The 461,373-nt window shown below is 48.8% G+C and carries 426 protein-coding genes, 4 pseudogenes, 3 riboswitches and 2 other annotated features (2 of these 435 running past the window's edge); of the genes and pseudogenes, 90 read left to right on the top strand and 340 right to left on the bottom strand.

Features of this window, described 5'->3' with window-relative positions; all coding sequences use genetic code 11:
• From ilvD to PJDR2_RS16085, 3 genes are all read right to left on the bottom strand, one after another.
• Window positions 1–479: the start of a dihydroxy-acid dehydratase gene (gene ilvD, locus PJDR2_RS16095; RefSeq protein ID WP_015844771.1), read on the bottom strand. The gene continues 1,207 nt to the left of window position 1, outside the view; the window shows 479 of its 1,686 coding nt (coding positions 1–479); its start codon is at window positions 477–479; its stop codon lies off the left edge, out of view.
• 18 nt (window positions 480–497) lie between these two features.
• Window positions 498–1,163: a GntR family transcriptional regulator gene (locus PJDR2_RS16090; protein WP_015844770.1), complete on the bottom strand. Its 666-nt coding sequence runs from the start codon at window positions 1,161–1,163 to the stop codon at window positions 498–500.
• 146 nt (window positions 1,164–1,309) lie between these two features.
• Entirely contained in the window at window positions 1,310–3,631 is a 2,322-nt protein-coding gene (locus PJDR2_RS16085; protein WP_015844769.1) for an ATP-dependent DNA helicase, read from the bottom strand.
• Window positions 3,632–3,789: 158 nt separating this feature from the next.
• Here PJDR2_RS16085 and PJDR2_RS16080 point away from each other — a divergent pair, with 158 nt between their 5' ends.
• Window positions 3,790–4,242 (top strand): Dps family protein, encoded by a 453-nt coding sequence (locus PJDR2_RS16080; RefSeq protein ID WP_015844768.1) that lies wholly within the window; start codon window positions 3,790–3,792, stop codon window positions 4,240–4,242.
• 57 nt (window positions 4,243–4,299) lie between these two features.
• Here PJDR2_RS16080 and PJDR2_RS16075 read toward each other — a convergent pair whose 3' ends face one another.
• The 11 genes from PJDR2_RS16075 to PJDR2_RS16025 form a co-directional block, all read right to left on the bottom strand.
• Window positions 4,300–4,515, bottom strand: coding sequence for a hypothetical protein (locus tag PJDR2_RS16075; RefSeq protein WP_015844767.1), 216 nt, complete (start codon window positions 4,513–4,515; stop codon window positions 4,300–4,302).
• 4 nt (window positions 4,516–4,519) lie between these two features.
• On the bottom strand, window positions 4,520–4,717 hold the full coding sequence (locus PJDR2_RS16070; protein WP_015844766.1) for a hypothetical protein: 198 nt from the start codon (window positions 4,715–4,717) through the stop codon (window positions 4,520–4,522).
• A gap of 183 nt (window positions 4,718–4,900) precedes the next feature.
• Window positions 4,901–5,083, bottom strand: coding sequence for a hypothetical protein (locus tag PJDR2_RS16065; protein WP_015844765.1), 183 nt, complete (start codon window positions 5,081–5,083; stop codon window positions 4,901–4,903).
• A 73-nt stretch (window positions 5,084–5,156) separates the two neighbouring features.
• Window positions 5,157–7,769 carry a phosphoenolpyruvate synthase gene (ppsA, locus tag PJDR2_RS16060; RefSeq protein WP_015844764.1) on the bottom strand — a complete coding sequence of 871 codons (2,613 nt, stop codon included), beginning with the start codon at window positions 7,767–7,769 and terminating at the stop codon, window positions 5,157–5,159.
• 208 nt (window positions 7,770–7,977) lie between these two features.
• Window positions 7,978–8,670: a copper homeostasis protein CutC gene (locus tag PJDR2_RS16055; RefSeq protein ID WP_015844763.1), complete on the bottom strand. Its 693-nt coding sequence runs from the start codon at window positions 8,668–8,670 to the stop codon at window positions 7,978–7,980.
• 25 nt (window positions 8,671–8,695) lie between these two features.
• Window positions 8,696–10,345: an ATP-binding protein gene (locus PJDR2_RS16050; RefSeq protein ID WP_015844762.1), complete on the bottom strand. Its 1,650-nt coding sequence runs from the start codon at window positions 10,343–10,345 to the stop codon at window positions 8,696–8,698.
• A gap of 243 nt (window positions 10,346–10,588) precedes the next feature.
• Window positions 10,589–11,659 (bottom strand): polysaccharide pyruvyl transferase family protein, encoded by a 1,071-nt coding sequence (locus PJDR2_RS16045; RefSeq protein ID WP_015844761.1) that lies wholly within the window; start codon window positions 11,657–11,659, stop codon window positions 10,589–10,591.
• A 20-nt stretch (window positions 11,660–11,679) separates the two neighbouring features.
• The gene (locus PJDR2_RS16040) at window positions 11,680–12,813 is read right to left on the bottom strand and encodes a glycosyltransferase (RefSeq protein WP_015844760.1); all 1,134 of its coding nucleotides are present in this window, start codon (window positions 12,811–12,813) and stop codon (window positions 11,680–11,682) included.
• On the bottom strand, window positions 12,803–13,531 hold the full coding sequence (locus PJDR2_RS16035) for a glycosyltransferase family 2 protein (RefSeq protein ID WP_015844759.1): 729 nt from the start codon (window positions 13,529–13,531) through the stop codon (window positions 12,803–12,805). The genes PJDR2_RS16040 and PJDR2_RS16035 overlap by 11 nt, the downstream gene beginning before the upstream one ends.
• A 31-nt stretch (window positions 13,532–13,562) precedes the next feature.
• A complete protein-coding gene (locus PJDR2_RS16030; protein WP_015844758.1) occupies window positions 13,563–13,754 on the bottom strand; it encodes a hypothetical protein in 192 nt (63 codons plus the stop codon).
• Window positions 13,751–14,152, bottom strand: a complete 402-nt coding sequence (locus PJDR2_RS16025) for a hypothetical protein (RefSeq protein WP_015844757.1) — start codon at window positions 14,150–14,152, stop codon at window positions 13,751–13,753. Before PJDR2_RS16025 ends, PJDR2_RS16030 begins: the two co-directional genes overlap by 4 nt.
• Window positions 14,153–14,580: 428 nt before the next feature.
• On the opposite strand from PJDR2_RS16025, the gene PJDR2_RS16020 reads away from it, so the two are divergent.
• The 6 genes from PJDR2_RS16020 to PJDR2_RS15995 all read left to right on the top strand — a co-directional run bounded on the left by PJDR2_RS16020 (window position 14,581) and on the right by PJDR2_RS15995 (window position 21,025).
• On the top strand, window positions 14,581–15,558 hold the full coding sequence (locus tag PJDR2_RS16020; RefSeq protein WP_015844756.1) for an ABC transporter ATP-binding protein: 978 nt from the start codon (window positions 14,581–14,583) through the stop codon (window positions 15,556–15,558).
• Window positions 15,555–16,358 (top strand): ABC transporter permease, encoded by an 804-nt coding sequence (locus tag PJDR2_RS16015; RefSeq protein ID WP_015844755.1) that lies wholly within the window; start codon window positions 15,555–15,557, stop codon window positions 16,356–16,358. The genes PJDR2_RS16020 and PJDR2_RS16015 overlap by 4 nt, the downstream gene beginning before the upstream one ends.
• 5 nt (window positions 16,359–16,363) lie before the next feature.
• On the top strand, window positions 16,364–17,146 hold the full coding sequence (locus PJDR2_RS16010; RefSeq protein ID WP_015844754.1) for an ABC transporter permease: 783 nt from the start codon (window positions 16,364–16,366) through the stop codon (window positions 17,144–17,146).
• Between the two features lie 145 nt (window positions 17,147–17,291).
• Window positions 17,292–18,752, top strand: a complete 1,461-nt coding sequence (locus PJDR2_RS16005) for a spore germination protein (RefSeq protein WP_015844753.1) — start codon at window positions 17,292–17,294, stop codon at window positions 18,750–18,752.
• 14 nt (window positions 18,753–18,766) lie between these two features.
• Window positions 18,767–19,903: a Ger(x)C family spore germination protein gene (locus tag PJDR2_RS16000; RefSeq protein ID WP_041613476.1), complete on the top strand. Its 1,137-nt coding sequence runs from the start codon at window positions 18,767–18,769 to the stop codon at window positions 19,901–19,903.
• Between the two features lie 33 nt (window positions 19,904–19,936).
• Window positions 19,937–21,025, top strand: coding sequence for a GerAB/ArcD/ProY family transporter (locus tag PJDR2_RS15995; RefSeq protein WP_015844751.1), 1,089 nt, complete (start codon window positions 19,937–19,939; stop codon window positions 21,023–21,025).
• A 67-nt stretch (window positions 21,026–21,092) separates the two neighbouring features.
• Here the strand turns inward: PJDR2_RS15995 and PJDR2_RS15990 are convergent, their stop codons facing one another.
• The 9 genes from PJDR2_RS15990 to splB all read right to left on the bottom strand — a co-directional run bounded on the left by PJDR2_RS15990 (window position 21,093) and on the right by splB (window position 36,840).
• Window positions 21,093–23,006, bottom strand: a complete 1,914-nt coding sequence (locus PJDR2_RS15990) for a pentapeptide repeat-containing protein (RefSeq protein WP_015844750.1) — start codon at window positions 23,004–23,006, stop codon at window positions 21,093–21,095.
• Complete coding sequence (locus tag PJDR2_RS15985) at window positions 23,003–25,636, bottom strand: hypothetical protein (RefSeq protein ID WP_265525052.1); 2,634 nt, start codon at window positions 25,634–25,636, stop codon at window positions 23,003–23,005. Before PJDR2_RS15985 ends, PJDR2_RS15990 begins: the two co-directional genes overlap by 4 nt.
• 608 nt (window positions 25,637–26,244) lie before the next feature.
• On the bottom strand, window positions 26,245–27,963 hold the full coding sequence (locus tag PJDR2_RS15980) for an extracellular solute-binding protein (protein WP_041613475.1): 1,719 nt from the start codon (window positions 27,961–27,963) through the stop codon (window positions 26,245–26,247).
• 77 nt (window positions 27,964–28,040) lie between these two features.
• A complete protein-coding gene (locus PJDR2_RS15975) occupies window positions 28,041–28,949 on the bottom strand; it encodes a carbohydrate ABC transporter permease (RefSeq protein ID WP_015844747.1) in 909 nt (302 codons plus the stop codon).
• Window positions 28,950–28,964: 15 nt separating this feature from the next.
• Window positions 28,965–29,888, bottom strand: coding sequence for an ABC transporter permease (locus PJDR2_RS15970; RefSeq protein WP_015844746.1), 924 nt, complete (start codon window positions 29,886–29,888; stop codon window positions 28,965–28,967).
• Between the two features lie 234 nt (window positions 29,889–30,122).
• Window positions 30,123–31,772 (bottom strand): extracellular solute-binding protein, encoded by a 1,650-nt coding sequence (locus PJDR2_RS15965; protein ID WP_015844745.1) that lies wholly within the window; start codon window positions 31,770–31,772, stop codon window positions 30,123–30,125.
• A gap of 14 nt (window positions 31,773–31,786) precedes the next feature.
• Complete coding sequence (locus tag PJDR2_RS15960; RefSeq protein ID WP_015844744.1) at window positions 31,787–34,084, bottom strand: helix-turn-helix domain-containing protein; 2,298 nt, start codon at window positions 34,082–34,084, stop codon at window positions 31,787–31,789.
• 304 nt (window positions 34,085–34,388) lie between these two features.
• Window positions 34,389–35,600, bottom strand: coding sequence for a beta-N-acetylhexosaminidase (gene nagZ, locus PJDR2_RS15955; RefSeq protein WP_015844743.1), 1,212 nt, complete (start codon window positions 35,598–35,600; stop codon window positions 34,389–34,391).
• 172 nt (window positions 35,601–35,772) lie between these two features.
• Complete coding sequence (gene splB, locus PJDR2_RS15950) at window positions 35,773–36,840, bottom strand: spore photoproduct lyase (protein ID WP_015844742.1); 1,068 nt, start codon at window positions 36,838–36,840, stop codon at window positions 35,773–35,775.
• A 174-nt stretch (window positions 36,841–37,014) separates the two neighbouring features.
• Here splB and PJDR2_RS15945 point away from each other — a divergent pair, with 174 nt between their 5' ends.
• Window positions 37,015–37,389 (top strand): hypothetical protein, encoded by a 375-nt coding sequence (locus tag PJDR2_RS15945; protein ID WP_015844741.1) that lies wholly within the window; start codon window positions 37,015–37,017, stop codon window positions 37,387–37,389.
• 71 nt (window positions 37,390–37,460) lie between these two features.
• Here the strand turns inward: PJDR2_RS15945 and PJDR2_RS15940 are convergent, their stop codons facing one another.
• The 3 genes from PJDR2_RS15940 to modB all read right to left on the bottom strand — a co-directional run bounded on the left by PJDR2_RS15940 (window position 37,461) and on the right by modB (window position 39,629).
• On the bottom strand, window positions 37,461–38,252 hold the full coding sequence (locus PJDR2_RS15940) for an erythromycin esterase family protein (protein WP_015844740.1): 792 nt from the start codon (window positions 38,250–38,252) through the stop codon (window positions 37,461–37,463).
• 178 nt (window positions 38,253–38,430) lie between these two features.
• Entirely contained in the window at window positions 38,431–38,835 is a 405-nt protein-coding gene (locus PJDR2_RS15935; RefSeq protein ID WP_015844739.1) for a cupredoxin domain-containing protein, read from the bottom strand.
• A 140-nt stretch (window positions 38,836–38,975) separates the two neighbouring features.
• Window positions 38,976–39,629 carry a molybdate ABC transporter permease subunit gene (gene modB / locus PJDR2_RS15930; protein ID WP_015844738.1) on the bottom strand — a complete coding sequence of 218 codons (654 nt, stop codon included), beginning with the start codon at window positions 39,627–39,629 and terminating at the stop codon, window positions 38,976–38,978.
• A gap of 252 nt (window positions 39,630–39,881) precedes the next feature.
• On the opposite strand from modB, the gene msrA reads away from it, so the two are divergent.
• Window positions 39,882–40,400, top strand: coding sequence for a peptide-methionine (S)-S-oxide reductase MsrA (gene msrA, locus PJDR2_RS15925; protein WP_041614333.1), 519 nt, complete (start codon window positions 39,882–39,884; stop codon window positions 40,398–40,400).
• A 50-nt stretch (window positions 40,401–40,450) separates the two neighbouring features.
• Here the strand turns inward: msrA and PJDR2_RS15920 are convergent, their stop codons facing one another.
• The 5 genes from PJDR2_RS15920 to PJDR2_RS15900 form a co-directional block, all read right to left on the bottom strand.
• Window positions 40,451–41,209 carry an SDR family oxidoreductase gene (locus tag PJDR2_RS15920; protein ID WP_015844736.1) on the bottom strand — a complete coding sequence of 253 codons (759 nt, stop codon included), beginning with the start codon at window positions 41,207–41,209 and terminating at the stop codon, window positions 40,451–40,453.
• Window positions 41,210–41,249: 40 nt separating this feature from the next.
• Window positions 41,250–41,729, bottom strand: a complete 480-nt coding sequence (locus PJDR2_RS15915) for a carboxymuconolactone decarboxylase family protein (protein WP_015844735.1) — start codon at window positions 41,727–41,729, stop codon at window positions 41,250–41,252.
• A gap of 82 nt (window positions 41,730–41,811) precedes the next feature.
• The gene (locus tag PJDR2_RS15910; RefSeq protein ID WP_015844734.1) at window positions 41,812–42,558 is read right to left on the bottom strand and encodes an SDR family NAD(P)-dependent oxidoreductase; all 747 of its coding nucleotides are present in this window, start codon (window positions 42,556–42,558) and stop codon (window positions 41,812–41,814) included.
• A gap of 106 nt (window positions 42,559–42,664) precedes the next feature.
• Entirely contained in the window at window positions 42,665–43,021 is a 357-nt protein-coding gene (locus tag PJDR2_RS33215) for a MarR family winged helix-turn-helix transcriptional regulator (RefSeq protein WP_015844733.1), read from the bottom strand.
• 218 nt (window positions 43,022–43,239) lie between these two features.
• Window positions 43,240–43,980 carry an SDR family oxidoreductase gene (locus PJDR2_RS15900; protein WP_015844732.1) on the bottom strand — a complete coding sequence of 247 codons (741 nt, stop codon included), beginning with the start codon at window positions 43,978–43,980 and terminating at the stop codon, window positions 43,240–43,242.
• A 183-nt stretch (window positions 43,981–44,163) separates the two neighbouring features.
• On the opposite strand from PJDR2_RS15900, the gene PJDR2_RS15895 reads away from it, so the two are divergent.
• Entirely contained in the window at window positions 44,164–44,727 is a 564-nt protein-coding gene (locus PJDR2_RS15895; RefSeq protein ID WP_015844731.1) for a TetR/AcrR family transcriptional regulator, read from the top strand.
• Between the two features lie 59 nt (window positions 44,728–44,786).
• Here PJDR2_RS15895 and PJDR2_RS15890 read toward each other — a convergent pair whose 3' ends face one another.
• The 7 genes from PJDR2_RS15890 to metG form a co-directional block, all read right to left on the bottom strand.
• The gene (locus PJDR2_RS15890) at window positions 44,787–45,224 is read right to left on the bottom strand and encodes a DUF6376 family protein (protein ID WP_015844730.1); all 438 of its coding nucleotides are present in this window, start codon (window positions 45,222–45,224) and stop codon (window positions 44,787–44,789) included.
• A gap of 83 nt (window positions 45,225–45,307) precedes the next feature.
• Window positions 45,308–45,511, bottom strand: coding sequence for a CLC_0170 family protein (locus PJDR2_RS15885; RefSeq protein WP_015844729.1), 204 nt, complete (start codon window positions 45,509–45,511; stop codon window positions 45,308–45,310).
• 27 nt (window positions 45,512–45,538) lie between these two features.
• Entirely contained in the window at window positions 45,539–46,783 is a 1,245-nt protein-coding gene (locus tag PJDR2_RS15880) for a Ger(x)C family spore germination protein (RefSeq protein ID WP_015844728.1), read from the bottom strand.
• Window positions 46,749–47,870 carry a GerAB/ArcD/ProY family transporter gene (locus PJDR2_RS15875; RefSeq protein ID WP_015844727.1) on the bottom strand — a complete coding sequence of 374 codons (1,122 nt, stop codon included), beginning with the start codon at window positions 47,868–47,870 and terminating at the stop codon, window positions 46,749–46,751. Before PJDR2_RS15875 ends, PJDR2_RS15880 begins: the two co-directional genes overlap by 35 nt.
• A gap of 13 nt (window positions 47,871–47,883) precedes the next feature.
• Complete coding sequence (locus PJDR2_RS15870) at window positions 47,884–49,503, bottom strand: spore germination protein (protein WP_015844726.1); 1,620 nt, start codon at window positions 49,501–49,503, stop codon at window positions 47,884–47,886.
• Window positions 49,504–49,656: 153 nt separating this feature from the next.
• On the bottom strand, window positions 49,657–50,178 hold the full coding sequence (locus PJDR2_RS15865) for a hypothetical protein (protein WP_015844725.1): 522 nt from the start codon (window positions 50,176–50,178) through the stop codon (window positions 49,657–49,659).
• 40 nt (window positions 50,179–50,218) lie between these two features.
• Window positions 50,219–51,874 carry a methionine--tRNA ligase gene (gene metG / locus PJDR2_RS15860; RefSeq protein WP_015844724.1) on the bottom strand — a complete coding sequence of 552 codons (1,656 nt, stop codon included), beginning with the start codon at window positions 51,872–51,874 and terminating at the stop codon, window positions 50,219–50,221.
• Between the two features lie 55 nt (window positions 51,875–51,929).
• Window positions 51,930–52,189, bottom strand: a binding site (T-box leader).
• A gap of 153 nt (window positions 52,190–52,342) precedes the next feature.
• On the opposite strand from metG, the gene PJDR2_RS15855 reads away from it, so the two are divergent.
• The gene (locus PJDR2_RS15855) at window positions 52,343–54,115 is read left to right on the top strand and encodes a glycerophosphodiester phosphodiesterase (RefSeq protein WP_041613473.1); all 1,773 of its coding nucleotides are present in this window, start codon (window positions 52,343–52,345) and stop codon (window positions 54,113–54,115) included.
• Window positions 54,116–54,165: 50 nt separating this feature from the next.
• On the opposite strand, the gene PJDR2_RS15850 is transcribed toward PJDR2_RS15855, so the two are convergent.
• From PJDR2_RS15850 to PJDR2_RS15815, 8 genes are all read right to left on the bottom strand, one after another.
• Window positions 54,166–55,308 carry an efflux RND transporter periplasmic adaptor subunit gene (locus PJDR2_RS15850; RefSeq protein WP_015844722.1) on the bottom strand — a complete coding sequence of 381 codons (1,143 nt, stop codon included), beginning with the start codon at window positions 55,306–55,308 and terminating at the stop codon, window positions 54,166–54,168.
• Window positions 55,309–55,325: 17 nt separating this feature from the next.
• Window positions 55,326–56,198, bottom strand: a complete 873-nt coding sequence (locus tag PJDR2_RS15845) for a carbohydrate ABC transporter permease (protein WP_015844721.1) — start codon at window positions 56,196–56,198, stop codon at window positions 55,326–55,328.
• A gap of 14 nt (window positions 56,199–56,212) precedes the next feature.
• Complete coding sequence (locus PJDR2_RS15840; RefSeq protein ID WP_015844720.1) at window positions 56,213–57,052, bottom strand: carbohydrate ABC transporter permease; 840 nt, start codon at window positions 57,050–57,052, stop codon at window positions 56,213–56,215.
• Between the two features lie 31 nt (window positions 57,053–57,083).
• Window positions 57,084–58,481, bottom strand: a complete 1,398-nt coding sequence (locus PJDR2_RS15835) for an ABC transporter substrate-binding protein (RefSeq protein ID WP_041613471.1) — start codon at window positions 58,479–58,481, stop codon at window positions 57,084–57,086.
• Between the two features lie 507 nt (window positions 58,482–58,988).
• On the bottom strand, window positions 58,989–60,170 hold the full coding sequence (locus PJDR2_RS15830) for a hypothetical protein (RefSeq protein WP_015844718.1): 1,182 nt from the start codon (window positions 60,168–60,170) through the stop codon (window positions 58,989–58,991).
• Entirely contained in the window at window positions 60,170–61,636 is a 1,467-nt protein-coding gene (locus PJDR2_RS15825; RefSeq protein ID WP_041614331.1) for a sensor histidine kinase, read from the bottom strand. Before PJDR2_RS15825 ends, PJDR2_RS15830 begins: the two co-directional genes overlap by 1 nt.
• Before the next feature lie 10 nt (window positions 61,637–61,646).
• Complete coding sequence (locus PJDR2_RS15820; RefSeq protein ID WP_015844716.1) at window positions 61,647–62,342, bottom strand: response regulator transcription factor; 696 nt, start codon at window positions 62,340–62,342, stop codon at window positions 61,647–61,649.
• Window positions 62,343–62,485: 143 nt separating this feature from the next.
• Window positions 62,486–63,697 carry a winged helix-turn-helix domain-containing protein gene (locus tag PJDR2_RS15815; RefSeq protein ID WP_015844715.1) on the bottom strand — a complete coding sequence of 404 codons (1,212 nt, stop codon included), beginning with the start codon at window positions 63,695–63,697 and terminating at the stop codon, window positions 62,486–62,488.
• Between the two features lie 87 nt (window positions 63,698–63,784).
• Between PJDR2_RS15815 and PJDR2_RS15810 the strand changes: the two genes are divergently transcribed.
• On the top strand, window positions 63,785–64,885 hold the full coding sequence (locus PJDR2_RS15810; protein ID WP_015844714.1) for a GerAB/ArcD/ProY family transporter: 1,101 nt from the start codon (window positions 63,785–63,787) through the stop codon (window positions 64,883–64,885).
• Here the strand turns inward: PJDR2_RS15810 and PJDR2_RS15805 are convergent.
• The 5 genes from PJDR2_RS15805 to PJDR2_RS15785 form a co-directional block, all read right to left on the bottom strand.
• Window positions 64,882–65,106, bottom strand: coding sequence for a hypothetical protein (locus PJDR2_RS15805; RefSeq protein WP_015844713.1), 225 nt, complete (start codon window positions 65,104–65,106; stop codon window positions 64,882–64,884). The two genes, PJDR2_RS15810 and PJDR2_RS15805, sit on opposite strands and share 4 nt — an antisense overlap.
• Window positions 65,107–65,118: 12 nt before the next feature.
• Window positions 65,119–65,871 carry a Ger(x)C family spore germination protein gene (locus PJDR2_RS15800; protein ID WP_041613470.1) on the bottom strand — a complete coding sequence of 251 codons (753 nt, stop codon included), beginning with the start codon at window positions 65,869–65,871 and terminating at the stop codon, window positions 65,119–65,121.
• An 11-nt stretch (window positions 65,872–65,882) separates the two neighbouring features.
• Window positions 65,883–66,272 (bottom strand): hypothetical protein, encoded by a 390-nt coding sequence (locus tag PJDR2_RS15795; protein ID WP_041613469.1) that lies wholly within the window; start codon window positions 66,270–66,272, stop codon window positions 65,883–65,885.
• On the bottom strand, window positions 66,273–67,799 hold the full coding sequence (locus tag PJDR2_RS15790; RefSeq protein WP_015844712.1) for a spore germination protein: 1,527 nt from the start codon (window positions 67,797–67,799) through the stop codon (window positions 66,273–66,275).
• 143 nt (window positions 67,800–67,942) lie between these two features.
• Window positions 67,943–69,124, bottom strand: coding sequence for a YbfB/YjiJ family MFS transporter (locus tag PJDR2_RS15785; protein ID WP_015844711.1), 1,182 nt, complete (start codon window positions 69,122–69,124; stop codon window positions 67,943–67,945).
• Window positions 69,125–69,254: 130 nt separating this feature from the next.
• Between PJDR2_RS15785 and PJDR2_RS15780 the strand changes: the two genes are divergently transcribed.
• Entirely contained in the window at window positions 69,255–70,124 is an 870-nt protein-coding gene (locus PJDR2_RS15780; RefSeq protein ID WP_015844710.1) for a LysR family transcriptional regulator, read from the top strand.
• Between the two features lie 10 nt (window positions 70,125–70,134).
• Here PJDR2_RS15780 and PJDR2_RS15775 read toward each other — a convergent pair whose 3' ends face one another.
• From PJDR2_RS15775 to PJDR2_RS15715, 13 genes are all read right to left on the bottom strand, one after another.
• Window positions 70,135–71,211, bottom strand: coding sequence for an NAD(P)H-dependent flavin oxidoreductase (locus PJDR2_RS15775; protein ID WP_015844709.1), 1,077 nt, complete (start codon window positions 71,209–71,211; stop codon window positions 70,135–70,137).
• Window positions 71,212–71,347: 136 nt separating this feature from the next.
• Window positions 71,348–71,671 (bottom strand): NIPSNAP family protein, encoded by a 324-nt coding sequence (locus PJDR2_RS15770; RefSeq protein ID WP_015844708.1) that lies wholly within the window; start codon window positions 71,669–71,671, stop codon window positions 71,348–71,350.
• A gap of 64 nt (window positions 71,672–71,735) precedes the next feature.
• Window positions 71,736–72,479 carry an SDR family NAD(P)-dependent oxidoreductase gene (locus tag PJDR2_RS15765; RefSeq protein ID WP_015844707.1) on the bottom strand — a complete coding sequence of 248 codons (744 nt, stop codon included), beginning with the start codon at window positions 72,477–72,479 and terminating at the stop codon, window positions 71,736–71,738.
• 55 nt (window positions 72,480–72,534) lie between these two features.
• Window positions 72,535–73,077 (bottom strand): NAD(P)H-dependent oxidoreductase, encoded by a 543-nt coding sequence (locus tag PJDR2_RS15760; protein WP_015844706.1) that lies wholly within the window; start codon window positions 73,075–73,077, stop codon window positions 72,535–72,537.
• Window positions 73,078–73,101: 24 nt separating this feature from the next.
• Window positions 73,102–73,428, bottom strand: coding sequence for an NIPSNAP family protein (locus PJDR2_RS15755; RefSeq protein ID WP_015844705.1), 327 nt, complete (start codon window positions 73,426–73,428; stop codon window positions 73,102–73,104).
• Window positions 73,429–73,682: 254 nt separating this feature from the next.
• Window positions 73,683–74,495 carry an EcsC family protein gene (locus PJDR2_RS15750; protein WP_015844704.1) on the bottom strand — a complete coding sequence of 271 codons (813 nt, stop codon included), beginning with the start codon at window positions 74,493–74,495 and terminating at the stop codon, window positions 73,683–73,685.
• 134 nt (window positions 74,496–74,629) lie between these two features.
• Window positions 74,630–78,100, bottom strand: coding sequence for a carbohydrate-binding domain-containing protein (locus PJDR2_RS15745; RefSeq protein WP_015844703.1), 3,471 nt, complete (start codon window positions 78,098–78,100; stop codon window positions 74,630–74,632).
• A 226-nt stretch (window positions 78,101–78,326) separates the two neighbouring features.
• The gene (locus PJDR2_RS15740) at window positions 78,327–79,250 is read right to left on the bottom strand and encodes an aminoglycoside phosphotransferase family protein (protein WP_015844702.1); all 924 of its coding nucleotides are present in this window, start codon (window positions 79,248–79,250) and stop codon (window positions 78,327–78,329) included.
• A gap of 121 nt (window positions 79,251–79,371) precedes the next feature.
• Complete coding sequence (locus PJDR2_RS15735) at window positions 79,372–80,592, bottom strand: MFS transporter (RefSeq protein ID WP_015844701.1); 1,221 nt, start codon at window positions 80,590–80,592, stop codon at window positions 79,372–79,374.
• Window positions 80,593–80,848: 256 nt separating this feature from the next.
• Entirely contained in the window at window positions 80,849–81,433 is a 585-nt protein-coding gene (locus PJDR2_RS15730; RefSeq protein WP_015844700.1) for a TetR/AcrR family transcriptional regulator, read from the bottom strand.
• Between the two features lie 190 nt (window positions 81,434–81,623).
• Window positions 81,624–82,406, bottom strand: coding sequence for an SDR family NAD(P)-dependent oxidoreductase (locus PJDR2_RS15725; protein ID WP_015844699.1), 783 nt, complete (start codon window positions 82,404–82,406; stop codon window positions 81,624–81,626).
• Between the two features lie 38 nt (window positions 82,407–82,444).
• A complete protein-coding gene (locus PJDR2_RS15720) occupies window positions 82,445–82,921 on the bottom strand; it encodes a DinB family protein (RefSeq protein ID WP_015844698.1) in 477 nt (158 codons plus the stop codon).
• Between the two features lie 75 nt (window positions 82,922–82,996).
• Window positions 82,997–83,368: an iron chaperone gene (locus tag PJDR2_RS15715; RefSeq protein ID WP_015844697.1), complete on the bottom strand. Its 372-nt coding sequence runs from the start codon at window positions 83,366–83,368 to the stop codon at window positions 82,997–82,999.
• A 177-nt stretch (window positions 83,369–83,545) separates the two neighbouring features.
• Between PJDR2_RS15715 and PJDR2_RS15710 the strand changes: the two genes are divergently transcribed.
• Genes PJDR2_RS15710 through PJDR2_RS15700 form a run of 3 tightly spaced genes read left to right on the top strand, consistent with a single transcriptional unit; the run spans window position 83,546 to window position 87,249 of the window.
• On the top strand, window positions 83,546–84,991 hold the full coding sequence (locus tag PJDR2_RS15710; protein WP_015844696.1) for a spore germination protein: 1,446 nt from the start codon (window positions 83,546–83,548) through the stop codon (window positions 84,989–84,991).
• Window positions 84,988–86,139, top strand: coding sequence for a Ger(x)C family spore germination protein (locus tag PJDR2_RS15705; RefSeq protein ID WP_015844695.1), 1,152 nt, complete (start codon window positions 84,988–84,990; stop codon window positions 86,137–86,139). The genes PJDR2_RS15710 and PJDR2_RS15705 overlap by 4 nt, the downstream gene beginning before the upstream one ends.
• Before the next feature lie 21 nt (window positions 86,140–86,160).
• Window positions 86,161–87,249 (top strand): GerAB/ArcD/ProY family transporter, encoded by a 1,089-nt coding sequence (locus tag PJDR2_RS15700; protein WP_015844694.1) that lies wholly within the window; start codon window positions 86,161–86,163, stop codon window positions 87,247–87,249.
• Here the strand turns inward: PJDR2_RS15700 and PJDR2_RS15695 are convergent.
• Window positions 87,208–87,858 (bottom strand): hypothetical protein, encoded by a 651-nt coding sequence (locus PJDR2_RS15695; RefSeq protein WP_041613468.1) that lies wholly within the window; start codon window positions 87,856–87,858, stop codon window positions 87,208–87,210. The two genes, PJDR2_RS15700 and PJDR2_RS15695, sit on opposite strands and share 42 nt — an antisense overlap.
• Entirely contained in the window at window positions 87,782–87,988 is a 207-nt protein-coding gene (locus PJDR2_RS32920) for a hypothetical protein (protein ID WP_150106498.1), read from the bottom strand. Before PJDR2_RS32920 ends, PJDR2_RS15695 begins: the two co-directional genes overlap by 77 nt.
• Before the next feature lie 256 nt (window positions 87,989–88,244).
• Between PJDR2_RS32920 and PJDR2_RS15690 the strand changes: the two genes are divergently transcribed.
• On the top strand, window positions 88,245–89,135 hold the full coding sequence (locus PJDR2_RS15690) for a LysR family transcriptional regulator (RefSeq protein WP_015844693.1): 891 nt from the start codon (window positions 88,245–88,247) through the stop codon (window positions 89,133–89,135).
• 61 nt (window positions 89,136–89,196) lie between these two features.
• Here the strand turns inward: PJDR2_RS15690 and PJDR2_RS15685 are convergent, their stop codons facing one another.
• The 8 genes from PJDR2_RS15685 to PJDR2_RS15650 all read right to left on the bottom strand — a co-directional run bounded on the left by PJDR2_RS15685 (window position 89,197) and on the right by PJDR2_RS15650 (window position 99,066).
• A complete protein-coding gene (locus PJDR2_RS15685) occupies window positions 89,197–91,452 on the bottom strand; it encodes an ATP-binding cassette domain-containing protein (protein WP_015844692.1) in 2,256 nt (751 codons plus the stop codon).
• A gap of 123 nt (window positions 91,453–91,575) precedes the next feature.
• On the bottom strand, window positions 91,576–91,977 hold the full coding sequence (locus PJDR2_RS15680) for an SRPBCC family protein (RefSeq protein WP_015844691.1): 402 nt from the start codon (window positions 91,975–91,977) through the stop codon (window positions 91,576–91,578).
• Window positions 91,974–92,303 carry an ArsR/SmtB family transcription factor gene (locus PJDR2_RS15675; RefSeq protein ID WP_015844690.1) on the bottom strand — a complete coding sequence of 110 codons (330 nt, stop codon included), beginning with the start codon at window positions 92,301–92,303 and terminating at the stop codon, window positions 91,974–91,976. Before PJDR2_RS15675 ends, PJDR2_RS15680 begins: the two co-directional genes overlap by 4 nt.
• A 392-nt stretch (window positions 92,304–92,695) precedes the next feature.
• Window positions 92,696–93,262, bottom strand: coding sequence for a hypothetical protein (locus PJDR2_RS15670; RefSeq protein ID WP_265525139.1), 567 nt, complete (start codon window positions 93,260–93,262; stop codon window positions 92,696–92,698).
• Entirely contained in the window at window positions 93,252–95,015 is a 1,764-nt protein-coding gene (locus tag PJDR2_RS15665; protein ID WP_015844688.1) for a sensor histidine kinase, read from the bottom strand. The genes PJDR2_RS15670 and PJDR2_RS15665 overlap by 11 nt, the downstream gene beginning before the upstream one ends.
• Window positions 95,012–95,692: a response regulator transcription factor gene (locus PJDR2_RS15660; protein ID WP_015844687.1), complete on the bottom strand. Its 681-nt coding sequence runs from the start codon at window positions 95,690–95,692 to the stop codon at window positions 95,012–95,014. The genes PJDR2_RS15665 and PJDR2_RS15660 overlap by 4 nt, the downstream gene beginning before the upstream one ends.
• A gap of 226 nt (window positions 95,693–95,918) precedes the next feature.
• Window positions 95,919–96,926 carry an aminoglycoside phosphotransferase family protein gene (locus PJDR2_RS15655; RefSeq protein WP_015844686.1) on the bottom strand — a complete coding sequence of 336 codons (1,008 nt, stop codon included), beginning with the start codon at window positions 96,924–96,926 and terminating at the stop codon, window positions 95,919–95,921.
• A gap of 130 nt (window positions 96,927–97,056) precedes the next feature.
• The gene (locus tag PJDR2_RS15650; protein WP_015844685.1) at window positions 97,057–99,066 is read right to left on the bottom strand and encodes an alpha-L-arabinofuranosidase C-terminal domain-containing protein; all 2,010 of its coding nucleotides are present in this window, start codon (window positions 99,064–99,066) and stop codon (window positions 97,057–97,059) included.
• A 129-nt stretch (window positions 99,067–99,195) separates the two neighbouring features.
• Here PJDR2_RS15650 and PJDR2_RS15645 point away from each other — a divergent pair, with 129 nt between their 5' ends.
• Complete coding sequence (locus PJDR2_RS15645; RefSeq protein WP_015844684.1) at window positions 99,196–100,056, top strand: helix-turn-helix transcriptional regulator; 861 nt, start codon at window positions 99,196–99,198, stop codon at window positions 100,054–100,056.
• Here PJDR2_RS15645 and PJDR2_RS15640 read toward each other — a convergent pair.
• From PJDR2_RS15640 to PJDR2_RS15630, 3 genes are all read right to left on the bottom strand, one after another.
• Window positions 100,053–100,439: a reverse transcriptase-like protein gene (locus tag PJDR2_RS15640; RefSeq protein ID WP_015844683.1), complete on the bottom strand. Its 387-nt coding sequence runs from the start codon at window positions 100,437–100,439 to the stop codon at window positions 100,053–100,055. The two genes, PJDR2_RS15645 and PJDR2_RS15640, sit on opposite strands and share 4 nt — an antisense overlap.
• 348 nt (window positions 100,440–100,787) lie before the next feature.
• Window positions 100,788–101,261 (bottom strand): DinB family protein, encoded by a 474-nt coding sequence (locus PJDR2_RS15635; RefSeq protein WP_015844682.1) that lies wholly within the window; start codon window positions 101,259–101,261, stop codon window positions 100,788–100,790.
• A gap of 36 nt (window positions 101,262–101,297) precedes the next feature.
• Window positions 101,298–102,185 carry a LysR family transcriptional regulator gene (locus tag PJDR2_RS15630; RefSeq protein WP_041614327.1) on the bottom strand — a complete coding sequence of 296 codons (888 nt, stop codon included), beginning with the start codon at window positions 102,183–102,185 and terminating at the stop codon, window positions 101,298–101,300.
• 116 nt (window positions 102,186–102,301) lie between these two features.
• Between PJDR2_RS15630 and PJDR2_RS15625 the strand changes: the two genes are divergently transcribed.
• Window positions 102,302–103,693: an MFS transporter gene (locus PJDR2_RS15625; protein ID WP_015844680.1), complete on the top strand. Its 1,392-nt coding sequence runs from the start codon at window positions 102,302–102,304 to the stop codon at window positions 103,691–103,693.
• On the opposite strand, the gene PJDR2_RS15620 is transcribed toward PJDR2_RS15625, so the two are convergent.
• From PJDR2_RS15620 to PJDR2_RS15540, 17 genes are all read right to left on the bottom strand, one after another.
• On the bottom strand, window positions 103,690–105,174 hold the full coding sequence (locus tag PJDR2_RS15620; RefSeq protein ID WP_015844679.1) for an amidase family protein: 1,485 nt from the start codon (window positions 105,172–105,174) through the stop codon (window positions 103,690–103,692). The two genes, PJDR2_RS15625 and PJDR2_RS15620, sit on opposite strands and share 4 nt — an antisense overlap.
• 152 nt (window positions 105,175–105,326) lie before the next feature.
• Window positions 105,327–106,298, bottom strand: coding sequence for a phosphotransferase enzyme family protein (locus PJDR2_RS15615; protein WP_015844678.1), 972 nt, complete (start codon window positions 106,296–106,298; stop codon window positions 105,327–105,329).
• 17 nt (window positions 106,299–106,315) lie between these two features.
• Window positions 106,316–106,792: a GNAT family N-acetyltransferase gene (locus PJDR2_RS15610; RefSeq protein WP_015844677.1), complete on the bottom strand. Its 477-nt coding sequence runs from the start codon at window positions 106,790–106,792 to the stop codon at window positions 106,316–106,318.
• A 398-nt stretch (window positions 106,793–107,190) separates the two neighbouring features.
• A complete protein-coding gene (locus PJDR2_RS15605; protein ID WP_015844676.1) occupies window positions 107,191–107,652 on the bottom strand; it encodes a DIP1984 family protein in 462 nt (153 codons plus the stop codon).
• Between the two features lie 172 nt (window positions 107,653–107,824).
• Window positions 107,825–108,154 (bottom strand): hypothetical protein, encoded by a 330-nt coding sequence (locus tag PJDR2_RS15600; protein ID WP_015844675.1) that lies wholly within the window; start codon window positions 108,152–108,154, stop codon window positions 107,825–107,827.
• A gap of 2 nt (window positions 108,155–108,156) precedes the next feature.
• A complete protein-coding gene (locus PJDR2_RS15595) occupies window positions 108,157–110,301 on the bottom strand; it encodes a PrsW family glutamic-type intramembrane protease (RefSeq protein ID WP_150106495.1) in 2,145 nt (714 codons plus the stop codon).
• 133 nt (window positions 110,302–110,434) lie between these two features.
• Entirely contained in the window at window positions 110,435–110,869 is a 435-nt protein-coding gene (locus PJDR2_RS15590; RefSeq protein WP_015844673.1) for a DUF6843 domain-containing protein, read from the bottom strand.
• A 150-nt stretch (window positions 110,870–111,019) separates the two neighbouring features.
• Window positions 111,020–113,824 carry a sugar-binding domain-containing protein gene (locus PJDR2_RS15585; RefSeq protein ID WP_015844672.1) on the bottom strand — a complete coding sequence of 935 codons (2,805 nt, stop codon included), beginning with the start codon at window positions 113,822–113,824 and terminating at the stop codon, window positions 111,020–111,022.
• 190 nt (window positions 113,825–114,014) lie between these two features.
• Window positions 114,015–115,943, bottom strand: a complete 1,929-nt coding sequence (locus PJDR2_RS15580; RefSeq protein ID WP_015844671.1) for a PAS domain S-box protein — start codon at window positions 115,941–115,943, stop codon at window positions 114,015–114,017.
• A gap of 85 nt (window positions 115,944–116,028) precedes the next feature.
• Window positions 116,029–116,304, bottom strand: a complete 276-nt coding sequence (locus PJDR2_RS15575; protein ID WP_015844670.1) for a hypothetical protein — start codon at window positions 116,302–116,304, stop codon at window positions 116,029–116,031.
• Window positions 116,301–117,485: a DUF4062 domain-containing protein gene (locus tag PJDR2_RS15570; RefSeq protein ID WP_015844669.1), complete on the bottom strand. Its 1,185-nt coding sequence runs from the start codon at window positions 117,483–117,485 to the stop codon at window positions 116,301–116,303. The genes PJDR2_RS15575 and PJDR2_RS15570 overlap by 4 nt, the downstream gene beginning before the upstream one ends.
• Window positions 117,486–117,574: 89 nt before the next feature.
• Window positions 117,575–119,224: an AraC family transcriptional regulator gene (locus tag PJDR2_RS15565; protein ID WP_015844668.1), complete on the bottom strand. Its 1,650-nt coding sequence runs from the start codon at window positions 119,222–119,224 to the stop codon at window positions 117,575–117,577.
• Window positions 119,217–120,194 carry an ABC transporter substrate-binding protein gene (locus tag PJDR2_RS15560; protein WP_015844667.1) on the bottom strand — a complete coding sequence of 326 codons (978 nt, stop codon included), beginning with the start codon at window positions 120,192–120,194 and terminating at the stop codon, window positions 119,217–119,219. Before PJDR2_RS15560 ends, PJDR2_RS15565 begins: the two co-directional genes overlap by 8 nt.
• A 134-nt stretch (window positions 120,195–120,328) precedes the next feature.
• Complete coding sequence (locus tag PJDR2_RS15555; protein ID WP_015844666.1) at window positions 120,329–121,435, bottom strand: GerAB/ArcD/ProY family transporter; 1,107 nt, start codon at window positions 121,433–121,435, stop codon at window positions 120,329–120,331.
• 24 nt (window positions 121,436–121,459) lie between these two features.
• Window positions 121,460–121,672 carry a hypothetical protein gene (locus PJDR2_RS15550; protein ID WP_015844665.1) on the bottom strand — a complete coding sequence of 71 codons (213 nt, stop codon included), beginning with the start codon at window positions 121,670–121,672 and terminating at the stop codon, window positions 121,460–121,462.
• Window positions 121,669–122,880 (bottom strand): Ger(x)C family spore germination protein, encoded by a 1,212-nt coding sequence (locus PJDR2_RS15545; protein ID WP_015844664.1) that lies wholly within the window; start codon window positions 122,878–122,880, stop codon window positions 121,669–121,671. Before PJDR2_RS15545 ends, PJDR2_RS15550 begins: the two co-directional genes overlap by 4 nt.
• A 35-nt stretch (window positions 122,881–122,915) precedes the next feature.
• Entirely contained in the window at window positions 122,916–124,379 is a 1,464-nt protein-coding gene (locus PJDR2_RS15540; protein WP_015844663.1) for a spore germination protein, read from the bottom strand.
• A 210-nt stretch (window positions 124,380–124,589) separates the two neighbouring features.
• Between PJDR2_RS15540 and PJDR2_RS15535 the strand changes: the two genes are divergently transcribed.
• The gene (locus tag PJDR2_RS15535) at window positions 124,590–124,847 is read left to right on the top strand and encodes a hypothetical protein (protein WP_015844662.1); all 258 of its coding nucleotides are present in this window, start codon (window positions 124,590–124,592) and stop codon (window positions 124,845–124,847) included.
• A 54-nt stretch (window positions 124,848–124,901) separates the two neighbouring features.
• On the opposite strand, the gene PJDR2_RS15530 is transcribed toward PJDR2_RS15535, so the two are convergent.
• From PJDR2_RS15530 to PJDR2_RS15490, 9 genes are all read right to left on the bottom strand, one after another.
• Window positions 124,902–125,696: an SDR family NAD(P)-dependent oxidoreductase gene (locus tag PJDR2_RS15530; RefSeq protein ID WP_015844661.1), complete on the bottom strand. Its 795-nt coding sequence runs from the start codon at window positions 125,694–125,696 to the stop codon at window positions 124,902–124,904.
• 89 nt (window positions 125,697–125,785) lie between these two features.
• Window positions 125,786–126,808 carry a helix-turn-helix transcriptional regulator gene (locus PJDR2_RS15525; protein WP_015844660.1) on the bottom strand — a complete coding sequence of 341 codons (1,023 nt, stop codon included), beginning with the start codon at window positions 126,806–126,808 and terminating at the stop codon, window positions 125,786–125,788.
• Between the two features lie 74 nt (window positions 126,809–126,882).
• Window positions 126,883–127,344 (bottom strand): SRPBCC family protein, encoded by a 462-nt coding sequence (locus PJDR2_RS15520; protein ID WP_015844659.1) that lies wholly within the window; start codon window positions 127,342–127,344, stop codon window positions 126,883–126,885.
• Window positions 127,345–127,360: 16 nt separating this feature from the next.
• Window positions 127,361–127,870: a GNAT family N-acetyltransferase gene (locus PJDR2_RS15515; protein ID WP_015844658.1), complete on the bottom strand. Its 510-nt coding sequence runs from the start codon at window positions 127,868–127,870 to the stop codon at window positions 127,361–127,363.
• Between the two features lie 35 nt (window positions 127,871–127,905).
• Window positions 127,906–128,460, bottom strand: coding sequence for a hypothetical protein (locus PJDR2_RS15510; protein WP_015844657.1), 555 nt, complete (start codon window positions 128,458–128,460; stop codon window positions 127,906–127,908).
• 120 nt (window positions 128,461–128,580) lie between these two features.
• Window positions 128,581–129,762 carry a GTP-binding protein gene (locus PJDR2_RS15505; RefSeq protein WP_015844656.1) on the bottom strand — a complete coding sequence of 394 codons (1,182 nt, stop codon included), beginning with the start codon at window positions 129,760–129,762 and terminating at the stop codon, window positions 128,581–128,583.
• Between the two features lie 90 nt (window positions 129,763–129,852).
• Complete coding sequence (locus PJDR2_RS15500; RefSeq protein WP_015844655.1) at window positions 129,853–130,800, bottom strand: metal ABC transporter substrate-binding protein; 948 nt, start codon at window positions 130,798–130,800, stop codon at window positions 129,853–129,855.
• Window positions 130,801–130,858: 58 nt separating this feature from the next.
• Window positions 130,859–131,749 carry a metal ABC transporter permease gene (locus tag PJDR2_RS15495; protein ID WP_083778139.1) on the bottom strand — a complete coding sequence of 297 codons (891 nt, stop codon included), beginning with the start codon at window positions 131,747–131,749 and terminating at the stop codon, window positions 130,859–130,861.
• Window positions 131,686–132,405 (bottom strand): metal ABC transporter ATP-binding protein, encoded by a 720-nt coding sequence (locus PJDR2_RS15490; protein WP_015844653.1) that lies wholly within the window; start codon window positions 132,403–132,405, stop codon window positions 131,686–131,688. Before PJDR2_RS15490 ends, PJDR2_RS15495 begins: the two co-directional genes overlap by 64 nt.
• A gap of 277 nt (window positions 132,406–132,682) precedes the next feature.
• Here PJDR2_RS15490 and PJDR2_RS15485 point away from each other — a divergent pair, with 277 nt between their 5' ends.
• From PJDR2_RS15485 to PJDR2_RS15475, 3 genes are all read left to right on the top strand, one after another.
• Entirely contained in the window at window positions 132,683–133,135 is a 453-nt protein-coding gene (locus PJDR2_RS15485) for a hypothetical protein (protein WP_015844652.1), read from the top strand.
• Window positions 133,136–133,166: 31 nt separating this feature from the next.
• Window positions 133,167–134,408, top strand: a complete 1,242-nt coding sequence (locus tag PJDR2_RS15480; protein ID WP_015844651.1) for a sialidase family protein — start codon at window positions 133,167–133,169, stop codon at window positions 134,406–134,408.
• Between the two features lie 181 nt (window positions 134,409–134,589).
• The gene (locus PJDR2_RS15475; RefSeq protein WP_015844650.1) at window positions 134,590–135,228 is read left to right on the top strand and encodes a cysteine hydrolase family protein; all 639 of its coding nucleotides are present in this window, start codon (window positions 134,590–134,592) and stop codon (window positions 135,226–135,228) included.
• Here the strand turns inward: PJDR2_RS15475 and PJDR2_RS15470 are convergent.
• The 6 genes from PJDR2_RS15470 to PJDR2_RS15450 form a co-directional block, all read right to left on the bottom strand.
• Window positions 135,225–136,142 carry a tyrosine-type recombinase/integrase gene (locus PJDR2_RS15470; RefSeq protein ID WP_015844649.1) on the bottom strand — a complete coding sequence of 306 codons (918 nt, stop codon included), beginning with the start codon at window positions 136,140–136,142 and terminating at the stop codon, window positions 135,225–135,227. The two genes, PJDR2_RS15475 and PJDR2_RS15470, sit on opposite strands and share 4 nt — an antisense overlap.
• Window positions 136,143–136,267: 125 nt before the next feature.
• Complete coding sequence (locus PJDR2_RS33210; RefSeq protein WP_015844648.1) at window positions 136,268–136,405, bottom strand: hypothetical protein; 138 nt, start codon at window positions 136,403–136,405, stop codon at window positions 136,268–136,270.
• 301 nt (window positions 136,406–136,706) lie between these two features.
• Complete coding sequence (locus PJDR2_RS15465; RefSeq protein WP_015844647.1) at window positions 136,707–138,245, bottom strand: MDR family MFS transporter; 1,539 nt, start codon at window positions 138,243–138,245, stop codon at window positions 136,707–136,709.
• A 405-nt stretch (window positions 138,246–138,650) separates the two neighbouring features.
• Window positions 138,651–138,980, bottom strand: coding sequence for an antibiotic biosynthesis monooxygenase family protein (locus PJDR2_RS15460; protein ID WP_015844646.1), 330 nt, complete (start codon window positions 138,978–138,980; stop codon window positions 138,651–138,653).
• Window positions 138,981–139,030: 50 nt separating this feature from the next.
• Window positions 139,031–139,912 carry an oxidoreductase gene (locus PJDR2_RS15455; protein ID WP_015844645.1) on the bottom strand — a complete coding sequence of 294 codons (882 nt, stop codon included), beginning with the start codon at window positions 139,910–139,912 and terminating at the stop codon, window positions 139,031–139,033.
• Between the two features lie 310 nt (window positions 139,913–140,222).
• Window positions 140,223–140,786, bottom strand: coding sequence for a TetR/AcrR family transcriptional regulator (locus tag PJDR2_RS15450; RefSeq protein ID WP_015844644.1), 564 nt, complete (start codon window positions 140,784–140,786; stop codon window positions 140,223–140,225).
• Between the two features lie 131 nt (window positions 140,787–140,917).
• Here PJDR2_RS15450 and PJDR2_RS15445 point away from each other — a divergent pair, with 131 nt between their 5' ends.
• Genes PJDR2_RS15445 through PJDR2_RS15435 form a run of 3 tightly spaced genes read left to right on the top strand, consistent with a single transcriptional unit; the run spans window position 140,918 to window position 144,385 of the window.
• Window positions 140,918–142,246 (top strand): spore germination protein, encoded by a 1,329-nt coding sequence (locus PJDR2_RS15445; RefSeq protein WP_015844643.1) that lies wholly within the window; start codon window positions 140,918–140,920, stop codon window positions 142,244–142,246.
• Entirely contained in the window at window positions 142,239–143,333 is a 1,095-nt protein-coding gene (locus tag PJDR2_RS15440) for a GerAB/ArcD/ProY family transporter (RefSeq protein WP_015844642.1), read from the top strand. Before PJDR2_RS15445 ends, PJDR2_RS15440 begins: the two co-directional genes overlap by 8 nt.
• On the top strand, window positions 143,330–144,385 hold the full coding sequence (locus PJDR2_RS15435; protein WP_015844641.1) for a Ger(x)C family spore germination protein: 1,056 nt from the start codon (window positions 143,330–143,332) through the stop codon (window positions 144,383–144,385). The genes PJDR2_RS15440 and PJDR2_RS15435 overlap by 4 nt, the downstream gene beginning before the upstream one ends.
• Before the next feature lie 41 nt (window positions 144,386–144,426).
• Here the strand turns inward: PJDR2_RS15435 and PJDR2_RS15430 are convergent, their stop codons facing one another.
• The 5 genes from PJDR2_RS15430 to PJDR2_RS15410 all read right to left on the bottom strand — a co-directional run bounded on the left by PJDR2_RS15430 (window position 144,427) and on the right by PJDR2_RS15410 (window position 148,289).
• A complete protein-coding gene (locus tag PJDR2_RS15430; protein ID WP_015844640.1) occupies window positions 144,427–145,047 on the bottom strand; it encodes a hypothetical protein in 621 nt (206 codons plus the stop codon).
• 83 nt (window positions 145,048–145,130) lie between these two features.
• Window positions 145,131–146,420 (bottom strand): UDP-N-acetylglucosamine 1-carboxyvinyltransferase, encoded by a 1,290-nt coding sequence (gene murA / locus PJDR2_RS15425; RefSeq protein ID WP_015844639.1) that lies wholly within the window; start codon window positions 146,418–146,420, stop codon window positions 145,131–145,133.
• A 21-nt stretch (window positions 146,421–146,441) separates the two neighbouring features.
• The gene (locus PJDR2_RS15420) at window positions 146,442–147,140 is read right to left on the bottom strand and encodes an FHA domain-containing protein (RefSeq protein ID WP_015844638.1); all 699 of its coding nucleotides are present in this window, start codon (window positions 147,138–147,140) and stop codon (window positions 146,442–146,444) included.
• 173 nt (window positions 147,141–147,313) lie between these two features.
• On the bottom strand, window positions 147,314–147,787 hold the full coding sequence (locus PJDR2_RS15415; RefSeq protein ID WP_041613466.1) for a hypothetical protein: 474 nt from the start codon (window positions 147,785–147,787) through the stop codon (window positions 147,314–147,316).
• 106 nt (window positions 147,788–147,893) lie between these two features.
• A complete protein-coding gene (locus tag PJDR2_RS15410; RefSeq protein ID WP_015844636.1) occupies window positions 147,894–148,289 on the bottom strand; it encodes a winged helix-turn-helix transcriptional regulator in 396 nt (131 codons plus the stop codon).
• Window positions 148,290–148,456: 167 nt separating this feature from the next.
• On the opposite strand from PJDR2_RS15410, the gene PJDR2_RS15405 reads away from it, so the two are divergent.
• Window positions 148,457–148,999 (top strand): NAD(P)H-dependent oxidoreductase, encoded by a 543-nt coding sequence (locus tag PJDR2_RS15405; protein WP_015844635.1) that lies wholly within the window; start codon window positions 148,457–148,459, stop codon window positions 148,997–148,999.
• On the opposite strand, the gene PJDR2_RS15400 is transcribed toward PJDR2_RS15405, so the two are convergent.
• From PJDR2_RS15400 to PJDR2_RS15385, 4 genes are all read right to left on the bottom strand, one after another.
• Complete coding sequence (locus PJDR2_RS15400; protein ID WP_015844634.1) at window positions 149,000–150,091, bottom strand: GerAB/ArcD/ProY family transporter; 1,092 nt, start codon at window positions 150,089–150,091, stop codon at window positions 149,000–149,002.
• Window positions 150,088–151,251 (bottom strand): Ger(x)C family spore germination protein, encoded by a 1,164-nt coding sequence (locus PJDR2_RS15395; protein ID WP_015844633.1) that lies wholly within the window; start codon window positions 151,249–151,251, stop codon window positions 150,088–150,090. Before PJDR2_RS15395 ends, PJDR2_RS15400 begins: the two co-directional genes overlap by 4 nt.
• A complete protein-coding gene (locus PJDR2_RS15390; RefSeq protein WP_015844632.1) occupies window positions 151,248–152,645 on the bottom strand; it encodes a spore germination protein in 1,398 nt (465 codons plus the stop codon). The genes PJDR2_RS15395 and PJDR2_RS15390 overlap by 4 nt, the downstream gene beginning before the upstream one ends.
• Window positions 152,646–152,773: 128 nt before the next feature.
• Window positions 152,774–153,493, bottom strand: a complete 720-nt coding sequence (locus PJDR2_RS15385; RefSeq protein ID WP_015844631.1) for an RNA polymerase sigma factor — start codon at window positions 153,491–153,493, stop codon at window positions 152,774–152,776.
• A 166-nt stretch (window positions 153,494–153,659) separates the two neighbouring features.
• Between PJDR2_RS15385 and clpP the strand changes: the two genes are divergently transcribed.
• Window positions 153,660–154,244, top strand: a complete 585-nt coding sequence (clpP, locus tag PJDR2_RS15380) for an ATP-dependent Clp endopeptidase proteolytic subunit ClpP (protein ID WP_015844630.1) — start codon at window positions 153,660–153,662, stop codon at window positions 154,242–154,244.
• Window positions 154,245–154,281: 37 nt separating this feature from the next.
• On the opposite strand, the gene PJDR2_RS15375 is transcribed toward clpP, so the two are convergent.
• The 7 genes from PJDR2_RS15375 to PJDR2_RS15345 form a co-directional block, all read right to left on the bottom strand.
• Window positions 154,282–154,626, bottom strand: coding sequence for a YrdB family protein (locus PJDR2_RS15375; protein ID WP_041613465.1), 345 nt, complete (start codon window positions 154,624–154,626; stop codon window positions 154,282–154,284).
• A gap of 137 nt (window positions 154,627–154,763) precedes the next feature.
• Window positions 154,764–155,963 (bottom strand): MFS transporter, encoded by a 1,200-nt coding sequence (locus tag PJDR2_RS15370; protein WP_015844628.1) that lies wholly within the window; start codon window positions 155,961–155,963, stop codon window positions 154,764–154,766.
• Window positions 155,964–155,979: 16 nt separating this feature from the next.
• Entirely contained in the window at window positions 155,980–156,789 is an 810-nt protein-coding gene (locus PJDR2_RS15365) for a Cof-type HAD-IIB family hydrolase (RefSeq protein ID WP_015844627.1), read from the bottom strand.
• Complete coding sequence (locus tag PJDR2_RS15360; protein WP_015844626.1) at window positions 156,782–157,558, bottom strand: DeoR/GlpR family DNA-binding transcription regulator; 777 nt, start codon at window positions 157,556–157,558, stop codon at window positions 156,782–156,784. Before PJDR2_RS15360 ends, PJDR2_RS15365 begins: the two co-directional genes overlap by 8 nt.
• A gap of 1,072 nt (window positions 157,559–158,630) precedes the next feature.
• Window positions 158,631–158,822 (bottom strand): GlcG/HbpS family heme-binding protein, encoded by a 192-nt coding sequence (locus PJDR2_RS15355; protein ID WP_015844624.1) that lies wholly within the window; start codon window positions 158,820–158,822, stop codon window positions 158,631–158,633.
• A 38-nt stretch (window positions 158,823–158,860) separates the two neighbouring features.
• Window positions 158,861–159,760, bottom strand: a complete 900-nt coding sequence (locus PJDR2_RS15350; protein WP_015844623.1) for an SDR family oxidoreductase — start codon at window positions 159,758–159,760, stop codon at window positions 158,861–158,863.
• 118 nt (window positions 159,761–159,878) lie between these two features.
• Window positions 159,879–160,661: a hypothetical protein gene (locus tag PJDR2_RS15345; RefSeq protein WP_015844622.1), complete on the bottom strand. Its 783-nt coding sequence runs from the start codon at window positions 160,659–160,661 to the stop codon at window positions 159,879–159,881.
• 52 nt (window positions 160,662–160,713) lie between these two features.
• Between PJDR2_RS15345 and PJDR2_RS15340 the strand changes: the two are divergent.
• A pseudogene (locus PJDR2_RS15340) lies at window positions 160,714–160,845 on the top strand (aminoglycoside 6-adenylyltransferase); the annotation flags it as partial.
• 6 nt (window positions 160,846–160,851) lie between these two features.
• On the opposite strand, the gene PJDR2_RS15335 reads toward PJDR2_RS15340, so the two are convergent.
• Both PJDR2_RS15335 and PJDR2_RS15330 read right to left on the bottom strand, forming a co-directional pair.
• Complete coding sequence (locus PJDR2_RS15335; RefSeq protein ID WP_015844621.1) at window positions 160,852–162,237, bottom strand: sensor histidine kinase; 1,386 nt, start codon at window positions 162,235–162,237, stop codon at window positions 160,852–160,854.
• Window positions 162,230–162,880, bottom strand: a complete 651-nt coding sequence (locus tag PJDR2_RS15330; protein ID WP_015844620.1) for a response regulator transcription factor — start codon at window positions 162,878–162,880, stop codon at window positions 162,230–162,232. The genes PJDR2_RS15335 and PJDR2_RS15330 overlap by 8 nt, the downstream gene beginning before the upstream one ends.
• A 175-nt stretch (window positions 162,881–163,055) precedes the next feature.
• On the opposite strand from PJDR2_RS15330, the gene PJDR2_RS15325 reads away from it, so the two are divergent.
• Window positions 163,056–165,404, top strand: a complete 2,349-nt coding sequence (locus tag PJDR2_RS15325) for a glycoside hydrolase (RefSeq protein ID WP_015844619.1) — start codon at window positions 163,056–163,058, stop codon at window positions 165,402–165,404.
• Window positions 165,405–165,455: 51 nt separating this feature from the next.
• On the opposite strand, the gene PJDR2_RS15320 is transcribed toward PJDR2_RS15325, so the two are convergent.
• Window positions 165,456–166,436 (bottom strand): aldo/keto reductase, encoded by a 981-nt coding sequence (locus tag PJDR2_RS15320; RefSeq protein ID WP_015844618.1) that lies wholly within the window; start codon window positions 166,434–166,436, stop codon window positions 165,456–165,458.
• Window positions 166,437–166,532: 96 nt separating this feature from the next.
• Window positions 166,533–167,015 (bottom strand): tetratricopeptide repeat protein, encoded by a 483-nt coding sequence (locus PJDR2_RS15315; RefSeq protein ID WP_041614315.1) that lies wholly within the window; start codon window positions 167,013–167,015, stop codon window positions 166,533–166,535.
• Between the two features lie 109 nt (window positions 167,016–167,124).
• Here PJDR2_RS15315 and spoVB point away from each other — a divergent pair, with 109 nt between their 5' ends.
• On the top strand, window positions 167,125–168,672 hold the full coding sequence (gene spoVB, locus PJDR2_RS15310) for a stage V sporulation protein B (protein ID WP_015844616.1): 1,548 nt from the start codon (window positions 167,125–167,127) through the stop codon (window positions 168,670–168,672).
• A 96-nt stretch (window positions 168,673–168,768) separates the two neighbouring features.
• On the opposite strand, the gene PJDR2_RS15305 is transcribed toward spoVB, so the two are convergent.
• The 10 genes from PJDR2_RS15305 to PJDR2_RS15260 form a co-directional block, all read right to left on the bottom strand.
• A complete protein-coding gene (locus tag PJDR2_RS15305; protein ID WP_015844615.1) occupies window positions 168,769–170,004 on the bottom strand; it encodes a VWA domain-containing protein in 1,236 nt (411 codons plus the stop codon).
• A 3-nt stretch (window positions 170,005–170,007) separates the two neighbouring features.
• On the bottom strand, window positions 170,008–172,347 hold the full coding sequence (locus tag PJDR2_RS15300) for a DUF5682 family protein (RefSeq protein ID WP_049790051.1): 2,340 nt from the start codon (window positions 172,345–172,347) through the stop codon (window positions 170,008–170,010).
• Window positions 172,305–173,399 (bottom strand): AAA family ATPase, encoded by a 1,095-nt coding sequence (locus PJDR2_RS15295; RefSeq protein WP_015844613.1) that lies wholly within the window; start codon window positions 173,397–173,399, stop codon window positions 172,305–172,307. The genes PJDR2_RS15300 and PJDR2_RS15295 overlap by 43 nt, the downstream gene beginning before the upstream one ends.
• Complete coding sequence (locus PJDR2_RS31945) at window positions 173,375–175,183, bottom strand: hypothetical protein (protein WP_015844612.1); 1,809 nt, start codon at window positions 175,181–175,183, stop codon at window positions 173,375–173,377. The genes PJDR2_RS15295 and PJDR2_RS31945 overlap by 25 nt, the downstream gene beginning before the upstream one ends.
• Before the next feature lie 13 nt (window positions 175,184–175,196).
• Complete coding sequence (locus PJDR2_RS15285; RefSeq protein WP_015844611.1) at window positions 175,197–176,645, bottom strand: SWIM zinc finger family protein; 1,449 nt, start codon at window positions 176,643–176,645, stop codon at window positions 175,197–175,199.
• A gap of 348 nt (window positions 176,646–176,993) precedes the next feature.
• Complete coding sequence (locus PJDR2_RS15280) at window positions 176,994–178,265, bottom strand: metal-dependent hydrolase (RefSeq protein ID WP_015844610.1); 1,272 nt, start codon at window positions 178,263–178,265, stop codon at window positions 176,994–176,996.
• A 92-nt stretch (window positions 178,266–178,357) separates the two neighbouring features.
• Window positions 178,358–179,194: an AraC family transcriptional regulator gene (locus PJDR2_RS15275; RefSeq protein WP_015844609.1), complete on the bottom strand. Its 837-nt coding sequence runs from the start codon at window positions 179,192–179,194 to the stop codon at window positions 178,358–178,360.
• Between the two features lie 17 nt (window positions 179,195–179,211).
• Window positions 179,212–180,732 carry an alpha-N-arabinofuranosidase gene (locus tag PJDR2_RS33740; RefSeq protein ID WP_015844608.1) on the bottom strand — a complete coding sequence of 507 codons (1,521 nt, stop codon included), beginning with the start codon at window positions 180,730–180,732 and terminating at the stop codon, window positions 179,212–179,214.
• Window positions 180,733–180,794: 62 nt separating this feature from the next.
• Window positions 180,795–181,763 (bottom strand): glycosyl hydrolase, encoded by a 969-nt coding sequence (locus tag PJDR2_RS15265; protein ID WP_015844607.1) that lies wholly within the window; start codon window positions 181,761–181,763, stop codon window positions 180,795–180,797.
• A gap of 11 nt (window positions 181,764–181,774) precedes the next feature.
• On the bottom strand, window positions 181,775–182,608 hold the full coding sequence (locus PJDR2_RS15260; protein WP_015844606.1) for a phytanoyl-CoA dioxygenase family protein: 834 nt from the start codon (window positions 182,606–182,608) through the stop codon (window positions 181,775–181,777).
• Between the two features lie 80 nt (window positions 182,609–182,688).
• Here PJDR2_RS15260 and PJDR2_RS15255 point away from each other — a divergent pair, with 80 nt between their 5' ends.
• The gene (locus PJDR2_RS15255) at window positions 182,689–183,591 is read left to right on the top strand and encodes an AraC family transcriptional regulator (RefSeq protein WP_015844605.1); all 903 of its coding nucleotides are present in this window, start codon (window positions 182,689–182,691) and stop codon (window positions 183,589–183,591) included.
• Window positions 183,592–183,645: 54 nt separating this feature from the next.
• Here the strand turns inward: PJDR2_RS15255 and PJDR2_RS15250 are convergent, their stop codons facing one another.
• From PJDR2_RS15250 to PJDR2_RS15215, 8 genes are all read right to left on the bottom strand, one after another.
• Window positions 183,646–184,845: an MFS transporter gene (locus PJDR2_RS15250; protein ID WP_049790150.1), complete on the bottom strand. Its 1,200-nt coding sequence runs from the start codon at window positions 184,843–184,845 to the stop codon at window positions 183,646–183,648.
• A gap of 60 nt (window positions 184,846–184,905) precedes the next feature.
• Window positions 184,906–185,934 (bottom strand): ROK family protein, encoded by a 1,029-nt coding sequence (locus tag PJDR2_RS15245; protein WP_015844603.1) that lies wholly within the window; start codon window positions 185,932–185,934, stop codon window positions 184,906–184,908.
• A 153-nt stretch (window positions 185,935–186,087) separates the two neighbouring features.
• Window positions 186,088–186,741: a uracil-DNA glycosylase family protein gene (locus PJDR2_RS15240; protein ID WP_265525138.1), complete on the bottom strand. Its 654-nt coding sequence runs from the start codon at window positions 186,739–186,741 to the stop codon at window positions 186,088–186,090.
• A gap of 98 nt (window positions 186,742–186,839) precedes the next feature.
• Complete coding sequence (locus tag PJDR2_RS15235; protein WP_015844601.1) at window positions 186,840–187,385, bottom strand: YdhK family protein; 546 nt, start codon at window positions 187,383–187,385, stop codon at window positions 186,840–186,842.
• Window positions 187,386–187,483: 98 nt separating this feature from the next.
• Complete coding sequence (locus PJDR2_RS15230; protein WP_015844600.1) at window positions 187,484–188,566, bottom strand: sensor histidine kinase; 1,083 nt, start codon at window positions 188,564–188,566, stop codon at window positions 187,484–187,486.
• Window positions 188,563–189,255: a response regulator transcription factor gene (locus PJDR2_RS15225; RefSeq protein WP_015844599.1), complete on the bottom strand. Its 693-nt coding sequence runs from the start codon at window positions 189,253–189,255 to the stop codon at window positions 188,563–188,565. The genes PJDR2_RS15230 and PJDR2_RS15225 overlap by 4 nt, the downstream gene beginning before the upstream one ends.
• 169 nt (window positions 189,256–189,424) lie before the next feature.
• Window positions 189,425–190,402 (bottom strand): aromatic ring-hydroxylating oxygenase subunit alpha, encoded by a 978-nt coding sequence (locus PJDR2_RS15220; RefSeq protein WP_015844598.1) that lies wholly within the window; start codon window positions 190,400–190,402, stop codon window positions 189,425–189,427.
• 27 nt (window positions 190,403–190,429) lie between these two features.
• Window positions 190,430–191,536 carry a BMP family ABC transporter substrate-binding protein gene (locus PJDR2_RS15215; protein WP_015844597.1) on the bottom strand — a complete coding sequence of 369 codons (1,107 nt, stop codon included), beginning with the start codon at window positions 191,534–191,536 and terminating at the stop codon, window positions 190,430–190,432.
• A 548-nt stretch (window positions 191,537–192,084) separates the two neighbouring features.
• Between PJDR2_RS15215 and PJDR2_RS15210 the strand changes: the two genes are divergently transcribed.
• Window positions 192,085–192,297, top strand: coding sequence for a transposase (locus PJDR2_RS15210; protein WP_416202262.1), 213 nt, complete (start codon window positions 192,085–192,087; stop codon window positions 192,295–192,297).
• A 41-nt stretch (window positions 192,298–192,338) separates the two neighbouring features.
• Here the strand turns inward: PJDR2_RS15210 and PJDR2_RS15205 are convergent, their stop codons facing one another.
• The 3 genes from PJDR2_RS15205 to PJDR2_RS15195 all read right to left on the bottom strand — a co-directional run bounded on the left by PJDR2_RS15205 (window position 192,339) and on the right by PJDR2_RS15195 (window position 196,057).
• A complete protein-coding gene (locus PJDR2_RS15205) occupies window positions 192,339–192,845 on the bottom strand; it encodes a DinB family protein (protein WP_015844596.1) in 507 nt (168 codons plus the stop codon).
• A gap of 150 nt (window positions 192,846–192,995) precedes the next feature.
• Entirely contained in the window at window positions 192,996–194,036 is a 1,041-nt protein-coding gene (locus PJDR2_RS15200) for a phosphodiester glycosidase family protein (protein WP_041614313.1), read from the bottom strand.
• Window positions 194,037–194,284: 248 nt separating this feature from the next.
• Complete coding sequence (locus PJDR2_RS15195; RefSeq protein ID WP_015844594.1) at window positions 194,285–196,057, bottom strand: SgrR family transcriptional regulator; 1,773 nt, start codon at window positions 196,055–196,057, stop codon at window positions 194,285–194,287.
• A gap of 196 nt (window positions 196,058–196,253) precedes the next feature.
• Here PJDR2_RS15195 and PJDR2_RS15190 point away from each other — a divergent pair, with 196 nt between their 5' ends.
• The gene (locus PJDR2_RS15190; RefSeq protein ID WP_015844593.1) at window positions 196,254–196,724 is read left to right on the top strand and encodes a GNAT family N-acetyltransferase; all 471 of its coding nucleotides are present in this window, start codon (window positions 196,254–196,256) and stop codon (window positions 196,722–196,724) included.
• Window positions 196,725–196,759: 35 nt separating this feature from the next.
• Here the strand turns inward: PJDR2_RS15190 and PJDR2_RS15185 are convergent, their stop codons facing one another.
• The 4 genes from PJDR2_RS15185 to PJDR2_RS15170 all read right to left on the bottom strand — a co-directional run bounded on the left by PJDR2_RS15185 (window position 196,760) and on the right by PJDR2_RS15170 (window position 199,228).
• A complete protein-coding gene (locus tag PJDR2_RS15185; protein ID WP_015844592.1) occupies window positions 196,760–197,755 on the bottom strand; it encodes an SDR family oxidoreductase in 996 nt (331 codons plus the stop codon).
• Window positions 197,748–198,095, bottom strand: coding sequence for an ArsR/SmtB family transcription factor (locus tag PJDR2_RS15180; RefSeq protein WP_015844591.1), 348 nt, complete (start codon window positions 198,093–198,095; stop codon window positions 197,748–197,750). Before PJDR2_RS15180 ends, PJDR2_RS15185 begins: the two co-directional genes overlap by 8 nt.
• 153 nt (window positions 198,096–198,248) lie before the next feature.
• On the bottom strand, window positions 198,249–198,473 hold the full coding sequence (locus tag PJDR2_RS15175) for a hypothetical protein (protein ID WP_015844590.1): 225 nt from the start codon (window positions 198,471–198,473) through the stop codon (window positions 198,249–198,251).
• A 2-nt stretch (window positions 198,474–198,475) separates the two neighbouring features.
• A complete protein-coding gene (locus PJDR2_RS15170) occupies window positions 198,476–199,228 on the bottom strand; it encodes a hypothetical protein (protein WP_015844589.1) in 753 nt (250 codons plus the stop codon).
• A 228-nt stretch (window positions 199,229–199,456) separates the two neighbouring features.
• Here PJDR2_RS15170 and PJDR2_RS15165 point away from each other — a divergent pair, with 228 nt between their 5' ends.
• On the top strand, window positions 199,457–201,364 hold the full coding sequence (locus PJDR2_RS15165; RefSeq protein ID WP_015844588.1) for a DUF6923 family protein: 1,908 nt from the start codon (window positions 199,457–199,459) through the stop codon (window positions 201,362–201,364).
• On the top strand, window positions 201,361–204,588 hold the full coding sequence (locus PJDR2_RS15160; RefSeq protein ID WP_015844587.1) for a DUF11 domain-containing protein: 3,228 nt from the start codon (window positions 201,361–201,363) through the stop codon (window positions 204,586–204,588). The genes PJDR2_RS15165 and PJDR2_RS15160 overlap by 4 nt, the downstream gene beginning before the upstream one ends.
• Before the next feature lie 189 nt (window positions 204,589–204,777).
• On the opposite strand, the gene PJDR2_RS15155 is transcribed toward PJDR2_RS15160, so the two are convergent.
• Window positions 204,778–205,647: a helix-turn-helix transcriptional regulator gene (locus PJDR2_RS15155; RefSeq protein ID WP_015844586.1), complete on the bottom strand. Its 870-nt coding sequence runs from the start codon at window positions 205,645–205,647 to the stop codon at window positions 204,778–204,780.
• A gap of 165 nt (window positions 205,648–205,812) precedes the next feature.
• Between PJDR2_RS15155 and PJDR2_RS15150 the strand changes: the two genes are divergently transcribed.
• On the top strand, window positions 205,813–207,528 hold the full coding sequence (locus PJDR2_RS15150; protein WP_015844585.1) for a glycoside hydrolase family 2 protein: 1,716 nt from the start codon (window positions 205,813–205,815) through the stop codon (window positions 207,526–207,528).
• A gap of 48 nt (window positions 207,529–207,576) precedes the next feature.
• Here the strand turns inward: PJDR2_RS15150 and PJDR2_RS15145 are convergent, their stop codons facing one another.
• The 7 genes from PJDR2_RS15145 to PJDR2_RS15115 form a co-directional block, all read right to left on the bottom strand.
• Window positions 207,577–209,304: a right-handed parallel beta-helix repeat-containing protein gene (locus PJDR2_RS15145; RefSeq protein WP_015844584.1), complete on the bottom strand. Its 1,728-nt coding sequence runs from the start codon at window positions 209,302–209,304 to the stop codon at window positions 207,577–207,579.
• A gap of 10 nt (window positions 209,305–209,314) precedes the next feature.
• Entirely contained in the window at window positions 209,315–210,013 is a 699-nt protein-coding gene (locus PJDR2_RS15140; protein ID WP_015844583.1) for an HAD family hydrolase, read from the bottom strand.
• Between the two features lie 15 nt (window positions 210,014–210,028).
• A complete protein-coding gene (gene dgoD, locus PJDR2_RS15135; RefSeq protein WP_015844582.1) occupies window positions 210,029–211,177 on the bottom strand; it encodes a galactonate dehydratase in 1,149 nt (382 codons plus the stop codon).
• 162 nt (window positions 211,178–211,339) lie between these two features.
• Window positions 211,340–212,749 (bottom strand): YfcC family protein, encoded by a 1,410-nt coding sequence (locus PJDR2_RS15130; protein WP_015844581.1) that lies wholly within the window; start codon window positions 212,747–212,749, stop codon window positions 211,340–211,342.
• Between the two features lie 4 nt (window positions 212,750–212,753).
• The gene (locus PJDR2_RS15125) at window positions 212,754–213,944 is read right to left on the bottom strand and encodes a M20 family metallopeptidase (RefSeq protein ID WP_015844580.1); all 1,191 of its coding nucleotides are present in this window, start codon (window positions 213,942–213,944) and stop codon (window positions 212,754–212,756) included.
• 170 nt (window positions 213,945–214,114) lie between these two features.
• Window positions 214,115–215,008, bottom strand: a complete 894-nt coding sequence (locus PJDR2_RS15120; protein ID WP_015844579.1) for a LysR family transcriptional regulator — start codon at window positions 215,006–215,008, stop codon at window positions 214,115–214,117.
• 18 nt (window positions 215,009–215,026) lie between these two features.
• Complete coding sequence (locus PJDR2_RS15115; RefSeq protein WP_015844578.1) at window positions 215,027–215,278, bottom strand: YolD-like family protein; 252 nt, start codon at window positions 215,276–215,278, stop codon at window positions 215,027–215,029.
• Window positions 215,279–215,487: 209 nt separating this feature from the next.
• Here PJDR2_RS15115 and PJDR2_RS15110 point away from each other — a divergent pair, with 209 nt between their 5' ends.
• Window positions 215,488–216,912 carry a catalase gene (locus tag PJDR2_RS15110; RefSeq protein ID WP_015844577.1) on the top strand — a complete coding sequence of 475 codons (1,425 nt, stop codon included), beginning with the start codon at window positions 215,488–215,490 and terminating at the stop codon, window positions 216,910–216,912.
• Between the two features lie 51 nt (window positions 216,913–216,963).
• On the opposite strand, the gene PJDR2_RS15105 is transcribed toward PJDR2_RS15110, so the two are convergent.
• On the bottom strand, window positions 216,964–219,651 hold the full coding sequence (locus PJDR2_RS15105) for an alpha-L-rhamnosidase (protein WP_015844576.1): 2,688 nt from the start codon (window positions 219,649–219,651) through the stop codon (window positions 216,964–216,966).
• A 177-nt stretch (window positions 219,652–219,828) separates the two neighbouring features.
• On the opposite strand from PJDR2_RS15105, the gene PJDR2_RS15100 reads away from it, so the two are divergent.
• Complete coding sequence (locus PJDR2_RS15100; protein ID WP_015844575.1) at window positions 219,829–220,704, top strand: AraC family transcriptional regulator; 876 nt, start codon at window positions 219,829–219,831, stop codon at window positions 220,702–220,704.
• Here the strand turns inward: PJDR2_RS15100 and PJDR2_RS15095 are convergent.
• From PJDR2_RS15095 to PJDR2_RS15060, 8 genes are all read right to left on the bottom strand, one after another.
• Window positions 220,688–222,265 (bottom strand): hypothetical protein, encoded by a 1,578-nt coding sequence (locus PJDR2_RS15095; RefSeq protein WP_150106490.1) that lies wholly within the window; start codon window positions 222,263–222,265, stop codon window positions 220,688–220,690. The genes PJDR2_RS15100 and PJDR2_RS15095 overlap by 17 nt on opposite strands.
• A gap of 18 nt (window positions 222,266–222,283) precedes the next feature.
• Window positions 222,284–224,068, bottom strand: coding sequence for an extracellular solute-binding protein (locus tag PJDR2_RS15090; protein WP_015844573.1), 1,785 nt, complete (start codon window positions 224,066–224,068; stop codon window positions 222,284–222,286).
• Window positions 224,069–224,106: 38 nt separating this feature from the next.
• A complete protein-coding gene (locus PJDR2_RS15085) occupies window positions 224,107–225,012 on the bottom strand; it encodes a carbohydrate ABC transporter permease (RefSeq protein WP_015844572.1) in 906 nt (301 codons plus the stop codon).
• Window positions 225,013–225,031: 19 nt separating this feature from the next.
• Window positions 225,032–225,940 (bottom strand): ABC transporter permease, encoded by a 909-nt coding sequence (locus PJDR2_RS15080; protein ID WP_015844571.1) that lies wholly within the window; start codon window positions 225,938–225,940, stop codon window positions 225,032–225,034.
• A gap of 88 nt (window positions 225,941–226,028) precedes the next feature.
• Window positions 226,029–227,663 (bottom strand): response regulator, encoded by a 1,635-nt coding sequence (locus PJDR2_RS15075; protein ID WP_015844570.1) that lies wholly within the window; start codon window positions 227,661–227,663, stop codon window positions 226,029–226,031.
• A 14-nt stretch (window positions 227,664–227,677) separates the two neighbouring features.
• Window positions 227,678–229,441, bottom strand: coding sequence for a sensor histidine kinase (locus PJDR2_RS15070; protein ID WP_015844569.1), 1,764 nt, complete (start codon window positions 229,439–229,441; stop codon window positions 227,678–227,680).
• A 218-nt stretch (window positions 229,442–229,659) separates the two neighbouring features.
• Window positions 229,660–230,637 (bottom strand): glycoside hydrolase family 43 protein, encoded by a 978-nt coding sequence (locus PJDR2_RS15065; protein WP_015844568.1) that lies wholly within the window; start codon window positions 230,635–230,637, stop codon window positions 229,660–229,662.
• Between the two features lie 90 nt (window positions 230,638–230,727).
• Window positions 230,728–231,615, bottom strand: a complete 888-nt coding sequence (locus PJDR2_RS15060; protein ID WP_015844567.1) for an AraC family transcriptional regulator — start codon at window positions 231,613–231,615, stop codon at window positions 230,728–230,730.
• A 128-nt stretch (window positions 231,616–231,743) separates the two neighbouring features.
• On the opposite strand from PJDR2_RS15060, the gene PJDR2_RS15055 reads away from it, so the two are divergent.
• Window positions 231,744–232,523: a phytanoyl-CoA dioxygenase family protein gene (locus PJDR2_RS15055; protein WP_015844566.1), complete on the top strand. Its 780-nt coding sequence runs from the start codon at window positions 231,744–231,746 to the stop codon at window positions 232,521–232,523.
• A gap of 52 nt (window positions 232,524–232,575) precedes the next feature.
• On the opposite strand, the gene PJDR2_RS15050 is transcribed toward PJDR2_RS15055, so the two are convergent.
• The 16 genes from PJDR2_RS15050 to PJDR2_RS14975 form a co-directional block, all read right to left on the bottom strand.
• Complete coding sequence (locus PJDR2_RS15050; RefSeq protein WP_015844565.1) at window positions 232,576–233,712, bottom strand: NAD(P)/FAD-dependent oxidoreductase; 1,137 nt, start codon at window positions 233,710–233,712, stop codon at window positions 232,576–232,578.
• Between the two features lie 76 nt (window positions 233,713–233,788).
• Complete coding sequence (locus PJDR2_RS15045; protein WP_015844564.1) at window positions 233,789–234,418, bottom strand: class I SAM-dependent methyltransferase; 630 nt, start codon at window positions 234,416–234,418, stop codon at window positions 233,789–233,791.
• 21 nt (window positions 234,419–234,439) lie between these two features.
• Window positions 234,440–235,456, bottom strand: a complete 1,017-nt coding sequence (locus tag PJDR2_RS15040; protein ID WP_015844563.1) for a potassium channel family protein — start codon at window positions 235,454–235,456, stop codon at window positions 234,440–234,442.
• 71 nt (window positions 235,457–235,527) lie between these two features.
• On the bottom strand, window positions 235,528–236,439 hold the full coding sequence (locus PJDR2_RS15035) for an NAD(P)/FAD-dependent oxidoreductase (protein ID WP_015844562.1): 912 nt from the start codon (window positions 236,437–236,439) through the stop codon (window positions 235,528–235,530).
• A gap of 111 nt (window positions 236,440–236,550) precedes the next feature.
• Complete coding sequence (locus PJDR2_RS15030; protein WP_015844561.1) at window positions 236,551–236,934, bottom strand: Rrf2 family transcriptional regulator; 384 nt, start codon at window positions 236,932–236,934, stop codon at window positions 236,551–236,553.
• Between the two features lie 275 nt (window positions 236,935–237,209).
• Window positions 237,210–238,427 carry a Ger(x)C family spore germination protein gene (locus tag PJDR2_RS15025; RefSeq protein WP_015844559.1) on the bottom strand — a complete coding sequence of 406 codons (1,218 nt, stop codon included), beginning with the start codon at window positions 238,425–238,427 and terminating at the stop codon, window positions 237,210–237,212.
• A 2-nt stretch (window positions 238,428–238,429) separates the two neighbouring features.
• The gene (locus PJDR2_RS15020; protein ID WP_015844558.1) at window positions 238,430–239,785 is read right to left on the bottom strand and encodes a spore germination protein; all 1,356 of its coding nucleotides are present in this window, start codon (window positions 239,783–239,785) and stop codon (window positions 238,430–238,432) included.
• Window positions 239,766–240,890, bottom strand: a complete 1,125-nt coding sequence (locus PJDR2_RS15015; RefSeq protein WP_015844557.1) for a GerAB/ArcD/ProY family transporter — start codon at window positions 240,888–240,890, stop codon at window positions 239,766–239,768. Before PJDR2_RS15015 ends, PJDR2_RS15020 begins: the two co-directional genes overlap by 20 nt.
• Before the next feature lies 1 nt (window position 240,891).
• Window positions 240,892–241,107: a hypothetical protein gene (locus tag PJDR2_RS15010; RefSeq protein WP_015844556.1), complete on the bottom strand. Its 216-nt coding sequence runs from the start codon at window positions 241,105–241,107 to the stop codon at window positions 240,892–240,894.
• A gap of 126 nt (window positions 241,108–241,233) precedes the next feature.
• A complete protein-coding gene (locus tag PJDR2_RS15005; RefSeq protein WP_015844555.1) occupies window positions 241,234–241,839 on the bottom strand; it encodes a pentapeptide repeat-containing protein in 606 nt (201 codons plus the stop codon).
• Between the two features lie 147 nt (window positions 241,840–241,986).
• Window positions 241,987–242,553, bottom strand: a complete 567-nt coding sequence (locus tag PJDR2_RS15000) for a TetR/AcrR family transcriptional regulator (protein WP_015844554.1) — start codon at window positions 242,551–242,553, stop codon at window positions 241,987–241,989.
• Between the two features lie 121 nt (window positions 242,554–242,674).
• Window positions 242,675–243,436: an SDR family oxidoreductase gene (locus PJDR2_RS14995; protein ID WP_015844553.1), complete on the bottom strand. Its 762-nt coding sequence runs from the start codon at window positions 243,434–243,436 to the stop codon at window positions 242,675–242,677.
• Window positions 243,437–243,658: 222 nt separating this feature from the next.
• Entirely contained in the window at window positions 243,659–244,624 is a 966-nt protein-coding gene (locus PJDR2_RS14990; protein ID WP_015844552.1) for an acetylxylan esterase, read from the bottom strand.
• Between the two features lie 48 nt (window positions 244,625–244,672).
• Entirely contained in the window at window positions 244,673–245,206 is a 534-nt protein-coding gene (locus PJDR2_RS14985; protein ID WP_041613461.1) for a cysteine hydrolase family protein, read from the bottom strand.
• Window positions 245,207–245,268: 62 nt separating this feature from the next.
• Window positions 245,269–246,033, bottom strand: coding sequence for a sulfite exporter TauE/SafE family protein (locus PJDR2_RS14980; RefSeq protein WP_015844550.1), 765 nt, complete (start codon window positions 246,031–246,033; stop codon window positions 245,269–245,271).
• 3 nt (window positions 246,034–246,036) lie between these two features.
• Window positions 246,037–247,515 carry a carboxylesterase/lipase family protein gene (locus PJDR2_RS14975; protein WP_416202261.1) on the bottom strand — a complete coding sequence of 493 codons (1,479 nt, stop codon included), beginning with the start codon at window positions 247,513–247,515 and terminating at the stop codon, window positions 246,037–246,039.
• A gap of 113 nt (window positions 247,516–247,628) precedes the next feature.
• Between PJDR2_RS14975 and PJDR2_RS14970 the strand changes: the two genes are divergently transcribed.
• Window positions 247,629–248,528, top strand: coding sequence for a LysR family transcriptional regulator (locus tag PJDR2_RS14970; RefSeq protein WP_265525137.1), 900 nt, complete (start codon window positions 247,629–247,631; stop codon window positions 248,526–248,528).
• Here PJDR2_RS14970 and helD read toward each other — a convergent pair.
• The 17 genes from helD to PJDR2_RS14885 form a co-directional block, all read right to left on the bottom strand.
• Window positions 248,513–250,951 carry an RNA polymerase recycling motor HelD gene (gene helD, locus PJDR2_RS14965; protein WP_015844547.1) on the bottom strand — a complete coding sequence of 813 codons (2,439 nt, stop codon included), beginning with the start codon at window positions 250,949–250,951 and terminating at the stop codon, window positions 248,513–248,515. The genes PJDR2_RS14970 and helD overlap by 16 nt on opposite strands.
• Window positions 250,952–251,233: 282 nt before the next feature.
• Window positions 251,234–252,712 (bottom strand): Lsa family ABC-F type ribosomal protection protein, encoded by a 1,479-nt coding sequence (locus PJDR2_RS14960; RefSeq protein ID WP_015844546.1) that lies wholly within the window; start codon window positions 252,710–252,712, stop codon window positions 251,234–251,236.
• Between the two features lie 286 nt (window positions 252,713–252,998).
• Window positions 252,999–253,604 (bottom strand): dienelactone hydrolase family protein, encoded by a 606-nt coding sequence (locus PJDR2_RS14955; RefSeq protein ID WP_015844545.1) that lies wholly within the window; start codon window positions 253,602–253,604, stop codon window positions 252,999–253,001.
• Window positions 253,591–255,672 (bottom strand): transglycosylase domain-containing protein, encoded by a 2,082-nt coding sequence (locus PJDR2_RS14950; RefSeq protein WP_015844544.1) that lies wholly within the window; start codon window positions 255,670–255,672, stop codon window positions 253,591–253,593. Before PJDR2_RS14950 ends, PJDR2_RS14955 begins: the two co-directional genes overlap by 14 nt.
• A gap of 133 nt (window positions 255,673–255,805) precedes the next feature.
• The gene (locus PJDR2_RS14945) at window positions 255,806–256,132 is read right to left on the bottom strand and encodes an AzlD domain-containing protein (RefSeq protein ID WP_015844543.1); all 327 of its coding nucleotides are present in this window, start codon (window positions 256,130–256,132) and stop codon (window positions 255,806–255,808) included.
• The gene (locus PJDR2_RS14940; protein ID WP_015844542.1) at window positions 256,123–256,848 is read right to left on the bottom strand and encodes an AzlC family ABC transporter permease; all 726 of its coding nucleotides are present in this window, start codon (window positions 256,846–256,848) and stop codon (window positions 256,123–256,125) included. Before PJDR2_RS14940 ends, PJDR2_RS14945 begins: the two co-directional genes overlap by 10 nt.
• Before the next feature lie 32 nt (window positions 256,849–256,880).
• Window positions 256,881–257,339 (bottom strand): DMT family transporter, encoded by a 459-nt coding sequence (locus PJDR2_RS14935; protein WP_041613460.1) that lies wholly within the window; start codon window positions 257,337–257,339, stop codon window positions 256,881–256,883.
• Window positions 257,339–258,043, bottom strand: a complete 705-nt coding sequence (locus PJDR2_RS14930; RefSeq protein WP_015844540.1) for a Crp/Fnr family transcriptional regulator — start codon at window positions 258,041–258,043, stop codon at window positions 257,339–257,341. The genes PJDR2_RS14935 and PJDR2_RS14930 overlap by 1 nt, the downstream gene beginning before the upstream one ends.
• A gap of 37 nt (window positions 258,044–258,080) precedes the next feature.
• Window positions 258,081–258,506: a DMT family transporter gene (locus PJDR2_RS14925; protein ID WP_015844539.1), complete on the bottom strand. Its 426-nt coding sequence runs from the start codon at window positions 258,504–258,506 to the stop codon at window positions 258,081–258,083.
• A gap of 116 nt (window positions 258,507–258,622) precedes the next feature.
• Complete coding sequence (locus tag PJDR2_RS14920) at window positions 258,623–258,895, bottom strand: hypothetical protein (RefSeq protein ID WP_150106489.1); 273 nt, start codon at window positions 258,893–258,895, stop codon at window positions 258,623–258,625.
• Window positions 258,896–258,997: 102 nt separating this feature from the next.
• Window positions 258,998–259,723: a class I SAM-dependent methyltransferase gene (locus tag PJDR2_RS14915; RefSeq protein ID WP_015844537.1), complete on the bottom strand. Its 726-nt coding sequence runs from the start codon at window positions 259,721–259,723 to the stop codon at window positions 258,998–259,000.
• Between the two features lie 32 nt (window positions 259,724–259,755).
• On the bottom strand, window positions 259,756–260,322 hold the full coding sequence (locus PJDR2_RS33735) for a methylated-DNA--[protein]-cysteine S-methyltransferase (RefSeq protein ID WP_015844536.1): 567 nt from the start codon (window positions 260,320–260,322) through the stop codon (window positions 259,756–259,758).
• A 111-nt stretch (window positions 260,323–260,433) separates the two neighbouring features.
• Window positions 260,434–260,886: a cupredoxin domain-containing protein gene (locus PJDR2_RS14905; RefSeq protein ID WP_015844535.1), complete on the bottom strand. Its 453-nt coding sequence runs from the start codon at window positions 260,884–260,886 to the stop codon at window positions 260,434–260,436.
• A 22-nt stretch (window positions 260,887–260,908) separates the two neighbouring features.
• Window positions 260,909–261,109, bottom strand: a complete 201-nt coding sequence (gene tatA / locus PJDR2_RS14900; protein ID WP_015844534.1) for a twin-arginine translocase TatA/TatE family subunit — start codon at window positions 261,107–261,109, stop codon at window positions 260,909–260,911.
• Window positions 261,110–261,124: 15 nt separating this feature from the next.
• Window positions 261,125–261,868, bottom strand: a complete 744-nt coding sequence (gene tatC / locus PJDR2_RS14895; RefSeq protein ID WP_015844533.1) for a twin-arginine translocase subunit TatC — start codon at window positions 261,866–261,868, stop codon at window positions 261,125–261,127.
• Window positions 261,865–263,586, bottom strand: a complete 1,722-nt coding sequence (locus PJDR2_RS14890) for a GMC family oxidoreductase (RefSeq protein ID WP_015844532.1) — start codon at window positions 263,584–263,586, stop codon at window positions 261,865–261,867. Before PJDR2_RS14890 ends, tatC begins: the two co-directional genes overlap by 4 nt.
• A 17-nt stretch (window positions 263,587–263,603) precedes the next feature.
• Window positions 263,604–264,377, bottom strand: coding sequence for a gluconate 2-dehydrogenase subunit 3 family protein (locus PJDR2_RS14885; RefSeq protein ID WP_015844531.1), 774 nt, complete (start codon window positions 264,375–264,377; stop codon window positions 263,604–263,606).
• Between the two features lie 222 nt (window positions 264,378–264,599).
• Here PJDR2_RS14885 and PJDR2_RS14880 point away from each other — a divergent pair, with 222 nt between their 5' ends.
• The 3 genes from PJDR2_RS14880 to PJDR2_RS14870 are packed head-to-tail and all read left to right on the top strand — an operon-like array spanning window position 264,600 to window position 266,275.
• Window positions 264,600–264,929 carry a PadR family transcriptional regulator gene (locus tag PJDR2_RS14880; protein ID WP_015844530.1) on the top strand — a complete coding sequence of 110 codons (330 nt, stop codon included), beginning with the start codon at window positions 264,600–264,602 and terminating at the stop codon, window positions 264,927–264,929.
• Window positions 264,916–265,479, top strand: coding sequence for an HAAS signaling domain-containing protein (locus PJDR2_RS14875; RefSeq protein ID WP_015844529.1), 564 nt, complete (start codon window positions 264,916–264,918; stop codon window positions 265,477–265,479). Before PJDR2_RS14880 ends, PJDR2_RS14875 begins: the two co-directional genes overlap by 14 nt.
• Complete coding sequence (locus PJDR2_RS14870; protein ID WP_015844528.1) at window positions 265,469–266,275, top strand: DUF4097 family beta strand repeat-containing protein; 807 nt, start codon at window positions 265,469–265,471, stop codon at window positions 266,273–266,275. The genes PJDR2_RS14875 and PJDR2_RS14870 overlap by 11 nt, the downstream gene beginning before the upstream one ends.
• Window positions 266,276–266,320: 45 nt before the next feature.
• Here the strand turns inward: PJDR2_RS14870 and PJDR2_RS14865 are convergent, their stop codons facing one another.
• From PJDR2_RS14865 to PJDR2_RS14850, 4 genes are all read right to left on the bottom strand, one after another.
• Window positions 266,321–267,274, bottom strand: a complete 954-nt coding sequence (locus PJDR2_RS14865) for a D-2-hydroxyacid dehydrogenase family protein (protein ID WP_015844527.1) — start codon at window positions 267,272–267,274, stop codon at window positions 266,321–266,323.
• An 85-nt stretch (window positions 267,275–267,359) separates the two neighbouring features.
• Entirely contained in the window at window positions 267,360–268,445 is a 1,086-nt protein-coding gene (gene asd, locus PJDR2_RS14860) for an aspartate-semialdehyde dehydrogenase (RefSeq protein WP_015844526.1), read from the bottom strand.
• A 118-nt stretch (window positions 268,446–268,563) separates the two neighbouring features.
• Window positions 268,564–268,828: a binding site (T-box leader), on the bottom strand.
• A 57-nt stretch (window positions 268,829–268,885) separates the two neighbouring features.
• Complete coding sequence (locus PJDR2_RS14855) at window positions 268,886–270,091, bottom strand: multidrug efflux MFS transporter (protein WP_015844525.1); 1,206 nt, start codon at window positions 270,089–270,091, stop codon at window positions 268,886–268,888.
• A gap of 47 nt (window positions 270,092–270,138) precedes the next feature.
• Window positions 270,139–270,705, bottom strand: a complete 567-nt coding sequence (locus PJDR2_RS14850; protein WP_015844524.1) for a cysteine hydrolase family protein — start codon at window positions 270,703–270,705, stop codon at window positions 270,139–270,141.
• 130 nt (window positions 270,706–270,835) lie between these two features.
• Here PJDR2_RS14850 and PJDR2_RS14845 point away from each other — a divergent pair, with 130 nt between their 5' ends.
• Complete coding sequence (locus PJDR2_RS14845) at window positions 270,836–271,450, top strand: TetR/AcrR family transcriptional regulator (RefSeq protein ID WP_015844523.1); 615 nt, start codon at window positions 270,836–270,838, stop codon at window positions 271,448–271,450.
• 59 nt (window positions 271,451–271,509) lie between these two features.
• Here the strand turns inward: PJDR2_RS14845 and PJDR2_RS14840 are convergent, their stop codons facing one another.
• Together PJDR2_RS14840 and PJDR2_RS14835 are read right to left on the bottom strand one after the other, a co-directional pair.
• Window positions 271,510–273,042 (bottom strand): FAD-dependent oxidoreductase, encoded by a 1,533-nt coding sequence (locus tag PJDR2_RS14840; RefSeq protein ID WP_015844522.1) that lies wholly within the window; start codon window positions 273,040–273,042, stop codon window positions 271,510–271,512.
• A gap of 73 nt (window positions 273,043–273,115) precedes the next feature.
• Window positions 273,116–274,303, bottom strand: a complete 1,188-nt coding sequence (locus tag PJDR2_RS14835; protein WP_015844521.1) for an MFS transporter — start codon at window positions 274,301–274,303, stop codon at window positions 273,116–273,118.
• A gap of 1,052 nt (window positions 274,304–275,355) precedes the next feature.
• Here PJDR2_RS14835 and PJDR2_RS14830 point away from each other — a divergent pair.
• The 4 genes from PJDR2_RS14830 to PJDR2_RS14815 all read left to right on the top strand — a co-directional run bounded on the left by PJDR2_RS14830 (window position 275,356) and on the right by PJDR2_RS14815 (window position 278,855).
• Window positions 275,356–275,805, top strand: coding sequence for a carboxymuconolactone decarboxylase family protein (locus tag PJDR2_RS14830; protein WP_015844520.1), 450 nt, complete (start codon window positions 275,356–275,358; stop codon window positions 275,803–275,805).
• A 105-nt stretch (window positions 275,806–275,910) separates the two neighbouring features.
• Entirely contained in the window at window positions 275,911–276,813 is a 903-nt protein-coding gene (locus tag PJDR2_RS14825; protein ID WP_015844519.1) for a sigma-70 family RNA polymerase sigma factor, read from the top strand.
• Window positions 276,814–276,931: 118 nt separating this feature from the next.
• A complete protein-coding gene (locus PJDR2_RS14820; protein ID WP_015844518.1) occupies window positions 276,932–277,669 on the top strand; it encodes a FadR/GntR family transcriptional regulator in 738 nt (245 codons plus the stop codon).
• Window positions 277,632–278,855, top strand: a complete 1,224-nt coding sequence (locus PJDR2_RS14815) for a CynX/NimT family MFS transporter (protein WP_015844517.1) — start codon at window positions 277,632–277,634, stop codon at window positions 278,853–278,855. Before PJDR2_RS14820 ends, PJDR2_RS14815 begins: the two co-directional genes overlap by 38 nt.
• A 50-nt stretch (window positions 278,856–278,905) precedes the next feature.
• On the opposite strand, the gene PJDR2_RS14810 is transcribed toward PJDR2_RS14815, so the two are convergent.
• From PJDR2_RS14810 to PJDR2_RS14790, 5 genes are all read right to left on the bottom strand, one after another.
• Entirely contained in the window at window positions 278,906–279,214 is a 309-nt protein-coding gene (locus tag PJDR2_RS14810) for a hypothetical protein (RefSeq protein ID WP_015844516.1), read from the bottom strand.
• Window positions 279,215–279,332: 118 nt separating this feature from the next.
• A complete protein-coding gene (locus PJDR2_RS14805) occupies window positions 279,333–280,868 on the bottom strand; it encodes a UxaA family hydrolase (protein ID WP_015844515.1) in 1,536 nt (511 codons plus the stop codon).
• A 2-nt stretch (window positions 280,869–280,870) separates the two neighbouring features.
• Window positions 280,871–282,373 carry a tagaturonate reductase gene (locus PJDR2_RS14800; protein WP_015844514.1) on the bottom strand — a complete coding sequence of 501 codons (1,503 nt, stop codon included), beginning with the start codon at window positions 282,371–282,373 and terminating at the stop codon, window positions 280,871–280,873.
• A complete protein-coding gene (uxaC, locus tag PJDR2_RS14795; protein ID WP_015844513.1) occupies window positions 282,370–283,821 on the bottom strand; it encodes a glucuronate isomerase in 1,452 nt (483 codons plus the stop codon). The genes PJDR2_RS14800 and uxaC overlap by 4 nt, the downstream gene beginning before the upstream one ends.
• A gap of 12 nt (window positions 283,822–283,833) precedes the next feature.
• Complete coding sequence (locus tag PJDR2_RS14790) at window positions 283,834–285,129, bottom strand: Gfo/Idh/MocA family protein (protein WP_015844512.1); 1,296 nt, start codon at window positions 285,127–285,129, stop codon at window positions 283,834–283,836.
• Window positions 285,130–285,266: 137 nt separating this feature from the next.
• Here PJDR2_RS14790 and PJDR2_RS14785 point away from each other — a divergent pair, with 137 nt between their 5' ends.
• Both PJDR2_RS14785 and PJDR2_RS14780 read left to right on the top strand, forming a co-directional pair.
• Window positions 285,267–286,136, top strand: coding sequence for an AraC family transcriptional regulator (locus PJDR2_RS14785; RefSeq protein ID WP_015844511.1), 870 nt, complete (start codon window positions 285,267–285,269; stop codon window positions 286,134–286,136).
• A 97-nt stretch (window positions 286,137–286,233) separates the two neighbouring features.
• Window positions 286,234–287,481, top strand: a complete 1,248-nt coding sequence (locus PJDR2_RS14780; protein ID WP_015844510.1) for an MFS transporter — start codon at window positions 286,234–286,236, stop codon at window positions 287,479–287,481.
• A 153-nt stretch (window positions 287,482–287,634) separates the two neighbouring features.
• Here PJDR2_RS14780 and PJDR2_RS32480 read toward each other — a convergent pair.
• A protein-coding gene (locus PJDR2_RS32480; protein ID WP_085982381.1) for an IS1182 family transposase occupies window positions 287,635–288,986 on the bottom strand; the annotation gives its coding sequence in 2 pieces (ribosomal slippage) (window positions 287,635–288,419 and window positions 288,419–288,986; 1,353 coding nt in all).
• Between the two features lie 269 nt (window positions 288,987–289,255).
• Between PJDR2_RS32480 and PJDR2_RS14765 the strand changes: the two genes are divergently transcribed.
• Both PJDR2_RS14765 and PJDR2_RS14760 read left to right on the top strand, forming a co-directional pair.
• Entirely contained in the window at window positions 289,256–295,969 is a 6,714-nt protein-coding gene (locus PJDR2_RS14765; protein WP_015844509.1) for a DUF11 domain-containing protein, read from the top strand.
• The gene (locus tag PJDR2_RS14760) at window positions 295,966–297,639 is read left to right on the top strand and encodes a DUF11 domain-containing protein (RefSeq protein ID WP_015844508.1); all 1,674 of its coding nucleotides are present in this window, start codon (window positions 295,966–295,968) and stop codon (window positions 297,637–297,639) included. The genes PJDR2_RS14765 and PJDR2_RS14760 overlap by 4 nt, the downstream gene beginning before the upstream one ends.
• Before the next feature lie 39 nt (window positions 297,640–297,678).
• On the opposite strand, the gene PJDR2_RS14755 is transcribed toward PJDR2_RS14760, so the two are convergent.
• Entirely contained in the window at window positions 297,679–299,070 is a 1,392-nt protein-coding gene (locus PJDR2_RS14755) for an amino acid permease (protein WP_083778258.1), read from the bottom strand.
• Between the two features lie 171 nt (window positions 299,071–299,241).
• Window positions 299,242–299,433, bottom strand: a riboswitch (Lysine riboswitch).
• A gap of 215 nt (window positions 299,434–299,648) precedes the next feature.
• Window positions 299,649–300,632: an SLAC1 anion channel family protein gene (locus PJDR2_RS14750; RefSeq protein ID WP_015844506.1), complete on the bottom strand. Its 984-nt coding sequence runs from the start codon at window positions 300,630–300,632 to the stop codon at window positions 299,649–299,651.
• Between the two features lie 209 nt (window positions 300,633–300,841).
• Between PJDR2_RS14750 and PJDR2_RS14745 the strand changes: the two genes are divergently transcribed.
• Window positions 300,842–301,945, top strand: coding sequence for a GerAB/ArcD/ProY family transporter (locus tag PJDR2_RS14745; protein ID WP_015844505.1), 1,104 nt, complete (start codon window positions 300,842–300,844; stop codon window positions 301,943–301,945).
• 212 nt (window positions 301,946–302,157) lie between these two features.
• Here the strand turns inward: PJDR2_RS14745 and PJDR2_RS14735 are convergent, their stop codons facing one another.
• The 15 genes from PJDR2_RS14735 to PJDR2_RS14665 form a co-directional block, all read right to left on the bottom strand.
• Window positions 302,158–303,324 carry a Ger(x)C family spore germination protein gene (locus PJDR2_RS14735; RefSeq protein WP_015844503.1) on the bottom strand — a complete coding sequence of 389 codons (1,167 nt, stop codon included), beginning with the start codon at window positions 303,322–303,324 and terminating at the stop codon, window positions 302,158–302,160.
• Window positions 303,325–303,360: 36 nt separating this feature from the next.
• On the bottom strand, window positions 303,361–304,947 hold the full coding sequence (locus PJDR2_RS14730) for a spore germination protein (RefSeq protein ID WP_416202275.1): 1,587 nt from the start codon (window positions 304,945–304,947) through the stop codon (window positions 303,361–303,363).
• Window positions 304,948–305,068: 121 nt separating this feature from the next.
• Window positions 305,069–305,980, bottom strand: a complete 912-nt coding sequence (locus PJDR2_RS14725) for a hypothetical protein (protein WP_015844501.1) — start codon at window positions 305,978–305,980, stop codon at window positions 305,069–305,071.
• Window positions 305,981–306,081: 101 nt separating this feature from the next.
• Window positions 306,082–306,294, bottom strand: coding sequence for a hypothetical protein (locus PJDR2_RS14720; RefSeq protein WP_015844500.1), 213 nt, complete (start codon window positions 306,292–306,294; stop codon window positions 306,082–306,084).
• 109 nt (window positions 306,295–306,403) lie between these two features.
• Window positions 306,404–306,880, bottom strand: coding sequence for an acetolactate synthase small subunit (gene ilvN / locus PJDR2_RS14715; protein ID WP_015844499.1), 477 nt, complete (start codon window positions 306,878–306,880; stop codon window positions 306,404–306,406).
• Window positions 306,877–308,637, bottom strand: a complete 1,761-nt coding sequence (gene ilvB / locus PJDR2_RS14710) for a biosynthetic-type acetolactate synthase large subunit (protein WP_015844498.1) — start codon at window positions 308,635–308,637, stop codon at window positions 306,877–306,879. The genes ilvN and ilvB overlap by 4 nt, the downstream gene beginning before the upstream one ends.
• 199 nt (window positions 308,638–308,836) lie before the next feature.
• On the bottom strand, window positions 308,837–309,598 hold the full coding sequence (locus PJDR2_RS14705) for a glycerophosphodiester phosphodiesterase (RefSeq protein WP_015844497.1): 762 nt from the start codon (window positions 309,596–309,598) through the stop codon (window positions 308,837–308,839).
• 42 nt (window positions 309,599–309,640) lie between these two features.
• A complete protein-coding gene (locus PJDR2_RS14700) occupies window positions 309,641–310,636 on the bottom strand; it encodes a CehA/McbA family metallohydrolase (RefSeq protein WP_015844496.1) in 996 nt (331 codons plus the stop codon).
• 4 nt (window positions 310,637–310,640) lie between these two features.
• Window positions 310,641–311,105 carry a hypothetical protein gene (locus PJDR2_RS14695; RefSeq protein ID WP_015844495.1) on the bottom strand — a complete coding sequence of 155 codons (465 nt, stop codon included), beginning with the start codon at window positions 311,103–311,105 and terminating at the stop codon, window positions 310,641–310,643.
• Window positions 311,105–311,947, bottom strand: coding sequence for an ABC transporter permease (locus tag PJDR2_RS14690; protein ID WP_041613456.1), 843 nt, complete (start codon window positions 311,945–311,947; stop codon window positions 311,105–311,107). Before PJDR2_RS14690 ends, PJDR2_RS14695 begins: the two co-directional genes overlap by 1 nt.
• Window positions 311,947–313,137, bottom strand: a complete 1,191-nt coding sequence (locus PJDR2_RS14685; protein WP_015844493.1) for an extracellular solute-binding protein — start codon at window positions 313,135–313,137, stop codon at window positions 311,947–311,949. The genes PJDR2_RS14690 and PJDR2_RS14685 overlap by 1 nt, the downstream gene beginning before the upstream one ends.
• A gap of 57 nt (window positions 313,138–313,194) precedes the next feature.
• Window positions 313,195–314,220 carry an ABC transporter ATP-binding protein gene (locus PJDR2_RS14680; RefSeq protein WP_041614303.1) on the bottom strand — a complete coding sequence of 342 codons (1,026 nt, stop codon included), beginning with the start codon at window positions 314,218–314,220 and terminating at the stop codon, window positions 313,195–313,197.
• Window positions 314,221–314,351: 131 nt separating this feature from the next.
• A complete protein-coding gene (locus PJDR2_RS14675; RefSeq protein ID WP_015844491.1) occupies window positions 314,352–315,176 on the bottom strand; it encodes an ABC transporter permease in 825 nt (274 codons plus the stop codon).
• A gap of 35 nt (window positions 315,177–315,211) precedes the next feature.
• On the bottom strand, window positions 315,212–316,222 hold the full coding sequence (locus PJDR2_RS14670; protein WP_015844490.1) for a LacI family DNA-binding transcriptional regulator: 1,011 nt from the start codon (window positions 316,220–316,222) through the stop codon (window positions 315,212–315,214).
• 204 nt (window positions 316,223–316,426) lie between these two features.
• Entirely contained in the window at window positions 316,427–317,314 is an 888-nt protein-coding gene (locus PJDR2_RS14665) for a LysR family transcriptional regulator (RefSeq protein ID WP_015844489.1), read from the bottom strand.
• A 127-nt stretch (window positions 317,315–317,441) separates the two neighbouring features.
• On the opposite strand from PJDR2_RS14665, the gene PJDR2_RS14660 reads away from it, so the two are divergent.
• On the top strand, window positions 317,442–318,629 hold the full coding sequence (locus tag PJDR2_RS14660) for an MFS transporter (protein ID WP_015844488.1): 1,188 nt from the start codon (window positions 317,442–317,444) through the stop codon (window positions 318,627–318,629).
• A gap of 123 nt (window positions 318,630–318,752) precedes the next feature.
• On the opposite strand, the gene PJDR2_RS14655 is transcribed toward PJDR2_RS14660, so the two are convergent.
• The 7 genes from PJDR2_RS14655 to PJDR2_RS14615 all read right to left on the bottom strand — a co-directional run bounded on the left by PJDR2_RS14655 (window position 318,753) and on the right by PJDR2_RS14615 (window position 325,859).
• Window positions 318,753–319,532 (bottom strand): class I SAM-dependent methyltransferase, encoded by a 780-nt coding sequence (locus tag PJDR2_RS14655; RefSeq protein WP_015844487.1) that lies wholly within the window; start codon window positions 319,530–319,532, stop codon window positions 318,753–318,755.
• Between the two features lie 196 nt (window positions 319,533–319,728).
• Entirely contained in the window at window positions 319,729–320,151 is a 423-nt protein-coding gene (locus PJDR2_RS14650; protein ID WP_015844486.1) for a DUF5071 domain-containing protein, read from the bottom strand.
• 102 nt (window positions 320,152–320,253) lie between these two features.
• Window positions 320,254–320,736, bottom strand: a complete 483-nt coding sequence (locus PJDR2_RS14645) for a DUF5412 family protein (RefSeq protein WP_015844485.1) — start codon at window positions 320,734–320,736, stop codon at window positions 320,254–320,256.
• Between the two features lie 12 nt (window positions 320,737–320,748).
• Window positions 320,749–321,837: a serine hydrolase domain-containing protein gene (locus PJDR2_RS14640; protein ID WP_015844484.1), complete on the bottom strand. Its 1,089-nt coding sequence runs from the start codon at window positions 321,835–321,837 to the stop codon at window positions 320,749–320,751.
• A 40-nt stretch (window positions 321,838–321,877) separates the two neighbouring features.
• A complete protein-coding gene (locus PJDR2_RS14635) occupies window positions 321,878–322,441 on the bottom strand; it encodes a hypothetical protein (protein WP_041613455.1) in 564 nt (187 codons plus the stop codon).
• An 805-nt stretch (window positions 322,442–323,246) separates the two neighbouring features.
• Complete coding sequence (abc-f, locus tag PJDR2_RS14620) at window positions 323,247–324,998, bottom strand: ribosomal protection-like ABC-F family protein (protein ID WP_015844481.1); 1,752 nt, start codon at window positions 324,996–324,998, stop codon at window positions 323,247–323,249.
• A 453-nt stretch (window positions 324,999–325,451) separates the two neighbouring features.
• Entirely contained in the window at window positions 325,452–325,859 is a 408-nt protein-coding gene (locus tag PJDR2_RS14615; protein WP_015844480.1) for a MarR family winged helix-turn-helix transcriptional regulator, read from the bottom strand.
• 82 nt (window positions 325,860–325,941) lie between these two features.
• On the opposite strand from PJDR2_RS14615, the gene PJDR2_RS14610 reads away from it, so the two are divergent.
• The 3 genes from PJDR2_RS14610 to PJDR2_RS14600 all read left to right on the top strand — a co-directional run bounded on the left by PJDR2_RS14610 (window position 325,942) and on the right by PJDR2_RS14600 (window position 328,896).
• Complete coding sequence (locus tag PJDR2_RS14610) at window positions 325,942–326,139, top strand: hypothetical protein (protein WP_015844479.1); 198 nt, start codon at window positions 325,942–325,944, stop codon at window positions 326,137–326,139.
• A gap of 200 nt (window positions 326,140–326,339) precedes the next feature.
• Window positions 326,340–327,659 (top strand): hypothetical protein, encoded by a 1,320-nt coding sequence (locus PJDR2_RS14605; protein WP_015844478.1) that lies wholly within the window; start codon window positions 326,340–326,342, stop codon window positions 327,657–327,659.
• A 145-nt stretch (window positions 327,660–327,804) separates the two neighbouring features.
• Window positions 327,805–328,896, top strand: coding sequence for a PRK06851 family protein (locus PJDR2_RS14600; protein ID WP_015844477.1), 1,092 nt, complete (start codon window positions 327,805–327,807; stop codon window positions 328,894–328,896).
• Between the two features lie 136 nt (window positions 328,897–329,032).
• Here PJDR2_RS14600 and PJDR2_RS14595 read toward each other — a convergent pair whose 3' ends face one another.
• Both PJDR2_RS14595 and PJDR2_RS33205 read right to left on the bottom strand, forming a co-directional pair.
• On the bottom strand, window positions 329,033–329,299 hold the full coding sequence (locus PJDR2_RS14595) for a hypothetical protein (protein ID WP_015844476.1): 267 nt from the start codon (window positions 329,297–329,299) through the stop codon (window positions 329,033–329,035).
• Complete coding sequence (locus PJDR2_RS33205; protein WP_015844475.1) at window positions 329,296–329,442, bottom strand: hypothetical protein; 147 nt, start codon at window positions 329,440–329,442, stop codon at window positions 329,296–329,298. Before PJDR2_RS33205 ends, PJDR2_RS14595 begins: the two co-directional genes overlap by 4 nt.
• Before the next feature lie 572 nt (window positions 329,443–330,014).
• On the opposite strand from PJDR2_RS33205, the gene PJDR2_RS33510 reads away from it, so the two are divergent.
• The 4 genes and pseudogenes from PJDR2_RS33510 (at window position 330,015) to PJDR2_RS14580 (ending at window position 333,110) form a co-directional block, all read left to right on the top strand.
• A complete protein-coding gene (locus PJDR2_RS33510) occupies window positions 330,015–330,740 on the top strand; it encodes an ABC transporter substrate-binding protein (RefSeq protein ID WP_265525136.1) in 726 nt (241 codons plus the stop codon).
• Window positions 330,701–331,273, top strand: a complete 573-nt coding sequence (locus PJDR2_RS33505; protein ID WP_265525135.1) for an extracellular solute-binding protein — start codon at window positions 330,701–330,703, stop codon at window positions 331,271–331,273. Before PJDR2_RS33510 ends, PJDR2_RS33505 begins: the two co-directional genes overlap by 40 nt.
• Before the next feature lie 36 nt (window positions 331,274–331,309).
• Window positions 331,310–332,272, top strand: coding sequence for a carbohydrate ABC transporter permease (locus tag PJDR2_RS14585; protein WP_015844474.1), 963 nt, complete (start codon window positions 331,310–331,312; stop codon window positions 332,270–332,272).
• A gap of 14 nt (window positions 332,273–332,286) precedes the next feature.
• Window positions 332,287–333,110 (top strand): annotated as a pseudogene (locus PJDR2_RS14580) (carbohydrate ABC transporter permease).
• A 103-nt stretch (window positions 333,111–333,213) separates the two neighbouring features.
• Here the strand turns inward: PJDR2_RS14580 and PJDR2_RS14575 are convergent.
• From PJDR2_RS14575 to PJDR2_RS14540, 8 genes are all read right to left on the bottom strand, one after another.
• A complete protein-coding gene (locus PJDR2_RS14575; RefSeq protein ID WP_015844472.1) occupies window positions 333,214–335,304 on the bottom strand; it encodes a hypothetical protein in 2,091 nt (696 codons plus the stop codon).
• A gap of 284 nt (window positions 335,305–335,588) precedes the next feature.
• The gene (locus PJDR2_RS14570) at window positions 335,589–336,488 is read right to left on the bottom strand and encodes a response regulator (RefSeq protein WP_015844471.1); all 900 of its coding nucleotides are present in this window, start codon (window positions 336,486–336,488) and stop codon (window positions 335,589–335,591) included.
• A gap of 5 nt (window positions 336,489–336,493) precedes the next feature.
• On the bottom strand, window positions 336,494–337,747 hold the full coding sequence (locus PJDR2_RS14565) for a sensor histidine kinase (protein ID WP_265525134.1): 1,254 nt from the start codon (window positions 337,745–337,747) through the stop codon (window positions 336,494–336,496).
• Window positions 337,748–337,824: 77 nt separating this feature from the next.
• Entirely contained in the window at window positions 337,825–338,475 is a 651-nt protein-coding gene (locus PJDR2_RS14560; RefSeq protein WP_015844469.1) for an amino acid ABC transporter permease, read from the bottom strand.
• Between the two features lie 69 nt (window positions 338,476–338,544).
• Window positions 338,545–339,198 (bottom strand): amino acid ABC transporter permease, encoded by a 654-nt coding sequence (locus tag PJDR2_RS14555; RefSeq protein ID WP_015844468.1) that lies wholly within the window; start codon window positions 339,196–339,198, stop codon window positions 338,545–338,547.
• Window positions 339,199–339,274: 76 nt separating this feature from the next.
• Complete coding sequence (locus tag PJDR2_RS14550; protein WP_015844467.1) at window positions 339,275–340,123, bottom strand: glutamate ABC transporter substrate-binding protein; 849 nt, start codon at window positions 340,121–340,123, stop codon at window positions 339,275–339,277.
• A gap of 68 nt (window positions 340,124–340,191) precedes the next feature.
• Window positions 340,192–340,920 carry an amino acid ABC transporter ATP-binding protein gene (locus PJDR2_RS14545; protein WP_015844466.1) on the bottom strand — a complete coding sequence of 243 codons (729 nt, stop codon included), beginning with the start codon at window positions 340,918–340,920 and terminating at the stop codon, window positions 340,192–340,194.
• Between the two features lie 233 nt (window positions 340,921–341,153).
• Window positions 341,154–341,465 carry a hypothetical protein gene (locus tag PJDR2_RS14540; RefSeq protein ID WP_015844465.1) on the bottom strand — a complete coding sequence of 104 codons (312 nt, stop codon included), beginning with the start codon at window positions 341,463–341,465 and terminating at the stop codon, window positions 341,154–341,156.
• A 190-nt stretch (window positions 341,466–341,655) separates the two neighbouring features.
• Here PJDR2_RS14540 and PJDR2_RS14535 point away from each other — a divergent pair, with 190 nt between their 5' ends.
• Complete coding sequence (locus tag PJDR2_RS14535) at window positions 341,656–342,309, top strand: hypothetical protein (RefSeq protein ID WP_041613454.1); 654 nt, start codon at window positions 341,656–341,658, stop codon at window positions 342,307–342,309.
• 121 nt (window positions 342,310–342,430) lie between these two features.
• Here PJDR2_RS14535 and PJDR2_RS14530 read toward each other — a convergent pair whose 3' ends face one another.
• The 4 genes from PJDR2_RS14530 to PJDR2_RS14515 form a co-directional block, all read right to left on the bottom strand.
• Window positions 342,431–342,826, bottom strand: coding sequence for a VOC family protein (locus PJDR2_RS14530; protein ID WP_049790048.1), 396 nt, complete (start codon window positions 342,824–342,826; stop codon window positions 342,431–342,433).
• Window positions 342,827–342,928: 102 nt separating this feature from the next.
• Entirely contained in the window at window positions 342,929–343,996 is a 1,068-nt protein-coding gene (locus tag PJDR2_RS14525) for a DUF4037 domain-containing protein (RefSeq protein ID WP_015844462.1), read from the bottom strand.
• 179 nt (window positions 343,997–344,175) lie between these two features.
• Window positions 344,176–344,682 carry a hypothetical protein gene (locus PJDR2_RS14520; RefSeq protein WP_015844461.1) on the bottom strand — a complete coding sequence of 169 codons (507 nt, stop codon included), beginning with the start codon at window positions 344,680–344,682 and terminating at the stop codon, window positions 344,176–344,178.
• Window positions 344,683–344,703: 21 nt separating this feature from the next.
• Entirely contained in the window at window positions 344,704–345,090 is a 387-nt protein-coding gene (locus PJDR2_RS14515) for a hypothetical protein (RefSeq protein WP_015844460.1), read from the bottom strand.
• Window positions 345,091–345,315: 225 nt separating this feature from the next.
• Between PJDR2_RS14515 and PJDR2_RS14510 the strand changes: the two genes are divergently transcribed.
• On the top strand, window positions 345,316–346,026 hold the full coding sequence (locus tag PJDR2_RS14510; protein WP_015844459.1) for a class I SAM-dependent methyltransferase: 711 nt from the start codon (window positions 345,316–345,318) through the stop codon (window positions 346,024–346,026).
• A gap of 227 nt (window positions 346,027–346,253) precedes the next feature.
• On the opposite strand, the gene PJDR2_RS14505 is transcribed toward PJDR2_RS14510, so the two are convergent.
• A complete protein-coding gene (locus PJDR2_RS14505; protein WP_015844458.1) occupies window positions 346,254–347,363 on the bottom strand; it encodes an N-acetylmuramoyl-L-alanine amidase in 1,110 nt (369 codons plus the stop codon).
• A 344-nt stretch (window positions 347,364–347,707) separates the two neighbouring features.
• Between PJDR2_RS14505 and PJDR2_RS14500 the strand changes: the two genes are divergently transcribed.
• Entirely contained in the window at window positions 347,708–348,733 is a 1,026-nt protein-coding gene (locus tag PJDR2_RS14500; protein ID WP_015844457.1) for a LysM peptidoglycan-binding domain-containing protein, read from the top strand.
• A gap of 810 nt (window positions 348,734–349,543) precedes the next feature.
• The gene (locus tag PJDR2_RS14490) at window positions 349,544–352,891 is read left to right on the top strand and encodes an Ig-like domain-containing protein (protein WP_015844456.1); all 3,348 of its coding nucleotides are present in this window, start codon (window positions 349,544–349,546) and stop codon (window positions 352,889–352,891) included.
• Between the two features lie 276 nt (window positions 352,892–353,167).
• On the opposite strand, the gene PJDR2_RS14485 is transcribed toward PJDR2_RS14490, so the two are convergent.
• From PJDR2_RS14485 to PJDR2_RS14470, 4 genes are all read right to left on the bottom strand, one after another.
• Window positions 353,168–354,034 carry an aldo/keto reductase gene (locus tag PJDR2_RS14485; protein ID WP_015844455.1) on the bottom strand — a complete coding sequence of 289 codons (867 nt, stop codon included), beginning with the start codon at window positions 354,032–354,034 and terminating at the stop codon, window positions 353,168–353,170.
• A 166-nt stretch (window positions 354,035–354,200) separates the two neighbouring features.
• Window positions 354,201–354,767: a histidine phosphatase family protein gene (locus tag PJDR2_RS14480; RefSeq protein WP_015844454.1), complete on the bottom strand. Its 567-nt coding sequence runs from the start codon at window positions 354,765–354,767 to the stop codon at window positions 354,201–354,203.
• A 593-nt stretch (window positions 354,768–355,360) separates the two neighbouring features.
• Complete coding sequence (locus PJDR2_RS14475; RefSeq protein ID WP_015844453.1) at window positions 355,361–355,954, bottom strand: TetR/AcrR family transcriptional regulator; 594 nt, start codon at window positions 355,952–355,954, stop codon at window positions 355,361–355,363.
• 38 nt (window positions 355,955–355,992) lie between these two features.
• Window positions 355,993–356,901 carry an SDR family NAD(P)-dependent oxidoreductase gene (locus PJDR2_RS14470; RefSeq protein ID WP_015844452.1) on the bottom strand — a complete coding sequence of 303 codons (909 nt, stop codon included), beginning with the start codon at window positions 356,899–356,901 and terminating at the stop codon, window positions 355,993–355,995.
• A 441-nt stretch (window positions 356,902–357,342) separates the two neighbouring features.
• Between PJDR2_RS14470 and PJDR2_RS14465 the strand changes: the two genes are divergently transcribed.
• The 3 genes from PJDR2_RS14465 to PJDR2_RS33200 all read left to right on the top strand — a co-directional run bounded on the left by PJDR2_RS14465 (window position 357,343) and on the right by PJDR2_RS33200 (window position 358,307).
• On the top strand, window positions 357,343–357,549 hold the full coding sequence (locus tag PJDR2_RS14465) for a helix-turn-helix transcriptional regulator (RefSeq protein WP_015844451.1): 207 nt from the start codon (window positions 357,343–357,345) through the stop codon (window positions 357,547–357,549).
• Window positions 357,546–357,977: a hypothetical protein gene (locus PJDR2_RS14460; RefSeq protein ID WP_015844450.1), complete on the top strand. Its 432-nt coding sequence runs from the start codon at window positions 357,546–357,548 to the stop codon at window positions 357,975–357,977. Before PJDR2_RS14465 ends, PJDR2_RS14460 begins: the two co-directional genes overlap by 4 nt.
• Window positions 357,978–358,151: 174 nt before the next feature.
• Entirely contained in the window at window positions 358,152–358,307 is a 156-nt protein-coding gene (locus tag PJDR2_RS33200) for a hypothetical protein (protein WP_015844449.1), read from the top strand.
• 139 nt (window positions 358,308–358,446) lie between these two features.
• Here the strand turns inward: PJDR2_RS33200 and PJDR2_RS14455 are convergent, their stop codons facing one another.
• Complete coding sequence (locus PJDR2_RS14455) at window positions 358,447–359,415, bottom strand: helix-turn-helix transcriptional regulator (RefSeq protein WP_015844448.1); 969 nt, start codon at window positions 359,413–359,415, stop codon at window positions 358,447–358,449.
• A 91-nt stretch (window positions 359,416–359,506) separates the two neighbouring features.
• Here PJDR2_RS14455 and PJDR2_RS14450 point away from each other — a divergent pair, with 91 nt between their 5' ends.
• Both PJDR2_RS14450 and PJDR2_RS14445 read left to right on the top strand, forming a co-directional pair.
• Window positions 359,507–359,986 (top strand): hypothetical protein, encoded by a 480-nt coding sequence (locus PJDR2_RS14450; protein ID WP_015844447.1) that lies wholly within the window; start codon window positions 359,507–359,509, stop codon window positions 359,984–359,986.
• A 27-nt stretch (window positions 359,987–360,013) separates the two neighbouring features.
• On the top strand, window positions 360,014–360,490 hold the full coding sequence (locus PJDR2_RS14445) for a GyrI-like domain-containing protein (RefSeq protein ID WP_015844446.1): 477 nt from the start codon (window positions 360,014–360,016) through the stop codon (window positions 360,488–360,490).
• Window positions 360,491–360,586: 96 nt separating this feature from the next.
• Here the strand turns inward: PJDR2_RS14445 and PJDR2_RS14440 are convergent, their stop codons facing one another.
• The 12 genes from PJDR2_RS14440 to PJDR2_RS33855 all read right to left on the bottom strand — a co-directional run bounded on the left by PJDR2_RS14440 (window position 360,587) and on the right by PJDR2_RS33855 (window position 369,533).
• A complete protein-coding gene (locus tag PJDR2_RS14440) occupies window positions 360,587–360,781 on the bottom strand; it encodes a hypothetical protein (protein ID WP_015844445.1) in 195 nt (64 codons plus the stop codon).
• A 37-nt stretch (window positions 360,782–360,818) separates the two neighbouring features.
• Window positions 360,819–361,040: a hypothetical protein gene (locus PJDR2_RS14435; protein WP_015844444.1), complete on the bottom strand. Its 222-nt coding sequence runs from the start codon at window positions 361,038–361,040 to the stop codon at window positions 360,819–360,821.
• 191 nt (window positions 361,041–361,231) lie between these two features.
• Window positions 361,232–361,483, bottom strand: coding sequence for a hypothetical protein (locus tag PJDR2_RS14430; protein ID WP_015844443.1), 252 nt, complete (start codon window positions 361,481–361,483; stop codon window positions 361,232–361,234).
• Between the two features lie 88 nt (window positions 361,484–361,571).
• A complete protein-coding gene (locus PJDR2_RS14425; RefSeq protein WP_015844442.1) occupies window positions 361,572–363,059 on the bottom strand; it encodes a CehA/McbA family metallohydrolase in 1,488 nt (495 codons plus the stop codon).
• A gap of 11 nt (window positions 363,060–363,070) precedes the next feature.
• Window positions 363,071–363,748, bottom strand: a complete 678-nt coding sequence (locus tag PJDR2_RS14420; RefSeq protein WP_265525133.1) for a carbohydrate ABC transporter permease — start codon at window positions 363,746–363,748, stop codon at window positions 363,071–363,073.
• Window positions 363,724–363,951: a hypothetical protein gene (locus PJDR2_RS33500; protein WP_265525132.1), complete on the bottom strand. Its 228-nt coding sequence runs from the start codon at window positions 363,949–363,951 to the stop codon at window positions 363,724–363,726. Before PJDR2_RS33500 ends, PJDR2_RS14420 begins: the two co-directional genes overlap by 25 nt.
• 5 nt (window positions 363,952–363,956) lie before the next feature.
• Window positions 363,957–364,832, bottom strand: coding sequence for an ABC transporter permease subunit (locus PJDR2_RS14415; protein ID WP_015844441.1), 876 nt, complete (start codon window positions 364,830–364,832; stop codon window positions 363,957–363,959).
• Window positions 364,833–364,944: 112 nt separating this feature from the next.
• The gene (locus tag PJDR2_RS14410) at window positions 364,945–366,402 is read right to left on the bottom strand and encodes an extracellular solute-binding protein (protein WP_015844440.1); all 1,458 of its coding nucleotides are present in this window, start codon (window positions 366,400–366,402) and stop codon (window positions 364,945–364,947) included.
• A gap of 78 nt (window positions 366,403–366,480) precedes the next feature.
• The gene (locus PJDR2_RS14405; protein ID WP_015844439.1) at window positions 366,481–367,515 is read right to left on the bottom strand and encodes a LacI family DNA-binding transcriptional regulator; all 1,035 of its coding nucleotides are present in this window, start codon (window positions 367,513–367,515) and stop codon (window positions 366,481–366,483) included.
• 383 nt (window positions 367,516–367,898) lie between these two features.
• Entirely contained in the window at window positions 367,899–368,477 is a 579-nt protein-coding gene (locus PJDR2_RS14400) for a hypothetical protein (RefSeq protein ID WP_015844438.1), read from the bottom strand.
• A gap of 96 nt (window positions 368,478–368,573) precedes the next feature.
• Window positions 368,574–368,825 (bottom strand): hypothetical protein, encoded by a 252-nt coding sequence (locus tag PJDR2_RS14395; protein ID WP_041613452.1) that lies wholly within the window; start codon window positions 368,823–368,825, stop codon window positions 368,574–368,576.
• 417 nt (window positions 368,826–369,242) lie between these two features.
• Window positions 369,243–369,533: a GNAT family N-acetyltransferase gene (locus PJDR2_RS33855; protein ID WP_416202274.1), complete on the bottom strand. Its 291-nt coding sequence runs from the start codon at window positions 369,531–369,533 to the stop codon at window positions 369,243–369,245.
• Window positions 369,534–369,765: 232 nt separating this feature from the next.
• Between PJDR2_RS33855 and PJDR2_RS14390 the strand changes: the two genes are divergently transcribed.
• Together PJDR2_RS14390 and PJDR2_RS14385 are read left to right on the top strand one after the other, a co-directional pair.
• Complete coding sequence (locus tag PJDR2_RS14390) at window positions 369,766–370,047, top strand: ArsR/SmtB family transcription factor (RefSeq protein ID WP_015844436.1); 282 nt, start codon at window positions 369,766–369,768, stop codon at window positions 370,045–370,047.
• An 80-nt stretch (window positions 370,048–370,127) separates the two neighbouring features.
• On the top strand, window positions 370,128–371,330 hold the full coding sequence (locus tag PJDR2_RS14385) for an MFS transporter (protein ID WP_015844435.1): 1,203 nt from the start codon (window positions 370,128–370,130) through the stop codon (window positions 371,328–371,330).
• A gap of 140 nt (window positions 371,331–371,470) precedes the next feature.
• Here PJDR2_RS14385 and PJDR2_RS31940 read toward each other — a convergent pair whose 3' ends face one another.
• Together PJDR2_RS31940 and PJDR2_RS14375 are read right to left on the bottom strand one after the other, a co-directional pair.
• Complete coding sequence (locus PJDR2_RS31940; RefSeq protein WP_015844434.1) at window positions 371,471–375,610, bottom strand: carbohydrate-binding protein; 4,140 nt, start codon at window positions 375,608–375,610, stop codon at window positions 371,471–371,473.
• 372 nt (window positions 375,611–375,982) lie between these two features.
• Entirely contained in the window at window positions 375,983–376,582 is a 600-nt protein-coding gene (locus PJDR2_RS14375; RefSeq protein ID WP_015844433.1) for a hypothetical protein, read from the bottom strand.
• A gap of 184 nt (window positions 376,583–376,766) precedes the next feature.
• Here PJDR2_RS14375 and PJDR2_RS14370 point away from each other — a divergent pair, with 184 nt between their 5' ends.
• On the top strand, window positions 376,767–377,324 hold the full coding sequence (locus tag PJDR2_RS14370) for a DUF420 domain-containing protein (RefSeq protein ID WP_015844432.1): 558 nt from the start codon (window positions 376,767–376,769) through the stop codon (window positions 377,322–377,324).
• 58 nt (window positions 377,325–377,382) lie between these two features.
• Here PJDR2_RS14370 and PJDR2_RS14365 read toward each other — a convergent pair whose 3' ends face one another.
• Window positions 377,383–378,720 carry a GH1 family beta-glucosidase gene (locus PJDR2_RS14365; protein WP_015844431.1) on the bottom strand — a complete coding sequence of 446 codons (1,338 nt, stop codon included), beginning with the start codon at window positions 378,718–378,720 and terminating at the stop codon, window positions 377,383–377,385.
• 167 nt (window positions 378,721–378,887) lie between these two features.
• On the opposite strand from PJDR2_RS14365, the gene PJDR2_RS14360 reads away from it, so the two are divergent.
• From PJDR2_RS14360 to PJDR2_RS32470, 4 genes and pseudogenes are all read left to right on the top strand, one after another.
• A complete protein-coding gene (locus tag PJDR2_RS14360; protein ID WP_015844430.1) occupies window positions 378,888–380,321 on the top strand; it encodes a spore germination protein in 1,434 nt (477 codons plus the stop codon).
• Window positions 380,318–381,418 carry a GerAB/ArcD/ProY family transporter gene (locus tag PJDR2_RS14355; protein ID WP_015844429.1) on the top strand — a complete coding sequence of 367 codons (1,101 nt, stop codon included), beginning with the start codon at window positions 380,318–380,320 and terminating at the stop codon, window positions 381,416–381,418. Before PJDR2_RS14360 ends, PJDR2_RS14355 begins: the two co-directional genes overlap by 4 nt.
• On the top strand, window positions 381,415–382,512 hold the full coding sequence (locus PJDR2_RS14350; protein ID WP_015844428.1) for a Ger(x)C family spore germination protein: 1,098 nt from the start codon (window positions 381,415–381,417) through the stop codon (window positions 382,510–382,512). The genes PJDR2_RS14355 and PJDR2_RS14350 overlap by 4 nt, the downstream gene beginning before the upstream one ends.
• Window positions 382,513–382,566: 54 nt before the next feature.
• Window positions 382,567–382,680: pseudogene (locus PJDR2_RS32470) on the top strand (spore germination protein); the annotation flags it as partial.
• Window positions 382,681–383,301: 621 nt separating this feature from the next.
• Here the strand turns inward: PJDR2_RS32470 and PJDR2_RS14345 are convergent.
• The 12 genes from PJDR2_RS14345 to PJDR2_RS14290 all read right to left on the bottom strand — a co-directional run bounded on the left by PJDR2_RS14345 (window position 383,302) and on the right by PJDR2_RS14290 (window position 394,905).
• Window positions 383,302–384,195 carry an ABC transporter permease subunit gene (locus tag PJDR2_RS14345; RefSeq protein WP_015844427.1) on the bottom strand — a complete coding sequence of 298 codons (894 nt, stop codon included), beginning with the start codon at window positions 384,193–384,195 and terminating at the stop codon, window positions 383,302–383,304.
• Window positions 384,192–385,154, bottom strand: a complete 963-nt coding sequence (locus tag PJDR2_RS14340) for an ABC transporter ATP-binding protein (protein WP_015844426.1) — start codon at window positions 385,152–385,154, stop codon at window positions 384,192–384,194. The genes PJDR2_RS14345 and PJDR2_RS14340 overlap by 4 nt, the downstream gene beginning before the upstream one ends.
• Complete coding sequence (locus PJDR2_RS14335; RefSeq protein WP_015844425.1) at window positions 385,151–386,311, bottom strand: hypothetical protein; 1,161 nt, start codon at window positions 386,309–386,311, stop codon at window positions 385,151–385,153. The genes PJDR2_RS14340 and PJDR2_RS14335 overlap by 4 nt, the downstream gene beginning before the upstream one ends.
• A gap of 13 nt (window positions 386,312–386,324) precedes the next feature.
• Window positions 386,325–386,858 (bottom strand): sigma-70 family RNA polymerase sigma factor, encoded by a 534-nt coding sequence (locus PJDR2_RS14330; RefSeq protein WP_015844424.1) that lies wholly within the window; start codon window positions 386,856–386,858, stop codon window positions 386,325–386,327.
• Window positions 386,859–387,036: 178 nt separating this feature from the next.
• Window positions 387,037–389,325, bottom strand: coding sequence for a 5-methyltetrahydropteroyltriglutamate--homocysteine S-methyltransferase (metE, locus tag PJDR2_RS14325; protein ID WP_015844423.1), 2,289 nt, complete (start codon window positions 389,323–389,325; stop codon window positions 387,037–387,039).
• A 101-nt stretch (window positions 389,326–389,426) separates the two neighbouring features.
• On the bottom strand, window positions 389,427–390,335 hold the full coding sequence (locus PJDR2_RS14320; protein ID WP_015844422.1) for a LysR family transcriptional regulator: 909 nt from the start codon (window positions 390,333–390,335) through the stop codon (window positions 389,427–389,429).
• A complete protein-coding gene (locus PJDR2_RS14315; RefSeq protein WP_015844421.1) occupies window positions 390,332–390,730 on the bottom strand; it encodes a hypothetical protein in 399 nt (132 codons plus the stop codon). Before PJDR2_RS14315 ends, PJDR2_RS14320 begins: the two co-directional genes overlap by 4 nt.
• Window positions 390,727–391,284, bottom strand: coding sequence for a GrpB family protein (locus PJDR2_RS14310; protein WP_015844420.1), 558 nt, complete (start codon window positions 391,282–391,284; stop codon window positions 390,727–390,729). The genes PJDR2_RS14315 and PJDR2_RS14310 overlap by 4 nt, the downstream gene beginning before the upstream one ends.
• Window positions 391,285–391,309: 25 nt before the next feature.
• Window positions 391,310–392,023, bottom strand: a complete 714-nt coding sequence (locus tag PJDR2_RS14305; RefSeq protein WP_015844419.1) for an AAA family ATPase — start codon at window positions 392,021–392,023, stop codon at window positions 391,310–391,312.
• A gap of 12 nt (window positions 392,024–392,035) precedes the next feature.
• Window positions 392,036–392,722: a membrane lipoprotein lipid attachment site-containing protein gene (locus tag PJDR2_RS14300; RefSeq protein ID WP_041613451.1), complete on the bottom strand. Its 687-nt coding sequence runs from the start codon at window positions 392,720–392,722 to the stop codon at window positions 392,036–392,038.
• Window positions 392,723–392,842: 120 nt separating this feature from the next.
• Window positions 392,843–393,640: a DUF2935 domain-containing protein gene (locus tag PJDR2_RS14295; protein ID WP_015844417.1), complete on the bottom strand. Its 798-nt coding sequence runs from the start codon at window positions 393,638–393,640 to the stop codon at window positions 392,843–392,845.
• 68 nt (window positions 393,641–393,708) lie between these two features.
• On the bottom strand, window positions 393,709–394,905 hold the full coding sequence (locus PJDR2_RS14290; RefSeq protein ID WP_015844416.1) for an MFS transporter: 1,197 nt from the start codon (window positions 394,903–394,905) through the stop codon (window positions 393,709–393,711).
• 156 nt (window positions 394,906–395,061) lie between these two features.
• Here PJDR2_RS14290 and PJDR2_RS14285 point away from each other — a divergent pair, with 156 nt between their 5' ends.
• The gene (locus PJDR2_RS14285) at window positions 395,062–395,487 is read left to right on the top strand and encodes a hypothetical protein (protein ID WP_015844415.1); all 426 of its coding nucleotides are present in this window, start codon (window positions 395,062–395,064) and stop codon (window positions 395,485–395,487) included.
• A gap of 102 nt (window positions 395,488–395,589) precedes the next feature.
• Here the strand turns inward: PJDR2_RS14285 and PJDR2_RS14280 are convergent, their stop codons facing one another.
• From PJDR2_RS14280 to modA, 5 genes are all read right to left on the bottom strand, one after another.
• The gene (locus tag PJDR2_RS14280; protein WP_015844414.1) at window positions 395,590–396,696 is read right to left on the bottom strand and encodes a Ger(x)C family spore germination protein; all 1,107 of its coding nucleotides are present in this window, start codon (window positions 396,694–396,696) and stop codon (window positions 395,590–395,592) included.
• Window positions 396,677–397,786 (bottom strand): GerAB/ArcD/ProY family transporter, encoded by a 1,110-nt coding sequence (locus PJDR2_RS14275; protein WP_015844413.1) that lies wholly within the window; start codon window positions 397,784–397,786, stop codon window positions 396,677–396,679. Before PJDR2_RS14275 ends, PJDR2_RS14280 begins: the two co-directional genes overlap by 20 nt.
• A gap of 5 nt (window positions 397,787–397,791) precedes the next feature.
• Complete coding sequence (locus tag PJDR2_RS14270) at window positions 397,792–399,288, bottom strand: spore germination protein (protein WP_041613450.1); 1,497 nt, start codon at window positions 399,286–399,288, stop codon at window positions 397,792–397,794.
• Between the two features lie 111 nt (window positions 399,289–399,399).
• Entirely contained in the window at window positions 399,400–399,780 is a 381-nt protein-coding gene (locus tag PJDR2_RS14265; RefSeq protein WP_015844411.1) for a hypothetical protein, read from the bottom strand.
• Between the two features lie 107 nt (window positions 399,781–399,887).
• Entirely contained in the window at window positions 399,888–400,760 is an 873-nt protein-coding gene (gene modA, locus PJDR2_RS14260; RefSeq protein ID WP_015844410.1) for a molybdate ABC transporter substrate-binding protein, read from the bottom strand.
• 164 nt (window positions 400,761–400,924) lie between these two features.
• On the opposite strand from modA, the gene PJDR2_RS14255 reads away from it, so the two are divergent.
• Window positions 400,925–401,878 (top strand): helix-turn-helix transcriptional regulator, encoded by a 954-nt coding sequence (locus tag PJDR2_RS14255; RefSeq protein ID WP_015844409.1) that lies wholly within the window; start codon window positions 400,925–400,927, stop codon window positions 401,876–401,878.
• A gap of 217 nt (window positions 401,879–402,095) precedes the next feature.
• Here PJDR2_RS14255 and PJDR2_RS14250 read toward each other — a convergent pair whose 3' ends face one another.
• From PJDR2_RS14250 to PJDR2_RS14190, 13 genes are all read right to left on the bottom strand, one after another.
• Window positions 402,096–402,641, bottom strand: a complete 546-nt coding sequence (locus tag PJDR2_RS14250) for a GNAT family N-acetyltransferase (RefSeq protein WP_015844408.1) — start codon at window positions 402,639–402,641, stop codon at window positions 402,096–402,098.
• A gap of 5 nt (window positions 402,642–402,646) precedes the next feature.
• On the bottom strand, window positions 402,647–403,204 hold the full coding sequence (locus PJDR2_RS14245) for an NADPH-dependent FMN reductase (RefSeq protein WP_015844407.1): 558 nt from the start codon (window positions 403,202–403,204) through the stop codon (window positions 402,647–402,649).
• Between the two features lie 60 nt (window positions 403,205–403,264).
• Complete coding sequence (locus PJDR2_RS14240; RefSeq protein ID WP_015844406.1) at window positions 403,265–405,277, bottom strand: Na+/H+ antiporter; 2,013 nt, start codon at window positions 405,275–405,277, stop codon at window positions 403,265–403,267.
• A 247-nt stretch (window positions 405,278–405,524) separates the two neighbouring features.
• On the bottom strand, window positions 405,525–406,238 hold the full coding sequence (locus tag PJDR2_RS14235) for an MOSC domain-containing protein (protein WP_015844405.1): 714 nt from the start codon (window positions 406,236–406,238) through the stop codon (window positions 405,525–405,527).
• A 49-nt stretch (window positions 406,239–406,287) separates the two neighbouring features.
• On the bottom strand, window positions 406,288–406,746 hold the full coding sequence (locus PJDR2_RS14230; RefSeq protein WP_015844404.1) for a putative immunity protein: 459 nt from the start codon (window positions 406,744–406,746) through the stop codon (window positions 406,288–406,290).
• Window positions 406,747–406,753: 7 nt separating this feature from the next.
• On the bottom strand, window positions 406,754–407,269 hold the full coding sequence (locus PJDR2_RS14225) for a DinB family protein (protein WP_015844403.1): 516 nt from the start codon (window positions 407,267–407,269) through the stop codon (window positions 406,754–406,756).
• Window positions 407,270–407,295: 26 nt separating this feature from the next.
• Window positions 407,296–407,808: an AAA family ATPase gene (locus tag PJDR2_RS14220; protein ID WP_015844402.1), complete on the bottom strand. Its 513-nt coding sequence runs from the start codon at window positions 407,806–407,808 to the stop codon at window positions 407,296–407,298.
• Window positions 407,809–407,911: 103 nt separating this feature from the next.
• The gene (gene atzF, locus PJDR2_RS14215; RefSeq protein ID WP_015844401.1) at window positions 407,912–409,675 is read right to left on the bottom strand and encodes an allophanate hydrolase; all 1,764 of its coding nucleotides are present in this window, start codon (window positions 409,673–409,675) and stop codon (window positions 407,912–407,914) included.
• Window positions 409,672–413,319: an urea carboxylase gene (gene uca, locus PJDR2_RS14210; RefSeq protein WP_015844400.1), complete on the bottom strand. Its 3,648-nt coding sequence runs from the start codon at window positions 413,317–413,319 to the stop codon at window positions 409,672–409,674. The genes atzF and uca overlap by 4 nt, the downstream gene beginning before the upstream one ends.
• Before the next feature lie 28 nt (window positions 413,320–413,347).
• A complete protein-coding gene (locus PJDR2_RS14205) occupies window positions 413,348–413,998 on the bottom strand; it encodes an urea amidolyase associated protein UAAP2 (protein ID WP_015844399.1) in 651 nt (216 codons plus the stop codon).
• Between the two features lie 35 nt (window positions 413,999–414,033).
• Window positions 414,034–414,756: an urea amidolyase associated protein UAAP1 gene (locus PJDR2_RS14200; RefSeq protein ID WP_015844398.1), complete on the bottom strand. Its 723-nt coding sequence runs from the start codon at window positions 414,754–414,756 to the stop codon at window positions 414,034–414,036.
• A gap of 40 nt (window positions 414,757–414,796) precedes the next feature.
• Window positions 414,797–414,918: riboswitch (guanidine-I (ykkC/yxkD leader) on the bottom strand.
• A gap of 98 nt (window positions 414,919–415,016) precedes the next feature.
• Entirely contained in the window at window positions 415,017–416,369 is a 1,353-nt protein-coding gene (locus PJDR2_RS14195) for an APC family permease (RefSeq protein ID WP_015844397.1), read from the bottom strand.
• A gap of 117 nt (window positions 416,370–416,486) precedes the next feature.
• Window positions 416,487–416,592, bottom strand: a riboswitch (guanidine-I (ykkC/yxkD leader).
• Window positions 416,593–416,801: 209 nt separating this feature from the next.
• Window positions 416,802–418,379, bottom strand: a complete 1,578-nt coding sequence (locus PJDR2_RS14190) for a bifunctional metallophosphatase/5'-nucleotidase (RefSeq protein WP_015844396.1) — start codon at window positions 418,377–418,379, stop codon at window positions 416,802–416,804.
• 172 nt (window positions 418,380–418,551) lie between these two features.
• Here PJDR2_RS14190 and PJDR2_RS14185 point away from each other — a divergent pair, with 172 nt between their 5' ends.
• The 4 genes from PJDR2_RS14185 (at window position 418,552) to phnE (PJDR2_RS14170) (ending at window position 422,035) form a co-directional block, all read left to right on the top strand.
• On the top strand, window positions 418,552–419,550 hold the full coding sequence (locus PJDR2_RS14185) for a phosphate/phosphite/phosphonate ABC transporter substrate-binding protein (protein ID WP_015844395.1): 999 nt from the start codon (window positions 418,552–418,554) through the stop codon (window positions 419,548–419,550).
• A gap of 108 nt (window positions 419,551–419,658) precedes the next feature.
• Window positions 419,659–420,432, top strand: coding sequence for a phosphonate ABC transporter ATP-binding protein (gene phnC / locus PJDR2_RS14180; RefSeq protein ID WP_015844394.1), 774 nt, complete (start codon window positions 419,659–419,661; stop codon window positions 420,430–420,432).
• Between the two features lie 14 nt (window positions 420,433–420,446).
• On the top strand, window positions 420,447–421,244 hold the full coding sequence (phnE, locus tag PJDR2_RS14175; RefSeq protein WP_041614290.1) for a phosphonate ABC transporter, permease protein PhnE: 798 nt from the start codon (window positions 420,447–420,449) through the stop codon (window positions 421,242–421,244).
• On the top strand, window positions 421,241–422,035 hold the full coding sequence (phnE, locus tag PJDR2_RS14170; protein WP_015844392.1) for a phosphonate ABC transporter, permease protein PhnE: 795 nt from the start codon (window positions 421,241–421,243) through the stop codon (window positions 422,033–422,035). The genes phnE (PJDR2_RS14175) and phnE (PJDR2_RS14170) overlap by 4 nt, the downstream gene beginning before the upstream one ends.
• Before the next feature lie 97 nt (window positions 422,036–422,132).
• Here phnE (PJDR2_RS14170) and PJDR2_RS14165 read toward each other — a convergent pair.
• Window positions 422,133–422,294: pseudogene (locus PJDR2_RS14165) on the bottom strand (transposase); the annotation flags it as partial.
• Window positions 422,295–422,749: 455 nt separating this feature from the next.
• Here PJDR2_RS14165 and PJDR2_RS33195 point away from each other — a divergent pair.
• The 3 genes from PJDR2_RS33195 (at window position 422,750) to yjcZ (ending at window position 423,728) form a co-directional block, all read left to right on the top strand.
• Window positions 422,750–422,917, top strand: a complete 168-nt coding sequence (locus tag PJDR2_RS33195) for a hypothetical protein (RefSeq protein WP_015844391.1) — start codon at window positions 422,750–422,752, stop codon at window positions 422,915–422,917.
• A gap of 273 nt (window positions 422,918–423,190) precedes the next feature.
• Window positions 423,191–423,358, top strand: coding sequence for a hypothetical protein (locus PJDR2_RS33190; RefSeq protein ID WP_015844391.1), 168 nt, complete (start codon window positions 423,191–423,193; stop codon window positions 423,356–423,358).
• 247 nt (window positions 423,359–423,605) lie between these two features.
• Complete coding sequence (gene yjcZ / locus PJDR2_RS32905; RefSeq protein ID WP_150106484.1) at window positions 423,606–423,728, top strand: sporulation protein YjcZ; 123 nt, start codon at window positions 423,606–423,608, stop codon at window positions 423,726–423,728.
• A gap of 46 nt (window positions 423,729–423,774) precedes the next feature.
• Here yjcZ and PJDR2_RS14160 read toward each other — a convergent pair whose 3' ends face one another.
• The 5 genes from PJDR2_RS14160 to PJDR2_RS14140 all read right to left on the bottom strand — a co-directional run bounded on the left by PJDR2_RS14160 (window position 423,775) and on the right by PJDR2_RS14140 (window position 429,714).
• Complete coding sequence (locus PJDR2_RS14160; protein ID WP_015844390.1) at window positions 423,775–424,554, bottom strand: SDR family oxidoreductase; 780 nt, start codon at window positions 424,552–424,554, stop codon at window positions 423,775–423,777.
• Window positions 424,555–424,687: 133 nt separating this feature from the next.
• On the bottom strand, window positions 424,688–425,581 hold the full coding sequence (locus PJDR2_RS14155) for a DUF3298 and DUF4163 domain-containing protein (protein ID WP_015844389.1): 894 nt from the start codon (window positions 425,579–425,581) through the stop codon (window positions 424,688–424,690).
• On the bottom strand, window positions 425,578–426,084 hold the full coding sequence (locus PJDR2_RS14150; protein WP_015844388.1) for an RNA polymerase sigma factor: 507 nt from the start codon (window positions 426,082–426,084) through the stop codon (window positions 425,578–425,580). Before PJDR2_RS14150 ends, PJDR2_RS14155 begins: the two co-directional genes overlap by 4 nt.
• Window positions 426,085–426,111: 27 nt before the next feature.
• Window positions 426,112–428,154 (bottom strand): acyltransferase family protein, encoded by a 2,043-nt coding sequence (locus PJDR2_RS14145; protein ID WP_015844387.1) that lies wholly within the window; start codon window positions 428,152–428,154, stop codon window positions 426,112–426,114.
• Window positions 428,155–428,274: 120 nt separating this feature from the next.
• Window positions 428,275–429,714 carry a PLP-dependent aminotransferase family protein gene (locus tag PJDR2_RS14140; RefSeq protein WP_015844386.1) on the bottom strand — a complete coding sequence of 480 codons (1,440 nt, stop codon included), beginning with the start codon at window positions 429,712–429,714 and terminating at the stop codon, window positions 428,275–428,277.
• A gap of 126 nt (window positions 429,715–429,840) precedes the next feature.
• On the opposite strand from PJDR2_RS14140, the gene PJDR2_RS14135 reads away from it, so the two are divergent.
• Window positions 429,841–430,446: a LysE/ArgO family amino acid transporter gene (locus PJDR2_RS14135; RefSeq protein ID WP_015844385.1), complete on the top strand. Its 606-nt coding sequence runs from the start codon at window positions 429,841–429,843 to the stop codon at window positions 430,444–430,446.
• A gap of 39 nt (window positions 430,447–430,485) precedes the next feature.
• Here PJDR2_RS14135 and PJDR2_RS14130 read toward each other — a convergent pair whose 3' ends face one another.
• The 6 genes from PJDR2_RS14130 to PJDR2_RS14105 form a co-directional block, all read right to left on the bottom strand.
• Window positions 430,486–431,712 (bottom strand): Ger(x)C family spore germination protein, encoded by a 1,227-nt coding sequence (locus tag PJDR2_RS14130; protein WP_015844384.1) that lies wholly within the window; start codon window positions 431,710–431,712, stop codon window positions 430,486–430,488.
• Window positions 431,709–433,118 carry a spore germination protein gene (locus tag PJDR2_RS14125; RefSeq protein ID WP_015844383.1) on the bottom strand — a complete coding sequence of 470 codons (1,410 nt, stop codon included), beginning with the start codon at window positions 433,116–433,118 and terminating at the stop codon, window positions 431,709–431,711. The genes PJDR2_RS14130 and PJDR2_RS14125 overlap by 4 nt, the downstream gene beginning before the upstream one ends.
• Window positions 433,115–434,209: a GerAB/ArcD/ProY family transporter gene (locus PJDR2_RS14120; protein WP_015844382.1), complete on the bottom strand. Its 1,095-nt coding sequence runs from the start codon at window positions 434,207–434,209 to the stop codon at window positions 433,115–433,117. The genes PJDR2_RS14125 and PJDR2_RS14120 overlap by 4 nt, the downstream gene beginning before the upstream one ends.
• Window positions 434,190–434,459 carry a hypothetical protein gene (locus PJDR2_RS14115; protein ID WP_015844381.1) on the bottom strand — a complete coding sequence of 90 codons (270 nt, stop codon included), beginning with the start codon at window positions 434,457–434,459 and terminating at the stop codon, window positions 434,190–434,192. Before PJDR2_RS14115 ends, PJDR2_RS14120 begins: the two co-directional genes overlap by 20 nt.
• 107 nt (window positions 434,460–434,566) lie before the next feature.
• Window positions 434,567–434,863 (bottom strand): chorismate mutase, encoded by a 297-nt coding sequence (locus tag PJDR2_RS14110; RefSeq protein WP_015844380.1) that lies wholly within the window; start codon window positions 434,861–434,863, stop codon window positions 434,567–434,569.
• 151 nt (window positions 434,864–435,014) lie between these two features.
• Window positions 435,015–436,490 (bottom strand): MDR family MFS transporter, encoded by a 1,476-nt coding sequence (locus PJDR2_RS14105; RefSeq protein ID WP_015844379.1) that lies wholly within the window; start codon window positions 436,488–436,490, stop codon window positions 435,015–435,017.
• A 252-nt stretch (window positions 436,491–436,742) separates the two neighbouring features.
• On the opposite strand from PJDR2_RS14105, the gene PJDR2_RS31935 reads away from it, so the two are divergent.
• The gene (locus tag PJDR2_RS31935; protein ID WP_015844378.1) at window positions 436,743–437,324 is read left to right on the top strand and encodes a TetR/AcrR family transcriptional regulator; all 582 of its coding nucleotides are present in this window, start codon (window positions 436,743–436,745) and stop codon (window positions 437,322–437,324) included.
• Between the two features lie 50 nt (window positions 437,325–437,374).
• On the opposite strand, the gene PJDR2_RS14095 is transcribed toward PJDR2_RS31935, so the two are convergent.
• The 17 genes from PJDR2_RS14095 to PJDR2_RS14015 form a co-directional block, all read right to left on the bottom strand.
• On the bottom strand, window positions 437,375–437,833 hold the full coding sequence (locus PJDR2_RS14095; RefSeq protein WP_015844377.1) for a VanZ family protein: 459 nt from the start codon (window positions 437,831–437,833) through the stop codon (window positions 437,375–437,377).
• A gap of 59 nt (window positions 437,834–437,892) precedes the next feature.
• Entirely contained in the window at window positions 437,893–438,090 is a 198-nt protein-coding gene (locus tag PJDR2_RS14090) for a DNA-binding protein (protein WP_015844376.1), read from the bottom strand.
• A gap of 18 nt (window positions 438,091–438,108) precedes the next feature.
• Window positions 438,109–439,011, bottom strand: coding sequence for a DMT family transporter (locus PJDR2_RS14085; protein WP_015844375.1), 903 nt, complete (start codon window positions 439,009–439,011; stop codon window positions 438,109–438,111).
• A gap of 181 nt (window positions 439,012–439,192) precedes the next feature.
• Window positions 439,193–440,041: an NAD-dependent epimerase/dehydratase family protein gene (locus PJDR2_RS14080; RefSeq protein ID WP_015844374.1), complete on the bottom strand. Its 849-nt coding sequence runs from the start codon at window positions 440,039–440,041 to the stop codon at window positions 439,193–439,195.
• An 18-nt stretch (window positions 440,042–440,059) separates the two neighbouring features.
• Window positions 440,060–440,998: an aldo/keto reductase family protein gene (locus tag PJDR2_RS14075; protein WP_015844373.1), complete on the bottom strand. Its 939-nt coding sequence runs from the start codon at window positions 440,996–440,998 to the stop codon at window positions 440,060–440,062.
• Between the two features lie 253 nt (window positions 440,999–441,251).
• The gene (locus PJDR2_RS14070) at window positions 441,252–441,968 is read right to left on the bottom strand and encodes a YebC/PmpR family DNA-binding transcriptional regulator (RefSeq protein WP_015844372.1); all 717 of its coding nucleotides are present in this window, start codon (window positions 441,966–441,968) and stop codon (window positions 441,252–441,254) included.
• A 99-nt stretch (window positions 441,969–442,067) separates the two neighbouring features.
• Window positions 442,068–444,299 (bottom strand): heavy metal translocating P-type ATPase, encoded by a 2,232-nt coding sequence (locus PJDR2_RS14065; RefSeq protein ID WP_190276197.1) that lies wholly within the window; start codon window positions 444,297–444,299, stop codon window positions 442,068–442,070.
• Between the two features lie 81 nt (window positions 444,300–444,380).
• Window positions 444,381–445,115 carry an MOSC domain-containing protein gene (locus PJDR2_RS14060; RefSeq protein ID WP_015844370.1) on the bottom strand — a complete coding sequence of 245 codons (735 nt, stop codon included), beginning with the start codon at window positions 445,113–445,115 and terminating at the stop codon, window positions 444,381–444,383.
• Between the two features lie 98 nt (window positions 445,116–445,213).
• Window positions 445,214–446,770 (bottom strand): ABC-F family ATP-binding cassette domain-containing protein, encoded by a 1,557-nt coding sequence (locus PJDR2_RS14055; RefSeq protein WP_015844369.1) that lies wholly within the window; start codon window positions 446,768–446,770, stop codon window positions 445,214–445,216.
• A 120-nt stretch (window positions 446,771–446,890) separates the two neighbouring features.
• Window positions 446,891–448,333: a bifunctional 2-methylcitrate dehydratase/aconitate hydratase gene (locus PJDR2_RS14050; RefSeq protein ID WP_015844368.1), complete on the bottom strand. Its 1,443-nt coding sequence runs from the start codon at window positions 448,331–448,333 to the stop codon at window positions 446,891–446,893.
• A 35-nt stretch (window positions 448,334–448,368) separates the two neighbouring features.
• Window positions 448,369–449,487 carry a citrate synthase/methylcitrate synthase gene (locus tag PJDR2_RS14045; protein WP_015844367.1) on the bottom strand — a complete coding sequence of 373 codons (1,119 nt, stop codon included), beginning with the start codon at window positions 449,485–449,487 and terminating at the stop codon, window positions 448,369–448,371.
• Complete coding sequence (prpB, locus tag PJDR2_RS14040; RefSeq protein ID WP_041614284.1) at window positions 449,488–450,387, bottom strand: methylisocitrate lyase; 900 nt, start codon at window positions 450,385–450,387, stop codon at window positions 449,488–449,490.
• An 11-nt stretch (window positions 450,388–450,398) separates the two neighbouring features.
• A complete protein-coding gene (locus PJDR2_RS14035; RefSeq protein WP_015844365.1) occupies window positions 450,399–451,523 on the bottom strand; it encodes an acyl-CoA dehydrogenase family protein in 1,125 nt (374 codons plus the stop codon).
• Between the two features lie 27 nt (window positions 451,524–451,550).
• The gene (locus PJDR2_RS14030) at window positions 451,551–452,414 is read right to left on the bottom strand and encodes a 3-hydroxybutyryl-CoA dehydrogenase (protein WP_041614283.1); all 864 of its coding nucleotides are present in this window, start codon (window positions 452,412–452,414) and stop codon (window positions 451,551–451,553) included.
• 32 nt (window positions 452,415–452,446) lie between these two features.
• Complete coding sequence (locus tag PJDR2_RS14025; RefSeq protein WP_015844363.1) at window positions 452,447–453,625, bottom strand: acetyl-CoA C-acetyltransferase; 1,179 nt, start codon at window positions 453,623–453,625, stop codon at window positions 452,447–452,449.
• A gap of 14 nt (window positions 453,626–453,639) precedes the next feature.
• Complete coding sequence (locus tag PJDR2_RS14020; protein WP_015844362.1) at window positions 453,640–454,737, bottom strand: acyl-CoA dehydrogenase family protein; 1,098 nt, start codon at window positions 454,735–454,737, stop codon at window positions 453,640–453,642.
• A gap of 246 nt (window positions 454,738–454,983) precedes the next feature.
• The gene (locus PJDR2_RS14015; RefSeq protein ID WP_015844361.1) at window positions 454,984–455,751 is read right to left on the bottom strand and encodes a MerR family transcriptional regulator; all 768 of its coding nucleotides are present in this window, start codon (window positions 455,749–455,751) and stop codon (window positions 454,984–454,986) included.
• A gap of 155 nt (window positions 455,752–455,906) precedes the next feature.
• On the opposite strand from PJDR2_RS14015, the gene PJDR2_RS33185 reads away from it, so the two are divergent.
• On the top strand, window positions 455,907–456,044 hold the full coding sequence (locus PJDR2_RS33185; protein WP_015844360.1) for a hypothetical protein: 138 nt from the start codon (window positions 455,907–455,909) through the stop codon (window positions 456,042–456,044).
• Between the two features lie 36 nt (window positions 456,045–456,080).
• On the opposite strand, the gene PJDR2_RS14010 is transcribed toward PJDR2_RS33185, so the two are convergent.
• The 6 genes from PJDR2_RS14010 to PJDR2_RS13985 all read right to left on the bottom strand — a co-directional run.
• The gene (locus PJDR2_RS14010) at window positions 456,081–457,082 is read right to left on the bottom strand and encodes an ABC transporter ATP-binding protein (protein WP_015844359.1); all 1,002 of its coding nucleotides are present in this window, start codon (window positions 457,080–457,082) and stop codon (window positions 456,081–456,083) included.
• Window positions 457,083–457,112: 30 nt separating this feature from the next.
• Window positions 457,113–457,889, bottom strand: coding sequence for an ABC transporter permease (locus PJDR2_RS14005; protein WP_015844358.1), 777 nt, complete (start codon window positions 457,887–457,889; stop codon window positions 457,113–457,115).
• Window positions 457,886–458,695, bottom strand: coding sequence for an ABC transporter permease (locus PJDR2_RS14000; RefSeq protein WP_015844357.1), 810 nt, complete (start codon window positions 458,693–458,695; stop codon window positions 457,886–457,888). Before PJDR2_RS14000 ends, PJDR2_RS14005 begins: the two co-directional genes overlap by 4 nt.
• Window positions 458,692–459,879: a serine hydrolase domain-containing protein gene (locus PJDR2_RS13995; protein WP_015844356.1), complete on the bottom strand. Its 1,188-nt coding sequence runs from the start codon at window positions 459,877–459,879 to the stop codon at window positions 458,692–458,694. The genes PJDR2_RS14000 and PJDR2_RS13995 overlap by 4 nt, the downstream gene beginning before the upstream one ends.
• A 30-nt stretch (window positions 459,880–459,909) precedes the next feature.
• Window positions 459,910–461,064: a serine hydrolase domain-containing protein gene (locus PJDR2_RS13990; protein ID WP_015844355.1), complete on the bottom strand. Its 1,155-nt coding sequence runs from the start codon at window positions 461,062–461,064 to the stop codon at window positions 459,910–459,912.
• Window positions 461,065–461,267: 203 nt separating this feature from the next.
• Window positions 461,268–461,373: the 3' portion of an ABC-F family ATP-binding cassette domain-containing protein gene (locus tag PJDR2_RS13985; protein ID WP_015844354.1), read on the bottom strand. It continues 1,466 nt past the right edge of the window; 106 of the gene's 1,572 nt are visible here — the last part of the coding sequence; the start codon falls outside the window, past its right edge — the gene reads right to left on this strand; the stop codon is at window positions 461,268–461,270.

Genomic DNA, 461,373 nt, shown 5'->3' with positions numbered 1-461,373 from the left:
CCGTCCAAATTACCGGGTTGAATGGTTCCTCCATACACGTAAACGGCCGGGAGATTCATTCGACCGATTGCCATCAGACAGGCTGGAGTGTTTTTGTCGCAACCGCCAATTGCCACTATACCGTCAAACCGTTCGGCGCCGGTTACAATTTCAATGGAATCTGCAATTGCTTCCCTGCTCGGCAGGGAGAACAACATGCCTCCATGTCCCATGGATATACCGTCTGAAACCGTAATCGTATTAAAAATCAGAGGTGCGCCGCCGTGATTGCGAACTCCAAGCTTAGCCTGAGCGGCCAAGTCGTTGATATGCATATTGCACGGAGTGACTTCACTCCAGGTACTGGCTACGCCAATCATCGGCTTCTTGAAATCCTCGTCAGTAAAACCTACGGCGCGCAGCATCGCCCTGTTTGGCACCCGATTGACTCCCTCGCTAATTACCTTGCTGCGGATTCGAAGATCTTTTCCATTTGCCATGTTGCTCGCTCCTATCTCTTAAAGTAACTCATGCAGTTCCTGCATCGGACGAATGAAGTTTTGCTTCATTATGGTATGAGCAAGGTCGCTGTCCTTTTTCTCGAAGGCTGAAATAATCCGTGCATGCTCATCGACCGACGTTTGCGCCGCAGTAACCGGCTGCTTTAAGAACACATATTTAAAGCGCCTAATATGAATCTGAAGGGATGCGCTGAAGGAAGCGATATAAGGATTGTCGGAAAGCTCCACGATTAGATTATGGAACTGTTCATCCGCCTCCATCGCTTGATAAGCTTGACCGCTCTTAATGGAGTTGGCAAAATCCAAATTAATTGCCCTTAGCTGCTCGATTTGATCCGGAACAATAATTTTCGCTGTAATCTCGGCTGCTAAAGCCTGAAGAACGGCCATCGTAGAGTACATTTTGAAGATGTCGCCCTTCTCGATTTCCGTTACTTTTGTTTCTTTTCCCGGATGCGTGGATACAAGCCCTTGTACTTCGAGCAGTTGAAAGGCTTCACGAATCGGCGTACGGCTAACGCCAAGCGACTCCGCCAATTCAGCGTCGATCAGTTTTTCCCCGGGTTGTAACGTACCGTCGATAATCCATCTTTGGATTTGGGAAAAAGCTCTTTCTTTTGCGGACATTCGCACAGGCGATACGAAATTTTGGGGTACGGGCATCTGTTAATCATCCTTACACTTTATTATCAAATATCAATCTTATATGCAATATATCGCATACATATATTTAAAGCAAGCGTTATATCCATTTTCATTAGTATAAAAAAAGACGCCCCCCTCTCGGGTTCGTCCTTTCTCACACTGCTTTATTGTATTTTTGTCTCATTCTCACTCCATTCCGGCGGTAAAAGCCTGGCATACTGGGGATGCGCGTAACGGTCGTCGATCAGCAGCAGCATTCCCCGGTCGCTTTCCGAACGGATGAGCCGGCCGCCAGCCTGCAGTACTTTGTTCATACCGGGAAAGACGTACGCATATTCAAAGCCGTTTTTCCCTTGGCGGTCGAAATAGTCTTTGATAATGTTCCTTTCCAGCCCGACCTGGGGCAATCCTACTCCAACGACGGCCACACCGGTAAGACGGTCCCCCACCAAATCGATCCCCTCCGAGAAAATGCCGCCCATAACGGCGAAGCCGACAAGCGTGTTATTATTGTCCGGTGCAAAAGCAGCCAAAAAGGCATCCCGCTCCTCCTCCGGCATATTTGGTCTTTGGACCATAGCCGTAAACGTTGCAGACTCCTCCTCTGACAGCGGCAGCTCCATAAACCGTTCATAAACACCGTTCAAATAGGCATAAGACGGGAAAAACACCAGAATATTACCCTGATGCCGCTCAACTGTCGAACGCAGCAATCCGGCGACTCGGTCCATTGTCCGTTCGCGGTCCTGATAACGGGTCGACAGCTTTTCGATCCGGACATCAAGCTGTTCGGACGAGAATGGCGATGGAATGGCGACGGCGTAATCCGTTTCTGCATCTCCGCCAAGCATGTCCATAAAATAATGAAGCGGAGACAGCGTAGCGGAAAACAGAATCTGCGCTTTGTAGCCTTTGGCATATTGCCGAAGCAGATACGATGGATCGAGACAGAACAGCTTCATGCGAACGTCATTCCTTTCCTTCTCGGCGTAGGTAACATATCGCTCGTCATAAAGCTTGGCTATGCGCAAGAAATGCTGGCAACCGAAATAGACGTCCAGCAATAGCGGATCTTGGTCCCCTTGAGCCAATTGCTCTTCTGCCGCTTGGACAAGCGTTTCCAGTTGTTCGATCAATTGCTCAGGCAGGTAACGCTCCATGTTTGTGCCTGTTGCTTCCTTGCCGCTTTCCTCAATGGATTTGCGCAAAGCGATAAAATATTGGTTAACTGCTTTCGCCGATTGGTACACAAGCGGACGGATGGTTTTGCTTGCGCGCTGCAGCTCAAGAAAATCGGCTTTTCGAAGCTCCGCGGAATACATTTCGCGTGCCCGGTCGACAAGGTTATGCGCTTCGTCTACCAATAATGCCGTCTTCCGCTTCTGCTCCTCAAACAGCCTCTTCAGGTTTACGCGGGGATCAAAAATATAGTTATAATCGCAAATGACAGCATCCGCCGCATAAGCGGCATCAAGCGAAAATTCGAATGGACATACGTGATGCTTGTAAGCGTACCGTTCAATGACTTCGCGCGTCATGGACGCCTCGTTGCCCAGCATGTCCAGAATGGCTCCGTTTATGCGGTCGTAATAACCCTTTGCGAATTCGCAATATTCGGGAGAACAGCGAACTTCGTCTTTCAAGCATACCTTTTCTTTTGCCGTCAACGTAACGGCATGCAGATGCAGACCGCCATCGCCGAGCATCTTGAGCGCCTCTTCGGCAGCCGTGCGCGTTGTCGTGCGGGCTGTCAAATAAAAGAGCCGCTCCAACCGCTCTTCCCCAATCGCTTTTACTGCCGGAAAAAGCGTCGACATTGTCTTGCCTATTCCGGTGGGCGCCTTCGCAAACAGCTTGCGCCCATCCGCGATCGTCTGGTACGCGGAAGCCGCCAGCTTACGCTGGCCAGCACGATACGAGGAGAACGGGAAAGCCAGTTTCTTGATGCTGGCATCCCGTTTTGCGGCATGAAGAATTTTCATTGAGGCATACGGATAATAGCTGCTGACCGTATTGAACAAAAACTTCTCTAGTTCCGTTAATGTCATCGTACGCACGAAGCGGCGGCATTCTCCCGTGTCTATCTGCATGTAGGTGAGCTGAACGTTAATCGAAGCTAGTTCCCGCTCCTTTGCAACCATATAGGCATAACAATACGCCTGCGCCCAATGAACGAAGTACGTTTCTTCCATAAGGGCGGGCAGCCTGCCGGAGGTGGATTTGATCTCATCGATCGTTAGCCCGCTATCCGTCTGAAGCAGACCGTCGCAACGTCCGTCAACAACAAACAGCAGATCCTGGCAAGCCATTTCTGCCGATAGGTATACTTCCTTGGCATCCTGCTCGCCATATTGCCGCTGAATATGCTGATGCGCCTTCGTTCCTTCCGTAAGCGCAACGGCCGATCGGAAAGCTGTATCGATATCCCCGCTCCTATAAACGTATTCCACGAGCGCACGCACGGATAATTGCACAGTATTTGTCATAACGGTCTCCTCGCTCTTCGCCGTTCACGATTCCTTATTGAATCGACTATACCAAACGGATGTTCGGGAGTAAATAGAGCGATGCTGTTTCAATGATCGTTTTCCTGTGTATTTACTAACCAGAGTTCAATATTAATTTCGAGAGGAATGAATGCATTATGACTACCAAAACAACCAAAACCGTCCAACAACACTTGAACCGCCAGATCGCCAACTGGAGTGTTCTCTATACGAAGCTTCACAACTATCACTGGTATGTCAAAGGCTCGCAGTTCTTTACGCTTCACGTTAAGTTTCAGGAGCTTTATGAAGAAGCGGCGCTGCATGTCGACGAAATCGCGGAACGCTTGCTCGCGGTAAAAGGCCAGCCGATCGCCACAATGAGCGACCATCTGAAAGAGTCCACCGTCAAGGAAGCCAGCGGCAAGGAAACAGCCGAACAAATGGTTGACCAGCTAATTAAAGATTTCTCGTTAGTGATAGATGAGCTTAAGGAAGGAATGGAAGACGCAGAGGAAGCCGGCGACGAAACAACGGCGGACATGCTGCTTGCCATCCATACCAAGCTCGAAAAGCATGTTTGGATGCTTAGCGCGTTTAACGGCAAATAAGACGTTTCCCTAAATATGAACAACAGCCCGCTTCTGAATGAAGCGGGCTGTTTAAATTTAACGCGCTTGCAGCCATCCGGGAATAACCCTTACGTAATCCATCGCATCTTCCCATTCGATGAAGCGCTCCTCGCGCAATTTCTCAAGCGCCTTTCGGATTTGGCCAACTTCCCTTTGAGCGAAACGCGCTAATTCAGGAATAGCAATGCGCGTGTTCTGATGGCCATATCGATTATAAAGAATCCTGAGCAGCTTCCGCTCCGTATCGTTCAACAGGTTAAGCCCCTTCTTTCTTTCGCGCGATTTCAACATCAACGATTCCATCGAGATTAAAAATACGAATGGCTTGCGCCTGGAAACAATACGCCTTCAGACGACCGGCTTTAACGGATATAACGCGAACGTCGCGTATGCTTACGTCGCGCTTTCGATCAATATAAATGAGCTGCACCACTTTGCCGATAAACCTCTCCATACGCTTTCACCTCTTCAAGAACATTTGTTCTTATTTATTATATACCAAACATATGTTCTTGATGCAAGATCTCAAGTAAAATGGATTATTTTTCTCGTTCCTGCAAGGGCAGAAACGAACCCTCCTGCAATAAAAAACAGCAGCCGATCGGCAGCTGCTGTTCCCTGTTATGTTTCTCAATGCTTATAATTCTTTTTCTTTTTCGCTCAAGAACTCATTTTGCACTTCTTCGCCATCCGGATTGCTATTTTTAATTTGGCTTAGACGTCCATTGCGGTTCTCGCCGCCGTGAACGCTATTTTGCCGCTGATCATTATTGTCGGTATGATCATGCTGGTTATGGTTGTAGTTATTGTTGTTGGACATTTCCAGGCTCATCCTTTCTGCAAAAGCTAAATCTAGAATGTGTACTTCCGATCAGATTTATGCAGTTCAACCGTTAGGACAAGATTTCGATGTACCCTTCCGTTCCATGCACCCGTATTCGCTGCCCGTCTTTAATCAAAGTTGTGGCATTCTCTACGGCAACTACCGCGGGTATCCCGTATTCGCGTGCGATAACCGCCCCATGCGTCATTAGACCTCCTACTTCAGTGACCAGACCTTTTATGGATACAAATAAAGGAGTCCAGCTTGGGTCCGTGAAAGAAGTGACTAATATATCCCCATCCTCCAAATTTGCTTCCTCCATGTGTAGGATGACGCGTGCCCGGCCCTCTATAACGCCGGAGGAAACCGCTAAGCCTGCGATAGCCTCTGCCGGAAGATTGCCGCGTCTGTATTCACCCGCAATGATTTCGCCATCAGATGTTATCACGCGAGGCGGGATTAATTTTTCATACAGCTTATAATCGTCTTTTCGTTTGCTGATAAGCTGATAATCCAGTTGATTTGAGCGTATAGCCTCTTCAAGCTCTTCAAAGGTAAGATAGAAGACATCTTCTTTTTCTTGTATGACCTTCTTTTGCGCGAGTTTTACCGCTTCCCTCATAATGGCCTGCTTGTATACAAAATAGCGGCTAACCATTCCGTATTTCGGATATTCACGGTAACCGGCATAATTCCGGATCAGATCAATCCTTTTCTTTGTTTCACTGGCTTTATGCTCGCCATCCGGCAATTGCCTTAACCGTGCTAATATCTCTTGTACCTTATCTAGGGCTTCCTGCCGTCCTTGCTCGAATTTAAGGCTGCTGGCATTGGGCTCGAAGTTTTTAACGTTCGTAAGAATGATGGGAATAAGCGCAGCCGGATTTTCGCTCCAACGGGTTCTGGTCAGATCGATTTCACCGGGACATCGCATGCCGTATTTGTCGAGATAATTATAAATAGCAGCTTGAGCTTGCTGTCCTCCCTCCACCTTGACTAGTCCTTCCAAATCATTTTTACTCCGCTGCAAGAATTCGATGACTTGCGGATAAGGACGAATAACATCCGCAACATCCATAAGCGCCAGTCCCATTTCCGAGGTAATATTGTTCGGCACCGATTGGGAAAGCGTATCTGCTGCGTTTTTCTCGTCTAACCACTCATAAAGGTGTTCATTAATCCAAGTTAAAGCATTCATGGAAGCCATAATCACTTGAATACTCTGCGGGTTAAACAGAACTTTCTTCAGCTGCTGGATATCTTCCGCGATAAAATCAAATAGCTCCGTGCCGGATTTGGTTTGAATCGTTTGTTTTAACTCTTCGATCGACGCTTCACTATTCTTAATCAAAATGGAAACCACACCGGGTTCAAGCTTTGGATCTGCTTGAGCATCTGCCGGCGGAGCAGCTTTTTGGCTTAAGCCGGGCTGAAGTTCACTAGTGTCGGTTGATAAGGGCTGGATATAATCTTCACGCTTGATTATGGTTGTTAAAGCGTCCTTAATCAGCGGTTCGGATTGTCCGATTGTACTTAGAAGCCTCTCTCTGCCATCCGAAGTAGCAAGCATCCGGGTAACGTCAACAAACAACCTTCCGCCTGCCCTCCGCATTGGCGCAGGAGTCGTTAATAGGTAGAAAGACAAGCCTAACGGTTTGATCGGATCGGTCATCATTTGTTGGTGGCCAACAGAGACGTAAACATGATTCGCTTGATCATTCGCTTCAGGGATCGGGTACAAGGTTGTGATAGGCCGGCTCTGAACGATATGGAAAGTTTCCTCTGCCAAACACCATTCGATATCTTGCGGGCTGCCAAAATAGGCTTCAATTTGTCTTCCGATCCGTGCTAATTGCAAGATCTGCTCCTCTGTGAGGACCTGGCTATTCTGGTGATCAGGCTCAATTGCCTGCGTTACGGTTCCGCCATTTTTCTGGCCGTAAACCGCGATTTTTTTGGCAGCGATTCTCTTGCCGATAACGATTCCATCTTGTACTTTATAGCAATCGGCCGATACCACGCCGGAGACCAGAGCTTCTCCAAGTCCAAAACCGGCATCTATGGACAACACCTTGCGGTTTGCCGTAACGGGATCCGCGGTAAATAAGATTCCGGCTGCGTACGGAAAGACCATCTTTTGGACAATAACAGATAAATGAACCAGACTGTGGTCGAATCCATTCTGCATCCGATAGATGACCGCACGGTCCGTGTATAAGGAAGCCCAGCATTTGCTGATATGAGTAAATATCGCTTCCTTTCCGACAATATTGAGATAGGTATCTTGTTGACCGGCAAAAGAAGCATGCGGCAGGTCTTCCGCCGTTGCGCTGGATCGTACGGCATAGGCAGACCGTTCGCCAAACTGCGAAAGGTATTGAGTAACGGCCGTCACAACATCCGCGGGTATTTCGATCTGCCTAATGATCCGACGTATTTCGCTGCTGATCTCGCCGATCCGATCTCGATCCCCCGGCTTCAGCGTCGCTAACCGGTTCACCAGAGCATGAAACGTTTGGTTTGGTTCAATGGCTTTTCTAAATCCTTCGGTGGTCACGCAAAACCCCTCAGGTACGTGTATGCCATTCATTTTTGATAATTCGCCAAGATTTAATCCTTTTCCGCCAACAAGCGAAAGCTGCGTTTTATCGATTTCTTTAAAACCAAGAACCAATGAATTCATTCCTCATCTCTCCCGATCAATTAATTTGATAAAACATTTGACAAGATTTAAATCGGCATGCTACAATTAAATTGTAAGATAAGATACTTATGACTTTTTACTTAAAATCAGTCGTAAACCGATTATAGCATCGTGTTTATTTAAGCGCAATAAAAAGAACCTGAGCCATTTGCCCAGGTTCTTTTTTGTTGTTCATATTTATTTATCTTCATCTAACCTGATGTACGTTGTCGGCCAGCAGCCGAAGCGTGGAAGCCTTAATCGGCGACAGGTTGGATTTATTGTAACGGACAGCTGAACCAAAATGCACTTCCCCTACTCCGGTCTTAGCAATAAATTCTGCAATGCCTTCCGTAGAAAGACCGCTTCCCGCCAAAATCGTGAGATTGCTTTCCCCGGCAGCCGCGACAAGATCAGCCATCTCCTTCACGGACTCAATCGCCGGACGACGCCCTGCAGAAGTTAAGACTCGTGTTATTTGCGGATACTTCATCAGCGTTTGAAGTCCTTCATGCTGATCTGCCAGCTCATCAAACGCGCGGTGAAAGGTTACTTGCAACCCACCGGTTAAAGGCAGTAGCCGATTAAGCGCCTGCTCGTCGATTTTTCCCTCAGGCGTTAAAGCGCCCAGCACTAGTCCTGCCGCTCCGGCTTTTACAATCGCTTTGATTTCCAGAGCCATCGTATCGATATCATGCTCCGCGTATACAAAGGAACGGCTATGCGGACGCACCATTACAAAAACAGGTATCCGGACAGCTTGTACCACCTGCTCCACCAGTCCGATTCCAGGCGTTAAGCCTCCTTCCGTAATGGCTGTTATCAGCTCAAGACGGTCCGCTCCATTCGCTTCCGCCGTCAGGGCATCGTCCATGCAGGTTGCAATGACTTCCAATATCATAACTAAACCTCATCTCTCTTGTTGCTTATTCGCCTGTACGTTCTTTCGAATTGTCATGGACCGGCAGTCTGATTTCAATCCGCGTACCTATATCAACCTTGCTGTCGTAAACGATACGGCCGTGATATTGCTTAATAATTTTGTGACTGATCATGAGTCCTAGTCCCGTTCCCTTCTCTTTCAAGCTGTAGAAGGGCTGTCCCAAACGGTGAAGATGCTCTTCCGGAATGCCGCAGCCTTGATCTTGAATGAAAATTAGACATTCTCCTGCCGCATCCAATTGAATGCTGATATGAATTTCCCCTCCGTTAGACATGGATTCGATCGCGTTTTTCAAAAGATTGAGAAACACCTGCTTTAATTGATGTTTGGCGCAAGTAACCGGGAAATAATCTCCTTCGTACTCGCGAATGAATTCAATATTGTTTAAGAGCGTCTGCGGCGTCAGAAATTCAAGTGTTTGCTCGATGACGTCCTTCACATTCACGACGACATACATCGCAGCTTGGGGCTTGGCCATGGTGAGAAGTTCGCTTGTAATGATTTCGATGCGTTCCAGTTCGTCCCGGAGCAAATCGCCGTATTTCATAGTTGGGTTCTCTATTTTATATAATTGGAGGAATCCTTTGAGCGTAGTCAGCGGATTTCGAATTTCATGGGCAACGCCTGCCGCCAATTCACCAACAATCGAGAGCTTCTCGGATTGCAATAGAAACTCTTCTGCTTTTTTGCGTTCGGAGATATCACGGCTGATGATGACGATATGCTCAATCCGGCCATCCTTGCCCTCAACCGGTTTGCATAACGAATCAAACGGTATCGATCGGCCGTCCAGATGCCGGAACCGAATCTCCATGGAGAGCGCTTTTTTTTGATTCATTATTTTCGTTATGGTCTGGTTAAACATCTTCGTATCATCCGGATTTATGATCCGGTCCAACTCCGCGCGGTTTAGTGCCAGACTAGAATAACCAAGCACGAAAGCATGGGATGGCGAGAAATACCGGATCGAATGATCGGGATCCATAACAACGATGAGGTCGGACGTATTTTCCGCAATTAACCGGTATTGATATTCGCTTTCGTGAAGCGACAATTCCATTTCGTTGCGTTCGGCGATGGTGCGGCGCAAACGTTCATGGGATTCAATCAACAGCCCCCCTAACAAAACCCCCAATATAACAAAACAGACATATTGTAGATGAAAGAGCGGTTCGTTCACCAGAATCCGGAAGGTAAATACCACGCATGCGTATAACGCAACATAGGCGCCTGAAAAGACGATGCTTTTCTTAAATGGCGCAAGCTGCCGGCGGGAAAGGTAAATGTGCAGGATAGAAAAAGCCATCATAATGAAGGCCCAGCCTTCGATGGCGGGCATCCAATTGCCGCCTGAGAGCAAACGGACGGATAACGCGAATAACCCGGTGATTAAGCCCGGAATGGGGCCGAGATAGGCAAACATCAAAATGACGGGAGAATATCGGATATCGTAGACATATCCTTGCTGCTTCACGGCTAATAAAACGAGAATGACTGAAACAACTCCCGCATAGAGGCCACCCCAAAGCGGATGCTTCAGCGGCTTGATACTTATAAATGAACGGAATACGAAAGGTACGCTAACCAACAGCGAAAAGATCGATAGATTCACAATATAATCAATAAGAAACAAAAGTGATCACCTACGCCTCGTAGACTTGCTAAACGCCTTTCTTTTTACCAAATAATCCTACTGCGTAAATGAATACTATACGAAAGCTCGAAATCCTTGTTAACTTCATCTAAAAGTTTTATATTCTTTGGCAACATTCGATTCCGATCCTTGAAAACACTATATAGACGCTAGTATTGCCGCTTTGTTGCACCAGCAAAAAGAGACTGCCCTCAATCGCGGACAATCTCTTATGATGGAACATTAGAATAACTTCTCCCGAAACGGCTTAACGAGCGATTGATAAGCAGCTTGGCGCCCCTCTGCCAGCTTGCTGATATACCCTTCCCGCCAAGCCGCGGCGGCTTGAACTTTCTGCGTCAGCTTTTCCGCCAATTGCCGGTCATCCGAAGCAACGATCCAATCGGCCAAGTCCAGACCGTTCATCAGATCGAAACTTTTGAACCGGTAGCCAATACATACAAAGGGAACGTTCGCAGCCGCAGATAATAGATTGGCATGAAGCTTAAGGTTGATCGTAGCTTTGAATCCCGACAGCAGCTGTACATATTCCGCAGCCGAATATACTTTAGGATCAAACGTAACGCGGTCTTGGCCAAGCTTGCGGTATAGGCTTGCAAGCGCCTTTTCGTCCGGTCCCCAGACGGAATACAGATGGAGCTTGTATCCGTGAGCAAGAAGCGAGCGGCCCGTCTCCGCCAGCTGATCCTCTGCCTTTTCCTCGCTGCCCCCGTAAATCCGGTTATATGAGGTTCCCCAGTTGATCCCAATCGTGCGATTGTCCCCTTGCAGGCCTCCGGATGGTTGATCCGTCGCTGTGGGATTCAGCGAATTCATCAACAGGGCGGAATCGCCGCTGATTTCCATATGCTTCGGCAAAGCGCCAAGCGCTTCAATATAATCCCGTGTCCAAGGACCTCGTACGCCGCAGTAGACACTATGCTCCAAAATCTCCTTAAGCTTTTGGCGATATGTCATGCTTTCTACGGCAGCCTCCGGCTTTGGTCGCCCGTCTATTGTCGGGACCCATTTATGCAGACGGTCATGGCCGCTGCCCCAGATGACAATGGTCTTTCCAAGCTCTAACGCCTCATGCACCAGTTCGACATACCCGGGTACGATTAGTGATCCTCCGCCAAGAACGATCGTATCGTACTGGCTTACCTTCTTCCATTCTACGGTCGGAAGCGAAGGAATAACTTGATATTCCCCCTCTTTCAGGTGGGTATCCGCCAAGGTTTTAAACATCTCCCACATCCACTCATCCCCGAGGTTGTTAAAGCCGATCCATCCTAAATACAATACCTTTCGCATTCGTTACTATCACTCCATTCCTATCGGGTTTTCGCCAGCAAAGAGACGTACAGCTGCTTCATCTGAAGCGCTTTGCCCTGAATGTCAAAATTCGCCCGCGCCCACTCTTGTCCCCGTTGACCTACTTCATCTAGATTGATTGTCGATAAGAGCGCTCCGCTGATTGCTTCTCCGATCAACTGCTCGGTTGGACGCTCCTTGGAATTATGGTCACCAAAATAATACAGCCATGCCTCGTCATATACAGGCTGGTCCACAAGGCCGAAATATCCATGATTGCCAATAGCCAGCACGGGTTTACCGCATGCCATGGCTTCCAGCGCAACTCGTCCCGTCCCGACAACCAGATCACCGAGATTATAATAGTCGCCCATTTGCATCTGATTGCCAACCAGATGGACGAAATGCGCGTTGCACTCGTGGTTTACGGTCTCTGCCAGTTCGGCGATAGCAGCGGCCTGATTGCCAGAGCCTGCGATCACCAGGTGGAGAGGCGTCATTTCATGAAGGCGAATGGTACGTGCCGCTCGCACAAGCATGGCGCAAACCGCCGCCTTGTCCCAGGCCAGGCGGGAAGCGTAGACCACGACCTTATCTCCTTCCGGTATGTGAAGACTGGCGCGTAAGGCTGCAGAAGATGCGGGACGATATTGCTTGAAATCTATACCGTTGGCAATCAGATAAGACGGAAAACCCAGATAGTCCAAATAACCCCGTATGGGAGGACTAACGCTGATGAAAGTACATCCGTCATCCTTCAGCAATTGAAGCTGTTCAGTCGGATAGTAAGCGCCATGTACGGTAAATACAACCGGGATTCCCAGCTTTCTTGCAGCTTTCGCTGCATACAAGCCGGATGGCGTTTGGTGAATGTGCACGAGATCTATCCGACGGTTTCTCATAATTTGCGTAAGCGCGGATTCCGCCTGCTTCTGGTGTTCCGGGTCCATCAGCTGCTCAGCCGTCAGATCCACGCGGTGAATCGGACACCCGGCACGGGCAAAAGCTTCATACATGACGCCGGTTCCGCCAGCATACACGGGCATGACGCCAAGCGCGGGGAAAGCTTTCACTAGGCTCAGCACGTACGTTTCCGTACCGCCGACGGCCAAGCTGTCCATCACCATCAGCAGCCGGATCCGATTACGTGTCATGACCCTGCTCCTTCTGCGATTTGCCAAAAAACTCGCGTGAACGCTGCTTCTGATGCTTGCGGTAGTAATACAACGCCTCCCGCAAATTGTCCACGTTCCTTGCTCCCGGTTTGATCACCTTTGCTATAAATTCGTAATCTTCGGCTCCCTCGATACGTCTTGTATGTCCGCCGATGCGGTCAAATACCGCCCCCCGGAACATGGCCGTCCCGTGGCAGATGCAATGACCGCCTTTTGCATAGACTTTCCCGATCTGATCCCCGTATTTAAGCCAATATACCGGCTTTCGGCTGTCTACTTCGCCATCTTCGAATACCTCGTAATTCGTGCCTAGCAGATCGATTTGCGGGTTAACGTTCAAATAACGGACCTGCTTGGCCAGCCTCTCCGGATGGGATAGGTCATCCGCATCCTGAATGGCGATATACTCGCCTTTGGCCAAGTACATCCCGGCCGTAATTGCGCCGGCGTAACCAGCATTGCGAGGCAGTCGAAGCGTATAAATTCCTTTTCCCTCCCGCAGCAAAGGCTCATTGCTGTTAAGCCAATTCACGGCATACTCGTATGACCCGTCCGTAGACAAATCATCGACAAGAATAAGTTCCCAGTTCGTGTAGGTCTGATTGAGCAGGCTTGTCAAGCAATCCGACAGATAGGGAAGCTTGTTGTAGACGGTGACCACAATGCTGACTAGTCCTGGCACGCGTTGAAACGACAAATGCCTCACCTCCCCTTTTTCATCAAAATCGTTATAACAACCGGATATAAGAAATGAAGCGCAATTGAATAATGGCGTAGCTGCCGTTCTCGTATCCGAATACTTCCGAGGTGCGGATCGTTACAGCCGTCCCGTCAACCGACACAAGCGTTCCGCAAATCGTTTCCAGGGCACTTGCAATCTGCACCTCTTTGTTAACGAAAGACAATAGCTCTTCAATCATCGTTCCACCTTCTTTCCTGTCAATTGAAAGGAGATCAGCTGTTCCAGCGGAACCATAACCATACTGCCTCCAGGCTCGCGTACGACCAAGTAATCGCCGCTTACCTTAGTGATTGTTCCTTCGACCGTACCCGCTGATGTTAATAATTCGGCAGGCTTGCTTGTGTATGGCTCGAATACTTGCTTGAGCTTAGTCAAGCTGGACATGCCGGCCTCGCGCTGCCCCTCCATTCCGAGCGAAGCCAATTCCTCCCGAATCGTCTGACGCAGCTCTGCCAGGAGTTCCGACACGTCAAGCGAACTCGAATCTTGCGGCTGTACTGTATTCAGATGCGGCAGCAGACGGGCAAGCCCGTCAAAATATTCCTTCAGCTCTTTCTCGTTTACGATAATTTTCATCGCTCCATCCTCCTTTTCCCTCTCTCGGAAACTACCAATCTCCATACTTACTAGCGTATACAAGTAGCAGGAAGAAGGACTGAGTCATTTCACCAGTCGAATTGAAAATTTTTTCATAGAAAGACAAAAAGGACACCTTCCAAGTTTAAGAAGGTGTCCTATTAGGATTATTTGGTTAACACAATAAAAAAACCTGCAATTGCGCTAGGCAACATACAAGCTCTAATGCATAGCCTATGTAATTAAGTTAAGAAACAAAACAACTTTAGTCCCTAAAAAAATTAAAAATCAATATTTGCCAATTCAGAGATATCCTCGATCTCTATAATAGTATTATAACCTGGGTTTTATTATAAGTCTATACTTTATTAGAAAATATCGGTATATTTTTTTTCTGGACTAAAACCATTATAAGGAGGCTTCATTCCATGATTGCGCTGCAAGGTATTAATAAGTCATTTAAGGTTGCGCGGCGAACAGCCGGGGTCCGGCAAGCGGTTAAAGCCCTTTTCGCCCGGGAGCATACGATTGTCGAGGCACTCCACAATATCTCGTTTGATATTTCACCCGGAGAGATCGTTGGTTACATCGGTCCTAATGGAGCGGGAAAATCAACTACCATTAAAGTCATGAGCGGTATTCTCGTGCCGGACAATGGAACGTGCAAAATTCTTGGTTACACGCCATGGCAAGACCGCGCGGCGTATGTCCGCCATATCGGCGTTGTCTTCGGTCAGCGGACTCAGCTGTGGTGGGATGTTCCCGTCATCGATTCCTTTGGACTCCTGCGAGATATTTACAAAATTCCCGGCGAAGTCTACCGTACGAACCTTGCTATGCTGACCGAATCGCTTGCGCTAACGGACATTCTGCAGACGCCCGTCAGACAGCTTAGTCTTGGGCAACGCATGCGCTGCGAAATCGCCGCCTCCCTTCTTCACGACCCTAAGATTCTTTTCCTCGACGAGCCAACGATTGGTCTTGATGCTGCCAGCAAAATTGCCGTCCGCCAGTTTATCAAACGAATCAATAAGGAACGTGGCGTTACAGTTATCTTGACCACGCATGATATGAACGATATTGAAGCGCTGGCGGACCGGATCCTGATGATCGGCAAAGGCACCCTGCTCTATGATGGCAGCTTGAACGATCTGCGCGGCCGATTCGGATCGAAGCGGATTGTTACGGTCGATTACCGCGAGTATAACGAACCGGTACACATCGATGGGGTTCGTTGTTTATCTTGGACGCCGGAACGCGCCGTTTACAGCATGGATATCGATGCAACGCCGGTTGCCAGCGTTATTGCCAGGCTGTCCGAGCAAGTTGAAGTCGTTGATCTCGAGGTGGGCACTACGCCTGTAGAGGAGCTCGTGCTGGAGCTCTATAAGGAGCACCGGATATGAATATCTACCTGTCGGTCTGGAAGCTGCGATTTGTAAGCGGCCTGCAATATCGGACTGCCGCGATTGCAGGCATGGCTACCCAGTTGTTTTTCGGCTTTATTTTTATCATGGTATACGTCGCTTTCTATGAACACAGCTCGGCTCAGCCCTCTATGTCGCTTGAGCAGTTGGCTTCGTATATATGGCTGCAGCAAATTTTCCTCGCTTTTGTCATGCTCTGGTTTAGAGACAACGAGATCTTTAACCTTATCACGAGCGGCAATATTGCTTATGAATTGTGCAGGCCATGCGGGATCTACTCCTTCTGGTATGCCAAGCTGCTTGCCCAGCGTTTATCGAGCGCTATCCTGCGTTGCGTTCCTATTCTACTTGTCGCGTTCCTGCTGCCGAAGCCCTATAACTTAACCATGCCGCCTACGGGAACAACCCTTGCGCTGTTTGTCGTGACTCTGCTGCTCGGACTCGCCGTCAATATCGCGATCTCCATGTTTATCTACATTTCCGTCTTTTGGACGCTGTCCCCCGTTGGTTCTACCTTGGTTATCGCGGTGATCGGAGAGTTCCTTGCCGGTATGATTATTCCGGTTCCTTTGATGCCGGATTGGATGCAGGCCCTTACCTATGCGCTCCCCTTCCGCTGGACTGCGGATTTCCCGTTTCGCGTCTATTCCGGGCAAATTCCGCAATCCGAGGCGGTTTGGGGAATTCTCATTCAATGCGTATGGCTGGCTGCATTAATCCTGATTGGCCGATGGTGCTTGAAGAAAGCGCTTCGCCAGGTCGTTGTACAAGGAGGTTAATCCGCATGTATCTGTATCTGAAATATATATCCATCTTATTTAAATCGCAGGCGCAGTATCGCCTCTCCTTCTGGCTCTTGACTGTGGGGCAAGCGCTTACTCCGCTGACCGTTCTCGCCGGATTATACTTTATGTTCGCGCAGTTTGGACAGGTAAAAGGCTGGACTTTCTACGAAGCTGCCTTGTGTTATGCCATTATCGGTCTTAGCTATGCCCTCAGCGAAACGTTCGCCCGAGGCTTTGACATGTTCTCGAGCCTGGTTGGCAGCGGCGATTTTGACCGTCTGCTTGTCCGGCCGAGAAGCACCATTCTGCAGGTGCTAGGATCCAAATTCGAATTCGCCAGGCTAGGCCGCATGCTGCAAAGCCTCATCGTATTGCTCTGGTCATTGAGCAAACTGCCGATAGAACTTACGCTGCCGAAGCTTTTTACGCTTATGCTGATGATTGTTTGCGGGGTACTGATCTTCTCGGGGTTATTCATTGCCACCGCCTCGCTGAGCTTCTGGACGATTCAAGGTCTAGAGGTAGCTAACGTTTTTACCGACGGTGGCCGGGAGATGGCGAAATACCCGCTGTCGATCTACGAGAAATGGGTGACGAATTTCTTCACCTTCGTCATCCCGTTAGGCTGCGTCAATTATTTGCCGCTGCTCTACGTGCTTGGCCGAACCGACGGAAATCGTCTCTTGTATATGCTGTCTCCGCTCGCGGGTGTTGTCTTTATCCTCCCTTGCCTCTTGCTCTGGCATATTGGCGTCCGTCATTATCGCTCGACGGGATCGTAATATTGCGGGCACACTTCTCGTCCTCCAACTATACCAAACAGCCTCCGCACGACATTTGGCGGAGGCTGTTTGGTGTAGTTAACGTCGCGTTTGGGTATAGTATCAAGAAACACAAATCATTTCCAGCGGCAGGTGCATGAATCCAATGTCATCAAACGAACGCACCATTTCACAAGTGAATGCAGCTAAGGCGGTTAGTCCTTCCCTTCACGAAAACGAGCAGACGCTCAGAGCGATATTCGAACACTGCTCGGATGTCGTCTTCCGTCGCTTAACTTTGCAAGGCAACACCTTCCTTCTGCTGGTATACGTCGACGGGATGATCGATAAAGATCTTGTTCAGAACACGATCCTTAAACCTTTGCTGTACGAAGGAGTTCCCCAAGGTCTAGGGACACTAGGCAGCCTGGCCCAAATGCTGGATATGGAGCTTGTTGCGGCTTTGCAGACCCAGAGGATAACCAAATTCGAAGAGGCTGCAGACCTTATTTTAAAAGGAAACGTTGCTTTCCTTGCTGATGGCGATCCGTTTGTTCTTCTGACGGATGTCTCCCAGTTCGAAACACGGGCCATTGAAGAGCCTTCCACCGAAGCGGCTCTGCGCGGGACCCGCGAAAGCTTCACCGAGCTGCTTCGAACGAATACAACGCTGCTCAGGCGGATTATCGTGACGCCGGATCTAAAGATGGAATCTTTTCAAATCGGCAAATTAACGAAAACCGAGGTTGTTCTCGCCTATATCGATGGTCTTTCCTCCCCTGCTCTGGTTAATGAAGTAAGGACTAGAATCGACGCGATCGATATTCAGAGCGTACTGGAATCCGGTTATATCGAAGAATATATCGAAGACACAAGCTATTCTCCGTTTCCGCAAATGCAAAGCACGGAGCGGGCCGATGTCGTGTCCGCGGGACTGCTGGAAGGAAGAATAGCCGTCTTCGTTAACGGGTCCCCGATCGTTCTGGTCGTTCCGATGACGTTCTGGGACGGCCTTCAGGCTCCGGACGATTATTACGAACGTTTCTTGTATGTAACCATGAACCGGTGGATCCGCTATTTGTTCGCTCTTTTTTCGATCCTCTTCCCGTCCATTTATATCGCGCTGACTACCTACCATCCCGAAATGATGCCTCCAAAACTAATGCTAAGCATCACGGGACTCAGAGAACAATCCCCTTTTCCAACGGTGATCGAGGTGTTTCTGATGGAATTTATGTTCGAAGGGTTAAGGGAAGCCGGGATTCGCCTGCCGCAGCAAATCGGTCCGCTCGTCAGCATCGTGGGAGCTTTGGTCATCGGCCAAGCCGCTGTGCAAGCGGGAATTATTTCGGCTCCCATCGTCATCGTCGTATCGGCTGCCGGTATCTCGTCTTTTGTTATTCCGCGTTACAGATTTGGCTATCCCCTTCGAATGCTGAGATTCCCGCTGCTGGTTCTGTCCGGATTATTTGGTCTGTTTGGCGTGGCTCTTGGGTTGATCATGATTCTGTCCCACCTCATTCATTTAAGCCCGCTTGGAACGCCGTATCTTGAACCGATCGCACCGACAAGTAAAAGCAAGCTTCAAAATGTTTTTTTGAGAAGGCCCAGAAAGCGTATGAGTTAAGGCGGGATCCATTGTTGAAAAAAACCATGATAACCATTTGCTTATTGATTTTGTCGGCGGTAACTGCCGGGTGTTGGAATCTTAAGGAGCCCAATCAGCTGGCGATTGTTATTGGCGGAGGGCTGGATATGAATTCAGACGGAAGGCTGGAGGTCAGCTCCCAGATTGCCGTTCCGGCTGGTCTAGGCGGTCCAGATACCGGAGCCAGCAAGAAAAAAAGCTATGTAGTGGTCAGTGCTACCGGCAAGGACTTTATGGATGCGGGACAAAATCTGCAGACGCAGCTTTCCCGCACCTTGTTTTACGCGCATCGCCAGACGATTCTGATTGGCCAGCGTATGGCCGAGCAAGGGATGGACAAATATTTGGATATGGTCGTGCGCAATCCGAAATCGGAGATGAGATCCGTTATTTTTGTCGTGAAAGACGGTACGGCGAAGGAGATACTTGCCACGGAACCCGTTTTCGATCCGTTGATCAGTACGGCCTTGAGCGGCGTTCAGTTGGCGCTGGGGATGAAACCTTATTACTATAGGGAATTTCTGTGCGATTCGCGGCCAAAAGGCGGATCCGTATTGTTGCCGGCCATTAGTTACAATCCGTCTACAAAAAGGTTCATTTATTCGGGAGCAGCGATTCTGAATAAGGAAAATTCGCATAGGCTGACCGGATTTTTGAAGCCCGATGAATCGTATTACGCGAACTGGATTAAGGGAAGACAAAGAGGTCTTACCGTATCCACCTCGGGAAGCCCAAACAACGGCAGCATCAGTTTAAGGGCGCAAGCTCTCAAGAGTCGTATCCGCGTGGTTAAAGACTCGAACGGTATGCGAGTGCATATTCAATTAAGCGGAAAAGGCAACCTAGTGGAGAACAATTCTAAGCGGGACCCTTCCCAAGCCAAGGAACTGCGAGAAATCGAGAAAAACTTAAGCCGTGAAGCTGAACAAGCCGTGAACAAGCTGATTCTTAAAGCCCAGAAGCAATACAAAGCGGATATTTTCGGAATCGGCAGGCATGTTCATTACAAGTTCCCCGGTGAATGGAAATCATTGCAGAATAACTGGAACGAGACGTTCAGCAGACTACCGATTACGGTAGAAGTACAGCTTCGGTACGAAGATCCGGGACAAACCAATTCTTCGATATGATATTCATCAGCCTTACAGGAAAGGACGAAGGAAATGAAAATAACGGGGTGGCAATTGTTCTGGATCGTGGCAACCGCGGAAGTGGTGATGGCTGTCTGGCTTCGCATCTCGCCTGCCGTGGAGATAGCCGAACAAGATGCATGGCTGTCCATGCTTGTTGCTTGTCTGCTAGGCGGGGCGATCACCTTTCTGGTAGTCAAGGTTGGCATGTTGCATCCGGGCCAAAGTCTAGCTCAATTCAGCCGAGAGCTCTTTGGATCGTGGCTTGGCAAAATCGTCACCCTTCCCTATTTTACCGCCTGGTTTATTTTATCCGGGGATGTTCTTCGTTCTTTTGCGGATTTCCTTCATCTGGTCCTGCTGGATAAAACGCCGGTATGGGTACTGATGGCTATGATTTTGGCAGCTGCCATTTACTTAACGGGTACAAGCGGCATAAAGGGAATCGGTCGTTTTTGCGAAATTGCGGGACCTCTAACCATTCTTACGCTGCTGGTGAGTTTTCTACTAAACGCAACAAACGCGAATTGGGTAAATTTGCTGCCTGTGTTCGGCGATGCAAGCCTGAAGGAAATCGTAAGCGCCTCCTTCGCACCAACCTCATTTCTGGCTGAATCGTTTATGATGCTTGTCCTGTTGGCGTTTGTTTCCAATCCCGAGCATATTGTGAAGAAGTCCTTGGCAAGCGTTTGGTTAACCGGGGGCATGCTTATCTTATCAACGCTTATGGTTCTGATGGTATTTGGTCCTACGGTTGCCCAGGAGCTTAGATTTCCCTATTTTATGCTGGTTCGGTCGATCAACATTTTGAATTTCATTCAGAATGTTGATATTCTTGTCATCTTTATCTGGATTTTTGGAGTGTTCGCGAAAATGTCGCTGTACTTGTTCATTACCAGCTATGAAATGGCTCAGTCCTTCCGGATCAAGTCCTGGAAACGACTGTTCTGGTTCACCGCTCCCCTAATCTATATCATTGCGCTGATCATCCCCAATGAAGCAGCCATTATGACGCTCCAGAAATTATGGGAAACGATCGTTATTCCCGTCTGCGCGATAGGTATTCCGATAGGACTGTGGATCATGACTTCCGCGAAAAGAAAACTGGTCAAAACAGAGTAACCAAAAAAAATAACCGGCAAATCAGGATTAAACACCTCCTGCATCGCCGGTTATTTAATATGATTAATTATACTTCTTCACTGGACGAGGCAGTGACTAAATTCAGATGGCACGGTCCTCTGGAGCCGTCCGGACACGTCGTGCCGGAAGTTGTGTTCCCCAGTATAGTAGCCGAATACGACAGCATAACAGGAAGTGGATTGCCGTAATAATCCTTGTACACCTGAGTAAATTCGCCCTGCCCCGCCGATACCTGCGCAGACCGCATATCCAGTCCATCCATATTCGCTCCGGTGCAGTCCGTCCCGCGTATGTCCGCCCCATGGAAGCTGGCATCAGGGTTAGGCGGCTGAGTGGCCGGAATCAGCTGCGCTTGCTTAAAGCTTGCCCCAACCATGCGGGCATCGCTGAAGTCGCAACCTCCTAATTGAGCATTGTCAAAGACAGCTTGGATCAGCACGGCATTATTGAATTTAGCCAAATTCATCGCAGCTCCGTTTGCGCTGGCTTTACCATCCGGATCAAGACCTGCGTAACTCATAAAAAGAGAGCCTGAGAAGTCCACCCCATCACAATATGAACCGGTAAGATTCGTATTGATGAGGAACGCGTCGTCTACAACTGCCGCTTCATGCTTAACCGGATCCCCCGGCGATATGGCATTCTCGGAAATCAGGTAGGCACTGTCCAAATTGGCCATTGACAGGTTCGCGCCTGTCAACTTGGCCCCTTTCAGCCTGGCATGCGTAAGATGGGCTTTCTCCAGGTTTGCGTTCTGGAGCTGTATTTCATACATCCGTGTACCGACAAACGTAGCACTCCGAATATCCTTTTTGCTGAAATCCAAACCATCCGGCAGGAGCGCGTAATTCGCATTCAAGGCGGTAATGGCATCCGGGATATCGGTGATCCTGGATTCGGACAGTTCCAAATAGGACCAGTTGGCGCCAAGAACCTTGAAGGGTACAACAGCCTTAACGAAGGAAGTGCGGCCTTGCTCCGTTCTCGAGAAATCAGGCGGATACGTAAACGATACATCTGTCAGATCGCACTGGTCAAACACGGAATTGTGCATGATCGCGCCGTCAAGTTTAGTGCCTACAAGCGATGCGCCGGTGAAGACCGCCCCCGTCAGGTCCGCCCCGCTAAGATTAGCCCCGTCCAATACCGCCCCGGACAGATTTGCGTAAGTCAGATTGGATTTTGACAGATCGACGCCTTTTAGATTGGCTTTTATGAGTTTGGCATGGGATAGCTGTGATGGAGAAGGCAGAATACGCGTGAGATCCGTTCCGGTGAAATCTGCCTGCGTGAAGTTGGCGCCGTTCAAGCACAGTCCGTCAAAATTGGCTTGCTGCAGATTGGCATTAACGAACTGTGCATTATGGAAGGATTGTACTTTAGTGAAGTTTGCGTTTTTGAAGATGGCGTTCGTAAGATCGGCGTTATCCAAATTCAATCCGGATAAGTCGGAGCCGGACAGGTCGAGATCCCTCGCCGAGTTGGTAATGATTAGAATAGGCAGCAAACTGCCCCCTACCTTGAATAAGGAGCCTTCATCTGACCATTTTAAAGTGCCATCCCCAAATCCGAAGTTAACGGGGTACCAGCCTCCGCTTACGGCCTGCAAATACTTTTCGTTATGCGGCCCCGCTGCCGCTTGTAAAGATATCTGTCCGTGACCGCGGTTAATCAGCCGAAATTTTTGTTCGTCGCCGATATGGTCGGAAACATAATTATGATCGTTATAATTCCAGAGCATCAGGTTGTCGTCGTAACGGCTGCTCCAATACCAATTCGCGTAAGGGTCCTGTATGGCAACCAAGCCGCCGCCCAGATTATATACATTAAAATCAGCCGTTTGGCCGCCTCCGCCAACACAAACGACAGCCAATCCTCCTGCATAGTAATACTCATAATAAAAAGATTCGGCATAACCGAGCGTCTCCGTGTTGAATGACCACTTTGTAATTGGATTCATTGATTCCCATCCTTTCTTGGCGTGCTTGGCGTCCACTCGCTAACTGAAGGCTCTGTACATCCCTCTGGAGAGAGGATTTGCTGGAAATTCAAGGTGTATAGGTTCCTCCAGAGATCGACGGCCATCGAGGCTGCAACCAGTCCTCTCTGCGTAACGAGATGGCTTCCCGCAGGCGTGTAAATATCGAGGAAATATTGATCTGCCTCATAACCGTTGCCATATTGGCTAAGCACGTAAATGTGGCCTTGAATTTCCACGCTCATGGCAAGGTACTTCACGTCTTGAGTGGCATCATGATTGACTAGGTTTATCCAATACGGAGAATCGGGATCGGCAAAAGCTGCTACGGGGTGTCCACCGCGGCTAAATGCCTGGATCCGCTGGTTGCCTTTTTCTAATACGTACACCGTCTGATTAGAAGCGATAGCTACCAGTTCAGGCTGCTGCACCAGACCTTCCCTCGTACCAGGACCAAGCGTGATCAACGCCCAAGGCGCTTGATCATCCGGTTTGCTGCTTGAAGGAATTTGCAGAATCTGCATGACGGGATAAGCAGGATTGACGGCAATCACATACCCGTTGGAATGGTAAGCCATTGAGGCCGGGAGCAGATTGAACCGTCCCCAGCTCTCCCCCGCGGATAGATCGAATTCACGTTCAGGACTGTTCTGCGGAATCGTAGGGTCATTGACAGGTTTGATCCGGCGAAGGTGGAACCCGTTTGTTTGATCCCCGGTTGGATCCAGGTAAAAATAGCCGGCAGCGCCGCTTTCCGCACCAAGCTGCGGATAAGCGAGCAGCGGGGCTTTGTTATAGCCTTTTGGCGTATTCATTACGCCGGCATTTGGATTCGGGCCATAGGAAATATTTTTGAAAGCGTAGAGCTCCAGATTGTCTCCGTTGTCTCCGTCAACCGGCGGAATATTCAAGCCGGATGCCTGCCATGCATATCCTAATAGTCCCATATTCGAATTCAGAGTTATTCCAACCAGACTTTCCAACACATGTCCGCCTCCGCCTGTTCCGAGGTCTTCCGCTGTTTCCGTAGGAGGTTCGGCCGTATGCTGCCACGCGTATTGGCCGCCTTGCTGGATTAGGAGCTGGCTATGCTGGTAGGTCGTCTGTCCATTCAGCGGATACAGCATCTGCGTAACCTTTACGGATGCCACCAAACGGTCTTTGCCCGGCGTGAGCAGATTATCCATCATTTCCGATTTGCCGCCGCCTACAAGCCAGCCTTCCTTCGAGTAAATGGCAGCAAGGAAAGTCACTTTCCCGCCAACAGGCACATCATTTAGCTCAAACGACAGACTGCTTACCTTTGAATCCGGAATGACATCTCTATAAGTACGTGTTGTGTTGTCGCTATATTGCGCCGTAACTATATAGTAGGCCGCTGTAGCCGCAAATTCCGGCTGTTCCCCGCTGTTTGCTTCGGCAAGAAGCGAGATCGAAGCATCCATCGTAACGGTCAACTCAAAATCGACCACCCGCGGAGAAGCAATAACCTCGGCAACCGTTTGAGCCAATTGAACGACAGAGCCTTCCAGCGCTATAGCTTTGAGTCCCCAACCTACAACAGGAATGGCTTCCTCAACCTCTTCGGCTGCCAATATCGCGGCAAGCTCTTCTATAAATTCCGATCCCGTAAGCAGACTGGAGACAATCCGGTCCGCAAGCGATGCGATCATGTTCTTGACGTCGTTGCCTGTATTGCTGGAGTCATTGATGATATCTTTAACGACTGTATAAATGGAGTAGACGGTTGGGGCGATAAATTTCACTTTTTTGAAGAGTGTGTCGAACATCTTGCTGCTCTCGGTACCTACCGTCATGATTAACGCTACAGTCGGAATGACCAAATCCATCAGCGACGTTGAACCAATTCCGATCCATGCCGCATTAGGATCCGCATCGGAATGCGAGTTGCCGTAGCCCAAGCTGCCTATGGATAAACGAAGTTTGCCAATTGGATCATCGGTTGGCAATTGGAATGAGAACAATGATGATGTATCCGTCACGGGAATGCCGAGGAAGGTCCCTTCTGCGCTTACGTTACCGATGAACTTGAGCGATTTAGTGCCTAATAACAGCTGCTCCGACTCTTCCAATGCTTCCATCCATTCCTTCACGTCTAGAAGATTCTCTCCCCGCAGCAAGGAAAGCAAGGCGTCGGCATCCATTTCAATGGGAGTGCTGCCATCGCCTTTATAGAAGGTCGCATAGACGGACATGTGCCGAATGTAGGAATTGGTCACCTTCAAATCAAGCTCGAATGCATTAGTCAGCTTTTCAACCGCTACCGACACCCCATACTGAGGTCCGCCATCCTTCAGATTATAGTGGTATCCGCCTTGGTTAACGGCCGTCAAGGCTGTGTTCCCTTGATTCACTGCTATGTGGCTGATGCCCGGTTGGACATTATAGCGGACGCCGCGCAAGGTCGCGTCGCTGTAAATCTTGCTCTTGATTCCCGCAGCCGCGGAGGCAGCAAGATTAAGCAGGATCGGATGAAGCTCATAAGTGTAGAACGGCTTACCTTCTTTGTCCAGGACGGGCTGTCCTTTCTCGTCCGTGATAATCGTTGGCGTATTCCAACCGTCCTGAAGCTGCTCGATCATATAAACCATTTGGCGGAGCTCATCGGAATCTTCCATGTGATTTAATACGGTATCGGAGTGATCGGGAGTTAAAACGGTGATGCTTGGGTTGAGGAAGAGGATGGATTTGGCCGTATCGGCGGCATTGAATACTTTCCCGTTTGTAGCTGTGGAGATGGCTGCTGCCTTAAGTGTGGGAATACCTTGATGGTCCGGGGGGCCGAAGACTCGGATGAATTGAACCTTGGAGCTGTCTTGGGGAACAGAGGCGCAATAATGTGTGGGGTATGAATCTGTTAAAAAACCGTGGGCGCTTAAAGATTCTGCGGTATGCCTTACAAGCGGATACGATTGGCCTCCTGCTCTTAGAAGAAGAGGCTCGATCTGTTCCTGGTCATCCAGAAACCGTAGATCATAATGGACATTCAAATTTCTGACTGTTGGCTCTCTTAATAACATAAATAACCCCTTTCGAACTTGGATTTGCTGGTAACGTTATCCAGTTGCCCGCAAGCTCATTATAGTCAAACCTTTGAACTTATGAAATGAGTCTCCGGAACTACCAGTTTTTTCTATAAATATCAAAAAAGCGGCTCTCCGCCAATTCACGGAGAGCCGCTCTTGCTTAATTACTGTTCTTATTTCTTGAACGTTGAGGAGTCATACGCTTTTTGCAAAATTTCCAGGTAACGGTCGAGCTTCAGGTCTTTAAGGCCTTTCAAATAGGCGTCCCAATCCTTGTCGAGGCTCTTGTGACCCGTGATGAATTGCAGTTCGTTCTCGTCGATATACGTTTTGATGTTTGTTTGAAGCATGGTTGCTTCATCCACTTCGGATGGATCCAGCCAAATCGCCCACAGCGGGAACAAGTCTTTTGGCTCATGGCCTTGGTAAAGCAGCGTTGCTTGATACAGGCGGCGTTCATAGTTCGCGGAATCGTAGATGTCCGAGCCTTGTACCCAGCTGTCGCGGTATTCTTTCGGCATATAGAAGTGAGCCATGCCGCTCCAGCCGGCGTTGCGCGGCGCTTCGCCTTCTGTTGTCGGGATTGGCGCTACCATTGGCTTGACGTTCTCTCCAAGCGCAAGATCGCCTTCCTTCGGATCTGTCCAGTCAATGCCTTTCATACCGGATGCGCCGTTGGTTTGACCTTCAGGCGTAAACATGTAATCAACCAATTTAATGAGTGCGATTTGCTTTTCTTCGCTTGCTTTGCTTGTGATGGCGAACTTGGCTCCAGGAGATACGCCGCCGCCGTCATGCGTTGCCAGCGATACGCCGCCAGGACCTGTAAGCGGAGGAACCGGGTTGTAGTCCTTCGAGTTTTTGTTGCCATGGTCAATGTTCAGGAAGATTGCCGGGTGCATGCCAGCGCCTGCGCCAAGAATTTGCGCATCGCCGTTTTCGCCGATTTTTTTGAAAGCTTCGGCATTTTGCGTAAACGCACCCGGATCAATCAAACCTTCGTCATACAACGATTTAATATATGCCAAGCCTTGCTTCCATTCGTCCGTTACCGCGGCGGAGCCTACTTTGCCGTCTTGCAGCATCAGGTGGTTGCGGTCGTCGTCATAGACGAAAGCATTCATCAGGTAAGGAACGACATGCACGCCGAACTCTTCGGTCGAACCGCTCAGAGGTACTTCGTCCTTCTTGCCGTTGCCGTTTGGATCCTGGTTTTTAAACGCTTCGAGTACCTTTTTGAAATCTTCGGTTGTTTTTGGCATTTCCAGGTTCAGCTTTTCCAGCCAGCCCGTATTCAGCCACATTTTGTTCGGATACGAACAGTGGAAACATTGCGAGTATGCCGGAAGTCCGTAAATGTTGCCGTCCGGCGCTACGCTGAACGCTTTGAAGTCCGCATTGCTCTCAAGAGCTTGCTTGATGTTCGGCGCGTATTTATCGATCAGGTCGTTCAACGGGATAAGTACGCCTTGCTTGCCGTATTTGATCAGGTCAGCTTGCGAGAATTGATCGATATAGGCTGTCAGCATGTAGGCATCCGGGAAATCGCCGCTCGCCAAGGAAATTTGACGTTTTTCTTTGGCACCGTCCGATGGGATGGCTTCAAAATTGAATTTGATGTTGAATTTATCTTCTACGAACTTCGTAAATTTGTTGGTAGCCAGGTCGATGTTAGGCTCCTGTACCGCGAACAGCTTAATATCCACCGGTGCGGCCGGTTTTTCGGTGTTTGCTGAAGCGCTGTTAGCGGGTTTGTTGCTGGCTGGCGCATTGTTGCCTGCATTGTTCTTCGAGCAAGCCGACATGACTAAGCTGACCATTAAGACTGTCACGAGCAGAATAACCATTCTCTGTTTTAACACGTGCAATCGCTCCCTTTTAATGAATTCCATTAGATATTGCTAGCTGTTATGAAGTCGTGCTTCATGCTGCGCTATGAACGGCATTCCCCCTTTCAATGTCCACGGAATTAGCCCTTGACGGAACCAACAAGCATCCCCTGTACGAAATACCGCTGCACAAACGGATAAATAATGAGAACGGGAAGCGTTGCTACCACAATCAGCGAGTATTTGAGAAGCTCCGCCAGCTGCTGGCGCTCTACCTGCTTCAGAGCGTCCATATTGGCGCTGCCGCTGTTGTTTTGGATAATGATGCTTCGCAAAATGAGCTGCAGCGGGTACTTGGTGTCCGATTTCAAATAAATCAAAGCGTCGAAGTAAGCATTCCACTGCCCTACCGCATACATGATGATAAGTACGGCGATAATCGGTTTGGACAGCGACAATACGACGCTTCGCATGAAGCGCAGATCGCTGCAGCCGTCGATTTCGCTTGCCTCAACAAGCTCGGACGGAATCGATTGCTGGAAGAACGACCTTGCGATAATAACCTGCCAGACCCAGACCGCGTTCGGGATAATAAGCGCCCATCTGGTATCGATAAGGCCCAGGCTCTTCACGACCATGTAGGTTGGAATCAGACCGCCGCTGAACAGCATCGTAAACGTAATGATCATCATGATGACGTTTCGGCCAAAGAAGGTTGACCGGGACAGCGGGTACGCCAGCATAATGGTTAACGTTACGCTGACGAGCGTGCCCGAAACCGTATACAGCAGCGAGTTGCCATAGCCCGTCAACACCTGCGAGTTTTTGAACAACGCTTCGTAACCCTTCAGCGTGACGTCGACCGGCCATAACCAGACCTTGCCTGCCGAAACGGCTGACGGACTGCTGAACGAGCTGCTTAAGATATAGATCAGCGGATAGAGTACCGCGACAAGCACTAGCGCAAGAATGATATAAATGGTGATGAGAAATACTTTATCGCCCGATGATTCTCTGATTTTATTCCTTACTTTCGCCACATTAGCCATGCAAACACCTCTTCGTTACCAGATGCTGGATTTCAAAAACCGACGTGCCAGTGCGTTAACCGTAAATAAGAGAACAAGATTGATAACCGAGTTGAACAAGCCGACAGCCGTTGCGAAGCTGTAGTTAGCGTTCAGCAAGCCGATCTTGTACACGTAAGTTGCGATAATCTCGGAGTTCGCGATATTCAGCTTGTTCTGGAGCAAATATACCTTCTCGAAGCCAATCGCCATGACGTTCCCGACATTCAGAATAAGAATGATGGAGATCGTAGGCAGAATGCCCGGCAGATCCACGTTCCAAATCTTCTGGTAACGCGAAGCGCCATCCACTCTTGCTGCCTCGTACAGGGTTGGATCAATCCCCGACAGTGCGGCCAAATAAATCACGGCTGAATAGCCGGCCGTCTGCCAGATATCGGACCAGACATAAATCGATGAGAACATGCCGGGATTACCGAGAAAATTAACCGATTCCATCCCTAGATGATTCATAAGTACGTTTACGAAACCAAGCCTTGGCGCCAGGAAAAGCATAATGATCGACACCATGACTACCGTAGAGATAAAGTACGGCGCGAAGGTCACGAGTTGGACGAAACGCTTGAATTTCTGCGCCCGTACTTCATTCAGCATTAAAGCAAGCAGAATGGGAATCGGGAATCCTGCAAGCAGCAGATAGAAGCTGAGCATGAGCGTGTTTTTCACAAGCGAGCTGAATATCGGATTCTCGAAAAACAATCTAAAGTTGTGGAATCCGACCCAGGGGCTTCCCCATATGCCTTTCGTGACGTAGTAGTCTTTGAAGGCCAGCACCGCGTTCAGCATCGGATAATATTTAAAGATGATAAAGAACAACAGCGGCGGTGCTACGATAAGATACAATTGCCAGTGTCTAGCGAAGCTCTTTCTTGCGCTGAGACGTTTGCCAGCGGCTTCCAAACGAATCCCCCCTATTTAATTGAGTAAACCGCGTCTTGATGATTGACAGCGCTTTCTACAGGTTTGATCATAGGTGATTTTAAGGGTGCCAGGGTAGGTACAATTGCGTCATTCAGCGTACAAATCTCCCGAAATCATAGGGACAATTCCGCATGGTACGGCCATTTTGGACCTGCGGAACCATGCAACTCCGGCAAAAAGGCCGGCCGCGAATGCCGCGGCCGGCCTAATTCTTTATTTTGTATTTTTCTCCTGAAGCCATCGATCGTATGCTTGCTGCATAATCTCGACATAGCGGTCTGACCCGAGAGATTCCAATCGTGCGACATAAGAGCTCCAATCCTTGTCCAGATCAATTTGGCCGGTGATAAACTCCATCGCGCTCTCATCGATCTCGTTTTTAAGGTTGGACTGCAAGAGACTTGCTTCATCCGCGCTGTCAGGGTCAATCCAGACGGACCACATCGGGAAGTATTCCTTCGGTTCATGGCCTTCGTATAATTTCGTAGCTTGGAACAGCCTTCGTTCATAGCCGTCGGGAGCGTAGATGTCCATGTTCTGCACCCAGCTGTTCCGGTAGGACTTCGGCATATAGAAATGCCCCATTCCACTCCATCTTGTATTATGCGGGGGATCCCCTTCTTTGGGCGCGATACTGGCGAAAGCAGCCGGAATATCCGGATCAAGCGCCTGCTCCCCCTCCACGGGTCTCCGCCAATCGACGCCTTCCTTGCCAATCTCCGCATTTGCTTGACCTTCCGGCGTGAAAAGATAATCGGCAATGCGGATGAGCGCGATGCGCGCTTCCGGGCTTGCTTTGTCCGTAATGACGAATTTGGCGCCAGGCATTATACCGGACGGGTAATAAACGGCATAGGAGGCATGAGGTCCTTCTAAAGGCGGAACCGGCGCGTAATCGCTCCCCCTCTTGTTACCTGGTCCGGTATTTACGAATATCGCCGGATGCATGGCCGTACCCCCGCCTAAAATTTGCGTATCGGCATTCTCCCCAAGCTTGAAGAAGGCGTCGGAATTTTGCGTAAAGGCACCGATATCGATAAGGCCTTGATCATACAAGGACTTCACGTACTTCAGTCCTTCCTGCCATTCCGGCTTTACTGCTGCCAGACTGACTTTGCCGCTTGCCACGTTCAAATAGGTCCGGTCGTCATCGTACACGAACCCGTTCATCAAATACGGCAGCACGCGTACGCCAAACTCCTCGGTTGAACCGCTTAGGGGAATTTCGTCCGGCACGCCGTTTCCATTCGGATCGCCGTCTTTGAAAGCCTGAAGCACCTCGCGTAATTGCTCCGTTGTTGTTGGCATATCAAGTCCAAGCTTCTTAAGCCACTTGTCGTTCAACCATAGCTTGTACGGATATGAACAATGGAAGCAATCGCTATAGGCTCCAAGACCGTATATATTGCCGTCCGGGGCCGTATTAAGCGCGCGCAGCCCCGGTTCCTGTTCAAACGCTGCCTTAATATGAGGGGCATATTGCTCAATAAGATCGTTAAGCGGATAAAAGATCCCCTGCTTGCCGTAGCGGATGACATCCGCTTGCGAGAATTGGTCGATGTAGCTCGTCAGAATATAAGCGTCGGGATAATGTCCGTTCGCCAGCGAGATTTGCCGTTTCTCCTTGGCTCCCTCGTACGGAATCGTCTGCCAGTTAAAACTTACATTAAACTTCTGTTCCAGCAGTCTCGAGAAATCGTTAGTCTTCAGGTTCTGGCCAGCGTCTTGCTGTGCAAAGATGCTGATCCGAAGCGGTTTGTCAGATTCGGCACCGTGTTGCTCCGCCGTATTGCATGAAGATAGCGCCAGAATGACGGAGCAAACGCAGAGAACGATGCAGGCCACACGAATAAGCTTGTTCAACGCATTTCCTCCCTTCACCCTTCCACCGTTTGCCTGTAAGAGCTCGGCGAGACGCCAGTCACGCGTTTGAATGCCCTTCGGAACGAATGGGAGCTGTTGTAGCCGACACGGGACGATATTTCGTCTACCGTATACCGGTTTTCGCGTAGCAGCGCAATAGCGTTCTCCATCCGCACCTGCTCCAGATAATCGGATAAATTTGAGCCCGTCACTTCCTTAAACAACTGGGAAATATATTTTTCGGGTCTCTCCACCGCTTCGGCCACCCGGTACAAGGTCAGATCGGAATCCGAGAAATGACTGGATATATAAGTTTTAATCGCTTCAATAATCCTTGTATGTCCGTCATTTTTGCGACTGACGACGATTGAGCACATCACGCCAGTAATATCTTCGATCTCTGCCTGGAAGGATCGTTTGTCAGTGGCGTGCAGCGCAATGATCCGGTCTTTAAGCTGTTCGAACATACCGGATTCCATAAAGGACTTCTGATCGAGCAGCTTCAGCAAAGTCCCCTTCAACTCGCCAGCCAGCTGCTGCCACATCTCCACGGACAGCTCGCGCTGCTCGGTGTTAAGCGACATTACCGTACGGAGGATTCGTCTTGTTTCCTCCGTCTCTCCTGCCCGGATCGTACCGATCAGACGCAGCTCCATCTCAAGCGGGTAATAATAAGTTGCGCTCTCGAGCCTGGTTTCCTCAAACCAGACGATTCCTTTGCGGTCGGCATGAAGCGCTTGATCCATTGTCTGCTTCGCCTGCTCATAAGAGACGCTGACTTCCGTTTCCGAAGCAAACGCTTCGCCAAGCGCGGCTATAAACGTAATCCGGTATTCGGCGAACGCATGCTTGGACAGCTGATCGAGCAGGCTGGCAATTTCCTCCCTTCCAATCGTATTACCGGTTTCCGCTTCTTTCGACGCAAATACGATAACAATCCGGTCGGAGCCCCAATCGGTAGTCAACGTAAAACCGGCGATGTCGAGGAGCGCTTGCTTCAACAAAAGCCTTGCGGCATGAAGCTCATTCAGCACCTCTACGCTGTCCATGCCCGTATAGCCTTGCACTTGTAGAATACAGACGAATCCGGAATTACCGTAAATACCCGTGTTCGCTTGCGAGGCTGCCGCGGATATTTCTTCCCGCGTCTGCAATTCTCCGGAGAGAAGCCGTTTCAGGAAAGCATCTCGAATAAGCGGGAGCTGTCTCCGCAGTTCGGATTCCAGCTGATTGCTGCTGCGAATCATCTCCGCGATGTTCCCGTGCAGGAAATCGTATTCGTTCCTTTCCGTCGTATCGTCTTTTCCGAACTGTTCCTTAACGACAGACACCAGCTTATGTATTGGCATGCTGTTGCGGTAAGCCAGCATCAAACCAACGAAAAGACCAACGGCGATGGCAATGCCGGTAATCGTCCAGGTGATAAATTTGATCTGATTCGCATACTCAAGCAAAGCATGTCTTGGAATACCAGAACGGTATACCCAGCCGTTCGTAGCGGAATGAATGGTGATGACAAGATCGTCCTTGTAAAACTGGCTTGTTTTATCCGCGTCAAAGCTCGCATCCTTGGCTAATGCCTCCATGTCGGGCACGCCGTTACCCAGCGAAGCAATGGTTCGGCCGCTGGCATCGCTGATTTGCGTCCAGCCGCCGTATTTGTCCGTGATGCCCGTTAATAAATTGGTAATCGTCTTCTCGTCGATTGTAACAACCACGACAGCGGGCGAAGAACCACTGAAGCTGTCCAAGGGAAATGACTGCATATAGGTGACAACCGAAGTAACGGTTCCCCTATTATTGTATTGGCGCAGCGGCATAATTTCGCTCCGGTGCGTCTGGCCGAGAATAGATTGTCTCCATTCTGCCAAAGACTGGTCTTCATAGCGGAAGCTTTCGTAGAAATGCTCGGGTCTTACGTAAGCGGAGCCTGGCGTCAGAATAACGTTGTAATTCCCCAGGTAAATATAAAATTGCTGCAGAAAATCGTTGGTCTGTCCGAATGTCAGTACACTGCGCAAGATCCGCCAGATGCCGTATACATTCGTCTGCTCTCCGGAGCTCTTCTCGTTCATCAGCACATTTAAGTCCGGATTAATCGCAAGCTGTCTCGTAAATCCTTCAACCTCGGCCATCCTGCGCTCGAGCAGCTCTTTACTCTTCTGCAGCTGCATAACGCTGTTCTCGATGGACAGCTTCTCCGTGACCGAAATGGAAGTGTGATAGGATAGGAAGCCGGCGATGCTCGGAATAATCAGAATAACGATGTACGATACGAGGAATCTCCTAAAAACGCTGTTAAATTTCTTCATCCGCCACCCCCTCCCTTATTTTCTGGCAGCGCTTACACGCTCTTTCTCTATTATCCTATAAAAATCGTTTCCCCGCACTTCATTTTGACGGGCAAACGCAGTCCTTTCGTTTATCGTATCATTGAAGAAACTATTCGTATTTGCTATTCCGTCCTTTAAGTTGACGATTAATCCGGTGGAAACGGAAGAACCGCAAGCAGCCTATTGGCTGCTTGCGGTTCACTTTATGATTCCATTATTGAATAGGAGCGTGATTAACCCCACCGATTACCCAGTCATTTAATTCATTAATCAGCCTGGTTTATCATTTTTCCAAAGCTGCTTGAATGTGTTGATTTAGCGTTGTTATATCGATTGACGAAGTTGGTTGATCCGATAATTTAAAGCTTTGCTTGAGCTTGATTATGCGATACACGCTGGCATCCAGAACAGACGGAGAAATTTCACCGCTTTGAGCCGCTGCAGTCAGGGCATCGATAACGGTCTGTTGCTGCACCGGATCATGACCGACAAGAATAATATCCGCGCCGGCTAACACTGATTGTACCGTTGCAGGCCCAATAGCTTTAACCTTTCCTACGGCCCCCATTGTCATGTCATCCGTAATTACAACTCCGCTGAACTTAAGCTCCCCTCTCAAATAATCCTGAATGACTTTCTTGGACATTGAAGCCGGTGTGTCCGGATCAAGCTTGGTCATTAAGATATGAGCGACCATCACCATAGGGGCTCCTTCTTTAATTGCCGAACTGAACGGTACAAACTCAATGGAGCGGAGCCGCTCCAGATCGTGGTCGACCACAGGCAGCCCAAGGTGGGAATCGACGGAGGTGTCGCCATGTCCGGGAAAATGCTTGACCACCGGGATAACGCCTTGCGATTGGATGCCAAGCATCTCCTGCACCCCCATACGGCTGACCAATTCTGCCGTGGTACCAAAAGCGCGGTTGCCGATGACCGGATTTTTGGGGTTTGTATTGATATCAAGAACCGGTGCAAAATCGGTATTCAAGCCAATCGCTTTCACCGCTTCGCCTAAGGCTGTTCCCACCTGATAGGCATATTGGGGATCATTGGTCTTGCCAATAGTTCTGCTTGCCGGGAATGGCTTGATTTGCTTCGGCAACCGGGAAACCCGTCCGCCTTCCTGATCCGTGCTTAAGAGCAGCGGAAGCTTTGCGCCATTATCTTGATTGATTTGCTTGAGATCATTAGCCAGCTTAATTGTCTGCGATGCGGACTCGATATTATTGCTATATAAAATAATCCCTCCAACATGGCTCTCTTTGATCAGCTTGCTTATTTCAGGTTGGATTTCCGTGCCGTCCATTCCCACCAATATCATTTGCCCTATCTTTTCGGATAAGCTCATGGATGCTACAAGGTCGGCTATCGGATCGACAGGTGTTGGAGTCTCGCTGATCACCGGTTGCTGAGGCTCTGCCGTTCCGCATCCGGTTAGAACAAGGAGTGTAAGAATAGTCGCGTAAAACGTAAAGATTCGAAGATATCGCATAAGGATCCTCCTTTTAAGTTTCTATAGCGGACGGCTTGAAGAACTTCATTATGTACACTGTACAGATTAAAAAGAAAGAAAAGCTAAGTTGATACGATACATGCAACTTAGCTTCTCCCGATTATATCACGGCCGTTTGCCGAGCACGAATCTGTTCTCATCATCCGATGCTTTAAGTGAAATATTCAATCTTGGCTTCGGGAAAATGCTCGTTGATCTGTTTATAAATAAAATCCTTGAGTGCGTTAGCTTGTTCATCAGGGTAGACATATTTCCCTTGGCCCCAGCGGCCCCATTTGTATTTCCGCTTCTCTTCGTCCATCTCCAGCTTGGATTTGGGGTAGCGTTGCTGAATGATATTTTTCGCTGTTTTTGTGTAGCGGTGCTGAATTAATTCGAAAGTCAGATCGGTACAAGCTTCAGGCGGAAGCGCTTGTTTTAATTGACTTATAAGTTCGGCATAACCGTCTTCCCATCCTTCATGCCAAATGATTGGAGCGATAATAAATCCAAGCGGATAACCCGCATGAGCCACTTTACCCGCTGCGGTAATCCGCTCGTAAAACTTCGACGTACCCGGTTCAAAGTGCTTGATGACATAATCCGCGTTTACGCTAAAACGAAACCGGGTATGCTTGTTATGCTTTGCATCCAGGAGCGGCTCGACATGGTGATACTTCGTGACAAAGCGAAGCCGTCCAAGAGGCTGCTGCCCCATAAATTCGATGTACTCCTTGAGTGAACCGGAAATGTGCTCAAGGCCAACGGGATCGGAGGTGCAAGCTGCCTCGAAGCGGGTAATCTCCGGAGCGCGTTCCTCGATATATTGTTTAGCCTGGTTAAGAATATCGTCGGTGTTTACGTAGACGCGGATATACGGTTTAGCTCCGAGCGTTGTCTGCAGATAACAATAATGGCAATGCCCCATACAACCCGTAGCAATAGGAATAGCATACTCGGCCGAAGGCTTGGATTGGTCGAATTTTAACGTTTTTCGAATACCCACGACGAGAGTGCGTTTGGCAATCCTGTATTTCTCCAGATCGCTTTCGCCCGGTAAATTAGTTATCCGGTTATGCGAAGTCGTCATATGAATCGGAAGCCCTTGCTCTTTAGCCCATTCATGTATTCTTTGGCCTTTCGGATAGTTCAGCGCATCAGGCTCAAAATAAACAAGCTCCGGAACGAATACCTTCGTATCCCGCGCCGGTGGAGTTAATAATCCGGTTGAATTAGACAAATCAGCTCACCCCACTGTACGATTCATTTCGCAATCAACTTTAGGGTGGACGAAATCATCAATTTCATACGAATAAGCGCTTAACTGTTTACCGGAGTGCATAGATCCCTGGCCATACGTGCAACATACACCATGGAGACTGACTCATTATTTTCGTAGAACCCGGGGATTGCCATGGCGGAAAAAAATATTCTCGCTTTTTTCAAAAGTCCCGAGCAAGCAGAAAAAGCACTCGAGCAAATAAAAACGTTAAAGCTTATAGACAGCTCCGTTAACCGGTTTGACGGTTATCCGGGCGACGGGTCGGATCGGATTCGCAATCCGATAACAGGCGATTTCCCCGGACTTGGCTACTTAACTTTAGGTGGAGATTTCTCGGACGTGGATGCCGGCATCCTTGCGGCAGCAAACGTTAGTGCGAGCGGCATGAGCTCAGGAGAACAAAATTATGACACAGCCGGGCGCGACATTCTTCTGACTGTTGTTATCGATGAAGACGATTATGAACAAGCGGTAGCAATCGTAGAGAAAGCTGGCGCCCTTGTATAAAGAACAAGAAAGGGATGTTCCTGTTTAAGGAATATCCCTTTTTTCTGTTCAAATATGCAATACTTCCTGTTTCAATGGTGACAGCGCATGCGATTCCTCGATGTGAATAAACGCATCGTATCTTTGCGGCAGTACGGATGGAACGTAGTTTCGCCGTGAAAGGCTTTTATTATGTCCAGCGCTTGGGCCATATGCTGATCCCGGACATTCCAGGATTCAGGTCCTCCCTGCACCATCGATTGATAGTAACGCTCGGCGTTTACGGCTACGAGTGCGTTCAGCTCATCGCTGAGGAGCGCTTCATCGCGGCTATCGCTCTGCTGTCTTTTGATTTGAAGGTCTCTCAATAGCTGTACAACCTCTTCTTCACAGCTTTCGGATAAAAATGCGGCGGAAACTCCGTAATTTTGCGGTTCGCGGTTATAAGGATCAAAGCAGGCAAACGCTTTGCGTGCCTTATCCAGCTCAGGCGAATTCGTCTTTTCCAAATGCTTCAAAATCTCATCCATGGATTCCCACAAGCTATATACGTCAATGCCGTAAAAACCAATCTTCGAATTCGAGGGTTGAGAAAGATTGTAATCATGAAGCCATTTCGTAAAATGCAAAATTTCTTCATTAGCCCACATCCAGGTTGGCCAATCCCCTTCAACCGCAATAAAAGAGAAGCCTTTCTCGGCAATCAGCCTCTTCGATAACTCTGCTCTCCAAGTATAAAATTCGGACGTGCCGTGAGAAGCTTCGCCTAACAATACAAAATCCGCATCCCCAATGGCTTCGACTAGCGCGTCAAGATCAGCCGTGCTTTTCAGCGGGATCGATGATTCTTTTATTTTTTTCACTACATTTTCGCTGTTTTTCATGTTTATTCTCCTAACCCTAGATGTCGCAATGAGGTACTATCTTATATCCTTATATCGTTACCACAAATAAACTCGTTATGTAATCTCGGATATTGGCTGCTAAACGCAAAAAAAGCTGCAGATCATCATGGATCTGCAGCTTTTTTGATAAAGGTTCATTTTATTTAAAAGATCGATATTAAGCAACTACGGTAATCGTTCCGTGGTACATGTACATTCCGCAGTCAAATTGATACGATCCGGGGGTTAAATTGGCCAACGTCGTGTAGTTCTCCCCTTTTTTCAAATAAAGATCAAATCCAAGATCATCTGAATCTACGCTTGTTATGCAAGTAAAAGACGTATTTTTGACAAAGTTCAGCTTAACGGGAACTCCGGCCTTAACTTCAACTTTAGAAGGGTAAAAACCGTCCTTTTTAGCTTGGATCGTAACGATCTGATAGCCATCCTGCATGGTAACGGCGGGTACTTCAGCCTTAGTCTTCGAGTTTGAAGAGGAGAAGAAGACAAAAAATAAAGCACATATCATTATTATCGCTAAAACAAGCCACATGGTTGGGGATTTGAATATGCTGGTTTTCATAAAATGTACTCCTTTCCTTAGGTCGATTATACACTTTCAAATGACTTAATATTGCCAGCCATGTGGCTGTTCATTGAAGGAATAGTGAATATTTCATTACAAAAAAGCAGCTTCCGAAGTAGTTCGGAAGCTGCTGTATGTTATCGTCTGCTTATTAGGAGCAAGATAAACGAGATCACAATGATGGAGCCTGTCCATGCCCAAGCCAGCGTTGTATTGCCGGAATCAACGGCTACATAGATGGCGGTAGGTATCGTTTGAGTCTTGCCCGGAATGTTCCCGGCTATCATCAGGGTTGCGCCAAACTCGCCCAACCCGCGCGCAAAGCCAAGAATATAGGCCGAAATAAGCGATCTGAATGCTAGCGGCAATGTTATATGCCAGAAAACCTGCCGTTCATTCGCTCCGATTGACCGCCCAGCCTCTTCTAATTTTTTATCAACGGATTGAAAGCCAACTTTCATGGTTTGATATACCAGCGGAAAAGAAACGACGACTGCAGCAATAACCGCTGCCCACCAAGTAAATATAACCGGAGCTGAGAACAGCCATTCAATAGCCTGACCGAGCCAGCTTCTCCTTCCCAATAACACGAGCAATAAAAAACCAACTACTGTTGGCGGAAGGACCAGCGGCAGCATAAATACGGTTTCGATAAGTATCTTGCCTTTTAGTTTTGTACGGGACATCCACCATGCTGCAGCTACTCCAAGAACTAGCACAAAGAGGCTTGAGAACAATGCAACCAATAAGGATAGCCGGATAGGAAGCCAAAAATCATGAGCGCTAATCAACTTTCTCCTCCACTTTCTTTTATATCTAATTATAACTAGATCAATTTAAATAGAACATTACCAATATAAACGGTTACACCGTAGATATCAATAAAATACAAGATTCTTAATTGGAATGAGCTTTACTGATTATATCTATTTATAATTAAATATAACTAAATGATATTGAGTTTTGCCAAGTCATCCCTTATCATAATTAGTTAAATAGCATCATTTGAAGCTACAGCTAACTAGAAACGAGGAATGATTATGCTGCAAAAAGCAACGTTTGCCGGAGGATGCTTCTGGTGTATGGTAAGCCCCTTTGAGGAACAGCCCGGAATTCACGGCATTTTATCCGGTTACATGGGCGGCCATATCGAGAACCCCACTTACGAGCAGGTTCTGACAGGAGAATCGGGACATCTGGAAGTCGTGCAAATTACGTTTGACCCTGAGATTTTCCCTTACGAGAAGCTTCTGGAGCTCTATTGGCCACAGATTGATCCTACGGATGCAACCGGTCAAGGTAATGACCGCAAGAGTCAATACCGCGCCGCGATCCTGTATCATACTGAAGAGCAGAAAGCATTAGCGCTCCAGTCCCGCGATGAGCTTGATAAGAGCGGGCGTTTTGATAAGCCTGTTGTAACGGCGATTGAGGAAGCTTCTGTCTTTTATCCGGCAGAAGAGTATCATCAAGGTTACCACAAGAAGAACCCTAAGCACTATAAAGAATCCCGCATATATTCAGGCCGTGAAGCCATTATCGAGAAGTATTGGAGCAAGTAAAAGAAAGGAGACCCGCTGCCGGGTCTCCTTTTATTATTTCGGTTCTGTTATTATACCTGAACGGCAATACTTTTCAGCCAATCCGCATAACGCGCAGCTGTAAGCCTTGCGGAGCTATCACCAGGAACAAGCGAAGACTTCTCCAGTTCTGTGCCGAAGTAAGGAGCTTTTTCATCGGTTACAACCTGGCGGGTATCCTGGGTTGCTTTCAAATATTGACGTACAAATTCGTCGAGACCAAATTTCTCTGGGCCGGCAACCTCACGGATTCCGTTCGACGGTTTACCGAGCGTAAAGTCGACAAGCGCTTCGGATACATCTTCCGCCGCAACCGGCTGTACATCAGCCGATGACAAACGCACCTTATCCCCTTCTGTAGACGTATAAGCAATGCCGCCAACAAACTCGAAGAATTGAGTTGCTCTTACGATGGTATACGGGATATTGGAAGCCTTAATCAGGTTTTCTTGCGCGAACTTTGCTCTGAAATAACCGCTTTGGAGCAGACCGTCTGTACCAACAACCGACAAGGCAACATGATGCTTAACGCCAGCCGCTTCTTCAGCGGCAAGAAGATTGCGGGTTGAGGTCTCGAAAAACTCCAGAACAGCCTTGTCTTCGAAGGACGGAGAATTTGTTACGTCAACGACAACCTCCGCCCCGCTTAACGCATCAGCCAAACCTTCGCCCGTAACGCTGTTGATGCCAAGCGACGGTGATGCGGCTACAACCTCATGACCCAGTTGGTTTAGATTGCCGACAAGCTTTCTCCCAATAAGTCCGCTTCCGCCAATAACGACGATTTTCATACGGTTTCCTCTCCCTATCTCTTTTTTATAGTAGCTTCAATTAGTTCAGGCCGGCTTTGGTTAAACCAAATGCAGCATCAGCGGAGCCAGGCTCTGTTCTAAAGGCTACATTTGCACGGTTCCAAGCATTGATCGCCATGATCGAGTATGTCAGGTCGGAAATTTCTTTCTCCGTGAATTGTTCGCGGACACGATTATATATTTCGTCGGATACGCCATGCTCCGGCAGTTTAGTCAACACTTCGGTCCAAGCAAGCGCAGCTCTTTCGCGAGCATCGAACAACGTGGATTCTCTCCAGATTGCTAGATGATAAAGACGCAATTCTCTCTCGCCGTGAATCTTTGCTTCCTTAACATGCATATCCAGACAGAATCCGCAGCCGTTCATTTGGGAAGCTCTGATGTGCACGAGGTGAATAATCTTCGCTTCAATGGAACTGGATTTCTCCGCATAGCTGAACTCCATCATTTTTTTAGTGAACTCCGGCGATTGCTGCATATAATTTACACGTTGTGTCATTTTGTATTCCTCCTCAAATTTGTTGTGACGTTATTAAGACAATCGACGATATTGTTTTGTGACAGCCGCATCGAAAAAGTTTTTAAGTGATGTTCAGACCGCCGTCTACGGCGATAACCTGACCCGTTACCCAGTCCATACCCGGTTCGGCAAGAGTCACGATCCATGCTGCAACGTCGTTAGGCTCTCCTCGGCGGCCAAGCGGTATGCTTTGACGTTCATGCTCCTTAACCGCTTCAGCTTGCTCAGGAGTGAGTCCCATCCGTTCCCGGAGGAAAGAAGTCTCGACCGGACCGGAAGCAATGGCGTTAACGCGAATGCCCTTCGGAGCAAGCTCAAGCGCCCAGCTGCGAGTCATATATTCCATTGCGGCTTTGCTGGAACCATACAACGACAGATTGGCTCCTGCCTTACTGCCATACGTGCTCGACATATTGATGATTAACCCTTTTGTCTTCTCAAGATGAGGAATAGCGGCTGCGGCAAGAAGCGTTGGTCCCATGACATTTACCGCGAAAATATCCGTAATCGCCTGCGCGCTCACATGCTCAAGCGGCGTAATACCGCCAGCGCCCGCGTTATTGACAACAATGTCTACTCGTCCCCACAAATGGATTGCTGCCGCGACCGTATTTGCACCCGAATCGGGATCGCTTGAATCAGCGACAAATCCTTGGATATTCGGATGGATAGCCGTGATTTGTTCCAATACTTCCATTCGACGTCCGGTGATGAGCACCTTAGCTCCCTTAGCGGCGAACATTTGAGCCGCAGCCAATCCGATACCGGCTCCCCCGCCGGTAATAATAACAACTTTATTTTCTAACATAGGTTCAGTCTCCTTTGGTTTATCTTGTTTTTTTTGTTAATTTGATAATAATTAATTAATTAACTATTTGACGGAAGCCGTCCTTATCTAGGACGGTAATCGTGTTTTAGAATAAAATGTTCAGCAATTCTTTGAGCTTTGTCTGATTTTCCGGCGAAAGCTTTCCAATATGCTCGGTGATGGTTTCCTCATATACGGGCCACACCTTCGCGATAAGGTCCTCGCCGTCTGAAGTTAATCGGACAAGTATTCGTCTTCGGTTAGAGGGATCAAAATCTCTTTGGATCCTTCCCGCCTTCTCCAATGAATTCAATAAATTGCTGATATTCGCCCTGGTTACGGCGAGATCATCGCTTAATTCAGACGGAAGCATTGGCCTTCCGCCTCTTTTCAAAGCGACCAGCAAACACCAGCGGCCAAGCGTTAAATCATACTTCCCCAGATGTTCCTCCAGCTTCTGCACCAGATGGTGACTGGTTTTGTAGATTGTTAGAAAAACATCGATAGGAAGAATCGGCTGCTCAAACGGATCCCACTTCTCTATACGATTAGCCTCCCTTATAATTAATCAATTAACTATTTGCGAATTAACAATAACGCTAACGTATTCGCGTGTCAAGGCATCCTTCAAGAAAAGACTGCCGATAAATAATGATCGGCAGCCCCTTTTTCCGGTATTGCTTAAGCTAACGCGGTTGGTCTTACCATAATTTCGCTCACAAGCGCATCGTCAGGTTCATTAATCGCAAATGCGATAGCTCTCGCAATGCTGGATGGATTAATTCCCATTCCGCCGATTTGACTGGCCATTGCTTGCACCTCCGGACTTGTGATGCTGCTGAAGAGCTCCGTGTTCGTCAAACCTGGGGAAACGACGGTAGATCGGATACCCGAATCGGCGGACTCCTCAAGGCGCAGCCCTTCCGAGATTGCCCGGACGGCAAACTTAGTTGCCGCATATACGGCGGAAGTGGCGGATACATGATAACCGGCGGTCGAGGATAAATTAATGACATGACCGGACTTCTGCTCGCGCATAACCGGCAATACCGCAGCGATCCCGTACAATACGCCTTTGATATTCACATCAATCATTTGCTCCCACTCTTCTACCCGAAGCTCGTTCATTCTGGAGCTTGGCATAATGCCTGCGTTGTTTACCAAGACATCGATACGGCCGTACTTGTCCAAGGCGAATTGAGCTAATCTCTTCATGTCTTCGGAAGATACGACATCCGCTCTAACGGATACCGCCTCTCCTCCATTTTGCTTAATGTCATTAACGACTGATTGAAGACGATCCTCTCTTCTTGCCGCTAACACCACCTTCGCGCCTTGATCAGCTAGAAGCTTCGCCGTAGCCTCCCCTATTCCGCTTGAAGCTCCGGTAATAATGACCACTTTATCTTTTATATTTTCCATGGATATCGTCTCCTTTGTTGAATATTTGTATCGGATATAAAACGCGTGTTGAATATTTAACGGCCGTTGATTTACATTATAGACAGATGTCTCAACCTCTCAATGGTTGATTGATGCGCTTTTGTTTTATATCCGACACTCTCATCACAATTGTTGATTATTTTTACGGAGGAACCGAAAAGTATGGAAAATGTGGTAAAGACCGATCGCCGAATTCTAAGGACAAAGCAAGCGATTAAGAAATCGTTTCTTGAACTTTTTACGGAGAAAGAGTTTGAACAGATCACCATTAACGAGATTGCGGACCGGGCAAACGTAAACCGCGGTACCGTTTATTTGCACTACAGCGACAAATACGACCTTTTGGACAAATGTACGGAAGAGCATATCGGCGAGATCATCTCTATATGCAAAAACCGCGAGTCGGGCGAAGGAAACCCCCAGCAGGTGTTTGATTACTTCCAAGAGCACTTCCCGTTTTTCTCCGCTATGTTTTCCAATGAGAGAGTATTTCTATTCCGGGATCAATTGCTGCATTTCTTCTCCGTGAACATGATGCTCAAGATGGAACAAACGAATGAGAAACCCGATATAGACCAGGAGATTAAAGCGCAATTTATGGCATCGGCCTTTATTGGCGTTGTGGAGTGGTGGATCCGCCGCGGTATGCCTCATTCCACTCCCTTTATGGCCGATCAGGTTCAACATTTATTCGAAAATAACCAGGTTTATTCAATGTATCGTTAAAAAATAAAAAACCATCCGAATCCGGAGGTTATTCCTCCGAAATCAGATGGCCTTTACGGTTATAAGCCTAAATTTTCGATACGGTTAAGCAAGCTCGTTATATCCGTAATCGTTTGTATGATAGGCGAGTTCTGAAGCTGGTCCAATGCGAGATGACCATTAGCCAAGGCGTCGTTGATCTCCTGCAGCAATATTTGATTTTTCTCGATTATTTGTTGATGCAGATCCTTTGCCATGGCGGGGGCGTCCAATAGATTAAACTGTTCAATATCCTCTTTTAGCGCAACTAGACGGTCCTCCAGCTGCTGCATCGTTTCGGGATTGGTCGCAGCATCTTGCATCATTTGGGGTGCCTGCTCCGCAAAATCAGACAATTTGTTAATATGCCCCTGCGTTTGATCCACGTATTGCACGGTTTGATTGGCACTTTCAAACAAAGAACAAGCGCTTAACATCATGGACGAAACGACGAGTAAGAGTATCGTCAGCGTTCTCATTCAGCTGCCTCTTCCTTCCTGCATGGTTGCTTATTTTTACTTTTTACGAATTGGGAGGGAGAGGGTTTCATTAAGCGTTTAAGCTAATCGATAATGATGTCGCCAACCCACAGGAATACGCCTGCAGCGATATTGAACCACCCGATAAACCGGGAAACCTTCAACTCTTTTTTTTGCTTTTTATCCTTGCTTAGATCTCTGACATCGATGTAAATGACCAGCAACCCGCTTACAATAAACAGTGTAATTGCGTAATACAAGTAGCCTATCGTATAACCGCCAAGCATCCGCAATCCCTTCCTTCAAACAGGATATTATACGCCCTTCATTCCGATCCTTCGTACTTTCATCGCGACTTTGACTTCAAAGGTACAGTTCTCGTACATTTTGCTCCATTCCTCCGCCGTCTTAATTCGTTTATTCCAATATTGAGGTTTTCTTCCCCGGACGATTTCGCCGAATCCGAAATAATCCGAACCTTTTTCTTGCGATTCCTTAATGATATCGTAATAAAACTTGATGGCATCCGAGCCTTGCTTTTCCTCGATCAATTTCAAGACATCCGGATTATTAATCTGAATTTTATCGCTAACCTTTCCTTCCACGTTAAGCTCGATTCCGATATCTATCGTGAAATGCGGAACATCGTCCTTGATTTGGACCTTAATTTTGGACCGGCGATGGGTTGCGGTCGTCATGATAGTCTGTTCCGGACTGCCCAGTTGAACGAATACTCTGTAACCTGCGGGGTTTATCCCTTTAATCGCCAAGTAACCTGCAATTTCTAACGGCCTGGTCACTCCAACCATATGATCTCCAACAAAGTAAGCTAGACCTTTGATTTCCACATTTTGTTCTTTCTTTATTTCGACGTATGGTAAGAAGCCTTCCTGCCCTTTTTTAGAGACGTTGCTCCAGAAAATGCCGATATAGTCTTTCGGGAATTTCCCCATCCGAATGCCTTCATCCAGTGTTGACATTAAATACAGTGTAGGAACCCGTTCCAGAGGCGGAGAAGCCAGCATAAGTTTCCGTGCTTGTCCTTTCGCTACCATCATCCATGCCATACGGCGGACTTCAGAGTTACGGCGAAAGTAATCGTTTATGTTCTCTAAGCCATTTCTGGCTACGGCTTCAGAAATAACAATTACGCGCAGATGTCCGAAAAAAAGCTTGCTGGATACCTGCTGCTGCAGATTCATAAAGGCGTCATTCAAGCTATGGCCAACAACGTCAATAACCCATACCGTTTTTCCAACGGAGCCTCCTCCGCCTCCTCCGCTTTCTCCTGGTCCTAACGGTATTCTTCCGGGGAGAGCAATTTGCACGGCTACGCGGATCATATCTTTATTCGGAGCGGGAATCGTACCGGGCAAATGAGAGATTGCGTCTTCTTCCTCTTCCGCTTCTTCCATCTTTACCTTGTCTATAGATACACCCAGAACTACAGCCCGTTCCTCAATTTCCAATCGATCCCAGCATCCGGCGAGGATAGGCGTGGCAAGCATAACCGCACACAGGGTTCTAACGAGTTTGATCCATTTTCTTGTTGTCTGCAATTGGGTTCCCTCTCTTCTTGCGAAGAATCGAAACGATAAGCAATAAACCTGGATAGACAATCGTAATAATCAGGCCGATGCGGCCGACGTTTTCAATGATTTCATACATTTGAATAATGTTTTTGGGCAGCATGGCCATTACGAAAACGAAAGGCAAAATAAAATAGGAAAACAGCTTATGCTCTTTCAAACGGAACAGATGACTTATTGAATAAATCGTAAAGAAATAACTGGAGAATAACGTTGTAAATACGGCTGTCACCCATACGGCGAGAAAAGAAGCGTCCAGCCGCTCCAAAATGTTAGCGGGCAATGACGTTGCCTTGGCAAGCTCCAAAGTCGGCCATAGAAGCTTTTTTATCTCCTCCGAACCAAACACGCTTATCGTAGCCGCAACGATAATAACGTAGAGGCCTCCGGCAATCAACATGCCCCAGAAGCTAGCCTTCATCGCCTTCCCCGGGTGCTTCATATTCGGGATAACGGCGGTCAATACGAATGCTCCCTGGAAGAGGGCGGCAATCGTTAGCGTGCCTTTCAGCATTCCGCCCGGTTCATTGCCCCAAATGGGCAGCAGATTAATCGCTTCCGCATTTTTCAAAGATAATGCGGCAATGACAAGAACGGGAACTAACAAAAACGGAAAGTAAAACGTATGAATATGTGCGAAAGTGGTAATTCCGTGGCGTGTAGAGATCGCGGCGAGCAGCAGCATGGCGATAACCGTAACTTCAACCGGAGTTGATTTTAATACCGATGTAACAACGACTTCGCCAAACTCACGGGCGGTTAACGAGGTGAGTACCGCAAAAAAGAGAATAATAGACAGGCTGCCAATCCAGGACAGCCATTTGCCAATGATCTTCTCGCTGTAATGGATAATCGTCTCATCCGGAAACCGTATGCCGAGCCGGGCAATCAGAAATAACCCGACAAAAGCAAGTAACATCGCCAGAAATGTTACGAGCGGCCCTCCAGAGTCGGCAGCGCGCACCGCAAATAGCGGCAGTGCAAGCACGCCTACGCCGATTATGGTGCTTACAAGAACTGCGGCTGCCTGTATGACTGTAATCTGGCGGGTCTCCATCTAACGATTCCTCCTACTCGCTTTTATCATTCAAAGGGTCTAACACGTTTTTCGACGTTTTTTTGAGCTCGTCAAACTTCGATTCCGATACTCTTGTTTCATCGACCGGATCAAGAAACGCAGGTCGTTTGTTCATCAGCCATAATGGCCCTCTGACCAATAGATCCTTCAAGCCTTGAAAGTCGACCGGAATAAGCGGGCTAAGGTATGGAACGCCAAAAGATTTCAGGGACAGGAGATGATTCGCAATCAGGATTAGTCCGATCATTACCCCGTAAAGCCCAAAGGTCCCGGCTAATATAATGAGCGGAAAACGAAGCAGCCGAAGCGCTAGCGCCGCATTATATGCCGGTGTAGCAAATGATCCAATTGTCGTTAAGGCGATAATAACAACCGTAATAGGACTCGCAAATCCGGCCGCTACGGCTGCTTGGCCAACAACTAACACGCCAACAATCGAGAGTGCTCCGCCGACTTGCTGCGGTAATCGGATCGTGGCCTCCCTAAGTACTTCCATGGAGATCTCGATTATGATGACTTCAATAACAGCCGGAAACGGCACCCCCGCTCTTCCCCCCGCTACGGCAACCGCAAAGTCGGTCGGAATGAGCTCCGGATTGTAGGAGATAATCGAGACGTACAAAGCCGGAAAAACCAACGAGAAGACGAGAGCGATCAACCTGGCCAGCCGGATCGAGCTCATCAGAAGGAATCGTTCCGTATAATCCTCTACCGTCTGATAGAACTGGTTAAACACCGTAGGCACGACCAACGCCAAAGGTGAACCGTCTACCAGAATAGAGACCCTTCCTTCAGCCAGATTGGCAACCACTTTGTCAGGCCGTTCGGTATATTGAACCTGAGGGAACGGAGAATAATGATTGTCTTCGATAAACTGTTCCAGATAGCCCGAATCCAGCACCGTATCGATATCGATTTTGGAAAGACGTTTATGAACCTCTTCCACTAATGCCGGATTAGTAATACCATCCATATAACAGACGGCAACCTTTGATTTGGTTCTACGGCCAATCTCCATGGTCTGTATGCGGAGATCCGGTGACTGGAGCCGGTATCGAATTAAAGAGATATTGGTGCCAAGCGGCTCTATGAAGCCTTCGCGAGGCCCTCTGATTACCTGCTCGGTTGCAGGCTGTTCAATGGAACGTTTTTCAACGGATCGCGTCGTAATGATGATGGATTCCTTCATCCCATCAACGGCAATGACCGTATCCCCACGCAAAATACAATCTACGAGTGCCGTTAATTCGCCCTGTAAACTGCTTTTGCTGTGATAGAGAGAGTCGTTCATGATCACGTCGGATAACTGATTAGTCTCGATCGTTCTCCCAATAAGATGCGGCGGCGTATACATCAATGCTTTCATAATGTCCGAATTGACGCTGTCTTGATTGACCATACAGGAGAAAAACATAATGGCAGCGGGAAACTGGCCAAATACATTGAATTTACGGACCGTAAAATCTTCGTTAATACCCAATATCCCGTCTAAAAAAGCAATAGTGTCGCCTAAGCTGCCGGATACTTGTTGTCCCTTGTATTTATCCATCGTTTTGCTTGGGCTTGGCATAAGCAGCTTGGCATCTAATCTTCTGACTTTTCTTGGTGGCATTCCATCACCTGCTTATCCCCGTAATCTGACTTTTTGCTTTCTCAGGTTTTACCAATGCGAGGAAAATTATGCGTGTCCTTATCTTTGGAGCGGTATACATAACAAAAGCAGCCGCCAATGCTTGGCAGCTGCTTCTACGAGATTAATACTGTACTAGCCTACATCCCAACGATGTCTAAACTTGGTCAGATTCGGATGTGCATCCGGAGGAGGTTCCGTGATGATCAAGCGGATCTTGCCGATCCATTCCTCGAACGAATGATACGAAGCAAATGCGTTAGCCGTCTCCGGCGAAACGTACAGGAAGAGCGGCGGCGGATAAGCCTCCATCAGATGACGGATAGCCGCTTCGATAGGCGTATATTTTTTGCGCTTCCCTTCCCAATTTTCAACCACAATCATTCCTTCGTCCCCATGTTCCCTACGCCAGCCGAACAGGAAATCCTCCCGCTTGTAATAAGGCTCGACAGGACGTTTCCACATGCGTTTTGCCGTTTCTTCGTGTAGCGGATAGAGCACGAGCTTGACAAAAGATCTTGCCTTTGCGAGCGCTGCCGCATGTACCAGCTGCTGGTCCGACACATCCTGGAACGTGTCATAATACACGAGCGTTCCCTTGCGAGTGTCCAGCTCTTCTACGTGACCAAATGGTACCGTCCGGTTACCTCGATCCATCGACATCCCCCTTTGTCTACAGTTGCAAGATAGTATTGGTTTATTGATTCTTTTTCATTTCATGCTGCTTCGCTAACAGATTTGATTCTTCCTCAATCCGGCTAACGTCAATCCGTTCAAACAAGATTTTCAAATTCCTGATTTTGCGGTTGGCGGGAACGGAAGTAAACGTCCAACCCGGTTGGTCAAGCGTCAGGAATTTTCTTATTTCTTCGCAGGCAAACGGAATAAACGGATTTAATAATCGAGACAGATTGGCGATGATCTGAACGGATGCATGAAGCGTATTCCCGCATGCCGCTTTATCTTCTTTGATCTGGAGCCAAGGCTTCCGTTCGTCGAAATACTTATTGGCCCGGCGCACAGAAGCGAATATATGCTCAATAGCTTCTTTCAGATGCCCTTCTTCTATTAATGCTCCGCTTCTAGTATAACAGTCGTCGATCGTCTGCTTCCATTCATCGTTTAGATTACCCTCCGGGATAAGTCCTTCAAACGATTTATCGATAAAAGACAACGTTCGATTGACTAAATTCCCGAATGCGCCAAGCAATTCTCCGTTATGGCTATGAATGAATTCCCGCCAAGAAAAGTCCGTATCCCGGTTCTCTGGACCGTTGGCAATCAGAAAGTAACGAATGGAATCCGGCTGATAGCGACTTAGAATGTCCGGTACCCAGACTGCCCAGTTGTTGCTCGTGGAGAACTTCTTTCCTTCCAAGGTCATGTATTCGCAGGAGATAATCCGGTCGGGAAGATGCAGACCGCGGGCGCCCAACAATAATGCCGGCCAAATAACCGTATGAAAAGGTACATTGTCTTTGCCGTGCACGTAATAAGCCGTTAACTGATGCTTGCCCTCTTGCCAAAATAATTCCCAGCTGCCACCCGTTTCCGCGGCCCACTGCTTGCTTGCCGACAAATAACCGCTGACGGCTTCAATCCAGACATAGATTTTTTTATCCTCGAAGCCTTTTACGGGAACATCTACTCCCCAGGTTAAATCCCTCGTAACCGCACGGTCTTTCAGCCCTTCTCTCAAATATCTTTTCGTTATTTGGACCGCGTTGTCTTTCCAGCCGTCAGCATGGTCTACATACTCCGACAGGACATCCTGGAAGAGGGAAAGCGAAATATAATAATGCTCGGTAGGACGTTCAACCGGGGGATTGCCGCAAATCTTGCAGGTCTTATCCGTCAGGTCGGCTGGATCCAATAAAGTTGAGCAATAATCGCATTGATCTCCCCTCGCCCGGTTTCCGCAAACCGGGCAAGTCCCTTCAACGTAACGGTCTGGCAAAAATCTCCGGTCCGTCTCGCAGTAGGTTTGCTGGATCGTTTTCTTGTACAGATACCCGTTCTCCAATAAGCTTATAAACAGCTCTTTTACAACCTTATGGTGAAACTCCTGGTCCGTGCGCGTATACAGATTGTACGTAAATCCCAGCTTCTGAAAGCAATCCGTAAATTCCTGATGATAACGGTCAGCTATATCCCCCGGCGATACGCCTTCTTGCAGCGCTTGTACAGCAACCGGCGTGCCATGGCAGTCACTGCCCGAAACATACAAAACGGGATTGCCTTTTGCCCGAAAATAGCGGGCCAGCACATCACCCGGCAGCAAACTCGCGAGCCGCCCCAGATGCAGCGATCCATTCGCATAAGGCCATGCGCCGCCGATAAAAATAGGGTTCATGATATTCCCTCCTACTTAAAGTTTTAAAAATTGAAAAACAAAAAAACTCCCATCCCGAAGGGACGAGAGTTATCCTCACGTGTTACCACCCAATTTTATTAATGCCTCGCGGCATTAACCTCTTCAAGTACGACGCAGCCGCGTTTATACTCTAGCACGATAACGGGTGCGGGTTCCGGCGCAGTCTACAACCACTTGGGGTTCGGTGCGCAGCTCAGAGGCCATGTTCCCATCCTTATTCTTTACCCCTTCTCAGCAAACCGGGGCTCTCTGTACAAGACATCACGATGGTACTCTTCTCTTCGTTGCCATTAATCTGAATATTCAAGTTATTCGAATTATATTGGATATATTTACCTCTGTCAATAATACCCCTTAAGCTAGTCTGGTATTGTCACTGTTGTTACGGTATGGTAAGTTAATGCAGCTACCCCAACTATGATGAACCGCCAAGAAAGGATGACTCTCATGTTCAAGCTGCTCAGTAGAAGCATTCGCGACTTCCGCGCAGCGTATCCGCAGCTATTATTATTTGAATATTTATTTATGCTGGTAACCAGCGTTATCATTATCCCCATTATTACGTTAATTTTCAGCCGTATCCTGACCGTTATTGGGTCCGGTTCGCTTATGAACGATGATATCGTTCAGCTCGGCTTAAGCTGGCAGAGTATGGTTGGACTTACCGTCATTGCGCTTGTCGCTTCTTTTGCGATATTTATCGAGCTGTGCGTTCTTATTATCCTGGTTCAACAACGCTATTTCGGCAAACGGATCGCCATCATGGACGCCCTGTTTACCGCGCTTCGGCAGACGCCAAGCCTATTAGGCTTTGGTACCGTACAGCTGCTTGTCTTGCTGCTCGTGCTGATCCCGTTCGTCGACTCGCCGATGTCGGAATCATTCTACGCGCTGTTTAATCTTCCGATTGTACTGGAGCGCAGCGTCATGAACCTGTCCGTCGCGATGTCCGTTGTCTACTTGCTTATCTTGGTTGCAGCCGTCTATTTGGTGCTTCGATGGGTTTTCGTGCTGCATTATATCGTCCTTGAAGGGCATACCATCAGCCGCGCTATCCGGAGCAGTCTCGATCTGACAAGAGGCAAGCATTTCAAGGTGCTCACCTCTTTATTTTTAATAAATGCGCTTGTTATTGGTACAGGCTTTGCGACGCTTTCGTCGGTTTCCTTCCTGCCTCATTGGCTTAATCACAATGTGCTGAAGGCGTTCTCCGATCATTATTCCTTGACGCTGTCCACCATTTTTACGTACATGCTGACGCTGGCGATCATGCCTCTCAACATAATCGTGCTGACCCGGTTATTCTACGTGCTCAAACGGGAAAATGGGCAGTATTTACAGGATAATTTGAAGCTGTATCGCAGCACTCTCGGACGATTTGAAGATGCTCTGTCCAGTATGATGAAGCGTTTCGCTCACAAACGGACATTATTCGCATTATTAGCCGTTGTTTATGTAAGCCTTGCCTTATTCGTTGGCCTAAAAGCGAGCAGTCATCTGGTCTACGCTAAATGGAGCGTCCTTATCTCCGCACATCGCGGCGACACGGAGAGTGCTCCCGAAAATTCGCTGCCTGGCATTCAAAGCGCCATTAATAAGGGCATTCAATCGGTAGAAATCGACATTCAGTTGACCAAAGACAACATCGCCGTATTAAATCATGACGCTACTCTCAACCGGATGGCCGGTGTAAACAAATCCGTTAATGAACTAACTTACGAGGAAATAAGCAAGCTGTCCATCGGTCAGGATGCAGAAGGTGTTCCTATCCCTGTTGCTACGCTTGAGCAGGTATTGACGGAGGCAAAGGGACGGATCAAGCTGCTGCTTGATTTGAAACCCCATGGGGCAAGCGAACCGCTCGTGCGGGAAGTTATTCGGCTGATCCATGCCAATGAAATGGAAAAAGACGTGTATATCCAGTCGTTTGACAGCACCATGCTGCGGCAAATTCGAGAGCTGTCCCCGGATATCCGGATTGGGCAAATCATGTATTTCGCCGTTGGTAATCTCTCCTCGTTAGACGTTGATTTCTATACGGTTGAACAGGTTATGGTAACGAAGCAGCTCGTCGACCGAGCGCATGCTTCCGGACGAGAGGTATGGGTGTGGACGGTGAACGGTCGTCACAACTTGAAGGAAATGCTTAAATTTCAGGTGGACGGCCTGATTACGGATACCCCTACTATTGCACAATCCATGATTGGACTTGATTTATAACTTTGATGAAGTAACAGGAAAAAGCCGCGGAAACCGCGGCTTTTTTCCTGTTACTTTCTAACGCGCACCCCGTCTATGAGGTAACCCGTACTGCTCACGATGACCTCCTGTTCCTCGAACAGCCCTTCCGTAACAGCCGTCACATATGCATTGGTGTCAGTTACCTTAACGGGAGTCTTCACGGCATAATAGGCATTTCCGAGTGGTCCTTCCTTGCTTTCTACCGTAAATACATAGGCTCCGCGTTCATCCTGATGCACGGCTTCGTTCGGCAGCGTAAGGATAGCCTCGCTGTTACTCTTCACAATCTTCACCTGTACCCGTTCGCCGCCAATCAGCTTATTGTCCTTGAGCAGAACCGTTACGCTGCTTGGGATAAAGTGAGTATCGTTTGAGTGAGATGTACCGCTGTCTAACGTATTGTCCACTGTGCCATTCATATTATTATCGATTGTCATTATTGTACCTGAAAGCTGTCCACTGTCCTTGCCCGTTAACGTAATTTGATTCAAGGCTTCTCCGATTTCCAGCAGACGGGATATATCTCCCGGAACCTGCAGCTGGATCTTGAAGCCTTTGGAAGCATTGGCTAGCGTAACGTCCGGACCTCCGCCGGGACCTGAACCAGCCAGTGCATTAACCTCGGTTACGATACCCGCAAAAGGCGCGGAGATCGATTGGCTGTCCGCAATGTTCTTTTGAAGGCGCTGAATATGATTCTCCTGCGAGGCAATGTCGAGCTCGGCGGATTCAAGCGCAACCATTGCGGCAGAGAGTGTGCTCTCGTCTCCTTGGGTTACCGCTGTAATGTAATCCGTATGCAGTTGATTCATGGATAGCTGCTGTTTTTTGAGACTTGTCTTCATATCCTCGAGCTGCAGCATCGCTTCGCTGCCGTCATACTCGATCAACTTCTGGCCTTTGGCAACTTTATCGCCTTGTTTAACAAGCACCTTCATCACCTTCCAGCCTGCCGGATTCGTCAGGTCTTGCGTTTGTTCGGGCAGAACAGTTGCATTGCCTTCGAATTCGTGCGTGACCGATCCTTTTGATGCGGTTTGCGTATAGACCTTCTGCAAAGACATGTTCCGTATCGTATTTCCCGCAAGGGTACATACCGCGAGCAGAATCAGGAATAGACTGGCCAGCAGTCGCAGCTTGCGTTTACCGGAACCGGGCTTTCTTTCATCCATTGCATTCACTCCTGAGATTATCCTTTTATGCCCGAGTGTTGAATCCCTGCCACGAAATAAGACTCCGCGTACAGGAACAAGAGCACCATCGGGGCCATGTACAACGCGGAAGCGGCAAACCCGGCCCCGCGTTCCGATTGGTTGATTTGCGCCAAATAGAGCGATAAAGGCTGCTTGGCAGCATCCTGCAAGAAAATAAGCGGCTGCTCAATCATGTTCCAGTAGTCGACAAACAGCAATACCGCAAGCGCGGCAAGACCCGGTTTGGCCAGAGGAAGGATAACCCGCCAGAAAATAGTAAACGGACCTGCTCCATCGACTTTGGCAGCTTCCGAAAGCGCATAAGGAATATGGGCCATAAATTGCCGCATCATAAACACTCCAAACGCCCCGAATATGCCAGGCAATACAATTGCCGAAGGGTTGTTCATTAGCCCCAGCTTATCGATAACAAGATAATTCGGGACCAGAGTAACCTGGAAAGGCATAAGCATCGTCATCAAATAGACGAGAAACAGCTTATCCCTTCCCGGAAACCGGAGTTTAGCGAAAGCGTATGCCGCCAGCGAGCCAACGAATATCTGACCAATCGCAATTGGCCCTACCAGCCCGGCTGAATTCCAGAACATACTAAGAAACTTCGGGCTCAGGATCAATACCTTCGCGTATTGTTCAAACGACAGCCAATCTGGCAGCAGCTTCAGATTAACGAAAGCATCTTTGCCGCCTCTGGCCGTATCCACCATTTGTCCGATTAAATCGTAATTTTGGTTAAGTTCCGCTTCCGTCATCAAGGAGCTTACAAGCGTAAGCCCAATCGGGAACAGCATGACAGCTGCAAATACGGCAAGAATCGCCGTTAATACAAGCCCGGATACTCTAATATTCATTGCTTCCCCTTCCTCTACTCCGTTTGCTCCCTGAACCGGCGTTCAGCGCGAAGCAGTCCCGAGGTCAAGAGCACGATGCAGGCGACCATCATTGTCGCGGCAGCCGTCAGCTTTTGGACATCCAGCTCGAAAAACATGTTATTCATGTAATGCTGCAGCATATATAACCGGTCATACGGATAATCTCCTGCCAGCAAATACGTCTCCCGAAATACTTTGAACGAGTTAATGATCGAGATGAGCAGCACAAAGAATAAGGTTGGCGTCAAATAAACAAGCGTAATATGGCGAAATTGATGGAAACGGCCGGCGCCTTCAAGCGATGCGGTCTCGTAATAATCCTTCGGTATGGATTGCAGTCCGGCCAGCAATAGGATCATATCGTAGCCGATGTTCTTCCATACATACATCACGATAACGATACTCATGGACCAATTCGACTGCATCCAATCGATCCGGTCCATTCCGCAGGCGTGCACCCATGCATTCAAGGTTCCGTTCCAGTCGAAAAAGATTTGCCAGACCGTCACGACGGACGCTACCGGCACAACAAGCGGGAGCATAAACGACGTACGCAAAGTGCTGCGCAGGAATATCCGCCTATTAAGAAGGAGCGCAAGCGTTAAGGACAGCATGATCAGCAGCGGTACACCAACCGCGGTAAACAGCATCGTATTGCCGGCTGCCTTGCGGAAAGAAGCGCTATGCAGAAGTGCCGAATAATTGCTAAAGCCTACTAGATGACCACCAAGCGCACCGTCAGTAAAGGACTCATAGATCCCTAGCAGAAACGGAATAAGGTAGAACACGGAAAATCCGACTAAGCTTGGCCCAAGGAAAAGCATAGCCACCATGCCTTCCCCTCTCCATCTCTTTAATCCTCTGCTATTCATTTAGGACCGTCATTGCTTTGTTTTGAATCAGCTTCGCTACGTCGTTCGCGGATTTCTGACCCGCGAAGAAGGCAGCCGTATTGGCGGATACGATATCCAGCACCTTTCCGGACGTATTCTTCTTGCGGGAAGCGGCGTCTGCAAAGCTTTCAAGCCGGTCTAGTTGTGCCTCGTCCACCTTAAAGGATTCGCTATGCTGCGAACCAACGGTTGGCGGAGTAATCGTTCCTTGCTTCTTCAGAACTTGTAACGCGTCAGCGAAGCGTTCCTTATTGATGGGAAGGCCTATGGTCGTGTGGTCCATCAAGTATTTCAGGAAATCCCAGGCTGCATCCTTCGCTTTGGAATTTGCGTTTATTCCAATATCGGACCTTGTTTCATAGGAAGTGCCCGCCGCCTCTTGACCGGCATGAGGTTTGATGTAAAATGCCGTATCTTTACCGAATACATTTAATGTTGTTAAATAATCTTCCGGAGACAAGATGCTGACATTCGTAAAATATCCCCTATCCGACGTGCTGACGATTCCATCGTCAAACATGCTTTTCATTTGTTTCAATAGACCGATGAAATCCGGTGTATCAAAGCTTGCCTTGCGGTTAGTCTCATCAACAAATCTGCCGTAGTTATCCGCAACCAGGCTGCGCACGAAATAATCGGTCCCGCCAACCAGAAGACCTTCCCCGCTGACAATAGCCGCCTTATATTTTCCGTTCGCGTTAACCAGCTCCTTGCCCACAGCCATGAAATCATCCCAAGTCCAGGATTTGTCGTCGAACTTTACGCCGGTTGCGGCAATTGCGCTGCGATCTCCAACCATTCCGCTTAAGCTGAAGGATAGCGGAAGACTGTACAAACTCTTCCCTGCTTGTCCGTTACTTAATACATTCGTGAAATAATCCGTCTTGCGAAACGCATGGTCCTCTTCCATTTTTGCCGATAAGTCCTCGAGCAAGTGATGCCTCTCGTAATCGTCAGCAGCCAAATAACGGAGATCAACCAGATCCGGGCCCTTGCCGGCCAGCATCGCCGCATTGGTTGTTGTCGTGAACTTTTCAATGTCGGCGTCCGTTTGCTCTCCTCCCCCTTCGTCGCTGTAAGGTTCGCTTAATCCATACTGCAGCTTGATCTTGATATTCGGATGAGCCGCTTCGTATGATTTAACAGCCTGTTCATATTGCTCGTTCGGCCAGAAAACCGAGAACGTAATCAATTTCTGATCTCCGCCGGATGCATCTCCATCCGGATTTGTACTTGCCGTTGTTCCGGACGGAATAGTAGTCTTGCCTGGCTCTTGAGTCGCCTCATCGTCTGCTTCCATGCTTCTGTTATTGCTGCAAGCCGCCATAACGAGCACGATTAACGAAACGGTAAGTATAATAAGTCCCATCTTTTTCATCTCTTTCATTCCTTTTCATATGGAGTTATTCGTTAAGGTAAGTCATCGCTTTGTTCTGAATAAGATTCGCAACAGCTTCGGCTGTTTTCTGTCCCGTGAAATATTAATTTGTGCACTGTGAAAGTATGCGTTCACCACACGCCCATTCGTGGAGACGATATTCTCGTCAAACAAAAGCTTCACCTGCTTCATAAGGCCATAAAGGATGCGGAGTCGAAACGGGCCTTATGCCCGCCGGGATCCACCATCTCTCAGAGTAAATACTCCGGACTCCTCCGTTTAGCTTGCCATGATGCCGGGTGTATATTTTCTCATGCGAAATTCTCCTTTTTTACTTCGTAGTCCGTCCTGCCGGACATTTGATCCAAGTATATTAAACAGATGTCTCCAAGCCTTCATCATTTTGCGTACAAAATGTCTCCGACTTTCAAAAAAAATACGGCAGGCTAGACGAGTTCTCGTCCAACCTGCCGCATAAGCGTGCAACTATATGCCGTTTTACTTGTCCTCGAATTCGATAATAAAAGCATGCAAGTCTTGCAGGCCCTCCCGCTCGGATTCGGGAGCCGGCGCACTCGCTTCCGCCGCCGCTCGGGCGAATGGCTTGCTGCCAACAACCAGAAGCTTGCCACGGCTTAAGCTCCAATTCATGAGGGAAGGTACAAAACCTTGATAGACAGCCGTTTGGGACAAAAGGTTGTTGCCTTGCAGCTTGCCTACATAGATGATATCGCCTTCGCTTTGCGTATAAGCGATCGTCTCTCGGTCCGGCGACAGACTGTAGCTGACGATCTTCTCCAGCAATACAGATAACTCTCCGTTTCGATTGTCGTACTGGAATAAGGTGCCGTCGGCACCCAGGAATATAAAACGGTTGGCATCCACCCAAGTACTGCCGTTCGCACCGGAAGGATGGTCGTATTGCACGACGAATCGGCCGTCTTCGTTCAGGCTGGCCATCGTGACCAGCCTGCCATTATCGATTAATAAACGATTGCCGTCTTCGGACAACTCGGCAGACACGATATTCTTTATATCGGAGATGCCCTGCAAAGGCAGCTGCTTAGAGGTACCCTGCTGGATGTCATATTCAACAAGGCTCAACGGATCACTGTCGTCTCCCAGTACAAGGTACGAGAGATATCGGCTATTGCCTGACCATTGCAGAGTTTGGGAAAGCAGCCGCCGCTGCTTTTCCATAGGCTCGGAAATAGACTTGCTTGTCCTTCCGTCTACGGATAACAGAATCAACGAATAGCCATCCCCGGACTCTGAGAGCCCAGCTAGCAGCTTGCCGTCCGGCGATAGGCTAAACAGATCCTTTCCGGCATTCAAGCTTGCTGTAAGCTGTTTAAGCCGATCATATGGCGCTGCGATCAATTGCAGGCCGTCATACGTAGAACCGGAAGGAAGACTCCCCCTATAATAACCGACGAGATTCTCTTCGTTGGTCCAACCAAGAACCTCAAACTTGTCAGACCATTCCTCCAGGGGGAAAATCGTCTTCACCTGGAACACCTTGCCGACACTTGCTCCAACCGCCGGCTGCCCGCCTTCCGACTCCGGAATAACGATCGTCTCTGAACGGGGATTTCCCATGCAGCCGGAAGCTATAATGATCAGCGCCATCAAAACCAAGAAAAGAAGAAGATGTGTGATCCGTTTATTCTTGCTATGCATTAATCCCCGCCTCCCTTACTGCCAGCGGCGGGAAGCTCAACATATACGGTTGTCCGTCCTTCGCAGCTCTCCATCCGAATGGTTCCGCTATGGTCATCAACAATGGATTTTACGATGCTTAGGCCTAAGCCCACGCTTCCTTCTTCCTTAAATGTCCTGTCGCCGGAATAAAAGGGCTCGAATACGCTGGCTACCTGATCAACCGACAACGACTCTCCTGGATTACTGATCGTGAAGCGGAGTGTCTCTCCCTTCGGGTCTTTCTCTCCGGTAACCAGAATCTTCGCCAGCGGCGCGCTGTATTTAATCGCATTATCAAGCAAATTGATAAACAATTGCCGCAGTCTGTCCGCTTCTCCTAGAACAACAAGCTCGCTCTCCGCTTCCAAGAAGATACTCTTCTTATAACGTTTGGCGCGAATCGTCATGGCATCGCATAGATCGCGAAGCAACACTCCTGTATCGACCGGCTCCGCTTCTGCCCTGACGGCGTTTCTCCGGGACACTTCAAGCAGGTTCAGCACCATGCCATGAAGCCGCCGGCTTTCGTCTACGATATGAGTCATTCCTTTTTGAAAAAATGTATGGTCGGACTCTCCGTTCTCACGGATGATCTCCGCGTATCCGAGAATGGACGTGAGCGGCGTCTTCAGCTCGTGCGTGACGTTATCGAAGAAGCGCTTCTCCTGCTCGATAAGCGACTGCAGTCTGTCACGGTCCCGGCCAATGGTCGCAATCTGGCTGTCGATTCGTTCAATCATGTCGTTGAAGTTGTCCGCCAGCCGCCCGATTTCGTCCTTGCGCCTGAATGCGAGACGGACATTCCGATTACCTCTTATAACCTCCGTAGAAGCATGAGTCAGCTTGATGAGCGGAATCGTGATATGCCGGGACAACAAGTAGGAGAATACAAACGCCGCCAGAAAGATGGCAAGAGCGAGATAGAAGATGATGTTAAGAATTCGTCCGGTCTGCTCATAAAGCGAAGAGAAGTCTTTGGCAAACCGAAGGATCCCTACTTTTACCCCATCAATAACGACTGGATAAGAATAGAGCACGGAGCCGGCGTTTCCTTTATAAGAAATGGTATATGCCGTCTTCCCTTGAAGCGCCAGCTTCAGATCATCGGTGGAACCACCCGCAAATTTAGCTGAGTCAGTAGAATACAGCAGTATACCGTCTACCGTATAGGCACTGACATCGCTTGAAGTGGCGCGGTGAAGGTCGCCAGCCATCTCCTCGGCCATTTGACCGAAATATAAGTCGTTGTTAGCAAAATGATTAATGAGAAACGCTTGCGTAACATAAATATTGCCGTTGTTTTTAAGATCGATGAGATCCGACGTTACAATACTCTTGTTGCTGTTACGGATATATTCTTTTAGAGTGACATTCAGCAAAAGGAACGAAAGGCTAAAAATCAGGAAAAATCCGATGACGAACTTGGCCCGCAATGTATGAATAATAAGCATACGGTCATTCCGTCCTTTTCTCGAATTTGTAGCCTATACCAAACACCGTTGTAATCAGATCAGCCGCGTCAAGCTTCTTGCGCAGCCGTTGAATATGCGTATCGACAGTCCGCATATCCCCGGGAAAATCATACCCCCACACGGACTCGAGCAGCTCGGCGCGCGTGAAGATTCTGCCCCGCACGCCAAGCAGCGCCAGCAGCAGATCAAACTCTTTTGGCGTTAAATCAACGGCCTCGCCTTTCTTCGTCACAAGCCGCTCAGCTCTCGAAACGACGATGTCCCGGAACCCGATCACCGATGGCGCTGCCTCCTTAACTGGAGCTTGCGCCTGCGCGAGCCGGCGGAGTATGGTTCGAATCCTGACAACCACTTCCCGAAGATCAAAAGGCTTCGTAATATAATCGTCTGCCCCTACTTCGAGTCCGAGGATTTTGTCCGTAATGTCCGATCTGGCCGTAAGCATAAGAATCGGAATGTTATATTGAGCGGTTACCTGCTTGCAGATATCAAGACCGCTTCTATCCGGCAGCATCCAATCTAGAACCAACAGGTCAGGCTTGAACAATTCAAGCTCCCGAAGCCCGTCCGAGCCCGTGCCGGCAATACGAGTCTCAAAGCCTTCACGCCCTAGCCCATAAGCAAGCAGATCAGCAATTGCCTCCTCGTCCTCGATGATGAGTATTCTAGTTTTGTCCATTATGAGGCTCCAATCTATATACGTTTGTACCTTTAAGAGTAACTTCCAATTGTTACGGCATTGTCTAGAAGTTGCGTCCAAGTTGTCTTGAAGATGTCAACAAAATGTGTCCGAATATATAGCCTCTCATTATATTAATGCCATTAACGATATACGACCTTAACTACACCGTTAGCCTTTGCAAACTCCTTTAACGCCTTCTTCACATTTTTGCGCAGCCCGGGAGATACTTTAACGTCTGGCTCAAAATGCAGCAGCTCTACCTTGAGCACATTTTCTTTACGGTCGAGCCTAGGGTCCATTCTGCCGATCAATCGGTCCCCCGCAAGGATAGGCATCGCATAATAGCCATACTTCCGTTTAACGGCGGGCGTATAAATCTCCCAGCGGTATTCGAAATGAAATAAGTCCTCCAGCCGCTTTCGGCTCCACAGCAAATTATCAAGCGGCGGTAAGAACGTAATCTCCGATGCTTCCGGTTCTAGAGCCTGATCTTGTTCTTCGCCAGCCGTATCATGGTGTGCCAGCACCTGTTCCGCATCGGAAGATAGCACGTAATAAGGATGCTTAAGACCCTCCACCGAAACTTCTGCAAGGATGCCGGATTGGATAAATTGCTTGATCGCGTCACGACGCTGAGCAGCACTGTACCTTAACCAGCCAAAGCGGGAATCGGAAGGTTCAAAGACTCGATAAGCGCGAAAATATTTGAATAGCATGGACCGCTCCGCTTCTTCTCTCCCCATTTCTCCGGCAGCTTTAAGAAGCTCGGCCGGCACGCTGCGGCTCGTCAGATCAAATAATCTCTGATTGCCTTCCCTGCCGACAATCCGGATATGCGCCGAATCGGTTAATAGGTTGATGGCATGCGACGTTGCTTTTGTTTTGGCAGCCGCATTCGAATTCTCCCAATAACCGTGTACCCGGGTATCCGATTCAAAAGCCCTGGCCGGCATAGCTCCTTCATGGCGAAGCTTGTCCATTACCTGCTCCGGAACAGGCTGCAAGGCTTCAATGGCTGAAGCTGTATGCTCGCGGATTCTTGTCCGAGTAGGTTCGAATAAGGGGTAATCCTCCATCGGAATGATGCAGGCTGCATTAGCAAAATATTCGAATACCTTATAATCGCTTAATAGGTCATTAAGAAGACTAGGCTCATAGCCCGCCAATCGGGCGGACATGACCAAATGCTGATTCGCCCGGACGGCAGCTACCGGATCGATCTGCAAGCATTCCAAGCGGCGAATGACGTCCAGCACCCGATCGTGATCAACATCCTTATTGCTTCGCGGCGTGAGGAGAAGCTGCTTTTCCAGTAAAAATCGCCTAAGAGCACGTTTGGTGGTATGTATCAAACGGATCGCTCCTTTCTATCTTCGGTATTATCAAAGCTTTCATGGGAATACTTGGTTGTAGCCAATGGGTAAGGAAGGAGTGAACGAATGGAGTCCGCAGAAAAAATCTCGGGAACGCAACTATGCCTATTAATGTTTTCTTTTATAGCCCCTACCGTTATTCTTGTTATTCCAGGCCTTATGTCAAGTCTGGCCAAACAGGATGCTTGGATAACGATTCTCCCCACGATTTTGATTGGAGCGTTAAATATAGGGGTTATGCTCACCTTGTCGAAGCGTTATCCGGGGATGACCATTATCCAATACAGCGCTCAAATCATTGGCAAATGGCCGGCGAAGCTTTTAAGCTGTTATCTCATTTATGTCTGGATTAATTTCGATTTCATCATCCTAAATCAGCATATCCAATTTATTAATACGGTTTTTCTTATGAGAACTCCTTCTGTCGTAATCAGTTTAACACTGGCGATCTTTTGCTGCATGGCGGTCTATATGGGGATTGAAGCTATCGCAAGATGCAATGAATATCTTGCCTTGCTTAATCTCGTATTGCTGATTCCCCTTCTTATCCTGATGCTGGCGGAATCCAATCCCGAGAGACTGCGTCCGGTGCTCGGCAATGGAATTGTCCCCGTTTTTCAAGCGAGCTTCTTACCCATTGCTTACATCACTCAATTTTTCACATTAGGTTGGCTTCTGCCCTTTTTGAATCAACCGAAGAAAGCAGCCAAGGCTTCTCTTATTTCGTTGAGCATTATCACGGGGCTGCTATGTATTACACTTCTGCCTCTCATTATGGTCTTTGGCCCGTTAACGGAAAAGCTGGCATTTCCGGTATTAAGCGTCATCCAGTATATCGGAATAAAAGGCAGCTTTGAGAGATTGGAAGCCTTGGCTGTAGCCATCTGGGTGATGAGCTGTTTTATCAAAATCGCTATTACCATATTTGTGATATGTCTTAGCATCAGCCAAACTTTTAACACTAAAAACTACAGGGATATCGTCATTCCCATAACGATATTATCTGTGCTTGGTTCGGTCACCGTGTTTAAAAATTACTCTACAGAGCTCAGCAGCTATCTAAACTTTACGTATCCCAGTTACGCCTTATTTACGCATTTCGTTTTGCCTCTTATCCTTCTTGCCATAGATACGGTCAGAAAAGGCTTTAGGAAAGCTGCGCATTAATGCTGCCGGATAATCATTCTTCCGAATGGTTCGAACAGGAATCTAATAGGGGTTGTTGAGCTAGGAAGCGGTATATTTGCAATCCATAGGCATCCCGCAATCACGCAGATAACCATTAAACTTACAAATAAAACAGCCGATCCCGGCTGTTTTATTTGTTGAATTTGATACAGAGTCCAGCCAACCGCAACTAGAACAAAAATAATCAATTGCAAGATCATCGAATAATTCTCCTATTCACGCTGAAGCGTAGAATGAACCATTCCGGCGCCATTAACCGTCAAATTGACGTCTACGGTTATGCTGGCGTTCTGGAACTGTGTATCCCACTCCTTTTTAATTGCCTTCCACTTACCCGGATTGTTCTTATATAATTCTTGGCCAAATCCCACGCTATCCGCTTTATATTTCTTCTGTAGTTTAAATAACAGCTGCTCAACCTCCTTTTTGACTGAGTCTTCCATCGCTTGCTTTATAATTGCCATTTCGTTTGGATCGCTTATATCCAGAGCGGAATTATTCTCTTCCAATGTCCCCGTCCCTTCCAGCGTGACGTTGAAGCGGACAGCGTCTTGATCCGTATGCGTAATGATTTTGCTTGTCGGATGGTTCAGCACAACCCCAATCTCCCCGTAGTCCTGAGGTAATTGGGCCGTAATCCGGCCGAATTTGAATTCATTCATTAACCACATTAAAGAAAGGGTTTCTTCCTCGTCCAATATGCCAGCCAGCTTAAGATCCTTCAGGATGCCGGTACCTTCGGCCTTAAAGATCTGCTCCTTTTTATCGGCGAGGTGATCTCCAAGTTCCAATACTCCAATGATGGGCTGGATCCCTTCGCTTTGATTCGCAATAAAGAAATCGCGCAGGGTAACGGCAACATCATCCCCCGATCTTTGCATTTCGTTTACGAGCTCCAGCGGCACCTGCTTTAAAGGATAGTTCAATTCAAGAATCTGCCTCGCCTCTCCGCCTTTGACGATCATCACATAGGTCTTCAAACGATTTCTCGGATCATGGGTAAAGACATCAAGCAGGCATCCTGAATGCCTTGTCTGGCCAATCGCTCGCTTATTAACACAACGCTGCGATGGGAGTAAAATAGTTGGCGCGAGCTTTTTTTCTGTAGTGCCCTATGAATTTCGTTACCGCTTTTCCCCGTAGCCGATATGACATAAAAGGAGCCCGATTCTCCTTTCCCTCCTCCTCCGGCGCCTTCTTTCGAGCCGGGTATTGCGACCTGCAAGGTGCAGAACAAGCTGCCGTCTTCCATCACGTCCAAGGCCGTGCCCGTTACAAAGGCAATATCATTGATCTCCATCCGGTCCCAGCAGCCGCTCAGGGTAAAGACAACTATGAAAAGCAAAATACCTTTCAGCGTTCTCATCTATTCTCCACCCTCTTGATTTGAAGTGGACTTCGAGCGAAATTTGAGCCGAATCGGAATCCGGATAAAAACATCCTTGAAAGCGGCCAGCCCAATAGGCGTGACCGGGGAAAAATAAAGCTTGCCGAAGGACCGGAGAGAGGTCACATGCAGCATAATACCCAGAAAGCCCAAGACAATGCCGTATAAACCTAGCGTGCCCGCCATGAACAGCATCGGAAATCGAAGCAGCCGGATCCCGTTCCGTAAGCTGTATCGCGGGGTTGTAAACGTCGATATCCCCGTAAGCGATACGATAATGACAACCGGCGCAGAGATTAATCCGGCCTGCACCGCTGCTTGTCCAATAACAAGACCGCCTACGATGCCGATTGTTGGGCCGATTTGTTTCGGCATCCGGACGCCGGCTTCAAGCAAAGCCTCGAATACAACCTCCATCATTAAAGCTTCGATCATCGCGGGGAAAGGAACAGCTTCCCTCGAAGCGGCAATGCTCAGCACCAGATTCGTGGGAATCATCTCCTGATGGAAGGTCGTAATCGCTACATACAGAGCAGGAGCAAAGATCGCAAAATGGATAAAAAGAAACCTGATCCACCGGATAAACGTAGCGATCGGCCAACGGATATAATAATCCTCATTGGCTTGAAGCCCCGTCCAGAACGTCATCGGAACGATCAGGGCATATGGGCTCGTGTCTACGAGAACGGCTACTTTGCCTTCCAGCAATTCAGCGGCAACCACGTCCGGCCGTTCCGTGCTATTAACCTGCGGAAATGGCGAATAGGGCTGATCCTCGATAAATTCCTCAATATAGCCCGAGTCAAGAACACCATCTATTTGTATGGAGCGCAACCTGCTCCTTACCTGCTCAAGCACCGTTTCGTCGGCAATCCCCTCAAGGTAAGTCATGACGATTTGCGTATTTGAAAACTCTCCTAGAGTAATGCTTTCTGTTTTTAATTTCGAGGTTTTGAGTCTCGCGCGGACCAGCCCCAGGTTGGTTGACAGCTGCTCGATAAAGCCCTCCTTCGATCCGCGGATAACGGGCTCGGAGGAAGGCTCTTCCAAACTTCTTTTTGCAACTCCGGGAATCGCAACCGTGATGACGCTGCTGCTGCCTGCCGTTAGAATAGCCGCATAGCCTTGCAGGAGGTTACGGACGACTTCGGATATTTGATGGGAGTTGATCGTTATTCCAACGGAAATCCATTGACCGGTTAACTCTTCTACATCTGCGGGAATATCCTCTGTGGAGCGATTGAACAACGGTTTTAATACATGCTCTTCAAGCATGGATTTATCAATCAAGCTGTCTATGTATACAACAATCCATTGCAGGTTCTGATGAGCTCTGATCCTTCTGTATTCCAGGTCATAACAATTCTGAAACGTTTCTTTGATGTAACTCTCGTTCTGCTCAATGTCGGCAACAAATGGTTTATCGTTATCTTCCTGGAGGATGCTGCTCTTGGATTTAAGAATATTGAAGGTTTTACCGGATGATCTGATTCTTAATCTCCTCATGAGGGCTCCTCCCGGACGGTATCATGACCATAATGAATTCCCATTCCCATAGTATGGATGCGGCGATTCAAAATATTCAGCCCGGTCTGCACAATAAAGAAGCCTAGAGCGCAGTTAAGCTCTAGGCTTTGAAGATTTCGTGTTTATCGGGAAATATCGGATATCGACGGATTAGCAGCAATCCGGTCGGCACGGCCGATCCCAATCGGCAAGCTTAATGCCCCCACGAGGACGATAAGCGCGGCTCCGATTAATGCCGAGAGATAGCTTCCGTTGCCAGAGATCAAGCGGCCGGCAATAAGCGGGCCGATGATTTGCCCTAAGCCAAAAAACGTAGTCAGCATGCCAATGATTTTCCGGTTATTCTGAGGAAACAGATCTTTTGCATAAGCAACAAAAAGCATGGTAATCCCCATAAAAGTGGCCCCAAACAAGATAGCGCCGGCAAATATGGCCGCCGTATTCGGAATAAGTACCGGAACGGCAATTCCAATGGCTTGGATGGCCATCGCAAGGGACAACGTCCGCTTTTTCCCCCACCGTGCTGCAATCATCGACCATATGATGCAAGAAGGTATCGCTGCAGCTCCAACAAGCATCCAACTGAGCGATGTCATGTTCGGGATGTTCGATACGCTCTTAGCGTACGCTACAAGGTAGGTTCCCGTCACGATGTATCCCAAGCCTTCCAAGCCATAGGCAATCGTCAAACAGACCAAAATCCGACGGAACGAGGAATGAGATGGATTATTCGAAGGGTTTGCCTTTACCGCTCCGGTATTTCTCCCCCCTAATGAGTACCAGGCTGCCATGCCTAAGACGAGACTGATCAAGCCTAATCCCTTCCAGATTCCGATCCATTCACTGCTGTGGGCCAGCAGCGGGACAGTAATCCCCGTCAGCAGGATCCCGGCTCCTACCCCTCCGTAGAAAACCCCTGCCTGCAGGGCAGACAAACGCTCCGTTACGATGCTTGTGACGATAACAAACACCGATGCGCTTGCCAGCCCCGAGCAGAACCGAAGCAGTAACCACGCATCCAGACTGTGGAATTCCCCCATGCACCAGGTAGTCCCTATACTAATGAATAACCCTGCAAACAATAGCAGCGAGCGGTTCTTAACCTGAATGAACGTCAAGATAAATGCGCCGATTAAATAGCCCAGATAATTGCTCGAAGCCAGATAGCCGGCACCTGTTGTTGAAAACAGATGATGATCCATCATAATGGGCAGAATCGGGGTAAAAGCAAACCGTCCGATCCCCATGGCAACCATCATGGCCGCTACACCTCCGGAGAGTACGATCCAGGTGTGTTTTCTCATAAATGCTCCTTCTTTCTTTGTCTAGCCTGTTCATGATGCTATAATTTTGTTATCATCAATTTTGAAATATATTAATACTAGATATCATTTTTTCAGATATTAAAGACATGATAATACGTTGGAGGCTCCGATGGACATTCAATTACTCAAAGTATTTTCTGCAACCGCTAAAGAAGGAAGCATCTCCAAAGCGGCTCAAAAATTGAATTTTGCCCAATCAAACGTGACTCACAAAATTCAGCAGCTGGAAGCTGATTTGCAGACTCAACTCTTTTATCGTCACAACCGGGGGATTACCTTGACTCCCTCCGGGCAAATTCTAGTCTCTTATGCGGAAAAAATCCTGCACGTCATTCAGGAAGCCAGGTCTGCTGTGGTTGATTCCAAGGTTCCGACAGGACCTTTGTCTATCGGATCGATGGAAACGACCGCTGCCGTCCGGCTGCCCGTTCTCCTTGCCAAATACCATGCCGATTATCCGGCAGTAGATTTCAATCTTGTTACGGGTCCAACGGAGCGTCACATTCATGGCGTTCTTCATTATGAACTGAATGGAGCCTTTGTGGCCGGACCGGTCGATCATCCCGAATTGGAGCAGGAAAATGTGACTGACGAGGAGCTGGTCCTTGTCACAACAGCCTCCCACCCGCCTATTAACAGCATTCACGAAGTTCAATCAAGGACGCTGCTTGTTTTTCAAAACGGATGCTCCTACAGGGCAAAATTCAATCAATTGCTTCAAGATGAAGGCATTGTACCCGTCAAGCTCATGGAATTCGGTTCGCTTGAGACGATTATCGGCTGTGTGAGCGCAGGTCTCGGCATTTCTTTATTGCCTCGCTCAATCGTCACCGAACAGGAGCAGCAAGGACAAATTCGCACGCATAAGATTCCAAGCAAACACGCGCTCGTCTCAACGGTATTCATTCGGCGAAAGGATGCTTTAATGACACCGGCATTATCCACGTTTATCTCGGAAATGCGAGCCCATTTTAATTAAATGGGCTCGTCTATTTCGTTAATGCGGCTGCCTGACTTATGATCTCTTCTACAATTTGTCGGGCGGATTGACCGTCAGTTAGCATCCGTGTTCCCTGACCTGCCCATAAGGATAAGTAATCCGCCTTCTGCTGCTTGCTTGCCGCATTGCGAATATCGCGTGTGGCGGTATTCTGCGTCGGGAATGGCAGCGGAGGAATACCGCCTGCCTCCCATTGCTGGACAAAGCCATTTTTAATGCCCCGTGCGGGCCTTCCGGAGAACGCATCGGTAATCACCGTACTTTCCTCGTTACTAGCGAGCAAGGCCGTCCGGTACGCCGCGTTTGTTCCGGCTTCAAGCGACGTCAGGAAGCGGGTTCCCAGCTGCACGCCTTGCGCGCCAAGAACAAGTGCGGCTGCAAGCCCTCGCCCATCCATAATGCCTCCCGCTGCAATAACGGGAATGGATACGCGATCCGCAATCTGCGGAACAAGAGCCATCGTACCGATATTCGCTCCCATTGGATGCACATCTACGCCAAAGGTTCCGCGATGGCCGCCGGCTTCGCTTCCTTGCGCTACGACCGCATCACAGCCCTTCTCTTCGGCAAGCAGCGCTTCCCTCACCGTGGTTACCATGGCTACAATCTTGATGCCGGACGATTTCGCCTTCTGCATCTGCGGTTCCGGCAATACGCCAAATGCCGTGCTGATAACGGGAACCTTCTCTTCCATCAGCACTTCGAATTGTCTTTCGAACCAATCAGGCGAATGAATTTCGTTACCTTCTGAATCGGGAATTCCCAGCTGCTCCCGGAACGCGTTAAGCTTGTCCTGAACCTCTCGAGTCCGCTTGTTATGATCTGCAGGCTGATTCACAAACAAATTCACTCCAAAAGGTGCCGCGGTTAATTCTCTGATGCTGCGGATAGCTATCCGAATATCCTCCGGCGCCATGTAAGCTGCCCCTAAAGTGCCAAGCCCTCCCGCCTCGGAGACGGCTGCCGTCAATTCTGGTGTCGAAGGCCCGCCTGCCATGCCGGCCAGAAAGAGCGGATACCGGATTCCGAATTGTTCGCATAGAGCCGTGTGCAGAGTCATTTGCATCGGGATTCACTCCTTCTTAATTGATCAGCTTTGCTTACTTCAAGTATACAACCATCTAGACTTCACGAATAATACAGAAAAATGCTATCTGCTATCCCGAAAAGAGATAGCAGATAGCATAAAAATTTTAACATCCTTACGCGGATTGGATAAAAGGCGCGTTATTCATAAAAATCTCTTCAATTTTCTCGTGCAGAGGACCATTTACTTCGGTTTTCTCGACAATGGCCAGCCATTCGGGATCCTCCATGAAGGCTTGGAAGTTCCGTTCGCGCGAAGCCATATCCGGGTGCTCCAAAATGTAGTATAACCGGTTCTTCGATTCGTCAGCATCGACCCAAAAATGCGGTACCAGCATCCCATGCTTATTAAAAAATCCGATTGTATGGTTTTGGAACCGGTCCAGCAGCGCATGCAGTTGACCGGGAACCACATCATAGATCCGCAGTTCGTATAGCATGAACATCATCTCCTTTTGAGATTTATGGTTCTCGGATAGACACGAAGAACGCATTCTTCCCCGTTTACCACTTGCCTGCGCTTTGACCGCCGTCCACATGTAGAACCTCGCCCGTAACAAATTGGGCAGCTTCCAGGTACAGAATAGCGTCTACAATCTCTTGAACCTCGCCCATACGTTTCATTGGGTGCAGCTGAGCCAAGAAATCATGGGTTTCAGGTGCATGCATAGGAGTTTTAATAACGCCTGGCGCAACCGCATTGACGCGAATCCCTTTGTCCGCATATTCAATCGCAAGGGACTTGGACACCGTCGCCAAGCCTCCTTTGGTCAATGCTGCAAGAGCCGACGGCACGTCTTTGATCGGCTGCTCGGAAGCGCCGCTTGCCGTGATATTTACAATGTGCCCGGATCCAGCTTTCAGCATTTGCGTCAAGACACGTTGAGTAATATGGAAGAACCCAGTTACATTTGTGGACAATACCGATTCAAATTCCTCTTCCGTGTAATCTGTAAATGGCTTCGCCAGAAAAATACCGGCATTGTTGACCAGGGTATCAACCCGGCCAAAGCGTGCGATAGCTTCGCTAATCAGACGTTCTGCAATCTGAGGTTTGGAAATGTCGCCTGCGACATAGGCGATATTCAGTCCGGTTGGATCGATTTCTTTTGCGGCATCTGCCAGGGTTTGTTCGCGACGGCCATTAATAACGACCTTCGCCCCTTTCTTCACGAGTTCAATGGCAACAGCCTTGCCAATACCGCTGCTTCCGCCTGTAATAACGGCTACTTTATTTTGAAATGTCATGATGCGTATTCTCCTTTTGTTTACCTATCAGTAGATAGTTTATTTTGATGCTGATTTATCGAACATTTGCCAATGGCTTAACTGTTTTCAAATGCTGAACGTAGTCGATACTACTTTGTGCAAGACGTTCGTCAGTAAGATTGGATACGTCGTTTAAGGTAAAGTGCGGCAGATAAGTTGCGCTAATGAAATGAGCCGTTGCTTCAAACGGACGCAAGATTTCTTCTACAGTGAAGCGGTTGAAGCCGGTTGGCTGATACGATTCTTCGGAGCCGTAAGTGGAGACGGCTACGCCAATTTCTTTTCCGGTTGTTTTGTCGCCTTCCGGACCAAACGCCCAGCCGTATTGCAACACGGTATCAAACCATTTTTTCAATAATGCAGGCGCGCTGTACCAGAAGAGCGGGAATTGGAAAATAATCCGGTCATGGGCTTCCACCAGCTGCTGTTCTTTCGCAACATCGATATTTTCATCCGGGTAAGCTTTATAAATTTCATGGATGGTATATTCGCCTTGCTTGTTCAATTCCTCAAGCCAAGCTTTATTTACGCGGGATGCTTCCATATTAGGATGTGCTACGATTACTAATGTTTTCATGATGATTTGCTCCTTTATAATGGTTTATTTGTTGTTTGCAAAGAAGGATACGTCCTTCATAAAGATGCTTTCTTGTTTCTTAACCAAAGGCCCGTCAAGCTCTGAGACCCGCTTCACTTCAATCCACTCGGGATCGTTGCGGAAACGATCGTAATTGAGGTTGCGTTGATCCATATCGGCATGTTCGACAACATAATACAAGCGTTCATTCGCCTCATCTTGGTCTTCCCAGAAAAGAGTAATCTTCATATCATGTTTCGCAAATAAGCCGATGACATGATCCCTGAACCTGTCTTTAATGGCCTGCAGCTTGCCCGGATGCATATCATAAATTCGCAGCTCGTACAACATCGTCTCACCTCCTTTTAAACTATTTCATTCTTATTTGTCATTTACCTACTAGTAGGTAGATATAACTTCTTAACTTTTGTCCGCTGCTTCATATTACTACATCACCACTATCGTGCATAATACGAAATCAAGATGATGATCATCTGAAAACCAGATATCTAAAGAGCAGCCATCATTATGACTGCTCTTGCAAGCCTTAACCGATCGTTCGACTGTTTCATCTACTCCATTACAATAACCTTTTTGATTCTCCTCTATTCGGACTTAGCATCCAGCTTCTCAAGAATTCTGCGCTTCCGGTACATGATCCTGCCAGTCTCGGTCACATCCTGAAGGGTTGAGCGGTTCAGATAAGCGCCAAACAGAATACCTGCTATCGGAATCATCTGAAAAAGCTTTTTCCAGCCGAAGTTATCCCTATACGACAACATAACCTCACGCCAGCCTTGCAGCTGCGATAATACCTGCTTGCTCTGCTCGCCTTTCTGGAAAACGGCAAGATCCTCTAGAATAGCTTTCTTCCCAACGATGTCGGAGGAAGAAAACTGAAGGCATTTTACGATAAAAATACGCTCGGATTTCTCTGACGGGTCATAACCGTAGCTGATTGCAATCTCCTGCAGCGCTTTAATGGAGATACCCAGCAGGAGCGGAATATCGATGGCTAGGGTAAATATTCCGCCGATTCCCGTAGTTGCGCCTTGAACGGTCGCCGTATTGCTGCTTGATTTGCTGATGCCTTCAGCGATTTCGTCCATTCTGCCAAGCGGAAGCTGCGCGATTCTCTCCAATGCCGTATCGGCATCTAGTTCTTCATGCGGCAGCAATCTACGGTACATTTGTTCCTTGCTGATTAAATACCGGCCGCCGCTCTGCACATAGCTTCCAAGCTCGTCAAGAACGACTCCTATTTTCTCCTGAATGAACTTTGGCGTTAACCGGTCCAGGATGACAAAGGGCAAGCGGCCTAGCTTCTCCCAGAAGAACAGATCCTTCTGCTCTTTCTCCCACTGCTCGATTTGCCTTAATTCCTTATATAGATATTGGAGATCTTCCGTATTTTTCATCTAAGTCCTAGACCCCTTCACATTAAATGACTCGTTTAGCCTTACATACTGTAAAAAGCGCGTCGACGTTTCATAAAATGTCCTCTGCAAAAATAAAAAACCTGCCGCGCTTGCGGCAGGCATATCCAGATTTGTTAAGGCTGAACGATAAAATAGTCGATATTGGATCCCAGATCGCCGCTGTCTAGCTGCAGCTTCACAACCGCGTTCGCCGGAATGCTGACCGCTGTTTGCACGGTTTGATAAGTACCGCTCCAGACGCCGGTTGACGGAAAATTAACGCTCTTAATTAACTGGTTATTTACATACAGACTCATTTTGCTGTTTGTATTGGCGGTTGTATATCCAATGATCAGTTGGCTGCCTGCTTGAGGACTCGTAAAAGCTACCGATGAGCTGCCTGGCGTAGAAAAGCCCGTTACCTCGTAACCGCCGGATGCTGCGGAGTCCGCCGTGGCATTTACGTCCGTCAGTGTTCCGCTCTCCGCCTCGATCTTCAGGCTTTGAGCGGATTCAACCGTGACGTAATCTATATTCGCTCCTGAGTCTCCAGTGTCCAGCTGGAGCTTGACGGTTGCGCCAGCCGGTATGTTTTGCGTGACCGAAACGGTGGAATAGGAGGTATTCCAGCTATTCGTGCTTGGGAACGTGATATTGCCGCTATCGATACCATTAATGTACAAGCTAAGTCTGCCCGGATTATTGCTCGTGCAATAACGGATAATAAGCTTAACCCCCCCTTGTACATTAGTTAAGCTTACCGAGTCGCCCGTATTGGAGAAATGCTCGACCATTTGTCCGCCCGAGGCAGAAGCGTCATTGGCTACATTGGTCGTACCCGTTCTGGCTCCGCTTTCCGCTTCGTATTTGGTGCTTGCGCCTCCGGTTCCTCCACTACCTCCCGTTCCGGTGATCACGACGGAAGACATTTTATCGTTGGCATTCGGGTTTGTTCCGCTTGGGAAGTCGGTATCATTCGTAAACTGCCAGCTGGTACCGGTAAAACTGTCATTGTCATAGACCGTAACTGTGTAACCCAAAGGCACTTTAACGGATGACACCCAGTTATTCGGAATTCCTGCTGCCGCAAGCTGTGCGGTTGTATAGCTTCCCGCAGCCAGCGTTTTTGCCGTACCGCCATAATTGGAGTCTTCATAGAAAGTTGTGACCGTAACCCTCCCGCCATTCGCATCCAGCCCAAGCTTGCTGTTTGTTCCGCTAAGGGATTTTACTCCATCATTCGCCGTGCCGCTCAGCTGGGTATGCGTGTAATTGGAGAGCGGTTTCGCCGTTCTCTCTATCACATAGGACGTTCCTGCAGCCGTATTGAAGCTGAACTCATTATTTGCAGTTGTCGTGATAATCGCATTATCCGAAACTCTCCGCACCCTGACCTGCTCGGTTCCCCAGGGATTGATTACCGTCGCTTGTTTGCCATACTGGCTCTTTAAGCCAACATATTTTATCTCACCGGCCGTTTTCTCCGAGCTGACAAGAAAGCCTCCGCTGGCCAGAAGCGTAAACTTACCGATAAAGGTTGTGTCCGTCGGCGTTGCCGGGAAGACACGGATCTTGTCATTATAGCTTTGCAGCAAGGATTCATTGATAGCCGACAAATGAACGCCCATATATTCAAATTCGCCATTCGTATTCGTCGTCCGGCCGTTCGGGTATTGCTGATAACGCTGCAGCATCATTCTCATGCCCAGATAAGCCTCATCGCCTAGTCCAAGCCGCGCTGCCTGAATCGGAGCCGGATCCCATACATTGTTTGAGGTATACGGAAAAGGACGACTATTGTAATTGTTGACCATCTTCTGATAATCCGGATAGCCAATTCCGCTCACACTATACGGCCAAGCGAGCTCCAGAACCACATTTTCGTTGTTCCGGTTCTGGGAAAGAGGCGGGTCATGCGGGAAATACTTGTTTGGATCATTAGGATCTACCGGGTAAGCAACCAGATTGTTCAGCACATTTTGCCACTCCGCGCGAAGTGTCGCATCCACGCCAAGATTGGTGCTGGTCTGTATGGTTACCGGGAATAATGCGCGGATGGCTGCCAGGTCGGTAATCGCATTTTTCACATCCCAATGCTGTTCATGCACGTTGGAGGATGCCATGTAATATTTCCCCGTGGCGCTGTCGAAGCTTAATTTCTTCGCATAAAACTTAACCGCTTCCTTCATAAACGGATAAGCGGTATTGCTCAAATAGGCGGCATCATTGGTGTACTTATATTGCGCGTACATATTCAATGCCGCTTCTGCCGCGGTTGAGAGCGTATCTTGCGTATAATCGCTGTTGATCGTACCGGCTGCGCTTGCATTCCATCCCATCGTCTCCGGAACCCAAATCCCTTCAATTCCGTACCTGGTCATCGTGTAGGATTTCAAAGTATTGAAATTACGGCTGTATAGATTATTAAAGATGTTTACCATATCCGCATGGTTAGAGGCGAGGAACGAATGATAGATGTCCCTTTGATTCCAATACCAGTAGGCGTTGCTCCACTTCCCGCTGTCATTATCATTAACGGCACTAAATACCCCGTTGATGAAATGGGACGGATAGTTGCCGAAAGCCCCCGCTGCAATCATATACGTGCTCAGATAATAGAAATTTTCCATGTAATCGGCATCGCCCGATGCATTGGAATATTGAACGAAGGATTTGGACCAGAAATTATGCCACCAGTTCTTATAATTCGTAAGCGTTGTATTATAGCCTGCGTTTTTGATTGTTGTAAGCTGGTTCTTGGCTTCCGTTACCGAATTATGATTAGGCGCGTTCAGCCGGCTTGCGCTCGATATCCATATCGTGTAACTCGAAGTTGGCGTAATGTTCAGCCTTACCTTGCTGCCGTTTACCGCCTGTGTCGTAAAGTTTGCTCCTTCAACCGTAGCGGCAAGCGTATAGCCAAAATTGTTGGCGTCCGTCTGCCCTCTGCTGAAGCCAACCACAGTTGGATCTACGAAGGTGGATACCGTCCGCCAGGTGTTAATGTCGGGAACATCCCCGCCGCCGAAGCTGCTAACGTCCCACAAGCTCAGATCAAGGGAGACATTGGATATCCCTGCGCGGCTGTCCTCAACGTGAATACCCAATACCTCGGAATTTGGCGCCCCTAATATCGTCACTTTCCGGTTAGAATCGTATTCCGTGGTTAAGGTTCCGTCGTAGAGCGACAACCGCTGTTCATACGTCGAATAGCCGGTATTAAGCCCTGGCGTCGTATATAGATTCACTAACCCTTGAGAGGCAAAGCCTTCTTCAGACGCATCAACACCAGACACCTGCATCGTAAGACCGTTTAACGTATCCCATACCATTCCGCCAACCTTTCCGTTGCCGACCATCAGAGCACCTTTAGGATCCGAGATGGGCGATTGGTAGACGACATCATGCTTGGACAAATAAGAAGCATAGCTAACATCGAGCATGCCCGAACTGTCCTGGAAGGACTCCGATGTTGGGCTTTCCGCTGCCGCAGCAATAGAATCGCCGCCCCATCCTCCAGGAGTCAAGGAAGATACCAGCAAGCTAGAAGCAACTAGTATGCCGGCAATACCCCTATTTCCCTCCCTCAATCTGAATCGTTTCATTGACCATAACCTCCGTATTCTCCATTTTTTAAATCGATCACCCTTTTCTGTATGCGCTTGCAAAGCTGTCTATCTACATCTTAGATTTTCGGCCCGCAAACACAATGGATTAATTTCCGTAAATAGTCGAAAAACGTACAAACGTAATTATGCATCTACGGAATCCCATTCGATAAATAGAAAAGAACCTTCGCTTCAAATGGCTGCGACGGTTCTTTCCGTTCGATTAGGCTTCCAAATTCAACAAGAATTCCTTATTTACCTGATATGATTCGTTCCAGCCCATCTTTGCACAGAAGCGAAGTCCGTCGAGGCCTTTGAAATAATAAGCGCCGATCAGCCGTTCTTTGAATTGCGGAATCTCGATACCGGATTTCTCCTGATACGCTTCATAAGCCGATATAACGCTGTTCCACGGCATATGCCGGTCAAGAACAGCCAAATCTATCAGGCGATCGCCATACAGGAAATTGCCGTCAATGATTCCGGTGACATGCCGGCCGTCGGACAGGACATTCCACTGATGAAAATCACCGTGTACAAAGCTCCTGTATGGCGCATTATAGGAAACGTATGTCATGAGCCGGTTATAAATTTCTTCATAGACCTCTCTCTCCAAGAACGACGTACGATATAGCTCCTGCCAGTTCTCCCAGAAGCCCGTCTGCTCTTCCGCGTTTACGGCTATGACGAAGTCCCTCCAAGTCGAATAAGCCCCGTTGCCATCCGGTTCAATCCAACCGTATCCGTTGGTGTTCTGAACCTCTGCCTTGGACATTCCCGTTAAAATATCAAATAGCTCCGGCAGTAAGCGTTTTTGCTCCTCTACGGTGAAGTCGGACAGATTGCGCCCTTCTATCCGCTCCATAATCGTATAGGATAATCGCTCCGTTTTTTCAAGCGCCAGGCATTTCGGAAAAGGAACCCCTTGAGCCGTCAGCAATTCCGATACATATCTTTCCGTCTCGTAGGCACCTTTCAGATCGCTGAATTTCACGACATAACCTTTCCCTTTATGCGTGAAAGCAAACACGTTGCTAATATTGCCCCCGGACAGCGGTGTAAGATCAGCCGCGCCTGGTCCAAGATGAAGCTGCAATGCATGTTCAATTTCGCTTATAGGTAAGACTGGTTTTTCATAAGCCGTCATGGGACCACCTCCAAGTTTGTGCAGAGTAGATAAATAAACTATATAAACCAGGAAAATACGGGTCAACGGAGAGTTTAGGTGAAATAAAAAAGGATACCCTTCCGGGCATCCTTTCCTTCCATTACGGTGTGGCAGGCTCTGCTGCTATAGCTTCCGCATTTTTACGTTTCTTTATGGCGAGCATGAATGTGGATAACGCAAGGACGGCAATAATGACCGACATCACTCCAATCGCAGTACTGAATCCTAGCGTACTGGAAGCAACTCCTCCGCCGTATGCGCTGGACCCTTGGAACAAATATGCGGCTACTAGTACGGCGGACAAAAATTGAACTCGGTTGTGGGCTTGCGAGTTGATTGCCGCTAAACCAATTCCTCCGGATGCAGAGAACCCGTACGCAAGTCCTCCAAGAACGGAAGAGCTCATGAACAGCAGGAACGAATGAACCTCCGCCGCGGTAAAGAGTAATACGGCTGCCACAATGATTGAAGCCATGCCGATACGAATCGAGACAACCGGTTTTAACCGGCCGGCAATCGTTGCACTGACTGAAGCCAGCAGGTAGGAGACGGATAATACGGTACCAATGACAAGAATATCTTGCGTGCCAATAACGTCACGGGCAATCTGAGCGCCCAGCGACAGCAATAACGCCCCGTTTGCAAAGCCGGTGCCAATCGCCAGGGCAGCTAACAAGTAGACTCCCCATTGTCCTTTTGGAACTTTTACCCCCTGAAACTGAAGCTTGAAGACGGGTCTTGCCGCAGATTCCGTTTTGGGTTGCTTCGGGAGAAAGAGGCAAAGAATGATGCTAGCCAATACAAGGACGGCCAATACCCAATAGCTGAAATGAAGCGGTGCCGGTGCGTATTTGATCAATGCTGCACCAACAATCGTAGCAAGGAAAAGCCCCACTGCTTGAGTGATCGTGTTGATGGAGCCCGGCAGCTTTTTGTTCGAGGTTGGATTGTATTCCACAAGCGCAGCCGCCCCGGAACCTGCCGTTAATCCTACACCAAAGCCTTGGAATACCCGGCCTGCAAACAACCAGATGACATTTTGCGCTGCTGCGAATACCACTGCCCCGATAAGAAGAAAGATTAGTCCCGTAATTAACGTATTTCTGCGGCCAATGTAGTTGGATAGATTACCCAGTAGGAATAGAACAAGGATAAGAACGATTGGATATACCGAGAAGATACCCGTTGTTACGGATTTGGAAAGATGCCACTGCACAGCATAAACCGGAAATTCAATGGATGGTGCCGTGCTGGACCACAAGCTGACTGTGAGTACCCAAGCCACAATCCAAAAGGATGCTTTTGAAGAAATTGTACGCATGATGATATGACCTCTCTTCGTTGTTTATAGGATGACCAGAATTAAAAATCCGATTAAAGAATGTTCGTTCTTTAATTATCAAAAAAAAATTTGCCTATTCCTTTCTTCAAAACATTCAACTCGATTCAACTCGCTACGGACATACAGTGTAGCCCAGTTTAGGAATGACCGTTCTTTAATTATCGTGCAGACATGATTTCCACATGTCTCAGTATATTTATTTAAGAACGATTAGTCAACAATAACATTAACCTCGTCAGACAAGGATTGACATCGCTACTTTCGCAGCATCTTCGAGCACTTGACGGTCCGTTGCGATTTTGGCAAGCACATAAAGACCGTTTCGCGTATTTAACAGGAATCTGGCTGTTTCCTGCACAGTATGTTTTGTTTTCAACTCGCCTTGCTGCTGCGCGCGCATCAGAAATTTCTTGAAGTTCGTTTCCATATCGAGCGTATAAGCCTCAATGCGGAAAGAAACAACCGGATCTACCTTCCCCATCTCCATAGCGGTGTTGGCAATCAAACAGCCGCGGCGGCCATTCTCGTCGCTCATGGCCACATCGATCAACCGCTGAAAGTAACGCCATAACACTTCCTTCGCAGGTCCCTTTTCTTCAAGGATGGTGTAGGCATGGCCCCGGTTCCCTTCGCGGAATCGGTCCAGGCAAGTCAGAAATAGTTGATTCTTATCGCCAAAGGTATCGTATAAGCTGCCTCTGTGCACGCCGGTACGCTCGACTAAATCTTGAATCGAAGTCCGTTCGTACCCTTTTTCCCAGAATAATTCCATCGCCTTCTGCAGGACAGCATCTTGGTCGAATTCTCTTGGTCTTGCCATTGTTCATACCCCCTTATGTCTCATCATAGCGGTTTAAGAACGAACAGTAAAGAATTTTTGCATGCCATTTGCTTATTGGTATGATGCGCTTCTTAAGCGGATAATCCGCCATAATCATTTTTATTTAATGTGGTTAAATTAGAAAAGCCGCGGTTCACGCGACTTTTCCGATTCTATCGTTTATTCGAGTTTAGAGAACGGCTGCTTTGCCGCCGTCAATATTAACGGATGTCCCCGTCACGTAGGATGCGGCATCCGATACGAGGAACGCGATCACGTTCGCCGCTTCCTCCGTGCGGCCAATGCGCTTTAGAGGAATATCATGACGCGGCTCTGCTGCGAATTCGTCCCAAGTTAAATGCGGGGCAGTTGCCTGCCACATCCGCTCGATCTGATCGCTCCGGATCAAGCCGATGCAGACGGCATTTACGCGAATCCCGTCGGCCGCCAGATCCTTGCTCATCGCTTTCGTTAACGCAAGGCCAGCTGCTCGGCTTACCGAGGTTGGCAGCGAAGAGCCGGAAGGCGTCTTGCCGCCGATTGCCGTTACATTTACGACCGCGCTTCTTCCGCTCTGGCGCAGGTATGGCAATGCTGCACGCGTGAAGTGGATTGCTCCAAATAGCTTTAGATCCAGATCGGCAGACCAAGCTGCCGTATCCACCGCTTCAAACGGCTTTGCTGCCGAAGTACCGGCATTATTGACCAATATGTCAATACCGCCAAAGTGTTCGGCTGCCGTTGCAACCGCGCGCCGCACCTCTGCTTCGACAGATACGTCAGCAGAGATAATAAGCGGCTCTACGCCGGTCTTTTCGACGATTTTTGCTGCCGCAGCCTTCAAGGGCTCTTCGCTTCTGGCTACAATAGCCACCTGAGCTCCTTCTGCTGCAAGCAATATCGCTGTTTCAAGTCCAATACCTTTACTTCCGCCGGTAATGATTGCCCGTTTTCCTTTAAGACCCAATTCCATGCTATCCACACTCCTTTGTCACTATGATTGATACTGTATCAACCGAATAACCCTCTGCCGATTAGATTTGCGCTGACAGGAGCCTTGCCGACCTCGCGTGCCCACACGGATAACTGACCGATGTGGTGGATCTCATGGGCGATGACATGCCTCATGACTTCTCCGCATTTATGGGCTTCCTCTTCCCCGTCATCCGTGATATCAATCATCACGCGATTCTCAAGGGTGTCGTTCCATCCATAGACGAATGGCGCAACCTCCTCATGGCAGCGGTTAGAGAAATCAATTACTTCCTGCAGGCTGGCAACCTCGCCAAACGAAGGTATGTATAGTTCCTTCCCTTCTATTCCGCCACAGATCCAGCCATATTCGACGGCCGCAATATGATACAGCGTGGGCAGGATGAAGCCTAATCCGCCTGTACGCTTTTTCATTAGCTCATCAGGATTCACTTCTTCGCACCAACGGAACCAATCCTTGCGAACCTGCCAATTATATTCGAATAATTTGATCAAGCGCAGCCCTCCCGTACAGCAAGTATATTCCTATTATTCTACTCGGGTATATAATCTCCTGCCGGTCTGACCGAACTATTTCCTCCAGAACGTTGTGCATTCCGCTTTGTCGGCGATATTAAATTCGATCATCTTTTTTAAAAGGCTGTAATCCACCGCTTTATCCCACCGAATCCGCAGCAAGAGGTTAGTCTGATCATAACCGGCCTTCTCGATATCCTCCTTGAACCGAATCATTCCTGCCCGTTCCGGCGCAACGGCCAGATGCTGTTTCGCTACGCTAAATCCGATAATATAGGTATCGTGATCGGTGAACATAGGCTGGTTCCAGCCGATTTTCGGAACTAAAGCCGGGAACGTATCCGCGACCCAAGTCAACACTTCTTCTGCCCGTTCCCGGTGTGTCAAGTTATCAATCCCCGCCAGAAAGTCTGCAAACACTTCCATGCGTTATCCCCCTAAACTATCAATTCGTTCTATTCTTCTTCCCTAATGGTTCTGATATTCGTGGCCGGTATTCCGATATCCTCTAGAAGCCTTAGATTGCATAGCCTTTTCACCAATTGGTCATAATACCCAATACCCATGTGAAGCGGCTGATTAATCCAGGCGAGGTGATTCTCTATGAATCTCAGTTCTAGACTTGAAGAGAATGAAACGTACCTTAGAGAACAATTTCAGAATTGCTCGGACTTCGTTATCCGTTCCTTCAAGCTAAAGGATGAAACCTTGCTGTTTCTTGCTTATTTGGATGGAATGATACGTGTACAAAGCGTTGAAGAGAGTATTCTAAAACCTCTTATCCAAGATGAACTGCCAAATGGCTCAAACCGCATGCCATCCTTAGCGGAAATCATCGGCAATAATTGGCTTCCCTTAGCTAAGGTTCAAACGGTTGATAACTCGGAAAAGCTAATGCAGCATATTCTGCAGGGCAGTCTGGCCGTGCTGGTAGACGGCGAGACCTCCGCGCTTATCGCCCAGATTCAGGATTTCGAAACAAGAAGCATCCAAGAGCCTAAGAAGGAAGCGGCTTTACGAGGTTCCAAGGAGGGCTTTGTTGAAAGCTTGCGTACGAATACCACGATGATCAGACGCCGGATTATTCATAAGGATCTAAAGCTGGAGTCCTTCACGATTGGCAAATACACGCAGACGGAAGTGGCTCTAATCTATGTGCAAGGTCTTGCGGAAGAAAAAATAATCGCGCAAGTGAGGGAGAAACTCAATGCCATTGAAATAGACGGGATTATCGATTCCGCCTACATCGAGGAATGGATTGAGGGCAAATCCTTCTCTCTCTTCTCGCAGATTCAGAATACTGAACGTCCGGATATCGTCACGGCAAGCTTATTGGAAGGTAAAGTGGCTATTATGGCAAACGGGTCACCCTTTACTCTGATTCTTCCCATTACATTCTGGTCCGGCCTTCAATCCGTAGATGATTATTTCGAGAGGTTTATTTTTGTATTGCTTACCCGCACGATTCGTTACATTATGACCTTCATTTCTTTCGCTTTGCCCGCTATTTACGTTTCCCTGTCGACCTTCCATCCGGAGATGGTACCAAGTTATCTGATGATAGGGATCTCGACGGCAAGAGAAAGCTCTCCGTTTCCGACGGTTATCGAGGTCTTCCTTATGCTGTTCGTATTTGATGCCCTTCAGGAAGCCGGCGTTCATCTTCCCAACCAATTAGGACCGGTTGTCAGCATTCTTGGAGCGCTGGTCATCGGACAAGCCGCCGTAGAAGCCGGCATCATATCAACGCCAATCATTATCGTGGTTTCCTTAACGGGTGTAGCGTCGTATTCGATTCCAAGATACAGTGCCAGTCTCCCCTTCCGTATCATTCGTTATCTGTTTCTGATCATTACCGGTTTACTTGGCTTTGTAGGTTTTGCATTCGGCATTATCTTCTTGATGGTTCATATGGTGATGCTCGAATCCTTCGGAAGACCTTATATGTACCCGATCGCTCCTTTTGACGGCAAACGGATCAAAGACATCATAATCCGTTATCCTTTCTGGATTCAGAATGGCCGTAATAAGAAAGGACGGAACAAATGATACGTTTTTTAAAACTGGTTTGTCTATCGCTTGTTCTGCTCTTTGCTACTGCTGGCTGTACGGATTTTGTTGAACCCAATCAATTAGCCTTCGTGATCGGTACCGGAATCGATAGTGCCGGGGAGGACATGCTCGAGGTCAGCCATCAGATCGCCGTTCCTTCCCAATTAAGCGGTTCATCCAAAGGAGGATCCGGTGATTCGGATAGTTTTATCATCATATCGGCGAAGGGTAGAAGTGTATTCGAAGCCAATGAAAAGGTGCAAAAAAAGCTGTCCCGCAGGCTGATGACCAGCCACCGCGCGCTGATCGCGATCAGCCAGGAGTTTATTGAAAAAAACGATGCCAACAAGCTCTTGGACAAATTAAACAGAGACCCCGCAAACAATCAACGGGATACTATCATTCTGATTAAAGGCAGCGCCAAAGAATTCATGAAGATCAAGCACCCCCTGGAGCAGCTTTCCAGCATTGCAACAAGCAAAGAGCTGCGGATTAACGGGATGAACAAATACTCGATAAGGCAATTTATCATTGAATTAACGGAGAAAGGAACAAGGATCCTAATCCCTCTCCTGCAGATCGACAATAATGATGAAATAGGCAAAGATAAGGCTCATCTGGTCCAATTTGCCGGTTATGCGGTTTTGGATAAAGACCTTAAGATAAAAGGAATTCTAAACGATCGTGAAGGCTCTAGGGCGATTTGGATGATTGGTAAAGGAACTTTTCAAGGCATGACGATACCATGGAAAGATGGAAACGGGACCGTATCCTTTCGATTAACGCATCTCGAGCGTCAAATACATTCGCTTAATCCCAAGCAAATTTTATTAACGGTAAAAGCCCAAGCTTATCTTCTCGATAATACGACTCCGCTCGATATGTCCGAAGTAGACAATATGATCGAGCTTAAGAAGTACCTGGACGAGAAAATTCAAACTGACTTTCAAGCTACGCTGAATAAAATCCAACGCTGGGGACCGGATATCTTCGGCATTGGCGAGTACCTCCACCGCAAGCATCCCTATTGGTGGAAAACGCAAAATCACAACTGGGATGAAAATTTTAAGAATATTCGTGTCTCCGTTAAAGCGAATATACAATTAAGATCCACGGGAACAAGCGCGGGACAATTGGAACGATGATTGGAAATGAGGACATTAAACATGAAAGTCAGCAGCTACCAAATGTATTGGGTCGTGACAATATCCTCTCTCGTCACGACCTCCTACCTGCCTATCCACTTGGCCGTGGAGCAAGCACTTCAAGATAGCTGGATATCCATGGTGCTTGGAGGCTTAACCATGCTCTTTGTCACCTGGATCACTCTTCGGGTATGCAGGCAGCACGAAGATAAAACCTTGATTACGTTTATGAAGGAGCTATTGGGCACCGTACTGGGAAAAATACTGGTGCTGGTATATTTCCTGCTATGGTTCAGACAAATGAGCACGATTGCGAGAGGTACGGTTGATTTCCAAAATCTAGTCATGCTTCACAATACGCCGATGATACTCATCTTGCTCTGTATGTTGTTTCTTGTCGTATATGCCGTGTACAAAGGCGGATTAACCGCCATAAGCCGCTGCGCTGAGATTATCGGCCCTATTCTTCTCTTTATGTTATTTGTTCAGTTATTCCTTAATCCTCAAGATATGAACGTGAAGAGAATCCTGCCGGTCTACGCGGATACCGGATGGCTGGCCATCCTCACAGGCGCATTTAATTCTTATAGCTACATCGCAGATCCATCAATCGTCCTCATGCTGTTCTTTTTTGCGGAGAACAAGCGAACGGCTGCAAAGGCAGTTGTTTGGGGAACGGTTACGACGGTAGTCTGGGGTGTGCTCGCTACGTTGGTTCTGATGTGTGTTACCGGCCCCCAGATTGCTTCGCAATTAGTTGTACCCGTCTATTCTTTGACTAAGTACATCTCCATTCTTAATTTCATTCAAAATATCGATGCTTTTTACATCCCTCTATGGCTGCTTGCTGCGTTTATCAAATTATCCGTTTGCTTGTTTATTCTTAGTTACGGGTTGTCCGAATGGACCGGCTACCGGAATTGGAGGCTGATCGCTTGTATCGTCACCTGTATCTGGTGCGTATTTTACATTTACAGCAACCACGATATCCGCCTTTCTTTCACCTTGAAGAACCTATATCTCAACGGGATGTTTTACCCTTTTGTCTACCTTGTGCTCCCTTTGATTTTATGGATGCTCGGATCCATCAAGCAACGGAGAAAAGCATAACTTAATCAGGTCTTGCTGGCCGCAACCGGAGGGTAATATTTCTTCGCGATCAGCAAATAAACAGCTCCAAGGGCAACGGACAGAGTGACAACAATGGATGCTGTAAGAAAGCGTTAAGGAAAATACAAGGAACAACGTATAACCTGCCAAGGCGTACGTAACCAAATCGGAGGAATGTCCGCTCAGAACTTGATAAGCTACCAGCACAATAGCGCCTGGAGCCGTATATATGCCCATAAAGTTTCGCATCTTCGCGTCCAAACCGCCTGTTGCAAGCTGATGGAGGACAACGGAATCCAATATCAACCAAGAAATAATACCAACTCCGAACACCATCCAACCATATTCCTTGTAGCCGAGCAGCCCCGCTATTAAAGCGTTGACCAGTACGCTTGCCGTGTAAGTCAGGAATAACGAAGGCGTAACCTGCGTATGGCTTCGCGGATTTCTCCACATTCCGGAATACCGGATAGTCGCCAACATCAGATTGGATATGGAGCCCGCCCAGAACAGAACATGCGCAAACGCCGCATTATACGGCAAAATAGCAGCGGACAAAAGAAGTACGGATTCCGGAATCAGAGCTGGCGAGGCCTTCAAACCATTCACCCCATAGCTTTGATCCTCCCCACGTTTCTTGCGCGAATCTCAATGCGTTTCCCGTTTCCGCCAGCCCCAAGGTCATCGCGAAAAAGGAAGCCGGCGCAACCGGCAGTTTGTGCATTCTCTTCATAGTCATCTCTCCATTCTCTCTCCTGTTTATGTCTAAATGTGGTCCGACGAATATGGCTTCATTGTAAGGAGAATGCTATCGATAGATCAATATTATTGTTTCTATCTTTTTGATATCTGAATTAAATCGAAAAGCGGATATGTATTGGATAAATCAATAGATGATTTCTATCGAAATCATAGATACCCATTAATTGATTTGTCAAAATGATGCTTTTATACTTAGTACAAGAATGATTCATGATTTTGACGAGGTGTATCACATGGAGATTAGACAGCTGGAGTATTTTCAAGCGATTTGCGATGAGCTTCATTTTACCCGCGCGGCTGATAAGCTTGGTATTACGCAGCCAACGATGAGTTATCAAATAAAACAGTTGGAGGAAGAGCTGGGGGTACCGTTATTTCATCGGATCGGGAAAAAAATCGCGCTTACGGAAGCGGGTTTTATCCTTCTTAACCATAGCCGCAACATTTTCCGCTCGATAGACGGAGCACGCGAGGAAATTTCCGAACTTCATCATATGGAGCGCGGATCGTTAACGATTGGGACTTTAATCGGGGAGATTAATGATCTCGTTTCTGGTTTGCTGGTTGATTTTCACAATAAATATCCGGGGATAAGCATTAAACTATTGGCATTGGAGGATGTGGTGGATCCCCTTCTGCAGGATGAGCTTGATTTTGCGGTAACCATCTTTCCGGTAGATGACGACAGATTCAGTAAAGTTTCTTTGTACGAGGAAGAATTTTATTTCGTAGCCCATTCCAATTCCCCGTTATCCGGTGAGCCTAGCGTTACCATAGAAGAAGCGATGAAAGAGCCCATCATTATGTTCCCCAAAACCCACCGTTGCCGGCAGTTGATTGACACGGTGTGCAGCATGCATGGCGTTGCTTGGGAGCCCGTCATAGAGACTTCGGCCATCAAGTCGATTCTCTCCCTCGTGCAGTCTGGTGCCGGAGCTTCCATTCTATCTAAAACGCTGCTCGAATTGTATCCGGATCAGAATATGATCATGATTCCGATAAGCAACCCTTCACTTCGCAGGGAAGTCGGTATTGCTTATCTGAAGGACCGCTATATAGGAAAAGCAACCATTGCGTTCATGAAGCAGCTGACTACCCGCTTTGACGGGGTCAAAACTCCTTGAATTGCAAAAGAAGCTGCCGATCCAAGGGTTCGGCAGCTTCTTTTCGTATGAAGGATATGGTTTACTTCAAGAACTTCCCTGTTATCGACTGTTCCTCAAGAATGATTTGCGAAGGAATACCCTCGAACACTACCCGGCCGCCTCTGCTGCCTCCATCCGGTCCCATGTCAATAATCCAATCGGCTTGACTGATTACCTCGAGATTGTGTTCAATGACAATTACCGTATTGCCGGTATCCACAAGCCGGTTCATAATCTCCAGAAGATGGCCGATATCCGACATATGCAGACCGGTTGTTGGCTCGTCCATGACGTAGATGCTGCCCTTCTTATGCAGCTCGCTTGCCAGCTTGATGCGCTGGCATTCCCCGCCGGATAACGTGCTGAGCGGCTGACCAAGCGTAATGTAGTTCAGGCCGACATCGCTCATCGCTTGAAGCTTCTTCTTCACTTCCTTCAGCTCGAAAAACTCCAATGCCTGCTCGACGGTCATCTCCAGCACTTCCGCAATGTTTTTACCGTTCAGCTTGTATTCGAGAACCTCTTCCTTGAACCGTTTGCCTTCGCAGACCTCGCATGGCATCTTTACGCTATCGAAGAAGGACAGGTCCGTATACACAACACCAAGCCCTTGGCAGTTCTCGCAAGCTCCTTTGGAGTTGAAGCTGAACAATCCCTGATTAACCTTATTGGCAGATGCGAACGCCTTGCGCACGTCATCCATAATGCCCGTATAGGTTGCCGGATTCGAACGTGTTGAGACGCCAACCGCTGATTGATCGATAACAACAGCATCCGGATGCTGGGTGAGGAATACATCGTTTATAAGCGAGCTTTTCCCCGAACCCGCAACACCGGTAACAACGTTTAATACACCGGTCGGGATATCTAAGCTTACGTTCTGAAGGTTATGCAGATTAGCATTGCGGATAGGCAGCTTGCCGGTAGCCTTCCTGCAATTCTGCTTCAACTCAAGAGGTCTCTTCATATGCATTCCGGTTAAGGTGCCCGACTCTAATAAACCCTGGTAGCTGCCTTCAAACACGATGTTCCCTCCCCGGCTGCCTGCATGAGGGCCAACGTCCACGATATGATCGGCAACCTTGATAACGTCAGGATCATGCTCAACGACAATAACGGTATTCCCCTTATCCCGCAGCTTAACAAGCAAGTCGTTCAACCGGTGTACATCTCGGGGATGAAGTCCAACGCTAGGCTCATCGAAAATATAAGTGACGTCAACCAGGCTGCCGCTCAAATGCTTGACCATCTTGACGCGCTGCGACTCGCCGCCGGATAGCGTATCGGTCTCCCGATCCAGCGTTAGATAGTCCAGCCCGATATCTACCAGATGCTGAAGGCGTTCCGTCAACGATTTGACGATTGGCGCTGCCTTGGCATCGCTGATTTCTTGAATGACCCGGATGAGATGTCCAACCTCCATCGAGGATAGCTCTGCGATGTTTTTTCCGTTAATCCGGCAGTTTAGCGCAGCCTGACTAAGTCTCGAACCGTGGCAGCTGGTACATTTGCCTTCGGTGATAAACGGCATAACCGCTTTTTGCGTGCGTTCGGATTTCAGCTTTACGTCCTGCTTGATATATTTGTTCGTGAACTTCTCAATAACGCCTTCCACGGTAATGTTGGTTGCCTTGCCGGCAAAGTCCATCTGCACCTTCCGCGCCTTGGCATAGAGCAGTTGATCCAGTTCTTCCGGCGAGTAATCCTGCAGCTTCTTATCCGGATCAAAGTCACCCGACTGCAGGAGCATATTCATCTCCCAACCGCTTACGGTATAATCCGGAAGCATAATGGCGCCTTCATTCAGCGATTTGGACCTATCAATGGCCTTGCCCATATCCACCCCAAGCCTGCGGCCGATACCGTTGCATTCCGGACACATGCCTTGCGGATCATTAAAGGAAAACATATTGGCCGATCCAACAAACGGCTCCCCTACCCGGGAGAACAGAACGCGGAGGATCGGAGAAATATCGGTGATTGTGCCCATCGTGGAATGGGAGCCGCCGCCTAGTCTTTTCTGGTCGACAACAACGGCCATGCTGAGGTTCTCGATTCCGTCCGTATCCGGCTGTGGAAAGCTCGGCAAGAAAGTCCGAACGAATGTGCTGAAGTTCTCGTTTAGCAGTCTTGTAGATTCAGCAGCAATCGTATCGAAAACGATGGATGACTTCCCTGATCCCGATACTCCCGTAAAAATCGTAATTTTCCGCTTGGGGATACGCAAAGAAACGTTCTTTAGATTGTTTTCCCTGGCATTCGTAATGACGATGTACTCCTGGCCCGTTTCGCTCATTCCTTACATCCTTTCGGGTCGTAGATTTATATCCATCCAATTGTACGAACCAGACATAAACCGGTTGCAAACAGTTGCAACCGGTTTATGTGAATCTGTGTCCGTATAGGCTCTAATATGCGATTATTGCGCCAGCAGCTTGGCAAGCTCGTTGTGCCAGTTCGTCCAGCCGTATCTAGCTCCTTCAAGCGCTGGTACGCTCGAGAAGCCGGTTTGTTCAAGGTGAAGGTTCACCTTGCCATCTCCCAGCTCCTGAACCGTCCAGGTAACCGTATGCTTCTCTGGACCAACCGCCCAAGAGTAGGACAGCAAACGGTTTGCTTCGTCTACAGCAAGCACTTCGCCGTCAATAACGCCGTCCCAATATTGATTAGGCTCTGCCCGGAACTGAAACCGGTGTCCAACCTCCGGTTTAAAATCGTTTGGGAGCACCCATTTGGCAAGCATTTCGGAAGTGGTTAATGCCGCCCATGCCTTTTCTACCGAAGTTTTGTATTGAAAATCCAGTTCTAATTTCAAACTCATTCTTCTTCCTCCTCTAATAGTTGCTGCAGACGCAGCATATTAACAGTCCAGAATTTCCTGTAGTAAGAGACCCAGTCCTGAATTTCTTTCAACGGAGCGGCATTTAGCCGAAAGCGCGTTTCTCTGCCAACCTTCCGGTCCGTTACCAGTCCCGCTTCCTTCAGGATGGTCAAATGCTTCGATACGGCCGTACGCCCCATATCGAATTGCGAGGTTAACTCATGAAGCGGGATTTCCGCTGTCTCGGACAATAGCTGAATCAACCGGCGCCGGGTTGGATCCGCAATCGCGTCAAAGACATCCCGTGACGGAATATTATCGTTCACAACACCCCCTCCTAGAGTTCAATTCATAAACAGATATTTGGTGTTTGAATCCATGGGTTGCAGCTGCTCCATTCATTTCGTTACAATAGAATGCAAGGTAACTTTTTTACTTATGCACGATGTATGCGACACCGTTTGGTGTCTTTTTAAATTATAAGACACCAAACGGTGTCGTGTCAACTTGAATTCAACGACAGTATAATTTCCTTTCCGAAAATGAGTTATACCTGAATAGTAAACCAAAAGCCGCGTGCAAACGCGGCTTTTGGTTTAAACGGATGAACAATCTACCTACCTGTCATCGCATATTTAAAATCGCTAATCATGAAAAAACTAACTAATTCATCTTCCGTTATCTTAGTCGTATTCATGCTAATTTTTATGAATTTCATTTATTTCAAAGTAATTGTCTTCTTCCAAGTAAGTTCTTTGCCCGCATCATTAACGAAGGTGAATTTCGCATCGCCTTTCTGATCCTTCAAATCGTCCGGGTAGAAGAAGCCCATAAACTGTCCGTCCCCGCTGATGTAGAATCCGTCATCGCCGTTACCGCCATGCTCAATCGCCTCTTGAGTAGAATTGACGATGTTGGTTTTACCGGATTTCCACTCCATCTTGGACAGCATGTAGCCTTCCGGGCGTTTGTTGACCACAAAATCAAAGCTGTTGCCCTCGATAGGTTTTTCGGTTTGATCGATGATAATCAGGATCTCTTCATTGGCATTGTTACCAGCTGCATCAGACGACTTTGTTGCGTCCGGTGTTGCATTTTCAGGCGATGCGGACTCCTCCGCATTTCCGGTATTGTCGCTCGGCGAATTCGTTGCCGGAGCTTCCGTTACGCTCCCTTCGTTTGCCGAATTCGTATTTCCTGTTTCCGATTTATTTCCGCATGCGCTCATTACAACCAGAACGGCTAACGAAGCCACCAATAAGCAAATCGTTTTTTTATTCATCATGAATCTCTCCTTTGTTTTCCCGTAAAGTGAATGAAAAAGCAACACCGCTCTCTATATTGGCTGCCCCGTAAAGACTGCCGTGCAACTCTAATATATGTTTAACTATAGCCAGCCCTAAGCCGGTTCCGCCGGATTTGCGATCACGGGAACGTTCTGCCCTGTAGAACTGATCCCAAATTCGGTTCAGGTCTTCCTCCGCAATAGAAGGACCGGTATTCTCCACGATGGTTTTTATCGCATCTCCTTCTGCCCTTTCCATCTCTATAACGATCGCGCTATCCTCAATGGCGTGGCGAATCGCATTGCTGAGCAGATTAAGCAGGACCTGCTCGATCCGTCTACGGTCCGCGTAAACGAATAGCTCCCGTTCTCCATCCTGCCGAACTCTTAGCCGTAACTGCTTGCTCTCCAGCTGCTGCGTGAAGGAGCTTGCAACCTCTCTAACGAGATTGGTTAGGGAGAACCGTTCAATATTTAGCTTGACGGCCTTTACCTCGAATTTGGACAGTTCCAGCATATCCATAATAAGAGCGTTCATCCGGTCCGTCTCGTTCACGATCAAGGCGAGGTAACGTTCTCTTTTGTCGTCTGCCACCCCGTCTTGAAGCCCCTCCGCAAAGCCTTTTACGATGCCTAGCGGAGTTTTGAGCTCGTGGGATATATTCGCCACCAATTCTTTGCGCAGCTGTTCGGACTTCTGCTTCTCTCTCATGTCCTCCTGCAGCTGCTCGTTAGCAAGCTTGAGCTCGCTTAGTGCCGAGTCCAGATTTCGGGATAAAGCGTTCATATTCCTCGATAATTCCCCGAACTCGTCCTTGGAGCGAATCTCCGGATGATCGGTGAAATCAAGCTTGGCGAGCCGTGCGGCCGATCGATTAAGGGTCAGAAGCGGACGAGATACAATTCTCGAATAGATCAGCGATAACGCGAGAACGAGAGCAAGTATGACCGGCGCCAAGTAAATGACGTACTTTTTCAAAATATCAACCGCTTCTCCTACCGGCTGGAGAGAAGCCATAACGAACATATAATGCTCATCCTCATCCGTACCGGCAAGAAATTGTACGAGTATGGCGTACTCGACTCCGCTCCATGGATCCTTCCATTCGCTCCGTACCGTCTCTCCCGCATGCAAGCGGGACAGTCTCGCCTCCGCCGATGTCGTCCAATCCTGTAGAGCTTCGTCAACCAGAGCATCCTGGTAAAGAGGGTTGAACGACCGCTGCTCCGGCAGCAAAAACTCGGTTACCTTTCCTTCTATCCGTACTAATCCTTCATCAAGAGGCGCGGCATTGTCGGACCAGAAGGTAATCGGGTGAAGCACCGTATCCTTCTCGTCCATAAAAATCCCGTCCGCAATCATATTGCTTCCAATAGAAACTCCCCGCGGAATGCTGTTGATCGTAGCGCCTGCGGTTGGGATCGGAAGGGTAATGCTCTTACCGCCCGACTGAAGCTTTACATAATACGGATTGAGGTTGGCTTTATTAAAGCTTTTATTCAGTACGGCCGAGCTGGTATCATTCCGGTTCATAAACCTCCCGAGCAGACTGGAAAGCTCCCGTTCATTTCCCTTTACCTCGTTATACTGATTGCTAAACCCGTTAATGGCCGATTCCAGCTGATGAATCCGGGACATCCGGTAAAACCGTTCAAAGAACAACCCTTCGGCCAACATTACCAGCGTAAAAATAAACAAGATCAAAACAGACGTTATGACGAACAGCTTGAGTACGACGCCATGTCTTCTCATGCTTCCGATTCAAACCTGTAGCCGGATCGGATGACGGTCGCAATCAGTTTGCCGGCGTCTCCGAGCTTGGCTCTTAATTTCTTGATATGAGTGTCCACGGTCCGCAAATCTCCAAGGTACTCGTATCCCCATACCGCATTCAGAATATAGTCCCGGGACAAAACTTTACCGTCATGCTTGATCAGGAATAGCAGCAGATCGTATTCTTTGGGTGACAGATTAATGAGTTCCCCAGTCACCGTAACCGTATGGGCCTCGCGGTTCACCGACAATTCTCCGTATTGAAGGAGCTCCGCTTCCCGCCCCACCGTTCTTTCCGTTCTCTTCATCAAGGCGTTTGCCCGGGCGACCAGCACCCTTGGACTTAGCGGCTTCGTTACGTATTCGTCTGCTCCCAGCTCGAAGCCCATCAATTGATCTTCGTCCTCGGCCCTTGCCGTGATCATAATTATAGGAACATCCGATTTCTCGCGGATCCGTCTGCATACGGACCAGCCGTCCATCTCCGGCATCATAATGTCTAACACAATCAGGTCGACGGAGACTCGCTCGAACAACTCAAGCGCAACCCTTCCGTTCTCCGCCTCGTGGACATCCCATTGCTCTTTTTTGAAATAATCCGTTATAAATTCCCGCATGAGCGTATCGTCTTCCACTAATAAAATACTTCGTTTCATTTGAATCACGCCTCTTTCCGGCAATGGTTCCTTTCTCGTGCGGAACCGCAATCGTATATCCTATGCTATCACAGGTTTACCCGAAATTCGGCATTCTTATCATCCATTGGCACCTCCATTTGTTCTACAAGTTGAAGTATAGGGGGTTCGTGTGTCCAACGTGTGTATTCGAAATGGATACTTGGAGAAACTTATACATAAAGAAAAAGCCGCGAATTCGCGGCTTTTAAGAGTAAGCTTCATATTTAGCAAGATACTTTGGATAAGAGGACAGATGAATAGCTTTCGACTTGCGTTGGGCTTCTTCTCTATATTCAGGCACTTGCTCTGCTTCAACGTAATCGGCGAGAACGTCAATGACATCATCCAGAAGCTTTGCCCGAAAATAAAGCTCAAGCCGTTCGACAACGGCATCTCCGGCAGCCGCAAGTACCTTCTCTCTCCAGATCGGCCATGAAGGATCGTCGGCAAGCGGCCAGAGGAGCACGGAATAATCCATCGCCGCATCTCCTTGCCCGGACAGATCATCCCAATCGATGATCCGGAACGAGCCATCTCCCCGTACCAATACGTTATTGCCATTCAGATCGTTATGGACAACATCGACAGCGGCCTGTTGAAAAGCGGGAGTCTGCCGGATGATTTCCCTTAGTCTCTCTATCTCATCTCCAAACCATGTTAGGGTCTCATCCGTCACAAAACCCTTCAGAAGCTCCCGTGATTCAAGAATCCCGACCAGATCTTCCGTAAAGCGGGATAGATATTCCTCTTCGAATGCTTCGGCGTAGGTCCGGGTAGCCGCCGCAGTAAGCAACTCCCGAAGCCCCTTATCAAGATGCAGCTTGGCAATGATCTTCAGCACGGCGGATCGGATCCCGTCAGCTTCAAGAACCTCCGCAAGCGGAACCGCGTCTTCTATGTATTCGAAAACTAGTCCATACGGATAACCCGGCACTATTTCTTCGTTGATATCATGAATAAGCTTAGGTGCTGAATAATTCTTCGTTAAATATTCGCTTACATTCGCCCATTGCTGCAGCCTGGCGCGTTTGCCAGGCGGAGCGAGCTTGGCGTGAAGACGCGACCGTCCATCCGTTAGCCTGAAAGATAAGTTGCCAAAACCTCCCGGGTTGTAAATATAACTTGCCTGTATCGGATTCGGGCCGATACCCATTCCTGTACAGTTTGCTTCCGCCCATTCCGCGATTTTTCGCTCTGCCAATTGAACATTCATATATGTATACGGCCTCCTCGAAAATGCTTGTCATTACCAAATATTGTAGCATGCAAGCGATCGTTAATGCAGCTAAATAAAAAAAGAAGATCCTCCGGATTAACCGGAGGATCTTCCCAACACCCGTTATTTACTTGCGTACCTCAATGACGTACACCGAATGAGGCTTCAAAGTCAGCAGCGGCTTGCCATCTTGGAATTTTAGAAGGCTCTCCTCCGCTGTTACGGCTTCCGGCTCAAATACATCGTTGATTAACTCATAATCATCGCCGGACAGCTCCCATACAGCCGCCACACCTGCATGCGCAAACAAACCGACAGCCAGCTCAGCCTCAACCGCTGTAAGACCTCGGTTAACGACAAACAAGGTCAATACGTTGCCGGATTCATTAAGCCCGGCTGCCACGTCAAGCGCCGGCAAAGCACCGGGCTCCAAATCAAACCGCTTCGAGCCGGATGGCCAATCGAAGGTTGGACTTTCTGTTTGTACCTTCAATACGCGGGAAATATCGCGATTCGCATAGGCCTTCATTACATGGAAGGTTGGCGTGCCGTATACCACTCCGCTGCGGCCGCTCCACCCTGTTTCTTTGCCCCGGTACTGATCCGCGTAACAATCTCCAACCCGGATACATCCGCCAAGCCAGCCGTTGACCAGATCCGAGTAGCTTCCAATCTCGATCAGATGGGATTGCCGGATAAATTCGTTCAAATTAGCGGCATTTGCAACTGCGGATTCCAGCGTATGCTCCATCGGACGCCCTTCGCGAATCGTGTTCGGATAGTACATTGTGTTGTACTCCGTGATCGCAAGCTTCACATGCGAGAAGGCCGGATTGCTTGAAATGATCTCTTCAGCCTTGCTGATTGCGGCACGGCTTACCTCAGGGAACGACATCACAGCCGGATACCGTTCTTCTTTTGGCGTATGAGGGGTAATTCCCACCGTACCAAAGCCGTGATAAATATGCAGCGTCAGCATGTCCATTTTGTCCGCCGAAATGCTAAGCACCGTACGATTCCATTCGGGATCGCAATCGCCGCATGCCAAAAGCACGATATCCGGATCCACCGCTTTCATCGCATCCGCAAAACGGTTATACCGGTGCGCGAATTGCTCCGCCGTGCAATGCCCATGCTGCCATGGTCCGTAAATTTCGTTCCCGATCTCCCAATACTTGACGCCATATGGCTCCGGATGGCCGTTTCGAACCCGAAGCGCGCCATATTCCGAGTCTACGCTGCCGTTGCAATACTCCAGCCATGCGGCTGCTTCCTCGGGTGAACCTGTTCCCGCATTGACGCAGATTAAAGGCTCCGTCTCCGTATCCCGGCAGAACGCAAGGAATTCATCCGTTCCGAAATATTTGTTCGTCCAGCCTCCCCATGCCTCGTTAATCATGTTGGGCCGTTCCAGTACGGGGCCAATCGCGTCCTCAAAATGATAAGCGCTGATGTAATTACCCGCCAGACGCATCATTCCCGGCTTTAACTGCTTGGTTAACTCTACTACTTCCCGTTTTACATAGCCTATGCTATCCGTAGGAAGCATCGACACATGATCCAGCCACAGCATGCCCGATCCCATGCCGTCACGCCAGGAATCACTCTCCGAGGAGAGCAGAATCCGGAACTCCGCCCTCTCACAGGAACGGTTGGGAATCAGCTCAATCTCATATTCGTTCCACTTATGTCCCCGCAGTTCAACTTCAGTTCGGCTCAGCAACTCACCGGACTCACGGTCGACAATCTCGCAGACGGCAGCCCGAAGATCCATAGCGGCACGCGCTACGATGCTTACGCGATAAGTTAGTCCGCCCTCGACACTGACCTGTTGTCCAATTCCGCCATAGCAGCGGTCCGCGCTGAAAATCCGGATACGCTGGCTATGGCCGGAATGCCGCGGAGCGGCAGGCTCCAATGTATATTCCGTATTCTTGCCATTGGTTACGGCATACCAGCCTGAGGATACGCCGCGCGTATCGGCTTCGTCCTCAAAGTCCATGTCCTTCAGCGTAAAGGCTAACATGGCATCCATATGATCGCGGATGTCCTCCACGAAATGGCCGAAAATATAAGGATTCAAGCGGTGCTTGGAAGGTGCTTCCGTGTTTACGGTAATTAAGGCCTTCTGATTCATTCGATTCTCTCCCTCATCTATCAAACTTCCGCCTATTCTTCCCTTGCGGATATGGACTAGATTTCATATTCATGATAGTGTTTTCGTAAGCAGATGAACATAGAGGAAAAGGAAGGAGAAGTGAGGAAAATGGACATTTCACTTGCAGATGACAACCGTGCGCAGCATAAGCATGGCGATATCCATGCACTGCCGCATTCTCCAGATCTATCGCTATATGTCCCGATGATTGGAATGAATATTTGTGCGCCGACCTATAAGAATATTCGAAAGAAAGCAGATATCACCGTGCTTGGATATGTGATAAATGGACACGGAGAAATCAGGGTTAATTCGGAGAAGCACCGCCTTGGAAGAGGCGACGCTTTTATTCTGAGGAAAGACAGCAGGCATGAAGTAACAGCCTTGTCGGATTCTGGCGATCCATGGACCTATTACTGGTACAATCTCCACGGCAATAGTCTGCCGCTCCTCGAAACCTTCCATTTGCTTCATACCCCGTATATCCCCAGCGCTGACATTGAAGCTTTGTTCTTGAAGGGCTTTGCTGCCGCAAAACATAAGACCGAAGAAGGCACTGACACGCAGACCGCCTTAATCCTAAGCAGCACGGAGATTTTAGTTGCTCTGCGGAAAGTCGTAAAGGAAGCTGCCGAATATACCTCGCCAATGATGGGACGTATGAAGCTTTATCTGGATCAGTTAGTTGGTGAAACCTTCCAATCGGAAGATTTTTCCCATCAAATGGGATTATCCTTCAAGCAGCTGAACCGTATCTTCAAACAGCATACCGGCAGTACCATTTATCAATACGTGCTGATGCGCAAGCTGGACATTGCGAGAATGATGCTTCAAGACACGGAGCTGCCCGTTGGTGAAATTGCGATACATCTTGGTTATGACGACCCGCAATATTTTTCGAATCTATTCAAGCAAAAGACAGGAATAGCTCCTACGTTATACCGGCAAAACGCCAAAGCAGCCGATTAATTGCCGCGAATAGCGGCCCGCGACAGCTGGTCGGCCGATTTGTTCTCGGAGCTGGGAATCCACATCATAAAAAACAGTTCAAATTGCTTCGTCAGCTTAAGCGCTTCTAGAAGCAGCGGCGCAAACTTCTTGTTTTTCACAAATTCAATCTCGACAGCCCGGTTCACGAATTGGGAATCCGTCCGGAAGGACACGGTCTTGTACTCCTTGCGGATACATAACTCCAGTGCGAGGGTAAAGGTTCGGAACTCCGCTTCGTGATTGTCCATTACCCCGAGCGGAATGGAATAACGCTCCACTTCCCCGTGATTCTTGATGAAAATGCCGGCGCCGCTTGGCCCCGGATTTCCGGCGCTGGCACCATCCAAATACACTTCGATCATAAAGCTCCTGCCCCTCTCTAAAGCCAAGAATGAAATAACAGGCCTGGTCCACAATCTAACCGGAGCTGGAGTTCCAGGTTAATGTGAACTATAAGTTCAAAGAAAATTGAAAACAACAAAAGACAACCTTTTCGTTTGACGGGCTGTCTTAGTTATTGCTTATGACATTTTATGATTCTGATCATCGCGACTTCCATATTATAAGCGATATTTCGATCCAAGCTGTCGTTACTGACAACGATACTTTCCACTTTCGGATCAAGCGTTCGAGCAGCGATAATGGCCTCGTATCTTTTCTTGCCGTTCATTTGTGCGGACCACGTTCTGAACAAAGTATAGCGTGCCTAGTTAGCCGAACAATCCCCGTCGAATAAAATTAGCGGTGACTGGGGCCTTCCCTAATTCTCTCGACCACACGGACAATTGGCCCATATGGTGTATTTCATGAGCAAGGACATGCCGCATGATTTCACCGTATTTGAAATTGATAGGCTCTCCATTCGGATATACATCGGACAATCCCTTCATCTCCATGTCATCGGTCCATGCGGTTACGAACGACCGAACTTCTTCGTGGAATCTATCCGATAACTCCATTACCTGCTCAAGGCTGGCATACGACTGGAACGGTTCCGTGAAATCGGGCTTCCCTTGCAGAGCGCGGAGCCAGCTGTACTCCACGTCCGCAACATGAAACAAGGTATGCAGAATACCCCCAATTCCGCCAGTCCGCTTCTTCAGCAGCTCTTCCTGGGAGACGTCCCGGCACCATTCGAACCAATCCTTCCGTACCTGCCAGTTATACTCGAATAATTTAAACATGAATGGACCTCCTAAAATCAATGATAATTAGCCGTATTAATTATCTTCCTTAGACAACGTCTCGAAGTAATTAACGACAACTTTGCGAAAAGATTGAGCAGCCCGCGATACATAACGGCTCTTATGCCATAACAATGCGATTTCCCGCACGAGCTCGTTGTTATCTATCTCTAGATAAGCAATCTGCCCGTTTGAATTTCTAGCCGTGCCCGGTATAAACGCAATGCCGATTTCGGCTTCCACAAGCGCATTAATTCTCGCAGGCTCATCCCCTTCATACACAAACTTGGGCTCGAAGCCAGCCTTTTTGCATATGGAGTCTACCAGATCACGGGTACCGTAACCTTTCTTCACTCCAACGAACCATTCCTCCTTCAGCTCGGGTAAGGATACGCTGCTCCGCCCTGCCAGACGATGCGATTCGGGAACCGCTAAAAGGATTGCATCTCTGTACATGATCTGGCATTCGATATCTTCTCCCTCAAGCGGAGGCGAAGACAGGCAGAAATCAATATCTCCCCGATGAAGATGCGCTACCATCTCCTGCGTCGTCAGCATCTGCACGTGGAACTGAATATTGGGCTTCTTCTTGCGGAATTCTCGCAGAATATTAGGCAGCATGCTTGCCGTATTCACCGCGAGCTCTATCGTTCCTTGTTCCGGGCTGGACCAATCGTTCAGCTCCTGCTTGCCTTGGTCCAGTTCGAACAAAGCCCGCTCTGCACGCAGCAGGAATCGGCTTCCCGACTCGTTAAGACGCAGCTTTCTGCCTACCCGGTCGAATAAAAGCACGCCTAAGTCCTCTTCCAATCGTTGAATCGTCTTGCTAAGCGACGACTGCGTGACATGCAGATGCCGCGCGGCTTCGGTGACATGCTCCAGCCGGGCTACCGTCAAGAAATATTGCAATTGCAGAAGCTCCATGAAATTCACCATCCGTATATTCCTTTAAGTCCATGAAATTATAACATGAAATGCGTTGGAATAAATGTCGCACTTCCCGTACGATGAATTCAAGATAAATCGGGGAGTGACTTTACTTGAATACACGAAACAGATGGCTCATGATAGCCGTCGGATTAGGGATCCTGCTCAACCCTTTAAACTCGTCCATGATTTCCGTGGCAATGGCAAGGCTTCAAACCGAATACAAGCTTGATTTCACCGGAGTGTCCTGGATTATATTTTCTTTCTATATTGCGAGCGCTGTCGCCCAGCCCGTGATGGGCAGGGCCAGCGACTTATTCGGACGAAGAAATATCTTCCTGTACGGTCTAGTTATCGCTTTTCTAGCGTCGCTATTAGCGCCGTTGTCACCAAGCTTTGGCTGGCTGATCGTGTTCCGTATTATTCAATCGATAGGCACAAGCATGATGGTTGCCGTAGGCATGGCTATTGTCCGTATCTATATAACGGATAAGCAGGCTGCCGCGCTGTCTGTTCTGTCCATCTTTTTATCCGGCGCGGCAGCTATCGGTCCTTTTGTTGGCGGCGTGCTCATCCATTGGTGGGATTGGCCGGCGATCTTCTTCGTCAACATCCCGTTTGCCATAGCCAGTTACTTGCTGGCATGGAGAACCATTCCCAAGGATAAACCGGAGACTTCCCCCGTCCGCGGCCTTACCATCCGCAAATGGCTTGATCTGATTGACGCGTCAGGGATTCTGCTATTTACGGCGGGACTGGTTGCCCTGCTTGTCGGATTATTGTCCGCAAAATCTTCCGGGCACGTCTCGTTTAGTTACGTCGTTATCGGATTGATTGGACTATTATCGCTTGGGGCTTTCGTCAGACATGAGTTAAAAGCAAAATCTCCTTTTATCCCGTTACGGACTATAGCCCAATACCCGGCGATGACGTGGGTTAATGTTCAATTTATACTCGTGAACATTTTGTTCTACTCCTTATTCTTTGGACTACCTTCTTACTTGCAGATCGTTCGGCATGTCAGCGAATTCCACACCGGCATGCTGATGCTTAGTTTAGGCCTGTGCTCGCTTGCGGCTTCCCCGCTAGCAGGCAAATGGATCGACAAATCCGGCCCACGGCCCGCTTTATTCGTATCAGCCATTCTGATGGTCTTTGGTTCCGTATGGATCGTGACATTAAATGAGAGCTCGCCCGTTATAAGCGTCTGCATTGCCTTAGCTGCCTTCGGAATAAGCAACGGATTGAACAGCGTCGGTATGCAAACGGCATTGTTCGACAGTTCGCCGAAAGAAATCATTGGCGTAGCTTCCGGCTTATTTAATACCTCCCGATATCTCGGCACCATCATTTCGTCCTTATTGACCGGCATTGTAATGGGAGGAGAATTCAGCTTCACCGGGTTTCGTATCCTCGGGATTATTTTAACGGTTATTGCCTTAACTTTGGTCTTGATGAGCTGGCGGCGAGCTCGCTCCGCGCAATTAAAGGAATCGAAAGCCTAAACCGGATCGGCCGGTGCTCGACGGTACTTGCTTGCCTGCTCATAGGCATAGGCTAACTTGAGGAGCACCGGCTCGCTGTAGGCGGCACCGACAAACGTGATGCCCTGCGGACCTTTTGTCGTATAGCCTCCTTCAGCGATAATGCCCGTCTCTGCGTATCCGCCGGGGACGGTAATGGCGGGATAACCCGCACGCGCGGAAATATCGAGCCCATCTTCGTTGCCGAGGAACAGCAGGGCGTCTAACTTATGCGAGTCGATAACATGGTCAATTCCTTGCTTCCGCGCGGTTTCATGGTTAAGCCTAAGGCTTTCTAGATATTCCGGTTCGGTCAACGTTCCACTCGTTTCGTTCGACCAGATCAATACGTTTTGCCCGTATTTGAGTGCCGTATCGCGATGGGCTTCGTTGTATTCGATCAGTTCATCTAAGGTCCGGATGTATGCACCGTTGCCGGCTGTGGCTAAATAATCATTCAGACCCTTTTTAAACTCGTAACGCATAACATCCCAATCCCACTTCGCATTCTCGCAAGGCATAGTCACGGGATCCACGATAACGGCCCCAAGTTCAGCGCACAAAACGATTGCCCGCTCTATGATCTCGGCTCTCGCCTCGTCAAGTCCCTGATAGTAATGCCGCGGTATACCAATCCTCGCGCCTTGCAAGCCGTTTACATCCAAGAAGCTAGCATAATCCGAATGCGCTGTTCGCCCAACATCATGCATAGCTGAATCTGCCGGATCCAAAGCTGTCATAGCCCCTAACAAAATCGCGGCGTCCTTGACCGTCCGGGTCATTGGCCCAGCCGAATCTTGGCTATGAGTGATCGGGATAATCCCTCTTCGACTCACAAGACCAATGGTTGGCTTCATGCCAACAATGCCATTTTGCGAGGACGGACTGATTATGGAGCCTGATGTTTCCGTTCCAATGGCAGCCGCGCACAGATTAGCAGCTACAGCAGAGCCCGACCCGGAGCTTGAGCCCCCTACGAACAGCTCGCCCGGTCCATAAGGATTCAAGGTAAGTCCGCCTCTGGAGCTGTATCCCGCCCACATCGAGCCTGACATAAAGTTCGCCCACTCCGTCATATTTGCCTTCCCGAGAATGACGGCTCCCGATGCTTTTAATTGCCCGGCTACAGCAGAATCCGCAGGTGCAAAATGCTCCGCGAGAGCTACGGAACCCGCACTGGTATGCATCCGGTCTCCCGTATCGATATTATCTTTCAGCAGAATCGGAATACCGTGAAGGGGTCCTCGTGCTCCAAGCTCCATCCGCTCCTTATCCAGCTCCCTCGCAATGGAGATGGCGTCGGGATTCACTTCAAGCACGGCCCTTAAAGTCGGATTTATCCTTTCAATCCGCTCCAAATACCAGCGAACGCAAGCTTCGGACGTTAGTTCGCCCGCTTCCATCGCCGCTTGCAACGATGCTATATCAGCTTCGAATAATTTTTCGTCAGTTATTCTATTCATAATAAATCCGCTCCTAGGTTTACATTCTCCTTAATAGTCTACCATTTATAGCCAAATACTGATTGGTAAAAATCATCTATAGCTATGCTGTACCTTTAATTGAAAGCTGCCGAAATCGGCTTCGACAGCTTTTCCCATCAGTAATCTTCATTTTAGATCGTGTAGAACACTCTTTGACCGCTTAGCAACGGCAGACAGATATGATTAATTAGCCCGGAAATATGATCTTCAATCCAACTTAACTTATCGGGCTGGCTTAATACAAAGGTGTAGTAGCCAACGATCGCAAGAAACATAAAAGCTTCTAGCTGAGCGAGATCCATGCTTCCTGTCACGCAGCTGCCGTAGCCGGCGAGAAAGGCATCCCTATGCTTGCTCTCAACGAGTAAAGCGCCCATTGCGAGATCCATCGCATAATACCCGTATCCCGACAAACCAAAATCAATCATTGAAATTCCTTTGGGAGAACGTATCAAGTTGCTGTAGTTGATATCCGCATGAATGAACCCCCAGGTTTCAGTGGTTGATTCCCATGAAGTCATCCATTCAATCATCATCCCCATCGTCCGTTCGAGAATTTGATAATCTTTGCCGGAGAGAATCCCGTACTCTTCTCCGCGCCGCAATTTATAGATCATGGAATGAATCCATTCCGTTCCATATTCCGGCCGGATACAAGCCGGTCCCTTCTCATAGCTTTGCGAGAATTGATGGAGCTTCGCGATTCGAGTACCCAGGGTACGGGCTTCTTCCTCGCAGTTCATATCTTGCTTTGACAAGACATCGCCAACAATCCATTCCAAGACGGTACAGGGGCGCTCTTCTTGGCCGATCCGTATCATAGAGACCAGTTCCCCATCACTATTGGCAACAGGAGTCTGAACAGGCAGTTCGGAATGAGCAGACCAAGCCAGCAGAAAATCCAATTCAGAGCGGATTGCTTCCGGTGTGGTCTGGACCCCTTCCATATTGCGGGCGATCGGCTTGTGCATTCTCAGCAAATAACTTTCACTCTTATTCGTGATCTTGTAAGTCATATTCTCGTTATGACGGATGAACTCAATCGCCGGTTCTTCAAACGAGTAGGCTCGCAAAGCCTCTTCCAGATACCTCTTGTCATCCATGAGAGCTTCCTCCTCCTTTAGAGCCGTAAAACGGTTATCTCCTCGTCATGAAGGACCTCTTCGCTGTCGCGAAAGCCAAAGCTTTCATAAAGCTTCCTGGCTGGCGTATTTTCCTTTTTATACGGAATCCAGCAATAACGGGCTGGTCCTGCCGGGAAGGTGCGGATAAACGCCAATATTTTCGCCATGGCTTCCCTTCCGTACCCTTTGTTTTGATGCTTCGCGTCGATCATCAGACGCAAGATGCAATAGCTGTCTTCCGCAAATGACGGAAGATCGTAGCTGGTTATTTTATACGTAATCATGACGAATCCCACAGGCTGCTCATCCGCATAAATAGCAAACGGAAACGGAGCTCCCCCATTGGTAGCAAGTACATAACAAGAAGCTACGCTTGAGAGATTCGAAGCAACATAACGTTTTTGATCACCGGATACCTCCAGATTAAAGATGTCACGACGGTTATCCAACGTAATTTTTTGAAGCGTAATCATGCAGGGCTTCCTCCCTTTCATTTATTGCGGCCGCTTTAATACGATACAATTAATGCCAAAAAAGTAATAGACTTATGTTGAAAAATTATGTATTGTATTATGTATCCATGGCATTTTTAGGTGATCTCATAAAACAAAAAAAGAGACAGTCGGCATCCGCCGACTGTCTTTCTTGTTCTTCTAATTAAGCCCCCGAACCCACCCTCACCGAGCTCATACATCAGTACATGGTAGTTACAATTAAAAAAATACGGCCTAGTTGCGTGCTTACGCGCACTCTTGTTACAATATCGGGCTAAATCATGAAGTTTTGCAGGCATGGCCCAGCACCTGCATCGGAGGTCCAACTACCCGTTGGCGGGTTGCACTCGCCTGTATGATTTCGGTTACCGACTTGATTAGTTTTCGAGTAAATCCGTGCTCCAATTTTTCTCTTGAATTTTAAAGTCCAATTCCCTGTATTTCCTCGACAGATCGTCAACCTCACTCTGGAGCTCGGTAATCTCAACCGTCGTATAATACTTTACTTCTTGCCTCGAATAGCGTTCCTGCCGAATGGAAGCCGTACTGAGCAGTTCATTTAGAATATTGCGATGCTGCATGATGCGATCGCGTTCGGCCAATGCTTCTGCCAATGTTGTGTTTGCATCAAAAGCGCTTAAAGAGTTAGTCTTATTGATCTTCTTCACCCAGACAGCTAGCTCTTCGAGCGTCTTCTTCAGCTCGTTCAGCAGCTCCGCAGGTGATTCCGCAGGACTCTCGCCTTCTTGAACCTTTATGACTCTTTCCAATCGTTGCTTAATCTGCGCCACTTTCCGCTGGCAGTCCGCCCGCAGGACAAGCGCTTCCGCTAATCTCATCGCTTACCTCCTCTATGAAAATGACAATTAATAGTACTATAACAATAATTTCATCTATTTTCCAATCTAATTCTACAACAATCAACTTTTCAGAGCCCGTCTATCAATGATTTCCCGTTCGTGATCCGTGTCCGGTTATCCTTCAGAAAATCCATAACTTCTCCCTCTCGCATTAACCGATATGCACAACCGTGTCTCCTCGTCGAAAAGCACTTGGCAGTCCCGTTTCGAGCAGCTTCAGTCTCCGCAGCATATGCTCCTGTGCTTCTCCGTCCATTCTGGCGGTCACCCATTCCTTCAGTTTACCGATCTCCTCCAGGATGAGGGGAACATCTTCATGCTCCACATCCGTTCCGCCTTGGAATAACGGCGTCCATTGAAGCCCCAGTTCCTCGGTTGCAGGCTCCCAGTACTGCTTATAGAATGCTTCCGTAGCAACCGGCAGCATAAATGCACGTTCGAACTCATCTTCAGGATCGAGTATAAATGCGCTGATCGACATGTCTATTTCACTCCAAATCTGATTGAGAATGTGTAATCGGGAAACTCCTGACGCAGCCGGTTCAAGCTGTTTTCCGCGGCGGCGCGCAGCTCCGGCGAGTCTCCGTCAAGCTGAAACTGAAAGCGGCGAATGCTTTTAATATCTTCCAGGTTGGGAATATCGGATGTCCCGTCCGGCGTCGTACGCGTGCCTACCGCTTTTTGCATCAAATTGTTAATTCGGGTTTTTGTCTTTTGGTAGAGCTGTTTATCCGTGAACTGCTGCGGCGTCTGCTGCGGTCTGCCGGTTTTGGGATGAATGCGGTTCAAGCCTTCGGCTGATTTGGCTTCATAGAAAATACCGTTCTCAACGTCGATGCCGTCAAACTCGCCCAAAGCTCCGTTGCGGCTGTCATACAGCTCAACGCCTTTGTATTTGGCCTTGCTCCAGTGAACATAATCTTCACCTTCCGGGCTCTTGGAAGGCTCCTTCTCCTCCGGTTTGCCGCTATCGCTTTTCTCTTTCGGCCCGTCAACGTCCGGCTGTTTACGCGGGATGTCCGGTTCAGCCTTACCCTTACGCTTTAGCAGCTTCTCGAGCCATTTCTGAAGACGCTCGCCGCCTTTTTTGGCCAATCGCCCAAACGGCACGCGGCTGAGAGCCAGCGCAAGCAGCGTAGCAGCGGCATTCTCGGGAGTAAGCAGCCGCTTCGGATCTCGAATGTCCTTCGCTATTTCATGACCGCTGGCAGGAATACTAATCGCGGTAAAGGCAAAGCCAAGCGCCGGCCAGAAGCCAACAAACAGCAGAGCTAGAGAAAAAGCTCCTAGCAGAATAGCTCCTTTTTCTCTAAAGCTGAGACGGTCCCACCAATTCTGAAGCGAGTCGAACATACAGGAGAAGCATGCAGAGGGTTCAACCTGCATATGTCCCTGCCAATAAACAGTAAAACCTGCCAGAATACCCGCGCCTAACAATAGCAAGGCAAGTCCTGCCGCCACCCGGTAATGGTGCTGCATCCTTGCGCGCAATTCCTCTTGAACGGATACCGCTTCGTCATTCCCATACAGCAACGAAAAGCCCATCTCCCGCCGTTCCCTCGCCAAAGCTATGACAGTGGAGAAACTTTCCCTCTTTAGGAAAAAAGCTCCCCACATTTGAATGATCTCGCTAAGGGGGTCAAGGAACCGTTCGCGTGCCAGCATCGGGAGCTGACTTCTTACGCGGTTAAGCGCGATGTAATCCAGAATAATGCCCAATAACAGCATCAGCAGAAAAGTATTTTTCGTATGATAGCCGCTGCCGGTCCACTTGCTTACCGTCATGAACCATTCCGGCAAAGAATTTTGCCCGTTATAGGCGGCGTGGTCCAGAATGGACCACGCCAGCAGCATCGCGGGCAGAGTAAAAATCCAATGGGTCAGCCGTTTGCGGTATCGTACCGCAAGCCCCAGCCCTAATGCAACCATTGCCGTATGTACAGGATGACTGACGGTCATGATGGTCGGAAAAATGCTTTCCTCGAATCGGCCGGGGAACAACGTCCAGATATCCCAGTGGATGGTCTCGCCGCCTAACATCGTTGTGCTGTACCCGTATGTCCTTCCGATGATCCCGGAATTTAGCCATCTTCGGCTTAGTTCCTCCATCAATTGAAAGCCTACTCCTGATGCTGCTCCAGCTAGGATGTAATCGCTCAGACTCATCGCGGATGCCCGCCGCGAGAACAATAAATACAAGCCTAGAGGAAGCAGCTTCCATATCTCCTCCACAATGGGAGTAATAACCGCTTGAGACCAGGTATCCGATGTCCGGCCTCCGACCAGACCATGCACGCCCATCAATGTCCAGGCCGTAACCGGGATAACGAGGAAAATTCCAAGCAGCATAAACAGGGCCGTCTTCTTCCACGTAAAGGTCTTGCTGCGGCATAACAGCCAGAACTGCAGCATGACGTAAAATGACCATAAATACTGAACCAGCATCGTACGCGAATCGCGATACAGGAATAATCCCGCGATAAACAGCAGCAGCGATATCCAGCACCAGACCGCATAGACCGTTGTCAGCCAGGCATATCTTTTAGGTATTTCCCGGATGAATTGGTATACCGCTTCCGCATAATCTCTAACCACGCTTCGGATCCGCCATATCGTATCCGTATCCATCCCTCCTTACCCGGCCTTCCCCAAGAAAGCCGGCTGATCCTCTTTCCAAATCATACTCGATAATCCGGTCCATGAATCATGAATAAGAAGAGATTAATAAAAACTGGACTTTATTCCCAATTTTAAAGTATCGCTACCGGGGTTGCCTGCCCCACACCATGTAATCCTCTCCGCATTTCGTCCGGGTTATGGATAGATCCGTATGTCTAGAACCGATTTCGGAAGACCCATTACCTTTGACACACACGCAAAGCTTATCAACCGGAGTACAATCTCCGGCTGCGTTCACATAGAAATAGAGATCTGTCACTATTCCGTATTCCATTTCGGCCTTGGAGGTATTATAGATTCCGTCTTCCCCAACCGGGATAACATCATATTCCCCTTCCTTCAGTAGTGCCGGTGCGCCTTGAACGTTGTAATTAACTCGAATATCGCCTTCATACCCTTCAGGGATTAAGTAAATATCGTTCGTAGCAGAAGTTGAATAGGGGTGGATTACAATGAAACCTAACGTCCATAACACGGCAACAAGCCCAAACAGGGCTGTGATTACATTTCTGCTCATCGTCTGCTCATTCCTTTCTCCTGCATCTAATTAAAATATTAATCCTTATGTCCTTGCTCTATCAGTTCTAACATTCTTAGAACCTGCCAGCACAAATACGCCTGCCTCGGCATAACCGAAGCAGGCGTATTTGTATGTTTATTATTCTTTTTAACGCAGCAGCTCGCGCAGTCTGGACAACTCGAGGCTTGCTGACGGCTTAAAGTCTTCGGAGTTCGCGTAATGGTACAGGCTGTTCAGGAACTGGCGTCCCTCCAGCGTTTGTCCAGCCAGCTCGGCATCCACGGCGCAGACAAGCAGGCTTCCCGCTCCAACCTTGCATTCGAACGCCATTCCAAGCTTATGGTTGCGCTCGAAGTTATCGATCGTTTGAACCATTGGCTGCAATGTCCGGTCCGTGCCATCCAAAATGATGGAGCGGGAGTTTTCCACAATCTGACGCCACGGCTCCGTGGAATGCATCTCGGACGGGAACAGCTTAAACAGCGGATGCTCTTGATCGATAAGCAATCCCATTGTGCCAACCGGCACCGGCTTGTTCATGCTTTCCGAGATAGAACGGAACATCGGGTAACACCAGAAGTCCACGCAATAAGTTCCTTCAATGGCATTCACCAGTTGCTCCGGATTAGGCATGATGACAACGCGTTCACCCTTCTCAAGCAGGGCGGCAGCTTCTGCGGTCAGCCCGTTGAACAGGTTTAATCCGCTCTTGTCGGCTTTAATTCCGTCCGGGTAAATCCACAGATCATAAGATTTCCGAATGTCGGTGCCGGCAATGCGCAGCTGGAAAGATACCTTCGTCATCGTCCGTACATCTGGCATGCTGAACGAGACTTGGCCAATGTCCACATAGTCGCCTGAAGCATTTGCCGAAGCGATTGCTTCCCCGCTTGCCAGTTGAGTTTCCCCTGCGGCCAGCGCCCATTCCAGCTTGAACCCTGCAAGCGGTTCAGGCCTCAGGTAACGGAGCTGAATCGAAGCTTCGAAGGATTCCTTTGCTTTGTAATTGTACTTCGCAAACCGTGCCAGAAGCACCGCATCCGAACAGAAGGTCCGCCATTCCTCAGGCGATACAAGCCCCTTGGAATCCATAAACGCATCCAGCACTCCAACAAGCGCGGTTCCTTGCCCGCTGAAATCCTGAAGGTCCAGAAGCTGGAAGCCAGCCAGCTGCTTTGTACGGAACGCGGCTTCCAGTTCTTCTTTATAGCTGTCGACAGCAAGCTGGCCGGAGGCAGAATGGTATTTTTCCGCGAGATGGTCCAATCCCTTCTCTTCCAGCCGCCGCTTGAATACCTCAAAGTTACGTGCTTTGAGAGGACCTGTATATTTGCCAATCTCGTTAAAGTCTGGATACGTTTGGTATTGTCCAATTTCATGGGAGACGACCGGAATATGCGACACGAATTCACTATCGGCAGCATCTGCTTCAACGGTTTTCGTTTCCGTTCCGTATTGAATCTGGATGGTGCCGCCTTGTTCTGCGGCTTTCCCCGTATTCCCCTTGTCTGCTTGCGGCAGGATCGCATCATCATAATCGGACAACGTGCCTTCCGGTCCAAGCTGTATATGTCCTTGCGGAGCATCGCACATCGCGTAAGATCCCCGGATCAGACGATCGCGCGAGAAGCGCACGCCGCAATAGAAATCTTCATGCTCCAGAATGACGGGGACAAACTGAAAATTATTGGATCCTTGCGTATACAACGGTCGGTTATCAAACGCCTTGTAATTTTTCAAAATTTCGTCAATGCGTTCCTTGCTGCCCCACAGCTCATTGCCTAGCGACATCATGACAAAGGAAGGATGATTGCCGAACGCCTTCAGCATCCGGTAGCCTTCTTCGATCAGGTACTGCTGTTCTTCCGCATTATGATTGTCGTATGTCTCGTCCGTTACGGTGCCCCAGAACGGCAGCTCAGGCTCCATGTAAATACCGAGCAAATCCGCGGCTTCAAAAGCCGCTTCAGGCGGACAGGCGGTGTGGAACCGATAATGGTTAATTCCGTAAGACTTTGCGGTATTAAGCACCTGCAGCCATTCCTCTACCGTTGTTGGAGCAAAGCCGGTCAACGGGAAAATCAAACCGTCATGCTTGCCCCGCAAGAATGTTTTTGCGCCGTTAATCGTAAAGGAGCTGCCCTCTGCTCGGAATGACCGCAAGCCAAAGGTTGACTCATGCACATCCGTTGTACCGTCATTCTGCAATAATCCGAGCTTCAGGTTATACAAATTCGGGGACCATTCGCTCCAGAGGAGCGCTTCTTCCCCAAGCGGATAACTAAGCTCGAAATCTCCGCCAGAGACGTCGTAAACTTTAGCTTCAACTTCATGCCGGCTAGTTCCGTTTGCGCTTACCGCCGAGACGCTGACCCTCCCTGCTGCTGCTCCCACCAGCGTGGCCTTAACGGTTAGCGACCGATCCTGAACATTCGGATATGTCCGAACATCCACCAGGAATGCCGCACCGTAAAACTGCAGTTCCATGCGTCCCGTTATCCCGTTCCAGTTGGTCTGCGTGTCCCGCGACGTCATATGCCCGCCTTTGGTCGGATAGCTCGTATTATCCACCCGGACCGTAATCGTATGGCTGCCCTCCGTCAGCGGCTTCACTAATTCATACTGATGCGGCGCGCTTAAGCTGTTCTGAGTCCCCAGCTCCTCCCCGTCGATCCAGACCGTTGTTACACGCGTGCGCTCGAGGTACAGCTTAACGCTGGCTATAGCAAGACTTTCCGGAATATCGAATTTGCGGGAGTACCAAGCCCAGCCCTCAAACGCATACTCATCGGTGAGGCAATCCACATTTACGCTTTGATTGCGCTTTCCTTTTCTTGCATACGAGGTTGTTCCGGGTAACGCAATGGTATCGTTAAAGGGCTCCTGCAAACCTGTTTTCTCTTCGTCCAGTTGAAGCTCCCAAATGCCTTCCAAGTTGATTTTTGCAATCATCGTTACACATCCTCCATACCTATCTGTTCGAATGCGACAACTATAGCACAACCAGTCTGCCCAAAATACCGCACAAATTAGTAACGTTTTCATTGCAGATTTACATAAGCGTTACGCACAACAATGCTCTCTCACCTAAAAGAAGCAGCAAAAAACCGCGCTCCTGCGCGGCTTATTATTTACTATAGAGTTAACTCGTTATTTTCCTTCGCTTACCTTCTAAGCATTTCTGAATCACGGTAAGAACAGCCGAGCTGTGCAGGGGCTTGCTGATATATTCGTTCATACCCGCACTCATATACCGCTCCCGGTCGCCAACCAGCGCGTTTGCCGTGACGGCAACGATGTAAGGCAGATTACCCGGTTCAATGGTCTTGCGTAGAATTTTCGATGCTTCCATTCCATTCATAACCGGCATCTGTATATCCATAAATACAATATCGTATTTCTTCCTGCGAACCTCTTCCACAACTTCGGCACCGTTGGATACCGCTTTTGGACGATAGCCAAGCTTTTCCAGCATACGGATCAACACCAGACGGTTAACCTCGTTATCTTCCGCGATCAGAATGGAGAGTTCCTCCTCCGGCTGCGGCGCTTTTTCCGTAATGGATTCATGTACTGGAATTGACGTCAGCAGCTCGGCTTGGATCAAAATATGGAACCGGAATATCGTTCCTCCGCCAGGATTGGGCTCGCAGTAAATCTGGCCGTCCATTAATTGAACCAGCTTACGCGTAATGGCAAGTCCTAGACCGGTTCCGCCCTCCTGCCTCACCATAAAATGATCCGCTTGATAGAACGGCTCAAACAAATAAGGCACTTTGTCCTCCGGAACTCCTATCCCCGTATCCTTTACGGCAAAATGAAGTCTGACATTCGCGCCTTCGGCCTCGGCTTTGTCTATGGAGACGCCGATAGAACCTCTTGGCGTAAATTTGATGGCATTGCCGATCAAGTTCAGCATAATCTGACGGATCTTGAGTGAATCGCCAATAATATTTTGCGGAATTCCCGGACTGATGCATACCTTGAACTCCAGATTTTTCTCCATTGCCTTGGGCATTAAGGTATCAAAGGTTTCCGCAATTGCCGTATTTAGATTAAAAGGCTCCTCCGTCAATTCCGCATTGCCGGATTCCACTTTAGAGAAATCGAGAATATCGTTAATAATGCCAAGCAGCGTTTCCCCGCTCTTACGTATAATTGTTACGTATTCCTTCTGCTCTTCATCCAGCGGCGTATCAAGAAGCAAATCGGTCATACCGATTACCCCGTTCATCGGAGTGCGGATTTCGTGGCTCATCATTGCCATAAATTCGCTCTTCACCTCATTTGTACGCACGGCCGTTTCTTTTTCGATCAGCAGCTTTTTCTGTTCCGTAATGTCTTTGATCAGCAAATAGAAGCCGATGCTTCGATTATTTACGATAATAGGCGCGATCGTAACCAGAACTTCTACATAAGAACCGTCTACATGCAGGACATCGTTAATGGAGCTTTCAATTTCGGTATACGGTTCATTATCGGCCAGTATGCGCGCCAGCTTGTCTTCCCCAATAACGCTGGCAATGCTTGTCCCGATTAATTCCGATACCAGCCGCCCGGTCAACTTCTCCGCCATCACGTTTCCGCCGATAATCTTGCCCTGCAGGTCGAAGGATATGATCGTATCGTGATTGTATTTCTTAAGTGACGTATATCGCTCTACCGATTCCTGCAGCTTCTGCTCGCTCATCTTGGTTGCGGTAATATCAACGATTTGGGCGATATAATACCAAGGCTGCCCGTCCGAACCGTCTCTAACTAAGGAGATGTGCAGGGACACCCATACGATAGCGCCGTCTTTCAGCAGATATCTTTTTTCCAGATTTAAGGTCGGGATTTTTCCTTCCAACAGCTGCTTGAACTTTCTGCTCAGGTTCTCGCGTCTGGATGAGAAAATCAGCTCGGCCGGATCAAGCGTCATCAGCTCCGACCTTTTATGTCCGAGGATCTGGCATGCAGCCGGATTAACGTCAATCCACCTTCGGTCGAGTGAGATCAATGCGATTCCAATCGGAGCATAGTTAAAAACATGCGCGAACATGTTCTGTTGATTAAAATTCACTTCTTCCACGGTAAGCCGCCTCCTTGTTCAGAATGTTATTACCCGATATTTACACAAAAGACCCGCTAGCTGCGGGTCCTAGTTAAATTTTCTATTATGCCTCCGATACGAGGATTGAGCTCTTTAAGGATTGGTTAAGTTCTTTCATCCGCTGCAGCTTGTTGCGGGAAGTGTACGTGTCTGTACGATTCGTATCGACAAACAAAACGGAATCCTTAGGCAGCTCAGGCAATTTGCGTCCCGTTAAGCCAATCGTAATCCCCTTGTTGACGATTACGACCTTGGTTGCAGGGTTAAAATCAGGATGAATCGAATATTTGGGATGGTCCGTGTTCTGAACCCGTCGCATCTTAATTTTGTTCAAGCTCATTTCTGCAACCCCCTTAATGCGGAATGGATGAAATCAAAAATCATAACGTTGGAAGATGCCATCAGTATACCATTTTTTATATCATCCGTGTAGTCCACGTACATATTTTGGTTCCATTTTGTTTCTTCGGGAAAATGATAAGAGATCACGTACTCTCCCAGCTTATACAACAGGTAAAACGTACGTTTGGCCTCCGTATAGAACAATACCGGCTCTCCTTCGTCTCTTGTGTTGTATGTAAAAGATACGTAAGAGTTAGGGTCGCTCACATGAAACGAATAGCCGCCGGCCGTATCCCCTGCCGCCTCAATGCAGGACAATACGTCATTGTTGTGCCGAAACAGACAGATCGCCGCACAGTTTCGAAGCTTGCCAAGCGTAAGGTCATGGATACGGAGCTGCTTGATCTCCGCCCCTTTGATAGTGCCTTGAAGACGTGCCAATAACAGCCTTAGCTGTGACAGCTCCCGGATTATCAGATGGTCCTTAACAACCTTCTGAACAAATTCGGAGAACTCCACTAACGCCGCAAGGGTATCTATACTTTCCATGTATTCCGCTTTTTTTGGAAAGTAAGAAGCCCCTTCTCTTAGAATATCGCTAAGTACAGGCTTCCAATCGATACCTACCCCAATCGGCATATCTAGCAGATAGTTGCCATGTCTGTCGATAATGTCATAGAGCATGACCCAAATATACAGATCGATTTCGTATTTGCTCGGAATTTCGGAGGGCTGAGCTTCCGCGGTCAGCTCGAGATGATCCATTAGCTCGCGATTGGACGGCTCTCTGCGATGACTTTGCTTGTATCGCTCAATAAAGTTATACATAGCCCGGCGAACGGACATAAAATATTTCTTCGTTACGGTAGGCTCCGCATAGAGAAACAATGTTTTTCCTGCGTTAAGAGCCGTCAAGAATTCCCGATGTGTGACCGTGTAGCCCGTGTCGGTCATGCTGCCGCCTTTATTATAGAGAAACAGGCAAAAAATATCGGATTCCCTGACCTTGTTCAAACAGTGCTCTACCCCGCTTACATCCATCGGCCAAGGCCCGAATGTTCGCTCATACATCTCCGGCTGATGGCCCAGCAAGGTAAATTCCTCGAATGTCCGGTTTCTTAGCGGCGTCAATGCATCCTGAGCAACGGAGCTGATAAATAGCTTTGTAAGATTTGGCATCAGTTCATGGGCTCCTCGTTAAGATAGGAAATATTCCTCTATTATACCATATGGAGTATGGTTTTCTAATAGGGTCCCCGTACCTGATCCTAACCCTCCGCAAGACCAAACAGCCCAGGTATATCATTCAGCAATCGTCCTATAGGTTCGGCCGCATACTCATTCCATGGTCCCTCAAAGCATCCGTATCCGAACACGATATGAATAGCTCCGGCCTGTACTGCCGGCAGCGAATGCCAGTCCTGGCTTCGGGAAAGCAACGCCCATCGCTCCTCCGCAGCCTTGGTCCGTTCAATATGAACAAGAATCCGGTCAGCCTGGAAGCCTGATAACTCGGAAGACGTTACCTGCTTGAGCCATTCAATATCCCGTACAGCCTCTGGCATACCCAGCTCCAGATCATCGTAGAGAACAGTGCCCGCTAAATAACCCCATACCGATAATTGGCTGTTTCCGACTGCAAGCACAAGAACCGTTTTCCGGCCTAGTTGCGGAGCTATTTTATTTTTGACGGCGATAACATCCCGATCGTACCTTCTCAGCCATGCCTCGGCATCCTCTTCACGGTTCAAGAACCGGGCCAATTTCGTCAGATGAGAGCGCCAATTATCCTTCCAGCTAAGAAATAAGACAGGTGCCAGCGCTCTTAGCTTATCTTGTTCTTCCGGAGGGATAAATTCTTCAATCGCCACAATTCGGTCGGGATCAGCTTGACGAAGGGCATTAAGATTAAATTCATAGTGATGGCTAAGCGGTGTTATCACTTCAAAATCGTATCTATTCCGATAGCGGTCGGTCCAATATTGATCGAGCGGCGCTGCAATCGGAATCATCTGCAGCGCTAACAGCTGCCCGAAGTTAATCCAGCTATACGCGGCGATCCTCTGCTGCCGGTTCCGCTGGTAAACAACCGGTGCGAAACCCGTGTGCTTCTTGAACAAGCTGCTGAAATAGCTTTCGTTCTTGTAGCCAATCCGCTCAACGATTTCGGCAAGCGTCAAATTCTCTTCGCTCATGAGACGCTTAGCTTCCCGAAGCCTAAGCTCCGTTCTATACTCGGCTACCCCTTTGCCATAACGCTCCTTGAACAACCTCATGAAGTGAAAGCGGCTATGTCCAGCAATACGCGCCAGCGAGTCAATGGCAATTTCGCTCGTATAGTGCCGTTCAAGCTCTAGCCGCGCCATCTCTAGCGCCATTTCCGTCTGCCGCTCCTGATGGGATAACACAAGACTAAGCAGCTCGAGCATCCCCGCTTCAGAACGAAGCCAAGCCGATGCCGTACCCTGTTTCCAGCTATCCCGGATCGTATCGTATAGCTGACCGGACACTACGGCGGGAGATATTACAGGCTCGCTCAGGAACGGGAAAAGCGGCTCTGAGCCGGATGCCAGGGAGGGGTCTTGAGGTTCCTTGGATACTGTCGTCCGTTCAAGAGAAAGGAATTCAAGCATTAACAGCTCCAGCGGCTGACCGACATAATTGGTCCATTCGATTAATTGTCCAGGCGCACAGACATACATCCAGCCCGGCTTCAGAAGGTGCAGCCGCCCGTCTATAATTAGTCGTCCGTCACTTGAATTTGACAGGAGTAGCAATTGGGAATCCGTCTTGATAAAGGAACGATCGGAAACAGGCGCTTGCGGATCATCCCGAAGCACCTGTATATTCAACAGCCGATAACAAAGCCTGGCCGCAATCATTGATTGCTGGCCAGGACCGGTTCTTTTATTAATCATGGATAACCTTTAATACATCGTCAATGATGAGTCCGTTAGCGATAATATTGGCGTTAAACCAATGGCCGGAATCCGCATCGAATACTTGGTTGTTCTGGACCGCCTGTAAAGACTTCCACAATGAATTGTCTGCAGGAGGCTTGCCGCGTCCCGGACCCGAGATGACGAAGATATAATCAACGTCCTTCAAATCCGCAAGCTTCTCAATCGAGAACGTATCGTAATCGCCCGTTACAAAGGCAGGCTGCTTGAATCCAAGCGTTTTGTAGAGCGTCTCGCCCCCATAGAAGTTTGGTCCAAACAGCTTAAAGCCCTTCTCTCCGTCCGCTTGCAGCAGGACAGCTGTTTTCTCGGCAGGAATAGCGCCTAACTGTGCCTTCGCATCCTCTACCTTCTTGTCAAACTTCTCAAGTGCCGTCTTTACGGCTTCTTCTTCATTGAGCAGCGCGCCTAGCTTCTCTAGATTTCCCCGCCAGTCCGCTTCGTTGTCGGACAAGACATAGGTTGGAGCAATTTTTGCAAATTGCTCGTAGCTTCCGTCCGCCAGATAAGTCGGCGCCAGGAAGATGATAAGATCAGGGCTGTAGGACAGAGCCTCCTCCGGCTTCATCCCGCCCTCCATATTCAAGACAGGAACGTCATTAAGCTGATCCTGCAAATATTGCTGCGGTACGCCGGCAGCACCCCATTGTGCCGCTGGCTTTAAGCCTAGTGCGGTAAGCGGGTCTTCCAGAAACGGCGCAAGCACCTTTTTCGGATGGGCAGGCACTTTCACTTCATGCCCCATTGCATCCTTCAAAGTACGTACTGCGTTATCGTCAGCAGGCTCTTCGGACGAACTCGCCGATGAAGCATTGGCCGAAGGCGTGGTTGACTCCGCATTTCCGTTATTGTTGCTGCCGCATGCGGCCAAGAGGGCAATTAACATTAGAATAATTGCCGATTGTGTAAAGCGCGTCATTTTTTTCATGTTCGACTGACTCCTATAAATGAAATTGATTATCATTATCTAGGAACAAGTATAGTATCTTCGACACGGCTTGTGAATCATGATTTGTGCGGTTTTTTCAAAAACCACCGCATTTTTTCTGTTTTACGATCCGTTTAAGAGGATTGGTGCGCTGTTTTCCATTTTTGTCGCACAAATCCAAGACCTAAAAGCAGAACCGGAACAATAATTAAATAAAAAGACGAGGCTTTCCCCCATACCTTCTGAATAATTTCGCCGACATAAACGGTATTAATATAGGTATTCCAAGCGATTATGATGAAAATGACGGCAAGCGGCAGAATCAGATGACTGGGATCCTTCATTCCGAATACGGTACGCAGGCCGCTTAAAGTCGAATGGAACAGCAACGAAATTTTGATAAAGAAGGTTAAAATCCAAATCGTAATCAAAATGCCCTCTACCCTTTGAAAAAAATTGCCTACGTTAATATCTTTGGCCAGTTCAAAAGCCGGAAAGGTGCTGTTCTCCGTTTGTTCGATTCCAAGCACCAGGATGCTTAGGAGCACAATGAGAAATAGAGCAAGGTTGCCTGCCAGTGATCCGGTAAGGTAAGGCTTCCAGCTGCCTTTATTCGTGTTTATCAACGGATAAAACATCATTAAGACAACAAGCTCTTGAAACATGGAGTTATGTCCGCCAGCCTTAAGCGCAGGCATCATGCCTTCCTCCAGCACAGGCTGGATATGCTCCCACTGAATCTGGGGAGTAAGAGAAAGAATCAGGATAAGATACAGGAAGAATACCCACGGAAACAGGAGCTCGCTGACTCTCGCCAGCACCACAACCCCTAAGCGCGCACTCATAACCGCTGCAAACAGGAATAACATTTCGATAGCCTCTATCGGCGTTTCCGGCATCATTTCACTGGTTAGGAAGAAACCAAGATTCCCTAACAAGGTTCCGGATAATACAAGAAAATAAAATAAATAGAGCAGTGTTATTCCCTTCCCCAGCCATTTGCCAAAGACGCTCTCAAGGATCTCGAACAGCGTTTGGCCGGGATAAAGGCGGCAAAGAGCGATATAGAGAATAACCATACCCGCGTTAATGATGAGACTAATCAACGAAGCAATCCATGCATCTTCCCTGGCTATATGCGCGATCCCGGCAGGCGTGACCAGAATGGATGTACCAATCGTCAGGCAAAAGGCAAATATAAAGAACTGCTTCGTATCGATTTGTGCTTGTTTGTCTTGCATCACCAAGTGCGTTCCCCTTTCTCATCAACCTGTTAAAAGTCCGGTTACAGCTTTCACCCAATCTAGGGGCCGAAGATAAGGCCATTCCAGCCAATTGGCTATCAAAGCCACAGTAGCTAATCCCCATACAAGGAGAAAGGCTGTCATATCCCGCGCGGATTTGAACTTTACTATTTTTGGAATTTCCGTCACAAGAACAACCGCCAGAAATACCATCAGTCCAATATCCCAGTTCATTTCTCCTCCATCTGCCGCTCCAGCGATTGAACGATGGAACCGACACGCCGCATTTGGACTTCCGTCTTCACAGACACCGGGGAGGTCCGGAAGACCTCATCCCAATTCTCGCGGTACTTCTTCCATGCCTTCGGATATTTCCGATGGAGCTCCTCGCCAAAGCCGAATATATCCGAGCCGTATTCCTGTTGAACCTTCTTAATGTGCCGGGATATATTACTGTTGAACTTATCCTCCAAAATATGGCCGATTTCTTCCATATTGGCCGCTTTGCTAAGGTCGATCGTGCACTGTACGGCGTTTACGTTCGCTTCTATTTTCAATTTCACCGAAAATTCCGGCCTGCCTTCTTCGTTAAGCTTTACACCGTAGGTTCTCTTGGCTCCGTAAATAATAAAGCCGACCGATCCGTCATCACCGGGGCATGGAATATTCCCGATGGTCGTATTAACGCCATTCAACATATAATTGACAGCCTTGCTCGCGGACTCGTCCAGCCAACCCACAAGCTTATCTTTTTGGAATACGGCAATCCCCGCATGATGCAGCATCGTTTTGGGCGTAGTTGCCTGAATGTTTTTCAAGGAGCTTCCCGTGTCGACGTTGCCATGCACTTCGACTCCCGACAGGATAGGGTTGGAACCGCCTCTCTCAAGCTCGGTAACAAATGTTTTAATTGTTACTTTGCCTGTAGCCGCCCAATTCTTATTGGCAACCATAATGGAAGAATAAAGGGAACTTGCCGGGACATGTTCGAATGGCGTCATGATTTCCAACACCTCATCCGCTTTGGAGCCCTTGGCTACCAGCATATAGAAGTCATCCCTAAGCTGATGGTCACGAGCTACGAAATCAAGCACATCGCTTATCCCTTTGCGGGCTAACCCTTCTCCAAGCACAAGCACGCGAATATGGGAAAGGTACATTAATCGCGGCGCCGAGCTAAGCATACGCTGCAGGGCATCCGGTATAGTAGCACCCGTTGCTTTGTAAGTAACAACGGGCAGACTGCCGAACGAATTTTCTTTTTGCTTGCCGAGACTCCCCGAATTCAGAACTTGCGCCGACACTGTGAAGCCTTTCTCGTGAAGGTCGACTCCTAGCGCCATTACGACGGCCAATTCATTCAATTCTTTCCGGCTCCAACACCCGGGCAGCAACATCAAGCTTATTATTATTAAGGAGAGAGCCCATCTGCGCTTGAACATCGGCAACGATCCCGCCTTTTAATTAATGGCATTAACTACTCTTTGCTGAAATACTTTTTTACGGTTCGGCGCGATAGCCTCAGGAAGGTATCCTTCTGGCTATTCCAGTTCATTGGAGCCATTGATTTCATGTAAGGAACGCCTAAAGACTGCAGGCTGCAAAGATGCATGGCGATCATAATCATCGCGATAATGATCCCGTACAGTCCAAAGGATGCGGAAATTCCCATGATGATAAAACGGAGCATCCGAACCGATATGCCGATATTAAAGGCCGGCAAGGCAAAGTTCGAAATCGCGGTAATGGAGACTACGATAACCATAGCCGCCGACACCAGCCCTGCCTCTACGGCCGCTTGTCCGATAACAAGCGTACCTACGATGGATACGGACTGACCAATCGATTTCGGCAGGCGGATCCCGGCCTCCCGCAAGATTTCAAACGTAACTTCCATAATCATCGCTTCGATAAAAGCGGGAAACGGTATTCCTTCGCGTTGCCCGATCAGACTAACGAGCAGGTTGGTCGGAATCATCTCTTGATGAAACGTTGTAATCGCAATATAAAAAGATGGTGTCAGCAAAGAAACCAGAAAGCACACGTAGCGGAGCAGACGTACCAGACTCGCAAAGTCTCCCCGTTGATAATAATCCTCGCTGGACTGAAAAAATTGCGCAAACACGGCAGGAACGATAAGAACAAACGGCGTGCCTTCAACCAGTATCGCAATACGCCCTTCCAACAGCGCCGAAGCGACGACATCCGGACGTTCCGTATTATAGACGGTTGGAAAGGGGCTGTATTTCTTATCCTGAATCATTTCTTCGATATAGTTGCTTTCTAGCACGCTATCGAGCTTGAGCTTATCCAGCCTTCTTCGAAGCTCGGTAAGCACCTGTTGGTCCGCTATCCCTTCTACATACATGACAGAGACACCGGTATTCGTCTGTTCTCCAAACTTTCGGTACTCGTTACGGAGCTTGGGGTTTTGAATTCGACGCCGGACAAGGGCCGTGTTTTCCTGCAAAGACTCCGTAAAGCCTTCCCGCGGACCACGAACCACCGATTGGGAGGTTGCCTCTTGCACGGCTCGCTGCTTAAGCGCCGCTGCTCCGACATACAGCGCTGTGGTTGCCCCTTCTATATATACAATGGCATTTCCGCTTAACAGTTGAGCTTCAAGCTCCTCGTAAGTTCGGATAAATCCCACTTTGCCTTGCGTAATGGTTCTTTCGTACAACAGCTGCTGGCATGTTGCGGGATGCCCGCTATCCATAGCTTCGAATAAAGAGCTGTCCTTATGAATCGCTTCAATAATATAGCGGGGCTCGCTTAATCCCTCTATGTATATGATTACAGCCTGGTATGCTCCAATCCGTAACTGTCGATAGATCAGATCACTGCTTGTGCCAAACCGGGCTTGAATCTGTTCCATAAAAAGAGACAGAGCCGCTGGCAATTCGCCATTCCGGCTCTCTGTTCTGTTCACATCCGTCATGGCGCTAGACCTCCTGACACATAGTGTAACCTGCCGTAAATTGGTATATGCAAATTTTTACCGTCTATTGCATGAGGAATCGGTCTGCAATATCTTTTTCGCTGCCTAAAGAATGTTTCGGACTTTAAAGGGACATGCTAGTATTCAATGTCTGTTTAGCGAATGTTGCGAGGAAGGCTTGCGAAGCAAACTTATTTAGGAGGATTATTCATGATCGAAACCCCTCACATTACAGCTGCAAATGAGCTAAAAACGGATGAAGAGATCCGGAAAGTAATGGCTTCCAAAGAGCCTGTTATCGTATATCAGGACCGGATGCGGTTAAGACCGCCTCTTCCGATCATTGCCTACAATGACGATATGGTCAAAATTGCGGACGGGACAACGTTTCTGCGCAGTGTAACGCATTTCTATACGTTAAGCGATGAAGAGAAAGTAAAGTATAATATCAGCGAGCCAAAAGCATAAAAAAACGGCTGCCCAAGTATTCGCTTGTGGCAGCCGTTTTTATGGTTAACCGTTTTAGAAAATAGTCGGCACCATTCCCCCATCCATACGGATAGGCGAACCTTTAAAAGCCGAAGCATCCGGGCTGCATACAAAAGCAGCTAATCGGCCTATCTCGCTTGGCCTGATGAACCTTTGAATCTCCGATTGGGGAAGATTTGCGGCCATAAATCTTTTCTCCTTTTCAGCAAAAGGGATAGCTTCTTCCGAATAAATATGCTCGATAATCTGATGCACGTTCTCGGAAAGCGTTGGCCCCGGCAAAATGGAATTAACCGTTACTTCCGCACCTGCGGTTAATTTGGATAAGCTCTTGGACAAGGATAACAGCATCGATTTGGTCATCGCATATTGCGGCATTTGACCAGACGGCATTAGCGCTTCTTCGCTTGCAATAAAGAGAATGCGTCCAAAGCCGTTGCTCAACATTTTGGGCAGATAGTATTTGCATAAATCATTGGCTGCAAGCACATTCGTATGGAAGTATCGCTCCCAGACATCATGCTCGACGTCTTCGTAAGCCATGATTTCATAAACGCCTGCGTTGTTCACAACGATATCTACTTGCGAATGCCTCTCGAACAAGGCTTCAACCTGCTTCCTATCCGTGAGATCGGCTGCAGCATTTTGCGGAGAGGTTGCGGGGAATAACGCTTTAATCTCCTGTACGGTTCTCTCGGCTTCTTCCGCGTCACGGCCGTTAATCAACACATGAACGCCTTCCCGGGCCAGCTCTATAGCAATGGCTTTGCCGATTCCTTTCGTAGAACCAGTCACCAACGCAGTTTTGTTCGTTAATCGCATATCCATATTCTCTATCTCCTTTGTTACTTGGGATAGTGAATATACTACCTTGTCCGGAACGGTTGGTAACTAGTCCTCTGCGCCAATCTTCTTGCTCAACGCGCCAAAGAACAAGACTTACCGTTTTGTTTGACCCTCCAATTCGCTGGTGTCTCCCCTTCCCATGCGCGGAATGCCCGATAGAACGAGTTCTGATCTTCATATCCGATTAAAAAGGCCACCTCATGAATCTCAAGAGCTGGGTCCTTCAAGTAAATCAACGCCATTTCATGTCTGACATGCGACAAAATTTTCTTAAAGCTTGTCCTTTCTTCCGTAAGCCTGCGCTGAAGCGTTCGTTCGCTCATGCCGAGGTCCCGGGCGACAATCAGCATATCAGGACGACTGCCTGCCAGGTCGCGTTTTATTATTCTCTCGACGGTTTGAACGATGGTGAACTGGCTTTGCCGTTCATCTAACGTACGCTCCAGTGCCGGTGTCAGAATCTCGAGCAATTCTTCATTATAGGAAAGAAAAGGCCGGTCCAAGTCACTGCGTTTCAGCGTCAATCGATTATTATCGGCTCCAAATCGGACGGGACAGCCAAAATAAGCCTCAAGAGCACTAGCTTCCATAAACGGAAAAGAAAATTCAACAAGCTTGGCGTTGATAGGCTGACCCGTACCTCTGCGGCCTAGCTCCAGAAGTGTCGCTAACGTAATCGCCACAAGCATCGGAGGCCCGGATTGCTGCGGATCTGACCAGCTTAGTTGAATATGACATTCTTCCCCTTCCTCTGTGATGTGAAGACTTTCTGGCGGACAGAGCCGTTTATATTTTGCCATGCGTTTTAGTGCATCACGATAGTCTCGGGCATGGTACGTCGCTAACATAGAAGGCGGGTATTGAGTTGTATCATAGGCGGTTGAAAGCTTAACAACAGCCTTGGATATATCGCCAACAAGCTCAGAATACGCCTGCCATATTGCGAAATATTGCGTTGTCGCAACTCCTTCCGGTCTCTCGATTTGGGCTAAAGTCAGCTGTGACTTAGCAGCAATATCCTGCACGGAGAAGCCTATTTCACGCAACCCGGTCCAGAATCCTGGCGGGATTTTAATCCGGTCATGAGATGTCATGCTGCTTAACCCCCTTATGGGTTACTATGTTCGTATCACTCATTAGTTTACATAATATATTTTCTGTAATCCATTTAACTAGGCCGTTTGTTTTCTGCTTGAAGCTTGATACATTCGTTCCGCTGCATAAGAAATCGTTCCATATAGGAGCGTAAAAAAAGAACATCCGCTAATCTGCCAAGCGGTCCAAGCGGTGAGGTATAGTCGAAAATATCCGTCATAAGCGTTCCGCCATCACGCGCTTCAAATCGATGTTCATGCTTGAACCGCTTAAAGGCGCCGCTGACCATTTCATCCACAAACCGGTGTGGCCGTTCGAATTCCGAAATAACTGCCGTAAGCTGCTGGCGAACTCCAAAATGAGTTGCTTCCCAAGTAACGGTCTCCCCTCGTTCGATTAACCCGCTTGTCCGGCCTTTCACCGCTCGTTCCTTGGTTTGAGAAGTGGACTCCATGTGAATCTCAATACTGCGGGAAAGATCAAAGCACACCTCAACTGGCGCATGGATAAAAAGAGTTTGTACGATAACAGGCAAGAGAGAACCTCCGATCTTACACGAATGCAATTTCCTTTTCCATAATAAAATCATCCATAACGTAGCCATTGCCAATGTCCGCTACTTGCTCACGCACGTTAACAAAGCCTTTTTTCTCATAAACCGCGATACTGGATGCGTTATCCCGGTTAACCGTCAGCCAAATATGGCTTAATCCGCGCTCTTTGCACAGCTGCTCAATAAACTGCATGGCTTGACTGGCAAAGCCATGACCGCGAGATTCCTTTGATACGTAAAACTTGCTTAAGAACAGCTTCCCGTTATCTACTCGAATGGATATATAGCCGGCTGCGGAGCCGTCTTGTTGCTGCAGCAAGTAATATTCATATCTTTGATTTTGAATCTGATCGGTTACCGCGGATACGGATTGAAACTTCTCAATCATATAGTCAATCTGCTCGATAGTAATCATGGATACGTAATGCTCTCGCCAGATTTGCTCCGCCAAGCGAGCAACCTCCGTAATCTGTTCTGCTGTATGGACCTTCGTAAAATCTATCTTCATCTAAGTACCTGCCTTTTCCGCGTTATCATTCCATTTTACCCTATCCACTCTTCAAATTCATGCGTTCTCCATTCATGGTCGGTGATCTGCTGCTCATTTTCGATAACGATATTAGAGGCATGCCGAATTAATATTTGCCCTTCCAATTGAATATCTTCTTGGTAATCCGTCAGCACGCCATTTCCGATAAGAGCTAGCGAAGCCGCAGCATACCATCCTGCACGCATTTCAAAGCTGTCGTGTGCACTAATGCCGAAATGTACTAATGTTTCTGCTTCTTTTAGTTTCATTTCTATTGAGCTCAAACGCTGATTTTTATCAAACAGCTTTGAAAACAATCCCTTTTTCTTGTTCTTCAAATCGATTTGCTCCGCATACCATTCAAACCCCGTCAACAACTCCAAATTATTTAATCGTTTATTTGGGCAATCATGAACCACGATTTTAAAGGGGAGAAATCCAGAATGGTTCTGAAATGAGAACGCCGGAAAGATCTCCGCATCCATATTAAATTTTCTAATCTCAGCTAACCAGTCTGGAATCATTTGATCGTTCAGACCTTTAAGATGCACGGATAAATCATAGCTCATTTTTATTTAATCCCCTTTAGCTAGTACTTTTCTACAAACGTAAAATAATTCGGCGATAAACTTTCTGGTCCTTCCTTTTAATAAAAAAAGCCAGCCATTACAATAATGGCTGGCTTCCTTCTAATGGATATCTGGCAGCGTATCTTTGAATCGGGACCAGTCTTCAAGCATCTCGGATTCCGTTAAGAGACATTCGTCTAGTGTTTCGTTTATGGAGTCCCGGTCCATCTTAATGCCAATAAACACGACTTTATTGATCCGGTCCCCATACTCTGGAGACCAACTGTCATGCAGCTCGGGATACTCCCGGAGGTACATTTCCTGCTCCGCTTGCGGCAGCGATGCAATCCAATAACCGGACGGACCGAATTGAATAGAAGGGCCAGCCTGGCTTATATTTTGTCCGATATTGTTCCTGGAAGCGACCCACATGACCCCTTTGGCCCGCACTACCTCCTCCGGCCAGTTTTTAAGCCATTTCTTCAATCTTTCGGGATGAAACGGCTTAACGCGCTCATAGACGAAGGAAGAAATTCCGTACTCCTCTGTTTCAGGCGTATGCTCGGGCTTTGATAGCTCCTTCACCCAGCCGGCAGACTGGCTCGCTTCGTCGAAGTCGAACAAGCCTGTATTTAATATCTCTGCCGGATGAACTTGCCCGTTAACTGTTCGGATCAGCTTGGCACGAGGCTGGAGCTTTCTTAACACGCCTTCCAATTCAACTAGTTCATTCTCTTCGATCATGTCACACTTGTTAAGCAGCAATACATCGCAGAATTCAATCTGATCGATCAACAGATCAACAACTTCGCGCGTATCGTCATTTCCTACAGCCTGACTCCGGGCGAGCAGCGACTCACCGGAGGAAAAATCATGCCAAAACCGGTTAGCATCCACGACCGTTACCATACAATCAAGCTGGCAGAAACGGGAGAGGTCGATCCCTTGCTCTTCATCGATATAAGTAAAGGTCTGGGCGACTGGGACAGGTTCGCCTACACCGGTAGACTCGATTAATATGTAATCGAATCGTCCATCCATAGCTAACCTCTCCACTTCACGCAGCAAATCCTCCCGTAGCGTGCAGCAGATACAGCCATTCGACATTTCCACCAGCTTCTCATCGGTACGCGAGAGGCCGCCTCCCTCTTTAATAAGTCCTGCATCGATATTCACTTCGCTTAAATCGTTCACGATAACGGCAACCTTCATGCCTTGCCGGTTATTCAGAACATGATTGAGAACCGTCGTTTTGCCGGCGCCCAAGTAGCCGCTTAGCACGGTTACGGGTATTTTTTTCATAACGCTCTCCCCTTTTCCGTAATCATTACTATTAAACGCGATAGAAAAAGCCGGGCTTCTTCCCAGCGCGTCTACCTCTTCTTCGCCAAATTATTCGTTGAGTGCTTTCTTTAATGCTTCAAGATTATTGGTCATGATGCCGATGTAGTCCAGGTTATTCTTGATATCTTCCGCGGCCAATCCTTCCAGCGGGTTAAGTACATCCGTTGCCGCGCCTATCTCGTCTGCTACAACTTGCGCGACCTTTGGATCAACAAGCGTTTCGAAGAAAATCGTCTGAACCTGATGCTCCTTCGCGAATTCAACAACCTCCGCCATTTCATCCGGAGAAGGCTCTTGCTCCGGCGATAATCCGGAAATCGGAATTTGAGTGAGTCCGTATTGCTTAGCCAAATAACCAAATGCCGCATGCTGGGTGACAAATTCTTTATGCTTGGCGTTTGTTAACGCATCCTTGAAGGCAAGATCCAGCTCTTGTAACTTCGCGACATATTGATCCGCATTTTTCTTGTAATCCTCCTTGTTGCCGGGATCCGCCTGCTCCAATGCGGCCTGGATCGCCCTTACCTCTTGCTGGGCAAGTACCGGATCAAGCCAAACATGGGGATCCAGATGCGATTCTTCTTCATGAGAATGCTCCTCCTCTTCGCCATGCTCGTGCTCTTCTCCCTCCATCAATGAAATGCCTTTGCTCGCTTCCACAACTACACGCTGCTCGTTCGCTGCACTGGATAAGGCACTGTCAACCCAGCCTTCAACGATACCGTTATAGACAAACACATCCGCGTCTTTAATGGCAGCCATATCTTTTGCGCTTGGTTCCCAGTCATGCGGCTCAGATCCGGAAGGAATCAGAGCTACAACATCCGCATGGTCACCTGCAACCTGCTTGCTGAATTCATACATCGGATAAAAGGTTGTAACCACCTTCAGCTTGCCATCCGAACTTGTCGTCTCTTTCGCTTGATTGCCGCATCCGGCCAGGATTAAAGACAATCCTGCTCCAAGTACAATCGATTTTTTCAACCAGGATTTCATAATAAAAAGCACCTCCAAATTTGTTTTATATCTCTACCTAACTTCATGGAAATTAGGACTAAGACCAATGTTCGTTATCCGCTGCTCTGTGGCGTCGGGATACGGGGATTTCCGGTCGGATAACCATCCTGCTGGATCTCTTTGATCCAAGCGCAAAAAGCTTTTTCAGGCCTAAGCCTGCCGCTAAAAACAGCAGAAGAACAAAAGCAATCGTGCCTCCGGGGGGCGTACTTAACTCGTAGGACGCGGTTAAGCCCGTAAACGTACCGGTTAAGCCGATTCCCATCGATATAAGGATCGCCGCGGTGAAGCTTGACGAGATTCGGACGGACAGAGCTGCCGGCAAAATAATAAGAGCGGACACGAGCAGCACGCCTACAATCGGCATTGCTGCGGCTACGATCATGCCTGTTACGATGCTGAATCCAAAGGAAATCCACTGAACGGGTATTCCGCTTGTTCTAGCCGATTCTTCGTCGAAGGAAACAATATAGAGCGGTCTTCGCAGCAGGAAGAAAAACAAAGCGCCAATTAATGCAGCTGCGAGCATAATCATAAGTTCCGTCCGGTTGACGGCAACTACGGAGCCAAACAAATAAGAGGAGAAGCTTTTGTTAACCGTCTTATTCATGGTCATCAGAATAACAGACAACGAGAGGCCGCCGACCATAATAATGGCTACGGAAAGCTCGCTATACGTTTTATAGGCTTTACGGACGTATTCCACCGCAATTGCGCCGATGACAGCTACGATAAATCCCGATAGGGATGGATTAATCCCAAGGTATGTACCTGCAGCCACTCCCGCCAACGAAACATGCGAGAGCATGTCGGCCATTAAGGCCTGCCTTCTCAGAAGCAAATAAACGCCAAGCGCCGAAGCAATTAATGCAATGATTCCGCCGGCGAAAAATGCCCGCTGCATGAAGTCGTAGTGCAGCATTTCCAGCCACCTTCCTCTCTTCTCTCAAGGGAGATAATCCGGTCCAGCATGCCGTCCATCTCAGACAGGTTATGGGTCACAATTACGACCGTCTTGCCATACTGATCGATTTGCTCACGCATTAGCTGATAGAAATCTCTCCGGCTTTCTTTGTCCATACCGGTTGTCGGCTCATCGAGAACAAACATATCAGGTGACATAGCGAGTGCCCTGGCGATACAAATTCTTTGCTTTTGTCCGCCCGAAAGCTCTCCGATCCGGCGATTGCGGAGCTCCCATACGCCCATGCTTTTCATCGCTTCATCCGCGGCTTGTTTGGCCTCCTGGCTTAGCTTTCTGAGCCAATTCCGGCTTTGCGAGTAAAGGCCGGAACGTACAAACTCGGTCACTTGACTAGGGAACCCGCTGTTAAATGCGGCTATCTGCTGCGGCACATACGCCACAGCAAGCTTGTCGCCGTTAACGTTTATTGGCGATAAGCTCACCTTCCCTTGCCAAGGGTGAAGCAGCTGTAAAGCAAGCTTAAGCAAAGTAGATTTGGAGGCACCGTTCTGACCGGTAACCGCAATGAATTCTCCCGAGTGAACCTCGATGTTCGCCATTTCCAGACAAGGAACATCTCCGTACCCGAAGGTCACATCCTGAAGAGAGGCAAGCAGCAATATAATCATCCTTCCTGTTCAAAAAAATCGTTATTGCCGTATCTTATTTCGTAACTATTACGATTAGATATCAAATAAAAAGTTCAACATCGCCGTTGAACGTAATAATTACGTATAAGTAACAATAACAGAAGAAAGCTTAATCGTCAACATTACGATTAAGCTTTCTGTTCATAAAAATGAATATATCCACTGTAATAACCATAATTTTGATCAGGAAGTAATTCTCCCATTCTCATTCATGACCCCAATAATTAATGAAAGCGAGGAAGAAATAATGCCTAGTATTCTGCAGCATTCCACTCAAGACATACAGCCAGGCAACGGTTCTCTCCCCCTGCAATTAACCCAAAATGTCGAAACCTTGCTAACATCCATTTGGTTGACCGCGCTTAATCCCGCGAATCAGCTTGTCTTTTGGGGCAATGCAGGCTGGTCCGTACAATTATTGAACCTATCCGTTACTCCGCAATTGACCTTTCGAATTCGGCAAAACGGCTTTAGTCCATCCGATCCCGTCATTTTTCAAACAACCGACTCCTTGTTGTTTCCCGGGAACATGGGCTTTATTACATTGACGAGTTTCCATACCTCTTTTACCCATACCAAAACTCCGGATCCCGCAAAAATCAATATAGCGGTTCCTTATTATTTGACCGTATCCTACTTTGGATTAGGTAATGTAGCGATCTCTGGCCCTGTCAATTTGACAGGCCAAGTGTTAGGCTAGTTAAAATTGTACGAGAGGGCGTGAAACCAACATGACTAATATACCTGTTACCAACGACTCCCTTTCACAACAGGAACCTTCCATAACGATTAACAGCTTAAACAATCTGACTGTCATTGTCACTTCCAGCAGCATTGCTACAGGAACGTCCAGAATTAATGTTTACGTATCGCAAGACGGTGGATTTACTTACCCCTCTTCGATGACGCTTCCGCTTCCAAGCGGCTTTACTACTCAGGGCAATGCGGTTGGAGCTTATGGATACCGGAATAACTTTATGATTACATGTACCCAGCTCAATATCGGTCCTGTCAGAGACTCTTCCATTTCGGTCTATACCTCAACGGATAACGGAGTCACATTTTCCGGTCCTGTAATCACTTGCGAAGGCTTTGATGTACAAATCTATAACGACAAACCTTGGATCCATATTGATAATTCGAATGGCAGCCCGTATGTTGGAATCGTCCACATCGCTTTTACGCGCTATTACGATAATTTTGCCTCCTCCGCACAGCTGTATCAACGTTCCTTGGATAATGGGCAAACCTGGTCGATTCCGATTTTGCTAACGAATCAAACAGTTGGAAGCGCAGGTTTTGGCACCAACGTAGCCGTTGGACCAACCGGTCAAGTCTATGTAGCTTGGGCGCAGTACAGCCCTGGAAATTCGCAGTTCCTGCTTCGCCGTTCTGATGACGGAGGTTTAACATTTAATCCTACTGTTAACGTATCCAATATATCTCTTGTTCCTAGCCCTCTTCCTGTAACGACTTGGGCATTTCGGGTACTTACCAGCGCTTTTTTGGCCGTAGATCTTTCACCGAATCAGGGTCAAGGCATTGTATACGCGGTTTGGCAGGATTACAGAACCGGATATTCCCATATTTATCTATCCAGATCTACAGATCAAGGAAACTCCTGGTCCGTACCGATTCAGGTTGATGACAGTCCGCTGGAGACCCAGAATTTTTACCCCAATATTTCGGTATCCCGTACGACAGGACTTATTCAAATCGTCTACTATACCAATCGTGTTAATTCCAGCCTCTTAGATGTATATGGTACTACTTCGGGTAATGCCGGTGCTAGTTTTGCAGTAAATACAAGGCTCTCTGCAGCATCATTTGATCCTAACGCGGATCCTAGTTACGGAGTACCCTGCCGATCATTGGGTGATTATATCGACGTAAGCTTTTCCTACCCGGATCGTCCTACTACGGTATGGACCGGAATGATTAATAACGTTCAAAATATTATATCGAATATATAATAAAAAATGGCTGCAGCAAAGTTATATAAAACATGCGCAGCCTTCTTTGAAAAAAGTTGCCAGTCATTTGAAGGCAGCTTTTTTATTTTTTTCATTATAAAACGGAAATAGCACGGTTATTAGCATACAAATGAATGGATTTGAGAAAATAAGAGTCAAAAGGAAAAAGAAGGTGCTAAATATGACGAAATTAGCTTTAAGACTTGAGCATAAAAATGCTGCCGTTATTGTTGTGGATGTACAAAACGATTACTGCCACCCTGAGGGAGCGATTGCCAAGACCGGTATTGACGTGAGCGCCGCAGGCAAAATGATCCCCGAATTGCAAGCTTTATTGGACTCTGCCCGGGAGCATGGAGTCCCCGTCATCTTCCTCCAGACGAATCACGAGAAAGCTACGGACTCCGAAGTATGGGTATCACGCTTCGAGGATGGCGTTAATCCGATTTGCCATACCGGCAGCTGGGGTGCCGAGTTTTTCTCCGTCTCTCCTGCCGAGACAGACATCATCGTAAAAAAGCACCGTTACAGCGGCTTTATCCATACCCGCCTGGAATCTGTACTGCAGACTTTAAAGATTGAAACTCTTATCATGACGGGTGTAAGTACAAATCTTTGCGTTGAATCCACCGCAAGAGACGGGTTTATGAGGGATTATCATATCATTCTTATGAAAGATGCCTGCGCTGCCTTTTCCCAGGAAGAGCATGATATGACGGTTAAGACTGTGGATACCTATTTCGGAATGGCTGCGAGTACAACAGATGTGATTTCCTATTGGAAGCATCACGCCAATCGAACGCCGCAGCTGCAAAGCTAAAGGTTTACCGGCAGTCGGATCGTCGCCATCGCTTCCTTCTTCTGATCATCGTTCACGTGGGTGTAGATCATCGTTGTTTCAATGGATGCATGCCCAAGCAGCTCCTTGACTACACGGATATCTACTCCATTCTTCAGTAGAATAGTAGCAAAGGTATGGCGTAATTTATGACAGGAGAGCTTTTTATTCGCCGCATGGGGATTGATGCTTTTGAAGGCTTCAAAGGTTTGACCGGCAATCTTCTGGATTTGCCGGATCGACAGTCTTCTTCCCTTCTGCGAGACAAAGAAAGCATCCTCCTGCTCTTTGTAAGGCGTGATGCGGTCCTGCGCAACTTCCGAAAGAACGGCAGCCAGCTCTTCCGGCACCGGGATCTCATTCCACTTACGCCCTTTACCAAATACCTCAATCGTGCCTCTCACCGGGTTAAAGTCGCTCCGGTTCAAACGGTGAACCTCGCCAACACGAAGACCGCAATAGCTCATCAACAGAAAAATGGCTACATTACGTGCACGATATCTCCCTTCTATACAGGACAAGCTTGACGCGAGTTCATCCTCCTCCAGGTAGACCGGCTTCTTGTTTTTCTCCGTCTTCGATTTCTTGACTTCCATTGCGGGATTACGGGTGGCCATTTCGAAATCGATCAACGCCGTATAGAAGGATCGGATCGCCGATAATGTTCGGTTCCGCGCACGGTCCCCTGCTCCCCGCTGCTTCGAAATAAGAAACGAAATAACATGCATCTTCCCGGCTTGTTCGGCGGCTGCCCCTTCGAGAGATTCCAAATAGGCATACGCCTCTCTCATATATTCTTTTTGCGTGGTATCCGTATATCCGGCTTGCTTCATCCAGATACGAAAGGCTTGAGTGAGCTTACCGTACAAATCTTCCAATTCATGCTGCTTTTTCAACCCACATTCCCCTACCTTATGTATAAAAAAATGGCTCTCAAATGAAAGTGCGCAAAACCCTGATTTTGCGCACTTTATTATAGCATGAAATTGGGGAAAAAGATGCTCTCTTCTAGCTTCTAGCCTTAACAATCTCCGTCCATATAAATGGACGAATCATAAATCAGATCGCCAATCGTTTGCTCGGAGTTCCCTTTCAGAGGTTGATTCAGCTTTGCCATTAATTTCTCCACCATATTTTGAAAAAACACTCTCAAGTTCATCTTCCGTTCCTCCCTATTAGTTGGTTGAAGCATCCTTACTTGAGAACAGTATAACAACAAGCAATTTCAATAGAATCTGCGAGAAGTAATGAACATGAATAAAAAAAGGCATTCCCTTTTGACCTGAACCATGAGAATTTTCATGCTTCTATGCCAAAAGTCATGCCATATACCGCTGTCGTTTTAACTTTCTAACTCAATAGATTACGTAATTTTTATTATGTAAACTAAAATGGTTGAAATCGGAAAATGAGCTAAAAAAGCAGCCGCATATGCGACTGCCCTCTTCACAAACTGCAAATTAATGTCCGCCATAGCTTTGCTGTTCCATGTCCGCATTTGGATCAAGCTTACTGCGACCCATGAAGAACGAAACAATCAAAGCGAGCACGGCAGGAATAATCGCCCATGCGAAAGTTCCTACGATCGAATCAGCCAAGGAATGGATGATTTTGTCCAATACTTCAGTCGGAATTTGATCCCGAGCTTCCGGAGTCAGAATCTCGCGCGGATCTTTGAATTGCATGCCGCCTTCCGGAGCAGCTTGACCGCCGGCTGCAAAGGCATCGGTCATTTTGCTGGTAAACAGATTACTTTGTACAATCCCGTAAATCGTGATGCCGATTGTCATACCAAGCGAACGAATGAAGTTAAGCGTCGAGCTTGCTGTCCCCCGCTGTCTGGCAGGCAATCCATGAATGGCTGTATTGCCAAGCACCGAGAAGGATGCGCCAATGCCAAGACCAATTAGAACCATATAGATGGTCACGATAAGTCGGGATGAATCTGCTGTAAGCGTAGTTGTCAGAATCGAACCGATTACCAGGATAATAAACGTTGCCACCATAATATTGCGATAAGGAATCTTAGTCATCAAGAAACCGCCGGAAGTAGCGGTTACTACCGTACCAAGCATCATCGGCAGCAAAACAAGTCCCGAGTTCGTTGCCGAACCGCCGAGTACCCCTTGGATAAAGATTGGGATAAATACGGAAGCGACAATAAACGCTGCGCCGCTGAATAATGCGCTTAAGATACTGGTCGAATACAAACGGTTCTTAAAAAGTGCGTAAGAGATAATTGGCTCTTTAACCTTTGTCTCTACAATCAGGAATGTAATTAGCAGGACGACAAATCCTGCAAACATGCCAAGAATTTGAACGGAATCCCATGCGTATGTCTTGCCGCCAAGCTCAAGCGCGAACATCAGGCAGACAATGGCGCCAATTAAGGTGGCCGCTCCATACCAGTCGATTGGCTGCTTCGAATGCTCCATCGATTCCTTATAGAAGAAACCAATCATGCAAAGCGCGATAATGCCAAGCGGGAGATTGATGTAGAATACCCATTCCCATGCAAAATTGTCCGTAATATACGCGCCGATCAGCGGCCCGAAGATGGAAGACATCCCGAATACCGCTCCGAACATGCCGCCCATTTTACCCCGGCTTTCCAAAGGCACGGCGTCAAACATAATCGTAAAGGCAACGGGCATCATAGCCCCTGCCCCGATCCCCTGAACCGCGCGGAATAGAGCAAGCTCGGTAATCGAACTGGCTGTTCCGCATAATACGGAACCCGCCATGAACATAATGATGCCAAAAAGGAAGAACCTTTTCCGGCCATACATGTCGGACAGCTTGCCGAAGATCGGCATCCCTGCCATTTCCGCTACCATATACGCGGAAGTAACCCATACGAACTTGTCAAGTCCGCCTAGTTCGGCGACGATATTCCCCATCGCCGTAGCGACGATCGTATTGTCCATCGACGCCATCAGAATACTAAGCAACAGACCAGCGATGACAAGCCCTACGTTGCTCTTTTTGTTTGCTGCCACTTTACACGCAACCTTTCTTCCATAACGTAAGTTCTTTTTTCATCTCAGCCAAAACAATGTTTCGTTTAAATGGACCTAAACGGCTTCGAACGCTAGCGAAATGATATAAAATCATTGCTTCTAACGTATGATATCGTAACATAACATTGTTTCATTGCATAGTCCAGAATTTTAAATACCTTTAAGTATTATTTCCTGCGAGCCAATCCTTCTGATGATCCTTCAAGGAATTGGCAAAACATACATCCATATATTAAAGAACAGGTGTTCCCGTGTCAATCTTTTTTTCTAATCCTCTGCCCTGCCATTTCACTCCATTTAATTTTTATTGTTTTTTGTTTACGTAATTAATATTATGTTAACAAATTAAACCCCAAGGAGATGCTCTCCCTGGGGTTTAATCCATTATGCTTGAACGGGGTCAAAAGTTTTGACAACTTCGTACATCCCCGGTTCGAACGTTGCAATCTTTAACGCTTCCTGCAAATACGGAAGCGGCTTGGGGTCATCCCTCATCGCCTGATAATCCTCCAGGCTTCTCCATTGCGCATACATCGTTACTTTCGTGCCATCCGTGCTCCGATGCAGACTGGATGAGATAAATCCGGCAGCATACCGGACGGAAACATCCGTCGCGCTTGTTAGAAGCTCAACAAGACGGTCTTGATTCTCGGGTTTAACCGTAAACACATTAATAAAAGTAAGGACTTGTTGATCTGCCGAAATATGAGTCATGGTTAACACTCCTTTTATTCCATTACTATTTGCATGGTTCAATCCGAATATTACTGCTCATCAAACTCTTCATACATACGGGTTACTTGCGGATCCAGCTCTTTTGCTTCGTAGTCGGTTGATATACTCAGCTTTTCCCAACGTTTTGTTTCGGCCAGCTTGCCGTTATCCACCGCATTTGCAATGGCAACAGCATCGCTGCCAAGCAGCAGACGAAGCGGCGGATTTTCCTCGTTTGCGATTGTAATAATAGCCCGAGCAGCTTTTTCCGGATCACCGTTCTCCTTGCCGGTCACTTCGCGCAAATGCTTCAGCAGACCACCAACCGTGTCTTTGTAATCGTCTCGGGGTTCGATATGCTGCATGGACGATCCCGCCCAGTCGGTACGGAAGCCGCCTGGTTCAATCAGAGTAACTTTTATGCCAAGAGGATTAACCTCTTTGGATAACACTTCAGAAAAACCTTCAACTGCCCATTTGGCCATTTGATAAGGTCCAAGGCCCGGAGCACCCGTACGGCCTCCAATGGAGGAGAACTGAACGATGTGGCCATGTCCCTGTTCTCTTAGGATCGGGAGCGCTGCTTTGGTAACATTCACGACACCCCATAAGTTTGTTTCCACTTGAGCCCGAAAATCCTCCATCGGCGTATCTTCAATGGAGGAAACGTTGCCGTAGCCCGCATTATTGACCAGAACATCCAAGCGTCCAAACGCTTCAACGGCAGTTCGAACAGCAACCTCAGCTTGCTCATAGCTCGTAACGTCCAATGGCACAAGTCGAACCTGGCTTCCGTAACGTGCTTCGAGATCGGCAAGCTGTTCAGGTCTGCGTGCCGTTGCCACCAACCGATCTCCGCTTGCCAATACCGCTTCCGCAAGACTGCGCCCGAATCCGCGTGAACTTCCCGTAATGAGCCATACTTTAGACATATAAAAGTACCTCCTGATGAGTAATGTAATTTGGAATATTCATTCCACTGCAAGTATAGCCCTTCTCGCATACGAAAGCAATAGTTTTTTGGAATGTTTATTCCATACCATTTTTAAAAATCCGATTCACCTCTATTTTATGGCTATTTGGCCTTTCGAAATATTCCGGCAACGAAGCAAAATCATCTAATTCAATTCAAGAAACAACATCAGAATGGATGTTTTCTAGAATTATTTTTGGAATACATATTCCATTTTAAACAAAATAAAAAAACAGCCCCGGATCCAAACGCAATCCAAATGGCTGTTGCTACACTAATATGGCCTTCCATGACGCTTCCAAAATTTGTTGAACCTGAACTTCATTCAAAGGGTATTTGTCAATATAGTAGCCCTTCAGAATAGACGATATAATACCGTGAATAAGCTGATGGCATAGATGCGAATCCATTTCCTTGATGATTCCCTGCTTCTGCCCCTCGACAATTAACGAAAGCACGACCTCGCTGGAATGACGAACATCCTCCATGTTGCGCAGCTCAGGCGAGATATACGAAGAGAACGAAAAACTGTCGATAAACAGAAATTCCTTTGGATATTGAATCCCGAAGTTCAGGCGGTTCAACTGCAAACACTTAAACCGTTCATATAGGCTGGCTTCCGGATCATAGCCATGAAGCAAACATTCTCCCATAAGAAGCCGTGCTTCTTTATATACGGCATTAACCAGTTCTTCTTTGTTTGCAAAATAATTATAGATCGTTCCCGCTCCGACATTAGCACGCTTAAATAGTTTGGAGAAGGTCACGGATTGTAACCCCTCTTCATGAATTAAGTCGAGCGTAGCCGCCATAATGTCTTGTTTTTTGCTCATGTAGCCCACCTCTTGTCCATAACATTAGTATGTGTCTGCAAAGGATGTCAAGTCCATTAGCAGGCAAAGATTAACAATGTAAATTTAGGACATACTGAAGTTGAACTTATACTTCCCGAGGAGATTGTATTATGGCAGCTATGGATGAAGTAAACAGCCACTTTTCTTCTTATCCGGATTACGTAAACCAGAAACTGCAATTCGCTTCTGAGACCTTTACTTTCGCCGGTTTGAAGTCACTCATTAATTTTCCGCAGACCATCTATATGGTTCGAGATCCCCTGCTCACGGCTACCATTAGCAAGCTTGAGCTTATTGACGTTTTCATCAGCCTTGGTCAGACGATTACCGTTCAACCTGATTCCATTATCTCGCAAATTATGGACGGAATGCTTGTAGCCGTTCATGATACGTCGGGAATTGCTGTCAGCATTTATCCAGTTCCACAACCAAACAGCCGGCCTATTTCTTTGCCTACAATGGAGAATAGCATTGGCGGACCTACAAGTGCTTTCAATGAAAATCTGGAGTCTAATATTGTCCTTCTTCGTAGCCATTTGAATTGTCCCGATCTTCAAATTAAAGCTTATGATTTTGGCGGTCACGTGAAGAGCAGAGTGATTCTTTGTTATTTGGAGCAAGAGGTTGATCCAATCCTACTGGATAATATGACGCAAAAGCTTGAAGCTCACCAGAACACCGAGATTTCGAATATGCAGGAGCTTGCCCACATCCTTAAATTTTCGAAATATTCGTTTGTTACCCATTATATGACCTATGAGCTGCCGCAAAATGCCGTAAGGGCTTTGAAAAACGGAAAGGCCGTTCTATTCATAGAGAGAGTGCCCTTTTCCATTGTATTGCCAAGCATTTTCTCGGATTTGTTTATATCGGAAGATGATTTGAATCATCCTCCGATATACTCCTGGCTGCTTAGAAGCTTGCGTTTTATAGGAACATTACTAACATTAATTTTGCCCGGCCTATACGTTGCGCTTGTCTCGGTCAATCCTGACGTATTGCGTTTCGAATTGGCTCATTCTATCGCAAGAAGCCGTCTAGACGTACCGTATCCGGCCATTATCGAAGCCCTTCTGCTCTTATTTATTCTGGAATTGATTATGGAAGCGATCATTCGCCTTCCTGGCAGTATCGGTCCAACGATTACGATGGTAGGCGGTATTGTACTCGGACAAGCCGTCGTGGATGCCAAGCTGGTAAGCAATCTGCTTATCATCATCCTGGCAGCCACGACGATCGCAAATGCTGCCGTAGTTGGCTTTCAGAACACGTACGCTCTGCGTCTTTTTAAATATTTGCTGCTGTTCATGTCTGCGTTTTTGGGAGTTCTCGGCCTACTCTCGGGACTAATCGTTTTATGCGCTTATGTTGCCGGCATTCGTACGCTTGGAGTCCCTTATCTTCAGCTGTTCCGGGCGAAAGGGGAGAAAAATGTCTAAGAACCTTCAAGTATCCACAACCTATATCATGACCCATTTGGGATTAATCTTTTTCCTGTATCCAATTGATGTGATTGACAGCACTAACGAAGCCCACTGGATGCCGGTGCTTATGGGCTTCTTGTTTCACATCTCGGTTATCTTCATCTATCTGAAAGGCTTAAGTTATTTCAAAGGCCAAAATATTGTGAATATCCTTATGAAGAAAAATAAGTTTCTGGCATGGGTCGTTTTGTTCCCGGCGCTGCTCTATATGTCCTGGATTATTGTATTGGCGGTAAGGGCATTCTCAGAGGTGCTGTCAATCGCCATATTGTCCAACACTCCTTTATGGATCCTGATGCTGCTTTTTCTTGTTGTTCCCGGCTTTATGATTCTGCATGGACAAATTGGCGGCTTGCTCCGGTTATCCGTATTGTTAAGCTTTTTGTTTGTTGTTCCCGTTGTTTTTGTAATGGCTACATCCTTTCAAAATATTGACTGGCACTATTTCTTCCCGCTCTGGCCCGGCCAGGGGGCATTTACGTTTATGGCGCATTCTTCATTTTATAAAAGCTTGTTTGCTTATACAGGCGGCTTTTTACTGCTTGGTTTCCTACCTACTTACGCGGAATTCAAATCTAGAGCTATTTATTTAGGAAGCCTGATCCTATTGCCAGCCTATCTTATTGCCGTTTACGTGCCTCTGTTGACGCTGGGCGAAGAAACGACCCGTCAGCTTCAATTTCCCTATCTCTTTATTGTCGATACGATTGAGATCAACTGGTTAATGTTTGACCGGATCAATGTATTCCTGCTGTTGAGTCTGGTTGCATTCGGCATGTTCTTCATCAGCGTTACGATATGGCAGTTCTTATGCGTAATTAGGCTTGGCATGAAGGATATAAGCCCCAACTATCTCGTTCCGTGCTTACTCGTATTGGTATTTATTGCTTGTGTTTGTATTCCGGATTGGAAAACGACTGACAAACTCTTTCAATGGAATACGGCTTTGCGGTTATATGTAGCGATTGCAACGCCTATTTCCCTATTCATCATTGGATGGTTGCATGCGAAAAAATCAAAAATCGAGTTGAAGAAAACATGAAGCTTCGATTTCTTATTGGAACTGTCTTCGTGATCTTGCTTGGGGGCTGCTGGGACAATAAAGATATTAACCACCGGGCGCTGCCAATTGCGATGGGAATATCCTATCAACAAGGTGATTATGAAGTTTTTCTGGATATTCCGAAAGTAAGCTACAAAAATGAAGGCATTCAAGTTATTAGTGCCAAAGGAAATTCGATCAGTGCTGCAGTAAACAACATCAGCATGAATTTGGAGAATCAGGTCGACCTGCTGCATTTGAAGGTTATTATCGTGGATAAAGCCTTTGCAACGCGGGGCTTAAGCGAAATTACATCCAACATCATTCGTTCCCGACACGTATCACCGAAAACGATGTTCGTGATTTCTGACGAACCGCTGGATCAATTCTTCAAAGGAATCAATAACACATCTAACGGAACCGGCAATGAGATTTACGATTTTTTTCAGAAAAACTCTGGATGGAATCCGGAGATTGCTCACACGCCGGTTTGGAAGGTATTTAGAAGCATCCATTCCTATACTAACGATGTTGTTCTCCCTATCATTAAGTCTGGCGATTCGACAGCCATTCAAAGCATGGGGTCAGGCATAATCAAAAACGGAAAAATGGTAAGCCGTCTAAATAACGAACAAACCTTGCTGTATAACGTATTTGACGGGAATAGCCTGGATGGGAAAATTGAGGTCATGGGTAAAGCTACCGTTCAAATCGTAAGCAGCCATATCCATAATGAGAGTAAATTTGTAAACAATTTGCCCGTATTGAACAGCGAGCTTTCTCTGAAAGTCATTATCCTGGACGTACTAGGAGAGCCTACGATGGAAGTGATCAAGATGGAGCTGCAGAATCTTCTGCAGCACATATTGAATCAAATTTTCCTGAAAATCGAAAGAGTCAAAGCGGATATATTCGGTATCGGACAGCACTACCGGGATGATCTGCCCCGAACGGAGCTGGCGCAATGGCGCACCAAATATCTGCCCGAGGCCAAGATCAATCTTGAGGTTAAAACCACGATCCGAAATACGGGCAATCTCAAGCTGCGTTAAGCCGTACTGGGCATCTTCCGTACGGCTTCATGCAGTTGTTATTATGTTTGAATTAACGCTTTAGTATGGAGTACCTTGAGCGTTTCCTCTATGGATAACCGGATATACTCCAGAATTGCGTCCAGGCTATAGATTTCAAGATCATCCGGCGTAACGGGCTCTTCGATATGGAAATCGTTAATAAGCTGCTTCGTAATATCAGGCAAATATTCCGGATATAAGCCGTCGATCCTGACATTATCTATGACAGGGATTTCTGCTGGAGGAGAAATTGGGTAATCGCGCAACAATAGCTTGTTTAACCTTCTGAAATCACGATATCCTTTGTCTATCGCAGCTTGTCTCTCCTCTTCAGGGAGTGCCTTGATCAACTTCAGGTACATCATCTCGTACCAGATGTGATCGGCTACAAGATGGCTTAAATAGCCGACGTAAAATGAATCATTGAAGCTCTCGTTATACTTCTGAACAAAAAACTCGTAATCCGTCTTCTTCTTGCCTTCACCGTTGATACGAACAAAATGAGTGACCGATTTAGGCGCGTAAACGGGATGCGTTAAGTCGGGAGCTAGACCTCCAAGATGAATTCGGGATTCTTGCGAAGAATAAATATGTTTATTGATTTCGGACGTAATACAATAATGCATCATTCGGGAACCCATTTGCATCCACTCCTCTTCGTCCATAGTTTGTATTAAAAAAGCCTCTAACTCGAATTCGTTAGAGGCTTCTGTGTTGTCGTTTATTAACTCAGGATTCTGTCTTCAGTGATCATCGTATCCGGTCGGTCATGAACGGACAGCTTCGCCCCGATAGCTCGGAAGCTGCCAATTACGTCTTCATAGCCGCGTTCGATATGCTCAACGCCTGTAATGTACGTGCTTCCCTCCGCTGCTAAACCGGCCAGGAGCAGGCAGGTACCTGCGCGCACATCGGTTGCGTGCACCCAGCCGCCTTGCAGCGGGATGCCGCCGCGAATGAACGCACTTTCCTTCCGCAGCTCAATCTCCGCGCCAAGCCGCCTTAACTGCGGGACATGGGCGAACCGCATCGGGTAAACGCGCTCCGTGATGATGCTTTTGCCTTTCGCTTGCAGCAAGAGCGCCGTCATGGGCTGCTGCAGATCCGTCGCAAAGCCCGGATACATGCCTGTCCGGATGCGTGTTGCTCTTAACGAACCGGAGCTGTAAGCCGTAATATGATTCTCGCCGCATTCGATATCCAGCCCTACTTCTTCCAGCTTGGACAGACAAGAACCAAGATGTTCGGGAATGACATCTTCTACCGTAACTTGTCCACCGTTAATACCGGCAGCCATCAGAAAGGCTCCGGCAATTAACCGGTCGGGAATAACCGTATGTCTTCCTCCATTCAAGTAAGAAACGCCTTCAATACGGATCCGGTTCGTTCCGGCTCCATAAATTTTCGCGCCAAGCCTGTTCAAGAAAGCCGCTGTATCCACAACCTCCGGATCTACGGCCGCATTATGCAGAATCGTCCGCCCTTTCGCCCGGCAAGCTGCCAGAATCGCATTAATGGTAGCGCCGGATGTGACCATATCGAAGTAGATATCCGCGCCTTTAAGCTCCGTGCCTTCTACAACGTAATAATCCTGGAACATGTGAACCCGGGCACCAAGCGCCTGGAACACTTTAATATGCTGATCAATGGGCCTGGAGACGAAATTATCTCCTCCGGGGAATCCGATTGTTACTCTGCCGAACTTAGCCAGTAAGGCACCCGCAAAATAATACGATGCCCGGTAGCTCGAGGACTTGCCCGGATCAATCACCGCACTGTGAATCCAGCGGGGATCAAGGATCATTAGTCCTCCCTCTTGCTTCAGCTCCATACCGATATCCTGGCTTATTCCCTCAATCATTCTTATATCATCGATGAGGGGGATTCCCTCGAGCGTGACAATATCATCGGCCAAGCATGCTGCGGCAAGCAGCGCTAGAGAACTGTTTTTCGCTCCAGGAATATGTACTTTTCCGTTAAGCGGTCCTGAATACTCTGTCTGTATATATTTCATGAAGGAATTCTCCTACTTTCGTCAGGAAGATACAATCTCCGATTCGAGTACGTAGCCGCTGCCGCGCACTGCGCTTATCAGGAAGGTGTCTTTGCCGTATTTTTTGCGTACCCGGTAGATCAGAGCATTTAATTCATCCAGCGTAACGTCCGGGATACCTTCTTCTCCTGCAAGCCGTTCAGGCCATACTGTAGCTTTAATGACTTCAAGCGGTACAAGCCGATTGGCGTTCTCGTGAAGGACACGAATCAGCAAATATTCCTTTTCCGACATCGCAATACGCTGCCCTTCAATTACGCATTCTCTCTTCTCCCAATGAATCGTCAGCGGCATTCCCGGGATCTCCAGCTGTCTGGTAATGCTAAGGGGCTCAAGCTCCAGCGTCTGATCGGCGAACACATAAGAAAAATGAAGGACGCTCATTCCGTTCGCAAGCTTGATGATGTCGAAATTGTTCAACGGATACGGACGGTGCGGCTTCACCCGTTCCCCGTTGATCTCCGTTCCGTGAAGGCTTCCTTTATCGTACAGCACGGCTTTATCATTTTCTTTCCGTATGACGATATGCTGCCGCGAAATAAACGGATTGGTAAAGGCTATATCCGGAGTCAACTGATTGGATAACCGGCCAACCGTCGTTTCATTTTCATCCAAATTCACGATGGTTCCCGACTTATAGGGCTCACCGCGAATAATATATAGGCATGCAAAGTTTTCCACTTGTGTTCCTCCGTATGGGATGGCGGACTGCCATCGGTAGTGACTCCATTAGATATCGTAACTCAAACCGGGCATGATTAAAACCTCCACACACTGACGCTCCGCTTATTTTTCAGTAATGATGAGGTTGTCAGTGAAGCAAAAAAGAGCCGCTGCCTGAGCGACTCTAACCCTTACAACCACGACATAAAATCTTTATTGACCATCTTTATGTTGTGAGCTGCCGCCCATTCTTTCAAATCCATTATACCCTGATCTTCATGCATAGCGAAACTGAAGCACAAACGAAGGGGCACAATCTTCTTCCCTTTAGGCTTTATACCTATCACAGGGCTGAAATACCCCATTTTCATAATCACTTTTATATCTTGAGCTGGAAGGGTATGACCATTCAACTGAATTATATTTTCATTTATAGAGAGCTCAGTAGGTTTCCTTAAAGCTCTAATTACGGTTAGTATTAAGAGTACGAAATAAAATAGGAAAACCAAAGAGTTAGAGTATAAGAGTAGGAATTCCGCTCTGTCTCTGCCTAAATAGTCCCTCCAATAATGAATAACCAGAAACAACCAGAATAAAAGAGCTGCAGAAAATACGATAATATTTTTTAGCCTGGTTGGGTTTTTCACAGAATGAGTAACACTCAATGCTGATCCTCCTCTATGTTGTGTAATCGATGTTTGCCATTTGCCCATCCAATAAATTCCACACGGCTTCCGCATATCCTCCCTCAAAACAAAAAAACGAACACCCTCAGGTATCCGCTTGCGTCAAAAATGAAGTTAGTTCCTTCCGCTGCTCGTCTTCCGTATGTTCATTCATAAAGGCAAGATGCTTGAAGCCCCAACCGCACATGTCGGTCAAGACGGTACCAAGGGTTTGGCCATGGTCGGATAATTGGTACTCCACTTTGGGAGGAACCTCCTGGTACACCTTCCGGACAATAAGTCCGTCCCTCTCCATTTCCCGAAGCTGGTTGGTCAACATCCCTTGCGTCACATTCGGCAGCAGCCGTCTTAACTCTCCGAATCTCTTCGTACCTTCGTATAACAGGATAAACAAGATTAACGGCTTCCACTTCCCTCCGATAGCTTGAAGGGTAGCCATTATACCTTCCGTGGAGGCAGGCCTTTGGCTGTCCATGTTCATTGTTCTCCTCCGTCCCGCTTAGCTCTCAGATGGTATTTATTATAGCAGAGCCTTTGGCATCGGCAATATAGTACGGTAAACCGTACTAAGTACGGAAAAAGAGCGTACTTTTCAGTTCCGACATATTGCTCAATAATGGGGATACTCCACTTGAAAGGAAGATTCTCATGAAAATTCTGGTTATCGTTGCCCATCCCGAGTTGAATAACTCCCGAGCCAATAAGGCGTTCTTGCAAGAGCTTAACAAGCATCGAGAAAATATTCATATTCACAAGCTGTATGAGCTATACCCGGATTGGAACATAGATACGGAGAAGGAACAAGCGCTCCTGCTGCAATACGACCGGATAATTCTGCAGTTCCCCTTCTACTGGTACAGCTGTCCGCCATTGTTGAAAAAATGGTTCGACGATGTCATGAAACCAGGCTGGGCATATGGTTTAGGAGGCAACCGGCTCGCTGGCAAAGAATTTCTTATCGCCACGACTACCGGTGGAACGCATAAATCCTACCGCTCTGGCGGAGACAATCAGTTCACGATCAGCGAGCTCCTCCGTCCCCTTGAACGCACCATTACCAGATGCAGCGGCACTTATCTCCCCGCGTTTGTCTGTTACGACGCGAATGCTTCTACGGAGGAACGGCTCGGGCAGGAATCTCAACGATATTCGGAGTATATTCGAACTCCTATGCCCGTGCTTACGCATTAATCAGGAGGCGGCAAGCATTCGTTTGCGAAGCATGCTCGCGAGCAGGAAGATAATCGGGAAACCCACGATAAATATCGGGAAGATTAACCTGATCCAAACAAAGTTCGCGAAATCAAGCAAACCAAAGAGATTGGCCGGAGTTAAGGTGGCCGCGAAAATAACGGGAGCCGTAAACGCAATCATTTTCCGCCATTTCTTAACTCCTAATATTTGGGCTGTTCCGTAACTGTTAATGAACAGATAGATAGACAGCTTAACGAATACGCTGAAGATCCAAATAAAAACAATCCATACATCCATGTTCTGAATAAAATCCAGGTAATTAATAAACCTCACCATGCTGAAATACGGAAAATACAAGGTGGATCCGATTTGAATGCCGAACGTGGAAATAACCATAACGGCCGTAATAATGGCCAGCATAGATGCGATGCAAATGGACAAAATCACGGGTTTGAGAATCTTTTTCGGATTAGCGACAAAAGGAATCAGCATCATAATCATCATGGACTCCCCCAAAAATGAGGCATTCACAAAAGATCCCCTCAATATGGACATCGCTCCCGTATCCATAAAGACCGGCAGCATAAGCGTCAGACGCAGATTGGAGATATTGAGTATAAAGGTAACGAGAATGCCGAGCAATAGAAGCGGTCCGGCCATCTCGCTGAACCGGGCAATTCCCTCCACGCTTCCAACCAAAGTGATGTACGCCATGGCGATCATCATTAGTACGGAGATTAGCCACATCGGCGTATCGTGAAACAGAACCTGCTTGATAAACAAGGAAAAAATGCGAAGGATATCCGCACACACGGAATACCAGACCAGCAAATACAGCACGCCTATTAGTTTGCCAAGCCATTTGCCGAATAAAGTCTGCACAAATTCTATCAAGGTATGCGAAGCGTGTCTCTGACTGACTTTAATCAAGACCCACGACAGGGCGAGTCCGATAATTCCCGCTACGATAAGCGAGATCCACGCATCCTGCCCGGCAATCTCGATTGTGGGAGATACCGTTAGCCAAATGCTCATGGAAATCTCCAGGGTCGTCAGAATCCAAAATAACTGCCAAGACGATATCTTCACTCTCTTGCTCCTATTCTAGGGATACGCTTGCGAATATCCCCCGTGCTTTTAATTTTAATTCCGACATCAACGGTAACTTCAATAGTCGGGAATTTTTGATCCCATTGAGCTTTAAGCTTTTTCCATTGCTTCGGATGTTCCCGGTGAAACTCTTCTCCGAAGCCGAATACATCTTGACCGTAATCCGTTTGTATTTTTCTGATGGTGGCCTCAATTTGTTTGGCTTTGATCTTATTAAACTTCCGTTCCGTATGAATGCGCTGGGAGGATACGGAAAGATCAATAGGCGTGTTGTTTTCCACAACCCTGGCATTCCCTATCAATTTAACGCGGACCTTAAGCTTATCCCCTTCGATAGCGGTGCGGAACGTTCTTCTTAGATTGGATACATACAAGGACAAGGTGCCTTCCCCGGTTTCTTCTGACACGTACTGATTTTTGAGAACGCCTTTCACCCAGAACAGTTCGAGGGATTCCCTGTCCCGGACTTTCCCAACCATTTTTAAATCCTTGTTAAAAATAGCGACAGCCCTTACTTCAATAATTTTGTTCTCCTCCAGCTTGTTCATCGGAGCAATATCGATCATCGGCATGGAAGGTCTAATGCCGTCCCTCCCCGCATCCAGCAGGAAATCCCGCAAGGACGTATCTCCCAGCCGGCAATAACGGTCTTGATGCACCGCCACAATCGCCGAGAACTGGTTAAAGGGACTGTTGATCTTTAAAACGTCCTTGCCCTTGCCATCGTTAACCACGAAAATATCGGTACGCATCCGGGTATCCGGATTCCGGGTAAACTGATCCATGATATCGACCAGCCCGTTATGAGCCAGCTTTTCCCCAATAAAAATAGATCGGCGGTGTCCCAAAAAAATCCGGCGGGGCAGCTTTTCCTGAATTTGTTGAATCAAATCGACAATGGAGCTGCCCGTTGCCGATACGACAATATTCGCTCGCTCCCCTTTACCCCCGCCTCCCTTTAGCGTCTTGAACTCGGCAGGAATGGCGATTTGAGCGCTTTTCTCAAGCTTTCCAGAATCCGTTAAATCCAGAGCGGTTCCGATCCAGAAAGCATATTCGTTTATTTCATTCCTGTCCCAGCAACCCGTGAGCAGCAGCGAGCAAAGAGAAGAAATGATGAAGCACCGGATTATTTTCATTTTCTGCGTTGTGCCGGAACAAAACGTTTGTTCATGCGTACCAGCGTATCCTTCCAGAAATTCGGCAAGATGGGTGCCGTTGGTTTAAGATAAGGCGTGCCGAACGATTTCAGGGTTACAAGATGAATCGCGATAATCATGATCCCGATCGCGACGCCGTATAAACCGAGAAAACCGCCTAAGATTAATAACGGAAACCGGAGAATCCGGAATGGCAGGGCCAGGCTATAGCTCGGAAAAGCGAACGAGGCAATTCCCGTGCCCGCAACGATCATAACGATTGGCGCCGAAATAAATCCCGCCTGTACCGCGGCTTCCCCAATGACAAGCGCTCCAACGATACTGACGGCCGAACCAATGGCTTTGGGTAACCGAAGCCCCGCTTCCCTGAGGCCCTCAAACATGATCTCCATGAGCAAGGTTTCAATAACGGTCGGAAACGGAATGCCTTCCCTCGCTGCCGAAATACTGAGCATGAGATTCAGCGGTATCATTTGCGGATGAAAGGTTGTAAGGGCAACATACAAGGACGGCAGCAGGCATGACATCACGGCAAGCAGCATCCGCAGCATTCTTACCGCGGAGACGTACAAGAATCGCTCGTAATGGTCTTCCGCCGCTTGGAACCCCGACCAGAAGGTCATTGGGAGAATAAGCGCGTTAGGAGACCCGTCTACAATGATGGCTACTTTTCCTTCCAACAAGCTGGAGCAGACGGTATCCGGACGTTCCGTGTTTCGAATCTGCGGGAATAGAGATAAAGGTTTGTCTTCAATAAACTCTTCGATATAACTGGAATCCAGCAATTGATCGGTGTGGAAGGATTCGAGCCTGCTTTTTACCTCCTGGAGCAGCTCCGGCTTCACGCAACCCTCTATATAAGCGACAATAAACTCCGTATTGGACAATTCTCCGGCACGGTAGCTTTCGAATTTCAGCCTGGAGTGGCTGATTTTTCTCCGGATCATGCTTAGATTGGTTTTTAGATCTTCCGTGAACCCTTCCCTTGGACCGCGGATGGAAGCCTCATTGGAAGGCTCGTCGATGGAACGCTGCTTGAAGGCGGTGAGGTCAGCCATATAAGCAACAGGCAGCCCGTTCATAAAGATAGCCGTACAGCCTTTAAGCACTTTGGCTACAATCTCAGAATAGCTTTGAACAATCGCGTACTGCGTCAATCGGCTATAATCGTCATTCGTCATGCAGGCAGAAATAATCTGCTCTAATTTGTTCGTGTCCGTCAATTCGTCGATATAGACAAGCAAGATGCCCGTACGGTCAGGAAAATTGAGCGGCCGAAATACGATATCCGCGCAGTGATGGAAAATGTTGCGGAGCACAGTCTCGTTATCTTTTAAGTTCGCGCTCACATTCACTGGATTAAGCGGCTCCATCACATTTACCACTCCTTTCCTGATCTCGTGGATATTTTTAGCTAATTCGGATTGCGTTATTCGCCAGCAAAAAAAAGAAGCACTGCCTGTAACGGCCGTGCTCCTTCGTGCATGCATTGTATATTTTATCAAGCGGCCAGCATCATTGACGGTACGGAATCGCCACGGCGGGCCTGATTCGAGGCTGCCCGAAGTCTTCTGCCTTGCAGCAACGCAATTGCCGGCGCCGGCTCCAGTTCTCCTTGCTGCGCAAGCGTAAGCATCGCTTCAATATTGCCGCCTTCATAAGCAATAGCAAGCGCACGCAAGACATCCCGCAGCCCTTCTTCTTTCGGAACAGGCAGCGAACCTGCTTCAACCGCCTGTCTAACCTGCGGTAATGCCGCGCGGGCCCGATGCAAAGCCGCTTTTACCGCGCCTGGAGTTAGTCCTAATCGCAATGCCGTTTCCTGTGCCGAATACCCGATAACGTCCCTCAGCAGAAAGACCGCCCTTTGAAGCGGAGACAGGAAAGTCATCAGCGCCTGCATGACCACTTCGGTTCCGATTCGGCTCTCGTCCGGCATGGCATGATAAACCGCTGAGCCCCGGACGGATTCCATCATCCGTGCATGGCTAGACTGGCGTCTTACCCGGTCAATCCAGTTATTGCGGGCAATCCGAAGCAAATAAGCTTCAGGATTGGCATGCTCCGTCAGCTGCGCCGAATCCATGACCTTAATCCATGTATCCTGCGTTAAATCCTCCGCTTCCACCCGGGATTTGGTTAAAGTCAAGCAATAGCGGCCGAGTACTTGTTGCAGCCGTTCCCATTCTATATGTTCTTTTTCCGTCATTGCATCAATCATATCGGACACCTCCGCTTTTTCCTATTATACGCATCCTTAATTCAGTAAACGAGTGAGCCCGCGAAAAAGATACGCAACAGCAAAATAAATTTTACGGCGTATCTTTTCGCATCCCCTTTTCGTTTGCCGAATTGTAAGACATCAACCAAAGGAAAGAGGGATTACAATGAGCAGCTTTATCCCCTATGTCGTTGAACAGTCCAATCGCGGAGAACGTTCCTATGATATTTACTCCCGGCTTCTTAAGGACCGGATTGTCTTCCTTGGCTCAGCCATTGATGACCAGGTAGCGAACAGTATTGTAGCACAGCTCTTATTTCTTGCCGCCGAGGACCCGGATAAGGAAATCAGCCTGTACATTAATTCTCCCGGAGGCTCAACCACGGCAGGCTTTGCGATCTATGACACGATGCAGTATATAAAACCCGAGGTCCATACGATTTGCGTAGGGATGGCTGCTTCGTTTGCGGCTATCCTGCTTCTAAGCGGAGCCAAAGGCAAACGGTTTGCCCTGCCTAGCAGCGAGGTCATGATCCACCAGCCGCATGGCGGCGCCCAGGGCCAAGCTAGCGATATCGCAATCAGCGCGAAGCGGATCCTCGATACGAGAGCCCGGTTGAATCGGATCGCGGCCGACCGTACCGGTCAGCCGCTCGAGAAAATCGAAAAGGACATGGACCGCGATTATTTTCTCTCCGCCCAAGAAGCGCTTGACTACGGGATTATCGACCAGGTCGTCCATACGGTTTAGGGATAAGCAAAAGGCTGCCTTAAGTGGCAGCCTCCATTCATTTACCTACGGTATCGACCTTATGCAAATTCAAAAGAAATACAGCCGCGATCAGCAAGACGGATATAATCAGAAAAGCAAGACTTAGCTTCTCATGTCCGGTTGAGTATAATGCGCCTGAAGCGGCCAAGAAAACCACCAGCTTTAACGCCGTCCTTACCGGATAGGAGAAAATGGCCACAGATGCTTTTGGCGAGAGAAACATTCCCCAGAGAACCGCAAGAACAAGTGGCGCTGCCACTGCTAATAGGATACTAATGATTCTAACGGATTGCAGGTGATAACCCCAATAACCAAAAACAATAAATGCCACAAGCTCCAGAAGAAAAAATGCGGTAAGCAATAAGCTAGCCCCTAATGACTTCACTACTACCCGCCCTTTCGAGTTTTCCAATTAATTACTTCAATACTAACATGGAAACGGAAATTCCGGTCAAACAAAAAAGCCGTAGTTCCCGGCTTTTCGTATTTATTCATTATTTACAAGCTTAAATTCTTATTCGCTATTTGAGCTGCTTTCGATTGCAAATTCATTCTGATTCTGTAAAGACATATTAACAGCAGGAACGAGCAGGCAGCCAGGATAACCAACGTGCTGGATGTCGATATCCGGTCCATGCACCACCCGATAACGAGTGGCAGAATTGCCCCGCCAATTCCTCCCGATGCAATCAGAATGCTGGTGATCTGCTTCGTATTCCCCTCGAAAACACTGTTCGCATATACAATCAAAATGGCAAAGATTCCTGATAAGAACAAACCGGTTAACAGGACAAGAGCAAATGCGGCGATTGAATGCTTCATAACCGGCATGCAAACGAGACATAGTCCGGCACCTATTGCACTGACGAGCAAGAAACGGTTGTACCGAATCCTCTCGGCAAGATAACCGGAGAAGAATCTCCCAATAATCATTGCGACCCAGAATAAGGTAACCGACAGGCTTGCGTTAGACGCATGAATGGAGAAATGCTTGGAGAAGATCGACGGCAGGAAATTAATAAGGCTTGTTTCCAGACCTACGTAGAGGAATACAAACAAGGTAAAATAAACTAGCGAGGCTAAAGGAATCGGAGTTTTTTTCGATTTCATTGTATTGTCAGTTGTAGGCAATGGATGAATGGAGGAAGAATCAATTACCGGAGTGCCCATTGCTTTTCTGCTCCAGAACAGGAGATTGACCAAAGCTAGAAGCGCAATTATGCCAAACGACCACTCCCAGACGGCTTGCGCAATCAATACGCTCGAGATCAAAGGCATGAATAAAGCGCCAACTCCAAAAGCAACTTCCAGACGACTCATCGTTACCGCAGCTTGATCGCTGATCTCCAGCAAATAAGTGCCTAACGCCGTTTGTGTCATTCCGAACCCGCAACCATTCAGTACGGCGAGTATAATGACCAATGCCCACATCGGACTAAAGAAAAGCAAAGCTTGCGCCATGACGAGAAAAAGCATTCCTAGCCAGATCGTTCTCGGATATCCGAATAGTACGGTTAGTCTGGGAGTCAGGACAACTCCGAGGAAAAAGCCGGCGAATTGCGCGAATACGAGCTGTCCGCCGCTGCTGTAGCTTTTACCGTAGACCTGCAGCAATTCGGGTAGCAAGGCGCCAAAAGCAACGGTTGCCAGCCCCACCAAGAAGTACGCTAAACAGCTTAACCAGACGATTCGTTTCATGCTCTCATCCCCTGTCCTAATTCGCGACCGACATGGTATTGTAGGCAATGATATGATCGATAGCTTCAGCAACGGAATGAACAACCGTACTAGCCTGCTCGCGGATTTCATCATGGCTTTCGATCATTGCATAGCTGTGCGGCGTTAAGGCAAACATCGAAAGATCGTTAAACGAGTCGCCGATACACGCGATTTCATCCGGAGCAATTCCCAGTTCCTGAATGAGGAGCGATATACCCGTGCCTTTGGAAACGTTAAGCGGCATAATATCCAGACAATCCTTATCGCTGATAAAAGTCTCAATCTGCCCGGAGAACTTGCGATTCAATTGGGCTTCCAGCTTGCTAAGCTTGCCTAAATCTCCGAAACAAGCGAGCTTACTGCAACGGAACTCATCGTTTGCCAGAGCTTCCTCCAACTTGTGATGAATAGAGCTTTCCGACATAATACGTTTCTGGACGGAACGGGAAACTTCATTATCCACCCGCGCATAATAAGAGTCGTCCGTGCAATGAACGAAGCTTATGAATTCCTCGCGAGGGACCGCTTGTAGCAGCTGCAGGGATAATTCGGGTGCAAAATCCATTGCTCCAAGCAGATGCTCGTTATTCATCCGGACGGTTGCCCCGTTTTGACCAACAGCATGATATTTATTCGGGAATGGCTGCATAATGACGGTAATCTCGGCATTCATCCTGCCGGATGCGATACATAAATCGAGACCACTTTCATAAGCTTTTCTAACTGCCTGGCGGTCCCGCTCGTTAATTTGTTTGCTTTTATCCAGCAGCGTGCCGTCCAAATCGCTGACAATAAGTTTAATCATCCAAATCCTCCTCCGATACGACGCGTAGTTCTACATGATGCTCCGCAAGCTTTTCCATCATATCCCGGTCAGGCTGCTGATCCGTAATCAGGAGATCAATGGCGTCTAAGCCCCCGATTTTATAAAACATCTGTTCGCCGAACTTTGTATGGTCCGCCAAAAGAATGACCTGATTCGCTTTCTTGATCATCTCGCGTTTAACTACCCCATCCTCCACATCGGGATAGGATAAACCGTTTGCCGTTATTCCGCATGCGCCAAGGAATAATTTATCCACTTGGTAATCGGCTAAATTATCGATCGTCGCTTGGCCGAACAGGAAACGGTGTTTAATATTCAGCTCCCCTCCCAGCAGATACGTCCTTACGGCATTCTTCCGTGACAAGGCATCAGCAATGTCAATGGAATTCGTAACGGCAACCACTCTTTCTGCCGTAAGGTGTTCGGCGGTGAACTGTACGGTAGTTGAAGCGTCCATCATAATATAGTCGCCATCTTTTACAAGCGATGCGGCAAGGCGTCCGATATCGCGCTTGACGTCGGAATCTTTGACAAGCCGATCCTTGTACTCGAATACCTCTCTCGACTTCTTCGGCAGAACTGCTCCCCCATGCGTTCTGAGAATAAGACCAAGCTCCTCCATCCTCAGCAGATCCCGGCGAGCCGTATCGCGGGATACGTCGAACTTCTGGCACATGTCTTTAATATCGATCCGCTTATGCTGATTTAAATGCTCCATAATGGCGTTGATTCGTTCTTCCTGAAACATGACCTCTTTACCACCTCTTCCGGATTTTCTCAAATATCTAAGTTTTCATGCAACATTATATAAGTCATTGTATGCCTTAATCATCATTTATGCAACATATTAATCAAATTGCACGATAATGACTTAAGTCTGCGTATAAAAAAAGACAACAGCCGATTATTCGGCCGTTGCCTCTCTTAATTAATGATATGCAACCTTCATTTTATCAAAATCTTCCGTTTCGTTTTTCGTCCAGATAGATATCCAACGCCGCAATACCCCGAATCAAGAATTTTATAATAAGATAAAGAGCGTATAACCCCATAAGGATAAACAACCCGTATACAACAACTAAAATCATGGGTAGTATAGCAAACATGGAAAAGACGCTTTCACTAGACATTTATGATCCTCCTGTTTATATAATCCTATGATGCTTATCAAGTTTAACACAAATGAGGATATTTTTTCCTTATTTATTCAAGATGGAAACCTTCATGAAATTTTTCCGTCTATAAAGTTATTCATTAACCGATGAACCATGGGAGTTGATTAATATTGCTTTCCATAAAAAAAAGATTTTCTATAACCATCCTCACTCTTATGATTATTGCGGATCTGCTCATCTATCTTCTTTATTCATACAACTTTCAATTTTCACTGCTTCTCACCACTGGTGTTACTCCTTTTAGCCCTATTCTCGGGATATATGTTTTTCTACAAACTTTGGGGATATGAATATAATTCGCTAATTTCGCCTCAAGGAACGAACAAAATTTATATCGCACAAAGAACGGCGACATTAGGCGAGACTAATTATTTCTATTATATTTACAAAAGCGAATCCTTTTTGAATGGTTTAATCATTAAAAGATTGAATGAAGAGCCGATACATCTTATTAGCAGCTCTCCTTCAATAAAAAATGCCTTACAACTTACCGCCCCTACATGGACTTCTGAGAACACGATCCTATTTCACACGATTGACGGAGATTATCCGATCAGCCTTCGTTCTCACTGAAAAATAGAAAGCTCCCCCCCCCGTCAAGGAGAGGAGCTTTCTATTTTTCTCATTCATTCGCATCCAACGAGCCTATCCTGCACTCGTCCAGGCTTTGCTCTGGCAAACCTCGATATCCCCAATTCTGGCGTTATCCATGCGGTGGAAGGCAACCAGATTAGCCCCTTCGTCTGCAATGGCGATATCACAAGCAAGCCCCAGCTGAACGGCTTTATGTTCTGCAACCGCAAGCAGATGCTTGGCAATCTCTAAAGTAAGCTTCATGGCCGTTCCACCTCGCCCCTATCGAAATGGTACATGGTCTATGTGACAATCGAGCCGCCATTAACGAAGTACACCTGTCCCGATATGTAGGATGAATCGTCTGATGCCAGCAGCACGTATGTTGGCGCAAGCTCAAATGGCTGCCCCGGACGTCTTAAGGGAACGTCGGTAGCGAATGTTGTTACCTCTTCTGCAGTAAATGCCGAAGGGATTAAGGGTGTCCAGGTTGGACCCGGCGCTACGGCGTTTACCCGGATCCCCTTCTCAGCCAGCTGCAACGATAATGAGCGTGTAAACGAGACGATTGCCCCTTTGGTTGCGGTATAATCGACCATATTGGCCATTCCCGAAAATGCCGTATCCGAAGTTGTATTAATTATCGTGCTTCCCGCGCAGAGATGAGGCAAGGCCGCTTTGGTCATATCGAAAAAAGAGATGATATTCGTCTGGAAAGTATTCATCAACTGTTCCCGCGTAATTTCCAGAATGCTTTTCTTATGAAACTGGACGCCATGATTGTTCACCAATATATTTAATTTTCCGAATGTCTTGATCGTTGTATCCACGACGGTCTTGCAATTCTCCTCAATCCGTAAATCGATAGGCATCATTACGCATTTTCGTCCAAGCTTGGTGATCATCTGTTTGGTTTCTTCCGCATCCCGGTGCTCATCCAGATAAGGAATAACCAGATCCGCCCCTTCCTTGGCAAAAGCAATCGCTACGGCCCGGCCGATTCCGCTGTCTCCACCGGAAATGATAGCCACCTTATCTTTAAGCTTTCCGCTTCCTTTATAATACGGATTATCCGATAAGGGGCGTGGATTCATCGGATATTCGAATCCCGGATGACGGTTCTGATGCTGCGCAGGAAATACGAGCGGCACGTTAGTGCATTGCTGCTTCCAGCCGATATAAGGATAATAGAGATAGGACATTTTTTCACCTCACCGAAATGACTTCCTATCTCCATATTATTCTTCTCCGTAGAATAGATGCCGAGCGGTAAAACTCAGCCTATTTAAAAGAAGCCGCACTTCCTGTGCGGCTTCTTGATTATTCCGATAACTTTATGACATTTTCATCCGTTTGATTGTCTTTCCATAAATCATAGGGCTTCAAATAAACAATCTCATCGGCCAAACCCGCAATATATTTTTCATCGCTTACGGGTACGATTACCGACGCACCGGATTCTCTGAGGATACCGAGTAGTTTTCTTCCAAGCTGCCCTAGAATATAAAAGAGTCCATGGGGTTCGATCCAAGGAACGCAATATAACTTTTTCTGAAAAGCATAACCAATCGCCATAGAAGCTCTCCATCGCTCGCCGCTGTTGAATTCAAGGGGACGATAAATTTTGCCCTGATAACGCTTTGGTTTGTCTAATCCGGATAACTCGAACAACCCGGCGATTTGCTCTAGGGCTAACGGGTTCCCGCTCCGCTTAAGCCCCTCTTTAATCTGATCGGCGACCGACCGAACCCTTCGTATTTGCCATGTAAGCGGACCGGGATAGGTATTGAACTTGCGATACGGAAACTCGGCAACCCCTTCGCCTACATAACAAGAAATACGTTTTAAGACATCATTGTTTACGGGGTTATCATCCAAGGTTATGATCGAGTGGGACATATCCAGACATTCCGACAACAGCTCCTCCCTTCCGGCTAGAAAATAACTGAGGAGCCAGCCTCCGCTGCCAAGGGATCCAACTAAACCATAAATTTTGCCGGGTTCAATGGTTAGATTGAAATCCCGAATGGAGTCGATCATCGAATGCTGATGGAAAATCGTTGGCGTCGAGCTGCTGTTTAAGTTCCGGATCTGGATCTTCATGGTCGTCCCCACCACCTTTTACCCGAGTTTCCCAGTCATTTCTATAATATGGATGGAGCTGTTCCCGGCGGAACTTGGCAATTGGTTCTCTTATATCATTCTATTTGAGGATGGGAATAAGCTAGACCTCACATTAATTCCCATTAACGAGATCGAGGAGTATTTTGCCAAAAGCGATGGCTTAGGAGATTTATAACTCCATCACGCTCAATGAAAAATAAAACTCCACCCTTCCATCCTGCGCCACATGCCCGTAATTCGCATGATGCTTCCGCAGTATGGATGCGGTGATGGATAGACCAAGTCCTGTGCCGCTTAATTGTTTGCTGCGGGATTCTTCCAAGACGAAGAAAGGCTCCCATACCTGCCCCCACTTCGCTTCCTGGCTTGTATCCGCTTCATTCAAAATGCTGAAATGAACGGCGGACGATTGGACTTCCGCGGCAACGCGGACCCACTCCCCTTCGGCATATTTCAATGCATTGGAGAGCAGATTGCGCAGAACGGATTCGAGCTTGCGGTTGTCTGCCATGACCCAAGCTTCGCCTGGAAGCTTGTCGTCCACGATCAGCTCCATATTCTTATGACGAAAGGCTGCGCGGTAATCATCAATCGTTGTTGTCAGCAGCCGGCGGAACTCTGTTGGCATAAGCTCGTAAACTTCCGTCTGCAGCCTAGACAGCTCGAGCAGTTGATCAATCATTCCTGCCATATGCTTCGTTTGGCGTCCGATGACTTCGGCGTACGTTCCATCGTCAAGACCGTCCTGAATACCCGCCGCATAGGCTTGAATCAAGGACAGCGGAGTTTTAAGCTCATGCGAGATATCGGCTATAAACGTCCGCAGATTCGCGTTTCTTGCCTCCAGCGACTGCTGGGAAGCTTTCAGCTTATCGCTCATTCGGTTAATGCTGCCTGCCAATGATTCAATCTCATCCCCTGTCCGGATATTCGCATGGGTGAAGGATAAATCGGCAATAGACCTAGCCGTATCGTTCAGCTTCTCCAGCGGCTTCACGATCCTTGCCGTATACAAGGCTGACAGGATGATCAACAGCAGCAGCATACTTGCCCAAATATACAGATTAAACCGGTTCACAATCCCAATCGTCTCCTTTGAATAGGAGATCGACTCTCCAACCGCCAGCACGTTGCCGCCGGACGGCAGGAAATTAACAAGGAAGCTGGACTTCAGCTTAGCTTGATCATATAGCTTGTTTACCCGCTTGCCCTCTCGCAGCAGGGCGACATTTTCTTCGCTTAACCAGAACTTGCTTAACGTGATTCCCTTCCGGTTCAATTGCCGCAAAATCTGGTCGTTTAAGTCATCCGCGTTCTGAGTCATGCTCGTATAGACAATCGTTACGCCCCTCGTCTGCTCCAGCTTCTGGACCAGCGAGTCCAGCGCATTAGCGGGCACGCTAGACAGCTCGGCAGTCAGGGACGCCAGCTTCTCTTTCTTCTGATATAAAAAATATTTCGGCAAAAAATAAGTATTCATCGCAAAAGTCAAAATAAATACCGTGACGAGAGTCAGCGTAATACGGGTAATCAGCTTATAGCTGAGCTTACTCATCCGGATGCTCCTCCAGACTATATCCTAAGCCCCTGAACGTCTTAATCCGGGTCTCCCCGATTTTCTCCCGCAGCCTGCGGATATGGGTATCCACAGTCCGGTCGTCTCCGTAGTAGTCGAATCCCCATACCTGATCCAGCAGCATTTTCCTGGGTACGATCTGACCCTTATTTTGGATGAGATACTTCATTAACTGGAACTCCTTCGAAGTAGCCTGCACATCGCTTCCGTCACGGTATATTTTCTGAGCCTCCATATCCACCACCAGATCGCCTGACCGCAGCTGAGAGGCCCAATTCAACAATTTACAAGCACGGGCAATCAGCACTCTTGGATCAAACGGCTTCCGCACATAATCGTCCGCGCCGGCATTTAGGGCGTAAAGTTCGTCTTCCGGTTCGCCTTTGGCCGTCAGGAGCAGCACCTTGGTCCGGCTGACCTTCTTGATTTCCTTGCATACCTCTACCCCGCTCACCTTCGGCATCATCCAGTCCAATACGGCAAGATCCACCTGATGCTCGTAAAACATCTCCAGCGCTTCTTCGCCATCCCCGGCTGTCAGCACGTTAAATCCCTCTTTAATAAAATAGCTTTTTAAAATTTGCAGCATCATCGGCTCGTCATCGGCCAGCAGCAAGTACATACGTCACCCACTCTCCAAATATCAGTCTTGCCCATTCATCGGCTTTGTTTTCTACTATATAAAAATCACGTGACGCGAATGTGACGAACCGCCTCGATTGAATTTGGCACATTGCTGTAACATTCGTTCCTTAGACTAACCTCGATTTCGCAAATCAGAAATGGAGGAATAAAGCATGAAATCAAAATTTACGTGGATGGTTACCACTACCGTGTTAACCGCGCTATTAACCGGTTGCGCCAACGGCAGCAACAACCAGACTTCGCCAGCGGAAACCGGGACGCTAGTGCCGATTCAGCAAGCATCGCTCCCTGCAGGCGAACCGTTTGAGTTCGAAGTTGATCCCGCTACCTTTGCGCTTACCATTATCAAGGACGGAGTAAGAGAACAAGCATCTCTGCCGCAGCCAAAGTCGAAGGTAACGAATTGGATCAAGAAAGACAACTCGGTATCCTGGACCTATCCGGGCATGATGAATATCTCGGTTACCAAGAAGGACAATTATCTCGATATCCAACTGGAATCCATCGGTGCCGAATCCTTCGAGTGGCCAATTGTTCAAGCGGACAGCTACATGCTGCCGTTCGGAGAAGGCAAGCGAATTCCCGCGGATGACAAGGATTGGCAAACCTTTCTCCACGATCAGACTTATACGTTCAGCGAGTCGTTCTCAATGGACTTTTTCGCATTAAATAATAAATCGTTCTCCATGGTTTATCTGGTCAATAACAAATTTAACGACGAGTTTCACTTCGACACGGATCCATCGGTGCAAATGCAATTTACGCATGAATTTCCTTCGATTAACCCGGACAAAAGCTATGGCTTCCGCCTTTATGTAACAGGCAATGACCCTCAGCAGATCGTTCAACCCTATAAAAACAAAATAATAGAGAGCGGCAACTTCGTTACCCTGGAACAGAAAGCCGATCAAAATCCGAATATCCGGAAGCTTTACGGAGCACCGCAAATTTACTTGTGGAGTCCCAATATTTTGACCGAAGAGAATGTAAATTGGCCGAAAATGAGAACCGTGCTGAACGGCAAGCTTGGATCGTGGCTTAAGCATCTGATGGATGAAACCGCGGACGGCGGCAGCGAGCTCGCAGATACGCTTATGCAGGTGTCCGGCCAGGATTATATGGATAATTATCAGAAAAAGGTTGTGCTAAGCGCGCTTAATCAGGCTGTCCGAATGAAAGACTTCTATTCTGCCGAGATGTTCCCGGATACGGGCAAGGAAGCAACCGCCCTTATTCAACAAGGCTTGTCCAGCCTAAGCGAACAAAAGCTGTATGAGCTAAACAAGCTGCTGTTAAAAGACATCCTAGGTGACGCGGCAGCCGATTTAAAAGACTGGGGTCAAGCCGGCTCGACCGAACTGATCAAATCTATGCATGACTCCGGTATCGATAAAGCCTGGATTGGTCTCTCGAACTGGGCGGATGGCTTGATTAATCCGGAAATGGTGAACGAAGCGGCAAGCGACGGTTATCTTATTGCCCCTTACGATTCCTACCATTCGATTCAGGAGAAGCCGGATCCATCCTGGAATACGGCTTCCTTCCCGGATTCAGCTCTCTATGAGGAAGCTACCATTACCCGGAAAGACGGCTCGAAGATAGCCGGTTTCCTTAACCGGGGCCGTAAACTTAATCCTACATTAGCTTTGCCTAGTGTCAAGCAGCGCGCCGAGAGTATTCTGAAGGAAGGGATTTCCTTTAATTCCTGGTTTGTCGACTGCGATGCGACGGGTGAAATCTTTGACGATTACTCCCCTGCCCATCTGACGACGCAGGCGCAGGATCTTGACGCGCGGCTTCAAAGGCTTAATTATTATGCGAAAGACAAGCAAATGGTCGTTGGCTCCGAAGGCGGCAACGACTACGCCAGCGGTGTCATCGCGTACGCGCAAGGGATAGAAAGTCCGATTATTGCCTGGGGAGATCCCGATATGCGCGATAACAAAGACAGCGAATATTACGTTGGCGGTTATTATGCCATGTCGGGGATTCCGGAACGTTACAGCAAAGCCGTGCCGGTAAAACCGTTGTACGATAAAGTGTATCTGGACCCTACCTACTCTCTGCCCCTCTACAAGCTGGTTTACAACAATTCCGTTATTACAACTAATCATTGGGAATGGGGCAGTTACAAAATCAAAGGAGCCGAAGCGGAACGGATGCTGTATGAGCTTTTATACAACGCTCCTCCTTTGTACCATTTGGACGAAGCGGCATGGAAACAGCAGCAAGCCAGCATTACCGGCTTCCTGAAGGTATGGTCTCCGTTCCACAGCATGGCCGTAATGCAAGAGATGACGAAATTCTCGGTATTGTCCGATGACCGACTCGTGCAAAGCGCCGAATACGGCGGTCAATTAAAGGTTACCGTCAATTTCTCTGACAAAGATTTCACCGCGGATGGTCAAACGGTAAAAGCCAAATCGGCCGTTATTACCGAAGACGGAAAAACTACGGTTTTTGACGCGCAGGCCAATGCAAAGCTGCTAACGGCAAAATAATTACGCAAAAAAGCTGGCTCCGATTAGGAACCAGCTTTTTCTCCTTTACACTTACAAGGCACCAACAACGCGGTGCGGAACATACTGTTCCTCCAGGTATTTAACCTCGTCCGGCGTTAGCGTAAGCTCGATCGATCCGATTGTTTCCTCAAGTTGAGCCATGCTTGTTACGCCGATAATCGGCGCCGTTACCTGCTCTTTTTGCAGCAGCCAGGCCAAGGCAACCTGTACGCGGGGAACGCCGCGTTGCTCCGCAATCTCCGCAACCCGCTCGGCGATAACGCGATCCTGCTCGGCGAATGCGTCGTATTTCATTTTTTGCGCCTGATCGGTTTCGGAACGATGCGTAACGGTATCCCAGTCGCGGACCAATCTGCCGGAAGCAAGAGGACTGTACGGAATCGCGCCAATCTTCTCCTCTTTGAGCAGAGGCATCATCTCGCGTTCTTCCTCCCGGTACATGAGGTTAAGATGATTCTGCATCGCGACAAAGCGGGTCCAGCCGTTCTGCTCCGCCACATGCAGCGCCTTCTGGAACTGCCACGCGTACATAGCGGAAGCCCCTATGTATCTTGCTTTGCCTGCTTTCACCACGTCATGCAAGGCTTCCATCGTCTCTTCAATCGGGGTATTGTAGTCCCAGCGGTGTATCTGGTACAAATCCACATAGTCTGTTCCCAATCGCTTCAGGCTGTTATCGATTTCGTTCATAATCGCTTTCCGGGAAAGCCCCGCGCCGTTTGGGCCAGGCTGCATGCGGAAGAATACCTTCGATGCAATGACGACTTCATCCCGGTTAGCGTAATCCTTCAAGGCGCGACCGACGATTTCTTCGCTTGCTCCGGTCGAATAAATATTTGCGGTATCAAAGAAGTTAATTCCCAAATCCAAAGCTTTCTTAATAATCGGGCGGCTGTTTTCTTCATCAAGAATCCATGGATGATTCCAACGCTCCACCTCACCAAAGCTCATGCAGCCAAGACAAAGGCGGGAAACATCCAATCCTGTATTTCCTAATTTCACGTATTCCATCCATATCCCCTGCTTTCCTTTTAGTCGATCCTATTATCTCACCTGGAGTTAACTCCAAGTCAAGGCTCGTCTTGCAAAAATCCGCATTAGTATTCCCTAATCCCACCTCTGGTCTAATTTATCCGCATAGAAGAGCAAAGCTTTTCGATAGGATTGAATGCCTTGATCCCCACTCGTCTCGGCTAGTTGGTTCAGCAAGATTTCCATAGCCGCGCTATGCTCCTCAAGGTTATAAAGCACCATCGCATAAAAGACCTGAAACTCCCGATTATCCGGATATTCTTCTATTGCTTCCCGAAAAACAGACCGCGCTTCGGCATACATTCCCAATGTACGGTAAGTGCTGCCCAGTCCCAAATAAGCACCTTGCCGGTCCTCGCCGCTAAGGCCAAGCTCTATTGATTTTTGATAAAAAGGTACGGCTTCCCTCTCGAGTCCCATCGAATCATGCACCCATGCGCATTGATACCAGACGGATGGATTGCCGGGATATCGTTCAACTAATGCCAGCAGCATGGATCTGGATTCTTCTAATTGTCCCGCCTCTCTAAGTTGGACTGCGATTTCCAATTCATTCACGGTTAATACTCCTTCCAAAAAAGCCTCCCAACATGCAAGAAGCTTGTTCGCATGCTTTTCCAAACGGTGAATACACTTAAGTATTCAAGCGTTTTTCCGGGAGGAAAGTATGGCACATCCTAAATCGTCATTCGTAAAAGGTACGTTAGTCTTATCGGCCGCCGCATTCATTAACCGGATACTCGGCTTTATCAGCGGCATGTACATCGCCCGCGCGCTTGGCGCGGAAGGCATTGGTCTTCTAATGATGGCGCATCCGCTTGTTCCGCTGGTCATTACGATTACGGAGCTGGGACTTCCCGTTGCCATCTCCAAGCTGGTCGCTGAAGCCAATGAGCAAGGCGACCGCGCAAAGATCAGGCGGATTCTGAATGTCTCACTTGCGATCACATCCGTACTCAGCATATCGCTGACGACCTTCTCGCTTATTTTTTCGGAGTGGATTTCATCGATTCTGTTAAGCGACCAGCGAGCTTATCTAGCGATGCTCGCAATCACGCCAATTGCTCCGATTGTAGCGATCTCCGCCGTCTTGAAAGGCTATTTCCGCGGCATGCAGCAGATGAAGGCTATCGCCGCATCCGATGTTCTTGAGCATACGGTGCAAATCGCCTGCGTATTGGCGCTTGTCCACTTGCTTCTGCCTTATGGCGTAGCCTATGCGGCGGCAGGCGCTATGGCCGCTTCCGTGATTAGCGAGATGATCAGTCTTCTCTTTCTTGCTGCCAGCTATAAGCTTTACGGCGAGCGGAGAGCCGCGGGGGAAACGTGGAGGAACCATCTCAAGCACGGTAGAAGCACGCTTAACGAGCTGCTTAACCTAGGAATGCCAACGGCAGGTCAAGGCGTTATTCATTCGTTATACAGCGCATTTCAGCCTTTGCTTATTACTACCAGTCTAGCAATGGCAGGTATCGGCACGGCTATGGCGACCAAGCAGTTTGGTTTGCTGGCTGGTTACACATTCCCCTTGCTGTTTATGCCCAGCTTTATAACCAATTCTCTCTCAACCGCGCTAGTTCCTGCCATTAGCGAAGCGGCGGTCAGCAAGAATACGCTGCTCATTCATGAGCGGATGAACCAGGCGATGATTGTTGGCCTCCTAATCGGCGCGCCGGCAACCGTTATTTTATTTCAGTGGGCAACGCCATTAACCTCCGTTATTTACGGGGCTCCCGATGCGGGGATGCTGCTGCAGATCCTGGCTCCCATGTTCTTCTTCCATTATTTTGACGCGCCGCTGCATGCCATTCTTCTGGGGCTTGGCCGGACAAATGCCGCATTATGGAACTTTATCATTTCCACGGCGTTCAAAGCGGTCTCCATCTTTGTATTCGGCAGCCAATTCGGCATTGTTGGGGTTGCGTTTGGTATCGGCATTGGCATGGTTCTGCAGATGATGCTTAATTTCTTCTCCATCTCCAGCTCGATCGGCTTCTATTGGCCCGTACAGCCTTATATTAAGGTAGGCTTTTGCATGGTGCTCATGGCGCTCTTCGGCCGCTGGTCCATGGCTTTCTTCACCTACGAAGGCTGGTCGATGTTATGGAGCATGGTAGCCTCCATTGTCATCTCCACTCTCTTCTATTTCATAACTCTTATGCTGACGAACACCATTAATTGGAGAAGCTTTCGGCGTGCGATTCCGCTGCCTTAAACAAATTAGTTACCGTAACTTTTATTATGTAAACTGTTAAAATTGACATAAAAAAGCCTGCAGTCGAGCTGCAGGCTTTTTTGTCTTCGTATATAATTATTTTCCTTTTGCGGTCTGCCCCATCCGATCGGCTAGCTGCTGAAGGTCCATTCCCTTCAAAGCGCCCTCGATCAACTCCGCCAATTTATCCGGCGTGCAGCCAAAACAAGGAATGCCGTATTGCGCCAGCTTTTTTGCGACCGATTCGTCATAGGACGGTACTCCGTCATCCGACAGGGCGAGCAGACAGACGGTTTTTACGCCGGACTCATGCATCTCCTTCAGCCGCCTGATCATCTCGGTCCGGTTGCCGCCCTCATACAGGTCGGAGACTAGGATAAAGATCGTTTTTTTCGGTTCGGTTATAAACGGCTCGCAATATTGGAGCGACTTATTGATATCGGTCCCGCCGCCAAGCTGAATGCCGAACAGCATATCCACCGGATCGCTCGCGCACTGCTCGCTCAGATCCACCACCTCGGTATCGAAGGCAACCACCTTTGTCTCCAAAGACGGCATACTCGCAAAGATGGAACCCACAAGCGACGCATAGATGACGGAATTCGCCATCGAGCCGCTTTGGTCGATATCGAGAATGACGGTCCATTCCTTGCTTTTCCGCGCGCGGTCGAAGAAATAGACCTTCTCCGGGATAAGCAGCCGGCGCTCCTGATCATAATGCTTCAGGTTCTTTCGGATCGTTGCTCCCCAGTCAAGTCCGCTTAAGGAAGGCAGCGGAGAGTGCTGCCTCCGGTTCAAAGCGCCGGTAACCGCACGGGTAAGATCCTGCTCGAGGCGCTTCATGATATCGTCCACGACTTCCCTCACGAGTGCCCGCGCGGTCTCTTTGGTACGCTCAGGAATTTGACCGCGAAGCGTCATTAAGGTGGCGACCATCCCGATATCGGGCTTAACCTGGGACAGCAGCTCCGGTTCGAATAGCAGCTGGGTAAGTCCTTTACGTTCTACGGCATCGGCCTGTATGACGGATACCACATCCGGTGGAAAAAAGTGCCTTACGTCGCCAAGCCATTTGGCTAACTTGGGAGACGATGTTCCCAGACCGGCAGATCGGGATCCGGAAGTATTGCCGTTACCCTGGCCGTTAAGCCCGGCTCCCGAACCCGTCCCTTCCCCTTCATAAATAGCCGCCAGGGCTTCATCCATCAGCAGATCCTCATCGCTTAATAGAGGTCTTCCTTGCGGACCGCCTGCTCCCTGCAGCTTGTGTTCGGCGGAAGCTCCTAATATAAGCCTCCAGCGTCTGACTTGTTCCGGATCCAATGTCGTCATAGGCTATATATCTCCAAAGTCAAAGTCGTTAAGTTCATCCAGCTGCTCCTTCTCGTCGTCGTTAAGCGGACGTTGAAGGGCTTCGCCGGTTGGTTCCGCCCCGCTTCCCCACAAATCGCCCAGCAGCTCGGCAATCGCCGCTTTCTCCCTAGGTTCGAAGCCGCCGAAGGCGCGCCGCAGAAACACCAGCGAGCGCTTGAACGGCTCTTCCTCCAGCGAATTTACGTATTCATCCAGCTGACGCCATAAATAATCTCTCGACAATAACGCGTAACGGTTGCGCATCGACATGCCTTCGAACCAGCCGGAACCAATGTCCGCGGGAATACCGGGCGACAGACGTCGCGATACTTCCCTCGCGCAATCCTCTTCGCCGGCTTCATTCTTCTCGAGTACGATCGCAAACGCGAAGCCGGACAGCTTCGCGTTGCGGTCATCCCGGGCCGCAAGCTCCTTCAGCTTATTCATCCACAGCGCCCCGTCCACGAGCTGGTAATGCTCTTCTGCCGCCGCATCCATCGCTTGAATAGAGGTAACCATTGCTGCCGCCGCATCGTCGTTGCAGGCTGCGGCATCCTGCAGCATAAGGGTACCTCGCAAGAACAGCTGCTGCATAATGGGCACCAAAGTCTCCGTCTCGATCCTGCGGATGGAGCCATACTGCAGCAGGACGGACAATTCTTGCACCGTCTCGGCAATTTGCTCGAAGCTTCCGGCATCAACGGCTAGGCGCTGCAAAGCACCGGTCGCCTGCCCCATTACCTGCGGCAGCCCGCATTCGCAGGATTTGCGGATCAGCTTGGCTGCCTCGGCGATGTTCGTGCAGGCCAGCAGCTCTTCATGAATAACATAAGCTGCTGCAAGCTCGACCGTCTCGCCTTTTAGGGTAGATTCAACCGTCTCAATCTCGGCTTCCGGCGACCACTGCAGCACCCAATGCTCCGCCCAGGTCGCGTCCGTCTGACTAACCCGCTGCTTGCGGGCAAAGCGGATTCCCAGCACGGCAAGCCGGTGCAGGAAAACCGAACGGTTCAAATCAAGGAATGCGGATTCCTCGGATTTCACCCGCCTGTTTTCCCTCAGATCCAGCTCCAGGCCAGCGGCAACTAGCGACTTGTATTTGTCCAGCTTCAGCCGTTTGAGCTCGCGGTTCAAATCATCCTGTACGGGTGTCTGGCTTACGCCTTCCGGCAAGCTGCCGATTACCGTTCCGATATCCACTCTAGCAAGCGCTTCTGCGACGGATGAAAATTCCCCAAAGCCGAAAAGCACGGTGGCCGCGTCCCGCAAGTCCTTCCATGTCGGCAACACGCCGTCATGCATAAATGCCAGAGCATCCGCCATTCTCACTGCCTCAATGACCGAAGCCGTTGAACGCCATGTTCCTTGCTCCCGCATTTGCATGGCAACGGATGACAGATATAAGGCCGGCAATTCCTTCATCTTCCCTTGCTTCATGCATTGCCACAGCAGCGAATAGTAGGCTGGCGCCTGATTCCCCGCCCCATAGCCGGAATGCGAAGATAATTTATAGTAGGAATAAGGCATTAACGTCATCTTGGACGGTACGCGAGGCAGCTTCTTGATCTCGGCATCCGTCATCGCCGGCAGCTCTAAAGTGAGAGCCGAAGTATGATGAGCGCCGCTGACCACTACGATCTTATCCGGCTCATGACCGGCCTTAATCGTATCTTGAATTTTTCGGCGCATGAAGGCTTCACGAATCTCGTTATAAGCGTAACCACGCGGTGTCAATTTCTGTTCGTCCTGATCCGTTAGCTCCCGCATCTCCTGCGCATAGGTTCGGATCGCGCTTCGATAGCTATCCGGCTGCAGACGATGTTCGAAATGCCGTTCCCAATACGCTTCATAATCCGGTTCGCCTGACAACTCGGCAATTCTGCTATAGAGATCCGCGGGAGTCTCGGCTTCCTGAACGCTGCCATCCGACAAATCCGGTGCCGTATCCCTTCTCGCGTCGGCAAGGGCAAGGGATACCTCCGTCGGCAGATCGATAAATTCCGATTGGCAATTATGGTTTCTAGCCCACAGCAGAGCCTGATATTCCGGGGAATAGTCGGCGAACGGGTACAAAAGCGTACGTACGGGCAGACGGTCCGTATAGGCAAGCATCGCCACCGGCGGAACAACGCCGCGGGCGGTCAATTGCTCGGCCAGAATACCCGCGTCGCTAGGACCCTCGATTAATACCGCGGTCGGCTTCAACTCCCCGAGCAGGGCGAGGAGATGATAGGAGCCTGCCGGCGACAAGTGCCTGATGCCGAAATAATGCGGTCCGCTCAACCGTTCATCTCCGCGCACGCGTTGTACAGGCTTCGCCATGACGCCCCCCGTTTTTTCATCACGTTATCGAGATATTCCTTCCACACCTGCTGATCCTTCGCATCATCCTTCACGATTGCCCCTTGCAGCCCGGCTGCGATATCCTCGTCGGTCAGTTCACCGGTGCCGAAGCTTCCGGCAAGCGCCATGCTGCCTGTAAGCAGCGAGATCGCTTCCGCCGTCGAAATTACGCCACTTGGCGACTTCACCTTCTCTTTGCCGTCAAGCGTCAGGCCGCCGCGAAGCTCGCGGAAAATCGTCACGACCTTGCGAATCGCTTCGTCATCCGGCTGCGCGGCGCGCAGCTCGTAGTTGGCGGATATTTCGCTTACCCGGCGGCGCACGATATCGATTTCGGTATCCAGGCTTGAAGGTGCCGGAAGCACCAAAATATTGAAACGACGCTTTAAGGCAGCCGACATCTCGTTTACGCCGCGGTCCCTTGTATTTGCCGTGGCTATAATGGAGAAGCCGCGTTCAGCGGGGACTTCCCTGCCAAGCTCGGGAATGGCTATTGTCTTCTCCGACAGGATAGAAATCAAAGCATCCTGCACTTCGGAAGCACAGCGGGAAATCTCTTCAAAGCGTGCGATTCCTCCGCCTTCCATGGCACGCAGAATCGGGCTTCGGATCAAGGCTTGATCTGACGGACCTTGAGCAAGCAGAAGCGCATAGTTCCAGGAATACCGGACATGCTCCTCGCTTGTGCCTGCCGTTCCTTGCACAACCTTGGACGAATCGCCGTGAATGGCGGCAGTCAGATTTTCAGACAGCCAGGATTTTGCCGTCCCCGGCTCGCCGATCAAGAGCAACGCCCGGTCCGTCAAAAGAGTAGCAATCGCCATTTCGACCAGACGTTTATTGCCGATATATTTCGGAGTAATCGGGGTCTTCCCGGCCTGGCCGCCGGTAATGAAGGTAAGTACCGCTTTGGGAGAAAGCTGCCAGCCGGCAGGCTTTTCGTTATTTTTATCGGCCGCCTTCAGCGCTTCCAGCTCATGCGCATACAGCTGCTCCGCCGGTAATCTTAATACGTTTTGTTTTTGATCCATGCCCATACTCCTTTTCCACTCTCCCCTGCCTGATCATCCGGCATTGCTTCCAATGCCTCAATAATCTCCAGCAATTCATTTTTAACCGATTCGTACGTAAGGGCTTCCGCAAAAGCGCGCAGTCGAGGCGCATAAGCCTTCGGCATCGAGGCGAAAAGCTGCTTCATCCGCCAATCTATGTAATAGAAGCTGCGGGAGGTTTTGTTCTCAAGCAGTCCCATGAACAACTCTGGTGCTTCCTTGAAGCCAATGCGGAATAACGTCAGCAGTACATTCTGCGTCCGGTAATCGTTTACTCTTGAACCGTCCTTCAGCTTAGATACAAGATAAGACGACACTTCCCGGTCATTCTGATGCGTAAATACGCAGACCAGATCCGTCAAATCCTGAGCGGCGAGTGCTTTGACCCAACGCCGATCCCAAGCTTCTTCCGGAACGGCTTCGGCACGTTCGTCGCTGCCTGCCAGCTGTTCGTGAACGATTTGCTGAATTGCTTGCTGCAGCAGCTTTGCGGGCGCCGAACGTCCCTTGATGGCATCCGCATACCGGTCGAAGAGCTCTGCCGGAGACAATTGTCTAAAGGCAGCGCGGAAGCTGTATCCGATAAATTTGCCTTTATAGGCGGAATGAAGACCAATCGCGAACCGGTCAGACGGTTCCGATTCCAGCGCCAGCAGAAGTTCTGCCGCCGTGTCCTGCACGCCCCCCGCGTCGGCGGTCATAAATTCATCGGTTGCCATCAGTCTGCCGAGCATCGGGAAGGCTGCCTCGGCGAGCTCATGCGCATGGCTATTCAAGCAGCGCAGATCGGTATAGAGCTGCTGCAGTGCCGCTTCTTTCGCCTTGCCTTCGCCTGCTGAATAACGGTCCAGCTGTTCCTCCGCGTGTGCGATGATTCGCTTATGAAGCGTAAGCGCCGTACACTTGCGGATCGGGTAGATAACAAGCTCTGCGTCCTTGGAAGTGACGGCTTCTAACAAGCGGTCCTGGCAAGGAATGGATGCAAGCCTCGCAAGAGCGTAATAAGCAGCTTCGCGGACTTCTTTCCTTTTTTCCCGGCTTTGCTCAAGCAGGAAGCCCTCTTGACCTTCGTAGCCGCTGAGCAGTTCGATAGCCGCAATCTTCAATTCAGGCGCGCCCGACACGCCGGCTTCTTGAACAAGCCCCAGCGAGGATTCGCCTTGCAGGAGATGAAGCAGCTGAAGACGTCTTGCATCCCCTTTGCCGCCTTGCAGATTTAGCTGGCTCTGAAGTAAAGGAACAGCCGCTTGACCGAACTCCGGCAGTATTTTCTGCTGAATGAACTCCGGAATTTCGGAATAAACATCGTCTAGCGCGCTGCACAAAGCGGGCAGTGCCCGAAGATCCAGGAAACTCCTGTCCTCGTAAGCCTGACGGATCTGCTCCAGTCTGCCCGAGCCCTTCGTCGTTAAGGCCTCCAGCAGCGGATGCAATCTACGGAAGGTTACCTCCGTGGGAAGCGACAGTCCTACGCTGTCCACAGGCTGCGTCTCTCCCGCAATATCGGTCTTGCCCTGCGTATGCAGGACTGCGCTAAGCAGCGTGGCCAGCTCTAGCAGCTTCGAAGCGCTTTCGGCACGCGGAGCTTGAATAAGACCCTCCGTTGTATCTGCCAACCGTTTGAATACGGGTGCGGCTTCCCCGGCTTTTTGCAAGGAAGACAGCAGCTTCGATAACCGGATATCCCCCTCGGCCAGGGTGCTGCCGGCAATAAATAATCTTCGAACCTCAACTTGCAGGTCAAGCAACAGATCTACACTCATGGAAGTCACTCCTCTAATACAACAGCCGAACAATCCGGCTATCCGTGATGATGCTCATCGGCTGCGCCGACAGACGTCCGCTGTCCACGTCATGTTGGAACATGACCAGCGCAGCTTGGTCCCGCAGCTCCTCTTCTTGCATTAACGGCACAATCGTATCGAGTCGCGCAGGCGTAGCGATCATTTCCGATGTCACCGGAATCGGCTTGCCTTGCTTATCCCGGAACAAGTAACCTTCTCCGGACTTCTCGATGGTATGGTAGGCGATTAGCACAACCGGATTGCGGTTAGCGAGAGGATTTTTAATGATGTTCTTCACTTGTTTGATCACATCCGGGAAGGATCCGTTAGCCGCACCCTTTACCGCCTTGTAATCCAACACGGCTGCCTCGCGGAACGTTCCCTTTTCCCACCTTACGCGGGCATTGATCTCGCCTGGATACTGGTATAACTCATCCGTCTGCACAACGGCATGCACGGTATCCTCTTCTTTAAGCTGCTTGGCCGCCCGGAACGGACGGAGATTGCGAGTGGCATGAACCGTCCCGTCCCGGAGGTCGGCCCACCATCCGGCATCGACGTATTCTCCTCTTGCCTGATCGGTATACGACAAGAAGGAGAGCTGCAGCAGCTCGGATGCTTGCCGCATGCGGCCATACTCTTTGAGTTCGGCTAACTGCCAAGCGTGGCCAAGCTGCTCCTCAAGCGTTGTTTCCGTGTCTAATGGCATATCCGGTTCCGCTAAACGCCGCTCCAGATACGCTTTTCCCTTCTTAACTAGCGAATGGATGCGGATTAGCTGCTCAATCGCCTTGGAATAAACCGATTCGCGATTCCCTTCATCGTCAAATAGCAGAATGAGCTCCCTTAACTCCGCCTGCACGCCGGGAATATAGTAGTTGCCAAGTTCCTTCGCTTGATCTTCGAGGAGCTGGATGTTCTTCTTGCTCAGACTGCCGAGTCCGCCTTGAACGGTTTGCAGTACTATTTTCTCTAATAGTTGAAGGCCTTCCAGCTGTGCGTTGATTTTTTTGGCCAGCGCCGACTTGTTAACCTTTCGTTTGGCTGGGGCCGCACCGCTTGCCACAGCTGCTTCGGTTTCCTTCTTCTTTTCTTCCCGCTTCTCCGCCTTGCCCCGCTTCTCCTCGATATCCGGCGGAAGCTCTGCCTGCTCGAACGGTTTCCCAAGCGCGTAAGCGTACATTAAGCCAAGCGTATGCTTGCATGGAAACTGTCTGCTTGGGCAAGAGCAGCGCGACACCGGATTATCCGGCTGAACAAAATCAACCGAGCAACGGTACGGCTCCTTGCCGCTTCCTTTGCATTCGCCAAACAGCAAAGTTCCATCTTCTGTTCTCCGAAGGACCGGAAAGCTATTCTTTTTGACCAGGTCCCTGCCGTTCTTCATCGCTCCCGCATTGGGAGCCAAGCTATCAACGTAAGCTTCCGTTAATGACGTCATAATCTACCTCTCAGACTTTAAGGAATTCTATTAACTTCGACAAAATTGGCGCTGCTTCCTGTTTGAGGAAAAACAACATCTAATATATGAGCCTTCCTTTTCGTTTATGAAGAATGAATACTTCATGCAGTGTCAGCAATAACAAAAGAGCCCTCCTATTAAGACTAAGGGGCTCTACTCGGATATGTAACGGAACAGTAAAACGCTTATGCCAAAACTCAGGTTATCCAGAAAGATACCGCTGTGAAAATCTATTTTTCGCCCGAAGATTTGTTATTAATTCTGCTGCAGGATAAGTATAAAGCATAGTCCCGCTAGATATCTTACACTACGTATTCCGTAAAACCCCTATTTTTTCATGAATCCTTCTCCATCCCATATAAATAAACTTTTCACGTTTCGGCCTATGGAATTATCGTAGTACGTGGTTTGGAACGAAGAATCGTCTATTTTATTCAGATGGGTGGAATACATGGAATCGTTCGCGCTAATAAACATGCCGTCCCTTTCTCCCGCATTTAATTCCTTGAACTCGTTGCTGCTGGTCAACGTGAACAGCTTGTAGTAATTCCCGTTGCTTGTTCCATACTGTCCTATCGTAAAGTCCGGGTCACCGTCTCCGTTATAATCATCAAACGAAAGATCAAAAGTAGAGTTGAACAGCAGCGGATCCGTATAAAAATCATTCAAGGCCACCCGGCTAAGCTCATTGCCGATGTCATCACGCAACACGAGATGAAATTCCCCGCTCCAATTCGGCCCCATGAACGGTCCCGGAGACCAATCTTCGGAGTATGTCCCGTTAACCAGCTCAATATCGATAAAATAAGGCTTTTGCATAATCGTAAACATATCGTTTCTGGATAACGTCATTGTCCCGGTGACGGTTACGGAAGAGACGTCAGTCTCTGTTGTTTCCGCGCGCAGATCGCTAAAGCTGGATTCGTTATCGACTTCAATCCGGTTCCCCAAGATAGATGCGCGGCCAAACACGGCAGCCGACTCCGTCCGAAGCATAAACTTCCAATGCCTGCTCGATGTATCCGGATAGGTCAACAAGGACTCAATATGATCCTTTTTGTACCTTTCCGACAAGCTATGCTCCAAGTCTAGCTTGGAATAGGTCAGAGTCCCAATATATACGATGGAAGTCAGAACGCCGGCAAGAATCAAATATCTGCCCTTCCGAAACCACAGACCGATACACACGGATAGCAGCAGCGGGTACAGAACAAATGTATCATCGCGGTCGATAACGCTAAATTCGTATTCATGATCAATGAGCGGATAAAACAAAGCTACCCCGTTGCCAATATAATCGATTAGCAAATGAGTGCCGGTACTAATCATAAACATCAGCCACATCCGCTTGAACGAGATTTCCTTTTGGAACTTGGAATACACGTAGGCCATTATCCATCCGGTGAGCGGAACAAAATAAACGGAATGAAAAAATAAATCGCCAAAAAACTTCGCAAAATCCGGTGCCAGTCCGGCGATCGCACCGAACAGAAGCAAAAGAGAACGCCTGCCAATAGAGTCCGTATAGGCTCTGCCAATCAAATAAGCCGTGCTGGCACCTGCTGCCGCATGAATTAACGTATGTATGATAAGATCCAAAATACTCCCCCATTATCCGTATAAATTCCTTAATATGTAAACGAATAAAGGGGATCTATTGTTGCAATCGCTGTTCATTTTTCTATTCAAATTCAAGCATTCAGATTCATGGCGGCAACGCATTGCCTTCTCCATTCCAAAGGCGTCATCCCAACCGATTTGAAGAAAAAATCATAAAACCGGCTGGAGGAATGAAAGCCTACTTCAGCTGAGATCGTCTCGATCGCTTTATCCGTCTGCTTGAGCAGCCTTTGGGCTTCTTTTAATCGGAGACGGATAATGTACTGCTTAGGCGATACCCCTATGGCAGCCGAGAACTGCTTGCGCAAGTGACTTTCCGACAAGTAATGCCGGGAAGCCAGTTCATGCACGGTAATGGGACTGTCAAACCTAGCATGAATCTCCCGCAAAACCTCCCGCATGACTGATTGAATGTTCGTATGGTCGTGCGAATTGCTGCTTTCTCTCTTGTTAGCTTGGAATAACGATAACGCCGTTTCAATCGCAACACGCTGCAATACTTCGGCGTCAACCGCTGCTTCCGCTTCCTTCCATCGCCTCTCGAGCTGTACGAGGCTTGCCCTTGCCCATCTCCTGTCGATGTGGCTTAAAGCAGCTACCTCCAGCTGAGCCATGCCACGTTCCTGCTGCAAGTATTGTTGACATTGCACAGGCAGCTTGTCTTTGCGGAAATGTACGCTTACCCCTTGCCATCGCTTCGTACAAACATAACTATGCAAGAGTCCTGAAGGAATATAAATCAGATCGCCTGGCCCTACCTTTCTATTGCGGTCGGGCGAGCTGTAATACCCCTCACCTTCATCAATCATTGTCAGCTCTTCGTACTCGTGGGAATGGGATTTATACGGATAGCTGCTCATTTCTGCGGATGCGGCAAAACGTTCCAGGCTGACGATAAAGTCTGTCATCGCTCGCTTGTCCTCAATTATTCGACCGGAACGCGAAACCGGAATACGTTCCAGGAATGCTTCCCCAACACCGTGAAGAATTGGCCGTTCTCAAACCTATCGCGATTTCCTTGCCGCGGAACCACTTCATTTGGTCGCGCAGCATCGTTTGTGGCTTTGGAATCCGCATGGTCCAAAATAATATGTTCCAGTAGCGCGATTCCGCTGAAGCTGCGCAGATCGCATTGCAGCTCAAGCGGCTGCTCCAGATGACGGTTAACCGCAAAGATCGTTACCTCGCCGGCCTCTTCATTGTACACGGCCACGGATTCAAGATAATCAACATCCGTAAAGTCCTTGCAATCGTATTTCGGTGAGGTAACCTGCGTATGCAGCACCGTGCCTCTGCCGTATATCGAGGCATGCATATATGGATAATAGATCGTCTGCTTCCACGCTTCACCGTCTTTGCTGGTCATAATAGGCGCAATGACATTAACCAGCTGTGCCTGGCAGGCAATTTTGACCCGGTCCGCATGCTTCAGAAGCGTGATAAGCAGGGTCCCGACAACAAGGGCATCCTCCAGATTGTAGATGTCCTCCAGGATGGGAGGCGCAACCGCCCAATGCCTCTCGTTATTTGCGCTGGCATGGTACCAGACGTTCCATTCGTCGAAGGACAACATCAGCTGTTTCTTGCTGCGTTTCTTCGCTTTCATATAATCGCAGATCGAGACTACCGAGGTTATAAATTGATCCATCCCGAGCGACTTCGCAAGAAAATTCGCCGAATCTCCGGAGCGGTTGCCGTAATAGCTATGCAATGACAAGTAGTCCACGTGATCGTAGGTATGCTCCAGGACGGTCGCTTCCCATTCGGCAAACGTATCCATTTCCTGTCCGGAACTGCCGCAGGCGACAAGCTCGATGGTTGGATCTACCCACTTCATTGCCTTAGCCGCTTCCGCTGCGATCCGGCCGTACTCATCCGCCGTTTTCCGCCCAATCTGCCAAGGCCCGTCCATTTCGTTGCCAAGGCACCATGTCTTGATTTGATGAGGCTCTCTCCAGCCATGAGCGATACGCATGTCGCTGTAATACGAGCCGCCCGGATGATTGCAATATTCAACCAGATTGCGCGCGGCGTCAACGCCGCGCGTACCAAGATTTACCGCCATGTTCACCTCGGCGCCCACCCGTTTGCACCATGCCATAAATTCGTTTGTCCCGATCTCGTTCGTTTCTGTCGAGCGCCAAGCCAAATCGAGCTTGCGCGGACGTTCCGATACGGGACCAACACCGTCCTCCCAATTATAGCCGGAGACGAAATTCCCTCCCGGGTACCGGATAAACGGAACCTGCAAACCTTGAACAAGCTCGATCACATCCCGTCTGAAGCCCCTCTCGTCGGCTAGCGGATGACCCGGCTCATAGATCCCTTCATATACCGCGCGTCCCAAATGCTCCACGAAAGAGCCAAACAATCTTTTGTCTACTTCGCCTATCTTATAACGACGATCAATGACCATTGCTGCTTTGCCAAGCTTCGTTTGAACCATCGGATTGCCTCGTTTCCGGCTGTTAGGAGCCTATATTTAAAATAATGGTACGCTGATTGCGCTTACAATTCAGGCTGTCGAAGATGGAAGTCAAACGGTTCATCGCGCTGACAGACCAACTCCTCATCAACAATCGATAATCTGGCCACTTGAATAGAGGTTCTCCGGTACTTATAAGGCTCCATATCTTCCAGCGTATAACCTATTTTGTAATACTCCTCGTCCCGTTCCGGGTGAGTAAAATAAAAGATAAAGGCTTCATCCCCTTGAACAATCACATCCGGATGGCCGCCTTTTGCGCCATCCTCCTTGCGTGTTCCCCGCCCGCGCAATATATTGTTCGATTGTCTCTTCCAATTGTCCAGGTCATCCGAACGGTAAACGGCAAGACCGTCCCAAGGATCCGTAACCATCCAATACGAATCTAGAAAAGCAAATACATTGGGACCTTCATGATTGCAGTCTGTAATAACCGGACCTTTCTCTTGCCAATGATATAGATCCTGACTATCGGCGGCAAAGGTATAAATCCCGTCTCCGGTATCCCGTCTGAACCACATCCGCCAGTTTCCTGAAGGCAGCTGATGGACGCAGGCATCGATTACCCGGTCTCCCAAATCCGCAATCGAATGGAATTCCCAGTCAAACAAGTTACCGCTCGTGTAATGGGCGATTTGACTCGGTCCCTCAAACATGCTGCGGACACCGCGAATATAGGTCACGTACATGTGATAAACGCCATCCACCGAGATAACCTCCGGTGCCCAGAACGTATTCCTGCCTTTCTCGAATTCCAGCCCCTGCATAATGCCGCGGTAGACCCATGTCCGTCCTTCATCCGGCGTGGAAGCCAGCCCAATATCCAGTCCGTAGCACCAGGACACAGCTTGCGCATCAACGTTTGCCCTGCGGTTCGTATACGCCAGCCACCAGCATTGCTCGTCATGATTCCATATAACCGTCGGGTCTGCTGCTCCGTCATGGATTGGATCCCGGAATAAAGGCGCTTTAGGCGGTCGAATCGTATTCATCATGCTCCTCCTTATCCCCGATTGCTGTAAATAACCGGATTGAGCGGACTGTTGATTATGTCTCCGCCGCGAAGACCGGGCATCCACTTCGCTAAATCGCTTTTTCGGGCATTGGTATCCGGTTCCAACACTTTCGTATCTTCAGCCACATAAATAATGGTCATCACTTCTCTTGTGTTTGCCGTTGGGTTTCCTGGAGCGGAATGCAGCGTCCAGCCGGAATGAAAGGTTGCGTCTCCCGCAGCCATGGCACCGTATCCGATTTGAGGCAGCTCCTCGGCTTCGATATACTGTTTAAGCGTCTTATGGGATTGATCCGATATTTCGAGCTTGCTGATATAACCTTTATGGTGAGAGCCGGAGGCAAAAATCATGGAACCAACCTCTTCCGGGACACGGACAAGCGGCATCCACAGCGTAATGGTCTTCTCCGTATCTACCGGCCAATAAATCTGATCCTGATGCCAAGGCGTATGACCGCCGCCGGGTTCTTTGAACAAAGCCTGGTCGTGATACATCCGTACGCCGGATACTCCCATTAACTCCGCAGCCACCTTGGCGTAACGGCGCGCGAATACAAACGGTTTAACCCTCTCGCTTTGCTCCCACAAATTTTGAATCTGCAAGAACGCCTTCCCGTAAGTATCTCTCTCTTCCAAGGCCCTAGTCTCACGGTTGAGCCGCTGAACCTCGCTTGCGATTAAAGGACGGAAATAATCGATCAACGGCTGTGAGGCCAACCCCCGAACCATCAAATGCCCGTCTTCCGCATATTGCTTCCTCTCGGCATCGGTCAAAGAATAATCTGTTTGCAGTTCATCCCATTCTTGAACATTTCCGATCATAACGACAGCTCCTTGTTATTAGGATGACCTTATGATACTATGGCTTTCAGTAAAAATATTTGAATATTGGAGTGGAAAATGTGGACTTATCCGACATCGCTTACCCGAAGCAAAGGACGGCGGATTATTCGGAATTAACGCCTAGCGTCCATTGGGCGCAGCTCCATCAGACCATCAGGAACCACGAATATCCGCTGCGCAGAATCTATGATTTCGAGCTGCTGTATGTCCTGGACGGACGTATAACCGCTCATCTAGGCGGTACCGATTATTCTCTTTCAACCGGCGAAATGCTGTTTATCAGCGCGGGCGTGCCGCATAATCTGAACATTGATTCCGGACAAGCCTTGTTCCTCGGCATTCATTTTGATTTCTTCGACGAATTCGATATTGTGATCGATCAGGATATTATCGTGAAAGACGATACCGTAGTGGTTGAAGATTTCTGCAGCGAGGCCTTGCTGTCCGGCTGCAGACCCTTCAGCGACAACCCCGTATGGACTCCTTCGGCGGAACTCGTCAAAGAAATGGAGACGGTTATTAAGGAGTTCACGCTTACCAAGCCCGGTTTTGAAGCGGTATGCAAAGGACTTATGATCAGCATTTTAATTAATCTGCAGCGCTCCAGAACCGAAGCCGGCCCCCATCTTACGACAAGAAGAGAACGAATGACTCCCGTAGTGGAATGGATTGAACAGCATTATATGGAGGATTGCTCCAACGAGACTCTCGCAAAGCTGCTGAACATTCATGAGGATTATCTTGGCAAGCAGTTCAAATCCGTCTACGGGATGTCCCTGAACAAATACGTACAGTCGATCCGGCACCGGGAAGCGAAACGCCTGCTCCGGGAATCCGATGCTACGGTTGAGCAGGTCAGCCGGGAGGTCGGCTATGAGGATATGCATTATTTCAGTAGAATTTTCAACAAATGGGAAGGTCTCTCTCCCCGGGAATATCGCAAGACGGTTCAATTCTATTAATAAAAAAAACGCCAATATCCTGCCCAAAGGGCTTGGAAATTGGCGTTTTTTCATTTAGATGATTTCTTTTCGTTTGGACAAATGAATATAAAGAATAATTCCGGTAATCGCGCATAATGCCGCGCATAATCCAATGAAGCCGTAACCGGCCTGAAGACCGCGAAGCAAGCTGTTTGGCGAATTTTCGCCGACTATATGTTTGACGAGCTCAGTAACGCCGCCAATCAGGTAATTGCCGATTACGCTGCCTAATCCCATCATAGTGACCGTAAAGGTGATGGCCGTATCGCTGCCTTTCGGATATCGCTTTGCGATAAAAGCCATTACCGTAGGATAGATCATTGCAATACCGATACCGGAAGCCGCAAACAAGAACGCAACGCTCTCGCCGCCTGTGATTGCGGCAAAGGTACATAATGCCGAAAACCCGGAGAAGATGATAAGAGATAACACGAATCCAATTCGGTCTGTCAGCGGACCAAGCAGCAGCCGCGCCAGCGCAAAGCATAAGAAGAAAATAGACAACATGCCGGAAGCATTTACGGTATCCCAGTTATAAGCTTTCTCCAAGAAGTTAACGAGCCAGCCGCCAACGGCAAGTTCCGAGACAACTCCAAACGTCAGGACAAGCACCATTAACCATAGTACCCGATCTCTCAGCAAAACCTTTAGAGGAACGCGATCCTCATGCGAGATATCATCTCCCGGGAACGAACTTAACATGGCGATGACAATCGGAATCACGGATAACATCAGCATCACCAGGTACATTCCGCGCCAGTCCAGCGTATGCCCGGCAATTGTCACTTTCATTAGTCCTGTTGCGATCAGCGGTGCAACCGTGGAACTTAAGCCGTAGAAGCCATGCGTCATATTCATCATTGTGCCGGTATTTCTAACGAAAATCCGGGCGCTTAGAATAGCAAGGCCAATCTCCAGCATCCCATTTCCGATGTACATAAGGAAATACGAAGCCGAGAACATCGAATAATGATGGGAGAAGAAGATTAGAATGCCGGAAAAGGCCATTGAGGCGAATGCGGCAACGGTAACCCATTTGATCCCCCATATTTTCGTCAAATAGGCCGTGAACGAACAGGCTATCAAATAACCCAAGGCGTTTAAAGATAATAAGGTGCCCAGTTGGGACTCATTCAACATAAAGTCGAATTGAATGCGCGGTATTGCCGGACCTTTAATATTTTCCGAGAACCCGAAAATAATGAATCCTATAAATATGGTCGCCAGCTGCATGGCATAAATCTTGTTGAACTTGCCTATACTTTTGTCCACTCTTCGCTTGCTCCTAACTTGTTATCTTTTCTCCGTGACCTGCAGCCGGTAGGTAAGGCTTTCCAGCGTAGCTGTAACAAGTCCCGTCATGTACTCTCGTTGCGTATTGTTCTGAATAATGAGCTGCGGCATATGCTCCTGCGGAATATCCTTCAGACAGCCCTCATGCAGATCCTTAAGCTGCGACTCGCGCGGCAGCTCGCCCGTTATCGCGATGGTTACCGGGTTAATGATGGCGATAATTGAAGTTAAAGTCATAACCGCCAGCCGGATAAAACCGTCCTCCGTATGCAGCTGCCGCAGCTGCTCTTCGCGCGAAACGCCAAACGGCAGGAATGAAACCTCACCGCCAAATGTCGTATTGCCCGACAAAATCCGGCCGTCCACGATAAACCCAGCCCCTGGAAAATGATTCTTCGGAAACGTCGCTACCGCAAATGTCTTATCCTCTTCAAAATTCTGAAGATGGTAGAAGCCGTAAACCGTCATGTTCATGTCATTCTCGATCGTAATCGGGATCCCGTACTTGTCTTCCAGATAAGGTCCCACAGGCTGCCCGGCAAGATCAGGCACATCGCATACGCCAATCACTCCACGGTGAACGACGCCGGGAATCCCGATACCGATGGCTTGCACATTCTCGTTGTCGCTGATTAAGTCCTCAATTAACCGATCAATAACATCCCTGTCGATATGAGGCAGAGTAAGCGTTGTGTCGCTTATGGTCTCGCCAAGCAAATTCACAATGCTGTAGCTTATGGAATGAATGCCGCCTTCCGTCCTGACAAGCAGACAAATGACGCAGCCAAAATTAGCGTTGTATCTGTACTGTTTGGCTGGTCTTCCGCCATTTGCCCCATCCGGCTCCAGTTCAATGATTTCGCCAATGGCAAGCAGCTCGTTCAGAATCGTCCCGCAGGTAGCTACGCTAAGCTTGGTTAATCCCGCAATCGAAGCTTTTGTCGCAATGCCTTGAGCCTTCAATGCGTTTTTGACCAGTTCAACGTTCATCTTTTTCACTTGAATCGTATTATGCGTGTGAGACGACATGCTCTCACTCCTTTTAGCAAATACTTTTTAAAACACTTTTAATAAGTGGAGTATAAATCCCATAACCCCATAAGTCAACAAGGAATATGAATAGACGAACATAAAAGTAGAGGTGTCCCATCGCCATTTTCATGACTTATGGAGCACCTCCATTCAACTGATCTTTAAAGAGACGTAGTTTCTTATTATTTCTAGCATTTGTTTTCTTGACTGCTCAAACTGTTTCAAACGATGCCCGTTTGCACCGGATGGATGAGGAAAACCCCATAAAATTTGCTTCTCTTTAATCTTATTTTCGGTAAGCAAAAGACTGAACATCTTTTCGACGGTTTTGCCTAAAGGAATAATAAGCGGAGCATTATTCAAAGTCTGAAGTTCGCTCATAATCGACTGATAGGCAAAATTACGCAAAAAAGCGTTTTTTGAAAGTTCGGGGGAATGTCCATTGTAATTTTTCTTGTTAATAAAGACCGGATAACGAAGCAAGGAGGTTGTATGCAAGAGAGGGCATTCCTCCTCAAACAATTCCTTGCTATCCGCGATTCCACAAAATGCAGGCAAGTTCAATTCGTTCAGCATCTGTATGAGATTATTCCGCATCGACCCTGCAAATCGCGCAGCCATTTTTGCTTCTTTGCATATTTCTTGAACCGATTTGTTCATGAACATGGACTGATTCGCTGTCCTTATAGCAACTTCCATTTGAGTCCAGCCTGGAGTAATGCCAACAATCATAATACTCGCTTGCGGATTTCCATAGTCATTATGCGGAGCATAATACATCTCTATCGGCCCTTCACGCTGCATGAATAACTCCGGAACGAGCAAGTCGTTAGGCCTGTAGCACGTTTTGAGCGGCAATGCCCGGATAAAACCTTCATATTGTTCGAATTTCGAATCTACCCTCATGATTTTAATGGCGAAAGCTCGCGATCCGTTACCCACTTATGATTTTTCACAGGTGCTTCACCAGTCGTTGGCGTGTAATCAACCATATAAACGGTCGTTTGTTCAGCGGAGACAATTTCGGCCTTCGCCCCCTTCATGCCCGTCATATGATCAGCTTCCAGCATAACCTCCGTACCGGGTTTCCAGAGTTTATCGCCAGCATCTTTAATCTCTTGTTGAATAACCCATTTATGGTTCAATACTTTCTCCCCGCCAGTTGTTGGCGTGTAATTAACAACGTATGCTGTTGTTTGGTAAGCTCCTACTATCGTGGCAACTGCCCCTTTCATGCCCTTCATATGGTCATCTTGCATGATAGCTTTACTGCCAGGCTTAAATGCAGGGTTTGCTGCTTCTTTCAAGCCTGCCGGTACTTCATTTGATCCTGAAAGATTCATTCCCGAATGCTTCATATTGCTGCTGGTTTCCGCTGCGTTATTCCCACATGCGCTTAAGAGCGCTATTATCACAGCCGTAAGAATCAATATCCCTATTCTCTTCATTTTTGCGTAGCCTCCTGTAATTGATTTTTTATTATCTTCGATGTTTATAAGTCTAGCCCATACTTATGAAGATCTTGTGTAGAAGAACGAACTTTTTTCTATTCGGGATATAACTGTTTTGGGAGACGAATAATTATCGCGGTTCCGTGGTTGCTTTCCGCCCATACTTGTCCGCCATGGGAAGCCACCAGCTTTTTCACTATCGCTAAACCCAGGCCTCTGCCGCCGCTTCTCCCGTTTCGTGACTTGTCCGCACGATAAAACCGCTCAAAGATATAAGGCAAATCCTCTCTATTAATTCCTTTGCCCGTATCAACAATGCGAATCTCCGCCTCTTGCGCGTCTTCAATAACTTTCACGACTACTCGTCCGTTTGCGGGCGTAAATTTTAGAGCATTACTGAGTAGATTAACCAAAATTTGGATCATACGGCTGCGGTCGGTAAAAACATGGATATCAGGACCGGATTGAAAAGTAAGGCTCACCTTTTTTTCCAGATAGGCTGCCGCAACAAGCTCCACTCCCTGTTGGATCAGGGCATGCAAGGACTCTTGCTTCCGTTCCAGGCGAAACGTAGGCGAGTCTATATAGGTCAAGTCTTCCAATTCAGCGACCATATTCACCAGCCGGTCAATCTCTTCATAGTAAGCATGAATACGTTCGGGAGTTGGTTCCCAGATTTGGTCTTCAAAGGCACGCATATGGCTTTTTAATGTGGCAAGCGGAGTTCTTAATTCATGGGCAATATCTTCCGTCATGTTGATTCGAAGCTGCTCTTGTTGATAAAGCTGTGAAGCTAATTCATTAAGCGAAGCGCCAAGATCCGCAAGCTCATCGTTGCCGCTTGTGACAACCCGAATATCAAGATTCCCATCCGACATGCGTTCAGCAGCCTGTTTCATTTTTACAAGCGGTCTGGATATCCGTTTGGCGATATAAAATCCAATCAAAACCGCAAGAATGCCGGAACCGGCAAACGTCCAGGCAATGGATTGCAATAGGGCTTTTTCCAAGTGATAATCCAATCGGGGTAAATCATGGGACACCCCCGCTGCCTGTTCATGGTACATCCAAAGATGGTAATGCGTGGCCAGCATGGTACTTAGCGTCGAAATGAACAAAATGCACGCGGCAGTGCCGATAATAATCACGGCAAGGCGGTTATGAAGTCGTTTGCTCATATACCGCTCCCATCAAATCGATAGCCCGAACCGTAGACCGTTCGGATATATAGAGGATTTTTAGGATCCGGTTCGATTTTGTAGCGGATGTTCTTCACATGTTGATCAATGGTGCGGACATCACCTTCAAAATCATAGCCAAGCACTTTATCCACCAATTCATTACGCGTAAAATGCCGCTGCGGATATTTGGCCAACATTAGAAGCAGCTTATATTCGTTTGGCGTTAAGCTTATCGGTTCCCCATGGCAAAATACCATTTGTTTCAGCGAATCGATTTCCAGATGGCCATGATTATAGGATGAACGGTCGGCAAGCAGCTGACTGTCGTCCGTTCGGCGCAGGATTGCCCGGACCCGGGCCACGACTTCACGCGGATCAAAGGGTTTAATCAAATAGTCGTCCGCACCAATAGACAACCCTTTTATACGATTATTATCCGACATCTTTGCGCTAAGCATAAGAATAGGTATCGAGTTCGTCTTCCTTATTGATACGCAAACCTGCTCCCCGTCCATATCCGGAAGCATTAGATCCAGTATAACGAGATCAACCAAGCTGCTCCGCAGCACTTCTAAAGCATAGCTGCCCGTGGCAGCTTCCAGCGTCTTAAAGCCTTCTTTTTTCAAATAAGATATGACAACATCCCGGATTTTGTCTTCATCCTCCACTACCAATACTGTTTTCATCTTTTGCCTCCAATGAATAATACGGATCAGATGCCTTCTTTAACTTAGAGGAATACCCCCCATGGGTATATTAAACTCTTTATATTCTGTTATCAAGAATTTTATGGATGTCTTAAAAATAAACGCCAATATCCAGCCCGAAGCTTGGATATTGGCGTTTATTTTTAACTTATTCGGTTCCGATCGTTACGCCTAGCTCCTTCAATCTGCGCCGGTAAGCAATGGCGACGCGGTCGCATTTGAGATGCAGCTCCGCCTGCAGATCGAGCGGCAGCAGCTCCGGCTTTTGCTCTTCGACAATTCGTTTGTCCTGCTCGAGCAGCGTATTCTGGAAATCGATAAACACCTGATCCGGAATCTCCGGCGCATAGTTGCGAAGCTGCAGCATAAACGCCGTACAGGTCGTTTCCGTCTCCGGGAGAACAATCAAGAACAAATGAAAGATCTCGTCAGAGCCAACACTACCCTTCACCAGTTTGACGCAGCATGGCGCATAGATTTCATAGATATACCGGTTATCTACGCCTATTTCGCGTCCGTCAGGATCGGGCTGGTAGACGACAATCTCATCCGTAACAAGCGCCCCGTCTATTTGATGTACATTGTAGTCGTTAATCTCGGCAAATTCGCTGTCGCCAAGCAGCCCTTCATGCACAAACATGAGATGCGAGACATCCAGGAAATTCTCGATGACACGCGGAGCGGATGCTTGGACCGGATAAGGTCCCATCCAGATTGGCAGAAGCTCCTCCTCCACTTTCCCCTCAAGCGGCGGGTATTCCTCCTTTGGTTCTCCAAGGCAGACCCAGACAAAACCGTACCGTTCCAGACACAAATACGTTTGCGTTTTCGCTTTGAGCGGAATCGCCTGCGATTTGGGCATTGCCGGAATGCAGACGCATCGCCCGTCACCGTCATACCTCCAGCCATGGTAAGCGCAGACGATCTCGTCATTGTCCACGCGCCCAAGCGACAGAGGGACGCCGCGATGAATACAAAGGTCCTTCATGGCTTTAACACCTTGCTTCGTGCGGAAAATCACGACTTTTTCTCCCAAAACAATGACCTGCTTGGGAGTGTCGCTGACATCGGCGGCAATCGCTACCGGATGCCATTCATGCTCGAGTACGGGATCTTTTCTTATCATGCCAGCCACTTCCCCTTCCGTCTTGGACTATTGCGGTATGGTCCCTTCAATGCCTTTGACGAACCAGTTCATGTTCAAAATCTCGTCTACGGTCATCTCTTTGCCTTGTGGCACTTTTTCCGTTCCGCTCTGATCGGCGATCGGTCCGTTAAACACATCAAAGCTGCCGCCTAAAATCTCTTTCTTCTTCGCTTCTGCGAGGTCTTTGACATCCTGCGGAACGTTCTTGCCAAACGGCGCGATGTCCGTGATGCCGTCCTTCATGGAACCGAAATAGCTTTCGGACTTCCAAGTGCCGTCCATAACGGCTTTTACCGTCTGCACGTAATAAGGACCCCAGTTCCACTTCGGATTGGAAATATAATAATCCGGCGCGTATTTGCTCATATCCGAGTCATTGCCGATTCCCCATACCCCGCGTTCGGCAGCAGCTTGAATGCTTGCCGGCGAATCCTGATAAGCGGCCAAGACGTCTACGCCTTTGTCGAGCAAGCTTGTTGCCGCCTGACGCTCGGCTGTTGGATCAAACCACGTATTGCTCCACACGACGTCTACCTTCGCTTCCGGGTTAACGCTTTGTACGCCTAGCGCGAACGCGTTGATCGTATAGATCACCTCCGGAATCGGGTAAGCCCCTACATAGCCGAGATGATTGTTTTTCGTCATTTTGCCTGCCGCCATCCCTACAAGATAAGCGCTTTGGTATTCCTTGCCCAGATAGGTGCCGAGATTGTCCGAGGTTTTATAGCCGCTGGCGTGAAGGAACTTTACATCGGGATGCTTCTTTGCTACGGCAACCATGGCATCCATGTAGCCAAAGCTTGTGCCGAAAATAATATCGTTCTTCTCGGCAAGCTCTTCGAATACGCGCTCGGCATCTGCTCCTTCCGGTACGTTCTCGACCGTCGTTGCGGTAAGGCCAAGCTCCTCTTCCATCATCTTGCGTCCTTGATCATGCTCGTAAGTCCAACCTCCGTCCCCCGGAACGCCCAGGTAGACAAAAGCTACTCTTGGCTTTGTCTTGTCTCCGTCAGTGACAGCTTCTGCTCCCGTTGAATTCGTCTTTGTTTCCTTCGAGCAACCAGCCATAAAGACTAGCAATGCTGCCGCTGCGACCATAATGAGCTTCTTCATGCCAAGACCCTCCCCCAATTTGCCGAACGAATGCTACCTATCATTTCGGAAAGCTTAGAGGTAATATAGGTCATTGTCATTTTTGCGTCAATATTACTAACATCAAATATAGATGAGATGCTAAAAGTCGTTCTTTAAATTGTGCTTGGTGCACATTTCCTAAAAAATACGTCAGGTTATGTACAATAATGCTCTCATAACTAAATAAAAAAGGGGGGTGTCCCATAAGTCATTAATATGACGAATGGGACACCCCCCTTTTTTATTTTGGTTTGGGTTAAACAGCAGCCTGCGCATTTTAATGTTCTTCCAATCGCCATTGCTCAGGGATTCCTTGAATCAAAGAGGTAAGGTTGGAATCCCTTCACAAAAGCGACCGCTAACGCTTCTCCAGAATCATTAAAATGCTCCGTTTGCCATTAACCTGTCAATGAAATGCTTTAAGGACAAAACAACAAGAAGCCGATCCTTGTTAAATATCCCGGAGGTGGCCGAGATAGCTACCACCCCAAAATGCTTATGAAGGTCATCATTTATGCCTACAAGCAGTGCTTTTTGAGGATGGACATGCCTTGTCGGTTCGACGCATGCATGAACCAGAAAGTGTGTTTGGCCAAATCAAGAATAACCGGGGATTCCGCCGGTTCCTGCTTCTAGGCTTACCGAAAGTTAGCCTAGAGGTCGGGTGGCTTTCGCTTGCCCACAATTTGCTGAAGAAAGCTATAAAGGAGCAAAATCGAAAAATAGCGCTGCAGGGATAACTCTCTGCAGCGCTATTTTATCAATTTACTAAGGCGAGCCGTTACTCTAGCGAGCGAACCCCTTTTGAGACGGCCTCTTCCCCTAATAATAAATCCGGAGAGATTTGCTTAAGATGATGCTCCAAATGCTCAACATAATCTTTTACCAGCCATTCCAACGTATGCGTCTCGCCGTTTGGCAGCAGGATGTTGCATGACGTTAACGTATCAACAGACACTGCAGCGATCACTCTCACCATCGCGCGGTTCAAACTTTCCCATAAGGCAATAATCTCGTCGACCGGTGCCGATGCATACTGCTGAGCTTCCACCCATTTGTCCTGGTTATATGAAGTAATAGCATAGGGTCCTTCTGCTGAAGGAGCCTCAACGATTCTTCTGCAATTATGGATCGCCGAATCGCAAAGATGCCCGAGAATTTGAAGTGGTGACCACTTTCCAACAGCCCTCGGCGTGATCATTTTTTCCTCAGACCAAGCTCTTAATTGCAAAGGCACCGATTCAACATACTTACCAAGTTGCGCAACGGCAACGGTTCTTGTTATCATGCTTATCGCTCCTTCCCTATAGTTGTTTCATTATAACAACTATGGCTCAAGACGATTATGGAGAGTATTCGATGGTTAGCTTCAATAATTTCGATAATAAAAAAAACCTGAAGGAATGTCGCCATTCCAACAGGGATTTGCAAACACATTTTACAAGCCAAGACCTTCAAACGAAGTTACGTCTTTCCCGTCCACATCAACGTGAAGGGTATCTCCGGCTTGCGGAATCAACGCCCAAATATTCGGCAGATAACGGGGAATATTATTGCGGGAAGAAGGAATCGTAATGTTATCGCCGTTAAAATACATCGAAGAGGAAGAACCGCCATCCATACACATGGCATTTACAGCTCCACGTTCGTAGAGCAAATCCTGTACTTCTTTGATACTCGCGCCAACCGAACGGGTCTGACGGCCGTCAATAACGACAAAGATGATGCTGCCATCGGCTTTTTGGCCAATTGCCGTACGCGGACCCCAGCCCCAACCGCCGTCGCCTTCAACCATCTTTTGACCGTTTACGATTAACTGCGGTTTAAAGCCTGCTGCATATTGTACTCCGAGATTAACCAATTCATTCGCGCTGTACTTGCCGGTAATCATCACGCCATCTTTGGTTATGCCCGCTACGAACTCTTTAGTGTTCTTATTCTGGCTTTTAATAACGCCGTCTTCAATAACGACACCGGTAGAAGCTCCACCGTTGCCATGCCCATCCAAATCGACAAAACCACTCGCGTTAATGGCGGCAAGAGCTTTCGCCCGCTTCGCGATAACAAAGATTTGTTCGCCATGGTCACTCAGCTTCGAGCTAACTAGCTTTACCCGATTCGGATTGGAGATCGTGATGATTTTTCCTTTGTAGTTATGCGTAGGATTGGTATAGCTTTCAATCGACTCCACATGCACGTACAAATCCTTATCCGACTTTACGTTCACCATGCCGCCTAAATCGCCCGATCCCGAGGCGCTGTTCACGTAACTCGGATTATTTATATTTTCAAGCATAGCGTCCAAGTCACTTTGCGGTAAAAAAGTGTACTTCGCCCACTGCCGGTGTTGAGACGATAATATGGTCTCCGCTGCCATCGCCCGAAGACGATATCCGGAATCTGTAAAGAACATAAAGATACCCGAGATAATTGCCCATACGAGAATAAAGACACCTACAATACCAAAAAATTTCTTCACAAGTTCCATCCTTTCTTTGCGGACTTCACCTTTTCGATGATAGCCCATTATAAATGCAACAGCCGCGTAAATACTAGAAGTAAATATTTTCAGTACAACCATTAAGATGACATCCTCATCTATCAGACGTAACAAATCGATAAATATGTGCAGTTTTCCGCAAATTTTTTATTGTAATTTTTTCCATGAAAAAAGCAGCCTCGCGTAGCGAGACTGCTTTGCGTAACGGCTGCTTTATCTCATTTCTATTAATCATGCTGCTCCAGCCAAATATCCTTGAAGTCAATCCACCCTAGCGGATTCAAGCTGACACCCCGAACGGAAGGATGCAGATACGTGCTGAGACGCCTGTGATGCAGGAACAAGACAAGCGCTTCTTCGCGAAGACGCTCTTCGATTTCTCTCAGCTGCTGGCGGCGCTGTTGCTTGGATTCGGCGCCAACCGCCGCATCGATCCGGCTTAGTATCCATGCTTTGTTTTCTTTGTCAAAATAAGACTGCATTACGCAATCGCGATGCTCATAAGCTTCGATCTCGCAAACTTCATCTTCGGGAAAGACCAGCCCTGAGATGCAGACATCGGCTTGCAACGCGTCCCCGTACGGCAGCATCTCCAATTGAATACCCCATTCAGCCAATCGATCAATGACCCATCGTCCGTCATCGTTATATTTCGAATGGAAAGCGATCCGCAAAATCTCTCCGCAATAACCCGATTCCTGCAAAAGCTTGCGGATTTGCTCAGGCTGAATCGGTTCTAGCGTCTGCGTGCAGCTTGCTTCCGGTCTGAAACCATAGGCAGGAAGCGCGCGTTCGCCGCCAAGCTCCATAATCATTTCGCCAGGCCGAATAATTTTGCTAACGGCATGACGAAAGGCAGCGGACTGCTGCGGCCTATCGACCGCGACATTCCAGCTCATGAGAACACAGCCAGGGCACAACTTTCCGATTTGCTGCCAATCATCCTTGGTCATGCTTTTATCCATTCTCATGGTATCCAAACTATGATGTACCTTAGTCAGCTTATCCAAATCATTGCCGCAATCCTCGGGCATAATGACAACTTCGACCTCATCCAAATATGGCCGTCCCTGAAAATAGACATCGTTAACCTCTAGCTTGATCCGTCCATTAGCCCATTTCGCAAGCTGGAATGGGCCTGTGCCAATCGGCTGCCTCCAGAACTCTTCTTCATCCATACCGGCAAATTCATATGGGATGATGCTAGCGGCGGCAGAGCACATGAACCGGTCAAAGATCCGGTTGGCCTTTTTTAGCCTAATGCGCAGCACGCGAGAGCTAACGGCTTCCACGCATGTCACCTCGCGCAGCAGCCAGCTGTTCGCCGTATCATGCTGTAACCGTTCCAAGGTAAACCTAACATCCCGAGAGGTCAGCTCTTGACCGTTGTGGAACCGGATTCCTTTGCGAAGATAAAACGTCCATTCCGTGGCATCCGCATTTGAAGTCCAGTTATGTGCAAGCATAGGCACAATTTTGTCCAATTGCTCATCGTATCGCAGCAGCCTGTCGCTGATCTGGCGGATCAGATGGGAGTCGAAGGAATATAGCAGGTCAGCCGGATCAAGGGTCACAGGAGCTTTCAATACGGGAAAAATCAAAGCATCTCTGCAATCCTCGCCTCCCTCCGCTTGCCCCTTCTTATAGCCAAACTGATTATCCAGCCATTCCAAAAAGGTCTGCTTGGCTGATGTACCGTTGCCATATTGGGCAATGACATCAAATGCCCGTTTATAGTCGCCTTGCTCCGCCAGATTAACGGCATATTGCATTAAGTACGGTTCTTTTTCAATATGGAAGGCTATCCTGGACCGGTGTCCTCTTCCAAGTCCCGGCAGCCAATCAATAAGCTGCTCGCTTTGAAGCTTTTTCAGTATAAGCTTGGCATTGCGGGGCGTGCAGTATAAAACTTCCGATAATTCCTCAAGGGTTACCTGAGCGGGACCCGGTTCACCGCCGAAGCGCTCGTATAGAGTAAGATATCTCTCATCCAGCAGCATGTCTATTGCCCTCCCTCGTTCGTTCAGGATTAGAGGTTGGGGCAAGTATACACTGCTTCATGCCGTTTGGGTAGCATCATGTTCACATCCCTTACATTTATTTGCATTTATTAAGATGAACCTGCAAGGATTATTTGAATATACCGTCGAATAACACTCATCAACTAATAAACCACTCAAATAGGAGGTTTATTTAATGGAAATCTCATTAAGTAAAGCAGACTTAAAAGATGCAGCGAGTATTCATGAAATGCAACTTAAAGCATTTACGCCCCTATTGGAAAAATATCAGGATTTCGATACAAGTCCCGCCAATGAATCCGTGGAGCGAATTATTACTCGGTTAAATCAATCAATTACGGATTATTATTTGATTAAATCCGGGGAAGCTGCAGTTGGCGCAATTAGAGTGGTAACAAAGGATAATCAAACCTATCGCGTCAGTCCGATATTTATATTGCCGGAACACCAAGGGAAAGGCATTGCCCAGAAAGTCTTTGCAAGGATTGAACAAATCTATTTCGATGCCAAGTCATGGGAGCTGGATACTATCCTGCAAGAGGAAGGAAACTGTTATCTGTACGAGAAGCTGGGTTATGCAAGAACGGGAGAAATAAAGGAAATAAACGATAAAATGACTCTCGTGTTTTACGAAAAACATCTGTAACAGAAAAAAGCCGCTGATCGGCGGCTTTTATTCCTTTATTTGAGCAAGCTGTTCGCGCAATCCACGACTGTTGCTTCAACGGGTCTGAACTGCCAGCCTAGAATACGCTGGGCTTTCGCCGGGGTATGACGGAATTTGCGTCCCAGCATTGGAACGATGGAACGCAGGTCCGATTGAAACCAAGATACCGTTCGCAATACGAAATCCGGCAGCTTACGGGTAGGTACCTTAGCAGCGTTTTCGCCCAATTTGTTCCGCAGCAGCTCGGCTACCTCCGACATCCACAAGAAATCTCCCACCGCGATAAATCGCTCTCCGGCAGCTTTGATTGAAGTCATCGCGCGAATATGCATGTCCGCAAGATCGCGTACATCAATGATCTCAAGTCCGATTCGCGGAATTCCCGGAACCTTGCCATCCAGCATGCGGCCTATCACCTGCACCGAGCCGTACTTCTCATTCATAATAACGGGACCAAACACCGCGCCAGGCAAAATCGTAGTAAGTGTCATCCCGTTCCCGTATTTCTTCATAAAATCCCATGCCGCAAGTTCAGACAATGTCTTTGATCTGCGGTAAGGGTCAAGAAGTTTATTGTCCGGATCAGTCCAGAAGGTTTCGTCCAGAAGCTGAATGTCTTGTCCTGGCGATGGAGTAATCGCCGCGCAGGAGGAGGTCATCACTACCCGTTCTATTCCGGCTTTGACGGCTGCCTGAAGCACGCGAAGCGTCCCCTCTCTTGCAGCTTCAATCAAACCTGCTTCGCTACCCTCCATCGGAGAAGCCACGTGAAGAACATATTTGCAGCCCTGCATCGCCTCCAGCCAGCCAACGTCTTGCGTCAGATCTGCCGGATAGAACGATAATCGGTCTTCCGGATCTATAACAGCTGAGATCGCCGTTCGGACGGCTGCCTCCTTGGACAAGCCGCGGATCGTAGTACGAACCGTATATCCTTGTCTTAACAACTCCACGATACACCAGCTAGCTACAAAACCGCTTCCTCCTGTAACAAGGACAATCTCAGACATGATATCCCGCCTTTCTAAGCTCATCCAAATAATGATCGATATGAGCGGCTAATTTTTTTAACTGCAGCAGCTTGCCGGAGCCATCGAGGTAATAATAGTTTTTTGTCCCTTCTTTGGTAATGCCGACAACGCCCGCTTCCTTCAATATTTTTAAGTGGTGGCTAAGAGACGGCCTGGACAGATGGGTCAGCTCCATTAGCCTGCCAACGCGCATTCCTTCACACCCGGCTCCAAGCAGTGCGCCCACGATAAGCTGGCGCGTCTCGTCTCCGATAGCCGCAAGCATCGGCGCACCGTCTTTGAAATCGGCCAGCACTTTGTCCGGATCGAAATTAAACATCACCTATACGACTCCTTTATTCGTTCACATGGATCCATCTGAATAGCACAAGTGTAGCATCCGCCTATACTCTCCTCAACATCGGGAAAGAAAAAGCAGACCATTGCTTTCGAGCATAAAAAAACGGAGCCGCGCAGCTCCGCTTAAAAGAACTTACCTATGAAGGAACCAGGAGATTAGAAAAAGCAATGCGCCAAGAATGATAACCGTGTAGAAGAAATAAGAGAACCACCTCAAAGCCTTTGGCATGCTTTTTAAATCCGCCCGTTGATTCGGAACCCCCATAATCTTCTGATAATGATCCGTAGCTTCATTAAAAGATACTACGGTTGAAGAAGTCGTTGATTCCTCCTTCTTCGATTCTTCCTTCTCCTTCATGTTTAATCCCCTCCTTCATTGATAGACGGCAAGAGATCCTGGGGTTGCACTTGATCGGTCTTGCTCAACTTCATCCTATGCTGAACGGAATCATAGCCGTAATGCCACACCTCGATAAACGCCTGCCCTCCGCCTTCGCCACCTGTAATCACAAGCTCTTCATTGCCGGACACCTGCAGCGGATAATGCGGATGCTGGAAGAAGCTGTTCGTGAGCTGTCCCGCTTCATCTTCGAAGGTGATCGGAAATACCTGCCCGTCTTTCACGCCAAAAAGATAAGCTTCAAGCGCATGGCAATCCGTATAACGCGGATAATACGTAAAAATATCGGTATCTCCGATTGTGAGCATTTGCAGATTTACCGTTTCGTCGGTCGGCTCTATAATCTCGAGGTCTTCAGGAAAAGACAATACTTTCACGGGATTCCCCCCGGCTGCGGGTTTCCAAATCGCCTCATAATCTCCCGTCCAGCTTAGATCGGTTTCCAGCCCGTAGCAGCTAGGAGCACCAAGAACAGTTACCATCGCTTGACTCTTTGGTTGAATCATTAGTGTACCTGCCTGGTGGGAAGCTACCGCTCTAACCGAGAGATCTTCCTTGACCGTATCCGTATTGTCCTGGTTATCTGATTCTACTGACGCTTCAGCTGCATCGGGTGACGGAGTGATTTGCGGGATTACCGTTTTCTCCGTTTGAACGGAGCATGCCGTAAGCCATACGGCTAGCGCAACCAGTATACTCATTTTTAGCTTCATTAATCTTCCTCCGGCTTTCTCTCTTCACATTATATTCGGCAATCCGCAAGCAACTCCCTTTAATTTCCACATTATTAATTCTCAAATAATCGACTGTAAGCGGACAAGCAAGATCTCTGTCGAAAATTCTTCTACCGGCCAGGCTTAAAGAATATTTATATAGAATGTTGGTTTTTAGGATAACCATTCGGAATAATTCCCTTTAAAAAGGAGGTATCCACACCCGCAATGCCAGCTACAATTACGGGAATTGTTTTTAACGATTTGAACCATGACGGAGTATTTACCGTTGGAGAGCCCGGAATACCTGGTGCATTTGTCGTGTTATTTAGCAGTACCGGCAGCACTTGCACACCAGCGCAAACTGATTCGGCCGGCAGCTACAGCTTTTCAATCACCTCAGCGGGTACGTATACGGTGTATGAGACCGTAGGCAATCCAGGCGCAACCTGTCCCCCGGTTGCTGTTTCCCAGCCTGCAGGTTTTACGATGTCCAATGGACCTCGCAAGCTAACGTTAACCGTTACGGCGGCTCAGATTACGGGGAACGCCGTGCTCAGCGGCAATAACTTCAGTCACGACACGATTAATAACCCGCTTGGCTGCACCACGAGTATGATTCAATTCTCCGGCCGTCCTTCTGTCTGGTACAACATTAATATCGTTACGGGCTCAGCCGTCGTCCAAGGAACCGTCAGCCCGCCTGTCGATATTAACGGCATTGGCTATAATACGCTTGATAATTACATCTATGGCTATGATCAATTAAATAACCGTATCGTCCGCGTAGACAACAACGGGAATGTCATCATCCTTTTTCCTCTTCCGCCTGGTCTACCGGCAGACACTTACAATGTCGGAACATTTGACTTGAACGGATTCCTTTATTTGTTTGTTAATAACGAGACGAGATTTTATGTCATTGATCTTCGCCCGAATTCCGCGACGTTCATGAAGCTGGTCAATCCGGCAAACGGCTTTTTGGAGCAGACCAGCAACTTTGGAGTAGCTTTAAGCCGTGCGCTCAATTCCAGCGATTGGGTATATCGGCCGCAGGACGGCAACTTGTATGCCATAACGCCAACTGGGCTGATGCAGCGAATTGCGCCAACGACGGGCACAATAACGAATATTACAACTACTCCATTAAATACGGGACCGTTTGGCGCGGTTGCCCTTGATGCAACCGGTACAATTTATGCCATTTCGAATAACGACGGCAATATATACCGTTACACCATTTCGGGGAATACAGCTGCCGCAAGCCGCTTTTCATCAACGGTCTCATCCTCCTTCAACGATGCCACTATGTGCGCTCTTGCAACTATTAATTTGGATTTTGGCGATGCGCCGGATGTTGCTGCGGGCAATGGGCCGGACAATTATTCTACGTTGCTACCCTCCGACGGTCCCCGTCATGGTCTCGTGAATAATCTGTTTCTGGGCACGAGAGTTACGGCGGAGACGGATGCCCATCAGAATTTTGACGCAACCGGAGATGACTTGACGCAAGGTATCCAAGACGATGGCGTAGCTGTGCCCTTGCCAATTTTAATTGCGAATTTAGGTTTCTATTCCTTCCCGGTGACCGTGACGAATACGACAGGTACATCAGCTAATCTGTATGCGTGGGTAGACTTTAACGGGGATGGCATTTACCAAGAAGATGAGGCGTCTCCTGTATTGACGATCCCTTCGATTCCCGGCACTCAAACCTATGAGCTGCATTTTTTCCCTGCTTTTGGCGTGATGCCAATCCTGGATCATACTTTTGTTAGAATACGTCTAACAACCGACACGCTGGTGAATGCGAATCCGCCGGGACAGCTCGCGGATACCAGAAGCTTAGGGCCGGCAACAGACGGGGAAGTAGAGGATTATATTGTTTTTGTCCAGAAGGCGGTTGAAATCTTTATCAACAAAACCGCTGAGCCTACGGAAGCATTACCGGGGCAGATCATCACCTATACCTTCTCGATTAAAAATCCGGCACCATTCCCGTTAACAAACGTTCGTATTGAAGACTCGCTTCTTGGCCTGGTTGATATCATCTCTTCCTTCCGCCCGAATCGACCGTGGAACTGCATGCCACATACGTTGTACCGCCCGGAACTCCAGCGGGCTCCGTTATCGTGAATACGGTATTTGCGATATCGGATCAAACCCTACCGGTTCAGGACCAAGCCGAAGTGATCGTGCTGCCTGATTACCAGTTATCTATTACTAAATCGTCTGACCGTATCACCGTACCTCCCGGCGAGACGGTTACCTATCAGATTACCGTCACGAACTTATCCAATGCTCCCGTTGCCAATGTTGCCGTCAAGGATGATCTAGTAGGCTTTACCGAGGTTATCCCATCGCTTGCTGTAGGCGAATCACGTACTTTTAACGTGCTGTTCGTTGTGCCTGCCGGCACTTTAGCAGGTACTGTCTTCAACAACCTGACGGTCGCCACCTCCAATGAAGCGCCGCCCGTATCCGATACCGCAACTATTGTCGTTTCGCCAATTCCGGAAATCTATCTCGTCAAATCGGTTGATCCTCAAATTGCCGCTCCGGGAGAAACCGTGCTTTATACCATTAATGTATCGAATGCGGGCAATGATCGACTTACGAATATCCGAATTACGGATCCCGTCCTAAATGTTGACCAGCTTTACGAAGCCCTAGATCCCGGAGACTCGATCATCATTACAGTTCCTTTTATTATTCCGGATAATGCCCAGCAGGGCGAGACCATTGTGAATATCGCATCCGTTACGACGGACCAGATCGGTCCTGCCCAATCGGATGCCGTTGTGAAAGTACTGGGACAGCCCGATATTTTGCTGACCAAATCAGTTTCACCTCCACAAGCTGCACGAGGGGATCAAGTTACTTACACTTTGGTCATTGCAAATAAGGGTAATACCGTCTTGTCCGATGTTCGGTTAACCGATCCTTTGATTGGACTTGACGAAGTGATTGGCACTTTGGTCATTGGGGAGGAAAGGACGCTCAGCATCCCGTTTATCGTACCGGATTTGTCCGTTAACCCGTTCGTTAACACAGCAGCGGTATCGGGTACGTTCGAATCATTGACGGTAACGGACATCGACAACGCTTCATTGGATATATTAATTCCTGAGCCTTCTATCGCAATTAACAAATCAGTTGACCAGACCCAAGCAATCGCAGGCAGTACGGTCCATTTTACATTCACCGTAATCAATACCGGAAACTCGCCGCTCACAAACGTTGTTATTGCCGATCCTCTTCTTGGCTATGTCAATACGATTGTTACACTTGAGCCCGGCGTATCCGTCATCGAGACCGTTCCGTTCACGATTTCCGCTACTGCCTCAGCCGGAACAATCATTAACAATACGGTTATTGTTACTTCAACTGAAACCGCGCCTCAGGAAAAATCCGTGAACGTAACGGTGGCGGGAGTTCCCGCACTTTCGATTACGAAGACGCCAAGCGTAGAGAACGCACTGCCTGGCGCTACGATAACCTACACCATTACGGTTGAGAATACCGGCAATGTTCCGCTCACCAACGTTATTGTCCAAGATGCTTTGCTAGGCTTCAGTACGGTTATTTCAACTCTCGGAATAGGGGCCTCTCAATCGTTTACGCCATCATTTTTCATTCCGGTTGGAACGCCAATCGGAACGGTTATTCAAAATCGCAGTACGGCTGCTTCCGATCAGACCGATACGATAGATACCACAGCAAACGTGCTTGTAGACCCGTTGCCTCCGGTTATGACCGTTACCAAAACACCGGACCGGGAAATTGTTGCTCCCGGCGGCACCGTTATCTATACAATTACGGTTGCTAACGCGGGGACGGTTGCATTGACAGGTATTGAACTCAGGGATGATGCCATTGGCGTAGCCAGCGATATCGGTACGCTTAATCCTGGCGAGAGCAGGACGCTTGTATTCCCTTACGTTGTGCCGTCAAGCATCCTGCCCGGTACAGTCATCGTGAATACCGCGATTGCCACCTCAGATCAGTCTAATCCTGAAGAAGGCACTTCTACGGTAACTGTAGACCCAACAGCATTGCTTCAACTCAGCAAAGTTTTCGAGCCGGCCGAGGCACCTCCGGGTCAGACGGTAACAGCCACCATTCGCGTTCAGAATACGGGAAATGTGGTATTAACCAACGTTATCGTGACGGATGCAGGTCTTGGATTGAACTCGCTTATTCCAGCTTTACCCGTTGGCTCGGTCCATATCATTCCGCTTCCGTTTATCGTGCCTATCGTCCAGGCAGGAACCATTCTTACCAATACGGCAACCGCAACGTCAACAGAAACGGGAGAGACTTCTTCGACCGCAACGCTTACCGTGCAGCCTGAATTTGTTCTTAATTTGACCAAAAGCGTCGATCCTTCAATTGCATTAGCAGGAGATACGGTAACCTTCACCTTTTCTATCCAAAACAATTCAAACACATCGCTTACTAATTTGCGTTTCTTAGATGAATTGCTGGGAATTGACGAGTCTGCGGATACTATCCCTCCGGGCTTCTCTACTCAGCTATCCCGGACATTTACCATACCGGCAGGAACACGCGGCGGGACCGTTCTTACCAATACAGCCATTCTCAGTTCGAATGAGTCACCTCCTGTTAGCGCATCCGTCAATGTGACCATCCCGGCGGATCCAAGACTGGAGGTCACCAAGACCGTATTTCCTCCAATCGCATTGCCTGGAGAAACCGTCTTTTTCCGTATGCGCGGACAAAACACAGGTAACATTCCACTAACGAACATCCGTGTTTCCGATCCGTTGCTTGGCATTTTTGCTATCGTTGCCTCGCAGGATGTTGGCGAAGCATTGTCGCTTATCATCCCGTTTACCGTTCCGGAAAACGCAGTGCCGGGCACACCGATTGTGAATACGATTTTGGCGGAATCTTCTCAAATCGGCCTGGTACGCGCCGACGCGGTCCTCCGAGTCATAAGCCCACCGCTTGTCGTAACGAAAAGCTCCGACTCGGGTACGATATTCGTAGGCGATAAGGTTAGATTTACCATAACGGTGGCTAATGTGAGCGATTTGCCGATTAATGATGCGGTCCTTCACGATATGCTGCAAGCGGGAACCTTGTTTGTTCCGGGCAGCGTGGATATTAACGGCAGAAACGTAAGCGGAGCGGATCCGGCACAAGGCTTACCGCTTGGCAATCTGTCTCCCGGCCAGTCGCTGGCGGTCAGATTCAGAGCCGAGCAGTCCCTTCTGCCGCCAGATGAGCAGGTCGAGAACCAAGCCTCCGTCAGCTTCAGAATAAATGATTTATTGAGGAGGCTTACCATTCGTTCCAATCTTCTTGTTCTGCGAGTGGAGCAAGACGAGGAGTAAGAGGACTTTGACGCCATCGGGTCATAATACTGATGGCGTTATTTTTTTGCACAAGGGCTAACGAAACTATGTAACGCTAATTACCGATTATTATCATTATGATGCCTGAAAATGGTCAAATAACGTTATGTCGTTTCGTTAGAGATCATAACGCCGATGATCGGACACGCTTGCGGGAACCAATCACATTTATCGGCTATGTTTCTTCGTTGATGTACCGGCCTCCGCCCTCTTCGTTATCCGATAATGGCTTGGCGACATGCCGTTATGCTGTTTGAACATTTTGCTGAAATGGTATTCCTCGTAATACCCGCACAGCTTGGCAACCTGATTGATAGGATAATCGGTAAAGACAAGATAATCGCAAGCCTGACGGTTGCGTATATGATCCAAATATTGTTTCGGCCCCATTCCCGTATGCTTCAGGAACACCTTGCGAAGGTATGAAGGAGAAATGCTGTACGTCTTGGCCAATTGTTCGATTCGCAAATTTTCTTTGTAGCTGCTCTCCAAGGTTTGTTTGATCTTCTCATAAGAAGCAAAAACGCCCGACTCGTCGATATTCCAATCCGGCTCCTTGCTGTGCTGCAATTTGTTCAGTAACAACAGCAGCTGAGATTCGGGAACGCTGGAGCCATCCGATATTCGCGCAGCCCAGCTCCGATTGATTTCTCTGAACCACGCGCCAAGCTCTTCGGCTTGAGGATCTCCGTATTGGCTTAGAAAAGGGAAGCTCAATTTACCAACAGGCATCGTATTCTTCCATACCGCCTCGTAAACAAGCTCCGCGCAATCGAACAACACCATGGTCATACGAAGCGGCGCCTCCGGGTCGGAGCGCATGGACATCTCCAGTCCAGGCCTTAAATACGCCAGCATGCCCGCCTCAACCTGATGCTCGGTGTTCGTCAGGAAGGTCCCTCTCCCTTCATGTATCCAATACAAGCTATGCACATTAACAAGGTTGCGAATATCCTTCCAGCCGGGATACGTCGATTTATCGAGAATGAGGTGGATATGGACAACAAGATGTTTGGTTGCATGGCTTAGGTCTGCCATCCTGCATAACCTCCTAGAATCGTTCCGTAGATAAACAAGCTCGAAAATGACATGCGGATATCGGTTTCTTCCATTCAGCTGCCCGATCCGTCATGCTATATTAACCATATTATCAGACGATTAACACGCCGGCTATGAATAGCTGAAGCTTAAGGAGGATCCGCATTGATTCGTACTTTTCCGGAGCATCATATTCGTAAAACAACGCTGTTAGACGGGCCATGGGACTTTGTAAAAGATCCCGAAAATACGGGACGGCAAGAGAAGTGGTTCGAGCGATTTCCACATGCCGAGAAATCTCTCTATGTGCCTTCCTGCTGGAATAACGAACTTCATTTGTATGATTACGAGGGTATCGCCTGGTACAGGAAAAAGCTGCGTACGGAAGATGCTCAGCATGTTCGGCTTATATTCCATGCCGTATTAGGCCATGCCGATATCTATCTCGATGGTCAACATCTCGGTTACCATTATGGCGGATATACGCCGTTTGAATTTATTCTCCCCTCCCTGCCTGCAGGAGAGCATGAGCTCGTTGTCCGGACAGACAGCACGCTCGACCGCTTGACCATCCCGACCGAAGTCGTCGACTGGTTCCATTACGGTGGTATTATTCGCTCGGTTGAGCTACAGACCTTACCGGATATCTATATCGATAAATTCGCAATAAATTATGAGCTGGATGGAGCTGCTGCCGACATCAAGGTTCAAGTCCGTTTATGCTCGCTCTCGCAAAACGACGAATCCGCTCTTTTCACCTTATCAGAAGGCAATGAGGTGATACGGTCGGAACAAGTTCGCGTGGCAGCCGGGCAATCGGAAGAGCTTGAATTTAGATTCGAATGGAATGATGTCCGTTTGTGGAATCCCGGCAAGCCGGAGCTCTATCTGTTCCGGGCTGGCATCGAACAAGACGACAAATACGAACGGATTGGTTTCCGCAAAATCGAAACAAGGGATCACCGAATACGAATCAATGGTGCTCCCGTCTATTTAAGAGGCATTAACCGGCATGAGGAACATCCGGAATGGGGCTTTGCCTTCCCTCCCAAGCTTATGCAGAAGGATCTGGATATCATTCTTGAGCTTGGCTGCAATACGGTTCGCGGCTCCCATTATCCCCAAAGTCCGTATTGGCTGGATTTGCTGGATGAGAACGGGATTGTTTTCTGGAGCGAGATTCCGATTTGGGGAGCTATGCTGCCGAACGAGACGGTCTGCGAACCTCTCTTCCAAGATCGTGCGTTAACAATGATGGAAGAGATGGTTCTTACGCACATCCATCACCCTTCGGTTGTATTCTGGTCCGTTCATAACGAGATCGATTCAAGAACGCAAGACGCTTACGAGATGACAAAAAGGATGGTTGAGCTCGTGAGGAAGCTGGATTCCAGCAGACTTGTTACCTATGCCACCATGCATCCGCTGGAGGATGTCCTGCTTCCGCTCTTTGACGTCATCGGCATCAACAAATATTATGGCTGGTATGAAGGCCAGGTTGACGGTTTTAAGGAAATGCTTCAACAATTCCATAAGCGTGCAGAACAAATGGGAGCGGGAGATAAGCCGGTATTAATGACCGAATTCGGCGGAGCCGGGATTTTTGGCGATGTCGGCTGGGAGCCAAGGCTGTTCAGCGAGGATTACCAGGCGCATATTGTCACCGAAGCGCTTGGCATATTTAGAGAGGATCCTCTCATCGGAGGCACTTATATCTGGCAATTTGCGGATATCCGGGGTGATCTAAAGAGCAGTGGCAACCATTTCCGCGACCGTGCCCGCAGCTTCAATAACAAAGGTCTGGTCAACGAATACCGCAAGCCGAAGCAGTCTTTCCGCGAGGTAAGCCGCATTTACCGTGCTTGGAGTGAGCAGGATTAATAGAACGCAAAAGAGACAGCCGGAACGCCGGTTGTCTCTTTTGTTAATCTACGATTTCTGGATATGGAACGTGTTTCCTTCTATTTCAACGCCGCTGCAGCTTTCAATCGCAAAGAACCCGCTTGCATCCGGCTCTTCTACGCTTTCGCACAACCGTTCAACCAGAATCTCGTTCCGGCTGAAGACAAGCCCTTCCGTGCTCCGCGCCGATAGCAGCGCAGCTTGGGAGACTTCAAACCGATTACCCTCTATTCTGATGTTTCGGTGCACCGGTACTTCTGAGATAGAAAGCTCGTTCTCGGGAGCAATCCGGATAATCGGATGCTCTGCCCCGCCGCTGGCCCCAAAATGATTCCCCGTAATGAGCAAGTCCGTAACCGCGCCCGATTCATACCATGAATTTGCATCGGCCGCGACCAGAATACCGTTCATGTGTATGCCTTCGAACCTGTTATCCCGTATAATCGTCTTTCGTGGCGACGTCACAAGTATGCCGCGGGTCGGAATGCGGGCAAAATGGTTCTTCTCAATTACGATCTCCGGGGACCATGTCAGATTCTCAATAACATCTTGCTCCCCATGCAGGATGGGAGCCGGCTGCTCCAAGGTCAGGAGAAGCTCGCGCGAATTAAGCCTCTCCACCGCAGCAACCCTTCCGGCAGCATAGGATGCAAGACTGTCGGCGCTAACAAAAGCGACTTCGTCACCCGGGAAGAAGGCCTGGAACCCATACGTTTGCGGATGCATGAATCTCACCTGCACTTGATTTGATGCCGGTTGGCCTACAATACGCAGATAGGTACCATGAATGTTGATCGCGTCGTCATGAGCACCTGCAAACCTGCTGTCCGTAATGGAAATTAGCCCCCGGCAGCCGGATAAATGAATAAAATCGGCGAATCCCGTTACCGTTCTTCCAGTCTCAGTGCGCGGCGCCAATTCCAGATTCGTAAAGGTTAACTCTTCGCTGAACTGGCCAACAACGCCTAATCCATGCATAAAATGAATTCCCAGGCCGGTCAGGCGAACCCGCTTGCAGCCTGCAATCAGAATGCCAACCTGGTCGCGTATGCCATCGCGCATTTGAACGGTTATACCGGGCAGGACATCCGGTACGGCCTTATCAGCAAAATGGTATCTGAGGCGACGACTGCCGATTTCCTCAACCCGCTCTGCCCGTGAAGGCCAATCGTCCACCCTCCAGGTACGGTTTGCGTTTATGTCGCAGTGCTGCACCGGTCCTTCCCGGAAAGTCCAGCCTTCGCCAACCCAAGTAAGCCGTCCGTCTTCCAACTTGTATTGCGAGTCCGGATGCACGCGTACGTCCAGTTCATATTCTCCGCACCGCTCCACTGTCATCTCGGTCACGGTCGGCCGGGCATAATCGAAGCGCAAATTGCGAATCTCCATATTCTCGCAGCCATCCAGCAGCAGCATCGTTTGTTTGCCGTGGATAACAAACAGGGAGCCGTTCCCCTCCAGCGTAAAGTTGCGAAGACCTTTCATCAACAAGGCGATCGTTCGCGTGATGTCGGGATTCTCCTCTTCGCTGGCTGTATTGGTAATATAATAAGCGGCTTTGTCTGCATGCTCCGGATAAAAATGATAGGTTCCGAAAGGCACCTCCAGAACGATTGGACCGTCTTGAGCGCCTGCCGCCTCAATCGCGCGCCGTAAGACCTCACCAGCGTTCTGTTGCAATTGCTCAGCGTCGCCAAAATCCGCCAACGAGATCACCTTAACGGAAGCTAAATCCGGATTTTCGTGTATCGTCATGCCTATACCCCTATCTTTTAATTACCGGAATGAGATCCTTTAACGTCCCTATTGTATAAGTGGGTTTTATCTCGTCCGAGAAGGATACTGCCCTGCGATTATAGAAGCAGAAGTCGATTCCAGCGTTTTGGGCTCCGTGGTAATCGTCGTTTAACGAATCTCCCACGAAGAGAACCTCGCGATTTGACAGCTTTAACTCCTCTAGAGATAGTTCAAAGATTTCTTTCCCCGGTTTCCGTACGCCCGCTTCATCAGAGACGATGATGGAATGAAATTTTTCGTAGATTTGTCCGGCAGCAAGTCTCTTCCGTTGTGCCAAGCCTAGTCCATTTGAGATAATGCCCAGCTTATGCGTCGCATGAACCTGTTGAAGCACTTCTTCCGCACCAGGCTCGAAATAACAAGTATGGCAAAAGTGATTCCAATAAGTAGCGGAGAGCTTCTCGTAGGCAGAATCATGAAGGATAATCGTATCGCGGAACGAATGAATAAGCACGTCTTCGATCGTTTGATGAGATCCCCGCTTATGAACAAAGTCCATCCAATGCTTGAAGTTATGTCCCAAGTACGCTGGCCAAAATTTATTCCAGCTCGCTTCATCATCCAGGTTCAGGTTATGTTCCCTGACCGTCCGCCTCATGCATTCTGCTTCGCTATAGGTATAGTCCAGTAAGGTATTGTCCAAATCGAAAATAATAGCTTTATACATAACAGGCTCCTGTCTCTACCACTCCGCAATGCTGCCGTCTTTGTGGCGCCACACCGGATTTCTCCAGTTATGTCCGACTGCAGCCATTTGTCTTACATGCTCCTCGTTAATTTCAATGCCCAGACCCGGACCTTGCGGGATGGTCACATGACCATCTTGATATTCGAATACGGCCGGATCCGTCAGATAGTCAAGCAGATCACCGGTCTCGTTATAATGAATGCCAAGGCTTTGCTCTTGAATAAACGCATTATGGGAGGTTGCATCAACCTGCAGACAAGCGGCCAGCGCGATTGGTCCAAGCGGACAGTGAGGCGCAAGCGCCACATCGTAGGCTTCCGCCATCGATGCGATCTTTTTGCATTCGGTAATTCCGCCTGCATGGGACAGATCCGGCTGGATAATATCCACTGCCCCATCGCTTAACAGCTGCTTGAAGTCCCAACGCGAGAACATCCGCTCGCCGGTTGCAATCGGAATCGACGTATGCTTGGTGAGCTCCTTTAGAGCTTCATTATTTTCCGGCAATACCGGCTCCTCGATAAACATCGGACGGTACGGCTCAAGTTCCTTCGCCAAAATCTTGGCCATTGGCTTATGGACACGCCCATGGAAGTCGATTCCGATCCCGATGGATGAACCAACAGCATCCCGTACCGCAGCAATGCGGGCAACGGCTTCATCGATTTTGTCATAAGAATCAATATATTGAAGCTCTTCCGTACCATTCATCTTCACTGCGGTAAATCCGGCGGCAACGATTCTCCTCGCTTCCTCAGCCACCTCGGCAGGCCGATCACCGCCAATCCAGGAGTATACGCGCATCGTGTCGCGACAGGCACCGCCCAGTAGTTGATAAATTGGAGCGTTATAGAATTTCCCTTTTATATCCCACAGGGCTTGGTCGATTCCGGAGATTGCGCTCATCAGAATTGGACCTCCCCGGTAAAATCCCGAACGATACATCATCGACCAATGATCTTCAATCCGCATCGGATCTTTACCGATCAAATATTCCATCAGCTCGTGAACGCAAGCTTTTACCGTTTCGGCGCGTCCTTCTACGATAGGTTCGCCCCATCCCGTAATTCCTTCATCCGTTTCAATCTTCAGGAACAGCCAACGCGGCGGAACTTGGAACAATTCATAGCTTTGGATTTTCATAATGTCCTCCTGGAAAGTGAGTGATTGAAATAAAGCAGTTGTGAAAGCGGTCACAATAATCGGCAAAACAGTTTCAGGTAACTTATTCTTCACCGGTACGGCAATTCCCCCCTGAGCCAAAAAGAAAAACGTGCACGTCCAAAAGGACGGCACGTTTCACGTTTAATAATTAATCATATGGGCAATAACCATCAGAACCGCTCCGATTACAATCCACATGCACATCAGCGGCCAGAAGAATTTAACCCACTTCTGATACGGAATGCCGGATACCGCCAGACTTCCCATCAGTGCCGAAGATGTTGGCAGGATCATATTCGAGAAGCCGTCGCCAAGCTGGAAGGCAAGTACGGTTGTCTGGCGCGTCACTCCAATGAGATCCGCTAGCGGCACCATGATTGGCATCGTGGTTACGGCCATCCCGGTTCCCGATGTAATAAAGATGTTCATGACGTTCTGGAACAAGTACATGCCAAGCACCTGCACCGGACCAGGCAGCTCGCCTACCAATGTGGACAAGCCATATACGATGGAATCGATAACGCTGCCTTGATCCAATACAACCATAATACCGCGGGCAAAACCGATAATTAACGCTCCGTAAGTAATCGCCTTTGCGCCTTTTACGAATTCCGAAGCAATCCGGCTTGGTCCATATCCCGCGCAAAAGCCGCAGACGACGCCCATCGTCAAGAACAAGGCGGCAAGCTCCTCCATCCACCAGTCCTTCTTCGATACTCCCCAGATCAGAGTAGCAAAGCCAGCGATGACAACCGCCAAAGTCAGATAATGCTTAAGCTGCATGCGGGGAAGCTTGTTCAGATCAAGCTCCTTCGTCTCGACTTCCTTTTCAAGCTCGCTGACGAGGCTTTTCTCCGGATTCGAACGAACCTTGCCGGCATAACGGACGATATACAAGCTTGTTACCGTGATGAGGCAGAGGAGAAGGATAATCCGCAGCCATGCGCCCGAGAATAACGGAACCTCGGCAATGGCTTGCGCTAGTCCTACGTTAAACGGATTCAGAATGCCGGCCGTAAAACCGCTTGCGGCACCAAGCGAGACCATCGCTGTTCCGGTAAGCGCATCAAAGCCTAGAGCTCTTGCAACGGCAATTCCGATTGGCACGAATACCATAACCTCCGTCGACATGCCCATCGTAAATCCGGCAACCGAGAACAGCATAATAAAGATCGGGATGACCCATCTGCCTTTATTGGCGAAGTTTTTAGCAACCCTGCCCGTAATAGCCTCGATTGTCCCCGTAGAGGAAATGATCTCGAACGTACCGCCGATAATAAGGATGAAAAAGACGACGTCAGCGGAATCAACAAGTCCGTGTACGATAGCTTTAGGGATGCTTACCAAGCTTACCGGGCTGGCATCCGCTTCATGATAGGAATTCGGCACAACCAGCGTTTTGCCGGTTGCCTGATCTTCGGCCCGTTCGAATTCGCCTGCCGGGACCACGTAAGTCAATGCGGCTGCAACAAATACGAGAAAAATAAGAATGACATACGTATGAGGCATTTTAAACCATTGCCGGGATGTCGATTTAGTCGGGTCTTTCATTGTTTTATCCCCCATTTTTAGAATTGCTCCACTCTTCGAACTCTGAACGGACGAGCCTTAATGCGTCACGGTCCGAACAAAGATCATAAGCGGTCATAGCCAGAGCTTTCGCCGCATTGTTCAGTAGAATCATTCCTTCCTCCGAACCGGCAAGACGAGCGAATTCCGGCGTATGCGTCGTTGCTTCTCCAAGCCGGATATAAGGATGGATAACAGCCGTCATTTGACTGACGTTGCCAATGTCGGAGGAACCAACGCCGCCCTTCAGCGGAGGGTCGTTTACCTCAAGGCCAAGCTCTTCCTCCAGATTGCGGGCGAATAAGCCTGCTAATGCTTTATTATTGTTCCGCTCGGCATAAATCAGACCTTCCTTGATGTCGACCGCTGCCCCTACGCCTTCTGCTGCGCAGCGGACAGCGCGGTATACCTTTTCCCTGACCGTCTCTAGCTCCTGCACGGTGGACGCTCGCAAAATAAACACCATTTCGGTCAGCTCGGGCACAACGTTAGGCGCGTCTCCGCCCTTCGTAATAATACCGTGGATCCGGACATCCTCCTTCATAAACTGGCGCAAGGAGTTGATTGCCGCATAGGCGTTCACAAGCGCATCCAGGGCGCTGATTCCTTTTTCCGGCGAAGAGGACGCATGAGCTTGTCTTCCGTGGAAAGTAAACGTAGCATCCACGCATGCAAGAGCGCCCCGCAGCACCATCGTTTTATTCTGAGGATGCACCATCATGGCCGCGTCAACATCGTCAAATACACCGTCGTTGCACATGATGATCTTGCCTCCGCCTTCCTCTTCGGCTGGCGTGCCCAGCACGATGATTTTGCCGGGCAGCTCCGGGAAAGTACTTTTAAGCGCGAGTGCTGCGCCAACCGCCGCCGTTCCGATTAAGCTGTGGCCGCAGCCATGGCCAAGTCCCGGAAGCGCATCGTATTCGGCCAGCAGCGCTATCGTTGGTCCGCCTGTTGTCCCTTCCCAAGTTGCGCGGAACGAAGTCTCAAGACCCGAAATCCCCTTTTCCACCGCAAAACCCGCTTCAATCAGCGGCTCCGTTAGCCATTGCTGCGCTTTATGCTCGTGAAAGCTAAGCTCCGGATTCGCATGAATGCGAAGAGACAGCTCACGCAGCTGCGCATCACGCGAATCTACCGCCTGTGCAATCCGTCGTTTGGATTCTTTGTTGCTCATCAAATCGTTCCCACCTATCCTGAAATAGCCGTATATTTATGCATCAATATGTATCAAATAATAAGGAAACCTGCCTGATAAGTACAATTAATTGTTTTTTGGGGAAGCGCATAACTTTTTTTATGGGTCGTGGGAAAATAAAAAAGCCCTGCATGCTTTCATGCAGGACTTCATGTGCGTATATGCTCGTTTGTCATAAAATCAACGAATCTATCCACGATTGCCAGCTCGCGCGTCTGATTTCGGTATAACATCCATGTATTTCTGCGGATTGGCTCTCCATTCTTCAGCGTTAATTCCAGCGAATGCAAACCGTCCTCCGGTGACACAAATACGCCTGGTACAATGGAATAGCCGAGTCCTTGCTTGACCATTTCCTTGCAAGTCTCGTAAGCGTCAACCTGCATGGCTATAACTGGAGGTACTTGATAATGCTCATGCCACCACTTCTGAATGGTATGTCCCAATGTGGACGCGGTTGCGCGTACCGTCTTGGACTTGGGTTCGCTGTAATGGATATGCGGCAGCTCCGGAAGCCGATCAAGCTCGATTGGTTCACGGGAAATCAGGCAGATGGGCTCATCATGAAGCAGCTCCTTCGCTTCCTGCCACTGGTAATTCCCGCGTACGATCCCTATATGAATTTCCTGTTCAGTTAACAAGTCAATGATCTCTGAGCTTAATGCGCAAGTCACATGGAATTGCACCTCCGGATACAGATCCTTGAACTTTCCAAGCAGAGGCGGCAGCTTGTATAAGCCGTAATAGCTGGCTACTCCAAGACGTAGCGTTCCTTTTACGAGACTCCTCATGTTGAGCAGATAATCTTTCATCGCAACCATCTCTTCGCGCATCTTCTTGGCAAAGGAGGCCAGCGCCTCGCCTTCCGGCGTCAAATACGTTCCTTTGGTATGCTTAACAATAAGCGGAACGCCGAATTCCCGCTCCATCTGCTGAATCCGGTATGTTAAGGCAGGCTGCGTCATATAGAGCTTTTCCGCCGCTTTGGTCAAGCTTTGTTCCTCGGCTATGTATTGCAGAATAACCGCGTCTTTATCATCCAATGCTTAACAAGCTCCTTTTTAATTCCTTGAATAGCTGACATTCATAATATCCATAAACGGGACCTTGTCCAATCCCGATGACGTCTCGACATGAACTTTGCCTGTCCTTGAATCCATCGCCGTAATAACGCCTTGAACAGGTTCCTCCCTGCCCCATACGGTGAGAACAATCGTAGATGTTTCATAGAAAGCTTCGCTTAACTGATTCCCTATCTCTTCTAATACAAATTCGTCCCTTGTAGGACGCTTTGGCACCTTTGCTTTCGCCATATTTATCTATTACCTCCATATAAGCCTTTCCGCTTGTTGTCCAATCATAACATATCCCGGGAGTATTAATGCCCGAATGGGGAGAAAAAAATCTTCCATCCGGCCTCCGTCCGATAGGAGCGGAGAATAGACAATATTGCAGACGCATTTTACTTCGGTAACGAGAATAGACATAAAGGTGGCAAGAGATTGATTATGGAGGTATATAGATGGACAATAATCAAGGTTTTTCGGAGAATAATGCCCCGATGCCTGCGCAGAAGCCAGCTAAAAAAGAGCATCACCATGGCTTATCACCGTCGCAATGGAGCGCAATTGACAGTCCGGCCGCTCTCCATTCGCAAACCGTAGGCGCCCGCGGCCCCATTCTCGAACAAGATAGCGTGCTGCATGAGACAATGGAGACCTTTATACATAATAAAATTCTCGAAAGACCCGTTCATGTCAAAGGCTGGGGAGCATTTGGCTACTTTCAGACCGTACATTCCATGGCTGCGCATACGAAGCTCTGCTTCTTGCAGCAACCAGGCTATCAAGTTCCCGTAACCGTCAGGTTCTCCCTTGCGGTCAGCAATAAGGGAACCCCGGATACATCCCGCAATGTACGCGGATTCGCGACCAAATTTTATACCGACGAAGGTGTCTTCGACCTGGTTTTCAATCATATTCCCGTCTTTCTGATCAGAGACCCTATTCGTTTTCCGGAGTCCATACAGGCGTTCTTGCCTTCGCCTATCAATAATTTAATTGACCCCGAGAGGTTCTGGAGCTTTATCGCAAGAGCGCCTGAATCCACTCACTTTATCGTATGGTTGTATTCCGATGCCGGGACGGTCAAGAGTCTTCGCCACATCCCCGGGCATAGCGTAAATACGTACGTCTGGAGAAATGCGCAAGGGGTTTGCACCTACGTTAAATACCACTGGATTCCCTATGCCGGTGTCCAGACCATTGACGCCGAGGAATCTGCAGAACTAAGCTGCAAAAATCCGGATTACGCGGGCCAGGATCTGTACGATACGCTTGCCTGCGGAAAAACGGTAGAGTACGGCTTATACGTTCAACTAATGGATCCTGCGGATGAGGCCAGCCTTCCTTACGATCCGCTCGACGATACGAAAATTTGGGATGAGGATCAGTTCCCGCTCCTGCCGGTCGGCAAGCTTGTCTTGAACCAGAATCCGGACGATTATCAGGAGCAGGTGGAGAAGCTTGCCTTCTCTCCTTCCAATCTGCTGGATGGCGCCGAGCTGTCGGATGATAAAATGCTGCAAGGACGTTCGAATATATACGCAGATTCGCAGCGTCACCGGATCGGGCCGGATTTCCGCAAGGTACCGGTCAATCATCAGGCGAACTGGACTCCGGGCTCCATGCAGACCAGCGGCAATGGCCGGTATGTAGAAGGGCATCTTGTGAGGTCCGAAATTCCAAAGTCCGATGATTTCACGCAAGCGGGTCAATATTACGATTGTCTGCAGCCGGTACAGAAGGAACATCTCGTCAAAAATCTGGCCGGTGATCTCTCCGCGGCATGCGAGGAAACCCAAGCCATTGTACTCGGTTATTTAAGCAAAGCTTCAACCGAATTAGGGGAACGCGTTGCCAAGCAAATCCATGCTCAGAAAGGCTGATTTTTACATGAAAAAACCGTTCCCGGAAATAGGGAACGGTTTTGTTTTTTCTCAAACGGTTACTTTGGCTGCGGCATGAACACGGTAGATGCCTGACCCGAGGGACAGCACAAGCAATCCGCCTTCTTCCCGGAAATCAATAACGCCGGAAGCCGAGCGAAGATCGGCGCCATTGACCGAGATGGCATCAGGCAAGGCACCTTGCAATCTCACTTCCGCAGTCGTGTTAGGAGGAAGCTCAAACTCATAGCTCACTGCCCCGTCTACGCTTGTATTCCATCCGCTGCGGATCAATCCATAAACGGATTTATAGGAGGCTTTGGCGTAAGTAAGACCGGAATCCGTGCGCGGACGGAAAATAATATGCTTATAGCCCGGCTGCGACTCATCCAGGTCAAGTCCGGCTACAACCCTGTACAGCCATTCCCCAATAGATCCGTAAGCGTAATGATTATAGGAATTCATATCGTCGCTCCAGAAGGAACCATCCGCTTTAATGCCGTCCCAATGCTCCCAAATCGTTGTTGCCCCTTGGTGAATCGAATAAAGCCAGGATGGGTAGTCCTCCTGCTGCACCAGCTTAACCGCCACATCGTGATAGCCGTTTTCGGACAACACATGGCTCAGGTAAGGCGTCCCTACAAAGCCGGTCGTCAGATGGAACTTTTGCTCCGTTACGTAGTCTGCCAGCGTTTTGGCCAGCCGGTCACGCACCGAGCCTTTGACAAGTCCGAACATCAGCGGCAGAACGTGAGCGGTCTGCGTATGGGCGGCAAGCCTTCCGTTAGGCGTAAGGAATTCGCGTTCGAAGGCTGCTGCAATCTGATTGTACAGCTCGCGGTAATGCTCCGCATCGTCCGTTCGGCCAAGCACTTCGGCGGTTTTGACGAACAGCTCCGTGGAATAGGCATAATAGCAGGTTGCGATCAGATCTCTAGGCGTTGCTCCTACATAATCCCCTTCTTTGGCGTCTAAGCCCAGCCAATCACCGAAGTGGAAGCCGGTATTCCATAGATATTCGTCGCTGCCTTGCTTGCGAATGTACTCCACCCATGCCTTCATGCTGTCATACTGCTCTTCAAGCACGCGCTTATCTCCGTAACTGAGGTACATCGTCCAAGGACAGATGACCGCGGCATCGCCCCAAGCTGCGGAAGAATGAGAATTCTCGTCCAGCACATGAGGGATAACAAACGGCACTCCCCCGTCACTGCGTTGGTCTGCCTTCAAGTCGCGCAGCCATTTGGCGAAAAACGGAGCCACGCCGTAATTGAATGCAGCCGTACGGATAAAGACCTGAGCGTCGCCCGTCCAGCCAAGCCGTTCATCGCGCTGCGGACAGTCCGTCGGAACATCGAGGAAATTGCCGCGTTGTCCCCAGATAATATTTTGCTGAAGCTTGTTTAATAGAGGATGAGAGCACTCGAAAGCACCCGAAGCCTCCATATCCGTATGAAGGACATGTCCGGTGAATTGATCCAGGTTAAGCGCGGCATCCTGCGGCCAGCCTTCAATTTTCACATAACGGAAGCCTTGGAACGAGAAATGCGGCTCGTATTCCTCTTCCCCGCCTTTGCAAATATATCGGACCGTCTGCTTCGCTTTGCGAAGATTGCCGATATAGAAGTTGCCTTCCCGGTCCAGTACCTCGGCATGCCGGATCGACAGCTCCGTACCTGCCGGCAGCTCGATGCGGAAATGAAGGCGTCCGACCATGTTCTGGCCCATATCCAGCACCGTTTCGCCGGAAGGGGTATGAATAAGAGCGACAGGCTTCAGCTTTTCGGTTATGCGGACAGGCTCGTTTTCCTGCATGACCAGGATATCCTTCGATTGGGCAAGCTCCGTTACACCGGCCCAGCTCTGATCGTCGAAGTCTGGCTCCGACCAACCCTTAATTTCCAACCGGGCATCATAGGTTTCTCCATGATACAACTCCGACATGAGGATTGGACCGGTAGCCGCACGCCAAGACGTGTCGCTGGCGATTACTTCCGATGTTCCGTCGTCATAGTCGATATGAAGCTGAAGGAGCACAGCACGGATATTGCCGTAAATGCTTTTCTGATTGTTCCAAGCCAAGTCGCCTTTGTACCATCCGTTCGCTAAAGAAGCTCCGATTGCGTTGCTTCCCGCTGCAAGCTGCTGCGTTACATCATAGGCCTGCACCTGGAGTCTGCTGGAATAACTCGTCCAGCCCGGCGTATACTCCCAATCGCCAACCCGCTTGCCATTTAGCTCCACTTCGTATAGTCCGAGCGCAGTCGCATACAAGGTTGCGCGGCTGATGTTGCTGCGTGCCGCAAAACTTTTGCGGAGCATAAAAATTTCTTCCGACTGCGGATTGATAGAGTTTGCTTCGGGCGTAATCCAAGATGCCGTCCAGTCCGCGGTTTGGAGAAGTCCCATTTCCCAATGAGCAGTCTTACTCCATTCCGATTCGTTGCCTTTGTTATCCCATACTTTCACCCGATAGTAGTAACGGCCTCGCGCATGCAGCGGCTGCCCGCCGTATTCGATCAGGGTCGACTGCTCCGATTCCACGCGGCCGGTATCCCATACCAGCTCAAGCTCATCAAATCCTTCCAATCCGCAGGATACTTGGATCTGATAAGCGAGCTGCATCACATGAACGTCATCCGATTGAAGCTGCCAGCTGATACGCGGCGATAAAGCTCCGAGTCCGTTTGGATTTTGCTGATATTCACAACGCAAATGGTTTACTTGCAACAAAGTCATATATGAATTTCCCCTTCCGATAATCTTGTATGCTAATCATTAACTTGATTGTATGGCAAGAGAGAACGACAATCAGGGGATGATCCGGACATTTTCATAGGTGGATCTGGACATCTTGCAAACGGTTTCGTACGATAAAGATATATGGTTTTAGTCCCGTTGGAAGGAGTATGGACGATGAGCATAAAACGAAGCACCTATGTCATGTCGGCATCGTCTTTTTTCGAGCCCGGCGTACCTCTCTATGTAAACCGCGCTTACGAAAGCTTTGATATGGGTGAGCATTCGCATGAATTCGTAGAGATTACGTATGTCAGCGAAGGTGCAGGCATTCATTATATTGCCGGCGAAGCCGTACCGGTTGAGCATGGGACGTTATTTTTTATTCCCGTCGGGCAAAGCCACGTATTCCGGCCAAAAACGCCTAAGAAAGACCGGCCTCTAATCGTCTACAACTGCTTGCTGCCGGCTTCCTATTTGAGTGAATTGCGGGATGGTTTCCCTTATGCCACGGAGATTTTGGATTGTTTCGCGGATGAGGGTTTATCCTGGTTCTCTGTCAAGGATTCCACGGGAGAGTATCATGCGATGTTCCGCGAGCTCTATCAGGAGTTTGCCGCCAAACCGCCAGCTTATATGGCTGTGCTTGCCTCTCTTGTTATGCGGATATTAACCGGCCTCTATCGGCACAAGCTGCAGATTATTGCCCCGGCCGGAGACCGGCCTCAGTGGTTAAGCGTAGACGAAGCCATTGCTTTTATTGACCGTAATTACGCGTCCGAGCTTAAGCTAGGCGAACTCGCTGCCCAAGCCAAGCTTAGCGAAAGGCAGTTCAGCCGCTTATTCCGCCGGCATACCGGGATGAGCCTGATCGAATACGTACAGAGCATCCGTATGGATGCGGCATGCCGCCTCTTGACCACCCGTCATAGCAGCGTTGAAGATATCGCGGGTGCCGTCGGTTATGCGGACATGAAATTCTTCTACCGTCTGTTCAAGAAAAAAACCGGGGTTACCCCCCGGCAATATCGCGATGCTAGAATCGTAAAATAATTTCGTTTTCTAAAGCCCGGCAAGCGATGCCTCCTGTTGCTTCCGTTAGATCGCCGGACAAAAAAGCCGGAGGCTCCGTTCCGATAAACTGAACCGTGTAAGGATGCCCGTTGAATTCATACCGGATCCCGTCTAAACCAAGAGTAATATCCGGCAATTCATCCGAGTCTTCCCACACCATTTGCATTCCCCAATCCGGGCGGCTGAAGGAGAAACTGATTTTCCGTTCCGAGCAGCGGATGACGATCGTCTCTTCCCCTTCCAGACGAATCAGGATTTCAAGCTCTTCCGGCACGGATTCATCCGTTTCCATGGCTTGAACGGTCAGCGGTACGGCATGACCATCGCTGTTGAAAGCAACGGGCCGGAGCCCGGCAGGCTTGCTGCCTTTGCCCCAGCGGGCGCCGTCCACTACCGGCAGCGTATCGTAATGACTGAATTTATCGGGACAGATATCCTCTAAATACCGTTCTGCGTAACGCTCGTCGAAAAGGTGTATATCCCGAATCCACAGTTCTCCGTTATTGTTGAGCAGGTTAAACCGGTAATAACGATTGTAATACCAGACAGATTGACGGCCTTCGCTTCTCCAATCCGAAAGCGCGCTTATGGAGGAAGCCGGCGTGAGGGGATATTGTTCCTTGAACCGCCGGCCGGATTCGGCAAGTGTCTCCGCACGAACTTCCCCTTCTTGCTGGCGTGAGGCCAGCTGCTCGATTTGGTCAATCAGACCATCCTTCATTAATGCCCATCCGAATGAATTCTCCTGCCCGACCTGTGCATAACCAAAGGATACCTGTTCCTGTCTGAAGTTAACGTCGAAGAACCATCGGACCCATTCGGGAATCCCTCCTCCGCCTTCGGCCCCGGAATAGACGGGCTCCAAAGTAATGACGCTTTGCCCGTTCCCCCCAAGTCTGGCATCATATTGATAGATTGGATCGCTGCCCAGCATCCGGAATACGGGAACCGGAATCTGCAGCTCCTGCGTCTGTGCCGGCATAAAGCCATTCAGACGACTCGGATAATAGGCCTGATTATAATAACCGCCCCATAAGGTGTATCCATCAGTGCCCCATTGATCTTTGCAGTTGCATGAGGCGATTATCCCGTATTTATCCGATAAGTAGCCCAGAACATGCGCATCGAGAAACCAGGAGCCAACCGATCTCGGGTAATAGCCAAACTTAGCATGAAAGTCCTCCATCAGCACATCCGCAAGCTTTTCCCGTTCCGATGGCGTGTAACCTACGGTGAAAGCAATATGCGCATGCCAATCCCAGGCATAACGTCCCCTCCACGGAATACCCGCCTTTTCCGCCAACGGTTGAACGACCTCAAGCCATACTCCGATCTCCTGCCGTTCGTCCGCTTCGCTAAGAAGCAGCTCCGTAAAGTCAGGGTTGACCAGCGCATCGTACTGAAGCAGCCATGTTGCAGGTAAACCATGCTTCTGCACGAGAGACATTTGCTCCCTGACCGGCTCAATTAGATCAATAGGATCTCTTGGCTCTACGCCTCGGATGAAATTAATGATATTTACCCGATTAGCCTGATTCATAACGTCACTCTCCATTTATTACTCCCCTATAATAGCCGGGACGTCGCTATAGACATTACGCGGAAGCGTCTTTGTAATCTCAACGGTAATTTTGCCAGCCGGTGTTTCGCTGTAAGCCTGATAAGCTTGGTTAAACTCGGCTGTCGTCTCTTCGTCGTGACCGCGCACCTTCATCTCGTCCAGAAATTGATTGTACGCCGTCTCAAAATCCTTATCGCTCTTAGCCAGCAGCATCTTCGCGTAATATTTCAAACGAATATCCCCTTGTACCGGGCCGTATTTCTCTACGGTTCCGCCAATCGTCGGCTTAATGCGGGCTGCTTTTGGCGTCAATCCAAACGCCCCTTGCTTATGATTGATTTCCTCCGCCTCATACAGCATGGCATTATAAGCGGGCCAAGGCGATTCCATTGTTTTGATATGAGAGCTGCCTACGCTCGCAAGGTTTTTCCACCACCAGAATCCGTATTGCGTAACGCTGGCCATTCCTCCGTTATCGCCGCCCCAGAATTTAGGTCCGCGGAACACCTCGTAATTCTCGACGGCTGCCCCATCCTCCATTTTGTAAGCGCCCATACTCTCCGGACCATACTCCATGAGGACAAAGGCTTCATTGGTCTGCATCCAGTCAATCCCCTTCATTAACCGGTCCGGATCTTTAATCGCCGTGCTCAGCCCCGTTCCGTTCGTGCCGAACGGATTATAGTTTGCGTATTGGGCCAGCTTTACATTTGGAATTGCCGGAAGCTCCGTCGGATAGAACCAACCGTCCGGGAAGCCCTGTTTCTTGAGCTCGTTATAAGTAATCGCTTCAGGGATGTTATTGTTCTTCAGCGTCGTTACGTTAGGATTGTCCCATCCGCCGAACAGCATGGCGCCAAAGCGCAGATTATTGACTTTCTCCTTGAATAAATCCTTCTTCTGGAAGGAAGTCTCCGGGTCGATCAGCCCTTGCTGATTGAGATGATTAAGCCATTCAAAAGCATCCTTGAAGCCGGGCATCTCGTAATCCGGAATAACCGTTCCGTCCGGCTGCTCGTTGTATCCGTTGCCCTCGCTTCGAACGCCAAACATGGACATAACGATTTCAAGTCCCGCAAAGTTCTCACCGCCAAGCGACAACGGAATCAAATTCCGTCCTTGCTCATCCTTTAGGCCTTTGACAGCATTTAGATATTTCTCGAAACCGTCCAGCGTCTTGAGATCATCCGACGTCATGCCCGCTTTGTCCAGAATCGTATTCTGAACCCATAACCCTTGCGCATTGCCCTGCCACGCTGACGGATTATCGATGACGGGCTCGTACGCGGAAGGGACGAAGTAGATATGACCGTCGCTTGCACGCCAGTAATCGATTATCCGCTTATCGATCTTGGCCAGATTCGGGTATTCCTCCGGCTTATTGAAGTAATCATCGAGCGGAAGCAGCTTCTTCTCATTAATCAGCCGCGACCAGACGAGACTATCGGATGGCAAAATAATGGCATCGGGAAAACTGCCGCCCGCAAGCTTGAGGTTAATTTGCTGCGACAAGTCACCTCCGTTGCCGATCTCGACTTTATCCCATTGCACGCCGGTTCTTTTCATAACCTCTTGCGTTATTGGCCCATCAAGATTAATTGGCGTAGTCATTGCGGGAGCATACAAGCTGTAGTGCGTTTCTTGAACCGGGGAGGCAGAGTCCCCCTTCTGTTCGCTGTTTGGATTCCCGCCGCCGCTACTTATCGTGCAGCCCGCAGCCAACATCGCATTTACCGTAATAACAAGCGTCAATATACCGCTATTCTTCCATCTTTTATTCATCAGGAATGTCCCCCTATCGGAATAAGTTGCTTGAATCGCTACTCTTTGACGGAACCGATTAATACGCCTTTTACGAAGAACCGTTGAACAAACGGATAAACAACGAGAATAGGTAGAACGGTAATCATAATCGTTGCCATTCGAACCGACTTGGGCGTAATCGCATCCGGATTGTATAGACGGGTCTGATTCATGGTTGTCATCTGACTCGAGCTTATGACTTGACTGGCTTCAATGGTGCTGAGCATGCGCTGCAGATAGGTTGGAAGCGGCTGAAGTTGAATATCGTTAACGAAAAAAGCTCCCGTGAACCAATCGTTCCATTGCCCCACGGCAGTGAATAAGCCAAGCGCCGCAAATAACGGCATGGAGAACGGAAGCACGATATGGAAATAAATTCGCAGATACCCTCCGCCGTCAAGCTTGACCGACTCTACGACGCTTTCCGGAATCGTGTTCTGGAACGAGGTTTTCATCACGAACATATTCCAGACGCTGAACAACGATGGAATGACGTATACCCAGAAGCTGTTGATCAAATGCAGGTTCATTAACTGAATGTAATAAGGAATAAGCCCCCCGCTGAACAGCATGACTATCAGAAAAACGAAGAGAAGTTTCTGCCTGCCGGGTAATTCTCTGCGGGACAAAGAAAAAGCTACGAATGAGGTTATCAGAAGAGAGCCCGCTGTACCGATAATGGTACGCTGCACCGTAATCCAGAAGGCATTCAGGATGGTAATATCGGATAACATGACGCGGTAATTATCCAAGGTAAATACTCGAGGCAGCCAGTAAATGCCGCCCATGCCGGCGTCTCTTCCTTCGTTAAGGGAGAGAATCAGAATGTACCAGAACGGATAAACGCATAGGAATGCAAAGATGGTCAAGAGAACCGCATTTCCTATCGTAAAAGCCCTTTCTCCAAATGTTGACCGTTCCATCTCTCTATCTTCACCCTTTCTACCATAAGCTGTCTCCGCCCATACGCTTGGATAACATATTGCACACGATGAGCAGCACCGTCGAGATAATGCTCATAACGAGTCCAATAGCCGTTGTCTCGGAATATTGAGCTTGTCCGATACCAAGACGAAGCACATACGTATCAATAACTTCCGCAACTCCCATATTGGCCGGATTAATCATGGCGTAGATTTGGTCGATTCCGACGCTAAGCAAGCTCGGAACGGTTAGAATGAGTACGATGGATATGATCGGTACGATACCGGGAATAGTGATGTAGCGCATCTGAGCGAAACGTCCTGCCCCATCCATGACAGCCGCCTCGTAAAGCACTGGATTAATGCCTGAAATAGCGGCCAAATAAAGAATCGTTCCCCAGCCAATTTCCTTCCACATGCTGCTTGCGACAAAGATGGGACGAAACCAAGTCTCCGAGCCCATAAAAGCGACCGGATCCATTCCGAAGGTTCGCAGCAGGGAATTGGCGCCGCCTCCGTCGATGGACAAGAAAGCATCCAGAAATCCAATTACGACGATCCACGATACAAAATGCGGTAGATAACTGAGCGATTGCACCATTCGCTTAAAACGGACGGCTCTAACTTCGTTGATAAGCAAAGCAAAAACGATTGTGGTTGGAAAAACAAACAGCAACCGAAGAAAGGTGAGCAATAGCGTATTGCCCGTCGCTTTCCAGAAGTCATGACTCGCCGCAAACTCTTTAAAGTTTTGCAGGCCAATCCACGGACTATTCCAGATGCCGCCGCTGAAGCCGTAATCCCGAAACGCGATTTGAAGTCCCAACATCGGAATGTAATTAAACAAAACGACTAACGCGATGCCGGGCAGCAAAATGACGTACAGCGGCAGGTAGCCCTTTTGCTTGATCATCCACAGGCGGTTCATGGGTTCATCTCCTCTCTCTCTTCCTATTTCCCTTCCTACTAAAACTATAGAGAAAGGCTAAAGCGCTTACAATTATCCTGAGACGCTATTAATTCTGTTCTCGCACGATTCGGGAGTAACCGTGAAGATCCCGGTACTCTTTCGGGCTGAGACCAGTCATCCTCTTGAATAAACCGGTAAAATAGCCCATGTTCTGATAACCGATTTGATCCGCAACTTCGTACAGCTTAAATTCAGGATTCTTCAGCATGTCCTTGGCTCTCTGAATACGAATTCGTATTAATTGATCGGTGAAGGATTCACCCAGCTCGGTTCTGAAGAGAGCACCCAAATAATTGGGGCTTAAAAATACCGACTCCGCAACAGAACGAAGCGATAAATTCTCCTTATAATGCGCACACATATATTCAATCGCTTTCTGTACGACGATCTGAGCGTGACTCATTCTCCGGTCCGCGATAAACTCGCTGATTTCTTTTATAATCCGAATGGTTTCCTGCAGCAGCTCACGCTCCTCCCGGCATAAGAGAAGCTGTTCCCATAACTTTTGCTCTGAACCGAACTGACGGTTTGCTTCGCCAATATCCGAGGCAACTTGGTAAGCCCTGCTGGTAAGATGCATGCAGAAGCTTCTTAATTCCGCGCCATGCATCTGCAGATTCCCTGTAATTGTGCTAAGCAGCTCTCCCAGCAGGCTTAAGCTGTTCTGAATATCTCCAGCCCCAAGCATCTCTATCAAATCAGCCGTTAATTCTTCCAGGCTCTTCACCCTGCCTGCTCCTTGCTCCAATAGCTGCTTCCAGCAATATACTCTCTCTTCCCCGCCGAAAAGCTGTAAATTCGCCGCTCTTTGGGCGAGACGAAAACTCTCGCTTAATTGATTCACCTCCGCGACAGGCGGTCCGATTCCAATTCGGGAATTACAGCTATCCCACCTTTCCATCTCCGCGCAAAGCCGCTCAATGCTTCGGGTAGTTTCCTGCTCGAATTTGTCTAGTTCCGTATTATTTCGCAAAATAAGGATCAAGTTGCCACGCTGCGATGTTGTCATTAACTCCAGATTGGAACCAAAAGCTGCCTCTGCCGCTTCTTTTAGCAAATTCCTGTTACGGCTCACCTCATCCTCCACCGCTATAACTTCTACTCGGCCGGATGGATCGTTTATTGTCAGAACACGCCGATGCCCCTCAGCGATGAACAGCTCAAATGCCATTGCTCTCTTGCGGATCGCCTCCTCGCCAACAATAAGTCCATGCAATATTTCTTGGAGCAATTGCTCCTGCGCAATCGGCTTATAGACCTCGATCTGCTCCTTCATTTGCAGCTCTTCCCTGCTCCTAAGCCTCTTTGATTGCTCTTCCCGGCAGATTCGCTCCAGTATCGCATGCAGTTCCTCGAATATGACCGGTTTAACGAGAAAAGCATCCACGCCGATATCCAGAGCCGTTTTGGCATATTGAAACTCCTCATAGCCCGTGACCATAATTATGCGAACACCCGGATTGATTTTTCTCATGCGGGATGACAGCTCAAGGCCGTCTATGCCGAGCAGGCGAATGTCCGTAATCAGCAAATCGGGAGCATTCCGCATAGCTCCTTCTATTGCTTCATCCGCGCCTTCCCAGTCACCGGTTACGCGCATTTGGTATTGCTCCCACGCCACATGCTTTACAATGGAGCGGCGCTGCCGTTCCTCGTCGTCGACTACAAATACGTTAATCAAGATGATCCCCCCATTTAACTAGCTTCTGTGCGATGGTTTCTATCTTGCGGAATATGCAAGCATACCTTGGTTCCTTCTCCCGGCGCGCTTTGAATATCCATATAAAAAGCTTCACCATAGTGGCGCTTTAAACGTTCGTTCACGTTGTAAACTCCGAATCCGCCGTTGTCATTGGCTCCATTCGCATTGCTCAACAAGCGCTCCAGCTGTTCACTCTCCATGCCTGATCCGTTATCGGCTATCGTGACGCATAACGTATTCCGAATCATGGAAGCGGATAACGTTAAGCAGCCGCGACCTCCTGTATGGACGAAGGCATGAAGCAAAGCATTCTCCACAATGGGCTGCAGCGTGATTTTCACGATGTGGCAAAAAAGCGTCTCCTCCTCCAATTCAAATACAACGTTTAGCCTTCCGGGATATCGCGATTTATGAATCTCCAAATATGCTTTGACATGCTCCAGTTCTTCCGAGAATGATAAAATGTCGACCCCTCGATTCAAGGCTAGCCTGAAAAACCTGGCTAGGTCGTCAACCGTACGGCTAATTTCGGAGGATCCGACGTCCATCGCCATGCTCTTGACCAGGGCAAGCGTGTTATACAGAAAATGGGGATTAATCTGAGCTTGAAGTAAATTCAGCTTCTCCCTTTCGGCCCGGCTCCTCGCCTCGGAAATGTCTCCGAGCGATTGCTCCAGGCGAATAGACATGTTATTGAACTCCTCTTCAAGATCGGCCAGCTCATCCTTGCTATGTACCTTGATCGTTAAGCCCATATCGCCACTTCGTACCCTTCTCATGCTTCGGATAAGGAAATTAAGTCTCTTGGTTGTTCTTAATCCGAAACCGGCAAGCACGGTGACAGTTAAAACAACGAACAAAATGCTGACAGCTACTGCCGCTTTCTTGACCAATTGAAGCTTCTGCCATAATTCCTCCTGGCTCACGACGGTCACGACCTTCCACCCGAGACTATTCGTCTCGTAAACGACAAGGCTCTTCGACCCGTTTATTTTCGCCCGGTACCAACCATGCTTTGCCTCGTAAACCTTGCTCAGGTATGCGGGCTGCAGACTGTCCTCCTTGCCTTGTTCATTCAGATAATCCGCCAGTACTTTCCCCTTATCGTCCAGAACGATAAATCCGCCTTTTTTGCTTGCCAACGGATTTGTAACTTGATCAAACAACGCCCGGTTTGTCACTTCAACATGGATGAATCCGTATTTCTCATTCGATAAATAATCCACGAGCCATTTACTGATATACAGCGTAGGCTCGGAATAATCATCCTTCCAGTTGAAATGCCAGTAGAAGGACTGGTTCGCTTCCTTCATATCGGAATACCATTCTTCCTTCTCCGCTCTCTGCAGATTAAGTACCGTTCCGCCATCCTCGTGCAGGGTAGCATTTGTCTTATAGAATTGGATAGTCTTCATCGGAAAATAGGACCTGATCCGGTTTACCGCCGCATTCATTTGCTGGAGACCCATCACTTCTTCTTCGAGTGACTGATAGTTTTGCGTAAGCGTGGTCGTAATTCCGGAATCAAGCGACAACTGCATCAGGATATTCTGATAGCCAATGATTCGGTATTCGATATTCTCGTTCAGCTGATACACGACTTCCTCCAGCATCTCACGTCCTTCCTTCTGGGCAAGCGACAGGCTGGCCGAGAACAAATAATAACCGATGATCAAAACGGGAAAGATTAGAAACAAAATGACAATGACGATGAGCTTGTGCAAGAGCCTAACCCTGTTCCAATAGCTTGCGATCATATCTTATCCCCCGATGACGATTAGAGTCTGAATCCATATCCACCATTATTCTAGGACAAACGGTATTTTCCAATATGCTAATCAGCCTAATGAACGCTCGACATTGGAAGACGCATTTTCTTGATAATTGTCGAAAAAGCGCATGATTGGGGTGGAACAAAAAAAAACGCCTGCTTCGATTTCACTCGATAGCAGGCGTTTTTAGGAATGGAATTATTTTATGATTGTTTGATCCGGAACGAATCCCCGTCATCCACCGCATCATACAGCTTGCAGCGGGAATCGGGCATCTTGAACGGAGAGTGGAGAATCAGCTTCCATTCCCCGTCAAAAGTCTGGAAGAACATGCCATGACCGCTGTCATCAAAGACAAGCGGCTCCAGCTGCTCCCACGGTCCTTCCAGCTTGCCGGTTGTCGACCTTGCAATTGTCTGGACGTAGCTGCCTTTATCGTAAGTCGACCATAACATGACGAGGCGGTTGTCCTTCGTTCGGTACAACTGACAGCCGTCCGTCACATAGACGGAACTTGAACCGTCTTCTTTATGCTCGCCATTATCCCATGGAGCTTCCGAGCCGTTAAATAAATGAATAGGATCCGATGCCCGGTCGGACAGATCATCGGTTAACCGAACCGCTTCAACGGTTCCGTCCGCCGTCTGCACCCACTCATGACAATAGACCATCCAAGGCGTTCCTTCTTCGTCTATATACAAGGAGCCGTCCAGCGTCATATGCTCTTCCGGCGGAACCGGAGCATTCCGCTTAATGATCTCGAATGGTCCTTCCAGTGAATCGGAAACAGCGATAACGGACCCGCGCCATTGAAGCGGATAACCGCCGTTCCCCTGTCCTTCGAGCTTCTTGTCGTTATTATGTAAAGTAACAAAGAGATAATACCGGCCGTTATAGGCATGAACCTCCGGCGCCCACGCGCCATGCTTTGGATTCGCCCATATTCCGTCCGGAATCGTAAACACCACGTACGGACCTTCCCAGCTGACGAGATCCTTGCTTTTATAAGCGAGTACGCCATAACGGTCCATCCCATGAATTCTCGGGCCTCCGCCGGTATACAAATAATAGGTTTCCGCAGTCTTATCCGCTACTATAAACGGATCATGTGCCGGAATATCGGAAAGCAAGTGACCTGTACTTGGGTTTGCAATGTCTGAAGCCGAGTTATACGCGTTCATATCAACAATCCCTTCCTATTGGTTGTAATCCCTATGAACAATTCTGTATCGCACCGGTTATTCCTTTTAATGGGACTCAAGTTTTAAAAGTTAATCCAGATGCTGTCTCCTGTATTCGCCGGGCGGCATCCCCATCTGTTCCGTAAATACGTTCGTAAAATAATGAACGGATTGAAACCCGGAATCCGCCGCTATTTCCTTCAGCGAAGCTAGAGAGGTTTTTAATAGAATCTCCGCATGCTTTAACCGCTCATTACGCAAATAAGACAGGAACGTGTCTCCACCGTCCATCTGAAACAAACGGGACAGCTGCCTGGTCGACAGATTCATATAATCCGCAACCTCCTCAATCTTAAGCGGCCGGGAGAGATTATCTCTAATGTATTGCTTAGACTGACGCAGAACCGCATAACGGGTTGAATCCGTCGACCTGGCCGGGCTCGGCGAGGAGACATTGCCCTCCTGACCAAACGGCTGGACCAGACTCGTGAGCAGGATGCCTGCCATCATGGTCAGATCCTCGATTTCATTGTATGGCTGGCAGGAAGCATGATGGTACAACCCAAGCCAGTAATGGATAGACCTTGTATAGTCGGCATTTTTAAATACCACATTGCCCGACTCCAGATTACGGCCATAGCGGCGGAAATCTTCTTCGCGCGAACCCTCCGGATCAAGCTCGTAGGCCACATACATGAGCCCCACCCCGTTCTCGCTGCGGATCTGATGCCAGACACCCGGCCGGGATACGAACAACGTCCCCGCCTCAAGACCGTATACGGTATCCTCATCCTGGTATTCGCCCTCGCCTGACAACACGTAGCAGACTTCATAGTAAGAATGCTTATGAATGTGGTTGCTGTAATGCTGCGGTCGCAAGTCCCAGTAGTGGACCTTAAAGCCAAGTCCGCTTGCCTTGCATTTCGTGAGCATTTCGTTTAAAAAACGGATGCCGTTTTCAAAGGCCTCTATATTCATCTCTTCACATCCTGGCGTAAATTCTTAAAAGGATGGCTTTTTTAGCTAAATACACCTGATGCCAATAATCCTATAATCAGAGTATAAGTAATCGCTTACCAATCAATCAAGCAGAGGAGCGAATAAAATTGATTACTCAAAACGATGTAGAATTTTACAAAGAAAATGGCTATCTGTTAGTCCAAGGTTTATTCTCGCAGCAAGAGGTTGAAGACATGAGAAAGGCCATTGACGGCATTCTGAACCGTGCCGCTCAATCGAAGTTTGACTCTAACGCAGCCTGGCAAGGCGACTACCTTCCTCCGGAGCAGCTGAAGAAGCTTGTTTTGAAAGGCTTCCATGACGTTCAATACCATGATGCGGCATTCATGCGCGCGGCTATCCATCCGAATATGGCTGCTATTTTGTCCCAATTGATTGGTCCTAACGTTCAACTGCACCATAGCAAAATGCTTGTTAAGCCGCCTGAAAACGGCGCCGCTTTCCCTCTGCACCAGGACGCGCCTTACTTCCCGCATGCAAGCCACACCATGCTGGCGGCAAGCGTTCACTTGGATGACGCCGACATGGAGAATGGCTGTCTCTGCGTTATTCCGGGCACGCATAAGAACGGCATGATGCCGCATGTCGGACGCCATTACCTCGATCACCGGGAATATCCGATCTCGATGGCGACGCCTTGCCCAGCCAAAGCCGGCGATGTTCTCTTCTTCAACTATTTGACGGTTCACGGCTCGGACGTTAACCGCAGTACCCGCAACCGCCGCAACGTTCTTTTCCAATATCGCGATCCGATGGATGTCCCAACGATAGACACGCATGTCAACTGGGGACAAGGCCTTATGATATGCGGCGAAAACCCGACCTACCGCGAATATCACGCGAACCATACCCTTCAAGCGAAATAAAAATAAAACGCAAAAAAGGCAGTCCCTCGGACTGCCTTTCCTCTATTTTCCTCTATTCGGCGCTAGGCTCCCCCAGTGCTTTACGCACCTCATAAAGAGCCGGATCAATTTCTAGTTCCATCCCCAAAGCGAGCTTCGCAAGCTGGCTCCCGATAAACGGACCGGCCGTTAAGCCTGAAGCGCCTAATCCATTGCCCGCAAGAAGATTATCCCAACCCGGAACGGCTCCAAACACCGGCAGGAAATCTGCCGTAAAAGGCCGGAAGCCGACGCGCATCTCCAGGAATGTACTGTTTGCAAGCTCCGGAGCAAGAGTTAGGCCTTTATTTAATACCTCTTGCATACCTCCAGGCGTTACCCGCGTATCATAACCGGTAATATCGTTCTCGTGAGTCGCCCCAATGACGATTCGCTGCTCGTCAAAGCCAAGAAGGTACTGATCCGTAGGCGGCATAATAACTGGCCAGCTGCCCGTCTGATACTCTCTGTTTAGCAGCTCCACATGCATGATTTGAGCTTTCTGGTAGTTGACTTGGAAATCCAGCCCAAGAGGCTGCAGCAAAGCTCCTGCCCAAGCTCCGGCGCATACGACAACCTTGTCTGCCCCATAGAAAGTCGAACCTATCATTACGCCTGTAACCCTGCTCGTCTCGAATGCCATTCTAGCGTCACCGAAAATAAATTCCGCCCCGTTCCGAATCGCCGAACGGATAAGCGCATCGCGAAGCGCCCGGCCGTCCACCCGCGCAGCTCCGCCGATATGAACGGAAGAATAGCCTTCCGCGAGCAGCGGGAACCGCTCCCTTGTCGCGTTCTCGTCAAGGGAAGTTATACTGCCGATTTCCGGCGCGTCTTGCCGCTTGGCGTAAGCACGCTCCGACATTTTTGCGATTTTATCCGGATCCGCATGTATGCTGAGGGCACCTACCCGGGCGTACCCGGTATCGGTCTCCCCTTCTGCTTCCAATTCCGCGATTAACGCCGGGTAATAACGCGCTCCGCCTTTGACCAGCTCGTACCAGGCTTTATTCCGTCTTTGCGACAGCCATGGACAGATGATGCCGGCCGCGGCATCCGTAGCTTGTCCCTTGTCTTTGCGATCTATAATCAGAACCTCGGCACCGGACTTCGCCAATTGGTAAGCCGTCGATGCGCCAAGAATCCCCGCTCCAATAACGATAACCTTCATGAATACACTCCTTCCACCTTATCTATTATAACGGTCTGCAAAATAAAAACGACAGCGAAGGCTGCCGTTTCGTACGTCATTTATCTTTTTGACATTTTATCATGATAAATTTAAAAGAAGGTTTATTGAGAGCGTGTTTGTTAGGCTCTTCAATTTCGGATATTTCGAACAGCCCGTAATGCCCGAACTCTTGCCGAACCGAGTCAGTATCGTAAAAGAACATCTTGAGATCTTCCATGATCTCATAATAGTCCTTGTCCAGCTGTTTACCCTTTCCGAACATCGGAGCATCCTTGGATATCGTAGTGAAAACCATATAACCGCCCGGTTTTAACTGGTTGTAGCAATCCTTGATAAACTTTTCTCGCTCCTCACGATTCAGTAGATGAATAAGCGCATAACTGTATACCCCGTCATACCGCTTGTTATCGAAAGGCATTTCCGCTACTGAACCATGAAAGATCGGAATGGGCAATCCGGCTTCTTTTGCCAGGTTAATGGCCGTCCCGGAAATCTCGATCCCCGTTACTTGTATGCCATTGTCTGTAAAAATCTTTGCGTTTCTCCCATACCCGATACCGGGTATTAAGATATCCTTCACGTTCTTTTCAAGGAAAAAATCCTTTGTCAGAATTGAAGAGTCGGAAGGTTCAAAGCCCCACATCGTCTGATTCTCAACAAAGCTTGCTTCCCAAAATTCAGTCATTCCTCAATCTCCTTATAACTTCTAGGTTGTCAGCAGCTTCCGGTAGGTCAGCTCATCCGATACGACGTATAATCTCGCATCCGGCGGAATCGGATCGTTTAGTTTGCGGTTTATGCCAAGATCCCCCCGATCGGACAGGAGCGTTGCGCCATACTCCAATGTACCCTGGAAGGCATCCTTATAGGTTTTCCATTCCGGTCTGACCGGAATTTCATAAATATCGTCTCCCACTTCACGCCGGATTAACTGGTTAATGATTTCCGAGCTTCCTTGCTGAAGCGCAGCCCGGACAGCCAGCCTTGAGACGGCATCGTAGGATAGTACAAAATCATTGACATGTACATGCCGGAAATTTTTCGTATTCTTCTCCTGCGTTATCTCCACCGTTGTGTGGATAGCGGGATGGAGCCGTTCGATACTGGAGGCAATCAACAGCGTCTTGCCGTCCGCAAGCGCAGGCTCGTCGATCCGCGTATCCGCGAATATAATAACGGCCTTCGCCTGTTTGAGCATCGCCTTCTCCAGTATTTCTTCCGAGGAAGGGTCCCCGCTTATAAAATGAATCTCGGGACGGCCTGTTACGGGATGCTTATCGGATTCATCGATTACAACGATATGAGAGGTTGGCGAGAAGGACAGAATCTCTTCAATCGCATATTGGGCTTTCTTGCTCCAATTAATGAGGATGATGTGATCTTTTCCGTGAAAATTCAATTCCCCTGCCTCCCAATGTTTATAAACCGTTGATAAGAGATCGATGATTTTGCCGATAACCAAGCTGAGCAGACCGATGCCGAATACATAAATAAACAAAGTAAAGATTTTACCCCATACGGTTTTCGCGAAATAATCGCCGTACCCAACCGTCGCCATCGTGGTCATAACCCAATAAAGCGCGTTAAACCAAGTATGAAAGGTCGTTGGCTCAATGGCGTATGCAATAGTGGCGCTGCCGAATACAAAGGCGATGACCACAATGAAGATGGTTCGTTTGGGTACCCGCAGCACCTTCATCATTGTCCTCAAAAAGAAAGGCAAAACGCAGTCCTCCTCCGGATAAATTGGAAATCGTTATCCCGAAAGTATTCGGCAAGGAGAATAAAAACCCTTTACAGCACCTTCCAATTCTCTTCCGTCAGATCCGCCATCACGGCCATAGCCGCCTTGCTGCCCGAAGCAGCGGCATAAATCAATTGCGAAGGCATTACATAAGCGGTATCACCCGCGGCATACACGCCTTCAGCCGTCGTTTTCCCCATCTCATTCGTCATAATCGCTCCGGTGTCACTCGTCTCATATCCTAATGCCTCTCTAAAGTCGAGGTTTGGAATCTGAGCCGGATCAATGAAGCCCCCGCTGCGTTCAATTGAAGTACCGTCCGTAAAATAAACCCGCTCCAGCATGCCGTTTTGGCCGGACAAAGACGAGATTGGCGTATCGATAACGGTAATCCCCCTTGCTGCAAGCTGCTCACGCTGTTCAGCATCCAGAGCTGCTGCCGTGCCGTTCGTGCATACGATACAGTCGCGGCTCCAGTTCTGAAGCAGCTTGACTTTATGGAAGGCATGCGGTTGATCCGAGATGATGACCAGCGCTTGATCTCTTAACTCCCAGCCGTCGCAGAAGGGGCAGGCGAATAGGCTTTTCCCGTAATAATCCTTGATGTCTTTAATCTCCGGCAGTTGCTCCCTTAGTCCTCCCGACAAGATGATTTTGCCCGCTTGAACCTCTTCTCCTGCCGAAGTGTAAATGACGAATCCATCTTCCGACCTCCTGATATCCGTCACAGCAATCTCCAAATGCTTAACCGTCGGGTAACCAAGTACTTCTTCATAAGCAATACGCCGGAATTCCGCCGGTTTAACTCCGTCCCTCGTAATAAATCCGTGTGAAGCATGCGTTACCCTGTTCCTTGGCTGCGCGTTGTCGAATATGGCAACCGTCTTTCTTGCCCTGCCCAGCACAAGTGCTGCGTTTAGGCCCGCCGGCCCGCCTCCGATAATGGCAACATCGTATCTCATAAATGAATAATCCTCCTTGTCAATGTCTTTCATAGACTTTATAGACTCATAATGTCTGTAATTAAGATAAATAAAGGACATTGCCTCGTTAAGCGCCAAGGCAATGCAGCTTTATTTCATCAAATCCACAAGCTTCGTATTTCTCAAATGTTGATCCATGGCATCTTCAGCCGACAGCATCACCCGATGAATGCGGCATTCCGGATTCTCGCTATGGCAGCATTCAAAGATCGAAGCGGTCCCTTCAATCGCTTGAATGACGTCCAGAAAAGAAATGTCTTCCTTTTTCCCTCTCGCACGGTAACCGCCATTTGCTCCGGAAGCCGACTCAATCAGCCCCGCTTTGACCAGCTTGGTCAGAATCTTCGAAAGGTACGTAGGTGAAACGCCTTGCTTATCCGCAAGCTGCTGAACGCCAACCGGTCTGTCCGGTGCTGCAGCAATGAGAAAGGCCATAGTGTGTAAAGCGTAGTTCGTCGCTTTTGAATATTTCATGATGAGCTCCCAATCACAGACTTCATGTGTCTATAATAGCTTCGATTAGAATGCACCGTCAAGCGGTTTTTTTATTCGTCTGCGCGCAAATTTCAAATCTTACTGAGCAAATACCCCAATGCAAACACGCTTAGCAGGATGGCCGCCATACTAAGCGTCAAAGCAATAACAAGCATTTTGGAAACTATTGTTCTCTTCATCTCTACCTCTCCCCGGTAAAACGATTGCCAGATATTACTCTTTTAACGAGAAGCAAACGATGAATGTTGCCAGCCTTAGTACTTCTTGTTCTTAATGCGATTCATAAACGGTTCACCCCTGATGCCTGAGCGCTGAACATTGACGTGGACGACGACCTCGACGCTAGCACCGGCAAATTCATCGTCCCACCGGTCTTTCACTTCTTTGAACTTCTTGTAATCGGACATTCGCAGCTTCTCGCCAAAGCCGAAAATATCGGATTTGTATTTTTTCTGCGCCTTAATGATCGTGGAAGCTAATTCCGTTTCGATGGTTTTATCCAATTCCTTGTTGATCCTCATATAGTCCTTGGACTTTCCGGTAAAGTAATCCGCGCATTGAATCGAGTTAATCGTCCCCGTGGCATGCATGTATACCTTGAGGGTTGGTTTATCCGTTTGATAAACTACTTTTTTCTTAACGGCAATATACTGCAAAGCAATGCTTATATATTTATTCGGGCTGCAGCTATAGTTATAAATCGTGTTCTTTGCTTGATCCCGGAGAACAATCACATTCCTGGCTTCAAGGTTTCTTAGCTCGCCAACCATCTTCTCTTCCCGGAAGACGGCAATGGCATGCAAATCCATGCTCGTCTGTTTATTGAGTTCCTTGGCGTAATCCATCGTCTCTGCCTTCTCGCTTGAATTTTTGATCTGCACGAGCGGAAGAACAGGATTACTGCCGGTTTCCGTCAGATTCTTCATAAATCGCAGCAAGGTTGTCGGGTAGTTGCCTCCTACCTTCTCGTGCAGCTCGTTAAGCTGCATGAGAATCCCAAATGAAGGGACCGTTAAACCCGGTGACGCGGTGGAGAAAATATGCTTTATATCTTTTCCGTTGACGGCAACGACAGTCAGATTGTTGCGAATTTGGTCGAAGCGGTCGGCGAAATCCATATAATCGTAATCGCCTTGCTGCAGAAGCTCCCTATCGACAGCCATTAACTGCATGTGGCTGAATTCCGGTTTAAGCGGTATTTCCTGCGAGATTGCGCTGATTGCACCTGACAAGGCATCCGCTTCATTATCAAACAAAAAGGAATTGGATATGCTCTGACGTTTGGTTTCCGTAAATTCGGAAGGGTTTATCCCTTCGAAATAAAAGTGGTATTTTCCTTTTTCGCCCTTAGTTACCCCAACCGCGGTAATAACCAGCAAGTGGCCGGGTTCAACCCGGTCACCGCATCCGCCCAACAACGCAACCAATGTCAAGCCGAGCAGGCCGGCCATTATCTTTTTGAACGGGTTCATGATTAGGACCTCTTGGCATTCCATTGCAAATAAGGGTATCCGAACGAGCGCCGGTTAACGAGATACGCAAATAGAATGATGCATCCCAGGAATACGCCGTAAATACCGAGAATGCTTGCAACACCTATGAAGATGAATCGCAGCAATCTGACGCTGAACGCAAAATTATAATACGGAAACGCGTAGCTGCTTAATCCCGTAAAGGCCACGACGATAATCACGACGATCGAGACGATTCCCGCTTGAACGGCCGCATCCCCGATAACCAATGCCCCCACTACGGTTAACGCATTGCCAACAATCTTGGGCATCCGGATCGAACCCTCCCTCATAATTTCGAATGCGGCTTCAACCAGCAACAGTTCGATAACCGACGGGAAAGGAAGATTGCTGCGAAGGCCCGCAATTTCAATCGCAAGATTAATGGGTATGATCTCGTAATTGTAGTTGATCACTCCGATGTAAATTCCGGGAAGCAGCAGCGAGATGAAAAACGCGCAATATCTAAGCACCCTCAAAAAAACCATCATCGGCCTAGGGAGATAAGCGTCCTCAGACGATCTGAAGAAGTCCTGGAATACGGCCGGCAGAATAATTCCGCTGGGGCTACCGTCGATAAAAACAACGGCTCTTCCCTCCATTAGCTGGGCGATGCAAGCATCCTGACGTTCGGTAATCATTAAGGTTGGAAAGAAATTCGTTTTTTTATTATCCCGGAGCTCTTCCATCAAATGAGTATAGGTCGTTACTTTCTTCCCTTCCAATGACTGAATTCTTCGTTTGGCTTCCTGAAGCAGTTCCGGCTCGATCACATCCTCCAAATAGACCAGAACGGCGCCCGTTACCATATCGCTTGAAATGTCGTAGGACTCGATTTGCAGCGATTTTGTTCGCAAAATTCTACGCAGAATGCTGATATTGGTCACAACCGATTCGGTAAACGCAATTTTCGGCCCGAATATGCTTGGCTGAATAACAGGCTCGCTTAAACTGCGCTCCGCATACCCGCCAATTTCAACCGTAAGGGCCTCCTGCTCCCCTTCTGCCAGAATGCAGACGGAGTTTTTGTTCAATTGCCTTGCGATCATGCTCCAATCGTTTATGTACATGTAGTTTAAAGAAGCTAGCGCGGTTGCGCGGAATTGCTCCAAATTTTCCGATTTTCCCGCATGCAGATTAAATGGCAGCGTCAGATGGCTGGACAAATCGCTGCTGCCGACGAGGCTGGAATAATACAGGATCCAGCATTTTCGTCCGTTGAACAAGACGGGTACTTTTACGAAGTCCGTTGTTTTCCCAAAGGTTTGTTCGAACGTTTCCTCCAACTCATCCCATGTTTCATACAGCGGTTTGGTCATTTCGTTTCCTCCATCGGGATCTCATCTTGATGAAGACAAGCAGTATAGCCGGCACTGCAAATTGAAGCGGGATATGGATATATATCGGAACAAAGCTCAGTCCAACCATGATATGGTCCGACATATTGTTGGATACGTAATAAGAAATTTCGGCAGTCAGCAGCACGTAAGGAATAATAAGGCTGGTATAGGATTTCCCCGTATACCAGACAACCCCTTGCAAGGCTGCGTAAGCGAAAATGCAAACCTTGACAATGGCGGCGAGCAAGATGGCAAATATGACAATCATCTCAATGCGTTCAATAAAGTTGCCGATTGATATATTCCTCGACGCGCTGACAAGCGGAAACATGGCTCGTTCGCGTATTGAAGGGCCAAACGTCACGAGCTCCAAGATAAGCGTTACCGTCAGAATTATGCCTGCCGCAAGGACGGAGAGTAGGCTTGCCCTCATCACTTTCCCGGAAAGATTCGGATACAGCATGCCTGCAAAAGCAGTGAAGGCAATAAGCTCGCCGAAAGGAAATTCGAGAACTTGCGTAAAGGTTGACGGGAGCATGGGACCGATACCGTCGCCCATAATCGGCAGCAGGTTGTGGAAATCAAGCTCGCCGTCCGCGATGACGAGAACAAGAAACACAATAAAGATAGCTGCAAATACATAACCGAAAAGGACAAATAAATTAAGGAAATTTTGAACGCCGCTCCATAACACGTAAATAACCGTTGCCGCAAAGCATAACGTAGTCCATTCCAAGGGAACGGAAGGAAGCACGGCGTTTGTAATTAATTCGGAGAAATCCCTCATATCTCGTGCGCAGATATAGATGAAATAAGTAATATAGACAACACCAACAATCGAACCGCCTATCTTTCCCAGAGCTTGCTGGAAGACGCCGTAAATATTTTTCTGATTGGTATTCCGAAGCAGGAAGAAAAACCACCAGATCAGAAACATGCCGATAAAGGTGCAGAAGAGCGTTGCAATCCATGCATCCCGTCCCAGGTCGGGTGCCAGATTTATTAAAATTGCCGTTCCTTCCAAAAACAAGAAGATGACAACGAAAATTTGCAAGGGAGAATAGCTGTCCATTTTTCTGATCACGTCATTCGCTCCCCTTTAACTGAGGCTTTTTCCTGTCTTTCCAATCCATCACCGCGGAATAAACGATGGCAAACAGAATCAGCAAGCATGCTGCCGCCAGCTTTTTCCGTTGCGAATACATCACAAGAAAATCCCATTGTTCGTTCTGGAACAGACATAAAATTTCCAAAGCACTTACCAGCACAAAAATCAGAATAAAGAAGAAGGTTTGTTTCATGTCCGCTCTCCTCCCCTTGATTTCCTTAGGATGCCAACGGCTTGGAAAAAACATGCACAGCCTAAAGAACCGTGCTATCAATAGTACGGTTCTTTAGGCTGCGGGTTTAAAAGGTGTTCTTCAGTCTTACTTTATCTTCGCTCCATGAGACATCGCAAATAAGACGGTTTGCTCACGGTCCATTCGCAAGCCGGCAACCGAGATGGATTTGAAATCGACCCCCTCCATCTTTGCCCCTCTTACGTCGGTATCTTGCAGCTTCGCTTTAGCCAGCACGGCCATCGACAGATCGGAGTCCCGCAGATCGGCTTTCTCCAAGTTCGCGCCGGACAGATCGGCCTCATGAAACTTGATTCCCCTCAGATCCTGCTTCACTAGCCGCGCATGACGAAGGTTGGTGTATGACCAATCACCTTGAATGATGCTGATTCCGTCCATCGTGGAGTTGGTGAAATCCGAGCCCGTCATCTTGCATGCGTCAAATTTCACGACAAACAGATTCGCTCCGCTAAAATTGCAGTTTTCGAACGCGGATTCCTTATGAATCGAACCGTTTAGCATAGCGCCGCGGAAATCGCATTCGACGAACCTGCAGTTGATGGAACTCAGTTCTTCCAAAGAACCGCCCGCGAACGAGCAGCGGACGAACGTACAGTTGATCAGCTCGCCGAATCTTAAATCTTGCGCGCCGAAGTTGACGCCTGTATAGGTTTGATCGTTATATTGAAACATTTTTGCCTCCCATGAAACGTTCATTCGCTTTTTACTATAGCACACGGCTGTCAAGCCCCCGTATGAACGCAGAGGAAAGTCAAGCAATTTATTTTTTCAGTGTAGAGCAAAATAAAAAACCGCGTACCAACGCCGCGGTTTCTTGTTTTATTGGGCTGGGGCTTGATACATCGTTTTGAAGATATGGCTTAACTGTCCGCTCATATGCTCAGGCGTCTGGCTGAAGCCTTCTTCATTCCATTGAATCAATAGTCCCATGATTGCATTTACTTGGTAGGCAACAATAAACGAGTTGCTCTGTCCGCTTAGCCCCGTGCTTTCAATGATAAGTGCCTTAATCTTCTCGAATAAAGAGTAGTAGTAGGAAATAGAAGATCTTTTGTCAAACACGATTTCATAGAAGGGCTGGTACTTCTTCACATGGTGGAAAATACGGATGGTTCCAGGGTCGAGCAAGCTGTGATTGAGTTCGGTCACATGCCGGTAAGGCTCGTAGTAAGACTCCTCCAGATCCTTGAGCAAGCTATTCAGATGCTCGTCGAATAATGCGCCTACATCGTTGTAATGCAAATAAAAGGTTCCCCGATTGACGCCGGCCTCCCGGCACAGCACGGAGACGGAGATGGACTCCAACGTCTGCCTCTTGAGTAAGGCAAGCAAAGCCTCATGCAAAGCCCTCTTTGTCTTTATAATTCTAAGATCATTCTCGTTCATTGTCCTACTACACCTCATGACTGTCGGTTTATCGCAAATTCCAGTCCTATAAGTATAGCATCATATGAGCAGAAAAAAAGTTGCAAACCTAACGGTTGCAACTCTTCTTTTAAGAAATGGATTAGAAGCCTGCCGTCCAGCCTGCGTCTGCGGCAAGAACAACCCCGTTTACGAAGTTGGATTCATCCGAAGCCAGGAACAACGCCACCTGAGCGATCTCCTCCGGTTGACCAACGCGCGGGATTACACCTTGCGTCACTTTCGTGCGGGAAGCCCCAAACTCGTTAATATTGTTCATCGAAGCCGTAATGTTCGTCATGGTCGCGCCTGGGGCAATCGCATTGCAGCGGATACCCTTCTGCGCGTACATAAAGCCGGTATTCTTCGTGATTCCGATAACCGCGTGTTTGGATGCGGTATAGGCAGCGCCTGCATGCGCCCCGCTGAAGCCGCCCGTGGATGCCGTATTGATGATTACGCCTTTACCCTTCTCAAGGAAGATCGGAATCGCCTTCCGAATCGCGCGCATAACGCCTTTAGTATTGATATCGAAAATAAGGTCCCATCTATCATCATCAACATCGCCGATAGCGGCCATGTTATCCATGATGCCCGCGTTGTTAACCAGAATATCGAGCGTTCCGTATTGCTGCACAGCCGTGTCAATCATGGCGTTAATATCGCTCAGGTCCGCAACGTTTGTTTTTACGGCGATGGCTTGTCCGCCATTTGATTGGATACCTGCTGCGACAACTTCGGCGCCTTCAAGATTAAGATCGGAAACTACGACTTTAGCCCCTTCTTTCGCATATAACTCCGCAATGGCTTTCCCCATTCCCGATGCCGCGCCCGTTACAATCGCTACTCTGCCTTCCAAACGCATATGAACCCCTCCAATAAGTTATTGTACAACTGTTCATTAAAATTATAGTTCTGTAATAGACAGTTTGTCAAATAAATAGACCAACTACTAATGCGGGGTAATGCATCAAGCAATTATCGATTGCCCAGAACGGTGAAGCCGTATCTCACCACTTTGCCGTAAACCAAAAAGGAGACTATGACCAACGAGATACCGTTGGTCATAGTCTCCTTTTGTTTTTCCTTATTCAAACCATCCGCTGAAATGTTCGGCCAAATAGGCCAGCTTCACTTCGGTCTGTCTGCCGCCTCCGCCTTCATGCCCGTTAAACGGATAAATGACGATCTCTTTCTCCGTTTGAATGCGATTGTAGGTGGCAAAATACATTTGGGCCGGACAAGTCTCGTCCTTAAGCGCAACCGAGGCAAGCACCGGGCAAGCAATCCGGTGGGCCAGATTCATCGTATCGAAATAGCTTAAGTTGTCCATGACAAGATCGGTTTGTTCCGGATGACGCTTCAAATATTCGGCTACCGCGCCAAATGCGCCATGATTCCCTTCAATCCGGGCTACCAGATTGCTGTTGCTCGGAACATCCACCATAGCCAGCTTCGGACGGTTGTCCAGCGCTACGACCGCCATGCCTAACGCTCCGCCTTGACTTCCGCCTTCAATGATTATTTTGTCGGCATCTATATCCGACTGCGCACAAGCAAAATCAATGGCTTTAAGGCAGTCCATGTAGGCATACCGGTAATAATATTCCCATTTGTTATGTACGCCTTTGCTGGCGACATTCGAGAGGAAGCCATGCGTATAGCTGGCGCTGTTGCCCGTTGGACCTCCCTGGTCCCGGCAGTCCACCGCAAGAACAGCCATACCCATCATCACCCAATGCATATGGCCTGCAGGCTCTCCCCGGCTTCCCGAGAAGCCATGGTAATGGATTAGGCACGGATATTTCTCTTGCTTGAGAAAGGCGGGGACAATTAGCCAGCCGCGGATTCTTGTTTCATCCAAGCCGTTAAACGCGATATCATAAACTTTTACATGCTTGCTGGAATAATTAATTTCGGTTCGCTCCGGCTCAAGCGGCACAGACTTGGCCTGTTCAATCGTAGCGCTCCAGAACGAATCCAGGTCATCCTTGCCCGTTAGTGGAGGAAGGTATTGATATAAGTCCTTGGTTACTTCTTCGACATAACCCATCTGTTCGGCAGACTCCTTCATTGTTCGTGTGATTAATAATTAACACCACTAATTAAATTCAATCTCTGATGCTTCAAGGAGATTGACCCGTTCGGCAAACGACTGGTTGTACTCGTCAATAATCTGTTCCGCGCTGCGGGAGTCTTGTCCGCATGTGCTATGAGCATCCTTTACGATTGTAACCTCATAACCCAGCTCAACCGCCCGCCGGCATGTCGCGTCAATGCAATAATCCGTTTGCAGACCGGACAGGACCAGCTTTTTAATTCCTTTGGAGGTCAGTTTCTCCTGAAGATTGGTCTCGTGGAAAGAATCCGGCACGTATTTCTGAATGATAAGATCTTTAGCTGCCGGCGCGATGGCAGAATGAATCTCCCATCCCGGAGTATGGGTCTCGAGCGGAGTTCCCTTTTCCTCATTATGCTGCACATAGATAACCGGAATCCGGCTTTCCCGCGCTTTGGCGAGGAGCAGGTTAATACGGTTTAACAGCTTTTCATCTTCGTGGATGGGATACTCCTCGAGAAACATGCCGTTCTGAACATCAATAACCATTAACGCAGTATCCTTGCTCACTTGCATTTAGCCCCCTTCAATCGCATTAGGATAGTAAGGAGTTCGCTGTCAAGCATCGGGTATCCTTTTCAAATAAGCAAAATCGCAGCGCCAAGCATTGGAGTCAACACCATGCAGGTCTTGAGCATTACCGCCGGCACGCGTTTCGTAAATTTCGCACCGATATAAGAGCCAAGCATCGTGCCTATTACAACGGCGATAAGCAATTGAATGTCCAGATAGCCGACAGAGTAATAACCGGCTCCCCCCGCTAATGCGATAGGCATAATAACGAGCATAGTCGTTCCTGCCGCGAAACGCATGGACATGCCAAGAATCAGCATAAGACCGAGCTGGATAAAAGGCGTTGAGCCAATCCCGAACAGTCCGGACAATGCCCCTGTGACTAAACCGATAAAGGCAGCCGACGCATAGAATTTCATCCCGCTTGTCTGCATGGGAGCAGAAGGGCTTTTCCCGCCATTCTTAGCCTGATAGGCCATTCTGAACCATAGAGCCAGACCGGAGCTGAACAGCATGCCCGAAGTCATCCAGCCTAACTTATCCTCAGGAATAAAGGAAGACCAGCCAGAGCTGACCCAAGCGCCTGCCGCGCCTGCCAGGCCAACAATGGCGCCGGTCTTCAGAATCATATTGCCTTCGCGGTAATGACTGACAGACCCGGATAACGAAGAAAAAAACATAGCCGCAAGAGCCGTGCCAAGCGCCGTATGAATCGGATAACCAAATGCAACCGTTAAGATCGCAATAATAAAACCCGATCCCCCTGCCCCAACAAATCCAAGCAGTAGCCCTAGAAGCAGCATCGCAGCTGTCACTTCAACAAAAATCATCTCTTACGTCCTCCAAACCTGATGCTGCACGGAAATCCCGAATGGCGGCGTTAAGTTCTCTTGAACAAAGCTATCCAGCTGAAGCATCAAGACGGATTGATCAGGACCATACTCCGGCCATGCGGGCAGCTCAGGGGTATTCGGGTCACCGCAGCGGATGAACGCGTTCCACCCTGCGCGCATGCCGGCAGCCAGGCCTGCGGCTTCATCCGCAATGAAATAGGGATCGTTTGCTTCATTGGAGAGATCTCGCGCTTTGTTTTCCGCATGGTTAATCAAGCTTCCTTCGTAACCGTGAATAGCCCCAAGCCAGCCTCCGTACGTCAGCCTGTACATCCATACCGGCGCACCCGAAGCCGCAACCGCTTGCGCGAGCTGCATGCAGCCAATCGCATACAGATGCTCGGTTAACGCTTTGCTCCATGCCTTTTCCACGGGTATCGTCTCGGAATGACGGAAGAAGGAATGCCACACCTCCTGCTGATTCTCGCCAAACAGTCTACTTAGCGTGTCTGCATTAGGCTTCTGAAGGCCCGGATCATAATAGATGAACATTGCCGCTTCGTCCTCGTTTGTACCGATCAAGAGCGGCGGCAGGTTCTCTGCTTCTTTGAGATACTGAATCGGATTAAAAGGAATAAGATTGCCGTCCGCAACGGGACCAAACATATGAAGGTTTCCGGCCGTGTCCGGTCCTACCTTCATCTGAGCCGAGATCAGCTGCTCAGCCGGCAGTTCGAGAAGCCGCCCCGCTTCCTCCGGCTTCAGCCCTAACGCATTAATAAGTCGGCTAGTTGTTAAGGCAGCCGTCTTCCTGTCCCTTATGGATTGCGTAGCCCCGCTTTGGGCTACTGCCCGTTGAAACAGTCCTTCCGCAGTCTGCATGGCGTACAAGGTTGCCGTACACTTGGCACCGGCGGAATTCCCCATCACGGTCACGCGGGCAGGATCGCCGCCAAAGGCAGCAATATTGCTCTTTACCCAGTGCAGCGCCGCGATAATGTCCAGCATGCCGTTATTTCCGGATGTCGCGTATTCCTCGCCAAGAACCTCTTCCAAGGCAAGAAAACCCAGCGCTCCCAGCCGGTAGTTCAGCGAGACGAATACAAAATCTTCTTCCGCGGTATAACGGCTGCCGTCGCAGTCCGCACCTTTCCCGCCTATAAAACCGCCGCCATGGATATAAACAAGAACAGGACGAAGCCGCTCAGCAGGACCGGACGTCCAGACATTCAGATTCAGACAGTCCTCCGAGTACGCAAGCTCCGGCAAAGAACGGTTAGGGTCAACATTCTGGTAGGCGATTGGCCCAAAAGTACCGCAGTCCCGGACTCCCTCCCATGCCGGAGGGGCTTGAGGCGGCTTGAACCTCAGCACTCCAACCGGAGCTTGCGCATACGGAATCCCTCTATATACGTAACATCCGTTTAATTGAACGCCTTTTACCTGTCCAGATGACGTTTGAATAATCACTAGAGCCATTCTCCCATCCGTATTGTGATGTGACCATTATAGTCTTGAGAATCCATGAACTCTAATATATATTTAGGCATAGCAACTATAAACTACAGGTTATAACGAATAAGAAAGCTAAGGTGAGTCCATTGGAGCTCCTGCAATTAAAATATTTTCAGACGACCGCGCGTTTGCAGCATATGACGCAAGCTGCACGGCATTTGCATATCTCTCAGCCTGCTCTTAGCAAAACGATCGCTTCCCTCGAAGCGGAGCTGGGAGTAAAGCTGTTCGAGCGCACCAACAAATCAATCCGGCTTAACGAGCATGGCATACATTTTCTAAGCAAAGTGGATATCGCGCTTCAAGCTTTGGAGGATGGGAAGCGAGAGCTGCAGGATTTAGTTGAATCTCCTTCCGAATACATCACGCTGGATGTACGCGTCTCCTCTCATCTCCTCCCGGGACTCCTTGCCGAATACCGCAAGAGCAAGCCGGATACGCAATTCCATTTGCTTCAGCATGCGTTGCCAAGCGAACACGCTTTTGACTTCGATTTATGCCTGTCAGACGGCGCTGTTCCTCCTCCCGGCTGCCATTCGGTCGCCTTGCTGCGGGAGAAGATTGTCGTTGCGCTGCCTTCCGAGCATCGTCTTGCTAAGCGCGACCGGATCAGCCTGGAGGAATTGAAAGAGGAACGATTCATCAGCCTTCCTCCCGGCAAATCGCTGCGCGAGACTACGGATGCTTTCTGCAGGCTTGCCGGATTTACTCCGCACATTCAGTTCGAAAGCGACGATCCGGCCACTGTCCGCGGTCTCATTCGGGCCGGTCAAGGTCTTGCTTTTCTTCCGGCCATCACCTGGGGAGGCTCAACCGGATCCGACGTGGTCACCATCCCCCTGAAGGAAGGCTATTGCGAACGATCCATCTCGCTTCATTGGCCCAAGGGACGGTACCTGACTCAAGCTGCCGCTTCGTTTCGGGATTGTACCACCCGGTACTTCTCGGAACTGGCCGATGCTTATTCCAAAGCTTGAAGCTCGTATAGCTCACTTCTTAAGGATTTCAGATATGGCGCCCATTCCCCGCAAATATAAAGGTTTAGCTGATGCATCGCGCGAGTGCACGCCGTATAGAACAGCTTCCTTTCGCTTTCGCGGTTATAAGACTTCGACGATGCGTCATAGATTGCGACGGCGTCAAACTCCACGCCTTTGGCCAGATAAGCCGGGATAACCATAATTCCGGATTCGAAGGTTAAGGTTTCCGTCGTTACCAGGCGAATATCTTCCATTCCGTATGAGGTTAACGCCTCGTAAGCTTCCTTGCTCTCGGCTGCGTTTTTCGCGATAACGGCAATCGAACGGTTACCTTCCGCCTTGAGCGATTCAAGATCGTGAACAAGCTGGCGAAGCAGTGCTTCACGGCTTCCAGCCGTTGTAATCAACGGCTTTTTGCCATGTCGCTCGAACGGAACAATCTCTTCGCCTCCAGGGAGCATGAGCCGAGTGAACTCCACGATCTCTTTCGTCGAACGGTAGCTCTGCAAAAGCGGGATAAGCGTGGAGTTCTCTTCTCCGTATAACTTAAGCAGCGGAGAATCTCCTCCCCCCAGCTTGGAAGATTGAGTAAAGATCGCCTGCCCGAAATCGCCAAGCACGGTCATGCGGGCATTCGGGAACAGCTTTTTCAGGAACGCATATTGGAATGGCGAATAATCCTGGCCTTCATCCACGAAGATATGGCGGACAACCGTATTCATCCGGGAACCTTCAATCAATTCTTTCAGGAACAGATAAGGCGTTGCGTCTTCATAAAACAACTCCTGATTGTCTAGCTTCTCCTTCGTTTGCCTGCAAATCTCCGGCCAGTTAGCAGGCACTTCGGCACCTTCGGTCATACGGTTATAGGCCGATTCCTCTTCGTCAAACAGCTGCGAGTAAAGACCGTTCACATTTACGAACTTCATTTTCTTCACCATCCTGCGCAAAGGCTTGAAATGCTCCTTCACGATCATTTGGCGCAGCAGGTCTTCCTGCTGTTCGGAGAAGTCGAAGATTTGATCCTCGCCTTGATTCGTAAACTTGTTCGCTCGGTCCAGTGCTTTCGCATAACGTTCGGAAACATCAAACAGCTCTTCGTCGCGCTGGAACCTCTTCAAGATCTCGCTGTAAGCCTCCACGTATTGGTCATTATCAAGGTAATCAAGCTCTTGGTCTACCCACTCCGCCGCCAGCTCATTGCGCGCAAATTTCCGCAGCTCCTTTAATACCCATTCCTGCAGCAGGATAATCCGGTTAGCCAGGCGGACAGACGCGTCATAACCGTAAAATTGCTCGTATAATTGCTTCGAAGTAATCAGTTCGCGGTCCCGGAAACGTATGCTCTTAAACAACATGCCTTCCTTGCTTAACCATACCGCGTACTTCTGCAGCGAATGCAGGAAAGCTTCGGATGCTTTGTACCGGATACCGTCAACCCGCGCTTCGTAACCGACCGCCGACTCCTGCGTAAGCACGTATTCGATTTGTTCAAACGGATCCTCCAGCTTCATCGCTGAACCAAGCCAGTAGTCCAAATATTCCTGGAAGGTCGTCTGCTGCATGTTTTCCTCGCCAAGCTCGGGAAGAACGGTAGATACGTAACTGTTGAACATCGGATTCGGCGAAAAAAGAACGATCTGGTCAGCCGTAAGCCGCTCCCTATGTTTATAAAGCAAATACGCTGCCCGCTGAAGGGCAGCCGAGGTTTTCCCGCTTCCGGCGACTCCCTGCACGATCAGCATCCGGCTGGCATCATTGCGGATAATCGCGTTTTGTTCCTTCTGAATGGTCGCCACGATGCTTTTCATCTGGTTATTGGCGCCTTGGCCAAGCACCTGCTGCAGCATCGAATCGCCTATCGTTACGCTCGCGTCAAAGAAATTGAGGAGCTTTCCGTCTTTTATCCGATACTGCCGTTTAAGCTCCATATCTCCGTGAATATGTCCGCCTGGCGTCGCGTAGGAAGCCGGACCCGGAGAATAATCGTAATAGAGGCTTGCAATCGGCGTCCGCCAATCGTAGACCAGGAAGTTCATCCCGTCCGATGCCAAGAAGGACGACAGGCCGATATAGACCTGTTCCGCCTCATTCATATCGCTCTCCTTAAAATCAATACGTCCGAAATAGGGAGACTGTTGAAGCCGTTTCAGGCTTTTCCATTGCTGGCGCCGTTTCTCGTGAGTCCGCTCCCGCTCCGATAACAGCGCGGCCTGCTGATTAATGCTGAAGAACGTTTCTTCGAAATCCTCATCCGAGCTTGTGTTGACCGTCACTTCCTCCCAGAAGTGCCTGCGTATATTCGAGGCCTGACCGTAAAGCTGATCGACTTCCGGTTCAAGCTCCGTAATTTTCTCTTTCAGCTTCACTTTCACTTCATTAAGACGATTTTGCTCATGATCCCATTCTTTCTTCATCATAACTATAAACACACTCCTTCTCGATTTTTAAAAAAATCTCGAAAATAAACGTTTGACGTTTGACAACCGCATGCGCCGCATGATATTATATAAGTGTAGATAAGATGTTCTAACTACGCCATTACATAAAATACTCATGCAGAGGTTTTATTACTATAGCATGATTTTTTTTGATACGCAATCGTAAATTCTGCCCCGTTGTCCATACGGGGCTTTATCTTTAATCTCCCATCAAACAAGGCCACCCTTCTAAACCGAAAGGCGGCCTTGTTTCTTACTCCGTTATAGTTCAACGATTTTAGTCGCGATATTCTCGCAGAAAGCCCGGTCATGCTCAACAAACAGAATGGTTGGCGAATGCTCCAGCAGCAGCTCTTCGATCTGCATGCGGGAGATGACATCGATAAAGTTCAACGGTTCATCCCATATATGAAGATGCGCTTTCTCGCTTAAGCTTTTCGCAATCAAAACCTTCTTCTTCTGACCTCCGCTGAAGGAAGACATATCCTTCTCGAACTGAATTCTGGAGAAATCCAGCTTGCGCAAAATAGCCTTAAAGAGACTTTCGTCAACTCCGTGTTCTCTAGCGTAATCCGTCAAGTTGCCCCGCAGGTGGGAGGTATCCTGGGACACATAAGAGATCTTGAGGCTGCTTCCCTTGCGGAAAGTCCCGGTATAAGTCAGGTCTTCTCCGATGATCAGCTTAAGAAGACTGGATTTCCCTGAGCCGTTACGGCCGGAAAGCGCGATTCGTTCCCCCTGCTCGATCGTAAAGCTGATGTCCGAGCATACTTCCTTATCGCCGTAATAGACCGAGACCCGCTCCAGCTCCACAAGCTGGGGCTTATGGTAAACGAGCTGCTCGAGCTTGAGGCTGTCGGAAGACTCGATATTTTTCAGCAGCGTGGATTTCTCGTCTATTGCCGATTGCTGGCGTTGCTCCATCGACTTCGAGCGCTTCATCATTTTGGCTGCTTTATGTCCGATATAACCTTTGTCTACCTTGGAGCCGGAGTTTCTCGTGCCGTTCTTTGTCTTCTCGACTTCATGAGACCAGTTATTCGTGCGTTTCGCCGCATCCGACAATCGCTTAATATCTTTCTTCAGCTTATCATTCTCCGCCAGCTCGTATTGATTCTGACGTTCTTTGTTCTCCCACCAGTCAGAGAAATTGCCCTTCTGAATTTCGATATTCGTTCGGTTTATGGAGAGAATATGGTCAACGCAATGATCCAGGAAGGTACGGTCATGGGAGACGAGAATAAAACCGTTCTTGCCGTTCAAATATTGGCTGACCAGCTTCCTCGCGTTCATGTCCAGATGGTTCGTTGGCTCATCGATAAGCAGGAAGCTGTCTTCTTTAAGGAACAAAGCAGCCAGCAATACCTTCGTCTGTTCTCCGTTCGACAACGTATTGAACGGCCGGTATAGAACGTCATCGGATACCTGAAGCAGCGTCAATTCGCGCATGAGCTCCCATTGCTGGTAATCCGGACAAATCTCCTCGACGACATCCGTCGTTAGATATTCCGGATGCTCTACCCGGAACGGAAAGTAATCAAACGTTACGTTCGCCGAAATATGCCCGCTGTACTCGTATTTGTCAAGCAGCAGGTTCATGAAGGTTGTTTTTCCCCGGCCGTTGCGTCCGGTAAAACCCAGCTTCCAGTCAGTATCAATCTGAAAGCTTACGTTCTCAAAAATATTATCGTAACTGCCGTCATGGGCAAACGTAAGGTTCGATACATTAATCAGTGACATATGAATCCCCCCTGTAATCAAAAAGAGCTGCAAGAAAGTTACCTTTCTCACAGCTCAAATGAATACGGCAAATCCAGCCCTTGGATTTCCATCCAACGGGTCGGAAAGAGATATCCGCCTGAGTGAAAAAGATGTAGTAACTCTCTTGCGCACAGAAAAATAAAACAATCGAAACAGAACGTTATCGTTCGTTTTATTCTCGTAAACCGTCGCAAGAAAATCCTACATATCTTTTTCAGCCCCAATCCTTAAATTACAGGTATCTTAACATACCCTTTTTTGAATTTCAACCAATGGATTCGAGAAAATCCACCATTTGAGCAAAAGCTTCATCCGCCGATGCTTGTACGTAACGCGCTGAATAAGGATCGGCAAAGCCATGATTTCCGCTGAATTTGCGGGTTATAACCTGCTTCATAACCCTCAATTCATCCATTAATTGGTCCACGTCAAATGAAGGCTCGGTCTCCGGATAAAACAATAACACGGGACAACCAGGATTCAGTTCCGCGTAGCTGCGGATACGGGAGCCATAGTAGCCCACCACCGCCGAGATATCGGGGCTGGTACTGCACAACCAAGATGCGGTTGCTCCGATACTGAACCCAACCAGGATTACTTGGCGATATTGCGGCTTCAGCTCACCGGCTAATCTTAGTATGGCTGTAGATACTTGATCGAATCCAGCATGCTCCATAAAATTTCCGTAGGCCTCTTGCTCCTGCTCATAACCAAAAGGCAACTTCCGATCGAGCAAATCCGGAGCATACGCGTCATAGCCATGCGCAGCCAATGCCGTACATACCGATGAGATATGCGAATTCAATCCGTAGATTTCATGGACTACGATAATCGCCTTATCCGAATGCTGCTTGATCTCAATCATCGTCATTCTTATCTTTTTTTCCCTTCCCTTTGCCTGGAGGCTCTTTCTTCTTATCTTCTTTCTCTTTCTTCTTTTCTTCTTTCTTCTTTTCTTTCTCCGCTTTTTTCTTTTCTTTGTCCTTTTCCTTGTCCTTCTTCTCTTCTTTCTCTTCCTTTGCTTTTTCGGTCTCCTTTGGCTTCTTGCCAATCGACGGCATGTTCGCAAATGTCATGACAGGCTCGTCTTGAAGAGCTTCGCTCATCAGCTTCTGGAATACGGCTGCTGCGGCCTTCGAGGTTGTCGTTAAGTAATGGCTGGCATCCGTATGGTCATAGCCTAGCCATACCGCTCCAACCAGCTGCGGCGTATACCCGACAAACCAATTGTCTTTCATCCCTCCGCCGGTTCCCGGCATTTCGGTTGTCCCCGTCTTGCCGGCTACTGGTCGATCACCGAGGGCTGCAACATCACCGGTGCCTTCCTTGACGACACCTTCAAGCATCGCAGTCATCGTCCGGGCAACGGCAGGTTCCGTCACTTTCACGCTGCCGTTGGAATCGAATTGGACTGTTGTCTCCCCTTCAGCCGACTCGATCCGAGTAATGGAATGTGCCGGAATCCGCGTTCCGTCATTCGCAAATACGCCAAAAGCTTCAGCCATTGCGAGCGGAGAGACTCCTTCCTGCAAGCCGCCTAAAGCAAGTCCCAGCGTCCGGTCCGCATCCGTAAGCTCGATGCCGAACCGCTTAGCGGCTTCCATCCCTGCATCAATCCCCATCTCATTAAGCAGCGATACCGCAGGCACGTTATAAGAATGAATGAGTGCTTCATAGATCGATACTTCGCCATGATAGCTGCCGCCCGCATTTTTAGGCTGATAACCTCCGAAATTAACCGGTTCATCCATTAAAGTACTGTCCGGAGTATAACCACGCTCCAAAGCAGGCGTATATACGGATATCGGCTTCATCGTAGAGCCCGGCTGGCGTTTCAGCTGTACCGCCCGGTTAAAGCCGCGGAACGGTTGATCGCCGCGACCTCCGATAAGAGCCCGGATCCCTCCGTCCCTAGGATCTACAAGTACGGCCCCGCTTTGAATCAGTTGATCCGAGCTGCTCGACGGAAATAGGCTGTCCTCCGAATAGACTTGCTCGGCGGCTTCCTGCATCTTCATATCCAGAGTCGTATAGATCCGGAATCCTCCGTGAAGCACTTCATTTTCCGTTAATCCATATTTCTGGCTTGCCTCGCGAATGACCTGATCGATGAAGTACGGATATTTAATCGCGTCGCTGCTGCTTGGCTTCGAGCTTTGAATATGAAGCGGCTTTTTCACCGAAGCCTCATAAGTCGATTGATCAATCTTGCCCTGATCCTTCATAAGCTTCAGCACGACGTTTCTGCGGGCTTTCGCTTCCTCCGGATGGCTGTAGGGCGAGAGTGCCGAAGGTGCCTTGATAATTCCGGCAAGCAGTGCCGATTGCGTAAGCGACAGCTCGTTCACCGGAATGCCAAAGTACACCTCGGAAGCCTTCTTAATCCCCCAAGACCCTTCGCCAAAATAAATCTGGTTCAAGTAAAACGTTATGATCTGCTGCTTATCGTAATTCTTCTCTATTTTCTCTGCGAGCAAAAGCTCCTTCCACTTCCGGGTCCAGGTTCGTTCCTGGCTGAGAAATACGTTTTTCGCCAGCTGCTGCGTAATCGTGCTCGCTCCCTGCACCGTCTTGCCGTTGGTGAGATTGGTCATCATCGCCCGGCCAATCCCTTGCAAATCCGTGCCTTTATGCTCGAAGAAACGTTTGTCCTCTACGGCGACTACCGCCTCAATTAATTGCTCCGGAAGGCTGTCATAGCCGATAGCCTCGGCTTTTTTCGGCGAAATGCGAAGCGCTTCTTCGTTGTTCTGATCGTAAATGATCGTGGCGGCCGGCAGCGGCTCCTCCAGCAAGGACACATCCTGCCTCGCAACCATCAATTTAAATGCAATAACTCCCACTACGGCGGTAAAAACGCAGGCAATCATAACAAGAAGGACAAGCTTCTGCCATAGTCCCCGCTTTTTTGCTTTCTGATGATGAATCTCTGATCTCATACAACTTCCTCCAAGCTTGCTGCAACAACCTGTTACTTTTGTCTTGGATAATAATTCGTAAACGAGACCCGTTTTCTGTACGTAGGACCTAATTGAATGTCATTATAAAAAAAAGTCTGCGATATACGCAGACCTACATAATCAACCGAAGCAGCATGACGGTTACTACGCCCGTGATGATCGTTCCAAGCAAACTGCGCGTGAAGATCGCTACTAAAAAAGTCGGCAGAGCGGCAATCAATTCGATATTATCCTTCAATGCTGTAAGCCTTCCATCGGTCATCAGCAATTCATTGCCTAATAAGGCTGCCATAACCGCAACGGGGATATAGCTTAGCCAACGCATCGCCAGATCGGGAATTTGCAAACGGCTGAGCACAACAAGCGGCAGCACCCGCGGAAGAAAAGTAACGATTGAAGCACCTATAATAACGGCAAGAATATCCCATCTTATTTCCATCGTTCAACCAACACTCCTATTGTTGCCGCGCTTACGGTAGCGATAATAACCGCCACGCTTCCCGAAGTCGCCATGCTTGCTCCCACAACGATAATCACCGCGCTTACGACAACGACCAAATCTCTGAACAGCCTCTGTCGGCCCAATAATTGCAAAACCAGCAGTCCAATAAACATGGCGGACAACGCGAAATCGAGCCCAAACTTCTCCGGATTCGTGATCCACTGCCCCAGAAATGCTCCCGCCATCGTAGCAAGTATCCAATTAAGATACGCCGTAACATTTAGTCCATTCATCCATGATTCGTTGAGCGCTTTTGTATTGGCCGCTCTATTAATCGCCACTCCAAAAGTCTCGTCCGTCAGAAGCGTGCCAATCATCATGGTCTTAAAAGCCGTCAAATGACGGAAATAAGGGGACAATGCCGCGCTAAGCAGCAGATGCCTGAGATTTACGATAAATACGGTAAATATAATTGCCGCTATCGAGCCTTGCGCCGCGACCATTCCCGCGATAATAAACTGCGCGGAGCCTGCGTAAACAAGGATCGACATCAGGGTAATCTCCAGCACGCTTAAACCCGAGGTATGACCAACGACTCCTACCGCGAAGCCGATGCTTAAGTAACCGAGCAACGTGGGTACGCAATCCTTCACCCCTTGAAGGAAGCTGTTCTCGCCACTTTCCAATCTAAGCTGTACATTCTCTTGCTGCATCTATTTCCCTCTCTTACCCATAAGCTTTCCTCTTATCTTAGCATAAAAAGAAGCCGCTTAGGCGTCGACTTGAACAAGAGAATCCCTGCCAGAAGCGCCGCTACTCCAATCGCTTTCTGCGGTGTGAAGGGCACTTGCTCGAGCCCAAACCAGCCGGCGGAATCCCACCATAATGCGCAGAGCAGCTGGGAAGCCATTACGATGGTTGTCCCATAGCTTGGGCCAAGGAGACGTACCCCTTTAACGACGCAAGTGACAACGCCGATCCCAAGCAAGCCGCTGAACCAGAACCAGACGGGCATCGGCTTCCAACTCAGCATATCCGCTCCCTCAAACAGAAGCCCCATGCACAACGAAGCAATAAACCCCATTCCAAGCACTAGAGCCGTTGTTGTGTGCGAGTTCGCAGCCGCATTGACTTTATTGTTGAACAAGTTCTGTACGCTGACAAGCGAACCCGCCATCAATGCCAGTAATATGCCTGTTAACATCATTTCTGCTCCTTCCGGTCTCCATTCTCGTAAATATTTTTTCCGGCTGCCTCTTCAAGACCCATTCGGTTTTTTACGACAAGCGTGCCCCGGCTGCGCTCGATCAAGTTCGCGCTGGTGAAGTTGAGTATGATCCGGTTTAGGTGCCGGTAGCTAGTGCCGATAAGATTGGCCATGTCCTTCAAATGAGCCGTGCTAACCCTCGCATCGTCCGGGGTCGTTACGGACAGCAAATAACTTGCAAGCCTGACTTCGACCGGATACAAGAGATTAAAGCTGAGCGACACCGATTTGTTATAAAACTTTTCGGTGACGAGATGCAGCATAAATTGCAGGAACGGAACTTCTTCCCGATACAGCTTCAGCCAACGCTTGTGAAAAGCAACGGTCTCCACCGGCGTTACGGCCGAAACGGTATTCAAATTTTCCAGCTCATTTAGGCATTCGATCTCGCCAAGCACGCCAAGCGGGGACGTAAAATTAATGAGCAGCGTCTTCCCGTCTGCCGAAGTGGTGTACACCTTCACTTTTCCCCGCATGAGAAAGAAGATATATTCCGGTATTTCGCCTTGCTTGCATAACGTATCGTCCGGTTCGAACCGGTATAACGTCAAGTGCTGCCGCAGCGAGCTTGGGAATACATCGTCTAACGCGTATTGGGCCAAGTATCGGTCGATCCGGGCATCATCCAAAATTTCTTTCAACTTACGGCATCCCCTTTCTAATGGATATTTTATCCTGTCAGAACGATAAACATAAGATGCCGGTAATCATAAGGGCAATACCGATCCATTGCGGAGCTCTTAGCCTGATTGCCGCATTGCCGAACCATCCGGCTTTCTCCATTCCCAAAGTCACCAGAATTTGGGCGATCAGCACGGACGATACCGTTATGGCTGCTCCGTTATGGTGAAAAGCTGTAATATTGCTGAATATGATAAACGCCGCAAATGCTCCGCCGAAGCGGTAGCGCAGCCTCACTTCTTTGAGCTGTTTCCACGACCGGTCGCCTGTAAGCCATACGATCAGCAGCGCGGCGGCAAACCCCGTCCCTTGCGTCAGCACGGCGGCCTGCCAGATCCCAAGATGCTCGCCAATCGCTGCATTTGCCGTCCCTTGCAAGGTAAGAAATACACCGCCCAGCGCAGCATATAAAATGCCTTTCATTCCTCGTCATCCTCCTCGTTCATTCCGCTCATCTAATTAAACGACGTGAGGGCGAAAACAAAAAGGACATATGTCCTGAATCCATCAAAGACAAATAAAAAAAGCATCATTGCCTCTTAAGCAGCGATGCTTTCCTTATCTTTTTCCGTATGATCTTCATTCTTGCCTTGCATTTGTTTGTTCATGTCGCGAAGCTCTTGCAGCATCGTATCAAGCTCGCTGCGCAGCTGATGAAGCTCGTTTTTACAAAGGAACTGCAGCTTATCCAATTCATTTGTGCTCATATTACCCATGCGAATTTGGTATAGCAGCTTAAATTGCATCGATTCGCTTTCGCTGATCCGGTATTCCGGCATTCTTGCAGGTTCTGTTTTTTGTGCTTTCATCACATTATTTGGCTCCTTTATCTTTGTTCTACCGTTATGATAAAGGAGCTGTATTAAGGATGTATTTATCCTATGTTAGATTAACATTAATTTTCGAACCAAATGTTATTTCCGTGCTTTTATGATCAAGAACCATGGATTAGTCATTAAACGTTCGTACCAGCGCTTATACCATTCATCCGCTTCGGAATGCTTCCTGTATTCTTTGGCCGGCTGCGGTTCGACCATCTGTTCAAGTGTAAAATATTCCGTCGTCGCGTTAACAATGTCCATCATGGATTTATGGTAGAAGGTTACTTCCACCGGCCCAGTTTCCTTCTTATTCCACACATCCGTCAATAATTCATGAGCGAAATAGTCCGTGCGTTCAAATTGCCGGAACACCATAAACGGATGATGTACCGAAAATTGCAGCATACCTCCGGGCTTCAGCACACGTCGCATTTCACGGAATACGGATCCCCAGTCCTCAATGTAATGCAGGGTGAGCGAGCTAACAATAAGGTCAAACGATTCCTCCTCAAACGGCAGCGTCTGGCCAAGCTCACAGACCAGCACGTTTGCTTTGTCCCCTACTCTTCTCCTGCACGCCGCCACCATCTCCGGGCTAAGATCGATAGCCGTGACTTGCGCTCCCCGTTCAGCGAATTGCGAAGTATACCAGCCGGCGGCACAACCCGCATCCAGAACAACCATGCCGGACATATCATCCGGCAGAAGCTTCATCATTGCCGGCCGTTCATAATAGGCATTATGCCCGCTGCTATGATCAACGGACTGTTCATACGCAATAGCCAGTTGATCAAATGCCTTCGACACTTTTTCATTCATTTGCTTCACATCCTCTCTTGGACCCTGCTTTCTTAAAAGCGGTATCTCTCGTGTCCTTTATTCACAAAAGCTTGTACGCCCTCCAGATGGAGCAGCTCCTCTTTCATTTGCAGCCCGCCTCTGAAGCCCGTGAGCGTATTATTCTTGCCAATGACCCGATGACAAGGGACAACAATCGGAATGGGGTTCATGCCGTTTGCCGTCCCAACCGCTCGAACAGCCTTCGGATTCCCGACTCTTTCCGCGATTTCCGCGTAGCTTCTCATCTCTCCGTAAGGTATTTCAAACAAAGCCTGCCAGACGGAATTTTGAAAATCGGTGCCTCGAAAATCCAAATCGAACGTAAATGTCTTCCTGATGCCATTCAGATATTCCCGCACCTGCTGCTTGTACGGAGCTACTTGAGTTGAATCCTGCATTAAGATCGCATTCGGTATTTTTTTCATCACCCATGCTTCAACTCTCTCCAAGGTGGATTCATGGGGCAATGTAACTTGAACTAATCCGTTGTCCGTTGCAACCAGATAAATAGGCCGATTATGTAACGCGGGATGCACCAGCGTATCCCAATAGACATTGGTCGTTTGATTTTTACTCATTTAATCATTCCTTCTGGTCAAATCTTCTCATCATACGGTAAAGACAATATTACCATTCCTTAAACAAAACAAAAAGCCGCGGATTCCGCGGCTTTCCTAGCTTACTCAACACTATTCTACAATTATCTTCCCGACCATCTTGCTGTGGCCAGCACCGCAGACAACCGAGCAATGGAATTCATGCTCACCGGTTTTGTCGGCTGTAAATTCTGCAACCCCGTTATTTTCCTTGATATCGACGTTAAAATCCGGAATCGCGAAGCCATGGAAGCCTTCCGTGTTACTCAGGGTGATTTTTACTTTGTCGCCTTGTTTAACACGGATTTCCGGCTGATCGAATTCGAAGTTTTTCGCTTTGATTGTGATCGCCTTAGATCCGCCTCCGCCTGCGGCATTATTGCCAGCATTGGTTCCTGCGTTTGTGCCTGCATTGGTACCGGCATTATTGGTTGCGCCCGTATTCGCATTATTGTTATTCTTGTCCGAGCTTGATCCGCAGCCTGCAGCCGTTCCCATTACGGTTACGGCAAGAGCGGCAATCATAAGCAGCTTATTGATCTTCATAGCAGCTATCTCCTTTAAACTTTTAATTTTTCGTCTGTTCGAGTTCAATAATGTTGGATTTGACTTCCGGTTCATCATCGGCAATGCCTTTTGTTGAATTCCGGAACTCGCGCAGCGTATCGCCAAAGGCCCGTCCAAGCTGAGGCAGCTTCGCCGGTCCAAATACGATCAAAGCGATAGCCAGAATAATAATCAGCCCTGAAATCCCTACGTTGTTAAACATAAAATCCCTCCACAATTAAGTCGTTTGTACGGCAAACTTCCGCCTATAGTAACGCGCCGAGATAAATGCGCTGATCTCGAAGAGCAGAATGAGTGGAACGGTCACGGACAAATGGGATACAAAATCCGGAGGTGAGATAAGTGTTCCCACAACCGCCAGACCTACATACGCAAATTTTCGAACCTGCTTCATTTTGTCTGGAGTCAGCATCCCGATTCGGGTCAGAAATGTCATTGCGAGCGGCATTTCAAAAGCAACACCCATGGGCAGCAGGAAACTGATCAGAAATGACATGTAATGCTGGATCCCGTATACCTCTTGAGCTCCCATCGATTGGTTCAGCTTGATCATGAACCGGATCATCATCGGCAGGGCTACGGTATAACCGAATAACACACCGCTTACGAACAGCAAGGACGAAGTTGGCACATAGACCAAGGTGCTCTTTGCTTCGGCATCCGTCATGCCCGGTCTTGCAAATGCCCATAGATGGTACATGAGAAACGGCAGCGTCAGAATAATACCGACGAGCAGCGCGCATTTCATATACACCGCAATGCCGTCCGAGAGCGCAAATACGCTCCACTCCACTTCAATGGCACCCAGATGTCCTTTGACGAAAGTCAAAATTTTAGGCGCTGCATACAGGCCTACGCACAAGGATGCCAAAAACCAGCCTGCCACATAAATAAGGCGTTTGCGGAGCTCGGACAAATGACTGATCAGATCGCTTTCGATCGTATCGGTCTGTTTGCTCACACGAGTGAACCGCCTTTATTCATATATTTCTGAACGCCCTCGGCCGTCCGGTAAGCCAATGCGCCAACGGTGGCCGTCGGATTGTATCCACTGTTGTGCGGGAAGTTGGAAGCTCCGCAGATGAAAACATTTTCCGCATCCCACATTTGCAGATAGTTGTTAACGACGGAAGTCTTGGGATCAGATCCCATAATCGTACCACCCGTGTTATGGGTAGACTGATAAGGAACGATATTATACTGCTTGATGGAGTCATGGATCTCCGTCTTGGTTCCACCCATCTGGTCCGCGATGTCCTTTGTCTTCTGGGCAATAAACTTCACGAGCTCGCGGTCCTGATCTTCGAAATCGAAAGTCATCCTGATAAGCGGCAAACCAAATGCGTCCTTGTACTCCGGATCAAGGTCCAGATAATGATAACGGTTCGGCATGCTTGCGCCTTGTCCAGCAACCGATAGCACACGGTTCGAGTTATGGATCGTCGCTTTCTTGAATTCGGCGCCCCACTTCGGCGTACCGGCCGGAACCGGCTGATACTGAATCGGCCGAAGCCCCGTCTGCGTGAACCGGATATTCGCGCCGTGCAAAAACTTCAGATCGCTATGATCAAAGTTATCGCCGTTAAAATCATCGATACTGCTTCCGAGCGCGCCGGCTCCCATCGCCAGGTTGAATTCACGGTCCTCGTAGAAGGCGCTGGTGCTGGCACCGTTCACCTGATAAGCATAGTTCCTGCCAACCGCGCCGGTATCCGCCTCGGGATTGTAAGGCTTGCCTAGCTTGGAAAGCAGAAGAAGCCTTACATTCGAGAACAGATAACTTGCGAGAATAACTACGTCGGCCGGCTGCGTGTACTCTTCTCCGGTTGGTGTATGTACGTAGGTGACACCGGTTGCTTTCTTGCCGTCGTGAATGATTTGGGTCACATTGGAATGCATGCGGAGATCAAGCTTGCCCGTTTGCTTCGCGACCGGAAGGACGGTAACAACCGGGTCCGCTTTTGCGCCGTATTCGCAGCCAAATCGTTCGCAATACCCGCAATATTGGCAAGGCGCTCTCTCTACACCGTCTGGATTCTTATAAGGTTCGGACAAGTTGGCCGAAGGAATGACATAAGGATGGTAGCCAAGCTTTTTGGCTGCGTCCTCAAACAACTTCATGCCCGGAGACTTTTTCATTGGACCCGTTGCAAACGGCTTGGACATTTTACCGATATTCGGAGGCAATTCCGTCTCGCCGGAAATGCCGGACATCTGCTCGTATTTCACAAAGTACGGCTCAAGCTCCTCATACGTAATACCCCAGTCCCGAATCGTCATGTTCTCCGGAATCTTCTTCTTGCCGTAACGCTCAACCGTCTTGCTGTAAATCTCAAAGTCGTAAGGCAGGAAGCGGTAGTATTGACCGTTCCAGTGAACCCCCGCGCCTCCCAAACCTTCCCCCAGCAAGAACGATCCGTATGTCCGCATCGGCAATGCTCTCATTTTCATTGAGTTGCGGAAGGAGACCGTTTCTTTGGACAAATCCTGCATCAGCTCATAACGGGATGCGTAGCGGAGTTCGTCGTGAACATGGTAATAATCCTGTGTATCCCGGCTTTTGCCCCGCTCCAGACCTACAACGGAAATACCGGCTTTCGTCAGCTCGGAAGCGATAATGCCGCCAACCCAGCCCATCCCGACAATAACGACGGGAACCTTTGGAAGTTTAGTTGCCATTTTGCTTCACCCCTTCTCTACCCAAGCTCAAGATGATCATGCAAGCTTAATGGTTCAAGTTTTACAAACTCTTCTTTCTCGATGTAATCGGTATAGCTCATCTGGTTGCCGGGGAAGTTTCTCATTTTCCAGCCCGCCATATTTCGGTTGCCTCCGTAAAGCGGGTCGGAGTAAGCTCCCTCGAGCGTCAGGTTAAGGAACATTGCGAAAAAGTTGGACGCGGGAATATCCTTGATTTCCGTCTTATCCGTTTCGAAGGCCGTCAGCACCGCATCCTGCTCTTCCGGCGTAATTTCTACAAATGGCTTCTGATGTTTCGTATTGCTGTACTGATTCATTGCGTCGAGCCCCAGTGCAATAAGCTCTCTTCGTTTAAAGACCAGCTGGTAGCCCTGCGTAGCTTCCGCTTTATAATAAGGCGGTTGCATGTAGTCCCTGGCATTGGTGCCATAGGCGCTTGCCATCTGATGGTCGATATAGAAGGCTACCCCCAGCTCTTTCGCGCCGGGTCCTAGATCATCCTGCGGGAACAGCCGCTCGGCAGCAGCTTCCGCCGTGAGGAACTGATCCTGGTTGAAGAACATTAACGCCTGGTTATAGTCTTTATTCTCTGGTGCTGTTCCCGACTTGCCGGGTTCCGGAGTTGCTTCCTTCTCCGTCTGTTTCAGATTCGAGCCTACAAGTCCTCCGATGACCCCGCCTAGCACTACTCCGCCAAGGGCTGTACCGGAATATTTAAGGAACCTTCTGCGCGATTCGTCCTGCGGCTGATTTGGTTTGTCATTCGCCATAATCGTTCTCTCCTTACTACCCGATTTAGTAGGTTTTCTAATTTTCTTCCAATAGGTGAAATATTATTCAGACTTTCGATCATTATCCGCTGACTATTTTTAATTCAGTACCTTGCAATAAACAATACTGGATGGTATATTGTATTGACATCATCCATATTTATTAACAGGTACTGTTTAATATATAGTACTAAGCCATAAATAAAACGAGGTGTTTCCCCTTTGAATGTTCAATTTAAAAAAGGCGTATTGGAACTATGCGTTCTTGTCATGCTCGATAAGCAAGACCGCTATGGATACGAGTTGGTTCAGAAAATATCCAGTCAGATCGAAATCTCGGAAGGCTCCATTTATCCGATTCTTCGGCGATTGACAAGCGAGGAATACTTCACAACCTATCTCCAGGAATCTACTGAAGGACCGTCGAGAAAATACTACAGGCTTACCGATAAAGGAAGAACCTATCTCTATGAGCTTATCTCGGAGTGGACGGAGTTTGCCAATGGTGTCAATCATTTGATTAAGGAAGGTGTGAACTATGACGAAAAATAATTTCTTGCAGCAATTAGAGGCTGAGTTAAAGGTCATTCCGGCGGCAGAGCGCGCGGATATTCTGCATGATTATGAAGAGCATTTTATATTCGGGCTGGAGGCAGGAAAATCGGAAGAGGAAATTGCGATTGCGCTCGGCTCCCCTGCTCTAATCGCAAGAGAGCTTCTTGCCGGATATCACTTGAAACGGGCTTCGGTGAATTCAACTGCAGGGAGTATTATTCGAGCAACTTGGGCCGTCATTGGATTAAGCTTTTTCAATCTGGTTATTGTACTTGGTCCTGCAATTGGAGTAGCCGGAGTGATTCTCGCATGTTGGGCAGTAGCTCTGACCTTGCTTGCTTCTCCTCTCCTCGTTGTTATTGATACGGTTTTTCACCCTGCCGCCTTCATTCTATTTGATCTTTTCTTCTCGATCTTCATGTGCGGATTAGGCATCCTAATCGGAATGGGTATGCTGCATGTTACCAAGCTGGTGAAAAAAGCTGCAATAGGTTATTTGAAATACAATGCAGCTCTTGTTAAAGGAGGGCTGAAGCATGGCAACTAAGAAAAAATTAGCTGCAATAGCGGCAGTACTTATAGTTGTTGGTCTTGCAGGAAGCCTAATCACTTATTTTAACGGAAATACCGTTACTGAAGTATCCGAGCAAAAAACGATTACCGGCTCGCAGATTACGGCCGTTGACTTACATTCGGACAATACCCGCATCGAGTTATTGCCTTCATCCGAGCAAGATATAAAGCTCCAGTTAGAAGGAAGCACAACGTCTAAAGAAAAGCCGCAATTGGACATTAAATCAGAAGACTCGACCTTGTCTATCACAATGGATACGAATCAGCACAAATGGTTTAACTTCAATTTCCGCGAGGACTCTTTAGTGTTAACCATTTATTTGCCGCAAAAGCAATATAATGAACTAAAGATCGCAAATAATAATGGCTATATTCTGGCTAAGCAGCTCAATGCCGCTTCGATTCAGGCATCTACGGACAATGGCAGGATTGAATTCAGCGACACCACTTCCCAGACGGTAAAGGTGCGGGCCGACAACGGGAAAATCACGTTAGATCATGTCACGGGAATCTTGGACGGAAAAACGAGCAATGGGTCCATTACGGTGTTAACCAAAGAAATAAGCCAGAACATTACGCTTAATACCAACAATGGAAGAATTCTCATTCAAACGGAAACAGAACCCGCAGGCGTCACCTTTTATACCCATGTCGATAACGGAAGAGTGAATCTCTTCGATAAGTATAAGGGCAATACCGTTGTCGGGGACGGTAACATACAAGTGAAGCTCACTGCCGACAATGGCAGCATCACGGTAAAAAAACAATAAAAACGAATAAAGCCGCTCCTTCCCATCGGAAGAAGCGGCTTTATTTCATTTACCAAGAACATTTACCGGCGAACCAGCCAAATACGCTTCGATATCTTCTACGATGCCTTTGAAGAAACCGCGGTACGCCGCTTCCGTTACATAACCGATATGCGGAGTTGCAAGGACGTTCGGCAGCGAGCGGATTGGATCGTCTTGAGGCAGCGGCTCCTGCTCAAAGACGTCAATGCCGGCTCCGGCGATTTTGCCGCTTCGAAGGGCTTCCAGCAAGGCATCACGATCAACAATAGGGCCACGAGAAGTGTTGATGAGAAAAGCTGTCGGCCGCATCCGATTTAGCTCTCTCGCGCCAATCAAGCCTCGGGTACGATCACCTAACACCAAGTGTATCGATACGATATCGCTGCTCTCCAGCAGCTCTTCCTTGGAAGCTGCCAGCGTTACTCCGGCTGCCGCAGCTTTCTCGGCGGTCAGGTTCCGGCTCCACGCCATCACCTCCATGCCAAAGGCTTGTCCGATCCTTGCCACGTTGGTTCCGATATGGCCAAGCCCCAACAATCCAAGCCTCTTGCCGTGAAGATCGACTCCGATCGTGCTTTGCCAGCCTCCGTTTCTGACCGCTGCATTTTCCTGCACCAGCTTTCTTGCGAGACCGAGAATAAGCGCCCAAGTCAACTCGGTGGTTCCTTCGCCTCCGCCTTTAGTGCCGCATACCGTAATCCCCTGTTCCGCGGCTGTTGCCAGATCAATTGAAGCGTTACGCATACCGGTTGTTACAAGAAGCTTCAGGTTAGGCAGGCGCTGCAGCAGCTCCTTGCGGAATGGCGTTCGTTCCCGCATGACGACAACAATATCGCAATCCAGTAAGGCGGCGACAAGCTCAGCCTGATCCTCGAAATGATGATTGCATACTTTAATCTCAACACGGTCCTTAACTGACGACCAATCAGCCATGCTCAAAGCTACGTTCTGGTAATCATCCAATACGGCGCATTTCATTTGTTGTTCTCCTCCTTCTTTAAGAAAGCAAAACAGCAAGCTCCTTACCCGCTATTCTGGGGGAGCTTGCTGTTTTTTGCCTCAATTATTTCGGTTGGATATAACCTTCTGCCTTGAGCAGTTCAGCGATCAATACGGCACCGCCGGCTGCACCGCGGAGCGTGTTATGCGAGAGGCCCACGAATTTGAAATCGTACAGGGAATCTTCGCGCAGACGGCCGGCCGATACGCCCATGCCTTTTTCGATGTCGCGGTCGAGCTTGGTTTGCGGTCTGTTCTCTTCTTCGAAATAAGTAATGAATTGCTTAGGCGCGCTTGGCAGACCCAGCTCTTGCGGACGGCCTTTGTACTCGGACCAGCGCGCAAGGATCTCTTCCTTCGAAGGTTTGTTCTCGAAATTCACGAACACGGTTGCAAGGTGACCGTCCGTTACCGGAACGCGGATACATTGCGTCGTGATCTGCGGAGAGCTTGCTTTCACGACTTCGCCGTTCTCGACGCTGCCCCAGATGCGGAGCGGCTCCTGCTCGCTCTTCTCTTCTTCGCCGCCGATGTAAGGAATGACGTTGTCCAGCATATCCGGCCAGTCGGTAAAGTTCTTGCCGGCGCCGGAGATCGCTTGATACGTCGAAGCTACAACCGTAGTAGGTTTAAATTCGCGCAAAGCGTTAAGCGCCGGAACATAGCTTTGAATCGAGCAGTTCGGTTTTACCGCGATGAAGCCGGTTGTTGTACCCAGGCGTTTTCTTTGAGCCTCAATGACTTCAAGATGCTCAGGGTTAATCTCGGGAATAACCATAGGAACGTCCGCCGTCCAGCGATGCGCCGAGTTGTTGGACACGACCGGCGTACCCGTTTTCGCATATGCCTCTTCCAGTGCCTGAATTTCTTTCTTCGGCATATCTACCGCACAGAATACAAAATCAACGCCCGCAGCAACCTCTTCGACCTTCGAAGCGTCCTGCACCACGATATTTTTAACCGCTTCAGGGATTGGAGTGTCAAGCTTCCATCTGTTCTGAACAGATTCAACATACGTTTTGCCTGCCGAGCCTGCGCTTGCGGCAATAGCCGTTACTTCAAACCAAGGATGCTGATCCAGCAATTGTACGAAGCGCTGGCCAACCATGCCTGTTCCACCAACGATACCAACTTTAAGTTTTTGTGTCATTTGTACTTCAAATCCTCTCAGTCTGATTTTGTATGCCGTCCTTATACCTTACATGTATGCGGTATAAATCCCTTTGCTTGCTGCGAAAACAAAAAAATCCCACCCCCAAGACCGTAGTCTCAGGGACGAGATTTGAATACCCGTGGTACCACCCTAAATTCGCGGATATGTCGCCATATCAGCCTCTTCAAGTACGGCATTGCAATCGAATGCTTATACTCTAGCTCTATAACAGGAGCTCCTGTCACACCATCCCCGGCCAGACCGGTTCCGATGCGCTGCTCAGAGTCTTTCTTCAATAAACAACTCTTTACTCCTTTTCAGCGTACCGGAGCTCTCTGGATAAGAATTGATTTACCTACTCGTCTCGTCGTTGCATTTCATATTGCAGTTATAATAACAAAAAACGAATCCAAGGTAAACCCATTTTCGCAAAAAAATTAACGGCTTTCAGCCGCTTTGAGATTAAGCTTCTTATACGCTTTCGTGTAGACCCACAAAGCGTTCAGCAGAAGGATAGCTCCCGTTGTTAAAAAGACCGCCCGTATGCCGAACCAAGCCGATATTTGCCCGCCAAAAATCGAACCGATAAAGATGCCGAGGTAACCCGCCGACATCGTAAAACCAAACACTCTTCCCGTGAGAGCATCCGGCGTAATTTTTTTAATCAGAATATTAACAGACGGATTAAGCCCCCCTGCCGCCAACCCAAGCAAGAATCGAAGCACCATAAGCTCCCAAGGCTGATGAACCAATGCCTGAGGAATAAACAACAGCCCCGCAACAATCAAAGCGATAAGCATCACCTTATGTGCGCCAATCTGATCCGATAGTCTGCCGAGCCTTGGCGCGGCGATCATGTTAGCCAGTCCGGAGGAGGAGAATATAAACCCCGCAAGCAAGGCAACATGCTCGGTACTGCTCGTTAAGCTTGTGACATACACCGTCAAGACAGGCTCAATGGAATACATAGCAAGGGTTAAGGCAAAATACGTCACAAACAAAGTGATTGTCAGGTTCTTCTCGGGGATACTGCTCCAGACTTCCTTCATTTTCTGCGCCTTTTTATCTACGCGGGTGAAATCCTCTTTCACAAATAGCAAGGTTGTAATAAAAGCGAACAGTAAAAGCACTCCGGTAATAAAGAACACATTCCTCATACCGAAATGCAATTCAATAAAACCGCCGATCGACGGACCTAGCAAAGAACCCGCAATTCCCGCCGTAGACAAGGTTCCGAGCGCCCAACCGGCGTGGGCTTTCTCGGTCTGCGTTGCGATAAGCGCCGTGCAAGCGGAGGCGTATCCCGTAATGATCCCCTGCAACAGGCGAAGGCCAATCAGCTCATATACATTCTGGGCGAAGCCCATGCTGAAAATGACGATTGCCATGCCCAGACTGGCCCGGAGCAGCATCGGCTTCCGCCCGTATTTGTCCGCCGCGATTCCCCATATCGGAGAAAACACAGCCGACAGTATAAAGGTAATCCCAAACGCTAAACCGGAATACTGCTCTACCATTCGGGTATCGGAGACGCCCAGATGATTAATGTACAAAGGCAATACCGGGGCGATCTGGCTCATGCCGATGCTTGCGACGAATACGCCAAACCAACAGACGAACAGGTTTCTTTTCCATATCGGCATACCTGTCATCCTCCTTCATTCTGTTGCTTCTGGATGCTTTGGATGCTCTAAGCTAAGGTTTCAATCCAGTCATCCACCGTTCTCACGTCCGCCTGACGCGGGAACACCTTCTCGGTAAGGACGCGGTGCACTTCGGGATCCGCATCCAGACAAGCATCCTTCAATACGGTAATGGCATAATCCTTATCCGCCGCCTCGCGCACAGTAGACAATACAACCCCGCTTGTGGAAATGCCGCATAAGATAAGATTCTCGACCTGCTTCGCGCGAAGAATAACCTCCAGATTGCTGCCGGCAAAAGCGCTGATCCGGAATTTCGTAACTACCGGCTCGCCTGGCAGAGGCTTCACCGATTCGTGGATCTGCGTCGCTTCGTCATGGATAGTCATGCCGCCATGCTGCGCAACCACCGAAAACGATTTGTTGCGGGGACTTACTTCCGGATATCCTTCATTAAAGCCAACACGGACAAAAATTACCGGGATCCCGTGCTTCCGTGCAGCCTCTAAAGCCTTCTGAAAAGGTTGAATAACCTCGTTGTTATCTGCAAACCGGGATACGATTCCGTTCTGCAAGTCCATGATTACGAATGCGCTTCGTTTCGTGTTCAACATCGGTTGTACACACTCCTTACGGTTATGTTAATATTAAGCGGAGAACTCTCCTCTTGATATTAAACGGAGAACTCTCCGTTTGTCAACCAAGCCTCAAATCATGTTTTTATAGATAGGGAGTGATCCAGTCATGAAGGAAGAATCAATAACAACTCCGCCAAAGCCCGAACGCCGGGATGCTGCCGAGAACCGTCAGCGTATACTGAACGCCGCACTCCAATTGTTCGAACAGCATGGCGTGGAACAGGTCAGCATGAATCAGATAGCGGCTGAAGCCCAGATCGGACCGGGTACCTTATACCGCCGTTACCGCAATAAAAGCGAACTATGCCTGGACCTCATGAAAGACAATCTCGTCATTCTGTTTGAGGATATTTACGCTTATTTGGAAGATAACCATACTGACTCTCCAAGCTCCAGACTGAAAGGAATTCTTGGCTTGTTTATCCGGTTCCGGGAAAAAAAATCCCAGCTGCTGCGCGGCGTAGAGGATTCCTCCTCCACCAACCGGCCAAGCACCCGAACGAAAGGCCCTCTCTACCACGAGCTGCACGAGATCCTCGTTCAGCTGTTCGACGAGATGCTTGCCGCTTCCGGAAAGTCTGAACCAAACAGCGTATTCCGTGCCGATATGTTACTGAATGGCGTTAGCAGCGAATCCTATCTATTCCAGCGGGAGGTACGCGGTTATACGCCGGAAGTGATCCTTGAGCACCTCTGCGCTACTTTTATCGCGGATAAATAGACAACACGAAAAAACCAGCCTTATCCCTTTGACAAGGAATGCGCTGGTTTTCGTTTATTTCATAAGCGTACTAGAGGCTTTTCAGCTGGTCCTTCGATTACTTCGCCGGTAATCGAGAAGCGTGAGCCATGGCAAGGGCAATCCCAGGTCCGTTCCCCGTTATTCCATTCCACCTCGCAGCCCATATGGGTGCAGGTCGTATCGACGAGAAAGAGCTGCCCCTCCTTATCGCGGTACCCCCCGGCCCGGCGTCCGTGAATTTGAATAACGCTGCCTTCGTCCTTCTCAAGCTGCTCGGGACGTTTCTTGACATACTCCAGCTTGCCGCCAATCAGATGCTTCGCAACGTCCGCGTTATCCGAGATAAGCTTGCCAACTGTTTTCCATGACACGGAACGGGAAGGCGTAAACAGCTTCGCATACGGATTATCCCTCTCCAGAATAAGATCCCGGATAATGAGCGCAGCCGCGGTTCCGTTCGTCATCCCCCATTTGCGGAAGCCCGTTGCGATAAACACGTCGGGATGAGCTGCCGTAATCCGGCCGATAAACGGTATTTTATCTCCCGTAACAAGATCTTGCGCCGACCATCTGTAGGAGATTTCCTTGATTTTGAACTGATTCTCCGCAAATTTCCGCAGCTCGTCGTAATGATTGATCGTGCAGATCCCTTGGCCCGTCTTATGGCTCTGTCCACCTAGAATAATCAGCTTATTCCCGTCATCGAGCGGGGTATAACGTACGGAGCGCTTCGGATCCTCGGCACTCAGATACATGCCGCCCGGATACTCGTCTTCCACTTGTAAGCCAAGTACATAGGATCGATCCGCATGCATTCTCGCAAAATAAAAGCCTAGGCCGTCGTAAAACGGAAAATGGGTACAGGAAACAACATATTTACAGCTAATGCGATTTCCGTCGCTAGTCATAACTTTTGGCGTATCTGCATACTCCACGTCTACGGCAGTTGTATGCTCGTAGATTGTACCCCCCTGCTTCAGGAATTCCTGAACCAACTTCAGTAAATAGTTGAGCGGATGAAACTGCGCTTGACCATCCATCCGGACAGCTCCAAAGAGCGGGAGGTTAAGCGGAATTTTGTCCAGATAAGCACCGGGAATGCCGAGCTCTTGATAGGCTTTTGCTTCATTTTCCACTTTGACGATATAGTCGACATGATGGGTGTAAACATAAGCGTCCTGCTCCGTATAACCGCATTCTATTTGATGCTTGCCGATCGTTTCGTGAATGAAATTCATGGCGTCTTTCGCGGCTTGGTAATACAGCGAAGCTTTTTCCTTGCCTTCCGAGCGCAGAAGCTCATCAAAGATCAGATCATGCTGTGCCGTGATTTTTGCGGTCGTGTGAGCCGTAGTTCCGTTCAGAATCTCTCCCGCTTCCAGCAGTACGACTCGAAGGCCCTCCTGACTCAACAGATACGCTGTTGTTATACCGGAGATTCCTCCGCCTACTACAACAACATCGGCTTCCGTGTCCTGCTCTAGCTTCGGAAATTTCCCCTTTTCTTGCTGGGATGCAGTCCAATAAGACTCGGGAAACTGCGGCAGATCTTTGTGATATCGCATGGTCATACTGAACCCCTCTCAACGGCAATCGGATTTCCTTAATTTGCACGTTTATAGGGAATTTATGTGCCCGCCTTCCCTACTTGCCCGATTGACGTTCCCGGAGCTTCAGCAGGATTAGAACGCCAGCCATGATAAGGAGACCGCTTAAACCATAGACGGCAAACAACGATAACGCGCCTTTCAAATAGCCCGACAGGGACATTCCGATAACCATCATCCCCATAAACACTGGCATAATCGCTCCGGATACGCGCCCCATATAAGCCATCTCCGTGTTCCGAACGATAAGCGTTTGAATGCCTCCTTGAATCGCTGGATATACGAATCCGCTGATGATCAATAAGAGTATGGTCAGCCAAATCATCGTAGATGCGCCGATCCCGGTCGTGCAGATCGCTGTAATGAGCAGACCCGCTGCAAATAGACGCTGCGGCGGTATTTTTTTCGCTACGCCCATAATCGCGACTCCTCCAATCAGCATGGCTGCACCGTTTGTCATAACGAGCCATTGCAGAAAGCTCTTCGTTTGTCCAAGCTGCTCCACGACAATAAAAATTTGAAGCGGCTGCGTTAGACCGGAAGCAAATCCGACAACCGCAAAGCTAAGGCATAAGATTCGAAGAGCCTGATTCGACCAGACGTACCGGATACCGGCTGTAAGCTCGCTCATAAAGCTGGATTTGAGGTTTGAATTCTGTTCGTTTTCGTCTTTAGGCAGCGTTGCCAGTATAAGCGAAGAACCTAGGAATAAGACGGCCGTCAAAATAAGGGAAACATGAATGCCGAGCTTTAGGAAGATAAGCGTGCCGATAACCGGCCCAAGAACCATAAAGACCGCGACAAGCGTTTGGGACATCGCCATCACGCCCTGCAGCTGTTCGCCGGGTACATGGCGTTTGTATAGCTTCATTGCGGAAGGCTGGGAAAATTGGGACAAGCTCGCCGATATAAAAGATCCGATCAGCAGAGCTATCCATCCGCCGCTCATGAGCGCAAGCAATACGCCTGCAACAGAGATCGCCGAAAGGAGATCGCTCCCTACCATCGTCCGCTTCGGCCGCCATCTATCGGCAAAGGTGCCGCCAATTAAGGCGAACAGGAAAATCGGCGCAAATTCCGCCACCGAAATAAGCGAGACGTAAACCGGGTTATTGTGGGTTAGATCCGTAACATACAGCAATACCGCGTAATTGCGAATCCAAATTCCGAGGTGCAGCAGCACCCGGGAACAAATGATCGTTCGTACATAACGATTGGAAAACATAATCAATACCTCGTGATTAGTAAGTTTTTTTGATTTTGGCGGCAAGAGCGATGTCACGATCTCGCAGTGTCATTGCGGCGATATAACGGAGCTGCTGTCCTCACCTCTTTCGGTATTTGTTGATGTTAATCAAGCCAACTAATTGAAAGCATCAAGCATCACTCTAATTTTCCTCATGGGATTATTGAATCGGATGATCGATTCACTTGTTTACTAATTTACTAATTTACTAAATAACTGGTGCTAGTGTAATCCGGATTGGCGACGTTAGTCAATGCATTTTTTTATTGAAGAGCCGCAAAAGGGCGCGCCAACTCCTTTTTCACGCTAACGAGTCCATCGTCTGCAGCACGGTTTTTTCCTCTTATTTGCCATTCAGCCTCATCATGATCCCCGCTCCCTCGTCTGCAGCTCGGTTTTTTCCTCTTATTTTCCATTCAGCCTCATCAGGCTCAACGTTCCATCGTCTGCAGCTCGGTTTTTTCCTCTTATTTGCCATTCAGCCTCATCAGGCTCCCCGCTCCCTCGTCTGCAGCACGATTTTTTTCCTCTTATTTGGCACACCGAACCATCTCGCTCCTCGCTACACCGCCTGCAGCTCGGTTTTTTCCTCTTATTTGGCACACCGAATCATCTCGCTCCTCGCTACACCGCCTGCAGCACGATTTTTTCCTCTTATTTGACACTCCGCCTCATCATGATCCCCGCTCCCTCGTCTGCAGCACGATTTTTTCCTCTTATTTGGCACACCGAACCATCTCGCTCCTCGCTACACCGCCTGCAGCACGGTTTTTTCCTCTTATTTGCCATTCAGCCTCATCATGCTCCCCGCTCCCTCGTCTGCAACTCGGTTTTTTCCTCTTATTTGACACTCCGCACCGTGACGTTCTCCGTTCCATCTTTTTACTTGGCCTGTCAGCCTGAATAGCCAATAATTGCGAAGATGCGGATCAAAATAAATCTTTTTCTTCTCCACCTGTCACAATTCCCGCCGCTTAATTGTCTTAGATAACGAAACCGACTTTATACGAGATAAATGGAGGAATCATACGATGAAAATTCGTTTGGATTACCGCACCGCTAACCCTGCCGCATTCCAAGCTTTGATGAAGCTTGAAGGCGTTTCTAAACAGCTGAATCCCGATAAAACGTTGTATGAACTGATCAAAATCCGCGCTTCCCAAATTAACGGCTGCGCATTCTGCCTCGATATGCACACGGCCGATGCCCGTAAGCTTGGCGAATCCGAGCAGCGGATCAACCTGGTTGCGGTATGGAAGGAAGCTCCGCAATTTACGGCGCGTGAGCGTGCCGCGCTTGCACTTACTGAGGCTGTGACGCTGATCTCGAATGCCGGTGTGCCGCAGGATGTCTACGATGAGGTTCGCAGGCATTTTACCGATGAAGAATATGTCGGACTTATATTAGCCATTAACGCAATCAACAGTTGGAACCGCGTAGCGATTGCAACCGGCATGTTCCCCGGCTGTTTCGAGTCTTAGGCGCCGCCTTCCATAGCCAAAGAAACCACTCCTCGGGATGAGGGTGGTTTCTTGCTGTTCGTTACGGTATGATCATAATAGTTAAATTTTGGGGGTTGATAGATCTTGACGGCAAGCGATACAGCTTTGGGTATTGAACAGCTTTACCGGGAGTATAAATCGCTGCTTACTTCCATCGCCTACCGGATGCTGGGATCGATGAGTGAAGCGGAAGACGCGGTGCAGGATGTGTTCGTTACCGTCAGTAAGCTAGATGGCATCGACATCTCGCACCCAAAAGCGTACCTGGTTAAACTCCTCACCAACCGCGTCTTAAACGTGATGAAGTCGGCTCCGCGCAAGCGCGAGAGCTACCCGGGACAATGGCTGCCCGAGCCGGTTAGCGAAGGAACTCCGGAATCTTCGCCGCTCGACAATGTTATTCAGCATGAACAACTGGGTTACGCCCTTCTCGTTCTGCTTCAGAACTGTACGCCGCCCGAACGCGCCGTCTTTGTCCTGCGGGAATCCTTCGGCTATGAATATTCGGAGATCGCGGCCATGCTGGATAAATCCGAAGCGGCCTGCCGTAAAATTTTCAGCCGCGCGTCTGCCAAGATTGGACACTCTTCCTCCCTCTCCGAGGAAAATAAGGCAACGCTGGATGAGTCGATGACCCGCTTTGTGCAGTCCTTCTCCGAGGCGATCTACACCGGACGGCTGGAAAGCTTCATCCACCTACTCACCGACGACGCGGTCATGTTAACGGACGGCGGAGGCATCGTACGCTCTGCGTTTAATCCGATCATTGGTCCGAGCAGAATTATTGCCTTTATGGAGGGTATCGCCAGGAAAGGTGCCTTTGAAGGTATTTGGCAGCCTATATTCATCAGCGGACAGCAAGGCTTGGTGCAAATCCAGGATAACAAGCCCGTCAAAGTCTATCTCTTCGAGCCCGATGAACAAACGGGTAAAATTCGTTCCGTGTACTCCATCTCCAATCCGGAGAAGCTTACAAGGATTCATTAAATGCCAGACCGTTTCCCGATTGCCGGGGAATGGTCTTTTTTTTTCATTGCAAAATATCTCCTTTAGGAGTAAAATAACCAAACATCCTACGTTTGAACGTTTGAGAAGGAGATACGCTATGCTAAAGCAAACAAAGCGACTAACACTGGTTGAACAAGTGGCGGAGCAGATTGAAGGATTAATTGCTTCAGGTCAATGGGCTGTTGGCACAAAAGTTCCCCCTGAGCCTGAGCTGATGGAGCAGCTGCAAGTCAGCCGCAATACGCTGCGGGAAGCGATCCGCGCCCTTACCCATGCAGGATTACTTAAAACAAGACAAGGCGATGGAACCTATGTCAGCTCATCCAGCGCGCTTGGTCCTGTACTTAAAAAGCGGATCCAACGATCCAGCTGGCTGGAAACATTGGAAGTCCGGCATGCCTTGGAAAAAGAAGCGGCAAGTCTCTCCGCCCAGCGCCGGGACGAGGAAGATTTGGAGCGGATGGCTTATTGCCTGGAGCAGAGTAAAGAGGCTATTCATAAGGCGGATGCCGATGGTTATGCCCATTGGGATATTGAGTTCCATCACGCTATTTTCGCTTCCTCCCGCAACGGACTGCTTATCGAGCTGTACGACTATATTTCGGACAGCGTGCCGCCTATTCTTGTGGACATGTTTAACAAAGACCGGTTCCACGGCTTCCATGATAACCATGCGCAGTTGCTTGATGCAATTAAAGAGCAGGACAGTGCCAAAGCAGTAGAGATGGTTCAGCAATACATTGGAGAAACACAGCAGCATTATCAGAATGAAGACATCACCGGAGGACAAGACCAACATGGAACAACTCAGCAAAATAGCGAAAACAGACCTTAAGAAAGCATCCGGTCTGCTGCTCGCTTTAAGCATCATTTTTGTAGCAGCCAATCTTAGGGCTCCTATCACGTCGGTTGGACCGTTAGTCAGTTATATCCGCGAATCAACGGGTATTTCCAATTCCGTTGCCGGACTTTTGACAACCGTTCCTTTGCTCGCCTTTACGTTTATGTCGCCCTTCGCCCCGCAGCTTGCCCGGCGTTACGGAGTCGAACGCGTCATTTTTTTCGCGTTAATTTTTATCGGAGTTGGCACCTTATGCCGTTCCATCTCAAGTTCAATAGCCCTGTTTGGCGGGACGATCCTGATCGGGTTATCCATTGCCGTCTGCAACGTTCTTATTCCCAGCCTTGTAAAACGAGATTTTTCTAGCAAAATCGGCTTAATGACCGGGATTTATTCGGTATCGATGAACTTATGCGGCGCTCTCGCTTCCGGCATTAGCGTACCGCTTGCCCGCGACGCGGGCTTTGGCTGGCAAGGCGCCTTAAGCTGCTGGCTCGTGCTGACAGCCGTGGGCATCGTCTTTTGGCTGCCTCGAATGAGTCAAACCCGTCAAGCGGCGGCTGCCGTATCCCAAGTGAGCACGGCTGCCGGCGAAGCCAAGCCTTGGCGTTCCTCTCTCGCCTGGCAGGTTACTTTATTTATGGGACTGCAATCCTTTATCTTCTATAATCTTGTTGCCTGGCTTCCGGAAATCTTGAATAGCCGCGGCATGACGGACGATACGGCAGGCTGGATGCTGTCGCTTATCCAGTTCTCGATGCTTCCTTTTACGTTTGTTATTCCTATCATTGCAAGCAGGATGAAAAGTCAGCGGGTACTCGTCGTTATTACAACGGTGCTGTATCTGGTTGGCATTGGCGGACTGCTGCTGGATGGCAATGGCCTGGTTCCGTTATGGTCGGTGCTTATCGGGATTGCCGGCGCGGGTTCGTTTAGTCTAGCGATGCTGTTTTTCACTTTGCGTACCCGTACCTCCCATGCCGCAGCGCAGCTATCCGGCATGGCGCAATCGGTCGGATACCTGCTGGCGGCTATCGGCCCGTTAGTATTCGGGATGATCCACGACATGACTCATCGCTGGACGTTATCGATTGGCATGCTGATTGCCGCAAGCCTGCTCATTTTTATCTTTGGCATGGGTGCCGCAAGAAACCGTTACGTAGGCGATGCGCAAGCTTGATTCCAATAAAAAAACCAACTCCACCGGAGTTGGTTTTTTTGCTAGTTTATTTAGCCTTCCACAATATCCGCTTCAAGCTCGCTTGCAATTTCGAGCATTTTCGGAACTACCGCCTCATTGCTCCCTGCCACATAGAGATCGCCGCTGTACAGCCGGAATGGAATCTTAACCTCTCCAAAGCTCCACATAAAAAAATCGCCCTCAATGGACATCGTGCTCTCCGGGCCTTTTACGGTAAATACCGAGGTGTATTCGAAATCCGGCTTGGATGCAAACAATTGCTTGCATTCCTCCAACGTAATATCCTGTACGTTGCCTGTTTCCTTCAAAGATCTAGTAATGCGGTAACGCTGACTCATCGTAATAGGCCTCCCAAAAATCATATGTAAGTGCCTACTAGTATACATGACTTGAGTCCCGCCTTCAAAAAGGAAAAACCAGGCTCCCCAAATAGGCGGCAGCCCGGTTCACAAATAACTATAAAATAACGCCGTCTTTAAAAATCGCGATCTCGCGGAAGCCGTTACGCTCGTTGTTCGTCTCCCGCTCGCCCGAAGCAAGTTCGACAATCTGATGAAGCAGCTCTTCCTGAAGTTCTTCCATCCGCTTGCCTTCAATCAGTTGACCCGCGTTGAAATCGATCCAGTTCTTCTTCCTTTCCGCAAGCTGGGTATTTGTCGCAATCTTAACCGTTGGCACTGGACCTCCAAATGGCGTGCCGCGTCCCGTCGTAAATAATACGATATGGGCCCCAGCAGCCGATAAAGCCGTAACCGATACAAGGTCGTTGCCCGGCGCTTGAACAAGGTTCAAGCCCGGTTTTCTCGACGGTTCCCCGTACGGAAGAACGTCGGTTACCGTTGCATGACCGCCCTTTTGCGTGCAGCCAAGCGACTTTTCCTCAAGCGTCGTAATCCCGCCGTCTTTGTTGCCCGGTGATGGATTTTCGTAGATTTCCTGCCCGTGACGGATAAAATACCCTTTAAAGTCATTAACGAGGTTAACAATCCCTTTAAATACTTGCTCATCCGCCGCGCGGTCCATCAAAATAGTCTCCGCGCCAAACATCTCCGGCACTTCCGTTAGCAGTGCCGTACCGCCGGCAGCCGTAATCGCATCGGCTACACGACCCACTAGAGGGTTAGCCGTAATGCCGGAAAACCCGTCAGAACCGCCGCATTTTAGGCCAATCCGCAGCTTCGCGAGAGGCAGCTCCTGACGTTTGAATCCGCCGGCATATTCTACGAGCTCTTCGATCAGCTTCAGCCCTTCCTCCAGCTCATCCTCCACCTCTTGGGATTTGAGGAACTTTACGCGGTCCGGATTATAATCGCCAATCGCGTTCTTGAAGGCTTCAATCTGATTATTCTCGCAGCCAAGTCCAATAACAAGCACACCAGCCGCATTCCCGTGCCGGACAAGCGCGGAGAGCAGCTTCTGTGTTGCCGTCAAATCATCGCCAAGCTGAGAGCAGCCGTAAGGATGCGGGAAATGATAGACGCCGTCAATCCCTTGCCCTTCGAACTGTCGTCCGGCAAGCTTAGCGAGCGTTTCACAGGTCTTATTAATGCAGCCAACCGTGTTAATAATCCAGATTTCATTCCGGATCCCGATCTCGCCGTCTTCCCGAACGTAACCTTGGAAGGTTGTTGGCCAAGCCGGGCTGACCGCTGTCCCAGTTGAGGCCGAATCCATCTTAGGTTTGTACTCATACTCCAGAACTTCTCCTAATCCTGTTCGGAGATTATGAGTATGGACCCAGCTGCCAGGTGTTATATCCTCTTTGGCAACCCCAATCGAGTAGCCGAATTTATGAACATGTACGCCGGCTGCAACGGGATGAATGATAATTTTATGCCCGCGCGGCACCGCTTTATCCACGGTAACCGATTGTTCATTTCCTTCCGCAGAAGGCCATCTGACGATCTCGCCCGGTTCAATATCTCGCAGGGCGATTACGACGTCATCCTGTGGATGCAGCAGCGTTGCGTTTGTGATCGTCGCGTTTCTCATGCTTATTCCTCCAAATGTGCAAACTCAGCCGTTAACCGGTCCGACAGGCCTGCAATTCCGTTTAGATCAATTCCCCACCATGAGTCGCGGCCGAGAATATCCTCCAGCAGTTCCTTCATGCTTAGCTCGCCGTTATCCGCCTTATTCCAAAGGGAGGCAAGCTCCGCAAGCATAGCCGCATCGTCGCGAATGAGCAGCTGGCTTCCATCCAAACGGCTGCCGGCATAAGCACCTTCCTCTGTTTGCTTCACGCGGTAGAGCTTAAGCAAGGAAGCAAATGCCGTCACGATATACGGCGGCAAATCGCCTGAGCGCTCATAATAAGCCATTAGAGTAGGCAGCAGGCGCACCTTGAATTTGGACAGGCTGTTCATCGCAATATCCGTCAGCTTATGCCGGACATACGGATTGGCGAACCGTTCGATAACCTGCTCGGCATAGATCTTCATCTCCGCTTCCGGAAGCGGAACGGATGGCACAATCTCATTAAAAACAACTTCGCGCAGATGCGCGCCGTACATAGGATGCTCAACGACTTCCCTTACTTCATTTAGTCCGTTCAGCAGCCCGTACGCCGCCATCCAGGTATGCGCACCGTTCAGGATCCGTACCTTGCGAAGCTGATAGGACTGCAGATCATTTGTCCATACGACGTTTAATCCGGCCTTCACGAACGGAAGCCGCTCGTCAAGCTTCTCTTCCCCTTCTATCGCCCAGATATGATAAGGCTCAGCCGCATTCAAGAGACGGTCAGTGATCCCCCATTCCGTATAACGCTCATTCGCTTCTTCGGCCGGAAAGCCTGTGACAATCCGGTCAACCAGCGAATTCAGGAACCGGTTATGCTCCCGGATCCAGACCGCGAACGCTTCCGGCAGCTTCCAATCCGAAGCATGCTGCAGCACGATGTCGCGAAGCTTATCGCCGTTACGCTCAACAAGCTCGCATGGCAGGAGGAGCAGACCTTTGCCCGAATCGCCGCCAAAATGCTCAAACCTGCGGTACAGGAGCAGCGTCAGCTTGCCCGGGTACGATAAAATCGGCTGATCCGGCGCCCATTCCGATGCCTGATAGACAAGACCCGCTTCCGTCGTATTGGACACAACCAGCTCTAAACCCGGATTTGCCGCTTGCGCAAGGAAACGCTCCCATTCCTGATAAGGATCAATAAAGTCGGAGAAGACAGAGATCAGCTCGCGGCGGTCTATTAGCTCTCCTTCATGCAAGCCTCTGATCCATTGATAATACAGACCATCCTGCTCCTTCAGCTCTTTCAGCTTCGCTGCGCCCATTGGACGAGGCTGGGATACCGCAATGCTGCCGTTAAAAAGCCCTTGCTCATTGCAGCGGTGAATCATCCAATCCACAAAGCCGCGGAGGAAATTGCCTTCGCCAATCTGCAGCACCTTAACAGGATAAGACTTCATCCGGTTATAAGATGAAGCCTCTCCTTCCCGCAGGCTGGCATAATTCAAGCTAGGCAGATTATTCGTCAGGGAGCTCATTGGGCAACCTCCGCTTGAACCTTAATGCTCGCCGATTCCGAACCAAAACGGAAGTATTGCTCTGCGTTGCGGTAGCAGACACCTTCAACGATAGAGCCAAGCAGCTCCATATCCGCCGGCGCATGACCGGATTCCACCCAGTCGCCAAGCAAATTGCACAGAATCCGGCGGAAGTATTCGTGGCGCGGATAAGACAGGAAGCTCCGCGAATCGGTCAGCATGCCTACAAACCGGCTGATCAGGCCCATATTCGCAAGGGATTTCATTTGAGCCAGCATGCCGTCAATCGTATCATTGAACCACCATGCCGAGCCAAGCTGGATTTTACCCGGAATCGTACCGTCTTGGAAACTGCCGATAATAGACGCAAGCACGTCGTTATCCGAAGCATTCAAGGAATATAGAATCGTACGCGGCAGACCGCCGTTATTTTCCATACTGTCGAGCAGTCGGACAAGCGGTCCCGCGAGCGAACCCGTGTTAATGGAATCATAACCGGTATCCGGACCTAGACGTCGCATCATCGCAGCATTGTTGTTGCGATGGGCATGAATATGAAGCTGCATCGCCCAGCCATGATCGGCATACAGACGGGACAGATAGACCAGCGTAAAGGACTTGTATTGCGCTTCTTCCTCCATGCTTACCGATTCTCCGCGGAGAGCTTTCGCAAAGATCGCCGCCGCCTGCTCTTCCGTCGCGTCCGCATACATAACCGTATCGATGGCATGGTCGGACAGCAGACAACCCGTCTGATGGAAGAATTCCACTCTCTCCTTCAACGCTTTAAGCAACAAGCCGTAATCGGATACTTCATAACCGCTTGCTTCCTCCAGGCGGCTGATCCACGGCAGGAATGTCGCGCGGTTAATCTCGAGCGCCTTGTCCGGACGGAACGAAGGCCTTACCTGGAACCCGTGACGGTCCTCCTCCATCAGCTTGACGTGATACTCCAGCGAATCCGCCGGGTCATCGGTCGTGCATACGACGCGGACATTCGATACGCGCACCAGCTCCTGCGGCGTCATTCCTTCGCCTTCAAACAATTTATTCGCTTTCTCCCAGATAACCGGAGCATTCTTCTCGTTAATAATGTCTTCAATGCCGAACAAACGCTTAAGCTCCAGATGAGACCAATGATACAGCGGATTACCGATCGCCATCGGAACCGTGCGGGCATAAGCAAGGAACCGGTCATAATCGCTGACACCCTCGCCGCCTGTCACGTACTCCTCCGCAATGCCGTTAGCCCGCATCGCGCGCCATTTGTAGTGATCGCCATACAGCCATACCTCGGTCAAATTGCGGAACGGCTTATTCTCGTAGATCGCTTTCGGATCGAGATGGCAATGATAGTCGATAATCGGCATCGGCTTTGCGAACTGCTCGTATAACAAGGCAGCGGTGTCGCTGTTCAATAGAAATTGATCATCCATAAAAGCCTTCATCCGAAATTCCTCCTATTCGTAAAAACGTACCAGGTCATCGACTTTCACCGATTGGCCCGTACGGATCGATTTATTGGCTGCAATGCCTGTCAGGATCGAACGCGCGCCGTCGATATGGTTAGCCGCGCGTTTGAAGCGGTCTTCCACCGGTACGCCAAAGATATCGTTCAGCAGAACCGGATCGCCGCCGCCATGTCCGCCTTCGCCTTCTTCAAATTCTGCCGTATAGGCTTCGCCAAACATCGGGAATACGATGATATTAACGCCTTGAACCGCGCCTTCCAAGGCTTTATCGCCGCCGGAGTTGACGTAGGACTGTTCGATTACGGTCATTTCGATGCGGCCTTTTGTACCGTTGAACGCAATCCGGTAACCTTCCCAAGGCAGGTAAGCATTAAGAGAATACGTCAGCAAAGCTTTGTTCTTGTAGCGGACCATAACACTCATCGTGTCTTCGATCGAAATGCCGTCGCCGAATACGCTTTGGTCGCGGCGGTAACCGTCTTCTTTCTCCGCGTCGTAATACATGGCTTTCAAATGCTCATTATTATCAAGCGGCAGCGCAAACGGATCGTTCTCCGCGTTTGGATTGCCGGTTGCTCGATCATAGAACTTGGTAACGCCGCGCTTCTCGGCATTTTCCCGGCCGTAGAACAGCAGGTCGCCCATCGCGAATACCGTATCGGGCTCCGAACCGATCCAGAAGTTTACAAGGTCGAAGTGATGAGTCGATTTGTGGACAAGAAGTCCGCCGCTGTTACGCTTGTCGCGGTGCCATCTGCGGAAGTAGTCCGCGCCGTGCTGCGTATTCAACAGCCACTCGAAGTGTACGGAGGTCACATCGCCGATGGTACCGTTTTCAATTAGTTCACGGGCTTTTGTATGATGAGGTGCATAACGGTAGTTGAACGTTACGCGCACTTGGCGCCCCGTCCGCTCAACCGCGTCCAGAATTTCTTGGCATTTATCTTCGTCTACCGTCATCGGTTTCTCCGTAATCACATCGCAGCCAAGCTCGAGGGCACGGATTATATATTGATGATGCGTGCGGTCAACCGTCGTAACGATAACGAATTGCGGCTTGATTTCCTCGATCATGCGTTCGAATTCGTCACTCTTGTAAGTCTTTACAGCCGGGTAATCGTACTTGTCCTGCAGAAGCTTGTTCGCATAGTCCATACGGGTCTGATTAATATCGCAAAAGGCAAGCAGTTCCGATGTTTCACGGTAAGTTGTAGCAATCGCTCCATAGAAAAATTCCGCGCGTCCCCCGGTTCCGACTTGCACATAGGTTTTCTTGTTAGACATTGGTTTGTACATCTCCTTATTGGCTGGTTTTGGATTTCTTATATTCAAAATGTACAGCAATATCTGCTCAATATCTCCGCAATATATGCTAGAATTAATTCTACACCGCATATTTTGTCATTCGGGGGTCTTTCATCATGAATTTAAGCAATGAACTATTCTATGGCGATTCAGAGGATCTTTTCTTTCTGGAATACAACAAGCGCAAGGGGCATTTCACGATGTCCGTCGAGCATATCCACGGGCAATACGAGCTCTATTACTTGTTCAGCGGGGAACGGCAGTATTTCATTAAAGACCGCAAATATCCGATTGCTGCCGGTGATCTGGTGCTTATTCCGGCCAATGAGCTGCACAAAACCTCGGATACCGGCGTTCCCAACCATGCGAGGATTGTCCTCTATTACAATGAAAAATATTTTGAGCAATACGGCAAGGAAGAGTCTGAGCTGCTTCTCTCCCCTTTCCTTGGCTCGCGCCGGGTTTTTCGGCTTGCCCATCAGGAGCGCCTTCGCTTTGAGCAGCTGTTGTACGGCCTTCTACAGGAGGTGCAGGAGCGTCCGCCAGGACATGAAATGCCGATTCGTCATGCCGTTGCCGAAGCTCTATTGTTCGCCGCGCGCCATGCGATTCATAACAAACCGGATCCAAGCGATGGTTCCGTCCCTCCTTCCCCGGCGGCAGCCAAAGCGATGGAGATTGCCAGCTATGTAGCCGACCATTTCCGGGAGCCGCTGACGCTAGACAGCTTAAGCCGGCAGTTCCATCTCAGTACCAGTTATTTGAGCCGCACGTTCAAGAAATACACCGGTTTCGGGCTAACGGAATATATCGGTATTACCCGGGTGAAGGAAGCGCAGCACCAGCTCCGCGAGACGGATGAACGAATTACCGAAATCGCAGCTGAAGTCGGGTTTGAAAGCCTGTCGCAGTTCGAGCGCGTATTCAAGACCCATATCCGCCTCTCGCCTCGCGATTACCGGAACCAATACGGACAAAAGGGATAATTTATTTAGTACAAAAATAACCTTCGTCTTTTCTTCTTCTCCTAAGGTATAATAGAAGCCTTGCATCAAGATTAACATCCGGGAGTCTGTAACAACGATGAAATCACTATCGCAATATCCGAAAGAAATTAAAGTTTTCCTTATCGCCAGTCTTATTAATGCCATTGGCAGCGCGCTAATGTGGCCGCTTGTCACGATGTTTGTCTTCGATCAGCTTGGACGCACCATGTCCGACGCCGGTCTCGTCATTCTTGTTCAATCCATCGGCGGGATCGCCGGTCAGCTGCTTGGAGGCGCGCTTTATCACCGGGTTGGCGTAAAAAAGCTAATCATCGGCGCTCTCGCCTTAAATGCGGCTGGACTGCTGTTTCTGCCGGCTTTAAGTCATGCCTGGACCGTATTTATCGTTATGATGGGTCTCATTGGGCTGTTTAACGCCTTGTCGATGCCCGCTATACAGGCCTTTATCGGCTTCCGATTTGCGGAGCGGCGCGGAGAGCTCTTCAATATCGTCTATATCGCCAACAATATCGGCGTCGCGGTTGGTACGGCGTTAAGCGGTTTTCTAGCCGATGTCTCCTATTCGCTCAGCTTTGTGCTGAACGGCGTTACATCCGGCGTATTCGCCTTGTTCTTCCTCTTCTATCTGCAGCGGGTTGGCACGGGCAGCGGGGATCATTCAGCGGAACTGATGCGGAAGAAACAAGCTGCTGGCGGCGCAAGCCTATGGCTGCTTGTCACCGACGTCCGGCTCTATTTGTTTATGGCGCTGGGAGGAATGCTGATCAACCTCGGCAACAGCATCTGGAATACCGGCGTCTCGCCTTTTATTATCGAACACGGCATGTCGAAACAAATGTTCGGCTATCTTTGGACGCTTAACGGCATTCTGATCTTTGTTGCCCAACCGGTGACCAATCTGATCAAACGGCTGGCTGCAAGCTCGATCAAAGCCCAGTTGACGGCAAGCGCCGTTCTGTACATGAGCGGTTACGTCGTGATTCTGATCATGCACAGCTTCCCAGGCATGGTGCTTGGCATGATTCTGACAACGCTAGGCGAGATGCTGATCGCGCCGGCTATTCCTGCATTCTTAAGCGAGAACAGCGGCAAAAACGCGCCATTCTATCTAGGCTTGACCGGCGGCATCGGTTCGGCTGGACGGGTTATCGGTCCGTATATGATGAGCGGACTTTATGACGGCGGCGGTTTAACGCCGGTTGCTTGGCTTGCCGTAATTACGGCGGCGGTATCAGTGGGCTCCTTCGTGATTCATTCTTGGGTCAACAAGGAGAATCGGGCACCTGCAACGAACTCGAGTAACGTCAGAACCTCCCAAGCCTAAACGGCTTCGCCGTCCTTATATTTGGAGAAAAAGGCTTGAACCTGCTATGGTTCAAGCCTCAGATTGTAGAGAAACCCCACGTTTTCTTAAAACGTGGGGTTTCTCTTTTTGTTTTCTGTGAGTAGAACGAAGCGACGCAAGAGGCTACCCCTCTTACGCCCTCCTTTCCAGGTGGAGGGCGATCTTTTTCATGTTCTGCACCGCAGCGGTCATCAACGCTTGTTCCATCACGTTGCTTAACCCCCGCAAACGGCAATAGCGAAACCCGTGGAGCTGTTTGGCATCCGCGAAGCTTCGCTCTATGGTTTCTTTTCGTTTACGGTAAAGCTTTTTGCCCGACTTGCTTAGTCGGTTCATCCTCACGTTTTCTTTACTGTCCTCCCAAATATGTCGGGTAACCATTTTCTGTTTGTTAGCGGAACGCGTGCATTGCTGCAGTATTGGGCATGCTGCGCATTGCTTTGGATCAGACGCGTAGTGTCGGTAGCCATGCCGATCTGTCGTCCGGTAAGTCAGTTCTTGTTGCTGCGGACACACATACAGATTCCGTTCTGCATCATAAGTAAACTTCCATTTTGGTTGTAAGCCTTGCGTTGGATGAAATCGGCGATGGGCAATCACGCCAAAGATTTTACGATCTTCTAATCCTTTGCAAATCGGTGTTGTTAAATAGCCAGAGTCTAATGCAACAGCTTCTACTTTAAATCCAAAACGCTGACGTTGGCGGTCCAGACGAAAAAGATAAGGAACAGAATCATGGACGTTACCGGCGGTGACGAAGACATCGGTAACAAGGTTGTACTTCATATCAACTGTACGGTGATCCAAGTAAAAGAAACCTTCTGGCTTGCCTTCTCGGTACATATAACCGCTGTCAGGATCAGTCGTACTAACTTTTACCTCTTTGTCTTCATTCACCTCCTTCCGTGGTTTTAGCGCTTTTTTCCTTGCTCTTTACGTTCTGCTTCAACAGCTGCATTGAGCTCATTCACATAATCTCGTGTGTTTTGCTGTACTTGTTCTCTTGTGTATTTATGTTTATTGGCATTAGCTTTTACATGGGTAGAGTCAGAAATAAGCACACGTCCGCCAATCATCCGATGTGAGATCGCTTGCAGCACGATTTCATCGAAAATATCTTGGAAAACAGAAGTATCTTTGAATCGTGTTCTACGATTCCAGCTAATCGTTGTGTGATCTGGAACACGGTCTGACAGACCGAGTCCAAGAAACCAACGGTAAGCGAGGTTGGTTTGAACTTCGCGTTCCAGTTGGCGCTCCGAACGAATGCCATAGAAGTAACCGAGAAAAATCATTTTGAAAAGTACAAGTGGATCAATGGCTGGACGACCATTATCTTGGCAGTAGAGGTGACGTACTTTCTCATCAATGAAAGAAAAATCAATGTACTTATCGATCTTGCGAAGCATATGGTCAGCAGGCACCAAGTCTTCAATGGAAACCAGCTCGTAGTTTTGTTGTTTGTCTCGATTAGAACGCAACATAACGACACCATCCGTTTCTATTAGATACTAATATTATACTATATTAACGCGGTGTCGTATTGAATTATTTGAACATAAAGAAGGCTGTCGAGACTTTCTCGACAGCCTGAGGCTTGAACCTGCTATGGTTCAAGCCTTTTTAATTACTATTGTATATTTATGAAAGAAACGTTGTTAACCGGCATTATCGCTCATATGTATGAACAGTGCAGTCATAAAATCAGTTGTTTCTGCCCTCATTAAAACTAAAATGATACGATCTCGAGGGGGTGATACCAATTCCTCTTGTCACTCGTGCGACCTTTAACGCCACCGGGGCGATTACCTTTACCGGGAATACGCTTGGGTTAAGCCGTTCCGATACCGCTGGCGTGCCGGGAACGCTGGATAGTATAGGTGCGTTTTCCACAATAAATACCGCATCTGTTTTCGGTACATATCCTGCGGGTACAACAAGCGCTTTTGCCAGTAACAGCGCCTCTGCTATTTTGACTTTGCCGACGGGAAGCACCATTTTGTACGCCGAGCTGATCTGGGGCGGCTCTTATATTAACGGAACGACGGATCTCAGCGCGTTCATTAATAACCCGGTTACCTTCACCACGCCAGCCGGAACGTTTACGGTCTCGCCGGATGCCGCAACCAGCAATCAGGTCAACCTGGGTAACGGCGCCTCTGCTTACGTTCGGTCAAATAATGTAACTTCGCTTATCTCGCAAGGCGGAGCGGGAACCTATACGACCGGCAATGTGGTTGGTACCATTGTGATTACCGGTGATTCTACCGCCAATCATTGCGGCTGGACGTTAGGCGTTATTTATCAGAATCCGTCCCTGCCTTTCCGCAACATGTCGTTGCGCGCCGGCGCGGTGCTCGTGCAGGCCGATTCCGGGCCGGTGTCCACCACATTGACCGGATTTGCCACCCCGGTATCAGGTACGCTGGGCGGAAGAGCTTTATTCAGCGCCCAGGAAGGCGACGCCAACCGGACCGGCGATCAGGCTTTATTTGGCCCAACCTCTGCAACAACTGTCGCCTTATCCGGTCCGAACAACTTTGCGAACAACTTTTTTGCTTCACAGATCAACAACGATGCAGGCAACCTGAACACAACGGGCACCTTCGGCAGCCGCAACCAGACGAACGGCGCCCCGGGCACCAATATTATCGGCGGCCGGCAAGGCTGGGATATTACGAACGTCGACGTATCCGCGCGCCTGGTCAATAACCAGTCTTCTGCCGTACTTACATTGACAACCTCCGGCGATGCCTATGTCGTCAACGGAAATGCCATTCAGATCAATATCAACTCGCCAACCATTAACGTTGTCAAAAGCGCAAGCGTCGCCGGTGCGGTGGTCGGCGATACCATTACGTACACCGTTACGGTCAGCAACACGGGAACCGCCAATGCCGCAAGCGTTGTTCTAACGGATGCCCTTCCAAGCGGACTTACTTTCGTAACCGGGAGCGTAACGGTTGGAGGAGTAGCGCGGCCAACTTACGATATCATTGCAGGCGCCCCGCTGGGAGCTTTGAACATCAATGGCTCCGTAGTTGTTACTTACCGGGCAGTCGTCAGCTCGCTGCCGAGCACTTTCTTGCTGCCAAACAGCGCGAAAGCAGCTTTTACATTCCAGATGGTGGCTGGCGGCGACAATATTACAGGCGTTATTCCTTCCAATACGGTATCCGTGCCAGTCTATTCGCCGATTATCGGCATTACCAAAAGCTCGAACCGGACGACCGCTACCGTAGGCAGCACGGTCACATATACCTTGCTTGTCGCAAATACGGGTAATATCGCGGCTAATGTAACGCTGACGGATAACATTCCAACGGGAAGCTCCTTTATAACCGGAACGTTCCGGGTAAATGGCAATGTCATAGCCGGCGCAAATCCTGCAGCAGGCGTCGCCATCGGTTCCATTGCCGCTGGCGCTACGTCCACCGTCACCTTTATCGTTCAGGTAAACTCCCTGCCTTCTCCGCCGCAATTCGTGGACCAAGGCACGGCTGCTTATACGTTTACGCCGCCGGATGGCCGTACCATATCCGGTTCCGCAGCATCCAATACGCTAACCTTGCCCGTATCGCTGCCGAGCATTAACCTCACCAAGTCCGTAAATGTAACGGATGTTGCCGTAGGGGAGACGCTTACCTATACTTCAGTCATAGCGAATACCGGATCCGAAGCCGTTACGAATGTGACGCTAACGGATGCGCTGCCAGCGGGAGCTACCTTTGTTACGGGCAGCGTAACGATTGGCGGCACCCCTAATACAACGGCGAATCCGGCAACAGGTATTGCCGTTGGAACCGTAGCGGCCAACAGTTCGGTCACGGTTACTTTACAGGCATTAGTCAGCTCCATGCCGGCAAGCGCGCAGCTGGTCAATCGTTCCAACGTTTCTTACACAGTGGGCACCTTTTCGGGTACAGCCGCTTCCAACAATACAACAACGCCGGTTTATCAACCTGTTATTCCGCTGACCAAATCAGCCAGTACCACGGCTGCAACGGTTGGCGATACCATTACGTACACCATCCTTGCCCGAAATACCGGAAATCTGGCTGCAACCGTAACCCTGTTTGACAATATCCCTACCGGTTCAAGCTTTATCCCGGGCTCCGTGACGATTAACGGCGCGGCCAGCCCCGCAGCTTCGCCGATAACAGGCATCGCGATCGGCAGTCTGGCGCCTAATGCCCAGACAACCGTCACGTTCCAGACGCTTCTGAACACTTTACCGTCACCGCCCGTTTTGAATGACCAGGCAACCTCAACCTACTCCTATACCTTGCCAAGCGGCAGGACGTTAAACGGCGGCAGCAGCTCCAATACCGTGTCCATAACCGCTTCCTCGCCAAATGTCACCGTATCCAAATCGGTCAGCGATACGGCTGCGGCTGTTCAGGACGTACTCACTTATACCGTACTTGTCACGAATAACGGGATTGCACCGGTTACAAACGTCGTATTATCCGACCCCATCCCTCCAGGAGCCACTTTTGTTTCCGGCAGCGTTACGATTAATGGAACGCCTTCGTCTCTCGCAAATCCAAACGCAGGTATTTCGCTCGGCACAATTAGTGCCGGGGCTACCGTTACGGTGGCTTTTCAGATTCGCGTCACATCGCTTCCTTCATCCGGCAGTCTGAGCAATGCGGCAAGTGCCGCTTTTACTTCCGGGGCCTTTACCAGCAGCTCCACTTCGAATACCGTTACGACGCCGGTCTCGCAAGCCGTTGTTGCGGTTAGCAAATCGGCCAGCACCGTGAATGCGACCGTTGGCGATACGTTCTCTTACAGCTTCACCTTAACGAATACGGGAAATGCTGCCGCAAACGCTACATTGTCGGATACCGTTCCGAGCGGAGCCGTATTTATCGACAACAGCGTTCTTGTTAACGGAGTACCTACTCCAAACGTTAGCCCGGCTACCGGCATTCCGGTTGGCGTTATTCCAGTCGGAGGATCCGCAACAGTAAGCTATGTCGTAAACATCGTCTCTTATCCGGCCAGCAGACAGCTGGTTAATCAGGCAAGCGCCGCTTATACGTTCACGCTTGCCAACGGACGCGTCATTAACCGCTCTGCCTTATCCAATACCGTTACCGTTCAGGTTGCGCTGCCGAATGTCTCGCTAGTGAAAAGCGCCAGCCGTTCCGTGCTCGTAACCGGCGATACCATGACTTTTACATCCGTTCTTACGAATAACGGCATCGCGGCGGTGAACAACATTGTTCTGCGTGACCCGCTTCAATCAAATGCGGCTTTTGTACCCGGAAGCGTGTTGGTTCAAAATGTTTCCCAGCCGGCAGCCTCTCCCGATGCCGGCATATCACTCGGTAGCCTGGCGCCAGGAGCATCGGTTACCGTATCATTCGAGGTGATTATAACGATGGCAATCCCTTCACAGATTACGAACCAATCGACAGCCAGCTTTACTTCCGGCACCTTCTCGGCAACATCCGCATCCAACACGACGGTTACGCCGGTTACGCAGCCGCAAATCGCAGTTGTCAAAAGCGCAAGCACCAGCAATGCCACCATTGGCGACTCCATTATTTATACGCTGGTCGTCTCCAATACGGGCAATCTGGCAGCTGCGACGATCGTAACGGATAACATTCCTGCCGGCACAACTTTTACGGAGAACAGCGTAATCGTAAACGGAATGCCGATGCCGGGTATTTCTCCGGTTACCGGCATTGATATCGGCTCCCTGGCTCCGGGTGCAACCTCTACGGTTACTTTTGGCGTAGTGGTTACCTCCCTCCCGACTCCGCAATCGTTAAGCAACACGGGAACGGCATCCTACACGTATACGCCTGCTGATGGCCGGACATTAACCGGCTCCGTCAATTCCAATACGGTAACCTTCCCGGTGTCGGCTCCGAATGTCGGGGTCGCCCTAAGCGCCAACTACACCGTCGTTACTGTAGGAGATACTATTACGTATACCGCCGTCGTCACGAACAACGGGATAGAAACAGTTAACAATGTGCAGTATACCGATCCTGCTCCTGCGGGAACCTCCTTTATTCCGGGGACGGTAACAGTTAATGGAAACCCGGTACCGGGTGCGAGTCCGATTGGCGGTATCCCGCTCGGCCCCATACCTTCCGGCGGCACGGTAACGATCACGTATAACAACAGTGTGAATACGGTTCCGGATCCTGCTGTTCTAAACAATACCGCATCCGTTACCTTTACTTCCGGCGCATTCTCGGGGACGGCTTTCTCCAATACGGTATCGACGCCGGTTGATCTGCCCGTTATTTCCGTCGTAAAAAGCGCCAGCACGTCTAACGCCTCCGTTGGCCAAACGGTTACGTATACTCTGGTTGTAACGAATTCGGGGAATTATCCGGCAACCGTAACGATAACCGATAATATTCCTGCGGGTACCTCATTTGTGCCAAACAGCGCCTTAGTGGGTGGGGCTCCGGTACCTGGTGCCGATCCGGTAAGCGGAATTCCGGTTGGCTCCGTAGCGGCCGGGGCATCGGTCAACGTCATGTTCTCGGTCGTTATCAATTCCCTGCCTACGCCTCAACAATTGTCCAATACGGGCACCGCCGGCATTACCTATACGCTTCCGGACGGCAGGGTCTTTAATCAGACGGCCGTATCCAATACGGTAACCTTCCCGGTCTCCGCGCCTAACGCTACGGTTGTCAAAAGCACGCCGTCAACCGCTTTATCGGTCGGCGATACAGTCACTTATACAACTACCGTTACGAACAGCGGAATCGCGACGATTACGAATGTCTTGTTCACCGACCCGATCCCTGCCGGCTCCACCTTTGTTCCGAACTCCCTTACCGTTGACGGCGCGACAAGACCGTCAGCTAATCCTGCTACCGGCGTTATTATCGACTCGATTAGCCCGGGAGCGACTACAACCATTGTATTTAATGTCCTTGTGACATCATTGCCTTCGCCGGCCGTACTGAACAACCAATCTTCGGTCACCTTCACATCCGGAGCGTTCTCGGGAGTTACGTTCTCCAATATCGTGTCAACGCCTGTCTATGACCCGGTTCTTTTCGCAGTAAAAACCGGAAGCACTACCAATGCTACGGTTGGAGATACGGTTACTTACACCATAGCAATCGCTAATACCGGCAACTATGGCGCAGACATCATATTAACGGATACGATCCCTACGGGCACCGTCTTTGTTCCGAACAGCGTAATCGTCAATAATCAGCCGGTACCGGGCGTTGATCCGTCTACCGGAATTCCGATCAGCAACGTGACAACATCAGCAACCGTCTCCTTCTCCGTGATTATCCAGTCGCTGCCGCCGGGACAACAGCTTACGAACCAAGCGAGCGCAACCTATTCGTATACGCTGCCGGACGGCCGCACGTTAAACGGATCCCTGACTTCGAATACATTGGCTATTCAAGTATCCGTTCCTAATGTTGCCGTAGCCAAATCGGTGCCGGTAACAACAGCCGTTGTTGGCGATACCGTAACCTACACGATTGCGGTTACCAATAACGGTATCGAGAATGTCAATAACGTGATTGTGGTCGACCCTATTCCGACAGGTGCCGTATTTGTTGCCAACAGCGTAACCGTAGACGGACTTCCGCGTCCTGGCGCTTCACCGGCTGCAGGTATTTCGCTTAACACCATTGCGCCAGGAGTAACGTCAACCGTCACGTTTAATCTGACGATTACATCACTGCCTACGCCGGCTCAGCTAAGCAACCAAGCGAGCGCAACCTTTACTTCGGGCGCTTTCTCCGGATCGGCGTTCTCCAACACCGTAGTCCTGCCGGTGTATCAAGCTATAATCGGAATTCAAAAAACAGCCAATACGTCTAATGCTACGGTTGGCGATACCGTTACCTACAGTCTGGTTGTAAGCAATACCGGGAACCTGCCGGCACAGGTTACGATTACGGACCCGTCTCCAACCGGCGGCGCTTTTGTGCCTAACAGCGTGCTTGTTAACGGCGTACCGCAGCCCGGCGCTAATCCTTCTGCCGGCTTCTCCATAGGTACCGTTAACCCGGGGCAGTCCGTTGTGGTATCCGTATCGTATGAGGTGGTTATCCAGACGCTGCCGCCTTCCCAACGGCTCGTTAATACAGCTAGCGGCGACTATTCGTATTTGGTTCCGGACGGCAGAACGATCACCGGTTCGGTCAATTCAAACACGCTGTCGATTCCGGTATCTTCCCCGGATGTATCCGTCGTGAAGAGCACCAATGCGATCGATGCCGTTGTTGGCGACGTTATTACGTATACGATTCTCGTTTCTAACCTTGGGATCAGCCCTGTCAACAGCGTTATTCTCGTCGACCCTGTTCCGACAGGCACCGTATTTGTGCCGGGCAGCGTAACGGTGAACGGCAATCCGGTGCCTACGGGTAACCCGAATACCGGCATCTCCATCGGAACGATTGCAAACGGCGCTACGGCAACCGTTACCTTTAACGTACAGGTGGTCACGATATGACCCCGCCCAATGACTTCAAGCTGCTGAACCAGACTCATGTCCGGTTCAGCAGCGGCATTTATAATGGAGTCGCCTATTCCAATACGGTTCAAACGCCGCTTGTCGGTCCCATTATTACGGCGAATAAGTCCGCTTTCCCGCAGAAGTTAAACAGGGATCAAACCGTCACTTTTACCATTCTTATTTCCAATACCGGTAACCGTCCTGCAGCCATTCAGCTGCAGGACTTAATGCCGGCTGGTTTATCTTTTATTCCGAATAGCGTTCTGCTGGATGGCTCCCCTCTGCCGGGAGCCTCGCCGCAGACAGGTATTCCGCTAGGAACGATTCAGATTGGCAGTGCCATCCAGGTTAATTTTCAAGCTATCGTAGTCTTCATACCCGTTTCGCATGTATTCCAGAATGAAGCTGCGGTACTCTACACATTCTCTACCCCTGATGGGAGAGTCGTATCGGATTCCGTATTATCCAATAAAATTACGCTTGAGGTTGTGCCGTACCAACTGGATGCGCACGCCAGCTTGAGTACGCCGGTCACCTTTCTCGGCGATGTCGTTTTCTATGACTTGATCATTCGAAACGACGGCTTGCTTCCGATGGAAAATGTAATCGTATTTCTGCCGCTGCCCGAGGGCTTTGAATTTGTACCGGGCAGCGTGGTTATCGACGGCGTGCTTGTGCCCTGGATTGATCCGGCCTCCGGCATTTATATCGGATACCTGGCGCCTGGCGCGGTCGTGACCATTCGGGTAGCCGTCCGGCTTGCCGCGATGCCTGCCGAGACGCGTGTCCCGTTCCAGGCGATAATCGAGTATACCGTTAACGGTACGGTGTACCGCACGCTGGCCAATCTGCTCATCTTGAACATTACCGACCCGTCCTTATCCGTAAGTTTAGCGGTTGATCCTGTTAAGGCATCGGCGTGCTCCAGACTGACTTATACGGTTACGGTGAACAACGAGAACAGCTTTGCCGTAGATGCCTATCTCATCCGCCTTATTCCGCAAGGAACGGTGTTTCTTCCAGATAGCATTATGATCGACGGTGTGCCACGCAAGGGAACCAACCCGGCTTCGGGTCTCCCGCTAGGAACCTTATTAGCCGGATCAACTGCCGTCATTACTTATCAAGTCGCAATCCGGACGGCAAATTCTCAAATTCCGAATCAAGTAGAGGCCATATACACCTATAGACTGACCGACGGACGGTTAGTTAGGCAAAATGCGGTGTCCAACCCTGTAGTTACCGACATTTTTGCAGCGGTTATTTCGGTTCAGGCTGATGCCAAGCCTAAATATTACGAGGTGGAGCGTTCGGTCTACTTTACCGCCTTTGTGCAAAACACAGGGAATCTTGCAGCTGACGTTACCTTATACCGTACAGATTACCCCAATGGCTTCTATCTGCTGGATCCTCAAATCAACGATAATCAGATTTCTTCCTTTACGGTTTCAGAGGGTTTGAAGCTTGGCTTAATTGCATCCGGTCAAACGATTAAGGTCAGTTACTGGATATATGTTTCCGACTCGGAAGAAATGGAGAGCGAGTCCCTCACCCAAGTTGCTACGCGATACACCGCCCGTTTCAACTATACCTATGAAGACAGTACTTGCAGCGGCGAAAGTCTATCGAATGAACTAATCCTGCCGGTTGATCATGATATCGAATAAAAAAAGCAGAGGCCTCGGCAGCCTCTGCTTTTCTTTCTGTTATTCCGTTGTTGGATCAATATTACATTCATCTAGCTTTAATACTTTGGTTTTGTACTTCCATTTGTATCCAAGCCAAATCGCAAGGAAAAACGGAATTCCGATATAAGAAGCAAGCATAAACGTCCAGTCTACCTTGCCGTCCGCGAAGGCGCTGAAGCTTTGACCGATAATGACAATCATGCACATAACACCTGCCAGAATCGGACCAAACGGATACCAGAGCGAACGGTACGGCAGATCCTCAATTTTACGGCCTTGCGCCACATAAGCTTTACGGAACCGGTAATGGCTGATGGCAATGCCAAGCCATGCGATAAAGCCCGACATACCGGATGCGTTAAGCAGCCAGATATAGACCTGTCCGTCACCGAAGAAGGAGGCCAGGAAGGCCAGCATGCCAATCGCTGCCGTAGCAAGCAACGCATAAACCGGAATGCCGCGTTTATTCAGCCTCGCGAAGATTTTCGGAGCTTTGCCTTCCTTCGCGAGTACCCACAACATACGGGTCGAAGCATACATGCCCGAGTTGCCTGCCGACAATACCGAACTAAGAATTACCGCATTCATGACGGATGCGGCGATGCTGAGGCCTGCTTTTTCAAAAATAATAGTGAAGGGACTAGCCGCTACGCTGTCATCCGCAAGCGTATCGGTTGAGTAAGGAATCAACATGCCTACAATAAAGATCGCAAGGATGTAGAACAACAGAATTCGCCAGAATACGCTGCGGATAGCGCGTGGAACGTTCTCGCGTGGATTCTCGGATTCCCCTGCCGCAATACCCACAAGCTCCGTTCCTTGGAACGAGAATCCTGCAGCCATACAGATCCCCAGAACCGCAAGCCAGCCTCCCGAGATCGGGGCATCGCCGGCCGTAAAGTTGCTGAAGCCAACCGCGTCGCCTTTCCAGATCCCAACGATCATTAATAAGCCGATACCTATAAATACAATGACGGTAACGATCTTAATCATGGCGAACCAGTATTCGGATTCCCCGTAGCCTTTGACGGACAGCAGGTTAAGGCCAACCATTATGGCCAGGAACAATGCGCTCCACAGGAAGGAAGGACTGTTCGGCAGCCAGAATTTGATAATCAAGGTTGCGGCGGACAGCTCTGCGGCAATCGTAATAGCCCAGTTATACCAATAGTTCCAGCCAAGAGCAAAGCCAAGGGATGGATCTACGAATCTTGTTGCATACGTACTGAAAGTACCGGATACCGGCATGTAAGTGGCCATTTCGCCAAGGCTGGTGACAAGAAAGTATACCATAATGCCAATAATGAAATAACCAAGCAATGCGCCGCCCGGACCGGCGTCATGAATCGCACCGCCGCTCGCCAGGAACAGCCCCGTGCCGATCGAGCCGCCTAGGGAAATCATCGCCATATGCCTGGACTTCAGGCCTCTGCGTAATTTGTTCTCTTCTTTCACGAACTTATACTCTCCCCTTATCTACGTTTCCAATTGTGTCCCAATAAATAGCAGCCTTATAAACGCAAAAAAGCCGCCTCTCTTCGCAAAAACAAGAAAGACCGCTCCATCTTCCCCACTTCCAACTATCAAGATAGCACAACATATTGCCGTTGATTAAAAGCAATATGACAGTTCCGTTCCTTTTCGGAGACGGCCCCAGCCTGCCACGGTCAGTAATACCGGACGGCTTCGGCGATGCTGCCTTTCAATCGGGATCGTCGGTCTTACTGGACCTCCCCTGATCTACTGATCAACAACGCGACCTCTACCTCATCGAATTGGATGAGGATTTACTATTCAATTTGACTGACATTGTCTTATATTAATGACCTCCGCCCAAGAAAGCAATGGATAAACGAACCAATTCCCGATTATGAACAAACGCTTAAGCTATACGCGAGATGAGCCGGCGGACCGTTTGCATAATTTCACTTTGTTAATTAAACCAATGAAAAACGGCAGCCATTTAATTGGCTGCCGATTGCTTCCCTTTAACCATTAAGAAGTTTTCCGTTAAACAAGATATTCATCGTACGAACAAAGAGCACTAGCAATACGATGCTCAGTAAAGCCAGAATGATTACGGCAATCACGGTTAACGGCCATGAATCCATGTATAGCGCGTATTTTATAGCGGCATTGCTAAGCGCTGCCATTGGAAAGCTTACCCCCCACCATGAAGCGCCAAACGGTATCGTTTTTTTGAACACTTTAAAGAACAACACGATGAATAAAAATAGTCCGAAGTAAAACAAGATGGACGCAAAGGAATCAATCCGCTGCTCGAAATTCGTGTAGCCAAGAAATCCAACTTCAAAAGGCGCAATCATAATAATCATGGAGGGTACTAAACCGGCCGGCATCGGAGAATGATGGATCAGCCTGGATAGAATCAAGGTGAAGTAGACTAATGCCACAAACCCGCCGATTGCAAGGGATAACAAATTAATTTCGTGTGCCCAAGCAAATGGTATTTTTCCGCCGGCTACCGAAATATCCAGGGTTCCTACCACTGGTACCAGCAAGGCAGGAACCACATTCTCCGGGTTATAATTTCCGCTCAACAAGCGTGCGACGAATACTAAACTAAGACCTAACGTCAATACGGTTCCAATCCCCCAGATCACTTGTCCCGCCGACTGGCTGTAGCTGCCAATGACGGAGGATAGCAGAAGAATGGCAATCGTAATCGTACCAAAAAAATTCCCCGAGACGGGATGGATAAATTCGCTTTTTACTTTCTGCGGATATAAGACCCACTTTACAATGTAACTTATGCTTAACACGATAAAGATTACAATGGCCAGAATTCCGCAGACGTCAGCGATAACGGTGGAGGTACCCAGCAGCTTGTTAGCTTCTCTCCAGGCAAGAGACAAACCCGCTATCCCCATAACCGATGCAAATAAATTAACGGGCAAAAACTGTATGGAGCCAATGCTTCTTTCTTTTTCAACGGCAGTCATCGATTGCATGAAACGGACACCACTTTCTATTTATTTAATGCGGAGTGCAATCTGCTACGCCGATCCACGATCTCCTATTGGCCCATTTTATGAAAATCGGAATGATTCATCAATATCGTTGTTTCTATGGTAACGATAGATAAAATAAATGATCGGTATAAATCTTTCATGCGCCGTCAATACTTGGAACACCTTTGCCAGGAAACGGAGAACACAACATGCAAGCAACCGAGAAAATTACGGGAAATCAGCTAGGCTTCTTAATATTTACATTTATCATCTCTACGAACTTATTAACCGTTCCTTCCTTTATGGTTATGTTTGGCAAGCAAGACGCATGGTTATCCGCCCTGATTGCGCCTATTACAGGGGTTGTCTGTATTTTCGTGATGCTTGAACTCGCGAAACGATATCCGGGACAGACCGTTACTCAATATAGTTCGAAAATTCTCGGTAAAGGCTTAGGAAAGTTAGTTGCGGCAAACTATGCTTATTATTGGTTTGTATCTATTGCGACCATTACGATGCAGCATACGGGATTTATCAGTACGTTACTGCTTCCGACAAGCCCTACCCTTATCATTAGCCTGACGTTTCTCGTCATCTGCGGTCTGGCTGCTCGGCTTGGTATTGAAGTTATCGCCAGAAGCACCGAATTCCTCACCGTACTGCTGCTCGTTTTCTTCATACCGCTTTTAATACTGACTATTAAAGAGGCTAATTTCAACGAAATTAAGCCGATTTTGAGCGGAGGCATTTATCCCGTCCTTCAAGGAGCAGTCAACCCGGCAGGAGGGTTCATGAATCAGCTCTTTATATTGGGATGGCTCCTCCCCTATTTAAATCAGCCTAAGGCAGCCCGCAAAGTTTCCTTTATAGCGCTCTCCGGCATTACTCTGCTCTCCGTAAGCATCGTGACCCTTACGATTATGATCTTTGGTCCGCTTACGAGCAAACTGACCTATTCTTTTTTGAGCGTTGTCCAATATATCGGAGTCGAGGGCTCTTTCGAGCGGCTTGAGGCGATTGCGGTATCCACGTGGGTGATTGGTTGTTTCGTAAAAGTTTCGGTGTCCATGTTTATTTTAAGCCTCTGCGTGAGCCAGTTGTTTGGGCTGCGCAATGACCGAAGCTTGATTTTTTCGCTCACGCTGCTATCTCTGGTTGGATCCGTCTGGATTTTCAAGAATAGCGCCGAGCTTCTCAATTATCTCGCCTACACGTTTCCTTTATTGGCTTTCATTAATCAAAGTCTGATCCCTTTATTGCTTCTGTTGATCGACTCGATTCGAAAAAAAGCAGTGCGTTCAATGGTTCAATAAACGCATTCCGATTGGTTCAAGCCAGATTTGACAAGCTAGGATAAAGCTCGGCACCTTTACATGAGCAATCAGCAAGGAACCGATAAGCATGGAAACGCCCAAAATCCCCCCGCAAACGACAACTTCCCTTGTCTCTTGCTTTGCCCGCAAGGACTTGTAATGGTAAATAAAGCAAACGAACACAAAAAGCGCATAGCCAACTATATAGGCAGTCAATGTTTAATCTCCTTCTCGCTTAATTGCAACGGAGGTCCAGCCATTCCGGCTCCGCCAATCGAAAGCTTCACGTCAACGGTGATGTCTGCTTCGGAAAACTTGCTGTCCCATTGCGTTTGAACAGCTCTCCATTCCTTCGGCTTATTCCGGTAAAGCTCTCGCCCTAATCCAATGGCATCCGTATGAAAACGCTTCTGAAGCTTCATAATCGCATCCTGAATTTGTTTTTCCGCGGTCTTTTCCAAAGCCTCTTGTACAAATATAAGATTCTGCGGACGGGTAACGTCCAGATCTGAATTATTCTCGATTAGAGCGCCTTTCGCTTGCAATAAAATCTTGAATTTTATTTGGTCTCCTGTTATATCCGATGTGATGGAGCGGTTGGCATGCGTAACGACCATTCCCACATTCCCTTTTCCATCGGGCAGCTCCGAGTTGATTCTCCCATCCTCCATATGATCTCTCGCCCAATTTAATCCATCCGTCTCGTAACTATTCAATAGACCGACTAATTTCAAATTTTTAAACACGGCGGCGCCTGACAGCTTGAACACGCTGGTTTTGCTCTGGCCGCTGCCTTCCGAATCCGCCTCTATAACTCCCATAATCGGATAAATTCCTTGACTGGATGACGCCATGAAGAAATCCCGCAAGGTTACGGCAATTTCGCTTTGTCCGGTTTCCATCTCTTTGACCGCTTCCATCGGTACTTGGTCATAGGGGTATTGCGCTTCCAGAACCTGCTTCGCTTCTCCTCCTCTGACAACCATGATATAGGTTTTTAAACGTTGGCGCGGATCGTGGGCGAACACGTCAAGCACATCGTTAATTCCCTGCCGGCCCAGCGACTCGCCAATAAAAATCACGCTGCGATGAGAAGTGAATAGCCTGCGGGAGCTCTTCTTCTGAATTTTTTCAAACGCGTCACTGACATTCTTGCCTGTGGCGGACAAGACAAAGAATTTTTTTGTCTGTCCGTCCTTGCCCCCTGCCAGCGAAGAAGCAGGAAGGGCAAATTGCAGGGTAAGCAAACTCTCCCCCTTCTCGTTCATATCAAACGCCGACCCCGTAATAAACGCAAGATCGTTTATTTCCGTACGGTCCCAGCAACCACTAATAATGAAGATGGACAAGATTAAGCAAATACGCAGCAAAGGTTTCATCTTGGTTCCTTTCTTTCTTAACGGCGTGCTGGTCATCTACTTGCGCTTATTGCGGTAGGGGCTTGGTTTTTGTCCGGCCGGTTCGCGAACCGGTTCACTCATTCCGGTGGCTTGAGGCCTCATTCTCCTCGCCCAGATCGGCGCTCGAATGAGAATGTCCTTCAGATTGGACATGGTAATCGGTCCTAGCGGTGACAAATACGGAACGCCAAACGAGCGTAATGAAGCAACATGCAAGACGATGCATAAAAATCCGAGCACAATGCCGTAGAGACCTAGCGTACCCGCTAAAAATAGAATCGGAAAGCGCAGCAGCCGAATACCGCTCGCGAAATTAAAGCGCGGAATGGCAAAGGTGGCGATGCCCGTTATGGATACGATAATGACGACCGGAGCGGATATAATCCCCGCTTCCACTGCAGCCTGCCCGATAACTAATGCCCCTACGATACTGATCGCTTGTCCGATTTGCTTCGGCAAACGAACCCCCGCTTCCCGAAGCGCTTCAAAGACGATTTCCATCGAAAGTGCTTCAAACATGGCGGGGAAAGGCACTGCTTCCCTGGAGGATGCAATACTGAACACCAAATTTGTCGGAATCATTTCCTGATGAAAAGTCGTTACCGCCACATATAAGGAAGGTGCGAAGATGGCGATAAAGATGAACAAGAAACGAATCCAACGGACAAAGGTGGCAATCGGCCACCGGATGTAATAGTCCTCGCTTGCTTGGAGTCCTGTCCAGAACGTCATAGGAACAATTAAGACAAACGGGGTGTTATCAACAAGAATGGCTGCTTTTCCTTCCAAGAGCTCGGCAACAACGACATCCGGGCGCTCCGTACTATGTACTTGCGGAAATGGCGAGTAAGGTAAATCTTCAATAAATTCTTCGATATAACCGGAATCGAGAATGCCGTCTATTTGAATTCGACTTACTCTTTTGCGGACTTCTTCAATTAGAGAATCCTCGGCAATTCCATCTATATAAGTCATGACAACTTGCGTCTGCGTTAAATCACCAATGATGACAGGCTCCATCTTCAGCCTTGCTGTTTTGAGTCTGCCGCGTATTAAACCAATGTTCGTTGCTATATTTTCAATAAATCCGTCCCTAGGCCCGCGAATAACCTGCTCGGAGGAAGGCTCTTCAAGACTACGGTGCTTAACGCCGTTTGCTTTGACCAATATAGCCTTGCTATCCGTATCTGTTAAGACGGCAGCGTAACCATCCAATATTTGACGAACAATCTCCTTAACTTGTGTCGATAGCTTTGTCATCCATGCGGAGATAATGGATTTCCCTAGAATCTCCGTTCCGGAAGGTTTACGATCGGTTTCTTGCTTGATATCGCTCTCGAACATTGCTTTCAGGATATGATCGTCAATCAATTGTTCGTCTGCAAGACTGGCAAGATAAATAACAAGAGACTCCTGACCGGCACAATGAATTTTGCGGAAGACTATGTCGGAGCAGTTCTTGAATATGTCTTGGAACACGGCCTCATTTTGCTCCAGAGTTGAGGAAAGTTCATCGCGCTCGACATCCTCCGGAGACAGTTCAGCTGTGAATGGATGCTTTGGTTCTACGCGTATCCATTTCTTGAACCGTTTCACTTCAATGCCCCCCTAACAGAACTCACGTATGGATATATCTTCCCGATTATTGCCTCATATTATTCGACGAAAAAGACAAGAAACCATGAAGCTATGCTCCATGGTTTCTTGTCTTTTATAGGATAATTTACGTTTTTGGCACAAGTACCGCGTGTCTGTTTCTAAACTGACGGTAGGCAGCCGAAAAGCACATCAAAAAGCCTGTTGTAACAAATACACCTATAGGAAATGCCCATGTCCCCCAGTCAGGAACGATAAGCGGCATTAACGAAACGCCGAAAGCAACTGGTACGGGAGTTTTGAACCATTTGCAGAGAATGAAGGTAATGAGTACGTTAATTACGCCGACCCCTATAATGGAGCCGGGCATTAAATGATAAACGCCAACGGACAGAATAGCCGTAACGGTCAATACGGATAAACGAGGCGATATCATTTTCCAATGGAATTTCTCCGTATGGAACAGTTCGAATATGAGCGCGAATACAGGCGGAATGATGAGTACATTTAATTTGGTCGAAAAAGCCAGTCCAATCCAAAGGGCCAGGATCAAGGTTATGATAACCGTATCCTTTACCTTGCGGACGTCGGTTCCGGACAATTTGCTCGGATCTCTGAATTTAAAGGCTGCAGCCATAATCACAAAGGTGAACACTGCTGTTGAGATTGCGAATGTATAATCGTGCAGACCCAAAAATATCGGCAGTAAGGCAGCGGGAATCGTTGGTCCAAAATTAACGCGGAATACGTGCATCAGAATGACGATAAGGATTAATCCTAACCAAATCTTTAACAAAGGCGGCAGGGTCAAAAAGTTCATGGAAGTTCCGATGAAGGCGCCTAAAGTTGGAGAAAGCCACAAGTGAACGGGATTTTTAATCCAATGTGGTACAGGAAATACCATAACCCCCATTGCCATTCCGGCGATTTCAGGGAAAAGGATATCTCGCTGATTAGAAACGACAGCAACCAATAGCATGAGAAAAACTAAAAGGTATGCCGATAAAAACCGTCCGGATTTAAAAGTATCCCAAAACATTTCAATTCGTCTCCTTTTTAATATATGAGGTCGCTTATTCCTTAATATCCGTCAGCTGCATACATCCTATACAGCTTATTTTCTAAGTGAAAGCTTAACTATTAGTTCGGAAAATCCACGTCGGGCGGAGGCATTTGGATGAAGGAGCATTGGGTTCGGGAATGTTTTTTGCCTCTGATCCATACATACTCCCGATCATATTTCTCCAATAGACCTCCACCCGTATATTTCTCATTCAGAATAACCATCACGTATTGACCGAAGAATAAGGCATTATCGAAATCAGCGTCAAATTGAAGGTGATTAGAATTCATTTTATCCCATCCCTTTCTCTCGGCTCCTGTCCTGCACCCTCATTCTATGAAAGATAGACCGATAGATCAATATCGTTATTTCTATGAGTACGATAGAAGATATAAATCATTAACTACGGATCATAGCCGTCATGCCCGTGCGGGTTAACTCTAAAATACCGTATGGCTTCAACAACGCAATAAAGGAATTTATTTTCTCTTGGTCTCCTACCACTTGGATCACTACATTTTCCGAGCCTATGTCGACGATGGAAGCCCGAAATGGCTTAACGATGCTTAATATGGCCGGATCTGCTTTATTAACGTTACTTACCTTGATGAGAGCTAGTTCGCGGTCAACCATCGGAAAGGCGCTTAATTCAACGATTTGTACGACATCGATTAATTTATTTAACTGCTTTTTGACTTGTTCCAGCGTATTGTCATCACCGTAAGTCGCAATAATCATCCGTGACAGCTCCGGCGTCTCCGACTGGCCAACCGTAATGCTGTCAATATTGAAACCGCGACGAGTAAATAAGCCCGTGACTCTCTGCAAAACACCCGGGTGATTGTTTACCAGTACCGCAAACGTGCATCGTTTCATGCTTCATCCCCCATTATCATCTCATCTATAGTCGAACCCGGGGTAACCATCGGATAGACATTCTCTTCCTGACTGATCGTAAAATCTATAACTACGGGACCGTCAATTTCCAGCGCCTTGTTCCATACTTGAAGAGCTTCCTCTTTATTCGTTGCTCTAAATCCTTTAACACCGTAGGCTTCAGCCAGCTTTACAAAATCCGGGCTGCCGGATAAATTCATGCTGCTAAAACGGTTATCATAAATGAGTTCTTGCCATTGCCGGATCATGCCGAGAACCTGATTATTCAAAATAACAACTTTCACCGGAAGATTATATAATGCGCAAACCGCAAGCTCCTGCGCACACATTTGAATGCCGCCATCTCCGTTAATGGACACCACGAGCCGGTTCGGATTACCGATCTGCGCACCTATTGCCGAAGGCAGGCCAAAGCCCATCGTACCAAGTCCGCCTGACGTGATGATCGAACGCGGATGTTTATATTTGTAGAACTGAGCGGCCCACATCTGGTGTTGACCGACATCCGTAGTAATGATCGCTTCGCCGCCGGTTGTTTTGCTAATCATTTCGATAACGAATTGCGGTTTTAAAGTTACCTCCGAATCGGTGTAACGAAGCGGATTGTTGTGCTTATTATCTTTAATCCGTTCGAGCCATAATTCTGATTTGGCGGGTGCGGCAGTTAAGTTTGCTTGTTGAAGAATAGCTTTTACGTCGCCAATGCATGGAATCGCCGTCGACATGATTTTGCCGATCTCTGCCGGATCGATATCGATATGCGCGATTGTTTTTGCTCTGGGAGCAAATCCGCTCGTTTTCATCGTAACCCGGTCATCGAAGCGTGCTCCGATACTGATGAGAAGATCGCAATTTTGCAAGGCTGTATTGGCCGTATAGGTTCCATGCATGCCCGGCATGCCCATCCATAGTTCATGTCCGCTTGGAAAGCCGCCTAACCCGAGCAAGGTCGTTGTAACCGGTATCCGCGTTTTTTCAACAAAAGCAAGCAATTCTTTCGATGCATCCGAGTAAATAACTCCTGCACCCGCCAGTATGACAGGCCGTTCCGCTTGTTCAATCGCTTTGAGCAGCTTGTCAATCTGATTGGAATCAGGCTGTATCTCGGGTTTATATCCTCGAATTCGAGGAGTATCTAACGAATATTGAAATGTCGTCACTTGGCTTGTTACATCCTTAGGAATATCGATTAATACCGGACCCTTTCGCCCCGTCGATGCGATATAAAAGGCCTCATGAATGACTCGCGGTAATTCCTCGATATCCCGAACTAAATAGCTGTGCTTCGTAATCGGCATTGTAATTCCGACAATGTCCGCTTCCTGAAACGCATCCGTACCGAGTAAGGACGAAGAGACATTTCCTGTAATCACAACTAAAGGAACCGAATCCATATTAGCCGTTGCGATTCCTGTAACCAGATTTGTCGCGCCGGGTCCCGATGTTGCAATACAGACGCCAACTTTACCCGTTGCGCGAGCATAACCGTCTGCGGCATGGATGCCGCCTTGCTCATGACGCACTAAAATAGATTTAAACTCCGGAATATCCAGAATCGCATCATATATATTTAGAATGCTGCCACCAGGATAGCCAAAAATACAATCTACCTCTTCGATCAGTAAACTTCTGAGTAACACTTCCGAACCTGTTACCCTATCATTCCTAAAAAGCCTTTTAAGCCATTCAGGATTTAAGCGTTGACCGTAAGCTTTATCTATTATTTTTTCGCCCATGACATTTATCCTCTCCCCACGCCAATTTGGTGATGTCCTTTAAGTTTTCTAACAGTAACTCCTGTTGCCTGATTGTATGAAATTCAGAATTATTGATCAATATCGTCGTTTCTATCGTAACGATAGATAGAATTAATCGTATATTCCCGTTGAACAACAAAAAAACCGCCCCTGAATAGGGCGGTTCGATATAAATAAATTAGACGGAAGGCTGTTGATGCTGGAATACCTGCTTCACGTGCATGATCGAAGCAACATTGCGTGTCGTGATGGAATGAACGCCCCATTCCGCGTATTGGCGCATTAGCGCTTCATCCTCGACGGTCCATGCGTATACGGGAATTCCAAGCTCTGCGGCATATTCCACAAACTCTTGCCGCAAGATTCCGTGATAAATATTTACTCCAATGCAGGAAGCTTCAAGGGCATCCGCACAGGTTTGAATCATTGCTTCCCGGTAAGGCAAAGTCTTAAACAATTCGACGTTGGTGTTAAGCAGCTTGCTCATTTCCGGCTGCAGCCGCTCCGCAAGTAGCGCCCGCTCCCACTCGCAGCCGGAGAAGAAGGCTTGCTGCGACAAGCCGAATTTGCGGACCAGCGCCGCTGCCGGCTCAATCGCCGCATCTACTTTCAAGTCCAAATTCACGATTTTGCCGGAAGCTTGTACGAGAGGCAAAATATCTTCCAGCTTAAGAAGGGCCGGCACTTTACCTCTCTCCAATTCAGAATGCAATTTAGTCAGCTCGGCGTAAGTCATTTCAGCTATATTCGCATTAAACCGTTCAACGGTAAGCCATTCATCGTCATGTGCCAGCACGGGAATTCCGTCCCTGGTCACCCGAATATCCTCTTCCACCACGTCGGCGCCGAGTTCAAGTCCGATCTGGACCGAACGCAGCGTATGCGCTTCGGTGTTCATGCTGCCTGCGTGAGCCGTAATCAGCGGAAAACTTCGCGTCATTCTTGCCACACTCCTAACTAGCGTCTTTGGTTAATCATAAGCCTATTCGGATTCCGCGTAAATCGCATTTGTAAAAGCAATCATCGTACGCACACCTTGTACCGTTCCTTTAAGCTCTGCACGAACCCACCGCAATCCGTGACCGGGAATCTCGAAACGATATTGCTCCTGCTCCGGGCTTGCATGCCGCTCTCCAATAACGCCGAGGTTGCTCATTAGCGTTATCGAATACCGGGCTTCGGGAAATTCCCATAATCCTGCTCTTACGTGAAAATCAATCTCCACAACAGCCTCGTGATTATGGCTTCGATCATGCGCGGGCATGCAATCGCCGATCGTGTAAACCATCTTCCCGGCATGAAGCTCCAGCGTCACTAACGGCCCCATGGTAACCGAAGCTCTTCCTGCGGCAAGCGCATAAACGGCTTGTTCCGTTACGCTGCCTTCATTTTCTTCGAGTTGCAAATACGTAACCGATATAGGGGCATCCGTCTGCTCCTGCACATGCCAATCCCTTCCCGATGTTGCTGCAATCCGGAAGCCATCGTTCAACCGTTCGGTCCATAGACGAAACGCCCGGTTATTGTCCGTCTTAATCGAAGGGAACGTACCCGACCATACCTCAATATAATCCAACTGGTTCCAATCCCGAATCTCAAACTCCCAGAAGCACCCCGTGCACATCGGATTACCGATTCGATAAGGATGCGCCATGCCGGCAATCCCTCCAAACGCATGGACCTGTTCGATCCCCCCGTGAATATCGCCCGGGCCTGCGGGACGCCAGTCGACGAATTCCGTTAATCCGATCGTCACCATATGCCCGTAGAACGTCGTCCATTCCATGCCTGAAATAATAGTCAGGCCAGTCTCCCGCTCAACATACTCCCTATCCTTCAAACCCGTCATCGTATTGTGGTCGGTCAGCGCCACGCAATCGAAGCCAAGCGCCTTGGCTCCTTGCGCAAGCTCCAGCAGAGATTGCCTGCCGTCGCTGTGATCCGTATGACTGTGCAGCTCGCATGCCATCCAGCGCATATTGTTAAGCCTCCTCATGGTGAATTCGCAAACGGTAGCGGCAATTGTCCGTTATAATCTCATGAAGACTTATCGTAATTCGCCACAGACCTCCGATCAGCTCGCCGCTTACGAACCCCGGCGAGGCATCCTCGCCTCCGATGAACAACAGCTGCTCCGGATCGTGCCGATGACCGGCGCCGCGGTGCCGCTTGGGGTCGTCGACCGAAACGGTGATCAGGTTTTTCAACGGAAGAAACGATTCCCACTTCTCCAGCATTCTTCCGCGCTGCGCCGGTTCCGTGTATTTGTTAATGCCGGCCGCGATTAACTGGTGAGCTTGCTCACGGTCATCGAGATTCTTAGGTTCGTAAGCGAAGTCGATCCACAGCTTGTCGCCCTGTCGATCCAGATGAAAGCTGTATGCAATATGCGTCTTGGAGCATACCGGAGTCACCTGTCCCTCAACTTCCAGAACAAGACGTTTCATTATGAGCGTGCCCCCTCTTCCTTAATCATGCTGCGAATGTAGAAGTAGCCCATGAACGAACAAAGCAGGAAAGTGAAGAACGCGAGCGCGGAAGCCTGCTCCTTTTCCTGAAACACGCCGAATATTTGCTCCATCGACACCCCAAGCATTTGCGGTGCATTAGGGCCAAGAAGGAACGGCGCGGTGAACGAACCGATAACGCCCATAAATACGAAGGTTACCGCAACAAGCAGCGTTTTGTAGGTAAGCGGCACGATAAACCGGGTAAAGATTCGGAGTCTCCCCGCCCCTACGTCCTTCGCGCTTTCCATCACCGAGTCCGGAATCCCCGCCAAGGCAGAGCCAAGCAGCATCGTCGTGAACGGAATGTTGAACCACAAATTAGCGATAATAATGCCTTTCATATCGAAAATAATGCGCGGAATTCCGCTGCCGCCAAACAGCAGCACCCACCTTGCTACCCAGCCATGGTTACCTAACAGCTGAATCAAGCCGTACGTCGCAATGACGGAAGGAATAAACATCGGGATCATGTACATATTCCGAATCCACCCGACTAATTTGCCTTTATTGAAACGCATGTAAGCTGCCAGCGCATAACTGACGATAAGTACGATTACGACCGATATAATCGTTACTTCCAGCGAAAATATGATGTTGGAGCGCATCAGCTTGTCAGTGAACAAGAACTTGTAATTCGACAGGTCCATGCCGCCCTCTTTGTTGGTAAGGCTCTCTTTGAACGAGACCGCGATTGGAATAACGACCGTGAGGAACAGCAGCAGAAAAGAGGGGATGACCAGAAGCAGTCCCAGTATCCCCATTTTCACTTGTTTCTTCATCATTGCGCCGCTACGTCGCTTTGCCAGCGTTTGTTGATTTCATTGCCCAAGTCGCCGATGTTGAAGGTCCGGAAGCCTTCAGCCACGCCTTTGAAGGAATCCTGAATGTCCTGCGGCATGTTCGACAGCTGGATGCCCGGGAAACCGTGCATTTTGGTTACAACCACCGATTGCGCTTCCGGCGACAACACGAAGTTCAGAAACTCGTTAACTGCGTCCTTCTTCTCGGAAAGCTTCGGTACCATCAAGTAGGTCGGGCCGCCGTTGAAGCCCGGGGTAATTTGCGCGATTTTCGTCGTAGCCGGAAGCTGGCCGTTACCGATTTGCTCAAGAGCCATGTCCGACCATGCCGGGATCATGTCTACTTCGCCGCTGATGAGCAGATCCAGCGTGCCTTGGTTTTTCTTCGGATAAATGCCTTTACCGTATACGTATTTGCCGAGTTCCTTCAGCGTATCGAATCCTTTGTCCCATTCCTTCTCAATGCTAGGATCGGAGTTATGAATCGCATCTTCAGAAAGCTTGTCGTACAGCGTTGTTGTCACAAACGAGCTGCCTGCGCCGCCTGTGGAAGGATCGTTGTAAGCAAAGCGTTCCGGATTCGCTTTAATCCAAGCGAACAACTCGTCAAGCGTCTTCGGAGGCGTCTGCACTTTCTCACTGTTGTAAGCAAGCACCACGGCGGATGAACGGTATGGAATGGCCAAGTTGGATACGTCTTTCATCGTATTCGCGTCAACGGAAGCGAGATTGCCGATTTTTGCCGGATCAAGCGTTTCCCACAGATCATCCTTTTGTCCTTGGGTTACGTTGCTCAGCCCGTCCTCGTACAGATCGATACCGCCGGAACCTTTGCCCGCCTGCTTCGCCGCGAGAATGCGGTCGTACGTCGGCTGCGCGCCTGTGCCGGATGGAATATACACCTCTTTAACCTTTATGTTCGGATGGTCCTTTTCGAACATCGGTATAATCGTATCCCATAGATTCTTCACGTTCTCGGAGCCCGTGAAATAGAAGCTGAATTCGACTTGCTGAGCCGACGGATCCGCCGAGGCCGTATTCGTCGCTCCGGCGTTTGTTGCGCCAGCGTTCGCGGTATCCGATTTATTCGAGTTTCCGCAACCCGCGAGAAGTGCTGCGGTAACGGTTGTTACAGTCAGTAAAGTAAGGGTGGATTTTTTGCTTAACATGCTTATTTGCCTCCTTGGCATTGAGGAATTTTTGTTCTCGTTCGAGATTCGATTTGCTTAAGCTTCCGGATACGTAATGACCTTTTTGAAGCTGACATAAACCTGATCGCCTGAATTCAGCTCCTTGACGGCATCCCGCGGCTGGAACGCCCGGATGACGCCATACTCCGGTAATTGAATCGATACTTCGGCATAATGGCCTAGAACCATAATCTGTTTGATAATACCTGGCAAACCCTCTTGGTCTTGACTCGACAGCATGACATCTTCAGGCCGGATTGCCAGCCATACCCCGCCGGACAACGATTTCGAATTGGGATACCTCAACTTCCCTACCAGTACTTGACCTTCCGAAACCACCCCTTTCAAAAAGTTCATTTTGCCGATAAATTGGGCGACATAAAGCGTGTTCGGCTGATCGTAAATCTCTTGCGGCGATGCGATTTGCTCAATGTTGCCGTGATTCATAACGACGATCCTGTCGGAAATCGACAGTGCTTCTTCCTGGTCATGCGTGACGAATACCATCGTGAGGCCGGTCTCCGCCTGAATCTCCCGCAGCTCTTCACGCATCTCATGCCGAAGCTTCGCGTCAAGCGCAGAGAACGGCTCATCGAGCAATAGAACGGCGGGTTTCAAGAGCAGTGACCGAGCTAGCGCAATCCGCTGTTGCTGGCCGCCCGAAAGCTGGCCGGGAAATTTGTTTTCGGCATCCGGCAAACGTACGAGCTTTAATACTTCCGTAACTTGTTTTCGGATATCGGCTTTCTTCACCTTGCGTATTTTAAGACCAAATGCCAGGTTATCGAACACTGTCATATGCGGCCATAGATTGTAGCCTTGGAACACCATGGAGGTCGGACGTTTCTCCGGCGGCGATTTGAGCACGCTCACCCCTTCGATGAGAATATCGCCGGAGTCCGGCTCGAGAAATCCGCCGATGCTGCGCAGTACCGTCGTTTTGCCGCAGCCGGAAGGACCAAGCAGCGTAACGAGTTCACCCTTATGCACATTAAGCGAGATCGAAGTAACACCTTCGCCGGTGCGGTAACGTTTCGAAAGCTGTTGTACGGATAGCTGGATTTCCCGACTGTTCCGATCCTTGTGAATTTCTTGCTTGCCCTGCTTACCTTGAATGCCTTGTTTATCTTGAACAATTTGAATACCTTGAACCATACCCGGATGGCCTCCTTTGTCTTGCGATAGTTGCCTCGTTACTTCAACGTAAACCCGCTGGACATGACATCCGCGCTAACGAAACGTTTGGCAGCGAGCAGCAGAATAATCGTTGGTGCCGTCAAAATGATGGAAAACACCGCGCCCGCAAAAGCGGGATAATCGCTGATAATGGAATACATGACGATCGGCATCGTTTTGTAATTCGGGATACCGACCAGGAACGTGCCCTGCGCTTCGTCGAGCGAGTTAAGGAAAGTGAAGATGGAAGCGACGATGATGCCTGGCAGTGCCATCGGCAAGGTGATTTTAAGAAATACGCGAAACGGCCCCGCTCCCACGTCTCTAGCCGAATCTTCCTGTGCTTGATGCACATTCCGGAAGGCGGCCGTCGGAATCCACGTCATAAACATAAGCACGTTGATCATGTGAATCAGGACAACGCCAAGCAGCGTATTCATTAGTCCAAGCTTGTAGAAAAGCACCGCGATCGAGACATACAACCCCATCTTAGGGAACGCATGGGTCAGCAGAAACGAGAACAGGAAGAACCGGCTGAACGGGAAGCGTATGCGGGCGAACGCATAGGCTGCCGGGATGCACAATACAATAGACAGCCCTGTTACAATAGCGGCGATCATGAAGGACAAACCGATCGACTGGGGGATATCCTCCTGTTTGAAGACAAATGCCCACCATTTCATGGACCATTGAGTCGGCAAAACGTCAGGATAGTTCCATTTTCCGGTGAAGGCTAGAATAGCCAAGTTCAGCAGCGGTCCAAGAAAGAAGATGACAAAGATGACAAGCACGATAAATTCAACGATTTTTCTTGTTCCGAGTGCCTTGAAATACCAGCGCATGAAGGGTTATCGCTCCTTTCGATATGGAAATATAGTTATCTGGTAGACTGTCTGACGATCAGACGGGGTACCAGTTGGTTGGGATGCACAACGTTTTGTTCCTGCCGGATCAATTGATCCAAGAGCCGGACAGACTGAGTGCCCATCTCACCGGTATCCACCTTGACCGTAGTCAAGGATGGCGAGAACATTGCCGCGAAATCAACGTCATCGAACCCTACCACCGAGACTTGATCGGGAATACGCACCGACTGCTCCTGCAGAAATTTCATCGCGCCCATTGCAAGCATGTCATTGGTGGCGAAGAGCGCCGAATACCCGCCCTCCCGAAATTGATCCCACTCCCGGCTCATGATCTCGTATCCTTCCGCAAAAGTCGAAGTCGCTGCTGATCGGATTGCCGCATCACCTTCCTGGATACCGGCCTGCCTGATAAATGTCATGAATCCCTTCAGGCGTAAATGGTGACTGCGATGACTTTGCGGTCCCGCGACAACGAAGATTCGCTCATGCCCGGTTTGCGTCAAAAACTCGGCGACCATCCTGCCGCCTTCTTCATCTTGATTGACGATATGGATAACGCCATCCACGTCCGTCGAACCGTTCACCATAACGAATGGGATGCCGAAGCTCGTGATGTGATCAATTACGTTCTGCTGGAGCCGGCTGATGAGAATAAGCCCGTCCACCCGCTTCTCGATCATGAAGTCGGCCGAACGATACGACATATCGTGATCCGTTGTAACGAATATCGAATAATTCAACCTTGCTGCTTCCAACAAAACGGCATCGACGATTTTACCGTAGAAGGGATGCGAGGCAATCGGAAGATCTCTTCTATACAAGAGCACCCCGATGTTATGCGTTCGTTGTGAAACCATTGCCCTTGCGACCGCATTGGGTTTATATTGCAATTCCTCGACTAGCCCAAGAACCTTATCGCGCGCTTCCGGACTGGAATATCCATTCCCGGAAATAATTCGCGAAACGGTAGATTTGGACACCCCGGCACGCCGGGCGATTTCTTTGATGGTCGGATTATCCACGATGCACTCCCTTTCACAGCTGTGAGACCGTTCCCATATGGGATCGTTCCCATACGTATAGATTAAGGAGTGGATGTTTCTTCTGCGTTAAACAGAGCCTAAGGAATTGTAAATCTAGCGCTAAAAATGTCCAGAAAAATGGAAAACCACCGAATCATGTCATGATTTCGGTGGTTTTATGTAAAATGTAAATTTTATCGGGTCTTAATTTCTTGAATTGGATAAAGCTTCGAAATATTCCAGAACAACTTCCCGGAATTCCAGGGCAGCAGGAGTAATATATCGACTCTTGTGCCACAATAAAGCGATTTCCCTCACCACTTCGTGAGTCTCTACTTGAAGATATTTGATTTGTGCACGATCATTCCTTGCCGTGCTTGGTATGAAGGCAATGCCAATTTCGGATTCCACCAGATTGACCAGCCTTGCCGGCTCATCACCCTCGTATACATAACGAGGGATGAAGCCAGCCGATTTGCAAGCTGCTTCCATAATATCCCGTGTACCGTAACCGACCTTAACACCGACAAACCTTTCATCTCTTAATTCGGATAAAGATACGCTGCTTCGATCCGCCAGTCGATGACCTACTGGAACGGCGACAAGAATGGGATCAATGAATACGATTTGACATTCGATGTCATCCCTTTCAACAGGAGGCGAGGACAAGCAATAATCTAACTCCCCTCTCTCCAGAAGCATAATCATTTCCTGTGTCGTCAGCATTTGCACATGAAACTGAATATTAGGCCGTTTTATTTGAAATTTCCGAAGAATGTGGTGTAATACGCTTGCGCTGGTGACCCCTAATTCAAGGGTTCCATGATCCGGACTGGCTAATTCGCTAAGCTCTAGCTTCCCTTGTTCCAATTCAAACAAAGCCCTTTCTACACGACGGAGAAATCTCCTTCCGGACTCATTTAATTGCAGTTTCCTGCCTATCCTATCGAACAGCGAAACCCCTAAATCTTCTTCCAAGCGATGAATCGTTCTGCTTAATGATGATTGCGTGACATGCAGACTCCGGGCAGCTTCGGTTACATGTTCTGAATGAGCTACCGCGAGAAAATATTGCAGTTGAAGAAGTTCCAAATTAGCACCTCACTTATTCTCTCTGGTGAATGAGATTATATCACGAAATGCATTGGAATAAATAATTGATATCAAGTAAGATGGCATTATTAAAATTCGAGACATTAAAAATGAGGGGTTAAACATCATGAATCGTAAATTCGTTCTATACATTGTCGCTTTTGCCGCATTCTTTGGTCCGTTCACGCAAACCATATACACCCCGATATTACCTGAGGTTGCCAGTCAACTCCACTCCACCTCATTCGTCGTCAACTTGACGATTTCAGTGTTTACTTTATTCCTTGCCATCATGCAGGTGGTCTATGGTCCACTTACGGATTTAAAGGGACGTCGCAAGGTTATGCTTTTCGGAATCACGTTGTATGTGATCGCTTCGATTGGATGTTTCTTCTCCGAAACGATAACGTTTCTGCTGGTTTTTAGAGCCCTACAGGCGATTGGCATCGCTGCCGGAACCGTCGTTGCCGTTACGGTAATCAGTGATTTGTTCGAAGGCAAGGAACGCGGCGAAGCAATGGGAACCTTTCAAATGTTGGTGTCGTTAGGCCCGGTGCTTGGACCGGTCATCGGCGGCTTCCTAGGAGGTAAGTTTAATTTCCACTCCGTCTTTCTCGCTCTTGCAGCAACGGGTATGATTGTATTGGTTTTCAACTATTTATATTTGAAGGAAACGAAGCCGGACAATGTCCAGGCAGGTCGATTTCAGCTGCGGGATTTTACAGGGATTCTTCAAAATCGGATCGGATCGTCCATTATATATCTCGGGTTTATTCAGTATTACGTGTTTTATTACTTTCTTGTCTTCATGCCGAACATTTTAACCGATCGGTACGGCTTATCAGGCGAGCAAAAAGGACTGGTATTTCTGCCGATGTCGCTTGGCATTGTGATCGGCAGTTACTTAGGCGGGAAAATCCAGTCACGGATTGACGGAGAAAAACTATTAGTGCTGACGAGTTTTCTGAATGCCGTTTCGGTGCTGTTTTTCCTCCTCTTCTACTCGATTTCATTACCGTGGTTATTGGCAGCAATTATCTTCTTCGGGTTATCCCTTGGGTTGTCGCTGCCGGTGCAAACGACGTTGTTGACCGGCGCTTTCACGAATAACCGTGCGACTGCCGTCGGGGCTTACAACTTGTTCCGCTATATGGGAATGGCTCTCAGCCCGATCCTTGGCAGCTTATTCTACAATATGGGAGGCTATGTACTGTTGTATGGATTCATCATTATCGTATATCTGGCTTTTGCTTTGCTGTTGTCGAGGCGTCACCTTGGTGGACAAGCCAAACGTCCATCCCTTGGAAAACGATAAATTAAATAGAGCTGCCCTCATAAAGACGACAAATGACCTGGCTAGGGAATAGCCAGGTCATTTATTTCAGCTTCGCAAACCAGTTCATTATCAACCATGGCTTCCCGTTTTGGACACGATAGTTTATGCTTTTGTAGCTTGATAAACAAACTTCTGATTGCCGCTTGAGGGTTTTTTCCCATCCTCAAAATCTGCACAAACCGTCACATTAGAGAAACCAACACTTTCCAGAATTAACTTGAACTCTTCAACTCCGTACCAGCGCAAGGCAAAACGTTGTAATTCCGTTTGAATCAATTCCCCGTCTCGCCACTTTTCATATTTTAAATAGCTGACACGGTATTGATTGAAGAACAAATCAACTTCCACATTTTTGCCTTCCATTGTAATGATATCACCATTTGGCAGGTGGTAAGTTGCCGTACCGTCCCATTGCCCTAATTCGGCACTGTTGTAATTATTGTCAGGCAAAAACAGGTCAAGGATCAACTTTCCACCTGGTTCTAAATGTTCATATAGCCGATTTAATGCCTGTATCGACTCTTCCCGTTGTTCAATCAACAAAAATGAGCCCCCAGGTATAATGATCGCTTCATACTTATGCGGCAAAGAAAGCTCCTGCAAATTTGCTTTATACAAATCCGGAGTAAATCCACGTTCTTCGCAGCGATACCGGCAAGAAGCAAGCATTTGCGGGGAATAATCAACCCCGTCGACGATTAATCCTGATTCAAGAAGTGGAATGATCACACGTCCAGAGCCTACCATGGCCTCCAGAATACGCCCTTTGCAAGGTTTAAGTTTCTCGCGATAATATTCTATATCTCCACTGAGTGATTGCCCAACTTTTTTAGTAAGGTCATAGACCTCTGTGCATAGTTCACCATAATGACTGAAAGACATAAATACAATCCCTCCACGGCTATGGATTTTTCGAAAACAACTGCGTCACCAAATATCATATTAAGTGGAAGGAAAATTTTGGACAATGTATTTTTTTCTTTTAATTTAACTGTCCATTAACTAAGAAAAGACAGCCCCCGGTCCTACTCGTTCCGGGGGCTGTACTACTCATATAGAGCTATATGTAACCATTCTTTTACGATTCGAGGGAGTTTAGCCCCTCAAAGTAGCCTTCGTATATTTTTCTGGCCAACTCGTCAGATTCACAGAGTTTTTCGTTTTCTGTAGGGGTCAAAATTATTCTTAATAAATCTGGAGCGATTTCTTTTTTTACTTCAGTCGATAAATGCGGTATCAGAAATTGGATGCATGAAAATTGCCAAGTATCATCACCACTGTTAAGTATCATTCTTATTTGAGGAATGATGTCCTCTGGTTTAAAATCAGCTAAAATGATGCAAAGTTCTTCCGCAATAGGCCAGTTTATGTCTTGAATCCATTCGAACAGTTCTCCGATTATCGGCTTCAGATTTATTTTTAACGGATCAATTGCTTTTAACTTTATTAAGGCTCCCTCGTCGAATTTATCTTTTGGAACCAGCTCACTTATGGAATACACTTTAACACTCCTCTATCGGAATTTTCGATTGAATCGATATATTATAAGCCTGTTAGGTGAATCAACCGCAGGCAATCTGACGCCGTTGTCATATTCAGGACATCAAAAACCAAGAAGCTTAAAAATAAGAGGCTCCTTAATGTCCTCCGCTTTATAGCAGTTTTCAAAATTCTCTTTAAGCAAAAAGCTCCGGCATGCAGCGCCTGACTCTTCATAAATATCCGTAATTACATTTAAATCTATATTCCTGTATTCATTATGTTTAGGGCTTTCGTTTTTTATAGAAAGGATGTCCGATGCTTTCCAAGACATCGAAAAATCATTCTTATGGTTACTCGAATATACCTTTTTCTTTTCACCGGTCCTGGTTTGTTCAACCTCAACGATATACATTACCCCGCCAGCTGCGCCACCATAATTTATATAATACGAATTAGCTTCATATTTACCATCCGGTGATTCTATTGGACCTAGAAATAATGTTGCGTTATCAAGGCTCTTGAACTTATAAGAATACCTATTATATCCAATTAACATTAATATACCGAAAAACAATAATATGATAATAATATACCTTTTTTTCATGCAGTCCCTCCGTCAACAAATAGCTCGAAGTACCCGGTAACAAATATTCTGTGTCGGCGTCTGATCATGATTGGACAAAACAATGATTCCGAGCTTTTCCGAGGGAACCATGCATAGATACGCACTGACCCCTTGATAGCCACCTCCATGCTCCATGACGGAGTATCCCTTTTCCATGCTTGTTCCCCAACCCAACGCGTAGCCCTCGTTAGAATCAAACAGCCATACGGGTTCGAACATCTTCTCCATTAATGCAGGGGATATGAACGGACGATCACTCATGTAGGCATTAAGATATCTGCCCAAATCATTCGCCGTTGAATATAAAAAGCCCATTGGTGCTGCTACGGGGTTGACAGGAAACGGCGAAGGCAAGATGTTAGAGTCTCCCGTTTTGCAACTATAGTAACTGGCATGATTATCGTCTTGCGTAACATTCTCGGCATTCAAGGTTGTCCGGTTCAGTTGGAGGACCAGGAACAACGCCTCCATATACCCCTCCCACGATTGACCGCTGACTTTCTCGAAAAGATCAGCGGCCACGATATAAGCATCCGTGCAATAATTCCAGTTGGTACCCGGCTGATCCGCCAGAGTTATTTTACGAATCAGCCTGGTGATATCCTCTCGGTTTTGAATCTGGCGCAGCAACGAATCGGGCATTCCAACTTGTCTGGTCAACTGATCATAAAATGCCAGTTCGGCTGCATTTGGTGCGACAAGATCGCCGATGCCTAGGTCACCGCCAAACCCAGCCGTATGAGATAACAGTTGCTTTACAGTAATCAAGCCGCTTAGCTCCGGTTCTGTCGTCTGGAAGTATGGGAGATAATGAACAAGCGGGTCGGCCAAATCAAGACGGCCTTCCTCGACTAAGGTTAACAAAGCAGCAGCCGTAAAGCTTTTGGCGATGCTCATTACGCATACGATTGTATCCGGCGTAAAGCCCCTTTCATGCAAGCCAACTCGCGCAAGTCCGAATCCTTTTTCATAGATAACCTGATTTTCCTTCACGACAACGACAGCCCCACCCACTAGGAAATCCTCAGGATTTATACTGTTCTCGATTTTAATTATTAGCGACGAAGACGACGAAGACATAAATGAAGATCTCCTTTGTTTGCGATATGACATACCCAAGTTAAGTTAAAGGTATTGGTACTCTTATGGTATCTGTACCCATTTTCTTCACATTACCATGCACGGCTGAACCAGCTTCAACGGTTAATTCAAAGGTATTGAGCTTTTTGTTTGAGACTAATTCGATTTTGACTATTCCAGTACCACCTTGACCCGTCTCATACCTTCTATCTCGTCCAAACTCAATCCATGAGTGCCAATAGGCATTCTTATCACTGTTGGTCCAGGTCGATGCATAATTGTCCGGGCTTATCGCCGTTTGATTTTCTGTATAACTACTTTCTATTTTTGCGATCATCCAATCTTTAGGAACATAGAAAGCAACGCCTCCCCAATCCTTTGGGTCGATTTCAATCAAAGCAACAATCTGTATGGTTTGCAATTTTTTTGAGGTTTCTTTTACAAACACCGTTCCTTTTGCCGAAGTATTCAAACCAGACGATGCCGCATCAAGACTGAAATTTTGAGAAGAAAGTATTTTTTCATTAACCGTAACCTCTTGAATAGATTGATCTTGCTTTGACGATAGAAGAATGTAAACAACAGTGAAACCTATAATGAGCACACCCCAGAGGGATTTGTTTCCTGCTATATCCTTTACCTCCTACCTATAAATAATGACTATTTCTTTAAAATCCACAATACGCCTTCTTCCTTAGTATGAAATCAACTTGCAAACTCCATCATTTAACAGCTAATCAACAATCCTTAGAATTGTCTTTCAAATAGTAAAATAGAAGATTCGAAACGTTAATAACAATTCCGATGCTAGCAACTAATAGCGGAACTAATAAATCAAAACGAAATGTCTTAAAATCAGTGTGTACAGTCACAATACAATAGGAATAGGTAATGTCTTTAATCGAAACATTGAAATCATGTATAACATACAGCAAAGTTTTTAGATCACTGTACAAACTCTGGCAAGCAGCGAACATTGCAGCAAATAATAAAATATTGGCAACCATTATATCTTTCTGATTTTTATTTCTTTTCATTTAATCTCATCCAATCATTTTATTACTGCGTTAATGCCGTGCCCATAAAACTACAATTATTGCCATTCCAGCAGCCACCGTTACAAAGAAAAAGTAACCGCCTCTAGTTTGCACACGACTCCGATTGTCATAAACCTCTGACTTAATCCCCAATCCCAGCCAAAAGTCGCCAATAAGGCTTAAGACGACAGTTGCGAAATTTTTAATAAGCCTCATATCACAGTGCTCCTTTTATAAACCAAGCTCTTCATTTTCTAACTTAAAACCAAATATATGTTACCACATATTGGAACTGAACTGACCTTTACTTCGATAAAAATGGCAGCTGATCCTCTGATCAACTGCCATTTCAACTATTATTTCACTAGCTTTTCAAATACTTAGCTGCTTCTTCAAAGCGAGTAATTGCTTATACTCTTCATCAAGCCCCGCGTACCGGATGTCATTTGGCTTCAACATACTTAGTTCCGCAAGCACAGAAACGATTCGATTCGCGAGTACCAGCTTCTCTTCTTCCAACTGCTGTTCGTTCTTGTCTCCTGAAGCAAACATACTCTGCGTCCGCTCTCGAAAAGTTTCATAGCCAGATTCAATCCGCTTAATATTACCGTCTTCAAAAACGAGCAGCTTCGTGCAGATTTTATCCATTAGATATCTGTCATGAGAGACAACAATAAGCGTTCCGCGATACTCCGATAACGTCTCCTCAAGCTGCTCGCGGCTTGCCAGATCGAGATGATTGGTCGGCTCATCCAGGATGAGCAAATCCTGCTCTCGGAGCATAAGCAGCGATAGCTTGATCCGCGTGCGTTCACCAAGACTTAAACGTGCGATCGGCTTTTGCAGCATAGATGCGTCAAACCCCATATTGGCTAGCAGGGTCCGCGCTTTTCCAACATCGCTGCGGACTTCATGGCTCTCCTGCAGTAATTCGAGTACCGTTTGCTGCTGATTGAGATCCGATACATCCTGCGTTAAATACGCGACTTTCGCAGTAGGACTAATCCATAACTGACCGGAGTCGACCGGTTTCTTCCCGAGCAGCATTTGAATTAGCGTTGTTTTCCCGCAGCCGTTAGGCCCAAGCAACCCGATCTTCTCCCCGCGTTGCAAATAAAAAGAGCTATCCTTAAACAAGGAGTGTCTGCCATACGACTTGCTAATCTGCTGCGCTTCTACGATTCGCCGGCCGCGTTTGTCCGGGTGATCCCAGCCAAAGGAAACCTTTGCTTCCTCATTGGGCTTTTTCACGCCTTCAATTTCAATCTTTTCCAAGCGGTGAATGCGGGATTTGATTTGCTTATCCATGCTTTTGGCTTTGCTTCGATAGAATTCCTTCACGCCTGCGCGCATCTCAGCCATTTTCCCAACTTTGCCGGCTTCGCGATGCGCTTTTTCTGACCAATTCTTCAACCGTTTGATTTCCGTTTCAATCTTCTGCTCGTATTTCTGCTGTTCTTCATATTGATGAAGTTGGCTCTGGAAACGTCTGGATTTCTCCTCCCGATAGAACGAGTAATTGCCCGGGAAAGACGTCGAAATGCCATCTTGCAGTTCTATAATACGGTCCACCGTTTGATCAAGAAAATAACGATCATGCGATATCACAATTGTCGTGCCATTGTACCGCCCAAGTTCTTGAACCAGGTAATCGACGCCTTCAAAATCCAAATGATTCGTCGGTTCGTCTAGCAGCAATAAATCTGGCTTTGAAGACAAAATATGTGCAATGGCCAGCTTCGTCTTCTCTCCCCCGCTTAATCCCGCTAAACGAGCTCCATCCCACTCCTTCACCTTTTGCAAGCCGAAATGACTTGTCGTCTTTAGAAACTGCTCGGTCTCATGGGATACATCAGAATGCTCCATCATGCTGCTAAAAGTATTAACGGTATACGAAGTCGACTGCAGCAAGTAGCCGATTCGAAGTTGATCCTTGTGGAAAGTAATTTTGCCGTTGTCAGGTAGAATTGTACCGAATATCAGGTTGGCGAGCGTTGTTTTTCCCGCCCCGTTCATCCCAACCAAGCCGATACGCTCTCGGCTAGTCAGCTCGGCATCTACGTTCACGAGCACATTCGTATCGCCGAAGCTTTTTTTAATTCCGCGTAAGGTTAATATTGTCATTCCAATCACCACTTCTAGTTTAGTTGAACAACTGACAGGGGTTATGATTGTCGAAGACAAAAAAACCGCAGGGCACGCCTGCGGCTAAGGATATGCGGATATAGAAATAGCGTGAAAACACCCTAAAGAGACGCCATTAAACGGCACCAACCAAGGTGAAAGGAGTCCTCTCCAATAGACACACGTATCCTAATCCGCTCCGCGCATAGGCTGAGCTCTTATCACTTATCGTCATTTTCGAAAATCATGATCGACAGGAAATTAGGTCCACATGATGTCTAATTAGATACCTCCAATACCTTTCAAGTTTTCCCATTATAGCATGATCGTACTTATGCTTACACCCCTCTATTTGGAAAAAACAAATAAAGATAAAAAATACTTTTGCTTAGCATCTTCCTAATATTTTTATTATAAATATTCCCTAAAGATCATGCATTCAGCTGTAGTAAATCATTGTATCGTTTCAAAAAATGATAGATCAATCTGCAGATCTTGAAGCTGTTTCAGGTGAACTTCGGATATATGCTCCAAGAGTTCAAGGCCTTTGTCCGTTAATGAAATAAGAATACTTCTCGCATCATCCGGATTCGACCGGCGCATAATCAGTCCGGTTTTCTGACACCGGGATACTAAACCTACGCAAGCATGATGCGTAATTTGCAGTTTTTCGGCCGCCTCCGAAATAGTCGCGCAATCACGTCCTGGATAACCTTGTATGACTAGAAGCAGTTGGTGTTGCTGCGGAGTTAAACCCACTTCCTTCGCCACGCTTTCACTAAAATGTATAAATAACCGCAACTTGTATCTGAAGCTTGCCAATTGCTCGTACAAGGACTTTGTAACAATCGGATTTGACATTAATACATGCTCCTCTACATATTTATATCGTAATACGATATAAATTCTAAGTTTTATTCCATTTAAGAATGGAGATGAGTTTATGAAAGCAATGGATATTTTCAAATCCATTTCCATCGGGCTATTGATTGCTGTATTTGCTCTTGGTCTTTTACCCTTTTTAGTTGTATTTAGTTTAGCAGACATGTACGGCGTCACTGAAAATTATGAATGGATGGAGGCAGCGCCACTTTGGTTCCTTTTCCCGAGAAAGAATAAGAATAAGGAAAAAGATAACTGATAATCGATATGCCGCAGTCTTCATTCTCTAAATAATATGCCTAACGATATTTCGATAATGTTTACCATTTTTATCAAATAAAAAGGCAGCTGATCAGGTCCGCTGCCTCTTAATTGGTAGTTTTTACATCTTAATCTACGTTCCCGTCTTTGATAAAGTGGATAAGACATTTGAAGACGAAGACAGGAGCTTAATTAATTATGAACTTTCTTTCCAAATCCATCATCGGTTTGCTCGGAGCTACTACGATTGCAGGTTCGATTTATGGTTATAAAGAACATCAGTACTCTCGGCAATGGGAGCAGCAACAGTATCGCAACATCTTGTACTTGGTTCAATTGCAATCCATGTACTTGAACGGTTTTGACTATTCACTTGCGGAGGCACTTGCAGCCAACTCTCCTGGCAAGCGTCAAGAGGCAATTGAGGACGCCATTCAGGACTCAGACCTCATCAAGCACGTACTTACCAACGCATCTGCAATGATCAACTTCCAAGGGTTATATTGGCCGGCTTACGAATCATTTGCAATCGATAGCAGTCGATACCTGCCCTATCCTGCCAACGAGAAAGGGTCGGTGCTCCTTTCGGATCAATTGGAACAAATTAACCGAATGCGTAAATATGCCCGCACTGCCATGCCTTACATAGCTCGAATGAAATCTAATGGCGTCACTCTCACGGAAATTCAACGGATCTCGGAAGAGATGGAGACGGCACTCAGCCAACTCGATGGGATTTCAATATACGGCAATAAAGATTTCAATGAATACCAGTACAAACTGAATCCTTACACGCCGTCGAAGAAAGGGACTGTGTTCGCAGGCGAGCCAACCTATAAAGCAACGGAACTGGCGGCCAAAGCCAAAATCTTCATGGGTGGTAGCTGGAACAAGGGAGCAGGCAAACAATTCGTTCATATGATCTCAGGCGGTGGCAGCCCCGATCTCGGCGAGGTCATGGACTTTACGTTATCGGATGCCAATGGAAAAAGGACCAGCCCGTATATCGTTACGCTAAGCAAAAGCGGACATGTCATTCGGGTATCTCGCAGCGGCATGCAAAAAGAAACCTCTGAGCAGACGGTAGAGATGCAACAAACCGTTGCGCTAGCGAACGAATGGATGAAACGTTGGTCGGATGACCGCCTGACGCTAGTAACGAAAGAGAAATCAGATACCTCGATTCAACTCGTGTATATCCCGGTCCGGGAGCAAGTTCCTATTCCGCAAATGAAGGTTGTATGGAAATTCGACGTGCACACGGGCGAGCTGATGAAATTTGATGCATCCAACTATTTTAGCGATTACAATAAAACTTTTCCTCTACATCCGAAGCTTACAGCGGAGCAAGCTGCTGCGGCAATCAGTCCGAACTTGCGAGCGACCGGCTCGCCTATACTCGAAATTCACGAGAGCAAGCTAGTATACAAAATACCCGTGGCTGGCGTAGAGGGTATTGCGCTTGTATACATCAATTCACTTACAGGCGGAACAGAAAATATCGCTTATACCCCATAATCCAACAAAATGACTGTTCCCGGCAGTCATTTTTTCATGCCTATCCGTGAAACACCTCTTTGCTTCAGCCGGAATACGCTGAACCATAGGCATCTATCCCATATGCGCTTATGACAGAGGATAGGCGCGCAAAGGAGTGTTCAGGTTGATTGAAAAAACATCCCACTATTTTGCCCGCGGCAATACGGCTCACGGTGCTCATTTTCTGTATAAATCGGCTTTCCAAGGGCTTGATAGAATTCTCGTCCTAATGGGTCCCCGTGGTACAGGTAAATCCACAGTCATTCGGAAATTAGCGAACAGTCTGGAGGAAAGCGGCCAGCACGTGCAATGCTTCCATTCCCCGCTTCGACCGGATGAGCTGGACGGGATTATTGCAACCGAATTAAAGGTTGGCATTGTCGACGGGCAGGCTTGTGAGTGGAACATAGAGAGCGGAGCAGGTACAGTTATTGAGATCGATTTCGCTGTGGCACTTGATAACAGAAGTATCTCCACGAATGCTATTGGAATGATTGAAGAGCTCAAAGGAAAGCTTAGCGAGGCCTATTCCAAAGCCTATGAATCCTTTGCAACCGCTTTACGTATTCATGATGAATGGGAAAAATTTTATATCGAAAGCATGGAATTCGACAAGGCTGATCAAGTCACAGAGGAACTGATTGAGGAATTGTACGCTGGTCATGAAAACGGAACAACAACCATTGGACGTCACTTATTTTTCGGAGCAGCGACTCCGAAAGGTGCGTTTGATTTTATTCAAAGCTTGACGGCTCAATTGAACAGAAGGATCTTTATCAAAGGTAGACCGGGTTCCGGTAAATCCACTCTTCTGAAAAAACTTGCCGCTGCAGCCGAGAAGAATGGCATCGACGTTCAAGTGTATCATTGCGGTTTTGATCCAAACAGCCTAGATATGCTGATCTTCCCGAAACTTAGCACGGCTATATTCGACAGCACTGCTCCTCATGAATATTTCCCGGATCGGGACGGAGATGAGATCTTGGATATGTATGAACGTACCATGATCCCAGGCACGGATGAAACCTATGCAACAGAAATAGCCTCGATTAAAGAACGTTATACGGCGAAAATGAAAGAAGCCACCTCCCATTTGGCGGCTGCGGAAGCCATCGATTCACAGATTAAATCCTTTTATACGGCTGCGACGAATTTTTCAATTGTTGAGAAGCTGCGGCTTCAGCTGCAGTCGGAACTAATGAACCACAGCCTCTAATATCTGGTAAATCCTGTTTAAGGCCATCCTTCTGGGATGGCCTTTTACGTCATTATGCTATGGTACCTCGCTAGCACAATTTTAATTGAGCTTTTGCTAGCTCAATCATCGGTAAGGTTATGGAATCCATAAAGTATTATTTATTTTCGTCTAGTTCAATATACTGTTCTAACTCTTTTTCGATTTCTTCATTACTTAAATTATAGTCATCATTCTTGATGATTCCTTGTAGTTTTTCTAATTCATAAACCCTGGAATCCAATTTCTTAATTATTGAGAACAAATGACCAATAACTCCTGCAGCAACAATTAGTAAAACAAAGCTACCGAATGGTCCGAATAAAAAAGCAAATGCCACTAACAGAATAATGCTAAAAACTATCGAAAGTGTTATGGATCTCATAGAATTTCACCTTCCTTAGACGTATTCAATCTAGCTTCTGCATCAGGGTTTTGCTTCATATATCCTTCAAAAAGTAAGGCTTCTTCTTCGTCATATTCATCCATCATTTCTTCGAGCTCTCCGTCCATTAATTCATGCAGCACCTGAATCCTCGTTCAACTTCATAGTTGGTGTTCCTGTAGGCAAAAACTCATAGAGTTTAGGCTTATCGGTCATTCGAATGATATTGCCATATGTAAATTCACTCATATTCGCACCCCTCTTAACTATTCGTCAATCCCAAACTATAGGGCGCATTACCCCGGCTGTTCTAAAATAGCTGCTTCCTTTCGACTCCATTTTTTTACATTATATCAGAACTTACGTTCGCAATACATCAAGAAATTTAAGAAGCAAACGGAATTTTTTAATCAAGACTAAATAACAGCTGGACTATTTTCGAATTTTTATTTGTGAACGTCGCCCATTACAAAGTGCAATTAAGCCTATCGTCAGGATGCGATAACAGTCGAGACAATCCCTTAAGACCATAAACCCATACATCATGCAAGGGCTCCCAGGCGATGTCCTACCATCGCCTCAATTCATGAAAGCGTGTTCAAAATCGATTTGGATGCGTCTATAATGTTTCGTAAGACGAACGCGTCTCAAGCATTCAAAGAGTGGTGGTGATGCTGCCGCAGTACCAAAATGCCGCAATGGGAGGCCGAAAACGATGGCAAAATACCGAGCATTGTTAACGTGTTTATTGCTTCTGGTTTTCATGATTAGCGGATGTTCAAGCGGGACTACATCTAACAGCAATACGAAAACGCTAACCCTTTGGTACTGGAACCGGAGTCTGGACGATAACTTGATAAGCGAGGTCCAGAAGCAGTTTCCGGGTATTCGCATCAACGCCCAGAAAATCGGGGGCGACTTCAAATCCAAGCTGAAAACGACTCTCGCTGCCGGAAAAGGCGGCCCGGATATCGTTGCCTTTAACGACTGGGTCACCGAGCTGTTCCCAAGCGCCGACCGCTTCTACAATTTGTACGAGCTTGGAGCAAAAGACATCGAGGGGGACTACCTCGACTGGAAATGGCAGCTTGGGGTCACGCCGAAGGGCGAAATGATCGCCATGCCGATTGACACTGGCCCAACCGCGTTATTTTACCGCGCCGACTTGTTCAAACAAGCGGGGCTCCCAACCGACCCGGAAGAGGTTCACCGGATGATGGGAACTTGGGAAGACTACTTCGCCGCAGGCGAGAAGCTTCAGAAGGCGCTAGGCGGCAAGGTGAAGCTGCTTGACAATATCGGACAGGTGTATAACCAGGTCAATGCGCAGTCGGATAAAATTTATTTTGATAAAAACGAAAACTTCATTGGCGAGGATCCCTCCTCTTCCATGAAGAAAGCATGGGACTTGCGGTTAAAGCCTCGCAAATGGACTTGCTAGCCAATGCAGGCACGTTCTCCACCGAGTGGAACGCGGCGATGAACAACGGCAAGATCGCATCCTACGTGGGAGCAGTGTGGAGTAAACAAATCCTGATGGACGCGGCTCCGGATACGGCGGGCAAGTGGCGCGTCGCGAGGGCTCCGGGCGGAGACGGCAACAACGGCGGCTCTTTCCTTGCCATTATGAAAACGAGCAAATACCCGAAGGAGTCCTTCGAGGTGATGAAGTGGCTGCTGAATTCAGAGAATCAGGTGACCAGCTTCAAGGAACTCAACCTGTTCCCTTCCGCCTCTAAAGCGCTCGATTCGGATGCCATGAAGATGAAAGAGGAGTTTTTCGGCGGTCAAGCTACAGGTGAAATTTTTACGGAGTCCGCCCGCAACGTTAAACCGTCCTATTTCGGAACGAAATACTCCAACCTAAACGGAATCGTGAACCGTGAGCTGTCATCGTATGCCCTTGAAGGAAAAAGCCCGGATAAGGCTTGGAATGATGCGCTTTCCAGAGTAAAAAAGGAGCTGCTGCGTTAAAGAATCATACCATCCCGGCAATGGAGGTAGAATCTGATGGCTCAACCCTTACGGAACCGAACTCAATTCGATCCCGGAAGCTCCATGCGGCTCTCGGAGCGGAAGCGAGGATTAGCGTCTGAAATATGGAAGCACCGGAGAGAATATCTGGCCATTTCTCCTTTTTACATCTTGTTTGCCGTCTTTGGCTTATTTCCGATTCTGTTCTCGATGTATCTTTCTTTCCAGAGATGGGACGGCATTGGCGTGATGACCTATAACGGTCTCAACAATTATCAATTTATGGTTACCGATCCCGAATTCTGGAAAGCGGTAGGCAATACGATCCTGATCTGGATTTATTCGACCATTCCGATGCTGTTCTTCGCGCTTATCATCGCGTTTTTGCTTAATGCGTCGTTCACGAGGTTCCGCACCTTCTTCCGAATCGGCTTCTTCTTGCCGAACGTCACTTCACTTGTTGCGGTTGCCATTGTGTTCAGCACGGTATTCTCCAATAATTACGGGCTTCTGAACTATGTACTGTCCCTATTCGGACTTTCCCCCGTGGAATGGCTGAACAAAACCTGGGGCATCCAGCTGGCCGTGTCCATCATGGTTATCTGGCGCTGGGTCGGATACAATGCCATCATTTATTTGGCGGGACTCCAGAGCATTCCTACCGTCCTCTATGAGGCAGCCAAAATTGACGGAGCCACGGGCATCCAGTCCTTCTTCCGCATTACGATCCCGAACTTGCGGCCTATCATCCTGTTTACCGTCATTACTTCCACCATCGGAGGCATGCAGATCTTCACCGAATCGCAGGTGCTCGTCGGTAACGACGGAGGCGTTAGCGGAGGGGGGCTTACCATCGTTCTCTACCTGTACAGGGAGGCATTCGTGAACAATTACTTCGGCTACGGTTCCGCCGTCGGCTGGGGCATGTTCATATTGATTGCCCTCTTCTCGATCTTCAACTGGCGGGTCGTTCAGGGCGGCGGTGCCAAAGATGAATAAACGGGGTGATACGCATGGTTAAAAGGAAGTCTGCCATCCTGCTCTATTTCGGGCTTATTATTGGACTTGTCATTTCCATCTTTCCTTTTTACTGGCTGGCTGTCATGGCCACGCGTACGACCGCGGAAATATACAGCTTCCCGCCAAAGTTTTGGTTCGGGACGCATTTTATAAGCAACATAACGCGGGTATTCGATAACGTCGATTTCTTCGGCGCGTTTCTCAACTCGCTGTTCGTGGCCGCCTGCAGCACCTTACTGGTGTTGTTCTTTGATTCCCTGGCTGGCTTTACTTTTGCTAAATTCAATTTCCCGGGCAAAAAATGGCTGTTTGTCCTGCTGCTCGCAACGATGATGGCACCGTCGCAGCTCTCGCTCGTTCCTTCCTTCGTCATCATGGCGAAGTTCGGGTGGGTAGGCTCCTTCAAGGCGCTGATTATTCCCGGCATGGCCAATGCATTCGGCATTTTCTGGATCCGCCAATACGCGCAGGAAGCCGTTCCATCCGAGCTGCTCGATGCCGGACGTATCGACGGCTGCGGTTACTTTCGGCTCTACTGGAACGTCGCCATCCCCATCCTTCGTCCGGCATTGTCTTTCCTGGGGGCGTTTACCTTCATCGGTTCCTGGAACGATTATCTCTGGCCGCTGATTATTCTGAACGATGAAAGTAAATTTACGCTGCAGGTGGCTCTCTCCTCCCTGAACGGAATTTATGTGACCGATTATGCAATGGTCGTCGCGGGCACGCTGCTGGCGGTAATCCCGCTAATCGTCCTGTTCCTGTTTGTCAGCAAGCAGTTTATTTCCGATATGCGGCAGGCGCGATCAAAAGCTGAACACGCCGTATGGCTAATTAGAATAACTCCTGAAGAAGACAAAGAGCTATCCAAGAAGCAGTTGCTTCGAGGATAGCTCTTTTCGTTCCTCCGGGTGAACATCCTACTGTCGGTGTAAACTCGAAGTCCGGTGGTTTCCGCCAGCGATTTCGGTTATCGCCTTATGCAGGTATGCGTTCAAGTCGGCTCCAAAATGTCCGGCTCTCAAGAATGCGATCAGATCCTTCTTCCCAATAACGCCGTCCGCGTCAAAATCGGCCCTGGGATCGTAATGGAGCTGCCCTCGTTTCGTCCCGTAGGCGCGCAGAAATTCGATCACATCCTGCCAATTGACCTGACCATTGCCGTCGAGGTCAGTCGTTGGTTCAGGATCCGTTCCGGGGTCAGTACCTGGATCCGTACCCGGGTCGGTTCCTGGATCCGTTCCTGGATCAGTGCCAGGATCGGTTCCTGGATCGGTTCCTGGATCCGTTCCTGGATCAGTGCCTGGATCTGTACCTGGATCCGTTCCTGGATCAGTGCCCGTTACCTCGTACCAAGCGGTACCGAGATAAACCTGCCACCCGTCCTTCCAATGTACCTTCGCTTTATCCGTGACGATCCGCTCGGACGGCAGCCTGCCATCCTCTTGCAGACGGCTCAGCCAGATGCCGCCGTCGTAGGTGTAAGCGGCTTCGCCCGCAGCCGATAGCGCAACGAAATGACTGTCGGCAGTGCTGGTCGGAGTCAACCGCTCTTCCACTCCGGCAGGCGAACGCAGCCATAGCTGCTTCTGCCCGGCCTCCGTATATACCGTATAGGCAATCCAGCCGCCTGCCGTCAGATAATCCCCCGTCACGGTAGATGCGCCAACAAGCGCATCCGTAACGCCATTCCGATCGATAACAAGCTGGGAGCTGTTCGTCGATTGGTCATCCCGTGCATAGAGCAGCACGCCGCCGTCCATAACCGGTGAGCGGTAGGTGAATCCATCGTTTGGCGTAATTTGCGCAGCCGCGCCCTCCGCGTACCGGAATAGCTTGCCCTCTCGCGCAAACACAAGCGTGCCTTGATCGTCCAGCGCATAATCGAAACGGTCGGTGAAGCCGACGGAGACCGTATCGCCGGATGCGGTGTTCGCAAGCATCAACTCGCGAAGTCCTCCTCCCGGCGCATGGTAGGCAGCCCAATCTCCATTCACGCGAATATCGTCCCCTGCAAGGGATTGCAGCTGGCCGTTCCGCCATACGAAACGCGAATAGTTACCCAGCGGGTCGAGGCCTTTCCGATAGTAGCCGTCGGGCAAGTCTAAGCCGGTTGCATCAAACGCGCTGCCCATAGCGCCTCCGGGGATTAGCCGGACGTTTAACTGCGTCTGTTCCGCTACGAGCAGCGGCAGCGTCTCCACTTCGTTCGTATCCCGGTGGCGAATGCGCAGACGGTGATCGTAGGCATTCCATAGCAGCGTGCGAGAAGTGTCCGTATCCAGCACAAGGCCCGCTTCCTTCGAGACGGTCGTCAGGTTCGAGACATCCTCGACGTAGATCGGATAGGACTGCGTGCTGGTCAACCCGCTGGAGTCTGTGGCGTTAAGCTGCACGGTAGCCGGCTGACCGAGCCACTGTTCCGCGGAAATCGTCTCGGTAAGCGCGTTTGTACCGGATAGCAGCAGCTTTCCGTTGATGCTAAACTTCAGACTGCTGCAACCCGAGCCGGGATTATCGTCGGTGCAAGAAACGTTGACCGCCAGGTTCGGGTCAGCGACTTCGAACGGAATCGGCGCATCCGGTTGAATTACAGGATTTTGGTTGTGTTTGAGCGCGATGGCGAGCGGAGCGCTGGAGATGCCATCGACGTCAACCGCGGAAAGCGTCAAAGCGAAATTTCCCCAAGGAAGCGAAGAGACGTCGACCCAGCCGGTGTATTCGCAGGACGATCCGCAGACGCCGGCCTGCTTCGTCAAGCTGACCGCCGGCATGCTGGCCGCCGTGGCCTTGGTTTCGACAATGGGCACTTGAGAGTTGACCGTAACGCGAACAAAGAAGCGGTCTTGCACGAAGGAATCAGCCACCGGAGTCGTTACCACAAGTCGCGGTACCGAAGCGGCGCGTGCAGGCTGAACATGAATATAGACGAGGCCGAGAAGCAGCAGGACGGCCATCGCCGCTTTCGCGAGCTGTCGTCCATGTTTGATCCTAGTGTTCGAATTCATCATTTTTTGACTTTCCTCCTTGTCGATCTGAACATAGTCCTGTATGTAAAGCGCCGCAAACGAAGCTCTGAAAAACAGGTAAACTTTTCCTTTTGCTTGCGCAAGACTATTATGCCTGTCCAATCAGGGCCCGTACATAGGGAGATGCCCCTATATAGAAGGACTATTTTGCAGGGCCTAAATCGTCACGGCAGCGGGACTATTCGGATGCACAAGCGGGTGACAAGATTCGACAATTAGTTAACATAACAAAAATAAAAAAAGCCGCAATTTGTGCGACTTTCATTTTACTGATTTTTCATTTTATCCAGCGTTTCCAGGTACAGCACTTGAAGAAATTTCTTGATGTTGACTTTGCGCTTCTCCTGCGGGCATTTCTCGTCGATCTCTCTCATCTTGAGACGCACGTCTTCGAAGTCGAAATAAAGCGGCGCGTAATGCTCGAACTTCGGGTGGCCGTAATCCGTGAGCCCAATGCTCGCCAAGTTGGATAATGCGGCAATGACGGTCCGGCGAACGCGCTGCTCGACCGCCTTCCCTTCCTTCTCGATATCGCTGCCCTCTGGCTTGCTCGCCCGGGCTCCGACCTCGTACAGCAATTTCAGTGGCGGAAAACCGCCGCCCTGATGCCGCCCAATCAGCCATGACGTCATCTCGATGATGTCATGGCTTCCGCTCTCCCCAACGATCCCCATGTCCATCAAGATCATCCGCATGGTTTCTTTGGCATCATGCTTCCTCCGCGTGCCCGCGTGCTCCGAATTCAGTTCATCCAGCTTCGCGATCGACTGTTTGATTTCCTTCAAATAACGGGCCATTCGCCATTGCTCGCTTACTTTACCAAGCACGGCCTTCACTTCCACCCGGTTAATCGGCTTCTGGATATAAAATTCTATGCCCGCTTGATACGCTTTGCTGATCATCTCTTTGTTCTCGATCTGCGAAATCATGACATACTTGCCGTCGTACCCTTCCTGTTTCAGCCGCGCGATCGTTTCGATTCCGTCCTGGTCCGGCATCAATAAATCAATGAGCACGACATCGGGGTTCTCGTCCAGTACAAGCCGCTTCCCTTCTACGCCGCCCGACGCCATGCCGCGCACCTCGCCAACGCCGCCTTTCTCGATAATCGTCTGCAGCATGCGTCTGCTTACCGCATCGTCATCGACAATACAGAAAGATAGCATTGCGCCTACACTCCCTTCTTCAACTTAACGGTCGGAAAAGCCGCGATGAACGTGGTTTCAGCTTCCCGCCCATGTTCCATCAGGAGGAATCTGCCCGTGAACGAGCCAACGATATCTCGGACATGCGAGAGGCCTATGCCGGTCGCAGCGACGCCTTCCTGGTTGAACTTGGTCGTAAACCCGGGCTCGAACACCATATCTTGATCCTGCTCGGCAATGCCCGTTCCCGTATCGCTGACGATAAACAAGGTTTCACCTTCGCGTTCGCTTACGCGGATACGTATCGTTCCATGCCGCTCGATTGCTTCGACCGAGTTGGCCGCCAAATTGTTAAGTACGGTGATTAAAGGTATGTAATGTGCGGTCAGGTAATCATTCCCGACGTCCTTCTCGATTCGAACCTCTTTTTTAAGCATCCTGCTGTATTCGCCGTTCGACTTAATCACAAGCTCGACGATTTCCGCCAAGGTCATTTCCGGAGCGCTCTCCAAGTCTGCCAGCTTCATCAGTCCCGCAAGGATTCGCTGCGAATCCTTCTTCACTTCGTGGATCTGCTGGGTAATCTCGAGAACGGACCGGCTGTAGCCGTTCAGCCCTTCTTGATTCAGTAGTCCGTACAGATCATGGCTCTTTGCGGTAATCCGTTCAATTACATCCATCGATTTGCGCAAATAGAATACCTCGCCATAAAGCCCGCTGCCGACATTGATCATTTGTTCGATTCGTTTTTGCTGTTCGGCGTGAACGCTCCGCATTTGGTGCACGGCGATGCTGCTGTAGATGCCCGTCGTAAAATAGCTGCGCACTACGGCGATGACCGGTATCAACATCCATTGATTGGTTTGAAAATACGGCAGCCCGAAAGCGACGCTTCGCATCAGCAGCTCCGCCTCATTGGAGACAAAGTCGATCAGCGACACGCACGCGCCGAGAATAAGCGGATTCATTTGATGCAATCTGCGTTGAATGAGAGCCATTCCGGCCGCAAAGACAATGTAATAGAGCATGGCGGAGAAGTGCGTCTTTAAGCTGCCCAGCAGATAGAACGTGCCGGGAGAGGCTGCTCCGTCAAAAGTTACCCGAAACAGAAGTACCGTCGCGCCTGCGGCAATCCCCGTCCGCCAATATGGAAGATGGCTCATGAGCAGAAGCAAGAAGAGAAAGGCGCTGCTGCCAAGACCGATGCGAAAGACCTCGCCGCTGAACGGATTGATTTTGAATTCCCCGGCAACCGCTACGACGATGGCAACGACGGTCATTTGCATGCTTTCCGATTTGGACCAATTTGTTATGGCTATAGGAATGACCCCCATCGGAATTTAAAGTCCGAGGATGCTTAACCCCACTTATTTTCCAGGCGCTTAGCCGCAAGCGACAGCGCGTAATTGACCGTAAAATACAGGACGGCCACTAGTGCGAGAATCGGAAGGGTGTAATCGAAATTTTGGGCGATGACGATCTTGGAATTATGCATCAGCTCGGGAAGGGAGATGACGATGGCTAGCGATGTGTCCTTGAGCAGGGAGATAAACTGGCTTACGATTGGCGGCACCATGCGCCGCAATCCCTGCGGGAGCACGATATGCCACACCGTTTGCGTGTAAGTGAGTCCCGACGAACGGGCGGCTTCGACCTGGCCTATCGGGATGGAGCTTAGTCCGCTGCGCACGATTTCCGAGATCATGGCGGCTTCGAATACAGCCAGCCCAACGATGGCTGAGCTCATGACCCCCAGCTTGAGACCGACGTCCGGCATCGCGAAATAGGTGAAAAACAAAATTAACAACAGCGGCAGATTGCGGATAAACTCGACGATTACGCCGAGGATGCGGGATACGACCGGAATTCTCATATAGCGAAGCGTTCCGGTGATGCTGCCCAGCACGAAGCTCAGCACGATCGCGATGAAAGCAACCCAGAGCGTGATGCCGAAGCCTTTCATGATGAAGATGAGATTATGGTATGAGAAAGCGCCAGCAATGTCCATCCGCCGATCCTCCTAAAAGTTATTTGCGAATCTTGCGGTTCAACTTGTTCTGTTGCATAATGCGGAACTCTATCCGTTCTTGGCCAACCTTCGTTCGAGCTTCAGCGCCGCAAAGCTTAAAGGAATGGTCAGAACGAGATACAGCGCCGCAACAAAGATATAAGTATCAAAGGTCGCGTACGTCTTGCTCGCCACCTGATCGCCGTAATACATCAAGTCGAATCCGGCGAAGACGCCAAGAATCGACGAGTTTTTCACGAGGTTTATGAATTGGTTGCTGAGCGGCGGAATGACGATTTTAACGGCTTGCGGAAGCACGACATGCCGCATCGTCTGCGTATACGTCAATCCCGAAGCTCTGGCCGCCTCCGTCTGTCCGGTCGGAATGCTCATGATGCCCGCCCGGATTGCTTCGGCAACAAAGGAAGCGGTATATACCGTTAGTCCGACCGTGCCGCAGATGAAGCCGCTTAACGTCACGCCAAGCGAAGGCAAGCCGTAATAAAACACAAAAACGACTAGCAAAAGCGGTATATTCCGAACAAACTCGACGTAAGCCGTCCCGATCCATCTGAGCGGCTTGACGGACGATATGCGGAATACGGCGATGATCGTCCCAAGAGCGAAGCTGCCGAGTAAAGCAACGACGCTCGACCAGATCGTGTTGACAAACCCTTTCATATAGATTTCGAAGTTGTCTGTAAAAATCGATATGTCCGGCATGCTACTCCCTCCCGCTATTTCCCGTTATGCAGAGGATGGGCAGCGATTGGCCACCCATCCTCTTGTTCGCAGACCCTTATTCCCCGGACGGCGCTTTGCCGATCCATTTCTCGTAAATCTTATCGTATTCGCCGTTGTCGTGAAGCTTCTTCAATCCAGCATTTACGCTATTCAGAAGATCGGTTGCGCCTTTCTTGATCGCAATGCCGTACGGCTCGTCGGTGAACGGTTCCCCGACAACCTCGTAGTTCGGGTCCTGAACGGCCATGCCGTACAAAATCGCGTTATCGGTGGTCAGCGTGTCGCCTTGACCGGCTTTGAGCGCGCTGAACGCGTCCTGGTAATTATCGAACTCCAGGATGGTCGCGTCCGGCGCCTTCGCTTTGATGTTGTCGACCGAGGTCGAGCCTTTCACGGCCAATACTTTCGTGCCTTTCTTGATGTCGTCAATGCTCTTGATCGGACTTCCTTTCTTCACCAGAAGGGATTGACCAGCCTTAAAGTACACATCGGAGAAATCGACTTCTTTCTTGCGCTCCTCCGTAATCGTCATCGTGGCGACGATCATATCGATATCGTTATTGTTCAACATCGGAATGCGCGTTTTGGAAGTAACTTCTTTCAGCTCGATCTTGGTTTCGTCGCCGAGAATCTCCTTGGCGAGCGCCTTGGCGATGTCGACGTCAAAGCCCTCGACGCTGCCGCTCGCCGGATCCTTCAAGCCGAACAGCTTCGTGTCATACTTAACGCCGACAACGAGTTTCCCTCGGTTCTTGATGCTCTCCAGCGCCGAAGCCGATCCGGACGCTGACTCCCCGTTCGCGCCGTTGCCGTCCCCTCCTTCTTTGCTGCTGCATCCGGCCAACAATGCAGTAGCAAGAAACGTTAGCGCGATGCCAAGCGTCATCCAACTTTTTTTCTTCATAGATAGAAACCCCTCTCCATAATAGGATTGCATGGTTTTGGCAATAAGGCTCGCCCTAACGCAAGACGTTAGTGGCGCAGAACGCGATTGAGGAACAAACGCGCCCGTTCTTCCCGAGGCTGCTCGAAGAATTCCTCCGGCGGAGAGATTTCAACGATTTGCCCTTTGTCCATAAAGACAACGCGGTCCGCCACTTCCCGCGCGAAACCCATCTCGTGCGTAACGACGACCATCGTCATCCCTTCTTGCGCCAAGGTCTTCATGACGTCCAGAACCTCGCCTACCATCTCCGGATCAAGCGCGGAGGTAGGCTCATCGAAAAGCATAATCTTTGGCTTCATGGCGAGTGCCCTGGCGATTGCCACGCGCTGTTGCTGTCCCCCGGACAGCTGCGAAGGAAACGCGCCCGCTTTGTCCTCGATGCCGACTTTCTCCAAATACATCTTGGCCGTTTCCACCGCATGCGGCTTTGGCACGCCGAGCGACTTCATCGGAGCGAGCGTAATATTGTCGATCACTTTCATATGCGGATAAAGATTGAAGTGCTGGAACACCATACCGATTTCCCGCCGCAGCTTGTTGATGTCGGTTTTCTTATCGGCGACGTCAACATCATTGACGGTCAGACGACCGCTCGTGATCGCTTCCAACCGGTTGACGCAGCGCAGAAGGGTACTTTTTCCCGAGCCGGAAGGCCCGACCACAACGACCACCTCACCTTGCGCGACTCGAAGATCGATGCCTTTTAGCACATGAAAATCGCCATAATGCTTCTCCACTTGTTGAAATTCAATCAACGCAATCCCCCTATCCGTTGCCCTGCCCTATCTGATGGACAGGCTGTGTTAGGTTAGATAACATACTGTGTAGACAACTATATTGAAAACCTACGAAATCCTAACGAATCCTACATCAAATTCATGAATTTTTTTTACAAACGAATGCGATTCCACCCTAATAACAACGTCAAAAAAGCCCCCGTCGCCGGGAGCCTCTTGATACGTTAATCCTATTTCTTTCTTGATTGCAATCAATAGGTCGGAAAAATTGTAATGTTTGCTAGACTTTTCTCCCCGGGCGACAAGCTTGGATCCGTCATCGCCAGCTCCCAGCGATGGGTCAAATCGCTGTTGAAGACGAGCGACGAGAAATCGTACATCTGCGACTGCGCCATGTTGATGAATGAGCCGTACTCGTCCATTTTTTCTAATGCTGACGATTCGACATAGGAGCGGATGATCGTACGCGATTCTTTGAATAGCAGCAGCGTCATGACGCCGAAGGAGAGCACGAACAGCAGGACAAATGCGGTGATCAGGCGGCTTTTGAGCGAATACTGCATACGAGACACTCCTTTGTTAGTGCAGCGAATATAAGTCAATTGGCCGCATCCACGTATTCTTCCTTCTTAGCTTGGCGAACGAGGATGATAATCCGAACCTGTACGATGAAAGCTCCCGCTCCGATAATTATCAAATTGTTTCGCAATCCACCTGAAGCATTATTCCTGATATAATGAAAATGGTATAAATTTGAAATTGCATTGGGTGGAGGGGATTAATCTGAAGCCGTCCGGCAAGTACATCTTAATTGCTTTCGCTGCGTTATTCGTTGTGGCGACTGTCTTGATCGTGCAGCGATATTATTCTCACGAGAAGCTTTCTGATTACACGTTAGTTAATGAGGGTGTTGTCGTTACTAAAGAATTTAACGTTAAATCCCATACTGCACATCAAAATACATCGGCAAAAGGATCTATTTTTGTATGGGGCGACAAAGGAATCGCTGAGCGTATGCGGATTGTTGCGTCATTTGAGATTGATCAAAAGGATTTCGGAGGTCTAACTGTTTACATTCCGAAGAAATGGTATATTGCCAATATTCTTAGTAGTTACCCCGAGAATCAAAAAACAACTCTATCCCCATACGCTTCCATTGGAGATATGAGCCTGGGTGATGAATGGAGAAATCAGGTTGTAGTTGGCGTAAATTATTTAGGTGAACCTTCAGGAGGAGGAACTGGAACGATAGTAATTGATTTAGTATCTGATCGAAAAACAATCTTACCATCGGAGAATTTCAACATTATGGTTGCTGTGGGTTCCGATACGAATCCAAAAAATGGTGCAAGGTCAATAGGAGTAGATTTCATTAAGATTCCTATCTCTGTAGGCGCTGAGAACTAATCATCGCGTGATATTACCCTTACTTCAATTAAAAATGGCAGCTGATTCTCAGATCAGCTGCCGCCATGTTTACTATTTCCTCGATAGTTTAACGTTGGTTCTTTCCGCGAATACCAATTCATTACAGCAGCTGCGCAATCTCCCACACATGCCCGTCCGGATCGGCAAAACAAGCCGTTCGCCGCCCCCAAGGGCGCGTTATCGGTCCATTCAATAACTTAACCCCTAACGCTTCCAGCTCATCGCATACCCTGTCAACGTCTGGTACTTGGATCGTGAACTGAAACCGCGCGCCATCTCCATAGCGACCAACTTGCGCGGGCTCAATCAACTCGCGGGCATTCGATTGATTTAACAGATTGATGCTTGTATTGCCATAATCGAATACCGCACAGCTTTCATCTTCATATATGATTGCAAGTTTGAACGTCTCTTGATAGAATGCCTTCGACCGATGCAAATCTTCTACAAACAATGTAATTTCGGTAATTTTGTTCGTCCAGTCAACTATTGCCATCGCCTCCGACCATATTTGCATTTTTTTACAGTACATGTTTGATCATACGAATAGCCCGTTCCATTGTCAATGTTAACGCTTCATATGCAGGTAATAAGAAATCTACAGCAAGCGGTCAAGAAGTGCGCGAAGTGGGCTAACTTCACCGGAATGCAGCTTGAATCGTTCTTGGATGGCGCGAAAATCAGTGTTGTCACTGATCTGGTCGACGCCACCAAACTTATAGGCAGCCAGTTTTTTTAGAGATGAATCCTCTATCTTTGACACTAATGCATCTGCAAAACGATTACCGCCGATTACCGAAAACGGTCGATTGAAAAAGAGATTCACATTTGCATCTAACGGTTCGGTCAATTGGAGATTGTTATGCATCTGTGCAACAATTTGATAAGTTTTTGCCAGCGCTAGCTCACGCTCTCGCCACTCTTTTGCGTGTTGTACTGCTGTAAGAAGAGGTAATAACTCCTTTGAACAATAAAGTTCCCGGAAGGCGGTTCCGAACCACTTAGGATAAGGAGCATAGCGCCGTTCGATTAGGAAACATAATCCCATTATATCCCTAATTAGTCGAGACGCTATAATGGAAGACCCCAGTTCATCTCCCACAAAGCCTGCTCTGGGCATAAGATGCTCCTCCTGTCCGATACGGCTCCAAACCGAAGCCATCAGAAAGAGCCAAACATCCTGAGGATAATAATTCAAAAGCTTACGAGCGATCGTCAGCTCGCCGGGATCATCCCGGAAGACGGTTCCACTTGTAAGCTCTGCCAAAGTCTGCGAAGGGACAGTAAGCCAATCTAGCAATTCCATTCCCGCGAACACGCTGGAGAATGGAAGCCCTAATCGGCTACCGAAATAAGAAGAGACCGTAGTAACAATTGTCTGATCGACATTGAGCGTATAACCGTTAAACGTTGCAGGGGCTTCCTTATGTAGGGCTGCAAGAATGGCTTCCCGCTGATATACGTCGGCTTCCCGGATAAATATCAACACACGGGGGCCCCAGTCATGGTCGCGCGACATCGGTGTATCAAACCCCAGAACCTCGCTGCCCGGGCCTAATAGCGCTGAAGAATACAATAAAGCAGGCATAGCAGACGAAAGGCGAGGCAAGATATAATCTTCATAAAATAATTGGCTTAACTGAACTCCTGTGGTATGGCCATTCACAATTTGAAGCCCCTTTCCTCAAGGTTAGGCGTAGATAGAGGTTATAAACTCAAATATTCATATAGACGACATAACATGGAAATTGTTGCGCTATTCCTCAGTTAAGAAAACGACAGCGACAAGAATAAAAGACAGCCCGCCGGGAATTCCCGGCAGGCTGAGCAAAACAGAATAAAGCGTCAGATTTTGAACATCCCCATTAAAGGCATAATCGTCTTCACCATATTAAGTCCGACTTGGACAGTCGGCAGCATTTGTTTAAAAGATCCGAAAAAACCGCTCTGCTGCCCTCCACCTGCTTGCCCTGAAGGGCCTTCCGAATTTTCTTGTTTTGTTTGTACTCCCGCTCCAGAAAAACCCGAAGGACCGGATAACATCGGCTTAAATAAGCCTGACGCCATTGAACCAAAAGAATTGAGCGCGCCGATCCCCCCTATCAAGGAATCCAACAGTCCCGATACTTGGACTTCGGGTGTCTTGGAACGATCGGAAAGATTCACTTTCCCGCAACTTCTGGTTTCGGAAAGGATTAGCTGATGGTCATGAACGGCTTGAACCGTGCCGACATAACAGTTACCGTCATTTAACAACACGCAAACGGGCTGCCCGATACAACGGTTAGCTTTGTTGACCGCACGAACTCTTCCCTCGGGTTTTCTTTGTTTAGGAGCTTTCCTGGATACCATCGTGAACCCTCTTTTCCGCAATCAAATAAAGAAGAAAGGAAGTATAAAAAGAGAAGCAAGAATGGCAAACGGAAAAAAGAAACAACCGCCGCCAAAGCCGCAGCCTCCACCGCCGTAACCGCCATAACCCCCGCCATAACTGTCATAGCCTCCACCGTAACCGTCATAATAATTGGACAGTCTGGCTTTATGCTTGGAGCGCGTTTGTTTTTTTGAAGGCTTTCCGTTCCGAACGGACGACAACGTTAAAGGCTTTCTGTCAAAAGTACAATCCTCCACTATTAACTTTCCGTCTTCTACTCCCTTTATCGTTCCAATAAAATGCCTTCCGTCATGCGTAACCGCACTAACTCTCCGTCCGATGTACGGATAGACCGTATTATGGCTAATCGGATAAACTTCCTGCATAACTTCATTCCCCCTAACCTGCTGCTCGTATATTCTAGACTATGAAAAAATCTGCTATACGGTCTGTACGATTGTCTTCTATTTAGAAAAAAAAACGAGATATGCTCCATTCTCTCAGGCAAAAACAAAATGAAAGATGCCAACGCGGGTATTCAAAAAGCAGCGAAGAATGGGTGCAGTCATCGCGAAGGAAATGCATAGAATATCGGGAGAGGTGAGAAGGCGTTGGATTATCATTCATTATTAGCCCGGCTCGGCGAAGGAAGTGCGCATCCGGGAGGTTTCCAAGCAACCAAAGAATTAATCGGACAAATCAGCTTTCCACGAGGCGCAAAAGTGCTGGAGGCGGGATGCGGAACGGGCCGGACTGCATGTTATTTAGCCAGTTTAGGCTGCAACGTAACCGCAATAGACCGGAACGAGAATATGATTCAAAAAGCGATTTACCGTGCGAAGATAAGCGATCTCCCCGTCCGCATTTTACAGGCAGATGCCGCTTCAATGCCTTTCCCGGATGAGACGTTTGATGCCGTTTTTACGGAGTCGGTTACTGCCTTTACCCAAGGAAGCTCCGCTATACAAGAATATTGGCGAGTACTTAAACCGAAAGGAGTTTTATACGATCGAGAGCTGGCATTTGCTATAAAATTAACTACGGTTCAAAAGAAAAAACTCCAATCGTTTTACGGACTTCATCATCTGCGAACCGTCCCGGAATGGCTAAAGCTGATGAGTAAATCAAGGTTTAGTAAGTACTCAGCGTCTCATTTTTCGCAAATGAAGCAGCTAGCCACCGACAACGACCCTTTACGGATAATCGATCACGAACTATTCACGAAACCAGATGTAGTTGCCATGATGATGAAAAATGAGCGCCTGTTGAGTAACTTCTCCAATATGATGGGCAGTGTTGTAATTACGGCTTGGAAAGCCTGAATGAAAATAATATGACAAGGCAGACGATCACACTGATCGTCTGCCTTTGAAATTTCCGATATTAGAATTTTAGTTTCTATACCATTACGGAATAACTCTTTATACGGGATCCTTTAAATATAGTTTAGTGATGTCCACATATTGGAACTATTTAGCCTTACATGTTCATCGTTTAATTTTTGCCTTCGAATCCGTTTTGTAGAATAATTCTATAACGAACCACTCTGTTACCTGCCGAAGTAATCCTCCAACCCATTCGCAATTGCTTTGGCTGCTATTCTCTGATAGCTGGAGCGTCGGACGATGGATTCATCTTTTGGGTTGGACAAGAAGCCGAGCTCTATGAGTGCGGATACCGTATCATTTTCCCGCAAAACGTGAAGATTGCCGTATGAAATCCCGTTGCTCTTCAAGCCGATGCCGTCCGCAAGCCTGTTTTCTATCGCGCGGGCCAATGGCCGATCTTTTGTATTCGAATAATAGAAGGTAAGTATGCCGGACGTGTTTTTCTCCGAAGAATTATAATGGATGCTGACGAATGCGTCCGCACCGGCGGATTCGCTTATCTTGACCCTATCGGACAGCCCGGGCTTTTCCTCATTCTTCGTTCTTGTCATGAGGACGCGCGCTCCGCGACTGCGAAGCTCATCCTCTAAGTAGAAGGAAGTGCTTAAATTAAGATTTTTTTCAATCGTTTCATATGTAGTTCCTATCATTCCAGGATCGTCTCCGCCGTGACCGGGGTCGATTACGATTACTTTCCCCTTGAGGCTCTTCGATTTTCCCGATGCAACCGACACCGTTTGTGTTTCGCCTTTCGCGATATAACGATCCGATACCCAGCCGAGTTGCTTATCCCGGGTCTGGACCCGAACCCATCCTTCCCGGTTGTCTATTATCGTAACAGCCTCACCTTTTGTTAGATATCCCAAAATTTCATGGTTTAATCCGGCGCCTGCCCTGAGCCGAAGCCTATCGACCAGCACAGTCGCACGGGCGGCTGCAGAGCTGTTCCGCACGCTGCCATCTTGATCTGTCGCCGATGCCGTAACGACATTGCCATCGACTTTCTTCAAATAATGTCCTGCCACCCAACCGGAGACGCGTTCCGACTTGATGCGCAGCCAGCCGTACTCTTCAGCTGAAACCGTGACAATCTCGCCATTCTTCAAACCGCCTACGATCGACGAATCACGCGATGGCTCGCTGCGGACATTCAATGAGTCGGTGTATACCTTGGCCGTATAACTACCGCTTGCTTCCGCCCGGTTTGGCATATAACCGGAAATACTAATCAACCCACAGATCAAAATTGTCAGGTATACAATTTTTTTCATATAAGTCTATAAGTCTCCTTTAATATTCTTAGGATATGTAGGTCTACTATTATATCTGAAATAACTAGATTCGTGCAGACCTATATTAACCTGCATTCTTATGCGCCACCAAAGAACTAGATTTTCTAAAGAGGACTACTGTTCAAATTGGTATGCATACAGCTGGCTATTTGCATCACGCTATGCGTAAAACAGTAATCAGAATGAACATAGTCATTAGGATATAAATATTTAATTCTAGCAGTTCGCGTTGAGAATGAATTGGCTATTAAGGCCCATTCCACAGAGTTCAATAAGTCCGATAGAATAGGTTTAAATGGAGGAACAAAGGAGAAGATTACGTTTTGAATAAGAGAACCACACGCAGCAGCAAACATTCCAAAGGCAGATTAGTATCTTTAAAACAAACAAATCTCATCATCTATCTGGCGATAGTCGTAATTCTTGTTGGTTTTTGCGGAGTATTGTACGGCAAATATACGAATAAAGTTGATTCTAAACTTCCGCTAGCTGCCGGGAATGCCGAGCAGGCCAATGGGCAGAACAGAATTGGCAAGCCAACTGATTCGGATTCCCTTAATAATGGGAATGGCGGAAACGGGCTATCGGAAGATGATCCCATCCCCGCCGGAACCGTTGACAGTGAAGAGGAACAAGAGCCTGCTCCTCTTGCATCCAACACACCAGTTAGAGAAAGCGATAAGCCAACGGAGACGCCTAAGCCTGCACGGACAGAAAAACCTATGCAAGAAAATAAGGATTATGGCAATAAATCAACGAAAGCCCCTGCTAAATCATTGAAACTTCCAACCACCTATGTGGTCCAAAAAGGCGATACGCTAAGATTGATATCAGAGAAGTTTTATCAATCTAAGGAGTATTATACGTTGCTTGCAGAGCATAACCATATCTTGTTTATTAATGATATGAAAGCCGGAGATACTCTTAAGATCCCGGCCTTATCGTCAACAACCGGCTCGATAAATGGCGGCCAGCAAGGAGCTAAAGACTATTCGAAAATACACTTGCCCGCTACCTATCTAATCCAAGCAGGCGACACGCTGTCTGGAGTTTCCAGAATGTTCTACAAATCGGTGGAATATGTGGATTATATCGCGAAAGAAAACAAGCTTGATAAAAATGTAGGCTTGAAAGCAGGCACCAACCTCATCATTCCTTCCCTGAAAAACTACAAGCCGGATGATTACGAGACATCCGATCATACCGTAAAGATTGGCGAGACTCTCTACAGCATCTCCAAAATCTATTACGGCTCCGACAAATATGTGAGGTTCATCGCGGATTACAATCACATTGTTAATATTGATGATGTAAAAGCCGGCACGGTGCTGAAAATTCCAAAGGCTTAGGTCATCGCAACCTGACAGAAAGGGCTCCGCCATAGCGGAGCCTCTGATGAGCAACAACTTTAATTTGGTGTGAAAGCCATGTTACTTTTCGATCAAATTGACGAAGGAGCCTTTTCAGCTCTCTAATTTGACTACGGCATCCTTTAACTGTTCTTTATCAGAACCCGTGAATTGAAACTCCTCATCCGCACCCCAGCCGAGTAAATCATCTAATATCCCATGATTTTAACCTCTAACGGCAACTCATTTAGCATAGGTTTACTTTCAGCTGCGATGACTACCCCATCATCCCCATAGTAGGTTCGTTTGGTATATTGGATGCATAACAACGGATACTACTACAATAGCAATAACGGCCAATTCCCCAATTTTAGACATCTTCACATTCCATCACCAGCCTAAAATGCTTCATGCGTTCTAATATGCCTAGGTAAACTATCGGGTGAGCGCACCCATCCTCACTGTTCCATCCATCAGGCGGTAGGTACGTAATTAAGCTGAAATCTGAGTTCGCCGGAAAAAAAGAATAGGCTGCCGCCTTCACTTAAAAATAAATAAAAAACTTTTCCATCTTTAAATCTCGACAAGTTGCTACATAATGTCTCTGTTAATAAATAGAAAATTGATTTGAACCCCTTTTTCAAAAGGCTTTTTTTGTCGTTTGTTCTAGTGTTTATGCTGAAAATTGCGGGTTCCGACAAACGCATAACTTGATTTTGTCGGCGCAACATTCCGTAACTTCCTTGCGTATGAATTTACAGCTATTCAACGCAGCGGGTCTTCATGGCTCGCGGAAAAGGAGGTAAAGGCATGACTCTAGTACGGAAATTGCTGATCGCATGGCTGCTGTTGGCGCTGGCAATTCCGGCTTTCGCTGCAAATGCGGAGTCGCTTTCCACGAAGGAGAAGTTCGAGGTACTGAAGGAAAAAGGAATCTTCAAGGGACTTGGGGACGGAAGCGCGGGGCTTAACCAATCGATGACGCGTGAACAATTCGCCGCCGTGCTGTATCGTCTCTGGGGGCTACCGGACAACAACCCGGCGAAGGCGAGTTTTGACGACGTGTTGAAGTCGAGATGGTCCTATCACGAGGTGGAGGCAGTAAACCAGGTGGGGCTCATGACGGGAACCGCTGCGCGCAGGTTCTCTCCCGTCGCTAACGTAACGGTGGAGCAACTGGCTGTCGTGCTGGTTCGAGCCTTTGGCTACGGGAGCGGCAGTTCTCCGGTAACGGGCAGCGTATCCGCTTGGGCAAGGAGCTCGGTCAGTGCCGCTCTCGATCACGGCTTTATCTCCTTCCAGAGCAATTACAAAGCAGCCGCTACCCGCGGGCAGCTCGTCGATGCCGCTTATGTCGTTTATCAGCAGCAAATCCAGCAAAGGCTTCAGGTGAACGCTGTTAGACCACTGGCGAACAGTATTATTCAAGTCACCCTGAAGGAAGCTGTCACCAAGGTTGATCTGTCCAGCTTCTCATTAAAGGATGATCAGGGCACGGTTATCGCGATAAGGACAGCGACTCTGTCCTCGGATGGCAAGACCGTTACGGTCTCGACGGGGCCGCAGCAAGGGGGCATCATTTACACGCTTACGGTGAACGGAACGGGCTGGCGTTATTCCGCCATTTGGGACAACAACGGCGGCACGGTCGGCACGGGAGACACCACTCGTCCAACCATCACTAAGATTGAGAGCCTGGGATATCGGACGATTCGACTGACGTTCTCCGAGCAGGTTAGCCGCTCCACGGCAGAGGATCCGGACCATTACGACATCGTTACCGGCGACCTCGATCTCTATAGCTTTGCGTTATCCGACGACCGCCGCACGGTCACGATCACCACAAGTATGCAAGAGGACGGTTATCGTTACCGGCTGTCCGTTACCGGCGTGAAGGATCTATCGGACAACACGATGACTTCCCGAAACGACTTGTACTTCTATGGCATCTACGACCTCGACGGCTCCAAGCCGACCGTCGTGTCCGTCGCTGGGCAGAACAATTCGACAATCCAGATTGTCTTCAGCGAGAAGGTCGACGCTAGCGACGTTCGCAACGTGAAAAACTACATCATCAATAACGATCTGTACGTCACCCGCGCGACTCTCGCCAGCGACGGCAAAACGGTAACGCTGTACACCAACGAACAAGAGAACGGCAAGGAATACAAACTGACGATTAACAACATCGCTGATTTGGCCGGTAACGTCATGAACACGCGGCGCGATATTGTTTTCAAAGGCATTAACGATCACGATAAACCCTATGTCCAATCCGTATCTGTGCTTAGCAATTCGACCGTCGAAGTGCAGTTCAGCGAACAGGTCAACGCGGATCAGGCGAAGGAAGTATCGAATTACGCGATCAACAACAATCTTAGGGTAACCAACATCATTCTCGACAGTGACGGAGACACGGTTATTCTCACGACGACGAAGCAGACGGATGCCGTGCTGTATACCTTGACGATTCAAGGGATCTCCGACCTGGCAGGCAATGTAATGGATAAGGCGACGAATCTGTATTTTGGCGGCCTCGTCGACCACGGTCTACCGACCGTTGTCGGCATTCAAGCGGCAGCGCGCCAAGTGGTCTTAATGTTTAGCGAGCGTCTGGATGCGAGTACGGCGACCCGCGTGGGCAATTACAAGCTCGACGGCAATCTTGGCGCGGTCAAGAGCGCGGTGTACGACGATGCGAAGAAGATGGTCACGCTCACGACCAACGCCCAGACGCCGGGCGGAGTCTATTCCGTCACCATCAGTCAAGTGAATGACTTGAGTGGCAACGCGATCGCCACGGATACGCGCATTCAATTCGTCGGCAGCGATCGCGAAACGAACGGATCGATAGAGTTACAGAAGCTCGAAATTGTCAATCAAAACACGGCTCAAGCGACATTCAGCCGTGCGTTGTCCGACTCCGAAGTCGCCTCCCTCGGTTTGACGATTCTGAAGGACAACAACCGAAATGTCGACGCGAGCGGATGGAGCGAATACGTTGTCCGCAAGTCCGGCACGAATAACGTGGTTGTGATCCAGTTAAGGACGAAGCAATCGGGCAATCCTTCCCTCTTCGTCGCTGGGCATGTCTATACCGGCCGCATCTCTGATTTGCCTGGGCTGCTTACAAAGGACGGGGCAGATCAGAAGGTATTCCCAGGTACGGAGAAAATAAACGATGATCCTTACGTTACGCAAGTGTCGGCTTTGAACAGCAGGGCAATCAAGGTCACTTTCAGCGAGCCTGTCCGCAACGTCAGCGCGTCCGGCTTCTATCTTCTGCGCGACGACGGTTCAACGATAGGCGTCGTCGGAGACAGCCTGAACGACGCAAACAGCATCGTGACCGAAATTACTCTCTATCTAGACGACGACGCGAAGTCCGGCAAAACGTATCGCCTGCGCTTCAAGGACAGCATCAAGGACGCGGCTGGATGGAACGCCATCCGCACGCAGGAAGGCTCCAATCCTTATCAAGTTGTCTTCGCGGGAACTTCGACGTCCAATCAAGCGCCTACTGTCACGAAGATCGTATCGACGGACCGCTACACGTTCGAGATGCGATTCAGCGAGCCGGTACGGTTTGATGACGCGGGAGGCTTCTCGCTGTACGCCGTGTCCGGCGGAAACAAGGTCGACATTCAATCTAGCGGCAACGCAAGCTACGTCCTGTCCCCGGACCGCATGGCGATCACGGTGTACCTGAACGCGGACCGGCTGGATCCTCTGAAGCCGAATCAGAGCTACCGGTTGGAGTACGATTCGAACCACGGACGGATTGTGGACGATCAAGGGGCCTCGCTGAAGGACTCTGACAACAGCGGCGTCTATATCTTTACCGCTTCCAGTGCGGCAAATGCCATTCCTTATATTACGAAAGTAGACGCGCAAGGAACGGCGATCAAGATTACGTTCAGCGAGCCAATCAAGGGCTACAAGGATGAAACAAATTTCTTCAACATCGTAGTAGATGGCAAGCAAATCAAGCCTACGGAAGGTCGTCTGGACGGGCTAACAATCGTATTGAAAGTGCCGTCGCTCGCATCAGGCAAGATCGGAACGATCGCGTACACCAGCAAAGGCGCCGACTCGATCCGGGATTACAACAGCTTGTCGACGGACCCAGACGCTGTATTTATCTTCGGCGTACAGTAATCCCCTGATGTGCCCACACATCAAACAATTATCCTGCCCTTCCTTCAATACAAACCGGCAGCGGATCTCTGATCTGCTGCCGGTTTGTTGTATTTATCTAATGTTTTCCGTTCAAACAAAGTGGCAACAGTCCCTCACGCTTCTGCCATTTTCCCTAAGCTCATTCCTTGAAGAGGCATCTCCATTTCTTTCTTCTTTGTTTCAAAGCTGTAAGCAAGAAATTTTTGTCCCTTTTTTACCATCACGATATTCGCCAGTCGATTGCCGGATTGGCAATTATGCCGTGATTTGATCAGCAATGCCGTTCAATTCGGCTACGTCTTCGTCAGATAGCTTCAAGTTGGATGCACCTGCACAGTTAACGATGTTCACTGCTTTGCTGGCACCTGGAATTGGCAGAATGACTGGAGACAATTGAAGCAGCCATGCAATCGCGATCTGTTGCGGCGACGCATCATAACTTCTGGCGATCCGCGAAAGCTTCTCGTTGCTGCCGATGCCCTGCGCGTTACCCATGCCGTTTAGAGGGCTGTACGGTAGGAAGGCGATACCGAGCTCTTCGCAGCGCTTCAGCACTGCCATGGACGAATAGTCAAACAAATTCATACGGTTTTGAACCGACGCGACCGTTACAATTTCGCTGGCTTCTTCCAGCTGTGCAACGGAAACGTTAGACAGCCCGACGTGAACGATCTTCCCCTCCCGCTGCAATTCCGCGATTGCTCCCACGGATTCCGCAAACGGCACCTTAGGATCCGGACGGTGGTATTGATAGAGCGTGATTGTTTCCACACCTAGCGCAAGCAAACTGTCCTCGCACGCTTGACGCAAGTGCTCAGGTCGGCCATCGGTTTCCCAGCGTCCATCCGGACGAATTGAGCCGCCTTTTGTCGCGATGACCACATCGGAACGATTATGTAAAGCTTTGGCTAGCAGACGTTCGTTATGACCTTTTTCGGTCGAGTTCATGCAGTACGAATCGGCCGTATCGAACAGGGTAATGCCTTGCTCCAATGCGGCATGCACCGCTCTAATGCCATCTTCCTCTGAAGGGCGTCCATCAACGGACAACGGCATTCCGCCCATTCCGATTTCACCTACGATTATCCCCGTCGAACCTAGCTTACGTTGTGTCATTGTCATGGTACAACCTCCATAGAGATAGTTATGAAGCTTCCAAGAGTTGGATGAAATATTCGATTTTAGTATACCAGTTCAGCTTTTTCCCCAATAGTACTGAAAAAAAGTTCATCTAGTTACTCTGATGTAAGTAAGGATTGGTTTTCGTGTAAAAGTCTCTTTAGCTCAATCAGAGATCCCCATTCCACAGTCTTATTACTTCTTTTAATTCTAAATTTTCAAAACTTAATTTATAAATATCTGGTTTCTTTAATTGATTTAAAAAATCCAAACCATAACTTGAATCAAAATAATTCATCATCAACGTCATCACAAGTCCATGTGTTCCAATAGCTATTTTTTTCCCGGAGTGTTCTTTTAATATGTTTTTTATCACTGATACAGATCTATTCTGGCATTCAGAATTAGACTCCCCACCCGGTAAAGAATAATCGAAATCATAAAATTTCTCGCTAATGACCGACATTAAATTTTCAATAATTTCTCTAGCAAAATGCCTTTCCCTGAGATCTTCAAATGTTTCGATATCCAATCCCAAGTTTTGTGCCAATCCCTCAATACTCAGAATTGCTCGGTTATACGGGCTAGATACAAGGACGTCAATTCCTTCTTCCTTAAGAATTTCTGTAACTTTTTCAACATCGCCCTTGCCCTTAGTGGTAAGTCCCCTTGTTCTTTCTGTTCCTTCATTGTATGGTGATTCAGCATGCCTAACCATATAGATAATGGTGTTCATATAATCCTCCCTGAATTGTTAACTTATTATATTAATCTGATTTCACATTACGTGATAATCGAAGTTCGTGAATATTCCGTCTCGAAAAGTACTCAAGTAGTCATTTAGCTGATTAACTGCAACAAAAGCTGCAGCGGATCCTCTGATCTACTGCAGCTTTTTTAATCGACGTTAATCAATGAAAGCATCCCAACCAAAATCACAACACTGAAAATTTCTAATAAAAATTGGAAAATTAATATACCTAGTAAAGGACAGTTTAAAGCAACAAACCCTTCTAATTACTCGTATAGAAAGGTACCAAGCTTTTTCGGAGGAGGCATTAAATGAAGAATCAATTAAATAGTAAAGTTACTGTTATTCTAATAATAATAACTTGTTGTATCTTCTTGCTTTTATTTTGGTGGTTATTTAATATGGTCGATACTCCAAATCCAATGGACCCGTGAACATCTTAACACACGACAGCAGCAGCCGATGTATTACGTTCAGCTGCTTTTTTGTTGATTTGAACTATCTCCTAGTTATCAAATTAAATTCTGAAGTGCTTGCAAGAATAGAGCTTTAAAAAGCAAAATCACCGAGGCGGTTTATTATTTCGTCAAGATATTCAACAAAAGGTCAACTTCCTGCGTCCAATTCATTCCCATCGCCTTCGCATCTTGAAGCATAAGACCGTTAACAACTGAAAGGAATAAAATCAATCGCTTGTAGGCATCATCCTCTGCGAATTGACCTTCTTGCTGTCCTCGAACAAATATAGGGATTATCTGTTCAATTGTATCCTTGGGAGAATACCGCTCGATCGCTTCCTTAGCACGGCTTGGAACCCCTTCCGACGTTAGTGCTTGTTGAACGAGCAGGAAGTATTGCTTGTGGTTCTCATCCAACAGTTGAAGCGTGAACGCCTTTAATTGCTCAAGAGGCGAACCTGGTAGACTTCCGATATTGAGTATGGCTTTCCGGGATTCCTCTATCGCCTCTTCCACGAGAAGCGCAAAAATCTCGTCTTTGGATTCGAAATAGCGGTACGATAAACCTTGGCTGATGCCGGCCTCCTCCGCGATCATGCTCATCTTCGTACCAGCAAGCCCTTTCTCGGCAAATATTTTAAGAGCAGCCTTTTTGATCTGATCTTTGCGTTCGTCAAACGCTTGCTCGGCTTGCGCTCTCGATATTCTTGGCATAGCTTATCCTTCTTCCTTTTCATGCGTCGACTAGCAAGTTAAGCCTGCGATATACGGACCTGATCCTCGCTTACTTCCCATAGCTTCTTCGCTGTTTTCATATTGCTCGCTTGTGCCGATAGCGTTCCTGGTTGCTTATCCGCGTAGTAACACCCGCTCTCCAGAATCTTGTCGTTGGTATCCGCCAGCCATACGAGCGTCTCGGCGCCCTTCTCAGGCGTTCGCGCGAATCTCATCATGACAGCCGTCGTCATCCGGGCCATCCATCCGTTGTCCCGATTGAAATTTGTTGCGACGAGTCCGGGATCAAAGCAATACGCGGCAATATTTGTACCTTGCAATCGTTTCGCCAGCTCGGCAGTAAACAAGATATTCGTAAGCTTCGTCTCACCGTATCGAAAGTTAGGACCGCCCTTCATTTTCCCCCAAAACCCAAAACAACGCTTACCGTTCAAATCGTCAAATCCGATGCCTTTTCTAGCCATCTTATGGCCGTGGGACGAAGTCGTAATGATGCGGGCATGTTCGCTCAACATCAGTTTATCAAGGAGCAGCGTTGTTAACAAGAACGGCGCGATATGGTTGACCGCCCAGGTCATCTCAAGTCCGTCCTCCGTCAACTTATAATCAACGAACATGGCACCCGCATTATTGATCAGAATATCGATTCTCGGGCATTTCTCCAACATCTCGTTTGCAGCGCGGCGGATGGAACGCTGGGAGGACATATCGGCGATGAAAACATCCACTGTAATCTGATTGCCGAAGGACGACCGAAGTCTAGCCGCAACCTCGTTCGCTTTGGCCGCATTGCGGGCAACGATTCCCAAGTTCGCCCCTCTTGATGCTAACTCTTGCGCCGTCGCTAACCCGATCCCGCTCGTAGCACCTGTAATCACTACATATTTCCCTCTTACGTTTTGACCCACCGTTTGAATTTCACTCATTTGGATATCCTCCTCTTAAATTGAATGAACCATTCATTTATTTATATTGTATGAACGATTCCTTAATTTGTCAACGGTATGGTCAAAATTAATCGACACATCGTATACAGATACAGGTAGCGTTCCTGGTTAGAGCAATAAACAAAATATGTTTTGTGAGGATTAGAATCAAAATTCCACAGGAGTCCCAGTGTAAAGAAAATCGTTAGGAACAAAAAAAGCAGCCGATCGCCGACTGCTTAACAACTTAGCTCTAAAGAAATTATAGCGGTACGAATGACTGAATCGTCGAACGGCCAGCTGATGACTTTCTTCACGCAATTCCTATATTCCTTGTTTGGCCCATTTAATATCAAAATGGAAAGTACGCTTGACATTAACGATATTGCACGATATGCTCACCTTGTGGAAAGCTAGCTTTCCATGAGGAGGGTAAATGAATTGAACAACCGTTTAGAAGAACACCGCAAGCAACATGGAATCAATCAAGAAGAATTAGCAGCAGCTCTCGAGGTGTCTAGGCAAACAATCGGTTCTCTGGAAAACGGACGTTATAACCCATCGATCCTTTTAGCATTCAGGATTGCTCGTTTTTTCGGTAAGAGTATCGAAGAAGTCTTTATTTATGAGGAGGATGGGACAGTATGAACAAATCGATTTCGGATTATTGGATTACCTTTATAGGTGTAGTCATACTAGCAGTTGGTGTGTACTTCATCAAAACAATTGAAGATCCGCAAGGTTTACTGCGAGCGTTGCCTTATATCTGCGTTGGACTTGGCTCTGGCATGTTCGGTCACGGTATGGGAGAACTAATGGTTCGATACGCGATGAAACATAATCCCGCCGCGGCAAAACAGTTAGAGATTGAGAAAAAAGATGAGCGTAATCTGGCAAACAATAACCGAGCAAAAGCGAAAGCATATGACATGATGATTTTTGTGTTTGGTGCCTTAATTACAGCGTTAGCTTTAATGGATATAGATTTAACAATGGTAATTCTATTTATTTGCGCTTATCTGTTTATTCTTGGATATGGCACTTATTACCGGGTCAAGTACTTTAAAGAGATGTAATAAAATGATGATAATAATATCCCAAGTAATGAATAAATCAACCGTTCATCCATGACAGTCGTAACGGAGAGGCAGATGCAATTAGACGAATGCTCCTAAGGCAAATACCCAAGCATAATACCTCCCCACACATATGATAAAGTATACTCCAGACGTAAGGAGGTGTTGTGAATTATGTCAGGATTTGGCCATGGCAATCAGGTTGGCGGAATTCTTGTACTGTTCATCTTGCTGGTGATTATCGTCTGCGGATGTGGCTTTGTTGGCGGCTGGGGCGGCGGTTACGGCCCACAAGTTGGCGGTGTAGGCACAGGTAAAGGGTACTATTAATTTCTCTAAAATATAAAATAAAAGGGTTGGGGATCCCCCAACCCTTTTTTCATGCCTTCAGCCCCTTCTGTAGGATCCCCCTTAAACATAAGCCTGAATTTAACAGCCGACAAATGTCGGTCTTTTTTGTTTATTAAACTCAAGAAAATCTTAAATTGGTTAAACGATCCTCTAAAATCAAGCGAAGCTCTTCAGGAATACGCTCAAACACGACCCCTTTCCCCAAAAACAAAAGCCAATCCGCGTAATAAGCCAGCTCCTCAGCATCGGTCACATCCAACTGAACGTTAAAAATTCCGCTCGACTGAAACATTCCAGTAAAGGACAAAATAATCCCCGGCGGATGCATGCGTTTAAAGCGCTGAATCCCAATCGTATCAAGCTTCACGATAAGATTAGACTGACGTGCTCCAATCCGTTTTTTGCTTAAAATCTCTTGCTCAGAATACTTCATCTCATGTTCGGAAATTGCGGAATCCCGCAGCAAATCAACAGGCAAATAACGAAACTCACCCGTATCAAGGTCATAAACCTCGACTAGCCACTGAGCGTTCGAATTAAAAATATGCAGCAAAAAAACGTCCAGCAACTGTGGCCAGCCAGGATTCGGCTCATACGTCACGCGTAAATGCTTATCTCGCACAGCAAGCGAAATCAACTGGTTAAGCTCCGCAGGCGCTGCATCATCTAGCTCCAAAAGATTCGGATTAGCAGGATTCGTATTTTCAAAAAGCAAGATATTATTCAGCTCAATTAGCTCGTCTTGCTGTGTTTGCGACGCGATACCGATGAGTTTTTCAGTGATGGAGCGGCGATTTTGCAGATAAGGCAGCTGTGAATTTTTCGAGGCGATAAAACTGATAAAAATCGCCTTCAGCTCATCCGGCGTGAAACGTGCTGCGGGCAAATACTGATTTTGCAGGACATTGTAGCCTCCACCACGCCCCAGCTCGGTTGTCAGCGGAAATCCCATCGCCTGAATCTCGTTAATGTCCCGGATCGCAGTCGCGCGGGAAATCTTGAACTCCCGCTGAATCTCAGCAATCGTAAAATGTGCGCGGTTATTGATGTAGCGCATGATTAGGTTTACTCGTTCTGTTTTCTTCATGATTTTATTGTATCAAAAAAGTATCATTTTTTGATACATTCGGCAAATAGAATCAATCTTGTAAAAGTAATTCCACAAAGGAGAGAACAAAATGTCTAACTACTCAATCAAAACGATCTCAGAAAACTACAAAATGACTGCTTTCGGTGTTTCATTTGAGGACTTCAACGACTGGGCAGGCAATGCAGCAAAAACGTCAGCGAAAAAGGCTGAAATCACTGAAAATGGAAAGCTTGCTGAACTTCTCGCGCTGGCTGACGGGCAAGAATATCAAATCAATTATGTTATCGATGGCAAAGCTTGGCGCGGCTTCGGCGTGATGGGTGATTTTAATTTGGAAGACGCAATCGTACTAGACTTCCTCGCTGGGGACTACCTCGTTGTGCCTGGCATAGGGTCTGACAAAAACAGCCTTGCTGATGAAATCACAGGCAAAGTTTTCGGAGGCATGCTTCAAGAAATTACAGATTACAAATACGTAGGTCCTGGCAATTCAACATTCGTCAAGGCAGCTGAAACCGGTGAATTCTACGGTGAAATGTGGCTTCGCGTAAAAAAAGTCGAAGTCTAATCTCTGTGAAATTTGAAAGGAGCTCATATGGCAGAATATACAATTGAACACAAAAAATCATTCACGTTGACCGCATATGGTTTCTCAATCCAGTCCAATTTTCAAGACATGACAGCTTTACAAAAGGAAAAATCCGAGTTTTGGGGCAAACTCAAGGCTGACGGGCGATTTGCTAAGCTTAAAGACGCTGCAAAAGATGATCGTGAATGGTCAGTGAACGAGGTTTATCAAGGCAAGCCGTGGAATTATTTCGCGGTAGAAGCTGGAAAGTCAGTGACTGACGCAACGCGCATTATCGAGTTTCCGGAGAGCGAGTATATCGTTGTCGCAGGAAATGGCGACAAGGAGACTTTGTTTGATCAATTGACTTACCTTGCTTTTGGCGAAGTTTTGTCCCGAGCCACTGATTATGCTTACATCGGTGGTCCAAATGCGACCTATCGCAAAGATAACGGCGATGGCACTTTCTACGGCGAATTTTGGGTGCCTGTGGTTAAAAAATAATCTTCGTCTCGTCTTTAAAAGAAATTCTGAATACAAAATATAAAAGCCGCTATTATGCGGCTTTTATATTTATACGGCTCTTAAAAGCTCTTCTTGTCATTCGTCAGAATTATCGCTGGCCGAAATTCGTTTATTGCTAATGTTCGTTAATTCAAAGTCCTCCTTGGAAATCCCCAAATCTAAGGCCAACTTTTTCTTAATCACCATAGCCTGCTGTAAACTGGTGGCTCGATACTCAATAGTAGTTCCCGATGGATCTTCGAATGAATAGTAGTTCTTTTTATTGGCCATAAATTATGTTCCTCGCTTTCGCTGACAGTTAACAAAATCATTTTTCTTCCATATTGGCTGCGACATCAAATACATTAGATTTCGGAACTTGCGTCATTTCTAATTTTTGTTGTTCCCAATGCCCGATATTCCGGTACCAGTCTTCGAAAGAAGCATCCAATTGCTGCTCACGCCCACGGTCCTCATTCACATCTGAATCTAATTCGATATTTTTATTGAAAATGCTTTGGGTAGATTCATTCTGTGATTTTGATTCCATTCCTGTTCACCGTCCTTCATTTTAGGCTGGTTTAATGAATGCACAATTATGTATGAAAATTTGATTTTAACTATAATCTCTATAACGACTACATAGGAATCAATGACAGCTATAAATAAAAAAACCGCGATTTTCGCGGCCTTTAGTGAAATTCGATTGGCTCGGTCAGATGGCCGAGTGACGGGCATCCGCTATAAGCGTGGCGAGCCCGGCAGACGGCCGCCTAGCTTCTCCAGCCTTTGGCAAATCTCGTGTTGCCAATCAACATCTCCGGTCATGGACGCGGCCAGCGATAGATTATACAAATTGGCGATTTGTCTGATATGCATAGCATTTACCGCTAGACAATGCTCGAAGTCCGCCTGCTCTTCCTCGGTCAGATGCCGGCCACCGCGAATGGTCCACAACTCCGCAAGTCGTTCATGTATCGGCAAAATAGTCATATTTTTGCGCCTCCTTCTGTCGTCTCACACTACCAGACAGTATGACCCAAAAAGAAAGCTCCCAAGCGTACCTTACCCTCCCGGTTCGTTACATACCCATAGCTTGATCGATATAAATCGGATTTGTCAGACAAGTCACTGCCGACTGCATTAACCCCTTTACGTTGCGTCGTGCTTCCAGCCGGTAGAACAACCGGTCGCCCGAGCCCTGGAATTCCAACCGGACCTGACCATTCTCCGTTTCTATCTTTCGGGGCGCGAATTCGTCTGCGAGAATCGCTGCTTCCGGCTCCCATGGAGCGCAGTCTTTATTGTCCGGCGCATCGAATTCGAGTATCGCAGCAATTTCCCGCTGCACGGTCCAGCCACTGGCTTCCGTGTCTTCCGATTCCCACTCCCTCGCTTCGGAGAACGCCGGCGAAACGATGATGTCCCATGCCGCTTCGATACCTCGGTCAGACCACAAGAGCACGCGGTCGTCCTTGGCACCGCAGACGTCGATTATCAACGGGATGCCATCTTTCCCTATGACAGCCGTATGCGGAATAGCCTCACCAATGCCGTACTCGCCGGCGGAAAGGGCTAGACAGATCTCGTCAGGATCGAACTGCAGCACGACTCGGCCTTGGCGAATGCCGGCCAGAACGCCATGCACCGTGTCTGTTTCCGTCCATACAGAAGCCGTCGGACGTCCGTGCTTCACAAACCTTTCCTCCCGGTGAGCGTCGCTTCCTCCAAGGGCGATCAAGCGGCGCCCCTTTGCAAGCTGCCCCTGCCACCAAGCAAGCGCGCGCTCGTTCAGCCCGCGCCACGGGCCGTTCCACACCTCGATTGCATCATAAGGGACGTCAAAACCGAGCTCCCATGGACAAGACGGACAGAACGGATGATTCAGCGACACGAAGCCGCCTCTCGCGCGCGCTTCCTCGAGCACCGCTTCCGCTTGCGTCGGCGTCGTCACGCGAAAATCCTGCAACGCGTCCGACACGCCGAGGACGTTGGCATGGCCAAAATAACTCGTCAGCTCAACTCCAGGAATGAGCAGCAACTCTTCGTCGGGAACAAGCGCGGCATGATTCTGCGAGGACGTATTATGATCCGTCAGCGCCATGAATTCCAGACCGCGGGCTTTGCACGATTCTTTAGCCTGCCCGATCGTGTAGCTCCCGTCGCTATGCACGCTGTGCATATGAAGGTCACCCTTCATCCAGCGGCCGTGCGGCCGGGTCAGCTCCAATTCAACGATAACCTCCGCGCCGCCCTCGGGGATTTTATAAGCTCCGAGCAGCACGGCCCATTCACCCTCGACGATCGGTTCAGCCAGATAGCCCGGGGTCGCTTTCTCTGTGCCGACGAAGAATGCTTCGCGAGCGCCGCCGCTCCAGCCGACGATCCGCTTCGGGGAGCGAAGGCCGATATCTACAACCGTTCCACCGTTTTCTCCGCGTTCGTAACGGTAGGCGATATCGATACGCTCCACAGCTCCTTCCACCACGAAAGGAACCTCCAAATAAGAACGCTGCTCGTCCTTATCAATCCATCTGCGAAGCACGTGCCGTTGTTTCTTTATCTGCATTTTACTTCCTCCTATTCTTTGCTGGCACCAAGCAGGATGCCCTTCATGAAATATTTCTGCACAAACGGATATACCGCGAGCAGCGGAAGAATGCTGATGACGATACCTGCCATCCGCACGTTCGTCGTGACCATATAAGTACCGGAGTTGCTGCTCGTATCGATGATCATCGCTTTTAGCGCGACCTGAAGCGTGTACTTCATGGAATCGTTAATAAACATGACCGGCGCGGTGAACATGTTCCACCGTCCAACGAACTCGAAGAGTGTCACGGTCGCAAGACCCGCAGCCGCAAGACGCATATACATCGTCAGGAAGATACGGAACTCCCCGGCGCCGTCGATCTTGGCCGATTCCGACATCTCGTAAGGGACGTTCAAGAAGAAGCTGCGCATAAGCAGGATCGAGAAGCCGGACACGAGACCCGACAGCACAAGCGAGCTCAGCGTATTGATCAGATGCAGGTCTTTGTTGACCACATATAGCGGAATCATAATCGCTTCCTGCGGCAACATCATCGTAATCATAATGAACGTCAGCATCACCTTCTTGCCGGGAAGGCGAGGATAGATAAATACATAACCGGCCAAGCTGGACAGCAGCACGTGCAGCACGGTGCCCGCCACGGTCACGATGACGCTGTTCATCAGGGGGCGCCAGATGTCTAGGCTTTTCCATACCTTTTCCATACTATGGAGTAGCCTTCCGTGCTGAACTGCTTCGGCCACAGCACGATTTCCGGCCTCATGGAGGCAATACCCGAAGAGAAGGACAGCGCCAGTACGTTAATAAACGGGATGATCATAGTCAACATGAGCACGAACAAGAACAAGACGTTTAGTATATCGAATGCTTTATTCTTCCACCCGAGACGTTCAAATCGATCGGACATTGTTTTTACACCTCATCAAATCGCGTGATTCGCCGTACGACGAGTGTCATCGCAAGAGTTAATAGCAGTACGAAGAAGCTGGCTGCGGCCGCAGGACCAAGCTGAATTTCGAGAATCCCCTTCTGGAACGTGTACATCATGAGCACGTCCACTTTCGAGGCGATCGTTGGGTTGCGCAAAATAAAGACTTCGTCGAAGATTCGCAGAATGCCGAGCGTATTCAGCAGGAAGACGACCTTCATCGTGTTGCTGAGCTGCGGTATCGTAACGTAGATCAATTGATTCAAGCGCGTCGCCCCATCCATGCGCGCCGCCTCGTAGAGCGACGGATTAATCGACACAATCCCCGCCAGGAAGAGGATACAGGTATAGCCCATCTCCTTCCATGTTGCAAGGAGAATCAAGATCCAGCGCGCCCATCCGGAGTCTGCCATGAAATTAATCGGCTTCATGTGGAACATATGGACAAGGATCATATTAATGATCCCGCTGTCGGGCGAAAGCATGAAAATCCAGATTCCTCCGACAACGACCCATGAGAGCAGATGCGGCACGTACAAAATCATCTGCGCCGCCTTCTTGAACCAGGTCCTGAGTACTTCGTTGAGCGACAGCGCGATCACAAGAGGCGCGACAAAGCTGAAGCAGAGAATGCCTCCGCCAATGACGAGCGTGTTGACCACCGCTTCCCAGAATAACGAGTCATGAAGCACCGCGGAATAGTTCGCGAATCCTACATACGGTCTGTCACCCATCAGTTTGTAATCCTGGAAGCTGGTCTGAAGCCCTTTTACGAGCGGGTAATAGGCAAAAACAAGAAAATAAACGATCACCGGCACCATCATGACGTAGAGCGCGCTGTATTTCTTCAATAATCTCATCCTTTATTCACGTCCTTATCTGGTAAAGAGAACCATTATCGGGATGAAAAGCAGGCAAGCAGGGGAATCCATTCTCCCCTGCCTGCTTGTGTTCCATTCGTTCGGATCGGATTTACTCGTCGATCAGTTTTTTCCCAAGCAGCTCTTCGTGCATCTTCTTCACGGCTTCCGCAGCGTCCATTTGACCCGACATCGCTTTGAGCGCGTAATTCTTGACGATCTTCTCCGCGTCAGGCCAACCTGGCAACGACAATTCAAGAGTCGCGTCTCTGTTCACAAGATCTTGCGCTTCTTGTACGCCCGGAAGTTTACCGAACGGATACTCCACGTTTTGGTTGTACCAGAACGGTACCCCGTGGTCCATGTTATGCTCGGTGCCGGTCGGCGTCAGCTTATACGCATCGCCTTCCTTGGTGTAATCCTCGTTCTCGATGCCCAAGCTTCCAAGCATAATACCCGGCTCCGTGTGCCAGAATTCCAGGAACTTCTTAGCGGCTTCCGGATGCTCGGCATTGGCCGGAATGATCCAGAAATCCGGATCTCCGCGTCGCATAAGGATGGTGCCGTCAGCACCAGGGATGCTCTCGAGAGCTTCTGCATTAAACGTCGTGTTCGGATCCTCTTGTTTGCGAGTGTTGTTGAACATGCCAACCCAAGCATCCCAATAGGTAACCATGCCGACGCGGTCGGCGAGGAACAGATTACGCATTTTGCCCGTATCGTTCGTCACGAAGTTGGGATCCATAATACCTTCCTTCACCAGCTTGGCAAACCATTCATAAATCGGAATGGCTGCTTCCGTCGCGTACGGAATTGTGCGCTTGCCATCCTTCATTACATAATGCGCCTTAACGCCGGCGGCGCTCATGAAGGCTTGTATATCGTAAATATCGGCCGTGCTTAGGCCGTACGTATCATTCTTGCCGTTGCCGTCAGGATCCTTTTCCTTGAACGCCTTGAGCACGTTATAGTACTCGTCAAGCGTCTTCGGTTCCTTCAGACCAAGCTTGTCCAGCCAATCCTTGCGTACAATCGGCATCGTGCCGCCTTGGAATTTGTTGAATACGGCAACTATTCTGCCGTCCTTATCTTTCAACTGTTCCCACTCGCTTGTTGGAACGACCGTCGGGTCCGAGAGCACTTTGGAGCCGGTTACGAAATCCGTCAGGTCCGTGACGACACCTTGATCTACGAAGGTAGCCAGCTTGCCGAGGTCACTAAGCTCGATCAGATCATATTTCTCGCCGGAGCCGAGTGCCGTCAACACCTTCTGATCATAGTCGCTAGCCGGCTTCTCGATAGTAGTATCAATGCCGGTAAGACGCGTGATTTCCGCTGCGAACTTCGTTGTCTCTTCCGGTGTCTTGCCGCCGACATTACCATCCAGGATCCGAAGCTTCATATCTGCCGCCGGAACATTGGCCGGGGTGTTCGCGCCACTGCCGGTTTTTGTATTATCAGCCGCCGGGGTATTAGCGGTGTTGTTCTTACCGCTCTCCGAACCGCAGCCGGACAGAAGCAGCGTTCCGAGCGCGGCAACCGTCGACATCGTTAACAATACTTTTTTCATGGGTAGTTAGCCTCCTGAATGCACGAGCGAATTGGTATTCTAAATCAGAGTGATTAAGCGACAATCAACAGGCCGCCTCTATTTACTTCGTACGCAAGGCGCAGCGCAAGAGCCGCGAATCGCGAGCTCCGTTGGAACAAGTACCCGTTTGGCGCTCTTCTGGGTCGCGTTCAACTGTTCAAGCAGGAGCCGCAGCGCTTCCACCCCAAGCCGGTCGGCATGGAGCCGGACGCCGGTGAGCGGCGGCGATAATTCTGGGGCGAGTACGGTATCGTCGCTAAACGCGAACACCGACAACTGCTCCGGAATGCGCAGCCCTAGCTGCTCCGCGGCCTTGTATACGCCAAACGCCATCATGTCCGTATCGGCGATGACCGCCGTAATGTCAGGCGAAGCCGTTAGCTTAGCCAACGCCGCCTCATAACCGAAGGCGTGTGCTGTCTCGCCCCTAAGCGGCTTGTGCAGGAGCAACTCAGGCTTCGGCTGCAGGCCGGCTTGCTTGAAAGCTGCTTTGTATCCAACACTTCGGTCCTCCGATACCGTTCTTGATTCCGGTGCATTTAGAAACAGAATTTCCGTATGCCCCAGTCCGATCAAATAGCTAGTAACCTGTGCAGCCATTCCGATATTATCGTTATCTACGTAGCTGACTTGCGCCTCGTAGCGACCAGGCGGGCGGCCGATAATCACGATGGGCATGCCGCTCTGAAGCCGCTCTTCAATCCTGGCGTCCGATTCTATGGGATCCAATAAGATTTCGCCGTCCACCGGATCCGAAGATATGTTCTCGACTTGACTGAGATAGGCAGGCGACAGCGCATTAACCAGCAGGCGGTAGCCGTTCTCGTAACAGACGCGAAGAACGCCGTTAAGCAGAGAATGGTGAAACTGGCCGAATTCAAGCGATTCACCTCTGATATTCAATCCGAGTATGCGCGTGGAGCGGTTCACAAGGCTCCTCGCCCAATAGTTCGGCTTGTAGTTCAGCGATTTAGCCGCTGCAAGAACGCGCTCAGTGACTTCTTTGCTGATTGGGCGTTTCTTGCTGAACACGCTTGAAACCGTTCCTTTGGAAACGCCGGATGCCTTCGCGACGTCATCAATAGTTGCCAAAATCGTAAAACCTCGCTTTCTTCCGTGATACCGGACACGAGGTTAAGCTTAAACCGGTTTTGTAAAATCTATTTCAAACTGATAATTAGTTATTGTAAAAATAGATATTTCGTCTTAAAGTCACGTATAATCGCAGAAATTCAGATGAAATCTCGTGGAATCTCGTGGAATTAGGAAAAAAGTAGCATTAAACCGTTTTAACAAAGCGTTATCTTTCAAAATGGAACGCGGCTAATACGTTTATGGAAGCATGTCGGACGACCCTGACGTGTTCACCCGGTTTCGGCCATGGGAATCGACGCCACATATACATTCGTTAAATAAAAAAAAACGGTAGCCGTCAGCTGCCGTTTTATAAGTTTTCATTAGGTTATTAGATTCTTTCACTTTAACTCTAAATATTTCATATTATACTCTTCACCTGAGAAATTCATCACTCCAGAAAATCCATTTAGTTCCCAATCTCCATTTTTGTTTGGTGTAAAAATATATTCTCTTTTCCAATTTTTCAACTTTTCATCATCACCAACATATTCTTCCTTAATGCTTAATCTAGTTTGATTAAAGAACTCATTCTCGAAGTAACTTTTATAAATGACTGCATTTGTTATAGTTATCCCTTTATGAAAGACAGTTGGGTATAACGTATTCTGTTGTATAAACTTATCTGACCCGGGATCGGAGTCCATATTATTAATGAATAATATGGATAGAATATCCTTAGCATGGTCTCCAAACTCTTCGGTAAAGGACTTCTCTAATTCCTTATACTCCAGTTTTGACACCTTTTCTCTCGAAGCTATATCAATGATCATATCTTCTTTCTTCTCAATCATTTCAATTGCAGTGTTTATGTCAAAATCAATCGTTTCTTCTTTTATCGGTTTTAATTGTTTTGATGAATGACAAGCAGATAAAAACAAAATAACCAAAATCGTTAAAACTAAGTTGAATCTCCCCATAAAACTCCCCCCCGCAATTACACCTTGGCAACCTCACAATGACCAGCTGCCACTTCATTTATTGAACTTCCCCTATAGTTTAATCCCAAATAGATCTCAATACCTATCCGTATCAATTAATTTTCCCCAAATCCCTATTGTTGTAGGCATTATATCGTCATACCCTCCCATTTGATAGGTTGAGAATACAAGGAAATTCTTTGTGTGAACCGTATAAACCTCCATACCTACGTTTTTTTCTTTCCAATGCTTTATGTAATCACTCTTTGAGGGATTCTTCATTGCGAATAGAAGAATAAGAATTAATAATAATGCAATCCATACTGGCTTCATTCTCATAATTGCCAACAAAGATACCTCCAATCGTTAGTTAGTAATCTAAACGCATCATTTTGGTCAAGGGTTGCAGTAACCGGCCCTAAAAAAAGCGGCAGCTGACCTTTTGATCAGTAGCCGCTTTGATACTCTGAACTATAGTCCTTCGTTTGTTAAATTAAAAAGCCCACCTATGGTCTGAAGGAAGGCATTCATCGCAAAGCAATTCATTATTGTAAGTTGCTCCCTTGTCCAACCCAAAAATCGCTTTAGGTCTTTCTTTATCAGTTGTCCAACAGCCACAATTCGCAAATCTACCACAATTCATGATTTCAGGATTCAATACTCGGTATGTCGTTTATTTTCCAGTTTAACGAAACCTTCTCATTATCAGATTCTATTGTGCGGTTCTTACTTTTTGTTCCCCATCCATTCCTCTTTCATAAGAATTTACATAACTCGGTCCCGATATTGATTGTGCAACAGCTCGTAGTTTCGAATTGTCCCTTCCTGTGTAAACCCTAGGCGTTCAGGTATTGCCCTGCTTTTGATGTTGTTAGTTGCTACTCCAATCTCAACCTTATTTAGTTGTAAATCATTAAAAGCGTGTGTTATGAAAACAGAACATGCCTGCGTCATAATACCGTTACCTGCAAATTCGGAATCTAACCAATAACTTATTTCAGTTCTGTTTGAATTTGTATCCTTCCATAAAAATCCTTCTGCTGCAGCTTTGGTGATTAATTTCTGAATACCATTTTACCAAACACATGCCAAACTCTCATAGAGCGCTGGAATACATTTTAGTGTTCCTGCATCCCTTAGAGCAATTGCTAAATAATGCCACGAGTTACCGATGAAAAAAAGCCGCGATTTTCGCGGCCATCAAATCGCCCATTTACAACGGCTGCCGAATTGTGTTATTGTTATTTCCATAGTTTTCGAAATATATTTGCAAAGGCGGTGAGACCCCATGGTCGAGGATAACGAGGAAGTTAAACAGGCAGTGAAAGTATACAAAGCACTCGGAGAACCGACCCGGATCAAAATAGCGATGCTTCTTACGGAAGAGCAGAATCTCTGCTGCTCCGACATTGGCAGCAAGCTGGAGTCCGTTGCCGGTTCAACGCTGTCTCATCACTTGAAGCAGCTTACGGAATGCGGCCTGCTCACGCTGCGCAAGGACGGCACGTACATTTATTACAGTGTCAATAAAGAAGTCGCGTTGAAATACGCCCCGTATCTTTTGGGGTAGCCTTTTTTTGGTCTATATTTCGATAGATTTAGAAATATAAAATTATAATACAGAGAGATACGGATAAGGAGCTGGAACGTTTGTCTTACAATATAAAAATATATATGCTGGCTTTAGTCAGCTTTCTCGTCGGCACGTCCGAATTCATCATTGCCGGCATTCTGGATAAAGTATCCGACGACATCGGCGTCTCGGTGGCAGCGGCAGGCCAGCTGATTACCGTGTTCTCCCTTGCTTACGGATTCGGGACGCCTTTCCTGATGGCGGCCGCTGCCAAAGTCGACCGCAAAAGGCTGATGTTGTACGCACTTTCGATATTTATCGTTGGCAACGTAGCCGCCTACTTTTTCTCCGGCTTTACCGCCCTCATCGTTTCCCGCGTTATCGTTGCACTCAGCAGCGGCGTTTTCGTCGTCACGGCACTCACGGTCGCAGCAAAGCTCGCGCCTGCGGAGAAGCAGGGGAGTGCTATCGCTACGCTTGTTATGGGCTTCAGTACGGCGTTGATCGTCGGCGTCCCGCTCGGTAGGCTTGTCGCTTCCGCCTATGACTGGAAATTGGTCTTCGGTGGTATCGGACTGCTCGGACTACTGGCGCTCTTGCTCATTGCCTTAGCGATTCCAAAGACGGATGGCGAGCAGCCGGTACCGCTGCGCGACCAACTAAAACTGCTCAAGAATCCTAAAATTCTCGTCGCGCTTGGCATTACGTTTTTCTGGCTTGGCGGCTATTCCATAACGTATACGTATATTTCCCCCTTCCTGCTTGATATTACCGGCATGAGCGAGAAATTCGTCAGCATTGCGCTGCTTGCGTTCGGTATCGCTAGTCTTATCGGCTCCAAGCTAGGCGGCTTCAGTACCGACCGCTGGGGATTCAAGCGCACTCTGGTGACGGGCATGCTGTTCCATGCAGCCTGGCTGGTCGTGATTTCGTTCGCCGCGCATTCGCCGGGGCTCATGTTCCCGCTGCTCATGCTCTGGTCCTTCTCCGCTTGGTCGTCCGGCCCGACGCAGCAATACCATCTGATCTCACTCGCTCCCGAAGCAACCAGCATCATGCTTAGCCTTAACAGCTCTGTTATACAGCTGGCCATGGCTGCGGGCGCGGGTATCGGCGGCGTCGTCGTGGAAGGGGCTTCACTGGCTGCCATCACTTGGATCGGCGCTGCCGGCGTCTCCATTGCCGCACTCATTTCAGCCGTTGCATTCGGTTACCTTCGCGTCGGTGCAGCTTCCCGAGCAGCGGATAAGGAGGCTCGCGCAAGGAAGATCAGCGCATAAAGTCAGTCACTTTCATGCTAATCGGGCATAAGGAACAATAACATAGCGATAACCGAATACGATGACGCAAAACGTCCCCGCACCGAGGCTTCTTCGGTACAGGGACGTTTTTATTCGTTAGTTGGATTTAGAATTGTCGGCTACTTGCCCAGATTTGAACTCCACGCTTCAATGAGCGCGTTAACGCTCCGATTGAGCGTTGTCTTTGCTTGATCGGAAACCATCTCCTGCTTCTTCTCTTTATTCAGCTGCTTCAGCAAATTGTCCAAATGCTTAATCCCCTGCTTCCAATCCGGCTTCTTCTTGCTGACCGCATCGGCTGCATGCTCAAGCTCCTTATCCAGCTGCTTCCGGGTCTTCTCGTCTAACTGCCCGGCTGAGCTAAACCAATCGAGCAGCTTTCCGACGGCAGGAGCGTTTATGGGAGCTGGGAGAACCGTGAAATTGTCATAGCTCGTTTCATTCATGAACGTCCGCATGCCGACCTTGCCGTGCGTGAATGGATTTCCGCTGCGGTCCGTATAGTCAATCACCGGCTTACTCATATCATCCACATACACCAGGATACGCGCCCCCTGCGCGACGACTTTCACATGCTTCCATTCGCCTGTCTTTATCTCGAGCGGCACTCCCGTCAAATAGGTCCAGTTGTAATTCAGTTTGCCGAGATGAACGCCCTGTTTATTCAGGTACGCGACATATCCTTGCACGAAGTTCGCATTGTTCTGATTCAGCTCCTTGCCGTGAGCCGGGTTATTTGCCCGGAACAAAATGCCTCCGTCACCGGAATCGTTAATCAGCTTGATATCGGACTCCACGCTGTAATCCGACCAATTGGCATCTCCGATCGTCGTCTTTGCGAAGCTGCCAACCGCTGCCTGATATTCGCCGGTATGAGCAACCTTTGACTCAACCGGATTCTGATGAATGCGTATTCCTTGGAAATCGAATTCACCTTTCACGGTTTCGACCTTCAAGGTATGCTCGCCCGCCGGGAGATAGATGCCTTGCTTTGTCGTTGTCGCCCAGTTCTCCCAGGTCACGGAACTCGGAATATCGACTTCACCGCTTAGATCGGTTGCATCGTCGAGCCACAGCCGGACCTTCGCACCGTCCATCGATGTAGCGGTTACGAAATCGACGTTATATACGCCCGCCTGAGCAATATCTACATTGTAAGCCAGCCATTCGCCGGTAGCGTTCCACCCTACATTATAGCTGCCGCCCGCATTCCGGCGGATGTCGACCGCTTCATTTCGATATTCCGTACCGATGTTGGCGGGAGTCAGATCATGGTAGCCCGTACCTTCGCCGCCAGCCTTATAATCAGCAGCCTGGATAAATCCGGGTAGCACGTGCGGCTTATCGAATTGGGTGAGCGACAGTCTCGTCATGTCAAACTCGCCTTTGACAATTTCGACCTTCAGTTCATGATCGCCAGCCGGCAGCTGGATACCGGATTTCGTCACCGACTTCCACTTATTCCAGTCGCCGGAAGCAGGAACGCTCAATGTGCCTGTCAAATCAGTCGTGTCATCCAGCCATAGCCGGACTTGCGCATCCGTGAACGTTGTAGCTGCCCACAAGTCGAGATCGTACAATCCCTCTTCCGCGACGTGAATATTGTACTTCAACCATTCGCCTGTTTGATTCCAGCCTACGATCTGATCGCCGGATGCAGCGGATCGAATATCGACTTGATCGTTGCGGTATTTACCCCCAATGTTCGCAGGAGTTAAATCATGGTAACCTACGCCTTCACCGCCGGTTTTGTAATGCTCGGCTTCGATGACGCCGGGTACTGGTATTGGCTGATCCATCCTCGTAAGTGCTATACCTGCGAAATCAAATTCTCCGCGGACCGTCTCGGCTTTCAGCGTATGCTTGCCTGCCGGCAGTGTAACACCGGATTTACGCACCACGTTCCAGATGTTCCAGTCGCCGGTCTTCGGAATGTCCACAATGCCGGTCAGATCCGTCGTATCGTCCAGCCATAGCCGGATCTGACCTCCATCCAAAGTTGTAGCTACTTTGAATTCTGCGTTATAGGATCCGGCTTCCGCAACGTCAATGTTAAACTTCAGCCATTCGCCTGTCTGGTTCCAACCTACGTTGTAACCGCCGCCGACCGGATTGGAGCGGATGTCGACCGAATCTCCCCGGTACTGGCCGCCGATGTTTTCGAGAGTATTCTCATGATAACCGACACCTTCGCCTCCGGAGATATAGTGTACCGTACCAATCGTACCCGGAATCGGATGATAAGCGTCGTAAGCCTGCTCCTCTTCGGCAATGTCGCTTTTTACGCTCCAAAAACCTTCATACCTTTTCCAGCCGTCATCCTGGCCATCATCGAAATTATCATAGAGAACCGGAACATCCACGTGCTTGTGGAACGTCAGCTTATCCATCGACACAGTGCCTGATAAGGCAGTGACCTTCAAGATATGAACACCCGCCGGCAGTGCTACGCCATTCAGCTGTGCTGTTTGCCATCCTGTATCAGCAGCATCCGTGTTTCCTGCCGATTCAAACTCGCCCAGCGGTTGTCCACCATCCAGAGTGAGCTGTACTTTGCTGCCCAAAACTGCATCCGCATAAGAAAGATCGATATCGTATTTGCCTGCTTCCGCAATGTTTAAACGGTATTGCAGCCATTCTCCTTTCTCGAAAGCGGTGATATGAGAGGTGCCGTCATCTGCTTTATCCGTATCCACGCCTTCTCCTCGGTAATCACCGATTGTAACCGGTGTCTGGTCGTGATACCCGACTCCTTCGCCGCCTGACAGGTAATGAACGGCCTCGACTTGACCCGGAACAGGTTTCGCTGCGTCAAAATCGCTGCTGCCGTTCACGTCGTTGCTGAAAGCAGCATAACCGAAATTAGCCTTCGCGTTCTCCGTGACGTAGCCGATACTGCCGCCACCGAGCATCACGTTGCGCGTCTGCTTTAGCATGCCGTCGACGTAGATTTTGAACGTGTCCCCTGATTTCTCAACCCGGATATTGTGCAGCTTTGTATAATCGTACCCTTCCGGCAGCGTGCTCGAAATCCATCCCAGATCGACGCCATTCACTCGAAACTGCGTCCTCACCGAATTGCTTGCCGGATCTAACAGTGCTGTGCCGAAATCATTATCGCCCTTGCGGGAGAATACGACCCCGAGCTGCGGGCTCTCGGCATTGCTGGACTCAGCCAGTTGCAGATTAAATTCTGCCGTATAGTTGTCTTCTGCAGCAGCTGTAGTTACCAGTCTGCTCGTACCGGCGGCTTGCTGCCGCAGAAGACCGGAATCAACGCTCCAGCCGCTACCATCCGTATTCGTCCACGCCGGGCTGAGTTCCGCCCCATTGAATCGGTCCTCGAAGTCCGGCATCTCCGGATCCGGCTGCTCGGTTGCCGTTGGTCCGAGCACCGACATTTTATCCCCGTTGAACACGATCCGGTCCATCCCCATATGGCGAAGAGGTCCGATAATGCCCGGTCCTTCAAGATTATGGTAGATGATATAGCGGGCATCCAGGTTCGGACCAACGACGACCGTATTATGGCCGAGACCAACGGTCGGACCTTCCGTACTGATTAAAATTGGGTTATCCGTGTCACGTACGAATCCCGTGAGCGGATTCGTGCTGACCGCGTAGTCGACCCGATAGCCTTTGCTGAATACATGATTGCCGGTATACGTCATATAGTATTTGCCGTTGCGTTTAAACAACGTGGAACCTTCCGTCCAGCCGTCCATGCTTGCACCCGTATTGACGCTATTGCCAATCGTTGTCGGCGTAGGCATCGCAGCCGCGAGAATGCCCGCTCCGTTCGCATGATAGAAATACCATTTTCCATCATCGTCAATGAAAACATTTCCATCGATCGAATTTCCCAAATTGCCTGTCTGCACCGTGAACGGACCGGTCGGGCTCTCGCTGCGCAGCACGTAATGACCATTACCGGCAGGTGAGGTATACATATAGAAATATCCGTTCCAATACACGACTTCAGGAGCGTAGGCCCCCTTCGTAACCGGATCGGTTGCGGCCAATCCTCCATAGCTCCAGTTGACAAGGTCTGGCGAACTCCACACTTTGACCCCGATATCGGTATCTCTCGTGCTCACATATAAGTAATAATTACCGTTAAACTTCATTACGTAAGGGTCGCCAAGCCCATATTGTCCCCACTCGTCGGGCAGCGACTTCGGATTCTTATAGGCGAATGCCGCCTGAGGGGCAATCAAAAGCAGCGCACACAATATAGCCATTATCATTCGTTTCAACATTAAGCTAATCACCTCATCGATTTATTTAAAGCGCTTTCATCAATGACTGATCGTGATGACCTTCCCCTGACAACGTTGTCCCTATCACCTCATTTCATTCGTTTAATCTAATATATCGAGAGTATATCGGCATTTTCTAGAAAAAGTCAACGATTCATTTCAAAAATACTGTATCATTCAATGAAATTTTTGATTTAATACTTTTTAATACAATATTGTTGTAACTATTGATTTAACTACGAGTTAGTGAATCGCTAGGTGAACAACTGCAGCAAATCAAAAAGGAGCTGTCAGCGACAGCTCCTCCACAATCGTTATTTAGCCAATAAACATCATCCCTGCTTACTAGAGAAAAGCTAATAAAAACGGAGTTTATCTAACCAGAACAATTTGCGTTTTTACACTTTGACGTTGTTCTATTGGAACGGAATGATTATTTTCAGTCGATCTGATATCTTCCGGTGGCAATGCTGCTTCGATATCGTATTTTCCGAGCGGTGCAAGCTCCTGTCCGGATTTTCCGTAAACCTCCGCAATATAAATGTCCGTATCTTCGACCGTTTGACCTGGCTTCATTTTCGATTTGCCTAAATCAGCCGTGCAAGGCCCGTAGGGTTTTATTTCCAATCTTTTATTTGATTTAACATGTATGACATTCACGACTGCATGGTTAGGACAACTAGAGCTGCCTGAAACATAGGTTAACGTATCTTTTCCCTGGTTTGTTATTTTTGTCTTCACTACGATTTCATCATTCATTTTATACCTGTTTTTGTTCAGCATGATTTCATAGGCCAAATTTCCAACCGTTTCCTTATATAAAATCGGTTTTATTCCCTTAGCTTCATTGTCAAAGGAACAGCCCGTTATACAAATCATGCTTAATAGGATGACAGCTATTATTTGTTTCAAATTATCTTCTCCAATACTTCTAGTTCGTTCATCCAAATAGACGTTAAAGGTCGACTTCATGTTGCATTCAGATACTCCCCCATATTCTTGTCATTCACGGTCATGAAACTTGGAGTCAAATTCTCCCGCCGCGAAATAGTCAATAAGATTTCGCTATTTCGACATCAAAGCTTGATTAATGCTCGGCAAAACCCGTCTATAATGAAGCCATCACCATGTGTTGGAAAGGAGTTCTTCGGTTTTAATGAGCAAAAAACAGAATGTACCGCAGCAAACAAGCAACAAAAACTATACGGCTGCTATCGTCACGATCTCGCTGATCGCAAATATCGTTATTTTACTCTTGTTCTTCTCGCCGATTGGCTACAAGGGGAATATCGATTTCGACATTACCATCTTCCCCAGAATCAATGGACTGTTGAACAGCTTCACCTTCATCTTCCTGCTAGCCGCGTTAATCGCAATTCTGCGGAAGAACGTAAAACTCCATAAAGGGTTCATTCTCGCCGCCTTTTCTTCAACGCTGCTGTTCCTTGTCTCCTATTTAACGTTTCATTACATGTCGTCGGAGACGGCGAGTTTTGGCGGAGAAGGCGTAGTCCGGCCGATTTATTTCTTCATCCTTATCACTCACAGCATTCTAGCGGCCGTCATCGTGCCATTAGCCTTGTTCACTCTCGTATGGGGCTGGACAAACCAACTGCACAAACACCGCAGAATCGCACGATGGACGATGCCGATCTGGCTTTACGTCAGCTTAACCGGAGTTGTTGTGTTCCTAATGATGGAACCCTATTATTAAGGTGATCTTAACAGAAAGAGGGTTATTGAAGATCGTATCTTCAATAACCCTCTTTGTTTTATCTTCTGCTTTCCTGATTTGCGATCAGATCCCTCAGCCAGAAGCCGCTCTCGCGAATGGTACGCTGCTGGGTTGCATGATCGACATGAATAAGTCCCATACGACAAGCTAAACCCGAGTTCCATTCGAAATTGTCAAGCAGCGACCAATAGAAATACCCTCTAATATCGGAGCCCTCATCGATGGCCTCCCGCAGGGAGCTTAGATAATGGGTTAAATATCGGATACGGTTTTTATCCGAGATCTCCCCTCCTACTGTGCCATTCTCCGTTATATAAACGGCTGGGTTACCATATTCTTCGCGATACCGCTTGGCCAACTCCTTAAAGCCCTCAGGATAACCGTGAACGCCAAGAACGGGATGAGCGTAACGTTCATCGGAATTCGATCGGTCAATCCATGTCTTTAGGAATGGTATATACCATTTTCTCTCGGCAAACAAACGACTGTAATAATTGACCCCGAGAAAATCGACGGGCTGTTGAATGGTTGCCATATCTCCTTGGAGTATCTTTGGCACGATTGGCCAAAGTCTTGCAAAGAGCTTCTCAGGGTACTTCCCTTTAAAAACGCCATCCAGATAAAACCGGTTGATGAACATATCTGCCATCTCGACCGAATCCATCTCCTTTTGGCTGGGTTCGAAGCTAGCCGGATAAACCGGAAATTGGCTTAACGTAACGCCAATATTCAAATCCCTGCGGGCACTTCGCATAGCCTGCACCGCTAATCCATGACCGAGCAGCTGATGATGCGCAACTTTGAAATAGGTCCAAGGATTTTTTAAGCCAGGCGCATGCTCGCCGAGAAAATGCCCCATCATCGCATGTTCCCAAGGCTCGTTTAAAGTAATCCAATCCTTTACCCTGTCCCCGAATTTTTGAGCCGCGAGAAGAGCATATTCCGCAAAATAGTTTGCAGTCTCCCTGCCGGCAAAACCTTTGTATTTCTCGTATAATGCATATGGCGTATCCCAGTGAAAAAGCGTTACAAACGGCCGAATCCCCTTTTCCAGCAGCGTATCCACCAGACGGTCGTAATAGTCCAATCCCTTTTGGTTCACCGCGCCCCTGCCCTCTGGCATTAATCGGGACCAGCTGATCGAGAACCTGTAGGCATCCATGGTAAGGCTTTTCATAATCTCAATATCCGTCTGAAAATCATGATAAGTATTGCAAGCCAGATCCCCGGAACTGCCGTCTCGGATCTTGCCCGGCGTATGGGCGAACTTGTCCCAGATCGACAGCCCCTTGCCGTCCTCGTTCCAGCCTCCCTCGATCTGATAAGCTGCCGTAGCCGTTCCAAATATAAAGTTTTTTCCGAACTGAGAAAACATCGCCGCAAGCTCTCCTTTTTATGAAACCGCTTTCATAATTAGTTTAGAAGGTGCTGCGTTTCATGTCAATACTCCTCATTCATACCTTTACTCAGTCACTGATTGCCACATAATCTTCCCATCCGATGGCTATAGTAAGGAAATCAATGGAATAGGAGGAGATCCATGTGAACCCGTCCGTCGCGGCATCAGAGCAATTTTTCTACGAGCAATTTTCCGGTCAAAGCGATTTTCAATCGAAAAGGCTGCTGATCGGCGGAATCGAATACAGACTATTCTATTTGGACACCTTGATTGATTCCTCCCATGTCCAGGAATTCATCTTGAAACCGTTGCTTTCACAGCCTTTGAATGAGGTACGCGAGGTTATATCGATACTTGACTATGCGGAAACGGATCACATCGAATTAGCCGTTCAAGCGGTTGTATGCGGCAAAACGGTGCTGCATCGCGACGGAGAGAGCAAATTGTATTTGCTTGGCGCTGATTTGAAGAAGGAGCGCACCATTAACATTCCGTCAAATGAGCGTATTCTTCGTGGAGCAAATGAAGCGTTCATAGAAAATTTGGATACCAATCTTAATTTGATGCGCAAGCTGATTCCTTCAACCGAGTTTGTTATCAAATCGTATACGATAGGCCGTTTATCCAAGACAAAGGTAGCCGTTATGTACATTAAGACGGTCGCGGACCCGTCATTTGTTGAGGAACTGGACCGGCGTCTCCTGAGCATCGATATCGATTATACGGAATCCCCAGGTTTTATTGACGAACTGATCCGGGACAAAAAATTCAGCCTGTTCCCGCAGCTCTTAATTACCGAACGCCCAGACCGTGCGCGCTCCTATTTAATGGAAGGCAAAATGGTCATTGCGACCTCAGGTGCACCGGATGCCATTATATTGCCCGTAACGTTCTGGTCCTTTTTTCAAAGCCCTGACGATTACCATATCAGCTGGCTGCTTGGAACCTTCTTCCGGCTTCTTCGTCTTGCCTGCTTTCTGCTGGCCATTGGGCTGCCTGCCTTTTATGTGTCGGTCAGTTCCTTTAACCCCCAGCTGCTGCCGATTAATTTCGTGAATACGCTGCAAAGCTCGCTGAAATACGTGACTTTTCCGCCGTTAATCGAGACGATTGCCATGATGCTTTTGCTTGAAATCTTAAGAGAAGCCACCATACGGCTTGCCAGTCCAGCCGGCCAAACCATAGGCGTAGTAGGCGGTATCGTTATCGGAACCGTAATTGTGCAGTCGAACCTGGCTTCCAACACGATGGTTATCGTAGCCGCCTTAACAGGCTTGGCTTCTTTTATTATTCCATCCTACGAGATGAGCAGCGCGGTAAGATTGCTCGGTTACCCGGCGATTCTATTGTCCTCTGTCTTTGGGCTGCTGGGTCTGGCGTTTTTCTTTATGATCATCTTTATTTACTTATGTCAAATGAGCACAATGGGACAGCCTTACTTTACTCCTCCTTCTTCTTTAAGCGGGATAAGAGATACGCTGATCCGCTCACCTATTTGGAATATGAAAAAAAGACCGGCAAGAACCTCGCCATATAATCAAACTAGGCTGCGGCATCCGAGGAGTTGGAAAAGATGATGAAGGAAGAGTCTATCAACGGTAGGCAGTTGATCACGCTAACCGTAATGGCACAGCTCGGTACCGAGGTTCTATCCCTCCCCCACGTAGGAGCCGAAAATGCCCGGCAAGATACGTGGCTTGCAGTGCTGATTAGCGGAATAGCCGCGCAAATCGGAATCTTGTTAATCTGGTGGCTCGGTAGCCGGTATCCGAATCGGAACTTCTACGCGTATTCCCGGGAAGTTGTCGGCAGACCGGTTGGTTTTGTCATCAACCTGCTGTATGGATGCTACTATACCTTCTCCGGACTGCTCATTACCGTGCTGTACACCGACATTTTAAAACGATGGATGTTCTTGCTTACGCCAAGGTGGCTCATCTTCCTTATGCTTGTTATCCTTTGCGGATATGCAGCCACTTCTTCACTAAAGAGACTGGCCTTCATCTCGCAGTCCTTTATGATCTTTCCCGTCATCTGTTTCCTGCTGATTGCGTTTAGCGGGATATACGGACTGGATGCTAGAAATCTTCTGCCCGTGTTGTCAAACGGCTGGTCTCCCGTTATAAAAGGCGTGTATGTCGCCTTTAGCGCTTATATCGGATACGATCTGCTTCTATATGCTTACCCCTATGTGGAAGCCGGCAGCAAAAAGAAACTGCTGCTTGCGATGTCGGTTGCCAACGCTTTGACCATCGTTTTTTATGTAACCGTCTGCCTCGTCTGTACAACGATGTTTGGCCAGAAGCAGTTGATTATCGTGCCGGAACCGATTGTTTTCATTTTGAAAAACTACCGCATTCAGATTTTGCAAAGCCTGGATATTCTGTTTCTTATCTTTTACGTCTTCGTCGTCTCCGCTACGATCTACGTGTACTTCTTTCTGGCTTCCAAAGCCTTTGTGCATTTGCGCACCGCGGGGCTTGGCAGGTCTTATCTTTGGGTCTGGACTATTGTAACGATTTGCTTTGTTGCAAGCTTCTTTCTAACAAAGCGCAATGATATTTTGCGGATCGCCGCCTTTCAAGATCAGCTCTCGATTCTCACCGTTGTGGCGCTCCCCCTTCTCCTGCTCCTTATTTCCGGAATTCGGAGTGCCGGGAGGCATCGGGTATGAAGAGAACCATAGCGGCGTTGATTATTTGTCTTTTTATGACGGGCTGCTGGGATCAGCTTCAATTAAAAAAGCTGCTTTTTGTCGATATTATCGGGATTGATTACGAGGGCAACAGCAAGCAGCTTAAAGTGGACTACGTCATCTCTTCCCTTCGTGAAGCAAGTCAAGGCGGCGGAAGACAAACTTCCTTGCATATGAAGACGACGGGGACCAACCTATATGATGCTGTTTCCAATACAAACAAGGAAATGCCCGGTATCCTTTCGGTCCTTGAGACGAGGCTGTATCTGATAAGCTCCCGCTTCGCCAAGGATGAACCATTGCGGCATCTGGACATTGCCAGTCAATTTGCTTCCAACCCGTTATACGCTTATTTAGCCGTGTATGACGGTGATCTCACGGAGCTGCTCAGCAAAAAAAGCATCAATGATCAGACCGTTTCCAATTTCCTCATTGGTCTTATTGATGATGAAATCCGCAGAGGAGAGATTCCTTCCAATAAATTGCTTCATTACATCCTAGGGGGTAACCAGTTCATGAACGATTTCGCCTTAAACCGGTTCGAGCCCTATAGGGACGAAGCGCGTCTGTCCGGTACAGCTTTATTCAGCGACGGGCGGTATACCGGGAAAAATTTGAATAATGAGGAGACTCAGCTTGCAACCTTGATTGAAAATCCGTCCGGAAAGAACCAATTGCTTTCCAGCCAGCGGGAAGGACAACAGTACTCGGTCCTTATTCAATCTGCCAAACGCCGTTTTCATGTGTTTACGAATGCGGATAAGCTCCGTGAGATCGAAATCTCCCTGCAGCTGCAGGTTAAATTAGTTGAGGACGGCTCCGAGTTCGAAAAACATACGGATAAGAAGCTAAAGGACATGGAGTCGTTTATCGCAGCGGATCTTACGACTAGAACAACTAAGGTCATGGCAGCTCTCCAGCAGGCAAACTGCGATTTCATGCAGCTGGGCCATGAGGTGGCCGTCTTTCATCCGAACCTATACAACAATCTCAACTGGCGGGAGCAATATCCCACACTCCGCATTAAACCGAAAGTAACCGTAAAAATCCTAAACACTGCGATTTTGGAGTAAATGGGGCAAGTCTCCGTTTTGCATAAAAAAAACCAATTGGAAACATAATATTGTTTTACCCCCTTCCCCCAGGTTATGAACACGGAGCGGCCGGATATCGTCGCGGCCAACCTGATGGAAGGAAAGGTCGCCATATTAATCGGCGGTACGCCATACGTGCTTCTTGCTCGTTCGGACGATTCCGAAATGGTATTCCCCCTCTTCTGGCAAACCATCTTCTAATAAACTTAAAAGTTCGTATAAAACCTCGGGCGGCGGGTGGGCAGCCTATTTCGTGCAGTAGTGAGGTGTGCCTCACTATTAGTGAGCCTTTTCGCGTTCAACGCATCTCGATCGGGCATTTTTGCGCAGTAGTGAAGTCAGACTCATTGTTAGTGAGGAGCGATGAGTGAAATAGGCGGAAATACTCACTATTTACTTCTTGGACTTACTTCGCGTCGTTCATTAAGGCGAATTGCTTCACTATTAATGAGCCTTTTCGCGCTCAACGCGCCTTAAGCGGACATTTTTGCGCAGCAATGTGATTCGCCTCACTAAAGCTGTGCCCGTGCACCTCCAATAAATCCGTTCAAGCAGTCTCTTAAAGCTTTGCTAGAAACTCTTCCGTAGTGAGAATGGCATGGGCATAGGTAGGGTCATTGATTTCATGGTCCGCATGCATGGCTTCTTTATCGTTTCATTCCCCAGAATAATTCCCCTGCTCCGGCGGTTTTAACCATGAAACGCATGCAAAAATAAAAAGCCGCAGAGTATGCGGCTTCCGATTCGTTGTTGCCCCTATACAGTTGTTTAAAAGTCTCTTCTTCGGATGACGTACAAACCTGCCGCCAGGAAAAACACGAAATAAACGGCCGTGTAATATAAGAAAGCGTCTGACGGCGGATTTACGATTGAAAAATAGCCCAAGGAATCTCTGGAGGTGAACGACTGGCCCAGATCTTTCACCTGGAATAAGTCCGATAACATCCGCTGCTGCAGGGCATCGGTTGGAATAAGAAGCCGGATCAGACCCGACACCATTTCCATCGTATCGGATGTTTTCGTTGAATCGTTGGACGCAAACATACCGGCAGCAATGACCCGGTCGAGCATGGTACCAAGCCAGCCCATCCCAAAGAGCATTACCATCGCAACCCCATTGCCAAGCGGCGCAAGCCAGCAGGATGCAAGCATCGTCAGCGTAACCAACAGCAGCACCGGGCTGACGAACAACACTAGTGCCGGCCCAATCGCCGACCAATCCGGGTGAACACCCGTCGCGTAAGTTACGATACCAAGGATGGATACGAATAGAATAAGCGCATAAACAAGACAAAACGTAACAAAACCGAGCCAGCGGCCCAAATACCAAAACGTGCGTTTAATTGGCCTTGCGAATACCGATTGCAGCACACCATGCTCCGCTTCCCCGGTAATGGCTGCCACGGAGCTGAATATGGCCAGAAATCCTGTCGCAAAGGAGGCAAAGAAAAAACCGATCCAAAGCAAAATAGCGCTTCCCCTGAAGCGGTCGATTAAATTATCCAGGCTTATGATGCCGGATTCGTAATGCGATACCGACGCTCCCGCGCTTCGCGCGATAAAATAAAAAGCAATCCAAAACAAAACCGTAAGCAGCAAAGTCATCAAGGTGACTTTTTTGCGTATCAGCTCTTTCCAGGTTAACATCCACACGGCAATCACCGGTTTTCCCCCCTATGCTCCAATCCCGATACTGCCTGTAAAAACCATTCATCCAGGCTTGACTTCACCTTCTGTGTCTCGTATAAAGCCAGTCCCTGTTCAATCAGCAGACGGTTAAAATAGCCTACCTGCTCGTCTTCGGCAAGCTCGGCTTCCAGCCAATGCTCTCCCCAAGCAGGCGTTTCACTGCCCTCCCAAGGAATAGTATCGACCGGTACAATCATCGTTTCGCGAAGCCAATCCAGCAGTTCAGGGGTCATGCCGCCTACCCGGAAGCGCCAGCGTGTCGAAGCCCGTAACACATCCGATACACGCCCGTCGGCAAGTATTCTGCCATTGTTAAGCAGTGCTACATGATCGCATAACAGCTCCACATCCTCCAATAGATGGGAGTTCAGGAAGATCGTTTTCCCTTCCCTGCGAAGACGCTGGAGCAGCTCGCGTACTTCATGACGGCCAACGGGATCCAAGGCGGATGCCGGCTCGTCCAGAAATACGATATCCGGGTCGGCCAAAAGCGCGCAGGCGAGACCCAGCCGCTGCTGCATCCCTTTGGAATAACCCTTTATCCTGTCCTTCCCTCGCTGCCCGATTCCTACCTCGTCCAGCAATCGGTTAATCCGGCTCTTGGCCTCTGCCCCTTTCATTCCGCAAAGCTTGGCATGGAAATGCATCGCCTCTTCGCCGCTTAACCATCCCGGGTAGCGGAACAATTCCGGCAGATAGCCGATTCGCCGCCGGGCTTCCACGGAACCCGCAGGCTGGCCAAACAATAAGGCTTTCCCTTCCGTAGGCGTCGTCAGCCCTACCAGCATTTTAACGATGGTACTCTTGCCAGCCCCGTTAGGGCCAAGGAAGCCAAAGGCTTCCCCGGCAGGAATGCGGAGCGTGACATCATGACAGCCACGTCCGTTCCCGTAGTTTTTCGTTAAACCGAATGTTTCGATGGCATAACTCATTGCGCAATCAATTCCTTCACAATCATTTCGGCGTCTTCGCGCGAATTGGCGTCATACATGCGTACTTGAGTAACTTGACCGTTCTTCACCCAAGTAGCGTTCCAGCCAGACCAGTAGTTTGTACTGCTCTCATAGTATACGTCCGTACCGTTGACAACCGACTTCGTTACATTGCCGTTTGTAATAATCGGGAAAGGCACCTCACCCTCGGAGATCCGGGTACTTTGCATCAAAACGTTTTTCAGGTTAGCCGGCAGTACGGGGAATCGGATCAAAGCTTCATAAGCATCTTCCGCCTCAATAGACGGATCCATCTCGACAACCGGAACCGGGATGACGTTAACCGCGACGTAATGCGACTTCTCATCGGAGTCCATGAAGTGATAGTCGGCATTTACTCCTTGACCCGTCCGGAGCGTGATCGCTTTGCCGTCTACGGAAGCCGGCAGCAATTGCTTCGCTCCAAGCTTCTTCATGACATCATTGATCTCATTCACATCCAAGCGAAGAGTAATAGCCTCTCCTTGCTGACCGTAAATTTGAAGCTCGGTTTGCTTGCCGTACGGAAGATCCAGCTTCTCCTTAAGCTCGATGCCATACTTCTCGCGTGCTTGCGCTACCGTTAAATCGGAGGCGTCTTCACCAGTGAAGGTACGCTCGAATTGACCAAACTTATTGCTTGACTCCGCCGACACATTCGAACCGAAGAAGCCTTCCAATGCCGTTTTGAAATCGTCCTCCTGCACAACCGCAACCTGATTCATTTTGAATTTGCCCAAAATGGAAGCCAACGCTTCATTCGTAGACGGGATTGCGATTGCCGCGCAGATTAGTACGGCAGCAGCGGCGACACCCGTCTTTATGCCATGCTTCTTCAACCAGCTGCGAAAAGGGGAAGGTATCGGCTTCGCTGCATGGCGTTCCTTCTCCTCGATTTTCTCTGTATCAGCGTCATGTATTTCTCTTTGCATTAGCGTTAGACCCGCGGCTTTATGCTCCGTATCTTCCGCAGTAACGCCTTCCTTCATCCACGCTCCCCACACCGGAGAACCTTCTTGCTCTTTCAGCTTAAGCTCAAGCTTTGCCCAAGCGTCGTTCGTCTCTTCCGGTGCCCGCAAGTTCCCTTGCTTCCGTTCATCAATTGGATGATTTGTCATCTGCTCTCTCTCCTTATTCATGCGACCATTGATTTTCATGCTTTAACGCTTGTTTTCTTAATCGTTCCCCTGCCCGCTTCAGAAGCATGCCTACTTGAGGCTGCTGTACATTTAATTCCTGCGCGATTTCCGAATAGCTGTATCCCGAGTAACGAAGCAGCAGCAAATCCCTATCCCTTTCGGGCAATGAGTTCAGCCAGCCTTGCACCTGCTCTTCCTCATCCTGTTTGATTACGGCCTGCTCCCCGGATTGGAAGGTCTGCGGCTCTGTCATTAACTGCTTCTCCTGCCGCTGCACAAGCATTCGTTCTCTTGCCTTCTGATCCAAATAATCGTAGGCGCTTCTCGTTAGTACTTGATGCAGCCAAGCTCCAACGGCCTCCGGCCTTGACGGCGGATTCTTGTATAATTTCAGGAATACTTCCTGGGCTAAATCCTCTGCAGCCGATTGATCACGCAGGAGTGCTATTAATTTTCGAAGTACGGACGGATAATGCTTATGAAAGATATCTTTAAACAAATCCGGCGCCGGATTGGAAATGTTCATTCTCCATTGCCTCCCTGATATTCAATTGCCTTAACGCTTGCCCCGGGCTTAACGTTGACATGTATAAGACGGCTATCAACTCTATTTTGTAACACCTTAAGCCCAAATATGAAAAAAAGATAAAAATAACACAAAAAGAGACTCTACCAATCGATCTGGTAGAGTCTCTGAAAGCAACTTATGCCTTAACGGTAAACTTATCGCGCGCCAGCTTGGTGGCTTCGACCATGTTGCGCAGCGAAGCAATGGTTTCTTCCTTGCCGCGTGTCTTTAATCCACAGTCCGGGTTAATCCAGAACAGCTTAGGATCAAGAACTTGAAGCGCCCGGTCGATCATGTTTGTCATTTCCTGCACATCCGGTACGCGAGGGCTATGAATATCGTAAACGCCAAGGCCGATGCCATGCTTGTACGTATTCACTTCAAAGCTGTGGATCAGCTCGCCGTGACTACGGGAAGTCTCGATGGAGATAACATCCGCATCCATCTCTTCGATCGAATCAATCATGTCATGGAATTCGCAATAGCACATATGAGTATGAATTTGCGTTGTGTCCTGAACGGTGCAGGTTGTCATGCGGAACGCTTTAACCGCCCAATCCAGATAAGGCTTCTGCTCCTCCTCCTTCAGAGGAAGACCTTCCCGTACTGCCGGCTCATCCACCTGAATCATGCCGATGCCGGCATTCTCAAGTGCTTCTACTTCCTGACGGAGAGCATAAGCAAGCTGATAAGCAATTTGCTCGCGCTCGATATCGTCACGAACGAAGGACCAGTTCATAATCGTGATTGGACCCGTAAGCATGCCTTTCACCGGACGGTTTGTTTTGGATTGCGCATACACGGTTTCTTCGACCGTCATCGCATCCTTGAATGCAACGTCTCCGAAAATAACCGGAGGTTTCACGCAACGGGAGCCGTAGGATTGCACCCAGCCGTTTTGAGTAAACGCAAAGCCTTCAAGCTTCTCGCCGAAAAATTCAACCATGTCGGTCCGTTCAAACTCGCCGTGTACCAGTACATCAAGGCCGATCTCTTCCTGATAGCTGATCCAAGCATCAATCTGGTCTTGAATAAAGCTCGAATACTGCTCATTGTTCCATTCGCCTTTGCGCCATGATTGGCGCGCCTTGCGTACTTCCGTCGATTGCGGGAAGCTTCCGATTGTTGTAGTCGGGAACAACGGCAGCTGCCATTTCACCTGCTGAGCCGCATTACGCTCTGCAAACGGGGATTTTCTTGCCGGCACTTGCGTTTCAATACGAGCTACCGCAGATTTAACATCCGAACGGTTACGGGAAGCGGACTGCTCTAATGCACCAACATCCGACTGGTTCGACTGGAGCGCTTCAGCAACGGATACTTCACCATTGTTCAAGGCTTGTGTAAGCAATACGACCTCGTCCAGCTTTTCATCCGCAAAGGCAAGCGCGTTCTTCAGCTCAGGCTGAAGCTTGGTCTCGGGCTTTGTCGTAACAGGGACATGCAGCAGGCTGCAGGAAGTTTGAACGAGCAGCTTGTCAGCCGATACAAGGCCTTGCAGCTCCTTCAAGAGCTCGAGCTTCTTCCCAAGAGATGCCTTCCAAATACCGCGGCCGTCAATCACGCCGGCGCCAAGCACTTTGTCTGCCGGGAAGCCGTATTGGCGAATGGCGGAGAGGTTGCCCTTCAATCCATGCACGAGGTCTAAGCCAACGCCTTGTACAGGCAGGCTAACAATTTCCTTGTACTGGTCAACCGATTCGAAGTAAGTCTGCAGCATAATTTTCAGGCCAGGTACTGCTTCCGCAATTTTGCCGTATACCGTTCTCAGGCGGGCCAAGTCATCATTGCTCAGCTTAGTCACAAGCACAGGCTCATCGATCTGCACCCATTGGACGCCTTCCGCCGCAAGCTCTTGAAGAACTTGAACATACAGCTTAAGAAGGATCGAGAGCCAAGAGTCAACCTCGGAGCGGCCATATCCCTTCGACAGCTTGAGAAAGGAAAATGGTCCAAGAATAACCGGCTTGCCTTCAATACCGAGCTTTTCTTTCGCTTCGCGGTAAGCGATAAGCGGTTTATTTTCCGTGAGAGCTGGCTGAGCGCCATAGAACTCCGGAACAATGTAATGATAGTTCGTGTTGAACCATTTCGTCATTTCGCTTGCTGCAGCGTCCTTCGTACCGCGGGCGATGCCGTAATAAACGGAAATAGGAACCGGACCGCCGTTATATGAAAACCGCTTCGGAACGATTCCGAACATGGCGGCTGTATCCAATACTTGATCGTAGTAGCTGAAGTCATTAACCGGAATGAAGTCGATGCCTTTATCTTGCTGTTTGCGCAGATGGTTCAAGCGAATCTCTTGCAGCTGTTTGTGAAGCTCGGATTCCTCCAGCTTGCCTGCCCAGAATGCTTCCAGCGCTTTTTTCCATTCACGGTTTTCACCGATTCGAGGGTACCCCAATACACTGCTCTTTGCCATCTTGCAACAACTCCTCAATATTTGTTACAAGAAAGATATCATGGATTTCGAGTTATAGTGTAACTGTAAAATACTATATCTAGTTATAGCCAATAGCTATATCACGGAGCTGGTGCTATCGCCTGATGCAAAGCCTCGATATAGGCGGTCCCAAGCTTCGATAACGCGGTGCTCCGGTGCGCAATCCAGCCGACATTAATCGTCTCGTCGGTATCAAGCGGCACTGGAATAATCTCGTTTCCGTTCAGCTCCGCGCTCAAGACACCGGTCGAGATCGTATAACCGTTCAGGCCGATCAGCAGGTTAAACAACGTCGCGCGATCGTTGACCCGGATGCTTTTTTTATGCGATAACGTACTGAGAATCTCCTCGGCGAAATGGAAGGAGTTGTACTCCCCTTGGTCAAAGGACAGATACGGAAACTCGTCCAGCTGGTCAATCGTTACCTTGGCTTGCTTCGCCAAAGGGTTCTTAATGCTGATGAAAATATGCGGCTTTGCCGTGAACAAGCTCGTAAACTGCAGGTTTGAGTCTTTCAGCAGCTTATTGATTACTTTGCCGTTAAATTCGTTCAGATAAAGGATGCCAATCTCGCTTCGCAGGCTTTTTACGTCTTCGATAATTTCGTAGGTCTTCGTCTCCCGCAGCGACAGCTCATATTCCTCTTGTCCGTGTTCCTGCACCAGACTAACAAAAGCATTTACTGCAAATGCATAATGCTGCGTGGAGACGGAAAAATGCTGTGGAGACGGCTTTCTGTTCAAATACCGGCCTTCCAACAGCTCTGCTTGCTCCACTACCTGACGGGCATAGCTGAGGAACTCCACTCCCTCCTTCGAGAGGGAAATTCCTTTATTGGAGCGCTCGAAAATCGCCAGCTGCAGCTCTTCTTCCAGATCCTTAATCGCGTTCGACAGCGTTGGCTGCGAAATAAACAGCCTCTTCGCCGCTTCGTTAATGGAGCCGCGGTTCGCAACTTCGATGATGTATTTCAGTTGGGTTAAGGTCAATGTTGTTCCTCCCGAATTCTAGTGATCTTAAGTCTCTTCCTATCGCGGATGCCTAGCTGAACCAAAAAGAAGATAATTTGCGCCACAATAAAAATTACCGGAACGAACAGCTCTAACAACCCCCAGTCCCAAGGGAGCATCATCAGGCCGGATGAATCCCCTTGAAACTTTGCATAAATCATGAATAATATTCCCGGTATGATGGAACAACTTAACCATAAGTAATAGGTTTTATTATGCTTTCTCGAGATATAGGCATTGGGAAAGCTAATTAAAAGTACAATGGTGTATCCCGCTAAGTACAAAAATTCAAAGTCATCGAATCCGGCTCCCAGAACGATGGATGCAAGTATGTAGGAGCCAATTATTGCGATATAACTTGCGAATATTTTCACACAAGTCCTCCTCTGTCCGTCAATTCCGGCTGCCATCCGGCGCTTTGCGACCAGAGATGCGCTTTATGCAGAATGTCCCATACGATCGGCCCTTTTCCTTCGACATACTTAATGCGTTCATGCTTGTACTGCTCCATTAACCTGTGCTTCTCTTGCCCGTAGCGCAGGCAATCCTCCGGATGCTGCCGCAAATAACCCCGGAATAACAGGTTCATCTGCTCCGAAAAGCTCCCTGATTGCCTTACGTGAATATGGATTCTGCAATTGCCGGGAGCTTCTCTGAAGTATCGCTTTGACAAGTCGGGATTGTCTTCCCTATAAACGAATCCGAGCTGTTCAAGCCTGGATTTATAACCATCCAGCTCGGCCAATCGGGAAACGGATATTTGAATATCGATAATAGGCTTTGCATCCAAACCGCTGATGGAGGTTGATCCGATATGATCAATTCTTAAAGCAATATCGCCTAGGGCTGCTCGCAGTTTCGCGGCTGTTTCCTGGAACATGTCATGCCACTGCGGATTATGCACGGCAATTCTCCATTGGTCCTCCATGCTTGCAATCTCCCCTAACCGTTCATTAGTTTTTAAACAATTCTTTGAGCACCGTCTTCCGGTTCTCGAGAAATCTGCGTGTCACAATGTAGTGCAGCGTATCTTCATATGCGATTTCCTCAACGGGCTGCTCATCGAAATTGTAGATTTGCGCTTCCGGATACCCCAGCAGTATCGGAGAATGCGTTGCAATTATAAACTGAGCTTCCTCCGATAAATCTTTTATAACCCGCATAAGCGCCAACTGTCTGGCCGGAGATAACGCCGCCTCGGGCTCGTCAAGGAGATAGATGGCCTTTTTGCCGAACCGGTGCTTGAACAGCGACAGGAAAGCTTCCCCATGCGATTGCTGGTGCAAGGAGCGGCCGCCGTAATTGCTTAACACATCGGGATCAAGAGTGTCGATATAGGAAGCAAAATGATAAAAGGTCTCGGCACGAAGGAAAAACCCATTCGTCACCTTAGGCATCCAGGCCAGCCTGATGGCGTTGCCTAGTATCGCTGATGAAGAATCCACTTCATAAGCGTTGTTCCTTCCTCCGCCAGCCGTATGGAAACCGCATTGATAAGCAATGGCCTCAAGCAAGGTCGATTTGCCCGAGCCGTTCTCGCCTACGAGAAACGTTACGTTTGAACGGAAATGCAGCCTGTCCATCGACTTGATCGCCGGAATCGTGAACGGGTATTCCCGTTCATTTACATGCTCGTCCCGCCTGATCTCCACGCTTCTTAGAAACACAAGCTTCAACTCCTACTGCTCTATTATCGTTGATTTGGCTACCTTAAGATCCTTCCCGTATTCGAGTTTAATCGTAACCGGGTATTCCGCAGGGGATAGGTTTCCGGGTACCAAAGCTACCAGCTTGTTATCCATCACTGCATAATTCAAGACGTTGCCAAACCCTATTTTATCATTCCAGGCGCCGGCGGCAGATTTCGCGTAATCTTTGTTATAAGTTTGTCCGTCAATATCAACCGTGACTTTCACTTTATCGCCTATGCTCTGAATACTGGAATGAGAATGATTGATTATGTAATGGAGGGGATTCTCGACAGCCAACTCCGATAGGTCATCTTCATTTAAGATATGGAGTTCTTGCGCATTAACGCCTGTCCCATACCCCTTCGTCAAGACAATTATAATTTCATTATCGCCGTCCTCATTCAGATCAGCAACCTCTATTGCCGGATAATACGCAGGATTTATGACATTGGACCAAGTGAACGATTTGGATACAGTTGATGTGCTTACCGAAATCTCCTTGAATAAGCCGTTTTCTTCTTGCTGCCCGGCTAACGTGATATCCTGCAGTCCTTTGAGCATAACCTCTTGATCGCCTATGGAATATCGAACTTGCTGTGCATGCTCCCCGTTATTCGAACCACAACCGCTTAACAGCGCAACAATCGCCGCAGCAAGTATCATTTTTTTCATCATAGCCATTCAGACTCCTTTATATGGAAAATAAAAACATACACCTCAAACGGGCCATGTTTACTCTTTGTTTCATTTTCCATAAAAAAATGACTATCTCGTCAGGAGATAGTCATTCCTTCATCAGGGCTGAACCCGCGGTTTATCCGCCTGGCAGTTCGGATTCGGAACCAGTCCCAGCTGGGCTAGCTTCGTAAGGTAATAACACTCTTCCCGCATCATATGATCGGGCATTAACGGGCTGATCCGGTCAAGCACCTCATCGGTTACCTCAAGCTCCTCGAGCTCTTTCAGGAAGGCTACAAACAGCTTCATCTCCACATCCACTTCTTTATGAAGCCTGCGGAATGCGGGAAAATCCTTCAATTCCGTTCTCATATAACCTGCCATTTCAATACTTTTTAAGTACAGCTGGTTAAAGCGTTCTTCGAATATTTGAGTCTGCTTGATCAGCGGCTTCTCAACAAAATCCAGGTCACTGCCAATAGCAGCCGCATGACCGGCCGCGTCCGGCAGCCACAAAAAATCATGGTGAAGGGCATCAAACACCGGAACCGGCTTGCCTGCCGCAAGCTCCTTCAATATACGAAGATATTCCTCCAGCTCGTTGACCATATGGTTCAGAAAAGTCGGAGTCAGCATGATTTTTACTTTTCCTAACAAGGCTCTCTCCAGCAAACTCAGCTTGAACGACCGCAATTCGATCGTCAATTCAAGCGACTGCCTGCTGATGGACAAGCAATCCGTCTCCGATGAGGACTGTCTGGCATACTCGAGTAACTGATCAAAAGCCGTTATAAAATAATGGGCAAGCTTAATATCATTGCTCTCGACAGGCGACAAGGTATTTAAGATAAACCTGCCATGATCCCCCAAAATCTGCAGCCAGAAGCGATGCTCATACCATTCAGATTTGGCCAAACGCTGATCCCTCCTCCGGGTTCCGTTTCCCTTAGAAGGTATGAAGGGATACGGCCGGATATAACGTTTTAACCTTGCTTTGGCTTTATCGTAAATAGCGCAATAAGAGCAGCTGCAGCACAGCAAACCGTTAATAGCCAGAATAAAGAGGATTTCGAGTGCTCAATAAGCAAAGCCGCCAAGGGAGGTCCCGCCGCAACCCCTAGAAACCGGATACTGCTGTAAAAGGAGGTGACCGTGCCACGCTGTTCCTTCTCAATTCCTTCCGTCAGCAGGGCATCGAGGCTGGGCAATGCAGCCCCAAGTCCAATGGAGCCTGCGAACAGGATAATAATAATGAACCACAGAGAACCGCGTCCCCCAAATGCCAGGAATAACAGGCTGCCTCCTGCCTCAATAAAACCGATGACGCTAATCCACTTCATCAGCTTCTTATTCTGGCCGATCCATTTGCCGATCGCCCACGAGGTGGAACACAAGGCTGCGAGCGGAATAGCAACGAGGCAGCCTTTCAAAATCCCGTGACTTCCTCGTTCCTCAAGAATCTCCGACAAATAAAACAAAGAGGCAAAGATCGCGAACATATTGATTCCGCCCGCCACGTACACGCCCCAAATCCATCTCCCCTTCTCCCGGAATAAGGAAATAACATCCCGTACAAACTGTCCAAACGGAACAGCCGGCTTTTTATCTTTTGGAGCTTTAACCCATATAGCAACTAATAGGAATGAGATCAGACTGAATACCGGAATGAACCAAAATGGCATATACCAGGTCCATATAGCTAACGCCGATCCAATAATCGGGGCAAGAACTTTGCCGAACGTATTTGCTGTTTCAACAAGGCCAAGGCCGTTGCTCACATCTTCTTCCTTCTTAAATAAGTCCCCGACAAGCGGAAGCACAACCGGAAAGCAGCCTGCCGCTCCCAATCCCTGAAATAACCTCCCCGTCATAACAAGAGCGTATGGTTTATTAAACGAAACAGCGGCAAAGCCGCAAAAGGCGCCTGCCGCCGCAACCAGCAGCAGCCCAGGCAGAATCACTTTTTTCCTTCCGATGCGGTCTGACAGATATCCCGCAATCGGAATAAACAAGATCGCTACAGCCGCATAAGCCGTAATTAACAAACTGGATTGTACCGTGGTTATTCCCATTGCTTTCTGCATGGAAGGAAGAACGGGGATCAAAATTGAATTTGCCAAAGTCATCGTTAAAGGAATTGTTGCGATGGAAGCCAAATCTAATCGCTTCTTTTTTTCCATTACTTCCTCCAAGTAAACCAGTCGGGATTAAATTGAGCACCGCCTATTAGAATGGTCCTTTCCAATTCAATTTATTACGGCTTAAAAATTTGAATAGTAATCAAGCCGTAAGGGACTATATACGTGTTCGTCAAACCAAAGGAGGAATTCAACAACATGCAGTTCGCAAACAACAATCAAGCAAGCCAATCCCTTCATCAATGTGAGCAAGTGATTCAACAGCTGGTTAACCAAACGCAACAAGCCAGCCAAAATTATCAAATGCTGCTTCAGCAAGAACAGCAAAATGCGCAACGTCTTGAAGAGCTTGCGGCACGCGAGCAAAAAGCAGCTCAAATCATCCAAACCGCTCTCCAAGGCCACCAAACCGCTATTCAGCAGCTTCAGCAAGTATCGCAAATATGCAGACAAGTGGAGAATATGATTCACACGCAATTCAACTCTTCGGTTTCGCAATCCTTTAATACCCATACTCCGTCCTACAACACGGGATATGCATCGCAACAGCCACAACATTCTTATTCGAACTTCAACTCCCAAAACGACGGCATGCATTCGACGCCATACCGCTCGATGCAATAAGACACAAACAAGCCCGCTGCAGGCTGGTGCCTACAGCGGGCTTGTTGTTTGTTTTACCGGACAATAATCGTTCCGGCCGGCAACCGTTGAAATGTTTCCGGACTACCTCATTTTCCCATAATCCTTCGCTTTAAAATGCAGCTTGCAGTCGATCTCGACTTTTGGGTACTCCTCGCGCCAGTCCAGCTTCTTCCACGCCTCGTATTTCATGCTGTTGCGGACATAGATACCGATGCCCAGGCTGTCCACTTTATGCTGTTGCAACTGCTTGATCAGTCGATTTGCTCTAGCCGACAAAATTTCCGAAACCTTGCTCTCCACCTCATGCCGCTGTGCATCATTGCTTAACTTCTTGTTCCCGATGTATTCATGAACAGAACCTCTGATATGACCGTTTATAGATACATGAATCGTTCCGCCTGCTTTATGTTCGACATGTACCTTTCGATCGCTGAGAACGGAAGAAAACATGATAAATTCAAGAGAACCTTTTTCTTCGCTTCTCCCGAGATCCAGGCTCATATCCCCTTTCTTGAAATTACCCCGCAAGATCGCAAATAACAAGGAATCCTTGTTAGGAATTTTGGCAACGTATTTATAATCCTGAAATAACCCTATGCCATCGACCGAAATATCATTGCCCACTTCCTTCAGAACAGGAGCGACTGGATCAATCCCGTCATCGTAATAATCCCTTTCAAACTCGTATAGGGTTGTCTTCGGAATACGATGGTTGCTACTCGATTTTTCTAACAGGCGGTTAATGTATTTGTCGGTGGAAAGATGCTGCTTGTAATCTTTGACCAGCAAATCTTTTGCATTGCCGCTTACCAACGTGATTTTAACGAGCGGTGAGATTGACGTATCCCTCAGAACACTGTTGATTTCATTGGACAAGTCTTTACGCGCGAGAGCATCCGAATAAAGCAGCACGCGAATCTGGCCGTTAACAAGCAGCAAGTCTGTCTCATTGGAAAATTTAACTCTCGCATCCTTCGAGCTTCTGCCAACTGCGGAATGGATTTCCCTCTTTAATTTAATCGTTGGCTCCGCTCTTGGCACGCTGATGGCAATTTCCACCTGATCTTCCGGAGCGGTGTCATAGCTGGCCGCATAGGTAAAACCGATTCTTTCCAAAATCCGGTAATCGCAGCCAGGAAGCACAATAAGCATAACCAACGCAAGCAAGCTAATTCGCATTTTTTTCATGAGCAGGACTACTCCCCATATTCTGAAACATAAGTACAATAAGCAGTATTACGGGCAAGCCAAATGCAATGCCGCATTCAATCAAACTTAACGTACTAAGCCAATCCCCCACCTCGTTAAGCGTGTCCGGTATGAAGGCGATCAAGTAACATGTCATCACAAGTATAAACGCAAGGAAATTGCCTTTCAGCTTGGGGAAGGATTGCTTGACCATTTCCAATGCACACCACTCATACATAACAATGGAGAATAGGGCGGTAAACAAAATGAAACCGTACAGTAAATTTTCCATCCTTTCAATAAAGGGAAACCGGATATAGGCTAACATTTCAAGAACGGGAAAAGCTTTGTTTTTCAACTGCTCGAGACTATAGACTCCAAAGGTAACGATGGAAAGATAAAAATAAGTGAAAGTTGTCATGCCGTTGCCGATCAAGGCAGACTTTACAAATTTCGTCCTCTGATTCATATAACCAAACGCAAGAAGAAGGACCTCGTAACCAAGAAACGATGAATAAATATCGAGGCTTTCCAGGTAACTGAAATGTCCTCCCTTGAATAGAAAAGGCGTTAATCTTGACCAGTTAAAGTCCGAATAGAAAAAGAACAGCAGCAAAAACATCCACGCGAACAACCAAAAGAAGACGGTGGAAGCCTTCGAGATGTTATACAAGCCCTTTGTCAGCAGCCAAAAGACTAAGGCATCCATGATCAGCTTGAATTCCATCGGATTTGTGGTCGGAAAGGCATACATTTGGAAGATAAGAATATACTCCTTCCCGGCCATACATCCAAGCATCGCGCAATTCAAAGCAATAGCCAAATAAACCGGCACGAGCAGAAACTTGGGGATCGACTGCTCCAGAATCTGAAAGATCGAACGTCCTTTCCCAAGCTTATATACCGCACCAATCAAGAGGATATTTACGGCCGCTATTAGCCCAAATCCCAGTACCGTAATCCATCCGTTTGTTCCAAATGTCTCTGCAAGCAACTGAGGAAGGATTAGCGCCATCACACCGGTTTGAATCATATAGACGAGGATTGTGGTATGGAACGGGGAAAGCTTCTCCTTCGTCTCGGTATTCATGGCAATCACTCCTTGGTTTTATTTCGCACCATGTTAGGGGAAGCGCTCTGTGATGGTCTCTCACGCAACCACTGGAACGGAGCGCGAATGAAAATATCCTTCCAGTCCTTTGGCTCAAACGGAGCAACAGGATTAAGGTAAGAAGATCCCATGCTGGTCAGTCCGCTTAAGTGAATGACGATAGCCGCAATGCCAACCACCAGTCCAAAATTGCCCAAGAAGCCAGTCAATAAAATAAGGCCAAACCGGATTAAGCGGATCGATGCGCTCATTACATAGCTCGGAATGACGAACGAGGCAATCGCCGATGAAGCGACGGCGATGATCAGGATGTTACTGGTTAGCCCAGCCTGTACGGCCGCTTGCCCGATTACGATACCGCCAACGATGCCAATGGTCTGGCCGATCTTGGTTGGAAGTCTGGCCCCTGCCTCACGCAGCAGTTCTATCGTAACCTCCATGAGCAAGGCTTCATATAACGGCGGAAAAGGTACTCTCGTCCTGGATTCGGTAAGCGTCATCAGCAGATTCTCCGGGATCATCTCGTAATGAAACGTCGTAACGGATACATATAGGGCAGTAAAGCTAATCGTAATAAGAAACGCAATGAAGCGGAGCAGTCTGATCGCGCTGCCCAATATCCATCGCTGATAATAATCGTCGGACGAAGAGAAAAACTCGAAAAACGAAGTCGGCAATGAAAGTGCGGACGGGCTTCCATCCACAAGGCCCGCTACGCGTCCGGCAACGAGCTTCGAGACAATGGCGTCCGGTCGCTCCGAAGTCAGATACTGCGGAAATATCGAGTATTTATTGTCATCCATGTATTGAATGAGCATATTCGTATCGAGAATAGCGTCAACCTCGATCTTCTGAATCCGTGTTTTCGCCTCTTCAACAAACTTCATATTGACGATATCCTTCACATAGAGCAAATACACATCCGTCTTGGTAATCTCGCCAACCGACAGCTTAATCACCTTTAGATGGGAGCTCTTGAGCCTGGCGCGAATCATGGCAAGACTTGTATTGATTTGCTCCGTAAAAGCATCATGCGGGCCGGTAATAACCGTCTCCGTTTCGGATTGGCTGATCGCTCTTGATTCCGGGCTGAAAACATCAAAAACATATGCATCCGGGCCATTAAATACGGCTATGCCGCCGGACAATACATCCAGAATTAACGTCTTGCTGCTGGTTGTTTTGAAGGATTGCAAATGCTTTAGCATCATGGCGATTTCCTCACCGCTTCCGCTAAGCAGAGGAGACAAAATATGCCGGCTAAGCTTATCCTTGTCCGTCAATTGATCGAAGTACACAAGGTCAACCTGATAATCCGGGAACGTGCGGTGCGTAATGTCGCTGCATTCTTTAAACTCATCAAGCGTGTGCGCGAGCGTTGGCGGCTGGGAGTCCTGTTCGGGTGGAGGCTGCTTGTTCGGATCGGAATTGTTCCCCGATTCCTTAACGATCATGTTTCGCAATGTTTTAGAAAAAGTCATCCGCACACCTCTGCCAAGGATAGAATAAATCTTAGTTTGCATAATCTTCCTGAAAATTAACCAAAAAAAACCACGATCCGAGATCGCGGTTTCTAACCTAAGTTATTTAGCTTAATAAAGATGGTCCTCTGTTTTCACCGCGACCTGCAGTTCACCGTTCTCCGCTTTCGAATCAATGGTAACGTCGGCTTTTCCTCTGTAATTATTTTCGATATAGCCAAAAATCGTGATTTCCTGTTTCGTAAGCTTATCCTCATACAGCAGGGTTATGGAGCCTTCTCCGAAATTTTTAGGCATGACATGGAGCTTTTGCTCCGAATGAGCCTCCATCTTAAATATTTGCGAACCTTTGGGATAAACAAGAGTCAGCTGGTTAATTTCCTGATCCAAATGATTGTGGACCGTAATTCGAAAACCTTCCTCACCCTTACGGGATAAAACCATAACTGCAAGAACAAACATAATAACCGCGGCAACCAAAACTTTACGCATGAATACCTCCTCTTCTCACTAATTTCCAGTTTAATCCGATTTGCATCCCCCGTAAAACAAACCAAAAGAAAAAGAACGGGGGCTGCCCGTTCTTTTTGTTAAATCTATTATTTTGCAGGTACGGAGAAGCCGTATTTCACGAACACGTCAAGCGTTTCCTGCGATTGCAAATACGTGTAGAAATCCTCCGCTTCCTTGCTGTGTTTCGTTGCTTTCACGATTCCGATCGGATACTGGATGGCCGTGTAGGTTGCCGGATCCACATTAAACGCGATCTTCACTTTATCCGAAGTTAAAGCATCCGTCTTATACACAAAGCCTGCGTCCGCGTTGCCTGTCTCTACATATTGAAGCACTTGTCTAACGTCCTTGCCTTGCACGGATTTGGATTGCAGAGAATCCCACAGCTTCGCATTGGTTAACGATTCTTTCGCGTAATTGCCGGCCGGAACGCTCTCCGGAATACCGATCGCTACATGCTTCACATCCGCTTTGGTCAGATCAGCTTCCGTTGCAAGCGCAACGCCGCCATCTGCCGGAACGACTACAACAAGCTCGTTGCTGAGCAGGTTCGTTTGTTTGTCCGTATCAATAAGCTGCTTGTCAACCAGTGCCTTCAAGTTCTTCGCGGCAGCGGACAGGAACAGATCGGCCGGAGCTCCTTGTTCAATTTGCTGCTGCAGAGCGCCCGAAGCGCCAAAGTTGAAATTCAGCTTCACATTCGGATTTTTCTCCTCGTACGTTTTCTGAATGTCGTTAAGCGCATCCGTCAAGCTGGCCGCAGCGGATATGGTAAGCTCAACCTTCGTTTGAGGTTCATTTTTTGTAGTATTAGCTGTGCTTGTGCTGGCATTGCTGCCTGCTGCGTTGGTACTGGTTGCGTTATTAGCAGCTGTATTGTTGTTGCCGCAAGCCGCCATAACAAGCACCATAATAGCCAGACCTAATAAAACCAAACTGCTTTTAAACTTTCTGCTCATCCGATCTCCTCCAAATATATCTGTTTATATCTATTTATAACTAGTTTATATCATACATCACTATACAATCCAATAGAAAATTGACTTTTTGTTTCCGAAGCACAATAGAGTTGTATGTTATGTTACAATATGGCCAAACCGTTGAATTGAAGGTGAAGACTTTAATGGCCGATGATATTTCCTATACAACCGAAGAAATCGCCCAGATTCTTAAAGTATCCAAGCTAACCGTCTATGATTTGATCAAGAAAGGCGATCTGCCTTCCTACCGTGTCGGCAAGCAGATGCGGGTCGATGCATCGGATCTTGAAGCCTATAAACTTAAAACAAAAAACGCGGGAAAAGGAACGGAATTTTCCGCACCCATACATCCTATTGCACAGTCCGCGAATAGCTTTCCCGTCGGAAGCAGCCGCCCGATTGTCATTACCGGTCAAGATGTAAGCCTGGATCTGCTTGCGAAGCATATGGAAAAACATATACCGGGCATCCGTCCCTTACGCTCTTATGTCGGCAGTCTGGATAGCCTGATATCCATGTATAAAGGAGAATCGGATATTGTCAGCACTCATCTGCTGGATGGCGAATCGGGCGAATACAACCTCCCCTACGTCAGGAGATTATTGATTGGCTCCTCTTATAAAGTAGTTCATTTACTCAAGCGCCGCGCAGGCTTGTATGTTGCCAAGGGAAATCCTCTCCAGCTTGGCGGCTGGGCGGATCTTGGACGACCAGGCCTCCGGTTCGTAAACCGGGAGAAAGGCTCCGGTGCCCGGGTTCTGCTCGACGAACAGCTGAGGCTCCACGGAATAAAGGCTGAACAGCTTACCGGCTATGAACATGAGGAAAGCAATCATATCGGTGTCGCCGGGAAGGTTGCATCGGGGGAAGCCGATGTTGGGGTTGGCATTGAGAAAGCAGCTAATATCGTGGGCAATGTGGACTTTATTCCGCTCATTCAAGAGCAATATGATCTGGTGCTGCTGAAGAAGCCGGAGAATATGGCGTGGATTGCAGCCGTCCAGGGCATCATTAACTCCCCTGCTTTTCAAAATGAGCTTCGTTCCGTTTCCGGTTATGATTTGTCATTGACGGGACAGGTTTTGTTTGAAACATGAGAGTTTGCGGTTAAAAGGGCAAACTGCGTATTTTGAATGTTCTTCCGATCGCCGTTGCTCGTGGATTCCTTTAATTAGGTTATATCGTTGGAGTCCACGAGCAAAAGCGAGCGCTATCGCTTCTCCAGAATCATTCGAAATGCTCCGTTTTCTTTTAACCTTTTGAGGGAATAAGAAAAAGGCGGCTGCGCAGAATTACTACTGCACAGCCGCTTTTTTAGTTAGAGATGTCTTCTTTCGTGATTGCAAATAAGAGATGGTCTTCCCATTGACCATTTATTTTTAGGTAACGCCGGGCTAAGCCTTCTTGTCTGAAGCCTGCCTTTTGGAGTACGCGGATGGAACGCTCGTTTTTTGGCATTACACCCGCTTGAATACGATGCAGCTGAAGCTCCTCAAAGGCTTCGCTTACAACTGCCGAAACGGCTGATGTCGCATAACCTTGGCCGTTATGAGCCTGATCGATAAAGTAGCCCATGTACGCATTCTGGAACACGCCGCGGGACACGCCTGTCAGGGCAATCCGGCCAATCAGCTCATCCGTTTCCGTCAGGAATATTCCGTAAAAGTAAGCCTGTCCCTGCTGTGCAGCGGAAATTCCGTTACCGATTTCCTTACCCTGCTCCTCCAGCGTATAATGCTTCTCATCACGTATGGGCTCAAAAGGCTGAAAGAATATACGATTCCGCAGCTTCAGCTCAAGCAGCGGTTTTATGTCGCCAGGCTCAAGCATCCGCAAATAAATCCCGTTGTTATTTCTCATTTCCGCTATTCCTTCGAACGTTCAACTTTATGGACGAATTTGTCCATTAATTGCTGCAGCACCTGCAAGGTAGCAAAGTCCGTTAACCGGCCGTCATCGTCAAACTTCAAATGCGCCTGGGCAAGCTTTAGCTCCGGACGGTTTACCGGATCCATATCAAGCGCAAAAATCAGCTGGCGCATATTCGTTTGCGCTCTTGCCGTGCCGCTCGGGCCGGATGAAGCACCCATAACGGCAACCGGCTTCGTCGCAAGCGGCGCGCCGATATTTTTCCGGGATACCCAATCGAGTGCGTTCTTGAGCACGCCGGTAATTAGTCCGTTATATTCGGGAGTACTGATCAAGAAGCCGTCTGCAGAGCTGCACAGCTCGGCGAACTGCTTGACGGATTCCGGCAGATCCTCCTCGAGATCCTGATTATAAAGCGGCAGATCGCCAAGGTTGGCGTACGTGTATGTATAGTTCTCAGGTAAAAACACCGCCGCGTTTTTTAACAGCGTTTTGTTCAGGGAAGCTTTGCGCAAGCTGCCTGTCAGGCCAACAATATGATAGGACTGCGTCATGATGTGCATCTCTCCTTCAATCTTAAAGTATACTGTGCAAAATACGGCACAACTTTAAGATTAACCGATTTCATCCTCCTCGTACATAGCCGCCTCGCGGTCACGGATATGCCGCCGCAGATTTGAAGCCAGCTCCCGGTCGATGGTTCCTTTCTCGTACAAGGTCTGAACCTCATCCCTTTCGGCCTGGATCGCAATCCAGTGCATCTCTTTTCGCGCTTCATTAAAGTCATGAGTCTTATTCCTCGAATGGATCGGCATCGCCTTCATCCGTTTAATAATCTGATGATAATACGCCGTTACGCATTCCGTCGGATCGTCTTTTGTATCGGGCTGGCATCTGGCATCCATCTCTTCAAGTACCGCCTCCGAGCATTGCAGTCTTAGTCCGCGAAGCGTTGCGATATCGGCCTCGGAGAATGCTAATTTTCGGCCTGCGCTAGTGAAGTTCGCTTTCACTTTGCTCCATATTCCTTTCAATACCATACGCCACAAATGGAGCCGGTTAGCCAAGATAAGCTCGATCTGATCCAGCATTTTATAGTAGAAATTCGCATGCTTCTCGCTGATGCTGCCCTTCTCCAGCTGCTCATTTACATATTTCCGTTCGATATCGAGCGCTACAATCCGCATCTCGAGCTCCTGCTGACGGCGGCGGGGCAGCGGTCTGTTCTGGTTCTCGCGCATCTCCAGCTCCAGGATCATCCTGCGGTACTCGGCAATGACGGACTCTATCGCCTCTTCATTCGCCTCATGGTTTACCCGCTCCAGATGGCGGATAGCAGCTCCCAGCACCTTCATCTGCCATTCCCGTTCCTCATGGGCCTTCTCCGATTCATCCGCAATCATTCGTTTCTTCGCGATTAACGGAAGCAGGATACTGGCCGTCAGAAGCGACAGCAGAATAATAAAGGCGGCGAGAAAAATAATCAAATCCCTTTGAGGGAAGGGATTACTGTTATTGAGCACCAACGGTATCGAAAAAGCACCTGCGAGCGTTACGGCTCCCCTTACACCGGAAACCGTCGTAAGAACAATGACTTTGAGACTGAGCTTATCTTTTCCAAACCAGGTGAACAGGAAGGTCCAGACGAACCGGAGCACCAGCAGCAGCACAAAAATAACGATCGCATAACCAATGACGACTCCGTTATTAAAGTCAGGATCCTTGAAGATTACCGAGGTGACCTGCGGGATTTGAAGACCTAAAATAACAAAGACAAGCCCGTTTAAGATAAACAGGATTACCGACCAGGTATTGACCGATACAGCCTTCAGCCTTGGCATGCTGTGATCAACCCGGTCATCCTCTATGGCATGGACAATTCCGCCGGCCACTGCCGCTAGGATACCGGATACGCCCAGTTCTTCCGCGATTAGATAGAGCAGAAACGGCGTAACGAGCTGCAGCAGCATATGCATCGTCTCGTCCTCCAGTCCTGCCCTTCTAAGCAGCTGCCGGATTCCAATGATTAGAAAAGCAAGCACTGCCCCAATGAGCAGTCCGCCGACAGCAATAACAATAAAGCTGAACGTTGCTTTATGCAGCGAGAATACTCCTGTCATGGCTGCAGCGATGGCGAATTTGAAGGCAACAAGACCGGATGCATCATTCATCAGGGCTTCGCCTTCCAATAAGCGCATCAAGCTTTTGGGCAGCTGAATCCGTCCGGCTAGGGCGCCAACGGCAACCGCATCCGTTGGAGACAAAATAGCCGCAAGACCAAAGGCAGCAGCAATAGGAATGGTCGGAATCATCCAGTGAATCGTATAGCCAACCACAACTACCGTTGCGAACACCAGCCCTACGGACAGCAGCAGAATGGGAGCACGCAACCGCCATAGCTCATCGCGCGGTGTATTTCTTCCGTCGTTGTACAAGAGCGGTGCGATGAACAGGATAAAGAATAGTTCCGGCTCCAGATGCAGATGGAACCCAATCGGAATAACGGCAATTACAGCTCCGAGCGCAATCTGGATAAGCGGAACCGGCACGAATGGAATAAAACGATAAATGACATTGGACACGCCAATCAGGACAAGCATGACGAGTACGATAACAAAGATTTCCAAGCGGGTTCCTCCATCCATTTCTATTACAAAAGGGATCAGCCGCTTATTGCGATCGATCCCCTCCGTTCTTTCTTCTACCTGCAATTGACGCATCATCTATACGTGCATTACCCGCAATCTATTCACTTGAACCAGTGCAGCTGTAATACGGAATTAGCATACACTACAGGAGGTTTTTTCATTCTGTGCTAATCACTAACAAACGCAACAAAAAAGAAACCACGGATACCCGTGGTTTCCACCATTATTATTCTGCCGCCAGCAAAACCTTATCACCTTGCTTGATTGTACCGGTCTTCACGACTGAAGCATATACGCCAAAATGCAGATTAAACTCTTCGTTCACTTTTCGAAGCAAAGTTGGGTCTTTCACCTGGGTATCCGGATTCATGGTAATCAGCACGCAGCGCTGGCAGAAGCTGTCGACCTGCAGCTGCACATCGCCAATCGTCAGCCTGCGGCCGATCCAATCGCCTTCTGTAATCGTGTCTTCCGCGACCTTAACCACGAAGTTGGCACGGAAACGGCGCTCGTCAAGCTCCTTGCCCCAAGTCTGCTGAAGCTTGTTCAAGGAGCTGTCCGTAATGATCAGAATACTCGCTCCGTCGACGGACAACAGCTGCGGATGCTCGGGATGCGCTTCTTTCATAGCCGACATCGTCAGCCTTGTCTTCGTCTGGCTCTGGATCTCTTCCAGTAATCGTTCATCCCAGCCGTACTCTTGTCCGTCAGGTCCCGTAATCCGGATTTCCCCATCCTGGAACGACGCCTGATAGTTCAATAGATTGGGTATGTTCCTTGCCGTTATGTATTTATACCAATCCTTCTTCGTCTCATCGTAAAAGGTGACAAACCTGTCTCCGAGCATGCCATACTCTTCGATTACGCAATCCTCAAGCTTCTCACCTGCAAACGATTTTACCGGATATCTGTATAGTTCCTGAATCTCGCCGATCTGCACGTTCTAATGCCCCTTTGTCCCAGCATTATAGATTAAATAATAGAAAGCTTTATCTTAATTGCTCAAGCAGTTCAACAAGGCGCATATATTGCCATTCCCGCTCCTGATCGGCGATCAGCTTGGCTTGCGCTTTATCTGCCCGATCCCGGATAGCCGTAGCCGCGTAAGACGCGGCATGTACGGCATGACTGGCAACATGGGCAGTTGCTGCCGCATGACCGGCTGCCCGTGCGGCTCGGGATGCTGCGCTGCTAGCTGTAATGACATCGCGTGCAGCGGTATGCGCTGCAGACGCCGCTTTGCGCGCGGAGGACATCGGAAGCTCGCCGCGCGACCAGGCGCGGGCTGCAAGAATAGCCTCCTGCATGCGGTTATCCTCGGAGAGGACAATTTCGAAGCATGGACGGGCCCGATCGGCACAATCCGCCGCCCATAAAGCCAGGACGCGATGATCGACTTGTTTGACCAGGTCTGCGATTCGTCTGTCCGGATCAATTAGCCCTTTCATATTGTGCTCACCTGTCGACTGTCACTTTGTTCCATTGTTCTTCGATCTCCTTTATTTGTCGTAAATGATGACGGGTATGCATCTCAATCAGATCATGCCACTCTCTGGCATTCAACCAGCCAAATCCGCCGTGTCTCACCTTATAAAGGGGATGGATGGCGGCAATCCGCAAATCCCAAACTCTCATGTTATCTATTAATTGATTCAAATCAAAAAGATGATCTTCTTTGTTTTTTACATCGTCTGGACTGTATTCCATACCTTCGGGCAATTTGATCTTTACCGGCGGAAAAGCGCCCTCTTCGAACAATCTCTCGCCTGCTTCCGTTTTGCCGCTCGGCTGCTCGCTGCAGGACTCGTCGCATTGCCTGATATTGTCCAGATATTCAAGAGCAACATCAACGATATGCGAATAGACCTGACCGAGGGACCAGGTTCCGGGCTTTATCCGGTAACGTAATTGTTCTATTGTATACTGATCAAGCCTTTCCATATAAGTATAAATAACTTCCAGACCTTTCATTGGCCACCTCTTTATGCACGCCCTACCTACAGTATATACCGTTCGTCTGCGATAATCATCTCTATGACCTGTTCAATTGAGCGGTTGTTGTTATTAACAATATGCCGATTCTCAACTCCCGATTCAAGGAATTCGTTCATTAATATTAGGCAGCGTTCTCCCATCCGGTGCTCGGGAAGCCGCGTTTGATCCCGGGTCAGCAGCGTTTCCCGATCCGTCCATAGCACAACATAGGAAACGTTCGCCAAGGTCCCTCCCAGCTGTTCCTTCAACCGTAACGCTTCATTCGGAAAAGTCACATAGTCGATTACGACATCAATACCTTGAGCAAGAAAGTTGCGGGTCAATGCCAATAGGTTTGTCCAAATAAGCGCAAGTTCTTCTTGGCTCTCCCAAGGCTTTTGCCTGCCTTTTACATGCAGATGGCTAATATAGTCACCGGAAATATACGCAGAATCCGAGAAGCGTTGCACAAGCTGCTTCGATGTCGTGGACTTCCCTACTCCTGCAGGACCGGAAATAATATAAACATGATTCATGACGAGTCTCCCCTCCCGGAAAAAGAAAACGCACTTTCCATCAAGGATAAGTGCGTCTGTCTTCTTAAATTATAATAGTTGGCTATTCTTGGAGTCAATCGAGCTACAGCGTTGCTTCCGCTTTCGCTTCTGCAATGGCGGCAAGCGCTTTTCTCCAGCCTCCATAGGAAGTAATATCCTCAGCATCAACCGTCCCGAAAGCCTCGCAGATAAAGCCCGGCACGATGCTGCCATCCTCGAGCTCGACTTTGCCAATTCCAAGCGGAGCCGGTATAGCAGCCGTAAAGGCTCCGAATGTGGCAATCGGCATCTCCCACACTTCTACTTCAATGGACGCCCCGCCTTGCGGAAGCTTCAGAAGCCCCGGCTTTGAAGGGACCGTCTGCAGCTTCATCAGTTTATAAGACGGTGACGTCCGGTCCTCCCGGATAAAAACGGCCCCATGCTCCTGCATTTGGCGTTCGAGCGGCAGACCTCTCATATGAAGGCCGCATACAGCCACAAGCGTAGATGGCTGAGGCTCTTGTGCCGTACGAATGGTTTCGCCAAGCCGGAATAGCATGCCTTCCTCGCCTGACCCGGCAAACAGCGTTATGCCAAACGGCAATTCCGGAGCCGCATCGCCGGAAGGAACGGCAAGAGCGCTCAGATCGAGCAGATTGCAGTGGTTCGTATACAGCCCCATCGCGCTATTCGTGCTGATCGGGTCAACCGCCACTTGTTCGCGTGTCCACGTCCCGCCTGCCGTCGGCATGACGAGCACCGCGCCTTGAAGCAGCTTTTTAGCTTCCAGCTTATAGCTTTGCAGCTTGTGAAAGGCGGTAAACACGGATGCCGCGTCAAATTCCGGCTTGGTCGCGCCCCGGAGTACTTTTTCCGTAACCGGGAACGTCACACCCGGATGCGCTTCGATGAAGCTTCCGAGCGCCGACCAGCGCTCGGCCACCCATGGACCTTCATATAATAAAGCTGCCGCAGCCTGGAATAATTGAATATCTACATATTCTACAGGAAGCTTTAAAGCCTTTAGCTTATTTACGGATTTCTCCCAAGCCAAGCGGTACGAATCGGCAAACGGTCCATAGAAGGACAAGGGGCCATCCGGAAGAAGCAGCTTAGCAGGGAGCTTGCGCTGACCAACCGTTATCTCCTTCGACCAAGGATCATCCGCCTGAATGCCGCGGACAACCCGGTCCACCAGCTCCGCATCCTCTAGATTATGGGCAAATACCGTCACGCAGTCCAGGCTCTCGCAAGCCGGAACAACCCCTTTGCTCGGCCATGCGCCAACGCTTGGTTTAAGACCCACCAGATTATTCAGCGCGGCGGGTACCCTGCCGGAGCCAGCCGTATCCGTGCCGAGGGAAAATACCGCTTGCCCCAAAGCGACCGCCACGGCCGAGCCCGAGCTCGAGCCGCCGCTGATGAGTTCCGGACGCAGCGCATTATGCGTATCGCCGTACGGGCTTCTGGTACCGACGAGACCGGTTGCAAACTGGTCGAGATTGGTTTTGCCGACAGGGATTGCACCGGCATGAATAAGACGTTCAACGACTGCCGCATGCGCGGAAGGCAGATAAGAATAATCCTCGCAGCCTGCCGTTGTGGGCATGCCGGCAACGTCGATGTTGTCTTTTACCGCAAACGGGATCCCCCACAGCGGCAGCAAAGTACGGTCCAGCTCATTCAACCGGTCTAGGTACCGCTGAATGTACGCCAGCGACGGCGGCGTTATCCAGATATTCTTTGCGTTATCGGATTCGGCACGCTCAATAATGGATTGAACAACTTCCGAAGGCGTAAGAGCACCGTTCGCGTATTGCTCGCGAAGCCAGGAAATGGTCATTAACGATTGGAGTTCGCTCATATGCGGCTCAGCTCTCTTTCCACTAGTTTCGAAATGCCGACAATCAATTGGCCGGCATTAACGCCGTCACCCGGCTTGACATGCACGGAATGAATGATGCCGTCAAACGGAGCATTTTGCGAGAACTCCATTTTCATCGATTCTACGATGATAAGCGTATCGCCTTTCTTTATGGAATCGCCCGGATTTACAAGCACTTTCCATACGCTGCCCGGCATGGAGCATTTCATGGCGTCCACGTCCGAAGGCAGCTCTTCATCGCTGACAGGCTTCGCCGAATCCTGCTCCGACACGTATTCGGCAAGTCCAAGCTCCTTCCAGCGATCTCTTTCTTCATTAAAGGCTAACTGCTGCTGGCTGCGGAACTTATCCGCGCTTTCCTCGATGGAATCCAGGAACTGCAGATACTCGCCAAGATCAAACGTTGTTTCCGTAATATCCGCCTCGAACCTGCCGCGCGGGAAATCCTCCCTCAGCTGCAGCAATTCCTCAGCCGTAACCGGATAGAATTGAATCTGATCGAAGAAGCGGAGCAGCCACGGCTTGCCGGCTTTGAAGCTTTCCGTCGAACGCAGCTTGTTCCACATTTGGATCGTCCGTCCAACAAACTGGTAGCCGCCAGGTCCTTCCATGCCGTATACGCACATATAAGCTCCGCCGATGCCAACGGCATTCTCCGGTGTCCAGGTGCGGGCCGGATTGTACTTCGTTGTCACAAGCCGGTGACGCGGATCGATTGGAGTAGCCAGCGGTGCGCCAAGATAGACGTCGCCAAGACCAAGCACGAGGTAACTGGCGTCAAATACAATGCGCTGAACATCATCGATGCTGTCAAGACCGTTCACGCGACGGATGAACTCCAGATTACTCGGGCACCAAGGCGCATCCGGGCGAACGTTCTGCTGGTAGCGGTCAATTGCGAGCTGCGTCGCCGGATCATCCCACGATAAAGGAAGACGGACAATACGGGACGGAACACGGATCGATTCGAGCGGCGGCAGGCTGCCGTCAATGGCAAGGAGCTGTTTGGCCGCTTCGCGGACGCTCATCCGCGCGGCATCGATATGCACCTGCACCGAACGGACGCCAGGCGTCAGATCGAACACCGGAATGACGCCGTTGTCGCGGATAGCTTCTATAAGTGCATGCACCTGGAAGCGAAGCAGAAGATCCAGCTCCAGGGAACCATACTCGACAAGCAGATTCTCGTCGCCGCTGCAGCGGATGGTAATCGGGAACTTGCGCCCTGCATCCTCGCGGTACAGAACCGGATATTCCGGCGAAAATGCAACATGTAAAGCCGGCAATCCGCCAGCTTGAAGCCCACTCGCAAGACCCTCCTCAATCGCATTCAGCAGTTCCTCCTGCTGCTTGCGAAGCTCTTCGGCTTCTTCCAGCGTTACGAGCTGGAAGCGTACTTTATCGCCGGGATGGAGCTGGCCCAGCTTCCAGAATTCGGCCGATGCCGTCGTTACCGGGCAGACGAAGCCGCCAAGGCTAGGGCCGTCCGGACCAAGCAGGATTGGCATATCGCCGGTCAAATCGAGCGTTCCGACAGCATAGGCATTATCGTGAATATTGGATGGATGAAGCCCAGCTTCCCCTCCGTCTTCCCTCTCCCACAGCGGAGCCGGACCAATCAAGCGCACGCCGGTTCTCGAGCTGTTGAAGTGAACCTCGAAGCTTGTATTCGCAAGCTGTTCCAGATACTCCGGCTTCAAAAACTCGCTTGTGCAATGCGGCCCCGGAATTACGCCGATCGTCCATTCGCGGGAAATAGCCGGGTGAAGCTTTGTGGGAAGCGGATCCTTAACCACGCTCTCTGCCGTTCCTTGCTGGCGGTTCACGCCAAGGACGTCCCCGGTTCGCAGCGCGCGTCCGCCATGACCGCCAAAGCCGCCAAGCGTAAACGTTGCTGCACTGCCCAAAACAAGCGGCATGTCAAAACCTCCTTCGATCAGGAGGTACGTACGCAGACCTTCCTCCGACTCTCCGAAGCTAAGCACTTGCCCGCGTTCCGCTCTTACCGGCGTGTACATCAGAATAGCCGCGTCGTCCAGAGCCGGCTTCATATCGGCGCCAGTTACGCAGAACAGCATGCTCTCACGGAATCTATAGGAGCCGCCGCGCAGCGTCAGTTCAAGACCGCTTGCCTGATCGGCATTGCCGAGCAGCTTGTTGCCGATCCGGAAAGCGAGAGGATCCATCGGTCCGCATGGCGGCACGCCTACATCCCAGTGGCCAACCCTGCCCGGGTAGTCCTGAACCGTCGACTGAACGCCGCCGTCCAGTACTTCAAGCGCGGACTCTGCCGGGGCAAAACCGTTTAACAGCTGGGTAAATACATCGCCTGCAACGAATTGGTTCTCGTCAAGCAGCGCCTGGACATACTGCAGATTTGTCGTAATGCCATAGAAACGCGTCTCGTTTAAAGCCTGCTTCAGCTTGGCAATGGCATCTTCGCGGTTCTCGCCATGCACGATCACTTTAGCGAGCATCGGATCATACAACGTCGTTACCGTAATCCCGTCGCGGACCCAAGTTTCCGTACGCGCTTCACCGGAAAATAACGCCTGATCCAGCTGGCCTGCGCTTGGACGGAATCCCTGCAGGCAATCCTCCGCGTAGATACGGGCCTGAATACTATGGCCCTTAGACTCCGGAACAAGAGCTTCCAAGCCGCTTAGCTCTCCCGCTGCTTCCTTCACCATCCACTCTACGAGATCAAGACCAAGCACTTCCTCCGTTACGCCATGCTCAACCTGCAGGCGGGTATTTACCTCAAGGAAGTAGAACTTGAAGCTGGACGGATCGTACAGGAACTCAACCGTCCCTGCGCTGCGGTATCCAGCCTCGGCCGCAAGACGTTTAGCGCAAGCGAGAATTTCGGTCCGCACCTCTTCCGGGAATTGCGGTGCCGGGCTCTCTTCGACAACCTTCTGGTTGCGGCGCTGCACCGAGCAGTCCCGTTCGCCGAGGGCTACAACCTCGCCATTGCCGTTACCGAAAATCTGTACTTCCACATGGCGCGCTTTCGCAATATATTTCTCGAGGAACATGCCGCCGTTCTTGAAGTTAGCCTCCGCAAGATGACGCACGCTATCGAAGGCAGCGCGCAGCGCTTCTTCGTCCTCGCACACCCGCATGCCGATTCCGCCGCCGCCGGCCGTGCTTTTCAGAATAACGGGATAGCCGATCTCGGCTGCATGAGCTACGGCTTCATCCAGCTGGGTCAGAAGAGGAGTACCCGGCAGGAGCGGAACATTGGCTTTCTCGGCCAGCTCGCGGGCGGAATGCTTCAGGCCGAAGGCTTCCATCTGCTCGGGGGTAGGTCCAATAAAGACAATGCCGTTCTCGCGGCAGGCGCGGGCAAAATCCGCGTTCTCGCTTAGGAAGCCGTATCCGGGATGGATAGCTTGCGCTCCGGTGTCTCTGGCAATCTGCAGAATGAGTTCCGCGTTCAGGTAGCTTTCCTTTGCAGGTCCTTCACCCAGAAGCACCGCTTCATCGGCCAAATCAACGTGCAGGCTGTCTTGGTCGGCTTTCGTGTATACGGCTACGGAGGCAATTCCCATTTTGCGAAGGGTTCTTTCAATTCGAACCGCAATAGCTCCCCGGTTGGCAATCAGTACTTTTGTAAACATCGTAATCTCTCCTCTTCTCCCAAGATGGCTAGTGGTTCCAGATCAAGACGCGAATCGGCGTCGGATTATAGGCATTGCACGGATTATTCAGCTGTGGACAATTACTGATCAGAACGGCAGTCCGACCGACCGATTGCATTTCCACGTAAGCTCCCGGCGAGGAGACGCCGTCATCGAATTTCAAGCCACCTTCCGGCGTAACCGGCACATTCATGAAAAAGTTGACGTTTGGCGCCAAATCGCGCTTGTTATAGGGCTCGCCCCGCTGAGCAAGCTGCAGCATAAACGTATCCCGGCAGTTATGCATGTGCAGCTTCTCGTGGGCGTAACGGACCGTATTGCTCTGCGCGGAGCAGGAGCCCCCAACCGTGTCATGCCGGCCGCATGTATCCGCAACAATCTTCACCAGCTCTTTGCCCGATTCGGCTAGCAGGACCGAGCCCGTCGTCAAATAAATATTCTGCTGATTCGTAATCGTAGCGACCGCGCTGTAATGATCCTCCGGATTATCCGCATCGAAGAACAACGTGTCCGCCGCCTGATTCCCTTCCAGATCCACGATGCGAAGCACTTGACCAGGCTCCAGATCATGCATCCAGCCATCCCCTGCCAGTACTACTTCGTTATATATCGCTGCCTCAGGCAAGCGTGTGCTTTCTACCCGGTTAAAGCTTCCCATAGGTGTATCCCCCTCAATTTTTCGCAATATTCCGTCTATTGGAGCTCCAGCAATTGATAGTAGCTCCACGTATTCTCGAAGGCTCTGCGGTTCTCCGGCCTGAAGTTCAGGCAATAATCATCCTCGTTCACCGGTTCGGCTGCCGACACTTCAATGCTAATCGGTACTGCCGGGTATTCCGTTCTAGGATCCAGCGGGTTAGGAGTATTCGATACGACAATCAGAACATCCATTTCGGTGCGGAGAACAACCGATGCGCCAGCCTCGCAATAACCTAGCTCATAATGCATTTGCCCTTCGTCATCCACGTAAACCTTGGAGAACAAATTCACAACCGGCGACATATCTCTGAGTCCAAGCCCGTTACGCGTCAGTTCAACAGCAAAGTTCTCTTGTCCGGACCGGAACCATTCATTCCGAAACTCCTGGTAGGTCGTCTCGCCGTACTTGCGGTCGGTAAGAGCCCTTGTCGTGTAGCCGCTGATTGTATCATGCCAGCCCAGGCTGTCTTCCACGATGCTTGCAAGCACTCTTCCGTTATCGCTCATAAGCGTATGGCCTTTCGTTAAATGCGCGGTATATTGTGCCTTTAACGAATCCGGCATGTTGTAGCGCTCCGTCAAATCCTTCGCGTTAAAAAGCATAATCGACAGGTTCGCGCCTTCTTCCATAGCCCTAAAACGAATCAGTCTGCCTTTGCTTACCGCTCCAGACCATTTCTCCCCCGCGCGGATCGATGTTTTCCAAGTGCTGCTCATCGCAATGTCCCCCTTTGAATATAAAAAGCCCGGGAGAATGATCTCCCAGGCTTTTGTCCTTCCGTGTCATATGCCGGCTGCTTTAATAAGCTTTCCGCCATACGCCGTCTCTCGGACCAGACTTGACGTTTACCCGTCAACGGAACCCTAGACAGCTTTTTCGTTCCGGCAATTCCGGAACTTATTCAGATGTAATGATTGCTAACATAGCCCAAGTATAATTGGATTGATTTTCCGTGTCAATATACATTACATAATAATTATTTAAATTCCGTTTCGATCGCGGCCGATGCCGGGAAGATTGGCGCTGATGGCGTCCCTTGCATCGCGCGCAGCTTTCTGGTGCGGAACAGGTAATAAGTAACGCCGAAAATGAGCCAAATGCAGCCAAGCAGCAGTGCTTGGGAGTCGAGCAGCGTGATCAGCCAAATAATAAATGACGCTCCGATCAGCGGGAAAATCAAATACTGGAACGTTTGCTTGAGCGAACGCTGTTTACGTTTGATAAAACATTCTACAATGACAGAAATATTAACAAAGGCAAACGAGGTTAACGCTCCAAAGCTAACGAATTTGACGGCCATATCCAGACTGATGACAAGTGCAAGCAGCGAGATGACGGATACAAGCACGATATTATTAACCGGCGTGCGGTATTTGGGATGCAAAGCGCCAAAAAACTTTTTCGGGAGAATCGAATCGCGGCCCAGTACGTACATCAGACGGGATACGCTCGTAACCGAAGTCAGCCCTTGCGTGAAGATCGCAAAAATTAAAACCGTGGTAAAAATCGCCCCTAATGCCGCCCCGCCCGCAAGCTTCATCAGTTCAAAGCCGGCTGCATCCACGTTATTAAAGGTTAGGTTAGGATATCTCACCTGTATCAGAACGGATGTTGTAATATAGAGGATACTCGCAATCAGAATGATGAGCATAATCGCTCTTGGAATCGTCTTTTTCGCGTTGATGGTTTCCTCCGACAATGTCGATACGGTATCGAAGCCAAGGAAAGAGAAGCAGATCAGCGAAGCGCCCGCAAGCAGCGTCGACAATCCGGTATCCATGTGAGTGAACGGCAGCACGACGTCATGTACGCCAGATAAGCCTTTCATCAAATAGCCGCAGAACAAGGCGATAAATATGATCTGGAAGAGAACAAACAGCTTGCTTAAGCTGGCGGAGAATTTAATGCCCGCGATGTTTACGACTGCCAGAATAATATTCAGCAGAATGATCCACACATAGGCGGGAACTGCAGGGAATTGGGCATTCAGATAAATGCCGAAGGTCAGGCAGGCAATAATCGGGGAGAACAAGTAATCGAGAAGAATCGCCCATCCTACCGTAAAACCGGGAATAGGATGCATCGACTTTTTGACATACGTATAAGAGGAACCGGAACCCGGGAAGATCTTAGCCATTATGCTGTAGCTGTACGCCGTAAAGAAGATGGCAACGATCGAGAGCGAGTAGGCTTCCGTAATCATTCCTTTCGAAGCATCATAAGCGATTCCGAATACCGAGAAGTAAATCATTGGCGTCATCCAGGCCAATCCAAGCGCGACGACCTGAACAAGCGTAAGTGATTGGCGCAGCGTAATTTCTTGTTTCATCTCCATACTCCTCCCTATCTCTGGACAAACAAGGTGAAACGGCTTCGCCGTCCTTAGGCGGCAGAACGCGTTTCAATCCGGAGAATAAAAAAAAGCCGCGGGAAGATATTGTTCATATCCTCCCGGGCTTTTCTCCCTCCGTGGACACAGCCTATTGGCTGTGCGTCCTCTCTCGGACCAGGCCAGCGGTTTAGATCGCTGCGGAACCCTAGAGAACAATGGCTATTCAGTTGCTCGCGTAATGTAAGCTTACATTCTTCGTTTCAACTTGATGTTATTTAATATAACATGTAAATTTTGTTTTTCAAGCCCCTTTTTCAAATTTATTCGCAATGATGTTCGATTTGTTCACATTTAAGCGCTTACCCTTACATTTAAGCCAGAAAAAAAGAAGGCCACCCTTCGCTAGAAGAGTAGCCCTCCTTCTATTACTTACCACATTAACTGCCAATTCCTATCATCTGAGGCTGTCAGCAAGCCTTTAGACTGGATATGCCCAACAGCTAAATCGGCCATATCCTCCGCCCCTTCATAGAGAACAGGCTTCCCTTGGAACATATCGAAGTTTCCGCCGCCGCCAGCGCGGTAACTGTTCATCACCACGGAGTATTCAGCGTTCACGCTTAACTCTTCTCCGTTCCTGGAAAGCCTTGTAATGCGTTTACCAACAGGAAATGAGAGATCAATGTCATATTCAATTCCTGCCCACATGTCATAATTGTAATGCTGGGCTTTAGGTTGTAGATAAGCTTCGCTAATACCTGGTTTTCCAGCCGCATCAAGCTCGAAGTAAGCAGCAGACTGTTCAAGTGCCAGCCGGATATCCTCTCCCGTCAACCGAAGAACCGTTAGCGTGTTTGGGTACACAAAGGCTGACAGCACATCCCTGACCGTAATGACAGATCCAAAGCCCCGGCACTCTTCGCTAAGCAAAGCCGCAGCGGATATTTCCGCTCCTGTAGCTTCAAGCTGCACTTGATGAATAAATTGTACAAAAGGATGCGGAGCCTTGCGGCATTCAAAGGGATCGTCAACGGACAAGTCCCCTTCCGCAGTTCCGATGGGCTGGTCCAGCCACTCCTGCGTCATTCTTTCCATATCTCCGGTTAGGACCTCTACTTCCCTATCCGCCGCCGTGTCCGCCGCCGGCTGAAGCAGCCGGGCAGTCTTAGAAACAACCCGCCAGCCGTCCCCGCTATACTCAAACTCAATTGTAAATTGCCCAAGGGCTTGTCCGTTGCTTCCCGTCTGCACGACGAGCACCCCGTTCAACTGCTCCGCGATCAAGCGGTGCTGATGCCCGGTGATCAGGACATCGATGCCGGGGACTTCCGCACAAATCGCGTAAGCCTGGTTTTCGCCGGTTAACCGCTCGGTAGCTTGGCCATTAGCCAAATCGCGTTCGAAGCCTCCATGATAGCTGACAATGAGAAGATCCGGCTGCTCATGCTCCCGTATATAGGCGGTCCATGCTTTTACGGCTTCAAGGCTATTACGGAATTCCAACCCATCGATATGACTTGCTTTCTCCCAATGAGGGATATAATGCGTTGTCGCCCCAAGAATAACCACATTCAGCTTATCCTCTATCCGTTTCACTGTATAAGGCTTGCCCAATGACGGTTCTCCTGTTTCCTTAGCTATAATATTGGACGCTAACCAAGGGAAACGCGAGGTTTCAACAGCATGCTTCAACGTCTCAAATCCATAATTAAACTCGTGATTCCCCGGTACGGCCGCATCATATTGAAGGTTGTTCATGACTTCAATGCACGGATGAATGCCGGAAGCGTGCGCTGCCGCGAAAGCGGCAAATGGCGAGCCCTGCAGCATATCTCCATTATCGATAAGCAGCAGATTCGGACACTTCGTTCTCTCTTCCTTAATAAGCGTAGCCAGCTTGGCAAGTCCGGAAGGAATCTCTTCTCTTGTCCGGTAATCCACCGACTGAATATAACCGTGAATATCGCTGGTAACCAGGATGACGCATCTCATATTCTCTCTTTCCACTGTCAGGTCTTCCTCTCCTTTCAATAAGCGCTATTGTAACAGAGCCCTATTCGCCAAGATATGTCTTTATGCGTATTTACAAATACTTATCTCCCCTTTGACCTTCCGTTAATAGAGATTACCTATAGTGGACGAGTATTTAAAATATAGAAATTTTTGGAGGGTTTTGGAAGTGAAGAAACTGCATCTGATCGTCTTACCACTGTTACTGCTCGCTTTATTGGTTAGCGCCTGCGGTAACAACAGCAACTCGAACGCAAGCAACAACGCTGCGAACTCAGCAAGCCCGTCAAACGAAGCTTCAACCGATCCGTCCACGCCAGAAGAAAGCAAAGCTCCGGAAGGTTATGCGCCAACTGAACTGACTGTTCAATTCGTGCCTTCGCAAAACGCGGATACGCTTGAAGCGAAAGCAAAGCCGCTTGAAAAGCTGCTTAGCGATAAGCTTGGCATTCCGGTAAAAGTAAGCGTATCGACCGACTACAACACCATCATCGAGGCTATGGCTTCGAAAAAAGTAGACGTAGGCTTCCTGCCTCCTACCGCTTACGTTCTGGCGAAAGAGAAAGGCGCGGCTGAAGTAATGCTGCAAGCACAGCGCTTTGGCGTAGACGACGCTACCGGCGCTCCTACTACGGAGCTGGTAGACAGCTACAAGTCGATGATTATCGTGAAGAAGGATTCGCCAATCAAAACGGTTGCGGATCTGAAAGGCAAAAAGATCGCTTACCAGAACGTGACTTCCTCTGCAGGTTTCGTATGGCCGGCTGCCGCGTTGATGGACGCAGGTCTTGATCCGCTGAAGGACGTTCAACCGGTTACCGTAAAAGGCCATGACCAAGGCGTTCTCGCCGTTCTCAACGGCGACGTGGATGCAGCCGCGATTTTCCAGGATGCACGCACGCTCGTATCGAAGGATTATCCGAAAGTATTTGAAGATACCCGCGTTCTTACTTTCACGGAACCAATTCCTAACGATACCATCAGCGTTCGCTCGGACATGAATGCAGACTGGTTCGCTAAAATTCAACAAGCTTTCATTGATATCGGTACTGACCCAGAAGGTCACCAAATTATTTTCGACGTATACTCGCACCAAGGTTATGTGAAATCGGATGACAGCGTATTTGACATCGTACGCCAATACAACGAAAAAGTAAAAACCGAGTAGTCTTCGTCTAGTGACGCCAATTAAGGCATCGGACAAGCCAGTACAACGCCGCCTGCGGCCTGTACTGGCTTGTCCCGTTACAGAAACTTTCTAAAAGGATGGGTTCTCATGATTGAGCTTCGCCAAGTATCGAAAATTTACCCGAACCAGACCAAAGGGTTAAACCATATCAACCTCACTATACAAGAAGGAGAATTCATCGCTATTGTCGGTTTGTCTGGCGCCGGCAAATCCACTCTCCTCCGCTCCATTAACCGGCTGCATGATATTTCAGAAGGCGAAATTCTGATCAACGGCCAATCGATTACAAAAGCAAAAGGGAAAACGCTTCGTTTGATCCGCCGGGATATCGGCATGATTTTTCAAAGCTTTAATCTAGTCAAGAGATCTTCCGTTCTGCGCAATGTATTAGCGGGAAGAGTTGGTTATCACTCTACGATCCGGACCTTAACCGGCCGTTTCCCTCAGAAGGATATCGATCTGGCTTTTGAAGCGCTCGGCCGGGTTAACATTATGGAAAAAGCGTATTCCCGCGCGGATGAGCTGTCAGGCGGCCAGCAGCAGCGCGTCGCGATTGCCCGCGTTCTGGCCCAGGAAGCAAAAATCATTCTAGCCGATGAGCCCGTCGCTTCCCTGGACCCCCTAACGACCAAACAGGTTATGGACGATTTAAAAAAAATTAATCAGGATCTTGGCATTACGACGATTGTGAACCTGCATTTTATCGATCTTGCCAGAACGTATGCCACCCGGATCATCGGCCTCCGCGCCGGCGAGGTAGTTTTTGACGGCCCCGTATCGGAAGCGACGGATGAACGGTTTGCCGAAATCTATGGCCGTCCGCCTCAGCGGGACGAGCTTCTTGGAGAGGTCGTCGTATGAGTCTTCACGTGAATATGAAGCCCGCCGCGTCTCAAAAGTCAGCGCGTCCTAAGCCTCCAAGCCGGATCAAGCATTATTTGACCATCGTATTGATTCTTGTCCTGCTCTGGGCGAGCAGCAAACAAACCGAAGCCTCCCTTCCCGAGCTTATTACCGGAATGCCCAATATGTGGGATTTGCTGAAGGAGATGTTTCCGCCGCGCTGGAGCTACTTCGACAACATTGTTCACGGCATGCTCGAAACGATTCGCATGGCCTTGATTGGCACAACAATCGGCGCAATACTGTCTATACCCGTTTCCTTGTTATGCGCTGCTAATCTGACGCGTTCCCGCTGGCTTTATTATCCGTCGCGATTTCTTCTAAATCTGGTTCGTACGGTACCGGACCTGCTTCTTGCCGCGATCTTCGTGTCCGTCTTTGGTTTGGGGCCTATTCCAGGGATCTTGGCCCTGACCGTGTTCTCGGTTGGCCTCATCTCCAAACTGACCTATGAACTGATTGAAACGATCGACCATGGTCCCCTGGAAGCTTTGACGGCTGCCGGAGGCAACTTTACGCAAAAGATCGTATACGGCGTTGTACCGCAAATCCAGGCTAACTTTATGTCGTTCCTACTCTATACCTTCGAGATTAATGTCCGCGCCGCCGCCGTATTGGGTCTTGTCGGCGCCGGCGGAATCGGTCTTTATTATGAAGCAACGCTTGGCTTCCTGGAATACGACAAGACAAGCGTCATTATCCTCTTTACGCTTGCCGTCGTTCTTGTTATTGACTATGCCAGCACAAAGCTAAGGGAGAGACTGCTATGAATAACGTCATCATCCAAAAGCCGAAAAAAAATCCCTATCGCTGGCTGATCTACCTCGCCCTTCTCGCCGTGTACATCTGGGCTTTTAGCGGCGTGCCTTTCACAGGCTTTAAAGAAACCGCGGGAACCATAATGAAATCCATCCTTACAGGACTTTTTGAGCCGGATTGGGATTATGTATATTTGCCGGATGGCGAGGATTTACTCCGGGGACTGTTGGATACGTTGGCTATTTCCGTTCTGGGAACGATTATCTCAGCTGTGGTCAGCTTCCCTTTTGCCTTCTGGGCGGCCAGAAATATGAGCAGGTTCCGGACAGTCTCGAGATCGGGAAAAGTTGTTCTGAGCTTTGTGCGCACCTTTCCCGAGCTGGTTATGGCCCTCCTCTTTATTAAAGCCGTAGGGCCAGGCTCGTTCGCGGGCGTTCTCGCCCTTGGCATTCATTCCGTCGGCATGCTTAGCAAGCTGTATGCGGAAGAGATCGAGAGCATCGACCGCGGTCCTTCCGAAGCCTTGCTTGCATCCGGCGCCAATCGCTTCCAGCAATTATGGTTTGCCGTACTGCCGCAAGTACTGCCAAGCTTTTTGTCCTATACGTTGTACCGGTTCGAGATTAACGTCCGTTCAGCAACCATCCTTGGCTTTATAGGAGCAGGCGGAATCGGTACGCCGCTCATCTTCGCTTTAAGCACGCGCCATTGGGATCGTGTCGGCATTATTCTGCTTGGGATCATCGTCATGATCACCATCATTGACCTGATCTCCGGCGCGATTCGCCGAAAACTCGTGTAATTAAAGAGGCCGTCTCAAAAGGGGTTCGCTCGCTAGAGTGACGGCTCGCCTTAGTAAAATAACGAAATAATTTTCATAAAAATAGCGCTGCAGAGAGTTATCCCTGCAGCGCTATTTTTCGTTTTTGCTCCTTTATAGCTTTCTTCAGCAAATTGTGGGCAAGCGAAAACCACCCGACCTCTAGGCTAACTTTCGGTAAGCCTCGAAGCAGGAACCGGCGGAATCCCCGGTTATTCTTGATTTGGCCAAACACACTTTCTTGTTCGTGCATGCGCCGAACCGACAAGGCATGTCCATCTTCAAAATGCACTGCGTGTAGGCATAAATGATGACCTTCATAAGCATTTTGGGGTGGTAGCTATCTCGGCCACCTCCGGGATATTTAACAAGAATCGGCTTCTTGTTGTTTTGTCCTTAAAGCATTTCATTGACAGGTTAATGGCAAACGGAGCATTTTAATGATTCTGGAGAAGCGTTAGCGGTCGCTTTTGTGAAGGGATTCCAACCTTACCTCGTTGATTCACGGAATCCCTGAGCAATGGCGATTGGAAGAACATTAAAATGCGCAGGCTGCTGTTTAACCCAAACCTAAATAACAAAGGAAGGGTAAATATCATACCCCCGCTTTTGTACCGGTGGGGCAAATACCCAAGCATATCTCCTTCCCTCTCATATATTGAAGAATACTCCAGACGTAAGGAGGTGTTGTGAATTATGTCAGGACTTGGCCATGGTTTTAACAATGTTGGTTCAATTCTTGTGCTGTTCATCTTGTTGGTGATCATCGTCTGCGGCTGCGGATTTGTAGGCGGTTGGGGTGGCGGCTGCGGCGGCGGTTACCCAGGAGTTGGAGGCGTAGGTACAGGTAAAGGTTACTACTAATCCATGCGGCAAATGCCTCCATGCATGCTGATGGATGTAATCCTTTAAATAGATGCAGCAGACAGCAGACCCCTCTACGGAGTCTGCTGTCTGCTGTGCCTGCCGGTCAATCTCCCCACCAGGCGATTCACCTCGGCATGGCGATTATCCCCTTATCTTTGTACCGGAGGGGCAAATGGAATTGGTCAAATGCCTCCGAGGCAAATACCCAATCACATCCGCTTCCCGCTCATATATTAAAGTATATCCAGACGTAAGGAGGTGTTGTGAATTATGTCAGGACTTGGCCATGGTTTTAACAATGTTGGTTCAATTCTTGTGCTGTTCATCTTGCTGGTGATCATCGTCTGCGGTTGCGGATTTGTAGGCGGTTGGGGTGGCGGCTGCGGCGGCGGTTACCCAGGAGTTGGAGGCGTAGGTACAGGTAAAGGTTACTACTAATCCATGCGGCAATTGCCTCCATGCATGCTGATGAATGTAATTCTTTAAATATATGCAAGCGGACAGAAGGCCCCTACATGGGGTCTTCTGTTCGTTGTGCCTGGCCTGTCAATTTTCCTAGCAGGAGATTCATCCTAGCATGACGATTGCAAATAGTCTCTTATCTACGAGATAGAGGTCCAAGCACTTGCTAACATAGAAGCATAATCTATAGTGTATTCTAAATTACTAGGAGGTTTTATTCTTAATGGCATCTTCCGGTTTCATTCTTGTTCTGTTCATCTTGTTGGTCATTATCGCTTGTAGCTGTGGTATCTTTGGTGGTGGCTGCGCCACTTCTTACGGCGGATATCGGGATAAAAAAAGCTAATAAAACTGGCTAAAACAAAAGACCCTTCGCGGGGTCTTTTGTTTTTTTATTTACCGGATTCCGCATGCATGGCATCGACCGATTTACTCATGAGCTTGAATATAAAATTTGGCGCCATCCGGCTCATCAGCTTGAGCAGATTGCTTTGCCCGGGACGAATTTCAAGCTGATCCTTTTCCATGGCTTTAAAGACATGACTAACAAGCTCGGATACTTCCATTGCCGCACTGCCTTTCATATCATTAGCTTCAAACGCGTCAACAAGCGTTGTTTTTGTGAGTGGCGGAGCAAGCTCAAACACCCGAACCTTCGTGTTCTTGAGCTGAACCCTCCAGCGGGTGAAGGAATGAATACCGGCTTTTGTTGCGCCGTATACGGGAGAGATCGCGAAGGGGACAAAAGCCAAGGCGGATGAGACATTCATGATGGCCGCGGATGGCTGCTTCAGCAAATGGGGCAAGAACTGATCAACCATTCGAATCGGTCCGCTCAGATTCGTCTCGATCTCCCGGCTGATGTCGAGAAGATCAACTTCCTTCTGCTGCAAGTTGATTTTACGCATCAGGCCTGCGTTATTAATAAGCATATTAAGTTCCGGGAATTGTGCGGTTACGCTGTTATACAATTTTGCGATAGCTTCCGGATCTGTAACATCGCACGGGAACGTATGAAGCTTCGGGTATTGCGCCTTCGCTAGTTCGAGCTTGGCCTGATCCCGGCCGGACACGATAACCGTATTGCCGAGGGCCGATAAACGGCTAGCCAACTCGAGACCGATGCCGGATGCTCCGCCGGTAATAAGAATGGTATTGGAATGAAGTTTCATTGGATTTGTCCCTTCGCTAGTGAATTTATCGGCAGTATTTTACCACCTCGATCCCTATCTTGTCACCAAAATAAGGAATTGCGAAGTCATATCAAAATAAAGCAGAGGAGTTTCATCCCCCTCTGCTTGTCCCTTACTTAATATAATGGTTACTGACGAGATCGCCCTGGATGGCTTCTGTCGGAATAATGAATTCCGGTAGGCCCATCGAGCCGGGAGCAACCTCGTATTTATTAAATACGATAACCAGCTTGCCGTCTTTGTTAATATAGAAGCTCTGGTCCTTCTTAATCGACGAGAACGTCTCCTCTATCGAGATATAGTCCGTTGCTCCGGCAATCCAATAGATCTTGCCGTCATCGCTTTTCATCTGCTCTTTCATTTGGGCTATGATATTGTCGCTGACCAACTTCATATACTGATCATCTTTGAACAACATCGGCAATGTAATCAGTCTCTGATTCTTCTTATCAATGGTATCGAACTGCATCACCGTGGAAGAAGATCCGGCGGTCTGAACAATATAACGGCCAATAGACAAAATCGTATTGTTATCCGTCTTCACTTCATATCCGGCATCTATACCGACATGAGCGTCGTTAAGACCTTGCTTCTTCAGTTCTTCAATGTCTGCCTGGAATTCGTCGTATAACGCTTTACTCTCGGCCAAATACTTCTGATTGAGCCCAAGCTGCAGCTCCTTGTTCTCCATATTCGTTATCGCCGGTACTTTGATATCGGCTTCGTAATTCGAATCCTTTACCTTGAACTCCTGAAGGGTAAGCACTTTGATAATCCGTTCCACGCCAGGAATGGAAGCAAGAGCGTTCGCAACCGTTGTACTGGCGTTAATCGCAATCAGAAATACGAGTATCGCTGCCGCTACCGTCATCCCCTTCACCTTCAAACGTTTCGCCTTGCGGGTTTGCAGGGCTTGTTTGATGGAACGGTTAACGATAAGATCCAGCTCCTCCGGAATCGGTACCGACTGATACTCCTTCCGCAGATGCTCTAATATATCACTCATCCATTAGTCTCCTTTAAGGAAGTATCCTTCAGCTTCATGCGAAGCAGCCTCAACGCTTGATACAACCTCGTTTTGACCGTATTCACATTCTCGTGAAGCACCTCCGCCACTTCTTCGATTTTCATATCTTCGAAGTAGCGGAGGACAACAACTTCCCGGTATTTAGAGGGCAAATCCGCGAGTGTCCTGACCAGATCGATGTCCATATAGGAATCTTCGGCGCCAAGCGCGTAAAATTCCAGCTTTTCCTGGTCCATCGGATGAACTCTCTTGTGCTTGCGCAAGAAATCCAATGAGGTGTTCACAACGATGCGGTAAAACCAGCTCTTCACCACTGTGGAATCCTTGAGCAGCTCGATACTGGTCATGGCTTTATAAATCGAGTCCTGAACAATATCGAGCGCATCCTCTTTGTTTTTGACATAGCTGTATGCCAGCCGGTAAATGTTTTCCTTATTCTCTGTAATGCAATTGGTCAGTATTTGTTCGGACTTTCTGTTCATGGCCGGCATACCCTTCTCTATTTATGGTCACTTGGTGATGGCACCGATAAGCACGGACGCATAAAATTCTGCGCCATCACGCTTTAAATGAACGCCATCCTTCGCGAAATAATCTTCCTTCCCTTCGCTTGCAGAATACCAGTCTACTATGGTTACATTGCTGTACGCCTTAGCAACTTCTGGAAGCATCTGATTTACTGTATCCTGCCAATTCCGCGGAACCCGCGTATTAACGAGATAAATATGCTCAACCTTATCAAGCGACTCGATTAACGCCTTCAGTTGCTTGTTGGTAAACGCTCCGTTGGTCCCCAGTTCAAGAACGACCGTGCTGCCCAGCGTATTATCGGCCTTCATCTGGTCGATCACGTCCTGTGCCTGCCTCATCTGCCGGCCAACTTTACCGTCCACGACAATACCCGGCATTAACTTCTCGAGGAACGGTGCGGCATCCAAAATAACAGAGTCTCCGATAACGGTAATTCCTTTGCCGCTTCCCGCTTGGTGGACAGGCGGCTTCGTCGTTTCAACCGGCGGCTTATTCGGGTCATCCGAGCCCTTTTGCGGCGGCTCTGAAGAGTTATCCTTTGTCTCTCCGGAAGGCTTCCCGGCATCCGTTTCCGGTTCTTTGGACGGCTCCGGCGTATGCTCCGGCTTAGTCGACTGAACAGGCTCTTTTGTAGGATCCGGCTTGTCATTCTTCGTCGGTTTGCTTGTTGCGGTATTTGCATCCGGTTTATCCGTATGCTCGTCGGGAGTTACAACGACAACATCGTCTTTCGGCTCTTCCGTTGGAGGAGGCGTTGGAGTAGATGATGGTGCCGATGGCTGTACGTCATCACGCTGGATATTATCCGAGACAACCGTAACCGGAGCCTGTTTGGCCTTCAGAAGCGAGTTGCCGAAGCTTGGTGTAAGTAATAAAGGAATAATAATCAGAAAAGCAAGAGGCTGTACGCCAAGCCATCTGACGGATAATACCGTCCGGAATTTTGCCCGAAGCGAGCCGCGGCGAAGCGGTTCCTCGATATACTTGTAAGATAAGGCAGCGAGCGCAAAGCTTGCCGCAATCTGAAACGCAATCAGTATTGGGCCCGGGGTAACGGCCTGATTGGAAGGGTTCGTTAAAATAATAACAGGATAATGCCAAATATATAAGCTATAAGAACGAACGCCAATCCATTTTAGCGGGCGAAGCCCCATTGCTCTGGCCAGCAAGCTGGCAGGATGTGCTAGTACAGCGATTACAATTGCAGTGAGAATCGATAAGCCAAGAAAACCGCCGCGGTATAACGCAGCATCGTATTCGTTCATTCGGTACATCATGACGATAAGTACGATTAAGCTTATGCCTCCGATTATATCCATCGAAAACCGGGAGGCTGTGGAAACAGCTGCATTCAGCTTATGACTCGGCCATACAACAGCCAGTGCCGCTCCAATCAAAAGACCAAACATGCGGGTATCCGTACCATAGTAGACGCGGCTTGGATCGGATCCGGGAACATACAGGAACGCCATTGCCAGTGACGATACGACAGCTGCGACAAGAATCATAACGAACAGCTTGCCGCGGCGGTGGGTCAGCAGCAATAACAGCGGCCAAATCAGATAGAACTGCTCTTCAATCGAAAGAGACCATAGATGTCCGATTGGGGACGGCGGGCCAAAGCTTTCGAAATACGAGACCTGATGGAAAATGAGCCACCAGTTATTGACGTAGAACAGCGATGAAAAGTAGTCGCCCTGTAAGTGGTTTAATCGGTTGGGATCGAGTAACAACAGCCATATGGCAACGAACAGCAGCATACAGAACATCGCAGGAAGAAGCCTGCGTGCTCTTCTTATCCAGAAGTCCTTCAAATCCAGCTTTCCGTAGCGCTGCTTCTGAATAAGGATTTGATCGGTAATGAGGTAGCCGGAGATGACAAAAAAGATGGCAACTCCAATTAATCCTCCTTGCGCCCATTTCATGTTCAGATGGTACGCGATGACGGCGAGCACCGATAAAGCCCGTAATCCGTCTATTCCCGGCATGTAACGTTTCTTGCTGTTCATGTTGTCTTCCATTGCTGTTTCCGTCCCTTACATATTAAATAATTTTGTTATGTATTCAAGACGCATTAAGCCGCCAAAAAGTTTGCACTTTTTTATGGAAATTTCGAACAAAAAAAACAGCATCCCTTCACTTCAGGGTATGCTGTGGGCAAGCCGCTCGATTCCTATTTTCATTTGCTCAAAAGAAGCGTAAGAGTAGGACAATCGGATATGATTTTGATCCGTTTTATCATAGAGGTATCCGGGATTGAGCAGTACTCCGTCTTTAAGTGCGGCATCAAACAAGGCAGGGATGGATAGGTTACGGTTGAGCCGGAGCCAGATATAGAATCCCCCCGTGGGCTCCTCCCATTCCGCCGCCCCTTTCAAATAATGCTCCAGCAGCTGAAGCATATAGGTACGGCGGGCTCTCAGCTCCTTCCTCACATGATCAAGATGCTCCCCATAGAGCCCTTGCCGGAGAAATTGCGTTACCGTCCATTGGGATAACGTGCTTGCTCCATAATCGGATTGCATCTTTACATCGGCAAGCCGGTGGATCACCTGCTCCGGCCCAATGACCCAACCAATCCTAAGTCCTGGACTCAGCGTCTTGGACATGCTTCCGAGATACAGGACCAGACCGTTCTGGTCCAGCGATTTAATCGGCGGAGGGGACGGCTCGTCCAGCCAAAGATCGCGGTACGCGTCATCCTCCAGGATCGGCAGCTTGTACTTTACGCATAATTCGTACACCTCTCGTCTTCTCTTCAAGGACATAACCGTACCCGTAGGGTTATGGAAGCTAGGGATGGTATACAGTAACGTCCCTTTCCCTCTTCCCGCGTAAAACTCCAGCACCTTTGCGTCCAACCCATCCTCATTTAAAGGCAGACCGGACATACTCATGCCGGCAGACTGAAATACTTGTAGAGATTGCAAATAAGACGGAGATTCGGTTAAAACGGACGAACCGTTCTTCAACAGACCAAGGGCTATGAGCTGCAAAGCTTGCAGCGCTCCGGACACAATAAGTACCGAATCGGGTGATACGTTCACTCCGTAACCCGCCATGTGCTTACTGATCTGCTCCCGAAGCGAATACAAGCCGCGAGGCTCCGGATAGCCGAATATATCCGCTTGGGGCGCCAGCTGCCGTAGGATTCGGTTCATCTCCTTCGGAAAAAAATCCGGAGAAGGCTCTCCCGTCCCAAGCCGTATAATGTTCGGAATAAACTCGGCATGATTGATATCCTGAATGGTCCGTTGGTTCGGCCGGTGAACGCCGGTCTTTACATAAGACTCCCAGTCCGGCAGCTTGGGAACCTCCCTGTCCCAGGCTGCAGCTGCGGAAACGATGGTCCCGCTGCCGCTCTTCCCTTCGACCAGCCCGTCTGCCGTCAGCTCTGCGAAGGCCTGTACAACGGTGCTCCGATTTACGCCAAAGACTTGGGAGATAGCTCTTTCCGTGGGTATACGGCTGCCCGGCGGCCATTCGCCGCTTTCTATTTTTGCACGGACATAATCCGCGATTTGCCGGTATAGAGGAATGCCGCTGCTCCGGTCCGGCCTCCAGTTGGTTTCAAACTTCATCGGTATCACCTATTCACTGATCTAATAATTGGTTGGTATGCGGGCCAACCATTTGGATGGCGACAAAGCATGCTACGGCCCTTACAATTAGTCCATATTTTCAAACAATGAAAGGCTGTGTTTCCTTTGCCATTCCTGCATGGTTTAATACTGGCCCTAGGGCTCATCCTGCCCCTTGGCGCACAAAATGTTTTTATTTTCTCGCAAGGCGCGCTGCAAGCCAAATTCCGCATGGCTCTTCCGGTCGTTATCGCTGCAGCCTTATGCGATACGATTCTGATTCTGCTGGCCATTCTTGGCGTCTCTGTCCTTATTATAAACATACCCGTGCTCAAAACCATTCTTATTATCGCCGGCGTTTTGTTTCTGGCTTATATCGGATGGATGACCTGGCGTTCAAACGGTGGAGCATCCTCCGCTGCCGAAGCCCGCAGGTATTCCCCGCGCAAGCAGGTTATGCTCGCCGCCATGGTATCGCTCTTTAACCCCCATGCCATCATGGATACCATAGGAGTAATCGGTACCAGCTCTTTGCATTACAGCGGCCCGGCAAAATGGATGTTCTCCATCGCCTGTATTTTCGTCTCCTGGCTGTGGTTTTTCTCTCTCGCTGCGGCCGGAAGGATGCTTGGCAAGCTGGATTCCAGCGGCAAACTGATGAAGGCGATGAACAAGATCTCCGCTCTGCTTATATGGGCATCAGCCATTATGATGATTGTAATCAATGTATAGACGGAAGAAGACCAGCCCAAAGCCGGTCTTCTTCTGTGTTTATGGTCCAATCCCGTCTTTTTCAAGCTTTTGCGTCTTCAGATCCGGTCGCCGCAAGGTGAAATTACTGTCGATTTCCACCTCGGCTTTGGCAAACAATGAATCCCATTCCCTTGCAATGGGTTTGAACTTGCGAAAGTGATACCGGTAATAATGCTGGCCGAAGCCAAACACGTCTACGCCAAAATTTTTCTGCACATAGCTAATCGTCTTTTGCATTTCTTTGTTAACGTATTCCCGGGTCATTTCTTCAATCTTGTCATACCCCTCAATCGTCGACAGCTTAATATTCTGGTCAAGACTTGTAATCTTGCCGTCTCCTTCGACATTTACCCGGATCTTTGGCGTTTTACCGTCCATCCCGACATGCATGTGGGAGTGCATATGGTAGAATTGAACGCCTACGGCGCCGGAGCTTTTGGACCCGCTGCCCGATCCCGGCAAGGAAAATAAAGTGTTATAGACGTAGTCGCTGGCCAGCATAACCATACGCGTATGCTCATTGGACAGGTATCCGATAAGTTTATCTTCGCGGAAGACAGCAGCTCCAGCCATTTTGACGACGGCAGCCGGAGAGACCGTCTTGATCGAATCGAGGGATGCGCTTTTCTCTACGTCGCCCGATATGGTAATCGCCCCGAGCATCAGCACGCGTCCTTCGGTTAACAGCGCTTGTCCAACATCGTACAAGTGACTCCGGGGAATACCTCCATAGACCTTCCGGTAGGTCTCCACCTGCATCTGTATCTTATACCCGGCATATTGCCCCCTCGCGTATACGGTTCTTAAGAAATCCGATGCCGGAGATCCTTTTCCCACCAACACGAGAACGTCTTCGCGAACGTACCGGTTCCGTTGCAGCACGTCCATAAACTGATCGATCCCTTCCCGTGCAAGCCGTTCGTCAATAATGATAACCCGGATATGAGAGATAAGGATCATACGCTCCAGGCTTTCGTTAATCCTTTGCGTTGCTTCGGCTATCGAGTTTCCTTCTTTGGAATAGACGGCGGTTGGCGTGCCGCCTTTTCCCCCTTTGTTAGGATCCGTCTCCAAAGCATTAACGACCTCGAAGGTAACCTTGTATTTCATATGGTCGCCCGGTTCAAGCGCCATTCCCGTGACAAGCGAAGACCGGTTCAGCTCGGTCTGATCCCAGCATCCCGTACAGGCGGCAATCAGAGCAAGGCTGAGCAGGATCATCCCTCCGAATCGTACGGCGCTCATGTGACCCTCCTCTTGTCCCAGCGGGAGAACAAGGACAAATACGGTACGCCAAACGATTCAATCCGCGTTATCTGTACCATAAGCAAGGCACAACCCAGCACGAGACCGTAAAGCCCGATTACGGAAGCCAGAATAATCATCCCGAACCGGAAAAAGCGCACTTTGGAACCAAACGTATAGATTGGCGCAACAAAGCCGGAAATCGCTGTCAAGGAGACAACAATCACATTAATGTTGGAGACGACTCCGGCCTGCACCGCAGCTTCGCCAAGCACGAGTGCTCCTACAATGGAGATGGTTGGCCCAACCAGCCGAGGCATCCGCGTACCCGCTTCGCGCAAAATTTCAAACGTAATTTCCATGAGCAGAATCTCAATGCTGGCCGGAAAAGGAATGCCCTCCCGCTGGGCCGCAATGCTGGTCAATAGAATGGTCGGAACAAGCTCCTGATGGTAACTGGTCACCGCGATATAGAGAGCCGGGACAATCAAGGACAAGATAAAAGCGAAGTAGCGTAGACAGCGGGAAAAGGTTCCGATAACAAACCATTGGTATTCGTCCTCCGGCGATTTGAAGAAATCCGTGAATAGCGAGGGAACAACAAGCACAAACGGACTGCCGTCAACAATTATGGCGATTCGTTTGTCAATCAAATAGCTGCAAATCGCGTCCGGCCGTTCGCTGTTATAGACAGTAGGAAACAGCTGTATTCCTTTTCCCTTCGAATGAAGCATCTCTTCGATCCGGCCGGAATCAAACAAGCTGTCGATATGCGAGCTGTTCAGCTTCTCCTTGACTTGCTTTATAATATGCTCCTCCACCTCGCCGTCCAAGTAAACCATATAGACAGCTGTATGCGTCATGAAACCAAGCTCGAACTTCTCAAAGCGGAGCTTTACATTATTGAATCTTCTGCGGATCAGGCTCATATTCGTATCTGCCGATTCCGTAAATCCTTCCTTCGGGCCGCGAACGACATTTTGCGTGGTCGGCTCGTCAATGGAACGGGAATTGAGTGTTCGAACCTCCAGAACAAGCACCTTTGGGAAGCCGTCAATAAAGATAGCGGCGTTGCCAAGAACAATTTTGTTCATCACCTTATCCAGACCCAGAATCGTCTCGTGCTTCAGCGCGGCATAATGGACGGTCTCCAGCAGATGAAAAGTCTCGTCCATGCCCATAGGCTCTTTATGTTCGGAGAGCGTCAGATCCTTGAGAACATGCTCAATGACGAAATCCGTGTTGGTCATAGTTGTCAAATAGCATAGAAGCCCTTTATAATGCCCGACATCCACGGAGACTACCGCCAGATCCGCCGTATTGCCGAACACGGAGGCAAATTGTTTTTTTACGTTATCTAAACGGTAGGACTCCTCTGCGGCAAAGCTCATATTGTCCGTATTCATGTGGCCTCTCCTTTTCGGTAACGGATTCGGAGCAGCAGCAGCGTTAATAGAGGCAAGATTAATTGAAGCGGAATATGCAGGGTATAAATGACATACGTCAAGCCTTCCGTCAAATGCTCGGCGCTGTTGCGCGTTACAAGGATTGAGAATGCTCCTGCCAGAAGAGCTAGCGGAAAATTATACTTCCCCGTCTTTCCCTTGAAAATATGCGTAAGCCCTTCCGTGCTGGCGAATAGAAAGACGGCGCATTTGAGCAGCGTTCCGAACATAATGATGAGTGTGATGATGGCATCCATCCGCGTGATGATATTGGAAATATTAATGAGGCGTGCCGCATCCAGCAAAGCAAAAGAGGAATATTTCTTCTCTTCGATGCCAAGCGTCCAGATTTGAATGAGATCAGAAACCGATAAAATAACGCATGCGCTCAGGAAAGCATATAGGGTAATCCGGCGAAATCCTTTCGCGCCGCCAATCTCCTTATGAAACACCAGGAATACAACGATCTCTCCATAAGGGAACCAGATGGAGTGCTGGAAGGCAGACAATATCACCGGCCCGATTCCTTTCGATAAGAACGGTAGCATCTGTTCCAGAATAAGCGAGCTGCTGAACATCAGAAGAATCCCGATAGCAAGCAGCATCATTAACACAATACATAAAACAAGCGAGGCAAAGCGGGCTATGGCCTGAATCCCGCCCAACGTAGCATAGGCAACGATTAGCACGAACAACGTTGTGATGAGCGGTACGGGAGTCATTCGCAAGAGCGTGCTCATCACAAGCTCAATCATATCCCGAATATTCCGGGAGGCAATGTACAGGAAATAGGTTGCGTAGACAAGAACAAAAGCTTTGCCTATGATTTTCCCCCAAGCTTTTTCAAGCAGCTGGTACAGCCCCATATCCTTCTGGGAAGATAACATTGCCCCGTACATGACAATAAACAAGCATGCGGGGAAGAAAGCAACGATTCCGACTAACCAAGAGTCCGGAACCACGCTTGGCGTTCCAAAGATAATCGATGTACTAAGCAAAAACACCAGCTGCATTGCGAACATATCAACATAGTTAATTTTGCTTGGCGTCACCGTTCTCCTCACTCCCTTGCTTATTCGATTGCTTGCCAGGCTTCTTCTTCAAACGATCGGTCATATTGAAGTCTACCCATCCCCCCATCAGGAACGCAGCCACGATAATATAGATGGTCGAAGTATCCGGATAGATCGGAAGCAAATGCACTAATACATGCACGAAAGATTGCTTGAATACCAGCATATCCAGCATGGACATGAACAGCAGGCTCATAACCGTAATGACGAACAGTCCGAGGATGATCACGAGGGCACCCTCCCTAACCTTGTAGTTATTGTCATTTTGCTCCAATAGGGATGGAAGTATGTACAAAAAAAGCACCGCGGCGTAACCGAAGTTACAACCGCAGTGCCTTATACCGCTTTATCCGTGAAATTATCCGTAAGCAGCTCTTGATGTCTTGATATCGCGATGTCCATAATTTTCCGATAGATGTCTACGGCATATTCTGGCCTCAAGCCGTATTGCTCGGAGAGCTCGACAATTTTCTTGAACTGCTGTTCTTCCCGCTTCGGATCTTGCGAATGAAGCTGATTTGCTGCTTTGTATTCCCCTACTGCCTCAGTAAAGATGAATCTTTGTGCCAATAATGCAACAATCTGTTGGTCCGTCTTATCAATGGCCGATCGCAGTCCTTCTAATACTGTCATGTGCACCCTCCGTAGTCTGATGTCGCGTAGACGCTTTATAGCAGTAAAGCAAACAATATATATTGAAGATAACATACAGTTGTACAGTCTGTAAACGAAAAATACCATCCATTCCTGAACAATTCAGAAATAAATGGTATTTTCGTTCGGATTAATGACCCATCATCATGGGAGCTTCTACTACAGAGCCTTCATCGCCTTCCGCTCTGACCGGTTTGCGAAGGAATAAGCCCAATAATACGCCTGCAATGGCAATGCCAACCACAACAAGGAAAGTTTCACCGTAGGAATGATATAAAGCGTCAATTTCCGGAGCCTTGCCAGGTACCGTCGCATCTTTAATCTTTGTAGTCAGATAAGTACTCAGTCCCGCGATTGCGAAAGACGTCATCACCTGCTGAGCCGCGGAAGTGAGCGAAGTAACGCGGCCAACCAGGCTTGGCGGAGATGCTTGAATCAAGTACGTATTCATCGGCATCATGGACAATCCCATCCCGACGCCAAACAGACCGGAAGTGATCAGGATAAGCGATAAGCCGTCATCCGCTGAAATATTCGATAACAGGAACGAAGCCACTCCAACAATGCTAAGCCCCGTAACAAGCAACGGTCTTGCGCCAATCCGGTCGAACAGCCTGCCTCCAATCGGCATGAAGACGGCGGAAGCGATCGCTTGAGGCAGCATGATCAACCCGGATTCCGTTGCCGTATGACCCTGAACTTGAATGAGGAGCATCGGAATGAGGAAGAACGTTCCCATAAGCGCAATCTGCGTAAACCACTGGACAATAATCCCCTTGCTGAAATCTCTGGAGCGGAATACGCGAAGCTCCAGAAGCGGCTGCTTGCTGCGCAGCTCTACAAACACAAAGATAATCAGCGAGGCCGCGCCTACGATAAGACCGGTTAAGGTCTGAGCCGAAGTCCAGCTTGTTCCCCCTTCGCTCACCCCGTACGATAAAGCCGCAAATGCGAGCGGTCCAAAAATAATGCCCGGAACGTCCAGCGACTTTACTTCCTGGCGTTCAATGTTAGGCAAGGTACGCATGCCTGCAATAATCCCGATGATGCCAAGAGGGATATTAATAAGGAAGATCCAATGCCAGGTAGCGTAATCGATTAATGCGCCGGCTACAACCGGACCTAATGCTGGTGCGATCAGAACCGGAATTCCCAGCATCCCCATTACCGAGCCAACCTTCTCGGGCGGACTAAGCTTATAAATAATGGCGAAGGCAATCGGCATAACCATACCGCCGCCAAGACCTTGAATAATCCGGAAAAGAATCAGCATTTCGATATTGCCCGCAAAAGCGCAAAGCAAGGAACCAAACGTAAACATCCCCACTGACACGAGGAAAATCCGCTTTGCCCCAAACCGGTCGGACAGCCAGCCTGCCAGCGGAATCACCGCGGCTTGCGCAAGCGCATAACCCGTTGTCGTCCATTGAACGACGGACAAGTCCTTGCCGAACTCCTTCATGAAGCCGCTTAACGCGACATTCATCGCTGTTCCGTCCAGAATAACCATAAATAATCCAACAATAACGGCAATAAGCGGCGCGATGATCGATCGGATCGTAAACGTACTCGCGTCCGGTACGGATTGAATATTTGATTTCGTCATTTGAATCCTCCATTCTCGACTTCTTACATTTTGGATTATAGCGATAAAATGACCATCGGTCAACATTATTTTATACCATTGGTCATTTTATTTTTTCCTTGTTATATCGGATATTATAGCGAATTATAACAGATCAACATGGACAAACTTAATTATTACATCACAATTATTGTACCATCGGTCATTAAAAGTTTGGACCCATAACTGCCGTGGATATGCTATACTGTAGGCAATAAACGGAGGATGATGGCTGTGAACCGAGAAGAGAAAAAACTCGAGACCAAAAACCGGATACTTGAAGCGGCGATGTGCCTGTTTGCCGAGCAAGGCTTTGAATCCACCACCGTCGCTCAAATTACGGAAGCTGCCGGCGTTGCCAAAGGCACTTTCTTTAACTATTTCAAAACCAAAGAGGATGTCCGAGGCAAGCTGAACAAGCTGGTGGCCATTGATGAGATCGTGAACCTAAAGGATAAGCCAGGACCTTATGCGCCCCGCTTCCTCGCACTCGTCAAGACGCTTGGCGATGCCATGGCCGAGAACCACAGCATGCTTCTCCTGTCGATTCAGGGCATGCTCGCGAATAACCAGAATATCGAGGAAAGCAAAGATGGATTCTGTCTGGTGATGGACAATCTAGTTCCCGTGTTTGAGAAAGGCCAACAGTCCGGTGAATTCACAACAACGATTCCTGCTCAGACGATGGCCTGCATCGCTACGCAAATCTATTTGGGTACGATGCTTAACTGGGTCATGGGGATTTCGAAGGAAGGCTTTGGAGACCAGCTGCTGATCTCCTTCCAGGTGTTTTTCGAAGGGATTCTAAAGAAATAACAGGCAAACCAAAAAACCGTGCCATAGGCACGGTTTTTTCTTATATCGGATTAACTTCTTAACCGGGATGCGAACAGCTTGATAAAGACAAGTCCAATACAAGCTCCAAGCGTGTTCAGTATTATATCGTCAACATCGAAGCTTCCAACTTTGGTTACGAGCTGAATGGATTCTACGAGGAACAGAAGAATGATTATGGCCGCAAGACTTCTGGCTGCCTGGAACAACCTGCGGCTAAGCAGCGGAAAGCAGACACCGAGCGGAATAAACAAGACGATATTTCCGAATAGGTTTTTCACCCAGGTATCGGTATTATAAGCATGCCGATGATAGATCAACGATTTGATCGTATGAAACGGGACGATGTTGTAATTATAGACTGACCATCTATAGCTGCTGTCGCGGATAAAGAGCAGCTTGATCATTATGAGACTATACAGGATAAACAAGATAAGTATGAAAACATGCACAGGCCTCGATAGACGCCTGTTTGATTCGACCTTTTGCATACGGCATGTCCCTCCTTTCAGTACGCCAAAAGAGCAGCGGTTGCCCGCTGCTCTCTTCTTTATTTGCGGAAGGCTAATCCCTTCTCGGCAAGCGCTTGGCGAAGCAGTACGATTGCGGTTGGCCCGACGCCATGGAGCGCAAGCACCTCGGCTTCGGTCAGCCCGGCAAACTGCTCAAGCTTCAAATAACCCGCATGGGTAAAAGCGCGCATGGCGGGCTTGCTTAGCTTGGCCGGAAGGTCGCTAACTTGATCCATCGTATTCGCTCCTTTGCTTTATACCGCCGCTTCCACCTTATCTTCCTGTTTCACGGTCTTCTTTCTTGGACCGGAGAAGTTAAGAAGCAGGAAACCTGCTACAAAGATTAGTGTGCCAATAATGATATAGCTGGTAATCGGATCCCGGAAGAAAATGTACGCCCACAAAATCGAGAATAACACGGAACTATTGCCAACAATCGCTACTACGGCGAACGGCACCCGCTTCATCGCTTCCGCGAACCAGAAGAAACTGAGTCCGGTAATAACTCCTAAGCAGACAAGTGCCAGCCATGCCCCGGCCGTCGACACTCCCGTAAATCCTTCGCTTTGGAACGGAATAGGAATCGACACCATCAGCGTAGCAATCAGGAAGACGGAGAAGTTCATATTGCCGTTATCCATTGTCGTAACAAGCATGCGCTGGCTCATGACATGAACCGCCGCGCCAATCCCCGCTAGAGTAAACAAGATGGTTGTTAAACCGCTGCTTTCCATCAGCTTATCAAGCGGAACGCCATTCCAACCAACAACGATAACGCCGACCACGCATAATGCCGCTGAGATCCACCCCGCCCTCGACACCTTTTCCTTGAAGACGAAGCTGCCCGCTAGCAGCAGAACCACGGTCTGCACGGGCTGCACGAGAATATTGCCATAAGAGTAACCGATCATAAGCGCGATGTTCTCGAAAATATAGTTGGCGGATTTGCCCGCCGCCCCGAACCAGAGCCATTTCATCCGGTAGCGGAATTCAATCTTCCCGTCTTTCATAAGCAGATAAATCCCAAGGACAAGAACGCCAAAGAAGAACCGGCAGAAGGAGATGATGGAGCTGTCGACCATCGTAGAAGCTGTTTTAACAAGAACGCCTACAAAGCTCCATGCCAAAGTTGCCAAGAATAGAAACAGATAACTCACAAGCCGCCGCACCTTCTCATGTCTATAAGTAAATTCCATTAAGTAAGCGTTTAAAGTATACTCCTCGCTTAGGAAAGCTGTCTATAATAAAAGTTACTTTTCAGCAATCAAATATGGCCATGCGAATGCCTTCTGTCCGCAAAAAAACGGCCCTTATCCCGCGGATAAGGGCCGTTCTCCATTATTTCTCCAGCTGCTCGCGCCAGAAATATTTCGGCTGCCAGCCAAGCAGCGTTTTTGCTTTGCCGCTGTTCAGCAGCGATTCAAAGCCTTCAAGCGGCGCCCGGAAATCGGTGACTTCCGGATAACGGGCCGCCATCAGCTCCCGGCTCGTGATGTCCATGCTGGACTCATCGTTTGCGAGATTAATGGCTACGGAACCAAGCCCCTCCGCTTTTATTGCAAGCTCACAGGCTTCCGCTACGTCACGCGTATCGATATAGCTCCACAGGATGCGTTCCCGCTCCTCCGGTTTATGGATAAACGACGGAAATCGTTCGTACCATTCCGGCGGAATGACGTTCCCGAGGCGCAGCGATACGACCTGCATGCCGGTACGGCGGTGGAACATATCGGCTGTTGCTTCGTTAACGATTTTGGACAATCCGTAGCTATCCTGAGGAAGCTGCGGGTGAGCCTCATCCATCGGTACGTATTGCGGACCAAACGGATGCTCCGCAAAGCAGATGCCGTACGAGGATTCGCTGGACGCGATAACAACCTTTTTGATGCCAAGGCCAGCGGCTGCTTCCAACACGTTGTAGGTAGACATCACATTGTTACGGAAGGTGACCTCGGGCGGGACCATGCCAGCTCTCGGAATAGCCGCCATATGTACGACTGCATCCGCACCTGCCAGCGCTCCATAGGTCTGACCCAGATCCTCCAGATTTACAATCAGCGTTGGGCAGATTGCTTCGTCCGGCTGACGCGTATCTACATTAAGCACCTCATACCCTTGGTCCACGAAATGCTTAACGATCCATCGTCCAAGCATCCCGCTTCCGCCGGTAACTACAACTTTAGCCATCTAGGATGTCTCCTTCTCTTACTTCAGAATGGTTTCGATTTGTTCCAGTACGTCTTCGCTTAATGCAATACCCGAAGCTTTGGCATTCTCGGTCACTTGATCCGGACGGCTTGCGCCAACAAGCGCGCTTGCTACGTTTGGTTGACGGAGAATCCAGGCCAGCGCCAGGTTGCCGACGCTGATGCCAAGCTCTGCCGCAATGGCTTCCAGCTGACGGACCTTGTTGATTTTCTCTTCCGTAATGCCTTTGCCCATCCAATCGATCTTAGCCGCGCGGCTGTCCGCAGGGAAATCGGTTGTGGAGGTGTATTTGCCGGTCAGCAAGCCTTGCGCCAGCGGCGAGAAGACAACCTGGCCGATGCCGGAGCGTTCGCTAAGCGGAATGATTTCCTTCTCGATATAACGCTCAAACATATTATAGATCGGTTGGTTAACCACAATACGGTCCAGCAGGTAGCGGTCCGCTACGCCAAGCGCTTCAGCGATTTGCGAAGCCTGCCATTCGCTTACGCCGACATACAGCACTTTGCCGGAACGAACCAGATCATCGATCGCGCGAAGCGTTTCTTGCAGCGGAGTCTCCGCATCATGACGGTGGCAGTAGTAAATATCGATGTAATCATGGCCAAGACGCTTCAAGCTTGCGTTAGCCTGCTCAATCACATGCTTGCGGGACAAGCCGCGATCGTTGGGTCCGTCGCCCATCGGCCAGAATACTTTTGTCGCCAGAACATAGGATTCGCGCGGATACGCTTTCAGCGCTTCGCCAACCAGTTCTTCCGCTCCGCCGCGCTCGTACACATTTGCCGTATCGAAAAAGTTAATTCCCAAATCATAAGCCGTGCGAATCGCGTTAACCGCATTCTCGCGTTCCACGTAACCGCCATATGTAAGCCAGCTGCCTAAGCTGATTTCACTAACCTTCAGACCTGTACCGCCAAGTTTCCGATATTTCATCGTATTGCTCCTCCATTCGTTTACTAAAAATTTTTATTCCAAACACAAACGGCTGTTCTCCTGCCAACCTTATTCTAAATGACATCTACCGGGCTGAAAAGAACTGAAATGTTTTTCATTAGATTGGTTCGAGGTTACCTACTATACTTGGATATACCTTGATATTCATCCTGTTAAACAGGGTGAAACGGCAATGACAGCTTGGAATTACAGAAAAAAACGGCCGCCCTCAGGCGACCGTTTTCAAACTCGATTATTCGAATTCAACGTTGTGATACACTTGTTGAACGTCTTCCAAATCTTCAAGCGCGTCAATCAGCTTCTCGAAGGAAGCTACCGCATCTTCGGGAAGAGTAACGAAGTTTTGCGCAAGCATCGTTACTTCAGCAACTACGAACTCCGTAATTCCAGCAGTCTTGAATGCTTCTTGTACAGCGTTAAATTGATCCGGAGCAGCATAGACCATGATCGTCTCGTCTTCTTCCGCGATATCGTTGACGTCAACGTCTGCTTCCAGCATAATTTCCATTACGTCATCAAGCGATTTGCCTTCGACGCCGATTACGGCGGTCTGGTCGAACATATAAGATACCGATCCGCTTACGCCCATGTTGCCGCCGGCTTTGTTGAAAGCCGAACGCACTTCCGGAGCCGTGCGATTCACGTTGTTCGTCAGGGCATCTACAATGATCATAGAGCCTGCAGGACCAAAACCTTCATAACGGAGCTCGAAATATTGTTCGTCCGAGCCGCCTTTTGCTTTATCGATCGCGCGATCGATAATCGCCTTCGGTACGTTATAAGTCTTCGCACGTTCAAGAACGAACTTCAGTGCGCCGTTAGATTCCGGGTTAGGCTCGCCTTTCTTCGCTGCTACATAAATTTCAAGACCGAATTTCGCATAAATGCGGCTTGTGTTAGCGTCTTTCGAAGCTTTTTTCTCTTTAATGTTATTCCACTTACGACCCATGCTGCACCACTTTCTTCATTTTTCTATATGCCTATTATAACGGCTTTTCCTTGTATTGGACAACTCCTAATCCGATTGCGGTGCAGAAAGGCAAGATTGTTATCGTCTTACTTGGAGCTTTTGAAGTCTTAAAGCATTCAGGACAACGGATACCGAGCTTAATGCCATAGCCGCTCCGGCTACCCAAGGCGCAAGCAGGCCAATTGCCGCAATCGGAATGCCAAGCGTGTTGTAGCCAAGCGCCCAGAACAGATTCTGTTTAATATTCCGCATCGTCATCCGGCTGATGTAGATCGCATCCGGAATGCTCTCGAGATCGCCGCGCATCAAGGTGACGTCAGCCGCTTCCATCGCCACATCGGTCCCTGTGCCTATCGCCATGCCGATATTGGCTGACGCCAGCGCAGGAGCATCGTTAATCCCGTCGCCAACCATGGCAACGATATGGCCTTGCTGCTGCAGCTTTTTCACTTCCGCCGCCTTGCCTTCCGGCAGAACTTCAGCAAGTACATGATCAATTCCAGCTTGTGCGGCAATCGCTAATGCGGTACGTTCATTGTCTCCCGTAACCATGATGACCTTGATTCCAAGCTCTTTGAGCCGCACTACCGCGGATACCGAACTCTCCTTAATTGTATCCGCGGCGGCTATTATTCCGGCGTATTGCTCATTAATGGCAACCAGCATTGCGGTCTTGCCCGCTTCCTCGAGTCTGTTCATGACCGGATAAACGTCCTCCGCGTGAACACCGTTTTCCTCGAGCAGCCTGCGGGTTCCGATTAATACCGATTTGCCTTCCACGACGGCCCGGATTCCAAAGCCTGGCAAAGCTTCAAACGACTCGGCGGAAGCAAAAGATATACCCCTCTCCCGTATACCGTCAGCTATCGCCACGGCGAGCGGATGCTCGGAGAGCTGCTCCGCTCCGCCAACCAGACGCAAAAATTCAGCTTCATCCCTGTCATCTGCAACATTGATGTCCGTTAACGATGGTTTGCCGTTTGTTACCGTTCCTGTTTTATCGAGAATAATCGCATCCACCTTGTGGGTCTGTTCAAGATGCTCGCCGCCTTTGAACAAAATGCCTAACTCCGCCGCGCGGCCGGAACCCGCCATAATCGAGGTAGGAGTCGCAAGACCAAGCGCGCAGGGACAGGCAATAACCAGGATCGCAATTGCGGTCTCAAGTGCCGAGGTTAAATCTCCCGGCTTGATAAAGATCAGCCACACCAGGAATGCAGCAACCGCTATTCCCGTTACGATCGGAACGAAAATACCGGAAATAACGTCTGCAACCCGTTGAATCTGCGCTTTGGAGCCCTGCGCTTCCTCCACTACCCGGATAATCTGGGCAAGAGCCGTGTCCGCTCCTACCTTTGTTGCTTGGACTTTCAATACGCCGTTACCGTTAATGGTTGCTCCGATTACAGCATCGCCTGCGCTTTTCTCTACCGGCAGGCTCTCACCCGTCAGCATGGCTTCATCAACAGCCGAAGCGCCTTCGAGCACCAGACCGTCAACCGGAATCTTCTCGCCCGGCCGAACCATGACGACATCCCCTTTGATCACTTGTTCAACGGGAATAATCATTTCTTGACCGTCTCTTACGACAGTAGCCGTCTTCGCTCTCAGGCCCATAAGCGATTTAATCGCTTCCGAGGTGCGCCCTTTGGCTAAAGTTTCGAACAGTTTACCAAGCAATACCAAGGTGATCAGAATCGCACTTGTCTCAAAATACAGCTCTGGCGCATGATGCATCGATGAGCCTTCCGCTTCCCATTTGACGGTTGCATACAAACTGTAGAAATAAGCAGCCGATGTTCCGAGCGCGATAAGCACATCCATATTGGCGCCGCCGTTGCGGAGAGCTTTATACGCGCTGACATAGAAGGAACGGCCAATGTAGAACTGTACGGGCGTTGCCAGAATAAGCTGGAACCACGGGTTCATAAACAGCTCCGGTACATACAACCAGGAAGTAAACGAGAAATGTCCAACCATGCTCCAAATAAGCGGGAGCGATAATAAGGCAGAAATCACGAGCTTTCTGATTTGTCCTTGTCTTTCGGAATTCTTCTTCACAACGGCACTTTCCACGCGTTCGGCGGCAGCATAACCTAGCTGCTCGACCTTGCGCTCTATATCCTGGGCGGAAACTTCACTCGGCGCATACTCGACGCGGGCTGTTTCCATCGCAAAGTTAACCGTTGCGGAAGCAACGCCGGGAAGTTTATTCAACCCTTTCTCTATGCGGTTCGCACATGCGGCACAAGTCATTCCGGTTATATCAAAGGTGGTCTGGTCGTGATCATTTGATTGCACGGGAGGCATACGCAACACATCCATTTCCTGTTATCATTGATTGGCTCCAGTATACCCCCCACCCGTATATATGTCAATCATTAAAAATACCTACTGGGGGTATACTTCGTCATTCAGGCTGATGACCCCCGTTTCAATGATTTGCGCATAAACGCCAAAATTCAGACCCATTTCTTCGTTCACCTTTTTGAGGATAGACACGTCGCGCGCATAGGTGTCCGGATCAAGGGTAATCAACGAGCATCGGTCGCATGGCTCAACCACCTGCAGTTTTGCATTTCCGATATTCAGCTGTTTCCCAATCCACCCGTATTCATCGCCGCTGTAATCATCAGACAACGAGACCAGCAGATTCGCCCGGAATCTCCGGTGATCAACCGGACGTCCCAGCATTTGCTCAAGCAGGTTCAGCGACCGGTCTGTAATGATCAATAGACTGCGAGCATCGACGCCAAGCAGCTCATCGCTTGGCTTATAGCGTCTCAGCTGCATCGTCCGCCTGGAATGCGGCTGGAGATACGCCAGCAGTTCTTCATCCCAGCCGAAGCTTTGTCCTTCCGGTCCTGTAACGGCAAGAGGCGGAAAATCGTCGTCCACTGGACGGCCGGCATCCTTAAACGTTGCCTGCAATCCAAGCATCATGGGCACTTCCCGTGCCGTTATGTACTGGTCCCAGCCTTCCTTCGTTTCGTCCACAAACGCATGGCTCCGGTCTCCGTATAGTCCGTACGCTTCAATAACCGCCTTGGACATATCGTTTCCTGCCAAAGACTTGACCGGATATTGAGTGATCCCCTTCACCTTGCCGATACTTTGCCCTGCCATACCGCTTCCTCCTTGAAAGAATCTCCTGTTAAACATAAAAATCCTGCCCGACAACAAGCTGTCAGGCAGGATCAGTTCTTACTATTATGCACAATTCATTAGAATACTTTCGTTGTCCACTCTTCGCAGTTCCACGTTTCGGTAACGACTTGCTTGTAGAATTCAGGTTCGTGAGAGATAAGGATGATGCTGCCTTTGTACGCTTTCAGCGCACGGGCCAGCTCGTCCTTTGCGTCAACGTCCAAGTGGTTCGTCGGCTCGTCAAGCACAAGCACGTTCGTCTCGCGGTTGATCAGCTTGCAGAGGCGTACCTTTGCTTTCTCGCCGCCGCTGAGCACGGCGATTTTGCTCTCGATATGCTTGGTCGTCAGACCGCATTTCGCGAGTGCCGCACGCACTTCGAACTGCGAATAAGACGGGAACTCATTCCAGATCTCATCGATGCACGTATTGTTGTTCGACTCTTTCATCTCCTGCTGGAAGTAGCCAATGCTAAGAATATCGCCACGCTGGACAGTGCCTTTCACTGCCGGGATTTCGCCCAGAATACTGCGCAGCAGGGTTGTCTTACCGATACCGTTCGCGCCAACAAGGGCAATCTTCTGACCACGCTCCATCCGGAGATTAAGCGGTCTCGAGAGCGGCGAATCGTAGCCGATGACAAGATCCTTCGTTTCGAAGATCAGCTTGCTGGATGCTCTTGCGTCCATGAAGTTGAATTGCGGCTTCGGCTTCTCCTTCGCCAGCTCAATAACTTCCATCTTATCGAGTTTCTTCTGTCTGGACATCGCCATGTTGCGCGTCGCAACGCTGGCTTTATTACGGGCCACAAAATCCTTCAGCTCGGAAATTTCCTGCTGTTGGCGCTTGAATGCCGATTCCAGCTGCTGCTTCTTCATTTCATGAACTTCCAGGAAATGATCGTAGTCGCCTACATAACGGGTAAGCTCTTGATTCTCCATGTGGTAGATCAGGTTAATGACACTGTTCAGGAACGGAATATCATGAGAGATAAGAATGAAGGCATTCTCATACTCCTGCAAGTAACGCTTCAACCATTCAATGTGCTGTTCGTCCAGATAGTTGGTAGGCTCGTCGAGGAGCAGAATATCCGGCTTCTCAAGCAGCAGCTTGGCCAGCAATACTTTCGTGCGCTGGCCTCCGCTGAGGTCGTGAACGTCCTTGTCGAGGCCGACATCGGTCAGGCCAAGACCACGCGCGGTTTCATCGATTTTTGCATCGATGAGATAGAAATCCTGATTCGTCAACGTATCTTGAATCGTGCCGACATCCTCAAGGAGCTTCTCCAGCTCTTCCGGCGATACGTCGCCCATACGGCCGTACATATCGTTCATCTCTTGTTCCATGTCAAACAAATATTGGAAGGCGCCTTTAAGAACATCGCGCATCGTAAGTCCTTTGCTCAGAACGGCGTGCTGATCGAGATAACCAACGCGCATCCGTTTGGACCATTCCACCTTGCCGTCATCCGGCTGGAGCTTGCCGGTAATAATGTTCATAAACGTGGATTTGCCTTCGCCGTTTGCGCCGATCAGACCGATATGCTCCCCTTTGAGCAGACGGAACGATACGTCGTTAAAAATCGCGCGGTCGCCAAATCCATGGCTTAATCTTTCAACGTTTAATATACTCATGAATGCACCTTTTCTTTTTAATCTTTTTTCCTCGTTATATTATAAGCGTTAGAGGCCTCATAACTCAATGAAGGATGTCAAGAAAAGATGAAAAAAGCGGCCTTTTGAAAGGCCGCGCCGTTAAATGACGAACAAATCGACAAATTGATCCACTTTTGTGTGCTCCAAAGCCTCCTGATCCTGGCAAAGAGCGGCGATCCGACCGGCTTGCTTCGCCGGGAAACGCGTCTTCAGATTCTCTTCGAATTTGCTCACCAATAAAGGAATGCCTTCCTCTCTTCTTCTCCGGTGGCCGATTGGGTACTCCACCTCCACTTTACCGGTTGAAGAACCATCCGCGAAAAACACTTGAATGGCGTTGGCGATGGAACGTTTGTCGGCATCCAGATATTCTTCGGAATACCTCTGATCCTGGGTCGTGCGCATTTTATCCCGCAGCTGATCGATCCGGGGATCGGAAGCCGCCGCATCCTCATAATGATCCGCCGTAAGTCCGCCGTGCAGCAGGCCTATCGCAACCATATATTGCAGGCAGTGATCGCGGTCCGCCGGATTATGGAGCGGTCCCCGCTTGTCGATAATGCGGATCGCCGACTCGTGGGTAGTAAGCTCGATCGCAGCAATATCATCAATCCGGTCTTTCACAAGCGGATGCAGCCGAATGGCCGCTTCAACGGCAGTCTGTCCGTGAAATTCCGCCGGAAACGAAATTTTGAACAAGATATGTTCCATGACATAGGAATCAAACGGCCTCGCCTGAACCACAGGCTTCCCTTTAAACAGGACATCCTGGAATCCCCAAGCCGGAGCGCTCAGCGCAGACGGATAGCCCATCTCGCCGCGAAGCGCCATCATGGAGAGCCATACGGCCCGGCTTGTGGCGTCTCCGGCGGCCCATGATTTTCTCGAGCCCGTATTCGGCGCGTGGCGGTACGTCCGGAGAGCATGGCCGTCAAGCCAAGCATGCGAGACGGCATTCACGATCTCGTTCTTGCTGCCTCCAAGAAGCTGAGCAACGACGGCGGTAGAGGCGATTTTGACAAGGAGCACATGATCGAGTCCTACCCGGTTAAAGCTGTTCTCAAGCGCGAGGATTCCCTGAATCTCATGCGCTTTAATCATCGCCGTCAGCACATCGCGAATGGTGAGCGGGGTTTTGCCTTCGGCTCGGTTCTTGCGGCTGATATAATCGGCGGCAGCGAGAATGCCGCCCAGATTGTCGGAGGGATGACCCCATTCGGCGGCAAGCCACGTATCGTTGTAATCGAGCCAACGGATCAGGCAGCCGATCTGGAAGGCGGCCGTGACCGGGTCCGTTACGGTTGAAGTACCCGGCACCCGCGCGCCGTTTGGCACCACGGTTCCCGGCACAAGCGGACTAAGAAGCTTGGCGCATTCCGGATAACGGAGCGCCAGCAGTCCGCAGCCAAGCGTATCCATCAGGCATAGCCTTGCGGTATTGTAAGCTTCTTCGCTGGCCAGCTCCTTATGAAGAACGTATTCCGCAATATCGACCAGCAGCGGATCGGGATCGGGGCGGTTCGTACTAAACGTTACAGACATTTCTGTCGTGCTCCTCCCTGACGGTCATCTTTCAACTAGCGCTGATCGAGCGGCAGCCACTCTTGCGGATCAGGTCCGATATAATCGGCGCTTGGACGGATAATCCGGTTCCCTGCCCGCTGCTCCATAACATGCGCCGACCATCCCGTGAGGCGGGACAACACAAAGACAGGGGTAAATAACGGTGTAGGAATCCCCAAATGATAATAGGCCGAGGCGCTGTAGAAATCCAGATTGGGGAACAGCTTTTTTTCCCGGCGCATTACCTGTTCGATTCTCTCGGAGATCTCGTACAGTTTCCGGTCTCCGGCCTGTTCGGACAGGGCAAGAGACCACTCCTTAATCACATCGGAACGGGGATCCGAGACCGAATAGACGCGGTGGCCAAATCCCATGATCAGCTGCTTTTGCCGGAGAGCCTCCAGAATGCCCGCCTCCGCATCATCCGGATTGCCGTAACGCTCAATGAGTTCCATGGCCGCCTCGTTGGCACCGCCGTGCAGAGGTCCGCGCAGCGTGCCCACCCCGGTAGCAATCGCCGAATAAAAATCGGATAGCGTTGAAGCCGTAACTCTTGCAGCAAACGTCGAGGCGTTGAATTCGTGCTCCGCGTATAGCGTTAGAGAAACATCAAGCGCTTTGGCATGCTGCACCCCAGGCTCCGTCTGATGCAGCAGCTGCAGAAAATGCGAAGCGGTATCCCCGCCGCTGCCAGCTGTATCAATCCGCTTGCCGCTATTCTGATAGTGATACCAGTACAGCAGAATCGAAGACGTGCAGCCAATCAACCGGACCGCAATATCCAAGGCGGAACGCCCTTCCTCCTCCGGCTCGAACGAGGCAAGGGCAGAATAACCGGTTCGGAGCACATCCATCGGATGGGCACTGCCAGGCAGCAGCTCGAGTATGCTGATCAAGGCAGGCGGCAGCTCCCGGCTGGCAGTCAGCTGCTTCCGAAACTGGCCAAGCTGTTCGGCATCCGGAAGCCATCCGTACAAAAGTAAATACGCAGTCTCCTCAAAGGCTGCGAATCGGGCTAAATCGTAGATGGAATAACCGCGGTACGATAAACCCTTCCCTTCCTTGCCGACAGTCGAGATTCGAGTCTGCCCGGCTATAACAGCCGCAAGGCCACCTTGCTTTGGTTCCGGCATTTACCCCTCTCCCTTCTCCTCCTTCAGCTCCATTCCAAACAACGCATCAAGTTTATGTTCATAATCATAATAGTGCAGAAAATCATACAGCTCCGCTCGCGTCTGCATCAGATCTACTACCTTCTGCTGCGAACCTTCTTCGCGAATCGTACGGTAGACGCGCAGCGCCGCCGCGTTCATGGCCCGAAACGCCGATAAAGGGTACAGCGCAAGGCTGACTCCCGCATCCCGGAGCTGTTCCACTGTGAAAAGCGGCGTTTTCCCGAATTCCGTTATATTCGCCAGAATAGGTACCTGCACGGCCTCGGCAAACCTTTTATATTCGTCAAGACTGCTAACCGCTTCGGGAAAAAGCATATCCGCTCCCGCTTCCACATACCTGCCAGAGCGTTCAATCGCAGCCTCAATCCCTTCCGAGGCCAAAGCATCCGTCCTTGCCATAATAACAAAGCTGCCGTCGGTCTTGGCATCTACCGCGGCTTTGATCCGGTCGACCATCTCATCCGTTCGCACCATTGCCTTGTTCGGTCGGTGTCCGCATCTTTTCTCCGACACCTGATCCTCGATATGGACAGCCGCCACGCCGGCTCTCTGCATCTCCTTAATTGTTCTGGCGATCTGAAAGGCACTGCCGAAGCCGGTATCGATATCGACTAACAGAGGCAGCTCCGATACATTCGTAATCCGGCGGATATCCTCAAGCACGTCCTGAAGCGTGGTGATTCCCAGGTCAGGAAGACCAAAGGAAGCATTAGCGACTCCCGCACCGGATAAATACAGCGCGCGGAAGCCAACCTGCTCCGCCATCATGGCAGCATACGCGTTAATCGCTCCCGCCACTTGAAGGGGCTGCTCCGCCTGAATGGCGTCCCGAAGCTTAAGTCCGGGGCTACTTCTCATAAAAGTCACCTTCATTTCATCAATCCGCCGCTGATCACAAGGCGGTGAATTTCATTGGTACCCTCGTAAATTTGCGTCACTTTCGCATCTCTGAACAACCGTTCGGCGGGATGCTCCTTGGATAGTCCCTCTTCGCCCAACAGCCGGACGGCAGCCCCGGTTACGGCAACTGCCGTATCGGAAGCAAACATCTTGGCCATTGACGATTCCTTCGTGCATGGTCTGCCCTCCTGACGAAGCGAAGCGGCACGGTAGACTAACAGCCTGGCTGCCGCCGTTCTGGCCAGAAGCTCCGCTAGCTCGGTATCACGGGAAGTATAGGGATAACCCTTTGGCGGACCAAACCGATCGCGGAGGAGCTCAATCGAGGCTTCGGCAATGCCAAGCGCTTGCGCGGCTATGCCGATCCGGCCGCCGTCAAGCGAGCCTTTGGCAATCGCGAATCCTTCGCCTTCCCGTCCCAGCCGGTACTCCGCGGGAATACGCAGCTGTTCGAAATGAAGCTCGCAGGTATTGGAACCGTGAAGACCCATTTTCCGCTCCGGCTTCCCGATATGAAGCCCCTCCATATCCCCCGGCACGATAAATGCGGTAATGCCGCCGGCACGCTTCGTCCCGTCCGTAACGGCAAACACGACATATACCCCAGCAGCTCCAGCGTTAGTGATAAACAGCTTGGAGCCGTTTAGTTCATAATGGTCGCCTTTCCGCTCGGCTGATGTCCGTATAGCAGCAGCATCCGAACCGGCATGCGGTTCCGTTAAGGCAAAGGCTCCGATCCACTCGCCCGAAGCCAGCTTTCTGACGAATTGCTCTCGCTGCTCCTCCGTGCCGTAATTCAGAATAGGAAGCGTGCATACGGAAGTGTGGACGGATAAAATAACGCCAACCGCAGCGCTAACCCTCGACACTTCGTTAATCGCGATAATATAAGAGATAAAATCCGATCCGGCCCCGCCCCAATGCTTGGAAACGGGAATTCCCATCCAATCCCGCTCCGCCATGCTTCGGATGATTTCCGCAGGAAACCGCTCCTCGGATTCCATCCGGGGCACGGCTGATGCTATTTCCCGAGCGGCAAACTGCCGAATAGCCTGCCTAATGTCTTGCTGCTCCTTCGTAAACCGGAGTTCCATGGACAATCGCTCCTTTCGGGTGCGATTCTATTCGTAGCTGTAAAAGCCCTTCCCGGTTTTCTTCCCTAGCCAACCGGCCGATACATAGTTGCGCAGCAGCGGGCACGGCCGGTATTTCGAATCGCCAAACCCCTCATGCAGCGTCTCCATAATGTACAAGCAAGTATCCAGTCCGATAAAGTCCGCGAGAGCAAGCGGGCCCATCGGATGGTTCATTCCTAGCTTCATAATTTGGTCTACCGCTTCGGGCGATGCCACGCCTTCATAGACGGCATAGATCGCCTCGTTAATCATCGGCATCAGAATCCGGTTCGAGATAAAGCCCGGATAATCCTCAACGCGGACGGCCGTCTTCCCAAGCGATTCGGCAAAGGCAACCGTCGTTGTCAGCGTATCCGTCGAAGTGGCCAGACCCCGAATCACTTCCACAAGCGTCATAACCGGAACCGGATTCATAAAATGCATGCCAATCACTTGCGAGGGACGTTTCGTCACACCCGCAATAGCCGTTATCGACAGCGAAGAGGTATTTGTGGCAAGAATGGCATGCGTCGGGCATATCCGGTCCAATTCCTTGAAGAGCTTCTGTTTTAGCGCAAGCTGTTCAGGGATGGCTTCAATGACAAAATCAGATACCCGGCAGGCTTCCAGAGTAATAACCGGCGTCAGCTTCTGCATGGCGGCTTCCTGCTGCTCCTTCGTCAGCCGTCCTTTTTTGACGATTCGCTCCAGGGAGCTTCCAATCGCGTACATTCCCCGCTCAACCGCCGCTTCGGTAATATCGTAAAGCGCGGTCTCATATCCGCATTGCGCCAGAGTCTGGGCAATGCCGGCTCCCATTTGCCCGGCTCCCAGCACGGTGACCTGGCGGATCTGCTGTACCTGCTCCATCCCCTTCACCTCGTTCTCGTTCAAGCATCCATTCAAGCATTAACCTCAAGCAAAATCGCGTCGCCTTGCGCTCCGCCGCTGCAAATCGCGGCAATCCCTAACCCGCCGCCCCGACGCTTCAGTTCATGAATCAGCGTCAACACAATGCGGGCGCCGCTCGCTCCAATCGGATGCCCCAGCGCGATCGCTCCGCCGTTGACGTTTACTTTTTCGTGATCCCAGCCAAGCATTTGTCCGCTGATCAGCACAACCGAAGCGAAAGCTTCGTTCACTTCAAAAAGATCAATCTTCTCAAGCGGTACTCCCGTCTGCTTCAGAAGCTTACGGATCGCAAGCGCCGGGACGGTTGCCAAATACGCAGCTTCCGCGCCTGCCGAAGCATGGCCAAGTATGGTCGCAAGCGGCTTGACACCAAGACGAGCGGCTTCTACCGTAGACATGACCGTCACCGCAGCGGCGCCGTCATTCACGCCGGGAGCATTGCCGGCCGTAATCGTCCCGGTCCGGTCGAAAGCAGGCTTTAATTTGGCAAGCTTTGCCGCATCCGTATCCGGACGAGGACACTCGTCAACATGATGCTGCGTACCGTCATCCAGAATGACGGGAACGATCTCCTCGGCAAAGCGGCCGCTCTGTTGTGCAGCTACCGCGCGCAAGTGGCTTCGAAGGGCCCAATCGTCCTGCTCTTGACGTCCGATATTGAACTCGTCTGCCACACGGTTGCCAAGCGAGCCCATCGGCACCTGATGGAACGCGCAAAATAAACCGTCATGATTCATTAGATCAACAAGTGCCGCATTGCCCATTCTAGCGCCCCATCTCGCCGCTGGAACGGCGTATGGGGTGCGGCTCATGCTTTCCATGCCGCCTGCAACAACGATCTCGGCATCGCCGGAACGAATCATTTGATCGGCCATCGTGATGGCACGCATGCCTGATGCGCAAACCTTGTTTATCGTCTCCGACGGTATTTCCCAGCTTAGACCCGCCAGCCTTGCCGCTTGCCTGGACGGAATCTGGCCGGCTCCCGCCTGAAGCACCATGCCCATAATGACGCCATCCACCTGACCGGGTGAAATGCCGGATCTTTGAATGGCGCCATCAATCGCAGAAGCTCCTAGCTGAACGGCTGGTACGGATTTGAACTGGCCGCCAAACTTGCCAAATGCTGTTCTTGCTCCCGCAACGATAACCGACTGACGATTTGACATGTCGTCAGTTCCTCCTATTCCGCCTCCAGGCTTAAAATAGCCGAATACGAATGGTCCAAGGAGGCTTCCAGCGTTTTGGCATCCCGCAAATAACGTTCAACGCGGTATTCGCGCATATAACCGTATCCGCCAAAAACCTGTACCGCCTCAATGGCCGTCGCTACCGCGTGTTTTATTCCGTAAAGCTTTGCCATAGCCGCCTTCGCGCTGCCTGACAAACCTTTATCTATTGACCAGGCAGCATCGTAGACAAGCCACCTTGATGCCTCCACATTTGCCGCCATATCCGCCAGCTTAAACGCAATGCCTTGCTGGCGTCCGATAGGTTTGCCGAATTGCGTCCGTTCCTTCGCATAGGCTAACGCGGCATCCAATGCCCCCTGAGCAATTCCCGTAGCTTGAGCAGCCGCGCCAATATCCCGCATAACATTAATACCATTAAATATATCTCTTGCGCCTGCTCCCGAATTTTCTTTAACTGCATTAAACAAAGAGCAATTAACGGATTGAAAACGAAGCTCCGCGTTTGGCATTCCCCTCAAACCCAGCTTACTTTCCGAGGGCTCACAGGCAATGCCGGGGCTGTCGCCTGAAACAACACCTATCGAGAGCCCTCCGGTCTGGTGCTTAATCAGCCCTACATAATCATCCGCTATGCCAGCCAGTTCGACGGACGAAAGAGATCCGTCAAGTTTATAGATGTCTTTGCCCAGCCTTTTTCCCCTTAAAGTTGGATGCGAATAAACAATGGTTCCAAGCCTATTCCCTGTAGTTAACGGCATTAACTTTGTCTCGCGCAAGTTATCGCTTCCATGCTTGGCAAGCACCCATGCCGCTGCTGTATGAGCCTCAAGCACAGCCGAGGTTGAAGCACATACCCTTGCCAGTTCTTCCAAGACGATCGTGTAGACGAGTACATCGCTGCCCGCTCCGCCCCACTCCTCGGCAATCGGAATCCCCGTTAAGCCCATCGCCGCCATGTTGTCGAACAAGCTGCGGTCAAACCGCTCAAGCTCATCTCTGTCAACTGCCCCCGGGGCAAGCTCGCTTTCTGCAAAATCCCTCACCGCAACACGTGTCAGCTCATATTCCTCTTCCAGCTGAAACCGCACTCCCCCTCCCCCTTTCTGCAAAAAGGACAACCTATTCGACGGATTCCGCGCCAATATCAATATATGAAGGAGCCTAACGCTAACATGCCGTGCGCAATAAAAAACCACAGCCTATAAGGCTGCGGTGCACAAAGTTAGTGTTCGACGTTTTGACCGCTGCCTATAAGGCTGCGGTGCACAAAGTTAGTGTTCAACGTTTTGACCGCTGCCTATAAGGCTGCGGTGCACAAAGTTAGTGTTCAACGGCTACGGTTGCTTCACTCCCGTATAGATATGAATGGCATCCCTCAAGAAAGCGGCTACTCCGGGCTGATCGGTATCGTAGTAAGCGGTGAACCGTTCATCATCCACATACATTTGGGACAAACCGGCATGAGCCTCCTTCGAGTACTCCTTCCAATAAAACATCAGCCAGCGTTTGTGCAGCTCTGCCGTTTTCCGAGCCAGCTCGCCCGCGGGATCACCGGTTTTGAATGCTTCAGCCAAGGTTGCTTTGATCTCTTCCCCTAGGCTGGTTACTTCATCGTACTGCTCCTGCGTCATATTGCTCAGCTTCGCGTTGGACGCGTTAACGGAATCGTCGCCGTATTTCTCCCGGATCTCCATGCCGTATTTCTTCTCATTCTCATCAATCAGCTTCTGCTTGAAGCCTTCGAATTTTTGTTTGTCAGACATATTTATTCTCCCTTCCGCGTGCTCAATAGATTGCTCGACATTCCGGATAAGGACATCCAGCTGCCGCCTTCTGTCGAGAAGCTGCTCGCGGTGCTCCTTCAGCGCATTCGACTTATCGAAAGCCGGATCTTGAATGATTTGCCTGATTTGCTCAAGGCCCAAGCCAAGCTCCCGGAAAAATAAAATCTGCTGCAGCAGATCCACCTCCGCCTGCCCGTAAATCCGGTACCCGGATTTACGGACTCTTGCCGGCTTTAACAATCCAAGTTCATCGTAATACCGCAAGGTTCTTGTGCTTACACCCGCGAGCTGTCCCAGCTTCTGTACGGTATATTCCATTTCTGCTCACCTCCCGACAACCTCACTCTACACCTTGACGCAACGTCAAAGTCAACGGCAGTTTTCTTTTTTTCTTAGCATTTTATTTCCTCCATTATACAATGCATGAATTAGCCAAAGCCCGTTCAATCTAGAAGGGTTGGAGGTGAGAGTATATGACAGGACGCAACAATAAGCCCGACAATGACGGACCGGCGGCAAGCCCTTCGCGCCTTGACCAATTCGGCGATAAGCTTGCCGACAATTCCGGATCGGTTCCGAAGAAGAACAGCAGCAACAATACTTGCAAATAATGAAAAAGGACTGCCGGTAACGGCAGCCCTTCCTGCTCATGACTTAGTCGCGGCCGACTCCACGGCTGCTTCCGCCATATAAAGTTCCTTCATAATCGATTCTATCGGAATAGCCTCAATCGCCATGTCCACAATGCCATAAACCTCGTTGAATTCCCGGATAAAACGCTTCAAAGACAATACGCTCGTATCAATCTCCAGCTCAAGCTCTAAAGGACCTTTCCGTTCCGTAACCGTTATCCCCTGGATACGAATATCCGGAACAACGGTTTCCGTCATCAGACGGACCGACTTCTTCTCCCCTAGCCTGCTTCTTAATACGCCAAGCGAATCATCCACCACAATCTCGCCATGGTTAATAACAATAACCCGCTCCGCGAGCATCTCGACATCCTCCAGGTCATGCGTCGTTAATATGAATGTTACTCCTTGTCGGTTCATGCTTCGGATAAAATGACGGATATTCTCCTTCGCAATCATATCCAGCCCAATCGTGGGCTCGTCGAGAAACACGATTTCCGGCCGATGCAGCATCGCCATAATAAACTCGCATTTCATTCGCTCGCCTAACGAGAGCTGGCGGGTGGGCTTTCTGATGATGTCGCCAACATCAAGCAGCTCGGTGAGCTCATTTAACGTTGACTGGTACTGCCGCTCCGGAACGCCGTAAATCGCTTTGTTCATATAAAAGGCATCGACGGGAGGAATATCCCAGAGCAGCTGCGACTTCTGTCCAAAAACGGCGCCGATACGGCCGACATACTGTCTTCTCTGCTTCCACGGAACAAGCCCCAACGCCTTAACTTCACCCGAGGTCGGATGAAGGACGCCCGTCAGGATCTTGAGCGTCGTTGACTTCCCGGCTCCGTTGGGACCAAGGAAAGCCAGCATTTCCCCTTGCTGGACGGTAAAAGTCAAATCATGAACGGCCTTGATTTCCTTCATCGGCCGTTTGATCAAATTACGCGTCACTTCGCGGAGCGTATGGCCGCGTTCATGGGTCATATACGTTTTCGTCAGATTTCTCACTTCGATCATGCTAACACTTCTCCCCTTCGTCTTTCGCCTCTAGCCGCCGGCACTTGTATAACCTTTCAGCATCCGGTTCCAATACAATATCCCAAGCAGCAGGAAGCCGGCAGCCGGCAGCAACGCCCATAACCCTCCCCAGCTGGTCCGGCCAAGCAGCGCCTCGGCAGGAACAAAAGCGATCAGACCTACGGGAAGAACATAAGTTAATACGTTTTGCAGCGATTTCGAGAAGATGGTTCCCGGATACATGCCAAAGCTTGTAAAAGCATCAAAAATATCAAAGACCCGGCTGCTTCCGACCCAGCGGAACAACATGCCGGATAAGAACAGAGATACCGCGCATAACATTGTGACCGACGCCAGAAACAGCAGTCCGAACTGCAGCCACGCCCATCCGCCGGGCATCTCCATCCCTTTTAAGGCGTAAATAAACAGAACCGTACCGCTGAACAATCTGCCGAAATCATCCGGGTCAAATCCCGTGATCATGGCCATTAGCATAACGGGCCTTGGCCGGAGCAGCAGCAGGTCAAACGTTCCTTCGCGGACATGGCCTAGCGTTGTGCCTACCATGCCGAAGAAGAACGGAAAGGCGATTCCCTTGGACAAAGCAAACACAGCTTGAATTAGCAGCGCCTCATGCATAGTCCAACCGGGAAACGAAGCGCCGGATTTGTACACAAGCAAAGTAACGAGCGGAACGACCAGATCGCCGATAACGAGCATCACAATGCTGATGAAGAAATGGCTGCGATACGCCATCTGCTCCGCAAATTTAGTTCTCAGCACCGCGCCGAACAAGGTCTCCCTCATACACCCACCCCCGTAAATCTCCGCATGGCGGCGTTGTACAAAGCGGCCATCGTTAACGCAGTCACCGTAACGGCGACGGCTTGCAGGCCTACCGCCTGTGCCAGCGACAGATGAATGCCGGCAAGCTCGTATTCCCCTCCGTATACTCTGGTCGGCAAATAGGTAATGAATTGAAAAGGAAGGAAAAATAATATCTTCTGCAGCACATCCGGGAAGAAGGACAGCGGGATAAACACCCCGGCGCAAATATCCTTCAGCAGCAGGAACACCCGCCGGATTCCTTCTGCCCGGATCAGCCAGAAGGCGGTTAGTCCAACGCAATAATTGACCATAAAGTTCATAAGGAAACTGAGGGCAATCGATAAGAGCGCCCAGCCCGGAGCCGCTGGCTGCAGATTTACGCCAAAGACAAAGATAAAGAGCAGTAGAACGGGCAAAACTTCAACCCAAAGCGCAAGCGATCGGTGGCCGATCTTCTGGGCAAACGCAAACAGCCAATGCGGAAGCGGCCTTAGAGCGAAGGTTACAAACTTGCCGCTGCGCACCAGCATCTGCAGGTTCCAGTCCGCGAAGTCAAACGAGATGTAATGAATAAGGCTGGCGACGCCGTAATAGGTAAGCATCTGTTGATAGGTCAGCCCGTTTAACGTCTCATGCCCTTGGTAAACGGCCTTCCAGATAAACACCTGAACCAGGAACATAACGGGCCCAACAAGCAGAGAAGCCGCCATATGCGACCGGAACGCCGCCCACTCCTTGTAGGTAGCGAAGCCGATCGCTGAAATGACGGCGGTCAGCCGCTTCACAGCCAGCCGGAGCCGATAATGTTTTGCGTACCGTTAATCGACTCCGGACACCAGTCCAGGTTGGAAGGCACAAAGAATACGACAACCGATTGATGCTGAGGATCAACTAGCAGCTTGCAGCGTCCCGCCCCTTCATGGCCGTAGGAGCCGACAGGCAGCAAGTCGTCATGCGCGGTAAGGTTGGCTCCTAATCCGTAAGTAAAGCTCTTGATTCGCCCGCCCCAGCAAAAGCCCTCGATCCCGCTGTTCAGCACGTTCGTGCTCATCTTCTCAACCGATTTGCGGGATAAGATTTTGACACCGTCAAGCGTGCCGTAGTTAAGCAGCATCTGACCAAAGCGGTACAAGTCATCCAAGGTGGAATTCATGCCGCCTCCGGCTCTTTGGGGACTGTACTTGCGGTCATGCTTCTTCGTATCCCGGTTCTCCTCATGCTCGTTAATCCAGCACACCTCATCATGCAGCTCCTCCGGAATTTCGAAGAACGTACGGTTCATGCCAAGCGGCTTAACGATATTCTCCATCACATACTGCTCAAACGGAATTCCGCTTGCGCGGGATACAATCTCGCCCAGGACATTAAATCCGGCTGACGAGTAGCTCCATTCTACGCCTGGCGCCGATAACGGTTGGCCGGACAAGAGAGAACGAATCCATGTGCTGCGGCGTTGCTTATCAAGCTCCGCCGGATCCGTGACGGCATCCGGCCCTTCCGTCTCCGGCTCGAAGGCGAACAGCATATCCCACCAGCCTCTCGGATAAGGCTCCTGGAAGTAGCCGGGATCGGCTTGAAGGCCTGAAGTATGGGTTAGCAGATGCCAGATTTGAATCTTCTCGTACGTAGCGTTTTTGAATTCCTCGATCCACTCCGAGACCGACTGTCTGAGAAACAGCTTGCCTTGCTCGACCAGCTGAAAGATTGCCGTTGTGGTGAACAGCTTGGTTACCGATGCGATCTTGCGGATCGTATCGTCCTTATAGAACGATTCGGGATCCGTATATTTGAGTTGTCCAAAAGCAGCTTTTGCAAATACCTTGCCATTTGAGGAGAGGAGATAAGCGGCGCTTTGAATCTGGTTTTGTTCGATAAGCAACTTGAAATGCTCCTCCAACCGAATCCGCGCATCCGGATCAAATCCGGTCTCCTGCGGTTGTACTGCCGTGAATACACCCGATGTTGACATGGGCATCCCTCCATTTTAAAAGGCTAATTATTATTCCAATCCCGACCAGACGATAGCCCGCGGGGTAACAACCGATTCATTCGTGAAGCCTTTATGGCTTGGAACCAGGAATGCAAATACCAATTCCTCTACAGGATCCACATACAAGCCGCAATGACCGTAGCCTTCATGCGAGAAGGTTCCTTTGCTGGCCAGATCAAAATGATCCACCGACCAGCCTAATCCGTATTTGAAATCCGCGTGAAGATTCCCCCATCCCCTGCTCGTTAAGCCATGCAGATGATTGACCGTTTGAAGCTCAACGGAACGTTTGGACAACACGCGGCTGCCGTTCCCGGTTCCGCCGTCCAGCATCATCTGCCCGAATTTCCACAGGTCCTCAAGCGTCGAATAAAGACCGTTGCCTGCCACGTTTGGCATGTCCGCCGTCCGCTCGCGCGGCTCGTAGATATCTCTTTTCTCCCAATCATTCGTGCAGCAGACTGCGTCACGTTGCTCCTCGGGTACTTTGAAGAAGGTATTCGTTAAGCCGAGCGGAGCCAGAATCTCATCTTGTATGTACTGTTCGTAGGACTTGCCGGATACCTTGGCGATAATCTCGCCCAAAACGGCATATCCGCTTGAACAATAGATCCATTCCTTGCCCGGCATGCGCTGCATCGGACCGGAGATTACAACCTGCAGCCAATTGATATGCGGATAGGCTTTCTTCGCTTCATTCGCCATCCATTCATACCACGGAAGACCGTAAGGCTCCAGGTAGAAGCCAGGATCTCCCTGAAGGCCGGATGTATGGGTAAGCAGCTGAAAAATCGTAATGCTGCGGTGCTTATCGTTATCGAACTCGGGCAGGATCCGGCTGACGGGTTCCGTCAGGAAGATTTTCCCCCGGTCAACTAACTGATGGATGGCAACTGCCGTAAATACTTTCGTTATCGAATAGATCTTCCGAATGGAATCGGGCAGGAGATCCGCGCTGCCATCTTCATGTCGCAGCTTCCCTAGCGAGCGCTGCGCGAATACCTTACCTTTTCTCGCGATGATGTAGCTGGCGGCCTGAATCGTACCGTTCCCGATAATGGAAGCATAATGATCGTCGAGACGGCGGAGATGTTCTCTGTCGAAGCCGACTTCCTCCGGACTGGCGTTGGTCCAGCCTTCATGAATGTGAATCATGTCCTGCATTTGAATTGCCCCTCCCTGAATTGGAGAATCATGGAAATAAAAATATATTCCTATTCTAAGGGCACGGATGTTCGTATGTCTATGCCTTTTTCGTGTATAAACAAAATATATTTTGCGGTTTGTTTAAACCCTTGCACTTACTCCGTGAAACGAAAAATGCAGGACATAAGCACTTTCGTGCCGTGTCCTGCATTTGCCTTTTTCTATAAATGCTGTTCGATTACTCCGGACTCCGGATCGAAGGTCAGCATCTTCGTTCCGATTTTATCGATAAAGAACCGGTCATGACTGACGGTAATAACCGCTCCC

The organism is Paenibacillus sp. JDR-2, assembly GCF_000023585.1.
GTDB lineage: Bacteria > Bacillota > Bacilli > Paenibacillales > Paenibacillaceae > Pristimantibacillus.
The sequence above is the reverse complement of the archived record's forward strand: the minus strand, read 5'-3'. Positions and strand labels throughout refer to the sequence as shown.

Bases quoted from the DNA above. Each gene is read 5' to 3' on its own strand.
- PJDR2_RS14735 (WP_015844503.1), bottom strand. From the start codon at position 303,324: ATGAAACCTTTGCTGCGTATTTGCTTAATCTTGTCCATCTTCATTATT.
- PJDR2_RS15320 (WP_015844618.1), bottom strand. From the start codon at position 166,436: ATGGAATACGTGAAATTAGGAAATACAGGATTGGATGTTTCCCGCCTT.
- PJDR2_RS15700 (WP_015844694.1), top strand. From the start codon at position 86,161: ATGAAAGTCAGCAGCTACCAAATGTATTGGGTCGTGACAATATCCTCT.
- PJDR2_RS14275 (WP_015844413.1), bottom strand. From the start codon at position 397,786: ATGAATACCGAGACGAAGGAGAAGCTTTCCCCGTTCCATACCACAATC.
- PJDR2_RS14250 (WP_015844408.1), bottom strand. From the start codon at position 402,641: ATGAGAAATAACAACGGGATTTATTTGCGGATGCTTGAGCCTGGCGAC.
- PJDR2_RS14290 (WP_015844416.1), bottom strand. From the start codon at position 394,905: ATGGAAAAAAAGAAGCGATTAGATTTGGCTTCCATCGCAACAATTCCT.
- PJDR2_RS14300 (WP_041613451.1), bottom strand. From the start codon at position 392,722: ATGATGAAAAAAATGATACTTGCTGCGGCGATTGTTGCGCTGTTAAGC.
- murA (WP_015844639.1), bottom strand. From the start codon at position 146,420: ATGAAATATATACAGACAGAGTATTCAGGACCGCTTAACGGAAAAGTA.
- PJDR2_RS14605 (WP_015844478.1), top strand. From the start codon at position 326,340: ATGAACTTTCTTTCCAAATCCATCATCGGTTTGCTCGGAGCTACTACG.
- PJDR2_RS14595 (WP_015844476.1), bottom strand. From the start codon at position 329,299: ATGAGATCCATAACACTTTCGATAGTTTTTAGCATTATTCTGTTAGTG.
- PJDR2_RS14940 (WP_015844542.1), bottom strand. From the start codon at position 256,848: ATGCAGCAAGAGAATGTACAGCTTAGATTGGAAAGTGGCGAGAACAGC.
- PJDR2_RS14685 (WP_015844493.1), bottom strand. From the start codon at position 313,137: ATGTTAAGCAAAAAATCCACCCTTACTTTACTGACTGTAACAACCGTT.
- PJDR2_RS14955 (WP_015844545.1), bottom strand. From the start codon at position 253,604: ATGACGATGATTGAGATCAAGCAGCATTCGGATAAGGCGATTATCGTA.
- phnE (WP_041614290.1), top strand. From the start codon at position 420,447: ATGAAGCCCGCCGCGTCTCAAAAGTCAGCGCGTCCTAAGCCTCCAAGC.
- PJDR2_RS15995 (WP_015844751.1), top strand. From the start codon at position 19,937: ATGAAAATAACGGGGTGGCAATTGTTCTGGATCGTGGCAACCGCGGAA.
- PJDR2_RS16070 (WP_015844766.1), bottom strand. From the start codon at position 4,717: ATGGAGAGGTTTATCGGCAAAGTGGTGCAGCTCATTTATATTGATCGA.
- PJDR2_RS15915 (WP_015844735.1), bottom strand. From the start codon at position 41,729: ATGACACAACGTGTAAATTATATGCAGCAATCGCCGGAGTTCACTAAA.
- PJDR2_RS14760 (WP_015844508.1), top strand. From the start codon at position 295,966: ATGACCCCGCCCAATGACTTCAAGCTGCTGAACCAGACTCATGTCCGG.
- PJDR2_RS14750 (WP_015844506.1), bottom strand. From the start codon at position 300,632: ATGCAATCGATGACTGCCGTTGAAAAAGAAAGAAGCATTGGCTCCATA.
- PJDR2_RS16005 (WP_015844753.1), top strand. From the start codon at position 17,292: ATGTCATCAAACGAACGCACCATTTCACAAGTGAATGCAGCTAAGGCG.
- PJDR2_RS15560 (WP_015844667.1), bottom strand. From the start codon at position 120,194: ATGAAAAAAATGACGCGCTTTACACAATCGGCAATTATTCTAATGTTA.
- PJDR2_RS15085 (WP_015844572.1), bottom strand. From the start codon at position 225,012: ATGGAACGGTCAACATTTGGAGAAAGGGCTTTTACGATAGGAAATGCG.
- PJDR2_RS15005 (WP_015844555.1), bottom strand. From the start codon at position 241,839: ATGTTTCAATATAACGATCAAACCTATACAGGCGTCAACTTCGGCGCG.
- PJDR2_RS15990 (WP_015844750.1), bottom strand. From the start codon at position 23,006: ATGAATCCAATTACAAAGTGGTCATTCAACACGGAGACGCTCGGTTAT.
- PJDR2_RS14905 (WP_015844535.1), bottom strand. From the start codon at position 260,886: ATGAAGATCAATAAGCTGCTTATGATTGCCGCTCTTGCCGTAACCGTA.
- dgoD (WP_015844582.1), bottom strand. From the start codon at position 211,177: ATGAAAATCCAAAGCTATGAATTGTTCCAAGTTCCGCCGCGTTGGCTG.
- PJDR2_RS14820 (WP_015844518.1), top strand. From the start codon at position 276,932: ATGCTAAAGCAAACAAAGCGACTAACACTGGTTGAACAAGTGGCGGAG.
- PJDR2_RS15980 (WP_041613475.1), bottom strand. From the start codon at position 27,963: ATGGAATTCATTAAAAGGGAGCGATTGCACGTGTTAAAACAGAGAATG.
- PJDR2_RS14845 (WP_015844523.1), top strand. From the start codon at position 270,836: ATGAAGGAAGAATCAATAACAACTCCGCCAAAGCCCGAACGCCGGGAT.
- PJDR2_RS14365 (WP_015844431.1), bottom strand. From the start codon at position 378,720: ATGTTTTCTCAGTTCGGAAAAAACTTTATATTTGGAACGGCTACGGCA.
- PJDR2_RS15875 (WP_015844727.1), bottom strand. From the start codon at position 47,870: ATGGAGACCCGCCAGATTACAGTCATACAGGCAGCCGCAGTTCTTGTA.
- PJDR2_RS15230 (WP_015844600.1), bottom strand. From the start codon at position 188,566: ATGAGCAAACGACTTCATAACCGCCTTGCCGTGATTATTATCGGCACT.
- PJDR2_RS15245 (WP_015844603.1), bottom strand. From the start codon at position 185,934: ATGTCGTCTCACACGCATAATACGATTCAAGTGAAAAAGATGAACGTT.
- PJDR2_RS15635 (WP_015844682.1), bottom strand. From the start codon at position 101,261: ATGTTTAAATTATTCGAGTATAACTGGCAGGTACGGAAGGATTGGTTC.
- PJDR2_RS15830 (WP_015844718.1), bottom strand. From the start codon at position 60,170: ATGCATAGCAAGAATAAACGGATCACACATCTTCTTCTTTTCTTGGTT.
- yjcZ (WP_150106484.1), top strand. From the start codon at position 423,606: ATGGCATCTTCCGGTTTCATTCTTGTTCTGTTCATCTTGTTGGTCATT.
- PJDR2_RS15355 (WP_015844624.1), bottom strand. From the start codon at position 158,822: ATGAAGCTTACTTTAGAGATTGCCAAGCATCTGCTTGCGGTTGCAGAA.
- PJDR2_RS14160 (WP_015844390.1), bottom strand. From the start codon at position 424,554: ATGAAACTTCATTCCAATACCATTCTTATTACCGGCGGAGCATCCGGC.
- PJDR2_RS15090 (WP_015844573.1), bottom strand. From the start codon at position 224,068: ATGAATAAAAGATGGAAGAATAGCGGTATATTGACGCTTGTTATTACG.
- PJDR2_RS16090 (WP_015844770.1), bottom strand. From the start codon at position 1,163: ATGCCCGTACCCCAAAATTTCGTATCGCCTGTGCGAATGTCCGCAAAA.
- PJDR2_RS14470 (WP_015844452.1), bottom strand. From the start codon at position 356,901: ATGAGTGAAATTCAAACGGTGGGTCAAAACGTAAGAGGGAAATATGTA.
- PJDR2_RS15080 (WP_015844571.1), bottom strand. From the start codon at position 225,940: ATGAACCGCCTGTGGATGATCAAGCAAAAGGGCTACCTGCCGCTGTAC.
- PJDR2_RS14505 (WP_015844458.1), bottom strand. From the start codon at position 347,363: ATGAAAAAAATTGTATACCTGACAATTTTGATCTGTGGGTTGATTAGT.
- PJDR2_RS14390 (WP_015844436.1), top strand. From the start codon at position 369,766: ATGGTCGAGGATAACGAGGAAGTTAAACAGGCAGTGAAAGTATACAAA.
- PJDR2_RS14975 (WP_416202261.1), bottom strand. From the start codon at position 247,515: ATGGCTCTAGTGATTATTCAAACGTCATCTGGACAGGTAAAAGGCGTT.
- PJDR2_RS14540 (WP_015844465.1), bottom strand. From the start codon at position 341,465: ATGCAGTATTCGCTCAAAAGCCGCCTGATCACCGCATTTGTCCTGCTG.
- PJDR2_RS14890 (WP_015844532.1), bottom strand. From the start codon at position 263,586: ATGGCAACTAAACTTCCAAAGGTTCCCGTCGTTATTGTCGGGATGGGC.
- PJDR2_RS16065 (WP_015844765.1), bottom strand. From the start codon at position 5,083: ATGTCCAACAACAATAACTACAACCATAACCAGCATGATCATACCGAC.
- PJDR2_RS15010 (WP_015844556.1), bottom strand. From the start codon at position 241,107: ATGAAACAAACCTTCTTCTTTATTCTGATTTTTGTGCTGGTAAGTGCT.
- PJDR2_RS14400 (WP_015844438.1), bottom strand. From the start codon at position 368,477: ATGGGGAGATTCAACTTAGTTTTAACGATTTTGGTTATTTTGTTTTTA.
- PJDR2_RS15725 (WP_015844699.1), bottom strand. From the start codon at position 82,406: ATGGAATTGGGTCTTAAAGGAAAACGGGCAATCATTACCGGCGGAAGT.
- asd (WP_015844526.1), bottom strand. From the start codon at position 268,445: ATGACACAAAAACTTAAAGTTGGTATCGTTGGTGGAACAGGCATGGTT.
- PJDR2_RS15140 (WP_015844583.1), bottom strand. From the start codon at position 210,013: ATGTATAAAGCTATTATTTTCGATTTGGACAATACCTTACTGGACTAT.
- PJDR2_RS14220 (WP_015844402.1), bottom strand. From the start codon at position 407,808: ATGAATCATGTTTATATTATTTCCGGTCCTGCAGGAGTAGGGAAGTCC.
- PJDR2_RS14280 (WP_015844414.1), bottom strand. From the start codon at position 396,696: ATGAAAAAAATGCGAATTAGCTTGCTTGCGTTGGTTATGCTTATTGTG.
- PJDR2_RS14455 (WP_015844448.1), bottom strand. From the start codon at position 359,415: ATGAAGAAAACAGAACGAGTAAACCTAATCATGCGCTACATCAATAAC.
- PJDR2_RS15800 (WP_041613470.1), bottom strand. From the start codon at position 65,871: ATGATCGTCAAAGGCGGAGAGGCGAGGCAGATTCTTGAATTGAACTAT.
- PJDR2_RS14830 (WP_015844520.1), top strand. From the start codon at position 275,356: ATGAAAATTCGTTTGGATTACCGCACCGCTAACCCTGCCGCATTCCAA.
- PJDR2_RS14410 (WP_015844440.1), bottom strand. From the start codon at position 366,402: ATGAAAAAAGTATTGTTAACGATGTCGACGGTTGCCGCGCTCGGAACG.
- helD (WP_015844547.1), bottom strand. From the start codon at position 250,951: ATGATGAAGAAAGAATGGGATCATGAGCAAAATCGTCTTAATGAAGTG.
- PJDR2_RS14560 (WP_015844469.1), bottom strand. From the start codon at position 338,475: ATGGACATTGCTGGCGCTTTCTCATACCATAATCTCATCTTCATCATG.
- PJDR2_RS15095 (WP_150106490.1), bottom strand. From the start codon at position 222,265: ATGAATCAGGCTAATCGGGTAAATATCATTAATTTCATCCGAGGCGTA.
- PJDR2_RS33200 (WP_015844449.1), top strand. From the start codon at position 358,152: ATGTCAGGATTTGGCCATGGCAATCAGGTTGGCGGAATTCTTGTACTG.
- PJDR2_RS14350 (WP_015844428.1), top strand. From the start codon at position 381,415: ATGAAGAGAACCATAGCGGCGTTGATTATTTGTCTTTTTATGACGGGC.
- PJDR2_RS14335 (WP_015844425.1), bottom strand. From the start codon at position 386,311: ATGACAAATCATCCAATTGATGAACGGAAGCAAGGGAACTTGCGGGCA.
- PJDR2_RS14205 (WP_015844399.1), bottom strand. From the start codon at position 413,998: ATGGGAAGCTTTAACCGGGTAGAAAGCACACGCTTGCCTGAGGCAGCG.
- PJDR2_RS16055 (WP_015844763.1), bottom strand. From the start codon at position 8,670: ATGATATTGGAAGTCATTGCAACCTGCATGGACGATGCCCTGACGGCG.
- PJDR2_RS14055 (WP_015844369.1), bottom strand. From the start codon at position 446,770: ATGAGTATATTAAACGTTGAAAGATTAAGCCATGGATTTGGCGACCGC.
- PJDR2_RS15250 (WP_049790150.1), bottom strand. From the start codon at position 184,845: ATGCAGCTGGCGACCATATTTATAGGATTCATTATTTTCGGGTTCTCG.
- PJDR2_RS15030 (WP_015844561.1), bottom strand. From the start codon at position 236,934: ATGAAATATTCAAAAGCGACGAACTACGCTTTACACACTATGGCCTTT.
- PJDR2_RS14415 (WP_015844441.1), bottom strand. From the start codon at position 364,832: ATGAGATTATTGAAGAAATACAGCGCGCTCTACGTCATGATGGTGCCG.
- PJDR2_RS15435 (WP_015844641.1), top strand. From the start codon at position 143,330: ATGAAGCTTCGATTTCTTATTGGAACTGTCTTCGTGATCTTGCTTGGG.
- PJDR2_RS14725 (WP_015844501.1), bottom strand. From the start codon at position 305,980: ATGTTTTGGGATACTTTTAAATCCGGACGGTTTTTATCGGCATACCTT.
- PJDR2_RS15810 (WP_015844714.1), top strand. From the start codon at position 63,785: ATGGAGTCCGCAGAAAAAATCTCGGGAACGCAACTATGCCTATTAATG.
- PJDR2_RS15765 (WP_015844707.1), bottom strand. From the start codon at position 72,479: ATGACATTTCAAAATAAAGTAGCCGTTATTACAGGCGGAAGCAGCGGT.
- PJDR2_RS15035 (WP_015844562.1), bottom strand. From the start codon at position 236,439: ATGAGATACGATGTTGCCATTATCGGAGGCGGGCCGGCGGGCCTAAAC.
- PJDR2_RS14835 (WP_015844521.1), bottom strand. From the start codon at position 274,303: ATGTTTTCCAATCGTTATGTACGAACGATCATTTGTTCCCGGGTGCTG.
- PJDR2_RS15760 (WP_015844706.1), bottom strand. From the start codon at position 73,077: ATGAAAACATTAGTAATCGTAGCACATCCTAATATGGAAGCATCCCGC.
- PJDR2_RS14045 (WP_015844367.1), bottom strand. From the start codon at position 449,487: ATGCCGGAACCAAAGCAAGGTGGCCTTGCGGCTGTTATAGCCGGGCAG.
- PJDR2_RS16045 (WP_015844761.1), bottom strand. From the start codon at position 11,659: ATGCGAAAGGTATTGTATTTAGGATGGATCGGCTTTAACAACCTCGGG.
- PJDR2_RS14530 (WP_049790048.1), bottom strand. From the start codon at position 342,826: ATGGCAATAGTTGACTGGACGAACAAAATTACCGAAATTACATTGTTT.
- PJDR2_RS14145 (WP_015844387.1), bottom strand. From the start codon at position 428,154: ATGGAAGACAACATGAACAGCAAGAAACGTTACATGCCGGGAATAGAC.
- PJDR2_RS14790 (WP_015844512.1), bottom strand. From the start codon at position 285,129: ATGTCTAACAAGAAAACCTATGTGCAAGTCGGAACCGGGGGACGCGCG.
- PJDR2_RS15680 (WP_015844691.1), bottom strand. From the start codon at position 91,977: ATGAGTTTGAAATTAGAACTGGATTTTCAATACAAAACTTCGGTAGAA.
- PJDR2_RS14700 (WP_015844496.1), bottom strand. From the start codon at position 310,636: ATGCGCTGGATGGCATGCGAGCTGCACAGTCATACGGATCACAGCGAC.
- PJDR2_RS14125 (WP_015844383.1), bottom strand. From the start codon at position 433,118: ATGAATACGGACAATATGAGCTTTGCCGCAGAGGAGTCCTACCGTTTA.
- PJDR2_RS15610 (WP_015844677.1), bottom strand. From the start codon at position 106,792: ATGATTACGCTTCAAAAAATTACGTTGGATAACCGTCGTGACATCTTT.
- PJDR2_RS15350 (WP_015844623.1), bottom strand. From the start codon at position 159,760: ATGTCCTATCTCTATTATCCTTATATCGGCTGGAAGCAGCAATGCACT.
- PJDR2_RS16015 (WP_015844755.1), top strand. From the start codon at position 15,555: ATGAATATCTACCTGTCGGTCTGGAAGCTGCGATTTGTAAGCGGCCTG.
- PJDR2_RS14195 (WP_015844397.1), bottom strand. From the start codon at position 416,369: ATGAAACAAGAAATTACGCTGCGCCAATCACTTACGCTTGTTCAGGTC.
- PJDR2_RS15170 (WP_015844589.1), bottom strand. From the start codon at position 199,228: ATGAAGCTAAAAATGAGTATACTGGTTGCGCTAGCCGTATGGCTTACG.
- PJDR2_RS15265 (WP_015844607.1), bottom strand. From the start codon at position 181,763: ATGAATACGATTCGACCGCCTAAAGCGCCTTTATTCCGGGATCCAATC.
- PJDR2_RS14310 (WP_015844420.1), bottom strand. From the start codon at position 391,284: ATGGAGGACCAATGGAGAATTGCCGTGCATAATCCGCAGTGGCATGAC.
- PJDR2_RS15405 (WP_015844635.1), top strand. From the start codon at position 148,457: ATGAAAATTCTGGTTATCGTTGCCCATCCCGAGTTGAATAACTCCCGA.
- PJDR2_RS14090 (WP_015844376.1), bottom strand. From the start codon at position 438,090: ATGGATCAAGTTAGCGACCTTCCGGCCAAGCTAAGCAAGCCCGCCATG.
- PJDR2_RS14755 (WP_083778258.1), bottom strand. From the start codon at position 299,070: ATGGCGATGATTTCCCTAGGCGGCTCGATCGGCACGGGGCTGTTCCTG.
- PJDR2_RS15920 (WP_015844736.1), bottom strand. From the start codon at position 41,209: ATGAAAATCGTCGTTATTGGCGGAAGCGGACTTATTGGGAGAAAGCTT.
- PJDR2_RS33500 (WP_265525132.1), bottom strand. From the start codon at position 363,951: ATGTCCGATCGATTTGAACGTCTCGGGTGGAAGAATAAAGCATTCGAT.
- PJDR2_RS16030 (WP_015844758.1), bottom strand. From the start codon at position 13,754: ATGATTGAAGAGCTATTGTCTTTCGTTAACAAAGAGGTGCAGATTGCA.
- PJDR2_RS14225 (WP_015844403.1), bottom strand. From the start codon at position 407,269: ATGAAAGGTCTGGAAGTTATTTATACTTATATGGAAAGGCTTGATCAG.
- PJDR2_RS16040 (WP_015844760.1), bottom strand. From the start codon at position 12,813: ATGACACGTAATCGGATCCGGCTGCTGATGGTGATGGACAGCTTGGCC.
- PJDR2_RS15805 (WP_015844713.1), bottom strand. From the start codon at position 65,106: ATGATCTTGCAATTGATTATTTTTGTTCTAGTTGCGGTTGGCTGGACT.
- PJDR2_RS15185 (WP_015844592.1), bottom strand. From the start codon at position 197,755: ATGTCTGAGATTGTCCTTGTTACAGGAGGAAGCGGTTTTGTAGCTAGC.
- PJDR2_RS15205 (WP_015844596.1), bottom strand. From the start codon at position 192,845: ATGATAACAAGAACCGTTGCCGTTGCGCAACTTGGTAAGTATGTTGAA.
- PJDR2_RS14660 (WP_015844488.1), top strand. From the start codon at position 317,442: ATGAATCGTAAATTCGTTCTATACATTGTCGCTTTTGCCGCATTCTTT.
- PJDR2_RS15395 (WP_015844633.1), bottom strand. From the start codon at position 151,251: ATGAAAATAATCCGGTGCTTCATCATTTCTTCTCTTTGCTCGCTGCTG.
- PJDR2_RS14585 (WP_015844474.1), top strand. From the start codon at position 331,310: ATGGCTCAACCCTTACGGAACCGAACTCAATTCGATCCCGGAAGCTCC.
- PJDR2_RS15960 (WP_015844744.1), bottom strand. From the start codon at position 34,084: ATGAAGAAATTTAACAGCGTTTTTAGGAGATTCCTCGTATCGTACATC.
- PJDR2_RS15745 (WP_015844703.1), bottom strand. From the start codon at position 78,100: ATGAAACGATTCAGATTGAGGGAGGGAAATAGGGGTATTGCCGGCATA.
- PJDR2_RS14150 (WP_015844388.1), bottom strand. From the start codon at position 426,084: ATGAACAGAAAGTCCGAACAAATACTGACCAATTGCATTACAGAGAAT.
- PJDR2_RS14105 (WP_015844379.1), bottom strand. From the start codon at position 436,490: ATGACGAAATCAAATATTCAATCCGTACCGGACGCGAGTACGTTTACG.
- PJDR2_RS15945 (WP_015844741.1), top strand. From the start codon at position 37,015: ATGGCGGAAAAAAATATTCTCGCTTTTTTCAAAAGTCCCGAGCAAGCA.
- PJDR2_RS15835 (WP_041613471.1), bottom strand. From the start codon at position 58,481: ATGGGACTTATTATACTTACCGTTTCGTTAATCGTGCTCGTTATGGCG.
- PJDR2_RS15445 (WP_015844643.1), top strand. From the start codon at position 140,918: ATGGCAGCTATGGATGAAGTAAACAGCCACTTTTCTTCTTATCCGGAT.
- PJDR2_RS14980 (WP_015844550.1), bottom strand. From the start codon at position 246,033: ATGATTTTTGTTGAAGTGACAGCTGCGATGCTGCTTCTAGGGCTACTG.
- PJDR2_RS14960 (WP_015844546.1), bottom strand. From the start codon at position 252,712: ATGTCACTGATTAATGTATCGAACCTTACGTTTGCCCATGACGGCAGT.
- PJDR2_RS14990 (WP_015844552.1), bottom strand. From the start codon at position 244,624: ATGGGTTATGTCGAAGAAGTAACCAAGGACTTATATCAATACCTTCCT.
- PJDR2_RS15460 (WP_015844646.1), bottom strand. From the start codon at position 138,980: ATGACTCATATTTCGGCAGATCAACAAGTCCTTACTTTTATTAATGTG.
- PJDR2_RS14655 (WP_015844487.1), bottom strand. From the start codon at position 319,532: ATGTCTTTCAGTCATTATGGTGAACTATGCACAGAGGTCTATGACCTT.
- PJDR2_RS15855 (WP_041613473.1), top strand. From the start codon at position 52,343: ATGTTCAAGCTGCTCAGTAGAAGCATTCGCGACTTCCGCGCAGCGTAT.
- PJDR2_RS14050 (WP_015844368.1), bottom strand. From the start codon at position 448,333: ATGTCTGTAACGTTTAGTACGAACCGCCCCGATCCCGATCCGCTGCTG.
- PJDR2_RS33185 (WP_015844360.1), top strand. From the start codon at position 455,907: ATGACAGGACGCAACAATAAGCCCGACAATGACGGACCGGCGGCAAGC.
- PJDR2_RS15145 (WP_015844584.1), bottom strand. From the start codon at position 209,304: ATGACGATACACGAAAATCCGGATTTAGCTTCCGTTAAGGTGATCTCG.
- PJDR2_RS15555 (WP_015844666.1), bottom strand. From the start codon at position 121,435: ATGCAAGACAAACAAGCACAAATCGATACGAAGCAGTTCTTTATATTT.
- PJDR2_RS15890 (WP_015844730.1), bottom strand. From the start codon at position 45,224: ATGAGAACGCTGACGATACTCTTACTCGTCGTTTCGTCCATGATGTTA.
- PJDR2_RS14255 (WP_015844409.1), top strand. From the start codon at position 400,925: ATGGCCGATGATATTTCCTATACAACCGAAGAAATCGCCCAGATTCTT.
- PJDR2_RS14065 (WP_190276197.1), bottom strand. From the start codon at position 444,299: ATGCCTCCCGTGCAATCAAATGATCACGACCAGACCACCTTTGATATA.
- PJDR2_RS15660 (WP_015844687.1), bottom strand. From the start codon at position 95,692: ATGAAACGAAGTATTTTATTAGTGGAAGACGATACGCTCATGCGGGAA.
- abc-f (WP_015844481.1), bottom strand. From the start codon at position 324,998: ATGACAATATTAACCTTACGCGGAATTAAAAAAAGCTTCGGCGATACG.
- PJDR2_RS14265 (WP_015844411.1), bottom strand. From the start codon at position 399,780: ATGCGTAAAGTTTTGGTTGCCGCGGTTATTATGTTTGTTCTTGCAGTT.
- PJDR2_RS15500 (WP_015844655.1), bottom strand. From the start codon at position 130,800: ATGAAATCCTGGTTGAAAAAATCGATTGTACTTGGAGCAGGATTGTCT.
- PJDR2_RS14520 (WP_015844461.1), bottom strand. From the start codon at position 344,682: ATGGTATCCAGGAAAGCTCCTAAACAAAGAAAACCCGAGGGAAGAGTT.
- PJDR2_RS14245 (WP_015844407.1), bottom strand. From the start codon at position 403,204: ATGACGCAGTCCTATCATATTGTTGGCCTGACAGGCAGCTTGCGCAAA.
- PJDR2_RS14785 (WP_015844511.1), top strand. From the start codon at position 285,267: ATGAATTTAAGCAATGAACTATTCTATGGCGATTCAGAGGATCTTTTC.
- PJDR2_RS14690 (WP_041613456.1), bottom strand. From the start codon at position 311,947: ATGAAGAAACAAGTGAAAATGGGGATACTGGGACTGCTTCTGGTCATC.
- PJDR2_RS14080 (WP_015844374.1), bottom strand. From the start codon at position 440,041: ATGGCTAAAGTTGTAGTTACCGGCGGAAGCGGGATGCTTGGACGATGG.
- PJDR2_RS15100 (WP_015844575.1), top strand. From the start codon at position 219,829: ATGAGCATAAAACGAAGCACCTATGTCATGTCGGCATCGTCTTTTTTC.
- PJDR2_RS15370 (WP_015844628.1), bottom strand. From the start codon at position 155,963: ATGAAACGAATCGTCTGGTTAAGCTGTTTAGCGTACTTCTTGGTGGGG.
- PJDR2_RS15060 (WP_015844567.1), bottom strand. From the start codon at position 231,615: ATGAATATAGAGGCCTTTGAAAACGGCATCCGTTTTTTAAACGAAATG.
- PJDR2_RS15565 (WP_015844668.1), bottom strand. From the start codon at position 119,224: ATGATTAATAAAAGAACCGGTCCTGGCCAGCAATCAATGATTGCGGCC.
- PJDR2_RS14745 (WP_015844505.1), top strand. From the start codon at position 300,842: ATGCAAGCAACCGAGAAAATTACGGGAAATCAGCTAGGCTTCTTAATA.
- PJDR2_RS14060 (WP_015844370.1), bottom strand. From the start codon at position 445,115: ATGGCAGGGCAAAGTATCGGCAAGGTGAAGGGGATCACTCAATATCCG.
- PJDR2_RS15365 (WP_015844627.1), bottom strand. From the start codon at position 156,789: ATGATTAAACTTATTGTCAGCGATTTGGACGGCACGCTGCTGGATAAA.
- PJDR2_RS14995 (WP_015844553.1), bottom strand. From the start codon at position 243,436: ATGCGTTTGGAAGGCAGAGTAGCGATTGTAACGGGCGCGGCATCGGGA.
- modA (WP_015844410.1), bottom strand. From the start codon at position 400,760: ATGAGCAGAAAGTTTAAAAGCAGTTTGGTTTTATTAGGTCTGGCTATT.
- PJDR2_RS15685 (WP_015844692.1), bottom strand. From the start codon at position 91,452: ATGAGCGAAACGGGCCAGGAGTACATCGTCATTACGAATGCCAGGGAA.
- PJDR2_RS14805 (WP_015844515.1), bottom strand. From the start codon at position 280,868: ATGAGAAACGCGACGATCACAAACGCAACGCTGCTGCATCCACAGGAT.
- PJDR2_RS14075 (WP_015844373.1), bottom strand. From the start codon at position 440,998: ATGAAATATCGGAAACTTGGCGGTACAGGTCTGAAGGTTAGTGAAATC.
- PJDR2_RS33735 (WP_015844536.1), bottom strand. From the start codon at position 260,322: ATGAGTAAAAATCAAACGACCAATGTCTATTGGGATACGCTGGTGCAT.
- PJDR2_RS15300 (WP_049790051.1), bottom strand. From the start codon at position 172,347: ATGGCGAAGCCTGTACAACGCGTGCGCGGAGATGAACGGTTGAGCGGA.
- PJDR2_RS15175 (WP_015844590.1), bottom strand. From the start codon at position 198,473: ATGAAGGAGAAGGAAGAATCGAAGAAGGAGGAATCAACGACTTCTTCA.
- PJDR2_RS33740 (WP_015844608.1), bottom strand. From the start codon at position 180,732: ATGGTTCAAACGAAGCTTGGCAAAGCAGCAATGGTCATTGATCGTCGT.
- PJDR2_RS14865 (WP_015844527.1), bottom strand. From the start codon at position 267,274: ATGAAATGCGCCGTATTGGATGATTACCAGAACGTAGCTTTGAGCATG.
- PJDR2_RS14870 (WP_015844528.1), top strand. From the start codon at position 265,469: ATGGCAACTAAGAAAAAATTAGCTGCAATAGCGGCAGTACTTATAGTT.
- PJDR2_RS15045 (WP_015844564.1), bottom strand. From the start codon at position 234,418: ATGACTGAATTTTGGGAAGCAAGCTTTGTTGAGAATCAGACGATGTGG.
- PJDR2_RS15785 (WP_015844711.1), bottom strand. From the start codon at position 69,124: ATGAGAAAACACACCTGGATCGTACTCTCCGGAGGTGTAGCGGCCATG.
- PJDR2_RS14950 (WP_015844544.1), bottom strand. From the start codon at position 255,672: ATGAGATCAGAGATTCATCATCAGAAAGCAAAAAAGCGGGGACTATGG.
- PJDR2_RS15455 (WP_015844645.1), bottom strand. From the start codon at position 139,912: ATGTCTAAAGTATGGCTCATTACGGGAAGTTCACGCGGATTCGGGCGC.
- PJDR2_RS15515 (WP_015844658.1), bottom strand. From the start codon at position 127,870: ATGAAGATAGATTTTACGAAGGTCCATACAGCAGAACAGATTACGGAG.
- PJDR2_RS15360 (WP_015844626.1), bottom strand. From the start codon at position 157,558: ATGTTTCAGGAAGAACGAATCAACGCCATTATGGAGCATTTAAATCAG.
- PJDR2_RS16020 (WP_015844756.1), top strand. From the start codon at position 14,581: ATGATTGCGCTGCAAGGTATTAATAAGTCATTTAAGGTTGCGCGGCGA.
- PJDR2_RS14915 (WP_015844537.1), bottom strand. From the start codon at position 259,723: ATGAATGAAAAAGTGTCGAAGGCATTTGATCAACTGGCTATTGCGTAT.
- PJDR2_RS15650 (WP_015844685.1), bottom strand. From the start codon at position 99,066: ATGAATCAGAAGGCCTTAATTACCGTAAACACGGAAGCACCTTCCAAG.
- PJDR2_RS15540 (WP_015844663.1), bottom strand. From the start codon at position 124,379: ATGACGGATGTGAACAGAACAGAGAGCCGGAATGGCGAATTGCCAGCG.
- PJDR2_RS15975 (WP_015844747.1), bottom strand. From the start codon at position 28,949: ATGGCTAATGTGGCGAAAGTAAGGAATAAAATCAGAGAATCATCGGGC.
- PJDR2_RS15645 (WP_015844684.1), top strand. From the start codon at position 99,196: ATGGACATTTCACTTGCAGATGACAACCGTGCGCAGCATAAGCATGGC.
- PJDR2_RS15665 (WP_015844688.1), bottom strand. From the start codon at position 95,015: ATGAGAAGACATGGCGTCGTACTCAAGCTGTTCGTCATAACGTCTGTT.
- PJDR2_RS15705 (WP_015844695.1), top strand. From the start codon at position 84,988: ATGATACGTTTTTTAAAACTGGTTTGTCTATCGCTTGTTCTGCTCTTT.
- spoVB (WP_015844616.1), top strand. From the start codon at position 167,125: ATGGCACATCCTAAATCGTCATTCGTAAAAGGTACGTTAGTCTTATCG.
- PJDR2_RS15330 (WP_015844620.1), bottom strand. From the start codon at position 162,880: ATGTACTTGCTGCTGGCCGATGACGAGCCGATGATGCTGCAAATTTTA.
- PJDR2_RS15780 (WP_015844710.1), top strand. From the start codon at position 69,255: ATGGACATTCAATTACTCAAAGTATTTTCTGCAACCGCTAAAGAAGGA.
- PJDR2_RS15260 (WP_015844606.1), bottom strand. From the start codon at position 182,608: ATGATCGGAAATGTTCAAGAATGGGATGAACTGCAAACAGATTATTCT.
- PJDR2_RS15240 (WP_265525138.1), bottom strand. From the start codon at position 186,741: ATGCAGCGTGAAGGGCCGATAGAGATGTATTATGCTCCGCATAATGAC.
- PJDR2_RS15590 (WP_015844673.1), bottom strand. From the start codon at position 110,869: ATGAGCAGAAATGTAATCACAGCCCTGTTTGGGCTTGTTGCCGTGTTA.
- PJDR2_RS15180 (WP_015844591.1), bottom strand. From the start codon at position 198,095: ATGTTTAATTTCGATCCGGACAAAGTGCTGGCCGATTTCAAAGACGGT.
- PJDR2_RS31940 (WP_015844434.1), bottom strand. From the start codon at position 375,610: ATGTTGAAACGAATGATAATGGCTATATTGTGTGCGCTGCTTTTGATT.
- PJDR2_RS15870 (WP_015844726.1), bottom strand. From the start codon at position 49,503: ATGCCACCAAGAAAAGTCAGAAGATTAGATGCCAAGCTGCTTATGCCA.
- PJDR2_RS15305 (WP_015844615.1), bottom strand. From the start codon at position 170,004: ATGACGACATTGGATCCGGAACAAGTCAGACGCTGGAGGCTTATATTA.
- PJDR2_RS14565 (WP_265525134.1), bottom strand. From the start codon at position 337,747: ATGACCGTCGTTGCCATCGTCGTAGCGGTTGCCGGGGAATTCAAAATC.
- PJDR2_RS14610 (WP_015844479.1), top strand. From the start codon at position 325,942: ATGAAAGCAATGGATATTTTCAAATCCATTTCCATCGGGCTATTGATT.
- PJDR2_RS14810 (WP_015844516.1), bottom strand. From the start codon at position 279,214: ATGAGTCAGCGTTACCGCATTACTAGATCTTTGAAGGAAACAGGCAAC.
- PJDR2_RS14140 (WP_015844386.1), bottom strand. From the start codon at position 429,714: ATGAAGTTTGAAACCAACTGGAGGCCGGACCGGAGCAGCGGCATTCCT.
- PJDR2_RS15390 (WP_015844632.1), bottom strand. From the start codon at position 152,645: ATGGAGCCGCTTAATCCAGTGAATGTGAGCGCGAACTTAAAAGATAAC.
- PJDR2_RS33210 (WP_015844648.1), bottom strand. From the start codon at position 136,405: ATGAACTTGAGAGTGTTTTTTCAAAATATGGTGGAGAAATTAATGGCA.
- PJDR2_RS15620 (WP_015844679.1), bottom strand. From the start codon at position 105,174: ATGAATAGAATAACTGACGAAAAATTATTCGAAGCTGATATAGCATCG.
- PJDR2_RS14370 (WP_015844432.1), top strand. From the start codon at position 376,767: ATGAGCAAAAAACAGAATGTACCGCAGCAAACAAGCAACAAAAACTAT.
- PJDR2_RS13990 (WP_015844355.1), bottom strand. From the start codon at position 461,064: ATGCAGGACATGATTCACATTCATGAAGGCTGGACCAACGCCAGTCCG.
- PJDR2_RS33190 (WP_015844391.1), top strand. From the start codon at position 423,191: ATGTCAGGACTTGGCCATGGTTTTAACAATGTTGGTTCAATTCTTGTG.
- PJDR2_RS14005 (WP_015844358.1), bottom strand. From the start codon at position 457,889: ATGAGGGAGACCTTGTTCGGCGCGGTGCTGAGAACTAAATTTGCGGAG.
- PJDR2_RS15690 (WP_015844693.1), top strand. From the start codon at position 88,245: ATGGAGATTAGACAGCTGGAGTATTTTCAAGCGATTTGCGATGAGCTT.
- PJDR2_RS15235 (WP_015844601.1), bottom strand. From the start codon at position 187,385: ATGAAGAGAATAGGGATATTGATTCTTACGGCTGTGATAATAGCGCTC.
- PJDR2_RS14675 (WP_015844491.1), bottom strand. From the start codon at position 315,176: ATGCGCTGGTATTTCAAGGCACTCGGAACAAGAAAAATCGTTGAATTT.
- PJDR2_RS33510 (WP_265525136.1), top strand. From the start codon at position 330,015: ATGGCAAAATACCGAGCATTGTTAACGTGTTTATTGCTTCTGGTTTTC.
- PJDR2_RS15105 (WP_015844576.1), bottom strand. From the start codon at position 219,651: ATGACTTTGTTGCAAGTAAACCATTTGCGTTGTGAATATCAGCAAAAT.
- nagZ (WP_015844743.1), bottom strand. From the start codon at position 35,600: ATGCGATATCTTCGAATCTTTACGTTTTACGCGACTATTCTTACACTC.
- PJDR2_RS15510 (WP_015844657.1), bottom strand. From the start codon at position 128,460: ATGAGCTATGATTTATCCGTGCATCTTAAAGGTCTGAACGATCAAATG.
- PJDR2_RS15335 (WP_015844621.1), bottom strand. From the start codon at position 162,237: ATGAGTAAGCTCAGCTATAAGCTGATTACCCGTATTACGCTGACTCTC.
- PJDR2_RS15020 (WP_015844558.1), bottom strand. From the start codon at position 239,785: ATGACCAAACCGCTGTATGAAACATGGGATGAGTTGGAGGAAACGTTC.
- PJDR2_RS14550 (WP_015844467.1), bottom strand. From the start codon at position 340,123: ATGAAGAAAAAAAGTTGGATGACGCTTGGCATCGCGCTAACGTTTCTT.
- PJDR2_RS15895 (WP_015844731.1), top strand. From the start codon at position 44,164: ATGGAAAATGTGGTAAAGACCGATCGCCGAATTCTAAGGACAAAGCAA.
- PJDR2_RS14570 (WP_015844471.1), bottom strand. From the start codon at position 336,488: ATGCTATCTTTCTGTATTGTCGATGACGATGCGGTAAGCAGACGCATG.
- PJDR2_RS15215 (WP_015844597.1), bottom strand. From the start codon at position 191,536: ATGAAGAAGCTCATTATGGTCGCAGCGGCAGCATTGCTAGTCTTTATG.
- PJDR2_RS14840 (WP_015844522.1), bottom strand. From the start codon at position 273,042: ATGACCATGCGATATCACAAAGATCTGCCGCAGTTTCCCGAGTCTTAT.
- PJDR2_RS15885 (WP_015844729.1), bottom strand. From the start codon at position 45,511: ATGCTTGGCGGTTATACGATAGGCTACTTGTATTACGCAATTACACTG.
- PJDR2_RS15025 (WP_015844559.1), bottom strand. From the start codon at position 238,427: ATGAACCCGTTCAAAAAGATAATGGCCGGCCTGCTCGGCTTGACATTG.
- PJDR2_RS16080 (WP_015844768.1), top strand. From the start codon at position 3,790: ATGACTACCAAAACAACCAAAACCGTCCAACAACACTTGAACCGCCAG.
- PJDR2_RS15225 (WP_015844599.1), bottom strand. From the start codon at position 189,255: ATGAAAACAGTATTGGTAGTGGAGGATGAAGACAAAATCCGGGATGTT.
- PJDR2_RS14375 (WP_015844433.1), bottom strand. From the start codon at position 376,582: ATGAAGTCGACCTTTAACGTCTATTTGGATGAACGAACTAGAAGTATT.
- PJDR2_RS15755 (WP_015844705.1), bottom strand. From the start codon at position 73,428: ATGTTGTACGAGCTGCGAATTTATGATATGCATCCGGGCAAGCTGCAG.
- PJDR2_RS15345 (WP_015844622.1), bottom strand. From the start codon at position 160,661: ATGAAGATCCAGATCCGGAACTTAAACAGCAGCTCGACGCCAACGATT.
- PJDR2_RS15600 (WP_015844675.1), bottom strand. From the start codon at position 108,154: ATGTCGATCAGCGCATTTATACTCGATCCTGAAGATGAGTTCGAACGT.
- PJDR2_RS14285 (WP_015844415.1), top strand. From the start codon at position 395,062: ATGCAGTTCGCAAACAACAATCAAGCAAGCCAATCCCTTCATCAATGT.
- prpB (WP_041614284.1), bottom strand. From the start codon at position 450,387: ATGAGAAGTAGCCCCGGACTTAAGCTTCGGGACGCCATTCAGGCGGAG.
- PJDR2_RS14640 (WP_015844484.1), bottom strand. From the start codon at position 321,837: ATGTCTTCGTCGTCTTCGTCGCTAATAATTAAAATCGAGAACAGTATA.
- PJDR2_RS14015 (WP_015844361.1), bottom strand. From the start codon at position 455,751: ATGGAATATACCGTACAGAAGCTGGGACAGCTCGCGGGTGTAAGCACA.
- PJDR2_RS14945 (WP_015844543.1), bottom strand. From the start codon at position 256,132: ATGGAAATAAGATGGGATATTCTTGCCGTTATTATAGGTGCTTCAATC.
- PJDR2_RS15770 (WP_015844708.1), bottom strand. From the start codon at position 71,671: ATGCTATACGAACTGCGGATCTATGATGTGGTTCCCGGTCAACTGCAT.
- PJDR2_RS14270 (WP_041613450.1), bottom strand. From the start codon at position 399,288: ATGACTTTTTCTAAAACATTGCGAAACATGATCGTTAAGGAATCGGGG.
- PJDR2_RS15190 (WP_015844593.1), top strand. From the start codon at position 196,254: ATGGAAATCTCATTAAGTAAAGCAGACTTAAAAGATGCAGCGAGTATT.
- PJDR2_RS14490 (WP_015844456.1), top strand. From the start codon at position 349,544: ATGACTCTAGTACGGAAATTGCTGATCGCATGGCTGCTGTTGGCGCTG.
- clpP (WP_015844630.1), top strand. From the start codon at position 153,660: ATGAGCAGCTTTATCCCCTATGTCGTTGAACAGTCCAATCGCGGAGAA.
- PJDR2_RS14155 (WP_015844389.1), bottom strand. From the start codon at position 425,581: ATGAGTGATATATTAGAGCATCTGCGGAAGGAGTATCAGTCGGTACCG.
- PJDR2_RS15535 (WP_015844662.1), top strand. From the start codon at position 124,590: ATGATCGAAACCCCTCACATTACAGCTGCAAATGAGCTAAAAACGGAT.
- PJDR2_RS14070 (WP_015844372.1), bottom strand. From the start codon at position 441,968: ATGGGTCGTAAGTGGAATAACATTAAAGAGAAAAAAGCTTCGAAAGAC.
- PJDR2_RS14095 (WP_015844377.1), bottom strand. From the start codon at position 437,833: ATGCAAAAGGTCGAATCAAACAGGCGTCTATCGAGGCCTGTGCATGTT.
- PJDR2_RS14800 (WP_015844514.1), bottom strand. From the start codon at position 282,373: ATGAGCTCCCTGACGAATAATCTGCCTAGCTTGAATTATGCCAGCCTG.
- uxaC (WP_015844513.1), bottom strand. From the start codon at position 283,821: ATGAAGGCTTTTATGGATGATCAATTTCTATTGAACAGCGACACCGCT.
- PJDR2_RS14435 (WP_015844444.1), bottom strand. From the start codon at position 361,040: ATGGAATCAAAATCACAGAATGAATCTACCCAAAGCATTTTCAATAAA.
- PJDR2_RS14475 (WP_015844453.1), bottom strand. From the start codon at position 355,954: ATGCCAAGAATATCGAGAGCGCAAGCCGAGCAAGCGTTTGACGAACGC.
- PJDR2_RS14705 (WP_015844497.1), bottom strand. From the start codon at position 309,598: ATGACGCGAAGTTTTCCGCTGATTACGGCTCACGCAGGCAGCATGAAC.
- PJDR2_RS15125 (WP_015844580.1), bottom strand. From the start codon at position 213,944: ATGAGCAACAAAGAATCCAAACGACGGATTGCACAGGCGGTAGATTCG.
- phnC (WP_015844394.1), top strand. From the start codon at position 419,659: ATGATTGAGCTTCGCCAAGTATCGAAAATTTACCCGAACCAGACCAAA.
- PJDR2_RS16025 (WP_015844757.1), bottom strand. From the start codon at position 14,152: ATGAAAATTATCGTAAACGAGAAAGAGCTGAAGGAATATTTTGACGGG.
- PJDR2_RS14575 (WP_015844472.1), bottom strand. From the start codon at position 335,304: ATGATGAATTCGAACACTAGGATCAAACATGGACGACAGCTCGCGAAA.
- PJDR2_RS15585 (WP_015844672.1), bottom strand. From the start codon at position 113,824: ATGATTGCAAAAATCAACTTGGAAGGCATTTGGGAGCTTCAACTGGAC.
- PJDR2_RS15605 (WP_015844676.1), bottom strand. From the start codon at position 107,652: ATGAGATTAGCGGAAGCGCTTGTCCTGCGGGCGGACTGCCAGCGGAAA.
- PJDR2_RS15110 (WP_015844577.1), top strand. From the start codon at position 215,488: ATGGACAATAATCAAGGTTTTTCGGAGAATAATGCCCCGATGCCTGCG.
- PJDR2_RS15195 (WP_015844594.1), bottom strand. From the start codon at position 196,057: ATGCTGCTGGATGAGAGATATCTTACTCTATACGAGCGCTTCGGCGGT.
- PJDR2_RS14935 (WP_041613460.1), bottom strand. From the start codon at position 257,339: ATGTTAACAGGCATATTACTGGCATTGATGGCGGGTTCGCTTGTCAGC.
- PJDR2_RS15820 (WP_015844716.1), bottom strand. From the start codon at position 62,342: ATGGACAAAACTAGAATACTCATCATCGAGGACGAGGAGGCAATTGCT.
- PJDR2_RS14450 (WP_015844447.1), top strand. From the start codon at position 359,507: ATGTCTAACTACTCAATCAAAACGATCTCAGAAAACTACAAAATGACT.
- metE (WP_015844423.1), bottom strand. From the start codon at position 389,325: ATGGCAAAGAGCAGTGTATTGGGGTACCCTCGAATCGGTGAAAACCGT.
- PJDR2_RS15000 (WP_015844554.1), bottom strand. From the start codon at position 242,553: ATGAACGAGAATGATCTTAGAATTATAAAGACAAAGAGGGCTTTGCAT.
- PJDR2_RS14875 (WP_015844529.1), top strand. From the start codon at position 264,916: ATGACGAAAAATAATTTCTTGCAGCAATTAGAGGCTGAGTTAAAGGTC.
- PJDR2_RS15550 (WP_015844665.1), bottom strand. From the start codon at position 121,672: ATGAACTGGGATATTGGACTGATGGTATTTCTGGCGGTTGTTCTTGTG.
- PJDR2_RS15850 (WP_015844722.1), bottom strand. From the start codon at position 55,308: ATGGATGAAAGAAAGCCCGGTTCCGGTAAACGCAAGCTGCGACTGCTG.
- PJDR2_RS15430 (WP_015844640.1), bottom strand. From the start codon at position 145,047: ATGGGTTCCCGAATGATGCATTATTGTATTACGTCCGAAATCAATAAA.
- PJDR2_RS14985 (WP_041613461.1), bottom strand. From the start codon at position 245,206: ATGCAAGTGAGCAAGGATACTGCGTTAATGGTTATTGATGTTCAGAAC.
- PJDR2_RS14850 (WP_015844524.1), bottom strand. From the start codon at position 270,705: ATGTTGAACACGAAACGAAGCGCATTCGTAATCATGGACTTGCAGAAC.
- PJDR2_RS31945 (WP_015844612.1), bottom strand. From the start codon at position 175,183: ATGAGTGTAGATCTGTTGCTTGACCTGCAAGTTGAGGTTCGAAGATTA.
- PJDR2_RS15935 (WP_015844739.1), bottom strand. From the start codon at position 38,835: ATGAAAACCAGCATATTCAAATCCCCAACCATGTGGCTTGTTTTAGCG.
- PJDR2_RS14440 (WP_015844445.1), bottom strand. From the start codon at position 360,781: ATGGCCAATAAAAAGAACTACTATTCATTCGAAGATCCATCGGGAACT.
- ilvN (WP_015844499.1), bottom strand. From the start codon at position 306,880: ATGAAACGATGCACGTTTGCGGTACTGGTAAACAATCACCCGGGTGTT.
- PJDR2_RS14485 (WP_015844455.1), bottom strand. From the start codon at position 354,034: ATGACAATGACACAACGTAAGCTAGGTTCGACGGGGATAATCGTAGGT.
- PJDR2_RS15670 (WP_265525139.1), bottom strand. From the start codon at position 93,262: ATGATGAATAAAAAAACGATTTGCTTATTGGTGGCTTCGTTAGCCGTT.
- PJDR2_RS15940 (WP_015844740.1), bottom strand. From the start codon at position 38,252: ATGAAAAACAGCGAAAATGTAGTGAAAAAAATAAAAGAATCATCGATC.
- PJDR2_RS16085 (WP_015844769.1), bottom strand. From the start codon at position 3,631: ATGACAAATACTGTGCAATTATCCGTGCGTGCGCTCGTGGAATACGTT.
- PJDR2_RS14645 (WP_015844485.1), bottom strand. From the start codon at position 320,736: ATGAAAAAAAGGTATATTATTATCATATTATTGTTTTTCGGTATATTA.
- PJDR2_RS14230 (WP_015844404.1), bottom strand. From the start codon at position 406,746: ATGAAAGGGCTAATTGATCCGGACAGACGAATCGCAGACCTGGTCAAA.
- PJDR2_RS15575 (WP_015844670.1), bottom strand. From the start codon at position 116,304: ATGAGCTTGAACAAAATTAAGATGCGACGGGTTCAGAACACGGACCAT.
- PJDR2_RS15735 (WP_015844701.1), bottom strand. From the start codon at position 80,592: ATGCGTACAATTTCTTCAAAAGCATCCTTTTGGATTGTGGCTTGGGTA.
- ppsA (WP_015844764.1), bottom strand. From the start codon at position 7,769: ATGAATTCATTGGTTCTTGGTTTTAAAGAAATCGATAAAACGCAGCTT.
- PJDR2_RS15740 (WP_015844702.1), bottom strand. From the start codon at position 79,250: ATGACGGCTTATGAAAAACCAGTCTTACCTATAAGCGAAATTGAACAT.
- PJDR2_RS15050 (WP_015844565.1), bottom strand. From the start codon at position 233,712: ATGAAGGTTATCGTTATTGGAGCGGGGATTCTTGGCGCATCGACGGCT.
- PJDR2_RS15710 (WP_015844696.1), top strand. From the start codon at position 83,546: ATGAATCTCAGTTCTAGACTTGAAGAGAATGAAACGTACCTTAGAGAA.
- tatA (WP_015844534.1), bottom strand. From the start codon at position 261,109: ATGTTTAACAACGTAGGGATTTCAGGGCTGATTATTATTCTGGCTATC.
- PJDR2_RS15985 (WP_265525052.1), bottom strand. From the start codon at position 25,636: ATGGTTTATATGATCGAGCAGCTTCAGGACGGTTGGAATACGCCAACG.
- PJDR2_RS14515 (WP_015844460.1), bottom strand. From the start codon at position 345,090: ATGCAGGAAGTTTATCCGATTAGCCATAATACGGTCTATCCGTACATC.
- PJDR2_RS15275 (WP_015844609.1), bottom strand. From the start codon at position 179,194: ATGACAGACTTTATCGTCAGCCTGGAACGTTTTGCCGCATCCGCAGAA.
- PJDR2_RS14035 (WP_015844365.1), bottom strand. From the start codon at position 451,523: ATGGAACTCCGGTTTACGAAGGAGCAGCAAGACATTAGGCAGGCTATT.
- PJDR2_RS15480 (WP_015844651.1), top strand. From the start codon at position 133,167: ATGACTAATATACCTGTTACCAACGACTCCCTTTCACAACAGGAACCT.
- PJDR2_RS15865 (WP_015844725.1), bottom strand. From the start codon at position 50,178: ATGGATCGAGGTAACCGGACGGTACCATTTGGTCACGTAGAAGAGCTG.
- PJDR2_RS15845 (WP_015844721.1), bottom strand. From the start codon at position 56,198: ATGAATATTAGAGTATCCGGGCTTGTATTAACGGCGATTCTTGCCGTA.
- PJDR2_RS13995 (WP_015844356.1), bottom strand. From the start codon at position 459,879: ATGTCAACATCGGGTGTATTCACGGCAGTACAACCGCAGGAGACCGGA.
- phnE (WP_015844392.1), top strand. From the start codon at position 421,241: ATGAATAACGTCATCATCCAAAAGCCGAAAAAAAATCCCTATCGCTGG.
- PJDR2_RS14130 (WP_015844384.1), bottom strand. From the start codon at position 431,712: ATGAGCGCCGTACGATTCGGAGGGATGATCCTGCTCAGCCTTGCTCTG.
- PJDR2_RS14445 (WP_015844446.1), top strand. From the start codon at position 360,014: ATGGCAGAATATACAATTGAACACAAAAAATCATTCACGTTGACCGCA.
- uca (WP_015844400.1), bottom strand. From the start codon at position 413,319: ATGTTTACAAAAGTACTGATTGCCAACCGGGGAGCTATTGCGGTTCGA.
- PJDR2_RS15840 (WP_015844720.1), bottom strand. From the start codon at position 57,052: ATGGTGGCTATGCTTTTCCTTGGGCCAAGCTTAGTCGGATTTTCCGTG.
- PJDR2_RS14855 (WP_015844525.1), bottom strand. From the start codon at position 270,091: ATGCCGATATGGAAAAGAAACCTGTTCGTCTGTTGGTTTGGCGTATTC.
- PJDR2_RS15525 (WP_015844660.1), bottom strand. From the start codon at position 126,808: ATGACATCTCATGACCGGATTAAAATCCCGCCAGGATTCTGGACCGGG.
- PJDR2_RS33505 (WP_265525135.1), top strand. From the start codon at position 330,701: ATGGGACTTGCGGTTAAAGCCTCGCAAATGGACTTGCTAGCCAATGCA.
- PJDR2_RS15385 (WP_015844631.1), bottom strand. From the start codon at position 153,493: ATGATTGATGCAATGACGGAAAAAGAACATATAGAATGGGAACGGCTG.
- PJDR2_RS15570 (WP_015844669.1), bottom strand. From the start codon at position 117,485: ATGCCAAATCTTACAAAGCTATTTATCAGCTCCGTTGCTCAGGATGCA.
- PJDR2_RS15220 (WP_015844598.1), bottom strand. From the start codon at position 190,402: ATGATAAGAAAAGATCCCGTACTCGAGCATGAATGGCATCCGGTAGCG.
- PJDR2_RS15065 (WP_015844568.1), bottom strand. From the start codon at position 230,637: ATGAACGCGTATAACTCGGCTTCAGACATTGCAAACCCAAGTACAGGT.
- PJDR2_RS14340 (WP_015844426.1), bottom strand. From the start codon at position 385,154: ATGAGTTATGCCATCGAAACATTCGGTTTAACGAAAAACTACGGGAAC.
- PJDR2_RS14200 (WP_015844398.1), bottom strand. From the start codon at position 414,756: ATGAGCAGCACTTGGAAAACATCGATCCGCGCGGGGGAGAAATGGTCT.
- PJDR2_RS14815 (WP_015844517.1), top strand. From the start codon at position 277,632: ATGGAACAACTCAGCAAAATAGCGAAAACAGACCTTAAGAAAGCATCC.
- PJDR2_RS15115 (WP_015844578.1), bottom strand. From the start codon at position 215,278: ATGGCGAAAGCAAAGGTGCCAAAGCGTCCTACAAGGGACGAATTTGTA.
- PJDR2_RS15155 (WP_015844586.1), bottom strand. From the start codon at position 205,647: ATGGCAGACCTAAGCCATGCAACCAAACATCTTGTTGTCCATATCCAC.
- PJDR2_RS15485 (WP_015844652.1), top strand. From the start codon at position 132,683: ATGCCTAGTATTCTGCAGCATTCCACTCAAGACATACAGCCAGGCAAC.
- PJDR2_RS14430 (WP_015844443.1), bottom strand. From the start codon at position 361,483: ATGACTATTTTGCCGATACATGAACGACTTGCGGAGTTGTGGACCATT.
- PJDR2_RS15545 (WP_015844664.1), bottom strand. From the start codon at position 122,880: ATGTTCAAGCGCAGATGGGCTCTCTCCTTAATAATAATAAGCTTGATG.
- PJDR2_RS15440 (WP_015844642.1), top strand. From the start codon at position 142,239: ATGTCTAAGAACCTTCAAGTATCCACAACCTATATCATGACCCATTTG.
- PJDR2_RS14030 (WP_041614283.1), bottom strand. From the start codon at position 452,414: ATGGAGCAGGTACAGCAGATCCGCCAGGTCACCGTGCTGGGAGCCGGG.
- PJDR2_RS15910 (WP_015844734.1), bottom strand. From the start codon at position 42,558: ATGTTAGAAAATAAAGTTGTTATTATTACCGGCGGGGGAGCCGGTATC.
- metG (WP_015844724.1), bottom strand. From the start codon at position 51,874: ATGAACCCTATTTTTATCGGCGGCGCATGGCCTTATGCGAATGGATCG.
- PJDR2_RS14885 (WP_015844531.1), bottom strand. From the start codon at position 264,377: ATGGCGAATGACAAACCAAATCAGCCGCAGGACGAATCGCGCAGAAGG.
- PJDR2_RS15775 (WP_015844709.1), bottom strand. From the start codon at position 71,211: ATGCAAATGACTCTGCACACGGCTCTATGCGAACAATTCGGAATCCGG.
- PJDR2_RS14010 (WP_015844359.1), bottom strand. From the start codon at position 457,082: ATGATCGAAGTGAGAAATCTGACGAAAACGTATATGACCCATGAACGC.
- ilvB (WP_015844498.1), bottom strand. From the start codon at position 308,637: ATGGGCGAAAAAATAATAGATAAAGCTTACGGTCAACGCTTAAATCCT.
- PJDR2_RS14615 (WP_015844480.1), bottom strand. From the start codon at position 325,859: ATGTCAAATCCGATTGTTACAAAGTCCTTGTACGAGCAATTGGCAAGC.
- PJDR2_RS14925 (WP_015844539.1), bottom strand. From the start codon at position 258,506: ATGAAAGGCATTTTATATGCTGCGCTGGGCGGTGTATTTCTTACCTTG.
- PJDR2_RS14555 (WP_015844468.1), bottom strand. From the start codon at position 339,198: ATGCCGGACATATCGATTTTTACAGACAACTTCGAAATCTATATGAAA.
- PJDR2_RS15475 (WP_015844650.1), top strand. From the start codon at position 134,590: ATGACGAAATTAGCTTTAAGACTTGAGCATAAAAATGCTGCCGTTATT.
- PJDR2_RS15900 (WP_015844732.1), bottom strand. From the start codon at position 43,980: ATGGAAAATATAAAAGATAAAGTGGTCATTATTACCGGAGCTTCAAGC.
- PJDR2_RS15750 (WP_015844704.1), bottom strand. From the start codon at position 74,495: ATGAAAAATACGGAAGATCTCCAATATCTATATAAGGAATTAAGGCAA.
- PJDR2_RS14460 (WP_015844450.1), top strand. From the start codon at position 357,546: ATGAACAAATCGATTTCGGATTATTGGATTACCTTTATAGGTGTAGTC.
- PJDR2_RS14780 (WP_015844510.1), top strand. From the start codon at position 286,234: ATGAAATCACTATCGCAATATCCGAAAGAAATTAAAGTTTTCCTTATC.
- atzF (WP_015844401.1), bottom strand. From the start codon at position 409,675: ATGAGCGAACTCCAATCGTTAATGACCATTTCCTGGCTTCGCGAGCAA.
- PJDR2_RS33195 (WP_015844391.1), top strand. From the start codon at position 422,750: ATGTCAGGACTTGGCCATGGTTTTAACAATGTTGGTTCAATTCTTGTG.
- PJDR2_RS15655 (WP_015844686.1), bottom strand. From the start codon at position 96,926: ATGAATGTTCAATTGGCAGAGCGAAAAATCGCGGAATGGGCGGAAGCA.
- PJDR2_RS14695 (WP_015844495.1), bottom strand. From the start codon at position 311,105: ATGAAACGTCTTGTTCTGGAAGTTGAGGGACAGGTGACTCCGGTATGC.
- PJDR2_RS15505 (WP_015844656.1), bottom strand. From the start codon at position 129,762: ATGAAAAAAATACCCGTAACCGTGCTAAGCGGCTACTTGGGCGCCGGC.
- PJDR2_RS15530 (WP_015844661.1), bottom strand. From the start codon at position 125,696: ATGGATATGCGATTAACGAACAAAACTGCGTTGGTGACTGGTTCTACG.
- PJDR2_RS15640 (WP_015844683.1), bottom strand. From the start codon at position 100,439: ATGATCGAAGTGTATTTGGATGGTGCCAGCGCCGGAAATCCGGGGCCA.
- PJDR2_RS15410 (WP_015844636.1), bottom strand. From the start codon at position 148,289: ATGAACATGGACAGCCAAAGGCCTGCCTCCACGGAAGGTATAATGGCT.
- PJDR2_RS14355 (WP_015844429.1), top strand. From the start codon at position 380,318: ATGATGAAGGAAGAGTCTATCAACGGTAGGCAGTTGATCACGCTAACC.
- PJDR2_RS15130 (WP_015844581.1), bottom strand. From the start codon at position 212,749: ATGAAAGACCCGACTAAATCGACATCCCGGCAATGGTTTAAAATGCCT.
- PJDR2_RS14110 (WP_015844380.1), bottom strand. From the start codon at position 434,863: ATGACAGTATTAGAAGGACTGCGATCGGCCATTGATAAGACGGACCAA.
- PJDR2_RS14720 (WP_015844500.1), bottom strand. From the start codon at position 306,294: ATGAATTCTAATCACCTTCAATTTGACGCTGATTTCGATAATGCCTTA.
- PJDR2_RS15790 (WP_015844712.1), bottom strand. From the start codon at position 67,799: ATGAGGAGATTAAGAATCAGATCATCCGGTAAAACCTTCAATATTCTT.
- PJDR2_RS14420 (WP_265525133.1), bottom strand. From the start codon at position 363,748: ATGGAAAAGGTATGGAAAAGCCTAGACATCTGGCGCCCCCTGATGAAC.
- PJDR2_RS15165 (WP_015844588.1), top strand. From the start codon at position 199,457: ATGCCAGCTACAATTACGGGAATTGTTTTTAACGATTTGAACCATGAC.
- PJDR2_RS15795 (WP_041613469.1), bottom strand. From the start codon at position 66,272: ATGAGAACGCTGAAAGGTATTTTGCTTTTCATAGTTGTCTTTACCCTG.
- PJDR2_RS15630 (WP_041614327.1), bottom strand. From the start codon at position 102,185: ATGGAGCTTCTGCAATTGCAATATTTCTTGACGGTAGCCCGGCTGGAG.
- PJDR2_RS14480 (WP_015844454.1), bottom strand. From the start codon at position 354,767: ATGAACACCATTATCTATATGGTTAGGCATGCTGAATCACCATACAAT.
- PJDR2_RS15285 (WP_015844611.1), bottom strand. From the start codon at position 176,645: ATGACGTCATTAACGGAAGCTTACGTTGATAGCTTGGCTCCCAATGCG.
- PJDR2_RS15325 (WP_015844619.1), top strand. From the start codon at position 163,056: ATGAAATCAAAATTTACGTGGATGGTTACCACTACCGTGTTAACCGCG.
- PJDR2_RS15070 (WP_015844569.1), bottom strand. From the start codon at position 229,441: ATGATCGCAAGCTATTGGAACAGGGTTAGGCTCTTGCACAAGCTCATC.
- PJDR2_RS16010 (WP_015844754.1), top strand. From the start codon at position 16,364: ATGTATCTGTATCTGAAATATATATCCATCTTATTTAAATCGCAGGCG.
- PJDR2_RS15295 (WP_015844613.1), bottom strand. From the start codon at position 173,399: ATGGATCAAAAACAAAACGTATTAAGATTACCGGCGGAGCAGCTGTAT.
- PJDR2_RS15615 (WP_015844678.1), bottom strand. From the start codon at position 106,298: ATGGATGACAAGAGGTATCTGGAAGAGGCTTTGCGAGCCTACTCGTTT.
- PJDR2_RS14025 (WP_015844363.1), bottom strand. From the start codon at position 453,625: ATGTCAAATCGTCAGTCGGTTATCGTTGCGGGAGCAAGAACAGCATTT.
- PJDR2_RS15595 (WP_150106495.1), bottom strand. From the start codon at position 110,301: ATGGATACGGATACGATATGGCGGATCCGAAGCGTGGTTAGAGATTAT.
- PJDR2_RS15730 (WP_015844700.1), bottom strand. From the start codon at position 81,433: ATGGCAAGACCAAGAGAATTCGACCAAGATGCTGTCCTGCAGAAGGCG.
- PJDR2_RS14425 (WP_015844442.1), bottom strand. From the start codon at position 363,059: ATGCAGATAAAGAAACAACGGCACGTGCTTCGCAGATGGATTGATAAG.
- PJDR2_RS15715 (WP_015844697.1), bottom strand. From the start codon at position 83,368: ATGGAAGTGTTTGCAGACTTTCTGGCGGGGATTGATAACTTGACACAC.
- PJDR2_RS15450 (WP_015844644.1), bottom strand. From the start codon at position 140,786: ATGAGCAAAAAACAAGACATTATGGCGGCTACGCTCGACTTAATTCAT.
- PJDR2_RS14330 (WP_015844424.1), bottom strand. From the start codon at position 386,858: ATGAACATTTCCAATCCGGCGCCGGATTTGTTTAAAGATATCTTTCAT.
- PJDR2_RS32920 (WP_150106498.1), bottom strand. From the start codon at position 87,988: ATGACTATGAAGAGAATGCACAAACTGCCGGTTGCGCCGGCTTCCTTT.